This is a genomic window from Pararobbsia silviterrae, from assembly GCF_003628125.1.
In the GTDB taxonomy this organism is placed as follows: Bacteria; Pseudomonadota; Gammaproteobacteria; order Burkholderiales; family Burkholderiaceae; genus Pararobbsia; species Pararobbsia silviterrae.
In genome coordinates this window covers 831,135-1,202,958 of the sequence record NZ_RBZU01000001.1, presented here as the reverse complement: position 1 = coordinate 1,202,958, position 371,824 = coordinate 831,135, and the positions used below count along the sequence as shown (strand labels likewise).

The following is a 371,824-nucleotide window of genomic DNA, read 5'->3' as shown; positions in this document are numbered from 1 at the left end:
CGCCGAGCGCCGCGTCGCCGCGCGACAGGCCGCGGCCGCGGCCCACCGCGCGCCGTCCGCGGGCAGCGGCACGGACGACGCGTCCGCTTCGGCTGCCGGCCCGGCGCTCGCCTCACCTGCATCGCAGGGCCTGAGCCCAGCCACGGGATTAGCGCCCGGTTTCGACTCGAACCCGACCTCCGCTCGCTCGGACGCGACATCCGGAATCGAATCCAGTGCGGCAGCCGCGGCCGCATCCGACACGGGTGCGGGAGCGCCCGCCGCGGGAGCGCCCGGCGCACCCTCGCCCGAAGACCGCAAGCGCGCGATCATCGCCGCGGCGCTCGAACGCGCGCGGCAGAAGAAGGCCGATCTCGCCGCGCACGGCCTCGGCCCCAAGAACACGGAGCACGTCAGCGCGAGCGTCCAGGCGCAGATCGACGAGGCCGACGCGCGACGCAAACGTCTGGGCATCGATTCCGATCAAGATTGACCCGTCATGGCCGCGCTCGACGCGCGCGGCCGACTCCTCTCGACACGACCTCATGAACGCGACCAAACGCCGTGCGATCTTCGAAACGCTCCAGCGTCTCGATCCCGAACCGAAAAGCGAGCTCGACTACACGACGCCGTTCGAGCTGCTGATCGCGGTCATGCTGTCGGCCCAGGCGACCGACGTCTCGGTCAACAAGGCGACGCGCAAGCTCTATCCGGTCGCGAACACGCCCGAGGCGCTGTTCGCGCTCGGCGAGGCGCGCCTGAGCGAATACATCCGCACGATCGGGCTCTACCGGACCAAGGCCAAGAACGTCATCGCGACGTGCCGGCTGTTGCTCGATCGATTCGGCGGCGAGGTGCCGCAGGATCGCGAAGCGCTCGAATCGCTGCCCGGGGTCGGGCGCAAGACGGCCAATGTCGTGCTCAATATCGCGTTCGGCGAACCGACGATCGCCGTCGACACGCATATCTTCCGCGTCGCGAACCGTACGGGCCTCGCACCGGGCAAGGACGTGCGCGCCGTCGAAACCGCGCTCGAAAAGGTCACGCCGCCCGAGTTCCGGCTCCATGCGCATCACTGGCTGATCCTGCACGGGCGCTATGTGTGCAAGGCGCGCGCACCGTTATGCACGCAGTGCGCGATCGAGCCGGTTTGCGAGTTCAAGCAAAAAGCGAAGCAGCCGCGTCCGTGAGCGCGGTGCGCCCGGCGCCCCCTGGCCGTCGCGATCGCGCGCGCAGGCGTAAAATGCGACTCCCGACCGGCCGCATCGAACGGCCTTCTCCCCCGCAACACAGATCATGATGTTCAACCCGACCCGCGACGAAGTCCGCCAGTTCTTCACCGAAGCCTGGCGCAAGCAGCAAACCGGCCAGATCCTCACGCCGCTCGAAACGATGGCCGCGGACTGGGTCGCCGCGCATCCCGAGTATCACGACGTGCTCTCGGCCTCCGAATCGACCGTCAAGGACTACACGCCCGAGGGCGGCCAGACGAATCCGTTCCTGCACCTGTCGATGCACCTCGCGATCAGCGAGCAATTGTCGATCGACCAGCCGCCCGGCATCCGCGCCGCGCACGACCGGCTCGCCGCGAAGCTCGGTTCATCGCATGACGCCCAGCACGCGATCATGGAATGTCTGGGCGAAACGCTCTGGGAAGCGCAGCGCTCGGGCACGCCGCCCGACCACGAGGCCTATCTCGAACGGATCCGGCGCCGCGGCACGCAACAGTAAGCGCGAACCGTAAGCGCGTTCCGTCAGCGCGTTCGAACAGTCAACGCGTTCGGCGCCGCTGGCAGAGGAAAAACGGAAGGGGGAAGGCAAGACATGCGAGGCAACGAGCCCCGCATCGGGATGACGGATCGCATACGGGGCCGCGGACGGCCCCGTCATCGCAATCGTTACTTCTTCTGAACCAGATCGCCGGGCAGCGACTGGATATACGCGGCGATATCGCGCAAATCGCTTTCGGACAGACCCTGGACCTGGGCCGCCATGATCGCGTTGTTGCGGCCGAACAGCGGGTTGCCGCCGCCGACCTGATACGAACGCAGCGCGAAGAAAATGTAGTCGTTGAACTGGCCCGCGAGCTTCGGATACTCGGGCGAGACCGGGTTGTTCAGCGTCGCGCCGTGGCACGCCGAACAATTGTGCGTCGTGACGAGGTTCTTGCCGTTGTCGATGTCGGCCGCGTGCGCCCCTGCGCTGACGCCGGCCAGAATGAACGCGGCCGTCGCCGCGATCTTGCTGATACGCTGATTCATGCGTGCTCCTGTCCGTCTCGGACGAAACGTGCCCGGCCGGTCACTTGTAGGGATTATTCGGCGTTGCCGGCGTTTGCGCGGCATAGTACGCGGCGATGTCGGCGATGTCCTGATCGGACAGCGAGACCGCGTTCGCATGCATCGTCTGATACTTGCGGTCGCCCTTTTGGTATTCGTGCAACGCCGATTCGATGTAGCGGGCATTCTGGCCGCCGAGCTTCGGCACGCGATAGACCTCCGGGTAGGCCGTCCGGTAGTCCGGAATGCCATGACAGCCGATACAGGCCGCCACCTTGCCCTGCCCGGCCTTCGCGTTGCCGACGACATCGGCGGACGCGCCGGTCGAAGCGGCCGCAAGAGCAGCCAGCACGGCAATCGTCACTTGTCTTTTCATAGCTTTATCAACCTGAGCGTTCGGGGGACCCGGAGTCGGGGCGCCCGCAACGGGGCACCGGAGCGACGACCGGCGGCCGTGACTATTCGAATTTATCGGCACGCAGGCCAAAAAACCGGTGCATTGTAGCGTGCGCGCCGCCGGGTCGTCCACAGACTGCGGCCCAACGGCCTTGCAGCATGCCGGCGCCCCCCGCCTTCTGACCTATACTGGGCCCTTCGACGTCCAACCGGCCCTCCGTCATGCGCTTTGAAGGTTCCTCCCAATACGTCGCGACCGACGACCTGAGGCTCGCCGTCAACGCGGCCGTCACGCTCGAACGGCCCCTACTGATCAAGGGCGAGCCCGGCACCGGCAAAACCATGCTCGCCGAGGAAGTCGCCGCGGCGCTCGGCATGCCGCTGCTGCAATGGCATATCAAGTCGACGACCAAAGCCCAGCAGGGTCTCTACGAATATGACGCGGTCTCGCGGCTGCGCGACTCGCAGCTCGGCGACGAGCGCGTGCGCGACATCCGCAATTACATCGTCAAGGGCGTGCTCTGGCAGGCCTTCGAGGCGGAGCAGCAAAGCGTGCTGCTCATCGACGAGATCGACAAGGCCGATATCGAGTTCCCGAACGATCTGCTGCGCGAACTCGACCGCATGGAGTTCTACGTCTACGAGACGCACGAACTCGTGCGGGCGCGCCACCGTCCGCTCGTGATCATCACGTCGAACAACGAAAAGGAGCTCCCCGACGCGTTTCTGCGCCGCTGCTTCTTCCACTACATCAAGTTTCCCGACGCGGCGACGATGCAGCAGATCGTCGACGTGCACTATCCGGGCATCCGCAAGGCGCTCGTCAGCGCGGCGTTGACGAATTTCTTCGAATTGCGCAACGTGCCGGGCCTCAAGAAGAAGCCCTCGACGTCCGAACTGCTCGACTGGCTCAAATTGCTGCTGGCCGAGGACATCCCGCCCGAAGCCTTGCACAGCCAGGACCAGAAGCAGATCATGCCGCCGCTCGCGGGCGCGCTGCTCAAGAACGAGCAGGACATGCACCTGTTCGAGCGGCTCGTTTTCATGAACAGGAGCAACCGGTAGCGGCTGCGCAACCCGACGCCGTGCCGCGCAACGAGGCGTCGCGCGCGCGGACCCCGCCGAGCCGCTTCGCCGCGCCGCGCTCGCGTTAGGCGAGCGCCCCACGCGACGGGGCGCGAGGAGACATGCGATGCTCATCGACTTTTTCTTTTCCCTGCGTCAAGCGAAGCTGCCCGTCAGCGTCAAGGAATACCTGACGCTCGTCGGCGCGCTCGAACGCGAGGTCATCGCACCGTCGATCGACGAATTCTATTACCTCGCCCGGCTCACGCTGATCAAGGACGAGAAGCACTACGACAAGTTCGACCAGGCCTTCGGCGCGTATTTCCATGGCGCGACGTCGGTGCTCGACGCCGGCCTCGACGCGTCGCAGATCCCGCTCGACTGGCTCAAGAAGCGTCTCGAACGCGAGCTGTCACCCGAGGAAAAGGCCCAGATCGAAGCGATGGGCGGCCTCGACGCGCTGCTCGACCGGCTCAAGACGCTGCTCGACGAACAAAAGGAGCGTCACGAAGGCGGCAACAAGTGGATCGGCACGGGCGGCACCTCGCCGTTCGGCCATGGCGGCTACAACCCCGAAGGCATCCGGATCGGCGGCGACGCGGGCGGCAACCGGACCGCGGTCAAGGTCTGGAACGCACGCGCGTACAAGGACTACGACGACGACATCGAACTCGGCACGCGCAATATCAAGGTCGCGCTGCGGCGTTTGCGGCGCTTCGCGCGCGAAGGCGCGGCCGAGGAACTCGACCTCGACGGCACGATCCGAAGTACGGCCGCGAACGCGGGCTGGCTCGATCTGCGCATGGTCCCCGAGCGCCACAACACCGTCAAAGTGCTCATGCTGCTCGACGTCGGCGGCTCGATGGACGACCACATCAAGCGCACCGAAGAGCTGTTCTCGGCGGCCAAAACCGAGTTCAAGCATCTCGAGTTCTTCTATTTCCACAACTGCGTCTACGACTTTCTCTGGAAGCAGAACCGCCGCCGCCATGCCGAACGCTTCCCGACCTGGGAGGTGCTGCACAAGTATCCGTCCGAATACAAGCTCATCTTCGTCGGCGACGCGACAATGGGACCGTACGAAATCCTCCAGCCCGGCGGCTCCGTCGAATACAACAACCCCGAAGCCGGCGCGACGTGGCTCGCGCGCTTCACCGAGCGGTTTCCGCACTTCGTCTGGCTCAATCCCGAACCCGAACGCCTGTGGGAATACCGGCAATCGGTATCGCTGATTCGCCAGCTCATGTCGAACCGGATGTTTCCATTGACGCTCAACGGCCTCGAAGCCGCGATGCGCATGCTCAGTCAATGACCCGGATCGGCCTCGAACCCTGACACCGCACCTGCACACATGAACGCCGTCCCCCCTGTCGCGCCGCCCGGCGGCGCGCCGCTCCCTTTGCGCCCGCTGCGCGACAGCTCGCTGTCGGCGATCGTCGCGGGCTTCGTCGCGATGATGACCGGCTACACGAGCTCGCTGGCCCTGATGTTTCAGGCGGGCCGCAACGCGCATCTGAGCGATGCGCAGATTTCGTCGTGGATCTGGGCCCTCTCGATCGCGATGGCGCTGACGACGATCGCGCTGTCGTTGCGTTTTCGCGCGCCGATCGTCGTCGCGTGGTCGACGCCGGGCGCGGCGCTGCTGATCACGAGCCTCGGCAACGTCCCGTATGCCGATGCGATCGGCGCGTTCATCGTATGCGCCGTGCTGCTCGTGCTCGTCGGCGTGACCGGCGTGTTCGACACGATCATGAAGCGGCTGCCCGCCTCGCTCGCGGCCGCGCTGCTCGCGGGCATCCTGTTCCGCATCGGCATCGCGCTGTTCGGCGCGGCCGAACATGACACCGCGCTCGTGCTCGCGATGTTCGTCACGTATCTCGTCGTCAAGCGGTTCGCGGCGCGCTACGCGATCGTCACGACCTTGCTCGTGGGCATCGCGGCGGCCGCCGCGCTCGGCTTGCTCGACTTCAGTCATTTTCGCGTCGCGTTCGCGCGGCCGGTCTTCACGATGCCGGCGTTCTCGCTTTCGGCCACGATCAGCATCGGCATTCCGCTGTTTATCGTCGCGATGGCGTCGCAGAACGTGCCCGGTCTCGCCGTGCTGCGCGCCGACGGGTATCAGACCCCGTCGTCGCCGCTCATCACCTGGACGGGCATCGCCTCGCTCGTGTTCGCGCCGTTCGGCTCGCACGGCGTGAACCTCGCGGCGATCACGGCCGCGATCTGCACCGGTCCCGACGCGCATCCGGACCCGCGCCGCCGCTATACGGCGGCCGTCTGGAGCGGCGTGTTCTATTTGCTCGCGGGCACGCTCGGCGCGACGATCGCCGCCTTGTTCGCCGCGTTCCCGAAGACGCTCGTGATCTCGATCGCCGCGCTCGCGCTGTTCGGATCGATCATGAACGGACTCGCCAACGCGATGGCCGACGCGCGCCAGCGCGAGCCGGCCCTGATCACGTTCATGGTGACCGCCTCGGGCCTCACGCTGCTCTCGATCGGCTCCGCGTTCTGGGGGCTCGTCGCGGGCGTCGTCGCGTACGTCATTCTCGCGGCGCGCCGATGAAGCAGGCCGTGTCGCATCACCCGATTCATGCGCCTGCCCGTCGTCACCGACCTCGCGCGCGGCCGATCGCCGCGTTCGCGGCCGGCCTGATCGTCGCCGCGTGCGCGGGCCTCGTCGCCCTGCCCGCGTGCGCGAAAACGGCGCTCGCCCAGTACGGCGAACCGAAGTACTCGGCCGGCTTCACGCATTTCGACTATGCCGACCCCGATGCGCCGCGCAACGGCGCGCTCGCCTTCGCGAACTACGATCAGAACCAGAGCTACGATTCGCTGAATCCGTTTCTCGTGCGCGGCGCGCCGGCCCCCGATATCGCGAACCTCATGTTCGATACGCTGATGGTCCGCAGCTGGGACGAGCAGGCGTCCGAATACGCGTTGATCGCCGATGACGTCGAGGTCGCGGCCGACGGCGCATCGGCGACGTTCCATATCAATCCGAAGGCGCGCTTCAACAACGGCGACCCGATCACGGCCGCCGACGTGCGGTACTCGTTCGACACGCTGAGCAGCAAGGCCGCCTCGCCGCTCGTCAACGCGCAGTTCTCGGTCATCGCGCGCGCGGTCGTCGTCGATGCGTCGACCGTGCGCTTCGAATTCAAGCGTCCCGAGCGCGATGCGCCGCTGATCGCGGGCGACCTGCCCGTGTTCTCGCGCAAGTGGGGGCAACGCCCCGACGGATCGCATCTCGCCTTCGATGCGCTCGCGACCGAACCGCCGATTTCGAGCGGCGCCTACCTCATCGAGTCGCGCAAGAACGACCATACGATCACCTATCGCCGCAACCCGGACTATTGGGCCGCCGACCTGCCGACGCGCAAGGGCGCGTTCAACTACGCGCGCATCACGTTCAAGCTCTATCTCGATCAGTACACGATGCTCGAGTCGTTCAAGGCGGGCGACACCGACGTGCGCGTCGAATACAGCTCGACGCAATGGGCGCGCAAATACGTCGGCAAGAATTTTCGCAACGGCCTGCTGACGCAGGGCAGCTTCTCGAATCACAGCGCGCAGATGCAGGGCATGGTCTACAACATGCGCCGGCCGATGTTCGAGGACATCCGTGTGCGCAAGGCGCTCGTCTACGCGTTCGACTACGAGTGGATGAACCGCATGATGTTCTACGGCCAGTACCGGCGCATCCAGAGCTACTTCCAGGACGGGCCGTTCCAGGCGCTCGGCACGCCGAGCCCGCGCGAGCGCGCGCTGCTCGAACCGTTGCGCGACAGCGTGCCGCCCGAGGTGTTCGGCCCCGTGCTCACGCAGCCGACGACGACCCCGCCGAATTCGCTGCGCGAGAATCTGCGCAAGGCGCGCGATCTGCTCGCGCAAGCGGGCTGGACCTATCGCGACGGCGCGCTGCGCGACGCGAAGGGCACGCCGATGACGATCGAGATCCTCGACGACGAGCCCGGCATGGATCGCGTGATCATGCCGTACATCCGGAACCTGCAGACGCTCGGCATCCAGGCCTCGATGCGCGAGGTCGACAGCGCGCTCTTCCAGAAGCGGCTCGACCACTTCGAGTTCGACATGACGACGTTCATCTATCCGATCACGATGATTCCGGGCGTCGAGCTGACCCATCGCTTCACGAGCGCGTCGGCCGACCAGATCGGTTCGGAAAACTATGCGGGCCTCAAGTCGAAAGCCGTCGACGCACTCGTCAACGACGTGCTGTCCGCGAATACCGTCGACGACCTGACGACCGCGACACGCGCGCTCGACCGCGTGCTGATCGACAGCTATCTGCTCGTGCCCGAGTACTACCTGCCGAACTCGCGGATCGCGTACAAGAACACGATGGGCTTTCCGCGCACGACCCCGCTGACCTATCAGTACGAAGACTGGATCATCGGCTATTGGTATCGGAAGCCCGACTAGGAACCCCCATGTTTGCGTATATCTTGAGGCGCCTGCTCCTGATGATCCCGACGCTGATCGGGGTCGTGACGCTGACGTTCGTCGTCACGCAATTCGTGCCCGGCGGTCCCGTCGAGCAGATGATGACGCAGCTCCGGCACGGACAGTCGCGCGGCGGCGAAGGCGGCAGCGGCGGCGGAGTCGGGTATCACGCGAGCCAGGGGCTCGATCCGCAACAGGTCGAGGACATCAAGAAGCAGTTCGGCTTCGACAAGCCGCCGCTCACGCGTTACGTCCTCATGCTCGAAGACTACGCGACGTTCCGGCTCGGCGACTCGTACTACCAGCATGCGAGCGTCTGGTCGGTGATCGTGTCGAAGCTGCCGGTGTCGCTGACGCTCGGGCTCTGGACGCTCGTGCTGACCTATGCGGTCGCGATCCCGCTCGGCATCGCGAAGGCGGTCCGCGCGGGGTCGCGCTTCGATACGTTCACGAGCGTGGTCGTGCTCGTCGGGTATGCGATTCCGGGCTTCGTGCTCGGCGTGCTGCTGCTCATGCTGTTCGGCGGCGGCACGTTCTGGCAGGTGTTTCCGATGCGGGGCCTGACGTCGGACAATTTCGCCGACCTCTCGCTGGCCGGCAAGGTCCTCGACTATCTGTGGCATATCGTGCTGCCGGTGACCGCGTCGGTCGTCGGCAACTTCGCGATCGTGTCGATCCTCACGAAGAACACGTTCCTCGACGAGATCGGCCGTCAGTACGTGCTGACCGCGCGAGCCAAGGGCGCCCCCGAACGGCGCGTGCTCTGGCGGCATGTGTTCCGCAACGCGATGATCCCGCTGCTCACGGGCCTGCCGGCCGCCTTCGTCGGCGCCTTCCTCAACGGCAGCCTGCTGATCGAGACACTGTTCTCGCTCGACGGCATGGGCCTGCTCTCGTACGACGCGGTGATTCGCCGCGACTATCCGGTCGTGCTCGGCTCGCTCTATCTGTTCACCCTCATTGGTCTCGTGACCAAGCTCATTGCAGACGTCTGCTATGTCCTCGTCGACCCCCGCATCCAATTCCACAGCCTGGACCGCTGATCCGGCCGCCGGTGCGGCCGCCGTCCCGGTCTCGCCCGGGCGGCGGATCTGGCTGCGTTTCAAGCGGCAGCGTCTCGGCTACTGGAGTCTCGTGATCTTCGTCGCGATGTGCGTCGTGAGCCTGTTCGCGGAGGTGCTCGCGAACGATCGCCCGCTCGTCGTGCGCTACGACGGCCATTACTACTTTCCGATCGTTCGCAATTACTCGGAACTCACGTTCGGCGGCGACTTCCCCGCGATGACGAACTATCTCGATCCGTACATCCGCAAGCGGCTCCAGTCGGGCCGCAATTTCGCGATCTATGCGCCGAACCCCTACCGGTACGACACCGTCGATTACTTCGCGGCCAAACCGTGTCCGGCCGCGCCGAGCGCGCAGAACTGGCTCGGCACGGACCAGTTCGGCCGCGACGTGCTCGCGCGCGTGCTCTACGGTTTCCGGCTCTCGATGCTCATGGCGCTCGCGCTGACCGCGGTCGGCGTCGTCGCGGGCACGCTGATCGGCGCCGTGCAGGGGTTTTACGGCGGCCGCACCGATCTGATCGGCCAACGGCTCATCGAGATCTGGAGTTCGATGCCCGATCTCTATTTGCTGATCATCTTCGCGTCGATCTTCGAGCCGTCGCTCGTGCTGCTGTTCATCCTGCTGTCGATGTTCGGCTGGCTCGTCGTGTCGGACTATGTGCGCGCCGAGTTCCTGCGCAATCGCGCGCTCGACTACGTCAAGGCCGCACGCACGATGGGGCTGTCGAACGCGCAGATCATCTGGCGTCACATCCTGCCCAACAGCCTCACGCCCGTCATCACGCTGCTGCCGTTTCGGATGAGCGCGTCGATTCTGTCGCTGACGAGTCTCGACTTTCTCGGCCTCGGCGTGCCGCCCCCGACGCCGAGTCTCGGCGAACTGCTGCAGGAAGGAAAGAACAACCTCGATGCATGGTGGATCTCGGTCTCCGCGTTTTCGATTCTCGTCGTCACGATGCTGCTGCTGACGTTCATGGGCGACGCGCTGCGCAACGCGCTCGATATGCGTACGCACGGCTCGCAAACGGAGGCCGCGTAAGTCGATGAAGACGATCCCGCCTGCGCTCGCCACGCATCACACGAGCACCGCGCACGCGCATGGCGCGGCCGCGCGCCCGCTGCTTGAAATCGACGGCTTCTCGGCGCGTTTCGGCGAGACGGTCGCGGTACGCGATCTGAGTCTCTCGATCGCGCGCGGCGAGCGTGTCGCGCTCGTCGGCGAATCGGGCTCGGGCAAGAGCGTGACGGCGCTGTCGATCCTGCGGCTCGCGCAGGGCGCGACGCTGAGCGGCGCGATCCGTCTCGACGGCGAGAACCTGCTCGACAAAAGCGAACACGCGATGCGAGGGCTGCGCGGCAAGCATGTGTCGATGGTGTTCCAGGAGCCCATGACCGCGCTCAATCCGCTCTACACGATCGGGGCGCAGATTGGCGAAAGCCTGCTGCTGCACGAGGGTCTGCGGCCGAATGCCGCGCGCGCGCGGGGCATCGAGTTGTTGAGGCGCACGGGCATCGACGCCCCCGAACGACGCATCGACAGTTTTCCGCATCAGCTTTCGGGCGGACAACGTCAGCGCGCGATGATCGCGATGGCGCTCGCGTGTCGGCCCCGGCTGCTGCTCGCCGACGAGCCGACGACCGCGCTCGACGTCACCGTGCGTCAGCAGATCGTCGATCTGCTCATCGGCATTCAGGAGCAGGAGGCACACGACCATGGCATGGCGGTATTGCTGATCACGCACGATTTGAATCTCGTGCGCCGGTTCGCTCAGCGCGTCGCCGTCATGGAACAGGGCGTGCTCGTCGAAACGAACACGACCGAGGCGCTGTTCGGCGCACCCCGGCACCCGTACACGCAGCGCCTGCTCGACAGCGCGCCGAAGCGGCGCGTCGTGCCCGTCGATCCGCATGCGCCCCGCATCGTCGAGATCGATACGCTCTCGGTCGACTACCGCGTCCCGGCCAAGGGGCTGCGTTCGCTGTTCCGTCGCGATCGGTTCCGTGCCGTGCACGGCGTGAGCTTCACGTTGCGGCGCGGGGAAACGCTCGGCGTCGTCGGCGAGTCGGGCTCGGGCAAATCGACGCTCGCGTCGGTCGTGCTCGGTCTACAGCGCGCGGCCGCGGGCACCGTCCACATCGACGGCCAGCCGATGGACGGACCGCGTTCGGCAAGCGCGCGCAAGGCGCTGTATTCGAAGATGCAGGTCGTGTTCCAGGATCCGTTCGGCTCGTTGTCGCCGCGCATGACGATCGAGCAAATCGTCGGCGAGGGCCTCGTCGTCCACCAGCCCGGCATGACGTCCGCGCAGCGCCGTCAGCGAATCGCGGCGCTGCTCGACGAGGTCGGCTTGCCCGCCGAATCGATGCCGCGCTATCCGCACGAGTTTTCGGGCGGCCAACGTCAACGGATCGCGATCGCCCGCGCGCTCGCGGTCCAACCCGAATTCATCGTGCTCGACGAACCGACGAGTGCGCTCGACGTGTCGATTCAGCAGCAGGTGCTCGCGCTGTTGACCACGCTCCAGCAGAAATACACGCTCAGTTACCTGTTCATCACGCACGATCTCGCGGTCATGCGCGCGATGGCGCATCGGATCATCGTCATGAAATCGGGTCGCATCGTCGAAGCCGGCGATGCGCTCGACATCCTGACGCGGCCGGCCGATCCCTATACGCAGGCGCTGCTGAACGCATCGTTGATGCGTGGGGCCGACGCGACTCGGCCCTGAACGGACGGATCGTCGCGATCGATGAGCGCGCGGCGTCGGACACGCATCGATCCGGGCGCGGCCGCCGGAACGGCGGGCGAAGCATGCGAGCCCGACGGCACGCGACGCGATGCGGCAGCGCAATATCCGTGCGGTACCGGCCACCGGCCACCGGCCGCTGCGCGGAGGTCGGCGCACGCCGGCGCCGACGCGCAACGGCAAGCGCCCCAAACCCCGTCACCGCAAGGCGGGCGGCCCGCCGAGCGGCGCTCCACTGCACGATCGGTAAGAACGCGGCAAAATCATAGCGGCCACCGGTCACAAAAGGACTAGTCTTGCTTGTCCGGTGGAAGCACAATAGAAGACTCCTTCCGTTGAATCGCGACTGCCATGACCGCACTCGACCAGCTCAAGCAATACACGACCGTTGTCGCCGACACCGGCGACTTCCAGGCCATCGCTCAATACAAGCCGCGGGACGCGACAACCAATCCGTCGCTGATTCTCAAGGCTGTCCAGAAGCCCGAATATCGGCCGCTGCTCGAAAAAGTCGTCCGCGAGAGCAACGGCGATTCGCTCGAAGCGATCATCGACAAGCTGCTGATCACATTCGGCACCGAAATCCTCAAGATCATTCCGGGTCGCGTGTCGACCGAAGTGGATGCGCGTCTGTCGTTCAACGTGCAGGGCTCGATCGACAAGGGCCGCCACCTGATCTCGCTCTATGAGAAGGCGGGTGTGTCGCGCGAGCGGATCCTGATCAAGCTGGCCTCGACATGGGAAGGCATCCGCGCGGCGGAAGTGCTCCAGAAGGACGGCATCAACTGCAATATGACGCTGCTGTTCTCGCTCGCGCAGGCTGTCGCGTGCGCCGAGGCGAATGCGAAGCTGATCTCGCCGTTCGTCGGCCGGATCTACGACTGGTACAAGAAGGCGGCCGGTCCCGCATGGGACGAACAGAAGAACGGCGGCGCGAACGACCCCGGCGTGCACTCGGTCCGCACGATCTATGCGTACTACAAGAAGTTCGGGTATCCGACCGAGGTGATGGGCGCGAGCTTCCGCACGACGTCGCAGATCCTCGAACTCGCGGGCTGCGATTTGCTGACGATCAGCCCCGACCTGCTCCAGACGCTCTCGGAAGATGCGAATCCGGTCGAGCGCAAGCTCGTCCCGGAAGCCGCAAAGAATGATCCGATCGCGCGCATCGCGGTCGATGAAGCGTCGTTCCGCTTCCAGCTCAACGAAGACGCGATGGCCACCGAAAAGCTGTCCGAAGGTATCCGGACATTCGCGGCCGACGCGATCAAGCTCGAAAAGCTGATTCTCGAACTGCAGAAACAACCGGCCTGATACAACCGGCCTGACGCGCCTCGTGCGCGATCCTCGATCCTCAATCCGAAACGGGCGTGGATCGAACCCGAAGTGCCCGATTCGCCAAAGCGTCTCGGGCATTTTTATTGTCTGCCGCAGAGACCGACGCGGGATCGAACATGAGGTGCGGGCGGTTGGGCGGTTGGGCGGTTGGGCGGTTGGGCGGTTGGGCGGCACACCGTATCGCACCCTCGGACGTGCGCCACACTCACCCGCCGTAGCGGACAGCGCGGACCCGCTCGCGCCTTGCTCCGCCCTTGGCGCCACCGTTGCGCTCAGCAGCACTCAAACGACTCGGCCGCACGTCCCAAGTACCTGCACGCTCGTCGCATCCAATAAGCGAAATCCCACGGTCTTCGAAGCCTTTCGATCGAACGTCATCGTCACCTCGCAACCGTCGAGATGTCCCGTACGTTCGATCAGGTGGTCGGGAAAATCGATCGAGCCACACGCGAAGCATGCAAGCGCATCGGCGACGGCTTCGTGCGATTGAAAACGGACGTGATGCATCGCCATCAAACGATTTAAATTATCGAGCAGCGCGTGCTTGTTCATCCGTCGTCCATGCGTCAACGTCCACGCGACCTCCGCAAGGGCCACTAACGAGACATAGCCCGTTCGCTCGGCCGACAGTGTGCCCACGAGCGCCATGACGATCGGCGTCTGCAAAGGGTCGTCGCACATCAAATACCGAAGGAGGATGTTCGTATCCAATCCGATCACGACGGGCCTCTTGTGCGATCCGCCGCGCCCTCGACTTCTGCCTCGTCGTCGGACAGATCCACGTCATCCGGCCGATCGGCCTCCGCTCGAATCACACCGATGACGAGCTCCATCTCCGCATGGGTCAATTTCCGTCCGCGATGCCACTTAAGCAGCGCCTCCGTTTCTTCAAACGTGCAACCGGTGTCGATCGGCTCTCGACCTTCCAACGCTGTCGCCGCGTCAAGGTTGCACGCGATCATCACGTACCGCGCCTGATCTTCCGACCAGTAGAAAAGCACGCGATCGCCTTCACGCAGGTTCAGACGTTTGCGCATGTCTTTCGGGAGCTTGATCCTCCCTTTCTTTTCCATGAAGACTTCCGGCATTTCGACTCCCCAATAAGTACTCGTCAGGCGCACCAATATAGGCCGCTCGCGGGGTTCGCGAATGCGGTGCGCTCATTTGTCGCATGACGGCGCCACACCATGGAGCCATTGAACACGGTCTCGACTTCGATGGGGAGTCGGCCGATCGGCCAACGAACGCTCAACGCATGACCCGCGGCAACCACGAAACAGCCCCGAGGCGCGTACGCGTGACCTGGCCGGACGCACCGTTCGATCGCCGCGCACAAAACAAAACCCCGGCTTCCTCACGAAAACCGGGGTTTGTCTATCGATACGTATCGGTCTGACGCACAGATCGTCGCGCCCATCACGACGCGACACATCCGCACTCACTCGAATTCATCTCATACCGGATCGAGATAATCCTCGGGCAAGGTTTTGTCGACCGTCTTGTCGAAGCCCATCGCATTGAACCCATACGACAAGCCGATCGAGATCACGACGTTGACGATCAGCGACCAGACCGCCGCATAGCCCGGAATCGCATACCCGAACAAATGGATCGAATAGACCGACGACGTCAGATGTTGCGACGCGGCCATCCAGGTCCCCATCGCGATACCGACGAACCATCCGATCAACAGCGCGCGATGATCGAGCACGCGCGTATAGAGGCCGAGCACGATCGCGGGCAGCGTCTGAATGATCCAGATCCCGCCGAGCAACTGCAGTTGGATCGCATACGTGAGCGGCAGCAAGATGATGAACGCAAGCGCGCCAAGCTTCACGACGAGCGAGACCGTCTTCGCGATATTCGTTTCCTCGTGGAAATTCAGCTTGCTGTTGATGAACTCGCGGTGAATGTTGCGCGTATAGAGATTGGCCGCCGCGATCGACATGATCGCGGCCGGCACGAGCGCGCCGATGCCGATCGCCGCGAACGCGACGCCGACGAACCACGGCGGGAAGAAGTGCAGGAACAGCGCCGGCACCGCGAAGTTCGCGCCATACGCCTTGAAGTACGGCGCGTATTCAGGCATGTCCTTGACGCCCGATGCAAGCGCCATGAATCCAAGCAGGGCAAGCAGACCGAGCACGAGCGAATACGCGGGCAACAAGGCCATATTGCGGCGAATCGTATTGCCTGACGCCGAGCTGAGGATCGCCGTCACCGAGTGCGGATAGAGGAACAACGCGAGCGCCGAACCGATTGCGAGCGTCGTATACGCGCTATAGCCGTTCAGACTCGTCGCGTCGGGCGCCTTGAGCAGCATCTTCGCATGCGGGATCGTATCGAAGATGTGACCGAACCCGCCGAGCTTCGCGGGGATCACGATCATCGCCGCGCCGATCGTCAGATAGATCAGCACGTCCTTGACGACGGCGATCATCGCCGGCGCGCGCAGGCCCGAGGTGTACGTATACGCCGCGAGAATCGCGAACGCGATGATCAGCGGCAGATCGCCGACGAAGCCTTGCGTATCGATGCCCAGACCGCCGATGACGACCTCGATGCCGACGAGCTGCAACGCGATATACGGCATCGTCGCGATGATCCCCGTCACCGCGATCGCGAGCGCGAGCCAGCGGCTGTCATAGCGCGCATGAACGAAGTCCGCGGCGGTGATATGCCCGTGGCGTTTCGCGACGTTCCAGAGCTTCGGGAACACGATGAACGCGAACGGATAGATGAGGATCGTGTACGGCAGCGCGAAGAAACCCGTGGCGCCGGCGCCGAACACGAGCGCCGGCACGGCCACGAAGGTATACGCGGTATAGAGGTCGCCGCCGAGCAGGAACCAGGTGACGATCGTGCCGAAGCGGCGGCCCCCAAGACCCCATTCGTCGAGCAGCTTGAGATCGCCGCGGCGCCAGTTCGCGGCCACGAAGCCGAGCACGGTCACCGCAAGGAACAACAGGACGAACACGAACGTCGCGATCGGATTCGTCATGACCGACCCTCGCTACGACGACTCGCGGGTTTCGTCTTCAGATAGACGATCGCCGTCAGCGCGGCGCTGATCAGCACCCAAAGCAACTGATACCAGTAGAAGAACGGCAGTCCGAACGCGCGCGGACTGTCCATGTTGTAGACCGGGACGAGCAGCACGCCGATCCAGGGCAGGATCAGAAGCCAGAGCCAGCGTTTGCTCGTACCGGAAGCCGCATTGGGCTGGGCCATGCAGGGTCTCCCTATTGATTGAACGCGGGGCCCCGCACCGACGACACCCGCCAAACGACGCGAAAGTATTGGGCCCGCCTTATCGACGGTCAAGACGGAATGACCCGATCCAGGACAAATCCACGCATAAACAACAGCGAATCCGTCCGGCACGCGCGCACTGCGCGAAGCGCGCGCGACCTTGATCAGATCGTGAACGCGACGCCCGGGTGAACGGCCTTGAGACCCTCGACCCACGATGTCGCGGGCAGCTTGAAGGTCCGTTCGATCCAGCGTGCGCGACGCGCGAGCGCGGTCCAGTCGAACGACAGCGCGGGCCCCGAAAACGCGATGGCGATCCGGTTGCCGTCGTGAATCTCGGGCAATGCGACGACGCGGTTGTCGAACGCCTCCGCGAGATGCTTCATATTGCGGCGGAAGCTCGGGTGATCGCCGAACAGATTGACGGTCACGACGCCGAGCTCGGCGAGACTCGCACGGCACGCGCGATAGAACGCGGTCGAATCGAGCACGGGACCCCGCGCCGTCGCATCGTACAGATCGATCTGCAATGCCGAGACCGTACCGTGATGGGCGGCATCGTTGACGTATTCCCAAGCATCGGCCTCGACGACATGCAGACGCTTGTCGTCATATGGCAGACCGAACATCGAACGCGCCGCGACGACGACCGCGGGATTGAGCTCGACCGCGACCGTCTGTGTCTTCGGCAGATACCGATGGGAGAACTTCGTGAGCGCGCCCGTGCCGAGACCGAGCTGCGCGACGGTCTTGGGCGGATCAAGAAACAGCAGCCACGCCATCATTTGCTGCGCGTACTCGAGTTCGATCTTGTCGGGCTGACGCAGGCGCATCGCGCCCTGAACCCATTCCGTACCGAAGTGCAGATACCGAACGCCGCCCTCCTCCGAGAACGTGACTGGAGCGAACCGCGGTTTGCGTCCGCCTTCGTACGGCAAGGCTTCGGTCACGAAATCCGCGTTGTCGCGCGCGCGTGCCTTGCGGGGCGTGTCGGCCGTATCGAGCGAGGCGGCGCGGCGCGCGTCGCGATCGCGTTCACGCCGGCCGAAGGCGCGGGCTTCGGCCGATCCGCGTTTGATGAGGTGTGCCATGCGGGTCCAGGGAGGCGAGGAAATGACAGAGGGGCGAGAGCATAGCACTGTGGCGCGGCGCGTTCCGGGCGCGGCACGTCGATACGGCCGTACGGCATCCTGCACCCCGCTGTCACGATCGCACGGCCATCCTGCGTCGACCGGGAAAGCCGACCCGAACGTCCGGAGCGGAAGCTAGGCCTCGAACGGCGCGACGACGCGTCGCCACGTCACCAGCTTGTGTTCGAACGACAGCATCGCATACGCGGGGCTCGACGACGGCAGCACGAGCGTCTCGTAACCGGCCGCGCGGATCACTGCTTCGAAGCGGCCCGCCGTCTTGCCGTTGAAGCAGATCCGCCGCAGCGCGGGCGCATGCATCCGCAACGCGCCGAAATCGTTCGGCGACGCCTGACGGATCGCCGCATCGAGACTGCCCTTGCGCGCGCACGCGGCCAGCACGTCCCAGACGCCGATCCGATGCGCGCGCAGCCGTTCGAGACGCTCGGCATACGGCAGCGTCGGCAGCGGCTCGTCGAGCACGGCGCCGAGCAGACGCCAGAATTGATTCTGCGGATGCGCGTAGTACTGCGTCGCCGACAACGACGCGACACCCGGAAAGCTGCCGAAAATCATTGTCCGCGTGTCGGCGTCGGCGACCGGCGGAAAACCGGCCAGCAACGCCTCCGGGGCATGCGCATCGACAGGGGCATCCGAGCCGCCCCGCGTCGCGGCAACGTCGGCGGCGGGCCGCGCCGTCTGCGATGCGGCCCGGGCCTTCGTCATCCGCGCGCGCCGGCGAGCAGCAGCGCGTTCGTGCGGCGCACGTAGCTCGCCGGATCTTCAAGCACGCCGCCTTCGGCGAGCAGCGCCTGATCGAACAGCAGATGCGACCAGTCCTCGAGCGCCGGCGTATCGGCGCTCAGGCGCTTGACGAGCGGATGGTCGGGATTGATCTCGAGAATCGGCCGTGCTTCGGGCAAGGCCTGTCCGGCCGCCTTGAGCATGCGCTGCAGATACCCGCTCATATCGCCCTCGTCGGCCACGAGACACGACGGCGAATCGGTCAGGCGGAACGTCAGCCGGACTTCCTTCGCCTTGTCCTTGAGCGCGTCCTGGATCTTCTCGACGAGCGGCTTCAGATCGCCGCTGACCTTCTCCTGCGCCTGCTTCTCTTCATCGGACAACTCGCCGAGATCGAGATCGCCGCGCGCGACGCTCGCGAGCGGCTTGCCGTCGAATTCGGTCAGATACGACAACGCCCATTCGTCGACGCGATCCGTGAGCAACAGCACTTCGACGCCCTTCTTGCGGAACACTTCGAGGTGCGGACTGTTGCGCGCCGCGAGCCACGAGTCGGCCGTCACGTAGTAAATCTTCGTCTGGTTGTCCTTCATGCGGCTCACGTAGTCCGCGAACGACACGGTCTGCTCGGCCGTATCGCCGTGCGTCGACGCAAAACGCAGCAGCTTCGCGATCCGGTCCTTGTTGGCGAAATCCTCGCCGACGCCTTCCTTGAGGACCTGACCGAACGCGCCCCAGAACGTCGCGAACTTGTCCTTTTCGTTCTCGGCGAGCTCTTCGAGCATCGACAACGCGCGCTTGGTCACGCCGTCGCGAATCGTCTTGACGTCGCGGCTCTCCTGCAGGATTTCACGCGAGACGTTGAGCGGCAGATCGCTCGAATCGACGACGCCGCGAATGAAGCGCAGATATCCGGGCAGCAATTGCTCGGCGTCGTCCATGATGAACACGCGCCGCACATAGAGCTTGAGGCCGCCGTGCTTGTTGCGGTCGTAGAGATCGAACGGCGCGTGCGCGGGCAGATACAGCAGCTGAATGTATTCGCTGCGTCCCTCGACGCGGTTGTGCGTCCAGGCGAGCGGCGCGTCGTGATCGTGCGAGAGATGCTGATAGAACTGCGTGTACTGCGCGTCTTCGATCTCGCTCTTCGACCGCGCCCAGAGCGCGCTCGCCTGATTGATCGTCTCGTCCTCGTCGCGCACGACGGTCTCGCTCTTCTCCTGATCCCACTCTTCCTTGGGCATCTGGATCGGCAGCGCGATGTGATCCGAGTACTTCTGAATGGTCGACTTGATCTTCCAGCCGTTCAGCAGCTCGTCCTCGCCTTCGCGCAGATGCAGCGTGATCGACGTGCCGCGCTGCGCGCGGTCGATCGTTTCGATGCCGAACTCGCCGTCGCCCGCGCTGACCCAGCGCACACCCTCGCTCGGCGCGAGCCCCGCGCGGCGCGATTCGACCGTGATGCGGTCCGCGACGATAAAGCCCGAATAAAAGCCGACGCCGAACTGGCCGATCAGTTGCGCGTCCTTTTGCTGGTCGCCCGAGAGCTTCGAGAAGAAGTCGCGCGTGCCCGACTTCGCGATCGTGCCGAGATTCGCGATCGCCTCGTCGCGGCTCATGCCGATGCCGTTATCGTCGATCGTGATCGTGCGCGCGGCCTTGTCGTACGTCACCCGAATGCGCAAGCTCGCGTCGTTCTCGAACAGCGCCGGGTCGGCAATCGCTTCGAAGCGCAGCTTGTCGGCCGCGTCCGATGCGTTCGAAATCAATTCGCGCAGGAAAATTTCCTTGTTGCTGTACAGCGAATGGATCATCAACTGCAGCAACTGCTTCACTTCTGCCTGAAAACTCAGCGTCTCTTGCGCCATCTAACAACCTCTTTTTGAAATCAAGGGTGAACCAATTGAACGTCGCCGGCGTATATGGGGGCCGGTGAAGCCGTTTCAAGCCCTCGCTTACGGTCCGCCCCGCGAGCGCATGCACGGAGAAGGGCCACGTGAGCGTTCGGCCCCTCCCTCCACGGCCTCCTGCCTCCTCCGGCCCCCTCCTCCCACCTCCGGCATCCCGCTTCTGGACGGCCGTCGCCCGAAGACTTGAACGCGATCGGCCCGCTAGCCGCCCGCCGGCACCGGCGCGCGCCGTTCGACGCCCGAATCGAGCGCCCGCGCGAGGAAGTCCACCAGGCCCGGATCGCCGCAATTCGCGATATTGAACCGCATCCACGTCGAAGGCGACTGATTCGGCGAAAACAGCGCGCCCGGCGCGAGCAGATACCCGGCCTCATGTCCCGCGGCCGTCAGCACGGCCGTGTCGACACCCGTGTCGACCCAGTGAAACATGCCGTGCCCGGGCGTCGTGAACAGGCGGAATCCGAGCTTCTCGAGCGCGCGCGCCGTGCGGTCCCGTACCGCGTCGAGCCGCGCGCGCAGGCGCTCGGCATGCCGCCGGTAGTGCCCCTCGGTCAGGATCTTGAAGACGACGCGTTCGTTGATTTCGGGGCTTGTCATCCCGACGAGCATCTTCTGGTCCGTCAGCGCACGCGCGACGTCGGGCGAGCACGCGGCGAATCCGACGCGCAGATTCGCCGCGAGCGTCTTCGAAAAGCTGCCGAGATAGATCACGCGCTTAAGCTGATCGAGGCTCGCGAGACGCGTGACCGATGCCCCAGGCGCCGCAAGATCGCAGTAGATGTCGTCTTCGACCACGATCAGATCGTGTTCCTCGGCGATCTTGAGAATCCGGAAAGCCTGGGCCGCGCCGAGCGACGTGCCCGTCGGGTTGTGCAGCACCGTATTGAGCACGAGCATGCGCGGCTTGAACTCGACGACGAGCCGTTCGAGCGCGTCGAGATCGGGGCCGTCGGGCGTGTACGGAATGCCGACGAGGCGCGCGCCCTGAGACGCGAACCGGCCGAACATCTGGAACCATGCGGGATCGGCGACGAGCACGGTATCACCGGGCTGCACATAGATCCGCGCGATCAGATCGATCGCCTGCGTGATGCCCGACGTCATGACGATCTGCTCGGGCGACGCCGCGATCTCGAGTTCCGATAACCGGGTCTGCAATTGCTGACGCAGCGGATAAAACCCTTGCGGCGTGCCGAGCTGAAGCAGTTGAGGGCCGCCCTGGCGGCCGAGCGCCCGCAGCGAATTCGCAATGAGTTCGCCGTCGAGCCAGCGATTCGGCAGATAACCGAGCCCCGGGCCTTTCTCGGGGCTCGTCGTGCCGATCATATTGCGCAACAGCCAGACCACGTCGATCGCATGACCGACCGCGGCCGCCACGCGCGGCACCGGCGCCGTGTGGCCGGCCGGCTCGCGCACGTAGAAGCCCGAGCCGCGCCGCGAATCGAGATAGCCCTGCGCGACGAGCCGCTCATAGGCCTCGACGACGGTGAACCGCGACACACCCTTGTCGATCGCAAGCCGCCGGATCGACGGCATCCGCATGCCGGGCCGAAACACCCGTTCCTCGATGCGGCGCCGAGCCCAGACGACGAGCTGCTCGACGAGCGTGAGCTGCGCGGATTCAACGGGCGACGGAATCTGTTCGGTGCCGGGCGGCTCCGGCGAACGCGGTTCGGGCGGCATGGAAAGCGACATGGGCAGCTCCGGACTGTACAGAAAAGTATTTGCCGGATTGTACCGTTACTGGCCCGGTACGAACCGGTAAAGTGTGCGAACGATGCGAGGCGGCGAACCGTGATACCGCGACGCCTCCGATCATCGTCCGCCTTGATGAAATTCGATCGGGCGTCGCGCGCAAGCCACGCCGCGACCCGGTCTCCGCTGGAACCCCATGATGTCGCCGACGCCGTCCCGCACCCCCTACCATCCGACCCAAGGCCTGCTGCTGGGCTTGCTGGGTGTGACGATATTCAGCCTGTCGCTGCCGATGACGCACGTCGCGATCGCCGAACTCGATCCCGTGCTCGTCGGGCTCGGCCGCGCGCTCGTCGCCGCCATTCCGGCCGCCGCATTGCTGCTCTGGCGGCGCGAACGCCTGCCGAACCGAGCGCAGTGCATCAGACTCGCGATCACCGCGAGCGGGGTCATCGTCGGTTTTCCGGTCTTGTCGGCGCTCGCGCTGCGCACCGTCCCCGCCTCGCATGGCGCGGTCGTCAACGGGCTGCTTCCGCTCGCGACCGCGCTTTACGCGTCGTGGTTCGCACGTGAACGGCCCTCGCGCGCGTTCTGGGGCTGGGCCGTGCTCGGCAGCGCGATCGTGCTGGCCTACGCGATCCTCACCGGCCATGGCGCGCCGAGCGCGGGCGACCTCTGGATGCTCGCGGCCGTCGCCGTCTGCGGACTCGGCTATGCCGAAGGCGCGCGGCTCGCGAAAGAGCTCGGCGACTGGCAGGTCATTTGCTGGGCGCTCGTGCTCTCGGCCCCCGTGCTCGCGGCGCCCGTGGCCTGGCTCGCGCTGCATCAAAGCGCGCCGGCACACGGGCAGACATGGTTCGCCTTCGGCTATCTGGCGCTGTTTTCGCAGTTCCTCGGCTTCTTCGCGTGGTATGCGGGACTGGCGCGAGGCGGCATCGCGCGCGTAGGCCAAGTACAATTGCTCCAGATTTTCCTGACGCTCGGATTTTCGGCGCTCTGGTTCGGCGAATCCGTCGCGCCCGCCAGTTGGCTCTTCGCCGCCGGCGTGCTCGCGACGGTTGTAGCCGGCCGACGTGCCGGAGTCTCCGTGGCGCCAGTGTCTGCAAGGTCCGACACAACCGGGCCCGCTGTCCAACCCGGCACCTGAACGGGGTGAGACACCGGCGCGTCGATCCCGCGGCTCGAACGAGCGCGGCCGTCGACGCCGCCGACCCAGGTTACGGGCGCGCGCGACGCGCCGCCCGTTTTGTCCGACCCCGCGGCCGGCCGCGCAGCATGCAACGCATGCTGCCCGTCGTGCCGACGCTTATGAACAGAGACGCATTCGATGAACCCACGTGACCTGTCCTTGCCCGAATGGGCCCTTTCCGAGCGCGCACGCAAGCTGACGAGCTCGGCGATTCGTGAAATCCTCAAGATCACCGAACGGCCCGACGTGATTTCGTTCGCGGGCGGCCTGCCGTCGCCGGCGACGTTCCCGAACGAGCGGATCGCGCAGGCCGCGCAGCGCCTGTTGACCGCCGATCCGAACGGCGCGCTTCAATACAGCGCGACCGAGGGCTATATGCCGCTGCGCGAATGGGTCGCCGAGCGTTATTCGACGGGCGGCGTCGAGATCCGGCCGTCGCAGGTGCTGATCACGACGGGCTCCCAGCAGGCGCTCGATCTGCTCGGCAAGACGCTCATCGATGCGGGCAGCAAGGTCCTCGTCGAGACGCCGACCTATCTCGGCGCGCTGCAATCGTTTTCGCTCTATGCGCCGACCTACGTCCAGGTGCCCACCGACCACGCCGGCCTGATTCCGGAAGGCCTGACGCCCGAGCTCACGCGCGACGCGCGCTTGCTCTATGCGCAGCCGAATTTCCAGAATCCGACGGGACGCCGGCTGCCGCTCGAACGGCGCGAGCAACTCGCCGCGCTCGCGCGCGAGGGCGCGTTCCCCGTGATCGAAGACGATCCGTACGGCGCGCTCGACTATCGCGGCACGCCGTTGCCGACGCTGCTCTCGTTCGCACCCGAGCACATCGTCCATCTCGGCACGTTCTCGAAGGTGCTCGCGCCCGGCTTGCGGCTCGGCTATCTGATCGCGCCCGAGAACCTGCATTTCAAGCTCGTTCAGGCCAAGCAGGCGACCGACCTGCACACGCCGAGCTTCACGCAACGCATCGCGTACGACGTTATCAAGGACGGCTTCCTCGACGAACACATCCCGAGCATCCGCACGCTCTATCGCGAGCAGTGCGACGCGATGCACGATGCGCTCGCGAAGCACATGCCCGAGGGCGTCACGTGGAACCGCCCCGAGGGCGGGATGTTCCTCTGGGTCGACCTGCCCGAGCGCGTCGATTCGATGGAACTCCTGGAGGCCTCGATTGCCGAAGGCGTCGCGTTCGTGCCGGGCGCGCCGTTCTACGCGAACGAAGCGCGCATGAACACGCTGCGCCTGTCGTTCGTGACCGTCCCGCCCGCGAAGATCGACGAGGGCATCGCACGCCTCGCCGCATTGATTCGCGCGCGTATCTGATTCATTGATCGGAGACAGCATGTCGAACCACGACGTCTACGCCAAGCTCAAGTCGCTTGGCATCGAACTGCCCGCCGCGGGTGCGCCGGCGGCCGCCTATGTGATGAGTGCACAAACCGGTAACACGGTGTTCCTCTCGGGGCACATCGCGAAGCGCGACGGCAAGGTCTGGGCCGGCAAGCTCGGCGACGACCTCGATACCGCCGCGGGCCAGCAGGCCGCGCGCGCGGTCGCGATCGACCTTGTCGCGACCTTGCACGCGCATACGGGCGACCTGAACCGCGTCACGCGCATCGTCAAGGTCATGAGCCTCGTGAATTCGACGCAAACGTATACCGAGCAGCATCTCGTGACCAACGGTGCATCGGAATTTTTTGTCGACGTGTTCGGCGAAGCGGGAAAACATGCACGTTCGGCATTCGGCGTCGCACAGATCCCGCTGGGCGCCTGCGTCGAGATCGAGCTGATCGCCGAGGTCCGGTGACGTTCGCAGGCATGCGCTGACGTCCGTCGAGACATGCGCCCGGCGGCGCGACCGCATGACCCGCCGCGCCGACGACGCTCGGGCATGCGCATGTCGCGCCGAGCCCGCTTGGCATGGCAAGCGCGGTCCGCACGTTAAACGTCCTCAGAAAAACGGCCCCGGTTCGGGGCCGTTTCCTTTTGCTTTCCCATTCGCAACAGTTTTCGCTACTATTTCTAACGTTCACCGGGGCGTCGGCTGCGGTCGGCCGCGGCGGTGCCCTCTTCGTGCAGGACCCGTTCACGCGGCCCTCAGGGCCATTTCCACTCGGGGACATGCAGCTACCTTCGACCTCTCGGGCCACGCCGCATCGAACGCACGTCGATCCGCGCTTCGACTCGCGCATCAGCCCGTACACACGCCCGCGCTTCGCGCGCCGCGCACCGCGATGAAGCTCGCCGACCTCCGACGCACGATGACGCCGGCCGACCGCTCGGCGATCCGGCGCCGCTCGCTGCTCGCGATCCCCTTGCTCGGCTTCCTATTGCTCGGGCTGCTCTGGATCGTGATCCTCTCGCGCCTGCAGGTCGAAAAAGAGGCCGCCTATCGCGAATCGAGCGCGTCGGCCGCGATCCTCTCGGCCGCCCTCGAACAACACACGATCAAGGCGATCCATCAGGTCGATCAAATCACGCGTTTCATCAAGTACGAGTTCGAGAAATCGCCGGCCACCTTCAATCTGCGTACGACGGTCGACAAGGGCGTCGTGCAGAGCGACACGCTGGTCCAGATCTCGCTGATCGACAGCAACGGCAAACTGATCGCATCGACCGCCGATGCCGATTCGAAGCCGATCGACCTGTCCGATCGCGAGCACTTCGTGATCCACAAACGCGAGAACGACGATCGGCTCTATATCAGCACGCCGGTCCTCGGTCGCGTTTCGAAACACTGGACGTTACAGATCACGCGACGCCTCAACAATCCGAACGGCACGTTCGCGGGGGTCGTCGTCGTTTCGGAAGATCCGTCGTACTTCACGAACGACTTCTACAACAATGCCGCGATCGGCAAAGACGGCGTGATCTCGGTCGTCTCCGACAACGGCGTCGTGCTCGCGCGGCGCACGGGCAGCAGCAACCCGCAGACGCCCGGCAGCTTCTCGGCCGCGGGCAACTATCCGACGGGTCGCCACGTATCAGGCGTCTACGACGACCCGATCGACGGCGTGTCGCGCATCGTCTCGTATCGCCACATCGACGGCTATCCGCTCGGGGTGCTCGTCGGCTTGTCCGAAGCCGAGGAACTCGCCGACTTCGATCACACGCGCAACGTCTATCTGCTGATGGGCATTTTCATCACGCTCGCGATGATCGCGTTCTTCGGCGTATCGACGAGCCTGATCTCGAAGCTGCTCGGGCGCGAGCGCGAAATGATCGACCTCGTCGAATACGATGCGCTGACCGAACTGCCGAACCGGTATCACACGCTCAAGATGCTGCGCGAGGAAGTCGGTCAAGCCGCGAACGTCGGACGCCTCGCGCTGCTCTATATCGACCTCGACAACTTCAAGACCGTCAACGACACGCTCGGCCACAACGCGGGCGACGCGATCCTCCAACTGACCGCCGCGCGGCTCGAAGACGCGGTCGGCGGCGCGGGCATGCTCGCGCGGATCGGCGGCGACGAATTCGTCGTCGTCATGCGCGGCGACCATGTCGAGGAAGACGCCACGCGCATCGCCGAATCGATCGAACGCACGCTGCGTGAACCGTTCGACCTGCAGGGCTCGGCCTTCGTGCTGCAGGCGAGCATCGGCATCGCCTTGCATACGATCGCCGACGAAAGCGAGGTCGATCTGCTCAAGAAGGCCGATCTCGCGATGTACAGCGCCAAGGACGCCGGCAAAGGCTGCTACGCGTTCTACTCGCCCGCGCTCGCGCATCGCGTCGACCACTTGATGAAGTGGGAACAGCAACTGCGCGTCGCATTGAACGAAGGGCAGTTGTTCCTCGCATATCAGCCGAAGATCGATCTCGCGCATCGGTGCATCGCAGGGTTCGAGGCGCTCGTGCGATGGGATCATCCCGTGCAGGGACTCATCTCGGCCGGCGAGTTCATCCCGATCGCGGAGTCGACGGGCCTCATCGTGCCGATCGGCGATTTCGTGCTCGAATCCGCGTGCCGCCAGCTCGGTCTCTGGCAACGCCAGGGCTATTCGTCGCTGACGCTCGCGATCAATATCTCGTCGGTTCAGTTCTGGCGCGGCGACATCCTCGAGACGGTCGGCCGCTGTCTGCGCGAGTTCGGCATCGCCCCGTACCGGCTCGAACTCGAGATCACGGAAACCGCGATGATGGAGTACCCGGATCTCGTCTCGGAGAAGATCTTTGCGCTCAAGCGGCTCGGCGTGCGCATCGCGCTCGACGATTTCGGCACCGGCTATTCGTCACTCTCGTATCTGAACCGGTTCGCGGTCGACACGCTGAAGGTCGACAAGTCGTTCGTACAGGCCATTCCGCATGACCGCAGCGTCTGCGTCATGGTGTCCGCGATCATCGGGCTCGCGCGATCGCTGGGCCTGACCGTCGTGGTCGAGGGCACCGAAACCGAGGAGCAGATCGCGTGGCTCGAATCGGTCGGCCACGTCGAGGCGCAGGGCTTCCTGTTTTCGCGGCCCGTGCCGGCCTCCGAGATCGGCGCGATCATCGAAAAGTTCGGCGTCTGTTCAGCGGATGTGACCTGAATGCCGTCCGAGTGCGAACTCGACGCGTTCAGACGCGGCCCAGCACGCCGAACGCGATCGTCACGACGCCCAGCACGAGATTCACGACGACGATGCGCCGGATCGAGCCGATTGCGGCGGCGCCGTCGGGCCAGCGCTGCGCCTGGACCGCGCGCTGCACGCGCGGATACATCGCGAAACGCAGATGCCCGAACAGCAGCATCATGAGGACGCCCGTCCCGGCCATCGCGAGCACGGGCCACGGGGCGCGCATATCCCCGACCTTCGACAGCATGAAGCCGCCGGTCAGCAGAATCACCACGATCGAGACGCTGACCCATCCGAAGAACGTGCCGAGCGCCGACTCCATCAAAGGCAGCCGCGACTGCGGCGTCAGTTCCTGCGCGGCGGGCCGCAGGCAGAAATGGGCGAACACCATGCCGCCCACCCAGACGACGACGCCGAGGAGATGGAGGAACAGCGCGACGTCGAAAGCGTGAATCATGGATCGATCTCGGGAACGGTGAATCGCGAAGCCCCGATGGCTTCGCCGAAACGGAATCTGCGCACGCGGGACACCGTTTGCGCACAGTGCGCAGACTACCCGATCGCATGTCGTCGCGGCGAGCGAAATCGAGCCGGAGCGCGCGTTTGAACGGATTCGGCGCGACGCCCCGGGAAGACGGGCGGGTCCGCTGCGTTAACACGCGCGACGGGCGCGATTTCAATGTGATCGGCATGACCAAAGGCGCAATACGATTCAACCAGGAAAGCGAATTGAAATACTTCGCGCCGCCGACTCGGCGCGCCTTCACATCAATAAAATCCCGCCGATCCATGCGACTCCACATTTCAAAATCAAAATGACGCGCGATACGCTCATCGATTTTCGATAATACGTACATTACCAAGCCACGTTGACTCGAACACAACACACTGATTAATCAGGACATTCATTCCTATCGCGGTTGAATATCGATATTGCGCGCACACACCGCACAATATTCACCAACGCATTACCCCACCCAATAATCAAATCGCAAAATAACCGCCAACATCTAAATAATCATTCATTCTCAAGCCAGATAATCGAGCACCGTTAATGCATTTGTCGGTGACAGCTCGAATCCAGATCGAGACGCCATCGACTCTCATACGAGATCAGATTATTTAGGAATTGGAGCATTACCATGTCGTCCGTCATCAACACCAACATGCTGTCGCAGATCGCCCAGAACAATCTGTCGAACACGCAGGCCGACCTGTCGACGGCCGTGACGCGGCTGTCGTCGGGCAAGAAGATCAATAGCGCGGCGGACGATGCTGCAGGTCTCGCGATTTCCGATCGCATGAGTTCGACGATCAACGGTCTGACGTCGGCACAACAGAATGCGACGAGCGGCATTGCGCTCGCGCAGACGGCCGGTTCGGCACTGTCGCAAGTCACGGCCAATCTGCAACGGATCCGCCAGCTCGCGGTTCAGGCGTCGAACTCGACCTACTCGGCATCCGACCGGGAATCGATGAACCAGGAAGTCCAGCAACGGCTCTCGGAAATCGACCGTATCGCATCGCAGACCCAATACAACGGCCTGAGTCTGCTCAACGGCTCGTTCGGCGTCGGCAATTTCCAGGTGGGCGCGAACGCGGGCCAGACGATCAGCGTGGACCTGTCGAGCAGCATGAAGACCTCGCAGATCGGTCAAACCTCGCAAACGACGCTCCAGGTCGGTTCGGGCGCGAATCAAAACCTGTCGACCGGTTCGCTCGCGATCCAGATCGGCACGGGTCAAACCTACGCGATCGGTACCGCGGTCGCCGGCAGCCAGCAGGGCCAATCGGCCGACTCGGCCTTCGCCGCAGCCGCCGCGATCAACCAATCGGATATTCCCGGTCTGAGCGTCACGGCGACGAATTCGCAAAACGTCACGCTCGCGACGTCGATCGCGACCGCCACGACGCTCAACATCAACGGCACGGACGTCTACAGCGCTGGCGCGGGCAATCTGTCGATCGGTGATGTGATCAACGGCGTCAACGCGCAATCGTCGAAGACGGGTGTGACCGCCTCGCAAAACGCGGACGGCACGCTCTCGTTGTCGGCCGCCGACGGCCGCAACATCACGATTACCGATTCGGCCGCCGCGGGCGCGATGACGGCCACCTCGGGCGCGATCACCGCGACGCCGACCACGCTCTACGGCACCGTCACGATGGCGTCGAGCGACACGATCGGCCTGTCGGGTTCGGATGCGACGGTGCTCTCCGCGGGCACGAACCTGCAAGCCACGGGCAGTGCGGTCAACTCGGCGGCGTCGCTCTCGGGCACGACCGCCACGAGCTTCACGCTGAACGGCACGACCGTGACGACCGGCTCGACATGGAACGCGTCGGATCTCGCGAACTCGATCAACGCGGCGCACATCACCAACGTGGTCGCGTCGGCCGACTCGAGCGGCCACTTGCAGCTCGAGTCGTACGCGGGCGTCGGCATCACGCTGACTGGCACGGGCCCGGTCGCCACGGATACGGGACTGAAGACCGCCACGCCGACGACGATCTACACGGCGGCCAAGGGCGACAGCAGCCTCGCGAGCGCGGACGTGCTGACCGTCGCGGACGCGCAGCAGACGATTCTCGCGGTCGACTCGGCCCTGAATCAGGTCGACAGCCTTCAAGGTCAGCTCGGCGCGATGCAGAACCGCTTCACCTCGACGATCACGAACCTGCAGTCGGCGACGACCAATGCGGAAAACGCCCGGTCGGACATCGAGGACGCGGACTACGCGGCCGAAGCGTCGAACATGGCGCGCGCGCAAGTGCTGCAGCAAGCGGGCACGGCGATGGTTGCGCAAGCCAACCAGATCCCGCAGACCGTGCTGAAGCTCCTGCCGCAATAAACGACGTGCCGGACCGCTCCAACGGTCCGGCCACGTGATTCGGACATTGAAGCGATTCGGCCCGGATCGGCACCGCAAAGTGCCGATCCGGGCCGTTTTTTTATGCGCGCCGTGCGATCTGTCCGACGACGACGCGCACCGCGCGCCCGCGCTCAGACCGCCGGACGCAGGCCTTCGACCTTGACGCGCGCATCGGGCTTGCGGCCCTTGCGCGCACGCTTGCCGAGATGCGGTTCGAGCGCCGCGCGCGCGAGCACGACTTCCGTCGGCTTACCGCCGCGCCCCGCGCCGACGAGCACAACGCCGGCCGGCCCGATCGGCGCGGCCTGCACGAGCCGTTCGCTGCCTTCGAGCGCGATCAGCGTGACGCCGCGTCCCCCGCCCGAGAGCGTCTTCATCTCGTCGAGACCGAACACGAGCACGCGGCCGTCATCGGACAGACACGCGACGTGCGTCGCGCCGTCCCACATCGGCATCGGTACGAGCGGCAGCGCGCCGTCGTCGAGCGTCATGAACGACTTGCCGGCCTTGACGCGGCTCACCATGTCACCGACCTTCGCGACAAAACCGTAACCGGCCGACGACGACAGCAGCAGCGCCTGGTCGGCGCTCGCCGCGTAGTAGTGCATCAGATGCGTGCCGTTTTCGAGCTCGATGAGCGTCGTCACGGGCACGCCGTCGCCGCGTCCGCCCGGCAGCGCGGCGACGCTGATCGAATAGACGCGACCGTTGCTGCCCCACGCGATCAGGGTGTCGACCGTGCGCGCGGTGAACGCGCCGTACAACGCATCGCCGGCCTTGAACGTGAATTGCGCGGGGTCGAGCCCGTGCCCCTTCTGCGTCCGCACCCACCCCTTCTGCGAGACGACGACCGTCACCGGTTCGTCGACGACGCGCGCTTCGAGCACCGCGCGCTTCTCGGCCTGGATCAGCGTGCGGCGATCGTCGCCGTACTGCTTCGCGTCGGCTTCGATTTCCTTGATCATCAGACGCTTGAGCGCCGTGTCGCTCGCAAGCAGTTCCTCGAGCTTGGCCTTGTCGTCACGCAAGCCTTCGAGTTCCTTTTCGATCTTGATCGCCTCGAGACGCGCCAATTGACGCAAGCGGATCTCGAGAATGTCCTCGGCCTGACGCTCGCTGAGCTTGAAGCGCTCGATCAGCGCGGCCTTCGGCTCGTCGGCTTCGCGAATGATGCGGATGACCTCGTCGATATTCAGGAAGACGATCATGCGGCCTTCGAGAATATGGATCCGGTCGTTCACGCGTTCGAGCCGGAAGCGGCTGCGGCGCGTGACCGTCAGGGCGCGGAACTCGACCCACTCGCGCAGCACGTCGAGCACCGACTTCTGGCGCGGCCGGCCGTCGGTGCCGATCATCACGAGATTCAGCGCAACGCCCGACTCCATGCTCGTGTGCGCGAGCAGCGTGTTGATGAACTCGGTCTGATCGATGCGGCTCGACTTCGGCTCGAACACGAGGCGCACGGGCGCGTCCTTGCCCGACTCGTCGCGGACCGTGTCGAGCAGCGCGAGCATGCTCTGCTTGGTCTGCAATTGTTCGGGCGTCAGCGACTTCTTGCCGAGCTTGATCTTCGGATTCGTGAGTTCCTCGATCTCTTCGAGGACCTTCTGGCACGACGCGTTCGGCGGCAATTCGGTCACGACGAGCTGCCATTGGCCGCGCGCAAGCTCTTCGAGCTTCCAGCGCGCGCGGACCTTGAGACTGCCGCGCCCGCTTTCGTACGCGGCCGCGATCTCGGCCGGCGACGAAATGATCTGGCCGCCGCCCGGGAAATCGGGCCCCGGCAGGATCTCGGCGAGTTCGGCGTGCGTGAGCTTCGGGTTGCGGATCAGCGAGACCGCCGCATGCGCGACTTCACGCATATTGTGCGGCGGGATTTCGGTCGCCAGACCCACCGCGATCCCCGATGCGCCGTTGAGCAAAACAAAAGGTAACCGTGCCGGCAACAGTTTCGGTTCGTTGAACGAGCCGTCGTAGTTCGGCATGAAATCGACCGTGCCTTCGTCGATTTCGTCGAGCAGCAAACGCGCGACCGCGGCGAGGCGCGTTTCCGTATACCGCATCGCCGCCGCGCCGTCGCCGTCGCGCGAACCGAAGTTGCCCTGGCCGTCGATAAGCGGATAGCGCAGCGAGAAGTCCTGCGCGAGGCGCACGAGCGCGTCGTAGGCGGACTGGTCGCCGTGGGGATGGTACTTGCCGAGCACGTCGCCGACGACGCGCGCCGACTTGACGGGCTTCGAATCGGCGCGCAGGCCCATCTCGTTCATCGCGTACAGCAATCGGCGCTGCACGGGCTTTTGTCCGTCGCTGACGTCGGGCAGCGCGCGGCCCTTGACGACGCTGATCGCGTAGTCGAGATAGGCCTGTTCCGCGTACTTGCCGAGCGTCAGAAATTCGCCGTCCGCGGGCGGCGCGAAATCCATGTCCTGCTGTTCCATATCAGATATCCGCCTCTACCTCGTTGCCTCGTTCCTCGATCCAGCCGCGGCGCGCGGCCGCTTCGCCCTTGCCCATCAGCATGTTCATCGTGCCGACCGTCGACGGGTAGTCGAGCTCGCCGAGCGCGACCGGCATCAGGCGCCGCGTATCGGGATTCATCGTCGTGTCCCAGAGCTGCTCGGCGTTCATTTCGCCGAGCCCCTTGAAGCGGCTGATCGTCCACTGCGATTCGCGCACGCCGTCCTTGCGGAGCTTGTCGAGAATCGCCTCGAGTTCGCCGTCGTCGAGCGCATAGAGCTTTTGCGCGGGCTTCTTGCCGCGCGCGGGGGCATCGACGCGAAACAGCGGCGGCCGCGCGACGTGGACGTGACCGCGCGCGATCAGGTGCGGGAAGTGTTTGAAGAACAACGTGAGCAGCAGCACCTGGATATGCGAGCCGTCGACGTCCGCGTCGGAAAGGATGCAGATCTTGCCGTAGCGCAGGTTGCTCAGATCCGGCGTGTCGTCGGCGTGATGCGGATCGACGCCGATCGCGACCGCGATATCGTGGACTTCGTTGTTCGCGAACAGGCGATCGCGCTCGGTTTCCCACGTGTTGAGCACCTTGCCGCGCAGCGGCAGGATCGCCTGAAATTCCTTGTTGCGGCCCATCTTCGCCGAACCGCCGGCCGAATCGCCCTCGACGAGGAACAACTCGTTGCGGCCGAGTTCGGTCGACTCGCAATCGGTGAGTTTGCCGGGCAGCACCGCGACGCCCGAGCTCTTGCGCTTCTCGACCTTCTGGCCCGCGCGCGTGCGCGCTTGCGCCTGCTTGATGACGAGATCCGCGAGCTTGCGGCCTTGATCGACGTGCTGATTGAGCCAGAGTTCGAGCCCGGGCCGCGTGAACGAGCCGACGAGCCGGACCGCGTCGCGACTATTGAGTCGCTCCTTGATCTGGCCTTGGAATTGAGGGTCGAGCACCTTGGCCGATAGCACGAACGAGACGCGCGAGAACACGTCTTCGGGCAGCAGGCGCACGCCCTTGGGCAGCAGGCTGTGCAGTTCGATGAAGCTCTTGACGGCCTGGAACAGGCCTTCGCGCAGGCCCGCCTCGTGCGTGCCGCCCGCGGGCGTCGGAATCAGGTTCACGTACGACTCGCGCACGAGCGCGCCTTCCTCGGTCCACGCGACGACCCAGGCCGCGCCTTCGCCTTCGGCGAAGTTGTCGTCGCTGCCGCGCGCGCCGTCGGCGAAGCGTTCGCCTTCGAACAGCGGGATCAGCGGCTCCGCGTCGCCGAGACCTTCGAGCAGGTAACCGCGCAGGCCCGCGTCGTATTTCCAGCTGAAACGCTCGCCGCTTTTTTCGATCGAGAGGATCACTTCGACGCCGGGCAACAGCACCGCCTTCGAGCGCAACAGCCGCTGGAGTTCGGCGAGCGGCAGATTCGCCGAGTCGAAATATTTCGCATCGGGCCAGACGCTCACGCGCGTGCCCGATTTCTTGTCGCCCTTCGCGGCGGCATGCACCTCGAGCGCGCGCACGACATCGCCGTGCGCGAACCCGAGTTCGGCGACCTTGTTGTCGCGCCAGACCTTGACGTCGAGACGCGTCGACAAGGCGTTCGTGACCGACACGCCGACGCCGTGCAGGCCGCCCGAAAACGTATAGGCGCCGCCGGCGGCCTTGTCGAATTTCCCGCCCGCGTGCAGACGCGTGAAGACGATCTCGACAACCGGGACCTTCTCTTCGGGATGCATGCCGAACGGAATGCCGCGGCCGTCGTCCTCGACGCTGACCGATCCGTCGGCATGCAGCGTCACGAGAATCTGCTTGCCGTGGCCGCCGAGCGCTTCGTCGGACGCGTTATCGATGACTTCCTGAATGATGTGCAGCGGATTCTCGGTGCGCGTGTACATGCCCGGTCGCTGCTTGACCGGTTCGAGCCCTTTGAGCACCTTGATCGAGGCTTCGCTGTATGACGGTGTTGGCTTCTTTGTGGACATAGCCCGTTGCGCTGGAGACTGAGTTGCGTATCTGGCTGAACGGCCTGGCGAGGCCACGCGGTACGCATCAAGCGTGCCGACGCATGCGGATCGAATCCGCCGCGCGTCCGCGTCGTCCGGTTATCCCCACGGATTGTGGACAACTGCGTGGACAAGCCAGGGAGTTCTGCAAAAACCCGATAGGAAACAAGGGCCTCGACACCCGCGCCTCAAAAATGAGCGTCGCGCCGAGGCGCGGTGGCGAGGCGGCCCTGCCGATTCGGCGAGGCTATTGTAATGGCGACCGGCGAGCGGGATGTGACCGATGCGCGGCCCGGTGTTGCGCTCCGGTCTCGCGCGCCGTGCCGATCACGCCTTGCCGGTGGATTTCGCCTCGAGCGCTTCCCAGCGTTCGAGCGCTTCGAGCAGCGCGTCGTCGATCGCCGCCGTGCGCTCGACGAGCCGTTGCGCTTCCTTCGCGTCCTTACCGTAGATCGAGCCGTCGGCGAGCTTCGCGGCGATTTCGCTCTGCTCGGCTTCGAGCGCCGCGATCTGGTCGGGCAGCGCTTCGAGTTCGCGTTGTTCCTTGAACGAGAGCTTGACCGTGCGTTGCGCGTTGCGGCCCGCGGCGCTGTCCTTCGGCGCGGCCTTGGCCGCGGCCGCGGCATTCGCGTTGCCGGCCGCCTCAGCCGCGCGGACGATCTCGTCGGCACGCGCCTTCTGGACTTGCCAGTCGCTGAAACCGCCGACGTATTCGCGCCACTTGCCCTCGCCTTCGGCCGCGATGACCGACGTCACGACGTTGTCGAGGAACGCGCGATCGTGGCTCACGAGCAGCACGGTGCCGTCGTAGTCGGCCAGGAGTTCTTCGAGCAGTTCGAGCGTCGGAATATCGAGGTCGTTCGTCGGTTCGTCGAGCACGAGCACGTTCGCGGGCCGCGCGAACAATCGCGCGAGCAGCAGACGGTTACGCTCGCCGCCCGAGAGCGAACGCACGGGCGAACGCGCGCGCTCGGGCGAGAACAGGAAATCGCCGAGATAACTCATGACGTGCTTGCGCGTGCCGTTGATCTCGATCCATTCGCTGCCCGGGGAAATCGTATCGGCGAGGCTGCGCTCGGGGTCGAGCTGCGCGCGCATCTGATCGAAGTACGCGACTTCGAGATTCGTGCCCGTGCGGACTTTGCCGCTGTCGGGCGCGAGCACGCCGAGGATCAGCTTGAGCAGCGTGGTCTTGCCCGCGCCGTTGGGACCGACGAGACCGATCTTGTCGCCGCGCATGAGCGTCGCGCTGAACGCATCGACGATGCGCCGGTCGCCATACGATTTGGAGACGTCGACGAGTTCCGCGACGATCTTGCCCGACTTCTCGCCCTGGCTGACTTCGAGCCGGACATTGCCCTGCACGTTGCGCCGGTCGCTGCGCTCGGCGCGCATCTTCACGAGGCGTTCGATGCGGCTCACGCTGCGCGTGCGGCGTGCTTCGACGCCTTTGCGAATCCAGACCTCTTCCTGCGCGAGCAGCTTGTCGAACTTCGCCTGTTCGACCTGTTCGACTTCGAGCTGCTGGGCCTTGCGTTGTTGATAGGCCGTGAAATTGCCCGGGTACGACAGCAGCTTGCCGCGATCGAGATCGACGATGCGGGTCGCGACGCGGTCGAGGAACGAGCGGTCGTGCGTGATGAACAGCAGGCTGCCCGTGAAGGCGAGCATCAGTTCTTCGAGCCAGCGGATCGAGTCGAAGTCGAGGTGGTTCGTCGGCTCGTCGAGCAGCAGCGCATCGGGCTTCGAAACCAGCGCGCGCGCGAGCGCGAGACGCTTCTGGAGACCGCCCGACAATGCGCCGGCCTTGACCTCGCCGTCGAGATTGAGTTGCTGGAGCGTCGTCGAGACGCGGGTTTGCCAGTTCCACGCGTCGCGCGCGTCGAGGCGGGCCTGCAGCGCGTTCATGCGGGCGAGCAGCGCGTCGTGGTCATGATCGTGGGCGGGATCGGCGAGCTTGTGCGCGACGTCGTCGAATTCGGCGAGCGACGCGCGCGTGTCGCCGAGCCCCGACGCGACGATATCGAAGACCGTCGCCTCGGGATCGAAGACCGGCTCCTGGGGAACGTAGACCGTCGTCAGATGCTGCTGACGCGAGATCAAGCCGTCGTCGGGATTGGATTCGCCCGCGACGATCTTGAGCAATGACGACTTGCCGGCGCCGTTACGGCCGATCAGGCCGACGCGCTCGCCCGCTTCGAGAGAGAAGTCCGCGCCGTCGAGCAACGCCACGTGACCGAACGCGAGATGCGCGCCCGAGATAGAGAACAGCGACATGGCACAGGGAGTGGGTCGGAAAGGCCGCTATTGTACCGGGGTGCGTTTGCGCGGCCCGGGACTCCGCCGTTTCGATGCGGGGCGGTCCGCGTGCGGGCGCGGGGGTTCCAACGATAATGCGACGCGCCAAGCGGGTAGAATCGCGCCTTCGCATGCTTTTGCTGCACTGACACAAGCGAGTACTGACGTGACCGAAGTCGTGGAATTCAAGACCTGGATCTGCCTGATCTGCGGGTGGATCTATAACGAGCAGGACGGTCTGCCCGAAGAAGGCATCGCGGCCGGCACGCGATTCGAGGATATTCCCGCCGATTGGCGCTGCCCCGAATGCGATGTGGGCAAGGACGATTTCGTCGTCGCGGAGTTTTGATTCACGAGGACGGCAGCGCGCTCGAGAAAGTCCGTACTCGCTTGCGCGCGCCGCCTTGGCGCGCCGCCTTGAAATGCTTTTGATTGTGTGCGGAGCCGTCTCGCATGCCCGCCGCGACGGATTTTCGATTTTATCGATACCGCCCTGCGCGATTGCAAATATCCCCATTTGCCACTAGCATCATCGCGCACATCTCGATCTCGATTTAATTCAAATCCGATCACAAAACGAAAGATTTTCGAAAGCCGCGATATTGAATCGCGTTCGAATTCGCACATTAAAAATCGCTCATGAAAAAAACGAATAAAGGCGTGCTTTGGCTGGCGGCAATGGGGATGACGGCAATCGTGCATGCGGAGTCGGCACCCGCGCCCACGCTCGCCACGGGCGACACGTGGACCTACGTCGATACCGTGGAAACCGGCCCGAACGGATGGCGGCAAACGCATGACGAGATTGTCGTGACGCACATCACGTCCGACCGCATTTATTACGAAGCAAAACAAGCGGGCACCACGCAGGCATCGCGCGAAATGATTGCCGGCATTGACTGGAGCCGGTCGCGCAATGTGAACGGCACAGAAACGCTCGTCAATCAACCCTTGTCTTTTCCGCTGACGACCGGGAAATCGTGGAATGTGAAATATACGGAAGCGCATCCGAATCCCAAACACGATTCCGAATCGCTTGACGAACGTTTCAAGGTCGTCGGCATCGAAAACATCGAGGTCCCCGCCGGAAAATTCGACGCCATCAAGGTCGAAGCCGAAGGCGATTGGACCGCGCAGACGGCCCCTGTTCGCTCCGCGACCGGCGGTACCGTCGTCACGGAAACCGGTGCAGCCGCCGTCGCACAAACGCGCAAGGTCCCGTCCGTCACGACGACGGGCCGGCTTTACAAGGCATTCTGGTACGTTCCCGAGATCGGGCGATGGGTCAAATCCGTCGAGGAGTACTACAGCAGCAACGGCGTGCGAAACGAACGGGTGACGAGCGAACTCGAATCGTTCAAGCATGGGTCGTCGCAGTAAAAGCGGCGGGCACGCGACGCGCGCTTAAGCGGCCCGTAACCGGAACGTCGAAACCAGATCGCGCAGCGCGCCCGATTGCTGCGCCATCGACGCCGCGGCGGCCGTCGCCTGCTCGACGAGCGCTGCGTTCTGCTGCGTCGTCTCGTCCATCTGCATGACCGCGCCGCTGATCTGCTCGATGCCCGTGTGCTGATCCGACGATGCGGCCGACAGCTCGCCCATCAGATCGGCGACGCGTTTGACCGAATGCACGATGTCCCGCATCGTTTGCCCGGCCTCGTCGACCAGACGCGAGCCCGCATCGACCTTGTCCGCCGACTCGCCGATCAGATCCTTGATTTCCCGCGCCGCCGTCGCGCTGCGCTGCGCGAGCGTCCGCACTTCGCCGGCCACGACCGCGAAACCCCGGCCCTGCTCGCCGGCGCGCGCCGCTTCCACGGCCGCATTGAGCGCAAGGATGTTCGTCTGAAACGCGATGCCTTCGATCATGACGATGATGTCGGCGACCTTGGCCGAACTCGCGCTGATCTCCTTCATCGTATCGACGACGCTCGCGACCACGTCGCCGCCGCGCGACGCGAGCGCGGACGCCGCGACGGCGAGCGTATTGCCCTGCCGCGCATTCTCCATGTTCTGCCTGACGGCCGCCGTGAGCTGCTCCATGCTCGACGCGGTTTCCTCAAGCGACGCCGCCTGCTCCTCCGTGCGCTGGCTCAGATCGTGACTGCCCGCGCTCACCTGCGCGGACGCCGTGGCGATACTGTCGCTGCTCGTGCGCACCTGGCCGACGATGTCCGCGAGCCGCTCGTTCATGTCCCGGAGCGCCTGCAGCAGTTGCGCGGTCTCGTCCCTGCCCTCGTCGGTAATCACCGACGTCAAATCCCCTTCGGCCACCGTCTGCGCGACCTGCACCGAACGATGAATGGGCTGCACGATGGACCGCGTGATCCATATCGCAGCGAGGATATTCAACACGACGCCGCCCGCGATCAGCGCGGCACTCAGCGCGACAGTCTTGCGATAGTCGTTCTCGGCGCCCGCGGCCGCGGCGTCGGCCGCGTCGCGATTGAGTTCGACATCCCGCTCGATGATCTGCGACGCGACCGCGAACAAGTGAGACGACTGGCTAGACGCAAGATCGCGCGCTTCGTCGAAGTCCGCGCTCCCGCGGTCGGTCAGCGTGTTGATCTGCGTATCGGCCGTCATATATGCGGCCCATGCTGTTTCGAACTGCGTCAACAGCGCCGTTTCATCGGGCGAACGGATCAACGCCCGATAGCGTTCGAGCGCGGTGTCGAGCTGGGCGATCGCTTCGAGACGCTTGCGTTTCGGCAGCGCTTTCTGCTCCGCGTTCGTCGCGATGAGCGCACCCTGCGTGCCGCGTCGGATCGTGTTGATCGATGCCCGGATTTCATCGAGCGTCTGGACGGTCGGCAGCCGGTTGCGCGCGAGATCGTCGGACGCGCGATAGACGCGCGACACCTGCAGCATCGCGGACGCGCCGAGCAGACACAGCGACAGCAGCACGATGCCGAAACCGATGCCCAGCCTTGCCGCGATCGGGAGAGTTCTCAAAACCTTCATGATGGAATCGTCGGTTAAAGCGATGCCGCCGCGCCGCGCGCTTCGATTCAACGCGATTCGATTCGCGCGGCGGCCGGTATCGATGGCTCGTCGGCGGAGCGGCGACGCGCGTTCGAGCGTGTTCGAGCGCGCGCGTCCACGGCGTCGGGCTTCAGACGCGGCGACCGAAGTCGCCGCGTCCCGCACCGCCCCGTCGATGCGGGCGGCGGTCAGAAGCGGTGAATCACCCCGACGATCAGACCCACCTGGCTTTGCGACGACGACGGCGAAGACTGAAAGTAGTCGCCGATCGACGCCGTGGCCGAAATGACGTCGCCCGCGCCGTTCGTGCCGAGCGTCTGTCCGCTCGCACGCTGATACGCCTCGAATGCGTAGACGCTGGTCGCCTTGGACAGCGCATACGACTCCGTCAGGTTGAACTGATTGTATTGGGCCTCGTCGCTGATACCGTTCGCCTTCGTCGCGCGCGTGTACGCGTAACCGGCCTCGAGATCCCAGGCCACCGTCGGCTTGTAATGCACGAGGATGCCGCCCGTGTTGAACGTCGCGGTGTTGCGGTACGACGAATTGATCCCGGGGATGTATTGCACGTTCGAATACGAGACTTCGAGATCCAGCGCATCGCTGAACTTGTACCCGCTCGTGATGGCGAAACGCTGCTGCGCCTGCGCGGTCTGATAGCCGTTGGTCAGCGCCGAGAGCGACGCCTGCCCGGCCGAATACGCCGTCGAAGCCGTGCCGTAGACGCCGCCGCCCGGCGTCGAGTTGTTGACGCGGAAGAAGCCCACGCCGATGCCGAAGGGTCCGTTGTCGTACTGAAGCGCGGTGCTCCACGTCGAGCCCTGATTGAGGCTGCCCGCCACGCCGCCGAGTGCATACGACGCGCCGAAGGTGAAGCCCGCGATCTTCGGCGAGATGTACATCAACTGATTGTTGATATGGAACGTGAAGTCGAGTCCGTCGACGTCGCCCGGGTGCATGCTGAGCCACTTGCTCGGCCCATAGGGCGCGAGCAGCAGCAGATAAGGCGTGTAATTGCGGCCGGCCGTGACCGTCCCGTAGGTGTCGCTCGACAGGCCCACGATCGCGATCCGTCCGAACTCGAGCCCGCCTTGCGACGCCGCGCCGCTATCGATACTGAAGCCGTTTTCGAGCTGGAAGATCGTCTTCAATCCGCCGCCGAGGTCTTCGCTGCCCTTGAGACCCCATCGGCTCGGCGTCCACAATCCCGACGCGATCTGGAATTTGCTTTGTCCGCCGCTATTCGAGCCGAGCGTGCTCGCGCTGCTTTGGTACATGAAGCCATTGTCGGCAATACCGTACAGCGTGACGCTGTTTTGCGCGAACGCGGGCGCCGCGACGGCCGTGACAGCCAGGCCGGCCATCGTCGATAGCAATTTCGAAATCCTGCGTGACTTCAATTTAGTTCTCCTCTTGTAATCGTGCAAAAAAAGCCCAGGCGAAATCCATGCATTCGGATTTCGAATTCACCGCAAACAGACAAAACCCCGCACGCCCCACGCGGTTCAACCCGCGTCGGATTCAGATCGAGCAAACGGTATTCAGCTCAGACGCACATGGCGGCACGCCAGGCCGGCGTTCGATGGGCGGCCCCCCGGCCCATCGCAACGCATGACAACACGCGAAATCAGACCATCCGCAAGAAGCTCAGCACGATCGCGCCGACGAGCGGCCCCGCCGCCAGCGTTTCAAGCGCGAGATGGAACGAATGCGTGTGCGCGTAGATCAGGCCGACCACCATCGGCGCTGCCGCGCTGCCAAGCTGCCAGACGGCATTCGCGAGTCCGGCCGTCGCACCGGCGGCGTGCTTTCCCGCCGCGCTCGTGGCCAACACGGAGAGCAGCGGCGTGTAGCCGAACGCGGCCGCGCCGAGCACCGGTGCGAGCAGATAAAACGCGGCCGGTGTCGAACATTGGCCGAACACCACGAGCAGCACGGCGAAACATCCCATGCAGGCGATCGGCAGATACTTGCCCGCCTTGCCGCTGAGCCAGTCGCGCAGCAGGCCGAGTATCGGCTTCGACACGACCGCGCCGATGCCGAACGCCGCGAGGATCGAGCCGGTCTGCACGGGCGAGATGCCGAACTGTTTGGTCATCAGTGCATTGCCCCAGGCCGCGAAACCGACGGTGCCCCAGAAGCCGCCGAAACCCGCGATCGCCAGCAGAATCAGATTGCGATTGCGAAACAGCGCAAAGACATCCGAACGCGTGATCCGCGTGCGCGCCGCCGTATTCGGGCTCTCGCGCAGCGTGAAGTAGCTCACGACGCTCCACGCGAGCGTCAGCGCGCCGAGCAGCTTGAACGCCATCTGCCATCCATAAGCCTGTGAAATCGCGGGCACCGTCAGATTGCAGACGATGACCGCAAGCGAGGTGGCCGTCGCGTGGATGCCCATCGCGATACCGCGGTCTCGGTCGAACCACGATGAAATGATCTTCAAGCCCGATGCATAGTCGGCGCCGGCCGTGATCCCCATGATCGCTTGCGCCGCGATGCCGAACTCGAGCGACTGCGCATTCCCGAACGCAAACGTCGCGAATCCCAGCGCGATGAGCGCGAAGATCAGCATGCGCCGGCCGCCGATCACATCGGTCAGCACGCCGCCGGTGGCATTGGCGATCACGTACCCGACATAGAAGGCCGTGACGAAGGCGCCGAGCATGCCGACGGCCAGGCCCATCGTTTGTCCGACCGGCGCGGCGACGCTGCTCCATGCGACACGGTCGACATAGCTGAGCAGAAACGCCATCCACGTGACCATCAGGACGACCCAGCGATAGCGCGGTACGGCGCTCGCGAGCGCCGGTGTGCGCGCGTCCCGCTTTTCCGTGGAAAGGATGCCTGCCTGATCACCGCTGTTCATTTCATTTTCCTTGGCGCGCGAGGGCGAGCCTTTGTCAGTTGCCAGACCGCGTCCCGGAAGGACGCGGCGACGAGGTGTCGATGGTACGGCCCACTGACCGACTGGCTCGCCATGCGACCTGTGCCTGGTGTCGACCGAATTGCCGCTGCATCCGACGGCTCAAATCAAAAAGTGGATGCACAACGAGGCGAAGTACATACGTTCAAAAGCGCTGCGTCAAGCGTTTTTGAACAAAATATTACGTTTCGTTGACTCAGTAAAATCCCTGATATTCGCTCGACAAAAGCCTGATGAAACAGGGAAAAACGCCTGTTTGACGGGATATTCGATCCTCAATACAGATGTCGCACCAAATCGCCCGCTGGGAAAAAGTCGCTTGACGGCCCGCTTCCGAGTTTTATACTTGCACATCAATGTGTATCCACTTTTGAGTGGAATTCAATTTCAAAACATGTCGCGCATCTACGACAGCGCGCCAGGCGGGCGATGCGGCAGCGATGCGCGGGCAGGTTGAAACGGAGTGACGAGATGAACGAGTTTTCGGGGGCGTCGGTGGCGATCGCCGGCGCGAACGTCGGCGTGGGGCCGGCGGTGGTCAAGGCGTTTGCCGCGCAGGGCGCGCGCGTGGTGGCCGGGCGGCTGAACGTGGCCGGCGATCCGTCGCACGCGGAACTCGATGGCGCGACGCGAACCGTTGCCCTCGATCTGCTCGATCGCGTGTCCGTCGCGGCCTTTCTCGACGCATGCGCGCCGATACCGGGCGAGCCCGCGTCGAGCCTGTCCACGCTGATTCTCGTGCCCCCTCCCGTGACGACGCAGGCGGCGCTCGACATCGGCGCCGATGTCTACCGTCAGACGATCGACGCCGAGCTGATCGGTCCGATCCTTTGCATCCAGGAGGCCGCGCGCCGCATGCAGGCGGCACGTAAGGGCGGACGCATCGTGTCGTTCGTCTCGATGTCGGGCAAGACCGGCGTGCATCGCCGCGTCGCGCCCTACGCGGCCGCCAAAGGCGGCTTGATTGCCTTCTCGCGCGTGCTGGCCGCCGAACTCGCACCGACCAGCATCACGGTCAATGTGATCGCGACCGCGCTGTTCGACGTCCAGGTCGCCGCGATGCACGACCCCGCCGAAGCGATCAAGGGCATCCCGGTCGGACGTCCCGGGCGCGCCGAAGAAGCCGCCCGCGCGGCGCTCTACCTCGCGTCAGCCGATGCCGGATACGTGACCGGCGAGACGCTGAATCTGTCCGGCGGCCGTTTCATGGATTGAAGAACACACGAACGATCGGCACTGAAAAATAAGGAATGCGCATGTTCGAATCGAATGTAGGCAACGTCACCTGGATGCATCGTCCCGAGCCCGACTACAGCCGTCTGGTCTGGGAGGAAGCGAACCGTTTTCGCGTGCATACGAGCGCGTATACGGACCCGACCGTATTCGCGGCCGAGATGAAGCACATCTTCCAGAAAACCTGGGTCTATGTCGGGCACGAGAGCCAGATCCCCGAAAGCGGCAACTTCATCACGAGCTATATCGGCAACCAGCCGGTCATCGTGGTGCGCGACGAGGAGCGCCAGATCCATGTGCTCGTCAATCGCTGCGTGCACCGCGGGGCCGTCGTGTGCCGCGAAGGCGGCGGCCGCGCAAGCGAATTCAACTGTCCGTACCACGGCTGGGTCTATGGGCTCGACGGCAAGCTGCTTGCCGTATCCGAACGCAAGGATGCCGGCGGCTACGACGACGCTTTCGATGCACCCGAAGGGCTCTTCAAAGTGCCGCGCGTCGAACGGTATCGCGGCCTGATTTTCGCGAGCTTCAATCCCGCCGTGCAGCCGCTCGTTCCCTACCTCGGCCGCGCGAAGCAGTTCATTGACCGCAAGCTCAATTTCTCTCCGGAAGGCGAGATCGTGCTGAGCTCGAAGCCGTTCGTCGTGCGGTATCCGGGCAACTGGAAATTCCAGGCCGAGAACATCGTCGACGGCTACCACTTCATGCATACGCATAAGGGCTTCGTGCAGTTGCAGATGAAGTACGGCGATTCGACGGGCGACTTCGGCGTGCACAAAGGCGGCACGCCGAAAGCGATGCGCGCGCTGCGCTTTCGCGGCGCGGCATGGCGCTGCGAGAACGGACACGGTCTGATCGAGAAGCCGCTCGGCGAGGTCGACAGTCTGTTCGAAGGCGAATTCGGCGACTATCAGCGCGCCCTCCACGACACATACGGCGAAGAAGAATTCTCGTTCATGGCGGGAAAGCTGTCGGGCTCGATCTTTCCGAACCTGGGTTTGATTCATAACCAGATCCGGGTCTGGCGCCCGATCGCGCACAACATGACCGAAGTCGCCGTCTATCCGTACGAACTCAAGGGCGCGCCCGATGCCTTCAACGAAGGCATGCTGCGCAGCCAGGAGCGCTTCTACGGACCCGCCGGTCACGGCGCGGCCGACGACGTCGACATCTTCATCCGCAATCAGCAAGGCCTCGAAGCCAGCGCGGTGGACTGGCTGATCCTCGAACGCGGCCTGAGCACCGACGCTCCCGACGCCGGGAGCCGCGATTTGCGAGGCGGCTCCACGAGCGAGGCGCCGCAGCGCGCGATCTGGAGCGAATGGAAACGCCTCATGTCCGCGGGGGCCGACCAGAAACCCAGTTCATGCCCGTCGTCGACGGGCGCTCACGATGCCACGCAGGAAGGACACCACTGAACATGACGCGCACAGAAGCTGAAGATCTGCTGTTTCACGAAGCTCGTCTGCTCGACAACCGTCAACTCGACAGCTGGCTCGAGCTGTTCACGCAAGACGGTCTGTACTGGATCCCGATCGACGACGCCGCGCCCGTGCGCTCGCAGACATCGCTGGTCTACGACACGCCCGAGCGCCGCGTCGAACGCGTCGATCATCTGTTGAACAACTATTTCCCGTCGCAATCGCCGCGTTCGAGAACGGTGCACGTCGTATCGAACGTGATCTGCGAGCCCGTTTCAAAGATCGATGGCAAGACCGAGACCGATGCCGAGGCCGACGGCGAGCACGCGACCGTCTATTCAAGCCAGGTGATCTACGAGATGCGCACCGGCGACTACACGCAAAGCGGCATCGGCGAGCTGCAGACGATCGTCGCGCGCGTCGAGCATCAGCTACGGCGCGTCGACGGCGCACTCAAGATCGCGCGCAAGAAGATCCTGCTGATGAACCGGGATACCTGGCAAGGCAATCTGACCTTTCTCATGTAAGTCGCCGCACCGATTCGCGCGACGCGGCGGACCGCCTCGACGCCCGCCTTTCTTTAGAAACGGAGACACTCCATGTATGCAACGAAGCTGCGCGACAAGTGGCGCGAAGGTCATCCGGCCTTCGGCTTCTGGGCGGCGCTCTCGTCCCCCTTCGCCGCCGAGCTGATGTCCATCGCCGGGATCGACTACGTGTGTGTCGACCAGCAGCACGGACTCGCCGATCAACACGACGCGCTCGCGATGTTCACCGCCGTGCAGGCGCGCGGCGCGGTCCCGATCACGCGGGTGCCCGCGAATCAGCCGTGGATGATCGGTAAAGCGCTCGACGCGGGCGCGCAAGGCGTGGTGGTTCCGCTGATCAACACGCGCGAGGAAGCCGAGGCGGCCGTCGCGGCCTGCCGGTATCCGCCGCATGGCACGCGCTCGTTCGGCCCGGTGCGCGCCGCCGTCGTCGGCGGGATGAAGGACAACGTCAAGCTCGCCGAATCGGTGCTGTGCATCGTGATGGTCGAAACGCGCGAGGGCCTCGCGAATATCGATGCGATCGCGAGCACGCCGGGTCTCGACGGCATCTATGTCGGCCCCGCCGATCTCGCGCTCGGCCTCGGCCTCCCGCCCGATCTCGACAAGACCGAACCCGAACACGTAACGGCCGTGCAAAGCATCCTCGACGCGTGCAAGCGTCATGGCATCGTGGCCGGCATTCAGTGTCACTCGGGCAAGAGCGGACGCGCGTATGCCGCGCGCGGCTTCGGCTTCGTGACGATCGCCAAGGACACGGCGATGCTGCAGAAGGCCGCGCGCAACGAACTGCAACTGGCCACGGTCGGCGACGATGCGGCGCGCGACGAACACGTGGGGTACACGTGATGTCGGCGACCACCGAAAACGCCTCGCCCGACCGCCTGCTCGGCGCGCTGGCGACGTATGTCGTGCAGGCGCCCGGCACGCTCGACGCGGCCGCGAGCCGCGCCGCCCGATTGGCGATCGCGGATACCGTCGCGGTCGCGCTCGGCGCGTTGCCGCATCGTCCCGCGCAGCTCGCGCGACGCTACGCGCGACACTATGCCGTCCCGACCGGCGCGACCCTCTGGGGAACCGGGCAGCGCGTGCTGCCGGAGACCGCCGCGCTCGTCAACGGCGTCCCGTTGCGCGGCTTCGATTACAACGACATCTATGCCTCGGTCAGCGGCGGTCATCCGAGCGACATGATTCCCGGCCTGATCGCGCTCGCCGAATGGTTCGATCTTTCGGGGCGGCGCGTGCTCGACGCGCTCGCGGTCGGTTATGAAATCGCCGTCGATCTGTTCGACACGTTCGCGATCAAGCAGCACGGATGGGACTATCCGACGTTGACCGCGATCGCCGCCGCGTGCGCGGTCGCGCGTCTGCTGCGCCTCGACGAGGCCGAAACGCGCGCGTCGCTCGCGATTGCGCTGACATCGCACTTCGCGAGCGACGAGGCCGAATCGAACGAACTCAACACGCGCGGCGACCTCACGATGTGGAAGCGTTTCAACGGCAGCAACGCGACGCGCCAAGCGATCTTCGCCGCGCTGCTGGCGCGCGAGGGCGTCGAAGGCGTCGTGCGGCCGTTCGAGGGCCGATGCGGCCTGCTCGCCAAGGTGCCGACCGGCGACGCCGCGCTCGCGACGCTGTTCGAACGCCTGACGCCGGGACACGCGCTGCAGCGCGTGAGCGCCGTGTCGTTCAAGCGCTGGCCCGTCGGCTCGCGCGGGCAAAGCGCGATTCAAGCGGCATTGCAGGCGCGCGCGGCAATCGGCGATATCGCTCGCGTCGCGCAGGTCAGGATCTCGACGGACCGTTCCGTGTTCGAGCATCTGGTCACGAAACGCAGCGATCCGTGGCATCCCGATTCGCGCGAGACGGCCGACCATTCGCTGCCCTATATCGTGGCGACCGCGCTGCTCGACGGTTACGTCCACGTGTCGTCGTTCGACGTCGCGAAGGTCCGCGATCCCGAGCGTCAACGCTTTCTCAACGAGCGGCTTTCCGTCGAGGTGTCGGAGGCGTTGAGCGTCGGCGCGCAAGGCGGATTTCCGACGCGCGTCGAACTGTTCGACACGGACGGCCGCCGCTTCGTCGGCGAGGCGAAGGCGCCCCCAGGACATCCGTTGCAGCCGTTCAGCGATGCGGACATGGAAACCAAGTTCCTCGAAAACGTCGCGCCGCTGTTCGGCGGCGCGGCCGCACGCGAGATCTTCGACACGATCCGGTCCTTCGAGGACTTGACCCATGTGCGCGACCTGACGTCGCGACTCGTCGTCGCGGACACATCGAAGATCGATTCGGACGAGGCCACGATTGCATAGCCGCGCACAGGCCGGATCGCGGTGCAGATACAGGAGTCGGACAAGCGAATGAGCGGACATCATCACGTCGCGATCGTGGGCGCGGGACAAGCGGCCGCGCGCTGCGCGGCGTTTCTCAGGGACAGCGGATTCGAAGGCGCGATCACAGTGATCGGCGACGAACCGGAATTGCCGTACGAGCGGCCCGCGCTATCGAAGGACACGCTCACGGGCACGCCGGAGATCGGCAAGCTGCACGTCTTCGAACCCGCGTTCTATCGGAACCAGCGCATCGACGTTCTGACCGGCACGCACGTCGACAACCTCGACGCGCACGCCAAGACCGTCACGCTGCACGACGGTGGCCGGCTCACCTACGATCGTCTCGTCCTCGCGACCGGATCGCGTGCGCGCACGCTCTCGATACCGGGGCTCGGCGACACCCCCGTGCTGACGCTGCGCAGTTTCGCGGACGCGCTGCGGATTCGCGCGCTGTTGCAGCCGGGCATCCGGCTCGTCATTCTGGGCGGCGGCTTTATCGGACTCGAAGTCGCGGCCAGCGCCGCCTGCCTTGGCTGCGCCGTGACCGTCGTCGAAGCGGGCGCGCGCGTGATGGGGCGTGTCGTCAGCGATCTCACGGGCCGATGGGTCACCGACGTTCACCGCGCACGCGGCGTGGCCGTGAAAACAGGCTGCGCGGTGGTCGGCGCCAGCCCGTGCGCCGACGGCGCCGTGCGCGTCTTGCTCGATGACGGAACGCAGCTCGAAGCCGATGCGATCATCGTCGGCGTGGGCGGCGAAGCGAATATGGCGCTCGCGCAACATGCGGGACTCGCATGCGGTAACGGCATTCACGTCGATGAGCGATGCCGCACGAGCGCGCCCGACGTGTTCGCGATCGGCGACGTGGCGAGCCAGTTCAATCCGCTGTACGGGACGCGTTTGCGGCTCGAATCGTGGGACAACGCGGAACGGCAGGCCGAGATCGGCGCCGCCGCGCTGCTCGATACGTTGAATCATGCGCCGCGGCTGCGTGCGGACGCTCGGCTGCCCGACGGGTTCGCCACCGACGCGCGGACGATTCCGTGGTTCTGGACGGACCAGTACGACGTGAACGTGCAGATCGTCGGACGCACGGCGGCATCCGATCGCGTCATCGTGCGCGGCGATCGCGCGGACGGCGCATTCATCGTCTTCCACTTCATCGGCTCGCGGCTCGTCGGCGCGGAGCTCATCAATTCCGGCCGCGATCGACGCGCCGTCCGGGAGCTGGTCGCGCTGGGCCACGCCGATGAAGCCGCGCTCGGCGACGTGCAGATCCCCCTTAAAAATCTATCCGCCGCGTATCGCTCGTCCGCAACGAGCCGGTAGGCGCGCACTTCTGGAGCTTCACATGTCGTGGTGTCCCGTTGCACATATCGATTCAGTCATGGAAGGCGAAGCGACGTGCGTGGTCGCTGAAGGCGAGCCGCTCGCGCTCTACAGAATCGGCGAGGCGGTCTATGCCACGCACGATATCTGCACCCATGCGCACGCGCATCTGTCCGAGGGATTCGTGAATGGCGATTGCGTCGAATGTCCGCTGCACGAAGGGGTTTTTCACATTCCCACGGGACGTCCGATATCGGGTCCCGTCCGCGTGCCGTTGCGCGTCTATCCGGTCAAGGTGGAGGGCGATCAAGTGTTCGTCCAGTTGAGCGGCGAGGACGCAGAGCATGGATAAGCATGCGCCCGGTGTCGTTTTCCTCGATCGCGCGAGCGTCGACGCCGAGCTGCGTCCGCTGTCGTTCGCGCATCGCTGGGCGTCGTACAACAATACGCGCGTCGATCAGATCGTCGATCGCGCGCGCGAGGCGACCGTCGTCATCACGAACAAGGTGCCGTTGCGCGCCGCCACGCTCGCGGCGTTGCCCGCGTTGCGCATGATCGCCGTGGCCGCGACGGGCACCGACATCATCGATCGAGATGCGTGCGCGGCGCGCGGCATCGTGATCGCCAACGTACGCGACTACGCGACCGCGTCGGTACCCGAGCATACGTTCGCGCTGATCCTCGCGCTGCGCCGCCAACTGCTCGCGTATCACGCCGACGTACGCGGCGGAAAGTGGCAGAAGTCCGAGCGTTTCTGTCTGCTCGACCATCCGATTGCCGATCTCGCGGGCAGCCGGCTCGGCATCATCGGTTTGGGTTCGCTGGGTCGTGCCGTGGCCGCCTTGGGGCACGCGTTCGGCATGGACGTATGCGCGCTGCAGTCGCGGCACGCGGCGGCGGACGATGCGCCGGCCGAACCGGTGACGCGTCTGCCGCTGCGCGAGCTGCTCGCGACATCCGATGTCGTCTCGCTGCATATGCCGCTGACGGAACACACGCGTCATATGATCGGCCGCGACGAACTCGCGATCATGAAGCGCAGCGCGCTGCTGATCAACACCGCGCGAGGCGGCCTCGTCGATGAAGTCGCGTTGGCTGCCGCGCTCGAACGCGGGACGATCGCCGGGGCCGGCTTCGATGTGCTCGAAGTCGAGCCGCCGCCCGACGGTCATCCGTTGACGACCTCGACCTTGCCGAATCTTCTCGTGACGCCGCACACGGCGTGGGCGAGCCGGCAGGCGATGCAGCGGCTCGCGGACCAACTGATACTGAACATCGAACAGTTCATGTCCGCGCACGATCCCGCATCGCATTCGTCATCGAACGGCGTGTCGTTGTCTTCCTAGCGAGATCTCCGTCGGAGGAGACTCGAATTCAGCGCTATCGCGCATATCCAGACGTAGAAAGGAGCACGGATGAAACTTGTGCGATTCGGCCCCGTGGGCATGGAACGCCCCGGCATGATCGATGAGCAGGGTCGCTTGCGCGATCTGAGCGCGGTCGTCGGCGATATCGAAGGCCGCACGATCGGCCCGGAGGCACTCGATCGGCTGCGCGCGCTCGACGTGTCGGGCTTGCCCGTCATCGACGATGCGGTCCGCTTGGGCGTGCCTGTCGCGAACGTCGGCAAGATCGTCGCGATCGGGCTCAACTACACGGACCACGCGAAGGAAGCGGGTCGGCCGATTCCCGAAGAGCCCGTGGTGTTCATGAAGGCGACGACATCGCTTTGCGGGGCGTACGACGACACGATCAAGCCGCGGCAATCGATCAAACTCGATTGGGAAGTCGAGCTCGGCATCGTGATCGGCACGCTTGCGCGCAGTGTGAGTGAGTCGCAGGCGTTGTCGCACGTCGCCGGGTACTGTCTCGTCAACGACGTCTCCGAGCGTCACTTCCAGAACGAGCGAGGCGGCACGTGGGACAAGGGCAAGAGCTTCGATACGTTCTGCCCGGTCGGTCCGTGGCTCGTCACGCCGGATGAGATCGGCGACCCGCAGAATCTGGCGATGCGGCTCGACGTCAACGGCAAGCGCATGCAAACGGGATCGACGGCGAACATGATTTTCGCGTGTGCGACGTTGATTCGTTACGTCAGCGAAGTGATGACGCTGATGCCCGGCGACATCCTGATCACGGGTACGCCGCCGGGTGTGGGGCTGGGCATGAAGCCGCCGGTGTTTCTCCATGTCGGCGATGTCGTGACGCTGGGCATCGACGGGCTCGGGGAACAACGGCAAACGATCGTCGCGGATACGCGCGGCGCCTGACGAGCGCCTCGTCAGGCTCGGTCATATTAGTCAGGCTGCGGCCTTCCGGTAGCCGCCCGACGGCGGCCTCGGATCCATGCCGGCCATATCGGCCGCGGCGCCTGGCGAATTGGTCTGGAGCGCGAGCTTGAGCGCCTGACGGAGGGCGCGCGGCTCGTAGCTGGGATCGATGCTGCCGATCACGGCCAATGCGTTGCGTGCGAGCTGCCGGCTTGTCGCGTGAATCGCGCGCGGCACGCTTTTCTCTTCGAAGGCTTTGTAGACCTCGATGTGTTCGGCTTCCGAGTCGAGCCACGATTGCGGCGCCGAGCGCATATGGAGGCGTCTGACGCGCTCCGAACGCGAGCGGCAGTCGGCGATCGACGCTTGAATGATCGGACCGGCGTGTTTGACGAGCAAGTTGTGAAACTGGACGTGATAGCGCGCCCACTCTTCCGACGTGCCGGCACGGAGTGGCGAATGTGCGTTCATGGCGTCGAGGGTGGCCTTGAGTTCGGCGATTTCCTCGGCTGATGCGACGGGTATCGTCATCGCGACGCCGAGCGACTGCATCAGAATCCACGTGGCGTAGACGGAATCGACTTCATCGGAGGTCACGCTCGTGACGCGTGTCCGGTGCTTGAACTGCGCTTCGGCGAGCCCTTCGGCCTCGAGCATGCGCAGTGCCTCGCGCACGGGCGTGCGGCTCACGCCATACGAACGGGCGATATGCACCTGATTGAGGACATCGCCGGGCGCCAACGCGCCGCTCAGGATTTCCTGACGCAGCATTTCGTAGACGTTGTGTAGATCGCCGGTGATCGGTTTCATGTCGATACGCTTTCCAAGCTATTTGACGCGCGGTGCGCTCAGCGGGCCGATTTCGCGCGCTCGCGCCGTCGCGCTCTCGTTGACGCACGGATGTCGCACGATGTCGCGGCCGGGTAGACGGCCTGGGCTCGGCGGACAGAAGACATGGGGTCGAGCCGACGCTATCAGAGCGATCCCGCCCGTCTGCCGAGATGGGTACGCGACATCGCGTTTTTCTATTGAATTGGGCGTAGATCACGCCCCACATGCGGTGGATGAGAATAACACGGCGTGAGCGGCTACACAGCGGCACGGCGCGTCGCTTTCACGCGTGGTTCAAGCATACCGTTTGGCCGGTTTTTATTTTTTGCGCCATGTCATGTCGCCGTGTGTCGGGTTCGAGAAACGTCGGGGGCACGGCCGATCGTCGCGGGTCGGTCGCACGAGACACGCGGGTGATGGCGAAGCGTGTCATGGTGAGCGCGGAAGCGCGTGTGCGGGGCGTGCTCTGCCGCAAAACGTCCGAAATGTCTTTGCTATAGGGCCCCAATACGTTCACCGCAGCAGTCCACGCTACTTGATCTCTGACTGTGAAATGAAAGTACTGTCGAACCCTAGGATTGTTCTATTCAAACAGATCGGCATGCGTGCCAGCTCTGACAAAGATTACCTCTTCCTCTGTCACACGATAAATCAGTAAGAAATCACCACCAACATGGCAATCTCGGTGATTGATCCAAGGGCCTTGCAAGGGATGATCCAAATACTCAGCGGGAAGCGGTCCATTGTTCGCAATCAACAGCAACATGGTCTCTTTCAGACGCTGCAAGTTGAACTTGCCCGAATGTTCAAGTCGCTTCCAATCCTTCAGAAATTGCTTTGTGTAATCAAACTGACGGGGCGGGTTAGCCTTCTTTGTCAAGCTCATCAAACATTTCCTTGCTTGACCGACGGCGCGCGCGTCCGCTCATTTCGTCGGACTCGCGAAGTGCCTGTGAGGTAATCTCGTTGGGAATACGGACCTCAAAAGGCAAACCGCGAGTGACGACGACTTGGCGAAGGAAGAGACGCACCGCGTCCGACAGCGTCAAACCGTTTTCGGCCAGAACGCGAGTGGCATCTTCTTTGAGTTCAGGTTCGATGCGCGCACGCACATCAGTCGATTTAATCGGTAGGGTCAACATGGAGGGGCCTCACAGGTTCAGCATGCTTCTGCGACTCTGCCATCCTCGACCAAAACGTCTCCGGTGTAACACCGGACGTCGGGCAAGTCGCGCTTCCGCTAGTGTAGCTACGTTGTAGCAACACTGCAAACTGACTCCGAGCCATCGAGCATCGAGCATCGAGCATCGAGCATCGAGCATCGAGCATCGAAGATCCTATAGCGTCGGTAGTTCCTCCAGGAGCCGTCCAACGAGAGCCATTCGTGCGAAATTTCGGATTCAACGCCAGATTTTTCCGACGACACGATCTCGAACGGCCAATTGACGAGTTCAGAGCAACCGCAGTTCCAACGCCTCTGAGCAAATTCGCGTGATCTACGGCATACGATTGATCCACCCGGTTTTGACACTTTCCGGCCTACATGCGCGCCCGCGCAAAACGCACGATATCTTGCGTGGATAGCCTCGCCGCGATGGTCTTGCCAAGCGCGTCATCGAGCCGATTGAGCACGTAGTGTTCGTTGCTTTTCGGGGCAACGGGACGGCCGGAATTCGCGCGCGCTTCGCGATAGGCTGCGATCAGCACCTTGAGGGTAGTGGACGGCTCGCAAGCCACCCCCGAACCGTTGTCGATCTCGACTTCACGCTCGCGCGCCCACTGCTCTGCAGCGCCTTTTGTCCGGAACGTCTTTGCTATACTCTGCCCTCGCTTGCGGATCTGAGCGCGCCAGCGATTGCCGACCTGGAGGATGGATGCCATGTCGTGCGCTTCCGAAAACTGTAGCAGTGCCAGATCACTTGGAACGGCTACAGCGAGGTTTTGTAGCAAATCTGTAGCAGTGACGACCTGAAACACTGCTACACGATGCTACACAGCGCGTCATTTAGGAGGATGCGCCGAAACCCGGAAACGCTTGTGGGATAAGGCCGAAGCTTGATTTGTCGAGGCTTCGGTCTACGCTGTGACGAAGGGTCCTCTCCCCGTAGTTCAATGGATAGAACAAGTGCCTCCTAAGCGCTAGATACAGGTTCGATTCCTGTCGGGGGGACCACGAGAGCCGCGTCATAAAAAAGCCCGCTTCGCGCGGGCTTTCGTCTATTCAATATCCGGCATCTCGCGCCACGAGCACGCTTGGCAAACTCGTCAACCCCACCCTGCTTCACGTACCCGGATCCGCAAGCCCGACCAGGCTCCGCATACACAGACTCATCAAGCCCGCGCGACTCCGGACCTTGAGTTTGCGGAAAATCCCCGTGACGTAGAAATGCGTCGTCGACTTCGCAAGACCGAGTTGCTCCGCAATTTCCTTCTCACTCGCCTCGGTCAACAAAAGCTGCAGCACCCTACGCTCATAAGGCGCCAGCCCCTCGATCAACGCATTCGACACGACAAGCTCGCCCACCGTCAGCATCGGCGATCGAAGCCCGCTCACATCCCGCGCGACCCCGACACGCAATCGACGCGTCGCCATCCACCGCGCCGACCACGATAAATGGACATCGGTCCCATTCTTGTGCCCGTAACGATTCTGAAACCCGAATCTCGGACGCCCCGACAACACCGCCGCCGCCTCACGCTCCGTACGACCTCGATCCCCAGCAATCACCAAATCCATGATGCGCTGCTCGATCAATTCCGATTGACCGTACCCCAATATCTCGCTGCACGCCGTATTCGCAAATCGGATGACCCCCGATTCGTCGACGAGAAACACCATGTCCGGCAGCGTGTCGATAAATTCAAATGCGAAATCCTCGCCGCCGAATGCAAAGGCTTTACCGATGTTTTCGCTTTCTATTGGTTTCACGATCTCGACGCCCCAATCCACTGAAAACCCACTGCACGGCCCATGCCGATCGCCCCGATTCGAACGGCGCCTTGCACCGCCTTTCGCGCATGTGCCACACACCTCGCGCACGTTCGATTCGGCCGTCATTCCCGCCATCCGCGAAGGACGCGCTTATTCCAAAACAGCTTCGCCAAAGATTACCCGAAAAGTCGATCCGTGAACGGGGTCGAGCCCTTCCGACTCGTATCGGCTAGGCGCGGAATCGCGATCGAACCCGGACCATGACGCACTGAACGGATGACGTCCCGCACATCCACGAGATCGCGCATTGGGCATTCCGCCGGAAATCGCATGTGTTATCCCACCTGAAATTCCGCTTGAAATTCCAATCGATGTAGGTCCACACAAGAAAGAGAATGAAAGCGCGTGGAAAGATGCGTCAGGACCCTCGGACGCATCGATAGAAACGAACACCGGCCAGCCACTCGCCGGGCAGCGCGCCCGTACCCCCGAGTCCGTCCGCGAATACGGCATGTCAAACCAAGCGCCCCGCGGATGATGCATCGCAAGCCGCACGGCGTCGCAAACACGTGTATTCAACTGCGCGTATCCCGCATCGGCCGATTGCCGATCAGCAAAACGTCATGCAAAGACAACGCAAAACACCATACCGCCGTAGACCCTCAGGTCGACAACACCTCGCGCGGCGCATGATTACCCGTCTTGTTCGATTTGAACGCCTTGACCTCGCCCCGGCACAGATGCGTCGCATCGCGTCGGCACGTCGGCACGCCGTGCGTCGACGGCAACGCGACGAACGTAATAAACACCGACGCGCAAAGCGTCACGGCTGCGACGTGTTGCATGTCCCAGCGGGAAAGGCCCTTAATCATGGCGGAACCGAAAAGATCACCGATATATGTGCGTTTACGTCCGCGCGCGGCCAGACTTTAACTAAACAGCGCTTCGAACATGAACTTTTGATGGCGTCTCTCTTTTATCCCGATTCATCTGAGTAAAAACCCGCACCGCGCGATGTTGTCATCGTGAACGCAAGCGCCCATCCCTGGCGAACGCGCCCATGCCCTGCCGCCCGCGCGCCATCGCCATCGCCATCGACGGCGCCGCGCGGTGCCGAAACCGCATCCATGCGTCATGGGTGCTTCGACAGGTGCGATGCCGCCGCCCGCTTCCCCATCCACGAATGCGGAAATCGATCGAATCCAAAGACATCCGAATCAATCGTCGCGTCACCGCGTCTCCGACGTCGGTGGTACGGTCATCGCACGCCACAACGTGAGCTCGGCACCGACGCCCATCACGAACACGTCCGGCAACAGACCGCTCACACCTAAGCCGAAACCGAAATCGACGCGGATACAGATCCTTTCGCCATACCGACAATCCGACGTCGTCGGCGCGGCACGTAACGACATCCGACGTCGCCTCGCCGCGCGGCCTGTCACACGATGACGAAAGCGTTTGCGCGAGGCGATGCATGCGCGACACGCCGGAATCGTCGTTAAGAACTCCCTGAAAACGAGCCCGCGTGCGTGATGCATTCCACGCGCCGCGTCGGTCGAACAACCGTCCTCGCAACGCGATGTAAGGTACAAAGCGCAGCGCATGCGCTACCATTGCGACTGATCCGACTGTCCTGGCGCGCTTCAATGTCGACTGAAACCGAAAATACGCACCCGCAAAGCGACTTCCTCAATGCCATGCGCAAAGAGCGCAAGACCGTGCAGGTCTACCTCGTCAATGGCATTCGGCTGGTGGGACGCATCGAATCGTTCGACCAATTCGTCGTCATGCTGCAAACGCCGACCGGCGTGCAAGCCATCTACAAACGCGCGATCTCGACCGTGCAGATCGATACCGGTACACGGCCCGCGCCGCGTCCGCGCGATGAGTCGTCCTCGTCGAATCCCGTCGTATCGACGCGCAAACGTCGCCTGACGACGTCCCCGCACTCGGAATAACCCCCGCCCTATACGTGCGCCGCGCGCTTCACGCGCGCATCCGCACGGCACGCGAACCCGCGTGGTCATCGCCCGCGGCAGCGCCGCCTAAGGCGCAGCACGGCTTAAGGCGTTTGAGTCAGATGAATTTCCACGCGACGATTGCGCGCTCGGCCCGCGGCCGAGTTGTTGTCGTCGACCGGATCGGCATCGCCGCGCCCTTCAACGGTGATTCGCGATGCATCGATACCATGCGCGACGATGTACTCCGATACGCTGCGCGCTCGGTTCTTCGATAGCTCGACGTTGAAATCGGCATCGCCGCTGTTGTCCGAATACCCGATCAATTCGACCCGCACTTCGGGGTGACGGCTCAGCATCTGCGAGAGCACGTACAGCGACGGCTGCGTCCCGACCTTGATCGCGGAGCTGCCCTTGTCGAACGACGCGTCCGCGGGAAGATTGACCTTGAGCGACCCGTCGTCGAGCGTCGACGTCGTCAGCGCGGCCCCCGATGCGTCGCTCGCGAGATCGGCCTTGATCGTTTGCCATGGATCCTTGGGCGGTGTCGGGTTGACGACGGCCACAGGCTCCTTTTGCGCGCCGAAATACGAGCAGGCGCCCAACAGCGCGCTCGCCATCACCGCGACACCCATGCGCGAAAGCGTGTTCCCCAAGACCGTCCTCCCTGTTTTGCGCGAAATCGCGCAGTGCGGCGCACCGTCTGTCCCAATCGGAGCGCCGCCCCGAAAATTGCGGCTTATTTTGACACCGGGTCGCGAATAAGGAAACGTGCGACCGTTGCCAAGCTCCATGCGAGATCGCAAGCGATCGACTCGCCGGTCCCAAATTGCGCGCGCCTCTCATCTGTATAACGTCACTTCCCCGGACGCTCTTCAGGGTGACGCCGCTCTCATTTCGACAAAGAGGAAAAACATACGCACGGCACGTCGATGCCGACTGCGTTCTCCGGTCACAATTGCAGGCCGCGACGTCGATCAGGCACATCCCCGATGCGCACGACAGTCGGCATCCATCCATCGCCGACAGCTTTATCTGAAAACGGGCTCGCGCACGGGCACAGGATTTGCGGAAGCGCGATCGACCACGATATGCCGTCGAGGCTCGATGACCTACCGCCGCATGCTTTCACCGCGCTCCGAACGCCCGGACTCCGGCCAGCCTTCGATACGATCGATCGGCTTCGGCATCGAAATCGATGCCGGTGCGACGCCGCGACACGCGCGACGTCCCGCCATACTCGCACGGACGCACCGGCTGTTCGTCTATGCGTTCGCCGCGCTCTTCGCCGGCCTGCTTGGCGCGTGTGCGACCCGCCCGCCTGCAAGCGCATTCCATCGCGACGCCTCGTTCGCGATTTCGCAAGGCGAGCCCACGCACATCGGCGACGCGCTCGACGCGCGCGCCCTCTCACATCCGGGCCTGTCGGGTTTTCGTCTGCTGCGCTCGGGCTCGACCGCGCTCGAAGCGCGCCTGGCGCTCGCGAACGCCGCGCAGCGCACGCTCGACATGCAGTACTACATTGCCGACGAGGACGACACCGGAAAGCTCGTGCTCGAAGCGGCCTTACGCGCGGCCGATCGAGGCGTACGCGTGCGCATGCTCGTCGACGATCTGAATTTCAAGGATCTCGACAACGTCATGCTGACGCTCAATCACCACCCGCACATCGAAATCCGCGTCTTCAATCCGTTCGCGACGGCGGGAGAAGGCGTCTTCGCGAAGGTCGGCAACGCGATGACGCAGATGAATACGCTCACGCGCCGCATGCACAACAAAGCGCTCGTCGTCGACAACCGGATCGCGGTCGTCGGCGGCCGCAATATCGGCGACGAATACTTCGATGCGAGTCCCGACCGCGTGTTTCGCGACCTCGACGTGATCGTCGCGGGCCCGCTCGTCGCGAACGTCTCCGCGAGTTTCGACGAGTTCTGGAATAGCGACGAGGCCTATCCGCTTCGCGCGCTCAACACGACGCCGATCGACGAGGCCGACATCGCTCGCGTGCGCCAGGATCTCGGCGCGCATTGGCAACATGAGTTCGCGGATATCGGACAAAAGCCCCTCTATCAGTCCGCGCTCGCCGATCAGCTCGCGCGCGAAACGGTCGGCCTCGTCTGGGCGCGCGGCGAATTCCTCGCCGATCATCCGCGTAAGGTCGACGGCGACCCCGACTACGAAAGTCCGCCCGCCCATCGGCTCGGCGAACTCGTGCGCGCCGCGCAGCATTCGATCGATATCCTGTCGCCGTATTTCGTCCCGCACGATCGCGGTGTCGCGACGCTCAGCGCACTCAGCGAACACGGCGTGCAGGTCCGCGTCCTCACGAACTCGCTGGCCTCGACCGATGCGGTCGCGGTCCATGCGGGCTACAGCCCCTACCGTCTCCCGCTGCTGAGCGCCGGCGTCGAGCTCTTCGAATTCAAGCCCGTCGAGACGCCGGTGCACGTGGGCGGCCTCATGGGCTCGCGTTCGCGCGCGAGTCTGCACGCGAAGGCCTATGTGATCGACCGGCGCATCGCCGTGATCGGATCGATGAACCTCGATCGCCGCTCCGTCGGGCTCAATACGGAACTGACCGTCGTCATCCATTCCGCCGAAATCGCCGCGCAAGTCGAGGCGATGTTCGAGCACGCGATCGCGCCACAATCGAGCTATCAGGTCGAGCTTGCCTCGCAGGCCGAAAACGCGTTGATGAAATCGCTCGGCCACGCGCCGACCTCGCTGGTCTGGGTCACCGAAGACGACGGCATGCGCCGGACCTATGACTACGACCCCGACGCGGGTTTGTGGCGCAATGTCGAAACAGGGCTATTCTTCGTGCTGCCGGTCAAGAATCAGCTCTAAGCCGTGCACGCGCCGCGCGCGAGCACGCACCGACCCCGGCGCACCGCCGCGCGATCAGGCGATCGCTCCGCGCCAGACTGCCGCGTCCGATACCGTCCGACGCGGCGCCGGCCGGAACCGGCGCGACCCCGCGGTGCGCTTCCAAGCGATCTGTCCTTTTTGTGGAGTGCCAGCCCGATGTCTGAAGCCAACCGTTTCGAACGCGACACATTCGGTGAAATCGCCGTGCCGAACGCGCGTCTCTGGGGCGCGCAAACACAGCGCTCCCTGCAGAACTTCAAGATCTCGACCGAGAAGCAATCGCCCGAACTGATTCGCGCACTGGCCGTCATCAAGCGCGCCGCCGCCGAGGTCAATCGCACGCTCGGCGTACTCGCCTCGGACAAGGCTCAGGTGATCATCGATGCCGCGCAGGAAGTCATCGAAGGCAAGCATCCCGACGAGTTCCCGCTCGCGGTCTGGCAAACGGGCTCGGGCACGCAATCGAATATGAACCTCAACGAGGTCATCGCGAATCGCGCGAGCGAGTTGCTCGGCGGCGAACGCGGCGAAGCGCGTCTCGTGCACCCGAACGACGACGTCAATCGCGGCCAGTCGTCGAACGACGTGTTTCCGACCGCGATGCACGTCGCGAGCGCCGAAGGCATCGCAAAGCATCTGATCCCCGCGCTCAAGACGCTGCGCGACACGCTCGCCGCGAAATCGCGCGCCTTCGCCGACATCGTCAAGATCGGCCGCACGCACTTGCAGGACGCGACGCCGCTGACGCTGGGCCAGGAATTCTCGGGCTATGTCGCCCAGCTCGATCAAGGCATCCGGCACGCCGAAGCGGCCTTGCCGCACCTCTACGAACTCGCGCTCGGCGGCACGGCGGTCGGCACGGGGCTCAATGCACACCCGGAATTCGCGGCCAAGGTCGCGACCGAAATCGGCACGCTGACGCGCCTGCCGTTCGTCACGGCGCCGAACAAGTTCGAAGTGATGGCGGCGGCCGACGCGCTCGTCTTCGCGCACGGCGCGCTCAAGACGGTCGCAGCCAGCCTCATGAAGATCGCCAACGACGTGCGCTGGCTCGCGAGCGGTCCGCGCTGCGGGCTCGGCGAATTGTCGATCCCCGAGAACGAACCCGGCAGCTCGATCATGCCCGGCAAGGTCAACCCGACCCAGTCCGAGGCCGTCACGATGCTGTGCTGTCAGGTCTTCGGCAACGATGCGGCGGTCAACTTCGGCGGCGCGAGCGGCAATTTCGAGCTCAACGTTTTTCGCCCGATGATCGCCCACAACGTCCTGCAGTCGATCCGGCTGCTGACCGACGGCGCGCAGAGCTTCAACGATCATTGCGCGATCGGCATCGAGCCGAATCGCGCGCGCATCGATGCGTTGCTCAACGAGTCGCTGATGCTCGTGACCGCGCTCAACCCGCATATCGGCTATGACAAGGCCGCCAAGATCGCGAAGAAAGCGCACAAGGAAGGCACGACGCTCAAGGCCGCCGCGCTCGAACTCGGCTTCGTGACCGAAGCGCAGTTCGACGAATGGGTACGCCCCGAACAGATGGTCGGCAAGCGTGGCTGACGACCTAAGCTAGGAAATCGAGGCTAAGGAATCGATGGGACCGACGTCGCACCGGGCGGTCCCATCGCGAAGCGCGACGGTTGCCGACGCTCAGACCTTGCCCGACGCCACTTCGTCGGGCTTCATCTCGACGATCGCATCGAGCGCCGCGCGAACGTCGTGCGCGTAGCGCGCGAGACGCTTCTGCTCCTCGGTCACGGGTTCGAACGCGGGAACCGGCATCGGGCGACCATTGCTGTCGACCGCGACGAACACGACGAGGCAATCGGTCGTCATCTCGAGTTCGCCTTCCTTCGGATCGCCCGCATGGACCGATACGTGGATATGCATGCTCGTGCGGCCCGTCGCGACGATCTTCGCGCGAATCTCGACGAGATTGCCGACGTGGACCGGCCGGCGAAAACGGATATTGCCGACGCTGACCGTCACCGCATAGCGGCCCGACCACATCGCGGCGCAGGCGTACGCCGTCTCGTCGATCCACTTCATCAACGCGCCGCCGTGAACCTTGCCGCCGAAATTGACGGACGTCGGTTCGGCCAGAAAGCGAAACGTCGTCTCGGAACGATCGACGATCGTTTGGCGTAACGGCGCGCTCTTGCCGGCGCTCGACGAAGCGTCTTGTTGCTGCGCGTCTGCACGACTCATGCGGAAGCTCCAGTCTTGGTCTTGATGGGGAAAATTCGTTGTGATTCGTTGTGATTCGTTGTTATCCGGCGCTCGACGGCCGGCGCGATCAGCGCGTCACGGCGATGCCTTCATCGATGACGCCGTAAGCCTTGATGCTGCCCGTCGGCGCCGAAGCGCCGTCGGTGCCCGCTCCGCCCTGCGCGCACCCGCCGACGACGGCGGCGACGGCGACGAGCGCTGCGGCGGCCAGCACCGCGCGCGTCACACGGATCAATCTGAATTCCATGATGTTCGAACTCATACGACAAGGAAGGGCCATTCTAGCGCGCCGGTCCGGCCGGCGACGCGCTCGCGCGGCGGCGGGCCCTTTCGAACGGCGCGCGCCGTACCCGTCGCATCCGCCCGCATCCGCCCGCATCCGCCCATTTACGCCCGCGTCCTCCCGCTTCGTCCCGTTTATGCGGCGGTTTCGGCGCGAATGAAATGCTCGCGGTAGTACTTGAGTTCGTCGATCGATTCCTGAATATCGGCGAGCGCCGTGTGCGCGCCGCGCTTCGTGAAGCCCTTGAGCAAAGCCGGCTGCCAGCGGCGGCACAGCTCCTTGAGCGTGCTCACGTCGAGATTGCGATAGTGGAAAAAGCTCTCGAGGCCGGGCATATGACGCGCCATGAAGCGACGATCCTGGCAAATCGAATTGCCGCACATCGGCGACTTGTTCGGCGGCACATAGTCGCCGAGGAACGTTTTGAGGATCTCCACGGCCTGCGCCTCGTCGACCGTCGATGCCTTCACGCGGTCGATCAGACCCGAGCGCCCATGCGTATTCTTGTTCCAGTCGTCCATCGCGTCGAGCACGGCGTCGGACTGATGGATCGCGAGGACGGGCCCCTCGACCGCGACGGTCAATTGGGAATCGGTCACGACGACGGCGATTTCGATGACCCGGTCGTTGTCGGGATCGAGGCCGGTCATTTCCATATCGACCCAGATCAGGTTCAGCTCGTTACGCACGAGCGTGGGCGATCCACCTGCGGCGCTCGGGTCGGCGGCGATCGAATCGGTCGGGGGCGTGATGTCCATGGGCATGCTGAGGGGGCTGACGATGCGATTGAGAAAGACGCGCGTTCGGCGCCGCCAAGCGTTGCCGATGCGGCGCGCCGCAACAATTTATAATTGTCGCATAGCTCCCTCTTGCCCCTTTGATCGGAATACCGGGCCATGTTGACCTACCTCTTCGTGATCGCGCTGCTCGCGATGGTCGCGACCAAACTCTGGCTCGCGTCGCGCCAGATCCGTCACGTCGCCTCGCATCGCGCGGCCGTGCCCGAACGCTTCGCCCAGACGATCTCGCTCGAATCGCATCAGCGCGCGGCCGACTACACGATCGCGCGCACGCGGCTCACGATGGTCGAGATCGTCGTCGGCGCGGTCCTGCTCGTCGTGCTCACGCTGTTCGGCCTGCTTCAGTGGCTCAATATCGCGATCACATCATGGCTCGGACACGGGTTCGCCGCGCAGCTCGGACTCATCGCGGCCGTCGCGATCATCACGAGCCTCGTCGACCTGCCGTTCGACTACTACCGGCAATTCGTCGTCGAGACGCGCTTCGGCTTCAATCGCATGACGCCCAAGCTGTTCGCGCTCGACCTCGTGAAAACGGTCGCGCTCGGCGTCGCGCTCGGTCTGCCGCTCGTCGCGGCGGTGCTCTGGCTCATGGGCCGCGCGGGCGCGCTCTGGTGGCTCTGGGCGTGGGTGCTCTGGGTCGGGTTCAATTCGCTCGTGCTCGTGCTGTATCCGACCGTCATCGCGCCGTTGTTCAATAAGTTCGTGCCGCTCGACGACATGACGCTGCGCCGGCGCATCGAAGCGCTGATGGCGCGCTGCGGTTTCGCGGCGAAGGGCTTGTTCGTCATGGACGGCAGCCGCCGTTCGGCGCACGGCAACGCGTATTTCACGGGTTTCGGCGCGGCCAAGCGCATCGTGTTCTTCGATACGCTGCTCGCGCGCTTGAGCGGCGACGAGATCGAAGCCGTGCTCGCGCACGAGCTCGGCCACTTCAAGCGCAAGCACGTACTCAAGCGGCTCGTCGTCACGTTCCTGATCAGTCTCGCCTTGCTCGCGCTGCTCGGCTGGCTCGTCGAGCATGCCTGGTTCTATACGCAGCTCGGCGTGATGCCGTCGCTCGCGGGCGGCAACGACGCGCTCGCCTTGATCCTGTTCTTCCTCGTGCTGCCCGTGTTCGTGTTCTTCGTGAGTCCGCTCGGCAGCCTGACTTCACGCAAGCACGAGTTCGAAGCCGACGCGTTCGCCGCCGGGCAGACGCGCGCCGAGGACCTCGTCAGCGCACTCGTTAAGCTCTATCAGGACAACGCGTCGACGTTGACGCCGGATCCGCTCTACACGGCGTTCTACTACTCGCACCCACCGGCCTCGCAGCGCATCGACCGCCTGCTCGCGCACGCATGACGCGCCCCGGCAAGACATCGCGCGGTCCGGCGACGCGCGTCGAACACGGCCGCGTGATCGCCTCGCATGGCCGCCACTATCTCGTGACGCCCGACGACGGCGGCGCATCGATCCAATGTTTCCCGCGCGGCAAACGCAGCGAGATGGCCGTCGGCGATCGTGTCGCGTTCGAGCGGCAATCGGCGGATCAGGGCGTCATCGTCGACATCCTGCCGCGGCGCAACCTGCTGTTCCGCTCGGATCAGTTCAAGTCCAAGCTGTTCGCGTCGAATCTCGACCAGATGGTGATCATGCTCGCGACCGAGCCGTGGTTCAGCGAGGACCTGCTCGGCCGCTCGCTCGTCGCCGCGGAAGTCAGCGAAATCACACCGCTGATCGTGCTCAACAAGGCAGATCTGCCCGATGCGCTCGACACGGCGCGTGAACGGCTCGCGCCCTACGCGGCGCTCGGCTATGCGGTCGTCGAGGTATCGGTCAAGACGCGCCCCGACGAGGCGCGCGAAGCGATCGGTGCGCGGCTCGAACACAAGGCGAGCCTGCTGCTCGGACAATCGGGCATGGGCAAATCGACGCTCGTGAACTTGCTCGTACCGGGCGCGGAGGTCGCGACGCGCGAGATTTCGGCGGCCTTGAACAGCGGCCGTCATACGACGACGTTCACGCGGCTCTATGCGTTCGGCGACTCGGGCGCGCTGATCGACTCGCCGGGTTTTCAGGAGTTCGGCCTCCATCATCTGACCGAAGGCATGCTCGAACGCGCGTTTCCCGAATTTCGGCCGCGCCTCGGCCAGTGCCGCTTCTACAACTGCCACCACTTGCACGAACCCGGCTGCGCGGTGCTCGAGGCCGTCGAAAGCGGCGAGATCGCCGCATCGCGTCACGCCCTCTACGCCCAGCTCGTCCACGAGTCGAGTCAGATCGTCCGCTGATCAGACCCAGAGGGCGATCGTCAACATCAGCAAGAGCAGCATCCAGAGAATGACGGCGCGCCAGACGAGTCCGATCGCCGACTGCAGCGTGCGCGGCGTGCAGTCCTCGCCGACCGGCAGCAGACCCGCATCGCCCGAATCGAGCGCTTCGACGCTCGTCGCCTCCGCGAGCGGCCCGTTGAGACGCGCGCCGAGCGCACCGCTGCCCGCCGCCAACAACACGCCGTCGTTCGGATCGGGCCACTGGCGCGCGTAGTTGCGCCATGCATAGATCGCGTCCTCGAAATTACCGACGATCGCGAATCCCATCGCGGTCAGGCGCACGGGCACCCAATCGATGATGAAAAACGCCTGCCGCGCAAAATTCGAGAACGGGCCGCTACGGCCCGCTTCCGGATCGGCCCACGCGCGCGCGAGAAACTCCGCGACGCGATAGAGCACCGCGCCCGCGGGCCCGATCGGCACGAGAAACCAGAAGAACACGCCGAACACATGCCGATGCGACGCCACGACCGCATGAATCAGCGTATGCCGGACGATCTCGCTGACCGGCATATCGAGCGTTTCGAGGCCGGTCCATTCCTGCAGGATTTCACGCGCGCGCGGCACGTCGTCGTTATTCAGCGCGACGTGAATATCTGTGAAATAGTGGCTGAATTGCCGGAATCCCAGCGTGAAATAGACGACCGCGACATTCCAGATAAACGCGAGTGCGAAATTGATCCGATAAAGCACGAAATAAATCGCGCCCGTCGCCAGGGTCCACGGCAGCACGACGCCGAGCCACGCCAGAACACCATGTTTTGTCTTGCCTGCGTCCACGCCCTGCGCCGCGCTTTCGGCGTGCAGCCGCAGCAGACGGGCAATCGGGTTTTCCAGCGATACGGCGCGGAGTTGTTCGAGAACGAGCGCAAGCAATACGGAAAAGAAGGTCATGCGGCATGCCGTTTATGTCGTTGTGCGGGTAAACATAGCACAGCGTTCCAACGGGCCATCACGCGGAGAGAAAGCGATACAAATTGCGCAGCATGGTTGCCGTGGCGCCCCAGATGAAGTACACGCCGCCCGCTTCGTCATGCCTCGGATACGGCATCGAGAAAAAGCGCCGCTGACCCGATTCATAACGAAACTCGCGCGTCTCGTGATTCGCGGGGTTCATCAGAAAGGCGAGCGGCACCTCGAATATCTCGGCGACTTCCGAATCGTCGGCCGACACCGTGAACGGCGGATGCACGAGCGCGACGACCGGCGTGACGCGGTAGCCGGTCACGGTCACCATCTCGGGCAAGTGGCCGAGCACTTCGACATGCGACGCGTCGAGGCTGACCTCTTCGCGAGCCTCACGCAGCGCGGTCGCGACGACGTCCGCGTCGTCGGGTTCCGCGCGGCCGCCCGGAAAACTGATCTGTCCCGCATGGTCGGACAGATGCGCCGCGCGGCGCGTGAACAAGACCGTCAGCGCGTCGTGTCGTGCGACGATCGGCACGAGCACGGCCGCCGCGCGCGGCTCACCCGGCGGCGTCGGCTTGAAGGCCTCGGGCGGTTCCGGCGTCCAGGCGCGCGCATCGCGAAAGCGGCTGCGCAACGCCGCGGCGGTCAATCGATCGTCGGCGACGGGCGGCAGGCCCTGATCGACGGCGACAATCGGGAGCAATTCGGGGTCAAACAGCGGTCGAGCCATGCGGACGAGCGAACAAGGGCGGCAAAAATAAAAAAAGCACCCCGAAGGGTGCTTTCTTTCCGTCGGGATTACGCTTCCGCGCGATCCTTCGAGATGAGCTTTTCCTTGATCCGTGCCGACTTGCCCGAGCGATCGCGCAGGTAGTACAGCTTCGCACGGCGCACATCGCCACGACGCTTGACGACGATGCTCGCGAGCAACGGGGAATACGTCTGGAAGGTCCGTTCGACGCCTTCGCCCGACGAGATCTTGCGGACGATGAACGACGAGTTCAGGCCACGGTTACGCTTCGCGATGACCACGCCTTCGTAGGCCTGGACACGCTTGCGGTTACCTTCGACGACGTTCACGCTGACGATCACCGTATCGCCGGGGGCGAACTCGGGAATCACCTTGTCGCCGAGCGAACGGACGATTTCTTCCTGCTCAAGCTTTTCAATCAGATTCATCACTGACTCCTGGATCCATCATGCCGGCGTTGATGCCTTGTCGCGCCACAGGACGCGCGCTTGCTTCATTGGCCCCGGTAGAGGATGGGTTTGTTTCGGATACCGCATACGCGGTATCCCCTTGTTGCGCCTCGGCCTTCACGACTGTACCGAGACTCGCGAGCCATGCCTCATCGGCACGACTCAACGTCTTGTACCTGCGCGCCGCCTTGATCAGATCCGGGCGTTTCGCAAGCGTATTGGCGAGCGCCTGTTGGCGACGCCACTTTTCAATCTCTGCGTGATTGCCGCCGAGCAATACGTCCGGCACGCGCACGCCTTCATATTCTTCGGGCCGCGTGTAATGCGGATGATCGAGCAGCCCGTCGACGAAACTATCCTGCACCGCGGATTGCGCGTCGTTGAGCACGCCCGGCAGCAGCCGGATCACCGCGTCCATCAAGGCCATCGCCGGCAGTTCGCCACCCGACAGCACGAAATCCCCGAGGCTGACTTCCTCGTCGACGCACCGGTCGATCAAGCGCTGATCGATCGCCTCGTAACGACCGCAGAGCAACACGAGACCGGGTTGCGCCGCGAACCGCGCGACACGCCGATGCGTGAGCGGCGCGCCTTGCGGCGACATCAGCAGCACACGCGGACGCTCGACGCCCGCCGCCGCCTGCGCGGCCTTGGCCGCGTCGATCGCATCCTCGAGCGGTTTGGCCAGCATGACCATGCCGGGCCCGCCGCCATACGGCCGATCGTCGACCGTCCGGTAGTTGTTCGTCGTGAAATCGCGCGGATTCCACGTCCGCAACGCAAATCGCTGCTGCTTGACCGCGCGGCTCGTGATGCCGAAATCGGTCAATGCGCCGAACATCTCCGGAAAGAGCGTGACGACGTCGAACTGCATCGCGCTCCCCGCCTGTGGATCGTGATTAATAATCGAGACCCCAATCGACGACGACCTGCCGCGCGTCGAAATCCACGCTGCGCACATACGCGTCGACAAACGGAATCAGCCGTTCATCCGACGCGCGCGCGTCCTCGCTCGGTGCGACGCGCATGACCGAGTGCGCGCCGTTGTCGATCAGCCCCACGACCTGGCCGAGTCGATCGCCCTCGCCGTTGACGACGGCAAGACCGATCAGATCGACCCAGTAAAACTCGTCGCGATCGAGCTTCGCGAAGTCCGCCCGACGCACGTGCACGGCCGAGCCCTTCGCTGCGAGTGCCTGATCGCGATCGGCGAAGCCGTTGAGATGCGCGACGACGCTGCCGCTATGCGGCTTCGCCTGACTGACCGCATATCCGCGCAGCGCGCCTTGGGCACCCGCCGCCGACGCACCTGCGCCGCCGACGGGCTGGCCCGGCGCCGCGATACGCGGCGCGAGCCACCAACCGCGCGCACGCACCAGCGCGTCTCCACCCTGGCCTTCCTGCGCGTGAGGCTGAACCTTGACCCAGCCTTTGACACCATAGGCGTCGACGATCACACCGACTTCGATCAGATCGTCGGGCAATGCGGCCGCTTCGAGCGAGCCCGCATCGGCATCATCGACACCCGATTCCGCGCCTGGCGTCCGGTCCGGGACCTTACGCTTCGCGAAATTGCCGAACGTGGCCAAAAAAAGCCCCGCCTGAAACTTAGGCGGCAGCCGGTGCTGCAGCTTGCGATTGCTTGACCAGACGAGCGACCGTTTCCGACAGTTGCGCGCCCGTGCCCGTCCAGTACGTCAGACGGTCTTGAGCGATACGCAGGGCTTCGCCCTTTTGTGCGACCGGGTTGTAGAAGCCGAGCTTCTCGATGAAACGGCCGTCGCGGCGGTTGCGCGAGTCGGTCACAACGATGTTGTAGAACGGGCGCTTCTTCGCGCCGCCGCGTGCGAGACGGATGATGACCATACAGAATCCTTGGGAGATCAGAAGTGATCGAATACGGAAACCGCGAAGTATAACGTGAAAGACACGGCCGAACAAACACTTACCCGGTGCGCGCACAGATTTTTTGTGCAAATCCGGTGGGTTCGCGCGTCGAAATCGGACTTTTGCCCGCGTTCCGGGGCTGCCGCAGCGATGCGCATCGCGGATTCATCGCGCGTCGCGCGCGGGTGCAAGTAGAATGCGAGCCTTCGCGGCGCTCCGGTACGTCGGAGCGCGCCCGATTGCCGATTCGGCGGACTGCAGCCCGGGATTGCCCAGGATGGCTGCCTCCGATGGCGGCCCGGGATGGCTGCCTTGGATGGCCGTCCTGGGCGACGATCTTGGGCGGCGATCCCGGATGGCAGTCCGGACCGCCGTAGCGGACCACGGGCCGCAGGGGTTGCCTTGGAAAGCCGCCCCGGATTTCAGCCCCGGTTAGCGCCGCTGATCACCGCCGACCATGCCGCCCACTCTACCCGTCGTCACGCCGCCCATGTCCAGCCCAATCGAATCGCCGTTCAAAAACAAGACCTTGACCGCCGCCCTCGCGTTTCTGTTCGGCTGGCTCGGCGCGCACCGATTTTACTTGCGCGGCAAGGCCGATCCGTACGGATGGCTGCACATCGTCGGTTCGCTGCTCGGCGCCGCGGGCGCGTGGCTCATGGTGTCGACGCAGCAAAGTTCGATCGCGGGCTGGGTGCTCAGCGCGATCGGATGCGTATCGGTGCTCGCGGGCTTTCTCGCGGCCATCGTCTACGGCCTGCGCCCCGACGCACGGTGGGATGCTCAATTCAACGCGGGCTCGACACGCAAGAGCCAGTCAGGCTGGACCGTCGTCCTCATCGTGATCTTCGCGCTGTTCATCGGAGCCGGTTACTTGATGAGCGGCCTCGCCTACACGTTTCAGACCTACTTCGAACACACGGTCGGCAACGAATCGAATGGATGAGGCGGGCGCCGCGGCCGCGCCGTAGTTGTCGTTGTCGTTGTCGTTGTCGTTGTCGTTGTCGTTGTCGTTGTCGTTGTCGTTGTCGTCGTCGCGACGCACACACGGGTATCGGCTCAAAACAACGAAAGCTGCGCGTCGTCGGGCCGCTTCGCCTGAACCGACACCGGCTTCGTGACGACGGGCCGCTCGAACAGCGACATATCCATCGCGCCGCGCCGGTGTTCGTTGAGGCCGCATCGCTTGACGGCTTGCGTGAATCGCTGACGAATCAGCTCGGCCCACAAACCCGTGCCCTTCATGCGCGTCGCAAACGACGCGTCGTAGTTCTTGCCGCCGCGCATCTCCCGCACGCGTCCGAGCACGCGCTCGGCGCGATCGGGAAAATGCGCGGCGAGCCATTGTTCGAACAGCGGCGACACCTCCCACGGCAAGCGCAGCACGATGTAGCTCGCGGCGCTCGCGCCGGCGTCGCGGCATGCTTCGATCACGCGCTCCATATCGGGTTCGGTCACGAACGGAATGACGGGCGCGATCGAGACCGCGACGGATATGCCCGCGTCGGCCAACGCGCGTATCGTTTTGAGCCGGCGCGCGGGTGCGGCGGCGCGCGGTTCGAGCGTGCGGGCGATGACGGGATCGAGCGTCGTGATCGTGATCGCGGCCGAAAACAAATTACGCTCGGCCATCGGCGCGAGCAGATCGATATCACGTTCGATCAGCGATGACTTCGTGATCGAAGCAAACGGATGACCCGCTCGGCTCAGGACCTCGATGACCGCCCGCGTGATACGGCGCTCGCGCTCGATCGGCTGATAGGCGTCGGTCGAAACGCCGAGCGCGATCGGTTCGGGCGTATAGCCCGGTTTCGCGAGCTCGCGTTCGAGCAATTCGGCGGCGTTGACCTTCGCGTAAATCTGGCTCTCGAAGTCGAGTCCCGGCGACAGGCCGAGATAGCTGTGCGTCGGACGCGCGAAGCAGTAGATGCATCCGTGCTCGCAGCCGCGATACGGGTTCAGCGAGACGCCGAACGGGATATCGGGCGATTGGTTGCGCGTGAGGATGCTCTTGGCGCGTTCGTCGAACACATGGGTGCGAAGCGTCGGCGCATCCGTATCGTCTTCGTGGCTCCAGCCGTCGTCGAACGCCGCGCGCGAATCGACTTCATACCGGCCCTGGATATTCCCGACCGCGCCCCGGCCCTTGCGCGCGACGAGCGGGCGCTCGACGACGGGCGCTTCGCCCGGCAAGTCGGGATCATGGCGATCCACATCGGATCGCGCGGGGAGATCGGAGATCGGCTTCAGCGGAATCATCGGTGTCGGCGACGACGGCTCGAGCGCAGACGTGAAGCGCGCCGCGGGTCGCAAAAGACTGTATGGATATACAGCATACAACTCGTTGCGAAAAAGCCAGCCGAAACCCTTCGCGTGCCCTGCATGTCCGGTGCATGGTGAGCAGCCGGCTACTCCGGCACCGAGATTTCGAGCGTCTCCTTGATTTCTTCCATGACCACATAGCTCTTCGACTGCACGGCCCCCGGCAGTTGCAGCAGCATGTCGCCGAGCAGCTTCCGGTAGTCGCCCATCTCGCGGATCCGCGCCTTGATCAGATAGTCGAAATCGCCCGACACGAGATGGCATTCGAGCACTTCGGGAATCTTCGCGACTTCCCGCCGAAACATCTCGAACATGCTGCCGTTCTTGTGATCGAGCGTGATTTCGACGAACACGAGCAACGACGCGCCGAGCTCGGCGGGATTCACGCGCGCGTAGTAGCCCGTGATGACCCCGTCGCGTTCCATGCGCTTGACGCGTTCGATGCAGGGCGTCAGCGAAAGCCCGATCTGTTCGGCGAGCTCTTTCATCGGCATGCGCCCGTCGCGTTGAAGAAAACGCAGGATCTTGTGATCGATCTTGTCGAGCGTACGGACGGGTTGTCGGTGCGTTCTCATGATTTTTCACCAAATATCATTTTTGTACAGAAACCGTTACTAGTAGAAGCTCAATACCATAGCAGCATCTGCTGGCAATCCGTGCCCGCTCGCGAAGTCCCGGCGGTCGAACCCGCCTCGCGCCGCGAAGGCCGGTTCAACCACCCTGTATCGCCAGCCCTCCGATCGCCGGGCGATCGTTTTTTCTCTCTTTTGATCGAGTAGGCTGCGTGATGAAAATCCTGATCCTTGGCAGTGGTGTCGTCGGTACGACCAGCGCGTATTACCTCGCGCGCGCGGGCCATGACGTCACCGTGATCGATCGTCAGGCGGGTCCCGCGCTGGAAACGAGTTTTGCGAACGCTGGCCAGGTGTCGCCCGGCTATGCGGCGCCGTGGGCCGCGCCGGGCGTGCCGCTCAAGGCGATCAAGTGGATGTTCGAAAAACATGCGCCCCTCGCCGTGCGGCCCGACGGTTCGCGTTTTCAGCTTCAGTGGCTCTGGCAGATGCTCAGCAACTGCAGCACCGATCGCTATACGGTCAACAAGGCGAGGATGGTGCGTCTGGCTGAATATAGCCGCGATTGCCTCCAGGCGCTGCGCGCGGACACGGGCATCGAATACGAGGGCCGTCAGGGCGGCACGCTCCAGTTGTTCCGCAGCCAGGCGCAGCTCGACGGCGCCGCGAAAGACATCGCGGTGCTCGAAGACGCAGGCGTGCCGTACGAATTGTTGATGCCCGACGAACTCGCGCTCGCCGAACCGGCGCTCGCGAACGTCCGGCACAAGCTCACGGGCGGGCTGCGTCTGCCGAACGATGAAACAGGCGATTGTCAGTTGTTCACGCAACGCCTGGCCGCGATGGCCGAAGCCCTCGGCGTGACGTTCCGCTACGGCGTGTCGATCGATGCGCTCGAAGTCGCGGGCGGGCGTATCGCGGGCGTACGCTGCGCCGATCAGACGTTGCGCGCCGATTCGTACGTCGTCGCGCTCGGCGCGTTCTCGAAGCCGCTGCTCGACAACATCGTCAGGATTCCGGTCTATCCGCTCAAGGGCTATTCGATCACGGTGCCGATCGTCGATGCATCGCATGCGCCCGTCTCGACCGTGCTCGACGAAACCTACAAGATCGCCGTGACGCGCTTCGACGACCGGATCCGCGTCGGCGGTATGGCCGAAGTCGTCGGTTACAACCGCGAATTGAATCCGGCGCGCCGCGCGACGCTCGAGATGGTCGTCAACGATCTGTTTCCGGGCGCGGGCGACACGGCGTCGGCGACATTCTGGACGGGACTGCGTCCGATGACGCCCGATGGCACGCCGATCGTCGGCAAGACGAGCCTGCCGAACCTGTTCCTGAACACGGGCCACGGTACGCTCGGCTGGACGATGTCGTGCGGTTCGGGCCAGTTGCTCGCCGACCTGATGTCGGGCCGTCGTCCGGCGATCCAGTCGGATGATCTGTCGGTGGCGCGCTACCTCAAGGGCGGCGATCGCGCGTGGCGTCCGGCCTATGCAGGGGCGTGAGGAGACCTGAGTAAGCCTATCGACGGATCTATCGAGGAGCTATCTGAGGGACCCGACGGAGCGGACCTGACTGAGGTGATCCTGCCTCAAGGCGGCCAACTCAGAACGTCCGACTGAAGACACGCGAGGATACGTCGCGCGCGGGCCGATGCCCGGCGCGACATTCACGACATTCACGACATCGGCGACCGCAGCGCGGTCGCCGATGCATTGGGCCAACGGCGGACATCATCTCGACGTCGACCACCGTCGAGCCGATGTCCCGCTTCGATCAATACGCCTCGACGTCCTGCGCGAGCCACGCATCGCCGCCGACCGTCTCGACGATCGACGCCGCGATGCCCGGCGCTTGCGAAAGGATATGACTCGCGTAGAACGAAGCGGTCGCGATCTTCGTCGCATGAAAGACGGGATCCTCGGCGCGCTTCGCGTCGGCCGCGAGCATCGCGCGCGCCATGACCCAGCCGCCCAGCACGATACCCGACAGTTTCAGATACGGCACGCTGCCCGCAAAGACCGCATTCGGATCGGACTTCGCATGCGCGACGACAAAATCGACGACGTCCGCGAGCCCTTGACGTCCCGCGGCCAAATGCTTGCGCATCGTTTCGAATACGGGGCCCGCATCGGCCGCCTCCGCACGCGCAGCCAACGCGCGTTCGGTCTCCGCGACGGCCGCGAGGACGCCCTTCGCGATTGCGCCGCCATCGCGGACCGTCTTGCGGCCCACGAGGTCGTTCGCCTGAATCGCGGTCGTCCCTTCGTAGATTGTCAGAATCCGCGCATCGCGGTAGTACTGCGCGGCGCCCGTCTCTTCGATGAAGCCCATGCCGCCGTGGATCTGCACGCCGAGGCTCGCGACTTCGATCGACATCTCGGTGCTCCAGCCTTTATGGATCGGCACGAGGTACTCGTAAATCGCATTGTGTTGCGCGCGCTCGGCCGCATCCGCGCTCGCATGCGCGCGATCGGCATGCGAGGCCGCGACATAGGCAAGCGCGCGCGACGCCTCCGTATAGGCGCGCATCGTCGACAGCATGCGCTTGACATCCGGGTGGTGAATGATCGCGACGGCCTGCTTCGCCGAACCATCGACAGGACGGCTTTGCACGCGCTCCTTCGCGTACGCGACCGCATGCTGATACGCGCGGTCCGCGACGCCGATGCCCTGGACGCCGACCGCGAACCGCGCGGAGTTCATCATAATGAACATGTATTCGAGGCCGCGATTCTCCTCGCCGATCAGATAGCCCGTCGCACCGCCGTGGTCGCCGTACTGGAGCACCGCCGTCGGGCTCGCCTTGATCCCGAGCTTGTGTTCGATCGACACGCACTGCACGTCGTTGCGCGCGCCGAGCGATCCGTCCTCATGCACGAGGAACTTCGGCACGATGAACAACGAGATCCCCTTGACGCCCTCGGGCGCGCCCGGCGTTCTCGCGAGCACGAGATGCACGATGTTCTCGGCCATATCGTGTTCGCCGTACGTGATGAAGATCTTCGTGCCGAAGACCTTGTAGCTGCCGTCGCCCTGCGGCTCGGCGCGCGTACGAACCAGCGCGAGATCCGAACCGGCCTGCGGTTCGGTGAGGTTCATCGTGCCGGTCCATTCACCGGAGATCAGCCTTGGGACATACAACGCCTTTTGCGTGTCGCTGCCGGCCGTCATCAAGGCCTCGATCGCACCGTCGGTCAGCAACGGACACAGCGCGAACGACAGATTGGCCGCATTGAGCATTTCGATGCACGGTGTCGCCACGACCTTGGGCAAACCCTGCCCGCCGAGATCGACCGCGTGCGGCACACCTTGCCAGCCCCCTTCGACGAACTGCCGGAACGCCGCGGCGAAGCCCGGCGTCGTCGTCACGGCGCCATCGCGCCAACTGCTCGGCTCGCGATCGCCCGTCACGTTCAGCGGCGCGACGACTTCCTGATTGAATCGCGCGGATTCTTCGATCACGGCCTGGACGGTCTCGGGTTGCGCATCCTCGAAGCCCGGCAATGCGGCGATGTCTTCGAGTCCGGCCAGTTCGTTGAGCACGAACAGCATGTCCTTGATGGGGGCTTGATAACTCACTGCGTGTCTCCCTGAAAGATGCAGTTATGTGTTCCTGCGGCGCGTACATTTATGCGATGCAAATCACCCGCATCAATGCCTTACGCGCCTAACGAAGCCGTAAAAAGGCGTAGTAAGAAGCCGTAAAAAAGGGGTGCCTGGAGGCACCCCGTTATTTATGCGCTGCGTGCCGAGCGGACTTCGTTGAATCGTTCCGGCGGTTGCGCTTCGAATCACATCGTCGTTGCGGGCCAAAGCCGCCCGTGATCCGTCGCACGCGCCTGCCCTTCAGCGGGGCAGGCGCCATTAGCCCTGCAGAAGCCCTGCGAACGCGACGCTCAGCCGAGCGCCTTGACGAGTTCCGGCACGACCGTGAACAGATCGCCCACGAGACCGTAATCGGCGACGCTGAAAATCGGCGCCTCGGGATCCTTGTTGATCGCGACGATAACCTTCGAATCCTTCATCCCCGCCAAATGCTGGATCGCACCCGAGATCCCGACGGCGATATAGAGCTGCGGCGCGACGATCTTGCCCGTCTGACCGACCTGATAGTCGTTGGGCACATAGCCCGCATCCACGGCCGCGCGCGAGGCGCCGAGCGCCGCGCTGAGCTTGTCGGCGAGCGGCTCGAGCACCTTCGTGTAGTTCTCCCCGCTGCCCAGGCCACGGCCGCCCGACACGATGATCTGTGCCGACGTCAGTTCCGGACGGTCGAGCTTCGTGACCTCGCGGCTGATGAACTTCGAGATCCCGCTGTCGGCCGCTGCCTCGAGCTTTTCGATCGCCGCGCCGCCGCCCTCGGCCGCGACGGCGTCGAACGCCGTGCCGCGCACCGTGATGACCTTGATCGCATCGGCCGATTGCACCGTCGCGATCGCATTGCCCGCATAGATCGGCCGCTCGAACGTGTCGGCGCTCACGACGCCCGTGATGTCGCTGAATTGCGCGACATCGAGCTTGGCCGCGACGCGCGGCGCCACGTTCTTGCCCGACGCCGTCGCCGGCGCGAGGATGTGCGTGTAGTTCTTCGCGATCGTCAGCACGGTCGCTTCGACATTTTCGGCCAGGCCTTCAGCGAGCTGCGGCGCGTCGGCGAGCAGCACCTTCGCGACACCCGCGATCTTCGCGGCCGCGTCGGCCGCCGACTGCGCATTGTGGCCCGCCACGAGCACGTGGATATCGCCGCCGATCTTCTGGCCCGCGGCGACCGTGTTCAGCGTCGCGCTCTTGATCGACTGGTTGTCGTGTTCGGCAAGAATCAGAATCGTCATGTCGTTATCCCTTTACAGCACTTTGGCTTCAGTCTTGAGCTTCGTCACGAGCGTGGCCACGTCCGGCACCTTGACGCCCGCCGCGCGTTGCGCCGGCTCGGCAACCTTCAAGGTCTTCTGACGCGGCGCCGTGTCGACGCCGAGATCGGCCGGCTTGATCGTTTCAAGCGGCTTCTTCTTCGCCTTCATGATGTTGGGCAACGTCACGTAGCGCGGCTCGTTCAGACGCAGATCCGTCGTCACGACAGCCGGCAACGTCAGCGACAGCGTTTCAAGACCGCCATCGATTTCGCGCGTGACTTGCGCGCGGCCGTCGACGATCGCGACCTTCGAGGCGAACGTCGCCTGCGGCAGATTCGCGAGTGCGGCGAGCATCTGGCCCGTCTGATTCGCGTCGTCGTCGATAGCCTGCTTGCCGAGAATCACGAGCTGCGGCTGCTCCTTGTCGACGAGCGCCTTGAGCAGCTTCGCGACCGCGAGCGGCTGAACTTCGTCCGCCGTCTCGACGAGGATCGCGCGGTCCGCGCCGATCGCCAACGCCGTGCGCAGCGTTTCCTGACATTGCGTCACACCGACCGACACCACGATGACTTCGCTCGCGACGCCCGCTTCCTTCAGACGCACCGCTTCTTCCACGGCGATTTCGTCAAACGGGTTCATCGACATCTTCACATTGGCGATATCGACGCCCGAACCGTCCGACTTCACGCGGACTTTGACGTTGTAGTCGACCACGCGCTTGACTGGCACCAGTACTTTCATCCACATGCTCCAGAGTTACGAATACGTCAATCGCATCATTATAGCGACAGGGCCTCGCGAGACCGGCCATTGCACGTCATGTCCGAATCGGGCGGGTCTTTCCGGCGTGATCGCAAACCGAACGTCTCTTCGGTCGTGCGACGCTGCATCCCCGCGCAGCCACGACCGACGGCTGCATTCGACCCGGCCTGTCGGCACGCCACACACGTGGACGCCGCCAGTCGCGCCGCGCGGCCCGCGTCGCGATCGATGCGCAACGATATCGCGAACGGTCGTGCTATTTTAAGGGCGAGTGCGGCGTTTGGCTAGTCATCGAACTCGATAGAACGTTCTAACGCGAAAATTGGGCCGACACGCCGGAGATTGCCTCATCGACGCCGGTTTGATGCAGGCCCCGCTCACCCCGAGCCGGCCCGCGGCGTCATGCTTCGGTGAGCACCTTGATATGGGTCGCCACGCTGCGTCCGAGCGCCGACAGGTTGTAGCCGCCTTCGAGACAACTGACGATGCGCCCTTTCGCATACCGCTTCGCGATCGCGCAGATTTGCGTCGTGAGCCATTCGTAATCCGCTTCGACAAAGCCGAGGCCGCCGAGATCGTCCTCGCGATGCGCGTCGAAACCGGCCGATACGAAGATCATCTCGGGCTTGAAGGCCTCGAGCGCCGGAATCCACATCATGTCGACCGCCTCGCGCATCGTCGCGCCGTTCGTGCGCGCGGCGAGCGGAATATTGATCATATTGGGCGCGAGCGGCGTGTCGCCCGAATACGGATAGAACGGGTGCTGGAACAACCCGCACATGAGCACGCGACGATCGCCCGCGAATGCGGCTTCGGTGCCGTTACCGTGGTGGACGTCGAAATCGACGATCGCCACGCGCGACAAACCGCGCACATCGAGCGCGTGACGCGCGGCAATCGCGACGTTGTTGAACAGGCAGAATCCCATCGCGCGATCGGGCTCGGCATGATGGCCCGGCGGACGCACGCTGCAGAACGCGTTGTCGAAACGGCCGTCGATCACCGCGTCGGTGGCCGCGATCGCCGCGCCTGCCGCACGCATCGCCGCGCGCCAGCTATGCGCGTTCATTCGCGTGTCGGGATCGATTTCCGCATACCCGTCGTGCGGCGAGAGCGATCGGAGATGTTCGACGTAGTCGGGCCGGTGCACGCGCAGCAGCTCGGCCTCGTCGGCAAGCGGCGCGTCTTCGTGAATGAGCAGCGGATCGATGCGGCTCGCGATCAATTGGTCTTCGATCGCCTGCAGGCGTCGCGGGCATTCGGGATGCCATTCGCCCATCTCGTGCAGCGCGCAATCAGGATGGGAAAAGAGTGCGGTGGCCATGCTCGTTGTCGTGTGGGTCGAATCGCACGCCCTGCCCTGTGCGGGGTTCAATGCCGCTAAGTTACCACAGCGGCCTCGGTTATACTGCTTGCAAACCGCGCCCGACACGACCAATGATCGCCTCACGCTTGTCTCGTCCGTTCGTAGTCTCTCCCTTGTCCGCCTTGCTTTTCCGTCGCTTCGTGCCTGCGTGGCGCGGCTCCGCCGCGGCCGCCGCCATTGCGGCCGCCGTGTCGTTCTTGCCCGCCGGCGCGTACGCACAGGATCCGGCGCAGCAAACCTTTCCGGGTCAGTCCAGTACCGCGGGCCAGACGTTCGAAGAAGAGATCGTGCCGCAGCGTTATGCGAACAATCCCGATGTCGATGCGTTCATCAACGATATGGTCGCGCGTTACGACTTCGATGCCGACGCATTGCATCATCTGTTCGATCAGGTCAGCTATTCGGCGACGGCCGTCAAGCTCGTGACGCCCGCGCCGGCGCCCGGCGTCAAGAATTGGCAGGTCTATCGAAGCCGATTCATCGAGCCGATCCGGATCAACGCGGGCGTCAAGTTCTGGCGCGACAACCGCGATGCGCTCGATCGCGCGGCGGCTCAGTACGGCGTGCCGCCCGAAGTGATCGTCGGCATCATCGGCGTCGAGACGATCTACGGCAAATACATGGGCAATTTCCGGGTACTCGACGCGCTGACGACGCTCGCGTTCGACTATCCGCCCACACCGAATCAAGCCGAACGCGAGCAGACGTTCCGCCGCAACCTCGCCGATCTGCTGATTTGGACACGCGATTCAGGGCTCGATCCGACGACGGTTCAGGGCTCGTACGCAGGCGCCATCGGCATTCCGCAGTTCATGCCGAGCAGCATCGTCGAATACGCCGTGAGCTTCGACGGCAACAAGACGATCGATCTTCGCAACAATCCGGCCGACGCGATCGGCAGTGTCGCGAACTATCTGAACAAGAATGGCTGGCAATCGGGCCGGCCCGTGGTCTGGCATATCGCGGTCGACGCAGGCAGCATCGGCATCGCGCAAGCGGCTGCCGACGGGCAACCCGAACCGCACTGGACGCTCGATCAGTTGCTGACCGCGGGCATGCTCGTCAATCAGCCGGGCCTCGATCCGAACGCCGAACGCCCGACGCCCGTAACGGTCGTCGATCTGCCGTCTCCGGCCGCGCCGACGCAATACGTGCTGGGTCTAAAGAACTTCTACGTGATCACGCGCTATAACCGCAGCTTCTTTTATGCGGAGGCCGTCTACGAACTCGGCGAAGCGGTCAAGACCAAGATGGCTGCGCTCGATGCGGCAGACGCCGCGCGCGCGAACCGACCGATCACCGACGGCGCCAACGGCACGAACGGCACGAACGGCACGAACGGCAGCAACAGCGTGAACGGTGTGAACGGTGTGAACGGTGTGAACGGTGTGAACGGTGTGAACGGTGTGAACGGCAATTCGACGCCGGCCGTCGGCGGTCGTTCGAACTAAGACCACCGCGCGAATCGTCGCGGTTCACACGCGACGATTCGCGGAGACGGGTTGAACGACAGGTTTGCCGTTTGACTCACGCATCACACCGGGGGCATGCACGACGACGCGCCGAACGATGCGCCCCGCCGAACGCGCCGCGAAACGCCCCCTCCATCCGAACAATCGACCTCAGGCAGGAAATACGCCCGTCGACAGATAGCGATCACCGCGGTCGCAGACGATGAATACGATCGTCGCATTCTCGACTTGCCGCGCAATGCGCAGCGCGACCTCGCAAGCGCCGGCGGCTGAAATCCCGCAGAAAATCCCCTCGACAGCGGCAAGCCGGCGCGCCATGGCTTCCGCATCGGCCTGGCTCACGGACTCCTCGCGATCGACACGCGCACGATCGAAGATCTTCGGCAAATACGCTTCGGGCCACTTGCGAATGCCGGGAATACGCGAGCCTTCGGCAGGCTGAGCGCCGACGATCTGGATCGCCGAATTCTGTTCCTTCAGATACTGCGAGACGCCCATGATCGTGCCCGTCGTCCCCATTGCCGAGACGAAATGCGTGATCCGGCCTTCGGTGTCGCGCCAGATTTCGGGTCCCGTACCCTGATAGTGCGCAAGCGGATTGTCAGGATTCGCAAACTGATCGAGGATGACGCCTTTGCCGTCGCGTTCCATCTGGTCGGCGAGATCGCGCGCGTATTCCATCCCGCCCTGCAGCGGCGTCAGGATAATTTCGGCACCGTAGGCCGCCATGCTTTGACGCCGTTCGACCGACAGATCCTCGGGCATCAGCAACACCATCTTGTAGCCGCGGATCGCCGCCGCCATCGCGAGCGCGATGCCCGTATTGCCGCTCGTCGCTTCGATCAGCGTATCGCCGGGCTTGATCCGGCCGCGCGCCTCGGCTTGCTTGATCATCGACAACGCAGGACGGTCCTTGACCGAGCCCGCGGGATTGTTCCCCTCGAGCTTGCCGAGAATCACGTTGTTCCGCGCGCGGATCTCGTCGTCGGGCAAACGAACGAGTTGAACGAGCGGCGTGTTGCCAATGGTGTCTTCGATGGTCTTATAGGGCATGGCGACTAGGGATGCGCAACAGGGCGGATCGTGGGGAGCAATCGGATAAGCGCCCGATTGTAATCCACGACCCGATAGACACGCTGGCGACAGGGTCGCTGTCGATGCGATCGCGCTGTCGCACGGACTCGCATCATCGCGTGTGACGACGCGGTTACTTGCGTGGCGGCAGCACGGCCCGGCTCGTCGTTCTCGATGTCCCGGACCCTTGTGCCGCCCCTGGTGCCGCAGCATTGGCGCCCGCCACGCCGCGCGCGGCGGCCGGTGCCACGGCACCGCCGCCCCCACCGCTTGCGCTGCCGATCGTCAAACCGTTCTCACGTAGCTTCGCGACGGACTTTGAACCGAGCCCGCTGATCCGCGCAGCCAGGTCCTCGTCACTCTTGAAGGGACCGTTCGATTCGCGCTCCTTGACGATGGCGCGCGCCTTGGCGGCCCCGATGCCGCTGATGCTTTCGAGCGCCGCCTCATTGGACGTGTTGACGTCGATCGATGCATGCGCGAACGCAATGGCAAGCATCCCTGCGAGACCCGCGCTCGTACGTAGACAACGTGTGAATATGGACATGCTCGCTCCCTGGAAACCCGTCGCCGCGGTATGCGGCAACAGGATCCCAGTCTACGAAGCGAGCCGCTCCGCGAGCAGTCGGCCAGATGGCCAACAAGTGGCTAGGCCGCGAGCAAATGCAAATGCAAATGGATATGCGTGTGCGTGTGCGTGTGCGTGTGCGTGTGCGTGTGCGTGTGCGTGTGCGTGTGCGTGTGCTCAGCATCGCCCCAGTCGCGCACCTTCATCGAGCGCTTTGAATCCAGTCCTTCGACGCTCAGTGCGCCTGCTCGACAAGCCACTGCACATAGCGCTCGACGCCTTGCTGCACGGTCAGGAACGGCGTCGTATAACCGGCGGCGCGCAGGTGCGTCTGATCGGCCTCCGTGAAGCACTGATATTTGCCGCGCAATGCATCGGGAAACGGAATGTATTCGATCAGGCCTTGCGCGACGAGCGCATCGAGCGACAGCGGCGCTTCGCCTTTCAACCCGCGCAAGGTATTCACAACGGTCGACGCGACATCGTTGAACGGCTGCGCATGCCCCGTCCCGAGATTGAAGATGCCCGACAATTGCGGCCGTTCGAAGAAATGCAGATTGACGCGCACGACATCCTCGACCGACACGAAATCGCGCGTCTGCATCCCCCGCGCATAGCCGTTGTACTCACCGAACAGCTTGACCTTGCCCTCGGCGCGGAACTGATTGAAGTTGTGAAACGCCACCGACGCCATGCGTCCCTTATGCTGCTCGCGCGGGCCGTAGACATTGAAATAACGGAATCCGACGATCTGACTCTTCGCCGTCGGCAAACGGCGACGCACGATCTGATCGAAGAGAAACTTCGAGTATCCGTACACATTGAGCGGCCGCTCGGACGCGCGATCTTCGACGAACGTCTCGGACCCGCCGTAAATCGCGGCCGACGACGCGTAGAGAAACGGCACCTGCTGCGCGATGCACGCGTCGAGCAACGCGCTCGAATAGCGGAAGTTGTTGTCCATCATGTACCGGCCGTCGGTTTCCATCGTGTCCGAACAGGCGCCCTCGTGGAACACGCCTCGAACCTTGCCGAAATCACCGGATGCGAAACGCTCGACGAATTCCGTCTTGTCGAGGTAGTCCGTCAATTCGCAATCGACGAGGTTCCGGAACTTGTCCGCGCGTGTGAGGTTGTCGACCGCAATGATGTCGGTTTCACCGCGCTCGTTGAGGGCCTTGACGAGGTTGCTGCCGATCAGGCCGGCTGCACCGGTAACGATAAGAGTCATGGAAACGCCTTGCGAGGAAATGACGCGTAACCGGGCGCGGATCGCGTCCCGGTTACCGAACGGCTAGCACCGCTTATTGGAAGAGCTCATCGTATTCGACGGTCGCGGTACCGAGCTTCGCGACGACGACGCCGGCCGCGCGATTCGCGTAGGCCATGGCTTGCGTCAGCGGCAGCCCCGCGCCGAGCATCGCCGCGAGCGTCGCGATGACGGTGTCGCCGGCGCCCGAGACATCATACACTTCGCGTGCTTGCGTCGGCTCGTGGACCGCGCCCTGATCCGTGAACAGCGTCATGCCCTCCTCGGAACGCGTCAGCAGCAGGGCCGCGAAATCAAGCTCGGCGCGCAGCTTCGATACGCGCTGTTCGAGATCGGCTTCCGAATGCCAACGGCCGACGACCTCGCGCAATTCCGCGCGATTCGGCGTGATGACCGATGCGCCGCGATAGCGCGCCCAATCGTCGCCCTTCGGATCGACGAGCACGATGCGCTGCGCCGCGCGCGCCGACGCGATCATCCGTTCGACATGCGTGAGGCCGCCCTTCGCGTAGTCGGACAACAGCACGACGTCGTGAGTCGGCAGCAGCGCGTCGAAGCGCGCGAGCCCCGCGAGCAGTACTTCGTGCGTCGGCGTGTTCTCGAAGTCGATGCGGATCAGTTGCTGCTGACGCGAGACGATCCGCAGCTTGATCGTCGTCGCGAGTTCGGGATCGCGTTCGACATGCGCCGACACATTGCTGTGTTCGAGCAATTCGATCAGCTTGCGCGCGGGCTCGTCGTCGCCGATCACGCAGAGCAGGCTCGTCTGCACGCCGAGCGCCGCCGCGTTGCGCGCGACATTCGCGGCGCCGCCGAGCCGCTCCTCGGTCCGATTCACATGCACGACCGGCACCGGCGCTTCGGGCGAAATCCGGTTCACGTCGCCGAACCAGTAGCGGTCGAGCATGACGTCGCCGACCACGAGCACGCGCGACGTGCCGAGCTGTTCGCGCGGCACCGGCGGCAAAGGCGTCATGGATGTCATGGTGTTCGGTCCCGTCTCATCGTGCGCACCGCGCGCGGACTCAAGCGACGACATTCGCGGTTCCTTCCTGTTTCGAAAGCGCCGACTCCGAGCGGCCGATGCCGAAATATTCGATACCGTGTTCGGCCACGCTCGACGGGTCGTACAGATTACGTCCGTCGAAGATCACGGGCGTCTTCAGTTGCGCTTTGACATACGCGAAATCGGGACTCTTGAACGCCTTCCATTCGGTCACGATCACGAGCGCGTCCGCGCCCGCGAGCGCCTTGCGCGGCTCGTCGACATAGCTGATGCGCGCGAGCGCGTCGGGTTGATCCGCGAAGTCCAGCGCGAAGACACGACGCGCTTCGTCCATCGAGACAGGGTCGTGCGCGACGATCGACGCGCCGCGCGCAAGCAGCTCGGCGATGATCGGACGGCTCGGCGCCGCGCGCATGTCGTCGGTGTTCGGCTTGAACGCGAGACCCCAGACGGCGAAGCGTTTGCCGCCAAGATCGTCGCCGAGACGCTTGACGATCTTGCGAACCAGGATCTGCTTCTGGTTCTCGTTAACGGCCTCGACCGCTTCAAGGATATGCAAGCGCTGCGCGTTCTCGTCGGCCGTGCGGATCAGCGCCTGCACGTCCTTCGGAAAGCACGAGCCGCCGTAGCCGCAGCCCGAATACAAAAAGTCGTAGCCAATGCGCGGATCGGAACCGATCCCGCGACGCACGGCTTCGATATCGGCACCGACGCAATCGGCCAGATTCGCGAGCTCGTTCATGAACGAAATACGCGTCGCGAGCATCGCATTGGCCGCGTACTTCGTGAATTCCGCCGAGCGCACGTCCATGTAAAGCGTGCGTTCGTGGTTACGATTGAACGGCGCATAGAGACGTTTGACCAACTCGCGCGCCTTTTGGCCGAGCGCATCGTCATCGCAGCCGATCACGATACGGTCCGGTCGCATGAAGTCGTCGACCGCCGCGCCTTCCTTGAGAAACTCGGGGTTCGACACGACCGAAAACGACGCCGCGACGCCGCGCGACGCAAGCGCTTCGCGAATCGCGGCCTGCACGCGCGCGGCGGTCCCGACGGGCACCGTCGACTTGTCGACGACGACCTTGAAGCCCGTCATATGCGTGCCGATCGCGCGCGCCGCGGCGAGCACGTATTGAAGATCGGCCGAGCCGTCCTCGTCGGGCGGGGTGCCCACGGCGATGAATTGAATATCACCGTGCGCGACGCTCGCCGCGACATCGGTCGAAAACTGGATACGCCCCGCCGCGCGGTTGCGCGCGATCAATTCCTGAAGCCCGGGCTCGTGAATCGGCACGCCGCCCGCGTTCAGAATGTCGATCTTGCGCGGATCGACATCGAGACAGAACACGTCGTTACCGATTTCCGCGAGGCAGGCACCCGTGACGAGGCCCACGTAGCCGGTGCCGATAATGGTGATTTTCATGATGTTTGGACGACTCCTGTATCGGTACGGCGGCGCTCAGCCGCCGCTGGCCATCGGCTCTACACGGCGCGGCGCATAGGTTTCCCAACCGCTGCAGCCCGGACACTGCCAGTAGAACAAACGCGCCCGGAATCCGCAGCTTTGACAGGTATAGCGAGGCAGATTCTTGGTGCGCTGGCGAATCAGGTTGCGCATGAGTTCGAGTTCGCCGCGACGCGGTTCCTCGGCGGTCGCGACCTGCGCCTCGAGCAGTCGCGACATCCCCGCGAGATTCGGGGCCTTTTGCATCTGGGCGCGCACGAGGTCGTGCGCGGCGTCGGTCCCGACATGCTGCGCAATATAGGCGTAAGACTGATCGAGCAAATCGTTCGACGGATATTGGTCGAGATAGCTCATGAGCAGACGCGCGCCCTCTTCATCGCGACCGAGCGCCGTATACGCCTTCATCAGGCGCTCGACGACGAGCGGCAGATGCGCGGGCGATTGCGTCTCGACCTGGCGCCACGAGTCGATCGCGCGCGCCGGATCGCCGGCCGCCATCGCGACGTCGCCGGCCAGCATCGTCGCGCGGACGTTGGCCGGGTTCGATCCGCGCGCGAGCTGGATTTCCGCCGCGGACGCCGCGGCATCCTTGCGCTGCAGCGCTTCCTGCGCGCGTTCGCAGTGAAACTGCGCGATTTCCTTGCGGTACGACGTGCCGCTCGTGGTCTCGAGCTTCTCGGCCATCGCGATCGCTTGCGCCCAATCCTTTTCGATCTCGTAGATCGTGAGCAAGCAGCGCTGGGCCTCGGTTGCGTACGAGCCGCGCTCGAAGGCCTTGAAGGTATCCTCGGCGCGATCGAGCAGACCCGCCTTCAGGAAGTCCTGGCCAAGCTCGAACAACGCGTGCTCGCGCTCGACCTCGGGCAGATCGTTGCGGTTCAGCAGATTCTGATGCACGCGAATCGCGCGCTCGGTCTCGCCGCGACGCCGGAACAGGCTGCCGAGCGCGAAGTGCAACTCGGTCGTCTCGGGGTCGAGCTTGACGACTTCGATAAACGCGTCGATCGCCTGATCGGGCTGTTCGTTCAGCAGGAAATTGAGGCCGCGAAAGTACGAACGCGGCAGGCTCGCGCTTTCGGACAGCAGATGCTTGACGTCGAAACGCGCGGCCATCCAGCCGAGACCGAACACAACGGGGATCAGCAAGAGCCACCAGTAATCGAGATCCATGCAGTGTCGTCAGGCAAATAGAAAAAGTAAGGGAAACATCGGGGCGACGTGGCGTCGACGCAGCGCGTCACGCGCCGCGTCAGATGATCGGCGGCAACGGCGGCTCGTCGACAACCGGCGGCACCTCTTGCGCGCTCTTGAGCTGACGTTTGAGGCGCGCGATTTCGAGGCGCTGTCTGACGATCGCGGGTGCGGCCGCGAGCACGCCCGCGAACAACCCGACACCAAAAAAGACGAGGCCGATCAGGATCAGCGGCGCCGTCCACGTATAGCCCGGTATGAATTGAAGCGACGCGTCCTGGATGTTGCCCAGTGCGAGCACGAGCAACACGACGAACACGACCACGCGCAGCAACCAGACGATAAACCTCATGCGATTCGTTTCCGTTGTCGAGTGGTGAACGACGCGCAGCCCCAGCCGGATAGCGGGCCGCTGCGTCGGCTTGCGAATCGTGCGTATTGTAATGGATGCCGCCGCCGTCTCATTGAGGTCCGACGGTTCCGGCGCGGAAACAAAAAAAGCGCCCGGGGGCGCTTTTTCTTGGATACGGCAATCACTTCAACTGGCGATGGGGCATGCGCATCCGATGCGCGATCCGGCATGACGGCCGGATCCCTGCATCGGATTCAGAGCGTACTGCTCGCGCTGTCCTGCTTCAGCGGCTCTCCCGCACGACCGTCGACGCGTTCGCGCAACTCCTTGCCGGGCTTGAAATGCGGCACGTGCTTTTCGGGCACGAGCACCTTCTCGCCTGACTTCGGATTGCGGCCGACCCGCGACGGACGCCGGTTCAGTCCGAAACTGCCAAAGCCTCGAATTTCAATGCGGTGTCCTTTCGCGAGCGAGTCGGACATCGCATCGAGCATCTGTTTCACGGCGAAATCCACATCCTTCAACACCAATTGTGAAAATCGCGTGGCCAATTGCGCGACCAATTCGGATTTGGTCATACGCCGGCAGCCTTACTGGTTCTGGCCGTCCAGCTTAGCCTTGAGCAGCGCGCCGAGATTGGTCGTGCCGCTTGCCGCCGAGCTGTCGTTAGCCATCTTCGCCATTGCTTCGGACTGTTCAGCCTGATCCTTCGCCTTGATCGACAGGTTGATGCTGCGCGACTTGCGATCGATGTTGATCACCACGGCTTCGATCTGCTGACCTTCCTTGAGCACGTTGCGGGCGTCTTCCACGCGGTCATGCGTGATTTCCGAAGCGCGCAGGTAGCCTTCGATGTCGCCTTGCAGCGTCACGACAGCACCCTTCGCGTCGACGGTCTTCACGGTACCCGTGACGATCGAACCCTTGTCGTTCATGGCAACGTAGTTGCTGAACGGGTCGCCTTCCATTTGCTTGATGCCGAGCGAGATACGTTCCTTCTCGACGTCGATACCGAGCACCAGGGCTTCGACTTCGTCGCCCTTCTTGTACTTGCGAACCGCTTCTTCGCCGCTTTCGTTCCACGACAGGTCCGACAGGTGGACCAGGCCGTCGATGCCGCCAGGCAGGCCGATGAACACGCCGAAGTCGGTGATCGACTTGATCGCGCCCTTGAGCTTGTCGCCCTTCTTGTAGTTACGGCTGAAGTCGTCCCACGGATTCGGCTTGCATTGCTTCATGCCGAGGCTGATACGACGACGGTCTTCGTCGATCTCGAGCACCATGACTTCGACTTCGTCGCCGAGCTGAACGACCTTGCTCGGGGCGACGTTCTTGTTCGTCCAGTCCATTTCCGAGACGTGGACCAGGCCTTCGATACCCGACTCGACTTCGACGAATGCGCCGTAGTCGGTGATGTTCGTGACCTTGCCGAACAGGCGCGTGCCCGACGGGTAACGACGCGAGATGCCTTCCCACGGATCGTCGCCGAGTTGCTTGATACCGAGCGAGACGCGGTTCTTCTCTTGGTCGAACTTGAGGATCTTCGCGGTGACTTCTTGGCCAACCGAGAGGACTTCGCTCGGGTGACGCACGCGACGCCATGCGATGTCGGTGATGTGCAGCAGGCCGTCAATGCCGCCGAGGTCGACGAACGCGCCGTAGTCGGTGATGTTCTTGACGACGCCTTCGACGATCGCGCCTTCCTTGAGCGTCTCGAGCAGCTTCGCGCGCTCTTCGCCTTGCGTGGCTTCGATCACGGCACGGCGCGACAGCACGACGTTGTTGCGCTTGCGGTCGAGCTTGATCACGCGGAATTCGAGCGTCTTGCCTTCGTACGGCGTCGTGTCCTTGACCGGACGCGTGTCGACGAGCGAGCCCGGGAGGAACGCGCGGATGCCGTTGACCATGACGGTCAGGCCGCCCTTGACCTTGCCCGTGATCGTGCCGGTCACGAGTTCGTTGTTGTCGAGCGCCTTTTCGAGCGACAGCCACGAAGCGAGACGCTTCGCCTTGTCGCGCGACAGAATCGTGTCGCCGTAGCCGTTTTCGAGCGCGTCGATCGCGACCGAAACGAAGTCGCCCGCCTGAACTTCAACCTCACCCGCATCGTTGAAGAATTCTTCGATGGGAATATAGGCTTCGGACTTCAGACCCGCGTTGACGACCACGAAGTTGTGGTCGACACGCACGACTTCGGCGGAGATCACTTCGCCGGCGCGCATGTCTTGACGGGTCAGCGACTCTTCGAACAGAGCCGCAAAGGATTCGTTGCTGGAGGTTGAGGTTTGCAGGTCGGACATAAAAATAAAAAATCACATGTTCTCGTTCGCTGCGCGAAACGCGCCGGAATCAAACGGTCACATGCGGGGTTAGGGGTTGAAATACATCCCGCGGCATCGCTGCCCGGGACACGTCTTGCCACCACGACTACCACTGCTCAAAAACGATCGCCGCCGCACATCGGCGGCGCGCCGCTTTCTTCTACTGAGCTTCCTACTTGTTCTGCATTCTTTCGCGAAACCACCCGACCACCGTTTGAACGGTCTGATCGACGTCCAGATTGGAGGTATCGAGCGTCAGCGCATCGTCGGCCGGCTTGAGCGGCGCGGCAGCCCGCTGGCTGTCGCGATCGTCACGCGCGCGCAAATCACGGCTGAGATCGTCTAGCTTAGCAGAAAAACCTTTTTCTATCAATTGCTTATATCGACGGTCCGCGCGAGCCTCGACGCTCGCGGTCAAAAACACCTTGAGCGACGCGTCCGGGAAGATCACCGTGCCCATGTCGCGGCCGTCCGCGACGAGCCCCGGCGGCACGCGGAACGCCCGCTGGCGGGCGATCAGCGCTTGACGCAGCGCACCATGCACGGCGATCGCCGAGGCACGGTTGCCGACCGATTCGGCACGGATATCGAGCGACACGTCCTCGCCGTCGAGCCGCACACAGCCCTCGCGGAACACGATATGGATATCCTGGGCCAGTTCGACCAGCGTATCGACGTCGTTTTCGTCGATCCCGATCTTGAGGCTCGCGAGCGCCGTGAGCCGGTACAGCGCGCCGCTGTCGAGATAGTGGAAACCCAGCGCATCGGCGACCTGCTGCGCGACGGTGCCCTTGCCCGACGCCGTCGGGCCGTCGATCGTGATGACGGGGACTTTGAGATTCGCGCTCATCGGTGGGTCACGGCGCCGAACCGGTCGAAATAATCGGGGAACGTCTTCGCGACGCAACGCGGATCGTTGATCGTGACGGGCACACCGGCGAGACTCACGAGCGAAAAGCACATGGCCATCCGGTGATCGTCGTACGTATCGATCGCGGCGTTCGGCGTCAGCTGCGCGGGCGGCGTCACGACGAGATAATCGGGCCCCTCCTCGACCGTCGCGCCGACCTTGCGCAACTCGGTCGCCATCGCCGCGATCCGGTCCGTTTCCTTGACGCGCCAGCTCGCGATATTGCGCAGCGTGCTCGGACCGTCGGCGAACAGCGCCGCAACGGCGATCGTCATCGCGGCATCGGGAATCAGATTGAAATCCATGTCGATCGCCTTGAGGCGACCGTTTTCGTTCTCGACGCCGCGCACCTCGATCCATTCGTCGCCGACCGACACGTTCGCGCCCATCTGCGCGAGCGCGTCGGCGAAGCGGACATCGCCCTGGATACTCGTATGGCCGACGCCGTCGACGCGCAGCGGCCCGCCGCCGATCGCGCCCGCCGCGAGGAAATACGACGCCGACGACGCATCGCCTTCGACGGCGATACGACCCGGCGACCGATACCGCGCACCGGCCGGAATCGTGAAGCGCGCCCAGTCCTCGCGCTCGACGTTCACGCCGAAACGCGCCATGAGGCGCGTCGTGATCTCGATATACGGCTTTGAAATCAGTTCGCCCTGCACCTCGATGACGATCGGCGCCGCGTGGGCCACGAGCGGCAGCGTGAGCAGCAAGGCCGTCAAGAACTGGCTCGACACGTCGCCCCGCACGCGAATCGGCGCATGCGCGGCGACCTGCGCCGGACGGATCCGCAACGGCGGATAGCCGTCGTTCTGTTCATAGTCGATCGCCGCGCCGATCTGGCGCAGGCCGTCGACGAGGTCGCCGATCGGGCGCTCGTGCATGCGCGCGACGCCGTAGACGCGGTAGTCGCCGCCGCTCAACGCGAGCGCCGCCGTCAACGGACGCACCGCCGTGCCCGCATTGCCGAGAAACAGCTCGCCCTGCTTGACCGGGAACACGCCGCCGACGCCGCGGACCGTGCATCGATCGCCGTCGCGCTCGAGCCCGACCCCGAGATGCGCGAGCGCATCGAGCATGACCTTCGTGTCGTCCGATGCGAGCAGGTTATCGACGACGGTCTCGCCGTCCGCGAGCGCCGCGAGCAGCAACACACGGTTCGAAATGCTTTTCGAGCCCGGCAGGCGCACCGTGCCGGCTGCCCGAGAAAACGGCCCCAATACCAGTTTTTCCATCTTTGAATCCTTATATTCGCCCGCGTCGGGCGGGCGCTTGCCCGATCCCGCGCGGTCGCGTCAGCCACACGTCATTGAACGACGCGCGTCGCTGCGTGTCGACTCGGCCGATCAGCCAATGATCGGGCCAAGCCAATCCCCCTGCAGATGGACCTGTGCGCCGCCCCACAGCGAGCACCCGCCCATCGCCATCCTACTCGGGCGCCGAATCGTCCCGGCTCGCCGAACCCGTCGACGCATCGGTCGACGTATCGGACCCCGCGCCGCCCCGCATCCTTTCGCGCAGCGTCAAAATGGCCTGTACCGTCATCCCTGACGCGATGGCGGCCTCGCGTAGCGACTGCCGCGACGGCTCCTGCGCCGGCCGATCGCTCCACTGGGACCGCGCATCGCGTGCACGCGCAAACGTCGTCAGCAGCGTCTCGCCGTCGCCGCGCTCGATCGCGGCGCGCAGCCGCGCGAGCACCGCCGTATAGCCGTCGAGTTCGGCGAGCACGGCCTGCTTGTTGGCCACGAAAATATCGCGCCACATCTCGGGACTCGACGCCGCGATGCGCGTGAAATCGCGAAAACCGCCCGCGGCGAACGCGAACTTGAGATCCGCCTCGCCCGAATCGAGAATCTGATCGACGAGCGCGAACGACAGCAAGTGCGGCAAATGGCTGACCGATGCGAACACCGTGTCATGCTGATCGGGCGTCATCCGATGCGTGCGGGCGCCGGTCGCGCGCCACATCGCGTCGACGCGCGCGACATCCTCCGCGCGGTTCTCGGGCAGCGGACACAACACGACATTGCGCCCGTCGTAGAGCGAATCGATCGCCGCCTCGACACCACTGCGCTCGCGACCGGCGATCGGATGCGCGGGCACGAACTGGTCGATCCGCGAACCGAGCGACGCGCGCGCGGCCGCGATCACGTCGCGTTTGGTGCTGCCCGCATCCGTCACGATCGTCTGACGCTGCAGATGCGGCAGCATCACATCGAGCAGCGCGCCCGTCTGCGCGACGGGGACCGCGAGCAAAACGATATCGGCCCCGTCGAGCGCGTGCGCAAGCCCCGCGACATCGTCGAACGTGCACGCCGAACTCACCACGCCGAGTTCGACCGCGCGCTCGACCGATGCGCGCGAACGCCCGACGCCCACGATCTCGGCGCCCGCCGGCACGCATCCGGCGCGCCGCAACGCAAGCGCGAGCGAACCGCCGATCAGGCCGACGCCGCAGATGACGATCTTTCGAAACGCAAAGGGTCGATCGGACATGGTCTCGTCCCCGGGGCCCATCATGCGCGCCCGAGCACGCGGCGCAGCGCGGCGAGGAACGCGTCGTTCTCCTCGGGCAAACCGATCGTCACGCGCAGCCACTTCGGCAAGCCGTAGTTGCCGACCGGACGCACGATGATCCCTTCCTTGAGCAGGCCGAGGTTCACGCGCGCGCCCGCGCCGTCGTCGTCGCCGACGCGCACGAGCACGAAGTTGCCCGACGACGGCACATACTCGAGGCCGAGCGCGTCGAACGCCGCGGTCAGCTTCGCGTAGCCGGCCGCGTTGACCTCGGCGCTCTTCGCGAGGAAAGCCTGATCGCCGAGCGCGGCGACGGCCGCGGTCTGCGCGAGGCTGTTGACATTGAACGGCTGCCGCAGACGGTTCAGCAGGTCGGTCAGCTCGGGCTGTCCGATCGCGAACCCGACGCGCAGCCCCGCGAGCCCATAGGCCTTCGAGAACGTGCGCGAGACGAGCAGGTTCGGATAACGGCGCGTCCAGCCGATCGCGTCATAGCGCTGTTCGGCCGCGAGGTACTCCGTATAGGCCTCGTCGAGCACGACGACGACATGCTTGGGCACGCGCGCGATAAACGCTTCGATCTGGTCACCCGGAATAAACGTGCCGGTCGGATTGTTCGGATTCGCCACGAAGACGAGTCGCGTATCGGACTCGATCGCGGCAAGCATCGCGTCGAGATCGTGGCCGTAGGCGCGCGCGGGCACGACGATCGCGCGTGCGCCGACGCCTTGCGTCGCGAGCGCATACACCGCGAACGAATACTGCGCGAACACGATCGATTCCCCGCGCTCGACGAATGCGTGCGCCGCGAGTTCGAGGATGTCGTTGCTGCCGTTGCCGAGCGTGATCCAGTCGTCGCCGACGCCGTACCGCGCCGACAGCGCGGACTTGAGATCGAACCCGTTCGCGTCCGGATAGCGGCCGAGATCGGCGATCGCCTGCTGCATCGCGGCCTGCGCCGACGGCGGCATGCCGAGCGGATTTTCGTTCGACGCGAGTTTCACGATACGCGCTTCGTCGAGGCCGAATTCACGCGCGACCTCGGAGATCGGCTTGCCGGCGATATACGGCGCCAGGGCGCGGACATAGGACGGGCCGAAAGGCGTTGCGGACATGAAAGCTCCCTTCTTGTTTGACTGACGATGCCGGCCGTTGGCGAGCGACGCGCGGCCGGCGATTTCACACCCGATACTCAGTTCGAGCGCGGATAGGACCCGAGAATCTTGACGAACGCGGCGCTGTGATCGAGTTCGTCGAGCGCCGTCGCGACGTTTTCGTCCGCGCTGTGGCCGTCGATATCGACGTAGAACCAATACTCCCAGGCGCCGCGCCGCGCAGGCCGTGATTCGAAACGCGTCATCGAGACACCATGGCGCGCAAACGGTTCGAGCATCCGGAACACGGCGCCCGGCTCGTTCTTGACCGACAGAATCATCGACGTCTGATCGCGGCCGGTCGCCGCGGGCGACTCGCCGCCGACGACCACGAAGCGCGTCCGATTATGCGGATCGTCCTGGATCAGCGATGCGACAGGCTGCAAGCCGTAGTGCGCGGCTGCGCGATCGCCGGCGATCGCGGCCATCGTCGGATCGTCGGCCGCGAGGCGCGCAGCCTCGGCATTGCTCGACACCGCCTGGCGATTAAGCTGCGGCGCGTGCTTGGACAGCCATTCCTGGCACTGCGCGATCGCCTGCGCATGCGCGCAGACGCGCGTGACGCCGTCGAGTGTGCCCGTGCGCGTGAGCAGATTGTGATGAATCGGCACGGCGATCTCGCCGCTGATCGCGAGCGTCGTGTCGAGCATCAGGTCGAGCGTGCGCGAAACGGCGCCCTCGGTCGAATTCTCGACCGGTACGACGCCATAGTCGGCGCTGCCCGCTTCGACCGCGCGGAACACTTCGTCGATCGATGCGCACGGCAAGCCTTTGACCGATTGCCCGAAATACGTCTGCATCGCGAGTTCGCTATAAGTGCCCACCGGTCCGAGGAAAGCGATCGTGAGCTCGCGTTCGAGCGAGCGGCTCGCCGACATGATTTCACGCCAGATCGACTCGACGTGCTCGGGACGCAAGGGGCCCGCGGCGCCAAGCGCCTGGAGTCGCGCGATGACCTGCAGCTCGCGTTCGGGGCGAAACACGGGGGCCGCGAGATGCTTCTTGACCTCGCCGACTTCGAGTACGACGGCCGCGCGTTCGTTGAGCAAGGCGAGCAGCTTCGCGTCGAGCGCGTCGATCTGCTCGCGAAGCGGTTGCAGTTTGAGATTGAGTTCTTCGTCCATTGTCTTTATGCAAGCGGTACAGCGACGCGGTCGCGCGTCATGCGTGTCAAGGCATGCGATCCGTCGCCGCGCGTGGCAAGCCGAATCACCGCATGACGCGGCGCATATCGGCTGCCATCCGGTATTCCGTCGTCGCGCTCAGGCGCGCGTCCGTTCGAATTCCTTCATGTAATCGACGAGTGCCTGCACTGCGTCGATCTGCACCGCGTTGTAAATCGATGCACGCATACCGCCGACGGACTTGTGGCCCTTCAGCTGCAGGAGACGGCGCGCTTTGGCGCCGGCAAGAAATGCTTCGTTGAGCGTTTCATCCGCGAGAAAGAACGGCACGTTCATTCTCGAACGCGACGAACGCTCGACTTTGTTCACGTAAAAGTCGCTGCTGTCGATCGTCTCGTAGAGCAAATCGGCTTTGGCGATGTTCTTCTGCTCGATCGCCGCGAGACCGCCTTGCCGTTTGAGCCACTGAAACACGAGTCCCGCGATGTAGATCGCGTAGGTCGGCGGCGTATTGAACATCGAATCGTTCGCCGCGACCGTCTTCCATGTGAACGCGCTCGGGCAGATCGGCATCATTTGATCGAGCAGATCGTCGCGCGCGATCACGATCGTGACGCCGGCCATGCCGATATTCTTCTGCGCGCCGCCATAGACGACGCCGAAACGCGACACGTCGAGCGGGCGCGAGAGGATATGCGACGACGCGTCCGCGACGATCGGCAGTTCGCCGAGATCGGGAAACGCATTGAACTCGACGCCGTCGATCGTCTCGTTCGAGCACAGATGGAGGTAGGCCGCATCGCGTTCGACCTGCCAGGTGTCGAACGACGGGATCCGCGTATAACTGCCTTCGGTCGACGCCGCGATATGGACGTCGCCATACTTGCGCGCTTCGTTTTGCGACTTGTTCGACCACGATCCCGTGACGACGTAGTTGGCTTTCGAACGCTTGCCGAGCAGGTTCATCGGAATGATCGCGTTTTCGGCGATCCCGCCGCCCTGCAGAAACATGATCTTGTAGTTCGCCGGCACGCCGAGCAGTTCGCGCAGATCGGCAAGCGCGGTTTCGATGATCGAGGTGAATTCGCGGCCGCGATGGCTCATTTCCATCACGCTCATGCCGCTGCCGTGCCAATCGAGCATCTCGCTCGCTGCCTGCTCCAGTACTTCGACGGGCAGCGCCGCCGGGCCTGCCGAAAAATTAAACGCCCGCATTCGGATTCCGAGATCGAGAAACGACAAAGGCCGCTTGCGCGCTCGCGCAAACGGCCTTCATGACACGGACCCGAAGATCCGTGACGGATGAATGGCTCGCCAGGCTTACTTCTGTGCCGGCGCCGCCGCTGCGCCGGCCGCCGGCGCCTTCACGCTTGCCACTTCCTTGTCGGCCAGCGAACGCGTCGCGTTGACCGATTGCGGCATGTACTTGTCGAGCAGGCCGTTGACGACGTCGCGACCGACGAGGTCTTGCGCGTGCAGGAACTTCTGACCCGTCGAGCTCTTGTAGAACGCGGTCAGGTCCTTGATTTCCTGCGTCGAGTAGTAACGCGCATACGCTTGGTAAAGCGCATCGGTCTGGTCTGCCTTGAATTGCGGCGTCGCGAAGATCGAACCGGCGGAATCGACGAGCTTCGGAATCGAATTCTGTTGCAGTTGCGGCACGACGGCGCGCTTCTGGTCGACCGTCATCGATTGGTTCTCGACGAGCGCCTCTTGGAGGATCTCGGGGACCATTTCCTTCGCGCGCATTTGTGCGCTATTGGCCATCGCGGCTTCGAGCTTGTCGACTTCGATCGCGGCGAACAGATCCTTGATCGCGCCCTTCTTCGCGGCATCGATGTCGATACGGGCCGGCGCCTGAGGCGCTTGTTGCTGTGCCGGAGCCGGTGCAGGAGCGGCGGCCGGTGCGGCAGGCGCTTGGCCTTGCAGTGCTTGCGCGAACACGAGGGTCGGAACGAACAGCGCGATCGGCAACAGTTTGAAACGCTTTTGCATCATTGCTCCATGGATAGCTTGAAAAATTTTGCGGTCTTGCTTTGCTTTATTCAGTCGCTTCGTCGGCGCCGGCTTCCGGTTCGCTTTCAGCGTCCGTATCCGTATCCGCGTCGGTCTCGGCGATCTGCTGCAGGCCGGACAGACGGGTGCCCTCGTCGAGGCTGATGAGTGTAACACCTTGCGTCGCGCGGCCCATTTCACGGACCTCGGACACACGGGTTCGGATCAACACGCCCGATGTCGTGATCAGCATGATCTCGGCATCCGAGTCGACGAGCGTCGCGGCGACGACCTTGCCGTTACGCTCGCTCGTCTGGATCGCGATCATGCCCTTCGTACCCCGGCCGTGACGCGTGTATTCGGTGATCGGCGTGCGCTTGCCGAAGCCGTTCTCGGTCGCGGTGAGAACCGACTGGTCTTCATCGCCCGCGACAAGCATCGCGATGACCTGCTGACCGTCTTCGAGCTGCATGCCGCGCACGCCACGCGCTTCGCGGCCCATCGGCCGCACGTCGTTTTCGTCGAAACGCACGGCCTTGCCCGAATCGGAGAACAGCATGACGTCGTGCTGACCATCGGTAATCGCCGCGCCGATCAGGAAATCGCCCTCATCGAGATTGACCGCGATGATGCCCTTCTTGAGCGGACGCGAGAACGCTTCGAGCGGGGTCTTCTTGACCGTGCCGAGCGACGTCGCGAGGAACACGTACCGGTCCGCCGAGAACTCGCGCACCGGCAGCACGACGTTGATCTTCTCGCCTTCGGCGAGCGGGAACATGTTCACGATCGGCCGGCCGCGCGACGTACGCGAGCCTTGCGGCACTTCGTAGACCTTGACCCAATAGACACGGCCGCGGTTCGAGAAGCAGAGGATATGGTCGTGCGTGTTCGCGATGAACAGCGTCTCGATCCAGTCGTCTTCCTTCATCGCGATCGCTTGCTTGCCGCGTCCGCCGCGCTTCTGCGCGCGATACTCCGACAGCGGCTGCGATTTCACGTAACCCGCGTGCGACATCGTGACGACCATGTCGGTCGGCGCGATCAGATCCTCGGTATTGAGATCGATCGCGTTCGGCTCGATCAGCGAGCGGCGCGCATCGCCGAACTCCGTCTTGATGTGCTGGAGTTCGTCGCCGATGATCGTGCTGATCCGCTCGGGCTTCGCGAGGATATCGAGCAGATCCGCGATCTGCGCCATGACTTCGCGATATTCGCCGGTGATCTTGTCTTGCTCGAGACCCGTCAAGCGCTGCAGGCGCATCTGCAGAATTTCCTGCGCCTGCGTGTCGGAGAGCCGGTAAAGACCGTCCGACTGCATGCCGAACGACGGATTCAGCCCTTCGGGACGGAAGGCGGCCATGCCGCCCGCGCCGAGCATCTCGCCGCGCGAGAGCATCTCGCGCACGACCGACGAATCCCACGAACGCGCCATGAGCTCCTGCTTCGCGATCGGCGGCGTCGGCGCGGACTTGATGAGTTCGATGAACTCGTCGATGTTCGCAAGCGCGACGGCAAGCCCTTCGAGCACGTGTCCGCGCTCGCGCGCCTTGCGCAGCTCGAACACCGTACGCCGCGTGACGACCTCGCGGCGATGCGAGAGGAAGTTCTCGAGGATCTGCTTGAGGTTCAGCAGGCGCGGCTGGCCGTCGACGAGCGCGACCATGTTCATGCCGAACGTGTCCTGCAGCTGCGTATTCTTATAGAGGTTGTTGAGCACAACCTCGGGCACTTCGCCGCGCTTCAATTCGATGACGACGCGCATGCCCGATTTGTCGGACTCGTCGCGAAGATCCGAGATGCCCTCGATCTTCTTCTCGTTGACGAGTTCGGCGATGCGCTCGAGCAGCGTGCGCTTGTTCACCTGGAACGGCAGCTCGTCGACGATGATCGCCTCGCGCTGACCGCGGTCGATATCCTCGAAGTGCGTGCGCGCGCGCATGACGACGCGGCCGCGTCCCGTCCGGTATCCGTCGCGTACGCCCGAGATGCCGTAGATGATGCCGGCCGTCGGGAAATCCGGCGCCGGGATGATTTCGATGAGTTCGTCGATGCTCGCTTCGGGATTGCGCAGCAGATGCTGGCAGGCGTCGACGACTTCGCTGAGATTGTGCGGCGGGATGTTCGTCGCCATGCCGACCGCGATACCCGACGAACCATTGATCAGCAGATTCGGGATCCGGGCGGGCAAGACGAGCGGCTCTTGCTCGCTGCCGTCATAGTTCGGCCCGAAATCGACCGTTTCCTTGTCGATGTCGGCGAGCAGTTCATGCCCGATCTTCGCCATGCGGACTTCGGTGTAACGCATCGCGGCGGCATTGTCGCCGTCGATCGAACCGAAGTTGCCTTGCCCGTCGACGAGCATGTAGCGCAACGAAAACGGTTGCGCCATCCGAACGATCGTGTCGTAGATCGACGCGTCACCATGGGGGTGATACTTACCCATGACGTCACCGACGATACGCGCCGATTTCTTGTGAGCCCGGTTCCAGTCGTTGTTCTGCTCGTGCATCGCGTACATGACGCGCCGATGCACAGGTTTGAGGCCGTCGCGGACGTCCGGCAACGCACGCCCGACAATCACGCTCATCGCGTAGTCGAGGTACGACCGGCGCATTTCCTCCTCAAGGGAGATCGGCAAAGTCTCTTTCGCGAATTGATCCATTGTCCCTTTCTGTTCCAGAACGCTCTGGCGCGGGCAAGCCCGGACGCATAAGCAGAGGATTCTAACATGCGGCGCAGAGGCGCCGACGCGCCAGGAAAGGTCACGCTAAAAGAGGATGTTACGGCGCGTAAGTCGGCCATTTGGGGGCCTCATGAGCCCTCGGACATGCGGCGAGGCCCGGGCACGCCGAAATCGGCCCTGAAGGCCTCCGGCGCGCGTCGACCGCTCCGATCCGAGGTGCACGGTTTCGTCAGGACTGGAGTCGGGGCTGGGGTCAGGGCTGGGGTCAGGGCTGGAGTCACGGCTGGAGCAAGGGCTGGAAAACGGGAGCGCGTGCGCCGCGCGCCACGCGTCGGGCGTCGGGCATGCCGAATGGGGGGCGCTCTCGGCGATGCCGGGCGGTCATGCTTAGTAATTAGATACGCGTCGCGCGCCGACACGGTCGCCCGAGGCTCGTCCCGACGCCGCGGCGAGCCCGCCGGAACGGCGCCGGACGGGCGGATCGCGGCCCGCCCGCTCGATCTGCATTCACGCATCCGGCCGGTTCGCAACGCTGCGCCGGGATGCAATGTCACATTCATCCGTTTACAGTGAGCGTCATCGCGCGACCATGCGGGGCGCGAAAAGTTCGAGCGAAGAACGAAAGTCGTTGTCAACCGGCGGCCGACGGGTCGTGCAAACGGGCCACAGACGGCCGTTCGCAGGCTTGCGAGGGGTCGAACGCGCGCGTAGAGTGCAAAACGACGAAAAAGTTCTGCAAAAGTTCTGCAGGTTGCGCAAGATTCAAGGTAGGATGGCGACCGCGCAGATGTTGCTCGGTGGCTGTATGAGTTACTGGCTTATCGTCGCAAAGGACGTTTTCCGTGACTGCGGTTTGCATCATGGCAAAATGCCCCGCACAGACTGGTATTGGTCCGAGTGTAGTCGTCGCTTTTTTTGATAAACAGCGATGTTATACTCCGAGCAATGTCAGATTCGTCTTGGTCACCAAGCTCGCAGTAAACCTGCGGTAATCTCAATTTCGAGAGGAGAAATATGAAAAAACTTTCAAAGCTCGCGTTCATTGCAGCTACCGCAGTGATGGCTGCATCGGCAATGGCTCAATCGGTTCCGGCATCGCGTCAAGCCGTCAACGACAACTGGGTGAACGGCACGGGCGAATGGGTTTGGATGAACGGCACGAACGAACTGTGCTGGCGTGACGGCTTCTGGACCCCGGCAACGGCAAACGCAAAGTGCGACGGCGCACTCGTTGCCCAAGCACCGGCTCCGGCACCCGCACCGGCTCCGGCACCGGCTCCGGTCATCTCGAGCCAGAAGGTCACCTTCCAAGCTGACGCGCTGTTCGACTTCGACAAGGCTGTCCTGAAGCCCGAAGGCAAGGCGAAGCTGGATGATCTGGCATCGAAGATCGGCGACGTGAACCTCGAAGTGGTTGTCGCAACGGGCTACACCGACAAGATCGGTTCGGACAAGTACAACGACCGTCTGTCGCTGCGCCGCGCTCAAGCTGTGAAGGCCTACCTGGTCAGCAAGGGCATCGACGCGAACCGCATCTACACGGAAGGCAAGGGCAAGCGTAATCCGGTTGTGACGGACTGCAACCAGAAGAACCACAAGGCGCTCATCGCCTGCCTCGCACCGAACCGCCGCGTGGAAGTGGAAGTGGTCGGTACGTCGAAGTAAGCTTCGGCGACTCACAAAAAGCCCCGCTCTGCGGGGCTTTTTTTTGCCTTGCGCCTTCTCGCGCGCCTCGATCCCACCGTCTTTCAGTTTTATTTGATCGGCATATCAGATGCCTTTCAGTTGCTGCGAATTCAATCGAATTATATATAGATAATCTTAATGATTGAGTAAGCAACGATTCACGGATCGATTTTTCCGATGCGATTGCAACAGTATCGATTTGCCCCTCGATTTAATGATTCGTCATTAAATTGATTTGAATCGCCGGCGCCTAGCGCAGTCGACTTAAGCGAAACTTAAAATAGGGCGTCGCATCTATTCTTTTTATTTCTTGATGCGTGGCGCGCCGCAACGATGAATCGAACAAATCGCAGGATCTGTTGAACCGGCCCCCTCGAAACCGACGCATTCGGTCTTCCCAGGGTACCGCATGAGATCGTGAATTTTTTGTGACACACGACGCGTACGGCGGTCGCGCTCACGACGACGAAGGTGTGGTGGAGGCGGCGGGAATCGAACCCGCGTCCAGAAGTACTCTACGACCAGTTCTACATGCTTAGTTCAGTCATTTGATTTAACCGGACGGACGCGGACGAACACGCTGCCGGACGGCGATTCACTAAGTTTTCGTCCCACGCGTCGTGACGCCACGCAGGCTTATCTGACGTATATGACCTCGCGTGGTCTTGCGACCCTAGCCCGTCAGCGAGCTAGTACGAGGACGGCGGCCCTTAGGCTGCCAGTGCGAACGTATCGTCGTTTGCAGTTACGTTTTTCCCATTGATTAACGAGGTGACGGGTCCTCGGCATGCCCTGAGCCGCTTCGCTACCCCTGTCGAAACCAGGTCGCCCCCACGGTCGGGTACGCTCAACGATATGAGCGGTCTGGCAGTGTAGCGCAGATCGTCGCGCGGAAGAAAGCCCCACTGCACATCCATGCCGGGCCGGGGCGTTTCGGGGGCGTGTCGCGGACGCCTCTGGGGTGCGCCTGGGGTGCGCCTGGGGTGCGCGTCCGAGGGTGCCTTTGGGGTGCGTCTGAGCTACCTCCTGGATACATCGTGGATGCCTGGGATGCCCCACTGCGCGGACGCCGCCGATTCGCGAAAAACGTAAATCCATCAGGAACCGCTGCACTGGACAGCGCGAGGGCGCGTCCCTACGCTGTCGTACCCAAGACCAAGACCGCGCGTCGCTCGCCGTCGCGCATGACAGCCCCGGGCGCGGTCCATCGCCCCGCTCAATTCGACCGACACACGACGCCACCGAGACGCCCGAACCGATATGCGAAACCCCGACCCCGACTTCTGCCTGCCGACCGACCTCAACGACGCGGTGCTCGTCGGACGCGTCTGGCGCGGCACGCCCATCGACGGCCCCTCGATCGTGGCCGTGCGCGCGGGCCAGCTCTACGACATCACGTCGACCGTCCCCACCATGGCCGATCTGCTCGACCGCCCCGATGCGCTCGACATCGCGCGCCACGCCCCCGGCGATGCACTCGGTAGCGTGCGCGACCTGATCGAATCGCACCTGCGCGGCGGCGCCGATGCGCAGGTCGCCACACTGCTCGCCCCCTGCGACGTCCAAGCCATCAAGGCCTGCGGCGTCACGTTCGCCGTCAGCTTGCTCGAGCGCGTCATCGAGGAACAGGCCGGCGGCGATGCAAGCAAGGCGCGCGAAGTCCGTGACACGATCACGAAGCTCATCGGCAGCGATCTCTCGAAGATCCGCCCCGGCTCACCGGCAGCCGACGCGCTCAAGGCAGAACTCGAACGCCGGGGCGCATGGTCACAGTACATGGAAGTCGGCATCGGTCCCGATGCGGAGGTCTTTTCGAAATCTCAGCCGATGTCGTCGGTCGGTTTCTCAAGCGACGTCGGCCTCTATCCGACGTCGAAGTGGAACAATCCGGAGCCCGAGATCGTGCTCGCCGTCAATGGCCGCGGCCAGATCGTCGGCGCCACGCTCGGCAACGACGTCAATCTCCGCGATATCGAGGGACGCAGCGCGTTGCTGCTCGGCAAGGCAAAGGACAACAACGGCTCATGCTCGATCGGGCCGTTTATTCGCTTGTTCGACGCCCGCTTCACGCTCGATTCGATTCGATCGGCAAGCCTGTCGTTGCGTATCGAGGGTGAAGACGGATTCGAACTCGACGGCGTGAGCCATATGAGCGAGATCAGCCGCGATCCGGCCGATCTCGTCGCTCAGACATGCGGCGCGCATCACCAGTATCCCGACGGCTTCATGCTGTTCCTCGGCACGATGTTTTCGCCGATCAAGGACCGCGACACGCCGGGGGGCGGTTTCACCCATCACCTCGGCGATCGCGTGACAATCGCGACGCCCTCGCTCGGCGCGCTCGTCAACACCGTTCGACTGTCGACCGAGATCGCACCCTGGACCTTCGGCGTACGCGCGCTCTACGGCAATCTGGCGCGGCGTGGACTGCTCGACGGCGCGTTGAAACCCGCCTGAGGGATCGCCCCGTCAGCGCGTTGGACGGGTTGGACGGGTTGGACGGGTTGGACGGGTTGGACGGGTTGGACGGGTTGGACGCGTTGGACGGCTTCGGCAGCTTCGGCAGCTTCGGCAGGGGCAGCATGAACGATGGAACCGGCCGACGTGTCGGACCTAGCGTCGGACCGCCCGAGGCGACATGCCGGCAAGACCCGCGCTCATGCGCGGCGTGCGCCCCCGCCGGTCCACCGAGCCCTGGCGATCGATGGGCATTGAGCCCTTAGATCGAACCTCGCAAAACCTGCGCGAGCCGGTCCGGCGACTCGACGACGCAATCCGCGTCCCACGTCACGGGCGGCGAGTCCGTGCCGCAATATCCGTAGGCGGCGGCAATCGTCATCATGCCGGCCGCCTTCCCCGCGGTGATGTCCCGAAGGTCGTCGCCGACATAGACGATATGCCCCGGACTCACGCCGAGCTCGGACGCCGCATGCAGCAGCGGCGCCGGATGCGGCTTCGAATGCGGCGTCGTATCGCCCGACACGACGCAGCCCGCGACCTCGGCCAGTCCGAGCAAGGCGACCAGCGGTTCGGTCAGGCGCGCCACCTTGTTCGTCACGATGCCCCAACGCACGTTGCGCGCGTTCAATTCGTCGAGCATCGGGGCAATCCCCGGAAACAGTACCGTTTCCACGCACAGATCCGCTTCGTAATTCGCGAGGAACTCATCGCGCATCGACGGAAACTTCGGATCGCCAGGGCCGATGCCGAACGCCGCGCCGAGCAAGCCGCGCGCGCCCGCCGACGCGAGCGGACGCAATACGTCGAGCGGCAGCAGTTCGAGACCGCGCGCGTCGCGCATCTTGTTCGCGGCCGCGGCAAGGTCGGGCGCCGTATCGGCAAGCGTCCCGTCGAGATCGAACAATACGGCGCGCGCCGTCATCAGCGACGACGCAAGCAGGGGTTCCGGAAGCGGATACAACTCAGGCGTATCGGGATCTTGCATGATGGCCTCAAGCCTCGCGGCGACACGCGAGCATGTAGTTGATGCTCGTGTCGTCGGACAAGGCGAAATACTTGCCGATCGGGTGATACGTGATGCCCTTGAACTCCACGGCCTGCAAGCCGGCCAGGCGCACGAAACGTGCAAGCTCCGCCGGACGGATGAAACGCGCATAGTCGTGCGTGCCGCGCGGCAGCATCCGCGCAATGTACTCCGCGCCGACGACCGCAAGCAGATACGCCTTCGCATTGCGGTTCAACGTCGAGAAAAACACCCAGCCCCCGGGTTTGACGAGCGTCGCGCAGGCGGCCACGATCGCGGCGGGATCGGGCACGTGCTCGAGCATTTCCATGCACGTGACGACGTCGTAGCTACCCGGTTCGCGCGCGGCCAGCGCTTCGGCCGCAATCGCCTCGTAATCGACGGTGACGCCGCTTTCGAGGCTATGGAGATCGGCAACGCCCAATGCCTCGGTCGACAGATCGATGCCCTTGACGTGCGCGCCGCGCGCGGCCATCGACTCGCTGAGAATCCCGCCCCCGCATCCGATATCGAGCGCGCGCTTGCCCGAAACGGACGCGTGCGAATCGATCCAGCCCAGACGAAGCGGATTCAGTTCATGCAAGGGTTTGAATTCGGCGCCCGGGTCCCACCAGCGATGCGCGAGCTCGCTGAATTTCTGGAGTTCATGGGGGTCGGCGTTCGTCATGGCGTGCTTCGTGCGGGATACATGGGACACGTCAGTATATCGGCGCAACCGCTGCGCCGCAAAAAGCCGGCCGCGCGGGCCCGCCCCCGGCGCGCGCACGCGCTGATGCCGCGGAGCATGAATGCTAAGATCGACCGCGAATGTGACACGACGATGGGCCGTTTGACGACCCAATGCGGACGGACCGTGGACGACGTCTGCGAGACCCGCGGTCGACACGCGCGAGACCCGGACGTAAGCCGCCTTCCCCGCGCGTCGAGCGCAACAGGCGTCGATCGACCGAGCCGCCGCGGTTTGAACACGTCGGATATCACGTGCGATATGTCAGATATGGCAGACCTGTGCGTCGCGCAGTCGGATACAGATGGCGCTCACGCGCGGCACCCTCCAACCCCCTCGATCGAGACCCGACATGATCCTGTCGATTTTGGCCGTCGCCGTCGGCGGTGCGCTCGGCTCGCTCCTGCGCTGGCTCTTCGGACTGCGCTTCAATGGGCTCGTGCCCGACCTTCCGATGGGCACCTTGATCTCGAACTTGTCGGCAGGCTATGTCATCGGGCTCGCACTCGCCTTTTTCGCACGCTATCCGGACATCCCGATCGAGTGGCGCTTATTCGTCATCACGGGCATTCTCGGCGGCCTCTCGACGTTCTCGACCTTCTCGGCGGAGGTCACCGAGCATTTGCAGGCGGGCCGCGTCGGTTGGGCACTCGGCGAAATCGCGATCCACGTGATCGGGTCCGTCTCGATGACGGCGCTCGGCATCCTGACCGTCACCCTCGTCATCAAGCGGTAGTCGACGCCGACCGACGGTCGGATCGAGCTCGAGCACGATGACCGCCGGGGCTGCGACGCGCCCTGCGCGATGCGGTCACCGCACGCTCCGCAACCGCCGTGGGCGCTGTGATCTCCGTGCCACGTATCTGCGTGGTCCCGCGTGCTCTGAGCGGTCGCCAGAGCCTCCGTAGCCGGTCCTACGGTCCTAGACGTCCACGCCGTCGCACACCTCACGCATTGACCTGCGCGCCGAACCAGCGCTCGCAGAACAGCAGACACGCGGGTCCGTCGATCGTCGGACGACCACGTGCGGCGAGATACCCATCGGGGCGCCAGAGATAGAACACGGGCCGCGTCTGCCCATATCCGTCGCTCAGCGGCGGACCGCCGTGCTGGCCATTGCCGTTTCGACGCGACGCATCGGCGCCCCGCGCATCGGCCACGCGCCAGATGCGGATCGCGCCGCCCATGCGATCCGAAAAATGCCGGAACGATTCGAGAAACGGCTCGATCGCCTCCGCCTGCGTGCCGTTCGATCCGGGTTCGAGCAGCACGAACAGCGAGAAACTCCCCGGATCGTGAAGATCGAACAGCCGCGCATGGCTCGGCACCTTGCCAAGCGGTCCGTCGACGACCTCGACGAACGCATCGGGCGCACGATCGCCCGCCTGCGCGCCGCCATCGAGCAGCCGATCGAAGCACAGCGGCCCGCGACGGTAATGCACCGACAATTCGCTGATGCCGCGCCGCGCCGCATTGCGCACCGGGCCCAACGCCGTGAGCAGCGGCGCGATCCGGTCTCGCACCATCATGAGCCAGCCGTGATCGGCGAGTCCCATGCGCGTGACGAACGCGGTCTGCCGAAGGACGTCGCGTTCGATCGGGTGACGCTCGGCGTGATAGGTCTCGAGCAATCTGACGGGCGCGCCGCGCTGAACGAGCGCAAGCTTCCACGCGAGATTCATCGCCTCCTGGATGCCCGTGTTCATGCCCTGCGCGCCCGCGGGACTGTGGATATGCGCGGCGTCGCCCGCCAGCAGCACGCGTCCCTTGTGCAATGTCGTGACCATGCGCGAATGAATCCGGAAGCGCGACGCCCATCCGAGCGACGACAACGTGATCGCGCGCGCCATGCGCGCCGAGACGATCTTCTGACATTCGTCGAGCGTGGGAGGTGCCCCATCGTGCGCGACGTCCCGCACGAGCCCGGATGCGTCCGCCGCCTGCGAAGCGTCGGACGTTGACGCGCCGGCGACAGATGCGCGCGGGATGGGCTCCGGGATCGACGCGGGCGATGCCGGTGATACAGGCGGCGCAGGTGGCGCAGGTGGTGCAGATGGCGCGGACGAAGTAGACGAAGCGGGCGGCGGGGATGAGGCGGCCGACCGAGGCTGAGCGTGAGCCGCGTCGGCGGAATCGTCCGCGGGCACATGGGGCACGTGGGGCGCGCGAGCCCCCTGCGCCGCGCGGTCGTGCGACGCGCGCGTATCGCCGTTCACGCGGCGCGCGCCCGCGTCAGCGATCATCCGATACCGGCCGTTCCCGAGCGGAAAGATAGCCGTCAGTCCCTCGCCCGATAGAAAGATATGAAACTCGTCGTCGGGCAAATCCCATTCGACATGCAGATCGGCAAGCACAAACGCCTGCTCGATCGACTCGCCCTCGAACGGAATGCCCAGCAAATGCCGGACCGCGCTATGCGCGCCGTCGGCGCCGACGACCCATGCGGCATCGACCGATTCGACATAGCCGTCCGCGTGACACAGCGTCGCGATCGCGCGCTGCGAACTCTGCTCGATCGCGATGCACTCGGTCCCCCGCTCGATCGTCGCGCCGAGCGCGGCGACGGCGTCCGCCAGCACGCGCTCCGTCTCGGCCTGATCGACGAACAGCAGGAACGGATACCGGCTGTCCAACGGATCGAAATCGATCCGGATGATGCGGCGCGTCCCCGCGAAGATATTGCCCGCATGTCCGCGATGTCCGGCCGCAAGCAGCGCATCGACGACGCGATGCTGTTCGAGCAATTCGAGCGTACGCGCCTGCACGCCGATCGCGCGCGAACCCGACGCGGGCGCGAGCGCCCGATCGACGAGCCGAAACGGCACTTTCCAGCGCGCGAGACACAACGCGAGCGCAAGGCCCGTCGGCCCCGCGCCGACGATCAGCACGTCCGTGTGCGTGCGCCGCGCGCCGGCCGCGCGGCCGCGCCCCGTCGCGACAGAAGACTCACGGCTGGGTTCAGACATGGTCGACTCCGGAAATCCACGGCGAAATCAGTGTACCGCCGGAACGCGCGAAGCTGTGACCGGCCGGCCGCCGGCCGCGTCCCCCTGCGCACGCGTACGTATGCGCGCCAGCGCACCGGTCGCGCGTGTCCCGCATGGCACAATACGCACCTTCTCCACGCCGCCTCCGATGCAGAACCTGAAGTGAACGTGCTTCGCGAAGCCTACGCAGCCCATCAGCGCGGCCGTCTGGCCGAAGCCGAACGCGGCTATCTTGCGGCATTGCAGCAGTCGCCCGACGAGGTCGATGCCCTGCATCTGCTCGGCCTGCTGCGCCATCAGCAAGGCCGCCATACCGAAGCCGTCGACCTGCTCAAACGCGCGGTCGCGCTGCGTCCGCGCTTCGCGGGCGCGCATTTGAACCTCGGCAACGCGTGGAAGGCGCTCAAGCGATTCGACGAAGCGCAGGCCAGCTACCGCGCCGCGCTCGCGGCGCAGCCCGATATGGCGCACGCGCATTTCAACCTCGCGAACACGCTCGTGACGCTCGAACAGCACGAGGAAGCCATCGATCACTTCGAGCAGGCCGTCAGGCTTCAGCCGAATCACGCGGCGGCCTTCAACAATCTCGGCAACTCGCTCGCGGCCCTCAAACGTCACGAAGCCGCGGCCGGCGCGTTCTACAAAGCCATCCAGCTTCAACCCGGCTACGCGGGCGCGCACAACAATCTCGGTCTCGCGCTCAACGCGCTCGAACGCCACGACGAAGCGCTCGACCATTTCCGCGCGGCACTCGCGAGCGAACCGAATTTCACGCTCGCGCGCTTCAATCTGGGATCGACGCTCGACAAGCTCAACCGTGCCGCCGAGGCGATCGAACCGCTCGAACGCGTCGCACGCGACCAGCCCGCGTTCGCGCCCGGCCACTACGCGCTCGGCAACGCCTATGCGAACGCCGGACGGCTCGACGACGCGCGCGCGCGGCTCGAGGAAGCCGTCGCGCTCGATCCGAGCTTCGCGCTCGCGTGGCAGGATCTCGGCACGGTCGCCTACGATCTCGGCGATTACACGCACGCGGCCGACGCGCTCGAACATGCGACGCAATGGCGTCCGGATCTCGCGCTCGCGCAATACAACCTCGGCCTCGTCGCGTTGATGAACGGTGCATTCGAACGCGGCTTCGATGCATACGAATGGCGCTGGAACGTCTGGCCGCGCCCCGTCGTCGACGCGCCGGCCTGGCGCGGCGGCCCGCTGCCCGGTGACGCTGCGCGCCTGTTGATCCACGCCGAACAAGGCCTCGGGGATACGCTGCAGTTCGTCCGTTATGTCCCGCGCGTCGCGGCCTTGGGCGCGCGCGTCGTCCTGGAAGTTCAGCCTTCGCTGGTCCGGCTGCTCGGACCCAGCGCCGAAGCCTGGGGCATCGAACTCATCGCGCGCGGCGCAAAGCGCCCGCCCGTCGATGCCGAATGTCCGCTATTGAGCCTGCCGCTCGCGCTCCGCACGCGGCCCGACACGATTCCGCACAACGTCCCGTACCTGATGGCGCCGGGCCTCGCGCCCGCCTTCGACGATGCGGGACGACGCCGCGTCGGCCTCGTCTGGTCCGGCGCCGTGCGCGCGCGTCGCGAGACACGTGCGATACCGGTCGGCGCGCTTGCGCCGCTCCTTGCGATCGACGGCATCGAATGGGTCGTGCTGCAGCCCGATATCGGCGACGCGGATCGCGATGCGCTCGCGGCGTGGCCCTCGGTGCGCTTCGCGCCCACGCCGAGCGATTTCGCCGACACGGCCGACACGATCGCCGGACTTGATCTCGTGGTCACGATCGACACGTCGGTCGCGCATCTCGCGGGCGCCATGGGCAGGCCGGTCTGGATCATGCTGCCCAAGGGGCCCGATTGGCGCTGGGGCGCGTCGGCCGCCACGACGCCCTGGTATCCGAGCGCGCGCCTGTTCAGGCAGACGCGCGCGAGCGATTGGTCGGTCGTCGTCGCGCACGTCGCGGCCGCGCTATGCGCGGACCGCGCGAGCTGATCGGCGGAATCGCTAGGACTGCCCACGCGGTACGCGCGACACGCGACGCGAGCCGTCCCAACGAGACACACGAAACAAGACGCACGAAACGCGGCAAACGGCCCGGCGACGCCGCCGCCGAGCCCCGTACGATCGCGACGCGCCTCGATCCGTCTCCGTCAGGCCATCTTGTACTGCTCGCGCGATTCAGGCGTGCGGAACAGCACGAGCGTCGCGACCAGACCGCAGACGGCCGCGGCCGACATCCAAAGCCCCGGGGCGGCCTTGTTGCCCGTCACGTGAATGAGCCAGGTCGAAATCGCCGGCGTGAACCCACCGAACAGTGCCGTCGCGAGACTGTAGGCGAGCGAGAAACCCGCGGTACGGACCTCGGGCGGCATCACCTCGGTCAGCGCGACGACCATCGCGCCGTTATAGCTCGCATAAAGGAACGACAACCAGAGCTCGACGAGCAGCAGCCGCACGAACGACGGGTCGGCCGTCAGCCACTGCATGACCGGATAGCTCGTCAGGATCGTCAGGACCGTGAACGTCAGCAGCAAGGGACGGCGGCCGACGCGATCCGACAACGCGCCCATCACGGGCAGCCAGAACAGATTCGAAATCCCGATGCAGATCGTCACGACGAGCGTGTCGACGGCCGACATATTGAGCACGGCCTTGCCGAACGTCGGCGTGTATGCGGTGATCAGATAGAACGAAACGGTCGTCATGACGACCATCATCATGCCCGCGATCACGATGCCGCCGTTCGCGATCATCGACCGGAAAATCTCGCCGACGCCCGGCCGATGCTTGCGCGCGAGGAATTCCTCGGTCTCCTGCAGCGAGCGCCGGATCATGAACAGGAACGGCACGATCAGACAGCCGATGATGAACGGCACGCGCCAGCCCCAGGCATCCATCAGCGCATCGCCGAGCGCAAAGTGAAGCAGCACGCCGAGCAAGGCGGCGAACACGACGGCCACCTGCTGGCTGCCCGATTGCCACGAGCAATAGAAGCCCTTGTGCCCCTTGGTCGCCATCTCGCTCAGGTAGACCGACACCCCGCCGAGCTCGACACCGGCCGAGAACCCCTGGAGCAAGCGCCCGACAAGTACGAGCAGCGGCGCGACGAAACCGATCGTCTGATAGCCGGGCACGATCGCGACGAGCGTCGTGCCGATCGCCATCAGCACGAGCGTCAGGATCAGGCCCTTGCGCCGGCCGTGGTGGTCGATATACGCGCCGAGGATGATCGCGCCGAGCGGACGCATGAGGAACCCTGCACCGAACACCGAGAGCGACAGCATCAGCGAGGCGAACGGGTCATGGCTCGGGAAGTACGTGCGCGCGATATCGGACGCGTAGTACCCGTAGACCATGAAGTCATACATTTCGAGGAAGTTGCCGCTCGTCACGCGAAAGACGGTCCGGGCTTTCGATTCTTGCTTCGTGGGGGTATCCATGATCTCTCCTCCTGTCTCCGACCGCCCCGGCCGGGCCGCGTCGCCGCGCGCCCATGCAGGTCGGAACGTACAGCCGGCTCAGCAGGCCGGCGTTGTTGTGCCGATCGCGCGCGAGACGCGCGATCGGTCGACTGATGCCTAAAACCGCGTCTCGCGCGCGTGCCGCAGGAACGTATCGAGCAACGGCGTGCAGTCGAGCAGCTCGGGTCCGCCCGCGCTATGAAACTCGGGATGCCATTGCACGCCCGTGACGAACGGCGCCTTGCGATACCGGATCGACTCGACGATGCCGTCATCGGCCGACACGGCCTCGATCGACAGATCGCGGCCCAGCACCTTGACCGCCTGGTGATGGATCGAATTGACGAGCGCCTCGCTGCGCGTCGGGAACATCGACGCGAGCGTCGACCCCTGCGGGAACTGGATCGTATGCCGCAGGCGGTCGTACTGGTCGTTCACATGCGTCTGCGCGGTCGGCACGTCGGTCGCGATGTCCTGATAGAGGGTCCCGCCGAACGCGACGTTGATGAGCTGGCAGCCTCGGCAGATGCCGAGCACGGGCTTGCCCGCCTCGATGAATTCATGCAGCAGTTCGAGTTCGTACATGTCGCGCACGCGATCGCCCGGCCATTCGGGCCGCGTCGTCACGTCGGCGTAAGACTGCGGCGAGACGTCGGCGCCGCCCTGCAGCACGAGCCCGTCGAGCTGCTTCGCATAATCGCGCAGCCGGATATTGCTCGGATGGAGCATGCCCTGGTGTCCAACGGTCGGGATCATGAACACGATCACGTCGCGCGACATGACCCAGTGCGCGACCGACTCCTCGAGATATTGGAGCGTCTTGCCGCGCAGCCCCTTGGCGCCCGGCTCCGGATGAAAGATCCGCGCCGATACGCCGATGCGCAGCGTCCGTTGCGTGATGCGCTGGCCGGCCCGATCGAACAACGCGCGGGCGCGCGCCGCGAAGATCCGCCCGAACACCGACCACGCCGAATCGTGCGCTTTCAGATACGCGGGCGGCACGTTGGGCGTCGCGGCGCCGCGCAGCGCTTCGGGCGCGGGATCGGGTCCGGCGGAATCGGACGCGGCTTCGACGGTGGGATCCGGGGTCGCGCTCGGCGCGACGGTCGATGTCGTGGGCGCAACGCCGGCCTGGACAGCCGGGTCGGATGCGGGCGGGATGGGACGCGACGGGTCTTCACTCATCGTGGCTCAACGGGCGCAAGGCGCGTGGATGGCTGGGACGGCCCATTATCCGCCTCTACCCTGACCCCGGCAAACCCGCGATTTGCAACGGAACGTTAGCGTTGGCCCGACGGCGCGCGCGGCCGCGGCGCGCTTTTTGACGCGCTTTTTGACGCGCTTTTTGACGCGCATCGCGGCCGCGCAATGCGTCCTACAATGGCGGCTTTCTTCGCTGCGTCGCGCCCGCGCGGATCGCCGATCCGCGCGGGCGCCGACGCGTCCCTTGCCGTACGCCGAGGACCCCGCGCCACCATGAGCCGTCCCACATCGACCGTATCCGACGCTGCTTCGCTCCACGCCTCCGACATCCAGACGATCGGCTCGGGCCGGTCCGATACCTATCGCGTGACAAGCCTGCGCGCGCTCGCGCGCGATCTCGACGCGGGCCGCATCACGAGCCGCGCGTTGACGCAGGCGATGCTCGCGCGCATCGCCGACCCGAACGGCCAGGGCAAGCAGGTCTTCATTCACGTCGATGCGGCGCACGCGCTCGAGATGGCCGACGCGGCCGACGCCCTGCGCCGTGCGGGCACCGTGCTCTCGCCGCTGCACGGCGTGCCCGTGTCGATCAAGGATCTGTTCGACGTCAAGGGCGAGGTCACGCGCGCGGGCTCGGCGGTCCTGCGCGACGCCGCGCCCGCGCACGCGGATGCCGAAGCGGTCGCGCGTCTGCGCCGCGCGGGCGCCGTGCTGATCGGACGCACGAACATGAGCGAATTCGCGTTTTCGGGCGTCGGTCTCAACCCGCACTACGGACATCCGCTCGCGCCGTATCGACGCGCGGCGCAAACGGTGTCGGGCGGATCGTCCTCGGGCGCGGCCGCGTCCGTCGCGGACGGCATGGCCGCCGTCGCGCTCGGCACCGACACGGGGGGATCGATCCGGATTCCGGCGACGTTCTGCGAATTGACGGGCTTCAAGCCGACCGCGCGCCGCGTGCCGGCGACCGGCGCGTTTCCGCTGTCGACGACACTCGACTCGATCGGCCCGATCGGGCTCACCGTCGATTGCTGCGCGATCGTCGACCGGATTCTCGCGGGGCTGCCCGCGACGGCGCGCGACGAGCCCGCGGTCTTGGACGACGCGGGATCGCGCGCGCGCGCCTTCGGCGCAAAGCCGCTCGCGGGACGCCGCTTCGGCGTGCTGCGCAACTTCATGTTCAACGACGCCGACGACATCGTGCCGCGCGCATTCGAGCATGCGCTGCGCGCGCTCGAGGCCGCGGGCGCCGAACTCGTCGATTTCACGTTCGATGCGCTCGACCGCCTGCCCGAGATCAACCGCATCGGGATCCCGTCGATCGAATCGTATGCGCTCCACCGTCCGCTGCTCGAGCACGCGGCTCAGTACGACTCGCGCGTGCTCTTCCGGATCATGAAGGGCGAGACCGTGCGCGCGAGCGAGTACATCGACCTGCTCGGCGAGCGCCGCGCGATGATCGACGCGGCGGCGCGCGCGTTCGCGCCGTTCGACGCCGTCGTCTGCCCGACCGTGCCGATCGCGCCGCCGACCGTCGCCGATCTCGCCGACGACACGGCGTTCTTCCGGCTTAACCCGTTGATCCTGCGCAATCCGAGCGTCATCAACTTCATCGACGGCTGCGCGCTGTCGCTGCCGTGCCACCGCGCGGGCGACGCGCCGGTCGGCCTGATGCTCGCCGGCCTCGCCGAGCGCGACGCGGCGATCCTCGCGCTTGGACGGCGCGTCGAGGCCGCACTTGAGGGCGTGCGCGGAACGAACCCGCTACAATGAGCCGCCCGCCTCAAGACGGCCGCTATCCGACCGATAAGCGATTCATGATCGACCACATTCCAACCGTCCAATGATCCGTACCTTCGACGCCTCGTCGCGTCTGCTTGCTCGTGAACGCCGCCGCCTGCTCGCGCTCGCAATCGTCTGCATCGGCCTCGTCTGCGGGGCGCTCTATCTCCAGATTTTCCAGCGCGAAGACCCGTGCCCGCTCTGTATCCTGCAGCGCTACGGCTATCTGCTGATCGCGATCTTCGCGCTGATCGGTTCGACGTCGTCGAGCTGGCGCAGCATCGCGATCTCCGAGACGCTCGTGCTGCTCAGCGCGCTCGGCGGTCTCGCGACGGCCGCGCGCCACGTCTGGGTCCAGGCGCACCCGAGCTTCAGTTGCGGCTTCGACAAGCTCCAGCCGATCGTCGACGGTCTGCCGCCCGCGAAGTGGCTGCCGCAGGTGTTCCAGGTCGCGGGGCTCTGCGAGACGCCCTATCCGCCGCTGCTGGGCCTCACGTTGCCGCAGTGGTCGCTCGTCGGCTTCGTGCTCGTGACGGTGCTCGTCGCGCGCTCGATGTGGACGCGCAAGCGCGTGCTCGCCGCCGGCCGATAGCCGCACCCTTCCCGTTTTCCGAACGAGGCTCCCGCGACGCGACGGCGTCCGGGCGCCTCGTTCGCGTTTACACGGAGAAAAGCGCCGGGGAAATATCCAGGCAAGCCTCCATGGAGCCCCCTGCGGGAAACACCGAAACGCGCCCGAGGGGAAACACCGAGGGCAAACACCCAGGACGGCGCGCCGGCACGGCGCGTGCTTGCCTGACAAGGCCCGCGCGCCGGCGGCGGAACCGGATATAGGCGGCTCCGCATGGCGCGGATCAGACGCGCCAATACTTTCCGGCACGGCTCAGTGCTATGGTTCGCATCATGGATGGCGATCACGTGCGCATGAGCGCGGCGCGCGCCGGGTCCGCAACCTTTTCGAGCTGCTCGTCCAGCCGAGTCATCCTATGGATTCGCACACTCTCCGTTTCTATTATCGCGGCGAGGTCCGCGAGGTCGGCGGCGTCGCCGCCACGCGCACCGTTCTCCAGCATTTGCGCGAAGACCTGAACTGCACCGGCACCAAGGAAGGCTGCGCCGAAGGCGACTGCGGTGCATGCACGGTCGTCGTCGGCGAGCCCGACGGCGAAGGCGGCGTCTCGCTGCGCGCCGTCAATGCCTGCATCCAGTTTCTGCCGACCCTCGACGGACGCGCGCTCTACACGGTCGAGGACCTGCGCCGCGCCGACGGCACGCTGCATCCGGTACAGCAGGCGATGGTCGATTGCCACGGTTCGCAATGCGGTTTCTGCACGCCGGGCTTCGTCATGTCGATGTGGGCGCTTTACCAGAACGTCGACCCCGCCGCCGGCGCGCCGACGCGCGAGGACATCGACGAGGCCCTGTCCGGCAATCTGTGCCGCTGCACGGGCTACCGGCCGATCATCGACGCGACCCGGACCATGGTCGACTACCCGCCGGCCGGCGGCGACCGGATCGATCGCGACGCGCTCGCGCGCACGCTCGCGAGCCTTGACCGCACCGAGACGCTCGACTACCCGTATCTCGACGCGAACGGCAACGCGCACCGCTTCATCGCGCCGCGCACGCTCGCGGCATTCGCCGACTATCGCGCGGCCCTGCCCGAGGCGCGCGTGCTCGCGGGCAGCACCGATATCGGCCTCTGGGTCACGAAACAGTTTCGCGATCTCGGCGACATCCTCTATATCGGCAACGTTGCGGAACTCCGTGCGATCGACGTCGGCGCCGATACGCTGACGGTCGGGGCCGCGGCCAAGCTTCAGGACGCGTTCGGCGCGATCGCGGCCGACTACCCCGAGGTCACCGAACTCTGGAAGCGCTTCGCGTCGGTGCCGATCCGCAACGCGGGGACGCTCGGCGGCAATGTCGCGAACGGCTCGCCGATCGGCGACTCGATGCCCGCGCTGATCGCGCTCGGCGCACAGGTCGTGCTGCGCCATGGCGCACAGCAACGCACGCTGCCGCTCGATGCGTTTTATCTCGCCTACCAGAAGACCGCGCTGACGCCCGGCGAATTCGTCGAGGCGATCCGCGTACCGCGCCCGACGCACGACCTGCGTTTCCGCACGTACAAGCTGTCCAAGCGCTACGACTCGGATATCTCCGCGGTCTGCGGCGCGTTTGCGATCCGTCTGAAGGAGGGGTCGATCGCCGAGGCGCGCATCGCTTACGGCGGCGTGGCCGCGACACCCAAACGCGCGGCGTCCGTGGAAGCCGTCCTCACGGGCGCGCCCTGGACCGAAGCCACCGTACGCGCCGCGATGGACGCGCTGTCGGCCGACTATGCACCGCTCTCGGACATGCGCGCGTCGGACGCCTATCGCGCGAAGACCGCGCGAAACCTGTTGTATCGCTTCTGGCTCGAAACCCGCGACGCGGCGCCGCTCGACCTCGCCGAGGTCAATGTGTTCGCGGCGCCCGACGCCTGGGCGACGGCCTGAGCGAAGGAGGGATCATGAATACGCATCACGACGCGCCCGGCGCGGCGACCCTCGACCGCGCCCCCGCGCAGGCGGCCGATTCCGCGGCCGCCGCGCGCGGCCCCTCGATCGGCGTGCCGCGCGCGCATGAGTCGGCGACGCTGCACGTCTGCGGCGAAGCGACGTATACCGACGACATCGTCGAACTCCAGGGCACGCTGCATGCGGCGCTCGGGCTCTCGAAGCATGCGCACGCGCGGATCGTCTCGATCGATCTCGACCGCGTGCGGCGCGCGCCCGGCGTCGTCGCGGTATTCACGGCCGCCGACATCCCTGGCGTCAACGACTGCGGTCCCGTGCTCCACGACGATCCCGTGCTCGCCGAGGGCGAGGTCCTCTATCTGGGTCAGCCCGTGTTCATCGTCGTCGCGCGGACCCACGATCTGGCGCGTCGCGCCGCGCAGCTCGCGCGGCATGACGACGTCGTCCGGTACGAGCCGCTCGAAGCCGTGCTGACCGCGCGCGACGCGCACGCGCGCAAGCAGTACGTGGTCCCGCCGCTGCATCTCGTGCGCGGCGATCCCGACGCCAAGATGGCCGAGGCCCCGTATCGCGTGAGCGGCGAATTCGAAGTCGGCGGGCAGGAACAGTTCTACCTCGAAGGTCAGATCGCCTATGCGGTCCCGAAGGAAGGCGATTCGATGCACGTCTGGTGCTCGACGCAGCATCCGAGCGAGATGCAGCATGTCGTCGCGCATCTGCTCGATCTGCCGAGCCATGCGGTGCTCGTCGAATGCCGGCGCATGGGTGGCGGCTTCGGCGGCAAGGAGTCGCAGTCGGCGCTGTTCGCGGGCGCCGCCGCGCTCTGCGCGCGGCACCTGCGCCGTCCGGTCAAGCTGCGCGCCGACCGCGACGACGACTTCATGATCACGGGCAAGCGTCACGACGCGTGGTACCGGTACGAAGCCGGGTTCGACGCCGAGGGGCGGCTGCTCGGCGCCCGCGTCGAGATCGCGCTGCGCGCCGGGTTCTCGGCCGATCTGTCGGGCGCGGTCGCGACGCGCGCGCTCTGCCATTTCGACAACGCCTATTTCCTGCCCGACGTCGACATCTGGGCCCTTGCGTGCCGAACGAACACGCAATCGAACACGGCGTTCCGCGGCTTCGGCGGTCCGCAGGGCGCGCTCGTCATGGAAGTCCTGCTCGACGCGATCGCGCGCAAGCTCGGACGCGATCCGCTCGACGTGCGGCGCGCCAACTTCTACGGCACGCAGGAGCGCAATGTCACGCCCTACGGGCAGACCGTCACGGACAACGTCATCGGCCCGTTGACCGACGAACTCGTCGCGTCGAGCGACTACGCGACGCGCAAGGCCGCGATCGACGCGTTCAATCGATCGAGTCCCGTGCTCAAGCGCGGGATCGCGCTGACGCCGGTCAAGTTCGGCATTTCGTTCAACGTCCCACATCTGAATCAGGCCGGCGCGCTCGTCCACGTCTATCGTGACGGTTCCGCGCTCGTCAATCACGGCGGCACCGAGATGGGACAGGGCCTGAACACGAAAGTCGCGCAAGTCGTCGCGGCCGTGCTCGGACTCGACCTGAACCGCGTGCGTTCGACCGCGACCGACACGAGCAAGATCGCGAACACCTCGGCGACGGCGGCCTCCACCGGCAGCGACCTCAACGGCAAGGCCGCCGAGGCGGCCGCGCTGACGATCCGCATGCGCCTCGCCGAATTCGCCGCGAAGCAGTACGGCTGCGAGGCCGACGAGGTCGAATTCGACGGCGGCCGCGTATTCGCGAAGACGTTCGACGTCGCGTTCGCGACGCTCGTCGAGGCTGCGTATCTCGCGCGCGTACAGTTGTGGTCCGACGGCTTCTACGCGACGCCCAAGGTCCATTGGGACTCGAAGACGCTGACCGGCGCGCCGTTCTACTATTTCGCGTATGCGGCGGCCGTGTCCGAGGTCGTCATCGATACGCTGACGGGCGAATGGAAGCTGGTGCGCGCCGACGCGCTCTATGACGCGGGCCGCTCGATCAATCCCGCGATCGACATCGGCCAGGTCGAAGGCGCATTCATCCAGGGCATGGGCTGGCTCACGACCGAAGAACTCTGGTGGAACGCCCAGGGGCGGCTCATGACGCATGCGCCGTCGACCTACAAGATCCCGGCGATCAGCGATTGTCCCGCTGCGTTCCACGTGCGCTTGTTCGATAACCTGAACGCCGAGCCGAGCGTCTACCGGTCGAAGGCCGTCGGCGAACCGCCGCTGCTGCTGCCGTTTTCGGTGCTGCTCGCGATCCGCGACGCGATCGCCGCGACGTCGAGTGATCCGCGCTGCGTGCCGCCGCTGCGCGCGCCCGCGACGCCCGAGGCCATCCTCGATGCGATCGACGCGGTCGCGGCCGGCCGGCAAGCCGTCGAGGTCGCCGTGCATCCGCTCGCGGGCGCGCCGCTCATCGAGGGCGCGCTCACGTCGAGCATGGAAACGACGGGCCGCTGAGCGCGGCACGACACGATACGACACGCCTATGGACCGCTGGCTTCAGTCGCTGCAACAGACGCTCGTGCACGGCGACGCCGCCGTGCTCGTGACCGTCGCGCGCACCGAAGGATCGGCGCCGCGCGACGCGGGCACGAAGATGGTCGTGACGCGCGAGGCGATCTACGACACGATCGGCGGCGGCCATCTCGAGTTCAAGGCCATCGACATCGCGCGCCAGGTGCTTCGCGAAGGCGCGCACGGCCCGACCGACGTCAACCGGCGCCTCGAACGCATGTCGCTCGGCCCGAGCCTCGGGCAATGCTGCGGCGGCGTCGTGGTCCTGTCGTTCGAGCGGCTCACGATCGCGGACCTCGGCTGGGTCAAGACGCTCGCGCGGCGTCTGGCGGCGGGTCAAGCGACGGTGCGCAGCGTGCCGTTCGATTCGACGCTGCCCGTCATGCTCAGCGATCCCGAGCCCGGCTGCGACGTCGCCGATTGCCTGCTCTGGACCGGCGACGGCACGGGGCCCTTGCTGACCGAGACGATCGCGGCCCGGCGCTTTCATGTCGTGCTGTTCGGCGCCGGCCACGTCGGCGCGGCGCTCGTCGACGTGCTGCGCGCGTTGCCGTGCTCGATCCACTGGGTCGATGCGCGCGACGCGCAGTTTCCGAAACTCGACGCCGCGCAATGGCCGTCGCTGACGATCGATGCGAACGACACGCCCGAATACGCGGTCGATACCGCGCCGCCGGGCAGCTACTTTCTCGTGATGACGCACAGTCACGCGCTCGATCAAACGCTGTGTGAACGCATCCTGCGCCGCGCCGACTATGCGTATTTCGGTCTGATCGGTTCGCATACGAAGCGCAAGCAGTTCGAACACCGGCTCGCGGCGCGCGGGATCGATCCGCATCAGATCGCGCGGATGGTCTGCCCGATCGGCGTCGCGGGCATCGTCGACAAGGCGCCCGAAGTCATCGCGATCTCGGTCGCCGCGCAATTGCTTCAGGTTGTCGATATGCGCGTCGCGCATGCGAGACCGGTCACGGCATGAGGCGCGGAAATCGCACGCGTGCGCGGCGGACGAAACCGAAGCGCGGCGCCGCGCCGTGTCGCGATCGAATGCGGGCGGCGCAGGTAAACTAGGACCCATCGCGCGGCACGGCGGGCCCCGCCTGCCGGCCGCGCACCAAGAATCCGCAACGGGTGCGGGATACCCCCCACCCGTCATCGAAATCGAATCCACCACGAATCCGCATATGGAACAGGCTCTGCTCAACAAGATTCGCAACGCGCCGAAGGCGGAATTGCACATGCATATCGAAGGCTCGCTTGAACCCGAGCAAATCTTCGAACTCGCGGAACGCAACAAGATCCGCCTTGCCTATCCGACGGTCGAAGCGCTGCGCAAGGCTTATGCGTTCACGGATCTCCAGTCGTTCCTCGACATCTACTATGCCGGCGCGAGCGTGCTGCTCAAGGCCGACGACTTCTACGACATGACGCGCGCGTATCTCGATCGCGCGGCGGTCGATCACGTGATCCATACCGAGCTGTTTTTCGATCCGCAGACGCACACCGAACGCGGCGTGCCGATCGAAGCCGTCGTCGAGGGCATCGAGGCCGCGATGGCCGACGCCGAACGCCGGCACGGGCTCACGAGCAAACTGATCCTCTGTTTCCTGCGTCACCTGCCCGAACAGTCGGCGCTCGCGACCTACGACAGCGCCGAACGTCTGTTCGAGCGCTATGGCGATCGCCTGATCGGCATCGGCCTCGACTCGTCGGAACGCGATTTCCCGCCGTCGAACTTCGCGCGCGTGTTCGCGAAGGCGCGCGACCGCGGCCTGCGCCTCGTCGCGCATGCGGGCGAGGAAGGACCGCCCGCGTATATCCACGAGGCGCTCGATATCCTGCGCGTCGAACGGATCGACCACGGCGTGCGCAGCATCGAGGATGCGGCGCTCGTTCAACGTCTGGCCGACGAGCGCATCGCGTTGACCGTCTGCCCGCTCTCGAATCTCAAGCTCATGGTGTTCGACGATCTGCGCAAGCATTCGCTGAAGGTCCTGCTCGACGCGGGGGTCGCGGTCACGGTCAACTCGGACGACCCGGCGTATTTCGGCGGCTACGTCAACGACAACTTCGTCGCGATCGCCGAAGCGCTGGATCTCGGCGATCGCGATCTCTACACGATCGCGCGCAACAGTCTCGAAGCGTCGTTCGTCGAGCCCGCGCAGCGCACCGCGATGATCGGCAAGCTCGATGCGTATTGGCATGGCTGATCCGATCCTGAACCACGCGGCCCGCACGCCGGGCGATGCGCATGCCCCTTCGCGTGCCCCCTCACGCCGCGCCGCCTACCGCGCGCGCCTGCTGACGTTCCGCGTCGATCCCGCGCTCGACGAACACGCGGCCGTCTATCACGAGGACGGCCTGCTGATCGTCGGCGACGACGGCAAGGTCGTCGCGTTCGGCGACTATGCGTCGCTGCACGTGACGCTCGATGCGAACACGCCCGTGCATGCGATGCGCGACAAGCTCATCACGCCGGGCTTCATCGACACCCATCTGCACTTTCCGCAGACGGAGATGATCGCGTCGCCCGCGTCGGGCCTGCTGCCGTGGCTCGAAAATTGGACGTTCCCGGCCGAGCGCACGTTCGAGGACGCCGCGCACGCGGCCGATGTCGCGGCGTTCTTCATCGACGAGCTGCTCGCCTGCGGCACGACGACCGCGCTCGTCTATTGCAGCGTCCATCGGCAGTCGGCCGAAGCCCTGTTCGCCGAGGCGCACGCGCGCGATCTGCGCATGATTGCCGGCAAGGTGCTCATGGATCGCCACTGCCCCGAGTACCTGCGCGATACGGCGCAATCGGGCTACGACGACAGCCGCGCGCTGATCGAGCGCTGGCATGGCACGGGCCGTCAGCTCTACGCGCTCACGCCGCGCTTCGCGCCGACCTCGACCGAAGCGCAACTCGAAGCATGCCGCACGCTCGCGCGCGCGTATCCGGACATCTTCATTCAAAGCCACGTCGCCGAGAATCACGACGAGATCCGCTGGGTCGCCGAGCTGTTTCCCGAGCGCCGCAGCTATCTCGACGTCTACGACCACTACGAGTTGCTGCGTGCGCGCGCGGTCTACGGGCACTGCATCCATCTCGACGACGCGGACCGGATCCGGATGGCCGAGACGCAGGCGATCGCCGCGCATTGCCCGACCTCGAATCTGTTTCTCGGCAGCGGCCTCTTCGATTTCGACGCGGCCGCGCGCACCGGGATGCCCGTGACGCTCGCGACCGACGTCGGCGGCGGCACGTCGTTCTCGATGCTGCAGACGATGAACGAGGCGCACAAGGTCGCGCGCATGGGCGGCCATCATCTGAGCGCGCTGCGCATGTTCTATCTCGCGACGGCGGGCGCCGCGCGCGCACTCGATCTCGACGACCGGATCGGTACGCTCGCGGTCGGCACGGAAGCCGACTTCATCGTGCTCGATCCCGCGGCGACGCCGCTCATGGCGCGACGCACGGCCCGCGTCGAAAGCCTCGAGGAACTGCTGTTCGCATTCGCCTTGCTCGGCGACGATCGCGCGATTCTCGCGACCTACGCGAACGGCCGGCGCGTGCACGCGCGCGGCATGCGCCAGTCGGCGCTCGCGCACGCATGACCGACGGCGCGCTCAGTTCGAGCTGGGCGTGCCGCCGGACGGCTTTTGATTGAGTCGGATACGGCACACATTCGGATCGGAGCACGGCAACTCAATGCACGCATCCGCGTCGAGTCCGACCACACCCGCCTCGCTCAACGCCGCAACGAGTTGACGCCGGGTGGGAAATCGCTCGTACAACACCTCGAAATCGATGTCGGCCCCATAGGCCTCGACGCCCGTCAAATCGGCGAGATGGCCCAGAGGCCACGCATACGTCGAGCCGCGAACGATCGAATAAGGCACATAGAGCCCTTCGGACAGAAAATCGCTTTCATTCTGAACGTTCGAATAGGCGAAGTTGACGAGTCTCTCGAGAAAAAAGAATGCCTGGTCGCCAGTCGGAAACAACGGGAAAAAGCCCCGTGCGAGCCACGACGTCAGGCCCGCGTCCGAGGCGAGTATTTTGAGCAACGGGGCGCAAGAATAAATCCGCGCTACGATCGGACACGGTCGGCCGCGATCGAGCACGTAAGCGTCACGATCGTGCAGGGACAGTATCCAGTCGATCTGATGCGGATCGTCATAGAGCACGACGTGAACCGCATCGACACCGAGGGTCTCGCGCCTGCTGCTGAACATCGCATCGAGACACGCATCGATCAATTCCGAGCAGCCTCGGTCCGACGACAGAAACTCGAACACGGTATCCGTCGGCACCTGACGCATGACGATGTCGAACACGTATACCCCATAGATCGCATTCTCGCCTTCGACGCGCGACACCGTCGCATCGGGAACCAGGACACCGGCCTGTTTGAGCGCCCGCATCGAGCGCATCGGGCGCGGGGTATCGAGGAGCTCGAGGTAGCGCATCTGCTGCCCATCGGTCAGGCGTGCGACACCTGGCCGCCCGGCCGGGTTGCCGCACACGCGCGCGAGGGCGTCGCGCATCCCGAGACCGGTCACGCGCGTGAGCGCGCACAGCAGTCGTCCCGTCGAGGATTGTCGCGCGCGCTCACGCGCCATCAACGACGCGTAGTAGCATCGGGCCGCGGGAAAGGCCTCGATCAAACCATGCAGCGCACTGACGCTCATGGACCCGGGCTGCAGGCAGGTCCGCTCCATGACGAGCTGGCGCACGATGACACCAGGATCGTGAAGCCGCATGGGATGCTCGCCGCCCGCATGCGGCCGGACCGCCGCGAGGCGCGCCGATAGCCGCGCGCGCTTGGGACGCTCGACGGACGCGTCGGTCGGGTCGGTCTGCGCGGCTCGATCGACACGACACACGGACGCCGCGCTCGATGACGGCGATTTCGGACCCAGCGGAAGAACAGGCATCGCGGACACCGGCTGAGGATCGGACGACGCAGAGTATGTCCGCGTCGCGCGATGCGCTCTTGCATTTTTCTCGAGCGCGACGACGTGTTCACCGCACCCCTGCCGATCGAGGTCCAGGCAAGGCGAATCGTAAGCCGCTCGCCGCGCTTATCGATGCGCGACGGCGACCGTCCGATCGTGCTCGTCGAAAAAAGATCCTCCCAACGCGAGATGCAGATCGATCCGCGCGGCGAGCATCGCGACCCGCGCCTGGTCATGCGCGATCTGTGCATGCAGCATGTCGATCCGTTTGGCAAGCACATCGAACGCCTCCGCGCGTCCGACTTCGCGTTCGATTTCGCTGAGCGCCGTGGCACGTTCGAGCGATACCTGTCGTTTCGCGAGCGTATCCGCGCGCGCATTGAACTCGCGTTCCGCGCCGAGCGCCTGCTCGACCTCGCCCATCGCCCGCTCGATCGCACGCGCATATTGCGCGGCCGCTTCGCTTTGCTCGACCGTGGCGATCGCGGATTCGGTCTTGCGCCGCCCCGCGTCGAATAGCGGCCAAGTCACTTTCGCGCCGACCGGAAACACGAGACCGTCGAGCTGGTTTCGCAACGCGACCGAACGCGTATCGAGATAGCCCACGGACGTCGTCAGCGCGATATTCGGCAGCCGTGCCGCCTTCGCTTGCTCCGCATCGAAGAACGCCGCGACAAACGCATGGCGCGACGCGACGAGATCCGGGCGGCGTTCGAGCACATCGAGGGGCACACCCGCGGGCACGGCAGGCAATGCGGTGTCGCCGAACAACGCGGGCACGTCGTCGACTTCGATCTGCGCGGCCGGATATCGGCCCAGCAGCAATTCCAGCGACCGTTGCGCGGCTTCACGCCCCTGGCGCGCGTTGAGCCAGCGTTCATGCGCGGCCTGCACACTCGCGTCGGATTGCGTCAACTCGGCCTCGCTCGCCTTGCCGATCTCGACGCGCGTCTTGACGAGCGCGCGCTGACGCGCGGTATCGTCGTCGATCTGTTTGAGCAGGCCGACTTCGCGCGCCGCTTCGAGATTCATGAGCCAGGCCTTCGCGACGGCCGCGCCAAGCGATGCGCGCGCATAGACATAATCCGCTTCCGCGGAACGATAGCGCGCTTCGCTCGCGCCCACGCCCGCGCGCGCGACGCCCCAGAGGTCGACCTCCCACGACGCCGACGCGAACACCCCCGACAGGCTCAGCGCATCGTCCGAAATCAGCGAGTTCGACCACCGCCCGCCCGTTCCGACCGTCGGCCACAGCGCGGCGCCCGCGAGCACGCCCTGCAGACGCGCTTGCTCGACGCGCGTCGCGGCGACACGCATGTCGGGCGAATGCTCGAACGCTTCGTCGATGAGTCCGCGCAGTTCATCCTGGGTATCGAAGCCGATCCACTCGGACCGGAATGCCGCCCCGTCCGCGGCGGCCGCCCACGCATCGGGCAGCGGCGTCGACATTGCCGCGTCGTAGGCCGCGCGCGCATCGGGCGGCGTGAGATCCGCGCATGCGACGAGCAGCGCGATCGACGCAGCGAGCGTGGTCAGTCTGGCCCCATGCGCGATCCAAGCGCGGCTGCGACTCCGCGCGCCCGGGTTCGAAAATCGAGTCATCGAACAGTCCTCATTCGATCTTGAACACGAGATAGTTGATCTTGGTCTTCACGCGAATGATGACCTTGCGCAGCATGTGCAGCATCGTCATGTGATTCGTGTAGATCGCCGATTCGCCGCGCGCGCCCATCGGCAAGCCATCGGCCTCGTCGGCGTCGACTCGGATCTTGACGGCATAGCGCAACGGCGCATCGGGATGCGCGCCCTCGACCGCCGTGCTCGGCAGCATGCCCGACGCATTGAACTGCCCTTGCGCGGTCGACCAGACGATCGAATCCACGACGCCATGCACGATACGACCCGGCTTGGCCTTCAGCGCCAGTTCGACCTCGTTGCCCGGCTCGACCTTCGTGAGCTGGTTCTGGTCGTAGAACGCCACGACGTTTTGCGTGGTCTCGACAAAGCTCATGACGGGACGCAGCGGCAACGCCGCGGCAAAGGCGCCGGGACGCACCTGGAGATTCATCGCATAGCCGTCGGCCGGCGCGCGAATCACGGTCTGGTCGAGCTCCCATTGCGCGCTGGACACTTGCGCACGCGCCTGCGCGACGCTCGAATGGACGCCGCCGATCGTCGCATCGAGCGCGGACCGCGCGCGCGTCAGATTCGCCTGCGCCGCGCGGGATTGCGCATCGAGCTCGCCGATCTGCGCGGCGTAGTTCTCGACGTCATAGCGATTGCCCGCATCGCGCTCGGCGAGCGTCTTGGCCTCGCGCAGCCGCGTCGCGGCGAATACGCGTTGCGCATCGAGATTGTCGTATTGCGCGCGCGCCGCGTCGACGTCGGATCTCAGTTGAGCGACCTTCGACTCGACCTCGACGAGATGCGCCTGCGATTCCTTGAGCTTCTGCGCGTACGGCTCGGGATCGAGTCTGAGCAGCACCTCGCCGCGCCGGATCAGCGTATTCCCCTCGATCGGCACGTCGATCACGCGTCCCGTCACGCGCGGCACGATCTCGACGACGTACTGCGTCACGCGAACATCGTCGGACTGCGGCGAGGTGACGTTGATCGTGAACACGAGCGCGGCGAGGCCCGCGAGCCCCAAGGCGACCGTGCCGACCTGCGTCTGGATGTTCCAGGGCAGCCACTTGAACTTGAAGAAGATGAGCCAGACGATCAGCGCATAGCAGCACACAATGAGCTCGAACATCACGCCTCCCCGTCGTTGCGCAGATCGACCGATAGGGGCGCCTGCGCGGCATCGCGCGCGCGTTTGCGGAGCACGACGGGCAGCTCGATCGGCTTCATGTACGCCCAGAGCCAGGCGAGCGGCCAGAGCAAACCGCCGAACGCGAGCGACAGCAGGCACAAGACCTTGATCGCCTCGGCCTGCGGATGATGCCGTTTCTCGGCGACGACTTCGGGAAGGACGTGGATCTTCCAGAACAGATAGAGCGCGACGACCGGCATGACGGTCACCGCGACCCATGAGATCACGTTGGCGAGGCTGTCTTCAAACGCATGGGCGGGCGCCGCGTGGGCGACGAGCGGCGCGGCAAGCGCGCCCGCGCATGCCGCGCGCCGCAGCGCGCGGAAAATCGGGAGATCGGAATACATGAATACGTTGAGGACTGGAATCGTGTTCACCGGATTGGGCCATGACTGACATCTCAATCAAAGTGACGGTTCCAGAACCAAGACCATTCCGACAACCAATCGGAATGGTCCGACTCACGTATCCCGCGCGGGAGGGGAACTGCGCGGATTACTGGGCGGCGGGGGCGGCGGGGGCGGCGGGAGCCGGTGCCGCCGCGGGCGGCGCCGCGTTGACCGAGCGCTCATTACTCGGCAGCCCGGCCGTGCCGTTCGCGTCGACGGGCACGCGCACGCGCCGGACCGTGCCGTTCGCGAGCGGGAAGTCGGACAACGCGCCGCGCACGAGGAACGGCATCGCATGAAGCAGCGACGGGTCGTCGACCTGAGCGGTCGCCGTCACGCGATAGACCTCGTTGCCCGTCTGCCGATCGAGCATGCGCAGCGACAGGCGCTGCGTCGCGATCGAGTACGACGAATACGTCGGCGGCGGAGGCGGCGCCGCGACCCACCACGGCCCCCACGGGCGGTAATACGGCATGCCCCACGGGCCCCACGGATCATAGAAATTGGGTTGCTGGACCACGACCGTCCCGTCCTTGCTGTCGTAGTCGAGCGCGACGAGGAAGTTCGCGCTGGCAATCGGCGTGAGCTTGAAGCCGTAGACCGACAGTTCGTTGTCGACGAGCTGCTCGTAGGCTTGCTGCTCGAGGCTGTTCTGCTGCGCGGGGCTGCGTTCGAACGCATACGTGCGCTGCGCGTCGCTCGCCGTCCAGTTCTGAAACGCGGTGACCTGGGTCGTCACATAGTTCGCACATCCGCCCAACGCGAGCGCCGCGGCCGTGACGCCGAACAGTGCGACACGCCGTAACCCTTTCATTGCCATGATGATGTCCTTTAACGATGCGCCCGGATCATACGATGACCCTTCAAACGATTCAAAGGTTCACGGCAATCCGCAAGGTTCGTGTCAGCCCCCTTGCATGACCGCCGCTTACGCGAACGCTTGACGGCGCGCCCCTATTCCACCACAGGCCGCAAAAGCACGCGCGACGCGCGCGCGGCGGCGTCGATAACGTTTTTGTACAATGGGGCCCTCGTTTTCAGAGGTCTCGTCATGCTCGATATTTCCGCCGCATCCGTCGCCGTCCGCCGTCTCGATTACGCCCCGCCCGCCTTTCTGATCGACGAAGTCCAGCTCGAATTCGACCTCGCGCCCACGAAGACGACCGTCACGAACACGATGCGGATTCGCCGCGCGCCGGGTGCGGCGGGCGCCGCGGCCCGCGATCTCGTCCTGCACGGCGACGATCTCGACCTCGTCAGCATCGCAATCGACGGCCGCCCGTGGACCGCCTATACGGCGAACGACGACGGGCTCACGGTCTCGGCGCTGCCATCGGACGCCTTCACGCTCAAGCTCGTCAACACGAACCGGCCCGCGGCGAACACGAGCCTCTCGGGCCTCTATGTCTCGAACCGCAATTTCTTCACGCAGTGCGAAGCCGAGGGCTTTCGCCGGATCACGTACTTCCTCGATCGGCCCGACGTGATGACGACCTACACGGTCACGCTGCGCGCGGCGCGCGACGACTATCCGGTGCTGCTCGCGAACGGCAATCTCGTGGAGACCGGCGAGTTGCCCGACGGCCGACACTTCGCGAAGTGGCACGACCCGTTCGTCAAGCCGAGCTATCTGTTCGCGCTCGTCGCGGGCAAGCTCGCCGCGCGCGAGAAGCGCATCCGGATCCGCAGCGGCGAAGAGAAGCTGCTGCAGGTCTGGGTCGAGCCGCACGATCTGCCGAAGACCGAGTACGCGATGGATTCGCTCGTGCACTCGATCGAATGGGACGAGGAACGGTTCGGCCTGCCGCTCGACCTCGAACGCTTCATGATCGTCGCCGTCAGCGACTTCAACATGGGCGCGATGGAGAACAAGGGGCTCAACATCTTCAACACGAAGTACGTGCTCGCCGATGCGCAGACGGCGACCGACTTCGACTTCGCGGGCATCGAGGCCGTCGTCGGCCACGAATACTTCCATAACTGGACCGGCAACCGCGTGACCTGCCGCGACTGGTTCCAGTTGAGCCTCAAGGAAGGCCTCACCGTATTCCGCGACCAGGAATTCTCGGCCGACATGGCCGCCAAGGGCTTGAGCCCCGAAGCGGCCGCCGCGGCCCGCGCCGCGCGCCGCATCGACGACGTCCGCGGCCTGCGTCAGAACCAGTTCGCCGAAGACGCGGGGCCGATGGCGCACCCCGTGCGGCCCGACAGCTATGTCGAGATCAACAACTTCTACACGATGACCGTCTACGAGAAAGGCGCCGAAGTCGTGCGGATGTACCAGACCCTGTTCGGACGCGACGGCTTCCGCAAGGGCATGGATCTCTACTTCAAGCGCCATGACGGCCACGCGGTCACGTGCGACGACTTCCGCGCGGCGATGGCCGACGCGAACGGCCGCGATCTCGCGCAATTCGAGCGCTGGTACAGCCAGGCCGGCACGCCGCGCGTCGCGGTGACGACGCGCTACGACGCGGCCGCGCGCACCTACGACGTCACGCTCTCGCAAGGCTACGGTCCGTCGAGCGCCGCGGCCAAGGCGACGCAAACGGGGCCGTTGCTGATTCCGTTCGCGATCGGCCTGGTCGGCGCCGACGGCCGCGATCTGCCGCTCAAGCTCGAAGGCGGTACGCGCGCCGATGCGCCGACCACGCTCGTGCTCGAACTGACCGAGACCGAGCAGACGTTCCGTTTCGTCGACGTCGCCGAGGCGCCGCTGCCCTCCCTGTTGCGGGACTTTTCGGCGCCCGTCATCGTCCACTACGACTACACGGACGCGGAGCTCACGTTCCTGTTCGCGCACGACCGCGACGCGTTCAATCGCTGGGAAGCCGGCCAGCGGCTCGCGACGCGCGCGCTGCTCGGTCTGACGGCCGCCGCGAGCCGCGGCGAAGCGCTGACGATCGACCCGGCGATCGTCGCGGCATTCGGCCGCGTGCTGCGCGACGAGTCGCTCGCGCCCGCGTTCCGCGAGCTCGCGCTGACGCTGCCGTCCGAGCGCTATCTGTCCGAGCAGATCGACGATGCCGATCCGGCCGCCGTGCACGCGGCGCGTCAGTTCCTGCGCCGCGCGCTCGCCAATGGCCTGCGCGACGATCTGTTCGCGGCCTACGATCAGAACCGCGTCGAAGGCCCGTATGCGCCGAGCGCGATCGATTCGGGCCATCGCGGTCTCAAGAACGTCGCGCTGAACTATCTGGCCGACCTCGACGATCCGTCCGACACGGCCGCGCTCGCGCGTGCGCAGTACGACACCGCCGACAATATGACCGACCGCAGCGCGGCGCTCGCCGCCTTGCTGCAGATCGGCAAACCGCATGCGACCGCGGCGCTCGACGACTTCTACCGGCGCTTCGAGCATGACGCGCTCGCGCTCGACAAATGGTTCGCGATGCAGGCCGTGCGCCGCGGCGCCCCCGGCGAGCGCGTGCTCGACGATGTGCGCGCGCTGATGGCGCATCCGGCGTTCTCGCTCAAGAATCCGAATCGCGCGCGTTCGTTGATCTTCCAGTTCTGCATGGGCAACGCCGCGCAGTTCCACGCGGCGGACGGCTCGGGCTATGCGTTCTGGGCGGATCAGGTGCTCGCGCTCGACGCGATGAATCCGCAGGTCGCGTCGCGCCTGGCGCGCGCGCTCGAACGCTGGCGCAAGTTCACGCCCGGGCTGCGCGACGCGATGCGTGCGGCGCTCGAACGCGTCGCGGCGGGTGTGCAGTCGAAGGACGTGCGCGAAGTCGTCGAAAAAGCCCTGGCCTGATGCGCGTTCAATCGGCCGCGCCGAGCCGGCTCGCGCGGTCGAGCAGCAGTTCGCGTTCGCGCGCGTTGCGGGTCATCGCGGCGGCGCGCGCGAATTCGGCGCGCGCTTCGTCGACGCGGCCGAGCTTCGCGAGCAGATCGCCGCGCACGCTCGGCAACCACGGATAGCGCGCGAGCGACGAGTCGCCGTCCAGCGCATCGACGCACGCTAGCCCGGCCTCGGGCCCGAACGCCATGCCGACCGCGACCGCGCGATTCAATGCGACGACCGGCGATGGCGCGACCTCGACGAGCGCGTCGTAGAGCGCGACGATCAGCGGCCAGTCGGTTTCCTCGGGCGTGTTCGCGCGCGCATGGCATGCGGCGAGCCCGGCCTGCAACGCATACGGCCCCGCGACGCCGCCGAGCGCGAGCGCGCGGTCGAGCGCGTCGAGCCCGCGCCGGATCAGCGACCGGTCCCAGCGGCTACGATCCTGATCGAGCAGCAGCACCGGACGGCCGCGCGGATCGGTCCGGGCGCCGATCCGCGACGCCTGAATCTCCATGAGCGCGATCAGTCCGTGGACTTCAGGCTCATGCGGCATGAGCCCGGCGAGCACGCGGCCGAGCCGCAACGCCTCCTCGCAAAGCGCGGGACGCATCCAGTCGTCGCCCGCGGTCGCCGCATAGCCCTCGTTGAAGATCAGATAGATGACCTCGAGCACCGATACGAGACGCGTCGCGCGCGCGTCGGCACGCGGCAGCTCGAACGGCACGCGCGCCGCGGCCAGCGTGCGTTTCGCGCGGACGATCCGCTGCGCGATCGTCGCTTCCGTGCTCAGATAGGCGCGCGCGATCTCGCCGGTCGCGAGGCCGCCGAGCAGACGCAGCGTCAGCGCGACGCGCGCGTCGGTCGACAGGATCGGATGGCAGGCCGTGAAGATGAGTCGCAACAGATCGTCACCGATGTCGTCGGCGCGCGCCGCGTCGAGCGCGTCGGCGATATCGGGCACGACATGCGCATCGAGCGCGTCGAGATCCGCGCCGAGCGCATCGTGTTTGCGCCGATGCAGCGCGTCGAGCTTGATGCGGTCGAGCGCGCGCCGCTTCGCCGTCGTCATGAGCCAGGCGCCGGGGTTCTCGGGTACGCCTTCGCGCGGCCAGTGCTCGAGCGCCGCGATCAGCGCATCGTGCGCGATGTCCTCCGCGAGGCCGACGTCGCGCACGATGCGCGCCGCATGAGCGATGACCTTCGCGGCCTCGATGCGCCAGACGGCCTCGATCGCGCGATGCGTGCCCCGCTCGTCGCAAGACGGTCGGTTCATCGGCGTCGGGGCTCGAGGCTTACGGGGTTCGCGCGATTCACGAAAAGCCGCGACCGGACGTCTAGTCGCAGCACGGTCCGGTCTGCCGAACCTCGACCGTCCCCCACTCGACGGCCGGGCACTCGCGCGCGATCTGCAGCGCCTCTTCATGGGTATCGCAATCGAGCAGGAAGAAGCCGCCGATCATCTCCTTGGCCTCCGCGAACGGTCCGTCGACGAGTCGTGTCTCGCCCTCGCGCATCTGGACACGCACGGCATCTTTGTCGGACGTCAGCGAATGGCTGGCCTGGAGCACCCCGCGCGACTTGAGCGTGTCGGTAAATTGCAGCATGCGCGCGTAGGCCTCACGGCCGGCCTCGATCGGGCGCGTATCGCGATGGCCGGCCGGTTCGACAATGAGCAGCAGGTAGGACATGGTGTCTCCGTCGCAGTGTCGTCGGCGAATTCAACGCGATGACGCAGTGGGATCCGCGCTACAGCGGGGTCCGGCCTCGCCGAGCGGGCGTCGGCACCCTCGCCGTCGGGCCGACGCGTCATTGTCGGGCAGTCTAGCAAAGGTTCTTCCGCGCCGTGTCGAGATCGCGGAAACGTCCGTTCGATATCGGCACGATCGTTCGTCAGCGAATTCGTCCCGGACATGCGGAGACTGTCCGCGACGCGCCTGCCCGACATCGAACTGTTGTCATCGGCGCGTACAATCGGGGCAATTTCAGTCCCGGAGTTTTCAATGTCCCGCCGCACGACCCTCACGCAGTATCTGATCGAGCAACAACGCCAGCACGACAACATACCCGGCGACTTGCGCCTGTTGATCGAAGTCGTCGCGCGCGCCTGCAAGGCGATCGCGCATCACGTCAGCAAGGGCGCGCTCGGCGATGTACTCGGCGTCGCGGGCAGCGAAAACGTGCAGGGCGAAGTCCAGAAGAAGCTCGATATCCTGTCGAACGAAATCCTGCTCGAAGCCAACGAATGGGGCGGCAATCTTGCCGCGATGGCCTCCGAGGAACTCGAGAAAATCCACCCGATTCCGAATCGCTACCCGAAGGGCGAATACCTGCTGTTGTTCGATCCGCTCGACGGTTCGTCGAACATCGACGTCAACGTCTCGATCGGCACGATCTTTTCGGTGCTCCGCTGTCCTGACGATAACGAGCACCCGAGCGAAGCGTCGTTTCTGCAGGAAGGCTCGCGGCAGGTCGCCGCGGGCTATGCGGTCTACGGCCCGCAAACCGTGCTTGTGCTCACGACGGGCAACGGCGTGCAGTCGTTCACGCTCGATCGCGAACTCGGCTCGTGGGTCCTCACGACGCGCGATATGAAGATCCCCGCCGACACGCGCGAATACGCGATCAATGCGTCGAATGCGCGTCACTGGTATGCGCCCGTCACGCGCTATATCGACGAACTCGAGGCCGGCAAGGAAGGGCCGCGCGGTGTCGACTTCAATATGCGGTGGACCGCGTCGATGGTCGCCGACGTGAACCGGATCCTGATCCGCGGCGGCGTGTTCATGTATCCGGCCGACAAGCGCGAACCGTCGCGCCCGGGCCGCCTGCGCCTGATGTACGAAGCCAATCCGATGGCATTCCTCATCGAACAGGCCGGCGGCGCGGCGACCAACGGCACGTCGCGGATTCTCGATCTCAAACCGCAGCACCTGCACGAACGCGTCGCCGTGTTTCTCGGCTCGAAGAATGAAGTCGAACGCGTCACGCGCTATCACGCGGAAGGCGCCGCGGGCGACTGAGGCGACTGAGGCGACCGAGGCGCCCGGATGCGGCGGCCGCGATCAGTCCTCGATCGCCGCGTAAGCCAGCTCCTCGAACTCCGCCGACACCGGATAGTGCGACTCCGAGCGCCGCTGGATCATGAAGACGCCGATCATGTCCTCACGCGGATCGGCGATCCAGTTCGTCCCGAATGCGCCGCCCCAGCTATAGGCGCCCGTGCTCCGATAACCGAGCGGCAAGCGCCGGATGGGATCGTCGACGATCGACAGACCGAGACCGAAGGTCTGGCCGGCCCAGAAATCGAGCCCGAACGTCGGATTGCGCCGCTCGTCGGCGCTCAGCACGCCCGAGGTCATCAGATCGACCGACGCGTTCGAGAGCAGCCGAATGCCGTCCACGCGACCGCGCCCAAGCATGAGCCGCGCGAACTGCAGATAGTCGTCGGCCGTCGATACAAGCCCGCCGCCGCCGCCCTCGAAGCGCTCGGGATTCGCCCAGACGCTTTCGGTCGCCTTGTCGACCGGCAGCACATGGCCCGTCGACTCGTTGAACACATAGGCGCTCGTCATGCGCGCGGCCTGATCGGGCCGCAGCGCGAACCCCGTATCGCGCATGCCGAGCGGATCGAGGATCCGCGTGCGGAAGAACTCGCCGAGCGACATCCCGCTCAGACGCGCGATCAGGACACCGAGCAGATCGATCGAGACGCTGTAGAACCATCGCTCGCCGGGCTCGAACAGCAGCGGGATCGTCGCGAGCCGGCGCACGCACTCGTCGGCGCTCGCGCGCGTATTCAATCCGTTGAACGCCTGCGCGTAGAGCGCCGCGAGCGCGGGCGGCGCCGTGAAGTCATAGGCGAGCCCCGCGCGATGCGTGAGCAGATCGAACACGGTGATGGGCTTGCGCGCGGCAACCGTGTCGTCGAGCGGGCCGTCGGCCGCGCGCAGCACGCGCGGCGCCGCGAACTCGGGCAGCCACTTCTCGATCGGATCGCTGAACCGCAGCCGCCCTTCCTCGCGCAGCATCAGCGCGGCGACCGTCGTGATCGGCTTGGTCATCGATGCGATCCGGAACACCGAATCGCGCGCGATCGGCGTGCGCGCTTCGGCGTCGCGATAGCCTTGCGCATCGACATGGGCGAGCTCGCCGCGCCGATACAGCATCGTGACCATGCCCGCGACCCCCGTGCCGCCCTCGGCGACATTGACATGCCGCGCCATCGCTTCGCCGATGCGCGCGAGACGCGCCTCTGAAAAACCGCCTGCCGCCATCTGTGCCTCCTCGTGATTTCGGTATCGGTGCGCGCCGACGCGATGCGGAACCCGGCATCGAACCCGGCGCGTGCATGGATCATGGGCGGGCGGGCGCGCTGCGCGCCATCCGTGTCCACCCTGCCGCCGTCGCGGCTCCCGCAATAGTACCGGTCGCGGACACGGACCGCGCACCCTGTCTCGTCATCGTCCCGATAAGCCTCCCGGACCGACGCCGAGCGCGTCCGGCGTCACACGGCGCATCGATACGGTCGCTCCGTGGTGGCGTCGGATCCGCGCGCCTTCGAGCATGGGCCTCTTTGACGACCGAGGCCACACGATGCCCACGACTCCCTACACCCGTCTCCAGGCGCCAGGAACGTCCGGCGCCCCCGGCACCGCCGCGCGCTCGCGGTTCGCATGCCTCGACGGCGCACGCTCGGCGTTTTCGTCTGAAAAAGGCATGTCGCACGCGTGCGAGGCATTGAAAGCGCTCTATCTCGGTCCCGATGACGGCCCCTACCGGCAGCGCGATGCGAGCCAAAGACAAGACGATCTGGCGATCCTCGAGCAACTCAACGCCGATGCGAACCGCCAGGACCCGCCATGCCTCGTCGACTATATCGAAGGCGGCAACGGCGAGCATCGGATCATCAACGACCATCTGCGAGGTCTTCGCCGAAGCGACCACGCAGCGCGAATGGCGCGCGCGCTCTGCGATACCGTCTCGAAGCTCACGCCGTATCCCGGCATCGCGTATCGCGCGACGACCGCGCCGGCCGGCGTTTACGGACAGACGATCGTGCTCGGCGACGTCATTCACGATGGCGGCTTGATGTCCGCCTCGGCATTGCCCCAGCACGCGATCCACTGGATGGAAACGTGGACCGCGCAGTTCCGCGATCCGGCGTCCGAACACGTCCTGCTGATTTTCGACGAGACCGTTCCGAAGCACATGGCGGCGGGCGGCATGCTCGCGGACCACGTGCTGGTGACGCCGGATACGCCGCTCAAGGTCAAGGAGATCCATCGGATCGAAGGCGACGCGTCGCGCCAGCCGGTCGTGCTCGTGAGGCTCAAGAGCCCCGCTCATCCGTTTGAACACGATATGAAAAATTGCTTCACCGGCGATATCGACTTCCCCGCGCTCGAACGATCGTGGTCTCGGCGGTTCGCCTTCTGGCGGTAGACATCGCGTTTATCGGAAACGAGGCGCGCGCATGCGGGTGCGGGTGCGGGCCACGGGGCCACCGGGAGTGTTATGGTAGGGCCCCGTCGCCCGCGAACGCGTCGAAAGAAGCGGCGTCGGGTCGATCCGGTCCGTCGTCGATGCGATGGGCCGTCCCGTTCAGCAGGATTCGCATGACACGCATGGAAAGCAGCAAGACGGCGGGCGACACCGCCGCAGGCACGATCGCCCCGGCCAATGACGCAAGCGCGACCGAGACGCTGGCGAACGACCCCGTCTTCGAACAGGTCCGCGACGCGGTCGCCGAGATCGGACGCGCGCACGACAACGCGCGCCTCGACCGCATGCTCGAGGCGCTCGAACGTCCGATCGTGTTCGTCGATCTCGAAACAACGGGGGGCAGCGCGCTCACGGACCGCATCACGGAAATCGGCATCGTCGAGGTCAGCCGCTACGGCGTCGATACCTGGACGTCGCTCGTCGACCCCGAGCGCGACATTCCGCTGTTCGTTCAGGAACTCACGGGCATTTCGAACGAGATGGTGCGGGGCCAGCCCGTGTTCGCCGCGCTCGCGCCGGCGCTCGCCGCGCGCCTGCAAGGCCGGCTGTTCGTCGCGCACAACGCGCGCTTCGACTATGGATTTCTTCAGCAGTCGTTCGAACGCGCGGGTCTGATATTCGAGGCCGACATGCTGTGCACGGTCCAGCTCTCGCGCAAGCTATTCCCGGACGCGGGCAAGCACGGGCTCAGCGCGATCGTCGAGCGCTATGCGCTCGAGCCGCTCGGACGCCATCGCGCGCTCGCGGATGCCGATCTCGTCTGGCAGTTCTGGCAGATCATTCACGCGCATCATTCGACGCAGACGATAAGGCAGGCCGTCCAGTCGCTGACGCGTCGCCCCGGCGAGCCCGTCGCGACGCCCCGCCGGCCTCGCGCGAAGACCGGGAAAGCCGAGTAGACCGCGCAAGGCAACAGGCGCCGACATCGATCGACGCCATCCCAGCACGGACGCCCATCGCGCGACGGGCATCCGGACGGACGCTCACGCGTCCTCCCACCAGAAATCCGCGATCTCAGGCGATGAACTTGCCTTCCGACGCGACTTCCGACAAAGGCTTGCGCGGGCTCGGCGCTTCGCGCTGTTGCAGGCCCTCGGGCAGGATCGACTTGTCGCCCTGCTTGCCGATCGCGACGGCCGCCTCGACGGCATAGTTCTCGGGCAGACCGAGTTCGGCGCGGATCTTGTCCTTCAGGATCCCGACCATGCCGTGTGCCGGCCAGCCCGACAGCGATGCCTGCAGCGCGAGATAGCCCCACGCGGCGCCCGTGTCGAACGAATGCGTCGGCCAAGGCACTTCCTGCGTGCCGCCCGGCGGCAGCGAGGTCGTCTTCGAGATCACGATGACGATCGCCGACGCGTTCTTCGCCCACGATTGATTGAATTCGTTCAGGAAGCCCAGGAACTGCTCCCAATGCGGCGTATCGCGGCGCGCATAGACAAAGCGCCAGGGCTGCGCGTTGTACGACGAAGGCGCCCAGCGGGCCGCTTCGAGCAGGGATTTGAGGGTCGCTTCGGGAATCGGCTCGCCCGCATAGGCGCGCGGCGACCAGCGCTCGAGAAATTGCTGTTCGATCGGATGCTCGGCAATGCGCGGAGAAGTAGTCATTCGATATTCCGGTTCTGACGATTGAATTGGGAATGGTGCCGCGATGCGCTTCCGGCGTCGGCTCGACGCACGACGCGTCGCAACGGCAGGATCTTAAACGGTTGGCAAAAACTTGTCGCAGACCCGAAACGTCGCGCGGTCGCGGCTTCCGGCAGGTCGATCGCACGCAAACCCCGCCCTGCGTCAAAGCGACGCGCTCGCAGTCGGCCATCATGGTGATTCAAATACGTTACGTTTTTCTCTGGTACGCGGACCGCGCGCGCATGCATTCCTCGGCCGCCGCCGTGAAATCGGCCCTGGAACGGATCGTGCATGGTTAGCACCAACGGCCCGACTTGCCGGACTGCCGACACGAGGTCGAGCAGGGTCTCTTGGGAGATGATCATGACAATGCAAGCCCAACCCAATCAGGACGCTGAACAAAAGTTTCGCGACATGCTCGATAAATTGCTCGACTTCCCGCGCTGGACGTCGAAGCAGCAACTCGAACTCGAAATGGCGCGCGACGCGGCGAACACGATGTTGCACGTCGCCGAGTCGATGCGGCGCGGCACGCCCGATACGCTGGCGACATTGCGCATCCTGCGGCTCGCCAAGGCGGTCGACTATGTGCTGACCGCGCTCGCGGCCCAGCGCGACATTCGCCCTGCGACGCTGCGCGCGGTGTTCAGTCTCGCGGGACTGCCGGTCGATCCGGCATACGGTCATTGAATCACGCGCGTCGCGGTCCCGGTGCGGCCTCTCGGGACCGATGACGCGATGCGTCGGATCGCAGCCGACATCCTGCATGCGATGTGTTGTGACGATGCATACAGATTGCCGGCCGATCGCGTCGATCTCTCGCTCGCGCCCCGTCCCCGTCCATGTCGCTCCGCTGCTTTAAGCCCCTCTGAGCGCCTCTAAGCGCCTCTAAGCGCCTTCCATGCCCCTCGTGCTTCCGCCCTGCCCCTGTCATGCCGTTACGTACGACACGACATGTTCGCGTGACACGGAACACGAAACACGGCTCGACACCCTTCGGAACGAACGCGCACGAACCCGCGCGCCTCAACGGCGCGTATGCGTGGCCTCAAGATGGATTTCACCGGGCACGCCGGTCGGTGCGGCATGCAGGCGCATGCCGTCGGGCAGCATGGGGGTCGCGGGCGTCTGCGAGCTCATCATCTTCGCGAGCAAGGCCCAGAGCGCGGGATTCTGGACCGAGAAATGATAGGGGCGTCGCCGTCTGGCCATATGGATCGACAAGGTCTCGGCATTGCCGCGAATGCCGACCACGTCGCCGAGCCGGATATTCGTCGAACGTGCGGGCGACATGAAGACGAGCCGCTGATTCGTCAGAAACAACTCGCCGCCGCCGACCGGATGCGCGAGTTCCGAACTGCCGTCGCCCGAACGCACGCGAATCGGCGCGCGCGAACGCGCGCCGGGCTCGCTGCGTCGCGCACGTAGCCGCGCGACGCGCGCATTGATGACTTCATATTGCGTGCAATGCTCGAAGAGCAAGCTGAACTCGCCGTCGACGACGCGCAGATTCGCGGTCGGCGCAAGCGGAAACGCGCGCGTTCGATTGATTTCCTGAATGTAGTGGCAGGCCGCCGAGGTCTGCGCGAACGCACGCGTGCGTCGCCGAAGCTCGCGTTTGCTCGTTTCGCGGCGCTGCTCTCGAATCGAAAGCCACGCGAGCGTCACGAACGCGATGGCGACGATCGCAAGGAAGGTGGGCATTGGATTCTCCGACGGCCGTTGAGACGATCTCGGGGTAAGCGCATCGTATCGATTCACATTGCGTTTTTATGTTGCTCTCCGAACATTGCGCGGCGTTTGCAACGAAATCGTTACTGAAATCGCACGCGGCACGCGCGCCGGATGGCTCAAGACGGCAAAAAAGAAGTGTGCGGAAACCCGCATCGGTGTTTCTGTTTCGAAACACGCGCGCGCACCGTTGCGATGCACTGCGCAAACGCGCCGATGGAGCGGCCGCTACAATGGCGGTTTGCCTGTCCCTGCGCCCTGCCGCGAACCATGCACGCTCCTGACGGACTTCCCACGCCGCGCCGCTATTACGCGCTCCTTGCGCTCGCGCTCGGCACGATACTCGCGGTACTCGACGGCGCGATCGCGAACGTCGCGCTGCCCACGATCGCCCATGAACTCAAATCCGACCCCGCGACATCCGTCTGGGTCGTCAACGCCTATCAGATGGCGGTCATGGTGTCGCTATTGCCGCTTGCCTCGCTCGCCGAACGCATCGGATTCCGGCGCGTCTATCTCGGCGGCCTCTCGCTGTTCACGGTGGCGTCGCTGATGTGCGCGCTTTCGCCGACGATGACGATCCTCGCGATCGCGCGGGCCATCCAGGGCTTCGGCGCATCGGGGCTCATGAGCGTCAATATCGCGGTGATCCGGATGATCTTCCCGACGCGCCAGCTGGCGCGCGGCGTCTCGATCAATGCGAGCGTCGTCGCGATCTCGACCGCGATCGGTCCGACGCTCGCCTCGGGCATCCTGTCGATCGCGAGCTGGCACTGGCTGTTCGCGGTCAACGTGCCGCTCGGCATCGGCTCCGTGCTGCTCGGCTTGCGCACGATGCCCAACAACGAAGTCCACGATCGTCCCTATGACTATGCGAGCGCGATTCTCAACGCGCTGACGTTCGGGCTCGCGATTCTCGCGGTCGATGGCCTCGGGCATCCGGACGGACGCGCGTGGGTCATCGCCGAAGCGATCGGCGCGCTCGTGATCGGCGTGATCTTCGTGCGCCGGCAGCTTTCGCAGACCGCCCCGCTGCTGCCCGTCGATCTGCTCCGGATCCCGATGTTCGCGATGGCGATCGGCACATCGGTCTGCGCGTTCGTCGCGCAGATGCTCGCGTTCGTGTCGCTGCCGTTCTATCTGCAGGATGCGCTCGGCCGCTCGCAGGTCGAAACGGGCTTGCTGATGACGCCCTGGCCGCTGACGATCGTGTTCGTCGCGCCGATCTCGGGCATCTTGTCCGAGCGCGTTCCCGCGAGCGTGCTCGGCGGCGTCGGCCTGTTCTCGTTCGCCGCGGGCCTGTTCCTGCTCGCGGGACTGCCCGCGCATCCCGATGCGTTCGATATCGGCTGGCGCATGGCCGTCTGCGGCTTCGGATACGGTTTGTTCCAGACCCCGAATAACCGCGCGATCCTGTCCTCGGCGCCGCGTTCGCGCAGCGGCGGCGCAAGCGGCATGCTCGGCGCCGCGCGCCTGACGGGACAAACGCTCGGCGCGGCGCTCGTCGCGTTGATTTTCGGCGTCGTGCCCGCGCACGGCACGACGGTCACGTTGATCGTCGGCGCGGTCTTTTCTGCAACAGCCGCGGTCGTCAGTCTCAGCCGCCTCGCAAACCGCGCGGCGCCCGCGGCCTGAGTCATGCGGCCGTGCGCCCGGCCGCGCCGGGCGTACACGTGGGCGCCCACTGCGCGCACGGCCGAACACCGAAACCGGGTCAACGTTTCAAGACTTTATCGTTTTCGCCCGATCGCGGCCGACGTGCGCGCGTCGAGACCACGCGCGCGCGCATCCGGCATCGATTGGCACATCCCTTGCTCGCTCTCCCTGCGCAGCACGGTAAGACGAAATCCGCCGCATTGGCTAAAGTGAAACCATCGGCGTAACAAAGCTCCAGCGATTCAGCACGTGCAAGCGTGCGACATGCGATGCGAGGAAAACGGAGTCCGCGCGCCGTGCCGCAAGATCGGAAGTTCAAAGCAGGAACGCATCGCGTCCTGAGCTTTTCAATCCGGTAAGCGAGGCCATCATGAGTATTTTTGCGTATCGCCGTCATTTGCGGTTTCTCACGCATCATCAACGACGTGTCTGGTGGGATCAACGCAAACGCCTCACGCCACGCGTCAGAATCGGCGAGGCCTATGTGCCCCCGAGCGTGTCGAAAGTCTTTACTTACGTCAAAGTCGGCTGAGCCCGTGCGAGCGCATTGCCGAGTCGCCGTCGACCGCACGCGAGATCATGCGATGTCTGCGTCATGCCCGCGTGTGACGTCGGCATGACCGACTTCGAATCGACATGCCGCGCGTGGCGCCGTCCAATCGCGTCGCGCGCGGTAGCGATCGTATCGACGCCGCCCGGTCCGTTTTGTCGAACCTTCGAATGCACGCGCCGTCGCAGCACGCGCGCGGCACACGTTCGCGCGTGCGCGAATACGTAACTGTCACTGTTACGCATCATCAAACCATGGAAGTCCATTCGAACGCGATGCCATTCCGGCGTGCAAGGTGCGGCCGGCGCGCGGTCATGTGAGGCGCACGACCGCCGCGATATCGTCGGCGCGATCGTTGAAGCGACGGCACGAACTTGCCGCCTACGACTGCAATGCGACGCGCGAGGCGTCGCGCCGCGAAGGCGCCACATGTTGTGTCGCAAGCGGGGTTGACGACGGACCTTGCGCGACGTCGCCTTGTGACGCGTCGTCATCGATGCGCTGCTCATCCGCCGTTTGTGCCCACGACTCGATCGGGTAGCGCTCGTGCAGGTACAACGCGACCGCGACGAGCGCGACAAACAACAGCCATTGCCGTATCTGGACGTGTTTCCGTTTCATGACGATGTACCCCGTATGTGTCCCTGCGTGTGCGGGCGCGCACCCGGCCGCGCGACCGACGAACACCATGCAAACAGCATGCCGACGCAGCGCGCATGTCCGTGCTCGAGGCCGCGCGATGCCCTGCATCAAAGACCACTCGCATGTCCGATCGCCGATCCGTTCCCGCACCCATTCCCGCCCCCCATTCGCCGGCGATCCCGAGACGCGCACGCAGTCATATGCGCATGCGCGCATGACGTGGCTTGCGAGTGAAGTCGGCACTCACTGGGGAGGCCTCGACGTTGATGCGATTCGACGCCGGTCGCCGAGATCGCTTGCGGCGGCGCCGTCTCTCCAAGCGAATTGAAAGATCTCCAGCCCGCGTGTTGATCCGATCGGCCGCGCGCGGCGGCGTCATGACGGCGCCGTTCGACGACGCCTTATTACCAAGCCGCTGTCATTCGCGCACATATCGGCTTGCCTCGCGCGTCGGCCTCACGCCGCGCGGCAAGGCGCATACGCGCGGCACACCATGGGCCCGCGCGCTCGCCGACGACCGGCCTCTCCGACACGCGACGCGCGGCCGGGCACGGCCGATGCGCGGATACGGCAAGCCCCGTGATCCCGCGAGACGCACCGCACGGCGAGCATTGCCGTGTGAGCGATCGCTCACGCACCGCCCACGTCGCGCATCAATGGGTGCATCAATGGGTGCATCAATCCGCGCATCCGTCGGGTCGTGCCGCGCGGGGCTCGATCGGCCTCATGACGTCATGGGCCTTCAAGCACAAGGAGAACATCGATGACGAATACGGTATCCGTACTCAATGACCTGATCGAAACGTCGAAGGACGGTGAACAAGGCTTCCTCAAAGCGGCGCAAGACACGACCGATCCGGCGCTGAGAACCCTGTTCACGTCGCGCGCCAACGCGTGCGCGGACGCCGTCCGCGAGCTTCAGTCGCTCGTGATCCAGCTGGGCGGCAAACCCGAAGACAGAGGGTCCGTCAGCGGCGCATTGCATCGCGGTTGGGTCGACGTCAAGTCCGCGCTGTCGACGCGTGACAATCGCGCGATCCTCGCCGATTGCGAGCAGGGTGAAGACGCCGCGAAGAAGCGTTATCGCGCAGCGCTCGACAAGGACTTGCCGGTCGAGGTGCGAACGCTCGTCGAAGTGCAGTTTCAGGGTGTGCTGCAAAACCACGATCGGATCCGCGATCTGCGTGACCAGTATGCGGCGGTCCGTTGATGCGACGGACGTCGTCCGTCGTTCATCGCAGTTGTCGTGCGATCGATTCGATGTCGATATCGCTATCGATATCGTGAGGCGACGACCCTCGTGACGATCGCCGCGCGTCGTGTGCCGGCACGCCGTCGAACGCTCGCAAATCGGACGCCTGAAACAAGAAAAGCGGCGCATCAGCGCCGCTTTTCGTCTGCACGAGAGTACGGTGACCCGTACTGCCGCGATTAGTTGTTCGAGCGAACGGTCAGCTTGTTCGACACCGACGACACGCCTTCGACGCTTTGAGCGGCTTGCGTGGCGATATCGACTTGGCCTTGCTCCGGCACCGAACCCGTCAGCGTCACGACGCCGTCGACGGCCTTCGTGTAGATACGCGTCGGCTCGAGGCCCTTTGCGTGTGCCAGTGCCTTACGCACCTTCTTGACGAGCGCACGGTTCGCAGCCTTCGACGATGCGGCCGGAGCAGCAGCCGGAGCTGCAGCGTCGCTCGCTTGTGCGTACACGTTCAGCGCGAACACGACAGCAGCAACACCACCGATCGCCTTCAGGAAGTCCACAGATTTCATTCAATTTCTCCTTGTTTGCCATGAAAAAACCAGTGCCCGCACAACCTCACTGAGGCGGCCTACGCCGCCGCCCTAGCGAGGACGCGCCACACCGGTCAATTGCCGATCGAGAGTGTCGGCTCATCCTCGCCAGGCCGGTGCCTGACGTGAATGCGGTTGTCGATCTCGCGGACGCCGGCGCAGTGGTCCACGACATCTTCTATTACATGCTGCATGAAACGATGCGGCACAAACCCTTCCAACGTGACATTCGCACTCACTACCGCTATCCGCACATCCGAGATATCAAGCGACTCGGTGCGCATCAGGCGTTCTGTGACCTCCGCGAGAATATCGGCGTCGGTCCTGAATCTGTCGGGGGATAAATCGGCTGCGGAATCGGTGTGGTCGACGCGATCAACGGGCATGTCGTCATGCACATCCGTACCGGCCGCGGCGCGCACGGCATCGGGGGGCGTCGGCTCGACGAAAGCCTGGACCTGCTGGTCTTCTCCAACCCTCTGCTGCGCTCTGTGCTCGAGTGTCTCCTGCGACTTTATGTTTTTTGGGTCCTGCGTGTTGTCGAAGCTTACCGCATTCGCGTGCCCCGCCCCATCGTCAGGCGCGTGCGTCTCTCGAAAGCCAGGCTCATTTTGCCGCTCGAGATCGCCGCGGTTATGGTGCGGTCCCTCGCCGGGCGCCTCGCCATATCCACCGTCCTGATCGACTGTCACGCCGGGATTATAAGTTTTACGCTGACTCTGCGAAGCGGTCATTGCACACTCCTATCGTTTGCGTGGCCGCATAACAACGCTCACTGACCAGGCCCTTCACTATTGAGCATGCTTATCGAAAATCAATGCGGCATTCATTCCCTCGGGCTAAGGCTTCATATTGGCCAACGCCCTTGATTCATATGTATAACCGCTCATTTTCGGCGTTAAAAAACTTAAGCATGCACGCTTAATCAAGACGAAATTCGACCCCTATACATCGATCTGTCATCAAGCTAGGGAAATTACGGGGCCGGACTCCGACCGCGCCGCACGACGCCCCTTCGTCTCAAGAATAGTCCGATAAGGGCGCGCCCGACAAATGGGACGCGCCCGCGTACGCGCCGTCGTTACATTTGAAAGGATTCCGGTTCGGGACGGCGCGCGCGCCGGGCGGATCACGCGCCCGCCTTGTAAATTCTGCCCGGCACACGCCGTGCCTCGACCTTTTCGATTTCGCGCAATCCCGCTTGTGCACCGGTGTTGGCGCGCATTGGTACGGGGGTTGCTTTACTTGGAGTCCAAGACGTCATCTAGCCGGAGCGGACTCATGCATCCTACTGTCGAACTCAGAGCCAAACAAAGCTTGACGCTGACCCCGCGTCTTCAGCAATCCGTGCGTCTTTTACAGCTCTCGTCGATGGAATTCGCCCAGGAACTTCGTCAAGCGCTCGATACGAATCCGTTCCTCGAATTCGACGACGGCCAGAGCGCCGAGGAGACCGATACGCAGGACGAGGCCGGTCTCGATGCGGCCGCAGGCGAGGACCCCGCGACGAGCGCCGAATTCGGCGAGACCGCGAGCGCGCTTGCGAACGACGCGATCACGGACACCGCGAGCCATGACCTCGCGCCCGACGGTCAGGACGTGCCCGCCGAAGTCATCGCCGATGCGCTCGCCGATACCGATGAACGCGACGGCGCGGCCGCCGGCGATTTTCCGGCGGACCCCTATGCGCAGCGCTCGACGCGTCACGACGGCGAAGACAACGATCCGACCGAATGGATCCATGCCAAAGCGACGCTACGCGATCATCTCCACGAGGCGCTGCGCATGTGCGCGATGCCCGACCGCGACGCGATCGCCGCGCAGCTCATCATCGAAGCCCTCGATGACGACGGCTATCTGCGCCAGTCGCTCGACGAACTCGCGAAACTCGTGACGCTCGATCCGCCGATGACCGAAGACGATCTCCATGTCGCGCTGACGCTCGTGCAACGGCTCGATGCGCCGGGCCTCGCGGCGCGTTCGCTCTCCGAGTGCCTGTCGCTACAGTTGCAGGCGCTGCCGTCGGACACCGAAGGCCGCGATATCGCGCTGCAGATCGTCAATCATCATCTCGATCGCATGGCGCGCCGCGAACTCGCGGAACTGCAACGCCAACTCGGCTGCCCGGCCGATCAGATCCGGATCGCGTGCGCGCTGGTGCGCAAGCTCGACCCGCGTCCCGGCGACGCATTCGGACGCGATGAAAACAACTACATCGTGCCCGACGTGATCGTGCGTTCGATCAAGAACCGTTGGGTCGTGCAGATCAACCCGGCCGTGCAGCCGCGCACGCGCATCCATCGGATGTATGCGGAAATGTTCGCGCAGTGCGGCGCGACGAGCCGTTCGCCGCTCGCGCAGCAACTGCAGGAAGCGCGCTGGCTGATTCGCAACGCGCAGCAGCGCTTCACGACGATTCAGCGCGTCGCCGAATGCATCGTCGCGCATCAGAAAGCGTTCTTCGAATACGGTGAGATCGCACTCAAACCGATGGTGCTGCGCGATGTCGCCGAGGAACTCGGCCTGCACGAATCGACGGTCTCGCGCGCGACCGGCAACAAATATATGGCGACGCCGCGCGGCATCTTCGAGTTCAAGCACTTCTTCCCGCGCGAACTGAGCACCGAGAGCGGCGGCACGTGTTCGTCGGCCGCCGTGCGCGCGCTGCTCAAGGAAATGATCGACGCCGAAGACGTCGCGTCGCCGCTCTCCGACGTCACGCTGGCGAAGCTGCTCGCCGATCAGGGCGTCATCGTCGCGCGCCGGACCGTCGCGAAGTATCGCCGGCTCATGAAAGTGCCGCCCGCGGAAATGCGCCGTCAGTTGCAGGCGTCCTAGTCCGACGATCGCGCGTACGCGGCGGCGCGCGGTGCGGTCATGGCGGCCGCGCCGCATGCCAAACACGGTCGCACGACGCAAACCGGCGGAGCGACATCAAAACCACTCCGCGTTCTGTCATAGCGTCCGATACATATCCGGAGACGGTGTCTCGGGAACTTGTCTCCGCGCACGTTCTTTGGCGCTATACGCGGCGACTTCCGCGCCGAACAGAAAGACCGCCGACGAGTAGTAGAGCCACATGAGGATCACGGCGAGCGAGCCTGCCGCGCCGAACATGTTCGCCGTGCCCGCATGCGCGAGATAGACCGAGAACAGATTCTTCCCGGCGCCGAACAACAAGGCCGCGGCGACCGCGCCGAGCGTCGAGTCGCGCCACTCCATCACGGCGTCGGGCAGGAACTTGAGCAGCGCCGAAAACGCGCAGATCAGGACCGCGACACTCGTCAGATGCTGGGCGCCGTTCGCGAGCAGATACGAAACGCTCGACTGGCCCCAGACCCACCGGCCGAGCATATTGACGACCGTATCGAGCACCTGCAGGACGACGACGAGAAAGCCGACGCCGACGACCAGTCCGAACGAAATCAGCCGCAGCTTGACGAGCGAGATCAGGTTGTCGGTCGGCTTGCGATGCGCCTCCTCGATCGGCCAGATCAGATTCAACGCGGCATGCAGCGACGAGAACGTCGCCGATGCGCCGACGAGCACCGCCACCAGCGAGATCAATGTGGTGCCCGCCGCGAGATTCGCGTGCCGCGCGTTCGCGACCATGGCCTGGATCGTGCCTGCCGCGTCGTTGCCCACGACCCCGCGGATCTGATCGAACAGGCGGCCCTGGATCGCGTCGGCCCCATAGGCGAAGCTCGCGACCGCAATGACGATCACGAGCGTCGGAGACAATGAAAAAGCCGTATAAAACGCGATCGACGCGGCCGATGACGCGCCGCGATGACCGATCCACGACAGGACGGGTTCGACGACCCAGTCGGCCCATCGACGCAGCCGCGCCTTGTCCATGCGCACTCGCGATTTCAACGCCCTGCTCCTTCGGACCGCGCGGCCCGAGCTTCGACGCCGTCACCGCGCGGCGATGAACGCTCGGCGCGGCCTGCTAATGCCAGAGCTTGCCCATCGCGCGCGAGATCGCGGCAGGCCCGACGTAATCGCCATCGGGAAGTTGATCCAGTGTACTGACAATCTCGTGTTTCGCGCCGCGCGCTCGCGCACATTCGACGAGCGCGCGTTTGGACGCGGGATACGCGAGGCCGCCAAGCGCCTTCTGAACTTCGATCGGGTTCGGCAGACGCGTTCCTCGGCTTGCGCTCGAATGCGCCGGACGACTCGCCCGTTTGTCGCGATGATCTGACATGATCCCTCCTCGATATGCGCAACGCGCGTGCCCGACGGGCCGCGCCGCAAACCGCGCCGGCTCGGGCGCGGCCGCCATCTTAGCTGCAGTCTCGGCCGCCGTCTCGGTCGCGATTTGAGTCGCGATGTCAACGCAATATCGACGCGATATCAGTCGCAATCGGTCGGCGACGCGCCGATATCGTCGGTGTCGAAATCGTCGCTGGTGTCGACGGCGCGTTCGAGCGCGGCGCGATGTTCGCTGATTTGCGCGGCCATGCGCCGCGAATTGAACGGCGCGTGACCGAGCACCGGAAAAAGATGCGCCTGTTCGGCGCTCAGATGCCGGCGCACGAGGGGAATGAGCACGCGGAACAGCGCATCGAGGCGGACGGCGTCGCCGAGCAAGGCCTCGGAGCGCTCGATCAGCGCGTTCGCCATCTCGATCTCGAGCCGCGCGACTTCGAGCGCCGTGCGCGCATCCGCCGAATCGGCGACGGATTCGATCGTCGGCAGCACGATCTCGCTTTCGAGGATCGTGTGATAGGTGAGTTCGCGCCCGATGTCTTCCGCGGCCTCGACGCGCGCCTCATCGCACACGTCGAGCTGCTCGTAGCGTTCGAGCAAGCGATGGATCGTCCGATGCTCGGCCTCGAGCAACTCCAGAGCATCCCGTTTCGGATTCAGCGCGACTGCCATCCCCATGATGCGCCCCCATGCACGACTGATCGGCTATGCACCGGCTCATCGGATCCGGCGCGAATCTTCTTAGGAATATGCTAGGCGAAACTCGTTTCAATGGGTAGGGTTTGCGCAAAGACAATGCGGCCCGCGGGATCGGGCCGCATATTCACGTGCATCGATATCGCCATCGACGCGCCGCATCGAACTGAAACACCTTCGAATACGCATCCAAACCGCTCGATGCGCGCATCGATGCGTGCGTCGATGCGCATGCCGAGCGCGTTCGAAGAAAGCCTTCAAACAAACGAGCGATCGAAACGGGAACGATTGTGCGGGGTATACCCGGGCACGCCGTCGCGCATACCCGCGACGGCGTCGCGCCGCTGCGCCGCACCGTTGCGATGCGGCGGCCATCCGTCAAAGCAGAGAAGCGTGGAAATCAGGCGTCCTGTTCCGTGCCCAGTTCGCGCTGGTATTCAAGTCCGGCGGGCCGCGCACCACCCTGATTGTGATCGCCGTCGTGCGGGCGTTCCGACGCGTCTTGCGCGACGGAATCGGCCGGCGCGTCGTCGCACGCGGGATCGGCCGGTGTCGGGTTCGGGGTGGGGGTCGTGGACATCGCAGGTCTCCTGGGCGGACTCAGTGATTCGCGGCTTGGGCCGGATATTCAAGCATAGTCGCTTCGCGCCCGATTCACAGGTCAGTGCGCACAGCTCAGAACGCCTGCGGCGGGGCCTGGCCCGGCAACGGCGGCGGATCGCCGATCGGCGGCATGTCGGGCACGCGCGGCGGATCGCGCGTCGGATCGGGTGAGGGCGAATCGGGCGGCCATGCGGGAGACGGGTCGGGGGACGGCGGCGGCGTCGTGCCCGGCGTCGGCGGTTCAGGCCGATGCAGGTCGAGCGTACGGAAGGCGTTCATGTTGGCGTCCGGATCGTTGGCGATCCCCTGACGCCGCATACCGTGTGCCACGCCGGCGAAATCGCGGCCCTTTCGCGTCCATTCGCGGCCCTTCCGCATTCAGATCCCGGCCTTTTCCCTTCCCTAGCGCGGCCGTCTGGCACGCGACGCGCATCGCACGCCGCCGACCGCGACGCCGCTACGCGTCGATATCGGCCTTTTCATCATTGTCGGCGTCGCCGGCCGCGTCGCCCTTCGCGCTGTCACCGTACTCGACGAGTCGGTTGTACAGCGTCTTGAGGCTGATGCCGAGAATCTCGGCCGCGCGCGTCTTGACGCCGCCGCATTGCTCGAGCGTCGCGAGAATCAGCTGCTTGTCGGCCTCCGCGAGCGACGTGCCGAACGCGATCGTGACCGAGGTCCCCGTCGAGGGTTTCGCGAGCGAGATCTGCAGCGGCACGGCGGCCGTATTGCTCGCGTCGGCGCCCGCCATGATGTACGCACGCTGCACGTAATTCTTGAGCTCGCGCACGTTGCCAGGCCATGTGTACGTCGCGAGCGCGTCGCGCGTTTCGGCCGGGAACGTTTTGCTCGTGCCGTACCGCTGGTTCAGATCGTCGAGAAAGCCTTGCGCGAGCAGTTCGACATCCTTGCCGCGCTCGCGCAGCGGCGGCAGATGCAGCGGAAAGACGTTCAGACGGTGATAAAGGTCGAGACGCAGCTTGCCTTCGAGCACCGCCTCTTCAGGATCGCGATTCGTCGCCGCGATGAGCCGCACGTCGGTCTCGAGCTCCTTGGTCGTGCCCACGCGCATGAAAACACCCGTCTCGAGCACGCGCAGCAGCTTGACCTGAAGCTCGATCGGCATCTCCGTGATTTCGTCGAGGAACAACGTGCCGCCGTTCGCACGCTCGAAATAGCCCTTGTGTTGACGGTCGGCGCCCGTGAACGAGCCGCGCTCGTGACCGAACATTTCGGATTCGATGAGGTTCGGCGATATCGCACCGCAGTTGACCGCGACAAACGGATGTTTGCGGCGCAGGCTCAGTTCGTGGACGGTCTGCGCGGCCAATTCCTTGCCCGTGCCCGACTCGCCGACGAGCAGCACCGAGGCCGCGGTCGGCGCGACGCGTCCGATCTGGTCGTAGACGGACTGCATCGCGGGCGAATTCCCGAGCATGAGCCCGAAGCGTCCCATGCGGCGCAATTCGCCGCGCAGCGTGCCGATTTCCGCCTTGAGATCGCCCGACCGCGGAATGCGGTTGACGATCGATTTGACGCGCTGCAAGTTGATCGGCTTGACAAGATAGTCGGTCGCGCCGTTCTTGAGCGCGTTGACGGCGCTCTCGACCGTCGCATGCCCCGTGATCACGATGATCTCGACGCCGGTCGGATCGAGGTCCTCGAACAGATCGACGCCGCTGCCGTCGGGCAGCTTCAGGTCGGTGAACACGACGTCCGGGATCTGACGCACGATCTGAATACGCGCCTCGCGCAGATCGCCGGCGGTCACGCAAGTCAGCCCGTCGTCGCGAATCACCTCGGCGAGCGCCTGACGGGTCTCGAGATCGTCATCGACAATCAGAACATGTGGCATACGGAATGGACCGGTGAAGTTGAATGCGCCGCACGTCGCCGCGCGTCACCGCCGCGGCAACGGCGGACGGCATTCATGAAGCACAAAATACCTGACGCGAACGCCGTCCGGAAAGGTTTGCCGGACGGCGTTCGCATACGGTCTGCGCTCTCGATTATAGAGTTTGCGTCTACACCGCGCGACCGCCATGCGCGCGGCGCGCGTCGACGCGCGTCATGCAAGCCGCGTGTCGCCGGGCCTCAGCGCGACACGAGTACGCCAAGCAGCAGCCCGACGCCCACCCCGATCCCGATCGCCTGCCACGGGTTGTCGCGCACGTATTGCTCGGTATTGTCGGCGGCGACGCGATATTTGCCGCGCGCGACACCCGAGGCCTCCGCGAGCGCCTGTTTCGCCTGCTCGATGCGCGCACGCATGCGTTCGCGCAGCACATCGACCTGTTCACCCGACACACTCGCGGTGAGTCGCAACAACGCTTCGCTGTCTTCGATCAGCGTACGCAGGTCCTCGCGGATTTTCTGACGGCCCCATTGGAGCTGAAGCGATGAGTCGTTCATATCGTGCCTCCGGATGTGTCGTTGACGATGCCGCGCGGGTGTGCCGTGCGCAGGGTCGAGAATCGGTCAGGTGGAGAATCGGTCAGGTGATCAGATACGCAGCTTCCGTGCCATCGCGGATCGGGCAGGCGCCGTATCCGGCGCGTACCTCGCGCATCGGCCCCACGCACGCGCCTCATTCGCGCGAACAGCCGGGTGCGCGGGCCACGCGACGTGCGCAACGCGATCGGACGCTTGCGCCCGATCGCGCGTGCAAACACGTAAGTCTTACGGAATCCCATGTAACGGCTGCACGGCTTCGCCCGCTCAGGCGCGTCGCGATGGGCGCGCAATCGCAAGGCACAGGCGCCCCCGCCTGTTTTGGCGCGACGATTTCCGTTAGCATGGAGCTTTATTTTGAGACGCGGCCGTCGGCCTCCTTGACCGGATCTACATGGCATCCATTGAAAGCCCCGATACGCCGAGCGACAACGCCGAGCCGACCCCCGCGCCGCGCCGTCGCTCGAAACGTGCCGCCGTGGGCGCTGTTGCCGGACTCAAATCGTTCGGCTTGCTCTATGGCTCGTCGAATGCGATGGAAACGTTGTACGAGCAGATCCATCGTGTCGCCGAAACGGACGCGACGGCGCTGATCATCGGTGAATCCGGGACCGGCAAGGAACTCATCGCGCGCACGATTCACGACCACAGCGCGCGCAAGGACGGCCCGTTCATCGCGGTCAATTGCGGCGCCATTCCCGACAACCTCATCGAGGCCGAACTCTTCGGTCACGAACGCGGCAGCTTTACGGGCGCGGTGCAGAATCGCATCGGCTATTTCGAGCATGCGAACAACGGCACGCTGTTTCTCGATGAAATCACGGAGATGGCGGCCGTGCGTCAAGTCAAGTTGCTGCGCGCGCTCGAGACAGGCACGTTCTATCGTGTGGGCGGCACCGAGCAATTGACGTCGAACGTGCGCGTCATCGCCGCGACCAATCGCGACCCGGCGACTGCGGTCAAGGAAAACGGCCTGCGCGAAGATCTCATGTACCGGCTCGCGGTCTTCCCGCTGCGCGCGCCGCCGCTGCGCGAGCGCGACAACGATCGCGAATATCTGGCCCAACACTTCCTCGCCGAACTCAACGCGCAGGAAGGCACCGAGAAGACTTTTTCGAAGAAGGCGTTCGAAACGCTGCGCGCCTATGCATGGCCCGGCAACGTGCGCGAGCTCAAGAACGCCGTCTATCGCGCGTATATTCTCGCGGAGACGGTCGTCGATCTGCCGCATCCGCATCTGCAGATACGGCAGCGCAAGGCCGTCGCGCAAGGCGACGGGATGAGCGTATGGGTCGGCACGCCGCTCGCGGACGCGCAGAAGCAGATCATTCTCGGTACGCTCAAGCATTGCAACGGCGACAAGCGCAAGACCGCGAAAGCGCTCGGCGTGAGCCTCAAGACGCTCTACAACCGTCTCGGCGCCTACGAGAACGAAGGCACGACGCAAGCCGATGCCGAATCGGGCGACGAGCCGTCGGACGACGCAACGTAACGCGCCTCGACGTCAAAGCGTCACGCCGCCAATCTGTACGCGAGACGCGTACTTTTCCCCTAGCGGCCCGGCCGGTAAAAAAACGCGCCGCCCGGCACAACACTGCACGGCGCGGCGCGCAACTCGCACTACCAGATCACTCACAATCACCGCGCCTCCCGACCGGCTTCGCCGCTCCAACCGTCGACGCCGGCGAAACGCACTGTGCTTGCCTCCGTGATCCAGCAACGCACGTGCCGCGCACCGTACCCCATCAAGACAAAGGGCGCCGGTCAGATTGACCGGCGCCCTCGAAAATCAAGCCATTCGGCGGCATGCCATGCCGATGACGCGCCCGGATTCCGAATCGACAATGCCGTCCTTTCCGATTCGGGCCGCGTCACCCTCGATCAGACCGCAATATCCTCAAGACTAAACATTTCGGCCTGGTCGTTATACGAAAAGATTTCCGCATAACGGCCCCAGTTGATCACCGCATCGAGCGTTTGTTCCGCGGCCGAATCCGAGAGGAAATCCTCGAGTTCCTGTTCGAAGCGCACACGCGGCGCGCGATGTCCGGGCCGCTCGTTGAGCACGGTCCGGATGCGCGCCGCGAGCGGCACATACCGGACCACGTGTTCGGCGAACATGCGCTTACGCTCGTCGGTGCCGTAGTCGCTGAAGATCTTGCCGGCTTGCGTGAGCATGATGTCGCCCTCGCGCATATCGGCAAAGCCCAGGTGCTGCATCATTTCGGCCACCGGGAACAGCTCGTCGACTTCGAGATGCAGCGTGCGCGCGACCTCGGGCAAGTCGGCCTTGCCGTTGTACGGCGCCGCCGCGAGCGTCTCGATGAGACCGGCCATGAGGTTCGTCGACACGGGCGGCAGCCAGCTGCCGAGCGTGAGCTGTCCGGGCCGGGCCAGATCGGCGATCAAGCGCGTGGTCATCTTCGCGTAGATGTCGTCGACGAGCTGGCGGAACGCGGGATCGAGACGATTGCGCGGGTGCGCGAACGGCACCTTGATTTCGGCGATCACGCGACCCGGATTCGACGACAGCACCATGATCCGGTCGCACATGAACACCGCTTCCTCGATGTTGTGCGTGACGATGAGCACCGACTTGATCGGCAGCTTGCGTTCGTTCCAGAGATCGAGCAGGTCGGTGCGCAGCGTTTCGGCCGTCAGCACGTCGAGCGCCGAGAACGGCTCGTCCATGAGCAGCAAGGTCGGATCGACGACGAGCGCGCGCGCGAAGCCGACGCGCTGGCGCATGCCGCCCGAGAGTTCGCGCGGATACGCGTTCTCGAAGCCGTCGAGACCGATCAGGTCGATCGCCTTGAGCGCGCGTTCGCGACGCTCGCGCGGACCGACGCCGAGCGCTTCGAGTCCGGCTTCGACGTTCTGCAGCACGGTCAGCCACGGGAACAGCGCGAAGGTCTGGAACACCATCGCGACACCTTCGGCCGGGCCGGTCAGCGGCTTGCCGAGATAGTCGACTTCGCCGCCCGTCGGACGGATCAGGCCCGCGATGATACGCAGCAGCGTCGACTTGCCCGAGCCCGAACGGCCGAGCAGGCCGACGATCTCGCCGTCCTTGAGCGTGAGATTCGCGTCGTCGAGCACGAGCAGCTCGCCTTGCGGTTTCGCAAAGCCGCGCCGCACATGACTCACGCGAAGGATTTCGGCCGCCGCGGTGGCGTTGGCCGGCGCGGGCGCGTTGGCGGGCGCAGGGGTGATACTCGGATTGAGCATGGCGGAATCCCGATCAGTTCAGACGAAGCTTTTCTTCTGCGTACGCATAGAGCGGACGCCAGAGCACGCGGTTGAACAGCGTGACGAACAGCGACATCACCGCGATGCCGAGGATGATGCGCGGATAGTCGCCCGCGGTCGTCGTCTGCGCGATATAGGCGCCGAGACCGTGCGCGGTCACGTGCTGGTCGCCCCACGACACCGCCTCGGACACGATGCTCGCGTTCCACGCGCCGCCCGAGGCCGTGATGGCGCCGGTCACGAAATACGGGAAGATGCCGGGCAGCATCGCCTGACGCCACCACTGCCAACCGCGGATCCGGAAATTCGTCGCGGCTTCCTTGAAGTCGTTCGGATAGGCCGTGGCCCCCGCGACGACGTTGAAGAGGATGTACCACTGCGTGCCGAGCACGATCAGCGGCGAGAGCCAGATATCGGGGTTCAGATGGAACCGCACGATCACGATGACGAACACCGGGAACAGCAGATTCGCCGGAAACGCTGCGAGGAACTGCGCCAGGGGCTGAACCTTTTCGGCGAGCGCGGGGCGCAGGCCGATCAGCACGCCAAGCGGCACCCAGATCACGGAAGCGATCGCGATCAGCAGCAGCACGCGCAGCAACGTGATCAGACCGAGCACAAAGACTTCGCCGACGTCGTGCCAGCTCACGCCGGTCGAGACGAAATCGACGACGTGCCAGACGACGTAGACCGCGAGCGCGAGCAACAGCACGCCCCAGACGAGGTCCGCGACGCGCGTCGACGGACGCGGAATCGCGGGCACGATCGACGGGAAGCTCGGTGCGCGCACGCGGAACGGGATCCGCGCGAGCGTCGACAGCAGCCACGCGCCAGGCACGAGCAGTTGATGGATCAGGCGCGTGCGGCGGATCAGATCGAGCAGCCACGATCCGGGCGCCTCGCCCGAACTCGTCGTTTCCATGCGGAACTTGTCCGACCACGCGACGAGCGGACGGAACAGCAATTGGTCATAGGCGAGAATCACGACGGTCATCGCGACGATGACCCATCCGACGGCCGCCATATTCTTCTGATCGATCGCAGTCGCGAGATACGCGCCGATGCCCGGCAGCGTGATCGTCCGGTTGCCGACCGTGATGGCCTCCGACGCGACGACGAAGAACCAGCCGCCCGACATCGACATCATCATGTTCCAGATGAGGCCCGGGAGCGAGAACGGCACTTCGAGCTTCCAGAAACGCTGCCACGCGGTCAGATGAAAACCGCGCGAGACTTCATCGAGATCGCGCGGGATCGTGCGCAGCGACTGATAGAAGCTGAACGTCATGTTCCACGCCTGGCTCGTGAAGATCGCGAAGATCGCCGCGCACTCGGCGCCCGCGACGCGCGTCGGGAACAAGGCGATGAAGAACGTGACCGTGAACGAGATATAGCCGAGCACCGGCACCGACTGCAGGATGTCGAGAATCGGCACGAGCACCGTCGCCGCGCGCCGGCTCTTGGCCGCGAGCGTGCCGTAGATCAGCGTGAAGACGAGTGACGCCACCATCGCCGCAAGCATGCGTAACGTCGTGCGTAACGCGTATTCGGGCAAATTCGCGGGGTCCAGCGAGATGGTTTGCGTCTGCAGCATCGCGATCGGCGCCATCGTCTGGTGAAATCCGATCGCAGCCATCGCGATGATCGAAATGATCATCGGAAACGCGACGAAGTCCCAGCGATTGGGCAGCAGTCGCCAGGCGGACGCGTTTGCATTGGGAAGTTCGAAACCAAAGGCCATGGCCGCTCCTGTCGAGAGGCACGACACTACTACAACCCATGTGACAGTTACAACCTTTGCCACACCGGCGCGCCGCAATGCAACATTCGGCGCTCGCCCGCGCACGCAAGGCTTTCGCAAGCCGTCGCAAGGTAACTGGAGCGCGCCGTATCGACACCCTCGCCGACATCCGCATCTCGCGCCTCGGCGCCGCTCGCGCGCAACGCGTGAAAACCCGATATTTTCAAATACCGCGGCGCCGCGAATTAATCACTGCGATGGGATTAATCGGTATTCAACTCGAGGCGAATCGGCGATTTACGCCCATTACCGTTCGGCTCCGGAATTACGTCGCAACGCCTGTTGCAGAATATCTCCGAAAAAAAATAGATCCCGAACGAATGCACACATGCGCTTATATAAAGTATTCGGAGGCGGCGCCGTTATAGCCGATTATTGCTCTGCGCACGCTGCGCGCGCACCGGACCCATGCGGCATCTCGCCCGCCCTCGCCTGCCCCGTTTCGTCACGCTTCCGGCTCGCCCCGCCGTGAGGCGCAGCCTCGTGCGCCTTGCCGGCTTGCTCGCCGCGGGCGCGTTGATCGTATCGAGCTGGTGGGTCGCCGACGACCTCGCGAATCGGCTCGCCCGAAACGAACTCGGCGCGACGGCCGAGGCGCGCGTGCAGATCGCCTCGGCCGTCGCCGAGAGCGTCGCGCAGTCGCTCGACGGCGACCTCGCGTTGCTGCGCGGCATTCCGACAACCGTCGCCGCGACGCCGTTCATCCGCGACACGCTCGTACCCAATTCGGCGCTCTCGCTCGCGGCAATGCGCACCCTATCGGAGGATGCGCGCCGCGAGAGCCTCGAAAGCAATCCCCAGCTCGCGCCGCTCAATGCCTTCCTGCAACGCGTCAGCGATCTGGCCGATATCGACGCGGTCTGGGTCGTCACGCGCGACGGACTCTGCATCGCGGCGAGCAACGCGAAAACCGTCACGTCATTCGTCGGTGACGACGTCGCGGACCGCCCGTACATGGGCGCGATCGCGACGGGTACGACGACGATCGGTTTTGCGCGCGGACATACGACGGGCCGGCCCGGCATCTACGTCACCGCGCCGGTCATTTTGAACAACACCGTCATCGGCGCCATCGTCGGCAAGCTCAATACGAGCCGCGCGCGCCACTGGGTCGCGCAGCCCGGCGCCTTCATCGCCGACCAGAACGGCGTCATCGTGCTCGCGCAGGATCCGTCGCTCGAGCTCTACGCCTTGCCCGGCGCGTCCGTGCTGACCATGTCGCGCGAGATGCGCGCGATCACGTACGCCCAGCAGATCTTCCCGACACTGACCGTCAGTTCGGAGGGCGCGCGCGTGCATGCGCTCGCGCCCTGGCTGCCGGCCGAGATCGCCAACGAACTCGTGTCGATCGAAAACGGTCCGCCGTCGCTGCTCGAAGTCAGGAAGGCCGAGCACGCCGGCCTCTCGGCGGGTCTCATCGCGCCGCTCGACGTCTGGGACGACGCGCGCGCGACGTTCCGGCGCAATCGCTTCCTGATCTTCCTCGCGGTGCTCAGCGTGATGACCGTCGGCATCGTGCTCGCGCTCTCGTATTACCGCGAGCGGCACCTGCACCACAACACGCGGGACATGGCCGACCAACTCAAGCAAGCCAACGCGCGGCTCTCCGATGAAGCACGCTACGACTCGCTGACCGGCGCGCTCTCGCGTCGCTACTTCCTCGATTTGCTGTCGACGCAAATGCGCGCCTCGCAGCTTTCGCGCGCGCCGTTGACGGTCGCGATCGCCGATCTCGACCACTTCAAGCAGATCAACGACCGCTGCGGCCACGCGACGGGCGACCGCGCGCTCGAGTACTTCCTGTCCGTCTGCGAGCGCGTGCTGCGCGTCGGCGACTCGGTCGGCCGTCTGGGCGGCGAGGAGTTCGGCATCCTGATGCCCGGCGCGCCGCCCGGCCAAGCCGAGCGCGTGGCCGAGGCGATCCGGATCGAATTCCGGCGCGCGCGGCCCAAATCGATTCCCGACGACGTCGGTCTCAGCGTGAGCCTCGGCATCGCGACGGCGATCCGCAACGACACGCCCGAGCGCCTGCTCTCGCGCGCCGACCAGGCGCTCTATCTCGCCAAGGCCCGCGGCCGCAATCGATCGGTGGTATTCGATACGCAGACAGGCGCCGATTCGCGCGCGAACGCGGCCGAGAGCCGCGCGGCCGAAAACCGTCCGTCGGAGACCCGCATGTCGGATACCCGCACGTCCGAGAGCCACACGCCCGAGAGCCACACGCCCGAAACCCGCGCGACCGTCTGAGCGCCGGGGTCTTGCGCGCATCCGTGCCGGACCGGTTATCATCAGTCTTCACAACCGGCTATAGGAGGCGCGCATGAAGGGTAACCTCGTCATCGTCTGCCGCGATCAGGACGCTCACGACTTCGACGCGATCATGTCCGAGTACGGCGCGTTCCAGACTCGGCTTTCATCAACCGCCTGGTATCTCAAACTCGAGATCGCGCCGGAACTTGTGCAGGAAGAGATCGTTCAGCGACTCGGCAAGTATGCGACGCACTATATCTTCGAAGCCACGTCGGTCACGTTCAACACGGTCGATAGCGAAGCCGCGGCTTCGTTGAACGCCTTGTTCGAGGATTGATCGGCGCCGCGCGGCCCGACCCGCGCACGCGACACGTTCAGGCCGGACCTCGGCCCGCATGGAACGACCCCGCTTTCGAGCGGGTTTTTTTATGGCCGGCGCAAACGCGCACCCGTGCGCGCCCGCCTCGCGTTACTTCTTCTTGGGTCGAAACGCCGTGACCACGCGCGCGTCGGTCTCGATATACGGACCGCCGATGAGGTCGATGCAGTACGGAACGGCGGCGAAGATGCCCGGCACGATCGACGCGCCGTCGGCGTCGCGCAGCCCTTCGAGCGTCTCGCGAATCGACTTGGGCTGCCCCGGCAGATTGACGATCAACGCCGCATGGCCGTCGATCTCGCGAATCGCCGCGACTTGCCGCGAGAGGATCGCGGTCGGCACGAAACGCAGGCTGATCTGGCGCATCTGTTCGCCGAATCCCGGCATCTCCTTGGTCGCGACCGAGAGCGTCGCCTCGGGCGTCACGTCGCGCCGCGCGGGACCCGTGCCGCCCGTCGTGAGCACGAGGTCACAGCGCGCGACATCGACCAGCTCGACGAGCGTCGCGCGTATCGTCTCGCGTTCGTCGGGAATCAAGCGGGTCTCATGCGTCCACGGGCTCGTGAGCGCGGCGCCGAGCCATTCGACGAGGCCCGGAATGCCTTTGTCCTCATAGACGCCCGCACTCGCGCGATCGCTGATCGAGACGAGTCCGACGCGCAGCGCGCGCCGCGCAGGCGCGTCGGTCGGCTCCGCACGCGTCGCGCTCGATGCCGCCTCCGCGTCCGACGGCGGCTCAGTACTCGCCATCGTCGTCCTCGTGGTCCGTCGCAGAGACGTCGGACGCCTCCCCGGCTGACGCACCCGCTTCGTCCTGCGCGGCCTTGATCCAGTGGAACAGTTCGCGGAAATGCTTGGGCGGGCGTTGCTGCTGCTGATCGCGCCGCGCGCTGCGGATCAGGTTGCGTCCCGTCTGCACGTCGGCCGACGGATACTTCGCGACGAATTCGGTCAGCACCGCATCATCGGCAAGCAGGCGCTCGCGCCAGCGCTCGATCGCATGGAGCCGGACGGTCTCGGCCTTGCTGACGCCGTTGTAGGCGTCGAGCGCCGCGCGGATTTTCTGGACTTCCTCGTCGTGCAGCGACCGCATGACCTTGCCGACATACTGAAGCTGACGCCGCTTGCCTTCGTGATCCGTGATGCGCCGCGCCTCGCGCACGGCCTCGTCGAGGTTCTCGGGCAGCGGCATTTTCTTGTGCGCGTCCTTCGAGAGCGCGACGAGTTCCGCGCCGAGCACCTGCAATTCTTGCATCTCGCGCTTGAGCTGCGACTTGCTCGGGCGGCCGTCGTAGGGATCGTCCTCGTCGTCGCGCGGCGAACGGGAGGCGGGGAGGGTTCGGGGTCTTTGCGTCATGCCGCGTATTGTACGCCGCACGCGCGCCGCGACGGCTTCGGGACCTTTGCGCCAAGCCTTGCTATGATCGCGTGCATCAAGGAGAACCCATCGACCATGTCCGCGCCCCCGCGTTACTTCCCGCATACACAGGACCAGCTCAAAGAAATCGCCGCGGACATCCTGCGGCACGCCCAATCCCTCGGCGCGACCGACGCCGCGACCGAATTGTCCGAAGGCGACGGCCTCTCGGTCACCGTGCGCCGCGGCGAGGTCGAGACGATCGAGCACAACCGCGACAAGATGGTCGGCGTCACGGTGTTCATCGGACAGAAGCGCGGCAACGCGAGCACGTCGGATTTTTCGCCGGCCGCGCTGCGCGACACCGTCGCGGCCGCGTACAACATCGCGCGTTTCACGGCCGAAGACGATTGCGCGGGTCTCGCCGAGACCGAATTGCTTGAAACGCAGCCGCGCGACCTCGACCTGTTCCATCCGTGGCCGGTGTCGGCCGACGAGGCTGTCGAGATCGCACGGCGCGCGGAGCGCGCGGCGTTCGACACGTCGAGCACGATCAAGAACAGCGAAGGCGCGAGCGTCTCGGCCCAGCATTCGCAATTCGTGCTCGCGACCACGCGCGGTTTCTCCGCGGGCTATCCGTTCTCGCGTCATTTCGTCTCGTGCGCGCCGATCGCGGGCTCGGGCCGCAATATGCAACGCGACGATTGGTACACATCGCAGCGCAGCGCCGACACGCTCGCGAAACCCGAAGCCGTGGGCCGCTACGCGGCCGAACGCGCGCTCGCGCGACTGGGCGCGCGACGGCTCGACACGCGCAAGTGCCCCGTGCTGTTCGAGGCGCCGCTCGCGGCGGGGCTGCTCGGCGCGTTCGTGCAGGCCACGAGCGGCGGCGCGCTCTATCGGAAGACGAGCTTTCTCGTCGACAGCCTCGGCAAGCCCGTATTCGCACCGCACATCGACATCGTCGAAGATCCGCATGTCGCACGCGCGATGGGCAGCTCGCCGTTCGACGAGGAAGGCGTGCGCACGCACCGGCGCGACGTCGTCAACGCGGGCGTCGTGCAGGGGTATTTCCTCTCGACGTACTCGGCACGCAAGCTCGGCATGAAAACGACGGGCAACGCGGGCGGCTCGCACAATCTGGCGCTGCGCAGCCGGCTCACGCGCGACGACGACGATTTCGAAGCGATGCTGCGCAAGCTCGGCACGGGCCTGCTGCTGACCGAACTCATGGGCCAGGGCGTCAACTACGTGACGGGCGACTACTCGCGCGGCGCGGCGGGCTTCTGGGTCGAGAACGGCAAGATCCAGTATCCGGTCGAGGAAATCACGGTCGCGAGCACGCTGCAGGACATGTTCCGGCATATCGTCGCGATCGGCGCCGACACGATCGTGCGCGGCACGAAACAGACGGGCTCGGTACTCATCGAGCAGATGACGATCGCGGGTCAGTAAGCGGGTCGGTGCGGGTCGGCAAGCGGGTCAACAACGCCCGTCAATGTCGCCGGGCCGGCACGCCGTTCACGCACGGCGTGCGTAGCGGGCCCACGAATAGGGCCACGCATCGGGCGCCGTCGACGCCGGATATTCGCGTGAGACCTCACGCCAGACCGCGGGATCGGGCGCCGCGAACGTCGCGTCGCCTTCGACGTCGCGTTCGATTTCCGTGATCACGAGCGCGTCGGCGCGATCGATCCCTTCGCGATAGAGCTCCGCGCCGCCGATCAGATAAGCATCCGCGACGCCCTCGCGTTCGCATGCCGCCAGCGCCTCGGCGAGGCCGCCGACCGTCTCGCAGCCGTCGAAGCGGCGCGAGGGATCGCGCGTGACGACGAGATTGCGCCGTCCGGGCAACGCGCGGCCGATCGACTCATGCGTCTTGCGACCCATGATGACGGGCGCGCCCATCGTCGTGCGCTTGAAAAACTTGAGGTCTTCGGACAGATGCCAGGGCAACTGGTTGTCGCGGCCGATCACGCCGTTCCGGGCGCGCGCGACGATCAGGATCAGACGGGTCATGAAGCCGACACGATGCGTAAGTGAGCAGAGCCGGCATTCTACGCCGCGCCCGCGCGTCGTGATGCGATGCGCGGCCGAAGCCACCCTGCCGCTCCACCGCCATCACGGCGCCGAACACGCCGCTGCGGTGACCGCATCGCCGCGCCGCGAGACCGGTCAGATCGGCGCGCAGTCCGCGCGCCGGCGGTCGACGGGCGCCATCGGCGTGCGCTCGAGCATCGCATGACGCGACACCGCCGTGCCGCATGCGCCGATGCCGAGCATCGACCGGTCGCCGACGGCGAGATCGGCGCCATGCTCGCTCGACGCCGTGTCGGGCCACACGGGCCAGACCATCTCGCAGACGCGCGACATGACGCCGCTGAAGCCGCGCGCGGCATCGCCGTCCGCCGGGAGCGCGGGATGCGCGAATATCGTCACGCTCGCGACGCGCGCGTGCGGCGCGACGGCCGACGCACGGCGGCGGCGCGTGCGCGGCTCAGTCGGGCTCTTCGTCAAATGTCCGTTCATCGGTGTCCCTCAAGCCGTGCGAACCCATTAAACGATATAAGGTCACGCGCGAAATCCCAAGGTCCATCGCGGCCTCATTGAGTCGATGCCGGTGGCGCAGCAACGCTTGCTCGATCGCCTTGCGCTCGGCATCCTCACGCGCTTGCGCGAGCGTGATCGGAAGCTGGCTCGTGAAGTGGTCGAGCCCGAGATCCTCGGCCGACAGCAACCGTCCTTCGGCCATTACGATCGCGCGGCGCACGCGATTGATCATCTCGCGCACATTGCCCGGCCAGCCGTAGTTGTACATCGCCTCGATGGCCGAAGCCGTGAAGCCGCGAATCTTTCGTGCGCTATCGCTTCTGAATTTCTGAAGCACATGGTGCGCGAGAATCTCGATGTCCTTGCCGCGCGCGCGCAGCGGCGGTTCATCGACGCGCACGACGCAGAGCCGATGAAACAGGTCCGCGCGAAAACGTCCTTCGTGCATGGCGACATCGAGATCGACGTGCGTCGCCGAGATGATCCGCACGTCGACGGCGATCGAATCGCGGCCGCCGAGCCGTTCGATCTTGCCCTCCTGCAGAAAACGCAGCAGCGAGGCCTGGCTTTCGAGCGGCAAGTCGCCGATTTCGTCGAGAAACAGCGTGCCGCCACCCGCCGCCTCGACCCTGCCGATCTTGCGTTGATTCGCCCCCGTGAACGCGCCGCGCTCATAGCCGAACAGTTCGGACTGCAGCAGATGGTGCGGGATCGCGCCGCAATTGATCGCGACGAACGGAGCCTTCTTGCGTTCCGATCGCTCGTGAATCGCGAGCGCGGTCAGCTCCTTGCCCGTACCCGATTCTCCGGCGATAAAGACCGACGCGTCGGTATTGCCGAGCTTTCGGATCGTCCGGAACAGCTGCTGCATCGCGTCGCACGTGCCGACCATCTCGTCGTCGCTCGTCGCGGCGACACTTTGCGCGACATCGAAATCGCAGAGCGTGATCATGCCGAACGCGTGGCCGAGCACGAAATTGATCGCCTCGTTCGAACACGGCTGCTTCAGATAATCGAAGCAGTAGTTGCGGATCAGCCGGCGCAACCCGAGATCGTCGAGCTGGACGGACGGTGTCACCGCGACCCAACCGATATTCGTGCGACGCAGGCAGGCTTCGAGCGCGCCGAGGTCGCGATTCGAAAATCCGCCCGACAGATCGACAAGTCCGGCCGCCGCGTCGTCGCTGCGCATCAGACGCGAGGCGTCGGCGACCGAGCGCGCGAACTGCACGCGCCAGCCATGTTCGCCGAGATAGTCGGCAAGATCGTCGCGCGGCTGACGCGACAGATAGATCATGCTGCGTTCCGATTGCAGCGCCTCGCGCGTCTTCGCGGTGCCGCCCACGCTCGTGAGTTGCGCGCGGATGGACGGCGCGTCGCCGTCGTCGGCCGAGGTCGCGACCGAAGGCCGGTCGATCCGGCCGTCGAGCAGACCCGCGCTTGCGACCGGGTGCACCGTTGTCAGGTGAGTGGATTCACGCACAATAGCCTCTTCTCGTCGCAATCAAAACGTGTACGGGAACCGCAAACCGACAACGAAGTTGGGCGCATCGGGCGTGAGCCCGATACTGACCGAACCATTGATCGTCAAATGCTTGTTGATGACCTGGTTGAGCCCGAAGTTCATGGTCGATGCATTGGTCTGACTTCCCGCCACCTTTTCGTAACCCGACCCCGAATCGATCTTCGTTTCCGGCTCGACCGCCGTCGTGAACGACAGACTGGCCGAGGTCTTGTCGGACAACGCGATCGCCGCGCCCGCACCGACCTGGATGATGTCGCCGAGCTTGACCTTGGCGGGCTCGACCTGTCCCTGAACCGACGAGATGTCGGCAAACGAACGCGCAACGTTATAGGTATAGGACAGGCTGCCGAATAGCACCACCGGATCGTAGGTTTTGAGGACCGAGACGCCGGCGGTGAAATTCCAAATACCGGTACCCGTCGGCAATCGGGTCGGCGTGATGAGGTTGTTGTTGTCCGCGTCGGGACTCACGAGCTTGATGCCGAACGGCGAGGTCCCCGTGTCGCTCTTGACGCGCAGGCTCGCGACGATGTCGGGCCACGCGTTCGTCTCCTTGAAGACCTGGTAGTAGATGCCGAAATTCACGTCGCCGATATTGCTGCTGTTGACCGACGTATCGGTCAACGTCGACGACGCGCCGCCCGCGCCGCCGCTGATGAACGTGCTGCTGCGGTACATGTACGGCAGATCGAGATCGACGCTGATGCGGTCCGTGAGCCCGTAGCGCACGTCGACGTCGTATTGGTATTGCGACGCCTTGGTCTGGTCGAGATTGATATTGCCGAGGAAGATCGCGTCGAGGGCGAGAAAGCCCGTGAGCGAGAGTTCTCGACGGTCGTAATACGTGTACGACAGACCCTGGTCGATCGTGAGCTTGTGATCGAAGAGCGGCGCGTGTTCCTTCTGCACGACCGCCTCTTCGCTTTGCGTGCGTTCGGGCTCGGCCGCCTGGTTGTCGGTGCCGATCGTGGGCGTCGCCGAATTCGCGCCGGTGTCCGGCGATGCGTTCGGCGTGACGGCCACGCCGTTCGCCGTGCCCTGCGCCGCGCCGTTGACCGCGCCCGCGGCGCCCGCGGCCGCCGGGCCGCCCGAACCATAGGGCACGGACGGCCCGGCGTCGGCCTGCGCGACCTGCACGCCCATGCCGTCGGCGGGTGCGGCGCCGTCGACGTTCTGCACGCCGAACTGCGAAGCCGCGTAGCCCGGCTCGCCGCGCCCGCGCTGGGCCATTTCAAGCTCGACGATATGGTTTTCGAGCGACTTGATCTCCTTCTGCTGTTGTTCGACGACCCGCGACAACATGTCCAACCTCTGCTCTACCGTTTGCGACTCGAGCGACTGCGCGTAGGCGCCGCCGGACACCGCCATCAGAACCGCCGTTGCGCAGGGCACCATCGCATGCGGCGCGCACGACCCGTACAAGCTTCTGCTTTGCGTTTTCATTGTTGTCCCCCCGGTTGCAAGCGCGCCTGGTCTACAGCGCCCCCGCGAATGGACCGTTCGGTCCGTTTCAAAATCGCACTGCCGCATCGCGATGCCGCGCGATACGCAGTCCGGTGCTTCCTTGCTCGGCTCGCCTGACTTCTTGTGTTCGATGCGGGTCGCCGCGCCGACGGCGCGGGGCCCGTTATTTTTTGAGCGATGTCATATTGGCCAACGCCGCCTGCACACCCATGAGCCGCAATTGATTCGCGGTCAGCGCACTGGTCTGCAGATGAAGCTGGAGCTGATTCATCACGGCCTGGTTGTTACCCGCGATCTTCATGAGCTGCGCGATGTTTGCGCTCTGGGTCGCATTGGCCGTGACTTGCTGCGTCGCAACGCCCGCGGGCGTCGTGAGTTTGAGAACCGCACCCGTGCTGTTGAATGCGATGCTTGCCGCGAGCCCGTTCGCTCCGCTCGCGTTGGCCGAGGTCTGGCCGTTGAGGATCTGTGACGCCGCCGAGGTCGGCGAAAAGTCGATCGTCGCGGTATTGCTGCCGACGTTGTTATTGCCCGCGACCTGCGTGACCTGCGACACACCGTTGACCTGGACGTTCTCGCCGCCCGTTGTCGTGGCGCCGTTCGCGCCGTTGTTGAGCAGGCCGCTGACGTACGTATTGACGGCCTGATTCGTTTGGCTCACGAGCTCGTTGACGATCGCGGTCGCGCCGGTCTTCGCCGTGTACCCGGTCGCGGTCTTCGAGACGGCAAGTGTGCCTGTGGCGGAAACAGATTCGCCGTTCGGAAGCTGCCATTGCGACAGCAGATTCAATACAAAGCCGGAAATGGTCGACACACCGACCGCCTTCCCGGTCTGAGCCGCGAGCACCTCATCGCCGACGGGTTGCAGCATCGGCTCCGCAACGGACGCGGTGAAGGGACTCATCAATTCGGCGTTTGCGAAACCTGGCGCCATCACCCCAGCGGCAAGCGCCAGCACGAGCATTCTTCGCTTCATTATGTAATCAGAACAAGTCTGCCTTGATCAAACCGAAGTCGACAAAGGGAGTCGGGCTGGTGCCCGTCTCCAGAGCACGTTCGCGCAGCCTCAGCGCGAGCGACTCGTTGTTCTGCAGCAGCGGTGAATCCTCCCTGAAGGGTTTGCCGAGCACCGCGAAGACGAGTCCATTCCATGTCTTCACGAAGTCCGACTCGAGCACGATCCGGTTCCCGAGCGCCGGGTCGGCGATAAAAATCCGCTGGTCCTCTGCGTGCTTGACCAGGACGAAATGTTCATAGCCGTCGATATTCATGAGGACCATGACCGGTATCTGCAGCTTGTAGAGCGCGTCGACGTTCACGCGAAATCCGCGGCCGCGCAGGCCGATCGTCTCGACGAACTTCTTCATGTCGAGCATCGAGAAGCCGTTCTTCTCGACGACTTCGGGTGTCGAAAACACCATCATTCGCTTGATCAGTTCGGGCTCGGGGATCTTGATCCCGTAGCCGTAGTCGAGCAGCGTCGCGAGCGCGGCCGCGCCGCAGCTGTAGTCGAACTGCTGCGTGTGAATGTTCTGATAACGAATGTCGCGAATCGACTTGACGCTCTTGACGAGCGGCACGCCGGCGAACGGTGTCGTTTCAACAAGCGCAACCTGGGCGAAGCAGTGGCCTGCTACGCCCAGCAATGTCCCGGTAGTGACTGCGCGTATCCACCGACGCGGGATGGGTCCGGTCATTACGGTCTCCTGCCCTGCTGGCGGCGCCGTTTTCTTGGACGGCCTTGCACCAGTAAGAAACACGTCTATGTCCCCGCGCCGCATGCGCGGCGCGGGTCAGGTGCTGCGCTCGTTAGTGCGTCACGCTCGCCACGGCCAGACCGTTGTGCTGAAGGTTGCCGCCGCCGGTCGCGATGTTCACGCCGATATTGCCCGTGGCGCCGTTCAACGCGTTGTTGCCCAGCGTGGACGAACCGTTGAACGTACCCGTGACTTGCGCGTTCGCGTCCTGCGTGCTGTCGTCGGTCGCGACGATCGCACCGCCTTGCGAGTACTTGCCGCTCGGCGTCGACGAGACGAGTGCGAGGCTGTTGTTCTGAACGTTGCCGATACCCGACGACACGTTGACGCCGACATTACCCGTCGCGCCTTGCAGCGCCTTGTCGCCGACCGAAGCGACCAGGTTGTAGTTGTCGATCGTGCCCTTGCCTTCGGAGGTCTGCGACGAGAACACTTGCGCATTGCCGAACGTCTTGCCCGCGTCGATCGAGGCAAGCGACGCGTTGTTCGACTGTGCGTTGTCGATACCCGTCGTGATGTTCACGCCGACATTGCCGGTCGCGCCCGACAGTGCGCCATTGCCGATCGAAGCTTCGGCCGTGGCCGGCACCTGATTGTCGTAGTACTGCGTGACGGAACCCGTCGTCGTGACCGTGCCGTACTGATCGGACCAGTTGTTGTAGAAGCCCCAATTCGCCGACTCGCTCGTTTGGCTCTTCGTCTTTTCGCTGGCTTGGAGCGACGCGCTTTCCTTGTTGGTCTGCGATTCATACGTGCTGACCGCGCCGTACAGATAGCCGCTGCCGCTGCCCCACGCCTTGTTGCTCGTGCCGCTTTGCGTCGCGACCGAACCTTCGCCCCAGACGCTCACGCCGCCGATGATGCCGGCCGTGAGTTCACCCCAGCTGCCGTTCGGCCAGGAGTAGCCGCTGTTGGTCTGATAGCCCGCGGCGACGCCGCCCACGATGCCTGCCTGGGCCTGGGCCTGCGCCGCGTTGTACGTCGTGTTGAACGTGCCGCTGCTCGTCTTGTAGCCATAGCCGCCGTACGCATTGATCGACGCATAGTTCGATTGCGATTCGGACTGCGAAGCCTTGTACGAAGCGTTGATGCTCGACGACGAGCTCGACTTCGTGTTGAGCCACGAATTGCCCGTATCGGCGACGTTGTTCCAGGCGCTCGTTTCGTTGTACGTCGTCGTGATCGCGCCCTTCTGATAGTTCTGCGCCGTCGGCGACATCTTGACGTGGTTCAGATCCGCCGTCTGGGTGTTGTTGACGACCGCGCCCGCGCTGTCGTCGACCGACACGCAGCCATAGATGCCGAAAAAGCCCGTGACCCAGACCGACTGGGCGACCTCGGTCCCGTTGTACAAGTACGGGTCCGACCAGCCATTCGCTTGTGCTGCGCCGGCGATTGTCATCACGGCTGCTGCAATAAGAGTGCGCTTCATGGTTACGCTCCGATACGAGTGTGTGCGACTTCGTTAGAAAAAGGTGCCCGCCGGGGGACGGAGCACAAAACTATTTGCCGTGGCATTCCCGGCGCCGGCAGTCTGGTTGATCTGCACGACACCAGTCGCCCCCTTGAATGCGTCGCTGGCGATCGACGCATCGAGGGCATGGCCGGATCCCGAGTTGCCCCGGTTTCCACCATTCCTGGCAGTGGTAGCGGATAGCTCGCTATCCGCTACCACTTCCGCTCCAACAGGAAGGCCGCCAATCGACACAGCATTCCTTTGAAGATTGTTCGCACCCGCGGCCTGGTTCACTGCGACCACGCCGAGCGTGTTCGAAAACGCATTGCTGCCGATCGTCGCGCTCGCCGCGCCGATCTTCACGCGCGCCGTCTGCGCGGTTTGCTGCTGCCCTGTCACGACCGCGACGCCGTTGCCCGACAGCACGGCCGCCTGATTCGTCTGCACGTTGTCGACGCCGGCCGCGATGTTGATCGCGAGCGCCCCGACGACGTCGTGCGCGGCGCCCTCGCCGATCGTCGCGCTCACGTCCTGCATGAGCAGCGCCGCATTGCCGGGCATCACGAACATCCCCGAGCTCTGCGCGAACGCGGACGAACTGGCTGCCGCCGCAAGCACGAGCGACGACACGCAAAGCAGCCCGCGAAGCACGATCGAGTCGCGTGTCATTTGAGGCTCCCCATGCCGGAGATCACGGGCGCCAATGCACCGGTGATGGTTTGCGATACCGTTGCGCCGACGCCCGCCACTCCGCCGCCCTGGCCACCAATGCCGGCCGGCAAGCCGCCGCGCTGCTGCGCGCCGGATCCGATGCCGAGCGCCGCGGTCGCCGCGCCAAGCGCGCCGTCCACGCCATTGCTCTGCACGCCGCTCGAACCGCGCGCATTCCCGAGATCGATATCCGAAGCGAGGCCTTCCATCAGCGGGTCGACCGTCGATGACGGGAACGTCGTGACGCGTACCTTGACCGGATCGTCCTGGACCGGCACGGGCCGATACGCGATGCGCGGCGTCACGGAGCGTTCGATGATCAGGTCGCCGGGTTCGTCGGCGAAGGCCGAGATCACCGGTGCGGTCACCATCGCGCCGATCACGAGGGCGCCGACAACGCGCGGAGCGAGCGAGGCGTTCATCTCACTTCCTCGTGTAGTTGACGACGTTGCCGTTCTGCGCGGCACCCGCCGCGCCGATGGGCTGCGGCGTTTGGGTCGGCGGCGCGATCTCGTCCCAGAGCGTGACCGAGTTGTTGCGCATCGCGTCGGGCACCGCGGCAACCATCAGCATGCCGACGGCGCGGCCGTGCTGATTGCTGAGCACGCGGTCGTCGAGCGACGCTACGTCGTAACGTGTTACGGACGAACCGGTAACAAACACCTTTTTCCCGACCACCGAATCGGCAGCATTGACCGAATCGTCATGGGCGTTCGCGTTTTGCGATGCGTCGGCCGGCGGCGTCATCGTCTCGCTGGCGAGACGGTTCGCGTCGTCGGGCGCGGCCTGCGCGTCGGACTGCGTCGCGCCCGGGGCGGACACGACGGGAGCCGCGTCGGCGCTCGTTTGGACGGTATCCGCGCACGGCGCCGCGAGTTCGTCGGCCAAGGCCGCCGAGCCGCCGGCACACCAGCCCGCGCACACCAGCAAGGCGCCGAAAACCGCGTTGCGCAGCGTGCCGGGATATTTCTGGTCAGAAGATTGGGTACACATGGTGTCCTCCTCCACGGACCAGGATTTAGCGATAAGCGTGCCATTGCCCGCAGACCGTTATGCCGTGGGGAAGCGCGCAAAACCCGCGCAATCGGCCCGCGTGAAAACACTCAAAAATGTTTCAGTTGTGAAACGGTAAGAAAGCGCAAAGCGAGGCGCCATGCGGGTTGCGGGCCCGATTTTGTTTAAGACGTGCGATTGATTTATTCATACGAACGGATGCGACGCGCGATCGAAGCCGACTGCCGCGCGTATCGCGCTCACGCTTGGGGGGACCGATCGTCGGATGCGTACCGGTGTGCGTTACAAACTCGCGTTTGATACACGCGCCCTCATTCAAGTTCGGCCCGGCGATTGCCGATAAGCAGAGAATGAAAGCCGTGTGAAGAGGGTCAAAAAAATGCCGCTGGTGTGAACGATTAAAATCCCGCAAAATTGCGCGCCCGGCGATGTTTTGATTCCGGCAATCGCCCGCGCTGTACTATAGTAGGCACTTCCCTGCAGACAGGGATTTAAGCAACAGAAACGGAGTCCATCCGTTCAGCAGTCAAACATGCCATTCGGGGACCCGCAGTCGAAGCTTGTGAAGACGATCGAGATCGTCGGACGCAGACGTGGCGTCGCGCCTGTATGAAGCACTACACGCGTCTCGCCATGCGAGTAAGGGTCACGGCCGCACCGAACGACTGGATGATTTGACGACAGGGTCACGTTATGGATACCGGACAACGACGGCAGTTGGTGTACGTCTCCCGTCAGCCCAATGAACAACTGCACGATCTGCTGCGCGCGCGCGGCTGGGACATCAAGTTCGCGACGACCGCGCGCGAAGTCCAGCGCGCGATTCAGCAGGACGGCCCGACGGGCGGGCTGTTCGACGTCAGCAGCGGCTATGGCACCCATGAACTCGGCGCATTCGAGAGCTGCCTGACGCTGCCTAACGTCGGCTGGGTCGCGACGGCCGGCAGCGGCCAGCTCGCCGACCGGCTCGTGCGCCGCCTGATCCGCGACTACTGCTTCGACTATCTGACGGTCCCCTACTCGGGCGAGAAAATCGTCGACTCGATCGGCCATGCGTACGGCATGGTCGCGCTCGGCGAACAGGAGTTTTCGCTCGCCGGCGCCTCGCGCGACGAGGAAATGGTCGGCAGTTGCGATGCCATGCGTCAGCTCTTTCGAACCATTCGCAAAGTGGCGAATACCGACGCAAGCGTATTTATCGCGGGCGAGTCGGGAACCGGCAAGGAATTAACGGCGCGCGCGATTCACGAGCGTTCGGAACGCCGCAAAATGCCGTTCATTGCGATTAACTGCGGCGCGATTCCGCATCATTTATTGCAGTCGGAATTATTTGGCTATGAACGCGGCGCTTTTACGGGCGCCAATACGCGCAAGATCGGCCGCGTCGAGGCCGCGAACGGCGGCACGCTGTTTCTCGACGAAGTCGGCGACCTGCCGCTCGAAAGCCAGGCCTCGCTGCTGCGCTTTCTGCAGGAGCGCAAGATCGAGCGGCTCGGCGGCCAGGAATCGATTCCCGTCGACGTGCGCGTGATCGCCGCGACGCACGTCGATCTCGAACAAGCGATGCGCGAGAACCGCTTCCGCGTCGACCTGTTCCATCGGCTCTGCGTGCTGCGTGTCGATGAACCGCCGCTGCGGGCGCGCGGCAAGGATATCGAGCTGCTTGCGCATCACATGCTCGAACGCTTCCGGACCGACAACGCACGACGCCTGCGCGGCTTCTCCGCGCCCGCGATCGAGGCGATGTACAACTACGGGTGGCCGGGCAATGTGCGCGAGCTCATCAATCGCGTGCGTCGTGCGATCGTCATGGCCGAAGGCCGTCTGATCACGCCCGAGGATCTCGAACTCCAGAGCTTCGCGTCACAGCGCACGGTGACGCTCGCCGAAGCGCGCGAAGAGGCCGAGCGCCATGCGATCGAGGCCGCCTTGCTGCGTCATCGCCACCGCCTCAACGAGGCCGCGGTCGAACTCGGCATCTCGCGCGTGACGCTCTATCGGCTCATGGTCGCGCATGGCCTGCGCAGCCCGAGCGAAGATCGCCTGCCGATCGAACGCGTCGCGCAGGGTTGAGCTCGGCTTGACTCCGTGAAACCGAAGCGTACGCGCGACGGTTACACACGCGGATACCCGCGCAACGCTCAGACCGCGATCGGCGCCTTGATGGCCGGGTGGTATTGATAGTCGACGATCTCGAAGTCGTCGTAGCGGTAGTCGAAGATCGATTCGGGACGGCGCTTGAGCACGAGCTTCGGCAACGGATACGCATCGCGCGCGAGCAGCGTGTCGACCTGTTCGAGATGGTTCAGATAGATGTGGCAATCGCCGCCGGCCCAGACGAGTTCTCCGACGTCGAGATCGCATTGCTGCGCGAGCATATGCGTGAGGAACGCATAGCTCGCCCAATTGAACGGCGTGCCGAGAAACACGTCCTGACTGCGGCAGAACAGCAGGCAACTGAGCTTGCCTTCGTTGACGTAGAACTGCGCGAAGCAATGGCACGGCGTCAACGCCATGCGACCCGCGCGCGCATTGTCGACGGGCGACATCGATTCATCGGGAAACGCGGCGACGTTGAGCGCGGTCAGCAGCAGGCGGCGCGAATGCGGACGCGTGCGGAGTTGCCGAACGAGATCGCTGACCTGATCGACGGTCGTGCCGTCGGGCTTCGGCCAGAAGCGCCACTGATATCCGTAGACCGGGCCGAGATCGCCATTTTCGTCGGCCCATTCGTCCCAGATCGTGACGCCGTTCTCGTTGAGATAGCGGATATTCGTGTCGCCGTTCAGGAACCAGAGCAGCTCGTGAATGACGCTCTTGAGGTGGATCCGTTTCGTCGTCACGAGCGGGAATCCCTCGGACAGGTCGAAGCGAACCTGACGGCCGAAAACGCTGATCGTGCCCGTACCCGTGCGGTCTTCCTTTTTCGCGCCGTTCGCGAGGATGTCCTGGATCAGATCGTGATATTGCTTCATGGGCGGACGGCCGGCGTGGGCCTTGTCAGTGAGCGTTGGGCCGGGACCGCGCGAGACGCGCGGCGAGCCCCGACAAAGACGCCATTGTAGCAATCGCGAACGCAGACCGTCGTCGACCGTCTCGCCGTTCAGACCTTGACCGGAAACCGCATCGTGACGCGCAGGCCGCCTTCGGGCCGATTGTCGATCTCGCACTGCCCGCCCGCGTGCCGCGTGAGCCGATCGACGATCGCGAGACCGAGTCCGCTATGGCCGTTGCCGCCGCGCGCAGGATCGAGGCGCACGAACGGGCGCGTCGCCGCCGCGAGATTGGCCGGCGAAATGCCGTGGCCCGAATCGCAGACACGCAGATGCCAGGTGTCGCCGTCACGCCAGGTCGCGACCGAGATCGGCGCTTCGCCGTACGCATGCGCGTTTTCGAGCAAGTTCGTCAGGATCCGGTCGAGCGAGGCTTCGGGCAACACGAACGCTTCGCCGGCGGCGAGTTCGAGGCCGATCGCCGGTTCCGCCGGATACACCGCATGGAAGTTGCGCGCCGCGCGTTCGCACAGGCCGTCGACAGGCGTCGGCATCGAGGTGTCGAGCGTATCGTTGGCGAACATCAGGAACTGATCGACGATATGCGTGAGCGAATCGACGTCGCGCACGACGCCGTCGCGCGAACGCGCGTCGTCCATCATCTCGGCGCGCAGACGCAGGCGCGCGAGCGGCGTACGCAGATCGTGCGCGACGCCCGCGAGCATCACGTTGCGATCGCTCTGCGTCTGCGAGATATCGTTGACCATCTGATTGAAGCCGCGCGTGAGCTGCCGCAACTCGCGCGGCCCCGACTCGGCCACGGGCGCGACATGCTGACCGCGGCCGAATCGTCCGACCGCGCCCGCGAGCGTGCGCAGCGGCCGCTGCACCTGCCATGCCGCGAACATCGCCGACATCGCCGCGCCGACCGTGATGAAGATCAGCCAGAACAGCATCCGGTCGAACGTGCGCGGGCCGCGCAGCGGCTGCAGCGGCACGACGATCCATTGCTGATCGCCGGGCATCAGGACCCAGAGGCGCGGCGGATGTCCGTTTTCGTCGACGCGCAGCAGCGTGCCCTGGGGCATCGACTCGCGCAGATCGTCGATATAACGCGAGAGCGGCGAGCTTGTCGTGAAGGGGTCGGCGGGCGGCACCGAGGCCGCGCCCTGATCGACGAGGCGCACACGCGAGGGCAACGGCACGTTGGGCGAGCGCGCCTGATGCTGCTTGACGGCATCGACGAGGAAGGTCGTCTCCTCGACCGCATAGCGCGTCTGCATCTCAGAGCGCTCGAACCGCATCGCGGTGAACCACGCGAAATGCGAAAGCAACAGCACACCGACGGTGAAAACCGACAGGCGTCCGAACAGCGAATCAAAAGGTCGAAAATTCATCATGGGTACAACCGAACGCGCAGACTGCGGCACGTCTGCGCGCATCCGGCCGCGCGCTCGAAAAAGCGCGCTCAAGCCGGGTGTGCGAATGAAATTCAAGGCGTCGCCGCGGCCGCGTCGTGTTCACCGTCGGGCACAAACACATACCCGCGGCCGCGCACGGTCTGGATGAAACGCGGCGCGGACGGATCGCTCTCGAGAATGCGGCGCAGGCGCCAGACCTGCACATCGATCCCGCGGTCGGTACCGTCATACGCGGGACCATGCAGCAGTTCGAGCAGCCGTTCGCGCGTGAGCGTGCGCATCGGGTGATTCACGAAAATCTTGAGCAGCGCGAATTCGCTGCCCGACAGCGGCACGGCCGCGCCCGAATGCGTGAGCGTGCGCGCCTGGAAATCGAGCAGGAAACGTCCGAACGCATACGGTTCGCGCTGCTCGGGCGCCGCGCTCGGCACGGTCTTGCGCCGACGCAGCACGGCCTGCACGCGCGCGAGCAATTCGCGCGGATTGAAGGGCTTGCCGAGGTAGTCGTCCGCGCCGAGTTCGAGCCCGACGATACGATCGACGTCGTCGGCGCGCGCCGTCAACATGATCACGGGGATGTCGTCGCCCGTCGCACGCAACTGGCGCAGCGCGGTCAAGCCGTCGACGCCGGGCATCATGAGATCGAGCACGATCAGGTCGGGACGTTCGCGTTCGAGCCGCCGTTCGAGCGATGCGGCGTCATGCAACACCGACACCTCCATGCCCTGCCGCTGCAGATAGTCGCGCAGCAGGTCACGCAGTTCGGGGTCGTCGTCGATGATAAGGATTTGAGTAGCCATGGTGCGCAGTGTAAACGGTCGATGAACGGCGATTCCAGGGTCAGTCCCGGCCGGAATTACAACAGGTTACCCGATCGCGTAAAGGTAATTGCAAGTAACAAACAACGGCCTCAGCGTAATCGATGCATCCGATCGAATCGATACGCTTGAATCACGCAATGAAGCGTTTGATCGGAGAACGACAACATGTTCCGCAAGACCACCTTTACGGCCGCCATCGCAGGTATCGCCACGACACTCGCACTCACCGCGGGCGGTGTCGCATTCGCGCAGAGCGCAGCACCCGGCGCGCCCTCGGGCCCGCATGGCGGCGGCTGGCACCACCACCATGGGCATCGCCATCACGGCGGCCTCGAACACGAGCTGATGAAGGTTCAGCCGCAACTGAACCTGAACGCGCAACAACAGGCGCTCTGGCAAACGGCCGTCAACACGACGAAGGCCAATCGCGAGCAAGCGCGTGCGCTGCGCAAGAGCGACATGGCGCAGTTCCGCTCGCAACTGCAGGCGCCGATTCTCGACTTGAGCGCCCTCCATGCGGAGCGTCAACAACAGTTCCAGAAATTCCAGCAGCTCCACGAGCAAACGGAACAAGCCTGGCTCAACGTCTATAACGGACTCAACGATCAACAAAAGACGCTCGTGAGCGCGGTCATCAAGGCCGACCTCGCGGAGCTTCGTCTTCGCCATGGCGGACCCAAGCAGGACTGGCAACATCGCCAGCCGGCGTCGGGCGCGGCGGCACAGTAAGACGATGCACGGCGGGCGTCGCGACGCACACGCGCCGACGCCCTGAACATCTCGTGTCAAACCGATCGGCGCGTGCCGTCGCATGGCCATCGCGCACATGATGGGCGTGCGACGGCGTCATCACCGAATCGATTTACACGAGAGATCTACACGATATCGTTAGCGCACTCGCCGATTTTTCAGCGTGCGCGACACGCGATCATCGGGGGCCCGCGAGCGGTCCGCGATACGTACACCCGAGTGGGCCGCCCGGCCGATTCGGATCACCGCAAGCCTGCGCCAATCGTTTGCCAGCCACGCTCCGGCACGGCAGCGCAGCGCCCATGGCAAAGGGCCGCCACGCGTCCCTCGCCGCCCTTCCCACGTCTCCGCCGCGCGCCGCGTTCGGCCGGCGTCGATCCCGATGTTCCCGCCCTGACAAGCCCCGATTTGATCGTCCGGCGCTTCGGGTACAATCCCGCCTCAGTCGCATGGGGATTGGCGTTCAGCCCGTGCGTCCGCTGTGGATCGGTCAAAGCGCCGGCACCCGCATTTTGTCCGCCTACAATGCATTTCGGGCGAAGATCCTCAAACGGGCCCGTCCAGCTCTTTTAAACGGTCAGGGAAACTAATGAAAAAACTCGCTTTGTGCCTCTCGCTTGCACTGGTCGCCTTCGGCGCGCAAGCCAAGGATTACTCGACCCTGCGCTTCGGCGTCGATCCGAGTTATCCGCCCTTCGAATCGAAGGCACCTAACGGCGATATCGTCGGTTTCGACGTTGACCTCGGCAATGCCCTCTGCGCAAAGCTCAAAGCCAAATGCGTGTGGGTCGCGCAAGACTTCGACGGCCTGATCCCCGCGCTCAAGGCGCGCAAGTTCGACGGCATTATTTCGTCGCTGTCGATCACGGAAGCGCGCGAGAAGGAAATCGCGTTTTCGGCCAAATTGTTCGATGCGCCCGCGCGGATGATCGCGAAGACGGGTTCGAACCTCCAGCCGACGGCCGAATCGCTCAAGGGCAAGCGCGTCGGCGTCGAGCAGGGCACGACGCAGGAAGCCTATGCGAAAGCGCACTGGGCGCCGAGCGGCGTGACGGTCGTGCCGTATCAGGATCAACAGCAGGTCTATGCCGATCTGATCTCGGGCCGTCTCGACGCGACGCTGCAGGATGAAGTGCAGGCCGACATCGGTTTCCTGAAAACACCGCAAGGCAAGGGCTTCGCGTGGGCCGGCCCCGAAGTCAACGATCCGCAAACGATCGGCGCGGGCACGGGCATCGGTCTTCGCAAGGAAGACGCGGACCTCAAGGCCAAGCTCGACAAGGCCATCGCCGATATCCACGCGGACGGCACGTACGACAAGCTCCAGAAGAAGTACTTCGACTTCAACATTTATTCGAAGTAAGTCGCCGCGGCGAGGCGCCGCCGACATCGGCGACCTCGCGTGAGCCATCCGGCGGGCAGCGCGCGCTGCCCGCCTCTCCCCGATACAAGGTTTTCCATGCTGGCAGGCTATGGCCCGCTGATCCTCGAAGGCACCTGGCAAACGATCCAGCTTTCGCTGTTGTCGCTCGTCGTCGCGTTCGTGCTCGGCTTGCTCGGTGCAAGCGCCAAACTGTCGAAGCATCGCGTGCTCAAGGGCATCGCGACCGTCTATACGACGCTGATTCGCGGCGTGCCCGATCTCGTCCTCATGCTGCTGTTGTTCTTCAGCCTGCAGATCTGGCTCAATCAACTGACCGACCTGCTCAATCTCGACCAGATCGACATCAGCCCGTTCGTCGCGGGCGTGATCACGCTCGGCTTTATCTACGGCGCGTATTTCACCGAGACGTTCCGCGGCGCGTTCCTCTCCGTGCCGCGCGGCCAGTATGAGGCCGCCGCCGCATATGGCATGTCGGGCTGGCAGACGTTCGCGCGCATCCTGTTTCCGCAGATGATGCGCTTCGCCTTGCCGGGCATCGGCAATAACTGGCAAGTGCTCGTCAAGTCGACGGCGCTCGTGTCGATCATCGGGCTTGCTGACGTCGTCAAGGCGACGCAGGACGCGGGCAAGGCGACCTTCGATATGTTCTTCTTCGTGCTCGTGGCCGCCGCCATCTATCTCGCGATCACGACCGCGTCGAATCTCGTGCTGATCTGGCTCGAGCGTCGCTATTCGATCGGCGTGCGCAAGGCCCACATATGATCGCGCTCTTCCACGACTACTGGCGCGCCTATCTGTTCACGGACGGCGAACAGATCACGGGCGTCGCGATCACGCTGTGGCTGCTCGTCGTGTCGGTGGGCATCGGCTTCTGCCTGTCGGTGCAGCTCGCGGTCGCGCGCGTCTCGGACAATAAATGGGTCGCCGCGCCTGTCTGGCTCTACACGTATGTATTCCGCGGCACGCCGCTGTATATCCAGTTGCTGCTGTTCTACACGGGTATCTACTCGCTGCAGATCGTGCGCGATCACGCGCCGCTCGCCGCGTTCTTCCGCAGCGGCATGAACTGCACGCTGCTCGCATTCGCGCTCAATACGTGCGCGTACACGACCGAGATCTTCGCGGGCGCGATTCGCGCGACGCCCTATGGCGAGGTCGAAGCCGCGCGCGCCTACGGCATGTCGCGCTTCACGGCGCTGCGTCGGATCATCGTGCCGTCGGCGCTGCGCCGCGCGCTGCCGCTTTACAGCAACGAAGTGATCCTGATGCTGCACGCGACGACGCTCGCCTTCACGGCGACGGTGCCCGACATCCTCAAGATCGCGCGCGATGCGAACTCGGCGACGTATCTGTCGTTCCAGGCGTTCGGGATCGCGGCGCTGCTGTACCTCGGCATCTCGTTCGGTCTCGTCGCCCTGTTCCGGCGCGCGGAGCAGCGCTGGCTCGCCTATCTCGCGCCGCGGCGCCACTGATTCAACCGGTTCAGCATGCATATGGACAAACTGTTCGTCGACGACCTCCACAAACAATACGGCGATCATCAGGTGCTCAAGGGCGTGTCGCTGCGCGCGAAGGCCGGCGACGTGATCAGCATCATCGGCTCGTCGGGCTCGGGCAAAAGCACGTTCCTGCGTTGCATCAACTTCCTCGAACAGCCGAACGCGGGACGCATCTACGTGAACGGCGACGAGGTCAGGACCGTGACCGACCGCAGCGGCGCGCTCAAGGTCGCCGATCCGAAGCAATTGCAGAAGGTCCGCACGCGCCTGGCGATGGTGTTTCAGCACTTCAATCTGTGGGCGCATCTGACCGCGCTCGAAAACGTCATCGAAGCGCCGATGCACGTGCTGGGACTGTCGCGCGCCGAAGCCGAGGACCGCGCGCGAACCTATCTGAAGCGCGTGGGGCTCGCGCCGGCCGTCGAGAAGCAATATCCGTCGCATCTGTCGGGCGGTCAGCAACAGCGCGTCGCGATTGCGCGCGCGCTCGCGATGCATCCCGACGTCATGCTGTTCGACGAACCGACGTCGGCGCTCGACCCCGAACTCGTGACCGAGGTGCTCAGGGTCATGCAGTCGCTCGCCGAGGAAGGTCGCACGATGATCGTCGTGACGCACGAAATGGGGTTCGCGCGCAATGTGTCGAACCATGTGATGTTCCTGCATCAGGGCCGCGTCGAGGAAGAAGGCGCGCCCGGCGACGTGCTCGTGCAGCCGAAGAGCGAACGCCTGCAGCAATTCCTGTCGGGCAGCCTCAAGTAGCCGCCGCGACACGCGATAGCGCGGACGCGTCGGCTTCGCGCCGGCCGCGCCGCTCGCCCCCCTCGCTCACGCGACGCGTGCGCCGACCGATCGCGCAAAAACAAGCCTTTCTCGCACATGAATTCAGTTTCATGAATTCACCGGTCAATAGGGTATTACCCTATTCCGCCATTCAAATCCGCGTAAAAAAGACGTGCATTCAATCATTTGGATGAAACCCGACGCGTGGATCGTTCTCCGGACAGGCTTCGTAACATGGCATTTGCGCGACAAAGTCCCTCGGCCTCGCTCCGCTCATTTGATGTACATGCTTATCTTTTGTTACATTCATTCTCAGTAATCAAACAACGCTAATCCCCTATTTCGAATGTAGTTTTACTTCAAATCGCGGGATCGAGCGCAAACGTTTGAACGACTAAGACGCCGGTGACGTGACGATCTTGCCGCATGGAATATGCGGTATTTGGCCGCTTGATCGATGTCCCGGGTCTGACCAGATTCATGTCCGATTTTCTGATCGCCGTCGTTGCCGCTGGGGCGTCGACACGCGATCGCGTGCTGGGGAGCCGCGAAATCGGGCAGCAGGAATCCGACGCGCTGGGCGTCGGTGGAGGCGTTCGGTGTCGCTGGGGACACCGGACGTGTGGCGCAAAGCGCCAAGCCGCAGGCGGTCGACGCCGCGTGCGTGCATGACAGGGTACGGAGGAGTCAAAGATGAAAAAGGCAATGCTTGCAGCATCGCTGATGGCTGCGGGGGTCACCGCAGCCTATGCGCAAAGCAGCGTGACGCTCTATGGCCGCCTCGACGGCGGTCTCGAGTATGTCAACGGTCTCAAGGACGGTCACCGTTTCGAGGCCGAATCGGGCGACTGGGGCACGAGCCTCTGGGGCCTGAAGGGCACGGAAGATCTCGGCGGCGGCACGCAGGCGGTGTTCCGGCTCGAAGAAGGCTTCACGTTGCAGAACGGCACCGTAGGCGGCGGTTCGGGCCAGCTCTTCAATCGCTATGCGTTGGTCGGCTTGTCGAACAACGTATGGGGTACGTTTGAAATGGGCCGCTCGCTGTTCATCTCGAACGGCGTCTGGGACTTCGACCCGTTCGTGCAGGAAAACTGGTCGTCGGCTTCGCTCGTGCGCGGTCGTAACTGGCCGCAGGTCAGCAATTCGTTCAACTATCAGTCGCCGAAGTTCTACGGTTTCGACTTCGCCGGTCAGTACGCGCTCGGCAACAGCACGAACTTCAACGGCAATAGCAGCGCCGGTACGAGTTCGGCGATTTCGTCGACGGGCCGCGCCGACGGTGCGCAGATCACGTACACGGGTTCGTTCTTCGAAGTGCGCGGCATCTTCGACGAAATCCGCGACGGCAACGGCCAGTTCTCGAACCTGTTCGCGTACAGCCGCGAATACACGGCTGCGGTGAACCTCGTATTCGGTCCGGTCAAGATTCAAGGCGCGTATCAGCATTTGAACGCGAATGCCGTCACCGACAACGGTCCGACTTCGGGCGATCACGAATGGCTCGGTGTCACGTACCAGTTCACCCCGGCGTTCGCGCTGACGGGCGGCGGTTACCACATCAACGTGAACCGGGGCGGCGGCAATGCGACGCTCTACGAAGCGACGGGCACCTACAACCTGTCCAAGCGCACGTTCCTGTACGTGACCGGCGCGACGGTGCAGAACAGCTCGACGGCGAACTTCTCGCTGTTCGCGGAACCGCCTGACAACAGCGCCGCATTCAACACGACGTCGCAGACGGCGATCCAAAACAGCCAGAACCCGCTGCCTGGCCACAGCCAGACGGGCTTCTTCGCGGGGATCGACCACTCGTTCTAAGCGATGCGGACGCCTCACCTCGGGCGCGGGCGGACGACGCCCGCCTCGTGAATGCCGCGAAGGCGTCCCTCTCGAATCGACACGAACTGCGATGCGTCGCCCGTGCAAACGGGCGACGTTTTTTTTCGGCGCGCCGACGGTATTCATGCGCGACGGCCCGCGTACATGCATCGTGTCCGATGACCATGCGGCGCATGACGTCCACGCGCCGGCGTCGTGTCCGCGAGATCAGTCGGACGAGCCGCCCATCCACGTCCGCAGGGATGCCTCGGCGAACGAAGACCCGACATACGCCGCCGTGCCCAGCGCGACCCCGCCCGAAATCGAAATCGCAAGCTCGACGACCGAGCGCTCGACGACATCCACACGCTCCCAGCGACGCAGCAAGTGCGCGTCGCACACGCGGTGAAGCGCGTAATTGAACGCCGTCACCGTGACCGCATAAATCGCGATCAAACCGCCTGCGAGCGTCATGCCGACCTGCCCCGCCACCATGTCGAACGCAGGCGCGCGAGTCGTGCCCGTACGCGCGATGGCGCCGAGCATCGCAGATGCGCCGTACCCGATTGCCGCACTCAGCGCGCCACACGACACCGCGGTCGATCGCATGGCCCTCACGCATTCCAAAACGGGACTGTGCCGCGTTCGTTCGCTTCGGCGCGACGCGTCTGCGCGAAGCCGGCGATCCTTCCGCTCGGCGCGCGATCGGATCGGCTTTTCCGCGCCAGACGGCCATTCGTACTGAAGGACCGTCTGGCGCGCGACGATTTTCGATTGGGGCATGGCGTGTCTCCTGTCTCTTGATAGACGTGCTCCATCGTCGCCATCCGTCGCGACGGCGCCTATCAGGAAACCGACGCTGCACTGCGGCGCGGCCCGAAATGAAAACACCCTACGCAGCACATCGTGCGTAGGGTGTCAGGACGGGCTTCATGCCCGCCAAGTCGCGTCGGGATCCACGCGCGAGACGCCGATCGTTCACGATCCGCGTCGTTCGGCGCGCAAGCCTCGCGCTCGCCGCGTCACTCCCCCTTCTGTACGGCCGCGGCGCCGTGACTCAGCCACTCGAGCACGTCGAGCGTCGCACCCTTGCCTTCGATGCGCGCGCGCTTCGCGCTCTTCTGGACATCGACCTGCGGCGCCGCACGGCGAATCGCGACGCCGACGGCGAGCACATCGATGATGACCAGATGCAGAATCCGCGAAATCATCGACAACTGCGACTCGCGAATCTCGATGTGATCGGTTTCGAGCGCGACGGTCGCCTTCTTCGCGAGCGGCGTGTTGCTCGACGTGATCGCGATCACCTTTGCGCCGTTCTGCATGGCGATGTCGAGCACGCGTTGAAGCTCGGCCGCCTTGCCCGACTTCGAGACCGCGACGATCACATCGCCCGGACCGAGCAACGCGGCCGACGCGCCCTGCATGTAGAGGTCGCCGTACGCGATCGTCGGAATGCCGAAGCGGAAGAACTTGTAGTGCGCGTCCTGCGCGACGATGTTCGAATTGCCGAGGCCGTAGAACTCGATGCGCCGCGCGCTGCTCAGGATGTCGATCGCCTTCTCGACGTTCTCGAAGTTCAAATGCTCGCGCAACTGAAGGATCGACGACACCGTGTTGTCGAGCACCTTCGTACCGAAGTCCGTCGCCGTATCGCCGAGGTGAACCTGGCTATGGCTCATCGGGATCGTGCCCGTGAGCCCGGTCGCGAGCTTGAGCTTGAAATCGGACAGTCCCTGACAACCGAGCGTGCGGCAGAACCGGATCACGGTCGGCTGGCTGACCGCGGCCTTGCGCGCGATATCGACGATCGGGTCATTGATGACCGAGCGCGGATGATTGAGCGCGAGATCGGCCACGCGACGCTCGGCCGGCGTCAACGCATCGAGCATCTGGCGAATCCGCTCGAAGACGGCCGAACCGCCGCTGCCGCGATCGCTGAGCTGTTCGTGCAGGATCGCCGAGACGCCGAGAAACGCCGGGTATTCAGCCGTGATCACGTAGATCGGAATGTTCGCCAGATACTGCTCGAAGCGTCCGCGCGCCTCGAAGCGCTGGCGGAACGGCGACTTCTCGAAGAACTCGCCGAGACGCGGCACGACACCGCCGCCGATATAGATGCCGCCGAGCGCGCCCAGCGTGACCGCGAGGCTCCCCGCGAACGTGCCGAGAATGCCGCAGAAGACTTCAAGCGCCTCGACGGCGAGCGGCTCGTGTTCCTCGAGCGCGCGGCGCGTGACTTCGGCCGGATCGACATTCGACCCGACGCGCTTCTTCGCGCGCGCGGCAAGACCGCGATAGATGAGCTCGATGCCCGGTCCCGCGCACATGCGTTCGTACGACACGTGCGACCACTTTTTCTGCGCGTATTCGAGCAGGAACACTTCGCGTTCGTCGACGGGCGCGAACGTCGCGTGGCCGCCTTCGCTGCCGAGCGCGATCCAGCGGTCGTCGGCCGGGATCAGACCCGAGACGCCCAGACCCGTGCCTGCGCCGAGCAGGCCGATCACGCTGTTCTGCTTGGCCTTGCCGCCGCCGACCTGGACGCGCTGTTCGTCGGTCAAGCGCGGCAGCGCCATCGCGAGCGCCGTGAAATCGTTGACGACGAGCAGCGTGTCGAAACCGAGCGCGCGGCGCGTCGATTCGATCGAGAAGCTCCAGTGATGATTCGTCATCCGGATCTCGTCGCCGTCGACGGGATTCGCGATCGCGACCGCCGCGTGATTGACGTGGCCGACCTTCGTATCCTTGAGGTACTTGCGAATCGCATCCGCGACGCCCGGATACTCGGCGCACGGGTAGACGCGGATCTGTTCGATCTGATCCGGGCCGTATTCGAGCGCAAAGCGCGCGTTGGTTCCGCCGATGTCGGCAAGAAGCCGCGGGCCGTCCGCATGCGGGTTATCGCGCACCGCCGCGACGGTCTTATTCCGCTGACCAGTAGACATCGAGTGTGACTCCCTTATCATTCGCCAGCTTCGAGATGGCATTATCGAGTGAACTCGCGGCAGCCTTCTCGAGCACCTCGAGCTTGCTTTTGCCTGCGATCAACAGAAACAGACGATCGATCCGCTTGAGCGCGGACAACGACCAGCTCACGCGCGCATGCGGCGCGGCGCCCGGATGCACGAGCACGAAACGCGCATCGGTCGTGATGGCTTCATGCCATTCGGGCGCGTCGGCAAAGATCGACGCCGTATGACCGTCCTCGCCCATGCCGAGCACGGCAATATCGGGCAAGGCGGGCTGGCTCGACGCATTGAGCGCCGCGATCTGTTCGGCCGGGCCGCGCGTCACGTCGACAAGCGGCGTGAAGCTCGCCTGCGCCGCCGCGCCGCGCAGCAGGTTCTCGTGCGCGAAGCGCACGTTGCTGTCCTTGTGGTCGTCGGGAACCCAGCGGTCGTCGACGAGCGTCAGATCGATGCGCGACCAGTCGAACGGCTGGTCGGACAAGGTCTGCAAGAATCGCTTGGGACTGCTGCCGCCCGATACGGCAAAGGTCACGTGGCGGGACGCGGGCCCGGCCGCGAGATGCGCGCTGAGCGCGTCGCCGACGGCGCGCGACAATGCGGCCGCCTGGACGATCGGGTCGTCGAATGCGTGAAGCTCGATCACTTCTCCTCCGATCTGCTGTCTTTATTGGAATATGGAACCACGGCGCCTCGCGGCGGCGGCCCCCCTTTCACTTTCATCAAACGGATTGCCGTTGCCGGTCATGCGTCGCCGCGGCGTTCGGCACGCGGAAACGCACGACCCGACGGCTCCGACTAGTTCTCTTCTTCGAGCCAGCAGGTGCCGTGCTGCGCGAGCATCGCGCTCGCGGCGGCCGGACCCCACGTGCCCGCCGCATAGGGCTTGGGCCCCTTGAGCGGCGACGCGGCCCATTCATCGAGAATCGGCTCGACCCAGCGCCACGCGGCCTCTTGCTCGTCGCGCCGGACAAACAGCGCGAGACGGCCGTTGATCACGTCGAGCAACAGCCGCTGATACGCCTCCATCCGGTGTTCCTTGAAGAACTGGTCGAACGCGAGGTCGAGGTGGACCTGCGCAAGATTCCAGCCTTCGCCGGGCTGCTTCGCCTGGCAATAGAGACGGATCGATTCATTCGGCTGCAGCCGGATCACGAGCCGGTTCTGCCCGGCCGGCAAGCCGCCGAGCGCCGAGTGCGGCACCTGGCGGAAATTGACGACGATCTCGGCGACACGATCCGCGAGACGCTTGCCCGTGCGCAGGAAAAACGGCACGCCGGCCCAGCGCCAGTTTTCGATCTCGACCTTGAGCGCGACGAACGTTTCGGTCGTGCTGTCCTTCGGCACGCCGTGCTCCGACGCATAGCCGGGCACGGGATTGCCGCGAATGACGCCCGCATGATACTGGCCGCGCACGGCGACCTTGCTGATTTCACTGCGTTGCACGGGCTTGAGCGAGCGCAGCACGCGCAGCTTCTCGTCGCGCACGCTGTCGGATTCGATCGCGTGCGGCGGTTCCATCGCGACGATCGACAGCAGTTGCAGCAAGTGGTTCTGCACCATGTCGCGCAACGCGCCGGTCTGGTTGTAGAAGTCGCCGCGCGCTTCGACACCGAGTTCCTCGGCGATCGTGATCTGGATGCTCTCGACCCATTCGCGGCGCCAGAGCGGCTCGAACAGCACGTTGCCGAAACGCAGCGCGAGCAGGTTCTGCACCGACTCCTTGCCGAGATAGTGGTCGATCCGGTAGATCTGCTCCTCGGCGAAGATCTCGCCGACCGCATCGTTGATCGCATTCGACGATGCGAGGTCGTAACCGAGCGGCTTTTCAAGCACGATCCGCGCGCCGGCGTTGAGTCCGACGCTCGCGAGCGCGCGGCACGTCGGCACGAACAGCGACGGTCCCGTCGCGAGATAGAACACGCGCACCGCGGCCGGCAGTTCCTTGAGCATGTCGCGCAACAGCACGAAATCGTCACGCCGCGAGAGGTCGAGCGCCGCGTATTCGAAGCGGTTCAGAAAGGATTGCCAGACGGATTCGTCGAAGTCCGCCGCGGCGACATGCGCGCGCACATGCTGTTCGACCCATGCGAGATAACCCGCCCTGTCGTAGCTGTCGCGCGCAATGCCGACGATCTTGCCGGCGTCGGCCAGCATGCCGCCTTTGTGCGCCTCGAACAGCGCGGGCAGGATCTTGCGCATCGCAAGATCGCCGGTCCCGCCGAACAGGACAAACGTGAAGCCCGAATCGTTTTGCATGTGTCTCCGCTATGAGTTTGACTGCCATCGCCGTATCGGCATCCTGCAAGAACGACGCCGAGCCGCATGCGGGTAACACCTAGTCATCGCATCGTGCGCATCGCGCGTTGCAGCTCCCATGAGCCCACGCCGCTCGCGCCCATCGAATGCCGTGAAATTGATATATCAACTGACACAGTTCGATCCCGGAGACGGCATCGCGATTCGCGCGGTGCCCATCACCGCGCACTCGCGTGCGCCGCATCCGGCCTCGCATGCCGGCGTCCGCCGCGGTTCGCGCGCTCGATCTCCGATGCGCCTGCCGCGCCTTTCGCCGATCCCGTGTCACATCGCTGACACGACAGGCCGATACGAAAACAGGTACCGCATGACCGGACTTCGCGCGCACGCGGCCAACATCGAGCCGATGATGATGACCACAGTCGCCGCGCCCTCGTGATAGGGAGTTCCCCTAGCCCGAGGTAGTCCGACCGATAAAATTTTTGACACTGAATTGTAGTTTAACTACAATCGAATTCAAGGGGTATCCCACGTTTCGGAATGCGCTGACCACACGTCGTGACGCGACGTTGACCGCTCGACGGTCCGCGCGTCGAAAGCGCATTGCGCCAGGGGGTCCGAAAGGGGTTGAGCGGCGCGGCGCGCGCGGCTCTCCTGCGAAACATGCAGCGGTTGCGACCGTACTTTCGGGTCACCAGGCCCCCCTGACCGGACGAGCAGCATCCTCGAATTTCAACAAGAGGTCCGGTCAATATCAAAAGAGGAGACACGTCTTTGCTGCACGCCATGTTCATCTCTTGAGAGCCGCGGACGATCGTGCCGCCGCTCGACCGTCCCCGAAGTCGTCAAAACAATGCCCGAGAGGGTAAGTCAACCATTCGTTTTCATCTGGTGTCTGGAGGAGATAAGCAATGAAAGTCCGTGCGATCATCGGCGCGCTGTGCGCAGCCGGAATGGTTTATGGCACCGCGCAAGCTGCCGAGCAGGTCGAAGTGCTCCACTGGTGGACGTCGGGCGGCGAAGCCAAGGCCGTCGGCGTGCTCAAGGACGACCTCGACAAGCAGGGCTATCAATGGAAGGACTACGCTGTCGCCGGTGGCGGCGGTGCAGCCGCCATGACGGCGCTGAAGACGCAGGTTATCTCGGGCAACCCGCCGTCGGCCGCTCAGATCAAGGGTCCGCTGATCCAGGAATGGGCGCAACAAGACGTGCTCGTGCCGATCGACGCAGCTGCCACCGACTGGGACAAGAACCTGCCCCCCGCGATCGACAAGATCATCAAGTACCAAGGCAAGACCGTCGGCGCACCGTTCTCGGTTCACCGCGTGAACTGGCTCTGGATCAACAAGGCCGCACTCGACAAGGCCGGCGCGCAACCGCCGAAGACCTGGCCGGAATTCTTCGCGCTGGCTGACAAGTTCAAGGCTGCCGGCCTGATCCCGGTCGCCGCCGGCGGTCAACCGTGGCAAGACCTGACGCTCTGGGAAGACGTCGTGCTGTCGCAAGGCAACGACTTCTACAAGAAGGCGATCGTCGACCTCGATCAGAAGACCCTGACGTCGGAACAGATGGTTCAAGTGTTCGACACGGTCCGCAAGATCACGACGTACTTCGACAAGGGCCACGCCGGCCGTGACTGGAACCTCGCGACGTCGATGGTCATCCAGGGCAAGGCAGGCATGCAGTTCATGGGCGACTGGGCGAAGGGCGAGTTCGCGAACGCGAGCAAGGTGCCGGGCAAGGACTATGTCTGCTCGCCGGCTCCGGGTTCGGAAAAGGGCTACACGTTCAACGTCGACTCGTTCGTGTTCTTCAAGGAGAAGGGTCAGTCGGCAGCGACGCCGGGCCAGCTCGCGCTTGCGAAGACGATCATGACGCCGGACTTCCAGGAACAGTTCAGCCTGTACAAGGGCTCGATCCCGGTCCGCCTGGGCGTGAACATGGACAAGTTCGACGACTGCGCGAAGGCGTCGTACGCGGATGAGCAATCGGCGATCAAGGGCGGCGGTTACGTCCCGTCGCTGGCTCACGGCATGGCGCAAGGTGACGCCGTCGCAGGCGCGATCACCGACGTCGTGACGAAGTTCATGAACTCGGACGAAGATTCGAAGACGGCTGTCGCCGAACTCGCGAAGGCAGCAAAGACGAAGTAATGTCAAAACAGCCTGGCCTTCGGGTCGGGCTGTCGAATATCGGTTGCTGCGGTGCGGCGTGACTTTCGGCCGCGACCTCGCAAACTGGTTGTTTATGTGAGTCCTTATGCCGGCACGGGCTTTTGCGTCGTGCCGGCTCGTTTTTAGGAGCGTGTTGTGGCTGTCTCCTTGAGCCCTACTCAACGGCGTGCGTCGTCGCTGAGCGCGGTCGCCGACCGCTGGATTCCGAAGCTCGTGCTGTCGCCGAGCGTCGTGATCAGCCTCGTGTTTGTTTACGGTTTCATCCTGATTACCGGTTATCTGTCGCTGTCGACGTCGCGACTGATGCCCAACTACACGTTCGCCGGCCTCGACCGGTACGAGGAACTGTTCTCGAACGACGTGTTCTGGACCTCGGCCAAGAATCTGGCCTTGTTCGGCATTCCCTTCATCGTGCTCTGCACGGTGCTCGGCCTGTTCCTCGCGATCCTGCTCGATCAGAAGATCCGCACCGAAGGCGCGCTGCGCGCGGTCTTTCTCTATCCGATGGCGCTGTCGTTCATCGTGACGGGGACCGCCTGGCAGTGGATCCTGAACCCGAGCATGGGCCTCGAGAAGGTGTTCCACGACTGGGGCTGGGCGTCGTTCTCGTTCGACTGGCTCGGCGACCCCGACAAGTCGATCTATTGCGTGGTCATCGCGGCCGTGTGGCAATCGACGGGCTTCTGCATGTCGCTGTTCCTCGCGGGTCTGCGCGGCGTCGACGGCGAGATCTTCAAGGCGGCCCAGGTCGACGGCGCGACGCTGCCGCGCATCTACCGCCAGATCGTGATTCCGAGCATGCGTCCGGTGTTCTTCTCGGTGCTGCTGATTCTGTGCCACATCACGATCAAGACGTTCGACCTCGTGATCGCGCTCAACGCAGGCGGTCCGGGCACGTCGTCGTATCTGCCCGCGATCTTCATGTACACGTTCTCGTTCAACCGCGGCCAGCTGGGTCTGGGCGCCGCTTCTTCCGTCATGATGTTGCTGACCGTGATTGCCGTGCTCGTTCCGCTGATGTATCTCGAATCGAGGAGCACGCGCAATGCAGCCTAAATTCACGATCAATCGCGCGATGATCTATGCGGTGCTGATCCTGTTCGCGCTGTACTTCGTTTTCCCGATCTACGTGATGCTGTCGACGTCGTTCAAGGACCTCGACACGCTGCGCGCGACGAACCTGCTGACGCCGCCGTCGCATCCGACGTGGGCGCCGTGGATCCGCGCGTGGTCCGAAGCCTGCACGGGCGTGCGCTGCGAAGGGATGCAGCCGTTCTTCATGAACTCGGTCAAGATGGTGATCCCGGCCGTGCTGCTCTCGTCGATCATCGGCGCGTTCAACGGCTATGTGCTCACGCACTGGCGCTTCCGCGGCGCCGACGGCTTGTTCACGATGCTGCTCGTCGGCTGCTTCATTCCGTTTCAGGCGATCCTGCTGCCGATGGCGCGTCTTGAAGGGCTGTTCGGTCTGTCGAATTCGACGACCGGCCTCGTCGTCGTTCACGTGATCTACGGGATCGCGTTCACGACGATGTTCTTCCGGAACTTCTACGTGTCGGTTCCGGCCGAGCTCGTCAAGGCGGCGCGCATCGACGGCGCGGGCTTTTTCATGATCTTCAACAAGATCCTGCTGCCCGTGTCGCTGCCGATCTTCATGGTGTGCCTGATCTGGCAATTCACGCAGATCTGGAACGACTTCTTGTTCGGTATCGTGTTCTCGGGCGTCGATTCGATGCCGATCACGGTCGCGTTGAACAACCTCGTGAACACCTCGACGGGCGTCAAGGAATACAACGTCGACATGGCGGCCGCGATCATCGCCGCATTGCCGACGCTGCTCGTCTATGTCGTCGCGGGTCGTTTTTTCGTGCGCGGGCTCACGGCCGGCGCGGTCAAGGGTTGATGGAACGCGCGGCGCGCCGTGCCGGTGCGCCGCGCCCTCCCCTGCCAACTCACAGTATTGTTTGAAGAGGATTCAGTCGCATGGCCAGCCTATCCATTCGTGACGTCTACAAGACCTACCCGAACGGCGTCGAAGTTCTGAAGGGCGTCGATATCGATATCGAAGACGGGCAGTTCCTGATCCTTGTCGGCGGCTCCGGCTGCGGCAAGTCGACACTGCTCAACATGATCGCGGGTCTCGAGACCGTCACGCGCGGCGAAATCCGCATCGAGGACAAGGTCGTCAACGACCTGTCGCCGAAGGATCGCGACATCGCGATGGTGTTCCAGTCGTATGCGCTCTATCCGTCGATGACGGTCCGCGAAAACATCGCGTTCGGCCTCAACATCCGCAAGGTGCCGCAGAACGAGCAAAAGGAAATCATCGGCCGCGTGTCGGAGATGCTCCAGATGAGCCATCTGCTCGACCGCAAGCCGGGCCAACTGTCGGGCGGCCAGCGTCAGCGCGTCGCGATGGGCCGCGCGCTCGCGCGCGATCCGAAGATGTTCCTGTTCGACGAACCGCTGTCGAACCTCGACGCGAAGCTGCGTATCGAACTGCGTTCCGAAATCAAGCTGCTGCATCAACGCCTCGGCACGACGATCGTCTACGTGACGCACGATCAGATCGAAGCGATGACGCTCGGCGACCGGATCGCGGTCATGAAGGACGGCGTCGTTCAGCAATTCGGCGCACCGCAGGACATCTACAACAGCCCGTCGAATCTGTTCGTCGCGGGCTTTATCGGCGCGCCGTCGATGAACTTCGTCAAGGGCACGCTCGTCGAGGCGGGCTCGGGCGTCGGCCTCACGATCGACACGGGCGTGCAGAAGACGGTGCTGAATCTGCCGTTCAGCGCGAACGCCGTGCGTGCGTCGATCGGCAAGGACGTGATCCTCGGCCTGCGTCCGGAGCGCATCACCGACGACCGCAGCGCGCACAACGTCGCCGATGCGCAGCTCCAGAGCGTTCAGGTCAAGGTCGACGTGATCGAGCCGACGGGTCCGGATACGCTCGTGTTCTTCAAGCTCAACGGCGCCCGCGCGATCAGCCGCGTGCACCCGTCGTCGAATCCGCATGCGCACGAAACGCTTGCGCTGTTGTTCGACGTGTCGAAGGCCGTGCTGTTCGACCCGACGACCGAAGCACGTATCGCTTAAAGCATCATGCCCTCGGCGTGCCGGTTCGCCGGCCGCCGGTTGATCGGTTGTCGCTCAGGCCGCTGTCGCTTAGGCGGCTGTCGCTTAGGTGACTGTCGCTTAGTCGGCCGTCAATGGGTCGGATGCGGACGAGTCGGTACCGGCCGCCCCCGGTTGGGCAACCGTCGCGCCCCTCGCGGTTCCAGCAGTCCAGCAGTTCACGTCGTTCCCCTGACGTTCTCGTAGTTTCCCGACGTTCAACGCGTCGCCGCCCGGCGACGACCGGCGCGCCGCCGATGCCGCGCGGCGCCCACGCGCAAACGGATATCCGATGACTGGCGAGTTTCAACACCGCAATTTGCCGATGTTGCTGCTGCAGGCACGTGAGGCTGCGATGTCGGTGTTCCGGCCCATACTCAAGCGGTTTTCGCTGACGGAGCAGCAATGGCGCATCATTCGCGTGCTGCACGATCACCCGATCGGCGAGATGGAAGCCGGACAGATCGCAAAGGAATGCTGCATCCTGAGCCCGAGCCTCACAGGCGTGCTCGAACGCATGGAACGCGACGGGCTCGTCCAGCGCGTGCGCCCGGCCCAGGACCAGCGTAAGGTCGTCGTTTCCTTGAGCGCGAACAGCAAGGCGCTCGTCGCGCGGATCGGCCCCCTGATCGAAGAGCAGTACCGTCGCATCGAAGACAAGATCGGCATCCCGCGCCTCAACGAGCTCTGCGAGGTGCTCGACGATCTGAAGACGGGCATCGCATCCGTCGATCCCGTCGGCCACGGCGTCGTGCCCGAACGTGTCGCCCCGCCGGGCCTGTCGGCCGAGAACGATCCGCTGACCGACGACGATCCCGAAATCGAAACCTTCGCACACTGATCGCTCACGCGGGCCGCGCTTTCGAGTCGCCCTTTCGGGTCGCGTATTCCGATCGCAAATTCGGGTCTCACCTTCCCCATTCGGATCTTGCATGCGTGGCGCAGATTCGGGGCGCGCCCTCGGATCCCACGACGGATCCCACCTGTCGCCTCCACGATTCGCCCGCACGGCCCCACGGCGAACATCGTCCGCGCGATGCGTTCGACGCATCCGTTAACGCATCGCCGAGCAGTCGAATCGTTGTGCCGTCTGCGCGCGCCATTCGCGCGCGTTCTTCGGCGAATCGACGAGTACCGCCTCGATACCGAGACATCCGGCCTCGCGATACGCATCGAGCGAATTGATCCCGATCGCGATCGTATGCGCGGGACCGTTCGTATCGAGACAGGCCAGCGCCGCGCGCGTCCAGAGCTTCGCGCGCACGGGCGAGCGTCCTTCGCCGAGCGTGAACGTCTCGATCACCTGCATGTCGCGCTGCCATTCGAACGCGGTCCAGACGCCGTTATCAGGCGCATCGCAGCGCCCTGACAAGGCAACATCGAGCAAACGGCCGCGCGTCGCATCGCGCGACTCGAACATCCGCGCGAGCCGGTATCCGGCAAACGCCTTCTGGTATGACGCATCCGTCGAGTAAATCAGCACGCGCGACCACGCGCCGCGCGCGGTCAGCACATTCGCGACGGCGCGCGCCTGCGGTTCGGCCGGCAAGGCTTTCATATCGAGAATCACGGGCACATCGGCCGGAATCGCGGCGAGCGCCGCATCGAGCGTCGGAATCGGGGTGGGGTTCGCACGATACGGATAGACGACCTCGCCGTTCGGAAGACGCGTCGAGAAGTTCCAGCCGGCGTTGATCTGCGTGAGCTCCGCGGCCGTGCGCGATGAAACGGGCCCGCGTTCGGGCGTCAGCGCGCTGAGATCGTTCGGACGATAGAGCACGGGCACGCCGTCGGCGCTGATCTGAACCGTGAGCCAGATCCGGTCGGCGCCGTTGTGAAGCGCGCCGTCGATTGCGCGGAGCGTGTTCTCGGGATAATCCGCCGTGCCCGCGCGATGCGCGACGATCGCGGGCAAACGCGGCCCCGCCCTGTCCGCCTCCGCGACGCCACAGCCCGCCAGCGCACCCGTCATGACCATCACGCACAATCCCGCCGCCAATCGATGCATCGTGTTCTCCATATCGCGCCATATCACGCGACGGCCACCGGGCCGGCACAAAGGACCGTCAGTATCGTCGTTCGCAAAAGACGGGAGGTGGCAAAATCCGATGAAAATAGGCTCGGACAATGCTGACGCGCGGTAGTCCGCGAGAGGATCCGGCTCAGATCCGATCCGCACGATCGTAGCCGCGCCGTATGTCGCGCACGCGCCATGGCCATCCTCAGTGCCAAATGAAGCGCTCCGGTACAATCGCCGCTTGGCGGGCTTTTGCGCCCGTACCTGCCCACGTCCCTCTAGCCCATCTCCATGTCGCAAAACCAGAGCCTCTTCGAGCGCGCGCAGCGGACCATCCCCGGCGGCGTCAATTCCCCCGTGCGGGCTTTCCGTTCGGTCGGCGGCACGCCGCGCTTCATCGAACGCGCGCAAGGCCCCTACTTCTGGGACGCCGAAGGCAAGCGCTATGTCGACTACATCGGGTCGTGGGGACCGATGATCGTCGGCCATCTGCATCCCGAAGTCCTCGAAGCCGTCCAGCGCGCGCTGCACAGCGGTTTCAGCTTCGGCGCGCCGACTGAAGCCGAGATCGAAATCGCCGAGGAAATCTGCCGTCTCGTGCCGTCGATCGAGCAGGTTCGCCTCGTGTCGAGCGGCACCGAAGCCACGATGAGCGCCCTGCGCCTCGCGCGCGGCTTCACGGGCCGCAGCCGCATCGTCAAGTTCGAAGGCTGCTATCACGGGCATGCCGACAGCCTGCTCGTCAAGGCGGGTTCCGGCCTGCTCACGTTCGGCAACCCGACCTCCGCGGGCGTCTCGCCCGAAATCGCCGCGCAGACGACGGTGCTCGAATACAACAACGTCGAGCAACTGCGCGAATTCTTCGGCTCGCTGGGCAACGAGACGGCGGCGGTCATCGTCGAACCGGTCGCGGGCAATATGAACCTGATCCAGCCGACGCGCGCCTTCCTGACGGCGCTGCGCGAACTCTGCACGGCCCACGGCACCGTGCTGATCTTCGACGAAGTCATGTGCGGTTTTCGCGTCGCGCTCGGCGGCGCGCAAGCGCTGTTCGGCATCAAACCGGACCTGACGTGTCTGGGCAAGGTCATCGGCGGCGGCATGCCGATCGCGGCGTTCGGCGGAAGGCGCGACATCATGGCGATGCTCGCACCGCTCGGCGCGGTCTATCAGGCCGGCACGCTGTCGGGCAATCCCGTCGCGGTCGCGGCGGGTCTCGCGACGTTGCGGCTGATCGCGGAGCCGGGCTTCTTCGAAGACCTCGGCGCGCGGACCGCGCGGCTCGCGCGGGGTCTGTCGGACGCGGCGCGTGAAGCGGGGGTCGCGTTTTCGGCGGATTCGATCGGCGGCATGTTCGGCATCTATTTCGCGCCCGAGGTGCCGAAGCGTTTCGCCGACGTCACGCAATCGGATATCCCGCGTTTCAACACGTTCTTCCACGCGATGCTCGACGCAGGCATCTACTTCGCGCCGTCGGCCTACGAGGCCGGCTTCGTGTCGAGCGTGCATACCGATGCCGTGATCGACGAGACGATCGCGCATGCGAGCACGGTGTTCTCGACGCTGGCGGCCTGATGTTTTCGGACATCGATTTCGCGCATATGGAGCGGGCGCTCGCGCTCGCGACGCGGGGTCTCTATACGACGACGCCGAATCCGCGCGTGGGCTGCGTGCTCGTCAAGGACGGCATCGTGATCGGCGAAGGGTTCACGCAGCCGGCCGGCCAGGATCACGCCGAGATCCGCGCGCTCAAGGATGCGCGCGCGCGCGGCCACGATCCGCGCGGCGCGACGGCCTACGTGACGCTCGAACCGTGCAGCCATTTCGGCCGCACGCCGCCGTGCGCGAATGCGCTGATCGACGCGAAGATCGCGCGCGTGATCGCCGCGATGGAAGATCCGAATCCGCAGGTGTCGGGGCGCGGGCTCCAGATCCTGCGCGCGGCCGGCATCGATGTCCGGTGCGGGCTGCTCGAACGCGAATCGTATGAACTCAATATCGGCTTCGTATCGCGGATGACGCGCAAGCGGCCCTGGGTCCGCGTGAAGGTCGCCGCGAGTCTCGACGGCCATACGGCGCTGCCCGACGGCACGAGCCAATGGATCACGGGCGACGTCGCGCGTGACGACGGCCACGCATGGCGTGCGCGCGCGTGCGCGATTCTCACGGGGATCGGGACCGTGCTCGGTGACGATCCGCAGATGACCGTGCGCGCGATCGACACGCCGCGCCAGCCGCTGCGCGTGCTCGTCGACCGCAATCTCGAGGTGCCCGCCGCGGCGCGTCTGCTCGTCGGCGCGCCGCCGCTCGTCTATTGCGCGCGCGACGACGGCGACGCGGCCGCGCGCGCGCAGGCGTTGCGCGATCGCGGCATCGAGGTCGTCGCGTTGCCGAACGAAGCGGGCAAGGTCGATTTGCGCGCGATGCTGCTCGATCTCGGCGCGCGCGGCATCAACGAACTCCACGTCGAAGCGGGTCACAAGCTGCATGGTTCGATGCTTCGCGAGGGCTGTGTCGACGAACTGCTGCTCTACGTCGCGCCGAGCCTGCTCGGCGACGCGATGCCGATGTTCAATCTCGCGCCGCCGGCGACGCTCGATGCGCGCATGCAGCTGAGCTTTCATTCGGTCGATCGGCTCGGCGACGATTTGAGAATCCTCGCGCGCGTCGAGACGTCCGTACCGAAGCCGACTGCATAAGCACGCTAAGCACGCGGTGCGCGCCGCATCGTGCGCGCCGCCTATTCATCACGATCAGAGGGAATGGAGCCATGTTCACAGGTATTGTCGCGGCCGTCGGCCGTATCGAATCGGTCGAACCCGAGCGCGCGGGCGATCCGGATGCGGGCGTGCGCCTGACGATCGAAGCCGGCACGCTGGGGCTCGACGATGTGGCGACGGGCGACAGCATCTCGATCCAGGGCGCCTGCATGACGGCGGTCGAGATCGAGGGCAACCGGTTCACGGTTGATGTGTCGCGCGAGAGTCTTAATTGCACGGCGGGTCTCGATGTGCCGGGCGACGTGAATCTCGAGAAGGCCCTGCGCGCGAACGACCGGCTCGGCGGCCATCTGGTGTCGGGACATGTCGATGGACTCGGCGTCGTGACGCGGTTCGCGCCCGTCGGCGAGTCGCATGAACTGCGCGTGCTCGCGCCGCATTCGATCGGCCGGTATCTAGCGTTCAAGGGATCGGTGACGGTCAACGGCGTGAGCCTGACGGTCAACGCGGTCGACGATCGCGAAGCGGGCTGCGAATTCTCGATCAATCTGATCCCGCATACGATCGAAGTCACGACGCTCAAGCATCTGCGCGAAGGCAGCAAGGTCAATCTCGAGATCGATGTGATTGCGCGGTATGTGGAGCGGATGTTGAGCGCGGGTCAGACGGCAACAGCATTGAAGTGATCCACGTGCCGGCGAGTCGAGTGTATGGAATCGACTCGCCAAACTCGAATCGCGTCCGGCGCATTGCGGCGGCAAGCTGTCCTCCACGACGACGTTGCGAGCGCTTGCTGCCGCCTTCTAGCGGACATTCGTGTGTCCGATTCGTGGTCCGATCACAAACGCTCGCCTCCATCGCACCGCGCCCGACTCAATGCGACGAGACGTAGTCCGTATCGGCGAATGCCGCCGGTATCGCGAAGCTCTCGCGCATACGCCTGGCCTCAGCGGCGGGCGTCAAGCCAAACAGACGCCGGAATTCCCTGCTGAACTGCGACGGACTCGCGTAACCCACGGCATGTCCTGCCGCCTCCGCGGTCAGATCCTCGCGGACCATGAGCAAGCGAGCTTGATGAAGGCGCGTCGACTTCACGTATTGCATCGGCGATACATGCGTCATCGCCTTGAAATGGCTGTGGAAGCTCGGAATGCTCATGCCCGCTTCGTTCGCCAATTGCCCAACGTCGAGAGGTTGCGCATAGCGCGCATGAATCAGGCGGAGTGAGCGGCCTATCTGGCCAAACTGCCCGCGCATCGACAACGCCTCGCGCAACGAGCGGCCCTGCGCGCCGGTGAGCACCCGGAAATACAGCTCACGCAGCAGCCCGGCACCCAACACAGCCGCTTCGAGCGGCCGATGCATCGCCTCAAGGAAGCGCAGCACGGACGCTTGCATCGCATCGTCCATCGGCGTCGACATCATGCTCTGCGGTGCCGGCGCGTGCTCCGGCGCGCCCTCGCGGTCGATCCGCTCCGCGAGCTCGGCGGCCAATGCGAAATCGAGGTGCAGATACAGCGCGAGCAGGGGGTGCGCTTCGGTTGCGTCGGTCTCCATGCTGAACGGCACAGGCACCGACACGGCCAGGTAGTGACGCTCGTCGTACACGTAAAGCCGGTCGCCGAAATAGCCGCGCTTGCGACCCTGACAAACGATGACGATCCCGGGGTCGTAGAGCACGGGGGTGCGCGATAAGGCCCGGTTCGACCGCAAGATACGCACACCAGGCAGCGCCGTCAGGTTGTAACCCTCTTCGGGCGCCAACTCGCGCAGCAGGGCAACCATGCGTTTCTGGCTGCGAGACGATAAAACGGAATGCGGGGTCGAAGCGGAGATCGCGCTCATAGTTTTATGCAAGAAAATCAGCGGAATTCGGCTTAATTTTGCTCGTTTGTCAGCCTAACATGCAATCTCCAATCGACATTCGGGAGAAGCCGCCATGGCATCCAGCAAGACTCTGCTCATCACCGGCGTCAGCAGCGGCTTTGGCCGCGCGCTCGCACGCGAAGCGCTGGCGGTGGGTCATAAAGTTGTCGGCACGGTGAGACGTGCCGAGGCAAAGCGTGAGTTCGAGTCCCTATCCGCCGATGCCTGGGGACGCGTGCTCGACGTCACCGACTTCGACGCCATCGACGACGCCGTGGCCGACATCGAGGCCAGCGTCGGGCCGATCGATGTGCTGGTCAACAATGCCGGCTACGGCCACGAAGGCATCATGGAGGAATCGCCGCTCTCGGACATGCGTCAGCAGTTCGACGTGAATGTATTCGGCGCGGTCGCCATGATGAAGGCGGTGCTGCCGTTCATGCGCGCGCGCCGACGCGGCCACATTCTGAATATCACATCGATGGGCGGCTACATCACGATGCCGGGCATCGCTTACTACTGCGGGAGCAAGTTTGCGCTGGAAGGCATCTCCGAGGCGCTCGGCAAAGAGGTCAAGCCCTTCGGCATCGCCGTGACCGCGGTGGCGCCGGGCTCCTTTCGCACGGACTGGGCGGGTCGCTCGATGACGCGGACCCCGCGCTCGATCTCGGACTATGACGACCTGTTCAATCCGATCCGACAGGCACGCGAGGAAAAGAGCGGCAAGCAATTGGGCGATCCGAGGAAAGCGGCGCAAGCGATGTTGGCCGCCATTGCAGCGGATCGACCGCCCGCACATCTTTTGCTCGGGAGTGACGCGCTCGGGCTTGTGCGAGACAAGCTGTCGGCATTGAGCACGGAAATCAGCGCGTGGGAGGCAACCACCGTTTCGACGGACGGCTGATTCGCGTCATGGGGGGAATTTGTCGAGACGCCGAAATCAGCGCGTCGGGTGCGAACGAGGCGATTCTCACCGCATTTGGAAGTCCGTTGGCCATGCGAACCGGCGCGCTTCTCCCGACATACCGAACGACGGCTCAGGGTTTGAGAGAGGCGGTCGGGTGAGGTTGACCAAACGACGTACGATGTTGAAAGCACTCGATATCGGGCACCCGCTCTCTCCCTCTGCAAAGGGCGAAGTAATACGTCACTGTGCATGACGCAAATCGCCGTTGCGCATCGCGAGCGGTCGTCGGTACGGCAAGAGCCGAATGACGCCGACGGATCGCACTCGCCCGCTGTCGAAAACAGGACGTCAACATGCAACGTCCGCAGCTAGCCGAAGCCCGGCTCATTTGTCAGAAAGGTTAGATATCGAGCCGGCGAAGAATGAACCGAGACGGCGCCTCCCCATCAAGACGCGCGTACTGCTCGACATTCCGATCAAATTCCTCACCGTGTTTCTTCAAGTGTCGCCTGAATTTCTCAAGCGATTCGCCGATGCGTGCGTCATCGCTTGCCAGCTTGATCACGGCCGGGATATCGATGTTCTCGCCCAAAAAACCGAGATAGATATCAAACGCATCACGTTCCCGCTTTTGCTTTTGGCAACTATCCATCTTTGTCGCAAACATGCCGTCGAAAGTCACGAGATTGAAGGGAATACCATCAATCTCCTCGCGCGAAAAAAGCGCTCGCTTAAAGAGGACTTCCGAATTCGGAAGGACGATCGACATCATTTTCTTGGAAACTGCTTCAGCGTTTGTCAGCGGCACATCAAGATCAAGATGATCGACAAACATGCCCGCCTTGTCCTTGTCGGACTGCATCCTCGGATGCAGAAGGTCGATGTTGAAGACAAAGTCCTTGTCTCTGATCGTCTGAACCCTCATCAATTGAAACGGATGCTTGGCGGACGGGATAAAGCCGGAACCGAGCAAACGTTGAATGACGGTGTCGATCGAGTGACTGGCGTAGGCATCGTAAAAGAGCAGATCGACGTCGAGCGTCCCGGGATGCGTCAGCGACGTCGTGTTGCGCAGAGCAGGACACCATCCGCCGATCACCATGTATTGGAGATCCGGAATTGCCTGCAGCGCGATAGCGGTGTCCTTCAGGAGCGCCCGAGCACCGTCTTGTATGGAATTGAGCATGGACATGACTGCTGACAAGAAATTCACGCAACTGAAACGGACCGGCGCTGCACAGCGTGGTCGCGCCGCGTCTAACGCATGCGACCCTAACTCCCGAGCGGACTAACCGCGACATATCCGCCGGTCCCGTCGATGCCCGTCTGATTGCCGATATAGACGTTGCGCGCATAGAAGAACGGCATGCCAAAGTCCAGGCCGCTGATGGAGACGTAGGTGTTGACCGCAGCCACGTCGTCGATCGCGTAGTTGGCCGACGCGCCCTCCAATACCGAAGCCGCACTCGCGATCGAGATCGACCCGCTGTAGCGGTTCGCGCTCGCCCCACTCGTATCGGTGAACACGACCGGCTCAGTCGTCGTCGAACTCGGGCAGAAGAAATCCGTGAGCCCGCTGTCGGTACAGATCGACAAACCGAGCTGGGACTGCGTGAACGTATAAGCCGTCGAGCCCGTGTCGACAAACGAGTTCGCAATCGACGAACCGTTCATCGTCGCGGTGAAATCGCCATACGCGTCGGTCGGAATCGGACTCGCCGACTCGAGCGCGTTATTGCTCTGTGTTCCGATGCCCAAGATCAACGCCCCGGTCGCGCTCACCGCGCCGCTCCCGCTGATCGCCGGCAACTGGATGATCACGCCGTTGTTGTCCGTCGCCATGCCGTACACGACGTTGGCGATCTGCTTGGCCAGCGGCACGTTGATCGACGCGCACGCACTCGTCGTCGACGGGCATCGGTAGTAATACGCGTCCACGGGCGTCGACGCACTGACGCACGCAGTGCCGCAGTCGTATTGAATGCCGTTGACGCCGACGATGCCGTTGGCCCCCAGTGAAGACGCCGAATTATCGATGTTGCCGGCGCCCGCGCTGTCGCAGTCGGTCGGCACGGGCCCCTGCGTCGACGTGTCGTTGATGACCTGGATATTCTGACCCGCCGACGTGGTTTCCGAACCGAGCGTCACGCTTGCCTCGCGCACCGTGCCCCACGTGTAGCTGCTCGCGAAAACCTCGCATTCATCGATGCCGTTGCCGCTCGTCGTATCGACTTGCTGAGTCAGACTCGACAGCGTGTTGGTCAGCTTGCTCGCGAGAACGCGCAGACCGACCGAGCCCGTATCGACAAGCACATTGGGAATCGTGTCGCACAGCGTCGCATCGGTCGGCGAACAGACCTTGACCGTCACGAACCCGGTGTTCGGCAAATCCGGATTCGGACCGGCTGCGACCGTCAGCGTAACCACGTTGCTGCCCGAGGTCTGCAAGGCGAGCGAGGTCGTGCCCGAGGTCCCGCTCGACCCTGTCGTCGAATCGCTCGCGTTGCCGCCTGCGCCGCCGCCCCCGCCGCCGCATGCGGCAAGCACCGCCGCCAACGCACCCGCAAAGGCCCAGCCCTGGAATCGTTTGATCGTGTCAAGCACCCGCATCGGACACCCCGGAGACGGTTGTTCTCTTTATTGAATCGCGCTGACGTCGACGCCGCTCGGCACGAGATCGACGACATAGGCACGGCCGACGAAATGTCTCGGGTGTCCGCCGATCTGCACGACCACGCCGTCGAACGTCATCGATACGCCGCCGCGATGGCCCGTTGCCGCACGCAAGGCCGCGCTGTATTCGGAGAACACGTCGCTACCCATGAAGTTCTGTAGATCGGGCTGAAACGGCCCGGACCACCCGATACCGAAGACTTCACCGCTCGTCGTCAGGTACTCGCGCTCCGTCGTGCCGTTTGCGAGCGTTTCCTCTCGCACGGTGTAACGCGAAGACGTCGCCGCGGCGATCGAAACGCCGGCCATCGTCGATGCGGCTGCGGCCGGCAACGTCGGCGACCCGCCAAGCGCGGCATAGGCGTTGACGCTCAAGACGGTCGACACCATGACGGCCAGCGCCGAATAAGGTTTAAGCATGTTGGACTCGACAAAACGCACCTGCGGAGGCGCTGCTGAAGCGCGAAAACTTCACACGCGGAGACACGGGTCAGGCTGAAACGGATCGGACTGGCGCGCACAGTGTAGGGGCTCGCCGGGCGCAAATCAATTCGTGCGTCGATCCCAAGCGCCAAACGCGAATGCCTTGTCGGCATATCTAGCGAAACGTCTCGCTCAACATGTCGAGCCCGTCAGGCGAATGGCGGAACACCACGCTCACGGTCAAATCAGCGACCCGATGAACGACACGCCGACAACGCCCCTTCCAAAACGCTTTCGACAACGCCTACGCCATCGACAACTCCGCCGTCTGACCGATCAGCTCGACCAACACGTCGGCGATCAGTCGCACGCGAGGCGAGCGTTTGACGTCCGGATGCATGACGAGCCAGATCTGCCGAACGGCCGCGCCCGCATGGTCCGACAGCAAGCAAAGGGCCGGATCGTGCGCGGCCAGAAAACCGGGCAACGCGGCCACGCCGAGCCCCGCTCGCGCGGCATGGAGCAGTGCGGCGAGATCGTTGCTCCGGAACACGAAGCGGCGGTCTCCGGCGATCTGGTTGAGCCAACGCTGCTGAGGCACCTGCCCGAGACTCTCGTCATAGCCAAGGAAAGCCCATTCGGACTGCGGTCGATCCGCATATCCGGCCGCCGCGTAGAGGCCATACCCCATCTTCCCGATGCATCGCGCGACGAGACCCGGCGCGGTCGGCCTCGACAGGCGGATGGCAAGATCGGCTTCGCCGCGCGCCAGGTTCGCGTCGCGCGATTCCCCGACGACCTCCAGATCGACGTTCGCCCACCGAGCCCGCAGCGCCGCCATGCCGGGCACCAGAAGATGACTCGCGAGCACGGGCGGCGCGGAAAGGCGCACCGTCCCCTTGAGCGACGAGACGCCCACGGCGGCCCTCGCAAATGCCTGCGCCTCGTCATCGAGACGCGCCGCCTGTCTGGCCAACGCCTCGCCCTCGGCTGTCAGCGACCACCCTTTCGGCAAGCGGTCGAACAGCCTGACGTCGAGCGACTGCTCGAGCGCTTCGACCCGCCGGGCGACGGTCGAATGCTCGACGGACAAGCTGCGCGCCGCACCCGAGAGGCTGCCGATCCTCGCCAGCTCGAGGAAATAGCGGACGTCGTCCCATTGCAGACGCGGGCCCTCCGCTGGCACGCTTCCTGTGTTTTTTTGCACACGCATTGCCGATTTATCCGGAATTGTTCTGTGAATTCGCACACTTCAACATGAGCTTGCCAGAACACCCACCCGGAGAACAGCATGCATTCCAGAGCCATATCCGATCCGTCCGCACGCGCCGCGGCCCAGATCGCGATCGAGCAGTACGGCGGCGCTTCGCAACTCAAGGTGCGCGAAGTGACGCTCCCCGCTCCCGCCGCCGGCGAGGTTCGCATTCGCCACACGGCCATCGGCGTCAACTTCGTCGATGTCTATCACCGCACGGGGCACTATCCGCTCCCCGCGCTCCCGGCGGTCCCCGGCGTCGAAGCCGCCGGCATCGTCGACGCCGTGGGCCCCGGCGTCGATGCCTTGCAGCCGGGACAACGCGTGGTCTACGCAGGCCCGCCCGTGGGCAGCTATGCGAGCGCGCGCACGATGCCCGCCGACCGCGTGCTTGCGCTGCCCGACGACATCGACGACGCGGTCGCGGCCAGTCTCCTGCTGCGCGGCATGACGGCCCATATGCTGTGTTCGGCCGTCTACCCCGTCAAAGCCGGCGACACGGTGTTGATCCACGCGGCCGCCGGAGGACTGGGCCTCGTGATGCTGCAATGGGCGAAAGCGCTCGGCGCGCGCGTGATCGGCACAGTGGGATCGGCGGCGAAAGCCGAGCTCGCCGTCGCCCACGGACTCGACGAAGCGATCCTGTATCGCGAGCAGGATGTCGTCGCCACGGTCCGGACGTTGACCGACGGTCGCGGCGTCGACTACGCAGTCGACGGCATCGGCGGCCCGACCCTCCTCGCGACGCTCGATACCGTGCGTCCGTTCGGCATGATCGCGAGCGTCGGTCAGGTCAGCGGCGATCCGGGGCCGATCGACCTGTCTGTGCTCGGTCCGGGCCGTTCGGTGGCCCTGTCGCGGCCCAGCGTCTTTCGTTATGTATCGGATCCGGCACGCTATCGGGAAGCCGGCCTCGCGACGTTCGAACGCCTGCGAAGCGGCCTGAAAGCCCATATCGGCGCGGTGTTTCCGCTGGCCGAGGCCGCGCTCGCACACGCGCGTCTCGAAAGCGGCGACACCCACGGTTCGATCCTGCTGCGGCCTTGAACGGACTGCACAGAGCGGGCTGAACCGCCGTACCTTCAATCGAAAATCGGCAATGCGAGAAACGCCTTGATCGTGATCGCGTTCGCGATGTCGATAAAGAAGGCGGCCGCCAGCGGCACGACGAGAAACGCGATGTGAGACGGGCCGAAGCGCGCGGTCACGGCCTGCATGTTCGCGATCGCCGTCGGCGTCGCGCCGAGGCCGAATCCGCAATGCCCGGCCGTCAACACCAAGGCGTCGTAATTCCGGCCCATCACGCGGAACGTCACGAAGACCGCGTAGACGACCATGAGTACCGTCTGCGCGATCAGAATCGAAAACACGGGCAAGGCCAGCGCGGCCAGATCCCATAAGCGCAACGTCATGAGCGCGAGCGCCAGAAACAGCGCGAGCGTCACGTTGCCGATCAACGCGACCGCATGCCGCGTCACCGGACGGCCCAATGCCGCGAGCGCATTGGACAGCAACACCGCCACGAACAGCACGCAGACGAACGACGGCAACTCGAACACCGTCCCCGCGATCCAGTCGGCGATCACGTTGCCCACCGCAAGACTGATCGCGATGAGCGTCACCGTCTCGATCAGCGAGGCCGGCGTCGTCGGTTGCTCGACTTTGGGCTCCTCGAAAACGCGCGCGGTGACCTCGCGCGCCGGCGACTCGCCGCCGGCACGCGCATCGCCTTCGTGGGCGCCGCGCTCGGTATATCGGAGCAAACGACGCGCGACGGGGCCGCCCAGAATGCCGCCCATGACGAGCCCGAACGTCGCGCACGCGATCGTGGCCTCGATCGCCGATTGAAGACCGTGATGCTCGACGAACACACGGCCCCACGCCGCCCCCGTGCCGTGCCCGCCCGCCAGCGAGATCGAACCGGCGAGCAGGCCGAACAGCGGATCGATGCCGAACGCGAGCGCCATGCCGATGCCCAGGACGTTCTGCAAGATGACCAACACGATGACCACGGCCAGGAACCGGACGAGCACCGGACCGCCGGCCTTCAGATTCGCCAGATCCGCGTTCAGGCCGATCGTCGAAAAGAACGCAAGCATCAGCGGCGGTTGCAAGTCCGCGTTGAAGTGGACGTCGGTCGCCCCGAACGTATGCAGGCCGTACAGCGCGAGCGCCACGACGAGTCCGCCCGCGACGGGCTCCGGGATCGTCCATGTGCGCAGGATCGCGAACCGCGCGACCAACTGATTGCCGAGCAGAAGGACCAGCGATGCCGCGACCAGCGTCCCATATGCGCCAATGACCATATCGCCCCCGGACTCGAATGCGCGCCGCCTCGCCACGCGGGGCCGCACCGCGCATCGTCTGCCGGCGGCCCGAACGTGGATCTCAGGCGCACGGTACCCGAACGCGGATATTGTTGCTGGGCGAGGCGCGCTCAAACGCGCGCGGGGGCGCGGCAACGCGCATCAGTCCGGCCGATGATCCATGCGGATCGGTCGACGCGCCGAGCGCGAACGCGCGGCACGCCGCTCGATCCTCAGAGCTGCACCTGATGCACGGACTTCGCGCGATACATCTCGCGGTCCGCCGCGCGGTACATCGCATCGCGATCGGCGCACGCGTCGCCGAACGTCGCGAGACCGATGCTGCCGCTGACTTGCATGACACCGCCCTCGTAAAGCACGGGCTCTGCGCACGCCTCGTGCAGCGCATCGAGCAGCGCGCCGCCCGCGATGCGGTCGCGCGCGAGTTCCGGAAACAGAATGCCGAATTCGTCGCCGCCGAGACGCGACACCGTATCCCGTTCGCGAACGGCGTCGCGCAGACGCCGCGCGACGACGCGCAGCAGATGGTCGCCCGCGTGATGGCCGAGCGTGTCGTTGACGCGCTTGAAACCGTTGAGATCGACGACGGCCAGCGTGAACGTGCCGCCGTCGCGCCGGCACGCGTCGATGAGCCGCTCGCAGTCGTCGCGGAACAGCAAGCGGTTCGGTAGCTCGGTCAGCGCGTCGTAGTAGGCGAGCTGCTTGAGCGCCGCCTCGCTCGATTCGAGTTCGTGCGTGCGCAACGCGACCTTCGCTTCGAGTTCGGCCTTGTGTTCCTCGGCCGCGCGCCATTGATCGTGTTTCGCGCCGACCGCGAGTTCGAGCGCACGCTCGCGTTCGCGGCGCAGGATGTTGAAGCGCTCGGCCAGCGCCTGCGAAAACAGGATCGCTTCGAACGCCCCCGCGACGAGAAACGCATGCATCGTGAGCGGCGTCGCGCGCAGCGTGTTCTGTCCGATCAGAATCAGCATCGTCAACGCGACGATGACCGGGCCATAGCCGATCAAGTAGTACCAGGCGGGCCGGAAACCCATCGCGCTCCGATAGAGCGCGACGCCGATCACGATCGGAAACCAGACGCACGGCAGCGCCTGAATCACGAGGCCCGCGATCCCGTACGCGCCGTGCAACGCGAACAGCGACGACACCGCGTAGATCGCGGCGACCGTATGCAGCACGGGCCGATACCAGCGCGTCACGCGCGCATGGTCGAGCAGGTAGAGCGGAAACAACGCGCCGAAACAGCCGTAGAGACAGACAAGCGCCTGATTGCGCCCCACGACGCCGACGAACGACGCGGGCCACAAATACTGCGAACCGAGTCCGAGCAGATCCGCCGAGAAGACGGCGTAGCTCGACACGAGCAAGGCATAGAGCACGAAGATCGTCTGACGCAGCCGCGCGGCGAGCAGCAGGTTGTAGAGCGCGAGACCGCCCATCACGCCGAGGCAGACGCCGATCACGAGATAGTCGGCGAGCGCATGCCGTGCCCACGTGCTCAGCCGCCAGATCCGCATCGGCACGACAAGCGTGTTGTAGCCGCGCAGCCGCAGATAGACGGTCGTGTCTTGCGCGTCGCGCAGCGTGACCGGCACCAGGAACTGACGCCACGCGAGCGGCCGCGACGCGAACGGTTGCTCCTCGCCCGTGTGCACGATCCGCCACTGCGCGGCGTCGGCGCCCGGTGTGAAGATCTGGACATCGGCCATCGAGAACGGCGACAGATCGAGCCACCAGGTCTGCGTGGCGGGACCGGACTTCGCCTCATCCGGCTTCCCTGCATCCGGCTTCGCTTCGCCGGGCTTCAAGTCACCCGGCTTCGATTCACCAGGCTCGGATGCGTCACGCGTCACGTCGCCCGGTGTCGCGTTGCCCTGTACCGCGTCGCCGGCCGGCGCGCGCACATGGACGCGCAGCCAGACAGGGTGATCGATCAGGCCCAGGGCCGTACGGCCGCCGAGCGGTTCGAACGCCGTCGAGCGTCGCGCGTCGTCAAACGTCATCGAATCCGTCGAATCGATCAGGACGTCCGCGTGGTCGTTGAGCAGCGCGCCATCGACGGCGGCCATCGCGGACACGGAAGCGGACACCGATGACGCCGACGCCGATTCTGCCGCGTCCGCGTGACGCATCGACAGCGCGAAGCACACAAAAAGCGGCAATGCCCGCAACAGACGTCGCGTGGTGCCGCGCACATCGCCACGGAAGCCCCGAAGAATTGGCAGCATGGTCTAGCTCGATTGATGTGAGTCAGATGACGCGCACGAATAAAGACAAGCAAGCACACGTCAGCACGAACGCGCAAGCGTACGCGCGGACACGCGCGAGCACGCATCAGCGCGCGATCGTCGCATCGCGATCCGGCGTCCCGTCGACGCCGCCGCCCGCGGCCCCGCCGACAAGCGCGTCGTCGTTCGAGCGCCCCTCGGCGAAGGCGCGCTCGTGCGCGGCGAGCACGGTCATATGGTTGTAGAGATTCTCCATGCCCGAGTAGGTCCTCACGATCCGATCGCTCGACACGCCGAGCATGCAGTCTTCGACGACGCGATTGCCGATCCGGTAGGTCTGGTGATGCCGGCTGCCCGCGCCGTGAACCATGATCTGCCGGATCGGCAACCCGGCCTTGAGCGCCGCCTGGACGTAGTCGTTCTGCGAGCCGAAATCGACATCGGTGTCGGTTTCGTCGCTCGTGACGAACATCCGGAAACCCGCCATCGGCTTCACGCGCGGCAACTGGTCGATCGGATCCCAGACGTCGCGAAACGGCGTGCCCGTGAAATCGGTCGTACGCCCGGCTGCCCGCGCGCGAAACACGACCGACGTCACCCCCGACGACGACACCGCGCAGATGACGTCCCGCCGCTCCGCGATCAGCGCCGCGACCAAGCCGCCGCCGCCCGACTGGCCGACGAGACCGAATTCGCGAATGCGGTAGCGGGCCTTGATCGCGTCGAGCGCGGCGTTCATCACGAGCGTCTCGTAGTGCGTGCGCCGCCGCTTCTGATCGCCGCTGCTGCCGTCGACGCCGGGCCGCGCGAGCGTCAGATACGCGGTCCCGCTGCGCCGCTGCTCGAGTTCGGCCGCGTCGAGTTCGCGTTGCGGCGTCCACTTTTCGTAGTTAGGCGACGACTCGCCGCGCCCCACGAGCACGTCGCCTTCCATGAAGACGATCGCCCGGTCGACGCGGCCGCCCTTGAAATCGCTCGACGGGAAATACCGGATGCACTCGTGAAACGACGCGCCTTCGACCCAGACCGCGTTCGCGGTGTTCGCGCATTGTCCGGGCGTCGACGTCGCGCCCGCGACCGCCTCGCTTCCGGAAAAATGGTCGTGCAGTCCGTAGTTCTCGACCGTCGACGCACAACCCGCGCACAGCCATAAGGTCAATGCCGCCCATCCCCCGAGCATCGCCCGTGTGTTCACATGGATCTCCATCAAATCGTTGTTCGTGTGTGTTTATCGGAGAACGTGAACGGATATTGAATCGACAGATCGCCGAAGCCGATTGAAAGCGACTGAAAGCAATAAGCAGCGATAGCGACGATGCGATTGAGTCCCGAACCCTCCACGCGCATGGCATTTACGACCGATTATCGTGCAAATCAATCGGAATATATGACTTCATGCGCGCATGGATCCATCCGATTGTCACGACGACACAACGGCCGCGCGTCGATCCGATTAGGCGCTTATTAAATTCATCCGAACGGTTTTATTCCGTCGATATAATCCAGCGCGGTTCGGAATCATCGGAGCAATGATCCGAGCCCAAAAAATAAACGACCGACCAGAAGAACGACCACACAGATGACCATGCCGCCCCGGGGGATGTCCGCGCACGCCGATCGGATCCGCGCAGCCGGACTATCGACGCTGATCCGTGCATGCGCAGCGCTCGCGAAACAGTGCGCCGCGCGCGCGCGACCGACCGCTTTCGCATCCGTCTTCGCGCCCGTCGGCATCGTGCTGGCCGCGCTCTTCGCCTTGCCGGGTCTCGCGATCGCGGACGTCAGCGCCGCTCCGGCCATCTCGAGTATCAGTCCGACCGCGGGCCCGACCGCGGGTGGCACCTCGGTGACGATCACCGGCTCGAATTTCGGCGACGACAGCGTCGTGCAATTCGGAGGCACGTCGGCCGCCGCGACGACCGTCAACTCATCGGCGCAGATCACGGCGACGGCCCCGGCAGGCGCAGCCGGAACCGTCGATATCACCGTCACGTCGGGGGGCATCACAAGCGCGACAACCGCGGCCGATCAATACACGTATGTCGCGGCGCCTTCGGTGTCGTCGCTCCTCGAGACCAGCGGCCCGGCATCGGGCGGCACTCAGGTCATAATCTACGGCTCGAATTTCGTGAACGCGACCGCTGTCAACTTCGGCGCGACCGCGGCGCCGTCATTCATGGTCCTCTCGGGGACCTCGATGTCCGCGATGGCGCCTCCGGGCACCGGAACGGTCAATGTCACCGTCACGACGCCCGGCGGGACGAGCGCGGTCAACGGGCTCGACCAATACACCTATCTTTCGGCTCCGACCGTCGCGTCGATCAGCCCGAGTACGGGTTCGACGGCAGGCGGCACGTCGGTCACGATCACCGGCACGAATTTCACGGGCGCCACGGGCGTCAAGTTCGGCACGACCGCGGCGACCAATGTCTTCGTCAGCTCGCCGACCTCGATCACGGCAACATCGCCCGCGGGCACCGCGGGTGTGGCCGACGTCACCGTCACGACACCGGAAGGGACGAGCGCAACAGGCGCCAGCGACCAGTTCACTTACACGGCGGCCGGGATCGCGCCGGTCGCCGCGCCCGTCACAGTGACGGTCCCGTATGACGCCAGCGGCTATCTGATCACGCTGCCCGTGACGGGCGGCGCGGTCACGAGCATCACCGCCACCACGCCAATCGAAGGCGTCGCCGTGGCCCAGTCAACGGGAACCGTCACGACCGCGACCTACACACCGACCACGGGCTTCGCCGGATCCGATGCGTTTCAATACACCGTATCCAACACCTACGGCCAGTCAACCGCGACGGTCAGCATCACCGTCTCCGCGCCCACCTTGTCGCTGCCGAACCTGAACGCGATGACCGTCGGTACGCAGGTCAACCAGTCCCTTGCCGCGACCGGGGGCCACGCGCCTTACATCTATGGGATCACCGGCACACTGCCGACCGGCATCGCGTTCGATACGTCGACCGCCCTGCTCTCGGGCGTGCCGTCAGCCGTCACCCCCTATAACTTCACGATCACGGCGATCGACACCAGCACGGGCAACGGTCCGTTCACGGTCAGCCGGGTCTATCAAGGCACGGTCAGCGCGAGCGTCGCCGTACCGACCTCGCCGGCGGTCACCGCAACGACGCCGTCGAACACGCCCGTCACGATCGCCGCGACCGCGAATGCGACGGGCGCGCCGTTCACAGGCCTCGCGATCGTCACCGCGCCGAGTTCCGGCACGGCCGTCGTCAGCGGGACCTCGATCGTCTACACGCCGACCGCCACGACGGCCGGCAACGTGAGCTTCACCTATACGATCTCGAACAGCGGCGGGGCGTCCGCGCCGATCACGGCAACCGTGACGGTCGGCACCGTGCCGACCGCCGCGGCCGAACATACCGTCACGACGACGGCCGGCGAACCCGCGGTGATCGACCTCTCGAGCGGCGCGACCGGCGGGCCGTTCACGGGCGCCTCGGTCGTCTCGGTGTCGCCGTCGTCGGCCGGCACCGCGACGATCGTCAACGCGACGAGCAACGCGAACGTCCACCAGGCGACCACGCCCGCCGCGACCACGCTGCGCTTCGTGCCCGCCGCGACGTTCGCCGGCACCGCGACGATCACGTACACGCTGACGAACGACGTCGGGACGTCGCCGCCCGGCGTCGTGCTCATCGCGGTCGCGGCGCGGCCCGATCCGTCGACGAACGCCGACGTCGTCGGCCTCATCAATGCGCAGATCGACGCGGCGCGGCGTTTCGGCACCGCGCAGATCTCGAACTACAACGATCGGCTCGAACTGCTGCACGGCACGGGGCACGCACCGTCGCGCAACGGCATCTCGATCGACAACCCGCTCGCCCCGCCCGATCCGAGCGCGTCGTGCGATACCGCCGCCTCGCCGAGCGCGCGAGACGGATGCATCCGAGCCAACCGGGCGCTCGACGCACCGTCGGACACGAGCGCGCCGGACGCGCGATCCGCGACGTCCAAGCCCTCGCGCGCCTCGGGCGACGCGTTGCCGGATCTCGCGTTCTGGACCGCCGGCTCGGTCGATTTCGGGCTCAGCGACGCGGGCGGCCAACGCTCGGGCTTCCGCTTCACGACGCCGGGCGTGACGGCCGGCGTCGACTACCGGATCTCCGATCAGTTCTCGATCGGCGCAGGCTTCGGCTACGGCCACGATTCGACCGACATCGGCAGCGACGGCACGAAGAGCGCGGGCGACAGCTACAGCGTCGCGCTCTACGGCAGCTTCCGGCCCGAGCCGACGCTGTTCGTCGACGGCGTCGTCGGGTTCGGCTCGCTGAATTTCGACTCCGAACGCTGGGACACGGATGCGAACGCTTTCGCCGTCGGTTCGCGCAGCGGCCGCGAAACGTTCGCATCGCTGTCGGCCGGCTACGAGCAGCGCTCGGCGGCATGGCTCATTTCGCCGTACGGGCGCATCGCGTATTCGCAGGCGACGCTCGACGCCTTCACCGAAAGCGGCGCGGGCATCGATTCGCTGACCTATTTCGGCCAGACGGTCACGACGGTCTCGAGCGCGCTCGGCCTGCGCACCGAATACGCGCAAGCCACGCCATGGGGCCTGCTGCTGCCGTATGCGCGCATCGAATACCAGCACGACTTCGACGGCCAAAGCACGGCGGGGCTCGCCTACGCCGATCTGAGCGGCGCGGGTCCGGCCTACTTCGTGACGACGACGCCGTTGAGCCAGAACCGTATGCAGATCGGGCTCGGCACGAAGTACGCGATGCGTCTGATGACGTTCGCGCTCGATTACAGCGTGATGACCGGCAGCAACAGCTTCATGCAGAGCGTGCGGCTCTCGATGTCGGCGCCTTGGTAGGCGACGGGGACGCGACGGATCCGCGACGAATCGACCACGGGTAGGCGACGATGCGCCCGGCGCGGCCGCGCGATGGCGTAAAATACGCGCCTCGCCGCCCTCGCCGGCGCTTCTTCGAACCGATCATGACGACCATCGCCTCCACCCAGGACATCATCGCCGAGCTCAAGGCCGGCCGCATGGTCGTTCTCGTCGACGAGGAAGACCGTGAAAACGAGGGCGACCTCGTGGTTGCCGCCGAATTCATCACGCCCGAAGCGATCAATTTCATGGCCAAATACGGCCGCGGACTGATCTGCCTGACGCTCACGCAGGAACGCTGCCGTTTGCTGAACCTGCCGCTGATGACCTATCGGAACGGCACGCAATACGGCACGGCCTTCACGGTCAGCATCGAGGCCGCCGAAGGCGTCACGACGGGCATCTCGGCCGCCGACCGCGCGCGCACGATCCAGGCCGCCGTCGCGCCGAACGCGCGCGTCGACGATATCGTCCAGCCGGGTCACGTGTTCCCGATCATGGCGCAGCCGGGCGGCGTGCTCGTGCGCGCGGGCCATACCGAAGCGGGCTGCGACCTGACCGCGCTCGCGGGCCTCACGTCGGCCGCGGTCATCTGCGAAGTCATCAATGACGACGGCACGATGGCGCGCCTGCCCGACCTCACCAAATTCGCGGCCGAGCACGGTCTCAAGATCGGCACGATCGCCGACCTCATTCATTACCGCAGCCGGACCGAGTCGATCATCGAGCGCGTCGGCGAGCGCACGATGCAGACCGTCTACGGCCCGTTCCGCTCGATCATGTATCGCGACAAGCCGAGCGGCGCGGCGCATCTCGCGCTCGTCCGCGGCACGCCCGACCCCGCGCGCGACACCGCGGTGCGCGTGCATGAACCGCTCTCGCTGCTCGATCTGCTCGAGACCTCGTGCTCGACCCACTCATGGACGCTGCACGCGGCGCTGCGCGAAGTCGCCGAACGCGATGCGGGCGTCATCGTGCTGCTCAATTGCGCCGATTCGCAGGACCATCTGCTCGAAGTCTTCGAGGCGTTCGACTCGGAGGACAAGGCGCAAGTGCTCAAGCGCCGTCCGGTCGACTTCAAGACCTTCGGCATCGGCGCGCAGATCCTGCGCGACCTCGGCGTGGGCCGCATGCAGGTCCTGTCGAATCCGCGCAAGATCAGCAGCATGTCGGGCTACGGGCTCGAGATCACGGGCTTCGTGCCGATGCCCGGCGCGAAGGGCCCCGTGCCCGTCACGGCCGAACTGTATAGCGGTGCTTGACGGCCCCCCGGACCGTCGCGATCCCAATCGAACACGAACTCGAACACGAACTCCAACCCGGAACCTGAACATGGAAATCGGACAATACCAACCCAACCTCGACGGTGACGGCCTGCGGATCGGCATCGTTCAATCGCGCTTCAACGAGCCGGTCTGCAACGGCCTCGTCGATGCATGCGTCGAAGAACTCGAACGCCTCGGCGTCGTCGGCGAAGACGTGCTGCTCGTGACCGTGCCCGGCGCGCTCGAAATCCCGCTCGCGCTCCAGAAGCTCGCCGAAAGCGGTCAGTTCGACGCGCTGATCGCACTCGGCGCCGTGATCCGCGGCGAAACGTATCACTTCGAACTCGTCTCGAACGAGAGCGGCACGGGCATCTCGCGCGTCGCGCTCGATTTCAATCTGCCCGTCGCGAATGCCGTGCTGACGACCGAGAACGACGAGCAGGCGCTCGCGCGCATGGTCGAGAAAGGTCGCGACGCCGCACGCGTGGCGGTCGAAATGGCCAATCTGACCTCGGCGCTCGACCAGCTCGCGCAAGACGATTCGCAAGACGACGACGAAGGAGATGCTGAATGAAGAGCGCACGCCGCCGCGCCCGCGAATTTGCCACGCAGGGTCTGTATCAATGGCTGCTCGCGAGCGCGGGTCACACCGAAATCGAAGCGCAGCTGCGTGGAGCGGACGGCTTCGACAAGGCTGACAAGGCGTTGTTCGACACGCTCGTCAAGGGCGTGATCCGCGATTCCGAATCGCTGAGCACGAAGCTCCAGCCGCTGCTCGATCGTCCGATTCAGGAACTCTCGCCCGTCGAGCGCGCCGTGCTGCTGATCGGCGCGTTCGAACTCGTGAACCAGATCGACGTGCCGTATCGCGTCGTCATCAACGAAGCCGTCGAACTCACGAAGACGTTCGGCGGCTCCGACGGCTACAAGTACGTGAACGGCGTGCTCGACAAGCTCGCCGCCCAGGTCCGGCCCGACGAAGCCGCGCAGCAGCGCGCGAGGTCCTAGCCGCATGGTGTTGCCCAAGCTCGCGGCGCGCGTCGACGACATCGCGCCGTTCTACGTGATGGAGTGGATGAAGGAAGCGGCCGAGCTCGAACGCGCGGGCCGCGACATCATCCACATGTCGGTCGGGCAACCCGACTTCACCGCGCCTCCGGCGGTCGTCGAAGCCGCCGCCGCCGCGGTCCGCGCCGGACGCACGCAGTACACGGACGCACTGGGTCTCGCCGCCTTGCGCGAGGCCATCGCGCGCTTCTATCGCGACGCGCACGGCATCGATGTCGACGCATCGCGCATCATCGTGACGGCCGGCGCATCGGCCGCGCTGCTGCTGGCCTGCACGGCGCTCGTCGATCGCGACGACGAAGTGCTGATGCCCGATCCCTGTTATCCGTGCAACCGCCACTTCGTGTCGGCCGCCGACGGCAAGCCCGTCATGATTCCGAGCGGTCCGGCCGAACGCTTCCAGCTCACGGCCGCGCAGGTCGAACAGCATTGGAGTCCGCGCACGCGCGGCGTGCTGCTCGCGTCGCCGTCGAATCCGACGGGCACGTCGATCGAGCCCGATGAACTCCGGCGGCTCGTCGACGTCGTGCGCGCACGCGGCGGCTTCACGGTCGTCGACGAGATCTACCAGGGTCTGAGCTATGACGCGCATCCGGTCACGGCACTGACGCTCGGCGAAGACGTCGTGACGGTCAACAGCTTTTCGAAGTACTTCAACATGACGGGCTGGCGGCTCGGCTGGCTGGTCGTGCCACCGCAGTGGGTCGCGGTCTTCGAGAAGCTCGCGCAGAACCTGTTCATCTGCCCGTCGGCGGTCTCGCAGTACGCGGCGCTCGCGTGCTTCGAGCCGGCGACGCTCGAGATCTTCGAAGCGCGCCGCCGCGAATTCAAGCGACGCCGCGATTTCATCGTGCCCGCGCTGCGCACGCTCGGCTTCGGCGTGCCCGTCGTGCCCGACGGCGCGTTCTACGTCTACGCGGACTGCAACGATGTCCCGCACGCGGCGCGCGGCGACAGCGCGGCGCTCACGCGTGCGATCCTGCATGACGCGGGTGTCGCGCTCGTGCCCGGCCTCGACTTCGGCACGGCCGCGCCACGTCGCTATCTGCGGCTCTCGTATGCGACCGCGTACGAGAAGATCGAGCAGGCGGTCGATCGCATCGGCACGTTGTTCGGCGTGGGCGCGTGAAGTCACGTACGTGATGCGCGTGATATCGGCGCGATGCGATCGTCGAATGCATGCACGGTGGTTCATACATGCGCATGCATGAGCCACGGCAATGAGTCCGCACGGCACCCTTGACGAAGCCCTCTAATCGCACGACTCAAACAGCACGCAGGCGCCATCGAACATCGCGTGGGCCGAATCGGAACACGAAAAAAAAAAAGAGGATGCGTCGAAACGCATCCTCTTTTTGTATCTGACTTACGCCGTGCCCATTCGGCTCAGCGCATCGGCACCCGGATCCAGCGCTCAGCCCGCCTCGGCGAGATGGACCGCGGGCTTGACGCCCGCGTGCGGGGGCGTCTGTGCGTCGGCGTCGTCCTGCTGCACGTCGGCGTCGCTCGCCGCGCTCTTCGCGCCATGCGCCGCCGCGGGCGCGGCCACCTTCACGGGCGCGGCCTGCGCGGTCTGGACCGGCGCCTGCGGCGCATTGATCGGCACCGGACGTCCATGCGCGACATCGCGCAGGCGCAGACGCTCTGCGATGACCTTCGCGCCATAGCCGCCGTCATTGCTCGGCGTCGTCGAGCCGACATAGAGCCGCAAGCCCGTCGCGAGCGAACCGCCACGCGCGATGCAATCCTTGAGCACGAGCGCGCCGACCTTGATGTTCGCGAGCGGCTGAAGCGCCGCGGCCGGACCGCCGAAGTAATTGAACTTGTCCGAATGCACCTTCGACATGACCTGCATGAGGCCCTGCGCGCCGACGCCGCTTTCGGCATACGGATTGAACGCCGATTCGATCGCCATGACCGACAGCAGCAGCAAGGGATCGAGCCCGACTTCACGGCCCGTGTCGAACGCCGCGTCCACGAGATGCGACATCGGCGCCTCGGCGACGTGATAGCGGCGCGACAGATACGTCGCGACACGGTCCTGCTCGACGGGCGACATGATCACGCGATCGTCGCGCGCATCGGCGACGACGCGGTCGTCGGGAATCATGCTCGCGAACGGCTGGATCGACGGCATGCGGGCCGGCGCCGTCTCGAGCGACAGATCGTTCGCGACGAGCGCGGGCGCATCGCCCTGCGCGCTCGGATCGGTACCGACCGGCGGCTGCGCGTACGGAACCATCGGCAGGCTCGCCGCGCGCGCGCTGGCGCTCGGCACGAGCACCTGGATCGCTCCGCTCGACAACAGGCGGCCGACGGCGGGCCCCGTCTGCTCTGCGGCCGCGAGAAGCGGCATCAGACGGCTTGCCGCGGCCGTCCGCCATTGCGGTTGAATCCACAGCGCGATGGCGGCAACAAACGCCGTCACGCCGAGCGTACTGAAGAAATGTTGGCTGTACCTCGTGGTACGTCGCACCGCGACGCGCACGACCTGCGGAATTCGCGAATCGGCCAGCCAAGGTAATCGAGCATTCATGCTGCGAATCTCCCTCGTGCATGGTGAACCCTCGAAGCCGGAACGGCGCTTCTAAGGAGGACCAAGGTGCGCGCGCGGACCCGGGAGGAACGCACGCAACACCGGGAAGGCATCTTGCTGCCGCAGAGTCTGCGACCGGGTCCGCGAATTGCGGCATACGGTGCGGAACATCAGTACGTCAACACCACCGGCCGTGCGCGTGAGGAGCGCAAGGACGGCAAGCCATGAGTTTCAGGCCGGGCGGGGAGGCGGCCGACGCCGTAGCGTCCCGGACATTCGTCCGGTCTGGGAATCCATCGTCAAGAAAGCCCCGCGACTAGTGGGAGCGGATTCTAGCAGGGTTTTATGTCTCGTCAACGATAAAAAAACCCGTTTTGATAACAAAAAGGAATAAAGAACGGGGTCGGAAGACTTCACTACGACCCCACGCCCCGCGCAACGAGGTTTCCAAGTTAATGGGCACTTCGGAGTTAATTGTTACTATCGGTAAATCTGCGTGACCTTCCGCACGCAGCGCGAATTGATCCTACAAACGAATGCCATGTAACCGACATCGGGTTGCCATGTCGCTGAATTAGGCGTTCGTTTGGGTTGTTTTCCGCCGCGCGTGGCGCGCCGCTGCGGTCGCGTCCGCGGCGTTCATCGCGTTCACGGATGACGGCGTCCAGGCACAATGTCGCGCGAACGACGACAATGCTCGCCGCCCACTGCTCCTCTCTCATCGAATGAAATACAAAGATCTGCGCGATTTTGCGCGCCAGCTCGAAGCGCTCGGCGAACTTCGGCGCGTCACGGTCCCGGTCTCGCCCGTGCTCGAAATGACCGAACTTTGCGATCGCGTGCTGCGCGCGGGCGGTCCCGCGCTGCTGTTCGAGCAGCCGACGAACGCGACGATGCCCGTGCTCGGCAATCTGTTCGGCACGCCGCGCCGCGTCGCGCTCGGCATGGGCGTCGACGCGAAAGGTAACGACGGCGCGCTCACATCGCTGCGCGACATCGGCCGCTTGTTGTCCGCTCTTAAGGAACCCGAACCACCGAAGGGACTCAAGGACGCGGGCAAGCTGTTTTCGCTCGCCAAGGCCGTCTGGGACATGGCGCCGAAGACCGTTTCGTCGCCCGCGTGCCAGGAAATCGTGCTCGAGGGCAACGACGTCGATCTGCATCAGCTTCCGATACAGACATGCTGGCCCGGCGATGTCGCGCCGCTGATCACGTGGGGCCTCACGATCACGCGCGGCCCGCACAAACCGCGTCAGAACCTCGGCATCTACCGGCAGCAACTGATCGGTCGCAACAAGCTCATCATGCGCTGGCTCGCTCATCGCGGCGGAGCGCTCGATTTCCGCGAATTCGCGGCGCAAAACCCCGGCAAGCCCTATCCGGTCGCGGTCGCGCTGGGCGCCGACCCCGCGACGATTCTCGGCGCGGTGACGCCGGTCCCCGATACCTTGTCCGAATACCAGTTCGCGGGACTCCTGCGCGGCGGCAAGACCGAGCTCGCGAAGTGTCTGACACCCGGGCTCGAATCGCTGCGCGTGCCGGCCTCGGCCGAAATCGTGCTCGAAGGATTCATCTACCCGCAGACCGGCACGCCCGAACCGGCTCCGGCGGGCGCGCCGCCGCGTTCCGCAACGGGCGCGTCAGCGCTCTACGAACACGCGCTCGAAGGTCCGTACGGCGATCACACGGGCTACTACAACGAACAGGAGTGGTTCCCCGTCTTCACGGTCGAGCGCATCACGATGCGCCGCGACGCGATCTATCACTCGACCTACACGGGCAAGCCGCCCGACGAACCCGCCGTGCTCGGCGTTGCGCTCAACGAAGTGTTCGTTCCGCTGTTACAGAAGCAATTTCCCGAGATCACGGACTTCTATTTGCCGCCCGAAGGCTGCAGCTACCGGATGGCGATCGTGCAGATCCGCAAGAGCTATCCGGGTCACGCCAAGCGTGTGATGTTCGGCGTCTGGAGCTTCCTGCGGCAATTCATGTACACGAAGTTCATCGTCGTCGTCGACGAGGACGTCGACATTCGCGACTGGAAGGAAGTCATCTGGGCGATCACGACGCGCATCGATCCGAGCCGCGATACGCTGCTCGTCGACCGCACGCCGATCGACTATCTCGACTTCGCGTCGCCCGTCGCGGGACTCGGTTCGAAGATGGGACTCGACGCGACGAACAAGTGGCCCGGCGAAACGGACCGCGAATGGGGCCGCGCGATCGAAATGGATCCGTCGGTGAAAACGCGCGTCGACGGCTTGATGACGCAACTCGGTCTCTGACACGCGCACGCGAACCGCAGCGATATAGAAAGGCGGCCTATCGCCAGGCCGCCTGTTGAATGCCACCGGAATGCGGCCGGAATCTCGCCGGAATGTGGCCAGGAATGCGGCCAATTAATCAGCGGAATGATCGGCGGAACACACGCGCGATATCCGGCATTCATGCCGATGAATATCGCAGGGCATCGCGCGCCGAATTGAGATCTCACCTCCCACCCGCGCATCGCGCCCTGCTCATACTCGCGCCGACTCACATCGCCCTACTCGCACCATCGCGCGGCATTCACTAAACAATCGCGCGAACGACGGTCTCGATCACGCCGCGATCACGCATCAATACCGGTGATAGTAATGCGGATGTCCGTAATAGCCGCGGCCACCGTAGTACGCATGGCCGTAATACCGCGGACCATAGTAAACACCGGCGCCATATACGACAGGTGCGGGCGCATAAGCGACCGGCGGCGGGGGCGGCGCGTAGACCACCGGCGGCGCGGGCGCGTAGACGGGCGCGGGCGCGACATAAACCGGGGCCGGCGCAATCAACGGGATCCCGATACCGATCCCGACGGACACGTGTGCCTGAGCGGCGCTTGCGGCGCCCAATGCAACACCGGCAACGACAATCCAAGGAACGATCTTCTTCACGGTACTCTCCCGACGGATTCAGGTCCGAATGAACCTTTCATGGATTTCAATGTAGCGAAATCGGCCACCGCGTGCAGCGGCCATTTGTAGCAAATTGCAATTCCCATGTCTGTATCTGCCATTCGCACACGATCAGTCGCACTGAACGTGCCAGATTCACATTGCGGCATTTCGATCAAAATCAAGCACGGACACGCGCATGCGCGCTAGGAACGTGGCAAAATTTGCGAGACACGGTGCACGGTATTATTGAGCGCGGTAATTTTTATTTACAAAGCGCTGAATGTCGCAAAAAACGCTGTCAACCGAATCCGCTGCGCGTCGGCGCGCGCGATCCGGCGAATCGGCATCGGGGAATATCGCGCGCCGCCGTCATATGCATGTCGCACGATGCGCGGTCAATACGCGTGTCGCGCCGCGCGCGAGCCGTTGAATAGAAGAGCCGTACGCGTCGTACCAGACCAGACAGGGGCAGGATAACAACATGGAATTCAAGAGGCTTGACCGGGGTAGCGCGCTGCAGCCCTTGCTACCCGGCGAAGTGCTTCCGCAGACGAAGCTCGATTGGCCGATCTTCGACGCGGACGGCACGCTGATCGCGGAACGCGGCCAGATGCTGCCGAGCCGCGAAGACCGCGACTTTCTGTTTATCCATTTCGAGCCGCATCGGACCAAGACCGATTCCGACGCCGCCCTCGCCCTCGACGGTCCAGCCGGTACGACCGCGGCCACGGCCCCCGAAACGGAAAACGGCACGCCGGCCGACTTCTCGCTCCAGACCGGCCACGTCCTGCGCATCAAGACGCCCAAGGGCATCAAGGAAGCGCATGCGCTGAGCCGCGTGATCGGCCAGACATCGAACCAGACGACCTTCGTCTCGCCCCCGATCATCGACGGCAAGCCCCTGCGGCTGCTGGCCGGCGAAGAGATCCAGATCATGGCGTTCTCGGGCAAGAGCATTTTCGAGTTCCGCTGCACGGTCGAATCCGTCGCGATGACGCCGTTCGAATATCTGATCCTGTCCAAACCGTTCGACGTGCGCCGCGTGAAGCTCCGCCGCTCGGTCCGCGTATCGACGCGCATCGCATGCTGGCTTGCGGTCGGCGAACGCTTCCAGGGCGCCTACGACATGCTCGGCGCGATCCGCGACATCAGCGTGATGGGGGCGTCGCTGAGCGCGCGCGGACGCGTTGCCGAAGCCGGTGCGCGCCTGCATCTGCGCTTCTCGGTGCGCACGCAGGACTACGACATCGAGATCCGCACACCGGCGATCGTACGCAACGTGACCGTATCGGCCGACGATCCGTCGCTGTGCGTCTACGGCCTCGAATTCGAAGCGCTCGCGCCCGTCGAACACCTCGCGCTTCAGTGTTTCGTCAACGAACACTCGATCAACACCAGCTCGCGCTAAACACGCGCTCCCGGCAAGGCGGTCGCGCCGCGTCCCTGCGGACCCGACCGCCTCGCGACCCTATACAGGGCCCGATCCGAGCGTGAACGCCCCGCGCGCCGCCGATCTTCCGCTCTCCCGAACATTGAATTTCGAACGATCGATCCATAAAGATATTGGGATGCGATCGTTAAGATGTTCGACTTCCCGTCGTAAACAGAGACAAGCACCGGACTAAACAAAACCGGCATCCTCACCTGCGTCTCGCGACTCTTTCCTACAGCCATGTTGAAGAACATTACGATCCGCGCCCGGCTTGCACTCGCCATGGGTTTTCTCGGACTTCTGCTGATCGTCGGCGCCGCGCTCGGCGCGATCGGCATCTCGATGAGCAACGCGGATCAAAAGGAGCTCTACACGAATCAACTGAAGTCGGCGGTCGCGCTCGCGCGCGCGGACATCTTCTATGCGCGCGGACGTCTGACGCTCGACCGGATCGCAATCGACCTCGACCGGCCCGATGCGAAGGACCTCGTGCAACGCTCGCACGACATGTTCACGCAGTCGGACGCGGCATGGGACGAGTATCGCGCGCTGCCGTCAAGCGACGAGGAAGGCCGGCTCGCCGCCACGCTGACCGACAAACGCAAGGCGTTCGAGGCCGGCGTGCTCGCGAAGACGTTCGCTGCGATCCAAGCGCATGACGCGGCGACGCTCAACGAGAACATCGCGCGTCAGCTTTCGGGGCCGTTCAACGAGATCACCGACGGCAACACCGCGCTGCAGAAGATCCAAGAGACGCAGGCGAAGGCGCTCTACGAGAGCGCCCAGCAACGCTTCGGCATGATCATGACGATCACGGGCGTCGGCGTCGTGGTCGGTCTCGCGCTCGCGTTCTACGCCTGGTATGCGTTGCGCGCGGCGATTGCGCGTCCGCTCGACGAAGCCCTCACGCACTTCAACGCGATCGCAAGCGGCGACCTCACGCAGCACGTCGACGTCCGTTCGCACGACGAGATGGGGCAACTGCTCGACGGTCTCAAGACGATGCAGCAGAAGCTCGTCGGCACGATCGCGACGGTCCGCGACGGCGCGCAGTCGATTGCGACGGCGACCGCGCAGATTTCGGCCGGCAACACCGATCTCTCGCAACGCACCGAGGAACAGGCCGCATCGCTCGAGGAAACCGCATCGAGCATGGAGCAGTTGACGTCGACCGTGCGCCAGAACGCGGACAACGCGCGTCAGGCGACCGAGCTCGCGCGCTCGGCATCGAGCGTCGCGAACCAGGGCAGCCACGTCGTCTCGCAAGTCGTCGAGACGATGGACGGCATCAACGGCAGCTCGAAGCAGATCGCCGACATCATCGGCGTCATCGAAGGCATCGCGTTCCAGACGAACATCCTCGCGCTCAACGCGGCCGTCGAAGCGGCGCGCGCGGGCGAACAGGGCCGCGGCTTCGCGGTCGTCGCGGGCGAAGTCCGCACGCTCGCGCAGCGCAGCGCGTCGGCCGCGAAGGAAATCAAGGCGCTGATCAGCGAATCGGTCGATCGCGTCGGCAACGGCACCGAACTCGTCGGCCGCGCAGGCCGCACGATGACCGAAATCAACGACGCCGTACGCCGCGTGACGGACATCATGGCCGAAATCGCCGCGGCGTCCGAAGAACAAAGCGACGGCATCGAGCAGGTCAACAAGGCAGTCACGCAGATGGACGAAGTCACGCAGCAGAACGCGGCGCTCGTCGAGGAAGCGGCGGCCGCGGCGGTCTCGCTCGAGGAACAAGCCTCGCGCATGACGGACGCGATCAACGTGTTTCGCGTGAAGCGCTAACGCGGCATCCCTCGCTCAGCGCCACGCTGAGCATGCGGCGGACATGTGGCGGACATGCGGCGAATTCGAAGGGGTTCGCCGCACACGGATCAAACGCGCCGCGAACCGGCATGATCCGCTCACGGCAAAGCGCATCCGTCCCGCGCCCGCCCGGTTGTACCGTTGTACCGCCGCACGGCTCCACGGATTGCTCCGCTGCACGCGTGCATCGCGTCACACGCCGGACTGCTCCGCCGACGCCACCGACGACGATGCGGCTTTCGCCGTCGCCGTGCGCGCACGCGCATTCGATGGGAAGCAGCGATCGCGCAGACGCAGGAACGGAAATTCGATCGCTCGTGTCGTGACGTAGCCGATCGTCACGCCGATGCCGAATTGCGCGATCAACGCGGCGCCCCAGATCGCGACCGGCGCCACGCCGGCCCGCGTCAGATGATCGATGACCGACTGTCCCGGCGCGAGCGCGAGCGAGTGCCACAGATAGATCCCATACGAATAGACGCCGAGCCATGCGACGCCGCGATAGACACGGCTGCGCGCGATACGCGCGCTGTGCTCGCTGACGAGCACGATCAGCGCGCAAAAGCCGATCGCCTGGATCGTATATCCGATGCTTTCGTCCCAGACCGGCCGCCGGTGCGCGAACGCGATCCACGCGGCCGTCAGCGCAACGATCGCGGCAAGCGTCAGCGGGCGCGCCGCGAACGCCGCATACGTGCGCGGCTTGAGCCAATAAAGCGCCGCGAGAATCACGCCCGCGAGCAGACTGTCGATCCGGTATTGCGTATAGACCGCGGCCGCGTGCAACGCGCCTTGGTAGACGACGACGCAACGCACGGCGAGTACGACGGCGCAGACGGCGAGCAGCGCCTTGATCAGCGCCGACGACCCGATCCGGCATCGCGCGGCGAGCAGCAACAGCGGCGGCAACAGCAGATAGAAATGCTCCTCGATCGCGAGACTCCATGTCTGCGTGATCGACGTGCCCAGATAATTCTGCACGTGCAGCATGTTCTGCCAGAAGAACGTATCGGCCGGATGCCGTCCCGCGACGAGATGGAACAGCAACAGCGCGTAGTACGCGGGCCAGATCTTGAAGATCCGTCGCACGATGAAGCGGCCCGCGTCGATCGTGCCTTGCTGCGCGAGTTGCCTGAGCAGCAAGCCGCCGACAAGAAAGCCGCTCAGCGTGAAGAACAGATTGACGCCTTCAAGCCCGAGCGCGCGAAACGCCGTGTCGAACGCATCGAGCGCGGTCCACCCCGATGGCACGCTCACGAAGTGATCGAGCATGACGGCCAGGATCGCGATGCCGCGCACGAAGTCGAGTTCGATGCGGCGTCCCGGCATATTCGAATGCGTGAGACGCGCGGCCTCGGATTCGATCTGCGTGCGCACGGTCCCGTGCCCGCTGCGCGGCATCGCGTTCAATACGCGTTCGCGCCGATAAAGCCGCGCGCCAGCGTCATAAACACGATCTTCACGTCGAACCAGAACGTCCAGTTGACCATGTAGTACAGATCGCAGGCGACACGGTCGGCCATCTTCTCGACGCGATCGGTCTCGCCGCGAAAGCCGTTGACCTGCGCCCAGCCCGTGATGCCCGGCTTGATCCGGTAGCGGTACATGTAGTTCTGCACGAGGTTCTTGTATTGCTCGTCGTGCTCGACGGCATGCGGACGCGGCCCGACGACCGACATATCGCCCTTGAGCACGTTGAGGAACTGCGGCAGCTCGTCGATGCTCGTCTTGCGCAGGATCGCGCCGACACGCGTGATGCGCGCATCGCCCTTGGTCGCCTGGCGAATCGTGCCGGTCTCGGCCTGATGCACGCGCATCGAGCGGAATTTATAGATCCAGAATTCGTTGCCGTCGACGCCCTTGCGCCGCTGCTTGAACAGCACGGGCCCCGCGGACGACATCTTGACCGCGATCGCGACGACGACGAACACGGGCGCGAGCATCAGCAACACGACGGCCGCGAACATGCGGTCGAAGATGTCCTTCTGGATCAGGCTCATGCCCGAGCGCGGCGCGGCGACGAGATTGATCGACGGCAGGCCGAGCACGTCGACGGTGCCGAGGTTCGCGAGCGCGAGGTTGTCGAGGTCGGGCAGCAGCCGGATATTGACGAAGTCGTGCTTGAACTCGCCGATGTAGCGATCGCAGGGATGCGGCTCCGACGGACGCCCCGTGAGCCAAAGCTCGGTGATGCCCGATTGACGGATCAATTGCGTCAGCGCGTCCCAGCGATGCAGGACAGGCACGCCGACGCCTTGTGTATCGTCCGCGGTTGCAGATGACTCGTCGTAGATCGCGACCGGCAGATAGCCCGCATGCGGCGCGCCGGCCATACGTTGCACGAGCCGGACCGCATCGGGCGTCGCGCCGACGATCGCCACGCGCTTCTGGTTATAGCCCGCGCTGCGCAAGCGTCCGAGCACGGTCGCGATGATCTGGCGCGAGATCACGAACAGCGCGGCCGTGAACACGGTCCACCAGACGAGCCACGCATGCGGCACGTGCGAGACGCGATGGAGCATCGCGTAGGCGCTCACGCCGATCACCTGTGCGACGAGCCAGCCGCCGAGCGCGGGCACGCTGAGCGCGAACGCGCTCTTGCCCCGCCATGACTGATACACATTGAGCATCGGGAAGATCAGCGCGACGAGGGCTGCGTCGAGCGCGATCATCATGCCGCGCGCGTCGATCATACGAGGATCGATATCCGGCGCTAGCGTGTAGGCGATCAACGCGCCTACGACGACGATGACCAGATCAAGCAACTGGCGGACGGCGTCGAACATGACTCATTCTCCAGAAGGCCGGTTTCGATGACCGGGGACAGGCGAATGACAGCGCTCCGCGAACGAGGCGTGGTCCGGACGACATTGAGCTGAATACCCCGACCGTCGGCACAGACACTTTTACTGTCTTATGCGGCGAATCATAACGACGCGACCGGTGGACGAATTTGACGTGACTGAATAAGCAGAGATGTTGGCGGAATGGGCCGCGGACCCGATTCTTATTACTCCCGCACCGCATCATTTTTCAGCCAACTTGGCAAACTTACCGTCTCACGAACGTGTAACAAACTTCGCGCTGTTGGCGAATTACGACGATGTTTCGTGAATTACGTTTCGACATACTTTTTTCAGACGGATACCAAGCCGTTACGAGATGTGAAAGCCTTGTCAGACCGTGAGATTCAAGGGTTGCGGGGTGCGCGCATATTGCCGTTCGGGGCGATGGCGCGTCATTGCTACTGCGGCGGCCGGTATATTTTCCTTATTCCTCGCTGAATGCGGTTCGGAGCAGGAAAAAGCTTCTAATAGGGTCTCCTATAGAGACTCCTTTCCTTTCAGAACATCAATTTGGTATTTTCTTGGCAACGCCACCGAGCCGACATTTTGATGTGGTATTCCAGATCGGACATGCCCTCACTATCCGCCAAACTGCCGTTGAAATCCGTCAGTTGGCGTGCGGAGGCGAGGTGGCTGAGTATGATGCAGTGCAACTTACAACAAGAAACTCAACAACAATCCGGGGAACGTTTCGAAGGAAACGATATGCCGTTTGTTGCACACCTAGAACAGTCGGGAAGCTTCGTTCATCGCCTCTGCCGCGAGGTCGAGACGATGTCCGGCCACGGTATCGAGCCGTCGCCGCTCGCGGGTATCCCGGCCCGCAAGATCGGCATCGTGCTCTTCGAAGGCTTCTCGCTCTTGCGCGCAGGCGTGATCGCCGAGGTTTTCAACAGAGCGAACGCGATTGCCGCCCGCCGGCCCGCCGGCCACGCCGTCTACACGATCCGCATGCTCTCGTTCGCGGGCGGCAGCGTGCCGTGTTCGTCAGCAGTCCATATTTGGACCGAGCGTTTCGACGCGAGCCAGTATCAGAGCTTTGACGCGCTGTTCATCGGCGGCGGCAAAGGCGCGCAGCACGCGTCGCTCGACGAGCGTCTGCTGGGCCGCATGCGCTTCGGCTACTCCGACAGCATGTTGCGCACGACGTCGATCACGCGCGCATCGCTGCTCAACTCGGGGCTCACGACCGGCTTCGACGCGATGAGCGCGAACGGCCAGGGCGCGAGCCACGACGAGGACTGGTTCGCCTCGCTCGTCAACGCGCTGATGCTCGTCAAATGCGATCTCGGGCTCGACACCGCGCGCGAGATCGGCGAACAGATGATGCCGGGCGCGACGCCGCGTCTCGCACCGCTGCTCGCCGACGCGGGCGCGACCAGCGTGCGCGACAAGGTCCGCGCGTCGGCGCGCTGGCTCAAGGACAACTGCGAGCGGCCGATCTCGGTCGCCGACGCGGCGCAAGTCGCCGCGATGAGCGAGCGCAACTATCTGCGCCGCTTCAAGGATGAAATTGGCGTCACCCCTTCGGAGTACCTGTTGCGCGCGCGTCTCGATACGGTCTGCCGGCTGTTGATCGAGACCGATCTGCCCGTCGACAAGATCGCGCGCCGCAACGGCATGGCCAACGGCGATCGTCTCGCCAAGATCTTCCGCAAACGCATGCTCGTGTCACCGACCGAGTACCGAGTACAGAACCGCCGGGCGCAAGTCGCGTACTGAGCGGTCGCTTCTCTCGCACGAATATGAATCCCTGTGGCGTACGCCACGGGTGCCCCTCGTTTGGCTGCCGCAACGATGAAAACACTTCGAATCCTTACGCCCGCATCGTCGATCGTCCTGGCGCTGACACTCGCCGGGTGCGGCCTCGACCCGGGCACGCACTACGCGGGCTACGACCAGGACAAGTACGGCAAGACCGTCTCGGGCGTGCCGACCGCGAACGGCGCAGACAAGACCGTGGCGCCCGAGGACCGTCCGCCGCCGGGCGCCTTGACCGAGATCACGCCCGAGCTCGTCGACGCCGAGAAGCGCGCCGAGCCGACCACGATCTCGCACGACGTGCAAAGCCTCATCGAGCCGCCCAAGCCCTATCAGATCGGCGCCGGCGACGTGCTCAACATCATGGTCTGGGACCATCCCGAGCTCAATCTGCCGACCAACTCCGTGCAGACCGTCGGGATCGACTACACGGGCTCCGCCTCGGTGTCGTCGGGCTACACGGTCGATGCGAACGGCATGGTCCAGTTCGCCTATGCGGGCGCCATCCACGTCGGCGGCCTGACCGAAATGCAGGCACGCGACATTCTGACCGCGCGGCTCGCCGCCTACGTGCGCAACCCGCAGGTCACGCTGCGCGTGCAGTCGTATCGGAGCGCGCGCGTCTATATGGACGGCGAAGTCCGCACGCCGGGGCTGCAGATCTTCAACGACGTACCGATGACGCTCGTCGAGGCGATCAATCGCGCGGGCGGCTACACGCCGGTCGGCGATCGCGCGTCGATCGCCGTGGTCCGCGACGGCAAATCGACGATGGTCAATATTCCCGACCTCGTCGCGAAGGGCATCAATCCGTCGAGCGTCATGCTTCATAACGGCGACATGGTCCGCGTGTTCGCGCGCGAAGACAGCAAGGTCTTCGTGCTCGGCGAAGTCACGCGGCCGACGACGCTGTTCATTCGCAACGGCGAACTCACGCTCAACGAAGCGCTCGGCGATGCGGGCGGCGTGAACCAGGAAACCGGCGACGGCAAGCAGCTCTACGTCGTGCGCAACATCGCGAGCGGCACGCACCAGATCTTCCACCTCGACATCTCGAACCCGGCCGCCTATGCCATGGCGGAGAACTTCGAGCTCAAGGCGAAGGACGTGGTGTTCGTCGACACCGCCGCGGTCGTGCGCTGGGGCCGCGTGATCAACAACGTCGTGCCATCGGCCGAAGCGGCCTATTTCGCCAAGGCGGCCGCCAACTAACGCGCGCGTTCGCGCATTCGCCGCCCTTTTGTTCCCGCGCACGCCGGCGTGCGCGCGCGGAACTTCGCCACTTATCGAAGCAGGAGTCGTCACGTGGACCGATCGATCAACTTGCCCGCCCAGCCCTCCGCACCCGACGGCCGTCCCTTGCGATCCGTGCCGGCGGGCGCCGCCATGCCGATGGGACAGGTCATCGACGTACCCGGCAACGGGCACGTCGATGCCAGCGCCTTCGTCGACACGCTCTACGACGGCCGTTACCTGATCGCGACCATCACGGTCGTAGCCGTGCTCGCGGGCGTCGGCTACGCGATCTTCGCGCCGCCCGTCTATGAATCGAACATCCTGATCCAGGTCGAGGACAACTCGAACTCGGCGACCGATCTCGTGACGACCGTCTCGCAGATGTTCGATATCAAGACCGCCGCGTCCGACGAGATCGACGTGCTCAATTCGCGCCTCGTGCTCGGCACGGCCGTCGAACAGACGCGCATGTACATCCAGGCCGCGCCGAAGCGCTTCCCGATCGTCGGCACGTGGTGGGCGGGCCGGCACACGGGGCTCTATACGCCGGGCATCTTCGGCCACGGCGGCTATCTCTGGGGCCAGGAGACGATCGACGTGCCGCAATTCGACACGCCGAGCGATCTCTACGGCAAGCCCCTGCGGATCACCGCGCTCGGCGGCGGCCGCTATGCGCTCGACGCACCGAAATTCCACGTCCACGCGATCGGCCAGGTCGGCACGCAGCTCACGACGCAAAGCGACGTCGGTCCGCTGACGCTGACAGTCTCGCAACTCGACTCGGCGCCCGGCGGCCAGTTCGGTCTCAAGCGAAACTCGGTCGTCGCGACGACGAACGCGCTCCAGAAGGCGCTCAAGATCACGCAGTCGAACAAGGACTCCGACGTGATCGAAGCCAAGCTCCAGGGCAACGATGCGGCGCGCACGAGCGCCGTGCTCACGGCGGTCGGCGAGCAGTACATCCACCAGAACATCGCGCGCAAGTCGGCCGAGGCCGAGCGCTCGATCGCGTTCCTCAAGGCGCATCTGCCGGCCGTCAAGCAGAAGCTCGAACAGGCCGAAGCCGACTACAACGCGTTCCGCACGCGCAACGCGTCGCTCGATCTCAGCGAGGAAGGCTCGGCCGTGCTCCAGCAATCGGTCGATGCGCAGAACAAGCTCGCCGATCTCGAACAGCAGCGCGAGGAACTCAGCGCGCGGTTCACGGAACAGCATCCGGCCGTCAAGGCGATCATCGATCAGGAGACCGTGCTCCGCGAGCGGCTCGGCTCGATCGATTCGAAGACGCGCCAGTTGCCCGATCTCGAACAGACCGAACTGCGGCTGCAGCGCGAAGTGCAGGTCAACAGCGATCTCTATACGAGCCTGCTCAACAGCGAGCAGCAGCTCCAGCTCGCGAGCGCGGGCAAGGCCGGCAACGCGCGGCTCGTCGATACCGCGCAGGTCGCGGAATTGCCGGTCAAGCCGAACCGCAAGCTCGTCGTGATCCTCGCGGCGCTCGTCGGGATCTTCGGCGGCAGCCTCATCGCGTGGATCCGCAGCCAGATGCACAAGAGCATCGTGCATGCGCGCGAGATCGAGGACATGGGCCTGCCCGTCTACGCGATCGTGCCGTACAGCAAGCAGCAGCGCGCGAGCGACGCGCGGCGCTGGTCGTCCAAGCGCGCGCAGAACGTCCAGGTGCTCGCGCACGTGCGCAGCGACAGCCTGCCCGTCGAAAGCCTGCGCAACTTCCGCACCGCGCTCCAGTTCGTCATGCTCAACGCGCCGAACAATATCGTCGTCATGACCGGCGCGACGCCCGGCGTCGGCAAGACGTTCACGACCGCGAATCTCGCGACCGTGCTCGCCGCGTCGAACAAGCGCGTGCTCGTCGTCGACGCCGATATGCGCAAGGGCGATCTGAGCCGGCATTTCGGCTTGTCGCGCACGCCGGGCCTCGCCGATATGATCGGCAGCGAGATGCTCGCCGACGAAGTCGTGCGGCGCGATGTGCTGCCGCGCCTCGACGTGGTCACGTGCGGCGCGACGCCCGCGCAACCGTCCGAGCTGCTGTCGAGCGCGCGCTTCTCGCGCTTCCTCGAAGGCGCCGCCGAGCAATACGACGTCGTGCTCATCGATACGCCGCCCGTGCTCGCGGTCTCCGACGCGGCCGCGATCGGCCATCAGGCGGGCTCGCTGTTCCTCGTCACGCAGCAGGGCGAGACGACGTACGGCCAGATCAAAGAGACCGTCAAGCGGCTCAACCATGTCGGCGTGCCGGTCAACGGCGTCGTGCTCAACGGCGTGCGCGCGCGGCCGGGCGACAAGCTCTACGGCTATGGCCAGTACAGCTATGCCAGCCCGCATGCGCGCGCGAGGGCCTGACATGCTGCGCACGATTGCCGCGGCCGCCCTCACGCTCTATATGGGCGGCGCGTGCGCGCTGACGCTGCATGTGAGCGCCGCGATGACGGCCGCACCCGCCGACGCGGCTATCGCCGCGTCCGCCAATACGCCAGCAGCGTCCGGCGCGAGCGTGGCGGCCAACGCCCCCGTTCCGTCGCTGCATGGCGATCTCGGACTGCGCACGGCGTTGCGCGTGCTCGCGACGCCGCGCGCAAAGATCGCGGCGGCCGCCGGCGGTCAGGATCTCGACCGCATCGACATCGATCTCGGACCCGGCACCTATCGGATCGACGCGCCGCTGCACGTGGCGTTCGATCCGAGCTGGCGCGGCGTTCCCGTGACGATCTCGGGCGCGGGCGAACAGGCGACGCGGCTGTCGGGCGCGCTGCCGCTCACGCATGTCCACCCCGTCGACGCCGACGCCGCACAACGGCTGCCCGCGCAGGCGCGCGGCCATGTCATCGCCGCGAGCCTGCCCGAGAACGGCGTGACCGATCCCGGCACGTTCACGCGGCACGGCTTCGGCATCGCGCGCACCGTCGCGCCCGCGACGCTCTACTATCGCGACGAACCCGTGCCGATCGCGCACTGGCCCGACGCGGGCTACGCGACGATCGACACGCTGCCGGACGGCGAGAAAGGGCTGCGCTTCGTCGTGCGCGACGCGCCGTTCGATGCGCTCGCGAACGCGCTCAAGCGCACGCACGACTTGCACGCCTTCGGCTTCTGGGCGCGCGACTGGGCCGATACGACACTCGAAGTCGACGCGATCGATCCGGCCTCGAAAACGGTCACGCTCAAAGCGCCCGCACCGATGCTCGGCCTCAAGGCCGGCCAGCGCGTGGCGTTCGAAAACGCGCTCGAACTGCTCGACGCGCCCGGCGAGTGGTACGTCGACACGCAAGCGAAGACGCTCTATTTCTGGCCGCCCGCGCCGCTCAAGGACGGCGATGCGGAAGTCTCGGTCGCCGCGGGTCTGTTCGTGCTCGACAACGCGCCGAACGTCACGATCCGCAACCTCGCGATCGACGGCGTGCGCGGCAACGCGATCCAGATCAACGGCGCGTCGAACATCGTCGTCGACCACGCGAGCATCCGCAACGCGGGCGGGGTCGCGGTCTGGTCGACCGCGTCCGATGCGCATTTCCGCTTCATGCACGTCGCGAACACGGGCGAAGGCGGCTTCGTGCTCTTCGCGGGCAACCGCAAGGCGCTGACGCCCGGCAACGTCTCGGTCGAGGACAGCGAGATCCACGACTATGCGCTGCGCACACGCACCTACCGGCCCGCGATCGCGCTGTCGGGCGTCGGCGACCGCATCGAGCGCAACCATCTGTACGACGGTCCGCATGCGGCGATTATTTTCGCGGGCAACGACCACGTGATCGCGGGCAACGAGATCGACCACGTCGCGCGCGACGCCGACGATACGGGCGCGATCTACACGGGCCGCGACTGGACCTCGCGCGGCACCGTCATCGAGAACAACTTCATGCACGACATCGGCTCGGCCGCCCATCCGGTCGCGACGATGGGCATCTATCTCGACGATCAGGCGGGCGGCACGACGATACGCCGCAACGTGTTTTCGAAGGTCAATCAGGCCGTCTTCATCGGCGGCGGCCGCGACAACTTGATCGAAGACAACCTGTTCGTGAACTGCACGCCCGCGATCCATATCGATTCGCGCGGCCTCACGTGGCAGCGCGCGCTCGCGACGTCGCCGACGGGGCCGCTGCAGCAAGGACTCGCGCTCGTGAATTTCACGCAGCCGCCGTATTCGACGCACTACCCGTCGCTCGCGACCGTGCTGACCGACGCACCGGGCGCGCCCAAGGGCAACGTCGTCCGGCGCAACGCGGTCATCGGCGGCACGGACAGCGCGATCGACGCGAAGGCGCAAGCGTATGTCGAGATCGGGCCGACGTTCGGCCCCGACGCGATCCGATTCGCGAAGCCGATGACCGACGACGCGCGAAGCACGCTCGACGATCTGCGTCTCGCGCGCGGCGCGCCGGCATTGCAACAGGGCTTTGACGCATCGACGTTCGTCCGACCCGCGCCCTAGGCGCGCGCGGAGCAGGACGCACGTCGGTTTGCGGACACAGACACATCCAACCCTTCATACCGGGCTGACCCCCGTGCCCTGGGAGCGGGACCATGCGCTTCAGAAAAGACATCAATGCCCTGCGCGGCGTCGCGGTAACGCTCGTCGCTCTGTTTCACTTCCAGACCCCGCACTTCACCGGCGGCTTTGCGGGCGTCGACGTGTTCTTCGTGATCTCGGGCTATCTGATGACCGCGATCGTCGTCGGCAGGCTCGACGCGGGACGCTTCCGGCTGCGTGATTTTTATGCGGCGCGCTTCACGCGGATCGTGCCCGCGCTCGTCGCGCTCTGCGCGATGCTGCTCGTGTTCGGCTGGTTCTACCTCGATCCGCACGGTTACAAGCTGCTCGCCAAACATGCGGGCGCGTCGATCACGTTCATCTCGAACTTCGTCTACTGGCGCGAGAGCGGCTATTTCGACGCGTCGTCGCAAACGAAGTGGCTGCTGCATACGTGGTCGCTGTCGGTCGAATGGCAGTTCTATCTGATCTACCCGATCGTGCTGATGCTCGGCGCGCGCCTGTTCGGCGCGAAGCGCGCGGTCTATCACGGTGTGCTCGGCGCGATCGGCATCGCCTCGTTCGCGCTGATGCCGCTCGTCGTGCGTCAACATCCCGAAGCGAACTTCTTCCTGCTGCCCACGCGCGCCTGGGAAATGGTCGCCGGCGGCCTCGTCATGCTCAATGAAGACCGCTTCAAGCTCAACGCGCGCACGGCGACGCTGCTTCAGCTCGCGGGGCTCGCCGCGATTCTGTTCGCGGGCTGCGGCTTCAGCGAGAGCCTCGACTGGCCCGGCGTCTATTCGCTCGTGCCCGTACTCGGCGCCGCGCTACTGATCGCCGCCAACGCAAACGACAGTCTCTTCGCAACGAACGTGCCGCTCCAGGCGCTGGGCCGCTGGTCGTATTCGATCTACCTCTGGCACTGGCCGGTCGTCGTGCTCACGCACTACCTCGATCTCGGCACGCTCGCCGTGCCCCCGGCGCTCGTCATCGTCGGCGGACTCGCCGTATCGGTCGCGCTCGGCTGGCTCTCGTACGAACTCGTCGAACGCCGCGCCGCGGGCATCCGCGAGCGCTTCGGTCCGCGCGGGCTCGGCACGCTCGCCACCGCGCCCGTGCTCGTGATCGCGGCATGCGCCGCGATCGGCTTCGCGAACGGCGCGTCGGCGCGACTTCCGAATCAGGTCAAGGTCGTCTCGGCCGAGAGCGCCGATGTCGATCCGCGCCGCAACGAATGCCTGATCGACAGCGTCTACCGGCTCGACGATCCGAAGGCCCAGATCGGCTGCCGATACGGCGCGTCGCCCAAGCTCGGCGCGATCGTCTGGGGCGACAGCCACGGCAACGCGGTCATGCCGAGCGTCGCGGCGACGGCCGCGCAAAACAACCAGAGCGTGATGTTCTACGGCACGTCGGGTTGCCCGCCGTTCGAAGGCGCGAGCCGCTTCGGCAAACATACCGAGGAGCCGTGCCGGCGTTTCGCGAGCCGCGTCGCCGACGATCTGCGCCGCTATCCGAGCTCGGTGCCGCTGCTCGTCGTCGCGCGATTCTCGGCGTACGTCGACGGCAAGAACATCGACAACGATCCGACGATCCTGATCGGCTACAACGGCGCGCGGCCGTCGGGCGATCCGGCCGAGCGCCGCACGCTGTACGCGTCGTTTCTCACGCACGACCTCTGCGCGCTCGCGCAGACGCGCCCGACGTACGTGCTGCTGCCGATTCCCGAAATGGACCGCAACGTGCCCGACTACCTGTCGCGACTGCTGATCCTCGGCCGCCATCCCGACGACGTCTCGATCAGCGAAGCCGAATACACCCAACGCAACGCGACCGCGCACGCCGCGATCGAACAAGCCGCGCAGCAATGCGGCGTCAAGGTGCTCGATCCGACGCCGTATCTGTGCCGCGACGGCCGGTGCTACGGATCCGAATCGATGGTGCCGCTTTATATCGACGGCGACCACTTGAGCCGCCGCGGCAGCGATCGTCTCGCGCCGTTGTTCCGTGAAGTCTTCAACCAGGCCAGCTGATATGTCCACACTTCAAGCGCCGTCCGTCGCGCGCAACGCACGCTGGCTCGCGACCGCTCAGATCGCGAAGAGCGTCGTGCAGCTCGTCGGTCTGTCGATCCTCTCCCGGCTGTTGAGCCCGACCGACTTCGGCGTGATGGCGCTCGCGACGGTCGTCACGAATTTCGCGGGGCTGCTGCGCGACATGGGCACGGGCCCCGCGCTGATCCGCAGTCGCGACATGTCGACGACGCTCGCGAACTCCGTGTTCTGGGTCAACCTCAGCGCGGGCGCGGTCATCGCGCTCGCGATCGTCGCGTTCTCGGTGCCGATCGCGCATCTGTTCAATTCCGCCTCGCTCGTGCATGTGCTCTGGGGGCTCGCGCTGACGTTTCCGATCATGAGCTTCGGCGCCGCGCATCAGGCCCTGCTCGAACGCGCGTCGCAATTCCGCACCGTCGCGCGCGCGGACGTGCTCTCGTACACGAGCGGCATGTGCGCCGCGATCCTGTCCGCGCACGCGGGCCTCGGGCTCGCGAGCCTCGTGATCCAGGCGCTCGTGCATTCGAGCATGTCGTCGCTGCAGTTCTATCTCGCGTCGTCGTGGCGGCCGAGCTTCCACTGGCACGGCAAGGAAGTCCGCAGCATTCTCGGGTTCTCGTCGAACCTCACGCTGTCGAATCTCGTCATCTATCTGAACCGCAACGCCGATTCGATGATCGTCGGCAAGCTGCTCGGCGCGATCGCGCTCGGCCCCTATTCGCTCGCGTTCAAGATCATGCTCTACCCGCTCCAGAGCATCGCCTTCGTCGCGTCGAAGGCGCTCTATCCGGTGCTCAGCGCGAACCAGCACGATCCCGACAAGCAACGCACGACGTGGCTCCAGAGTGTGGCCTTCGTCGCGCTGATCACCGCACCGCTCATGGGCGGGCTCGTCGCGCTGCGCGAGCCGTTCATCGCGGTCGCGCTCGGCGCGAAATGGGCCGGCGTCGCGCCGCTGCTCGTGTGGCTCGCGCCCGTCGGCTTCGTGCAATCCGTCCTGAGCACCGCGCCCGCCGTCTTCATGGTCAAGGGCCGCACCGACTGGCTGCTCTGGCTCAACTTCTGCGTCGCGCTGCTGCATATCGCGTGCTGGCTCGCGGGCGCGCACTTCGGCCTGCAAGGCATCGCGGCCGGCTATCTCGTCGCGACGCTGATCAGCGCGCCGGTCCAGCTCGGCGTCACGTGCCGCCTGCTCGAGATGCGCTGGACCACGCTGCTGCGCGCGCTGCGCTGGCAAGTCGTGCTCGGCGTCGGCGTGTGCGGCGTCGCGATGCTCGCGACGCGCGTGCTCGGCCCGCTCGAATGGCCGGCGCTCGCGCGGCTGCTCGTCGCGGGCGCGTTCGGCCTCGCCTACGGCCTCTGGCATATCGGCCGCTTCAATCCCGAGCAGATGTTCGCGCTGCGGCGCGCGCTGCGCTTTGCGTGACCTTTGCGTGACTCACGAGGACATCATGACTTCCATCCGAGATTCGTTTGCATCGACCGCGCGCGCCGGTTCACGCGACGCGGCACAGCCCCTCGTCACGGCGATCGTGCCGACCTATCGGCGCGCATCGATGGTCCGCGTCGCGGTCGAGACCATCCTTGCGCAGGACTATGCGTCGATCGAAGTCATCGTCGTCGATGACAACGACGACCCCGCGCAACAGCAAGCCGTACGCGACGTGCTCGAAGACCTCGGCGATCGCGTGACCGTGATTCCGAACCATCGGACCAAGGGCGCCTGCGGCGCGCGCAATTCGGGCATCGAGCGCGCGCGCGGCGACTACATCGCGTTCCTCGACGACGACGATCTCTGGCTGCCCGGCAAGATCCGCGAACAGGTCGCGCTGCTCGAACGCACGTCGTTTGTCGCGGCGTTCTGCGGCTATATCGACGTCGACATGGCGTTCAATCACGCCCGGCGCTGCCACGCAAGCCGGCCCGTGCTCCAGCGCGCACACGCGCTCGCGGGCGAATGCCCGACATCGACGAGCCTCGTCATGCTGCGCAAGTCGGTGCTCGTCGACGCGGGCCTCTTCGACGAATCGCTGCCGAGCTTCCAGGACTTCGACATGTGGCTGCGCTGCCTCGCGAAAGGCGATTTCGGCTATATCGACGAATCGCTCGTGACGTTCGTCCAGCACGAGGGCGAGCGCACGAGCGTCAATCTCGATCGCCGGCTCGCGGGACTCGCGGCCATCGAAGCCAAATGGGGCCGCGAAATGAGCGCGCATACCGACTTCGCCGCGTTCAAGCGGCGCGTCGCCGTCGATGCGCTGATCGCCAACGGCCGCGCGCGCATGGGCACGCGCTACCTCGTGTCGATGCGTTTCTTCGCGCGCGCGGCGGTCATCGATCACTTCTCGAAGCGCGCGCTGTTCTGGCTCGCGATCGGCGGCCTCGGCGCACATGGGGGCCGCGCGCTCTATACGCGCCTGCTCGGCATGCGCCATATCGACACGGTATCGGTCGCCGCATGAATACCGTTCCGATGTCTCCCGCGCGCGCCACGCCGCATGCACGCCCCCGCGCCGCGGCGCGCCAGTTCTTCTTCGCGCCGATCGTGCTGCGGCGCTATAACGAGCGCACCGCGCAACGCTTCCAGGTCGGCGCGGCCTCGCATAAGGTCGCGGGCCTCGCCGCCGGACTGCGCAGCCATGCCGCCGCATCGATCGTCGTGAGTTCGCCGATCGTGACCGCGAGCACGGGCCCGAAGCGCTTCGGCGGATTCGTCTGCCGCGACGCGCGGCTCGCGTGCGCGTACCTGCCCGCGATCAGCGTGCGCGGTCTGAATCGCGTGTTCGCGGCCTGCGCGTATCTGCGCTTCGCGATCCGCCATATCCGGCCCGGCGACGGCGTCGTGCTCTACAACTACTTCCCCGAATACGTGCCGGTCGCCGCCTATCTGCGCTGGCGCCTCGGCCGCGACAAGGTCGTCATGGACCTCGAGGACGGCCCGCGCGCCGACGAGCGCACGCTGCGCGGCGTCGTGAACCGCTGGAGCCTGCGCGTGCTGTCGCGCGTCTGCAGTCCGCGCGCGATCGTCGTATCGCGCCAGCTTGCCGACGTCATGCAGATCGACGACGCGTGCGTCGTCAACGGCGTCTCGCCCGATGCCGTCACGCAGCGCGCGCGGTTCGGCGACCCCGTCACGTTTCTCTATGGCGGCTCGATCGAAACGGGCACGGGCCTCGATCTGTTCTGCGGCGCGCTGCGCGAACTCGCGCGCACGCGGCCCGATCTGGCCGGCAAGGTCCGCTTCGTCGTCACGGGCTTCGGCGGCGGCGCGTCGCTCGCCGCGCTCGCGGACGATCTCGCGCGCAGCGGCTTCGCGCTCGATCTGCGCCAGGACGTCGGCCCCGACGACTATCGGACGATCCTGTCCGAAGCCGACGTCGGCCTGTCGCTCAAGATGCCCGCGAGCGCGCTCAACGCGACGACGTTCCCATCGAAAGTCATCGAGCTCGCGAGTCTCGGGCTGCTCGTGCTGACCACCGATATCAGCGATATCTCGCTGCTCTTCGACGACACGTCGGCCGCGATCCTGCGCACGGCCGACGCCGCCGCGCTCGCCGCGCTGATCGCGCAAATCGCGGCGCGCCCCGAGCTTTACGCGCGCATCGCGCAAGCCGGACAGCGGCGCATCGTCGAGCGATGCAGCCGCCATGCGGTCGGCGCGCGCCTCGTCGCATTCCTCGGCGGCGCGCCCGACTCGTTTCCGTCTTCGTCCTCGTCCCCGTCCTCGCCCTGAAGGCCGCCTTATGAAGTCTTTGCTCGACACGTTCAGAAACCCGCTCGCGAATCTCGCGCTCGCGGTGCTGCCCGCGACGCGCGCCTTCGGCGTCAAGCGCGCGCTGCTCAACGCGCTCGGCTTCGAGATCGGCGCGGACTGCAAGATCACGGGCGGCGTGAAGTTCTATGGCCGCGGCCGCATCGCGATCGGCAACGACACGTGGATCGGTCTGGGCTGCGTGTTCATCGTCGCGCCCGACGCCGCCATCGTGATCGGCTCGCGCTGCGATATCGCACCGCGCGTGATCTTCCATACGGGTTCGCACCGGATCGGCGACGGCCGCCGGCGCGCCGGCGAAGGCTATTCGTCGCCGATCACGATCGCCGACGGAAGCTGGATCGGCACCGGCTCGGTCGTGCTCGGCGGCTCGCATGTCGGCAGCGCGTCGATCCTCGCGGCGGGCGCGACCCTGCTCGCGGGCGACTATCCGTCGGACACGCTGCTCGCGGGCGTGCCCGCGATCGCCAAGAGGACGCTCGGATGACGACCTACGCGCGCATCGTCTTCTGGGAACCGTGCGTCTCGCCGCACAAGTCCGCGTTCATCCGTGCGGTCGCCGACCGCCTCGGCCCCGCCGTCGACGTGCGCTGCGTCGCGCATGAAGGCGTGCCCGAAGCACGCCAGGCGCTCGGCTGGGGCGACGAATCGGGCCGTGCGCCGCCGACCGAAGTCGCGCCGTCGCATGAACGCATCGCGGCGATCGTCGACGAAGGCGGCACGCAGTGTCTGCATGTGTTCTCGGGCATCCGCTGGTTCAGCACGATCACGACCGCGCTCGATCTCGTGCGCGCGCAGGGCCGCGCGTTCGCGATCATGTCCGAGCCGCGCGACGACGCGGGGCTGCGCGGCGCGGTCCGCTATCTGCAGTCGTGGCTCACGGAATCGTGGCTGCGGCGACGCGTCGCGTTCGTGCTCGCGATCGGCCGCCATGGTCCGCCATGGTTTCAGTCGGTCGGCTATCGGCGCGAGCGCGTGTTCCCGTTCGCGTACTTCCTGCCGCCGCCCGCGCCGCAGACGGATCGTCGTGCATGGGCCGGTGCGCAGGCACGCGCGGACGGTGCGGCTAACGTAGATCGTGCCAATCGTGCCGATCCGCAGACCGCCGCGCGCGCCGACGCGAACGTCGCGCTGCATGTCGCCTATGTCGGCCGCCTGACCGAGACCAAAGGCGTGCGGCATCTCGTCGCCGCGATCCGCTCGCTGGGTCCGGGCACGCGGCTCACGATCATCGGTGACGGCGAGTTGCGCGAGGCGCTCGTCGCCGAGGCCGCCCGCACGGGAATCGACGCCACGTTCTGCGGTGTGCTGCCGATCGAGGACGTCCAGCGGCGCATGCCTGCGTTCGACGTGCTCGTGCTGCCGTCGACCACGAAAGACGACGGATGGGGCGCGGTCGTCAGCGAAGCGCTGATGGCCGGTACGGCTGTCGTCGCGTCGCGGCACGCCGGGGCGTCGATCCTGCTCGACCATCCGCGCAACGGCCGCGTCGTGCCGCCCGGCGACAGCGAGGCGATCGCGCATGCGATCCGCACGCTCGCGCGCAGCGGCGAACTCGGCACGCCCGCGCGACACGAGCGCGCGACCTGGGCGCATGACCGGCTGACCGCGCGCGCGGGTGCCGCGTATTTCGAACAGATTGTGCTGCACCGGTCCGGACGCGCCGCGCGTCCGAAGGAGTTCTATCTATGACACCCGACGATCTTCCGATCGACGAAGCTCTCGAATCGCCGCGCGCTTCGGCGCACCGCGCATCGCACGGACCGAAGGTTCCGCACGTGCCGCGCCCGCGCGACACGCTCGCCGAACGCGCATTGTTCGGCCCGTATTCGAGCGTCGAGACACCGCAAGCGTGCGGCCATGCGACGCCGCTGCCGCCCGTGGCGGCCGCATTCGCCGAGCGGCGCAGAGGTGTCCGCTCGACGACCGCCACGCGTGCCGCGACGGTGAGCGCGGCGGCATCCGCGGGCCCTGCGCCGGGCTTCCCGATGCCGGGCTCGATCGCGAATTCAAGCGCGAGCGCGAACTCAAACGATACGGGCCGCGCATCCGCGCGCGTCCTGCACGTGATCCCGTCGCTCGATCCGCGCATGGGCGGCGTGGTCGAAGCCGTCGTCCAACTCGTGCGTCATCTCGAACCGCTCGGATGCGCGAGCGAGGTCGTCACGCTCGACGCCGATGAAGGCCCGGTCCACGATCGCGTTCGCGCGAGCGTGCATCGTGTCGGCCCCGGGCGCGGCTTTTATGGGCTCAGCCCGCGGCTCGTCGGATGGATCCGCGCGAACCGCGCGCGTTTCGACGCGATCGTCGTGCACGGCATCTGGCAATTCCATAGCGTCGCAGCCTGGGCCGGCGTCATCGGCACGCGCACGCCGCTATTCGTGTTTCCGCACGGCATGCTCGATCCGTGGTTCGAACGCGCGTACCCGGCCAAGCATCTGAAAAAACGCCTCTACTGGGCGCTGCTCGAACGCCGCGTGTTCGATCGTGCGCATCGCGTGCTGTTCACATGCGAGGAAGAACGCGAACTCGCGCGGCATCCGTTTCTGAGTGCGCGTCACCGGCTCGCGGTCAACGGATTCGGCATCGACTCGGTGCCCGACGACATCGATGCCGATGCCGCGATCCAAGCGTTCCGGCGCACGTATCCCGCGCTCGACGGCACGCGCATCTGGCTGTTTTTGTCGCGCATCCATGAGAAGAAGGGTTGCGATCTGCTGATCGACGCGTTCGCCGACGTCGCGCCGCGCGATCCGTCGCTGCGTCTCGTGATCGCGGGACCCGGCGACGCGGCACTGATCGCGTCGCTCAAGCAACAGGCCCGGGCGCGCGGCGTCGCGGACCGGATCGTCTGGCCCGGCATGTTGAGCGGCGAACTCAAGTGGGGCGCGCTCGCGGCCGCCGAGGTCTTCGTGCTGCCTTCGCATCAGGAGAACTTCGGTATCGCGGTCGTCGAGGCGCTGGCCTCGCGCACGCCGGTGCTGATCACGAACCGCATCAATATCTGGCGCGAAATCGAGGCATCGGGTGGCGGCTGGATCTGCACGGACACACGCGAAAGCGTGCGCGATCTGCTCGCGCGCTGGGCCTTCGACACGACGCCGGACCAGCGCGAACTGATGCGCGAGGCCGCCTACGCTTCGTTCGAGACGCACTTCCGGATCGAAGCGGCTGCGCGCGCGCTGCTCGGTCATGTCCGCGCCGCTCAGCCGGACAAGCATGCATGGAGGACCGCGGCATGATCGCGCATCGGTTCAAGGGGTTATTCGGGCTACGCATCGCCGCATGCGCGGCGGCCGCCGCGACGCTCTACGTCGCCTGCGGATTCGGCGCGGCATCCGCGATCGCGCAAACCAGCGGGGCATCAGGCCAATCCGGTCTCTCGGCCAGCGGATCGTCGGGACTGCCGGGCTTGCACGTGGGCTCGGGTCTCGGCCTCAGCGGCGGTCCGATGGGCGCGCCGTCATCGCTTGGCGGCATCGGCAAATCCGGCGCGGGCGCTCAGTCGTCGTCGGGCGGCAAACCGCCGCCGACGAGCGGCCGGCCCAGCAGCGGCAACGACACCGCGCAAAGCATCGGCAGCCAGCTCAGCGCCGGGCCCTATGCGAATGCGCGGCCCGGCGGCTTGTACGGCACGAAGAGCAAGGACAAGAAGTCGGTCGCCGCCAAGGCCCAGCAGGCATCGGCCGTCGCGGCGGCAGGCCTCTCGCACGAATGGAACTACACGTATGGATCCGAAAGTCTCGGCACGAATGCGAGTTCGATCTACAAGTCGCCGTACAAGTCGACGACCGACGATTATCAATGGGGAAATACGACGCACTAGTCGAGCCGCGCCGCGCACGGCGTTCGGCTCGGCGTCATGGGTTTGCGTCGTCAATACACAAGGACGATGGCGTGATCGCGCGCGGACAGGCGGGGCATGCGCGCGCGATCGGCGTGCGTGGCGCGACGAGAAGCCGGCGCGCGATCGCGCGCCGATGCCGACATCACGTTCAGCGCACGCGGCTCACCGCGCGCCGCTTGACCGCGCGCGCCGGATTGCCCGCATAGACAAAGCCGCTGTCGAGCGAGCGCAGCACGGTGCTGCGCGCGCCGACGACGACGCCGTCGCCGATCGTGACGCCCGGCGCGACAAACACGTCCGATGCGACCCAGACCTCGGACCCGATGCGCACCGGCCGTCCGCGAATCATGAAGTCGACGGTTTCGTAATCGTGGTCTCCCGCGCATAGATACGACTTCTGCGAGACGACCGAATGCGCGCCGATCTCGATCTCGCCGAGCGAATAGAGCGTGACGTCGTCGCCGACCCACGCGTGCGCGCCGATCGAGACTTTCCACGGGTAGGTCACACGAACGGTCGGCCGAATGATCGCGCCCTCGCCGACCTTCGCGCCGAACAGCCGCAACAGCATGCGCCGCCACCCATAGGCGAGCTGCGGCGACGGCCTGAACAGCAGCGCCTGCACGACCCACCAGAGCTGCACATACCAGCCGGGGCGGCCGCGAAAACCCGCGGGCACGCGAAACGTCGACAGATCGAGATACGCGCCGGGCGCGTGCGGCGCCGTTTCGGCGGCCACGTCCGCGTCGTCGGCCCATCCGGCATCGACGACCTTCAACGGCTGTTCACGATGGACGCGGCTCATGACGGATACGCTCTCTTCAATGCTTCAATGCAGGACAAACACATCGCGGCGCCCGTCGAAAACCGGACGCCGCACTTCGGTGACCGACGCTCTCTCTCCGCGTGGCGCGCGACGTCAATGCGCGACGACGGACTCGGCTTCGAGGAAGTCCGCATAGGCCGACGCCAGCCCCTCATCGAGGCCGATACGCGGCTCCCAGCCGAGCGACGCGAGCTTCGCGCTGCTCATGAGCTTGCGCGGCGTGCCGTCCGGCTTCGACAGATCGTGTTCGATACGGCCCGTAAAGCCGACCGCGCGCGCGACCTTCTCGGCGATCTCGCGGATCGTGAAGTCTACCGACGACCCGACGTTGAGATGCGAGCACCGTTCGCTCGCGATCGAGAAGTAGACGTCGCGCGGCAGATTCATCGCGAGCACGCATGCGTTCGCGAGATCGTCGACATGCAGGAAATCGCGGCGCACCTGTCCCGTGCCCCAGAGCGTCGCGCTGTCGGCGCCGCTTTCCTTCGCCTCGTGGAAACGGCGGATCAACGCCGGAATCACATGGCTGTTGACCGGGTGATAGTTGTCGCCGGGCCCATAGAGGTTCGTCGGCATGAGGCTTCGATAATCGACGTCGTACTGGCGGTTGTACGACTCGCAAAGCTTGATGCCCGCGATCTTCGCAAGCGCATAGGGCTCGTTCGTCGGTTCGAGCTCGCCCGTGAGCAAGGCCTCCTCGACGATCGGCTGCGGCGCATGCTTCGGATAGATGCACGACGAGCCCAAGAACATCAGATGCTCGACGCCGCATTGACGCGCCTGATGAATCACGTTCGACTCGATCATCAGATTTTCATAGATGAACTGGGCCGGATACGTGTTGTTCGCATGAATGCCGCCGACGCGCGCCGCCGCCAGATAGACGTGATCGACGCGCTCGTTGCGAAAGAATTCACGCACCGCATCCTGGTCGGTCAGATCGAGCTCGGCCGATGTTCGCAGCACGAGATCGACCTCGCCGTCACGCTGAAGCCGGCGCACGATCGCGGAGCCGACCATGCCACGGTGTCCTGCGACAAATACGCGCTTCCTTGCGATCGTGACCATGGCTCACTCCTGGCGTTCGAAGACGGGGAAGCCGTGCTTGCGCACGAGCGAGTCCTTGCGCGCATCGGCGAGATCGCGCGTGATCATTTCGGCGACGAGCTGCTCGAACGTGACCTTCGGCACCCAGCCGAGCTTGGCCTTCGCCTTCGCGGGATTGCCGAGCAGCGTCTCGACCTCGGTCGGACGGTAATAGCGCGGATCGACCGCGACGATGACGTCGCCGATATTGACGCGCGGTTCGAGCCCGACGTCGGCGACGATGCCCACTTCATCGGCGCCCTGGCCTTCCCAGCGCAGCTCGATGCCGACGTGGCGCGCCGCGCGATCGACGAATTCGCGCACGCTGTGCTGCACGCCCGTCGCGATCACGAAGTCTTCAGGCGTGTCCTGCTGAAGCATCATCCATTGCATCTCGACGTAGTCCTTCGCGTGTCCCCAGTCGCGCAGCGAATCGAGGTTGCCGAGATACAGCGTGTTCTGCAGGCCCAGCGAGATGCGTGCGAGAGCGCGCGTGATCTTGCGCGTGACGAAGGTCTCCCCGCGCAGCGGCGATTCGTGATTGAACAGGATGCCGTTGCACGCGTACATGTCGTACGCCTCGCGATAATTGACCGTCATCCAGTACGCGTACATCTTCGCGACGGCGTACGGGCTGCGCGGATAAAACGGCGTGGTCTCCGATTGCGGAATTTCCTGCACCTTGCCGTAGAGCTCCGACGTGGACGCCTGGTAGAAGCGCGTCTTCTTCGCGAGGCCGAGCAGGCGAATCGCTTCGAGAATGCGCAGCGTACCGAGACCGTCGGCGTTGCCCGTGTATTCGGGCTCCTCGAACGACACGCCGACGTGACTCTGCGCGGCGAGGTTGTAGATTTCGTCCGGTTGAACGTTCTGAATGATCCGGATCAGGCTCGACGAATCGGTCATATCGCCGTGGTGCAGGAAAAAACGACGATGTTTCTCGTGCGGGTCCTGGTAAAGATGATCGATGCGGTCCGTGTTGAACAGCGACGTGCGACGCTTGATGCCGTGGACTTCGTAGCCCTTGTTCAGCAGGAATTCGGCCAAATAGGAGCCGTCCTGGCCCGTGATACCCGTGATCAGCGCGATCTTCGACATGGGGCGTTCTCTCGGTTGAAGGGTGAGGGAGGTGTGCCTGCAGTAAAGCGCGGGGTCGAAGGCGCACGCAAGCGCATGCAAAAAGATTGGCGCAGAACAACGTGGTTTTGGCGCGCCGAGGCGGGCCAGTCGTAACACGATGTGAGCGATGTGACAGATGGCGGACTGCGGCGATATCCTGGCGGACCCTTGCGGTGCAGCACGTGCAAGATAAAAGCACTCTGTATCGCATCACGACACATATCTCGCGCTCGAATCGATGCCGGTCTCCGATGACCGCATCCGATCAAAGCCGCGCGACATCCTGTGTCGTCACACCGCGAGGACTCATGAAGATTCTTGTGTACGGCATCAACTACGCGCCGGAACTGACAGGGATCGGCCGCTACACATCGGACATGGCCGCGTCGCTCGCGGCCGCGGGTCACGATGTGCGCGTCGTCACCGCCCCGCCCTACTATCCGGCCTGGCGTGTCGCGCCCGGCTTCTCGGCGCGCCGCTACGCGACCGAGCAATCGAACGGCGTCTCGATCTGGCGCGCGCCGCTCTGGGTGCCCGCGCAACCCAAGGGCGCACGGCGTCTGCTGCATCTCGCGAGCTTCGCGCTCTCGAGCCTGCCTGTCATGATCCGCCATCTCGCATGGCGGCCCCAGGCCGTGCTCAGTGTCGCGCCGAGCCTGCTCAACGCCCCCGTGGGCTGGCTCGTCGCGCGTTTGAGCGGCGCGCATGCGTGGCTGCACGTGCAGGACTACGAGGTCGATGCGGCGTTCTCGCTCGGCATGCTCAAGGGGTCCTGGAAAAAGCGGCTCGCGCTGTCGATCGAGCGCGCGTTGCTGCGGCGCTTCGATACGGTATCGACGATTTCGAGCAAGATGATCGAGCACGCGCTGAACAAGGGCGTGCCGCGGCAAAAGGTCGTCCACTTCGCGAACTGGGTCGATACGTCGTCGATTCACCCGCTCGCGCGCCGAAGCAATATGAAGGCCGAACTCGGCATTCCCGAACACGCGACCGTCGTGCTCTATTCGGGCAACATGGGCGCGAAGCAAGGTCTCGACGTGCTCGCGACGGCCGCCGTCGCGCTTCAGCATCGCGACGACATCGTCTTCGTGTTCTGCGGTGACGGGCCCGGCCGCGTCGGACTGCATGCCGCATGCGGCGCGATGCCGACATGCCGCTTCATCGCGCTGCAGCCCGTCGACAAGCTCAACGAATTGCTCAACCTGGCCGACATCCACGTGCTGCCGCAGCGCGCGGACGCCGCCGATCTCGTCATGCCGTCGAAGCTCACGGGCATGCTCGCGAGCGGGCGCGCCGTCATCGCGATGGCGCATCCGGGCACGGAACTCCACGCAACCGTCGCGCCGCGCGGCGTGGTCGTGCCGCCCGAGGCGCTCGGCCCGCTCGTCAAAGCCATCGAGTCGCTGGCCGACGACCCCACGCGTCGCACGCGGCTCGGCCGCGCGGGCCGTGAATTCGCGTTGGCCGCGCTCTCGCGCGACAGCGTGCTCGGCACGTTCGAGCACACGCTGCGCACACGCTGCAACGACGCGCCGCAGACGCATGAAATCGGTCTGCCGCAACGCGATCTGTAATGGCGTCGCATACGGATTGACGGACATGCGCGCATGCGTGTCCGCGCGGGCATCCGCCGAGCCGTGCTGCCTCGAATCGCACCGGCCGGCGGGTCTCGCATCTCCACGACTGTTTTGATCGAAATCACATAGAGGACACCATGAAGATCACCATTGTCGGCACCGGTTATGTCGGCCTCGTCACCGGCGCCTGCCTCGCCGAAATCGGCAACGATGTGCTCTGCCTCGATGTCGACCCGAAGAAGATCGAGGTCTTGAACAACGGCGGCATTCCGATTCATGAGCCGGGCCTCAAGGAGATCATCGACCGCAGCCGCGCCGCGGGCCGGCTGCAGTTCTCGACCGATGTCGAAGCCGGCGTCGCGCACGGTGACGTCCAGTTCATCGCGGTCGGCACGCCGCCGAGCGAGGACGGTTCGGCCGATCTCAACTACGTGCTCGCCGCCGCGCGCGAGATCGGCCGCCATATGAACGGCTTCAAGATCGTCGTCGACAAGTCGACGGTGCCGGTCGGCACCGCGCAGCGCGTGCACGAGACGATCCGTACCGAGCTTGCGCGGCGCGGCGCGGCGTATGGCTTCAGCGTCGTCTCGAATCCGGAATTTCTCAAGGAAGGCGCGGCCGTCGAAGACTTCATGCGCCCCGACCGCATCGTGATCGGCGTCGATGCCGACGAGACGGGCCACCGCGCGCGCGAGGCGATGAAGCGTCTGTATGCGCCGTTCAATCGCAATCACGATCGCACGCTCTACATGGACGTGCGCTCGGCCGAGTTCACGAAATACGCGGCCAACGCGATGCTCGCGACGCGCATCTCGTTCATGAACGAACTCGCGAATCTCGCCGACAGCGTCGGCGCCGATATCGAATCGGTGCGGCGCGGCATCGGGTCGGATCCGCGCATCGGCTATCACTTCCTCTATGCGGGCACGGGCTACGGCGGATCGTGCTTTCCGAAAGACGTCCGCGCGCTGATCCAGACGGGCGCCGAGAACGGTCATGCGTTGCGCATTCTCGATGCGGTCGAGGCGGTCAACGACGCCCAGAAACACGTGCTGATTCACAAGATCGTCGAGCGCTTCGGCGAGGATCTGAACGGACATACGTTCGCGGTCTGGGGGCTCGCCTTCAAGCCGAACACGGACGATATGCGTGAAGCGCCGAGCCGCACGCTGATTCGCGGCCTGCTCGAACGCGGTGCGCGCGTGAAGGCCTACGACCCCGTGTCGATGGACGCCGCGCGCGTCGCATTCGCCGCGGATCTCGACGCGTCGCCCGACGAACGCGCGCGGCTCACCTTCGTGCGCACCGAAGGCGAAGCCTTGCCGAATGCCGATGCGTTGCTGATCGTGACCGAGTGGAAGGCCTTCAAGAGCCCCGATTTCGCGGCGTTGCGCACGGCGCTCAAGACGCCGATCGTCTTCGACGGCCGCAATCTCTACGAGCCCGCGACGATGCTCGAACAGGGCTTCGAGTACTACGCGATCGGCCGCGCGTTGCCGCCCGAGGCCGCGCGCCGTCCGCACCTGCGCGTCGCGCAGGGTTGAACGATCCGGGGTTGAACGACCTCGGGTTGAGCTCTATTTATCGCTTCGGCGAATGAGGTGATCGAAATGAATATCCGGCATGCGGTTTTCGACGTCGGTACCGACGCAATCCACACGGACCTCCACGTGCATGCGGTCATTCCGGCCGGCGGATCGGGCACGCGCCTGTGGCCGCTTTCGCGCCAGGAATTTCCGAAGCAATTGATCGGCCTCGTCGGCGACGACTCGCTGCTCCAGCTCACGGCCAAGCGTCTCGACGGCCTCGCCACGCGCCATCCGCTCGCGTCGGCGAGCGTGGTCATCTGCGGCGAGGCGCATCGCTTCATGATCGCCGAGCAATTGCGCAAGGCCGGCGTGCGTGCGCGCATCGTGCTCGAACCCGATGCGCGCAATACCGCGCCCGCGCTCACGCTCGCGGCGCTCTCGCTGGCCGACGAACACGAAGACGCGATCATGGTCGTGATGCCCGCCGATCATGCGATCACCGATAACGCCGCGTTCCAGCAGAGCATTTCGACCGCGATCCGGTATGCGGCCGATCGCCGGATCGTCGCGCTCGGCATCGTGCCGACACGCGCCGAGACCGGGTATGGCTACATCAAGGTCGGCACGGAACTCGACGAACAAGGCGGCTATCGGCTCGACGGCTTTGTCGAGAAGCCCGCGCGCGAACTCGCGCAGCGCTATGTCGATTCGGGCCAGTACTGGTGGAACAGCGGCCTGTTCGTGCTGCGCGCATCGGTCTGGCTCGAAGCGATCGCGAAGTACGAACCCGCGATTCACGCGGCCTGCGTCGACGCATTCGAGGGCAAGACGGACGATGCCGACTTCCGGCGCGTCGATGCCCAACGGTTCGCCGCGTGCCCGTCGCAATCGATCGACTATGCGGTCATGGAGCGCGTCGTGCAGGCCGATTCGGGCTTCTCGACGGCGGTCGTGCCGTTGAGCGCCGGGTGGTCCGACGTCGGCTCGTGGGATGCGGTCTGGGACGTCATGCCGAAGGACGAAGGCGGCAACGTCGCGCACGGCCGCGTCATGCTCGAAGGCGCGCGCAACACCTACGCGCATTCGGAATCGCGGCTCGTCGCGTGCGTGGGCACCGAGGACCTCGTCGTCGTCGAGACGCCCGATGCGGTGCTCGTCGCGAACAAGTCCGCGGTCCAGGACGTCAAGGCCGTCGTCGCGCGGATCCGCAGCGAAGCCGGCACCGAAGCGACCTATCACCGCAAGGTCTATCGGCCGTGGGGCTATTACGACTCGATCGATGCCGACACGAATTTCCAGGTCAAGCGCATCGTCGTGAAGCCCGGCGGCGTGCTCTCGCTGCAAATGCATCACCATCGCGCCGAACACTGGATCGTCGTCAAGGGCACCGCGCGCGTGACGCGCGGCACCGAAAGCTTTCTGCTGTCCGAGAACCAGTCGACCTATATTCCGCTCGGCGAGATCCATCGGCTCGAAAATCCGGGCAAGACACCGCTTGCGATGATCGAAGTCCAATCGGGCTCGTATCTCGGCGAGGACGATATCGTCCGCTTCGAGGACACATATGGGCGCACGTGACATGGACAACAAACTTGCCGCGGATGATTTTCTGAGCGTCGTCGACCACACGCCGCTGATCGCGATCGATCTCATCGTCAGCGACGCGCAAGGGCGCTTTCTGCTCGGCCGGCGCGTGAACCGTCCCGCTCAAGGCGCGTGGTTCGTGCCCGGCGGGCGGATTCGCAAGGACGAAAGCCTCGACGACGCGTTCGCGCGGCTCGCGCGCGAAGAACTCGGCATCGCGACGCTCGGACGCGACGACGCGCACTTGCTCGGCGTCTATGAACACTTCTACGAAGACAACTTCCGCGGCGCGCCCGGCATTTCGACGCACTATGTCGTGCTCGGTTACCGGATGCGCGCGGCGTTGCATCTGCAACGGCTGCCGAACGAACAACATGCCGAGTATCGCTGGGCCAGCGCGCGCGAGATCGTCGCCGATCCGAGCGTGCATGCAAATAGCCGCGCGTATTTCGACGAGGCACGCGCCGACAGCCAGACGCAAGAACGCGTAGCGCGCATGGCGATCCGATCGGCCGCGTAAATCGCATACGCGCGGGCCGGCGGTAGGATCGGCGGCACGCAGTCGAATCAAAAGCGCCGAGTGAACAACACCCCAAAAGTCGGACATCGATCCGATCTTTTGGGGTGTTGCTTTATGACGAAGGACTACGTGACGACGTACTGCCTGACGAAGTACGACTGCCTGACGAAGCACGACGTCACGCAGTACGGCGCGATCGTCTCGCGCCTTGTTCTCTTGTGCTCGGGCTTTACGCGGACAGCGAAGGCGACCGCACGCGCGCGCCGTGGCGCATGACGCCCGCGAGCTGCTGACGCGCGAGATGCGCGGCCTTCGAGCCGCGGGCGATCTGCACCGCGAAGGTCAGCATGAACAGCTTGTCGAAGTCGAGCGAGGCGCCGTTCTGACACATGAGCAGCACCATGAACAACGCGCAGATCGGGCTGCCCGTCGCGAGCAACAACAGAAACAGCACGATGAAGCCCGGCCAGCCGTACGAGAAGATCAGATTCAGCGCGCCGTTGTGGAATGGCACGTCCTCGAACCGGACGATCAGATTGCGGTGCTCGAAGTAATCCTTCGCGATCGTCTGCGGGATGCCGAAGGGTTCATGCGCGAGCACGTAGCCGAGCAATTCGAACGGCTGCGTGACGCGCAGCCCCGTCGACACGTCCTGCCCCGACAGGATCTTTTCGATCCGTCCCGGTTCCGCCGCGAACAGCGGCAGCGCAAGCAGCGACAGCGCGAGGATCGCGACGGTGATCACGAACATCTTGTCGATGCGGCGATGGTGATACGCGGCGGCGATCGCGACGTTCGCGATCGCGCCATAAAAGGTCTGCGCGGCCGCGCAGATCGCGATGGCCACGACGCTCGCGACCATCCGGCGACGTCCTTCGAGCGTGTGCAGGCAGATGAAATTCAACAGCAGGCTCACGCCGCCGAGATACGACGGTTCGGAATAGAAGCCCGTCGGCCGGATGCTGAAGTCATAGCCGTGATCACGCGCCTGTTTGACCCAGGCATCGGCGAGCATGCCGTCATCCTGGTTCACGTAGAGTTTCTTCGGCATGTAGAGCGAAATGCCCTTGTGGCCGCCGATCGCCTGCGCGAAGGTGAGCAAGGCGAGCCCGAGCAGCATGATCAACGCCCAGTTGCCGTTGAAGCGCGTGACGTCGTGACGCGCCGAGCCGGCGATGAGCCAGAACAGCAGCATCAGATCGACGCCGAGCCGCAGTTCGCGCGGCAGCATCGGCGCATCGGGCAGAAAAACCGACGCCCAGAGCAGGCTGAGGCTCACCGCGATCACCGTGACGGCGGTCGGCAGGGCCTGAATCTTCAGGCGCGTGAAGTAGATGATCGCGATGCACAGCACGGCCTCGACCGAGACGAAATAGTTGAGGCCGAACTGGATCAACGGCAGCATCAGAATCGCGCCGTGAGCGAAGGGATTGGCTCGAAAGTCGTCGAGCGCGCGGCGCACGAGTGTCATACCGGAGTCCTCGTTGCGAAATGGCAAAGACAGGCTGCGCGAGACAGCCTGCCGCGTGAGCCGAGCATACCGCCAGGGAGATGCGGGTTGATATGCCTTCGCGCGGGCTGTCGGAATCCGATGCGATCTTGGCGGATCGATCCGCGCGAACCGAGTCCATTCGGCGGATTCTGGAAATCCGGATCCGCGTTATTCAGCGTTTTGAATTCAAACACGCGTTCTTATACTGTCGCGCGGGGTCTGTACCATCGCCCCGGCGTCCACGACGGTCCGCGAACGTCGCCGCGGGCCGATAGGCACGAACCTGACCGCATCCGCCAGAACCCACTGGGCTGAATTGACTGACCGTGATGGACCTTTCATGATCCTTACCGATCTATCCGCGTCGGACATCGAACTCGGAAAGCCGCTGCGTTATTCGGTCTTCGACCGCGACAGGACGTTGCTGCTGTCGCAGGGCAATATCGTCAGCGCCGCGCTTTACGACAAGCTCATGCGACTCGGCGTCTACAAGCTGAGCCTCGCATCGTCGGGCGACGACTCGTCGGGCCCGACGCCGAGCACCGCGCTCGTATCCGCGCCCGGCGACGCGCAGGACGTGGCCGACGGCACGGCGCCCGGTCAACGCGCGCATGCGGGCGCGAACGACACGGCACGTCGCGGACGCGACATTCGCTCGGCGACGACGCCCAAGGCCTTGTTCAGCCGCTGGCTCGATTTCATGCATATCACCGACGGCGCGAACGGCCCGAACGTCAGTTGCCGCTTGTCGCTGCTCGGCGTCATCGACGAGACCTGCCTGATGGTCACGAGCGCGACGCTCGAACACGACTGGATCGCGATGCAGCCCGGACGCGCGTTTCACGCGACGGTGTTCGACGGACGGCAGATCTATACGTTCGGAACATCGGTCGTGAGCCGCTTCAGCCAGCCGTTCCGCTATCTGCATCTGTCGTTTCCGACTGAGCTCTACGAGCGGCCGCCGCGCCGCACGCTCCGCGCGGCGGTGTCGCTCGAATCCGTGATCATGCATCCGGGCATGCATGCGCGCGAATCGACGACGGGCACGATCACGAATCTCAGCACGATGAGCGCGGGCATCCGTACGCCGAATCTGCGCATCGCGATCGGCACGCCCGTGACCGTCGCCTTCAATCTGCCGCGCCTCGACGCGGACGCCGTGCCCGTGCGCGTGGCCGCCGTCGTGCGCCGGCAAAGCGTCGATCCGCACACGGCGATCGCGACTTACGGGATCGAATTCGCCGACGTGCCCGCCGATCTACGCACGACGCTCGATGAATTCGTCGCGCAGTCGGCGAGCCGTGTTTAGCGGCACATGGCTAAACGCCACCTCATCCGATATGTGCGCTTCTGCCGCACATATCGATAGCCGGTCGCCCGCGTTCGCGCGCACCGCCCGGATCATGGATTGCGCGGACCCAGCATGGTCTCGGCGAGATGGATCCATGCGCGGGCCGCGCTCGACAGGTGCGCATTGCGCCGCCAGCACATCGCCATGTCCCAGACGAGATCGGGTTCGGCGAACGCGACGACATCGACCTGATCGCGATCGAGTTGCGCGCAGAAGAGGTCCGGCAAGACTGCCACGCCGACGCCGATCTCGACCATTCTCGCGAGCATGTTCCAGTCGGTACTCTGCCCCGATACACGCGGCGTGAACCCATGACGCGCGCAGGCGGCCGTGACGAGATCGTTGAGACTGAAGCCTTCGCCGTACATCACGAACGAAGCCTGCGAGAGTTCGGCGAACGAGACAGTCTCGCGGCCCTGCCAAGGTCCGCCCGCCGGCGTCACGAGCCGCAACGGCGAGCGCGCAAGCGGCACCGACGCGAGTTCGGCGCGATCGACGGGCATCATGAGTCCGGCGATCTCGAAGCGGTTTTCGCGCAGATCCTCGAGTCCGCGCAGGCTGCCGCGCTCGAACAGCTTGAGTCGGACGCCCGGATGCAGCCGGTGGAATTCGGCGAGCACGGGCGTCAGCAACATGCTGGCAAGCGGGGGCACGCTGATCGCGAGTTCGCCGCGCATGCCGCTGCTGGCTTCCGCGAGCTCCGCTTCGAGCCGCGCCTGGAGTTCGAGCATCTCGAGTCCGCGCTGATAGACGATGCGGCCCGTTTCGGTCGGCGCCACGGTGCGTCCGTCACGCACGAGCAAAGGCGTGCCGACCTCCTCTTCGATCTGGCGAACCATCTTGCTGATCGTCGGTTGCGTGACGAACAGCGCGTCGGCCGCGGCGGTGAAACCCTGGCGTCGGACGACCTCGACGAAATAGCGGAGCGCTCGAATATCCACGGCGATCGACAAAAAGATAGAGAAATGGAATGGCGCGGTAAAAAAATGTCATTGGGACGCGCGACGCCCGATTCTTAGAATCGGAGCCTTCATCCGACCGCATGGCCGTCCTCATCATGAACGCCCCCGCTACGACCGACGCGACTCAAGCGACTCAAGCGACCCGCGCGCCCCATGTCATGCGCCGGCCCGACCTGCCCGCCGATACGTCGGCGGCGCACGGCACGACGACGCGACATCTTAGCCGCTACGTCCGGATCGCGGCGGGCGTCGCCGCGCTCAGCGGCGTCTGGTGGATCGCGTCGTGGCTGGTCGCGCGATGTCATCTGCCGGTTTCGGCGGGCGTCGTCGGTTTGATTCTGCTGCTTGCCCTGCTGTTGACCGGTCGCGTGCCTGTCGACGGGATCGCGGCGGGCGCGCGATGGATGCTCGCGGAGTTGCTGCTGTTTTTCGTGCCGGCGGTCGTGTCGATCATCGAATACGGACATCTGCTCCGGCATGACGGGCTGCAACTGATGATCATCATCGTCGCGGGTACGGTCGCGGTGATGGTCGTGACCGGCCTCGTCGTCGAATCGGTCACGCGCATCGAGACACGCCGTCGCGCGCGCCGTTTCGCGGCCGCGCGAAGCCAGCGGATCGCGCGCATGACGCAGACCGCCACGTCGAAGGGGTGAGGCGATGACACTGACCACGGGACTCTTCGTGTTGACGATCGTGCTGTATGCGATCAATCGCCGCGTGCATGCGGCCTATCCGCGCCCTTACCTGTCGCCCGCGATTGCGACGCCCGCGGTTCTGATCGCCGTGCTGTTGCTCGCGCATATTCCGTATTCGACGTATCTGGCGGGCACGCGCGGCCTCGTCTGGATGATCGGTCCGGCGACCGTCGCCTTCGCGATTCCGATCTATGAGAACCGGCGTATCGTCGCGCGTCACTGGCGTGCGCTCGCGGGCGGCACGCTCGCCGGGTGCACGACGGCCATCGCGAGTTCGTTCGCGCTCTCGCGGCTCTTGCTGCAGAGTCCTGAAATCACGCACAGCATGCTCGCGCGCTCGATCTCGACGCCGTTCGCGCTCGCGGTGTCGCCGCATATCGGCGGCACGACCGACCTTGTCGCGATCTTCGTGATCGTGACGGGCATGGTCGGCATGATCGCGGGCGAATGCGTGCTCGCGTGGCTGCCGCTGCGCACGCGCGTTGCGCGCGGGGCCGTGTTCGGCGCGTCGTCGCATGCGTTCGGCACGGCGAAGGCGCGTCAGATCGGCGAGCGCGAAGGCGTCATCGCGAGCCTCGTCATGATGTTCTCGGGTGTGCTGATGGTGCTGATCGCGCCGCTGCTCGGCCGGCTGTTCGCATAGCGACGCGTCCAACTCGGCCGCAGCGCGGCACGCGGACGGCATCGATGCGTCTGCCTGCAGACGTCGGGCGCCGTCGCATAGACGGCCATGATCGTTTCTAGCTCGACCTCAGCGCGGTACGCGGACGGCGTCCATGTGTCTGCCTGAAGACGTCGGGCGCCGTCGCATAGACGGCCATGATCGTCTCTAGCTCGACCTCAGCGCGGTGCGCGGACGGCGTCCATGTGTCTGCCTGAAGACGTCGAGCGCCGTCGCATAGACGGCCATATAGTCGTTTGCGACGCGCTGAACCGTGAATTTGTCGAGGTTGCGGCGCGCGCGCGCGGCGTAGTCGGCGCGCAGCGCGGCATCGCCGAGCAGGCTGCCGATCGCGGCGGCGAGCGCGTCGGGCGCGCGCGCGGGCACGAGCCAGCCCGCCTCGCCGCGGTCGAGCATTTCGGGGTTGCCGTCGACGTCGGTCGCGACGATCGCGCAGCCCGCCTCACGCGCTTCGGAGAGCACGAGCCCGCCGGGTTCCTTGTGCGAGGCGAGCACGAAGACATCCGTTTCGGCAAGCCAGCGGACCGGATTCGTATCGAAGCCCGCGAAATGCGCCCAGCCTTCAAGACCGAGTTCGGCGGCGAGCGCTTCCATATCGGCGCGATCGGGGCCGTCGCCGACGAGATAGAGCGTCGCGTCGGGGTGCGTCGCGCGCAGCGAAGCGAACGCGCGCAGCAGATCCTGAATGCCCTTGCGCTCGTACATGCCGGCGACCGTCGTGATCGACGGGCGGCTTAAGCGCAGCGGGTCGGCGGTCGAGGCCTGCGCGCGGCGCGGTGTGCCGACGGTGCCGTTGAGGACCGTGCAGATGCGATCCGCGCGGATGCCGCGGCCGATCATCGCCTTTTCGACCGCCTGAGTAACCGCGACGACGCGGTCGCCGTAACGCATGAGACTCGCGCTTTTCTGAAATTCGTTATGGACCGTCGTGACGAGCGCATAGCGGCGGCGCCAGGTGCCGAAGCGCGCGATGATCGCGCCGGTCATCATGTGCGCGTGGACGACGTCGGGGTCGACGTCGCGCAGGAGTCGGTTGAAGCCCAGAACCATCGCGGGGGTCCGCCACGGATCGCGCGATTGTTCGAGGACGACGTGACGCACGCCGTGGGCGGCGAGCAGCGGTTCATATCTGCCGCCCGAGGTCGCAACGACGACGTCATGACCGGCATCCGCTTGCGAGCAGGCGAGGTCGACCATCATGTTGACGATCCCGTTGCCGATCAGCTGACAATGATTCGCGAGGTGGACGATTCTCATGAGGTCTCCATGCGGCGGCCGACATGCGGGATTGCACCCGACGCGAGCGGGAAGAGAGGGCCACGGTGCCGCAAGGGGCATGCTAGGCACTTGTGCGGGCGGGGACTGTGCGGTGTCGCGCTATGGCTGTCGGAACCGGGCTCGCCAAGCGATCTGATTCTCGGTAGAATCGCGGTCTTCGCGGGCGTCGTATAACGGCTATTACCCTAGCTTCCCAAGCTAGAGACGTGGGTTCGACTCCCATCGCCCGCTCCAAGTGAATCTCCACACCTGTTGCGCGACTTTGGGAAGTCCCCTAAGTTCTTGACGTTCAATGAATTTTTGAAGATTGGGCTTTGCCGATACTCAAAAAATTCGCCAGATTTCAGCCCCGATACGTACATTTTTCTGACCATCGATTTGATGCATTGGCGGCTTGTTCGCGTGCGTCTGTGGAGGTCCATTGGCGTCTACGGAGAAACGTTGAAGAGTCGGTAAATTGGGATGATGGGCGTCTTTTCGGTCCGCTACGCGCTTGCCGGGTCCACTGACGTCCATCAGCAATCCAGTGTTTTTAAGTCCATTTTCGCGTCGCGGTTCCGAGACCGCGGTAACGCGCGCCTGCCGGATCATTAGCCACGCCCCCATCTCGTCTAATTGGAGATTCGGTGTTGGAGATGACGTTACCGGATTGCGTGCACGGACCGCAATCGCAGTCGGTGCGTCTCCGTCCTAAAGGCAGCGTGTCGGCGAGCAGTCGCTTACTGGCCGAAGCTGTGTAGAAACGCCGGCTCGACCCGCGAGAATCGGAGCGAACGCGTTCGCCCGACGCGGAGATGGAACGACGAGGCTGATTTCGCCGAACCATTCGAAGCGTCGATACGTGGGATGACGCGCCGGCCAGCTTCATAGCTCGCATTGCCTTGGCGAATACCGGTATAGCCATGACGCGCCCGAGGTTGTACGCCAGCACATGCAAGTCCATTTCGGTGGCGGCGTGACCAAGCCCTCGCGACAGGAAGTGCACCGAACCCATCCAATGCTTTGAGCGTGCCGAACACGTGTTCGACCGTACGCCGTCGTATCGATTTGACGATCCAGCCGCTGCTGCATCTGCTCGAGCACTGCTTCGTGCTCCCGCCGACGGATATGTCGGCAATCGGACGGCATGCCTTGATCCTTGACCGAGCATTGCGGACGGGCGCTGCTCCAGTCAGTACCCAGGGTCATCGGGTTGCGGCGTTCGACAGTGCTGAATCGGTAAATCGTTCGTTGACCCGCTGGACACAGGTACTGGTCATCACTGGCGATATAAATGAAGTCGGCCCGGTCGAACCGCCCGTCAGCCTTTGCACTTGACGTCTGAGACTTGGGCACCATAACCTCAATCCCGGCGTCATCGCACGCCTTGATTTCCGGTGCACTAAAGTATCCCCGATCCGCCAGCGCCTTGAGGTTCGATATGCGCATGGCATCTCGTGCAGCTTTGGCCATCGGACTCAGTTATGCCCGCTCACTGCCGATGTTCGTGACTTCATGAGTCACGATGAGATAGTGTTTCGTGTCGACGACTACCGTTACGTTGTAGCCGACCATCCCGGTGCCTTTGGCCTGCGAGATCATCGAGCGGGAGTCGGGATCGGTCAGCGAGATCTGTTTCTCCGGTAGGTCATTCAGCAGTTCTGCTGCGCGATCCAAGTCACGCATCTGTTCTCGCAGCGTGTCGATCTTCTCCCGTAGCCGCTCTGTCTTCGCTTCTACCTCGACCGGTTGCGTGCGATCTGCCGTCTCCAAAGCATCCAGGTAGCGCTGGAAGGTAGCGCTGGATGCTTTGCTCGATCTGTTGCTGTCGCTTCTCGATCTTGTCGAGCGTGAAGTTATTGTCGCGGCTGTTGACCGCCTTGAACTTGCTGCTGTCGAAAATCTGGGCGACTCAGTGCCCGGACGAGCCGATTTGTGCACAGCCAGCGCTGCCGGCACGCCTCGCCTGCCGCGTCGATGTGCTATTTTGCTCCGAGGCAATGAGGGTGGGAACGGCAGATTCAAGGGGGATGCGGCAAGTCGCAGCTTTCGGAACGGTAGCTAGCTCGCATGGTGAGCTTGTGATCAGACAAAAATCAAATTGACCATGAGCACACAGGACACATTCGCCTTGTATGAAGACTTGCGTGCTCGCAAAGAGGAGCCGGCTTGGCGTCTTCTGGCGACACAGCAGTCGCCGGCGATCTGCACATGCCTACACGTGCTCTTCCTGTCCGAGCGTACCTTGCCGTCGTCGGCATTCCACGAGCGACTGCACCGGCAACTCGAAATCGTTCGGCGCGCCGGCGCCGACCTGCCCAAGCTGGCAGCCGACTACTCCAGCGACTGGATTGCGGAAGGTTGGTTGCGGCGGGATTTTCCTCATGGCGCGACTGAAGAGATGTTTGAGCTGACGGCGCCTGCCGTTGACGCCACCCGCTATCTCATGCGGCTAAGCCGCCCGCGTGCCACGGCCACCGAGAGCCGACTCGCCTCCGTCGTCCAACTGCTGCAGACGCTAGCTGAGGAGACGGATAACAACCCCGAGACCCGCCTAGCTGGCTTGCTGGCGGACCGCGATGCCTTGAACGCACAAATCCAGGCCGTGCGTTCTGGCAAAGTCACCCAGTTGCCACCCGAACGGGCAATTGAGCGCGCCCGTGAGGTACTGACGCAGTCGAACGAGCTGCTAGAGGACTTCGTCCGAGTGCAGGAGTCGCTCGCTGCCATTAACCTGCAGTTGCGGCGTGAGCTAGTGGAAAACGACGGCGCGCGGGCCGATACGCTCGAGCGCATTTTCGACGGCATCGATGTCATCAGGCAAACCGAGGCCGGCCGCGCGTTCGATGCCTTTTGGCGGATGTTGGTCGACCCGGTAGCGTCCACCAGGTTCGAGGCGGCGCTGACCCAGGTCATCACCCGCTCGTTCCTAGGCTCCATGGATGCTACTGAGCGTCGCTCGCTAACGAAGCTCAAGAGTCGGATGGTGGAGCGGGCGGCGGACGTGCACACGGTGCAGGCAACCTTCGCCTCAGGCTTGCAGTCGTTCGTCCGCAGCCGCGAATTCCGTGAGCAGCGCCGCCTGGTCGCTCTTCTCCGCTCCGCAACGATCGCAGCCATGGCCGCCGCAGAGGACATTCGGCCCACTCAGAAGGTCGATGCGTTCCTTTTCCGGACAAGCGCCGCCATACGGTCCGCGTCGCAGTGGGTGCTCCACGACCCGACTGAGCATGTCGTGGATGCCACGATGACCGAAATCGAGAGCAGCGACGCCCGCCTCGAGGACATCGAGGAGTTGGTGCAGCGTTCGGAAATCGACATGCGCTCCTTGAAACGCAATCTCGTTGCGGCGCTCGGTTTGGCCGATGGCCCCATTAGCATTGCCCATGTCCTCGAGCGCTTCCCTGCTGAGCAAGGCCTGGGTTCGGTCGTCGGCTACATACACTTGGCAACTCGCCATGCCGAACCCACGGAGAGACGCGAACGCGTTCGCTGGGAAGGCGGCGACGGCATTTGGCGAAGCGCAGATGCACCGCTTTTCTACTTCTATAAGGAATGCATCGATGAGCTTCGAGAGTGAACAGTCGGCAGCAGGTCGGCCACCATTTTTTCCTGGCTCATCCCGGAGCCCGGGATCGTCCGAAGAGATGCCTGCGAACCTGCCGTCGAATGTTGCCCACTGGCTGGATGCGGCAGACGCCGACGAGCCTGCGAAGGCCGCCGCCCCACCATCGACGCTCCTGTTCAACGGTGACACCGGCAATCTACGGCTGGACACGCGCCGGTGCCTGGTCAGTCTGCTGAACGGCCCCAGCATAGATGGTCGACGGCAAGCCGGATTGTGGTCCGTGCTGCTGCGAGACCGCGAGGTCATCCAAACCTACCTCCACAACATCTTCTTGGACCTAGTCGTCGACATCGCCCAGCAGGTCGCTTTTGTACGCCAGGTACCGGACGAGAGCGAGACGGACATCCCCATCTTGCTTCGCCGCCACCAACTGACGCTGGTTGAGTCGGCCCTAGTGCTGTTCCTACGCCAGCGCCTGACCGAGGCGGATTCAGCCAACGAACGCGCGGTGGTGTCCACCGAGGAGATGGTCGAGCACCTCTCGCTCTTCGACCAGGCTCGCAATACCGACCTCGCGCGCTTCGACCGCCAGTGCGATGGCGCCATCAAAAAGTGCAAGGCGCTCAACCTCATCCGCCCCATTCGCTCAAGCGCCACGCGTTTCGAGGTCTCACCGACGCTGAAGTTACTGTTCAATGCCGAGGACATCCAGGCCCTGACCGCCGCGTACGAGGCGCTCAAGAGCGCACCTGGTGGTACCAGTGGGCCGACCATGGACCAAGCCATCGCCAACGACATCGCCGAAGGCGAGCGTGAGGCCGGCGAAGACGACGAGGAGTGACCATGACGACAACTGTCCAAGCAACGCTGCTCCCTGGCACCGACCTGCCGCCTACGTCGCCAGACTCCCCGGAAGACGTGCGCCTAAAGCGGGAGCGTGAGGAACAGTTCCGGCTGGTTCGAATCCAGAGCTACAACTGGGGCACGTTCCACGGCCTGCTGAAGCTGGACGTCTCCGAGAAGGGGATGCTGTTCATCGGCCCGTCCGGCTCGGGCAAGTCGACCATCTTCGACTCACACGCAGCGCTGCTCACGCCTCCCCGCTGGGTGCACTTCAATGTCGCCGCGCGGGAAAGCGAATCGAAGCAAGACCGCTCTGACCTAACGTACCTGCGTGGTGTGTGGGGAGAGCAGACGGCCAACACTGGCGAGATAGCGCAGCAGCAGTTGCGTCCTGGCCCAACTTGGTCGGCAATTTCCGAGGTCTACCGCAACGGACTCGGCCAGGTCATCACGCTCGTCCACGTGTACTGGATCAAGGGGACGTCCAACCAGCGAAAGGACGTGCACAAGCGCTACGTGGTCGCAGAGCGTCTGCTCGACCTCACAGAGCTCTTGTTCTTTCCCGACTCTGGCTTTAACGCGCGGCGCTTCAAGTCCGACCTGCCCGATGTCTGGGACACGGATTCCTTCCCGGAGTATCAGGAGCGCATGCGCTCCCGTCTGGGCATCGAGACCGAGAACGCACTGAAGCTCCTGCATAAGACGCAGTCTGCAAAGAACCTCGGCAGCCTGACCGACTTCCTGCGAGACTTCATGCTGGATGAGCCCAAGACTCAGGACATGGCTGACCAGTTAGTCACCCAGTTCGAGCGCCTGGAAAATGCACACAACGAGGTGGTGTCAGCAGCGCGGCAAATCGCCACGCTGCTGCCAGCTCGTGAGTTCAATCTGGAACGGCAGAAAAAGCTCTCTGACAAAGGTCGCTTGGATGAGGCCCGCATGGGCATCGACCACGTCGCCAAGGAGATGCTCCAATCGCTGCGTGTTGAGCGCAGGGACACCCTCGAAGCCAAGCTGGCAGGCGAACAGGCTCAGGAGCTGGCACTCGAACAAGCGCTTGCGGCCGTCAGGACGACAGTCCAGGGGTTGAAGCAGAGGCGCGATGGCCTGGGTGGCCAGCAGTTAGCGGCCCTCGAGGCATCCAAGGTCAGTGCCGAACGTGACGAAGGCGAACGGAGCCAACGATACGACAAGGTCGCTGAGGCCTGCAAAGCGCTGGGCTTTACCGTCCCCGCCAAGGCAGAGGGATATGCCGAGCTGGTCACCCAAGGACGGCGAGAACTGCCCTCTGCTGCCTCTGGTGCGGACGACACCGCGCAGAAGCAAAATGCGCTTGCTGTGCAGAAGCATGAGCTTGACAAGGAGCGCTCGACTATCCTCAGCGAACTGGCCGTCCTCGCACGCATGCCCGGCTCGAAGATGGGCGCCGACCTCATCACCATGCGAAAGCTCATCACGGACGGCCTCGGCTACGACGAGGGGGCGCTGCCGTTCGCCGGCGAGCTCATCGAGGTCGAGCCTTCTGAGAAGGGTTGGACTGGCCCGGTCGAGCGAGTACTCAGGAATTTCTCTCGGACGATGCTTGTACCCGACGACTTGCATACCGCGGTTGCCAAGTTCATCAACAGCACGAACCTGCGAGGCCGCTTGGTCTATCTGCGGATGATGCGGCAGTCGCCAAGGACGCCTGCTCCCAAGCCGAACGGCGTCTATCGGAAGATCAAGGTCTCCGAAGGCCCGTTCCAGAACTGGGTTGAGACGGAGTTGCTCCAAAGCTATGACGCCGAATGTGTCGAGACCGAACGCGAGTTCGAAGATGTGGACTTCGGCATCACGCGCGCTGGGCTGCTCAAGACGGGTGGTCGCAGGCACGAGAAAGACGACCGCTCGGATATCAACAACACCCGCAACTGGGTGCTCGGCGGAGATACCCGTTCGAAGGCCTCGGGACTGCAAGACCGCGAACGCGAGCTGACCGACGCCATCGACGACGTTGAGGCTCAGCTCGAGCAGCTCCACAAGAAGGAGCTGGCGCGCCTAAAACGCGCGCTGCACTGGCAGACCTTGGTCAATTTCAGTTGGAATGAGATCGACCATCGTGGGGCGGCGCTTCTTGTGGCCCAGTTCGACACACAGATTCAAGAGCTGCGCTCGACGACGCCCGATCTGGACATCCTCGAGGCCAAGATTGTGATCGCGGCAGAGAGCGAGACAACGGCCGAGAAGAAGTACAAGGCCCAGTCGCAGGCGGCCATGGCCGTCCAAATCAAGTTGAACGAACTGCGACAGGAACTGGAGAGCATTTCCGAGCTAGCTCTTACGCCTCCCACCCCCTTGCAGCGCGAGACGTTTCTCCAGAAGCTCGATGGAGCCGGGCGCAAGCCGACCATCGAGTCGATGCCTGACGACGTCCGGTTCGTGGACCGCGAAATTGGCAAGGACATCGGCACCCTGGAGAGCGAGGCCGCCAAGCTGCTGACCCGCATTGAAGCCAAGTTCGCGGACTACGCACGCACTTGGGAAGCGGAATCGGAAGGTCTGGACCCGACGATGGCCAGCTACGACGAGTTTGACGCCAAGCTCACGCGACTTCAGGTCGACGACTTGCCGCGATTTGAGAAGAAGTTCAAGGACTTGCTCAATGAGCAGAGCAATCAGCACATCGCATTGCTTTCAGACCGGTTGGAGCAGGAGCGCCGGGACATTTCGGATCGGATGGACACTGTCAACGAGAGCCTCAGGCAGGCCGAGTACAACGAGGGCACGCACCTGGTCATCGAGGTCGAAGAGACCACGCCGCCCGAAGCGCAGGAGCTGAAGGCGGAGCTCCGTGCTGCCTTGAGTCACTCCTTGAGCATGGACGACAAGGTGGCCGAGACCCGCTTCCAGAGCATGAAGCGCCTGATCAAGCGACTGGCCAGCCAGGAGCCGCAGCATGTGAACTGGAAGAGGTTGGCGCTCGACGTGCGCCTCCATGTCGAGTTCGTAGCTCGAGAGCTCGATGATGAAGACCGCGAAGTACAAACTCACCGCAGCGGTGCAGGCAAATCAGGTGGCCAGCGGCAAAAACTGACCGCGACCTGCTTGGCCGCAGCACTGCGGTATCAGCTCGGCGGCCCAGGCCGGGTACTCCCCACCTTCAGCACCGTGTTTCTCGACGAGGCTTTCGACAAGGCAGATGCTGACTTCACTGACGCCGCGATGAAGATTTTCAAGTCGTTCGGCTTCCAGCTCATCGTCGCCACGCCCATCAAGTCGGTCATGACCATCGAGCCGTACGTGGGCGGTGCCGTCTACATCCACATCAAGGACCGCATGCATTCGCGTGCGCTCGTGCTGCCCTACGACGACGAGACGCAGAGGATCGACTACAGGCAGATTGACGGTTCGAGCGCCAACGATGAAAAATCCTGAGGACGTCGCCAAGTGGGTCAGGCAGCGTTACCAGCGCCAGCGCTGGGCCTGGCTTGACGGGGGCGGCGCCTGGCCGCTCCAGGTGAGTCTCGACCTTCCAACCCAGAAGGCTGCGCTCGTCGCCCCTGGCGCTGTTCGTACATGGTCGTCTTCCTGGGCAACCTGGCTCGCTGCCCGTCCTTCGGATGCGGTTCGACCGATGCCAGAACTTTTGACCGCCACGGTCGCCTGGCGCAACATGGGCGAGCAGACTCTGCCGAGCGCCTTGGTCTTCTCTTCTCCAGAATGTGTGGCCGACTACTGCGAAGACGGCAAGGTCTGGCGCCGCATCGTCTCCCGACGGGCTACGATGCTGGCCCGGTGGCCCACGCTGCATGCTTCAGGGTTTGGGCCCAACTACACGGCTTTGGGCGAATTCAAGGACGAGGACTTCGAACGACTACTTGCCGTGCTGGAGTGGCTGGTCGCTAACCCGAAGTCAGGCCTCTACTTGCGCCAACTGCCGGTCCCCAACATCGACACCAAGTGGATTGACCTCCAACGACGAGGTGTGGTCGCCGATCTGTTCAGCCGCATCGTCAAGCCGCAAGCCGCCCTCCAGGCTGTCCAGTCGTTCGTGGAGGGTGAAGGCGCAGAAATCGACGTCACCGGCCAGGCATGCTCCATTGAAAAGGAAGTTTCGAACTTCTACGACATCTGCGGGTTGCTACGTCCTCCCGTAAAGCTTCGCATCCTGATCTTGTGCCCAAAGTTGAGAACGCAAGTCGGGGGCCTGCGAGACATCGAGGCGACCATCGAGGACTGGGCACAATTGCAACTCAACCCGCGCCAGCTTTTGGTCGTCGAGAACAAGGACACGTGCCTGGCTATGCCAGACGTCGACGGAGTCGTCGCGGCCATCAAGCTTGGGAACGCCGTCGCATTGGTGACCAGAATCGCCTGGCTCGTGCGTGTGCCGGTACTGTATTGGGGCGACATCGACACCTACGGATATTCAATACTGGTTCAGGCTCGCAAGACGTTGCATGACGTGCGCTCTGTCCTCATGGACCGCAGCACCATCGAAACCCACCTTGACCGCCTCGTCGAAGAAAGACAGCAAACGAAGTCCATTGACCGGTCACTCCTGACTGCGGCCGAACTCGATGTCTACGATGCGCTTCTCGCGCACGACTGGGGTACATCAAGGCGCCTCGAGCAGGAACGCTTAGAGTGGCCGAGTGCGCTTCGCATTGTCTTGTCCGCTCTTCACCAACGCGAATCGGAAAATGCATGAACCGAACTTCTAAATCGGCATCGGTCCGTGAAGGTCACGTTCATGCGGTCGCGTGGAACCCTCTGCGGCAGGCGCAGGCAACCCCAATTCCTCGCAAAGCGAAGGGAGCCTCGCGTGCGTGCCAGCGTCTTTCAGTGCCGTGACGAGCGGCTCCAGCAAGCCGCGAAGTTGCGCATAGCCCACGGGTGACTCACCCCCGCAGCGCCATAGCGCGTAGCAGCGCGTCGATCTGTCCAAACGCGTCCTGCTGCCACTGATCGGGCGTGCGATCGCCCAGTGCCTGCGTGTCCTCAACGAAGCGTCTCACGCACGTGGGACCGTACCCATCGAAGGTGTCGAACTTGTCGGCAATGTGCCGAAAGCCGCGCTCGCCGCTGGCATGGCCCAGCAGTGGGCGACATTCCTGCGCCAGCGCCTCGATGCCGCCGGGAAAGTTCCGCACGCAATAGTAGATGTCGTAGGCGTCCTTCTGCTTGTAGCGGCCTGCCAGCGCATGGCCCTTCATTGCCAGTAGAGCGGGGATGGAGCACACCGCGATCTCTACGCGGTTCGTCCCTCCGTCCGGCATCGATCCGGCCACGGCCACCAATTGATAGAACCGCATTGCCAGATCGGCACCATCCGCCCGCTGCACGGCAAAGTCTCTAATCAGGGGAGGATTGTTTCTGATGATCTCTGCGTCACGCGGCATCAAGAAATCGACCACAACATCGATCGCTTCTCCGCCATCTCGCGCGGGAACCTGGCGAACCAGCTGGAAGCGCCGTAGCCCTTCACGCTGCGCGTATCCATGCCCCTGCAGCGCACCGACCAAGGTTGCGTACTCACCGTCGCCAAGCGCTTCCGCATCCAGCCCGACGTCCACGTCGAGTGTACCCACGTGGGGCATGTCCTCATTGGCCAGCAGCAGCCAGGGAACCGCGCCGCCGATGATGGCAAACTTTCCCTTGAAGCTACCCAGGATCTGACCGATCTCGATCAGCACGGCTTTCACAGCCGCGGTCGTACGGTCGTCGTATTCGGCGGCGGACTGCGGTTCCTGGGATGGCGTCATCTGGGCCATGAGAGCCTTTCCTGGCGTAAATGGCCGGCGGCCTCGGCACCGCGTTCGCCCGCAATGGAGAGGTCAAGATAAGTCTGAACCGGGCTGGTGCAGATCGCCCCCGGCGCGGGCTCGACTGTGTCGGCGAGCAATCCCAGGTCCTTCGGCACGGTGACGATCACATTCTCGCCTTTCAAGGCAGGCGTGAGCTTCAGCGCTGCCTGGAGCTTACGCAGACCGTCCTTGTCAGCAAAGAAGTAGTGCATGCCGGTGCGCCCATAGGGAGCAAGCCACTGTGCCGCCGAAAACGACGCAAAGGCTGCACGCCCGGGCGTGTCTTCAACGCGCAGAGCACTGCGGGCCGCATCTTCGAGCGCACTGCCGTGCAACGGCGTGTAGAAGCCCGATCGTTCGCCTACCGGCGCGGAATAGCTGTCCCGCCACGCGTCCAACAGTGCGTCAGGCTCAGAAAGGATAAGGCCATCGTCGGAGGCGCGAGCCCATTCCCGATCAATCAGGCCGGTGCGAACATTGCTGACGTGTCCGAGGCTGACCCCGGAGATTTCCGACAACTCGGTGACACGCCATGCACGGCCAGGGTCGCGCAGCATTGCGCGTAGCACCTGGGCAGATTTTGGCCTGAACAGCGACTTGAGTTCGCGTTGTTCGACCATAGGCTTATCCGTCACCATGCGCTCGATAAACACGCCACCGAATGCGATCCGGGCGTTTCCCTCCAGGTCGAGATAGCCGACGCCCTTCTCTTTGCACATCTGCCTCACAGCCGGCGAAATATAGGGCGCAATGAAGACGGGCGTGGTCCCGGGAGCCTGCTGTGCAGCATAGTTTCGCAGTTCCAACAGTGCGGATCGGGCAAACCGCGGTTGCCCGCTCGACTTGTATTCGCAGATAAGCAGGTGCCGTTTGCCGTCCACGACCAGCCGGGCAATCAAGTCTGGCTCCCAGTCACCGGACACGGCTTCAGCGTCGATGCCTTCGACATGAAGGATCGGGATATTCTCGAGCAACCTGCGGAGGGCCTCTGCGGCACGAGCTTCTGCCTCTTTCATCAAATATCATCCTTTCAGCACACGTTGAAAGTGCCATATTTTTTGAAAAAAAGACAGAATTTCATTCATATAATTGGTTTCAGCACATGCTGAAATAGGGCTCTATGCCGAAATAGCTTGGAAGATCGCAGCTCACCGCCATAGAAACGTTTTTATCCCACCGATGCGTCAGCGCCATTCCGTTGACCTGCACAACCAGTCCCCTGCCTGCAGCCTTCACCTCACCCTGCTTCAGCAGGTCCACGCGATCCGCCCAGTCCTGCATCATCACCCTTCTCTGGTCCACATACTGCGCATGGTTATATGTCGCACTGATCCGATTCGGATCCGTATGCGATAGCTGCGCGTCCGCCCACATCCGCGGCTAGCCGATCTCGTTCAATGCCGTCGACATCGTGGCCCGCAGTCCATGCCCGGTCAGCAACCCGTCGTATCCCATAAGGCTTCCTTCATCGCGACGCGAGACGCGCCGACTCCATCCGACAGGCGGAACGCACCGGATTCCGAAGATCGTATCGCGGCGTTCCAAGCTTGTGAGAGATCCACTTTAAAGCCCTCTGGAGAATTATTAATTCCCATAAATGCTCCAAATGGAACATTTATTGACATTGAGACTTTTATGCCTATAATCGTCCACATCGAACGCGTTAACACTCGTTATCGCTCTGCTGGGATCACTTATCGTGCAAACACCCACGCCTCTTCCTGTCGAGCGCGCGATCCACAAGCTCGGCGGCGACATTTCGCTGGCACGCCGACGCCGGCATATTTCACAAGCCTCCTTGGCCGAGCGTATGGGCGCGTCATTGTCGACGGTCCGTCGCATGGAACAGGGCGATCTGCGCGTGCCCATTCATTTCTACGCGCGCGCGCTCTACGTGTTCGGCGAAATCCAGGCGCTCGAACATCTGCTCGATACGGCGAACGACGAGATCGGCCTGACGCTGATGGACGAACGCGTGCCGAAACGCGTGCGCAGCAAGGCCGACGACACGTCGGGCGCGCTCTGATGTCCGCCGTCGCACCGATTCGCCGGCAAGTCCAGGTCTGCGCGGGCCGCGCAGACCTGCCCGTCGGCACGCTCGTCTATGTCCGCCAAGGCCGTCGCGAGCACTGCGCATTCGCCTATGACGAAGCCTGGCTCAACGCGCCGACCCGCTTCAGCGTATCGGCCGACCTGGCGCTCTCGCCCGGATACCAGGCCCACAAGGCGGCCTCGCCGCACGATTCGGTCTTTCACGGTGCGATCGCCGATACGGCGCCCGATGCCTGGGGACGGCGCGTCATTGCGCGCGATCATGCCAAACGCCGCCGGACCGAGCCCCAGTTGCCGGCCCTCACCGAACTCGACTACCTGCTTGCGGTCGACGACTTCAGCCGCGTGGGCGCGCTGCGCTTACGCGGGCCCGATGGCACATGGCACCGGACAACGTCGAAGGGACGCCGCGCGACGCCGCCCCTCATCGAACTTGAGCGCATCTTCGAAGCAAGCCGCGCGGTCGAACGCGGCCAGGAGACCGCCGAAGACCTGCGCTATCTCCAAGGCAAAGGCACTTCACTCGGCGGCATGCGACCCAAGTGCACACTCATCGATGCGAATGGCCGATTGGCCATCGGCAAGTTTCCCAGCGTTGCAGACACACGCAGCGTCACGCGCGGCGAAGTCCTTGCGTTGAGGGTGGCGGCGCAAGCCGGGATCGACACGGCTTGCGCGCGCATCGTCATGCTCGGCGACATCCCGGTGGCCGTCGTTCAGCGCTTCGATCGCGACGACGCCGATGGCCGTATCCCCTATCAGTCCGCCGCATCGCTGCTGCAAGCGTCACGCGAGCGCGAACACAGCTATACCGAGATCGCCGACGCGATTCGTTCTTATGGCCGTACGCCCAACGATGACCTTCGCCAGCTATGGCGACGGCTCGCGCTCAATCTGTTGATCACCAACGTCGACGATCACCTGCAAAATCACGGCTTTCTGCACACGGAACACGGCCTCTGGCGGCTCGCGCCCGCGTTCGATATCAATCCCTTCCCCGACAAGGAACGCGAATCGAAGACCTGGTTGTCCGAGCAGGACGGACCGATTACCGATGTGCAGATGCTGCTCGCGCGCGCGCCGTACTTTGCGCTCGACGCTCACCAGGCGCGCGTGACGCTGGCCCAGGTCCATACGGCCGTATCGGCATGGCGTACGACCGCGCTGAGCCCGGAGGTCGGCTTGCACGCCGCGGAACTCGACGACTTCGCACCGGCCTTCGAGCACGAGCAGATGGACGCCGTGTCCGCCTTGCTCCGCAACTGAATACGCCGAGGCCGCGGGCTCGATCGCGATCCGGTTCCGCCCCGCAAAGATCAGGACCTGGCCCAGCGCGTCGTCCGACACCCGCGCTTCGGTTTTGAAAATAGTTGTAGACGACCGGTCTAATTCAATTTACAGTGCAGCACATGAACTCATCGACCTCAACCGAAACCAGCGACGTCCGCGCAGGCATTCTCGCCAACGGCCAGCGCATCATGGCCGCAAAGGGCTTTTCCGCGGTGGGCATCAACGAGATTCTGACGGCCTCCGGCGTGCCCAAGGGGTCGTTCTATCACTACTTCGGTTCGAAGGATGCGTTCGGAGAAGCGCTGCTCGACAGTTACTTCGAGGACTACCTCGCCGAATTGGACGCCACGTTGCGCATACCGGGCCTGAACATGGCCCAACGCCTGATGCACTATTGGCAACACTGGCAGGACGCGCAATCGTTCCTCGACTGCCAGGGCAAATGCCTCGCGGTCAAGCTGGGCGCGGAAGTCGCCGACTTGTCGGAAGCCATGCGTCTCGCGCTCAAGCGCGGCACGGACGGCATTACCGACCGTCTCGCGCGCGCCATCGAGACCGGCGCGGCAGAAGGCTCGCTGACGGTCGACGGTCCGCCCGACGCCGTGGCCCAGAGCTTGTATCAACTGTGGTTGGGCGCAAGCGTCATGGTCAAGATCGTCCGCAACACCGCGCCTTTCGAGACGGCCCTCGCGACCACGCGCCAGATTCTGCATCTTTCCCGCTGACCGGACGGAAAGAAGCCCCCGCACTTTCTCGGAAGTGCTTTTTTGTCGCCGCTTTAAAGACGACCGGTCTAATAATTCGTTCGCACTTCAACCTGGAGAAGCAATATGAAAGTCCTGATGGTTCTGACCTCGCACGACCAACTTGGCACGACCGGCCGCAAGACCGGCTTCTGGCTCGAAGAGCTGGCTGCGCCGTATTACGCGTTCAAGGATGCCGGCGCCGAGATCGTGCTCGCATCGCCCAAGGGCGGCCAGCCGCCGCTCGACCCCAAGAGCAACGAACCGGCCTTCCAGACCGACACGACGCGCCGCTTCGAAGCCGACGCGCAAGCCACCGCGCAACTCGCTACGACCGTGCGGCTGGACAGCGTCGATCAGGCTGACTTCGACACCGTGTTCTATCCCGGCGGCCACGGCCCGCTGTGGGATCTGGCCGAAGACGCGCACTCGATCGCACTGATCGAGTCGTTCCTCGCGGCGCATAAGCCCGTCGCGCTCGTCTGCCACGCGCCGGGCGTGCTGCGTCACGTCAAGCAGCCGGACGGCCGCCCGCTTGTCGACGGCAAGCGCGTCACCGGCTTCACGAACACCGAGGAAGCGGCGGTCGGCCTCACCGACATCGTGCCGTTCCTCGTGGAAGACGAACTCAAGGCCAAGGGCGGCCTGTTCTCGCGCGGAGACGATTGGGGATCGTACGTGGTCAGCGACGGTCTGCTGACGACCGGCCAGAACCCCGCGTCGTCGCACGCGGCTGCGCTGCGGCTGCTCGCGCAAGTGAGCGCGAACGCGGCGTCTTAGACACGAGCGTCACGCACATCACGCGCAGTTCCGCAGCTCCACGATCGCGAAGCCGGCGCGTTCGATCTCCGCCTCGATCAGGGGCGGAGCCGACTCCGTGTGGCAAAACCGGCATTCGTCGGCGCGAAGGGTATCGGCAGGCACACCCTTCGCGTCGAGATACCGCCGCGCGTGTGCGAGGACGTTCGGCAATTGCTTGTCCGCGGGTTCATCGCGCACCAGCACATCGAAGTGCATCGCGCGTCCGTCCGGGCGCATAACGTGCGTATCAAATACGGCGATCTTCATTGCACAGTCCTTTGTTTCGGCAAGGCGCCGATGTGGGATGCACGATTCGGGATACCGGGCTCGGGGCTCGGAACTCGGAACTCGGAACTCGGAACTCGGAACTCGGAACTCGAGATTCAGGATGCGCACGTCGCCGAGACGCGCGCATTCGTTACATCAGGTCAGGTCAGGTCAGGTCAGGTCAGGTCAGCGCGATTTTCGGAAAATCGACCGGAATATCGAGCGCGACGTTGATGTAGTTCGTGAACAGATTCAGCGCGACGTGAGCCATGATCTCGACGATCTGCCCGTCGTCGAAACCGTGCTTGCGCAGGTTCGCCACGTCCGCATCGGTGATCTGCGCGCGCTGCTCGACGACCTTCAGCGCGAACATCAGGACCGCCGCTGTCGCCGGGTCGCGAGACCGGCCGCCCTGCGCGGCGGCCATCTCGGCCGGCGTCGCCCCGGCGCGCTGACCAAGCACGGTATGCGCCGCCAGGCAGTACTCGCACCGGTTGCGATTGGCGATCGCCACGGCGATCTGCTCGCCGAGCTTGCCATCGATAGAGCCCGAGCCCAGCGCGCCGAACGCGGCCCACATGCTCTGCAACGCCGCGGGCGAATTCGCGACAGCCTTGAACATATTCGGTACGCCGCCAAAGGCGTGTTCGATCTGGGCCAACGTCGTCTGGCTGGCTACGGGAAGGGCTCGGGAATCCAAATTGACGCGAGACATCGCAAACTCCTGTAAGGACGGGGCGGAAACAACCAGAGGTTGTTGAAGGTCAGTATGCAAGCCCTTCTCGTACGCTAGGATTCAATCCGTACACAAAACCTTCCCATTCGTACATGCCCGCCGCCCTTGCCGCCATCGATCGTCTTTCCGGCCTCCTCGAACGTTTCCGGGTTCAGGCGCAGTTGCATCACACGGGCGCGTTGTGCGGTCTCGCCCATTTCGATGCGGCCGACGGACACGGCTATCTGCACGTCCTGCGTCGCGGTCATCTCGAGGTCAGCCATCCGGGCGCGCGCGAGATGCCCGAACGCATGCATTTCGACGTGCCGACGTTGCTGCTGTATCCGCGCGCAATAACGCATCGTTTCCACAATCCGCCGCGCGACGGATCGGACTTCACGTGCGCGCGCCTGATCTTCGACGGCGGCGCGCAAAACCCGCTCTCGCGCGCGCTGCCCGCGCTGATCGCGCTGCCGCTGACACGCGTTCCGGGCCTGCATGCGGCGCTCGACCTGTTGTTCGCGGAAACCGATCGCGTGCGCTGCGGACAACGCTTGCTGGCCGATCGGCTGTTCGAGGTCGTGTTCCTGCAACTCCTGCGCTGGCTGCTCGATCATCCCGACGAAGCGGGCATCCGCGCGGGCCTGATCACCGGGCTGTCGGATCCGCGGCTCGCCCGTGCGCTCGTGGCGATGCACGACGACCCCGGCGCGCCGTGGACGCTCGAACGCATGGCCGAGCATGCCGCGATGTCGCGCACGGCATTCGCGAACGCCTTTCGGGACGCGGTCGGCCAACCGCCGGCCGACTACCTGAGCGACTGGCGCATCGCGCTGGCCCAGAACCGGTTACGCGGCGGGGAATCGGTCAAGATGCTGGCCCACGAGCTCGGCTTCGCGAACCCGTCGTCGCTCTCGCGCGCCTTCGCGGCGAAGGTCGGCCTGTCGCCGCGCGACTGGCTCGCGACGACAGCGGCGTCGCGCGCGGCACACGACGAAATCGCTTAGCACGGCGCAACCTCGCCAACATGCAATCGGTTCGCACACATCGTCGAATCCATGCCGTTCGATGCCGATCGATCACCCGGCACGCTCCGCACGACAGGCCGTGCCACGAGCGCCCGGTATAATTCGGGCCGTCCGACTCCGATCCGCTTCAGATGCATCCCGATACGCCGAATTCTCCCGACATCGCCAAACCCGACGCCGAGCCAGGCCGCATGCAGCCCGACGCCGAACACGCGCAAGAACACGAACATGCCCCGGCCGACACCGGCGCGTCCGACGCGCAAGGCGATGTCCCCGAACTGCATCGCCGCCGCATCCGGAGCTTCGTGACGCGCGCCGGCCGCGTCTCGACGGGACAACGCCGCGCACTCGACGAACTCGGGCCGCGCTTCGTGCTCCCCTTCGATACGCACGCACTCGACTGGGATGCCGTCTTCGGACGCCCGGCGCCGCGCATCCTCGAAATCGGCTTCGGCATGGGCGCGACGACGGCCGAAATCGCCGCGCATCGCGCAAACGACGATTTTCTCGGTCTCGAAGTCCACGAACCTGGCGTCGGTGCGCTGCTCAAGCTCATCGAAGAACAACAGCTCTCGAATATCCGGATCATTCAGCACGACGCGGTCGAAGTCATCGAGCACATGCTGCCCAAAGGCAGCCTCGACGGCGTCCACATCTATTTTCCGGACCCCTGGCACAAGGCGCGTCATCACAAACGCCGCCTGATCCAGCCGCCGTTCGTCGCGACGCTCGCATCGCGCATCAAATCGGGCGGCTATCTGCATCTCGCCACCGACTGGCAAAACTACGCCGAGCAAATGCTCGAGGTCCTCTCGGCCGATCCGACGCTCGCGAACACCGCGGCCGATTACGCGCCCCGCCCCGACTATCGGCCCGTGACGAAGTTCGAACGCCGCGGCCTGCGGCTCGGTCACGGCGTCTGGGATCTGCTGTTCAAGAAGATCTGACGCGCCGCGCGCGGTACCCAGCCCGCGCGCGCTCACCTCAGATGCGAGTTATGGCGTCATGTCGTCATCGCATCACGGCGTGCGTTGCACGATCTCGACTTTGATGCCGTCCTTGAGCACCGTGATCGCGCCCGGTTCGAACTGCGCGCCCGCAAACGTCAGTTGTTCGGGCTTGAACGTGTAGATCGGGTAGTGGTCGAGCAACTGCTGCGTCGCGGCCGTCAGCGCCGCGTCGATTTGCGGCTTGTACGCATCGGCCGACGGACCGAATTCGGTCCGCTCGACCGCGGGACGTTCGAGCTGGATCGACAGCGTCTGCGGGTCGTAGACGAGTTGCGTATTCAACGTCAGCGACCCATGGACGGGCGCATTCAGAAACGGACTCGTCAACGCGACATCGGCGCTGACCGCGACTCGGTTCGCTTCAGGCTCGAACGCGACGCCGGGATTCGTGAGCGCCAGATCGAAGACCTGCGCCATCGCGCGGTGATACGGGAACTTGCGCGCGATCGCGCCGAACACCTGATCGTGCGAGAACGTATAGTGATTCGGAATGAACGGAAACATCGGCGACGCGCGCACGACGCGCAATCCCACGCGCGGCATCGCCGCCGACGCGAGCAGACCCGCCAACGCCGCGAGTCCGATCACCGTCCGCCGACGGCGCACGCCATGTTCGGACGGGGAACCGTGCCGCGCTTCCGAACGTATGCCCTGCTTCATGCTTCGAGACGTCAAACTCAACTCCAGGTGTCAAGACTTCGATGGCGGATCGATGACGCGGCGCAACAGACGCCGTCCCGCTCGGATCGCGCCGCATCGCACGCGCCCCGCCGAACCCACGGGCTCGCACACCGCGTGCGCGCGTCGTCGAACGCGAGATTCCCGGCCGTTTGCCCGACCGCGGCCTGCCGATACGACCGGGGCGTCAAGCAATAGTTGCACCGGGTCGTCCGACCGACGTGGCACGATTTGCTACAATTGCGCCCGGTCTTCCCGCGATTCTCGATTCTCACTTCAGCCATCATCATGAACACCGAACAAGCGCGCTTCAACATGATCGAACAGCAAATCCGGCCTTGGGACGTGCTGGACCAGGATGTGCTGAACTTGTTGTCGATCGTCAAGCGCGAGAACTTCGTCCCCGCGGCGTACAAGACGCTCGCGTTCGCGGACCTCGAAATTCCGCTGCCGGCCGGCCAGAAGATGCTTCAGCCGCGCATCGAGGCACGTATTCTTCAGGAGCTGGCGGTCAAGAAGCACGAGACCGTCCTCGAAATCGGCGCGGGCTCGGGCTATATGGCCGCGCTGCTCGCCCACCGCGGCCGCCACGTGCAGACCGTCGACATTCAGCCCGAACTCGTCGCGCTCGCGCGTGAGAACCTCTCGAACAACGGCGTGACGAACGTCGACGTCGTCGAAGGCGACGGCGCGCGCGGCGGTTCCACCGGCGCGCCGTTCGACGTGATCGTCGTATCGGGCGGCCTGCCCGTGCTGCCGCAGGAACTGCTGACCCAGCTCAAGATCGGCGGCCGTCTCGCGGCGTTCGTCGGTGTGCTGCCGGTTCAGAAGGCGCAGATCGTCACGCGCGTCGGCGAGACCGAGTACCGCATCGACGATATTTTCGAAACGTATATCGACCCGCTGCTCAACGCGATCGAACCGCCGCACTTCAAGTTCTGACCATGCAACAGATTTCTCCGCAAGGCCTCGCCGAATGGCTGGCCGAACCCGCCGGCTCGGCTGCGCGCGGCACCCCGGTGCTCGTCGACGTCCGTGAACCCTGGGAGCTCGATCTCGCGAAGATCGCGGGCTCGGTCGCGATCCCGCTGCGCGAGATTCCCGCGCGCACCGGCGAACTCGACGAAGATGCGCCGATCGTCTGCATCTGCCATCACGGCGGCCGCAGCGCTCAAGCCGCGATGTTCCTCGAATCACGCGGCTTCAAGAACGTCTATAACCTCCAGACCGGCGTCGACGGCTGGGCGCGTCAGGTCGATCCCGCGATGAAGACGTACTGATCCCGAGATCGATCCCGACAGCAAAAAGGCGCTTCCGATGGAAGCGCCTTTTTTATGGGTCTGCCCGGACGTGATGGCCGATTTGCCGGGCTGTTGTATCGCCGTATCGCCGTATCGCCGAGTCACTGTGTCACCGAGTCGAAGGTACGCGTCGAACGCGCAGGGCGCGCGCGTGTCCCGTACGCGCCCCCACCGCACGCCGCTCGCGCTGACGTGTCAGCGCATCAGCGCGCCGCCTCCGCGCTCAAGCCGTTTCCTTAAGCACCTCGGCGACCGTGCCGAACAGGTGATCGATCTGCTGCTCATTGATGATGAGCGGCGGCGAAAACGCGAGGATGTCGCCCGTCACGCGCACGAGCACACCCCGCTCGAAGCATTTGACGAACACATCGAACCCTCGCGCACCCGGCTTGCCGTCGCGCGGCTTGAGCTCGATGCCGCCGACCAGGCCCAGATTGCGCACATCGATGACATGCGGCGCGTCGCGCAGCGCATGAATCGCTTTCTCGAAGTACGGCGCGGTCTTCGCGGCGCGTTCGAACAAGCCGTCCTTCTCATAGACGTCCATCGTCGCGACGGCCGCCGCGGCAGCGAGCGGATGACCCGAATACGTGTAGCCGTGGAAGAACTCGATGCCGGCCGGCGCGTTGTTGACGATCGTGTCGTGAATCGCGGTCTTCGCGGCGACGGCGCCCATCGGCACGGTCGCGTTGTTCGTCGCCTTCGCCATCGTCATGAGGTCCGGCGTGACGCCGAAGTACTGCGCCGCGAACGGCGCGCCCAGCCGTCCCCAGCCCGTGATGACCTCGTCGAAGATCAACAGGATGCCGTGCTTGTCGCAGATCTCGCGCAAGCGCTGCAAATAGCCTTGCGGCGGCACGAGCACGCCTGCGGAGCCCGCGAGCGGCTCGACGATGACAGCGGCGATCGTCGAGGCGTCATGCAAGGTCACGAGACGTTCGAGCTCGTCGGCGAGGTGCGCGCCCCATGCGGGCTGCCCCTTCGAAAACGCCTGCTCCTTGAGATTGAACGTCTGCGGCAGATGATCGACCGACGGCAGCAACTGCCCTGAATACGCTTTGCGATTCGGCGCGAGCCCGCCCACCGAAATGCCGCCGAATCCGACGCCGTGATACCCGCGCTCGCGCCCGATGAATCGCGTGCGTTGTCCTTCGCCGCGCGCGCGGTGATACGCAAGCGCGATCTTGAGCGCCGTATCGACGGCTTCCGATCCCGAGTTCGCGAAGAAGATCTTCTTGAGATCGCCCGGCGTATGCGCGGCGATCCGCGTCGCGGCTTCGAAGGCCTTCGGATGGCCCATCTGGAACGTCGGCGCGAACTCCATCTGTTCGACCTGCGTCTTGACCGCGTTGACGATCTCCTCGCGGCAATGGCCCGCGTTCACGCACCAGAGGCCCGCCGTGCCGTCGAGAATCTCGCGATCGTCGGCCGAGCGGTAGTACATGCCCTTCGCGGACACGAGCAGCCGCGGCGCTTCCTTGAATTGACGGTTGTTCGTGAACGGCATCCAGAAGGCCGACAAATCGACCGTGCTACCTGTTTCGCGCATGTTCATGGGGCGTCTCCCTTCGATGGTCCACAGAGTCTAGACATCTCCCACCGATACAGACAGCCGCATTGAGCGCCTTGCGCACAAAACTGTATTGGCAGCCGTTGCGCCACTGTGCTGAAAACGCCGCGTCTTTCACCCGCATCGGGCACGCACCAAGCACGCGCATCGGCCCAACGACGGGGACAAGGTCATCGCACCAGCGGCGTGCAGCGTCCGCACCAACTCCGGTTCGCCTTGTGCGCGCGCACCAATGCCGTGAGATCCATGCACGCGTCAAACCCGCGCCGAGATTGCCTTTGGTGCGAATGGCACGCCAATTGCATAGATGGCCCCGCACGACCTACGCATCGCGATCCACACGTCTGACCACACAGGCTACGCGCCACTTACCGGACAAGAAGGGACACACAATGAACAGACGCAATCTCCTGAAGCTCGGCTCGCTCGCCGGAGCGGCCGCACTCGCGGGCAAGAGCCCGCTGTCGCTCGCGGCCGACAGCGGCCCGATCAAGGTCGGTATCCTGCACTCGCTGTCGGGCACGATGGCGATCTCCGAGACCTCGCTCAAGGACACGGCCTTGATGACGATCGCCCAGATCAACGCGTCGGGCGGCGTGCTCGGACGTCAGATCGAACCGGTCGTCGTCGACCCCGCGTCGAACTGGCCGCTGTTCGCCGAGAAGGCTCGCCAACTGATCACGCAAGACAAGGTCGCGGTCGTCTTCGGCTGCTGGACGTCGGTGTCGCGCAAGTCGGTGCTGCCGGTCTTCGAGGAACTCAACGGCCTGCTCTTCTATCCGGTCCAATACGAAGGCGAAGAGATGTCGCGCAACGTGTTCTACACGGGCGCGGCGCCGAACCAGCAAGCGATCCCAGCGACCGAATATCTGATGAGCGCCGAAGGCGGCGGCGCGAAGCGCTTCTTCCTGCTCGGCACCGACTACGTCTATCCGCGTACGACGAACAAGATCCTGCGCGCGTTCCTGATCTCGAAGGGCGTCAAGGAAACCGACATCCAGGAGGTCTACACGCCGTTCGGCCATAGCGACTATCAGACCATCGTCGCGAACATCAAGACGTTCTCGCAAGGCGGCAAGACCTGCGTGATCTCGACCGTCAACGGCGACTCGAACGTGCCGTTCTACAAGGAACTCGGCAACGCGGGCCTCAAGGCGACCGACGTGCCCGTCGTCGCGTTCTCGGTCGGCGAGGAAGAACTCCGCGGCATCGACACGAAGCCGCTCGTGGGCAACCTCGCGGCATGGAACTACTTCATGTCGCTCAAGAACCCCGAGAACGCGAAGTTCAAGGCGCAGTTCGCCGAGTGGGTCAAGAAGAACAATCTGCCGGGCGGCGACAAGCGCGTGACGAACGACCCGATGGAAGCGACGTTCGTCGGCATGCATATGTGGAAGCAGGCCGTCGAGAAGGCGCAGAGCACCGACGTCGACAAGGTCCGCGTCGCGATGATCGGCCAGAAGTTCAATGCGCCGAGCGGCTTCGTGCTCGAAATGGACGGCAATCACCATCTGCACAAGCCGGTCATGATCGGCGAAGTGCGCGCGGACGGCCAGTTCAACGTCGTCTGGCGCACGAAGACGGCGGTCCGTGCACAACCGTGGAGCCAGTACATCCCGGGCGACGAAGGCAAGCCGGACACGGTGACGTCGGTCGATCCGGCGCCGGCCGTTCGCGCGCGCGTCGCGTAATCGCACGCGATCCGCGCGGATGTGAACTGACGCGCACGCCATGCGATCCGCCGCGTCGACGCGGACCGCATGCACGGCAAGTCGGCCCGCGGCGCGCCTCACGTGCAAGCTTGCGTGAGGCGCGATACGCGCCGCGGCCTTCGCACCTTTCCTGCCACCTCGAGCGCCGATACCATGCCTCGCCTTTCCCGATCCTGTCTGAATGGACTCTGCGCGCTGATGCTGCTGGCCGGCATCGCGTTCAGTCCGTTTGCGTCGGCGCTCAGCGCCGATGACGTCAAGCCGCTCGGCGGCGACGATTTCGATGCGAAATCGGCCGCCATCGACAAGCTGATCGCCAATCACGATGCACCGTCGCTGACGGTGCTCAAGGCCCTGTCCGAAGACAACGTCGCGGCGACCGATGCCGGCGACGTCGTGCTCATCGACGGCGATGCCTACAAGGACCCCGTCACGGGCCAACCCGTCAAGGCCGACAACGCGCAGCCGATCACGCTCAACAACCTGCTGCGCGCGCGCGTCGCCGGCGCGCTGTCCGCGCTCCAGCTGAGTTCGCCCGACATCGAAGCGCGCCGCGCGGCCATCAACGCGCTGCTCAAGGAACCCAACGAGTCGTTCAAATCGCTCGTCGACGCGGCGCGCGCGAAGGAAACGGACCCCACGCTCAAACATCGGCTCGACGTGCTCTGGGCGACCACCGCACTTCACGACGCCGACCCCGCGAAACGCCTCGAAGCCGTGCAGCTCGTCGCCGCGCGGCACGACCTCGAAATGAACGAGCTGCTGTTACCGATCGTCGCGAAGAAAGCGGACGGGACGTTCGCCGAGCCCGACGAAAACGTGCGCGCAGCCGCGCAAGCCGGCCTCGACGCGCTCGCCTCGATCCGCGTGCGCGGCCAGCTCGTGAGCACGATCTTCGCGGGCGTGAGCCTCGGCAGCGTGCTGCTGCTCGCGGCGCTCGGCCTTGCGATCACGTATGGCCTCATCGGCGTCATCAACATGGCGCACGGCGAGTTCCTCATGATCGGCGCTTACGCGACCTATGCGACGCAAACGGTCGTCGCGCGCTATGCGCCGTCGCTGATCGACTGGTATCCCGTGTTCGCCGTGCCGGCCGCGTTCATCGCAGCGGGGATCGTCGGCGTGGTCCTCGAACGGCTCGTGCTCCGGCACCTCTACGGCCGTCCGCTCGAAACGCTGCTGACGACGTTCGGCGTGAGTCTGATCCTGATCCAGGCGGTCCGCACGCTGTTCGGCGCGCAGAACGTGCAGGTGTCGAATCCGTCGTGGATGAGCGGCGGCGTGACCGTCATGCAGGACGTGATCCTGCCGTACAACCGGATCGCGATCCTCGTGTTCTCGATCGCGGTCATCGCGATCGCATGGGCGGTGCTCAACAAGACGCGCCTCGGCCTGTTCGTGCGCGCCGTCACGCAGAACCGGCGCATGGCCGCCTGCGTCGGCGTCAAGACCGCGCGCGTGGACAGCTATGCATTCGCGTTTGGTGCAGGCATCGCGGGCCTCGGCGGCTGCGCGCTCGCGCAGATCGGCAACGTCGGTCCCGATCTGGGACAGAACTACATCATCGACTCGTTCATGGCGGTCGTGCTCGGCGGCGTCGGTCAGATCGCGGGCACGGTCATCGGCGCGTTCGGACTCGGCGTCATCAGCAAGCTCATCGAGCCGTTCTGGGGCGCGGTGCTCGCGAAGATCGCCGTGCTCGTGCTCATCGTGCTGTTCATTCAAAAGCGGCCGCAGGGGATGTTCGCCCTGAAGGGCCGCAGCGCGGAGGTCTGAGATGACGACCGTTTCCCGAACCGCCGAGACGCCGCCGCCCCCGGGCGCCGATGCGAACCGGCACCCCGTCGTGCCCGCGAACGGCCTGATCCCCGGCGGCCCGTTCCGGCTTGCGCTGCCCGAACGCCAGCCGCTGCTCGGCAAGGCCGGCTGGAGCCTGCTGATCGCCATCGTGCTCGTCGTCGGCATCGGCGTGCCGTTGCTCTCGCTCGCCGTGCCCGAATCGAGTCCGCTGCATCTGTCGGCCTACTCGCTGACGCTGATCGGCAAGCTCATGTGCTATGCGATCGGCGCGATGGCGCTCGATCTCGTCTGGGGCTATTGCGGCATCCTGAGCCTCGGTCACAGCCTGTTCTTCGCGCTCGGCGGCTATGCGATGGGCATGTACCTCATGCGCGAGATCGGACGCGACGGCAAATACGGCAGCGACCTGCCCGACTTCATGGTGTTTCTCGACTGGCACAAGCTGCCCTGGTACTGGGAAGGCACCGAGCATTTCTGGTGGGCGCTCGCGCTCGTGATCCTCGTGCCCGCGGTCATCGCGTGGGTGTTCGGCTTCTTCGCGTTCCGTTCGCGCGTGAAAGGCGTCTACCTGTCGATCATCACGCAGGCCATGACGTTCGCCGCGATGCTGCTGTTCTTCCGCAACGAAACGGGCTTCGGCGGCAACAACGGCTTCACGGACTTCAAGCGCATCGTCGGCGCGCCGATCACGCATCCGGGCACGCGCACGACGCTGTTCCTGCTGACGTTCGCGGTGCTGGTCCTCACGTTCATCGCGGGCCGCGCGATCGTGACGTCGAAGCTCGGCCGCGTCGTGACCGCGATCCGCGACGGCGAGTCGCGCCTGATGTTCCTCGGCTACAGCCCGCTCGCGTACAAACTCGCGATCTGGACGTTCTCGGCCGTGCTCTGCGGCATCGCGGGCGCGCTCTACGTGCCGCAGGTCGGCATCATCAACCCGTCCGAAATGTCGCCGGGCAACTCGATCGAAATGGCGATCTGGGTCGCGGTCGGCGGACGCGGCACGCTGATCGGTCCGATCATCGGCGCGTTCGCGGTCAACGGCGCGAAAAGCTTCTTCACGGCGAACTTCCCCGAATACTGGCTGTTCTTCCTCGGCCTGATCTTCGTGCTCGTGCCGCTGCTGCTGCCGCGCGGCATCATGGGCATTCCCGCGTTGCTCGCGCGCAAGCGAGGTGAATCATGACCATCAAGCCACGCGACGACACCTTCGACGCGACACTCGACGAAGCCCTGTCGGGCAGCACCGCCGCGACGCTGACCGGCATGGGCCACGTCGTCGACCCCGCGAAGATCGACACCTCGCATGGTCCGATCCTCTATCTCGAGGACGTGACCGTGAGCTTCGACGGCTTTCGCGCGCTCAACAAACTGAGCCTGTCGATCGACACCGGCGAGTTGCGCTGCGTGATCGGCCCCAACGGCGCGGGCAAGACGACGATGATGGACGTGATCACGGGCAAGACGAAACTCGACACGGGGTCCGCGTTCCTCGGTCAATCGACGGATCTGACGCGCCTGAGCGAACCCGAGATCGCGATGAGCGGCGTGGGCCGCAAGTTCCAGAAGCCGACCGTCTTCGAGCAGCATCCGGTCTGGGAAAACCTCGAACTCGCGATGCGGCTTCCGCACGAAGACAGCCGCGGCTGGCTCGCGTCGCTGCGCGCGCGGCTCGGCCGCGATGCGCGCGAGCGTATCGAAAGCACGCTGACGCTGCTGCATCTCGAATCCGAAGCGTACCGGCTCGCGGGCGAGCTCTCGCATGGCCAGAAGCAGCGGCTCGAGATCGGCATGCTGCTCATGCAGCGGCCGCAACTGCTGCTGCTCGACGAGCCGGCCGCGGGCATGACCGACGACGAAACGATGCAGCTCGCGGAACTGCTCAATCGCCTGCGCGGGTCGTGCTCGATGATGGTCGTCGAACACGATATGGAGTTCGTCGCGGCGCTCGCCGGCGAAACCGGCCGCGTGACGGTCATGGCCGAAGGCAGCGTGCTCGCGGAGGGCACGCTCGACACGGTCAAGCGCAACGAGACGGTCATCGAGTCGTATCTCGGCCGATAGCCGATAACCGGGAGGTTGGGTCGCCGGGTCGTCTCATCGGGCAACCCGCGCGCCGCGCCGCGTCGATGCCGTCGCGACGCACGGCACGGCGGCCCACGCCCTCGGCGATCGACTCGCCAAGCACATCGGAAGGACAGCACCTCATGTTGAAGATCGATGCATTGAACCAGTACTACGGCGGCAGCCATATCCTGCGCAACGTGACGCTCAGCGCCCCCGACGGCAAGCTGACCGTGCTGCTCGGCCGCAACGGCGTCGGCAAGACGACCTTGCTGCGTTGCCTGATGGGCGTCGTGCCGTCGAAGACGGGCAGGATCACATGGCGCGACGCGGCGCTCGCGGGCCTGCCGCCGCATGCGCGCGTCGAAAAGGGCCTCGCCTACGTGCCGCAAGGCCGCGACATCTTTCCGCGGCTCACGGTCGAGGAGAACCTGATCGTCGGCGCGGCAAGCCTGCCCAAGCGCGTGAAGTCGGTTCCCGAGCGCATCTACGAGCTCTTTCCCGTGCTCAAGGACATGCGCGCGCGACGCGGCGGCGACCTGTCGGGCGGCCAGCAGCAACAGCTCGCGATCGGCCGCGCGCTCATGAGCGAACCGCAATTGCTGATCCTCGACGAACCGACCGAAGGCATTCAGCCGTCGATCATCCGCGACATCGGCCGGACCTTGCGCCGGCTCGTCGACGAAGACGGTCTCACGGTGCTGCTCGTCGAGCAGTACTACGACTTCGCGCGCGAGCTCGCCGATCAGTACTGGGTCATGAGCCGCGGCGAGATCGTCGCGGGCGGCGCGGGCAGCGAGATGGACAGCGCGGGCGTCCGCGAGATGATCGCGGTGTGACGTGCGCGCGTATCTGTATCTCGGTGCGTGACATATCGGCACATGCCCCGTCAGCACGTGCAGCGTCGAACCGCATGATGTCCATGCCGGCGATCTGACGCTTCCTGCATAATCCCGGCCAAGGCGCCGATGTCCGCGCGTTCGCGGCCTTCGGTCGCCTGCCCCTGCTTCCCCTGATTCCGATTTCCGTTCGATGAATGCGTTGATGGATTCCGCTGGCCCGTCTCACGCGCGCGATGTCGCGGCGCACGAAACCGCCGACACCCGCTGGCACGGCCGACTCGCGCTCGGGCTGACCCGTGCGGGCGCGCGCACGACGCTCTCGCATCGCCGGCACGAAGGTCCGCTGCGCGTTCAAAAGCCGCTGTATCCCGAGGGCGAGGCGATCTGCCATACGGTGATCGTGCATCCGCCCGGCGGCGTCGCGGGCGGCGATGCGCTCGCGATCGACATCGATGTCGGCGCGCATGCGCATGCGCTGTTCACGACGCCCGGCGCGACGAAGTGGTACAAGGCGAACCGGCGACGCGCGAGCCAGGCGATCTCGATCGCGCTCGGCGAAGGCGCGAAGCTCGACTGGCTGCCGCAAAACAACCTCATCTTCAACGAGGCCGACGTCGCGCTCGATTTCACGCTGACGCTCGCCGACGGCGCGACCGCGCTCGGCTGGGACGTCACGCAGCTCGGCCGGCAGGCATCGGGCGAGCGCTGGTCCGATGCGGCGCTGCGCGCCCAAAGTACGATCCGCACGATCAGCACGAACGGCGGCGCGCGGCCACGCACGCTCTGGTTCGAACGCGCCGTGCTCGATTCGTCGTCGCCGCTGCGCGACGCGGCTCAGGCGCTCGCGGGCTATCCGGCGTTCGGTACGTTGTGGGCCGTGAGCCCGGCGTGCACGGCCGAACTCGCCGAATCGCTCGCCGCGTCGCTGCCGTACTCGGACGCGATCAAGGCGGGCGCGACATGCCTGCCCGACGGCCTGATGCTCGTGCGCGTCGTCGCGCATTCGATGGAGACGCTGCAGGCGACGCTCGCCGAAACGTGGCTCAAGCTGCGCCCCATCGTGCACGGCGTGGCCGCGCAGCCGCTGAGGATCTGGACGACGTAATCCTCCAGCACGCTATGCATAACATCTGCACCTGAATAACTTCCTGCCCCATTCGGGTGATACGATCCCCGTTCCCTGACTCTTGCGTTGTGGTCCTCGACGATGAACCTGACGCCTCGCGAAAAAGACAAGCTGCTGATCTTCACGGCCGCCCTGCTGGCGGAGCGGCGTAAAGCCCGCGGCCTGAAGCTCAACCACCCCGAAGCCGTCGCCTTCATCAGCGCGGCGCTCATGGAGGCCGCGCGCGACGGGATGACCGTCGCCGCGGTCATGCACTACGGCACGACGCTGCTCACGCGCGACGACGTCATGGACGGCGTGCCCGAGATGATTCCCGACGTGCAGGTCGAGGCGACGTTCCCCGACGGCACGAAGCTCGTGACGGTCCATCACCCGATTCCCTGACGGAGCCCTCGATGATTCCCGGCGAACTGATCACCGACGACGGTGAACACGAACTCAACGCGGGCCGCGCCACGACGACCGTAACGGTCGCCAATACCGGCGATCGGCCCGTGCAGGTCGGCTCGCATTTCCACTTCTACGAAGTCAATGCGGCGCTCGATTTCGATCGCGAGCAGGCGCGCGGTTTCCGGCTCAATATCGCGTCGGGCACGGCGGTGCGTTTCGAACCCGGCCAGACGCGCACGGTCGAACTCGTCGCGCTCGCGGGCGACCGCGTCGTCTACGGTTTCAACGCCCGCATCATGGGCAAGCTCGACTAGGCGCGTCGCGCAGATGCGGCGGCGCGCGCCGTTCGGGCGGCGCCCGGCTTGCGCACGCGTGCGTGCGATCCTCCTCTAGGACATCCAGACCATGGCACTCAAGATCGGCCGCCGCGCCTACGCGGAAATGTTCGGACCGACGACCGGCGACCGCCTGCGGCTCGCCGACACCGACCTGTTGATCGAAATCGAACGCGATTACACGATCTACGGCGAGGAAGTGAAATTCGGCGGCGGCAAGGTCATCCGCGACGGCATGGGCCAGTCGCAGCGTACGGCGGGCGACGTCGTCGACACCGTCATCACGAACGCGGTCATCATCGATCACTGGGGCATCGTCAAGGCCGACATCGGCCTCAAGAACGGCCGCATCGCGGCGATCGGCAAGGCCGGCAACCCCGACATCCAGCCCGGCGTCACGATTCCGATCGGCGCGGCGACCGAAGTCATCGCGGGCGAAGGCAAGATCGTGACCGCGGGCGGCATCGATTCGCACATCCACTTCATCAGCCCGCAGCAGATCGACGAGGCGCTCGCCTCGGGCGTCACGACCATGCTCGGCGGCGGCACGGGTCCCGCGACGGGCACGAACGCGACGACGGTCACGCCGGGTCCGTGGCATCTCGAACGCATGCTTCAAGCGATCGACGGCTGGCCGATGAATATCGGGTTGCTCGGCAAGGGCAACGTGAGCCAGCCGCAGCCGCTCGTCGAACAGATCGCCGCGGGCGCGATCGGCCTCAAGCTCCATGAGGACTGGGGCACGACGCCGGCCGCGATCGACTGCTGCCTGTCGGTCGCCGACGACACCGACACGCAGGTCGCGATCCATACCGACACGCTCAACGAAGCGGGCTTCGTCGAAGCGACGATCGCCGCGTTCAAGGGCCGCACGATCCACACGTATCACACCGAAGGCGCGGGCGGCGGTCACGCGCCCGACATCATCAAGGTCGCGGGCGAATCCAACGTGCTGCCGTCGTCGACGAATCCGACGCGCCCCTATACGGTCAACACGCTCGACGAGCATCTCGACATGCTCATGGTCTGCCACCACCTCGACGCGTCGATCGCCGAAGACATCGCGTTCGCCGAGTCGCGGATCCGCCGCGAGACGATCGCCGCCGAAGACATCCTTCACGATCTCGGCGCGCTGTCGATGATCTCGTCGGATTCGCAGGCCATGGGCCGCGTCGGCGAGGTCGTCATGCGCACGTGGCAGACCGCGCACAAGATGAAGGTGCAGCGCGGCAGCCTCAAGGGCGATCCGTCGCGGCACGACAATGCGCGCGTCAAACGCTATATCGCGAAGTACACGATCAATCCGGCGATCACGCACGGCATCGCGCACGAAGTCGGCTCGATCGAGCCCGGCAAGTGGGCCGATCTCGTGTTCTGGGATCCCGCGTTCTTCGGCGTCAAGCCCGCGATGATCCTCAAGGGCGGCATGATCGCGGTCGCGCAGATGGGCGATCCGAACGCGTCGATTCCGACGCCGCAACCGGTCCATTACCGCGAGATGTTCGCGACGCGCGGCGGCGCGCTCGGCCGCACGTCGCTGACGTTCGTCTCGCAGATGGCGTTCGATGCGCGCGTCGCCGACCGCTATGGACTCGCCAAGCGCGTCGTCGCGGTCAAGAATTGCCGCAACGTGACGAAGTCGCAGATGATCCACAACGACTGGCAACCGAAGATCACCGTCGATCCCGAGACCTATCAGGTCGTCGCCGACGGCGAGCTGCTCACGTGCGAACCCGCACAGGCCTTGCCGCTCGCGCAGCGGTATTTCCTGTTTTAAGTCGCGCGGCGGAATCGGCGTCGTTGCCGGCGTCGTTGCCGGCGCCGATTCCAGAGCCGATTCCGCGGCGGTGCCGACGCCCGTATCCGCATCGGTCCCATGGCGGCTCCGGGACCCGCGCCAGGCTCCGCGCGCGGATGTGTCAGGCCCGGGCCGCGCGCCGCGCCGATCGCCCCGGGCGGCTTCGACGATTCATGAACGATCGCCGCAACAGGCGTACGATGCACGGACCTGCCGACCTCGCGCGCGCGTGACATCACGACGCGGCGCACTCCTTGATCCATGACGATGCGAACCCTGAACAAACTGATTCCGCCGGGCACGCGGATCGCCAAACCGCTGCTCGCGCGCGCCGAGACGCTGACGCTCGCGTTCGACGAGCGTCGCAAGAGCCGCCTTGCGACGACCCTCGACTCGGGCGAGGAGATCGGCGTGCTGCTGCCGCGCGGCACGATCCTCAACGATGGCGACGTGCTCGTCGCCGAGGACGGTTCGATGGTCCGCGTCGTCGCGGCCGCGCAACCCGTGCTGCGCATTACGTCGGGTAGCGCCCTGGCGCTCACGCGCGCCGCCTATCACCTCGGCAATCGCCATACGCCCGTCGAAATCGGCGACGCGTATCTGCAGATCGAAAGCGATCCCGTGCTCGCCGACATGCTCGGACGTCTGGGCGTGCGCGTCGAAGCGGCCAATGCGCCGTTCACGCCGGAATCGGGTGCGTACGGCGGCGGTCACAAGCATGGCCACGACGAAACGTTCGCCGAGGACTACGCGCTCGCGCAGCAGGTCTTCGAGGAACGGCATGGTCACGCGCATGACCATGATCATGCGCACGACCACGATCACGGTCATGCGCACGCGGGCCATCACACGCATGCGCATGGCGATGATCACCCCCATGCGCACACGCATGGCCACGGCCACACGCATGACCATGACCATGACCATGACCATGACCACAATCATCATGGCTCGCATGCGCATGACCACGAGCATTCGCATGCGCACGATCATGCGCACTCGCACGCGGACAAACACGCGCATTCGCACGCGCATGACCACGATCACCCGCATGACCCTGCAGACGATCATGCGCACGATCACGACCACGCTCACGGTCGTTCCCACAAACACACGCATCGCTGAATCATGAGCCTCGGCACGCACGAACTCGTCGGACTGCTGCATCTCGCGTCGCCCGCGTTGCCGATCGGCGCGTTCAGCTATTCGCAGGGCCTCGAAGCCGCCGTCGAGACCGGCATCGTGCACGACGGACCGAGCGCAGCCGAATGGATCGCGAGCGGTCTCGAGCATGTGCTCGCCTATGGCGAGCTCCCGTTTCTTGCCCATCAGTTCACGCGCTGGCAGTCGTTCGGCGAGGCCGACGTCGAAGCGCTGCGCGTGGCCGACACGCAGTTCCTCGCGAGCCGCGAATCGGCCGAACTGCGACAGGAAACGGAACAGATGGGCTGGTCGCTCGCGCAGCTCTGCACCTCGCTCGAATGGGGCGACGCCGCGCGCCGCGCGCTGCTCGCGACGATGCGGCCCGTCGCCCAGCCGACCGTCTTCGCGCTCGCGGCGCTCGCGCATCAGGCAACGCTCGACCATACATTGACCGCCTATGCGTTCGCCTGGGCCGAGAACCAGATCGCCGCGGCGCTCAAGGCCGTGCCGCTCGGGCAACTCGCGGGCCAGCGCGCGCTCGTCGCACAACGCGAGCCAATCGCGCGCGCGGTCGCGCATGCGCTGCGCGTACCCGACGACGGCCTCGTCACGTTCGCGCCGATGCTCGGCATCCTGTCGGCGCGGCACGAATCGCAATACTCACGCCTGTTCCGCTCATAGGGCGGCGGCCGCCGCGCCCCGCTCATCTATCCACACTGACTCAGACACCGCACGATCATGAACGCACCTTCCGCGGCCCGCACCAAGAAACTCCCGCCTCTGCGCGTCGGCATCGGCGGCCCCGTCGGCTCGGGCAAAACGACGCTCGTCGAAATGCTCTGCAAGACGATGCGCGATACGTACGACCTCGTCGTGATCACCAACGACATCTACACGAAAGAAGACCAGCGCCTGCTGACGGTCGCGGGCGCACTGCCGCCCGAACGCATCATGGGCGTCGAGACGGGCGGCTGTCCGCACACGGCGATCCGCGAGGACGCGTCGATCAATCTCGAAGCCGTCGACCGCATGCTCACGCGTTTCCCCGATGCCGACATCGTCTTTATCGAGTCGGGCGGCGACAACCTCGCGGCGACGTTCAGCCCCGAGCTTTCCGATCTGACGATCTACGTGATCGATGTCGCGGGCGGTGAAAAGATTCCGCGCAAGGGCGGTCCGGGCATCACGAAGTCGGATCTCTTGCTGATCAACAAGACCGACCTCGCGCCGCTCGTCGGCGCCTCGCTCGAGATCATGGCCGCCGACGCGAAGAAGATGCGCGGCGAACGGCCCTTCACGATGTCGAACCTCAAGTCGCTCGACGGCGTGCAGGACGTCGTCGCCTTCATCGAGAAAAAGGGCTTGCTGACCGCTTGAACGCGGCAGACGCCGAAAAAGAAAAGGCAGGCGCCGTCACCGACGGCCGCCTGCCGAAAAGACACAGCCACAACCACCCTCTACTCGTCACACGGCCGCGCGTCGATCGACGACGGCCCGCGCGGCGCGCACCGATCGCGATCCGCCGCGCGCGGATCACGGCCCACGCGCCGCCCTATCCCTTGAGTCCGGTCGCCGCGAGAAAGCCCTGCGTCACGCGACGCTGGAAAACCAGATACGCGAGCGCCACGGGAATCCCGCCGAGCAACGCGGCGGCCATATCCGACGCATACCGCACGCCGTACGCGTCCTGTACCTGCGTGAGCCCGACCGGCACCGTCATCATGTTCGGTGTCGTCACGATGATGAACGGCCACAGGAAGTTGTTCCATGCGCCGATGAAGACCACGATCGCGACCGCATATACGATGTTCTTCGACAGCGGCAGAAACACGCGAAACAGCACCGACCACTCGCTCGCGCCGTCAAGAATCGCGGCTTCCTTGAAGTCCTTCGGGATCTGGTCGAAGAACTGCTTGAACACGAAGATCGCGACCGGCGAAACGACCTGCGGCAACACGATGCCCGACAGCGTATTGGTCAGTCCGAAGCTGTGCATCTCGCGAAACAGCGGGATCAGCAGCGCTTCGAACGGAAACATGAAACCGACCATCGCGAGCCAGAACAGCGTCGTGCCGCCGGCGAAGCGCAATTGCGAAAACGCATAGGCCGCGGTCAGGCTGATCGCGATCGTGATCACGGTGACGGCGATCGCCGTGACGGCGCTGTTGATGAACCAGACGGGCAGATTGCCGACCGACAGCACATGCGCGAATGCGCCGAACACGAACGGATGCGGCAACCATTGCAGCGGCGTGATGACCGTCTGCTCCTCGGGCCGCAGCGCCGTGCTCGCGGCCCAGAGCAACGGCAATGCCCAGACGACGGCGAGCGCGAGCGTCGAGAGCGTGGCGAGCACCGCCGCGAACGTAACCTTGTTCTTCATGCCGACGCCCTCCGGATGCGCCACCACGTCAATGCGGCCTGCAACAGCGCGAGCATCAGCACGACGAGCAGGAACGCGCACGCGATCGCCGACGCATAGCCGGCGTTCTGGCTCGTGAAGCCCTGTTCGTACATGTACTGAAGCACGACGCGCGTGGTATTGAACGGACCGCCGCCGGTCAGGATGTACGGCTGCGAGAAGATCTTGACCGATGCGATCAGCTGCAGCATGAACACGAGGCTCGTCGTCGGCTTCAGTTGCGGCCACGTGATGTAGCGGAACTGTTCCCAGCGATTCGCGCCGTCGAGTCGGGCGGCTTCGTAGAGTTCGGCCGGAATATTGCCGAGCCCCGCGACGAACAGCAGCACGTTGAAGCCGACCGTCCACCAGATCGTCGCGAGCGCGACCGACGGCATCGCCCAGTCGACGTCGTTGAGCCAGGCGCGCGAGCCGCCGAGCACCGCATTCACGAGTCCGTAGACCGGGTGATAGAGCCAGCCGAAGATCAAGGTCATGACGGCGACAGGCAACACATACGGCAGAAAAAACACCGCCTGCACGAGTGCGCGCGCCCGCGTGAGGCGGTTCACGAGCATCGCCATCACGAGACCGAGCGCGGTCAGCGGCACGACCGTCAATACAGCGAAATACGCGGTCTGCACGAGCGCGGCCCAGAAGTCGTCGTCGCCGATCAACTGGACGTAGTTCGCGAGACCGACATAGCCCTTGGTGTCCGTGAGCCCGCTGTCCGTGAAGCTGAGCCGCACGGTCTGCAAGGCGGGCCACAGGAAAAACAACAGATAGGCGACGACGAACGGCGCGAGCATGAGCCACGCCATGCGCATCTGGCCGCGCGCATCGACGCCGCGCCGGCGCGCACCGCCCCGGCGTGGTCGGCGCGTGTGGGTCGCCGCCTGCGCCGGCACGGCGGCCGGCGGCGGATTCGAGATCGGGGAACGCGTCATGTCCTCACCTGCTTGAAGCGCCGGCCGATTCCGATGGCGGGCGCCGCGCGCACTGCACGCGCGGCGTCGAATGCACGCGATGGATGCGCGCGACGGATGCGATAGGGACGGCACACGTCACGCATCCGACCCGCACCCGAACTCGGAACCCTGCCGGTCACGACTCAAACCGAATGTCGAAAGACGCTCAGGGCGCCGCGCGCTTGAGCAGCTTGTTCGCGTCGGCGTCGAACATCTTGAGCGCCTTGTCGACCGGCAATTGTCCGTTCATCGCGGCCGGGAAGTACTTCGCCGCCGCGGCTTCGAGCGGACCCGCCGCGCCGCTCCACCAGCCGTCCGGATCGTACGTCACGTGCTCGGCGACCGCCTGCGCATAGTCCGAATTCGGCTTGAGTTGCTTGAACGCGTCCGAGAGCGTCACGGGCTTGTAGGCCGGAATGTGGCCGCCGCCGCCCCAGACGATCGCGTGTTGTTCGACATAGGCGACGAACTGCAGGACGGCCTTCACATGCTCGGGCGAGATCGGCTTGCCCTTGTTCTGCGGAATCGCGAACGCGTGCGAGTCGGCCCAGACGCTCGCATTGCCGTTATAGAGCGCCGGCATCGGAACCACCGCGTAGTCGAAGCCGAGCTTCTTCGCATTCGCCGCGTCGGTGAGCGTCGGGACTTCCCAGACGCCGTTGATCATGAAGCCTGCCTTGCCCGCGACGAACTCCGACGTCGACGCGCCGTAGTCGAGCCCCTTCGTGCCGAGGCCTTGCGCATACCAGTCGACCATCGTCTGCAGCGCCTGCTGTCCGGCCTTGCCGTAGACGAGCGTGTTGTTGTCGACGATCTTGCCGCCCTGCTCGGCGATCATCGTTTCCCACAGACGCCACGCACCGTTGTACGAGTCGGGCGAGTTTTCCATCGTGAAGCCCGCGGCGCCCGTCTTGTCCTTGACGGCCTTGAAGGCCGCACCGAGTTCGGCGACGTTCGCGATCGGCTTGAGATTGCCGTTCGCGTCCGCGAGGCCGGCCTTCTTGATGAGGTCCTTGTTGTAGTAGAGGACAAGCGCGTGCGTGTCGAGCGGCACGGCATAGAGCGCGTTCTGATAGTGCGCCTTCGTCCAGAGGCGATCGAAGAAGTCCCCGCCCTTGAGCGTCGAGGCGTCGAATTCGGCCTCGGAAATCGGACGCAACACGCCGGTCTGCGCGAGTCCGGACAAACGCGACAGATGGATCGTCACGACGTCGGGCCCTTCGCCGACCGCGGCGGCCGTCTTGACCTTCGTATAGAACGGCTCGCCCCACTTGAGCGTCGTGGTCGTGACCTTGACGTCCTTCTGGCTGTCGTTGAATCCGTCGACGAGCTGCTTCATGCGCGCGCCGTCGCCGCCCGAGAGCAGCGTCCACATCTGGATATCGGTCGTCGCATGCGCGGCGCCCGCGATCAATGCGCAAGCCGCGGACAACGCGGCGGCAGCCGCGCGAACGGTACGTGTTGCCTTCACCTTCATCATGTCTCCTTGGATCCCTGGCAGGGAACGACTGTCGTGTTGTGTTTTCAGGTGTTCAAGCGGACGGCTTCGCGAGCCACCGGTCGCTATAACCGAGCGAATTCGCGACAAAATCACGGCGCGCGGCGGCCGCTTCGCCGAGCGTCGCCCGCGCCAGTCCGACGAGGTCGGCCTTGGGTTCGCGGGTCTCGGTCAAAAGACCGTTTTTCTCGAGAAACGTGTCGGTCAGTTGCGTATAGCAAAAGCCCGACAACGCCGTGCACTGATGGATCGCGGCGAGCAGCGCCGCATAGCGCGCCAGCAGTTCGTCGCCGCTGCGTGCGATCGAGTAGCCCCAGCCCTCGCCTTCGGTGATGCACGCGATGCCGCCGAATTCGGTGAGCAGCACGGGCCGCCCGGCCGGATCGAAACCGTCGGTCAGCAAGCGGCGCCGCGAAGGACGGATCGACGCGAGCGTCGCGTCGATCGCGTCGCGCGTCACATAGCGCTCGGCGATCACGGCCGGATCGTGGTGGTAGTCGTGAATGTTCACGAGATCGCCGCACGGCATTTCCCAGCCGTCGTTGCCGACGACGGGACGCGATCCGTCGATCGCATGCGTGAGTTCATAGAGCGCCTTGACGAGCGCGACCTGACGCCGCGAATGCGGCAGATCGGGGACGCCCCACGACTCGTTGATCGGCACCCACGCGACGATGCACGGATGCGAGATATCGCGTTCGAGCTGCTGCTGCCACTCGTCGACGACCGTCGACACGGTCCGGTCGCCGAAGCCGTAGGCCGACGGCATCTCGCCCCAGACCGCGAGGCCGAGCACATCGCACCAGTAGAGCCAGCGCGGATCTTCGGCCTTCTGGTGCTTGCGCGCGCCATTGAAGCCGAGCTTCTTGATCATTTCGACATCGTGCCGCAGCCGCGCCGAGTCGGCCGTCATGAGGCCGTCGCGCCAGTAGCCCTGGTCGAGCACCATGCGCAGCGTATAAGGACGGTTGTTGAGCATGAAGCGCTCGCCGTCGGTCCAGACGCTGCGCAACGCCGTATAGCTTTCGACGCGATCGACGACGCGGCCGTCGGCGTCGCGGAGTTCGAGTTCGGCGTCGATGAGTTGCGGATGCTCGGGGCTCCACATCCAGTCGTCGCGTCCGTCGTCGATGCCGAAGTCGGACGCGATCGCGTAGACGCGGCTCAGCTCGTCGCCGTCGAGACGCGAGGTATCGTCGACGACCGTACGGCCGTCCTTCGACAACTTGACGCGTACGCTGCCGCCCTGCGGCGCGTCGACGAAGCGCAGGTCCGCGCGGATCTCCCAGCGCGCGACATCGGCCTGCCATTTGATCTTCTCGATACGGCTCGCCGACACGCGTTCGAGCCAGACCGTGCGCCAGATGCCGGTCGTGCGCGGATACCAGATCGAGTGCGGATCGCGCTTCCAGTCCTGCTTGCCGCGCGGCTTCTGCATATCGGCCGGATCGTCGTCGGCGCGCACGGCGAGTTCGAAGCGCGTGCCCTTGATCCACCGCGTGACGTCGATCGAGAACGGCACATGGCCGCCGCGATGCGTGCCGACTTCGGCGCCGTCGACATAGACGCGCGCCGCGTAATCGACCGCGCCGAAATGCACGATCACGCGTTCGCCGGCGCCGAGCGCGCCGCCGTCGAGATCGACCGCGCGCCGGTACCAGACGCGCCGATGGAAATCCGTGTCGCCGATGCCGGAGTTCGGCGCTTCAGGCGCGTACGGCACCTGGATCGTGCGATCGAAGCGGACCTGCGCGAGTTCGTCGATCGCGGCGTCGTTGTCGAATGCGAATTGCCAGGCGCCGTCGAGGTTCGTCCATGCGGCACGCCGCAACTGCGGACGCGGATAGTCCATCGCTGTGTCTCCGAGACATGTTGTTGTATGCGTCGGCCCATGCGGCCGATGTGTGGGCACGATACTAACAATAATACTTGCGACAAACCAAGATCTGCTTGATCGTTCCAGAAAGTGGGATTCGCGCGTGGCAAGCGACACCGGCGGACCGATGCCGTGCCGATCCGCCTATGCGCGGCTTCGCATCGAGCTCGCGCGACCTCGGTATAATGCCGAAAACCCGCGCGCGGCCCGCATCACGACGAAATCGATCGACCCGACGCACGGATCACTTCAAATAAAGTTGCGACAAAGTGAGGCGTCGATGCCGCACGTCGTCCGCACCCGCTCGGGGGCGCGCGACGCGCGGCGTCCGCCCGATTCGAGCGAGGGGAAACGCAATGGCGCCGGTTTCAGGTAGCCGGGTACTAGTCGTCGAAGGAGAAGCCGCGTTGCCGGTCGTCAAGGCTCTGGCGTCCGAAACACGCCAGACGATCCTGAGCCTGCTGACCCACAACGTGATGAACGTCTCCGAGCTTGCGGAGATCATGAATCAGCCGCACTCGACGATCGGCTTCAATCTGAACCAGCTGCAGGCCGCGGGGCTCGTGACGTTCGAATTCGAGCCCGGCACGCGCGGCTCGCAGAAGCTCTGCGCGAAGGCCTACGACGAAGTCCATATCCGGCTGCCGGGCGCGGCCGTCGCGAGCGAGGCGGACCAGGTCGTCGTGGTCACGATGCCGATCGGCAGCTATCGGTATCTCGAAGCGACGCCGACGTGCGGGCTCGCGTCCGAATCGAAGATCATCGGCATGCTCGACGACCCGCGCTCGTTCTTCGAACCCGAGCACGTCTATGCTCAGATGCTCTGGTTCCGCGAAGGCTATGTCGAGTACGCGTTTCCGAACAACCTGCCCTATGGCGCGCTCGCGCGCTCGCTCGAACTCTCGATGGAGATCTGTTCGGAAGCGCCGCAGTACGATCCGAACTGGCCGTCGGACATCACGCTCTGGATCAACGATCGCGAGATCGGCACGTGGACGTCGCCCGGCGATTTCGGCGGCACGCCGGGCCTGCTGACGCCCGCTTGGTGGCACACGGACCAGACGACCTCGGGCATGCTCAAGCGCTGGCGCGTGACGCCCGAGGGCGCGATGATCGACGGCGTCGAACTCTCGGCGACGACGATCGATGCGCTCGCGCTCGCGGACGCGAATCACGTGAAGGTCAAGCTCGGCATCAAGCCCGACGCGCGCCATCGCGGCGGGCTCAATCTGTTCGGCCGCAAATTCGGCAACTACCCGCAGGACATCGTCATGCGGATCCACTACGAATTCCCGCACGACGCGCCGAAGGTCACGATCCGTTAAGCGCCTGCCGCTACGTCGGCACCCTGAAGGATTGCTGAATGACGGCGGTTGAATGAAGGTCGCTGCAAGGCGGTCTCCGATACGAAAGAAGCCGCCGAGCGCCGCACGCCTATCGCAGATACGGATCGAGCACGGCCACGGTTCTTTGCGTCGCGCCGCGGTGACGCGCCGCGAACGCGCTCGCGGCGCCGCGCATCATGGCCTGGCGCGACGCGTCGGCGAACAAACGATCGAGCGCCTCGGCAAGACCCGCCGCATCGGCGACCTGGATCGCCGCGCCCGCGGCCAGCGCATCGGCGCTCGCCTGCGTGAAATTGAACATATGCGGCCCGAACAGCACCGGCGTGCCGACCGCGCACGCCTCGATAAGGTTCTGCCCGCCGAGCGGCAACAGGCTTCCGCCGATAAACGCCGCGTCGGCCGCCGCGTAGTACGCGGGCAACTCGCCCATCGAATCGCCGAGCAGCACCTGCACGCGCCGGCCGTCGGGCGATGCGGCGTCGAGCGGCTTCGAGGCGTCCCATTGCGAGCGCCGCACATAACGCCAGCCCTCGCGTTCAAGCAGATTCGCGACGTCGCCGAAGCGTTGCGGATGACGCGGCACGAGCACGAGCAGCCGGTCGTCGTTCGCCATGCGGCGCGCGGCGTCGAGCAACAGGGCTTCTTCGCCGTCGCGCGTGCTTGCGGCAACCCAGACATGCGCGCGATCGAATGCGGCGCGCCACGCCTGTCCGCGCGCGATCAGCGCGTCGGATGCCGTCATGTCGAACTTCAGATTGCCAAGCACGGCGACCTCGCGCGCGCCAAGCGCGCTCAATCGTTCGGCATCCGACGGACTCTGCGCGAGCACGCGCGTGAAACCGCCGAACACCTCGCGCGCCGCGCGGCCGAAGCGGTCGGCGCGCCGGAACGAACGCTGCGACATCCGCGCGTTCACGAGCACGAGCGGCACGCCGCCGCGCCGGCATTCGTCGATGAGCGTCGGCCAGACCTCGGTCTCCATGACGATGCCGAGCGTCGGCCGCCACGCGCGCAGGAAACGGCGCACGGCCCACGGAAAATCGTAGGGAAGATAGCCGCGCAGCACGCGGTCGCCGAACAACGATTCGCTCGCCGCGCGCCCGCCCGGCGTCATATGCGTGATGAGCAGACGCGCATCGGGATGCGCGGCGAGCAGCGCTTCGACGAGCGGCTGCGCCGCGCGCGTCTCGCCGACGGAGACGGCATGGAGCCAGATCAAGCGTGTCGGATCGTCGGCCGCGCGTCCCGCGACCGAACCGAATCGTTCGCCGATATGTTCGCGATAGCCGCGTTCCTTGCGCGAGCGCACGAACAGCCGTACGACCGCGATGGGCGCGATCAGAAGCCATAGTGCGCGATAGATGAATCTGAGCATCCGTGAAGCAGTCGTCGTGTTGGAGGGGAGCGGCCGCGCGCGCGGCGCCTAGGCGTCGCATCGCTAACGCATCGGCGGCACGGACAACGCGCACGAGGCACGCAACGCGCGGATCATCTCATGCCGCGCGCAGCGCGGGCACAACGCGTCTCAGACGAGCGCGTGACCCTTCACGCGTTCGAGCACGGCGAGCGGCGCGCAATCGGGTTCGACCATATCGCGCGCGGCGAGGAACAGCGTCTGCTCCATCATGAACTGGCCCGACATGACCGCATGCGAGGTCTGATCGGAGAAACAGACCCACGTGCTGCCCGCCGGAAACGGCATCGTCTGCTGGGCCGCGTCGCGCTGGTAGTCGAGATCGGCCTTCATCGCATCGTGCAGATGGAGCATCAGATGGTCGTACTCGGTACGCCGCGACTTCGTGATGCCCAGCGTTTCGAGCAGCCATGCCGAGCCCGGCAGCGCGGGCTTGATCGCGGGCACGAAGCGGCGCGCGACCGTCTCGAAGGGTTCGCCGACGCGCCACACGCGCGGCGCGCCCGTCGGGTTCACGTTGACGAACACGCGCAGGATGCGTTCGCCGCGATTGGGCCGCGACGGAAACGCATCGATATGAAGCCGGCTATCGTCCTTGCGCCACGAACTATGACGCGTTTCGACCTGATGGAGCCGCAGACTCGTCGGCGCGCTGCGCATCTTGCCCCGATACTCGGGCAGCAGGCGGTCGACGAGTTCGTGCGCCTGGCGCTGGAACCGCGCGACCATCGCGCGCACGGCCGTCTGCGTGGCTTCGTCGCCCACGACGCCGACGAGCGCGCCGCCGCGCGGTGCGAGACTGATGTTCTTGCGCTTCGGATCGGCGATCGACGGATCGAACAGACGCCGCTCGTCGGCGGACACCTCGAACGCGAGCGACGGAAAAAACAAGACCTTGCCGCGTTCGAGCCCGGCGCGCAGCGTCTCGCGCGGCACGTCGAGCGCTTCCGCGCGCCAGTCGCTGCCACGCACTTCAATGATCTGTGAATCGCTCATGGAATTCCGAACCAACGGGCGGCGCGAAGCGCGTCTTACAGCAGCCCGAACGATGCGAGCGTCTGCATGACTTGATCGAGCGTCGGCGACGCGCGACCGCCCAGATTGACGATCTGTGGCGACCAGTACCCGCCGGTGCGCCACGAGGTTTCGAAATTGTACAACTCGACGGTCGGCACCTTGAGCGCGGCCGCGATATGGATCACGCCCGTATCGACGCCGACGACGGCCGCCGCCCCCGCGAGCAGCCCCGTCACGGCCGGCAGCGAGAGCCGCGGCGGCACGAGCGCCGCCGCGCCGAACTCGCGCGCGATGCGCTCGCTCGTGGCGCGTTCGCCGTCGCTGCCCCATGGCAGCACGAGCGAGGCGCCGTGCCGCACGAGCGCCTGTCCGAGCCGAATCCAGTTCGCCTCGTCCCATTGCTTGTCGGCGCGCGAGGTCGCGTGCGCGAACACGACATAGGGCAACGGCAGATTGAGGTCGTAGGCCGCGAGCGCGGCGGCCGCGGCGCTCGGATCGAGGCCGAAATCGAGATCCGCCGACAGCGGCGCGGGCCGCGCGTACCCGAGCGCCTCCGCCGCGAGCTGGCGCGAGCGGTCGACGACGTGCGTGCGCGGCTCGATCGGCACACGTGTGTCGTAGAAGAAGCGCACGGGCCATTCGAAGCCCGCGCCGTCGGTCCGGTTCGCGAGTCCCGTCACGGGACCGCGCGCCCAGCTCGCGGTCCAGGCCGTCTTGATCAGGCCCTGGAAGTCGATGACCGTGTCGTAGCGCTCGGCGACGAGTTCGCGCCGGAAGCGCCGGATCTCGCGCCAGGTCTGCGCGCTGCCGAGGTGCTTGCGCCAGCGCCGCAGCGAGTACGGAATCGCGCGCCGCACGCCGCGCACGATCCGCACGAGATCGATGAAGCCGTCCTCGACGAGCCAGTCGATTTCCGCGTCGGGCGCATGCGCGAGGATGTCGGCGACGACGGGCGTCGTATGCACGACGTCGCCGAGCGACGACACCTTGACGATCAGGATCTTGCGCCCGCGGCCGTGCTCGGACATGGCGGACGTAGCAGACGTAGCGGACGGTTCAGACATAGGGCGGCGGGCGTCGGTGGATCCGTGCTGTGCGCACGCGCAAAAAAAATCGCGCCCGCGGCAAACGACCGCGGGCGCGTCAATCTAGCGAAACTCGGTCAGAACGGCAACTGGGCGTCGGCTTTCGCCGCGAGAAACACGCGCCGGAAGTCGTTCTGGATCCGGTCGAGCGCCGCATCGCTGTCGGCCTCGAAACGGAACACGACGACGGGCGTCGTGTTCGACGAGCGCGCGAGGCCGAAGCCGTCGGGGTACTCGACGCGCAGGCCGTCGATCGTCACGACGTCGTCGGCGCCCTCGAAGCGCGCGGTCTTCTGGAGTTCGCCGATCAGCGCGAAGTTCTCGCCCTCGGCGAGCTTGAGCTGGAGTTCGGGCGTCGACACCGAGTTCGGCAGATCGTTGAGCAGCTTGCTCGGGTCCGCCACGCGCGAGAGGATCTCAAGCAGCCGCGCGCCCGTGTACAGACCGTCGTCGAAGCCGTACCAGCGGTCCTTGAAGAACACGTGGCCGCTCATTTCGCCCGCGAGCGGCGCGCCGGTTTCGCGGAGCTTGGCCTTGACGAGCGAGTGTCCGGTCTTCCACATCAGCGGCTCGCCGCCCTTCGCGCGGACCCAGCGCGCGAGATTGCGCGTGCATTTGACGTCGTAGATGATCTGCGCGCCCGCATTGCGCGACAGCACCTCTTCGGCGAACAGCATGAGCTGGCGGTCCGGATAGATGATCTGTCCGTCCTTCGTCACGACGCCGAGGCGATCGCCGTCGCCGTCGAACGCAAAGCCGATCTCGGCGTCGGTCTCCCGGAGCGCGCGGATCACGTCCTGCAGATTCTCGGGATGCGCGGGGTCCGGATGGTGATTCGGGAAATGGCCGTCGATCTCGCAGAACAGCTCGACGATCTCGCAGCCGAGCGCGCGGAACAGCTTCGGCGCGAGTTCGCCCGCGACGCCGTTGCCGCAATCGACGACGATCTTGAGCGGCCGCGCGGGCTTGATGTCCGACACGATGCGTTCAAGGTAGGTGTCGGCGACGTCGTAGGTCTGATACGTGCCCGCGCCCGTCGCGAAGTCCTCGGCGACGATGCGCTTGTAGAGCGCCTGAATCTGCTCGCCGTAGATCGCCGCGCCGCGCAGCACCATCTTGAAACCGTTGTAGTCGGGCGGATTGTGGCTGCCCGTGATCACGATGCATGAATCGACGCGGCGGCCGCCGAGCCCGGCGAGCGGTACGCTTGCCGCGAAATAGCCGACCGGCGTCGGCACCATGCCGATATCGACGACATCGACGCCGCTCGCCTGCAGGCCTTCGGCCAGCGCCTTCGACAATTCGGGTCCCGAAAGACGCCCGTCGCGCGCGATCACGACCGCGTCGCCGCCCTGCGCGCGCACTTCGGTGCCGTATGCGCGGCCCAGCAGCCGCGCGACGTTCGCGTCGAGCGTCTTGCCGATCACGCCGCGGATGTCGTAAGCCTTGAAAATCGATTGAGAGATCATTGTCATGGAGTCTGAAAAGTACACAAGCGGACGGAGACAGAAGACAGGTCAACAGAGGAGGGGCACGCCGGTCGCCGCTTATAATCGCAGCTTTTGTGCCTGCTCGGGGACACCCGCCCCGCAAGCAGATCCGCCGATCTCGGGCAATCAAAGGTGCGGCTATTGTAATCCCTAAGGTGGTGCCAAAGATCAGCGAAGACGTCTCGCGCGCGATCGGCAACCTCGTCTGGCTCGGCTGCGAACGCGTGACGCAGATCGTGGTCGCGATCGTGATCAGCGGCGTGCTCGCGCGTCATATCGGACCCGATGTGTTCGGCAAATGGCAGTACGCGAATACGCTGCTGCTCGTGCTCGTGCCGATCACATGGGTGTGCGGCGCCGAGATTCTCGTGCCCACGATCGTGCACGAGCCGCCCGAGCGCCTCGGCACGATTCTCGGCAGCGCGTTCGCGCTGCGCTTCGGCATCTCGCTCGCCGCGATGCTCGTGACGTGGCTCGTGCTCGGCATCGGCGCGCACACGGGACAGATCGACGCCGTCGTGGCCGCGATGCTCGCGGGCCTCGCGATGACGATGCTCTTTCGCGAACCGTTCGGCGTGATCGGCACGTGGCTCCAGAGCCGCACGCACAGCAAGCCCGCGCTGATCGCGGCGATCGTCGCCGCGCTCGCGAAGATGGGACTCGTCGTGCTCTTCGTGCGGCTCGCGTTCGCGCCCGCGCATCTGGGCTGGCTCTGGGCGCTCGAGTCGGCCGCGATCGCCGCGGCGCTCGTGGCCTACTACGCGCGGCAGCATGGCGGCCGGCTCGGCTGGCATCTCGACACGCGCCTGTTCCGGCATTTCGTGTCGGCGGGTTCGGTGTTCTGGCTCGGGCTCATCTGCATGTATCTGTTCCTTAAACTCGACCGGCTCATGCTCGAGCGCGTCGTCAGTTATGCCGATCTCGGCCGCTATTCGGCGGCCCAGCAACTCAATGAAAACTGGATCACGCTCGCGTTGATGCTCGCGCAAACGCTCGGGCCCGCGTTCGTCTATCGCGTGCACGACACGGCGCGCCTGCTGCGCAATATGGTTCGCCTGCTCGCGATGACCGCGGCGCTCATGATCGTGGGCGCGCTCACGCTCGACGCGCTCGGCGGCCTCATCATCCGGACCGTGTTCGGCCCGGGATTCGACGGCGCGGCCGACATCTTCCGCTGGGCCGTCTGGCTGTCGCTGCCGGCCGGCGTCGAGGCCATCGCGAATCTCGTCGTGCTCAAATACCAGGCGCGCTACGTCCTGCTCACGAAGTGGCTCTGCGCGCTCGCGGCGGCCTTCGCCACGAACCTCGTCACGATTTCGCGCTTCGGCGGGCACGGCGCGCTCATGGGCCTCGCGGCCGGCTACGTCGTCGCGATCGCGGTCGATCTCTACTACATTCGCTTTCGCCTCGCACCGACATGAACGCCGCCATCGCCCCCACGCTCGACGATGTCGCCGTGCTGCTGCCCGCCTACAACTGCCAGGCGGATCTCGAACGCACGCTCGCGTCGTTCAAGGAGCCGGCGACGGTGCACGTGCTCGTCGTCGACGACGGCAGCACGCCGCCCGTCGTGGCGCCCGCGATGCCGGGCCTGCGCATCGATGTGCTGAGGCTAACGCCGAACGGCGGGATCGAACGCGCGTTGGCGGCAGGCGTCGAGGTTTTGGCGGCACGCGGCGTGCGCTATATCGCGCGCATCGATGCCGGCGATCTCGCGGTGCCGAACCGGCTCGTCATGCAACGCGACTGGCTCGACGCGCACCCGGACGTCGGCGCGCTCGGCATGCGCGCCGACGTCGTGACGCCCGACGGCACGTTCCTGTTCAAGCTCGACGTGCCGACCGATCCCGCGCGGATCCGGCGCGTGCGCTTTGCGCGTTCGTGCTTCGTGCATTCGTCGATGATGCTGCGCACGCAGGCCGTCGTCGACGCCGGCAACTATCGCGCGCGCTACCGCGCGGCCGAGGACCTCGACCTGTTCCTGCGCATCATGCGGACCGGCGCATGCGCGAACCTGCCGCAAACCGGCGTCTACTACGAGCTCAACCCCGGCGGCATCAGCGCGACGAAACGGCGCACGCAGATCCGTTCGACGCTCGCGCTCCAATGCCGCTATTTCAACCCCGCGAATCCGTACGACTGGATCGGACTCGCGAAAAACCTGCTGCACTTCGTCGTACCGCATACGTGGCTCGGTGCGCTCAAGCGCCGCGTGTTGCGCGGCGCGGCACGCGCCGAATGAGCATACCGATTGAGCACACCGATTGAGCATGCCGATCGAGTAAGCCCGTCGAGCCCGCCCATCGAGCGTCCAACGAACACTGAACACGCGCCGGCTGCGCACGCAATGAGATCCCTCGCATCATGAAGACCGAATCCCCGCTGCACGTCTGTCTGGTGTCGAACACGGCGTGGTCGATCTACAACTACCGTCACGGCACGCTCAACGCGCTGCGCGAACGCGGCATCATCGTGACCGTGATCGCGCCGAAGGACCGCACGTTCGCGCTGCTCGAACAGATCGGCGTGCGGTGCATCGATCTGCGCGTCGCGTCCAAGGGGACCAATCCGATCGAGGACCTCGCGCTGCTCGGCACGCTGCGGCGACACTACCGGACGCTGCGGCCCGATCTCGTGTTCCACTACACGATCAAGCCGAACATCTATGGATCGATTGCGGCGGCGCTCGCGCGCGTGAAGTCGATCGCGGTCACGACGGGACTCGGCTATGTGTTCATCCAGGACAGCACAGCCGCGCGCGTCGCGCGCGCGCTGTACCGTTTCGCGTTCCGGTTTCCGCGCGAGGTCTGGTTCCTGAATCGCGACGATCTCGACGCGTTTCGCGGCGAAGCGCTGCTCGCGCACCCCGATCGCGCGCGCCTGCTCAACGGCGAAGGGATCGATCTCGCGATGTATGCGCCCGACCCCACGGACACGGCCCGCGCATCGAAGCACACTGTCGACTTCATCCTGATCGGGCGTTTGCTCTGGGACAAGGGTGTCGGCGAGTACGTCGAGGCCGCGAAGACGCTGCGCGCACGCTATCCGCACGCGCGCTTCAAGCTGCTCGGCCCGGTCGGCGTGGCCAATCCGAGCGCGATCTCGCAGGCCGAGATCGATGCATGGGTCGGCGCGGGCCATGTCGAGTACCTCGGCGAAGCGCATGACGTGCGGCCGTATATCGCGCAGGCCGACTGCGTCGTGCTGCCGTCGTATCGCGAAGGCGTGCCGCGGACCTTGCTCGAAGCGTCGGCGATGGCCAAGCCGATCGTCGCGACCGATGTGCCCGGGTGCCGTGAAGTCGTCGACGACGGCGTGACGGGGCTGCTCTGCGAAGCGCGCGACGCGGGCGATCTGACCGCGAAGCTCGCCGCGATGATCGAGATGGATGCGCGCGCGCGCCGCTCGCTCGGCGAACGCGGACGCGCGAAGATGGAGGCGGAATTCGACGAGCGTCATGTCGTCGACCGGTATTTGAAGACCTTGAGCGCGCTGACAGGCCAGCGCGTCGACTCGCAGGGCGCGAACGGGAACAGCAACGGGAACAGCGAATGACACGCACGAACAAAACGATTCTGGTGACGGGCGGCGCGGGCTTCATCGGCTCGCATACGAGCGTCGAACTGCTCGGCGCGGGCTATGACGTCGTGATCGTCGACAACTTCGTGAACAGCAAGCCCGAAGCCGTGCGGCGCATCGAGCGGATCGCGGGACGCACGGTCGCGCTCCACGCGGTCGACGCATGCGATCCCGTCGCGATGGGCCGTGTGTTCGACGCGCATCCGATCGACGCGGCCATCCATTTCGCCGCGCTCAAGGCCGTCGGCGAATCCGTGCAGAAGCCGCTCGAGTATTACCGCAACAATCTCGACAGCCTGCTCGTCGTGCTCGACACGATGCGCGCGCGCGGCGCGCGGCACTTCGTGTTCAGTTCGTCGGCGACGGTCTACGGCAATCCGCACGCGGTGCCGATCGACGAGACGTTTCCGTTGTCGGCGACCAATCCCTACGGGCAGTCGAAACTCATCGCCGAACAGATCCTGCGCGATCTCGTGCGCGCCTCGCCCGATTGGCGCGTGGCGACGCTGCGGTACTTCAATCCGGTCGGCGCGCACGAGAGCGGTCTGATCGGTGAGGACCCGAACGGCATTCCGAACAACCTGATGCCCTACGTCGCGCAGGTCGCGGTCGGCAAGCTGCCCAAATTGCGCGTGTTCGGCGGCGACTACGACACGCCGGACGGCACGGGCGTGCGCGACTTCATCCACGTCGTCGATCTCGCGCGCGGCCATCTCGCGGCGCTCGACGCGCTGTTCGAGCAGGATCGCAGCGTGACGGTCAATCTCGGTACAGGCAACGGCTACAGCGTGCTCGACGCGATCCGCGCATTCGAGGCCGCGAGCGGACGGCCGATTCCTTACGAGATCGTCGATCGCCGGCCCGGCGATATCGCGTCGTGCTATGCGAATCCCGACGCGGCCGAGCGCGAACTCGGCTGGCGCGCCGCGTTCGGCCTCGAACGCATGTGCGTCGACCAGTGGCGGTGGCAGTCGACGAACCCCGACGGGTATCCGGCCGAGGCGTAAGCGGTCGGACGGCGGTTGGCGGTTGGCGGTTGGCGGTTGGCGGTTGGCGGTTGGCGGTTGGCGACGCGTACGGCGGCGCACCGCGCGCGTCCGTGCGATGGCGCACGCGCGGGCCGCTATAATCCGCCATCCCTCGCCAAAGCGCCGTCATGCTGAGCTTCGCCATCGCCTTTATCGCCTCGCTGCTCGTCACCCTGCTGATCGTGCACTACGACCACCTGCACGAACATCTGTCGTCGGATACCGATCTCGGCGGCGTGCAGAAATTTCACGCCAAGCCCGTGCCGCGCATCGGCGGCGTCGGCATTCTCTGCGGGCTGATCGTGTCGAGCGCCGAGCTCATGATCAGTTATCCGCACGTCTCGGCCGGCATCTTTCTCGTGACCTTGTGCGGCATGCCCGCGTTTCTGTCCGGCATGGCCGAGGACCTGACCAAGCGCGTGACGCCGCTCGCGCGGCTCGTCTGCACGATGGCCGCGGCGCTTGCGACTTACTGGGTCGTCGGCGCGGCGGTCACGCGCATCAGCGTGCCGTGGTTCGACGCGGCGCTCTCGATCCCCTTGATTTCGTGCGTGATCACGGTGTTCGCGGTCGCCGCGCTCGCGAACGCGGTCAACATCATCGACGGCTTCAACGGTCTCGCATCGATGGTCGCGATGATGATGTTCGCCTCGCTCGCGTACGTCGCGTTCCAGGTCAGCGATCCCGTCGTGCTGTCGGGCTCGCTGATCATGATGGGCGCGATCCTCGGCTTCTTCATCTGGAACTTCCCCGCGGGGCTGATCTTTCTCGGCGACGGCGGTGCGTATTTCGTCGGCTTCATGCTCGGCGAACTCGCGATCCTGCTCGTCATGCGCAACCCCGGCGTGTCCGCGTGGTACCCCGTGCTGCTGTTCATGTATCCGATCTTCGAGACCTGCTTCTCGATCTACCGGAAGAAGTTCATCCGCGGCATCTCGCCGGGCGTGCCCGACGGCGTGCATCTGCATATGCTCGTCTACAAGCGCCTCATGCGGTGGGCGGTCGGCTCGCACGCCGCGCGCGAAATCACGCGCCGCAACTCGCTGACCTCGCCGTATCTGTGGCTGCTCTGCATGGTCGCCGTCGTGCCCGCGACGCTGTTCTGGCGGCACACGCTGCATCTGTTCATCTTCGTCGTCGTGTTCATCGTCTCGTATGTCTGGCTCTATATGAGCATCGTGCGATTCAAGGTGCCGCGCTGGATGGTCATCCACAAGAGCCGGCGACGCTCGTAAGTCCGGGCGGTACGGCGCGCGCACGGCGGCGTCACGCCGCGCAACACGAATCTTTTTGACGCCTCTACGATCATCGCGTTGCCGGCGGCCGTCCGGCCCCTTTACCGGTGCGCGATGAAAATCCGACTGATCAATCCGAACACGACGGTCCGCATGACCGAGGTCATGGGGGCTTGCGCGCGCGCCGTCGCCGCGCCCGGCACGCAGATCGACGCGGTGAGCCCGCGCGACGGCCCGCCATCGATCGAGGGCTGGTACGACGAATCGCTCGCGCTGCCCGGATTGCTCGCCGAAATCGCGGCCGGCGAACGCGACGCGTGCGACGCCTATGTGATCGCATGCTTCGGCGACCCGGGCCTCTATGCGGCGCGCGAATGCGCACGCGGGCCCGTCATCGGCATCGCCGAGGCCGCGATGCATGCGGCAAGCGTCATCGCGCCGAGCTTCGCGGTCGTCACGACGCTCGCGCGCACGTGCGGCATGGCCTGGCATCTGGCCGAGCGATACGGCATGAAGCGCTTCTGCAAGAACGTGCGCGCGACCGATATCGCGGTGCTCGATCTCGACCAGCCCGGCTCGGACGCGCGGCGCCTGATCATCGACGAATGCCGCCGCGCGCTCGACGAAGACGGCGCCGAAGCGATCGTGCTCGGCTGCGCGGGCATGGTCGATCTGTGTCACGCGATTGAAGACGCGATCGGCGCACCCGTCGTCGAAGGCGTGACCGCGGCCGTCAAATGGGCCGAAGCGCTCGTTTCGCTGAAGTTGGCCACCGCCAAGCGCGGCGAGTACGCAGCCCCGCTGCGCAAGCCATACGACGGCGCGCTCGCGCCGTGGAGTCCGTCGGGCGGCGGCCGCTGAAGCGAAGCACGCCGCTTGCCCCGGATCCGGGTCTGTAACTCTCCCGATTGCGTTTGCCGATGCGCGCCGCCAGGTACGCGCATTGCTCCGCACAGCCCGTGAAATGCATGGCAATCCATGCACATCATGAATGCGCTGCGTAACGCGGCCGACGCTGGCATAGTCTGCCCCAGCGGTCCGAACGCATGGCGTCGCGAACGCATGCGCCCGACCGACGACATGCAGATCGCGTTCGTGTCGGGCGAACGCCCAACTCGGGTACATCGATGCAAAAGGCAACACGATCTTCGCGGGTCGCGGCCGTGCTGAGCGTGGCCGGCGCCGCGTTCTCTCCGCTTGCGCACGCCGATCTCGGCGTGACGTTCGCGGGCGGCGTCGCGAATCACCATACGACCACGCTCGACGCCGCCGTCGTCTGGGATCCAAATCTTCACTGGTGGCAGATGGGCGACTGGAGCTTTTCGCTGCTCGGCGAGTTCCATGCGGCCCAGATCCGCAACACCGAAGGCGTCGATCCCCGCACGGTCGCCGCCTTCGGCGTGACCCCCGTATTCCGGATCGGCAAGGACGGTGGCCCGATCCGTCCGTTCTTCGAAGCCGGCGTCGGCGTGCGGCTGCTGAGCGGCGTGCACTTGAACGAGGCCTACGACATCAGCACGGCGTTCCAGTTCGCCGACATGGTCGGCGTCGGCCTCAAGTTCGGCGGCAAGGGTCAATACGAACTCGGCTACCGGTTCGAGCACCTGTCGAACGCGAGCATCAAGCGCCCGAACCCCGGCATCAATTTCGAACAGCTCTACGTCGGCTACATGTTCTGACGTCTCAGACCGCGTGCGCGCGCAGGTCCTTGACGATCGCGCCGAGCACGTTGAGATCGAACGGCTTCGCGAGCACGTCGAACCGTTCGCTCGCGCGATCGAGTTCGTGCGCATATCCCGTCATCAGCACGATGCGCTGCAAGGGCATGTCGCGGCGGATATGTTCGGCGAAGTCGATGCCGTTCATGCTGCCCGGCATATGAATGTCCGACAGGATCAGATCGAACGAGGCGCCCGTATCGAGCAGCCGCAACGCGTCGTCCGCGTTCTTCGCGTGCGTGACGTCGCAGTCCATGAGATCGAGCACGGCCTCCATGCCCGCCGCGACCTCGAAGTTGTCCTCGAGGATCAGGATGCGCGGGTGGCTTTCCGTACCCGGCGCCTGAGCGACTTCGACGATGGGCTCCTCGACGGTCGGCACCGCGCCCGTCGAGCCCGGCAAATAAACGCGCACCGCCGTGCCGATCCCCTCGGAACTTTCAAGCCGGACCGTGCCGCCCGAGTGCCGGCAGAACGCGAGCACATGCGCGAGACCGAGTCCCGCGCCGGTCCCCGCGGGTTTCGTCGAGAACATCGGTTCGAGCGCGCGTTCGAGCACCTCGGGCGTCATGCCGCGGCCGTTGTCGGAGATCGACAGCACGACGTAGCGTCCCGGCGCGAGTTCGTGCTGGCCGTCGGGCAGACGGACATTGCGCGTCGCGATCCGCAACTGTCCGCGGCCCGACATCGCATCGCGCGCATTGACCGCGATATTGACGACGGCGAGTTCGAGCTCGTGCGCATCGACGAACACGGGCCACGTATCGTCGCGCACGTCGTAGATCACGCGCGTGCCGGGGCCGGCCGCGGTCTGGATCAGCGCATCCGTTTGCCGGAACCATTCGGGCAGCGCGATGTTCTCGCGATTCATCGGCTGCTTGCCCGCGATGCCGAGCAGGCGTCGCGTGATGGCCTGCCCCGCGCCGATCGCGCGCTCGATCGAATCGACTTCGAGATCGATGCCGAAGTAATGCTTCTTGCGCGCGACATCGAGATTCGACGACACGACCATCAGCATATTGTTGAAGTCGTGCGCGATCGTCGCCGCGAGGTTGCCGAAGCCTTCCATGCGGCGCTCTTGCGCGGTCAGGCGATCGGCCGTGACGCGTTGATCGTGACCGACACGCCAGCGCTCCCATGCGCCCGCGTCGTCGGCGATCCAGCGCAGCGCGTAGACGATGAGCACGAACGCGAGACCGCACGGCAGCAGCGTCGCGAGCGTGACGATCGCCATCGATCCGAGCCAGGCCCGCACGATCGAGCGCTCGTCGACGGCGGCCGCGACATAGAGCGGCGCGTCGTTGATGCGCCGGAACGCGACGACGCGATCGGGCTGGCCGTCGTGCGCGGCCGTGTGGATCATGCCCGAGAGCGTTTCCTCTCGCAGCGCCTGGGCGAACTCGGGGTCGAGCGGCTGCTGGGGCGCATCGAACGGGACCGGCGGATAGCGCGCGATCAGCGCGCCGTCGCGCCGGTAGAAGCTGAGGGACAACGCGCGATTCGCGCCGATGAGGTCGCGATAGTAGTCGACGAAATAACTGCGCTTGAGCGCGACCGTCACGACACCGCGAAAGGTCTGCTGCGCGTCGAGCCGCGCGATGGCCGCGACGAACACCTCGGAGCCGCTGACGACGCCGCGCAAAGGCAATGAAAAGTACTTCGACGGCCAGACCCCGCGCGCGCCGATAAAGTCCTCGCGCCCGCTGATATTGACCGGCGGCACCGGGTATTCACGGCTCGACGCGAGCAGCGAGCCCGAGCTGTCGAAGATCGACAGCGCCGAGATCTCCGGGTACCCCTCGGTCAAACGCGAAAGCCAGTTGTAGAGTTGCCGCTGATCGCGCGAGATATCGGCGGCCGTGCGCGCGCTGAGTCCGTCGATCACGCGCGACTGGAGTTCGGCGTCCATGTCGACGACCTTGATCGCGTGCTCCTGGGCGACGCGCGCGATCCGGTCGATGCTTTCGTTGGCCTGCACTTGCCGGCGATGCAGATCCACGCGGCCGTAGATCGCGAGATACGCGAGCGGGAGCACGACGATCAGCACGAGCACGACGCGCAACGCGCGTCGGATCTTCCCGACGTCCCGCGTCGGTGCGGCGTAGTCCGTCTCAAACGATCGATCGGTGCCGGTCATCGATGGGCGTACGTGCAGATGAGTGACCGGCGTACCGAGCCGGAGACGGGGCGACCTCGAGCAGGCCATGCAGACCGTCGAACGCATGGGGCAAAAGCATAAAACACACGCGCTGAATCCGCCAGTTTGCCTACGACGAAAGCCATCTGCGGCGAGCGGCGTCCAGCCGGATATGCCGGCTATGGACCTCACGTGCCATACGACGCGCAGGACCCGTGGGCCCTTGGCATACCGCGGGCGGGCGCAGTATGCCGTTGCGTTACGGCGCGCTACAGGGCGAACTTTACGGAGCGAATTCGAGCCGAAGCCCATGCCGGCGACAGGGCTTCGACAGGTATAAGCTAGCGGGAGCCCGCATGCCGCGAGGACCCAGATGGCCGAAGACCTGCAGCACGATTCCGTCGCGCCGGATGCCGGCGCATCGGGCACGCCTGTGCAACCGCGCATCCGCGCGATGCCCGCGCCGTTCGCGCCGCCGCCGCCGCGCATCTCGACCCCGGCGCATGCCGCGCCCGCGCCTCAACCGATCTGCGCGGACGTGCTGCTCGAGAAATACGCCAAAGGCGACGAGACCGATGTCGACGCGATCTACCGGCGCGTCGCGCGCGGCGTCGCGCAGGCCGAGCCCGAGCCGCTGCGTGCCGATGCGCAAGCAGCGTTCGTCGAGAATTTCGCGCGCGGCGCGCTCGGCGCGGGACGCATCATGAGCGCGGCGGGCGCCGATATCGCGGCGACGCTGATCAACTGTTTCGTCCAGCCCGTCGGCGATTCGATCCAGGGCGTCGACGAAGACGGTCTGCCCGGCATCTATGTCGCGCTGCTTCAGGCCGCCGAAACGATGCGCCGCGGCGGCGGCGTCGGGTACAACTTCTCCGCGATCCGGCCCAAGGGCGCGCGCGTGCATTCGACGGGATCCGCCGCGTCCGGGCCGTGCAGCTACATGGACGTCTTCGACGCATCGTGCCGCACGGTCGAAAGCGCGGGCGCGCGACGCGGCGCGCAGATGGGCATCCTCGATTGCGATCATCCGGACCTGCTCGAATTCATCACGGCCAAACACGCGCAGGGACGCTGGAACAACTTCAACGTCTCGGTCGCCGTCACCGATGCGTTCATGCAGGCCGTGGCCGACGACGCCGTCTGGGAACTCGCGCATCGCGCCGAACCGTCGCCCGCGCTCAAGGCGTCGAACGCCGTACGACAGCGCGCCGACGGCAAATGGGTCTATCAGGAAATCCGCGCGCGTGCGATCTGGGACGTCGTGATGCGCTCGACGTACGACGTCGCCGAACCCGGTGTCGTCTTCGTCTCGCGCATGAACGAGGACAACAACCTGCGCGCGATCGAGACGATCCGCGCGACGAATCCCTGCGGCGAGCAGCCGCTGCCCGCCTACGGCTGCTGCAATCTCGGCCCTTTGAATCTCACGCGCTTCGTCGTCGACCCGTTTGCGGCGCGCCATGGCGGCGTCGCGTCGTTCGATTGGGACGGCCTGATCTGGAGCACGCGCACGCAGGTCCGCTTTCTCGACGACGTGCTTGACGTGACGCTCTGGCCGCTGCGCGAACAGCATGCGGAAGCCCACGCGAAGCGCCGGATCGGCGTCGGCTTCACGGGGCTCGGCGATGCGCTCGTGATGCTCGGCCTGCGCTACGACAGCGCCGAGGGCCGCGACTACGCCGCGCGCATCGCGCAGACGCTGCGCGATGCGGCCTATGCGGCGTCGGTCGATCTCGCGCGCGAGCGCGGGCCGTTTCCGGCCTTCGACGCGCGCGACTATCTCGCGCCCGGCACGTTCGCATCGCGCCTGCCGCAGGCGCTGCAGGATGCGATCCGGCGCGACGGCATCCGCAACAGCCATCTGCTCTCGATCGCGCCCACGGGCACGGTGAGTCTCGCGTTCGCGGACAACGCCTCGAACGGCATCGAGCCCGCGTTCTCATGGACCTATCAGCGTACGCGCCGCCTGGCCGACGGATCGCATCAGACGACGACCGTCGAAGATCATGCGTATCGCCTCTATCGCGAACTCGGCGGCGACACGGCCGCGCTGCCTGGCTATTTCGTCAGCGCGCTCGACATGTCGGCCCAAGATCATCTCGAGATGATGGCGGCCGTGCAGCCGTTCATCGATACGTCGATCTCGAAGACCGTCAACGTGCCCGAGGACTATCCGTTCGAGGCCTTCGAGGATCTCTATGTCGAAGCCTGGCGCAGAGGTCTCAAGGGACTCGCGACCTACCGTCCGAACACGACGCTCGGCGCGGTCCTGTCGGTCGCGCCGCCGAGCACGCCGAGCGATGCGCCGAGCCCCGATCCCGATCTCTACCTCGATAGCGAGACCGATCCGCTGCGCATCGCGATCGATCACCGTCCGCGCGGCGAGCTGCCCGCGATCATCGAGAAGGTCGAGTACCTGACGGCCGCCGGCAAGAAGTCGCTCTATGTCGCGGTGTCGTTTCTCGAAGTCACGGGGCGGCTCGGCGGCGCCGACGTCACGATCGACCGGCCGATCGAGTTCTTCATGCCGGCGGGTCAGCGCGACGAATCGCAGCAATGGATCACGGCGACGATGCGCTCGCTGTCGCTCGCCGCGCGCGGCGGCTTCGTCGCGCGCAATCTGCAGGACCTGCGCAAGGTGTCGTGGGACCGCGGACAAGTGCGTCTGGGCGAGGTCAAGCGGCTCGACGGGCATCGCGTGCCGCGCTGGCACGACTCGGAAGTCGCCGCGCTCGCTTACGCGATCCAGCAGATTCTCTACCGCCGCGGCTTCCTCGACGCGGAGGGCGGCCAGGTCCCGTCGCGCGAACTCGCGCGGCTGCGCGCCGAACGCGCGCCCGAGGCACCGGGCCCGGGCGAAACGACGGCCGGCGCGGCGTCGCTCCCGCGCGGTATCGGCGCGGACGGACTCGCCGGACCTCCGGGCGGCGTCGCGGGTCCCGTGACCGGCAACGACGCCATGCCGGACACGCGCATCGCGAACGGCGCCCCGCATGCGCTGCTGCCGATGCACGGCAGCACGTGCGCGACGTGCGGCGCGAACGCCGTGATCCGCAAGGACGGATGCGACTTCTGCACCGCATGCGGCGAAGTCGGCGCCTGCGGCTGAACACACTCGCCGTCGAATCGACGCGTCGTGGCATGCGCGGGCTCGCCGTCGGTACGCTCGTTATGTGTAACACTCAGTTACACATGTAACGACTCGATTTTCTATTTGGAACGCATGTGATTCCACGCGATCCGTCGCGCTAAATACTTTTTTGAAAGCGACGTCATGTCGTACGACGAACGCCTTTGCCCGGCATGTCACGCTTAAATCTCGGCGAGACGCTGATTCATCTGTTAAATGAATCGGGAAAATAAAATGACAGATCGGGTCATTCTTCCATTCAACCCCATGGATAAAGGGTTTGAGATAGATCGGTTCAATCAATTCATCAGATGTTTGACAAATATGATCTGATAAGTCTGACTTAAGGAGTTTCCCGATCTTTTATTCCGCAGGGCTTGTCTAAAGAATCGCTTTTGATTAATGTCATTAACACGCGCCGCCCAGAGCGCGATCCCAGAAGCAGGCCATTACGTTTCGAAGTGTAAAGGGACCGTTACAAACGGGTGATTCACACGCACGTCATCAGAAACACGGCGTGACGCAATGACGAATCGGCGTTTGAAACGCGAGGCACAGGACGCCGTCACGGCGCAGCACGCGAACGGTGTTTTTTCCCCCGAACCGACCCGACTCGGGCGCCGCCGGCCTTGATGCGCCGCGACCGCGTCGTCGAAACGTCGACGAGACGAACCGCGCGCGGATCGAACGCGCGCATCGGGATAGGGATCGGGGCAACCATGGATCAGACCGACACGGCCCACGACACGGTACGCACCGTCGTCTGGCTGGCCGCCGACAAAGATGACGCCGCCTTCGCGGACCTCGCGCGCCTGGGCTGGACCGTCGTGCACGCGGGCACCACGGCGCAGGCTGAACGCGCCCTCGCCGATCGGACCGCGGACGTCGGGCTCGTCGATGTCGCGTACGACAGCAGCCCTCAGGAGCTTGCCGCGCTCGCGGCATTCGTCAAACGCGGCAACGCCATCTGGGTCGCGATGATCTCGCCCGGTCAGATCGACGACGAGGGCGTATGCCGGTTCATCCTCGATTACTGCTTCGACTTCGTCACGCGGCCGTGTCCGGTCGAACGCCTGGGCTTCGCGCTCGGCCATGCGCATGGCCTCGCGCGCCTCAAACGCGCCGCCGACGCGGCGCCGGCCGTCGCACGCGACGCCGTGCTCGGCCGGCACGCGATGATCGGTCAATGCGACGCGATGCAGCAACTCTATCGCCGCATCGATCGATGCGCGACGAACGACGCGTCGGTCTTCATTGCGGGCGAATCGGGCACGGGCAAGGAACTCACGGCGCGAGCCGTGCACGACCGCTCGGCGCGCGCGGGCGAACCGTTCGTCGCGATCAATTGCGCGGCCATTCCGCCGTCGCTGCTGCAAGCCGAACTGTTCGGCTATGAGAAAGGCGCATTCACGGGTGCACTGCAGCGCAAGATCGGCCGTATCGAGGCCGCGCATCGCGGGACCTTGTTTCTCGACGAGATCGGCGACATGCCGCATGAATGTCAGGCCGTGCTGCTCCGGTTTCTTCAGGAAGGCACGATCGAACGGCTCGGCGGCCGCGAGTCGGTCCGCGTCGACGTGCGCGTGATCTCGGCGACCCACGTCGATCTCGACGAAGCGATCGCTCAGGGACGCTTTCGGGCCGACCTCTATCACCGGTTCTGCGTGCTCAGGCTCGTCGAGCCGCCGCTGCGCGAGCGCGGCGGCGACATCAAGCTGCTCGCCGACCATGCGCTGCGCATGTATATGCAGGACGGACACCGGAAAATCCGCGGGTTCTCGGCCGATGCGACGATCGCAATGATGAACTACGCGTGGCCCGGCAACGTACGCGAGCTCATCAACCGTGTGCGGCGAGCGGTCGTCATGACCGAGGATCGCGTGCTGAGCGCCGTCGATCTCGGCCTCGACACGTCGTCGGCGGGCCCCGCCGAAACGCTCGCCGAGATCCGCAATCGCGCCGAACGCGAGGCCGTCGCGAGCGCGCTCAAGCGCAACGGCTACAACCTCAGCGAAGCCGCGAACGAACTCGGCGTATCGCGCGCGACGCTCTACCGGCTGATCGCGGCCACGGGTCTGCAAAGCGAGATCCCGCCGGGGATCGCCTCGCCTCGCGAAGCGTCGTCGGCAAAGGTCTGACGACGGCCGCGCGTCCGCGCGCGATAATCTCCGCTTGCGGCGCTGCGCCGCCGATTTCGAGGAGATCCCGCATGAACCCGAAACTCACGCGCCAGGCGCTCGTCGCCGCCGCGCTGGCCGGACTCGCCGCCGCCGGAACCGGCGTCGCGCATGCCGATGACAACGTGGCGTGCTTCGGCATCGCGAAGGCCGGCCAGAACGATTGCGCGAGCAAGACCGGCGTGCACGATTGCGCCGGACAGGCGAAGGTCGACCACGACAAGGGCGACTTCAAGAACGTGCCCAAGGGCACCTGCGAAAAGATGGGCGGCAAGGTCGAACACTGAGCGCCGCGCCTTCATGGCTGCCGCGTCGTGCTCATCGTCCTCATCGTCCTCAGCGAGCGCAATGAGCACAATGCGCGCAGCGAGCATGACGAGCGCATCAAACGCCTCGAACATGTCGAACGCATCGAACCCCACGGCTTCACACGCACGGCAAACGCGCGCCCGCGCGCCGTCGGGCGTCGGCATCGGGCTGCGGCATGCGCACTATCGCGACTTCCTCGCGCGCGTGCCCGCGATCGACTGGGTCGAAGTCCATAGCGAAAACTATTTCGGCGACGGCGGCTACGACCTGCACGTGCTCGCGACCGTGCGACGCGATCTGCCTGTGAGCCTGCACGGCGTCGGCCTCGGCCTCGGCTCGCCGACGCCGCTCGATCTCGAACACCTCGCCAAGCTCGCACGGCTCGCCGCGCGCATCGAACCCGCCGCCGTATCCGAACATCTGTGCTGGGGCGCGACGCCCGCGGGCCACCTGAACGACCTGCTGCCGATGCCGCTGACCCGCGATGCGCTCGATCGGCTGTGCGCGCGCATCGCACGTGTACAGGACGCATTGCGCCGACCGGTCCTTATCGAGAACGTCTCGACCTATCTACGCTTTCGCGACGATACGTTCGGCGAGACAGGCTTCCTCGCGGAACTCGCGCGGCGTACGGGGTGCGGCGTGCTGCTCGACGTCAACAACCTCTACGTGAACGCGTGCAATCACGGCGAGGATCCGATCGCCGCGATCGACGCGCTGCCGCCGGCATGCGTCGGCGAAATCCATCTCGCGGGCCATCGCGTGACCGAGGTCGCCGTCGTCGACGACCATGGCGCGCGCGTCGCGCCCGACGTCTGGCGGCTTTATGAACATGCCGTGCGCCGCTTCGGCGACGTCCCGGCGCTCATCGAATGGGACACCGACGTGCCCGCGCTCGACGTGCTGCTCGATGAAGCCGCGCTCGCACGCGAGACGCGCGATCGCGTGCTCGCGTCGATGCGCGACGCATCGATCGATAGGCATGAGGCACCCGATGTCCGCCCATGACGACACACGCGACGCGGCCGACGCGCATGACACGCGCGATGCGCTGACGGACCTGCAGATCCGGTTTGCCGACGCCATCCGCGACGCGACGCACACGCCCTTGCTCGCCGACGCGCTCGTCTGCGCCGATCAAACGGCTGCGGATCGTGCCGTGACCCATACCGCGCCCGATATCACGGCCCGTACCCAAGCCGACACCGAGGCCCGTATCGAGACCCGCGCCGAGGCCGATATCGATGCCAATATCGAGACACCGATCGGCGCCCCGCCTCAAAACCTCATCGAGGCCCGCCTGGCGCTCTATCGCGGCCACGTTCACGCGCATCGGCACGCCGCGCTGTCGAATGCGTATCCCGTGTTGCGGTCGCTCGTCGGCGCGCCCTACTTCGAGCGCCTTGCACGTGCCTATGGCGCGGCCCATCCGCCGGCGAGCGGCGACCTGCACGGATTCGGCCATGCGATGGCGGCCTTCGTACCGACGTATGAAACGGACCCGCGCTTCGCGTATTTCGGCGATATTGCGGCGCTCGAATGGGCCGTGCACGCCGCCTATTACGCCGCCGACGTGACACCGTTCAGCGTCGCCGACTGGGCCGCGGTCGAAGCGGACCTGCTCGACGCGCGCATCGCAATTCACCCCGCGTGCGCGGCGATCGCGTCGCCGTATGCAATCGCGCGCATCTGGACCGCGCATCAACCGGACGGCGTCTTTCCGGCGGTGATCGACACGCGCGCGTATGTGCTCGTCGTACGGCCCGCCTGGCAACCGACGGTGCTCGACCAGTCCGAGGCCGCGCACCGCGCGTGGACCGCGCTGGCGCGCGGCCAAACGCTGAACGCGGCGCTCGACGCAGCGTTCGAGGCCGATGCCACGTTCGATTTCCCGGCGCAATGGCGGATCTGGATCGAATCGGCCGCCGTCGTCGGCAGGGTTGGCGCCCCGTCCGACGCGTCCTGATGCATTCTGATGTGTCCGCCCGCGCCGCTCGGCACCGATCCGGCGCGACCGCGAGGCCCGCACGCCAGGCGCTCGCACGCGAAAACGTCATTTTGTTACCGTCTGCAATATGGACGTCATATTGAGTCATCACGCGCACGGGCAAAAGCATGCGATCATTTACCTGTTTAGTTTCCGTAAGAAACGGTAAAGCCTGCGGTAAAGCGATCGCGGAGAGTGAAGGTGAGTGCCCCCAAGACAGTGAATATCCATGAAACGGCCTTGGCCGCAACGGGCGTCGCGCGCCATATCCACCCGATCGCCCCGACCGCGTGGGCCGCGCCCGTGCTGTGGCTCACGGGCTTGTCGGGGGCCGGCAAATCGACGTTGGCCATCGGGGCGAGCCGGCTGCTCGAACGCCGCGGCTTCCGGACCATCGTCATCGACGGCGACGCGCTGCGCGCGGGCCTCAGCAAGGACCTCGGATTCTCGGCGGAAGACCGCGCCGAAAGCGTGCGGCGCGCGTCGGAGGTGGCGGCGCTCTGTTCGCGGGCCGGCATCACGACGTTCGTCGCGCTCGTGTCTCCGTTCGAAATCGATCGTGCGAACGCACGCGCGGCCGTCGGCGGGCTGTTCCACGAGGTGTACGTCGACACCGACTATGCGACCTGCCGCGCACGCGATCCGAAGGGTCTCTACAAGCTTGCGGAACAGGGCAAGATCCGCAACTTCACGGGGCTCGATTCCCCGTACGAAGCGCCCGCGCATCCCGATCTCGTCGTCAGCACGATGTCCGAAGACCCGGCCGCCTCGATTCTCAAGCTCGCGACCTACGCGATGCACGCAAGTCTGCACAGCCCCCTCGAGAGCCTGCCGGCCGCCAGCGCCTGAAGCGAGCGCCTGACGCCTTCGCCGCGCGCTAGCCGTTCGATGTCGATGTCGACGCGATCGACGTCAGCACGGGCGTCACGGCCGGCGCGTATTCGACGACCCACTTGCGCAGTTCGCGCCGCACCTCGTCATCGCCCGGGATCCGATGCTGCATGAGCCACGGCAGCAGCTCGTCGAGCAGATTGCCGGGCACCTCGCGCGCGCGCGCGATCCGCAGCTTCGCGTGATGCGTGGGCCGCGTCGTCTCCTCGTCCGCGAGCAGCTCCTCGTAGAGCTTCTCGCCCGGGCGCAGTCCCGAGTAGACGATCTTGATCTGGTCGTCGCGGAAACCGTATAGACGGATCAGGTCGCGCGCGAGATCGGCGATCCGCACGGGCTGGCCCATGTCGAGCAGAAAAATCTCGCCGCCCTCGCCCATGCTCGACGCCTGAAGCACGAGTTGCGCGGCCTCCGGGATCGTCATGAAGAAGCGCGTGATCTCCGGATGCGTGACCGTCACGGGCCCGCCCTTGGCGATCTGCTGCTGAAACTTCGGAATCACGCTGCCCGCGCTGCCGAGCACGTTGCCGAAGCGGACCGTTTCGAAATGCGTGGCGTCCGTCTGCTGCTGAAGCGACTGCAAGGCCATTTCGGCGAGACGTTTCGATGCGCCCATCACGTTCGTCGGGTTCACCGCCTTGTCGGTCGAGATCATGACGAAGCGATCGACGTGGTGCCGCATCGCCGCGCGCGCGACGCGATAGGTCCCGAGCACGTTGTTGCGGACCGCCTGCCACGTGTTGATCTCTTCCATCATCGGCACGTGCTTGTACGCGGCCGCGTGATAAACGATATGCGGCGCGTATTTCTGCATGACCTGGTCGAGCAGCAGCGAATCCTTGACGTCGCCGACGACCGGCACGACCGGAATCTGCGCGAAGCGCTCCTGCGTTTCCTCGATGAGCTTGTACATCGCGAATTCGGAGATCTCGTACGCGATGAGCTGAGCCGGATTGAAGCGCAGGATCTGGCGGCAAAGCTCGGAGCCGATCGAGCCGCCCGCGCCCGTTACCATGACCACGCGCCCCGTGAGCAGCGCCTCGACATGCGGCGTATCGATCGAGACCGCCTCGCGCCCGAGCAGATCCTCGAGGTCGATCTGACGCACGCGCGTGAGGAAGGGCAAGCCTTGCGTCATCGGCGTCAACGCGGGCAGCACCATCGCATTGACACCGGCGCGCACGCAGAGCGTCGCGACGCGGCGATGGACCTCGGCCGTCGCGTTCGGCATGGCGATAATCACGTTCTCGACGCGATGCAACTCGGCGAGCTGCGCGAGATCGCCGATCGCACCGAGCACCGTATACCCGTGAATCTCGCGCCCTTGCTTGGCCACGTCGTCGTCTAGCAGACCGACGAGACGCCATTCGGGCGAACGGCGCAACTCGCGCGCGAGGCTCGCGCCGTCCTCGCCCGCGCCGATCACGAGCACGGGCTTGCCCTGGCTCACGAGGCCGCCGTAGCGATAGAACTCCTTGGACGCGCGATAGAAACCGCGTGCGCCGCCCATCACGAGGAATAACAGAATCGGGCCGACCATCAGCACGCTGCGCGGAATCGGCGGCACGGGCTGGAGCATCGCCGCGACGACGGTCGTCAGCAGCGCGCCCGCGACGACGGCCTTCGCGATGCGCACAAGATCGGGGAGGCTCGCGAAAACCCACATGCCGCGATAGAGGCCGAACGCGCGAAACATGACCGCGTAGAGCGGCGTCACCCAGAGGATCGCGCGCACGCCGCCATGCGCGAACGGCCCCGGCGGCGGGCCGTTGAAACGGATCAGATAGGCCGCGATCCACGTGCAGACGACGGCCGAGACGTCGAATATGAACGCCGCGAGCGACAGCACGCGCGCGTTGAACACCATCTGTTTGAGCGTACGCATCGTCTGTCGGTCCTCAGTACGCGGGCGCGTGACGCCAGCGTCGATCGACGGTCCAACCGAGCGCCGCGAGCACGAGCAGCCAGCCCGCGAGCACCGCGAGCGGCCACAGGCCCGGCAGCGCGATCGACGCGCACGCGAGCGCAATGCCGCACGCCATGATCAGGTGCCACAGCAGCACGACGGGCGTGTGCGCGCCGGCCATGCCGATCATGCGCTGATAGTAGTGCTGGCGATGCGCCTCCCAGAAGCGTTCGCCGCGCAACAGCCGCTTGAGCAGCGTCACGGTCGCATCGAAGATGAACGGCGCGAAGACGAAGAGCGGAAACCAGAACGGCCAGACCTTCGTCTGCCAGCCCCAATATCCGAGGCCGCCCGCGAGAAAGCCGAGCGGGATAGAACCCGCATCGCCGAGAAAGACCTTCGCACCCGGGAAATTGAACACGAGGAAACCCGCCGCCGCGGCCGACACCGCGGCCGCCGCGAGGCACAGATCCGGATGCGACGCGCCGGCCATCCACGCATACCCGGCAAACCCGAGCACGGCCATGCCGCCCGCGAGACCGTTCGCGCCGTCCATGAAGTTATAGAGATTGCTGACCCAGACGAGCGCGACGACGATGGGCGCCGCGAGCCAAAGCGCGTCCACGGGCGGCCGCAGCGCGACGAGCGCGATCGCCGCGAAAAGATGCCCGGCGAATCGATAGCGGGCCGGCAATCCGCGCCGATCGTCGATCTGCGAGAGCAGGCCGAGAAACAGCGCGAGCACGGCGAGCGGCCACAGCGATCGCGACACGGCGAGGATCACCAGCGTGCCGACCGGCGTCACCGCCCAGCCGCCGACGCGCGGCGTCGGACGCGTATGCAGCGAACGCGCATTCGGAATGTCCATCGCGAGCTTCCATGCCGCGCCGGTGCCGAGCAACAGCGCGAGAACCAGCGCGCTGGCGACGAACGCGACGACGGCCGTCGCGAGCAAGGTGTTCGTAAAGCTCAAGGTCACGCAGCGGTCCGGCGGTCAATGGGGAAAGTCGGAACGATACCATGCGGCCGTACGGCTCAAGGCCGTCTGCACGGTCGCGGGCGGCGTCCATCCGAGCCGTTCGCGGAGCTTGCCGATATCGAGCCGCAGCGGATCGATCAAGCGCCGCACGGCCTCGCCGCGACCCGTGACGCGGCCGGCCAGACGCAGCATCGACGCCGGAATCGCGACGAGCCGCGCGCGCCGCCCGAGCGCCGCGGCCATCAGCTCGATGAGCTCGGCGACCGACACGTCGTGACCGTCGGACACATGGAAGATCTCGCCCGACGCAGCCGGGTGCTCGGCGCATGCGAGCATCGCCGACACGAGGTTTTCGACCGCGACGAGACTACGCGGCGCGCTCGCCGCGCCGAGCGGCAACGGCAGCCCGCGCGCGACCGCACGAAACAAGCTCAGGAAGTTCGCGCCGACGCCCGGTCCGTAGACGAGCGGCGGCCGGATCACGACGATCTCCATCCCCGTTTGCCGGCCGAGTTCGAACAGCGCGAGTTCGGCCTCGCGTTTCGAGATCCCGTACGGATCGTCGGGACGCGCGGGGTCCGACTCGCGCAACGCGCGTCCCGGATCGCTGTCCTCGCCGAGCGCCTTGATGCTGCTGACGTAGACGAAGCGGCGCACGCCCGCGCGCGCGGCGGCGCGCGCGACGCGCAGCGTCGCCTCGACGTTGACCGCGCGGAACGCGGCGAGCGGATCGCTCGCCGTGTCGCGCATGACATGCACGCGCGCCGCGAGATGGAACACGCAGTCGGGCGTGAAACCGGCCGGCCACGCGGCGTCGATCCGCGTGAAATCGTCGCCGGCTTCGAGGTCGTCGGGCGGCGCGGCCCGGCGTCCGTCATCGGCGACATCCGCGACATGCTCGGCGCTCACGGCACGCACGAGACGCACGACGCGCGCACCGCGCGCTTCGAGCGCGGGCACGAGTTCCGCGCCCACGAAACCCGTCGCGCCCGCGACGAGATAGGTCTTCATCGCCGAAGCTTCCGACGTTTCTTGATGGCTGTGTTGTCCGCCGTACATAGCTCGGAAAGCAAATCCTTTAGCCTGCTTGCAGGGGTGATCAATGCATCACGGAACCTGAACAAGGCGTTTGAGGGATGTCGTTTCGTCCGACGACGACGCCGGTATTTGTCGAATCGACACGAGGTCACAGTATGCATGCGATCGAAGCGTTAGCCGGTCAGACCACCCGGCTGGTGCCCGTGATTATCTGCGGCGGCGCGGGCACGCGGCTGTGGCCGGTCTCGCGCGAAGCCTTTCCGAAGCCGCTCATGCGCCTCGAAGACGGACAAAGCCTGCTGCAGAAGACCTTCCTGCGCGCGTGCCGTTTGCCGGGCGTCAGCGAGATCATGATCGTGACGAATCGCGAGACGTATTTTCTCGCAAAAGACGATTGCCGCGAGACCGGCGTCGACGACGTGACCGTGGGCTTCGTGCTCGAACCCGTCGCGCGCAATACCGCCCCCGCGATCGGCGCCGCCGCGCTGGCCGTGCGCGAACGCCACGGCGACGACGCGACGATGCTCGTGCTGCCCGCCGACCATCTGATCCACGATCTCGACGCGTTCGAAGCGGCCGTCGCGCGTGCGGCGCAGGCCGCGCAAGCAGGACGCATCGTGACGTTCGGCATCGCGCCGACGCGGCCCGAAACCGGTTACGGCTATATCGAAGTCGACGCGCCGATCGCGAGCGCCGCGATTCATGACGTCTCGCGCTTTGTCGAAAAGCCGTCCGCCGACATCGCCGAAATGTACGTGCACGGCCGCAAGCATCTCTGGAACGCGGGGATGTTCTGCTTCCGTCCGGACGTGATCCTCGACGCGCTCGATACGCATGCGAGCGCGGTCTCCGGTCCGATCGCGCAGGCCGTCGCGCGCGCCGCGCGCGCGCAATCCGACGACGGCTACTCGATCGAACTCGATCCGATGTCGTTCAAGCACGCCGAGAATGTGTCGATCGACTATGCGGTCATGGAACGCGCGTCGAACGTCGCCGTCGTGCCGTGCGACATCGGCTGGAGCGACATCGGCTCGTGGCAGGCCATCAGCGAATTGACCAAGCCCGATACGGCCGGCAATCGCGTGCAGGGCGCCGTGTCGCTGCACGACGTCGAGAACTGCTTTATCCGCGGCGAAACGCGCATGATCGGCGCGCTCGGCATTCATGACCTCATCATCGTCGACACGCCCGACGCGCTGCTCGTCGCGAGCCGCGACCGCGCCGAGGACGTCAAGCAGATCGTCGCGCGCCTGAAGACCGACGGTCACCAGTCGTGCAAGCTGCATCGGACCGTGCATCGCCCGTGGGGCACCTACACGGTGCTCGAGGAAGGCGAGCGCTTCAAGATGAAACGCATCGTCGTGAAGCCCGGCGCATCGCTGTCGCTGCAGATGCACCACCATCGAAGCGAACACTGGATCGTCGTCAGCGGGTGCGCCGAAGCGCAATGCGGCGATCGCGTGATCGCGCTGCAGCCCAACGAATCGACGTATATCCCGGCCGGCGACAAGCACCGGCTCACGAATCCCGGCGTGCTCGATCTCGTGCTCATCGAGGTCCAGTGCGGCGAATACCTCGGCGAAGACGACATCGTCCGTTTTCAGGACATGTACGGCCGCCTGCCCGAACTCGCGCCCGCGCCGCAACCCGCGACGCAGATCGCTTGAGTTCCCCACACCGACATTCGCGAGGCCCTATGGCGACGAAATGCTGCTTGATTACCGGCGTGACCGGCCAGGACGGTGCGTATCTTGCGCAACTGCTGCTCTCGAAGGGCTATCAGGTCTACGGCGCATTCCGGCGCACGAGCTCGGTCGACTTTTGGCGCGTCGAATCGCTCGGCATCGCGCAGCATCCGCTGTTTCATCTTGTCGAGCACGACCTGACCGATCTCGGCTCGTCGATCCGGCTGCTGCAGAAAACGCAGCCCGACGAGATCTACAATCTCGCCGCGCAAAGCTTCGTCGGCGTGTCGTTCGATCAGCCCGCGACGACGGCGCAGATCACGGGCCTCGGCGCGCTGAATCTGCTCGAAGCGATCCGGATCGTCAATCGCGACATCCGCTTCTATCAGGCCTCGACGTCCGAGATGTTCGGCAAGGTCCAGGCCGTGCCGCAGACCGAGACGACGAACTTCTATCCGCGCAGCCCGTACGGCGTCGCGAAGCTGTTCGCGCACTGGACGACGATCAACTATCGCGAGTCGTACGGCATCTTCGCGTCGAGCGGGATCCTGTTCAATCACGAGTCGCCGTTGCGCGGCCTTGAATTTGTGACAAGAAAGATTACAGATGCTGTCGCGCGCATCCACTCGGGCCGGCTCGATACGCTCGAACTCGGCAACCTCGACGCCTCGCGCGACTGGGGCTTCGCGCGCGAATACGTCGAAGGCATGTGGCGCATGCTGCAGGCCGACGAACCCGACACCTTCGTGCTCGCGACGAACCAGACGCGGACCGTGCGCGACTTCGTGACGCTCGCGTTCCGCGCGGTCGATGTCGACGTCGACTGGAAGGGTTCGGCCGAAAACGAAATCGGCGTCGACGCGCGTACGGGCCAGACCATCGTGCGCGTGAATCCGAAGTTCTATCGGCCCGCCGAAGTCGAGCTGCTGATCGGCGACTACGCGAAGGCCCAGCGCGTGCTCGGCTGGGAACCGAAGACCTCGCTCGACGAACTGTGCCGCATGATGGTCGAGGCCGACCTCAAGCGACACCGCGTCGACCGGCTCGTCGCGGTCTGACGCCATGAAGGTGCTGCTGACCGGCTCGCGCGGCTTCACGGGCCCGTATGTGCGCGCGATGCTCGAACACGCGGGACACACGGTCGTGGGCGGCGTCTTCGATCCGCTGCCCGATCAAGCGCTCGCCGACGACGAAGTGCTGCTCGACATCGTCGATCGCGATGCGTGCCGGCGCATCGTCGACGCGCTGCGGCCCGACGTCATCGTGCATCTCGCGGGCATCGCGTTCGCGGCCGAGCAGCGCGTCGATCCCTACTACCGCGTCAACGTCGCGGGCACCGAGCACCTGCTGCGCGCGTGCCTCGACGTCGGCCATCGTCCGCACAAGATCGTGCTCGTCAGCAGTTCGATGGTCTACGGCACACCCGCGCCGGACCGCATCGAACTCGACGAATCGGCGCCGCTCGCGCCCGCGAATCACTATGCGATCAGCAAGGTCGCGATGGAGATGATCGCGCGCACGTATTTCGATCGGCTGCCGATCCTCATCGCACGGCCGTTTAACTACATCGGGCGCGGCCAGGGCATCCAGTTCGTCACCGCGAAGATCGTCGATCACTTCGTGCGGCGCGCGCCGGTCATCGAACTCGGCAATATCGACGTCGCGCGCGACTTCTCGGACGTGCGCGATATCGCGCAGGCCTATGTGGGGCTCGTCGAAAGCGATGCCGCGGGCGAGGTCGTCAATCTCTGCTCGGGCCGTGCGTATCCGCTCCAATACGTGCTCGATACGTTGCGCGCGATCACGGGTCATGCGATCGAGGTCCGCGTCAATCCGGCGTTCGTCCGCGCGAACGATCCGAAGCTCGTGCGCGGATCGACCGAGCGGCTCGACCGGCTTATCGGCGCACGCACGCTCCATCACATCGACGCGACGCTCGAATGGATGGTCGAGGCCGAACCGCGTATCGCGCGCCTCGCGCCGTTGCCCGCGGTCGCCTAGGGCGCGCGCGTCATCCGGCGCGACGATTCAGATCCAGCGCCAGCCGAAGCGCGAAAAGAAACGAAACGCGGACGCGACGAACATCTTGATGTGCGCGCGTCCTTTTTTCGCGGCGCCCCCGCCCGAATGCACGATCTCGACGTCCGGCACGTACGCGATACGCGTGACCGTGCCGACGCGCAGACTCAGATCGTAGTCTTCGAAATAGAGGAAATAGCGCGGATCGAATCCGCCGACCTGCTTGAGCACGGCGGTACGGAACAGCATGAAACAGCCGCTGATGATCGGCGGTTCGAGCATATCGGAGGCATCGCCGAGCAATTCGCCGCGCGGTCCGATCCGGTCGCGCATCTCGTAGCGCGCGAGCCGCGCCGCGAACGGGGCGCGCAAACGGCGCGGCAGAAAGCCCCGGACGAACAGCGTGAGCACCGACGGCTCGCGTCGGCACAGATACTCGATCTGGCCGTGATCGCCGACGACGCGCGGCGCAATCAGGCCGATATCGGCATGCCGCTCGAAAAACGCGAACGCGCGCGTCAGCGTATCGGCGCCGAGTTCGACGTCGGGGTTCAGCACCAGATGAAACGCACCGTCCGCATAGGGCAACGCCAGATTGTGGCCGGCCCCGTAGCCGACGTTGCCGTGCCCGCGCAACACGACGAGATCGACCGATGCCGCGTGCGCGAGCGTGTCATAGAGATCGGGCGTCAGATCGTCGCCGTTATCGATCAGCACGACACGCAGTCCGCCTTGCGACACGCCCTGCCGCACACCCGCGGTCTCTCTCGCGCGCGCATACGCGCTCACGAGACTCCGGAACGTGCGTTCGAGCAGCGCGCGGTCCGGCCGATAGGTCACGACGCTGACGGTCAGGACGGGCGCGGGAGACGCGGAAGACGCGGGAGAAGGCGTCGCGGCGGAAGACATCATCGGCGGCTCGGAGGGAAAAGAACCGCATTATGCCGAATCTCGCCCCACCGTTTTAACAATCGGTCGATGTCGCCGCGCGCGGCAAACGCCGATACTGGCTTCGCGCCCGCGCCCGCAGCGCGCGACCGTCGCCTCAACCGTGCAAGCGCCCCCCGGTCGATGGGCCGAAGCTTCGGAGTCCGTGTCGTGCTCGACCCGAACACGCGGCGCGTAAAATCCAACCTTGGCACTCGACCCGTCGCCGCGTCCCGCAAAACCGACGCGGCGCGCCTTCGATGCGCCCTCGACCGATCCTTCATGCTCGCCTTTCTCAAACGCGCAAGCCAAACGGACATCCTGACGATCATCGCCCAGCGCGGCTGGCAGGCCGGCTCCGGGCTCGTGACCGTCATCCTCGTCGCGCACTTCCTGAGCCCCGTCCAGCAGGGCTGGTATTACAGCTTCCTGAGCCTCGCGGCGATCTATACGCTGTTCGACCTCGGCTTGTCGAGCGTGCTGATCCAACTGACCGCGCATCTCTTCGTGTCGACGCGCTGGCTCGACGACGGCGGCACGGCGGGCGACGCGAAAGACCGCTTCGATGCACTCGTGCGCATGTCGGCGCGCCTGTACGTCGCGCTGGCGGCCGCATTTTTCGCGCTGCTGTTGCCGTGCGGCATCGCGTTCTTTCACTGGCACGGCACGGCCGATACGCTGCCGATCGGAGACTGGCTGCCGGCCTGGATCCTGCTCGCGTTCGCGACGACCGCCGGCATTCCGATCGTGCCGTTTCTCGCGTTTATCGAGGGCAGCGGGCGCGTCAAGGAAGCGTATCGCGTGCGGCTCGCGCAGGGCGTCGCGGGCGCAATCTGCGCATGGCTCGCGATCGCACTCGGCAAGGGGCTTTGGGCACCCGCGCTGCCCGCGCTCACGGGCGCGCTCGTCGGCGGCGCGTGGCTGCTCGCGCGGCGGCCCGGCTTGCTGGCGAGCGCGCGCTCACGCACGCATCGCGCGACATTGAGCTGGCGCCGCGAAATCTGGCCGCTGCAGTGGCGAATCGGACTGAGCTGGCTCTCGGGCTATCTGCTCACGCAAATCTACACGCCGATTCTGTTTCATAGCCAGGGGGCGGTCGTCGCCGGGCAGATGGGGCTCTCGCTGACGATCGCGAACATGCTGGGCCTGCTCGCGCAATCGTGGATCGCGCGGCGCGTGCCCGCGATGGCGCAAGCCGCGAGCCGACGCGACTGGCGCCGGCTCGACACACTTTTCAGGCATGATTTCGGTTTTGCGACGCTCGCGTTCGCCGTCGGCGCGCTCGGGCTCACGGTCGCGCGGATCGCGCTCGACGCCACACCGTTCGGAGCACGCCTGTTGCCGCCGGCCCCCTTCGTCGGCTTGCTGCTCGTCGTCGGACTCGGAAACAGTGTCAATATGCTGTCCGCGCAACTCCGTTCGTTCCGGCGCGAGCCGTTGTTCTGGGTGGCGATCGCCGGTGCGTGTATGACCGTACCCCTGTCGATCTGGGCCGCGGACCGGTATTCGGCCGCCGGCGTCGTGCTTGCGATGCTGTGCGTCCAGGCGCTGTTTATCGTGCCGGTCTCGGCGATCGTCTGGCGTCGCTGCAATCTGTCATGGAGAACCCCATTCTGAATACCGATCGCCCTTTGCTGACCCTGTCGATTCCGACCTATCAGCGTTCCGGCTTCCTCGCCGCCACACTCGAGCAGCTGCGCGCCGAAATCCAGGCGCTCGACGCGCCCGAACGCCGCGCGCGCGTCGAAGTCGTCGTGTCGGACAACGCGAGCGCCGACGATACGCCACAGGTCGTGGCCGACGTCCAGGCGAAAGGCCTGCCGATCCGCTACATCCGCAATGCCGAGAACATCGGATCGGATTCGAATATCGCGCAGTGTTTCAACACGGCGCATGGCGACTACGTGCTGATCCTCGGCGACGACGATCTGTTCGTCGACGGCGGACTCCGCGCGCTGCTCGACGCGCTCGAACGCCGCGAATGGGGCGTGGTCTGCATGCGCCCCTACGGCTTCGAGAACGACTTTCGCAAGGAACACCCGGGTGGAACCGGGCGCGACGTCGAATTCGACGGCGCCGACGACTTCCTGCCCGCGATCGGGCCGCTGCTGACGCTGATTTCGTCGTGCGTGATCAACAAGCGCCTGGTCGGCGATGTCGACGCGATGGATTTCCGCGGCGGCAACCTCGTGCAGGTGCACCTCGTGCTGCGCGCAGCCATTGCCGCGCGCGCGAATCTGCTGATGGATCGCTATCTCGTCGCGTGCAAACGCAACAATTCGGGCGGCTACGATTTCTCGCAGGTGTTCGTCACGAACCTCGGCGGCATTCTCGACAGCTATACGGCCAACGGGCTCGGCGCGCATGCGATTCGCCGCTATGAGACGCGGCTGATGGTGGCCTACTATCCGTTTTATCTGTTCCGCCAGCGCCTCGCGCGCATCGGCGATGCGCGCGCGACGCGCGACCGGTTTGCGCGCCGTCTCGGCGATCGCTGGCTCTATCGGTTCTGGCTCGCGCCGATCCTCACGCTGCCCAGACCGCTCGCGCTGGTCTGGGGCGGCGTCGCGACGGCCGTGGGCCGCGCCGCGAGCGGCGACTTGCGCCGCGGCATCGCGTTCGCGTGGAATCGGATCAGATCGACTCGTTGAACTGCTCGATGATCATGTTCTGCTCGAACTCCTCGCGCGACAGGAACGGCGCGAGGTCTTCGAGCGGCGGCGAGATCATGCGTCCGTCCGGAAGCTGCTTCGACGCGAGCTTCGGCGCGAACGGCTGATGCTCGTCGATCATGACTTCGAGGACCGCGGGCCCGTCGATGTCCATCGTCTTGCGAATCGCATCGGCGATGCCGTCGTGCGTCGCGACGCGAATGAACGGCAGATCGAACGCGGCGCTGAGCTTGCCGAAATCGGGGAAGTTCACGCCGCTCTTCGGCCCCGCGCCGACCTCGACGCCCTTGAAGAAGTTGCGATGCGTCTGGAAGATCGATGAATAGCCGCTGTTGTTCAGGATGACGATCTTGATCGGCAAGCGATTGCCGGTGATCGTCTGCAGTTCCTGCAGATTCATCATGATGCTGCCGTCGCCCGCGAGGCAGACGATCGGCTGATCGCCCGAGCCCTTGCACGCGCCGATCGCGGCCGGCAGGTCGTAGCCCATCGACGCGCAGCCCGAATTCGTCCAAAGCCGCTGGCCTTCCTTGAGCTGCGCGGCCTGGAAGCTGATCACGCAAGCCGAACCGTTGCCTGTCACGATGATCTGGTCTTCGCCGAGTTCGGCGAAAAGTTGATCCATGAACACGTACGGATTGATCTGCGCGTTGTCGTGATACTCGGGCAGCACGACCGGGAAGCGACGCTGACGCTCCTGGCACCAGGCAAGCCATTCCTTTTGCTCCGCGTTCGGCCCCGCATAGGCGCGCGCATTGAGCGCGGGCAGCAGGTCGGCGAGATTCGCGAGCACGGGCATATCGGCCTTGACGGTCGGCTTGCGGAGCTCGATCGGGTCGATGTCGACCCAGATCTTGTAGGCTTCGCGCGCGAATGCCGCCCAGTTGTAGCTGACCTGACGAATATTGAGGCGGCTGCCGAGAATCAGCAGCAGATCGGCGTTCTGCACGACGAAATTGCCCGCGCGATCGCCGAGCGTGCCCGGACGGCCGACGAAGTGCGGATTCGTGTTCGGCACCGCATCATGCGCATTCCAGCCCGTGACGACCGGGATGCCGAGCTTCTCGACGAGCGCGACGAACGCCGCTTGCTGACCGCTCAGACGCACGCCGCCGCCCGCGAAGACCACGGGGCGCTTCGCGGTCGCGAGCTTCGCGAGGATCGCATCGCTCGTCGCATCGAGATCGATGTGCTTCCAGGGTTCGTCGAGCTCGGCGGGATCGAAGCCCTCGAGCGTCGCGGGATCGATCTGGGCGGCCTGCACATTGAGCGGAATATCGAGCCAGACCGGCCCCGGACGCCCGGCGGTCGCGAGATACAGCGCTTTTTCGAGGTGATAGCGGATCGACTCGGGATCCGTGACCATCTCGCAGTACTTCGTGACGGGCCGCACGAGCTGCTCGATATCGAGTTCCTGATCGCCGTATTGGCGCAGCGGCAGCCCCGTGCTGCGCACGGTCGTCTCGTACTTGACCTGGCCCGACAGCACGAGCATGCCGATCGAATCGACATAGGCGCCGTAGACGCCCGTGATCGCGTTCGTGCCGCCCGGGCCCGATGTCACGTTGACGACCGCGAGCCGGTTCGTCAGGCGGTAATACGCCTCGGCGCCCATCGCGCAAGCCTGCTCATGGTGATTGAACACGCATTCGAACTCGGGATGCGTGCCGAGCGAATGGTTCAGATGCATCGCGCCGCCGCCCGTCACCATGAACACATGGCGAATACCGTGAGCCGCGAGGGTTTGTGCAACGTAGTCCGAGAGCTTCATATCCTTATGTCCTTCGATTCCATCCGTTCGCGAGCGCCGTGCGCACAATCGCGTCGTCGAGCGAGACCGTTCTCGTGACGCCGAGATCGCGCTGGATCGCGCTGATATCCGGCACGTAACGCCCGGGGTTCCATCCCGTATCGGCGGCCCCGAGCACCTTGAATTCGCCTGTCCCGACGCGCTGCGCGACATGTTCGGCCAGTTCCGCCACCGAGACCGATTCCTCCGAACCGACGTTGTACACGCTGCCGGGTCGCCCTTCGAGCAACATGCGCCAGAGCCACGCCGCGAGATCGGACGTATAGAGATACGACCGGCACGGCAAACCGTTGCCGTTGACGACGACGGGCTTGCCGTCCATCGCGTCGCGCAAAAAATTGCCGGCCGCGAAGTGCGTGCCGAGCGGCAGGAAGGGGCCGAGCAGCGCGAAAATTCGCGCGGTCACGACGCTGACGCCGTTCTGCTTCGAGAAGATCGCGCAGAGCATTTCGGCCGCGCGCTTCGCCTCGGCATAGGTGTTACGCGCGTCGTTGCATTTCGGGCCGCCCGTATAGTCCTCGGAGACATGCGACATCTCCCACGGCTGTTGGCCGTAGACGGCGCCCGAACTCAGGAACAACATCGGCGCGCGATGATGATCGGCGAACTCGAGCGCGCGGTGCGTGCCGTTGACGATCGTGTCGTACATCAGGCGCGGATTGTGTTCATTGAGCGCGGCGCTCGCGTCGGTCGCCGCGTGGATCATGAAGTTATAGGCTTCATGCCCGAACGAGAACGTTTGCACGTCGCCCGTGACGAAATCGAAGCCTTCGTACGCCGCGAGTTCGGGCGCCTTCTTCGCGAAGGCCCCCGGATTGCGCGTCAGGATCGTGGCCTTTGCGTCGAGGCCGAAGCGGCGGTTCGCATGGCGCAGCGATTCGAGCAGCCAGCGTCCGATAAACCCCGTGCCGCCCGTGATGAACACGCGCGCACCTCGCAATGCCGACCAGGCCGAGCCCGTCGCATCGCAGATCGCGTCGAGGTCGGCTTCGATCGACCAGTCGTCTTGCGTGGCGACCGCGGTCGCATCTGTCTTGTTCATAACCCTCTGAGTGCTTCAGGCGGCGCTGCTTTGCGCGGCGCTGTCGATACCGAGTTGCGCGAAGATCGCCTCGTACGACGTGCGCAGCGCGGCGCGCGTCGCATCCGTGCGCGGGATCGAGATGAGCTCGAGCTCGCCGTCGCGCACCGGCACCACGACGCGATAGAACTCGCTATTGTGCTTCTTGTCGTTGTCGAACTTCTGGAGCACGGCCGCGAGATCGACGCGCGGCCACCGCACGCCGCTCTCGACGACGATGTCGGTCATCGCCTCGACATGGCGCGCGAGCGCATCGGCCTGCGCCGTGCCTGCCGGCGTCAGATGCGCGCCGCGTTTGGCGAAATCGATCGCGACAAGCATGCCGAGCCCGACCGCGACGCCATGCGAAACGCCGAACTGCGTCGCCGCTTCGAGCGCGTGCCCGAACGTATGGCCGTAGTTGAGGAGCAGACGCTCCTTGCGGTCGAATTCATCGATTTCGATGAACCATTTCTTCGTCGTCAACGACCGCGTGAGCAGGCGCTGCGCGATCTCGGGCGGCAAGGGCCACACGGGGCCGTCGGCGAGATAATCGGCAAACGACTGCGCGCCGCGCGCGTAGCAAATCTTGACGGCTTCGTTGAGCCCGCCGATGACTTGTTCGGCGTCGAGCGAGCGGATGAAGTCGATATCGATGACGACCTCGACCGGCGGATAGAAGTTGCCGACGAGGTTCTTGTACCCGAGCACGTTGATCGACGATTTTCCGCCGATGCACGAGTCGGCCATGCCGAGCAGCGTGGTCGGCATATACGTCCACTTGAGCCCGCGCATATAGACCGAAGCGGCGAACGTCGCGATGTCCTGCAGCACGCCGCCGCCGATCGAGACGATATGCGTCGAACGGTTCGCGCCGAGTTCGCGGAGCTTGAGGATCACATCGGGCATCGCCTCGAGCGACTTGCGCGTCTCGTTCGCCTCGATGAGCACGCGCTTGGCGGCCGATGCGGGCAATAGGTGCGCGAGGCGCTCGTCGACGAGATAGATCGCGTCGGCGTGCGCGGCGACGACGCCGGCGAGCAGGCCGCGGCCGACCCGCACCGCGTAACTGCCCGACGAGGAAACAATGTCAAAGGATTCTTGCACGGGAAAACCCCTTATCAGCCGAAACGAATTGACCCGTGATCCCCGTATTGGCGGGCGAACACAGATAGCCGACGAGATGGGTCACGTCGTCGAGCGCCGGCAACGTCCCGAGCGGCGTCATGCCTTCGAGTTTCGCGATCTGTTCGGGGCTCAGATTCGCGCGCGTCATCGGCGTATCGAGCGCGCCCGGCAGCACGGCATTGACGAGATAGCCCGACGCGCCGAGGTCGATCGCGAGCGACTGCACGAGCCCCTGCAGCGCCGCTTTCGTCACGCAGTACGAGAGCTTGTTCTGTCGCGCGATATTTTGCCAGATCGAGCTGATGATGCAGAGACGCCCGCCCGCGGCCACGAGATCACGCGCGAGCAGCGCCTGCAGGCTCGTCATGATGTACGTGACGTTCGCCGCGTACATCGCCTGATGCGCCTCGAGGTCGAACGTGTGGATACTGTCGGTGCAGTTCGCGCCCTGGGCCCAGACCGCGGCCGACACCGGCGCGCCGATCTCGGGCAGAGCGCCGGCACCGTCCCAGCTCACGCACCGAATATTCGGCGAAGCGGGGCCCTTGCCCGAGCGGCTGATGGCGACGACGTCGTCGCCGCGGGCGGCGAACCATTCGGCGATCGCGCCGCCGATGGCTCCCGATGCGCCGAACACGGCGACGCGTTGTGATGCTGTCATGGTCCGCTGCGGCTTATTGTGCGTTGAGCACCTTCCAGCGGCTTTCGAGCATGTCGATGCGCTTGTTGTCTTCGGCTTCGATCGTGCCGTAGTAGTCGCGCTTGTTGAGCAACCACAGCAATTCGAAGTGCACGGCTTCGAGCAGGCCCTTTTCGATCGTCGGCACCGTCGCGGCCTTCGCTTCGAAAATGATCTTGCGGGTTTCGAAGCGCGTCAGGTGAACGGCCGCGATACGCTTGAGCGCCGGGATCGCATCGATCGACACACCGCCGCCGACGACGAGTTCGAGGTTCTTGTCCTTGCAGACTTCCGCCGTCTTCAGGCAGTACTCGGTCACGGGATCCGTATTGATCGCGTCGCGCGACCAGCCATGCGAGCCCGCGAAATCGACGCGGCCGAACACGATGCCCGAGCACGCGTTCGGCGCGCGCGCGAGGTCGGCCATTTCGTTGAGCGACTTGAAGGTCTGCAGCGTCTCGAGGTTGAACAGGAACTCGGTGTCCTGTTGTTCTTCGGCCGTGTAGATCTTGTTCTTCGCTTCGATGAACTTCGACAGCGCGTACGGCGTTTCGACCATCGGCGCAATGATGTAGTCCACGCCGATCTGCTTGCTTTCGATGAGGTCGCGAATGGCTTCGCAACCGCCGATCTTCAGACCGAACTTGAGATCCGCGCGACGCACGAGTTCCACCAGACGCAGCAGTTCGTCGACACGCGTGCCTTCCGCTTCGAACTCGGCTTTGACAGCGACGCAGCCAAACTCCTGCTTGAGTCGCTTCAAAATATCCAGCATCTTGCGTTCACGAGCATTCATCGTAATTTTTCCCAAAAAAAGAAATTGCAATCCGAGCGATTCGACTCACTCGCGTCTCATCCCCGTCAGAAGCGCATTGCGCCTCCGGAAACAGACCGCACCACCCTTCACCGCTTGCCTGGCTGTCCAACTCGATCAGAAATTGACCCCGAGGAACGTCTCGATCTTGCTTGCGACAAAGTCGAGCTGCTTTTCGGTGAGCCCCGGATACACACCGATCCAGAACGTGTTGTTCATGACGATGTCGGTCTGGGTCAGCTCGCCGCTGATGCGGAAATTGCGGCCCTGCATATACGGCTGGCGCACGAGATTACCCGCGAAAAGCAGGCGCGTGCCGATCTTGCTTTGATCGAGATATTCGAGCAAATCGACGCGGCGTACATCGGCAGTCTCCCGGATCGTGATCGGGAAACCGAACCAAGACGGATCTGAATTCGGCGTCGCATGCGGCAGGATCAGGAATTCGGTGCAGCTTTGGAGACGTTCGGTCAGGTACGCGAAATTGCGGCGACGCGCCGCGACGAATTCGTCGATGCGTTCGAGCTGCGCGAGCCCGCACGCGGCCTGCATATCGCTGATCTTGAGGTTATAGCCGAGATGCGAATATGTGTACTTGTGATCGTAGCCGTGCGGCAGATTGCCGAGCTGCCAGTCGAAGCGCTTGCCGCACGTGTTGTCCTTGCCCGGCGCGCAATAGCAATCGCGGCCCCAGTCGCGGAACGACTCGGCGATCTGCTTGAGTTCGTAATTGTTCGTAAAGACCGCGCCGCCCTCGCCCATCGTGATGTGGTGCGCCGGGTAGAAGCTCAGCGTGCCGATATCGCCGAACGTGCCGACGAGCTGGCCGTTGTACGTGCCGCCGAGTGCATCGCAGCAATCTTCGATGAGCCAGAGCTTGTACTTCTTGCAGAGCGCGACGATCACCTCGAGGTTGTACGGATTGCCGAGCGTATGCGCGAGCATGATCGCCTTGGTCTTGCTCGAAATCGCGGCCTCGATCTTCGTCGCGTCAATGTTGTAGGTGCCGAGTTCAACGTCGACGAACACGGGCACCGCGCCGAACTGAAGGATCGGGTTCACGGTCGTCGGAAAACCCGCCGCCACGCCGATGACTTCGTCGCCCGGCTGGATTGCGCGATCGCCGAGCCTCGGCGAGGTCAGCGTCGAGAACGCGACGAGGTTCGCCGACGAGCCCGAATTAACGGTAATCAGATAATTGACGCCGATGAATCGCGCGAGCTTCTTTTCGAATTCGTCGTTGAAGCGGCCCGTCGTCAACCATCCGTCGAGCGAGGCTTCGACCATCAGCTTGAGTTCGGCCGCGCCGAGCACCTTGCCGGAAGGCGGCACGGCCGTCGCGCCCGGCATGAACGGTTGCGGCGCGAGCGCGATCGACGCGTACTCTTCGACGAGTGACGCGATCTGCTGACGCAGGGCTTGAGTCTTGGCGTTTTCCATAGTCGATCTCTGTTTCTTGTGTGCCGGATATGAAGCTTGGCGTGGCGCTCGCCGCGCGGCCTTCACGCCGCGACGATACAGGCCCCCGCCGTCGCTCGATTCCGGCTTCTAATGTGGGGTGGGCGTTGCGCTGAGGTCCTGATAGGCGCGGATCTGATCCAGCGTGACCGATCGGCAATTCTCGCCGGAAGCGCAACGGTGCGTCCAGTCGACGATCAGGCCGAGCGCGTCACGCAGACGCAACGCGGGCTGCCATTTGAGTTCCGCGCGGGCCTTCGAAATATCGAGCTTGAGGAACGTCGCCTCATGCGGGTGGTCCGCACCGTCGATCTGCCAGCGCGCATCGCCGCCCCACCGCTGCGACAACGCGTCGACGATCCATCGAACGGGTTGCGCGTCTTCGTCATAGGGTCCGAAATTCCATCCTTCCGCATACTTCGTACCGCGCTCGTGCAGCGCCTCGGCGAGCATCATGTACCCGCGCACCGGTTCGAGCACGTGTTGCCACGGACGCACCGAATTCGGATTGCGTATCAGCACCGGGCGCGACGCCGAAAACGCAGCGACGATGTCGGGAATCAAGCGATCGCTCGCCCAGTCGCCGCCGCCGATCACATTGCCGGCGCGCGCCGACGCGAGCGCGACGCCGTGCGTCGCATACGTCGCGGGTCCGAAAAACGATGCGCGGTACGCCGCCGTCACGAGTTCCGAACACCCTTTGCTGCTGCTATAGGGATCGTGGCCGCCCATGGCTTCGTTCTCGCGGTAGCCCCAATGCCATTCGCGGTTCTCGTAGCACTTGTCCGTCGTGACGTTCACGACGGCGCGCACGCCGGGCGTCTGGCGCACGGCCTCGAGCAGATGGACGGTCCCCATGACGTTCGTTGCATACGTCTCGACAGGATTCGTATAGCTGTAGCGCACAAGGGGTTGCGCGGCCATATGAAACACGATCTCGGGCCGCGCTTCGACCATCGCGTCGCGCAATGCATTCGCGTCGCGCACGTCGCCGATGATCGAACGCATGCCGTCTGCGACGCGCGCGAGCTCGAACAGACTCGGCTGTGTCGGCGGCGTCAACGCATAGCCCGTCACCTCGGCGCCGAGCGACTGGAGCCACAACGACATCCAACTGCCCTTGAAACCCGTGTGCCCCGTGAGGAAAACGCGCCTGCCCTGCCAGAACGAAGGCTTCATGCCCAAACCTTCCAGGGCGCCTTCTTCGCCGCCCACAGATCTTCGAGCTGATTCTTTTCGCGCAACGTATCCATCGGCTGCCAGAATCCCGAGTGCTGAAAGACCTGCAACTGATCCATGCGCGCGAGCTGCTCGAGCGGTTCACGCTCCCAGAGCGTCTCGTCGCCGTCGATCAGATCGACGACCTTCGGCGAGAGCACGAAGAATCCGCCGTTGATCCAACCTGCGCCGCCCGCGGGCTTTTCGACGAAGCTGCGCACCGCCGTGCCGTCGAGATCGAGCGCGCCGAAGCGCCCGGAAGGCTGCGTCGCGGTCATCGTCGCGAGCCGGCCATGCGTGTGATGAAATTCGATCGACTTCGTGATGTCGATATCGCCGACGCCGTCACCGTACGTGAGGCAGAACGGTTCGTCATCGAGATAAGGCGCGACACGCTTGAGACGTCCGCCAGTTTGTGTCGCGTCACCCGTATCGACGAGCGTCACGCGCCACGGTTCCGCGTTGCGCTGATGGACGTCCATCGTGTTGCGGCTCATATCGAACGTCACGTCGGACATGTGCAGGAAGTAATTCGCGAAATACTCCTTGATCACATAGCCCTTGTATCCGCAGCAAATCACGAAGTCGTTGACCCCATGGGCCGAATAGATCTTCATGATGTGCCAGAGGATCGGACGTCCGCCGATTTCGACCATGGGCTTCGGCTTGACGGCTGTCTCCTCGCTGATCCGCGTCCCCAATCCCCCAGCCAATATGACGGCCTTCATATCTCAGTGCATTCCTCGTGAGGCTTCGCTCTAGTTGCCGGACCAGGCGCCGCTTCTTGGTAAAAACATCGTGTGCCTCGATACGCGATCGAGCTCGATCCTTAGCGCCCACGCGAATAATTTGCATGCAAACGGCTTACGTTTCTTGGCTTGACGCTTCGTGCAAAGCGTTGCAAGAAGAGCGCATTCTAACTCAAGCGCTTTCGAGAAATCACGGCGTCATACGGATGCGGCATGCCGGGCGAACGCGCCAAATGAGGCTTTCGACGCACCGCAAAACCCTGGGTATTCAAGGCCGATGACAAGGCTGCATGCGGCATACGGGCGCACGCCGCATCGCGCGACGCGGCGTCGATCGACGCCGTTCGCATACAACGCGTTACATTTCCTTACCTCTTCACCGCGGGACTAGACGCGCGTCAACTCGTCGAATACCAGTTCAAGCGCATCGCGCCACGCGAGGCGAACGAGTCCGAAGCGGCGTTCGAATCGCGTATTGTCGAGCACCGAATAACGCGGCCGCCGCGCGGGCGTCGGATACGCATCCGTACCGACCGGCGCGACCTCGGCCGCCTTGATCTCGAATGCGCCGCTGCGCCGCGCAAGCGCGACGATCTCGCTCGCGAAGCCGTGCCATGTCGTCGCACCGGCGGCCGTCAGGTGAAATACGTCGGAGGCGAACGTACGCTGCGCGCGTTCATGCTGCGCATGCCGGATCGCATGCGCGGTGAGGTCGGCGATCATGCGTGCCGAAGTCGGCGTGCCGTGCTGATCGTTGACGACGCGCAAGAGGTCGCGTTCGCCCGCGAGCCGCAGCATCGTACGCAGGAAATTGCGGCCGCGCGGCGAATAGACCCATGAGGTCCGGAACACGAGCCAGTCCGCGCCCGATGCCGCCGTGGCCTGCTCGCCCTCGAGCTTGGTTCGGCCGTACGCATTGACGGGCGAAACGGGGTCCGTTTCGACGTAGGGGCGCGACCCGTTGCCGTCGAACACGTAGTCTGTCGAGTAGTGGACGAAGAGCGCGTCGTGCTGACGCGCGAGCCCCGCGAGCACGCCGACCGATTCCGCATTGACACGGTGCACAAGTTCGAATTCGCTTTCCGCCGCATCGACACCCGTATGTGCCGCCGCATTGACGATGACGTCGGGACGGATCGCGTCGACACGCGCCGCGAGCGTGCGAGGCTGCGCGAGATCGAGTTCATGCCGATCGAACGCGACGACCTCGCCCAACGGCGCGAGCGCGCGCCGCAGTTCCGAGCCGACCTGTCCGTGACGTCCGGTTACGAGGATCTTCATGCATAGACCTCGGCATGCGCGAAGGCCTGCCCGGCCGCATCCTTCGCCGCGACGATCGGTGCACTGTCGAGCGGCCACTCGATCGCGAGATCGGCATCGTTCCAGACGATGCTGCGCTCGAACTCGGGATACCAATAGTCGGTCGTCTTGTAGAGAAACTCCGCGCTATCGGACAACACGACGAACCCGTGCGCGAATCCGGGCGGCACCCAGAGCTGCTTGTGGTTGTCGGCGCTCAGATGCACGCCGACCCATTTGCCGAAGTCCGGCGAACTGCGTCGGATATCGACGGCCACATCGAAGACTTCTCCCGCGACGACGCGCACGAGCTTGCCCTGAGCATGCTCGATTTGATAGTGCAGGCCGCGCAGCACGCCCTTGGCCGAGCGTGAATGGTTATCCTGAACGAACGGCGTCGTAACGCCGGTCCGTTCGGCGAACGTGCGCGCGTTGAAGCTTTCGTAAAAGAACCCGCGCGCATCGCCGAACACCTTCGGTTCGATGAGCTTGACTTCGGGAAGCGCGGTATCGGTGACTTGGATGCTCATGCGTGATGATCGGCGATTAGCGATTGCAGGTAACGCCCATAGGCGTTCTTCGACAACGGAGCGGCGAGCGCGGCGAGTTCGTCGATCGTGATCCAGTGCTTGCGCAACGCGATTTCCTCGGGACACGCGACCATCAATCCCTGCCGTTTTTGCAGCGTCGCGATGAACGTCGAGGCTTCGATCAGCGAATCATGCGTGCCCGTATCGAGCCACGCGTAACCGCGTCCCATGATCTCGACATTGAGCTTGCCGGCTTCGAGATAGCGCATGTTGACGTCGGTGATCTCGAGTTCGCCGCGCGTCGAAGGCCGGATGCTCGCCGCAATGTCGCAGACGTCGTTGTCATAGAAGTACAGCCCCGTGACCGCATAGTTCGAGCGCGGTTTGGCCGGCTTTTCCTCGATCGACAGCGCACGATTCTGCGCATCGAATTCAACGACGCCGTAGCGCTCGGGATCATGCACGTGATACGCGAACACCGTCGCGCCGGACTCGATCGCATCCGCGCGTTCGAACTGACGCGGCAGATCGTGCCCGTAGAAGATGTTGTCGCCAAGCACGAGCGCGGCCGGGTCGCGCCCCACGAAATCGCGGCCGATCACGAAGGCCTGCGCGAGTCCGTCGGGAGACGGCTGCACCGCGTACTCGATATGCATGCCCCATCGCGCGCCGTCGCCGAGCAGCGCCGAGAAACGCGGCGTGTCCTCGGGCGTCGAGATCACGAGCACATCGCGTATCCCCGCGAGCATCAGCGTCGACAGCGGGTAATAGATCATGGGCTTGTCGTAGATCGGCAGCAGTTGCTTCGAGACGCCAAGCGTAATCGGATAGAGCCGCGTGCCGGAACCGCCCGCGAGAATAATGCCTTTGCGCGCCATAACCCCTCAGTTCGATGACGAGTACTGCGTTTGTACCCACTTGCGATAGTCGCCCGTTGCAACGTCGCGAACCCATTGCGGATGGTCGAGATACCACTGCACGGTCTTGCGCAAGCCCGTGGCAAACGTCTCCGCGGGGCGCCAGCCGAGTTCGCGCTCGATCTTGCGCGCATCGATCGCATAACGCCGATCGTGACCCGGACGATCGGTCACGAACGTGATCTGGTCGCGATACGAACCCGATGCTTTCGGTTTCATTTCGTCGAGCAGATCGCACAGCAAGTGCACGACGTCGAGATTGGCCATCTCGTTCCAGCCGCCGACGTTGTACGTCTCGCCCACGCGGCCGGCCGACAGGACCGTGCGGATCGCCGCGCAGTGATCGCTGACGTAGAGCCAGTCGCGCACGTTCTTGCCGTCGCCGTAGACGGGCAGCGATTTGCCGTCGATCGCGTTGAGAATCATCAGCGGGATCAGCTTTTCCGGGAAGTGATGCGGACCGTAGTTGTTCGAACAGTTCGTCGTCAGCACCGGCAGGCCGTACGTGTGATGGTAGGCGCGCACGAGATGATCGGAGCCCGCTTTCGAAGCCGAATACGGGCTGTTCGGCGCATAGGCGGTCGTTTCGGAAAACGGGGGATCGTCGGCGTTGAGCGAACCGAACACCTCGTCGGTCGACACATGCAGGAAACGGAACGCGAGCCGCGCGTCGGCATCGAGCGTGTTCCAGTACCCGCGTACGGCTTCGAGCAACGTGAACGTACCCACGACGTTGGTCTGCACAAATGCCGCGGGGCCGTGAATCGAACGATCGACGTGGCTTTCCGCCGCGAAATGCAGCACCGCGCGCGGCCGGTGCTCGGCGAGCACGCGCTCGATGGCCGGCGCATCGCCGATATCGGCGTGCACGAAGATATGCCGCGGATCGCCCGACAGGGACTTGAGTGTCGCGAGGTTGCCCGCATAGGTCAGCTTGTCGACGTTGACGATGCCTTCGTCATGTTGACGCAACCAGTCCAGCACGAAATTGGAGCCGATAAAGCCAGCCCCGCCCGTCACGAGAATCATAGGCTTCCTTGAAGTGGCCACGGACGACAGGCGTCCCGAAGGGAATCTATTATAGTGGCTGGCATCCGGGCGATCGCCGACTCCTAGCTGGAACGACGCATGCGCCGCGCCCCGTGCCCGAACCTTCTCGCACAACACTCATGCACGCCCAATCCTTCGTCCCCTACCCTGTCGCCATCGGCGATCTTCAGGGCTGCCACACGGCGTTCAAACGACTGCTGACGCGCATCGAGATGGACGCGACGACGCCGATCTGGCTCACGGGCGATCTCGTGAACCGCGGCCCCGCGTCGCTCGACACGCTGCGCGCGGTCATCGCGCTGGGCGATCGAGCGAAGGTCGTGCTCGGCAATCACGATCTGCATCTGCTCGCGATCGCCGCCGGCGCGCACACGCAGAAAAAGGGCGACACGCTCGACGACATCTTCAGCGCGCCCGATGTCGAAGCGTTGATCGATTGGCTGCGCCGCCAGCCGCTCGCCCACTTCGATCACGGCTTCCTGATGGTGCATGCGGGCGTGCTGCCGCAATGGAGCGTCGAGCAGACGCTCGCGCTCGCCGCCGAGGTCGAGCGCGAGCTGCGCGGCGACAACTGGAAGGCCTTCCTCAAGAATTTGTGGGGCAACGAGCCCGCCGCGTGGTCCGGCACGTTGAAGGGCGACGACCGCACGCGCGTGATCGTCAATGCGCTGACGCGGCTGCGGTTCTGCGATCCGAACGGCAAAATGGAATTCAAGGCCAACGGCGGAATCGACAGCGCCCCCCCCGGCTATCTGCCCTGGTTCGACGTGCCGGGCCGCAAGACCGCGGGTACGCCGATCGTCTTCGGGCACTGGGCGGCGCTCGGGCTGCATCTGCGCAGCGATATCTGCGCGCTCGACAGCGGATGCGTCTGGGGCAACAAGCTCAGCGCGCTGCGCCTCGTGCCCGATCCCGAGCATCGCACGCTGATTCAAGTCAAATGCGGGGAATCGTCGGGCGCTTAGACGGGGACTGAGTCAGGTCCTTAGACGCGTGCTCGGTCGGCCGCTTGTTGCCGCAGGCACGCCGAGTCGTGCTTCACACACACGGGCGCGGCTAAGCCGACGCGACTAAGCGGACACGACCGATGCGCTCGTTCGATCGATCTCCACGGGCATACTGCCGCGCCGCATCGCGTCGAGCGCGGCGCCGATCGTCGCCTCGGCCATTGCCGACAATTCGCGTCGCTGCGCGCCGGGTTCGATGCCCTCGCCGACATACAGATGCACTTCGAGCGGCGCGGCGTCGAGCATCGCGTTGAGCGTATCGAGCAGATTCATATCGTCGATATAGGCGGGCGCGCGCGTCGGATTGCCCGCGGCATCCTTGTAGACCATCGCGACGGGCTGCACGGGTGCGCCGGCCGATACCGCCGCCTGGAACAGATTCGAGTGAAACGGCAGCAACCCTTGCCCGTCGCTCGTCGTCCCCTCGGGAAACACGAACATATTCCGGCCGGCCGACAACTCGCTGGCGAGATGGTGCATGATGCGGCGCGCGTCGCCGCGCTTCTCGCGCTCGATGAACACCGTGCCGATCGTCTTCGCGAGCCATCCGATCACGGGCCATTTCGCGATCTCCGACTTCGCGACGAAGGGCGTCGGACGCCAGGCATTGACGACGTAGATATCGATCCACGAGACGTGGTTGCCGACGACGAGCGTGCCCGCGTCGATCGTATGCGCGTCGCCGTGCACGACGAGCTTCATGCCGCACAGGTGCAGCAGGTGCCGCGACCACGCGCGGATCAGGTCCTGCCGTTTGGCCGCGCTCGCGCGCTGAAAGACCGTCGCCGCAAGCAGCACGCCGCGTGCGATATGCAGAACAATGCGCGCTTTACGCAGGCTGTGACTCATACGATCGAAACACTATCGGGTAAAACGGTAGCGAGATCGGACAGGGATCGACGCGTACGGGCGGGCACGCTCCAACGCAGATCGATCCGCGGCGCCACGATCCGACACGTACGACCGTAGCGCCATCCGGCGGCACACTCACATGACGACGTCCGCGTCCCCGTCGACACGCGCCGATGCCACGGCACGCGGCTCGACGGGTCGCGCCAATGCGCGCGGGCTCGGACTCGGACTATAAGGCAGCGCATAGGCGGGCCGGCGCCCATCGGCCTGCGCCACGCGCCGATGCTCGGCCTGCACGCTCTTGCGCCCGGCGCGCGCGAGCGCGACCAGCGCCGGATGGCGTGCCCGCAGCGGGCGAGCCGCCCGCTTGGCCGCTTTCGAGGGCGCGGCCGGATTCTGGCCCGCCGCGATTTTCAATGCGTACCAAAGCCGTGCCGCTTCATTGCGGATCGTCGTCTTCATTTGGCCTCGTAGGCGATGTGGCCGGCCACGATCGTCGTCTTGACGCGCGCCGGCAGTTCATATCCCAGGAACGGGGTGTTGTGGCCCTGGCTCTTGAGCGCGCGGGGCTCGACCATCCACTCTACATCGGGGTCGACGATCGCAATGTCGGCGACCGCACCCGCGCGGATCGTCCCCGCGTCGAAACCCAAGACGCGCGCCGGCGCGAGCGTCGCCTTCGCGATCGCATTCGGCAGCGGCACATGCGCTTCGCGCGCCCATTTGACGACCAACGACAACAGCAGTTCGAGTCCCGTCGCGCCCGGCGACGCCTCGGCGAACGGCAGCAGCTTCTCGTCGTCGTCGACGGGCGTGTGGTCCGAGCAGACTGCGTCGATCGTCCCGTCGAGCAAGCCCGCGCGAATCGCATCGCGGTCGCGCTGCGTGCGCAGCGGCGGATCGAAACGCGTCTGCGAATCGAAGTAGCCGATGTCCATTTCGGTCAGATGCAGATGATTGATCGTGACGTCGCACGAGAGCTTGAGACCCTCCTTCTTCGCCTCGCGCACGCGCTCGATGCCCGCGGCCGACGACAGATGCGAGAGGTGCACGCGCGCGCCCGTTGCGCGCACGAGCTCGATGATCGTGTTCAGCGCGATCGTCTCGGCCATCGTCGGCACGCCGGGCAGCCCGAGACGCGAGGCGATCGCGCCGCTCGCCGCGACGCCGCCCGCCGACAGATACGCATCCTGCGGCCGGAGCCAGACGGTCAGGCCGTGCGTCGTCGCGTACTGCAAGGCGCGCAACAGCACCTGCGTATCGATGACGGGCACATCGGCTTGCGAGAAGCCGACGCAGCCGGCCTCCGTCAGCTCGACCATCTCCGTGATGACCTTGCCTTTGAGGCCGACCGTCAGTGCGCCGAGCGGATACACATGCGACTGGTTCAGATTGCGCGCGCGGAACTTGAGCATCTCGACGAGGCCCGGCTCGTCGAGCACGGGATCGGTATCGGGCGGGCATACGAGACTCGTCACGCCGCCCGCGAGCGCCGCGTGCATCTCCGATTCGAGCGTCGCCTTGTACTCGTAGCCCGGCTCGCGCAGTCGCGCGGACAGATCGACAAGACCCGGCACGACGAGCTTGCCCGTCGCATCGATCACGCGATTCGCCGTGAAATCCGCGGGTGCGGCGCCGACGGCGCAGACCTTGCCCGCGGCGACGAAGACATCGGTGACGTGCTCGGTGCCGGCGGCCGGATCGATCAGACGGCCGCCCTTGATATGAATCTTCATTGCGTGTTTTCTCTCGCGCCTCAGTCGTTGTTCGCCGCGACGATGCCCATCACGGCCATGCGCACGGCGATCCCGAAGGTCACCTGGTTCAGGATCACGGACTGCGGTCCGTCGGCGACCGCCGAATCGATCTCGACACCGCGATTCATCGGTCCCGGATGCATGACGATCGCATCGGGTTTCGCGAGCGCGAGGCGCTCGGGCGTCAGACCGTAGCTCTTGAAGTACTCCTGCGCGGACGGCAGCAGCGCGCCGCTCATCCGCTCGTTCTGCAGGCGCAGACACATGACGACGTCGACGCCCTTGAGGCCTTCCTCGATATTGTTGAACACGCGCACGCCCATTTGCTCGAGTCCGCCGGGCAACAGCGTCGCGGGACCGATCGCGCGGACCTCGGGCACGCCGAGCGTCGTCAGCGCGTGGATATCGGAGCGCGCGACGCGCGAGTGCAGGATGTCGCCGATGATCGCGACGGTCAGTTGCCGGAAGTCCTTCTTGTAGTGCCGGATCGTGTACATGTCGAGCAGGCCCTGCGTCGGGTGCGCATGGCGCCCGTCGCCCGCGTTGATCACGTGCACGTGCGGCGCGCAGTGCTGCGCGATCAGATACGGCGCGCCGCTCGACGCATGACGCACGACGAACATGTCCGCATGCATCGCCGACAAGTTGTTGATCGTGTCGAGCAGCGACTCGCCCTTGCTCGTCGACGAGGCGTTGATGTTCAGATTGATGACGTCGGCCGACAGGCGCTTCGCCGCGATCTCGAACGTCGTACGCGTGCGCGTCGAGTTTTCGAAGAACAGGTTGAAGACCGATTTGCCGCGCAGCAGCGGCACTTTCTTGACGTCGCGATCGGTCACGCTGACGAACTGATCGGCCGTATCGAGGATGTGCGTGACGATGTCGCGCGGCAGGCCTTCGATCGTCAGCAGATGCTTGAGTTCGCCGTTGCGCGTGAGCTGCGGGTTGTGTCGGAGAAAGCCCTGGCGCATCGGTTGCGCGGCGCCCGGCGCGGGCTGGGTTGCGGTGCTCATGACGATTCCTGCTCGTAAATGAAGGGGGTGCCGGCAAGGCGGCCCGTGTCGGGGGTACCGGCGAGGCGATCCGCCGCGCACGGCGTGCGGCGCGCACACGTGATCGCGTTCACCGCGATGCCGCTCGCCTGAGCGCGCACGATGCCATGCGCGGTATCGGGTTCGGGCCGGCGCGCACGTGCGCTCATGCGCGCGCGGCTTCGCTTCCGAACGTGAAGCGTCCGGAAGCGCCGGCCTCATCACGTTCAAGCACGAGCGTCGTGCCGGCCGGCACGGTGTCGACGACGGCGCCGGCGAATCGCGCCGCATAGGGCAATTCGCGCCCGCCGCGGTCGACGAGCACGGCGAGTTCGACGGCGGCCGGGCGGCCGAAGTCGTAGAGTTCGTTGATCGCCGCACGCACGGTGCGACCCGTATTGAGCACGTCGTCGACGAGCACGACGCGGCGGCCTTCGATCGCGAACGGCAGCGACGTCGCGCGTGCCTCGGCCTGCAAGCCGCGGCGCGAATAGTCGTCGCGATGCAGGGCGACGCTGATCGTGCCGTAGTCCTCGACGCCGAATTCGGCGGCAAGCCGCTCGGCGATCCATGCGCCGCCGGTATGAATGCCCGCGAGTACGGGACTGTCGGCGCGGGTCCAGTCAGGGTAGGCCGCGCGCAGTTGCTCGCGCAGCGCCGTGTAGAGCGCTTCGGCGTCGAACGGTGTCATGGCTGGTCGAAAAATTGTTGGAGGATGATGCGGGCCGCCTCGGCGTCGAGGTCGTGATCGCGCCCGAGCGCGTCGGCCGCGGCGGCCGACGAATAGCGTTCGTCGACCCATGTCACGGGCAACGAAAAGCGGCCGTTGAGCTGGTTGCCGAAACGCTTGCAGAGCTGGGTGCGTTCATGCGCGGCGCCGTCCGGATGGAGCGGCAAGCCGACGACGAGCGCCTGCGGCTTCCATTCGCCGATCAGCTTGCCGACGGCTTCGAAGCGATAGTCGCGATTGCGGTTCTCGATGATCGTGAGCGCGCGGGCCTGCTTGAGCAGCGTATTGCCCACCGCGACGCCGATGCGTTTCTCGCCGTAGTCGAAGGCGAGCAACGTGGCGGCATCGCTCACGTGCGCCCTCGGTTCGGGTAGACGGTCACGGCCGCGTCAGGCATGACCCGCTTCGCCGGACAGCATCGACGGGCTGATGCCGAGCAGTGACAGCGCGGCGGACAGGCGATCCTCGGCCGGCACGTCGAAGATGACCGACGGGTCGGCCGCGACGGACAGCCATCCGTTCTTGGCGAGTTCTTCCTCGAGCTGGCCCGCGCCCCAGCCTGCATGGCCGAGCGTCAACAGAAAACGGCTCGGTCCGGTTCCGCTCGCGACGGCCTCGAGCACGTCCTTCGACGTGGTCATCTCGAGTCCGCCGGGCACCGACATCGACGACGTATACGTCGTGCCTTCGATCGGTTCGTGCAGCACGAAGCCGCGCTCGGTCTGCACGGGGCCGCCGAAGTAAACGGGCAGGTGCAGCAGCGGCTCGATTTCAAGCTTGAGGTCGATGCGATTGAACAGCGATTGCAGGTCGATATCGGTCGGACGATTGATCACGAGACCCAGCGCGCCGCGCTCGCTGTGGTCGCAGAGATAGACGACCGTTCCTGAAAACGTCGGATCCACCATGTTCGGCATGGCGATCAGGAACTGGTTCGTGAGATTGATGCGCTCTGAGGTCTTGGACATAATCCAGATTTTAGCAAACAGACGACATGTCCGATTTCACCTGCGGGCTCGTTTGGTTCAGGCGCGATCTGCGCACCGCAGACCATGCTGCACTTTATCACGCGCTGAGCCGTTGCCAGCGCGTCGTGTGTACGTTCATCTTCGACACGGACATTCTCGATCCGCTGCCGCGAGACGACCGGCGCGTCCCGTTTATTCATGCCTGCGTCGTCGAACTGGATTCCGCATTGCGGGAATCCGGCGGCGGGCTGACCGTGCTCCGAGGCGATCCGGTCGCGCTGATTCCCGCGCTCGCCGCCGAGCTCGGCGCGCAGGCGGTGTTCACGAACCGGGATTACGAACCCGATGCGATCGCGCGCGATCACGACGTCGAGCGCGCGCTCGCAGCGCAGTCGATCGCCTTCCTGACGTTCAAGGATCAGGTCGTCTTCGAGAAGGACGAACTGCTCACGGGTCAGAATCGCCCGTACACGGTCTTCACGCCCTACAAACGCGCATGGCTCACCGCGCTGACGCACGAGACGCTCGCGCCCTATGCGGTCGACGCATACCGAGACGCGCTCGCGCCGCCGCCGACGCTCGGCGCGCGATGGTTCGACACGGCAGGTGTGCTCGGGCGGCCGGCGGCGCATCCCGACGACACGCAACGCAACGACCGTGCCGAAGGCTCATCTGCGAGTGTCCACGCCGCGTCCGACCGCCCGCGCGTTCCCGGCATCCCGTCGCTCGCCGAACTCGGTTTCCCCGATGCGCGGCCGCCGGACCTGCCCGCGGGCAGCTCGGGCGCAAGCGCGCTGCTTGAGGATTTTCGCGACCGCATGGCCGACTACGACCGTACGCGCGACTTTCCGGGGATCAAGGGTCCGAGTTATCTGTCGATCCACCTGCGCTTCGGCACCGTCTCGATCCGCGGACTCGCGCGCGAGGCGCACGATGCGCAACGTCTGGGCAGCGCGGGCGCCGCGACCTGGCTCTCGGAACTCATCTGGCGGGATTTTTTCTTTCAGATCCTCTGGCACTTTCCGCACGTCGGCGCGCGCGGCGCGCATCGCGCGTTCCGCCCCGTCTACGACGCGATCCAATGGGAAAGCGGCCCGGCCGCGGATGCGCATTTCGCCGCATGGTGCGAAGGCCGCACGGGCTATCCGCTCGTCGATGCCGCGATGCGTCAGATCAACGCGAGCGGCTATATGCATAACCGCTTGCGGATGGTCGTCGCGAGCTTTCTCGTCAAGGATCTCGGACTCGACTGGCGGCGCGGCGAAGCCTATTTCGAAGCGAAGCTCAACGACTTCGATCTCGCGGCGAACAACGGCGGCTGGCAGTGGGCCGCGTCGACCGGATGCGACGCGCAACCGTATTTCCGGATCTTCAATCCGATCACGCAATCGGAACGATTCGACCCGCGCGGCGCCTTCATCCGGCACTACATCCCGGAGATCGCGCGCCTGTCGGATCGAGACATCCACGCACCGTGGCGCGCGAAACCCGCCGCGCTAAGCGAAGCCGGCATCGCGCTCGGCCGCGACTATCCGATGCCGATCGTCGATCACGATCTCGCGCGACGCCGCACGCTCGAACGCTTCGACGTCGTCAAGCACACACGCCTGGATCCGGACTGAGCGTCAGGGGCGGCGATGCGTGCCGCTCGCATCGTAGTGCGCGCGCTTCGACTCGTACATCGCGAGATCGGCGCGCCGGATCGCATCCTCGAGCCGTTCCTTGCCGTCGCATGTCGCGCTGCCCATCGAGAAACTCAGGCGCGTGCCCGTATAGAACTGGTTGTTAAGTTCGATCAGTTGCTCGATCTGTTCGAGGATCTGCTCGCCCGTGCGCGCGTCGGCGCCCGGCAGCAGCAGGGCGAATTCGTCGCCGCCGATCCGCGCGGCGTGATACGGCTTGTCCGCCGCCTTCGTCAGCACCTCGCCCGCGCGGCGCAGCAGCTCGTCGCCCGCCGCGTGGCCCAGTTGATCGTTGACCGTCTTGAGGTCGTTGACGTCGATCATGATGACCGTGATCGGGAACGGCCCCTTGCGCTGGAGCCGGTTGAGTTCGTCGACATAGAACGAGCGGTTCTTGAGCTTGGTCAGCACGTCATGCTTGCCGAGGAACTCGAGATACGCTTCGGCCTTCTTGCGCGCGGTGATGTCGGTCAACGCGAGCAGCACGAGGTCCCAGTGCTTCTCGTGCCCAGGAAACACCGAGAATTGCAGGTGAATGTTGACGATCTCGCCGTCGAGCGCGTAATTGACGACCTCGCGCGTGTGAAACAGCCTGCCTTCCCAGAGATCGATCAGCTGCTCGCGGAAGTGATGGCGCATCTCGCCCCGGAACACGTCGGACAGGCGATTGAGCAGCACGGCCTTGCTGTCGGCCTTGAACATGTCGAGCGTGTGCTGATTGACGTCGACGACCTCGATCTCGGCCATGCACCGCTCGACGAACTCGGGGTGCACGTCGGTAAACGTACGCAGATCGGTGATGCCGCGCTCGCGCAGATCGTCGAGCAGATCCTTGACGGCCTCGAAGTCCTCGACCCAGAGCGAAACGGGCGCGTACTCGAAAATCCCGCGCGCATAGGCCTCGCTGAGCGACGTGCGGCGCCGCGCATCTTCGAGTTCGGTGATGTCGTCGACCGCGACGAGCACGCGGTCCCATCGCTGTTCGTGCCCCGGCAGGATCACGCCCTTGAGCAGGATGTCGAGACGGCGCCCGTCGAGCGCGTAGTTGACGCTCTTGCTCTCGAATGTGGTCCCGCCTTCCCACATCTGGACGAGTTCGTCGACATGCGCTTCGAGCATATCGTCGCGCAGCACGTGGTCGAGGCGCGAAACGAGCTCGTCGTACGATTTGGCCGAGTAGAGATCGAGCGTGTGTTGATTGACCTTGAGCACGCGGATGCACGCCGAGCATTCGGCGACGCGCCGCGTATCGTCCTCGAGGTAGCGCCGCAGATCGGAGACGCCTTGCGCGCGCCAGCGGTCGAACAGCGCCCGCAGCTCGCTGTAGTCTTCGAGCCATAACGACGTCGGAGTGACGTCGAAAAAGTCGATGAGCTTGACGCCCATCGAATCCATATTCGCTACGCTGCTGCTATCGCCTGACTGCATTGGGTCTCTCGTCTCATGCGGTGGTTCGGTACGACCGTGTGATGCTTGTCCTGTCGTCGCCCATGCAGCCCCCAGGTCGAATCGAACAGGCGTGTTACGGATGTCAATCGATCAGCTCGCCGAGCTTCGCGATGGCCTGATCGAGCGGCAGCGGCGGAATGCCGGCCGCAATCCGCAGCAATGCGCCGCGTAACGCGTCCGTACCCTGCGACAACGCGGCATCCCCGGCACGCGATGACACACCCGACACGCTCGACATCCGCGCGCCCGCGACGGCGCGTGCGCGCATGCGCCAAACGAGGGCCAGCGCGTCGGCCAGCAAGCCGACCTGACCCAGGCCCAGCGCGGCCGAGGCCGCCGCCATCCGGAACGCGGCCTCCGACGCGTGCGCGGCATCGGCGGAACTCGGCGACGACAAGCGCCCCGCGTCACTGAGCGACACCATCGATGCGTCCGCGGTCGCGAGGAAATCCTCGTAGGCCCCGGCAGCCACGACAAGTGGGCCAATATACCGCGTCCTGTCCACTTCGAGCGCGTCGCCCGTCAGTCCGCGCGCGATCCGCGAGCGGACTTCGTCGCGCGCCGCAGCCTCTTCCCAGAGCGTTTCAGGCGTATCGACGGGAGAGGCGGGCTGGCCGACGCACACGCCGTAGTCGCGCAGCAACGCGTCGTATTCGGCGCGCGTCGCCGCGTTGCCCGAAGGCGGCGACGAGGCGCGCCAGAGCAAGGCGACCGCGCTACGCACGAGCTCGCGCGGCGCCCGCGTCGCGCCTGCGGCTTGATCGGCGAGCAGCATATTGAAGCCTGCGAGCAGCCGGCGATCGTCGGACAACTGCATGCCGCGCTCGCGCAAGACGCGCAAGCACGCCCCCGCGAGACGCCACATGTCGAGCGGCTCGGGACCCGCCAGCGCCGACGCGCACCATTCGAGTTCGACGAGCGCGGACTCGCGCACGAGCGGCTCGACGCCGCCGCGCAACGCGCCGAGCAGCGCCGTCTCGTACCGTTCACGGACCGCGCCGAGGTCGCGCTCGGGAATGCGCGCGAGCGTCGCGTTCGGCACGATCCGCCCCGCCATCGCGAACGTTTCGTAGCCGACGTGAACGCCTTCGCCTTCCGCTGCGATACGCAACGCGCGATAGCATTCGAACAGACTCGGGGAACGCGTCAGCGCACGCAGGTTGCGCATCGAGACGGCATAGGACAGCGCATAGAGCGCGTTGTCGTAGACAGGGGTCTGGATATGCGCGATCGGCGTACACGCGTCGATCGCTTCGGTGAACAAGACGGCGGCCATCCAGCCGGCCGTTCGAAACGCTGCTGCGGCGCGGTGAACGCCGCTGAACGGGTCGGTGCCCGCGCGCACCGCGGCGCGTGCGTCCGCGAGCGCCTGCTCGGCATCCGGCAGCGCGCCGCCGTGCGGATTGAAGCCTATTTCGAGTCGAATCGAGGAAGCATCCATCCGCGTGGGCAGCCGTGCGCCGGTGAGTGCGATTCGGTCAGATCTGGACCATCTCGAAATCTTCCTTGCGGGCGCCGCACTCGGGACACGTCCAGTTGACCGGGACGTCTTCCCAGCGCGTGCCGGGCGCAATGCCCTCGTCCGGCAGGCCGGCTTCTTCGTCGTAGATCCAGCCGCAGATCAGGCACATCCAGCTTTTGTATTCCATTCCCGTCGTCGCGTCCTAAAGGCGCGCCGGGTCGGCCCGAGGCCGGTCCGACGCGTTCAAACCGGGCAGCGCGAGGCCGAGCCAGGCGTCGATCAGGTCTCCGCACACGCTCGAACAGGCCGCGCCGCCAGGCAATTATTGTGGGCTGTCGGCCTGAGCCGATCCGCTACAATGCGAAGGCTTGATGTTACCGTTTTGCCGGAGGGCTGCCTAGCGGCGCTTCCCGCGGAACCCTGGCCTTCCTTTGATTCGAAACGCACTCCACATGGCCAACGACTCCCCGCCGATCGTGCTTTGCTTCGGCGTGTCCGATCCGACATCCGCTTCCGGCATTCAGGCCGATCTGCTGACCCTTGCGAGCATGGGCTGTCACGGTGTGACTGTTCTGACGGGCTACGCCGTGCGCGATTCGGCCAGCGCCGATGAAATCACGGCGCTCGACCCGGACGCCGTCGCGAATCAGGCGCGCATGCTGCTCGAAGACATGCCGATCGCGGCATTCAAGGTCGGGGCGACGCTGCGCGCGGAGATCGCGAGCGCGATCGCCGAAGTCGTGGCCGACTACGACGACGTGCCGCTGATCCTGTCGCCCGATTTCACGATGGACGACGAGCATGTGCTGTCGGCCGACGAACTGCGCGAGTCGATCGCCGAATTGCTTGCGCCGCAGACGACCCTGCTTGTCGCCGATGCGTCGGCGCTCCTTCAGCTCGCGCAGCCCGACCCGGATGCCGAAGCGCCCTCGCAGGAAGACGCGATCAGCCATTTGCTGTCGCACGGGTGTGAATATGTGCTCGCGATCGACGGCACGACGCAACAGGCCATCAACACGCTGTACGGCGAAGACGGCCAGATTCGGCAGGACGCGTGGGAACGCAGTCCGAATCGGATGCTTGGCGTGAACGATACGTTGGCCGCGGCGATCACGGCGCTGCTCGCGAACGGGATCGAAGCCCCGGAAGCCGTTCGGGAAGCCCAGGAATACGTGTTCCAGGCGAGCCGCAGCGCGTTTCGCCCGGGCATGGGCGGCTACGTGCCGGACCGTTTCTTCTGGGCCAAGGGCGACGAGCTCAAGGGTGAAAACGAAGGTGAAGACGCGGAATCGTCCGATCCGGAATCCGACATCCCGGCGCGAAGCCGCGACATCGGCAGCGGCGACGCACTGCACTGAACGGCCGCGTGGCGCCCGCCCGATAGTCGACCCGGCGTTCGCACCGCTGCCGCGAACGCTTGTTCGGCTGCGAACACCCGCTCGACGGCCGACACCGACTCGGCTGCCAACGCCTGCCTCGTGGCCAACACCCGCCTCACTGGCAACGCCCGCTTGGGCACGAACGCCCGCCTAGCCCGCCGACGGCGCCGACGCTAGGCGGCCTTGGGTAACCACCCTGCGTCGGTATCTTCGAAGATCATCTTGTCGTCGTCGCGGCGGTCGAGATCGGCGATCCGTTCGATGAGCTCCTTGAGCTTCACATTGCCGTCGATCGTCTCGAGATAGATCGCGCGAAACATCCGGTCCGCGGTCTTGGGAATCTTGCCGCGCCGCTCCCACAACGCCACGGTCTGCTCGGTCGTACCGAGCAGGTCCGCGGCGCGATGCTGGGACAAGTCGAGTTCCTTGCGCAGAAAGCGGAATTCGCGCTCCGTGAGCCGGCTTTTGTGCGCGATCGCGCGGCCGATCGCGAGATGCAGTCCGTCGGCATCTTCGATCGAGACGGCCTTTCCGTACGCGGTGTCGATCTCGCGATACCCGTTGGCCAACCAGACGTTGTGCAGGCCGGTTTCCGTGTAGTGATACATGATGGGTTCCTCACCCTCAAAAGACCGTTACGACAATGACCCACTGTCCCGCGTCATCGCGGCGCTCGAGCACCGTCGCCACACGGATGTCGTCGCCCGCATGTCTACGCGCCAGCGTGCACTGCCAATGCCCGTGGATATTCACGCACGCGGGCTCGCAGATCGACCCTCGTCTCAGACAATCGAGCACCTGTGTCAGCGTGATCTGTCTTTCGCGCATGCGTCGTTTGGCATGGGCCACGACGAACACACGTCCCGAATCCCGCGCGGCCTCGCGCACTAAGCGCAGCATCGTCGCGTCGCAAAGCTTGAATGGGATGGGATCTGAGGACATACCCATAATTATTATGGGTTCCCATTAGGCAGCAACGCAAGAACCGATCATCCAACCGCCGCCCACAAACGAAAAAGGCCGAGCCCTGTTCGAAACAGGACTCGGCCTTCTCACATCGGTCGAATCGATAACCCCGATCGGGGCACGACCCATTCAAACCGACGGAGTCGCGACAATCGACGCCCGTCGCCGGGTGTCGATATACCGCGGAAATGCTGCACAGGTCGAGGCGGCTTGCACCGCCTCGGGACCGTGAATCGGCGCTAGGCCAATTACATGTCCATGCCCATGCCGCCCATGCCGCCCGGCATGCCGCCAGGAGCCGGTGCGTCTTCCTTCGGCAGTTCGGCGACAGCGCAGTCGGTCGTCAGCAGCAGACCGGCGACCGAAGCCGCGTTTTGCAGTGCCGTACGCGTCACCTTCGTCGGATCCACGACGCCGGCTTCCACGAGGTCGACGTACTCGCCCGTTGCCGCGTTGTAACCGAGGTTGCCCTTGCCTTCGAGGACCTTGGCCACCACGACGCTGGCTTCTTCGCCGCCGTTCGTGACGATCTGGCGCAGCGGTTCTTCCATAGCGCGCAGAACGATCTTGATGCCGGCGTCTTGATCAGCGTTCGCGCCCTTGACTGCCGACACGGCAGCGCGAGCACGGATCAGGGCGACACCGCCGCCAGGGACGATGCCTTCTTCGACGGCTGCGCGCGTGGCGTGCAGGGCGTCTTCGACGCGTGCCTTCTTTTCCTTCATTTCGACTTCGGTCGCAGCGCCGACCTTGATCACTGCCACGCCGCCGGCCAGCTTGGCCACGCGCTCTTGCAGCTTTTCACGGTCGTAATCCGACGTCGCTTCTTCGATTTGCGTGCGGATTTGCTTGACGCGCGCTTCGATGTTCTTCGCGTCGCCCTTGCCGTCGATGATCGTCGTGTTTTCCTTGCCCACTTCGATACGCACGGCTTGGCCCAGTTCGGCCAGCGTGGCCTTCTCGAGCGTCAGACCCGTTTCTTCGGCGATGACTTGACCGCCGGTCAGGATCGCGATGTCTTCGAGCATGGCCTTGCGACGATCGCCGAAGCCCGGAGCCTTGACGGCCGTCGTCTTCAGAATGCCGCGGATGTTGTTGACGACGAGCGTTGCGAGCGCTTCGCCTTCGACGTCTTCAGCGATGATCAGCAGCGGACGGCCTGCCTTCGCGACTTGTTCGAGCACCGGCAGCAGATCGCGGATGTTCGAAACCTTCTTGTCGTGCAGCAGCACGAACGGGTTTTCGAGGACGGCGACTTGCTTGTCCGGGTTGTTGATGAAGTACGGCGACAGGTAGCCGCGGTCGAATTGCATGCCTTCGACGACGTCGAGTTCGTCGGTCAGCGACTTGCCGTCTTCAACCGTGATCACGCCTTCCTTGCCGACCTTGTCCATCGCTTCGGCGATGCGGTCGCCGATCGACGAATCGCTGTTCGCCGAGATCGAGCCGACCTGTGCGATTTCCTTGTTCGTCGTACAGGGCTTGCTGATCTTGCGCAGTTCTTCGACGGCGGCAGCCACGGCCTTGTCGATACCGCGCTTGAGGTCCATCGGGTTCATGCCCGATGCGACGTACTTCATGCCTTCGCGGACGATCGACTGTGCGAGCACGGTCGCCGTCGTCGTGCCGTCGCCGGCGTTGTCGCTGGTCTTGGAAGCGACTTCCTTGACCATTTGCGCGCCCATGTTCTGGAGCTTGTCCTTGAGCTCGATTTCCTTCGCGACCGAGACACCGTCCTTGGTGACCGTCGGGCCGCCGAAGCTGCGTTCGAGCACAACGTTACGACCCTTCGGGCCCAGCGTAACCTTCACTGCGTTGGCGAGAATGTTCACGCCTTCGACCATCTTCGCGCGAGCGATGTCGCCGAACACGACGTCTTTAGCTGCCATTTGAGGCTCCTTCAAACTATTTGAATCGGGAATGAAGCGAGTGCCCGCTTACGTCGGACACCAGGCTTATTAACCTTCTACACCAGTAGCGGGGGACGCTTACTTGGTGACGACGGCCATGATGTCTTCTTCGCGCATCACGAGCAGTTCGTTGCCGTCGACCTTGACGGTCTGGCCGGCGTACTTGCCGAACAGGACCTTGTCGCCGACCTTGACGTCGAGCGCGATGGGAGCGCCCTTGTCATCGCGCTTGCCCGGGCCGATGGCCAGGACTTCGCCTTGATCCGGCTTTTCGGCTGCGGCTTCGGGAATAACGATGCCCGAGGCGGTCTTCGTTTCTTGGTCCAGGCGCTTGACGATGACGCGATCGTGCAACGGACGAAGGTTCATACACACTCCTCTTTGAGTTCGAAACAGAAACGCTTTGATTGGGCAGGTCGGCATGGCCGCCCCGCCGGAACCGGGTGTGTTAGCACTCGCGGCCAACGAGTGCTAAGTATAGGGACGGGGTCGGGGGTTTTCAAGGGGGAGGCGTGGATCGGGGCTCAAGAACCTTGCGCGCGGTACGGACGCGAACGCTGCACGCGGTATGCACATCACCGGCGGCCACGTCATTTCAGGGCGAACCCCGCATTCCAACCGCCGCCCAGCAAGCAAAAACGCCGCGCGAACCCTGAAGGTCCGGCGGCGTTTCGATACAGTACTTCCGAGAAAATCGTCTACGCGACATCTTCCTTCGCGTTCGCGAATGCCCATTTCGACGAGAGCACATAACTCGAACCCGACGCCACGATCGTGGCGCCCAGCGAGATCAATGCCTCCGACTGCATCTTGAGGACCTGCGTGCCGAGATGCACGAGCCCCATCGTCAGCATCACCGCAATCGCCTGCGCCAGCGCGTAACGCGGCAACGCGCGGCCATGGCCCGACGTGCTCCGGAACGTGAAACGCTTGTGCGTCAGATACGTGACCACGAAACTGATCACGTACGCCACCCCGCTCGCCACCGTTGCACTCATCCCGGCGGCACGCTGAAACGCGAACGTCAGGACGAAATAAAACACCGCGCTCGTCCCGCCGACCACGATAAACCGCGCCGAATCATGCTGAAGCAGACGATGCTGCAGGAACCAATTGATGTTCGACATCGCTCTCGGACCCGGATTTGATTTCAAGCACTTCGGACAGGAAACCCGTAAATGCGAGCTGAAGTCCGATCGATACGCACGTGCCGGACGTTACGAGCACTCTGACCAATTGACCGTAGGGAAGCGGACCCAATCCCACGCGCGCCCACGCCACCATACACGACGCCACGCCGAGCAAGCCCAACACGACCAGAATCCCCGCGACCAGCACGGCCCGCTCCAATGTGAACAGCGCGGAGACGTTCTGGAATGGATAGGCCGCCGGTAAAAAGCCTCGAAATGCCGCATATCGTCGCGCTATATGCGCGAATGAAATGCACTGTGCGCCGATCAAGGTACTCATGCAACCAAGCACGACGGTATGAACATCAAGTGCAATGCCCGGCGCAAGCTGGAACGGTCCCGGCAATGCGACAAACGTCAGCAGCAATCCACCGAAGAAAAACAGCAAGCCCGGATAGAAAAACAGCCACCGCGGGCTGAACATCAGCAGAAACCGCAAATGACGCCAACCGTCGCGCCAGGTCCGCAAATGCGGCGGACGCGAGCGCCCATCCTTGGCGAGCGTCGTCGGCACTTCGCAAATCTTGTAACCCGAGAGCGCCGAACGCACGACCATTTCACTCGCGAATTCCATTCCCGTCGTTTGCAGACCGAGTCGCACTAATTTATCGCGATTAAATCCGCGCAATCCGCAATGGAAATCGCCAATCGGAATCGAGAAAAACAACCGGCCGAGAAAACTCAATACCGGATTACCGAGATAACGATGCAGGAACGGCATCGCGCCATCCGCAATCCCTCCCTGGAATCGATTACCCATGACGAGATCGTAGCCTTCGCGCAGTTTCGCCACGAATAACTCGAGGCGCGAAAAATCGTAACTGTCGTCCGAGTCGCCCATGATCACGTAGCGACCCTGCGCGGCGAGCGTCCCATGCATCAGCGCGGCCCCGTATCCCCGCACCGGAACTCTGACCACGCGCGCGCCGCAGTCCAATGCCGTCTCGATCGAGCCGTCCTGACTGCCGTTATCGGCAATCAGGATCTCGCCCGAAATGCCCGTGCGTGCGAGGAACTGCTTCGCCTTGTTGATGCACGTCGCCAATGTTTCGATTTCATTTAAACACGGCATTAAAATCGTCAGTTCCATTTTCTAACCCCTCTATCACCCGGATCACGTAACGTTTTTTCTTGCACATTCATTGAGCAATCCGCTCCGATTCGATGAGCGGATCAATGGAATTCGCTTTCTGATCACGACAATCGGCAAGCCGCGACTATCCGTTGCCAAGACGCCGCCGCTTGGCAATTGGACGAACGCCCGCCTTCGCATACGCGAAACCACTCGCGACGACGTCGCAATGACGTACGCCGAAAGTTCAAAATCGAATAAACGGGATGTGATGGCCCGATCGCTTGAATCTGCGGGGCTCTGTAAACGACTTTACAGCGGGGGTAATCAACGGAATGTCCGCCACCGCACTTAAGCGCATCGATTTTGCGTCGCAGTGCAATTTCTTGGCGAAGTTGCCGTCGGCGATGGACATGGGCGCTGGGCGAGATCGGCGATAGTGCCGTGGTGCCGTGGTGCCGTGGTGCCGTGGTGCCGTGGTGCCGTGGTGCCGTGGTGCCGTGGTGCCGTGGTGCAACGCCATACCGCTCAGGAACACACACTTGAGCGGTCGGATTGCGGCGCGACCGTCACTCGGAACATGAACAAGCGATGCGTCACGACGCACCGTCGTGCGGGCGACGCAGCACGCCCCTCTCACTCACGGAACATCCGATCCGATCGAAAAGCGTATCGACGGCGCCCGCGCACCGAACTTACGAAAGACAGCGCTACGCCGGTTCGTCTCGCCGCGTCCCATCCGGGAGACGCACATCGGCGAGCGCACGCGCGTGGTCGCGAATATCGTCGGGCCAATCCACGATCAGCGCGTCCATGCGTGCACGGTCATCGGCATACAGCGCGCGGATTGCCTCTTCGAAACCGGGTAAATCGCCGGCGATCGCCGACATGAAATGATAGGCACGGTCCTTCGCGGCACGGCGCGCGTCGTCGGCTTCGCGCGCGCGCCGCGCTTCCTCGACGAGCTTGCGCAGCGCGACCGATGCGCCGCCCGGCTGCGCGGCGAGCCACGCCCAATGGCGTGGCAACAACGTGACCTCGCGCGCGACGACTCCCAGCTTCGGCCGACCGCGGCCGCGCGGCTCCGCGCCGGCTTCGGAGTTCGGTGGTGCGTTCGGTCCCGCGTTCAATTCTGCCTTCGGTCCCGTGCCGGCCTCGTCGCTCGATGGCGCACCCGGCTCCGCGCCACGATCGGATGCATCTCCCGCACTCGGCTCATCCTCGTCTTGCGACGCATAGCGCGCATGGATCTCAGCTTCCGTGCCGCTCAAATCGACATCGATCGCGCGACCCGTCGTGTCATCGAAGATCAACACCGTTGCATCGCCAAGCGCCTCGGCCGCCCGATGAATCTCCACGGCCACGCGCGCGAGCGGACCGGAGGCGAATCGTCGATGGTCTTTGAATACGGTGTACGGGGTCGGCGCGGCGCGGCTCATCGGATATAAATCAAGGCCAAAGACACCTCGATTTATATCCGGGTGTAAATGGAATGTCAACGTCGCGTCCGGCATCGCGCAGCGTTCATCTCATCGCGTGCTCAACCGGCACCACTGATATTCCATCGCTCCTTTGCCAATGCGCGCCGCATACGGCTGGCACGATCCGATGTCGAGATCGAACCCGTGGCGCGCGAATGCCGACGCAGCGCGGCGGGCGAGGTCGAGCCGCTCGACCTCCGGACCGCGCGCGTCATCGGGCATTAATCCGACACGGCATCGATCGACGCCATCGCTCACCGTCTCGAGCCGCGCATGCACAAGGAAGTGCGACAGTCCCCACGCAATCGCCCTGCATCCGAGCGCCGACCGGGTCAGGCCCACCGCGCGGACATTGGCGTCGATCTTCGCGATATTGGCCGCGCGCCATTGATTCGCTCCGTCGACGATCGCATAGACCTCCCCCCCGCGCGCCGCGGCCATCTCGTGCAAGCGCTGCGTGAATACCGGCGTCGCGAGGTACTGCCGGTTCTCGATCTGCGCGAACGACACCTGCTCGGGAAAGAACGGCACGAGCCAGGCCCACGCGCCGTTCGGCGTGTAGATGACCGCGGTCGAACGCTCCGGATGGGCGACCGCCGGAACGTCGGCGTGATACACCGGATCGGCCCATTCCTCGTGGCCCCAGGACTTCACGCCGCCGACCAGCGGCAAGAGCGCGGCGACGCCGAGCCACCATGCCGCGCGACGACGCGCAACCGCATACGTCGACAGGCGCGTGATCAGCACGAACGCGGCGAGCGGCGCGAGCACCTCGACCCCGACGATATACCGATAGATCCCGAATCCC

At 64.9% G+C, this 371,824-nt stretch carries 318 protein-coding genes, 2 tRNA genes, 1 other RNA gene and 6 pseudogenes (1 of these 327 running past the window's edge); 152 read left to right on the top strand and 175 right to left on the bottom strand.

Annotated elements, in window-relative coordinates; genetic code table 11:
- The 3 genes and pseudogenes from D7S86_RS30095 to D7S86_RS05425 form a co-directional block, all read left to right on the top strand.
- Positions 1 to 472: pseudogene (locus D7S86_RS30095) on the top strand (hypothetical protein); the annotation flags it as partial.
- 52 nt (positions 473 to 524) lie between these two features.
- Positions 525 to 1,169 (top strand): endonuclease III, encoded by a 645-nt coding sequence (nth, locus tag D7S86_RS05430; protein ID WP_121084099.1) that lies wholly within the window; start codon positions 525 to 527, stop codon positions 1,167 to 1,169.
- 109 nt (positions 1,170 to 1,278) lie between these two features.
- Positions 1,279 to 1,710, top strand: coding sequence for a DUF1841 family protein (locus D7S86_RS05425; protein ID WP_121084373.1), 432 nt, complete (start codon positions 1,279 to 1,281; stop codon positions 1,708 to 1,710).
- 167 nt (positions 1,711 to 1,877) lie between these two features.
- Here D7S86_RS05425 and D7S86_RS05420 read toward each other — a convergent pair whose 3' ends face one another.
- Positions 1,878 to 2,240, bottom strand: a complete 363-nt coding sequence (locus D7S86_RS05420; protein WP_121084097.1) for a c-type cytochrome — start codon at positions 2,238 to 2,240, stop codon at positions 1,878 to 1,880.
- 40 nt (positions 2,241 to 2,280) lie between these two features.
- Positions 2,281 to 2,634, bottom strand: coding sequence for a c-type cytochrome (locus D7S86_RS05415; RefSeq protein WP_121084095.1), 354 nt, complete (start codon positions 2,632 to 2,634; stop codon positions 2,281 to 2,283).
- Between the two features lie 242 nt (positions 2,635 to 2,876).
- On the opposite strand from D7S86_RS05415, the gene D7S86_RS05410 reads away from it, so the two are divergent.
- From D7S86_RS05410 to tal, 8 genes are all read left to right on the top strand, one after another.
- Positions 2,877 to 3,719 (top strand): AAA family ATPase, encoded by an 843-nt coding sequence (locus tag D7S86_RS05410; RefSeq protein ID WP_121084093.1) that lies wholly within the window; start codon positions 2,877 to 2,879, stop codon positions 3,717 to 3,719.
- A gap of 127 nt (positions 3,720 to 3,846) precedes the next feature.
- A complete protein-coding gene (locus D7S86_RS05405; protein ID WP_121084091.1) occupies positions 3,847 to 5,031 on the top strand; it encodes a vWA domain-containing protein in 1,185 nt (394 codons plus the stop codon).
- A gap of 39 nt (positions 5,032 to 5,070) precedes the next feature.
- On the top strand, positions 5,071 to 6,282 hold the full coding sequence (locus D7S86_RS05400; protein ID WP_121084089.1) for a benzoate/H(+) symporter BenE family transporter: 1,212 nt from the start codon (positions 5,071 to 5,073) through the stop codon (positions 6,280 to 6,282).
- Positions 6,279 to 8,162, top strand: coding sequence for an extracellular solute-binding protein (locus D7S86_RS05395; protein WP_121084087.1), 1,884 nt, complete (start codon positions 6,279 to 6,281; stop codon positions 8,160 to 8,162). Before D7S86_RS05400 ends, D7S86_RS05395 begins: the two co-directional genes overlap by 4 nt.
- 8 nt (positions 8,163 to 8,170) lie before the next feature.
- Positions 8,171 to 9,226, top strand: coding sequence for a microcin C ABC transporter permease YejB (locus tag D7S86_RS05390; RefSeq protein WP_121084085.1), 1,056 nt, complete (start codon positions 8,171 to 8,173; stop codon positions 9,224 to 9,226).
- Positions 9,180 to 10,289 (top strand): ABC transporter permease, encoded by a 1,110-nt coding sequence (locus D7S86_RS05385; RefSeq protein WP_121084083.1) that lies wholly within the window; start codon positions 9,180 to 9,182, stop codon positions 10,287 to 10,289. Before D7S86_RS05390 ends, D7S86_RS05385 begins: the two co-directional genes overlap by 47 nt.
- Before the next feature lie 4 nt (positions 10,290 to 10,293).
- Positions 10,294 to 11,979, top strand: a complete 1,686-nt coding sequence (locus tag D7S86_RS05380) for an ABC transporter ATP-binding protein (protein ID WP_121084081.1) — start codon at positions 10,294 to 10,296, stop codon at positions 11,977 to 11,979.
- A 369-nt stretch (positions 11,980 to 12,348) separates the two neighbouring features.
- Positions 12,349 to 13,311, top strand: a complete 963-nt coding sequence (tal, locus tag D7S86_RS05375; protein WP_121084079.1) for a transaldolase — start codon at positions 12,349 to 12,351, stop codon at positions 13,309 to 13,311.
- 306 nt (positions 13,312 to 13,617) lie between these two features.
- On the opposite strand, the gene D7S86_RS30605 is transcribed toward tal, so the two are convergent.
- The 8 genes from D7S86_RS30605 to D7S86_RS05335 all read right to left on the bottom strand — a co-directional run bounded on the left by D7S86_RS30605 (position 13,618) and on the right by D7S86_RS05335 (position 22,066).
- Complete coding sequence (locus tag D7S86_RS30605) at positions 13,618 to 14,055, bottom strand: PIN domain-containing protein (RefSeq protein ID WP_121084077.1); 438 nt, start codon at positions 14,053 to 14,055, stop codon at positions 13,618 to 13,620.
- On the bottom strand, positions 14,052 to 14,408 hold the full coding sequence (locus D7S86_RS05365) for an AbrB/MazE/SpoVT family DNA-binding domain-containing protein (protein ID WP_158601863.1): 357 nt from the start codon (positions 14,406 to 14,408) through the stop codon (positions 14,052 to 14,054). Before D7S86_RS05365 ends, D7S86_RS30605 begins: the two co-directional genes overlap by 4 nt.
- Positions 14,409 to 14,788: 380 nt before the next feature.
- On the bottom strand, positions 14,789 to 16,336 hold the full coding sequence (gene mctP, locus D7S86_RS05360) for a monocarboxylate uptake permease MctP (RefSeq protein ID WP_121084073.1): 1,548 nt from the start codon (positions 16,334 to 16,336) through the stop codon (positions 14,789 to 14,791).
- Positions 16,333 to 16,566: a DUF3311 domain-containing protein gene (locus tag D7S86_RS05355; protein WP_121084071.1), complete on the bottom strand. Its 234-nt coding sequence runs from the start codon at positions 16,564 to 16,566 to the stop codon at positions 16,333 to 16,335. Before D7S86_RS05355 ends, mctP begins: the two co-directional genes overlap by 4 nt.
- A 185-nt stretch (positions 16,567 to 16,751) precedes the next feature.
- Positions 16,752 to 17,678 (bottom strand): class I SAM-dependent methyltransferase, encoded by a 927-nt coding sequence (locus D7S86_RS05350; protein ID WP_121084069.1) that lies wholly within the window; start codon positions 17,676 to 17,678, stop codon positions 16,752 to 16,754.
- Positions 17,679 to 17,852: 174 nt separating this feature from the next.
- Complete coding sequence (locus tag D7S86_RS05345; protein WP_121084371.1) at positions 17,853 to 18,338, bottom strand: DNA-deoxyinosine glycosylase; 486 nt, start codon at positions 18,336 to 18,338, stop codon at positions 17,853 to 17,855.
- A gap of 101 nt (positions 18,339 to 18,439) precedes the next feature.
- Complete coding sequence (htpG, locus tag D7S86_RS05340) at positions 18,440 to 20,329, bottom strand: molecular chaperone HtpG (protein ID WP_121084067.1); 1,890 nt, start codon at positions 20,327 to 20,329, stop codon at positions 18,440 to 18,442.
- Between the two features lie 243 nt (positions 20,330 to 20,572).
- A complete protein-coding gene (locus tag D7S86_RS05335) occupies positions 20,573 to 22,066 on the bottom strand; it encodes an aminotransferase-like domain-containing protein (RefSeq protein ID WP_240647986.1) in 1,494 nt (497 codons plus the stop codon).
- Between the two features lie 199 nt (positions 22,067 to 22,265).
- On the opposite strand from D7S86_RS05335, the gene D7S86_RS05330 reads away from it, so the two are divergent.
- The 4 genes from D7S86_RS05330 to D7S86_RS05315 all read left to right on the top strand — a co-directional run bounded on the left by D7S86_RS05330 (position 22,266) and on the right by D7S86_RS05315 (position 27,799).
- Positions 22,266 to 23,213 (top strand): DMT family transporter, encoded by a 948-nt coding sequence (locus tag D7S86_RS05330; protein ID WP_121084369.1) that lies wholly within the window; start codon positions 22,266 to 22,268, stop codon positions 23,211 to 23,213.
- A gap of 180 nt (positions 23,214 to 23,393) precedes the next feature.
- The gene (locus D7S86_RS05325) at positions 23,394 to 24,590 is read left to right on the top strand and encodes an aminotransferase-like domain-containing protein (RefSeq protein WP_121084063.1); all 1,197 of its coding nucleotides are present in this window, start codon (positions 23,394 to 23,396) and stop codon (positions 24,588 to 24,590) included.
- A 19-nt stretch (positions 24,591 to 24,609) separates the two neighbouring features.
- On the top strand, positions 24,610 to 25,074 hold the full coding sequence (locus D7S86_RS05320; RefSeq protein ID WP_121084061.1) for a RidA family protein: 465 nt from the start codon (positions 24,610 to 24,612) through the stop codon (positions 25,072 to 25,074).
- A 427-nt stretch (positions 25,075 to 25,501) separates the two neighbouring features.
- On the top strand, positions 25,502 to 27,799 hold the full coding sequence (locus D7S86_RS05315) for a bifunctional diguanylate cyclase/phosphodiesterase (protein WP_121084059.1): 2,298 nt from the start codon (positions 25,502 to 25,504) through the stop codon (positions 27,797 to 27,799).
- Between the two features lie 28 nt (positions 27,800 to 27,827).
- Here the strand turns inward: D7S86_RS05315 and D7S86_RS05310 are convergent, their stop codons facing one another.
- Entirely contained in the window at positions 27,828 to 28,283 is a 456-nt protein-coding gene (locus tag D7S86_RS05310; protein ID WP_121084057.1) for a CopD family protein, read from the bottom strand.
- A gap of 685 nt (positions 28,284 to 28,968) precedes the next feature.
- Here D7S86_RS05310 and D7S86_RS05305 point away from each other — a divergent pair.
- Entirely contained in the window at positions 28,969 to 30,678 is a 1,710-nt protein-coding gene (locus tag D7S86_RS05305) for a flagellin N-terminal helical domain-containing protein (RefSeq protein WP_121084055.1), read from the top strand.
- 152 nt (positions 30,679 to 30,830) lie between these two features.
- On the opposite strand, the gene parC is transcribed toward D7S86_RS05305, so the two are convergent.
- From parC to D7S86_RS05290, 3 genes are all read right to left on the bottom strand, one after another.
- Complete coding sequence (gene parC, locus D7S86_RS05300) at positions 30,831 to 33,137, bottom strand: DNA topoisomerase IV subunit A (protein WP_121084053.1); 2,307 nt, start codon at positions 33,135 to 33,137, stop codon at positions 30,831 to 30,833.
- 1 nt (position 33,138) lies between these two features.
- Positions 33,139 to 35,124: a DNA topoisomerase IV subunit B gene (locus tag D7S86_RS05295; protein WP_121084051.1), complete on the bottom strand. Its 1,986-nt coding sequence runs from the start codon at positions 35,122 to 35,124 to the stop codon at positions 33,139 to 33,141.
- A 348-nt stretch (positions 35,125 to 35,472) separates the two neighbouring features.
- A complete protein-coding gene (locus tag D7S86_RS05290; protein ID WP_121084049.1) occupies positions 35,473 to 37,422 on the bottom strand; it encodes an ATP-binding cassette domain-containing protein in 1,950 nt (649 codons plus the stop codon).
- Between the two features lie 187 nt (positions 37,423 to 37,609).
- Here D7S86_RS05290 and D7S86_RS05285 point away from each other — a divergent pair, with 187 nt between their 5' ends.
- Positions 37,610 to 37,792 carry a rubredoxin gene (locus D7S86_RS05285; protein WP_121084047.1) on the top strand — a complete coding sequence of 61 codons (183 nt, stop codon included), beginning with the start codon at positions 37,610 to 37,612 and terminating at the stop codon, positions 37,790 to 37,792.
- Between the two features lie 290 nt (positions 37,793 to 38,082).
- Positions 38,083 to 38,823 (top strand): hypothetical protein, encoded by a 741-nt coding sequence (locus D7S86_RS05280; RefSeq protein ID WP_121084045.1) that lies wholly within the window; start codon positions 38,083 to 38,085, stop codon positions 38,821 to 38,823.
- A 24-nt stretch (positions 38,824 to 38,847) separates the two neighbouring features.
- Here the strand turns inward: D7S86_RS05280 and D7S86_RS30405 are convergent, their stop codons facing one another.
- The 3 genes from D7S86_RS30405 to D7S86_RS05265 all read right to left on the bottom strand — a co-directional run bounded on the left by D7S86_RS30405 (position 38,848) and on the right by D7S86_RS05265 (position 43,294).
- Positions 38,848 to 40,407 (bottom strand): methyl-accepting chemotaxis protein, encoded by a 1,560-nt coding sequence (locus D7S86_RS30405; RefSeq protein WP_121084367.1) that lies wholly within the window; start codon positions 40,405 to 40,407, stop codon positions 38,848 to 38,850.
- A gap of 209 nt (positions 40,408 to 40,616) precedes the next feature.
- Positions 40,617 to 41,792, bottom strand: coding sequence for a porin (locus D7S86_RS05270; RefSeq protein WP_121084042.1), 1,176 nt, complete (start codon positions 41,790 to 41,792; stop codon positions 40,617 to 40,619).
- A gap of 263 nt (positions 41,793 to 42,055) precedes the next feature.
- Positions 42,056 to 43,294: an MFS transporter gene (locus D7S86_RS05265; protein WP_121084041.1), complete on the bottom strand. Its 1,239-nt coding sequence runs from the start codon at positions 43,292 to 43,294 to the stop codon at positions 42,056 to 42,058.
- Positions 43,295 to 43,421: 127 nt separating this feature from the next.
- On the opposite strand from D7S86_RS05265, the gene D7S86_RS29005 reads away from it, so the two are divergent.
- From D7S86_RS29005 to D7S86_RS05220, 10 genes are all read left to right on the top strand, one after another.
- Positions 43,422 to 43,808, top strand: coding sequence for a hypothetical protein (locus D7S86_RS29005; protein WP_147432235.1), 387 nt, complete (start codon positions 43,422 to 43,424; stop codon positions 43,806 to 43,808).
- A 14-nt stretch (positions 43,809 to 43,822) separates the two neighbouring features.
- On the top strand, positions 43,823 to 44,566 hold the full coding sequence (locus D7S86_RS05260) for an SDR family NAD(P)-dependent oxidoreductase (RefSeq protein WP_121084039.1): 744 nt from the start codon (positions 43,823 to 43,825) through the stop codon (positions 44,564 to 44,566).
- 41 nt (positions 44,567 to 44,607) lie between these two features.
- Positions 44,608 to 46,002, top strand: coding sequence for an aromatic ring-hydroxylating oxygenase subunit alpha (locus tag D7S86_RS05255; RefSeq protein ID WP_158601862.1), 1,395 nt, complete (start codon positions 44,608 to 44,610; stop codon positions 46,000 to 46,002).
- Positions 46,003 to 46,004: 2 nt separating this feature from the next.
- Entirely contained in the window at positions 46,005 to 46,532 is a 528-nt protein-coding gene (locus D7S86_RS05250) for an aromatic-ring-hydroxylating dioxygenase subunit beta (RefSeq protein WP_158601861.1), read from the top strand.
- A gap of 72 nt (positions 46,533 to 46,604) precedes the next feature.
- Entirely contained in the window at positions 46,605 to 47,402 is a 798-nt protein-coding gene (locus D7S86_RS05245; protein ID WP_121084033.1) for an HpcH/HpaI aldolase family protein, read from the top strand.
- Positions 47,402 to 48,865 (top strand): MmgE/PrpD family protein, encoded by a 1,464-nt coding sequence (locus D7S86_RS05240; RefSeq protein ID WP_121084031.1) that lies wholly within the window; start codon positions 47,402 to 47,404, stop codon positions 48,863 to 48,865. Before D7S86_RS05245 ends, D7S86_RS05240 begins: the two co-directional genes overlap by 1 nt.
- Positions 48,866 to 48,913: 48 nt before the next feature.
- Positions 48,914 to 50,215 (top strand): NAD(P)/FAD-dependent oxidoreductase, encoded by a 1,302-nt coding sequence (locus D7S86_RS05235; RefSeq protein ID WP_121084029.1) that lies wholly within the window; start codon positions 48,914 to 48,916, stop codon positions 50,213 to 50,215.
- Positions 50,136 to 50,567 (top strand): non-heme iron oxygenase ferredoxin subunit, encoded by a 432-nt coding sequence (locus D7S86_RS05230; protein WP_121084027.1) that lies wholly within the window; start codon positions 50,136 to 50,138, stop codon positions 50,565 to 50,567. Before D7S86_RS05235 ends, D7S86_RS05230 begins: the two co-directional genes overlap by 80 nt.
- A complete protein-coding gene (locus D7S86_RS05225; protein WP_121084025.1) occupies positions 50,560 to 51,561 on the top strand; it encodes a D-2-hydroxyacid dehydrogenase in 1,002 nt (333 codons plus the stop codon). Before D7S86_RS05230 ends, D7S86_RS05225 begins: the two co-directional genes overlap by 8 nt.
- 69 nt (positions 51,562 to 51,630) lie before the next feature.
- Positions 51,631 to 52,485 (top strand): fumarylacetoacetate hydrolase family protein, encoded by an 855-nt coding sequence (locus D7S86_RS05220; RefSeq protein WP_121084023.1) that lies wholly within the window; start codon positions 51,631 to 51,633, stop codon positions 52,483 to 52,485.
- Positions 52,486 to 52,515: 30 nt separating this feature from the next.
- Here D7S86_RS05220 and D7S86_RS05215 read toward each other — a convergent pair whose 3' ends face one another.
- The 4 genes from D7S86_RS05215 to D7S86_RS05200 form a co-directional block, all read right to left on the bottom strand.
- Positions 52,516 to 53,295, bottom strand: coding sequence for a GntR family transcriptional regulator (locus D7S86_RS05215; RefSeq protein WP_121084021.1), 780 nt, complete (start codon positions 53,293 to 53,295; stop codon positions 52,516 to 52,518).
- Positions 53,296 to 53,899: 604 nt separating this feature from the next.
- The gene (locus D7S86_RS05210) at positions 53,900 to 54,202 is read right to left on the bottom strand and encodes a type II toxin-antitoxin system YafQ family toxin (RefSeq protein WP_121084019.1); all 303 of its coding nucleotides are present in this window, start codon (positions 54,200 to 54,202) and stop codon (positions 53,900 to 53,902) included.
- Positions 54,180 to 54,458, bottom strand: coding sequence for a type II toxin-antitoxin system RelB/DinJ family antitoxin (locus D7S86_RS05205; protein ID WP_121084017.1), 279 nt, complete (start codon positions 54,456 to 54,458; stop codon positions 54,180 to 54,182). Before D7S86_RS05205 ends, D7S86_RS05210 begins: the two co-directional genes overlap by 23 nt.
- Positions 54,459 to 54,855: 397 nt before the next feature.
- Positions 54,856 to 55,197, bottom strand: coding sequence for a hypothetical protein (locus tag D7S86_RS05200; RefSeq protein ID WP_147432234.1), 342 nt, complete (start codon positions 55,195 to 55,197; stop codon positions 54,856 to 54,858).
- Between the two features lie 217 nt (positions 55,198 to 55,414).
- On the opposite strand from D7S86_RS05200, the gene D7S86_RS05195 reads away from it, so the two are divergent.
- Positions 55,415 to 55,489 (top strand) — tRNA-Arg (locus D7S86_RS05195).
- A 108-nt stretch (positions 55,490 to 55,597) separates the two neighbouring features.
- Here the strand turns inward: D7S86_RS05195 and D7S86_RS05190 are convergent.
- On the bottom strand, positions 55,598 to 56,266 hold the full coding sequence (locus D7S86_RS05190; RefSeq protein ID WP_240647985.1) for a LuxR family transcriptional regulator: 669 nt from the start codon (positions 56,264 to 56,266) through the stop codon (positions 55,598 to 55,600).
- Between the two features lie 644 nt (positions 56,267 to 56,910).
- Positions 56,911 to 57,093 (bottom strand): hypothetical protein, encoded by a 183-nt coding sequence (locus D7S86_RS05185; RefSeq protein ID WP_121084013.1) that lies wholly within the window; start codon positions 57,091 to 57,093, stop codon positions 56,911 to 56,913.
- 804 nt (positions 57,094 to 57,897) lie between these two features.
- On the opposite strand from D7S86_RS05185, the gene hfq reads away from it, so the two are divergent.
- Entirely contained in the window at positions 57,898 to 58,209 is a 312-nt protein-coding gene (hfq, locus tag D7S86_RS05175; protein WP_121084009.1) for an RNA chaperone Hfq, read from the top strand.
- 104 nt (positions 58,210 to 58,313) lie between these two features.
- Here the strand turns inward: hfq and D7S86_RS05170 are convergent, their stop codons facing one another.
- The gene (locus tag D7S86_RS05170; protein ID WP_158601859.1) at positions 58,314 to 58,865 is read right to left on the bottom strand and encodes an OmpA family protein; all 552 of its coding nucleotides are present in this window, start codon (positions 58,863 to 58,865) and stop codon (positions 58,314 to 58,316) included.
- A gap of 451 nt (positions 58,866 to 59,316) precedes the next feature.
- On the opposite strand from D7S86_RS05170, the gene D7S86_RS05165 reads away from it, so the two are divergent.
- Positions 59,317 to 61,056, top strand: coding sequence for a phospholipase D-like domain-containing protein (locus D7S86_RS05165; protein ID WP_240647984.1), 1,740 nt, complete (start codon positions 59,317 to 59,319; stop codon positions 61,054 to 61,056).
- A gap of 177 nt (positions 61,057 to 61,233) precedes the next feature.
- A complete protein-coding gene (gene fumC / locus D7S86_RS05160; protein WP_121084005.1) occupies positions 61,234 to 62,631 on the top strand; it encodes a class II fumarate hydratase in 1,398 nt (465 codons plus the stop codon).
- 90 nt (positions 62,632 to 62,721) lie between these two features.
- Here the strand turns inward: fumC and D7S86_RS05155 are convergent, their stop codons facing one another.
- From D7S86_RS05155 to orn, 3 genes are all read right to left on the bottom strand, one after another.
- Entirely contained in the window at positions 62,722 to 63,279 is a 558-nt protein-coding gene (locus tag D7S86_RS05155; RefSeq protein WP_121084003.1) for an acyl-CoA thioesterase, read from the bottom strand.
- 88 nt (positions 63,280 to 63,367) lie between these two features.
- Positions 63,368 to 63,547, bottom strand: a complete 180-nt coding sequence (locus D7S86_RS05150; protein ID WP_121084001.1) for a hypothetical protein — start codon at positions 63,545 to 63,547, stop codon at positions 63,368 to 63,370.
- 170 nt (positions 63,548 to 63,717) lie between these two features.
- Entirely contained in the window at positions 63,718 to 64,341 is a 624-nt protein-coding gene (gene orn / locus D7S86_RS05145; protein ID WP_121083999.1) for an oligoribonuclease, read from the bottom strand.
- A gap of 138 nt (positions 64,342 to 64,479) precedes the next feature.
- Here orn and D7S86_RS05140 point away from each other — a divergent pair, with 138 nt between their 5' ends.
- Positions 64,480 to 65,727: a M48 family metallopeptidase gene (locus D7S86_RS05140; protein WP_121083996.1), complete on the top strand. Its 1,248-nt coding sequence runs from the start codon at positions 64,480 to 64,482 to the stop codon at positions 65,725 to 65,727.
- Entirely contained in the window at positions 65,724 to 66,656 is a 933-nt protein-coding gene (gene rsgA, locus D7S86_RS05135) for a ribosome small subunit-dependent GTPase A (protein ID WP_121083994.1), read from the top strand. Before D7S86_RS05140 ends, rsgA begins: the two co-directional genes overlap by 4 nt.
- Here rsgA and D7S86_RS05130 read toward each other — a convergent pair whose 3' ends face one another.
- From D7S86_RS05130 to rpsP, 6 genes and pseudogenes are all read right to left on the bottom strand, one after another.
- Complete coding sequence (locus tag D7S86_RS05130; RefSeq protein WP_121083992.1) at positions 66,657 to 67,592, bottom strand: CobD/CbiB family protein; 936 nt, start codon at positions 67,590 to 67,592, stop codon at positions 66,657 to 66,659.
- A 58-nt stretch (positions 67,593 to 67,650) separates the two neighbouring features.
- Positions 67,651 to 68,337 (bottom strand): CoA pyrophosphatase, encoded by a 687-nt coding sequence (locus D7S86_RS05125; RefSeq protein ID WP_121083990.1) that lies wholly within the window; start codon positions 68,335 to 68,337, stop codon positions 67,651 to 67,653.
- 68 nt (positions 68,338 to 68,405) lie between these two features.
- Positions 68,406 to 68,786, bottom strand: a complete 381-nt coding sequence (gene rplS / locus D7S86_RS05120; RefSeq protein ID WP_121083988.1) for a 50S ribosomal protein L19 — start codon at positions 68,784 to 68,786, stop codon at positions 68,406 to 68,408.
- Positions 68,787 to 68,922: 136 nt separating this feature from the next.
- Positions 68,923 to 69,681: pseudogene (gene trmD, locus D7S86_RS05115) on the bottom strand (tRNA (guanosine(37)-N1)-methyltransferase TrmD); the annotation flags it as partial.
- A gap of 25 nt (positions 69,682 to 69,706) precedes the next feature.
- Positions 69,707 to 70,396, bottom strand: coding sequence for a ribosome maturation factor RimM (gene rimM / locus D7S86_RS05110; protein ID WP_121083984.1), 690 nt, complete (start codon positions 70,394 to 70,396; stop codon positions 69,707 to 69,709).
- A gap of 19 nt (positions 70,397 to 70,415) precedes the next feature.
- Positions 70,416 to 70,673 (bottom strand): 30S ribosomal protein S16, encoded by a 258-nt coding sequence (rpsP, locus tag D7S86_RS05105; RefSeq protein ID WP_121083982.1) that lies wholly within the window; start codon positions 70,671 to 70,673, stop codon positions 70,416 to 70,418.
- Positions 70,674 to 71,184: 511 nt separating this feature from the next.
- On the opposite strand from rpsP, the gene D7S86_RS05100 reads away from it, so the two are divergent.
- Positions 71,185 to 71,640, top strand: a complete 456-nt coding sequence (locus tag D7S86_RS05100) for an NINE protein (protein ID WP_121083980.1) — start codon at positions 71,185 to 71,187, stop codon at positions 71,638 to 71,640.
- Between the two features lie 113 nt (positions 71,641 to 71,753).
- On the opposite strand, the gene D7S86_RS05095 is transcribed toward D7S86_RS05100, so the two are convergent.
- Both D7S86_RS05095 and D7S86_RS05090 read right to left on the bottom strand, forming a co-directional pair.
- Positions 71,754 to 72,953, bottom strand: coding sequence for a PA0069 family radical SAM protein (locus tag D7S86_RS05095; protein WP_121084361.1), 1,200 nt, complete (start codon positions 72,951 to 72,953; stop codon positions 71,754 to 71,756).
- Positions 72,954 to 73,102: 149 nt separating this feature from the next.
- The gene (locus D7S86_RS05090) at positions 73,103 to 73,591 is read right to left on the bottom strand and encodes an Lrp/AsnC ligand binding domain-containing protein (protein ID WP_121083978.1); all 489 of its coding nucleotides are present in this window, start codon (positions 73,589 to 73,591) and stop codon (positions 73,103 to 73,105) included.
- 212 nt (positions 73,592 to 73,803) lie between these two features.
- Here D7S86_RS05090 and D7S86_RS05085 point away from each other — a divergent pair, with 212 nt between their 5' ends.
- Positions 73,804 to 75,096 (top strand): D-amino acid dehydrogenase, encoded by a 1,293-nt coding sequence (locus tag D7S86_RS05085; RefSeq protein WP_121083976.1) that lies wholly within the window; start codon positions 73,804 to 73,806, stop codon positions 75,094 to 75,096.
- Positions 75,097 to 75,367: 271 nt separating this feature from the next.
- Here D7S86_RS05085 and D7S86_RS05080 read toward each other — a convergent pair whose 3' ends face one another.
- The 4 genes from D7S86_RS05080 to D7S86_RS05065 all read right to left on the bottom strand — a co-directional run bounded on the left by D7S86_RS05080 (position 75,368) and on the right by D7S86_RS05065 (position 80,533).
- Positions 75,368 to 77,173 (bottom strand): acyl-CoA dehydrogenase, encoded by a 1,806-nt coding sequence (locus D7S86_RS05080; RefSeq protein WP_121083973.1) that lies wholly within the window; start codon positions 77,171 to 77,173, stop codon positions 75,368 to 75,370.
- A gap of 317 nt (positions 77,174 to 77,490) precedes the next feature.
- On the bottom strand, positions 77,491 to 78,426 hold the full coding sequence (locus D7S86_RS05075; RefSeq protein WP_121083971.1) for an electron transfer flavoprotein subunit alpha/FixB family protein: 936 nt from the start codon (positions 78,424 to 78,426) through the stop codon (positions 77,491 to 77,493).
- Between the two features lie 12 nt (positions 78,427 to 78,438).
- Positions 78,439 to 79,188 carry an electron transfer flavoprotein subunit beta/FixA family protein gene (locus tag D7S86_RS05070; RefSeq protein WP_121084359.1) on the bottom strand — a complete coding sequence of 250 codons (750 nt, stop codon included), beginning with the start codon at positions 79,186 to 79,188 and terminating at the stop codon, positions 78,439 to 78,441.
- A 421-nt stretch (positions 79,189 to 79,609) separates the two neighbouring features.
- Positions 79,610 to 80,533 (bottom strand): histone deacetylase family protein, encoded by a 924-nt coding sequence (locus D7S86_RS05065; protein ID WP_121083969.1) that lies wholly within the window; start codon positions 80,531 to 80,533, stop codon positions 79,610 to 79,612.
- 50 nt (positions 80,534 to 80,583) lie between these two features.
- Here D7S86_RS05065 and mltB point away from each other — a divergent pair, with 50 nt between their 5' ends.
- Positions 80,584 to 82,026 (top strand): lytic murein transglycosylase B, encoded by a 1,443-nt coding sequence (gene mltB, locus D7S86_RS05060; protein ID WP_420813194.1) that lies wholly within the window; start codon positions 80,584 to 80,586, stop codon positions 82,024 to 82,026.
- 171 nt (positions 82,027 to 82,197) lie between these two features.
- Here mltB and cysM read toward each other — a convergent pair whose 3' ends face one another.
- From cysM to gyrA, 17 genes are all read right to left on the bottom strand, one after another.
- Entirely contained in the window at positions 82,198 to 83,100 is a 903-nt protein-coding gene (gene cysM, locus D7S86_RS05055) for a cysteine synthase CysM (protein ID WP_121083965.1), read from the bottom strand.
- A 154-nt stretch (positions 83,101 to 83,254) separates the two neighbouring features.
- On the bottom strand, positions 83,255 to 83,668 hold the full coding sequence (locus D7S86_RS05050) for a ComEA family DNA-binding protein (protein WP_121084357.1): 414 nt from the start codon (positions 83,666 to 83,668) through the stop codon (positions 83,255 to 83,257).
- 256 nt (positions 83,669 to 83,924) lie between these two features.
- The gene (rfaD, locus tag D7S86_RS05040) at positions 83,925 to 84,920 is read right to left on the bottom strand and encodes an ADP-glyceromanno-heptose 6-epimerase (protein WP_121083963.1); all 996 of its coding nucleotides are present in this window, start codon (positions 84,918 to 84,920) and stop codon (positions 83,925 to 83,927) included.
- A 73-nt stretch (positions 84,921 to 84,993) separates the two neighbouring features.
- Entirely contained in the window at positions 84,994 to 85,944 is a 951-nt protein-coding gene (gene rfaE1 / locus D7S86_RS05035; RefSeq protein WP_276313284.1) for a D-glycero-beta-D-manno-heptose-7-phosphate kinase, read from the bottom strand.
- A gap of 40 nt (positions 85,945 to 85,984) precedes the next feature.
- Entirely contained in the window at positions 85,985 to 87,388 is a 1,404-nt protein-coding gene (locus D7S86_RS05030) for a UDP-glucose dehydrogenase family protein (RefSeq protein WP_121083959.1), read from the bottom strand.
- A 36-nt stretch (positions 87,389 to 87,424) separates the two neighbouring features.
- Positions 87,425 to 88,600 (bottom strand): lipopolysaccharide assembly protein LapB, encoded by a 1,176-nt coding sequence (gene lapB / locus D7S86_RS05025; protein WP_121083957.1) that lies wholly within the window; start codon positions 88,598 to 88,600, stop codon positions 87,425 to 87,427.
- Between the two features lie 79 nt (positions 88,601 to 88,679).
- A complete protein-coding gene (locus D7S86_RS05020) occupies positions 88,680 to 88,973 on the bottom strand; it encodes a LapA family protein (protein WP_121083955.1) in 294 nt (97 codons plus the stop codon).
- A gap of 254 nt (positions 88,974 to 89,227) precedes the next feature.
- Entirely contained in the window at positions 89,228 to 89,551 is a 324-nt protein-coding gene (locus tag D7S86_RS05015; protein ID WP_121083953.1) for an integration host factor subunit beta, read from the bottom strand.
- 12 nt (positions 89,552 to 89,563) lie between these two features.
- Entirely contained in the window at positions 89,564 to 91,273 is a 1,710-nt protein-coding gene (gene rpsA / locus D7S86_RS05010; protein ID WP_121083951.1) for a 30S ribosomal protein S1, read from the bottom strand.
- A gap of 193 nt (positions 91,274 to 91,466) precedes the next feature.
- On the bottom strand, positions 91,467 to 92,144 hold the full coding sequence (cmk, locus tag D7S86_RS05005) for a (d)CMP kinase (protein WP_121083949.1): 678 nt from the start codon (positions 92,142 to 92,144) through the stop codon (positions 91,467 to 91,469).
- On the bottom strand, positions 92,141 to 93,442 hold the full coding sequence (gene aroA / locus D7S86_RS05000) for a 3-phosphoshikimate 1-carboxyvinyltransferase (protein WP_121083947.1): 1,302 nt from the start codon (positions 93,440 to 93,442) through the stop codon (positions 92,141 to 92,143). The genes cmk and aroA overlap by 4 nt, the downstream gene beginning before the upstream one ends.
- A 193-nt stretch (positions 93,443 to 93,635) precedes the next feature.
- Complete coding sequence (locus tag D7S86_RS04995) at positions 93,636 to 94,706, bottom strand: prephenate dehydrogenase (protein WP_121084355.1); 1,071 nt, start codon at positions 94,704 to 94,706, stop codon at positions 93,636 to 93,638.
- A 20-nt stretch (positions 94,707 to 94,726) separates the two neighbouring features.
- Positions 94,727 to 95,842 carry a histidinol-phosphate transaminase gene (gene hisC, locus D7S86_RS04990; protein ID WP_121083945.1) on the bottom strand — a complete coding sequence of 372 codons (1,116 nt, stop codon included), beginning with the start codon at positions 95,840 to 95,842 and terminating at the stop codon, positions 94,727 to 94,729.
- Between the two features lie 77 nt (positions 95,843 to 95,919).
- Entirely contained in the window at positions 95,920 to 97,005 is a 1,086-nt protein-coding gene (gene pheA / locus D7S86_RS04985; RefSeq protein ID WP_121083942.1) for a prephenate dehydratase, read from the bottom strand.
- Positions 97,006 to 97,143: 138 nt separating this feature from the next.
- Positions 97,144 to 98,220 carry a 3-phosphoserine/phosphohydroxythreonine transaminase gene (gene serC / locus D7S86_RS04980; protein WP_121083941.1) on the bottom strand — a complete coding sequence of 359 codons (1,077 nt, stop codon included), beginning with the start codon at positions 98,218 to 98,220 and terminating at the stop codon, positions 97,144 to 97,146.
- 105 nt (positions 98,221 to 98,325) lie between these two features.
- Positions 98,326 to 99,000 carry a DUF2059 domain-containing protein gene (locus D7S86_RS04975; protein ID WP_121084353.1) on the bottom strand — a complete coding sequence of 225 codons (675 nt, stop codon included), beginning with the start codon at positions 98,998 to 99,000 and terminating at the stop codon, positions 98,326 to 98,328.
- A gap of 46 nt (positions 99,001 to 99,046) precedes the next feature.
- Positions 99,047 to 101,662 (bottom strand): DNA gyrase subunit A, encoded by a 2,616-nt coding sequence (gene gyrA / locus D7S86_RS04970; protein WP_121083939.1) that lies wholly within the window; start codon positions 101,660 to 101,662, stop codon positions 99,047 to 99,049.
- A 1,035-nt stretch (positions 101,663 to 102,697) separates the two neighbouring features.
- Here gyrA and ompA point away from each other — a divergent pair.
- Entirely contained in the window at positions 102,698 to 103,348 is a 651-nt protein-coding gene (gene ompA, locus D7S86_RS04965) for an outer membrane protein OmpA (protein ID WP_121083937.1), read from the top strand.
- 495 nt (positions 103,349 to 103,843) lie between these two features.
- On the opposite strand, the gene ssrA is transcribed toward ompA, so the two are convergent.
- Positions 103,844 to 104,202, bottom strand: a transfer-messenger RNA (tmRNA) gene (gene ssrA, locus D7S86_RS04960).
- Between the two features lie 427 nt (positions 104,203 to 104,629).
- On the opposite strand from ssrA, the gene D7S86_RS04955 reads away from it, so the two are divergent.
- Complete coding sequence (locus D7S86_RS04955; RefSeq protein WP_121083935.1) at positions 104,630 to 105,826, top strand: fumarylacetoacetate hydrolase family protein; 1,197 nt, start codon at positions 104,630 to 104,632, stop codon at positions 105,824 to 105,826.
- 262 nt (positions 105,827 to 106,088) lie between these two features.
- Here the strand turns inward: D7S86_RS04955 and D7S86_RS04945 are convergent, their stop codons facing one another.
- Together D7S86_RS04945 and ubiG are read right to left on the bottom strand one after the other, a co-directional pair.
- On the bottom strand, positions 106,089 to 106,814 hold the full coding sequence (locus D7S86_RS04945) for an HAD family hydrolase (RefSeq protein WP_420813193.1): 726 nt from the start codon (positions 106,812 to 106,814) through the stop codon (positions 106,089 to 106,091).
- Between the two features lie 7 nt (positions 106,815 to 106,821).
- A complete protein-coding gene (gene ubiG / locus D7S86_RS04940; RefSeq protein WP_121083931.1) occupies positions 106,822 to 107,520 on the bottom strand; it encodes a bifunctional 2-polyprenyl-6-hydroxyphenol methylase/3-demethylubiquinol 3-O-methyltransferase UbiG in 699 nt (232 codons plus the stop codon).
- A 412-nt stretch (positions 107,521 to 107,932) separates the two neighbouring features.
- Here ubiG and crcB point away from each other — a divergent pair, with 412 nt between their 5' ends.
- Positions 107,933 to 108,316, top strand: coding sequence for a fluoride efflux transporter CrcB (gene crcB, locus D7S86_RS04935; protein ID WP_121083929.1), 384 nt, complete (start codon positions 107,933 to 107,935; stop codon positions 108,314 to 108,316).
- A 211-nt stretch (positions 108,317 to 108,527) separates the two neighbouring features.
- On the opposite strand, the gene D7S86_RS30080 is transcribed toward crcB, so the two are convergent.
- On the bottom strand, positions 108,528 to 110,546 hold the full coding sequence (locus tag D7S86_RS30080) for an FAD-dependent monooxygenase (protein ID WP_240647983.1): 2,019 nt from the start codon (positions 110,544 to 110,546) through the stop codon (positions 108,528 to 108,530).
- Positions 110,547 to 110,729: 183 nt separating this feature from the next.
- Between D7S86_RS30080 and D7S86_RS04920 the strand changes: the two genes are divergently transcribed.
- The gene (locus tag D7S86_RS04920) at positions 110,730 to 112,562 is read left to right on the top strand and encodes a tetratricopeptide repeat protein (RefSeq protein WP_121083927.1); all 1,833 of its coding nucleotides are present in this window, start codon (positions 110,730 to 110,732) and stop codon (positions 112,560 to 112,562) included.
- Positions 112,563 to 112,720: 158 nt separating this feature from the next.
- On the opposite strand, the gene tcuC is transcribed toward D7S86_RS04920, so the two are convergent.
- Positions 112,721 to 114,010 carry an MFS transporter gene (gene tcuC / locus D7S86_RS04915; RefSeq protein WP_121083925.1) on the bottom strand — a complete coding sequence of 430 codons (1,290 nt, stop codon included), beginning with the start codon at positions 114,008 to 114,010 and terminating at the stop codon, positions 112,721 to 112,723.
- Between the two features lie 138 nt (positions 114,011 to 114,148).
- A pseudogene (locus D7S86_RS04910) lies at positions 114,149 to 115,111 on the bottom strand (gamma-glutamyl-gamma-aminobutyrate hydrolase family protein); the annotation flags it as partial.
- A gap of 396 nt (positions 115,112 to 115,507) precedes the next feature.
- On the opposite strand from D7S86_RS04910, the gene D7S86_RS04905 reads away from it, so the two are divergent.
- From D7S86_RS04905 to guaD, 7 genes are all read left to right on the top strand, one after another.
- The gene (locus tag D7S86_RS04905; RefSeq protein ID WP_121084347.1) at positions 115,508 to 117,007 is read left to right on the top strand and encodes an amidase; all 1,500 of its coding nucleotides are present in this window, start codon (positions 115,508 to 115,510) and stop codon (positions 117,005 to 117,007) included.
- 70 nt (positions 117,008 to 117,077) lie between these two features.
- On the top strand, positions 117,078 to 117,608 hold the full coding sequence (locus D7S86_RS04900) for a disulfide bond formation protein B (protein ID WP_121083921.1): 531 nt from the start codon (positions 117,078 to 117,080) through the stop codon (positions 117,606 to 117,608).
- A gap of 394 nt (positions 117,609 to 118,002) precedes the next feature.
- A complete protein-coding gene (xdhA, locus tag D7S86_RS04895; protein WP_121083919.1) occupies positions 118,003 to 119,517 on the top strand; it encodes a xanthine dehydrogenase small subunit in 1,515 nt (504 codons plus the stop codon).
- 14 nt (positions 119,518 to 119,531) lie between these two features.
- Complete coding sequence (xdhB, locus tag D7S86_RS04890; RefSeq protein ID WP_121083917.1) at positions 119,532 to 122,006, top strand: xanthine dehydrogenase molybdopterin binding subunit; 2,475 nt, start codon at positions 119,532 to 119,534, stop codon at positions 122,004 to 122,006.
- Between the two features lie 28 nt (positions 122,007 to 122,034).
- On the top strand, positions 122,035 to 123,042 hold the full coding sequence (gene xdhC, locus D7S86_RS04885) for a xanthine dehydrogenase accessory protein XdhC (RefSeq protein WP_121083915.1): 1,008 nt from the start codon (positions 122,035 to 122,037) through the stop codon (positions 123,040 to 123,042).
- A 205-nt stretch (positions 123,043 to 123,247) separates the two neighbouring features.
- Positions 123,248 to 124,273 (top strand): adenosine deaminase, encoded by a 1,026-nt coding sequence (locus tag D7S86_RS04880; protein ID WP_121083913.1) that lies wholly within the window; start codon positions 123,248 to 123,250, stop codon positions 124,271 to 124,273.
- Positions 124,254 to 125,660 (top strand): guanine deaminase, encoded by a 1,407-nt coding sequence (gene guaD / locus D7S86_RS04875; protein ID WP_420813192.1) that lies wholly within the window; start codon positions 124,254 to 124,256, stop codon positions 125,658 to 125,660. Before D7S86_RS04880 ends, guaD begins: the two co-directional genes overlap by 20 nt.
- 12 nt (positions 125,661 to 125,672) lie before the next feature.
- On the opposite strand, the gene D7S86_RS29000 is transcribed toward guaD, so the two are convergent.
- The 5 genes from D7S86_RS29000 to D7S86_RS04850 form a co-directional block, all read right to left on the bottom strand.
- A complete protein-coding gene (locus D7S86_RS29000) occupies positions 125,673 to 126,983 on the bottom strand; it encodes a hypothetical protein (RefSeq protein ID WP_147432233.1) in 1,311 nt (436 codons plus the stop codon).
- A gap of 147 nt (positions 126,984 to 127,130) precedes the next feature.
- Complete coding sequence (locus tag D7S86_RS04865; protein ID WP_121083907.1) at positions 127,131 to 128,606, bottom strand: TolC family protein; 1,476 nt, start codon at positions 128,604 to 128,606, stop codon at positions 127,131 to 127,133.
- 10 nt (positions 128,607 to 128,616) lie between these two features.
- On the bottom strand, positions 128,617 to 129,759 hold the full coding sequence (locus D7S86_RS04860) for an HlyD family secretion protein (RefSeq protein WP_121083905.1): 1,143 nt from the start codon (positions 129,757 to 129,759) through the stop codon (positions 128,617 to 128,619).
- Entirely contained in the window at positions 129,759 to 130,196 is a 438-nt protein-coding gene (locus D7S86_RS04855) for a DUF3302 domain-containing protein (RefSeq protein ID WP_240647982.1), read from the bottom strand. The genes D7S86_RS04860 and D7S86_RS04855 overlap by 1 nt, the downstream gene beginning before the upstream one ends.
- Positions 130,197 to 130,314: 118 nt before the next feature.
- A complete protein-coding gene (locus D7S86_RS04850; RefSeq protein ID WP_121083903.1) occupies positions 130,315 to 131,028 on the bottom strand; it encodes a DUF4136 domain-containing protein in 714 nt (237 codons plus the stop codon).
- Positions 131,029 to 131,259: 231 nt separating this feature from the next.
- Here D7S86_RS04850 and pepN point away from each other — a divergent pair, with 231 nt between their 5' ends.
- Complete coding sequence (pepN, locus tag D7S86_RS04845; RefSeq protein WP_121083901.1) at positions 131,260 to 133,965, top strand: aminopeptidase N; 2,706 nt, start codon at positions 131,260 to 131,262, stop codon at positions 133,963 to 133,965.
- A 7-nt stretch (positions 133,966 to 133,972) separates the two neighbouring features.
- On the opposite strand, the gene D7S86_RS04840 is transcribed toward pepN, so the two are convergent.
- Together D7S86_RS04840 and D7S86_RS04835 are read right to left on the bottom strand one after the other, a co-directional pair.
- Positions 133,973 to 135,268, bottom strand: a complete 1,296-nt coding sequence (locus D7S86_RS04840) for an RNA polymerase sigma factor (RefSeq protein ID WP_121083899.1) — start codon at positions 135,266 to 135,268, stop codon at positions 133,973 to 133,975.
- 61 nt (positions 135,269 to 135,329) lie between these two features.
- On the bottom strand, positions 135,330 to 135,683 hold the full coding sequence (locus tag D7S86_RS04835) for a YciI family protein (protein WP_121083897.1): 354 nt from the start codon (positions 135,681 to 135,683) through the stop codon (positions 135,330 to 135,332).
- 312 nt (positions 135,684 to 135,995) lie between these two features.
- Here D7S86_RS04835 and D7S86_RS04830 point away from each other — a divergent pair, with 312 nt between their 5' ends.
- Positions 135,996 to 137,015, top strand: a complete 1,020-nt coding sequence (locus tag D7S86_RS04830; protein ID WP_121083895.1) for a class 1 fructose-bisphosphatase — start codon at positions 135,996 to 135,998, stop codon at positions 137,013 to 137,015.
- 42 nt (positions 137,016 to 137,057) lie between these two features.
- Here D7S86_RS04830 and D7S86_RS04825 read toward each other — a convergent pair whose 3' ends face one another.
- Positions 137,058 to 138,269, bottom strand: a complete 1,212-nt coding sequence (locus D7S86_RS04825) for a serine hydrolase domain-containing protein (RefSeq protein ID WP_121083893.1) — start codon at positions 138,267 to 138,269, stop codon at positions 137,058 to 137,060.
- 319 nt (positions 138,270 to 138,588) lie between these two features.
- Between D7S86_RS04825 and D7S86_RS04820 the strand changes: the two genes are divergently transcribed.
- Both D7S86_RS04820 and D7S86_RS04815 read left to right on the top strand, forming a co-directional pair.
- The gene (locus D7S86_RS04820) at positions 138,589 to 139,437 is read left to right on the top strand and encodes a hypothetical protein (protein WP_147432232.1); all 849 of its coding nucleotides are present in this window, start codon (positions 138,589 to 138,591) and stop codon (positions 139,435 to 139,437) included.
- Between the two features lie 173 nt (positions 139,438 to 139,610).
- The gene (locus tag D7S86_RS04815; RefSeq protein ID WP_338069155.1) at positions 139,611 to 140,396 is read left to right on the top strand and encodes a 3'-5' exonuclease; all 786 of its coding nucleotides are present in this window, start codon (positions 139,611 to 139,613) and stop codon (positions 140,394 to 140,396) included.
- A gap of 115 nt (positions 140,397 to 140,511) precedes the next feature.
- Here the strand turns inward: D7S86_RS04815 and D7S86_RS04810 are convergent, their stop codons facing one another.
- Both D7S86_RS04810 and D7S86_RS28995 read right to left on the bottom strand, forming a co-directional pair.
- The gene (locus D7S86_RS04810; RefSeq protein WP_121083889.1) at positions 140,512 to 141,105 is read right to left on the bottom strand and encodes a nitroreductase family protein; all 594 of its coding nucleotides are present in this window, start codon (positions 141,103 to 141,105) and stop codon (positions 140,512 to 140,514) included.
- Positions 141,102 to 141,491: a hypothetical protein gene (locus D7S86_RS28995; protein ID WP_147432231.1), complete on the bottom strand. Its 390-nt coding sequence runs from the start codon at positions 141,489 to 141,491 to the stop codon at positions 141,102 to 141,104. Before D7S86_RS28995 ends, D7S86_RS04810 begins: the two co-directional genes overlap by 4 nt.
- Positions 141,492 to 141,495: 4 nt before the next feature.
- Between D7S86_RS28995 and D7S86_RS04800 the strand changes: the two genes are divergently transcribed.
- The gene (locus D7S86_RS04800; protein WP_121084341.1) at positions 141,496 to 141,816 is read left to right on the top strand and encodes a DNA-binding protein; all 321 of its coding nucleotides are present in this window, start codon (positions 141,496 to 141,498) and stop codon (positions 141,814 to 141,816) included.
- A 336-nt stretch (positions 141,817 to 142,152) separates the two neighbouring features.
- On the opposite strand, the gene D7S86_RS04795 is transcribed toward D7S86_RS04800, so the two are convergent.
- Positions 142,153 to 142,830: a hypothetical protein gene (locus D7S86_RS04795; protein ID WP_121083885.1), complete on the bottom strand. Its 678-nt coding sequence runs from the start codon at positions 142,828 to 142,830 to the stop codon at positions 142,153 to 142,155.
- 297 nt (positions 142,831 to 143,127) lie between these two features.
- Between D7S86_RS04795 and D7S86_RS04790 the strand changes: the two genes are divergently transcribed.
- Complete coding sequence (locus D7S86_RS04790) at positions 143,128 to 144,492, top strand: MFS transporter (protein ID WP_121083883.1); 1,365 nt, start codon at positions 143,128 to 143,130, stop codon at positions 144,490 to 144,492.
- 952 nt (positions 144,493 to 145,444) lie between these two features.
- Here D7S86_RS04790 and D7S86_RS04780 read toward each other — a convergent pair.
- Positions 145,445 to 145,684 (bottom strand): hypothetical protein, encoded by a 240-nt coding sequence (locus D7S86_RS04780; RefSeq protein ID WP_121083879.1) that lies wholly within the window; start codon positions 145,682 to 145,684, stop codon positions 145,445 to 145,447.
- Positions 145,685 to 146,468: 784 nt separating this feature from the next.
- Here D7S86_RS04780 and D7S86_RS04775 point away from each other — a divergent pair.
- Positions 146,469 to 146,915: a PA2169 family four-helix-bundle protein gene (locus D7S86_RS04775; RefSeq protein ID WP_121083877.1), complete on the top strand. Its 447-nt coding sequence runs from the start codon at positions 146,469 to 146,471 to the stop codon at positions 146,913 to 146,915.
- 221 nt (positions 146,916 to 147,136) lie between these two features.
- On the opposite strand, the gene D7S86_RS04770 is transcribed toward D7S86_RS04775, so the two are convergent.
- Positions 147,137 to 147,478, bottom strand: a complete 342-nt coding sequence (locus D7S86_RS04770) for a BON domain-containing protein (RefSeq protein WP_121083875.1) — start codon at positions 147,476 to 147,478, stop codon at positions 147,137 to 147,139.
- A 95-nt stretch (positions 147,479 to 147,573) separates the two neighbouring features.
- The gene (locus D7S86_RS04765; RefSeq protein ID WP_121083873.1) at positions 147,574 to 148,233 is read right to left on the bottom strand and encodes a BON domain-containing protein; all 660 of its coding nucleotides are present in this window, start codon (positions 148,231 to 148,233) and stop codon (positions 147,574 to 147,576) included.
- 547 nt (positions 148,234 to 148,780) lie between these two features.
- Between D7S86_RS04765 and D7S86_RS04760 the strand changes: the two genes are divergently transcribed.
- Complete coding sequence (locus tag D7S86_RS04760) at positions 148,781 to 150,337, top strand: RNA polymerase factor sigma-54 (RefSeq protein ID WP_121083871.1); 1,557 nt, start codon at positions 148,781 to 148,783, stop codon at positions 150,335 to 150,337.
- Positions 150,338 to 150,454: 117 nt separating this feature from the next.
- On the opposite strand, the gene D7S86_RS04755 is transcribed toward D7S86_RS04760, so the two are convergent.
- The 7 genes from D7S86_RS04755 to D7S86_RS04725 form a co-directional block, all read right to left on the bottom strand.
- On the bottom strand, positions 150,455 to 151,375 hold the full coding sequence (locus tag D7S86_RS04755; protein ID WP_240647981.1) for a YihY/virulence factor BrkB family protein: 921 nt from the start codon (positions 151,373 to 151,375) through the stop codon (positions 150,455 to 150,457).
- A gap of 76 nt (positions 151,376 to 151,451) precedes the next feature.
- Complete coding sequence (locus D7S86_RS04750) at positions 151,452 to 151,709, bottom strand: DUF2795 domain-containing protein (RefSeq protein WP_121084339.1); 258 nt, start codon at positions 151,707 to 151,709, stop codon at positions 151,452 to 151,454.
- A gap of 149 nt (positions 151,710 to 151,858) precedes the next feature.
- Positions 151,859 to 152,392 carry a hemerythrin domain-containing protein gene (locus tag D7S86_RS04745; protein WP_121083867.1) on the bottom strand — a complete coding sequence of 178 codons (534 nt, stop codon included), beginning with the start codon at positions 152,390 to 152,392 and terminating at the stop codon, positions 151,859 to 151,861.
- Between the two features lie 418 nt (positions 152,393 to 152,810).
- Positions 152,811 to 152,990: a hypothetical protein gene (locus tag D7S86_RS04740; protein ID WP_121083865.1), complete on the bottom strand. Its 180-nt coding sequence runs from the start codon at positions 152,988 to 152,990 to the stop codon at positions 152,811 to 152,813.
- 95 nt (positions 152,991 to 153,085) lie between these two features.
- Positions 153,086 to 153,292: a hypothetical protein gene (locus D7S86_RS04735; protein WP_121084337.1), complete on the bottom strand. Its 207-nt coding sequence runs from the start codon at positions 153,290 to 153,292 to the stop codon at positions 153,086 to 153,088.
- 178 nt (positions 153,293 to 153,470) lie between these two features.
- Positions 153,471 to 154,868, bottom strand: coding sequence for a sigma-54-dependent transcriptional regulator (locus tag D7S86_RS04730; RefSeq protein WP_121083863.1), 1,398 nt, complete (start codon positions 154,866 to 154,868; stop codon positions 153,471 to 153,473).
- 239 nt (positions 154,869 to 155,107) lie between these two features.
- Complete coding sequence (locus D7S86_RS04725) at positions 155,108 to 155,425, bottom strand: ElaB/YgaM/YqjD family protein (protein ID WP_121083861.1); 318 nt, start codon at positions 155,423 to 155,425, stop codon at positions 155,108 to 155,110.
- A 433-nt stretch (positions 155,426 to 155,858) separates the two neighbouring features.
- Here D7S86_RS04725 and D7S86_RS04720 point away from each other — a divergent pair, with 433 nt between their 5' ends.
- Entirely contained in the window at positions 155,859 to 156,956 is a 1,098-nt protein-coding gene (locus D7S86_RS04720) for a sigma-54 interaction domain-containing protein (RefSeq protein WP_121083859.1), read from the top strand.
- 389 nt (positions 156,957 to 157,345) lie between these two features.
- Here the strand turns inward: D7S86_RS04720 and D7S86_RS04715 are convergent, their stop codons facing one another.
- Both D7S86_RS04715 and D7S86_RS04710 read right to left on the bottom strand, forming a co-directional pair.
- Complete coding sequence (locus D7S86_RS04715; RefSeq protein WP_121083857.1) at positions 157,346 to 158,692, bottom strand: ABC transporter ATP-binding protein; 1,347 nt, start codon at positions 158,690 to 158,692, stop codon at positions 157,346 to 157,348.
- A 13-nt stretch (positions 158,693 to 158,705) separates the two neighbouring features.
- Complete coding sequence (locus tag D7S86_RS04710) at positions 158,706 to 160,454, bottom strand: ABC transporter permease (protein WP_121083855.1); 1,749 nt, start codon at positions 160,452 to 160,454, stop codon at positions 158,706 to 158,708.
- A 528-nt stretch (positions 160,455 to 160,982) separates the two neighbouring features.
- Here D7S86_RS04710 and D7S86_RS04705 point away from each other — a divergent pair.
- Positions 160,983 to 162,761, top strand: coding sequence for a sensor domain-containing diguanylate cyclase (locus D7S86_RS04705; protein WP_158601858.1), 1,779 nt, complete (start codon positions 160,983 to 160,985; stop codon positions 162,759 to 162,761).
- Between the two features lie 73 nt (positions 162,762 to 162,834).
- Positions 162,835 to 163,101 (top strand): hypothetical protein, encoded by a 267-nt coding sequence (locus tag D7S86_RS04700; protein WP_121083851.1) that lies wholly within the window; start codon positions 162,835 to 162,837, stop codon positions 163,099 to 163,101.
- A gap of 132 nt (positions 163,102 to 163,233) precedes the next feature.
- Here D7S86_RS04700 and mog read toward each other — a convergent pair whose 3' ends face one another.
- The gene (gene mog, locus D7S86_RS04695; protein WP_121083849.1) at positions 163,234 to 163,893 is read right to left on the bottom strand and encodes a molybdopterin adenylyltransferase; all 660 of its coding nucleotides are present in this window, start codon (positions 163,891 to 163,893) and stop codon (positions 163,234 to 163,236) included.
- Positions 163,880 to 164,500, bottom strand: a complete 621-nt coding sequence (gene yjgA / locus D7S86_RS04690) for a ribosome biogenesis factor YjgA (protein WP_121083847.1) — start codon at positions 164,498 to 164,500, stop codon at positions 163,880 to 163,882. The genes mog and yjgA overlap by 14 nt, the downstream gene beginning before the upstream one ends.
- Before the next feature lie 96 nt (positions 164,501 to 164,596).
- Here yjgA and pmbA point away from each other — a divergent pair, with 96 nt between their 5' ends.
- Positions 164,597 to 165,955 (top strand): metalloprotease PmbA, encoded by a 1,359-nt coding sequence (pmbA, locus tag D7S86_RS04685; RefSeq protein ID WP_121083845.1) that lies wholly within the window; start codon positions 164,597 to 164,599, stop codon positions 165,953 to 165,955.
- A 66-nt stretch (positions 165,956 to 166,021) separates the two neighbouring features.
- Here the strand turns inward: pmbA and D7S86_RS04680 are convergent, their stop codons facing one another.
- The 8 genes from D7S86_RS04680 to D7S86_RS04645 all read right to left on the bottom strand — a co-directional run bounded on the left by D7S86_RS04680 (position 166,022) and on the right by D7S86_RS04645 (position 173,789).
- Positions 166,022 to 166,519, bottom strand: a complete 498-nt coding sequence (locus D7S86_RS04680) for a dihydrofolate reductase (RefSeq protein ID WP_121084335.1) — start codon at positions 166,517 to 166,519, stop codon at positions 166,022 to 166,024.
- A 156-nt stretch (positions 166,520 to 166,675) separates the two neighbouring features.
- Entirely contained in the window at positions 166,676 to 167,029 is a 354-nt protein-coding gene (locus D7S86_RS04675) for a hypothetical protein (RefSeq protein ID WP_121083843.1), read from the bottom strand.
- A complete protein-coding gene (locus D7S86_RS04670) occupies positions 166,998 to 168,395 on the bottom strand; it encodes a sigma-54 dependent transcriptional regulator (RefSeq protein WP_420813204.1) in 1,398 nt (465 codons plus the stop codon). The genes D7S86_RS04675 and D7S86_RS04670 overlap by 32 nt, the downstream gene beginning before the upstream one ends.
- Positions 168,396 to 168,554: 159 nt before the next feature.
- Positions 168,555 to 169,970 carry a hypothetical protein gene (locus D7S86_RS04665; protein ID WP_121084331.1) on the bottom strand — a complete coding sequence of 472 codons (1,416 nt, stop codon included), beginning with the start codon at positions 169,968 to 169,970 and terminating at the stop codon, positions 168,555 to 168,557.
- Between the two features lie 232 nt (positions 169,971 to 170,202).
- A complete protein-coding gene (locus D7S86_RS04660; RefSeq protein WP_147432229.1) occupies positions 170,203 to 170,943 on the bottom strand; it encodes a peptidase C39 in 741 nt (246 codons plus the stop codon).
- A 79-nt stretch (positions 170,944 to 171,022) separates the two neighbouring features.
- A complete protein-coding gene (locus tag D7S86_RS04655) occupies positions 171,023 to 171,736 on the bottom strand; it encodes a C39 family peptidase (RefSeq protein WP_121083839.1) in 714 nt (237 codons plus the stop codon).
- Between the two features lie 112 nt (positions 171,737 to 171,848).
- The gene (locus D7S86_RS04650) at positions 171,849 to 173,228 is read right to left on the bottom strand and encodes a cell wall anchor protein (protein WP_147432227.1); all 1,380 of its coding nucleotides are present in this window, start codon (positions 173,226 to 173,228) and stop codon (positions 171,849 to 171,851) included.
- Positions 173,229 to 173,261: 33 nt separating this feature from the next.
- A complete protein-coding gene (locus tag D7S86_RS04645; protein ID WP_240647979.1) occupies positions 173,262 to 173,789 on the bottom strand; it encodes a hypothetical protein in 528 nt (175 codons plus the stop codon).
- On the opposite strand from D7S86_RS04645, the gene D7S86_RS30075 reads away from it, so the two are divergent.
- Entirely contained in the window at positions 173,788 to 173,925 is a 138-nt protein-coding gene (locus tag D7S86_RS30075) for a hypothetical protein (RefSeq protein ID WP_240647978.1), read from the top strand. The two genes, D7S86_RS04645 and D7S86_RS30075, sit on opposite strands and share 2 nt — an antisense overlap.
- On the opposite strand, the gene D7S86_RS04640 is transcribed toward D7S86_RS30075, so the two are convergent.
- Both D7S86_RS04640 and D7S86_RS04635 read right to left on the bottom strand, forming a co-directional pair.
- A complete protein-coding gene (locus D7S86_RS04640) occupies positions 173,918 to 174,385 on the bottom strand; it encodes a hypothetical protein (protein WP_121083833.1) in 468 nt (155 codons plus the stop codon). The two genes, D7S86_RS30075 and D7S86_RS04640, sit on opposite strands and share 8 nt — an antisense overlap.
- Before the next feature lies 1 nt (position 174,386).
- Positions 174,387 to 174,956: a hypothetical protein gene (locus D7S86_RS04635; protein ID WP_121083831.1), complete on the bottom strand. Its 570-nt coding sequence runs from the start codon at positions 174,954 to 174,956 to the stop codon at positions 174,387 to 174,389.
- 714 nt (positions 174,957 to 175,670) lie between these two features.
- On the opposite strand from D7S86_RS04635, the gene D7S86_RS04630 reads away from it, so the two are divergent.
- Complete coding sequence (locus D7S86_RS04630) at positions 175,671 to 177,050, top strand: sigma-54 dependent transcriptional regulator (RefSeq protein ID WP_121083829.1); 1,380 nt, start codon at positions 175,671 to 175,673, stop codon at positions 177,048 to 177,050.
- A 68-nt stretch (positions 177,051 to 177,118) separates the two neighbouring features.
- Here D7S86_RS04630 and D7S86_RS04625 read toward each other — a convergent pair whose 3' ends face one another.
- The 3 genes from D7S86_RS04625 to D7S86_RS04615 all read right to left on the bottom strand — a co-directional run bounded on the left by D7S86_RS04625 (position 177,119) and on the right by D7S86_RS04615 (position 180,191).
- Complete coding sequence (locus D7S86_RS04625) at positions 177,119 to 177,952, bottom strand: thymidylate synthase (RefSeq protein WP_121083827.1); 834 nt, start codon at positions 177,950 to 177,952, stop codon at positions 177,119 to 177,121.
- 128 nt (positions 177,953 to 178,080) lie between these two features.
- Entirely contained in the window at positions 178,081 to 179,367 is a 1,287-nt protein-coding gene (locus tag D7S86_RS04620) for an ATP-binding protein (RefSeq protein ID WP_121084329.1), read from the bottom strand.
- 95 nt (positions 179,368 to 179,462) lie between these two features.
- Positions 179,463 to 180,191 carry a response regulator gene (locus D7S86_RS04615; RefSeq protein WP_121083825.1) on the bottom strand — a complete coding sequence of 243 codons (729 nt, stop codon included), beginning with the start codon at positions 180,189 to 180,191 and terminating at the stop codon, positions 179,463 to 179,465.
- Positions 180,192 to 180,377: 186 nt separating this feature from the next.
- On the opposite strand from D7S86_RS04615, the gene D7S86_RS04610 reads away from it, so the two are divergent.
- The 6 genes from D7S86_RS04610 to D7S86_RS04585 all read left to right on the top strand — a co-directional run bounded on the left by D7S86_RS04610 (position 180,378) and on the right by D7S86_RS04585 (position 186,446).
- Positions 180,378 to 180,941: a Spy/CpxP family protein refolding chaperone gene (locus D7S86_RS04610; RefSeq protein WP_121083823.1), complete on the top strand. Its 564-nt coding sequence runs from the start codon at positions 180,378 to 180,380 to the stop codon at positions 180,939 to 180,941.
- A 610-nt stretch (positions 180,942 to 181,551) separates the two neighbouring features.
- Positions 181,552 to 182,325, top strand: a complete 774-nt coding sequence (locus D7S86_RS04605) for an ABC transporter substrate-binding protein (RefSeq protein ID WP_121083821.1) — start codon at positions 181,552 to 181,554, stop codon at positions 182,323 to 182,325.
- A 96-nt stretch (positions 182,326 to 182,421) separates the two neighbouring features.
- Positions 182,422 to 183,108, top strand: a complete 687-nt coding sequence (locus D7S86_RS04600; protein WP_121083819.1) for an ABC transporter permease — start codon at positions 182,422 to 182,424, stop codon at positions 183,106 to 183,108.
- On the top strand, positions 183,105 to 183,818 hold the full coding sequence (locus D7S86_RS04595; RefSeq protein ID WP_121083817.1) for an ABC transporter permease: 714 nt from the start codon (positions 183,105 to 183,107) through the stop codon (positions 183,816 to 183,818). Before D7S86_RS04600 ends, D7S86_RS04595 begins: the two co-directional genes overlap by 4 nt.
- A 21-nt stretch (positions 183,819 to 183,839) precedes the next feature.
- Positions 183,840 to 184,607: an ABC transporter ATP-binding protein gene (locus D7S86_RS04590; protein ID WP_121083815.1), complete on the top strand. Its 768-nt coding sequence runs from the start codon at positions 183,840 to 183,842 to the stop codon at positions 184,605 to 184,607.
- 714 nt (positions 184,608 to 185,321) lie between these two features.
- Positions 185,322 to 186,446, top strand: a complete 1,125-nt coding sequence (locus D7S86_RS04585; RefSeq protein WP_121083814.1) for a porin — start codon at positions 185,322 to 185,324, stop codon at positions 186,444 to 186,446.
- A gap of 228 nt (positions 186,447 to 186,674) precedes the next feature.
- Here D7S86_RS04585 and D7S86_RS28990 read toward each other — a convergent pair whose 3' ends face one another.
- From D7S86_RS28990 to zwf, 4 genes are all read right to left on the bottom strand, one after another.
- Positions 186,675 to 186,992, bottom strand: a complete 318-nt coding sequence (locus D7S86_RS28990) for a hypothetical protein (RefSeq protein ID WP_147432225.1) — start codon at positions 186,990 to 186,992, stop codon at positions 186,675 to 186,677.
- Between the two features lie 476 nt (positions 186,993 to 187,468).
- The gene (locus tag D7S86_RS04575; RefSeq protein ID WP_121083810.1) at positions 187,469 to 189,394 is read right to left on the bottom strand and encodes a bifunctional transcriptional regulator/glucokinase; all 1,926 of its coding nucleotides are present in this window, start codon (positions 189,392 to 189,394) and stop codon (positions 187,469 to 187,471) included.
- Positions 189,372 to 190,061, bottom strand: coding sequence for a 6-phosphogluconolactonase (gene pgl / locus D7S86_RS04570; RefSeq protein WP_121083808.1), 690 nt, complete (start codon positions 190,059 to 190,061; stop codon positions 189,372 to 189,374). The genes D7S86_RS04575 and pgl overlap by 23 nt, the downstream gene beginning before the upstream one ends.
- Positions 190,062 to 190,213: 152 nt before the next feature.
- The gene (gene zwf, locus D7S86_RS04565) at positions 190,214 to 191,674 is read right to left on the bottom strand and encodes a glucose-6-phosphate dehydrogenase (protein ID WP_121083806.1); all 1,461 of its coding nucleotides are present in this window, start codon (positions 191,672 to 191,674) and stop codon (positions 190,214 to 190,216) included.
- A 911-nt stretch (positions 191,675 to 192,585) separates the two neighbouring features.
- On the opposite strand from zwf, the gene D7S86_RS04555 reads away from it, so the two are divergent.
- The 5 genes from D7S86_RS04555 (at position 192,586) to hpaR (ending at position 197,809) form a co-directional block, all read left to right on the top strand.
- A complete protein-coding gene (locus tag D7S86_RS04555; protein WP_121083802.1) occupies positions 192,586 to 193,827 on the top strand; it encodes an ABC transporter substrate-binding protein in 1,242 nt (413 codons plus the stop codon).
- Positions 193,828 to 194,025: 198 nt separating this feature from the next.
- Entirely contained in the window at positions 194,026 to 194,904 is an 879-nt protein-coding gene (locus tag D7S86_RS04550) for a carbohydrate ABC transporter permease (RefSeq protein ID WP_121084327.1), read from the top strand.
- Positions 194,894 to 195,751, top strand: a complete 858-nt coding sequence (locus D7S86_RS04545) for a carbohydrate ABC transporter permease (protein ID WP_121083800.1) — start codon at positions 194,894 to 194,896, stop codon at positions 195,749 to 195,751. The genes D7S86_RS04550 and D7S86_RS04545 overlap by 11 nt, the downstream gene beginning before the upstream one ends.
- 80 nt (positions 195,752 to 195,831) lie before the next feature.
- Positions 195,832 to 196,950 carry an ABC transporter ATP-binding protein gene (locus tag D7S86_RS04540; RefSeq protein WP_121083798.1) on the top strand — a complete coding sequence of 373 codons (1,119 nt, stop codon included), beginning with the start codon at positions 195,832 to 195,834 and terminating at the stop codon, positions 196,948 to 196,950.
- A 310-nt stretch (positions 196,951 to 197,260) separates the two neighbouring features.
- A complete protein-coding gene (hpaR, locus tag D7S86_RS04535) occupies positions 197,261 to 197,809 on the top strand; it encodes a homoprotocatechuate degradation operon regulator HpaR (RefSeq protein WP_121083796.1) in 549 nt (182 codons plus the stop codon).
- Positions 197,810 to 198,022: 213 nt separating this feature from the next.
- Here the strand turns inward: hpaR and D7S86_RS04530 are convergent, their stop codons facing one another.
- The gene (locus D7S86_RS04530) at positions 198,023 to 198,976 is read right to left on the bottom strand and encodes a glycerophosphodiester phosphodiesterase family protein (RefSeq protein WP_420813191.1); all 954 of its coding nucleotides are present in this window, start codon (positions 198,974 to 198,976) and stop codon (positions 198,023 to 198,025) included.
- Between the two features lie 300 nt (positions 198,977 to 199,276).
- On the opposite strand from D7S86_RS04530, the gene hemL reads away from it, so the two are divergent.
- From hemL to D7S86_RS04515, 3 genes are all read left to right on the top strand, one after another.
- Positions 199,277 to 200,560: a glutamate-1-semialdehyde 2,1-aminomutase gene (hemL, locus tag D7S86_RS04525; RefSeq protein WP_121083792.1), complete on the top strand. Its 1,284-nt coding sequence runs from the start codon at positions 199,277 to 199,279 to the stop codon at positions 200,558 to 200,560.
- A complete protein-coding gene (gene ribD, locus D7S86_RS04520; protein WP_121083790.1) occupies positions 200,560 to 201,684 on the top strand; it encodes a bifunctional diaminohydroxyphosphoribosylaminopyrimidine deaminase/5-amino-6-(5-phosphoribosylamino)uracil reductase RibD in 1,125 nt (374 codons plus the stop codon). Before hemL ends, ribD begins: the two co-directional genes overlap by 1 nt.
- Before the next feature lie 71 nt (positions 201,685 to 201,755).
- Complete coding sequence (locus tag D7S86_RS04515) at positions 201,756 to 202,391, top strand: riboflavin synthase (RefSeq protein ID WP_121083788.1); 636 nt, start codon at positions 201,756 to 201,758, stop codon at positions 202,389 to 202,391.
- A gap of 187 nt (positions 202,392 to 202,578) precedes the next feature.
- Here D7S86_RS04515 and D7S86_RS04510 read toward each other — a convergent pair whose 3' ends face one another.
- Positions 202,579 to 203,550: an AraC family transcriptional regulator gene (locus D7S86_RS04510; protein ID WP_121083786.1), complete on the bottom strand. Its 972-nt coding sequence runs from the start codon at positions 203,548 to 203,550 to the stop codon at positions 202,579 to 202,581.
- A 94-nt stretch (positions 203,551 to 203,644) separates the two neighbouring features.
- Between D7S86_RS04510 and D7S86_RS04505 the strand changes: the two genes are divergently transcribed.
- Entirely contained in the window at positions 203,645 to 204,475 is an 831-nt protein-coding gene (locus D7S86_RS04505) for an oxidoreductase (protein WP_121083784.1), read from the top strand.
- A gap of 403 nt (positions 204,476 to 204,878) precedes the next feature.
- Here the strand turns inward: D7S86_RS04505 and D7S86_RS04500 are convergent, their stop codons facing one another.
- The 4 genes from D7S86_RS04500 to D7S86_RS04485 all read right to left on the bottom strand — a co-directional run bounded on the left by D7S86_RS04500 (position 204,879) and on the right by D7S86_RS04485 (position 208,787).
- Entirely contained in the window at positions 204,879 to 205,664 is a 786-nt protein-coding gene (locus D7S86_RS04500) for a hypothetical protein (RefSeq protein ID WP_147432223.1), read from the bottom strand.
- 86 nt (positions 205,665 to 205,750) lie between these two features.
- A complete protein-coding gene (locus D7S86_RS04495) occupies positions 205,751 to 207,088 on the bottom strand; it encodes a DUF3443 family protein (protein WP_121083780.1) in 1,338 nt (445 codons plus the stop codon).
- A gap of 27 nt (positions 207,089 to 207,115) precedes the next feature.
- Positions 207,116 to 207,571 carry a DUF2844 domain-containing protein gene (locus D7S86_RS04490; protein ID WP_121084325.1) on the bottom strand — a complete coding sequence of 152 codons (456 nt, stop codon included), beginning with the start codon at positions 207,569 to 207,571 and terminating at the stop codon, positions 207,116 to 207,118.
- 307 nt (positions 207,572 to 207,878) lie between these two features.
- Positions 207,879 to 208,787, bottom strand: coding sequence for a LysR family transcriptional regulator (locus D7S86_RS04485; RefSeq protein ID WP_121083778.1), 909 nt, complete (start codon positions 208,785 to 208,787; stop codon positions 207,879 to 207,881).
- A 78-nt stretch (positions 208,788 to 208,865) separates the two neighbouring features.
- Between D7S86_RS04485 and D7S86_RS04480 the strand changes: the two genes are divergently transcribed.
- Positions 208,866 to 209,876 (top strand): quinone oxidoreductase family protein, encoded by a 1,011-nt coding sequence (locus D7S86_RS04480; RefSeq protein ID WP_121083776.1) that lies wholly within the window; start codon positions 208,866 to 208,868, stop codon positions 209,874 to 209,876.
- Positions 209,877 to 209,911: 35 nt separating this feature from the next.
- Here the strand turns inward: D7S86_RS04480 and gltS are convergent, their stop codons facing one another.
- From gltS to D7S86_RS04465, 3 genes are all read right to left on the bottom strand, one after another.
- Positions 209,912 to 211,135 (bottom strand): sodium/glutamate symporter, encoded by a 1,224-nt coding sequence (gene gltS, locus D7S86_RS04475; protein WP_121083774.1) that lies wholly within the window; start codon positions 211,133 to 211,135, stop codon positions 209,912 to 209,914.
- 233 nt (positions 211,136 to 211,368) lie between these two features.
- Positions 211,369 to 213,384 carry a diguanylate cyclase gene (locus D7S86_RS04470; RefSeq protein WP_121083772.1) on the bottom strand — a complete coding sequence of 672 codons (2,016 nt, stop codon included), beginning with the start codon at positions 213,382 to 213,384 and terminating at the stop codon, positions 211,369 to 211,371.
- Positions 213,385 to 213,490: 106 nt separating this feature from the next.
- Positions 213,491 to 214,579 (bottom strand): hypothetical protein, encoded by a 1,089-nt coding sequence (locus D7S86_RS04465; RefSeq protein WP_205962739.1) that lies wholly within the window; start codon positions 214,577 to 214,579, stop codon positions 213,491 to 213,493.
- Positions 214,580 to 214,963: 384 nt separating this feature from the next.
- Between D7S86_RS04465 and D7S86_RS04460 the strand changes: the two genes are divergently transcribed.
- From D7S86_RS04460 to D7S86_RS04440, 5 genes are all read left to right on the top strand, one after another.
- Positions 214,964 to 218,233 carry an autotransporter domain-containing protein gene (locus tag D7S86_RS04460; protein WP_121083770.1) on the top strand — a complete coding sequence of 1,090 codons (3,270 nt, stop codon included), beginning with the start codon at positions 214,964 to 214,966 and terminating at the stop codon, positions 218,231 to 218,233.
- Between the two features lie 125 nt (positions 218,234 to 218,358).
- Positions 218,359 to 219,516 carry a bifunctional 3,4-dihydroxy-2-butanone-4-phosphate synthase/GTP cyclohydrolase II gene (gene ribBA, locus D7S86_RS04455; protein ID WP_121083768.1) on the top strand — a complete coding sequence of 386 codons (1,158 nt, stop codon included), beginning with the start codon at positions 218,359 to 218,361 and terminating at the stop codon, positions 219,514 to 219,516.
- A 70-nt stretch (positions 219,517 to 219,586) separates the two neighbouring features.
- The gene (gene ribH, locus D7S86_RS04450) at positions 219,587 to 220,093 is read left to right on the top strand and encodes a 6,7-dimethyl-8-ribityllumazine synthase (RefSeq protein ID WP_121083766.1); all 507 of its coding nucleotides are present in this window, start codon (positions 219,587 to 219,589) and stop codon (positions 220,091 to 220,093) included.
- Positions 220,090 to 220,527 (top strand): transcription antitermination factor NusB, encoded by a 438-nt coding sequence (nusB, locus tag D7S86_RS04445; protein WP_121083764.1) that lies wholly within the window; start codon positions 220,090 to 220,092, stop codon positions 220,525 to 220,527. Before ribH ends, nusB begins: the two co-directional genes overlap by 4 nt.
- A gap of 4 nt (positions 220,528 to 220,531) precedes the next feature.
- Entirely contained in the window at positions 220,532 to 221,716 is a 1,185-nt protein-coding gene (locus tag D7S86_RS04440; RefSeq protein WP_121083762.1) for a pyridoxal phosphate-dependent aminotransferase, read from the top strand.
- Between the two features lie 285 nt (positions 221,717 to 222,001).
- Here the strand turns inward: D7S86_RS04440 and D7S86_RS04435 are convergent, their stop codons facing one another.
- Complete coding sequence (locus D7S86_RS04435; RefSeq protein ID WP_121083760.1) at positions 222,002 to 223,123, bottom strand: lytic transglycosylase domain-containing protein; 1,122 nt, start codon at positions 223,121 to 223,123, stop codon at positions 222,002 to 222,004.
- A gap of 725 nt (positions 223,124 to 223,848) precedes the next feature.
- Between D7S86_RS04435 and D7S86_RS04430 the strand changes: the two genes are divergently transcribed.
- Positions 223,849 to 225,408, top strand: a complete 1,560-nt coding sequence (locus D7S86_RS04430; protein ID WP_121083758.1) for a UbiD family decarboxylase — start codon at positions 223,849 to 223,851, stop codon at positions 225,406 to 225,408.
- 333 nt (positions 225,409 to 225,741) lie between these two features.
- Here D7S86_RS04430 and D7S86_RS04425 read toward each other — a convergent pair whose 3' ends face one another.
- The gene (locus D7S86_RS04425) at positions 225,742 to 226,056 is read right to left on the bottom strand and encodes a hypothetical protein (RefSeq protein ID WP_121083756.1); all 315 of its coding nucleotides are present in this window, start codon (positions 226,054 to 226,056) and stop codon (positions 225,742 to 225,744) included.
- Between the two features lie 484 nt (positions 226,057 to 226,540).
- On the opposite strand from D7S86_RS04425, the gene D7S86_RS04420 reads away from it, so the two are divergent.
- On the top strand, positions 226,541 to 227,467 hold the full coding sequence (locus D7S86_RS04420; RefSeq protein WP_121083754.1) for a flagellar brake protein: 927 nt from the start codon (positions 226,541 to 226,543) through the stop codon (positions 227,465 to 227,467).
- Between the two features lie 264 nt (positions 227,468 to 227,731).
- A complete protein-coding gene (locus tag D7S86_RS04415; protein ID WP_121083752.1) occupies positions 227,732 to 229,279 on the top strand; it encodes a methyl-accepting chemotaxis protein in 1,548 nt (515 codons plus the stop codon).
- Between the two features lie 213 nt (positions 229,280 to 229,492).
- On the opposite strand, the gene D7S86_RS04410 is transcribed toward D7S86_RS04415, so the two are convergent.
- Together D7S86_RS04410 and D7S86_RS04405 are read right to left on the bottom strand one after the other, a co-directional pair.
- The gene (locus D7S86_RS04410) at positions 229,493 to 230,629 is read right to left on the bottom strand and encodes an acyltransferase family protein (protein ID WP_205962751.1); all 1,137 of its coding nucleotides are present in this window, start codon (positions 230,627 to 230,629) and stop codon (positions 229,493 to 229,495) included.
- A 77-nt stretch (positions 230,630 to 230,706) separates the two neighbouring features.
- The gene (locus tag D7S86_RS04405; RefSeq protein WP_121083748.1) at positions 230,707 to 232,086 is read right to left on the bottom strand and encodes an undecaprenyl-phosphate glucose phosphotransferase; all 1,380 of its coding nucleotides are present in this window, start codon (positions 232,084 to 232,086) and stop codon (positions 230,707 to 230,709) included.
- 765 nt (positions 232,087 to 232,851) lie between these two features.
- Between D7S86_RS04405 and D7S86_RS04400 the strand changes: the two genes are divergently transcribed.
- From D7S86_RS04400 to D7S86_RS04345, 12 genes are all read left to right on the top strand, one after another.
- A complete protein-coding gene (locus D7S86_RS04400; protein ID WP_240647977.1) occupies positions 232,852 to 233,868 on the top strand; it encodes a helix-turn-helix domain-containing protein in 1,017 nt (338 codons plus the stop codon).
- A gap of 75 nt (positions 233,869 to 233,943) precedes the next feature.
- Positions 233,944 to 235,119 (top strand): polysaccharide biosynthesis/export family protein, encoded by a 1,176-nt coding sequence (locus tag D7S86_RS04395; RefSeq protein ID WP_121083746.1) that lies wholly within the window; start codon positions 233,944 to 233,946, stop codon positions 235,117 to 235,119.
- A gap of 93 nt (positions 235,120 to 235,212) precedes the next feature.
- Positions 235,213 to 237,510, top strand: a complete 2,298-nt coding sequence (locus tag D7S86_RS04390) for a polysaccharide biosynthesis tyrosine autokinase (protein WP_147432221.1) — start codon at positions 235,213 to 235,215, stop codon at positions 237,508 to 237,510.
- Position 237,511: 1 nt separating this feature from the next.
- Positions 237,512 to 239,599, top strand: coding sequence for a right-handed parallel beta-helix repeat-containing protein (locus tag D7S86_RS04385; RefSeq protein ID WP_158601857.1), 2,088 nt, complete (start codon positions 237,512 to 237,514; stop codon positions 239,597 to 239,599).
- Between the two features lie 92 nt (positions 239,600 to 239,691).
- Complete coding sequence (locus D7S86_RS04380) at positions 239,692 to 241,674, top strand: acyltransferase family protein (protein ID WP_121083740.1); 1,983 nt, start codon at positions 239,692 to 239,694, stop codon at positions 241,672 to 241,674.
- Position 241,675: 1 nt separating this feature from the next.
- A complete protein-coding gene (locus D7S86_RS04375; RefSeq protein WP_121083738.1) occupies positions 241,676 to 243,121 on the top strand; it encodes a lipopolysaccharide biosynthesis protein in 1,446 nt (481 codons plus the stop codon).
- A 25-nt stretch (positions 243,122 to 243,146) separates the two neighbouring features.
- A complete protein-coding gene (locus D7S86_RS04370) occupies positions 243,147 to 244,157 on the top strand; it encodes a glycosyltransferase family 2 protein (protein ID WP_121083736.1) in 1,011 nt (336 codons plus the stop codon).
- Positions 244,154 to 245,428, top strand: coding sequence for a glycosyltransferase family protein (locus D7S86_RS04365; protein WP_158601856.1), 1,275 nt, complete (start codon positions 244,154 to 244,156; stop codon positions 245,426 to 245,428). The genes D7S86_RS04370 and D7S86_RS04365 overlap by 4 nt, the downstream gene beginning before the upstream one ends.
- Before the next feature lie 10 nt (positions 245,429 to 245,438).
- Positions 245,439 to 245,954, top strand: a complete 516-nt coding sequence (locus tag D7S86_RS04360; protein WP_158601855.1) for an acyltransferase — start codon at positions 245,439 to 245,441, stop codon at positions 245,952 to 245,954.
- Complete coding sequence (locus tag D7S86_RS04355) at positions 245,951 to 247,159, top strand: glycosyltransferase (protein WP_121083730.1); 1,209 nt, start codon at positions 245,951 to 245,953, stop codon at positions 247,157 to 247,159. Before D7S86_RS04360 ends, D7S86_RS04355 begins: the two co-directional genes overlap by 4 nt.
- Entirely contained in the window at positions 247,156 to 248,709 is a 1,554-nt protein-coding gene (locus D7S86_RS04350; protein ID WP_121083728.1) for a glycosyltransferase, read from the top strand. The genes D7S86_RS04355 and D7S86_RS04350 overlap by 4 nt, the downstream gene beginning before the upstream one ends.
- The gene (locus D7S86_RS04345; RefSeq protein ID WP_147432219.1) at positions 248,706 to 249,293 is read left to right on the top strand and encodes a hypothetical protein; all 588 of its coding nucleotides are present in this window, start codon (positions 248,706 to 248,708) and stop codon (positions 249,291 to 249,293) included. The genes D7S86_RS04350 and D7S86_RS04345 overlap by 4 nt, the downstream gene beginning before the upstream one ends.
- A 169-nt stretch (positions 249,294 to 249,462) precedes the next feature.
- On the opposite strand, the gene D7S86_RS04340 is transcribed toward D7S86_RS04345, so the two are convergent.
- The 3 genes from D7S86_RS04340 to gmd (D7S86_RS04330) form a co-directional block, all read right to left on the bottom strand.
- Positions 249,463 to 250,119: a putative colanic acid biosynthesis acetyltransferase gene (locus tag D7S86_RS04340; RefSeq protein WP_121083724.1), complete on the bottom strand. Its 657-nt coding sequence runs from the start codon at positions 250,117 to 250,119 to the stop codon at positions 249,463 to 249,465.
- A 114-nt stretch (positions 250,120 to 250,233) separates the two neighbouring features.
- Complete coding sequence (gene fcl, locus D7S86_RS04335) at positions 250,234 to 251,208, bottom strand: GDP-L-fucose synthase (protein WP_121083722.1); 975 nt, start codon at positions 251,206 to 251,208, stop codon at positions 250,234 to 250,236.
- Between the two features lie 3 nt (positions 251,209 to 251,211).
- A complete protein-coding gene (gene gmd / locus D7S86_RS04330) occupies positions 251,212 to 252,324 on the bottom strand; it encodes a GDP-mannose 4,6-dehydratase (protein ID WP_121083720.1) in 1,113 nt (370 codons plus the stop codon).
- Between the two features lie 329 nt (positions 252,325 to 252,653).
- On the opposite strand from gmd (D7S86_RS04330), the gene D7S86_RS04325 reads away from it, so the two are divergent.
- The 4 genes from D7S86_RS04325 to D7S86_RS04310 all read left to right on the top strand — a co-directional run bounded on the left by D7S86_RS04325 (position 252,654) and on the right by D7S86_RS04310 (position 257,555).
- Positions 252,654 to 253,919 carry a glycosyltransferase WbuB gene (locus D7S86_RS04325; RefSeq protein ID WP_121084321.1) on the top strand — a complete coding sequence of 422 codons (1,266 nt, stop codon included), beginning with the start codon at positions 252,654 to 252,656 and terminating at the stop codon, positions 253,917 to 253,919.
- Positions 253,920 to 254,059: 140 nt separating this feature from the next.
- Positions 254,060 to 255,466: a UDP-glucose dehydrogenase family protein gene (locus D7S86_RS04320; RefSeq protein WP_121083718.1), complete on the top strand. Its 1,407-nt coding sequence runs from the start codon at positions 254,060 to 254,062 to the stop codon at positions 255,464 to 255,466.
- 66 nt (positions 255,467 to 255,532) lie between these two features.
- Entirely contained in the window at positions 255,533 to 257,029 is a 1,497-nt protein-coding gene (locus D7S86_RS04315; RefSeq protein ID WP_121083716.1) for a mannose-1-phosphate guanylyltransferase/mannose-6-phosphate isomerase, read from the top strand.
- Position 257,030: 1 nt separating this feature from the next.
- Positions 257,031 to 257,555: a GDP-mannose mannosyl hydrolase gene (locus D7S86_RS04310; RefSeq protein WP_121083714.1), complete on the top strand. Its 525-nt coding sequence runs from the start codon at positions 257,031 to 257,033 to the stop codon at positions 257,553 to 257,555.
- 229 nt (positions 257,556 to 257,784) lie between these two features.
- Here D7S86_RS04310 and D7S86_RS04305 read toward each other — a convergent pair whose 3' ends face one another.
- On the bottom strand, positions 257,785 to 259,026 hold the full coding sequence (locus D7S86_RS04305; RefSeq protein WP_121083712.1) for a hypothetical protein: 1,242 nt from the start codon (positions 259,024 to 259,026) through the stop codon (positions 257,785 to 257,787).
- A gap of 361 nt (positions 259,027 to 259,387) precedes the next feature.
- Between D7S86_RS04305 and D7S86_RS04300 the strand changes: the two genes are divergently transcribed.
- The gene (locus tag D7S86_RS04300) at positions 259,388 to 260,356 is read left to right on the top strand and encodes a flagellar brake domain-containing protein (protein ID WP_121083710.1); all 969 of its coding nucleotides are present in this window, start codon (positions 259,388 to 259,390) and stop codon (positions 260,354 to 260,356) included.
- 92 nt (positions 260,357 to 260,448) lie between these two features.
- On the opposite strand, the gene D7S86_RS04295 is transcribed toward D7S86_RS04300, so the two are convergent.
- Positions 260,449 to 261,339 (bottom strand): LysR family transcriptional regulator, encoded by an 891-nt coding sequence (locus D7S86_RS04295; RefSeq protein WP_121084319.1) that lies wholly within the window; start codon positions 261,337 to 261,339, stop codon positions 260,449 to 260,451.
- A 116-nt stretch (positions 261,340 to 261,455) separates the two neighbouring features.
- Here D7S86_RS04295 and D7S86_RS04290 point away from each other — a divergent pair, with 116 nt between their 5' ends.
- On the top strand, positions 261,456 to 262,016 hold the full coding sequence (locus D7S86_RS04290; RefSeq protein WP_158601854.1) for a CidA/LrgA family protein: 561 nt from the start codon (positions 261,456 to 261,458) through the stop codon (positions 262,014 to 262,016).
- 4 nt (positions 262,017 to 262,020) lie between these two features.
- Positions 262,021 to 262,701 carry an LrgB family protein gene (locus D7S86_RS04285; protein WP_121083706.1) on the top strand — a complete coding sequence of 227 codons (681 nt, stop codon included), beginning with the start codon at positions 262,021 to 262,023 and terminating at the stop codon, positions 262,699 to 262,701.
- A 186-nt stretch (positions 262,702 to 262,887) separates the two neighbouring features.
- On the opposite strand, the gene D7S86_RS04280 is transcribed toward D7S86_RS04285, so the two are convergent.
- On the bottom strand, positions 262,888 to 263,997 hold the full coding sequence (locus D7S86_RS04280; protein ID WP_121083704.1) for a glycosyltransferase: 1,110 nt from the start codon (positions 263,995 to 263,997) through the stop codon (positions 262,888 to 262,890).
- A 180-nt stretch (positions 263,998 to 264,177) separates the two neighbouring features.
- Here D7S86_RS04280 and D7S86_RS04275 point away from each other — a divergent pair.
- Positions 264,178 to 264,252, top strand: a tRNA-Gly gene (locus D7S86_RS04275).
- A gap of 616 nt (positions 264,253 to 264,868) precedes the next feature.
- Here D7S86_RS04275 and D7S86_RS04270 read toward each other — a convergent pair.
- Positions 264,869 to 265,894, bottom strand: a pseudogene (locus D7S86_RS04270) (transposase); the annotation flags it as partial.
- Positions 265,895 to 266,104: 210 nt separating this feature from the next.
- Here D7S86_RS04270 and D7S86_RS04265 point away from each other — a divergent pair.
- The 4 genes from D7S86_RS04265 (at position 266,105) to D7S86_RS04250 (ending at position 273,098) form a co-directional block, all read left to right on the top strand.
- Complete coding sequence (locus D7S86_RS04265; protein WP_121083702.1) at positions 266,105 to 267,577, top strand: DUF3375 domain-containing protein; 1,473 nt, start codon at positions 266,105 to 266,107, stop codon at positions 267,575 to 267,577.
- A 67-nt stretch (positions 267,578 to 267,644) separates the two neighbouring features.
- Entirely contained in the window at positions 267,645 to 268,406 is a 762-nt protein-coding gene (locus tag D7S86_RS04260; RefSeq protein ID WP_121083701.1) for a DUF4194 domain-containing protein, read from the top strand.
- A 2-nt stretch (positions 268,407 to 268,408) separates the two neighbouring features.
- On the top strand, positions 268,409 to 271,822 hold the full coding sequence (locus tag D7S86_RS04255) for an ATP-binding protein (protein WP_121083699.1): 3,414 nt from the start codon (positions 268,409 to 268,411) through the stop codon (positions 271,820 to 271,822).
- Positions 271,809 to 273,098 carry a Wadjet anti-phage system protein JetD domain-containing protein gene (locus D7S86_RS04250; protein WP_121083697.1) on the top strand — a complete coding sequence of 430 codons (1,290 nt, stop codon included), beginning with the start codon at positions 271,809 to 271,811 and terminating at the stop codon, positions 273,096 to 273,098. Before D7S86_RS04255 ends, D7S86_RS04250 begins: the two co-directional genes overlap by 14 nt.
- Positions 273,099 to 273,288: 190 nt before the next feature.
- Here the strand turns inward: D7S86_RS04250 and D7S86_RS04245 are convergent, their stop codons facing one another.
- The 3 genes and pseudogenes from D7S86_RS04245 to D7S86_RS04235 all read right to left on the bottom strand — a co-directional run.
- Positions 273,289 to 274,161 (bottom strand): hypothetical protein, encoded by an 873-nt coding sequence (locus D7S86_RS04245; protein ID WP_205962738.1) that lies wholly within the window; start codon positions 274,159 to 274,161, stop codon positions 273,289 to 273,291.
- On the bottom strand, positions 274,149 to 275,210 hold the full coding sequence (locus D7S86_RS04240; protein ID WP_121083695.1) for a hypothetical protein: 1,062 nt from the start codon (positions 275,208 to 275,210) through the stop codon (positions 274,149 to 274,151). Before D7S86_RS04240 ends, D7S86_RS04245 begins: the two co-directional genes overlap by 13 nt.
- Positions 275,211 to 275,385: 175 nt before the next feature.
- Positions 275,386 to 275,649: pseudogene (locus D7S86_RS04235) on the bottom strand (tyrosine-type recombinase/integrase); the annotation flags it as partial.
- Between the two features lie 244 nt (positions 275,650 to 275,893).
- On the opposite strand from D7S86_RS04235, the gene D7S86_RS04230 reads away from it, so the two are divergent.
- The 4 genes from D7S86_RS04230 (at position 275,894) to D7S86_RS04215 (ending at position 279,059) form a co-directional block, all read left to right on the top strand.
- Positions 275,894 to 276,220: a helix-turn-helix domain-containing protein gene (locus tag D7S86_RS04230; protein WP_420813190.1), complete on the top strand. Its 327-nt coding sequence runs from the start codon at positions 275,894 to 275,896 to the stop codon at positions 276,218 to 276,220.
- The gene (locus tag D7S86_RS04225; protein WP_166444092.1) at positions 276,220 to 277,512 is read left to right on the top strand and encodes a type II toxin-antitoxin system HipA family toxin; all 1,293 of its coding nucleotides are present in this window, start codon (positions 276,220 to 276,222) and stop codon (positions 277,510 to 277,512) included. Before D7S86_RS04230 ends, D7S86_RS04225 begins: the two co-directional genes overlap by 1 nt.
- 143 nt (positions 277,513 to 277,655) lie before the next feature.
- Positions 277,656 to 278,261: a TetR/AcrR family transcriptional regulator gene (locus D7S86_RS04220; protein WP_121083693.1), complete on the top strand. Its 606-nt coding sequence runs from the start codon at positions 277,656 to 277,658 to the stop codon at positions 278,259 to 278,261.
- Between the two features lie 105 nt (positions 278,262 to 278,366).
- Complete coding sequence (locus D7S86_RS04215; RefSeq protein ID WP_121083691.1) at positions 278,367 to 279,059, top strand: type 1 glutamine amidotransferase domain-containing protein; 693 nt, start codon at positions 278,367 to 278,369, stop codon at positions 279,057 to 279,059.
- An 18-nt stretch (positions 279,060 to 279,077) separates the two neighbouring features.
- Here D7S86_RS04215 and D7S86_RS04210 read toward each other — a convergent pair whose 3' ends face one another.
- Both D7S86_RS04210 and D7S86_RS04205 read right to left on the bottom strand, forming a co-directional pair.
- Entirely contained in the window at positions 279,078 to 279,347 is a 270-nt protein-coding gene (locus D7S86_RS04210; RefSeq protein WP_121083689.1) for a DUF2024 family protein, read from the bottom strand.
- A gap of 181 nt (positions 279,348 to 279,528) precedes the next feature.
- Positions 279,529 to 280,062, bottom strand: coding sequence for a carboxymuconolactone decarboxylase family protein (locus D7S86_RS04205; protein ID WP_121083687.1), 534 nt, complete (start codon positions 280,060 to 280,062; stop codon positions 279,529 to 279,531).
- A gap of 113 nt (positions 280,063 to 280,175) precedes the next feature.
- Between D7S86_RS04205 and D7S86_RS04200 the strand changes: the two genes are divergently transcribed.
- Positions 280,176 to 281,069 (top strand): AraC family transcriptional regulator, encoded by an 894-nt coding sequence (locus D7S86_RS04200; RefSeq protein WP_121083685.1) that lies wholly within the window; start codon positions 280,176 to 280,178, stop codon positions 281,067 to 281,069.
- A 212-nt stretch (positions 281,070 to 281,281) separates the two neighbouring features.
- On the top strand, positions 281,282 to 282,037 hold the full coding sequence (gene trmB, locus D7S86_RS04195; RefSeq protein ID WP_121084311.1) for a tRNA (guanosine(46)-N7)-methyltransferase TrmB: 756 nt from the start codon (positions 281,282 to 281,284) through the stop codon (positions 282,035 to 282,037).
- A 72-nt stretch (positions 282,038 to 282,109) separates the two neighbouring features.
- Here trmB and D7S86_RS04190 read toward each other — a convergent pair whose 3' ends face one another.
- On the bottom strand, positions 282,110 to 282,760 hold the full coding sequence (locus D7S86_RS04190) for a DUF1439 domain-containing protein (RefSeq protein ID WP_121083683.1): 651 nt from the start codon (positions 282,758 to 282,760) through the stop codon (positions 282,110 to 282,112).
- A 306-nt stretch (positions 282,761 to 283,066) separates the two neighbouring features.
- Between D7S86_RS04190 and D7S86_RS04185 the strand changes: the two genes are divergently transcribed.
- Both D7S86_RS04185 and D7S86_RS04180 read left to right on the top strand, forming a co-directional pair.
- The gene (locus D7S86_RS04185) at positions 283,067 to 283,720 is read left to right on the top strand and encodes a protein-L-isoaspartate O-methyltransferase family protein (protein ID WP_121083681.1); all 654 of its coding nucleotides are present in this window, start codon (positions 283,067 to 283,069) and stop codon (positions 283,718 to 283,720) included.
- A 2-nt stretch (positions 283,721 to 283,722) separates the two neighbouring features.
- Positions 283,723 to 284,058 (top strand): rhodanese-like domain-containing protein, encoded by a 336-nt coding sequence (locus D7S86_RS04180; protein WP_121083679.1) that lies wholly within the window; start codon positions 283,723 to 283,725, stop codon positions 284,056 to 284,058.
- A 244-nt stretch (positions 284,059 to 284,302) separates the two neighbouring features.
- On the opposite strand, the gene aptA is transcribed toward D7S86_RS04180, so the two are convergent.
- On the bottom strand, positions 284,303 to 285,634 hold the full coding sequence (gene aptA, locus D7S86_RS04175; RefSeq protein ID WP_420813189.1) for an omega-aminotransferase AptA: 1,332 nt from the start codon (positions 285,632 to 285,634) through the stop codon (positions 284,303 to 284,305).
- Between the two features lie 407 nt (positions 285,635 to 286,041).
- Between aptA and urtA the strand changes: the two genes are divergently transcribed.
- The 12 genes and pseudogenes from urtA to ureG all read left to right on the top strand — a co-directional run bounded on the left by urtA (position 286,042) and on the right by ureG (position 298,236).
- Positions 286,042 to 287,340, top strand: coding sequence for an urea ABC transporter substrate-binding protein (gene urtA / locus D7S86_RS04170; RefSeq protein ID WP_121083677.1), 1,299 nt, complete (start codon positions 286,042 to 286,044; stop codon positions 287,338 to 287,340).
- A gap of 174 nt (positions 287,341 to 287,514) precedes the next feature.
- Positions 287,515 to 289,137, top strand: a complete 1,623-nt coding sequence (gene urtB / locus D7S86_RS04165) for an urea ABC transporter permease subunit UrtB (RefSeq protein WP_166444091.1) — start codon at positions 287,515 to 287,517, stop codon at positions 289,135 to 289,137.
- Position 289,138: 1 nt separating this feature from the next.
- A complete protein-coding gene (gene urtC / locus D7S86_RS04160; RefSeq protein ID WP_121083674.1) occupies positions 289,139 to 290,347 on the top strand; it encodes an urea ABC transporter permease subunit UrtC in 1,209 nt (402 codons plus the stop codon).
- A gap of 80 nt (positions 290,348 to 290,427) precedes the next feature.
- Positions 290,428 to 291,225: an urea ABC transporter ATP-binding protein UrtD gene (gene urtD / locus D7S86_RS04155; RefSeq protein WP_166444098.1), complete on the top strand. Its 798-nt coding sequence runs from the start codon at positions 290,428 to 290,430 to the stop codon at positions 291,223 to 291,225.
- A 143-nt stretch (positions 291,226 to 291,368) separates the two neighbouring features.
- Positions 291,369 to 292,064 (top strand): urea ABC transporter ATP-binding subunit UrtE, encoded by a 696-nt coding sequence (urtE, locus tag D7S86_RS04150; RefSeq protein ID WP_121083669.1) that lies wholly within the window; start codon positions 291,369 to 291,371, stop codon positions 292,062 to 292,064.
- A gap of 205 nt (positions 292,065 to 292,269) precedes the next feature.
- Positions 292,270 to 293,172: an urease accessory protein UreD gene (locus tag D7S86_RS04145; protein WP_121083667.1), complete on the top strand. Its 903-nt coding sequence runs from the start codon at positions 292,270 to 292,272 to the stop codon at positions 293,170 to 293,172.
- 102 nt (positions 293,173 to 293,274) lie between these two features.
- Complete coding sequence (locus D7S86_RS04140; protein ID WP_121083665.1) at positions 293,275 to 293,577, top strand: urease subunit gamma; 303 nt, start codon at positions 293,275 to 293,277, stop codon at positions 293,575 to 293,577.
- Between the two features lie 11 nt (positions 293,578 to 293,588).
- On the top strand, positions 293,589 to 293,897 hold the full coding sequence (locus D7S86_RS04135) for an urease subunit beta (RefSeq protein ID WP_121083663.1): 309 nt from the start codon (positions 293,589 to 293,591) through the stop codon (positions 293,895 to 293,897).
- Between the two features lie 91 nt (positions 293,898 to 293,988).
- Entirely contained in the window at positions 293,989 to 295,695 is a 1,707-nt protein-coding gene (gene ureC, locus D7S86_RS04130; protein ID WP_121083661.1) for an urease subunit alpha, read from the top strand.
- A 288-nt stretch (positions 295,696 to 295,983) separates the two neighbouring features.
- Positions 295,984 to 296,700: pseudogene (ureE, locus tag D7S86_RS04125) on the top strand (urease accessory protein UreE); the annotation flags it as partial.
- Positions 296,701 to 296,844: 144 nt separating this feature from the next.
- The gene (locus D7S86_RS04120) at positions 296,845 to 297,540 is read left to right on the top strand and encodes an urease accessory protein UreF (RefSeq protein ID WP_121083659.1); all 696 of its coding nucleotides are present in this window, start codon (positions 296,845 to 296,847) and stop codon (positions 297,538 to 297,540) included.
- A gap of 57 nt (positions 297,541 to 297,597) precedes the next feature.
- The gene (gene ureG, locus D7S86_RS04115; RefSeq protein WP_121083657.1) at positions 297,598 to 298,236 is read left to right on the top strand and encodes an urease accessory protein UreG; all 639 of its coding nucleotides are present in this window, start codon (positions 297,598 to 297,600) and stop codon (positions 298,234 to 298,236) included.
- 175 nt (positions 298,237 to 298,411) lie between these two features.
- Here ureG and D7S86_RS04110 read toward each other — a convergent pair whose 3' ends face one another.
- The 4 genes from D7S86_RS04110 to D7S86_RS04095 form a co-directional block, all read right to left on the bottom strand.
- A complete protein-coding gene (locus D7S86_RS04110) occupies positions 298,412 to 299,242 on the bottom strand; it encodes a carbohydrate ABC transporter permease (protein ID WP_121084305.1) in 831 nt (276 codons plus the stop codon).
- Entirely contained in the window at positions 299,239 to 300,207 is a 969-nt protein-coding gene (locus D7S86_RS04105; RefSeq protein ID WP_205962737.1) for a carbohydrate ABC transporter permease, read from the bottom strand. Before D7S86_RS04105 ends, D7S86_RS04110 begins: the two co-directional genes overlap by 4 nt.
- A 187-nt stretch (positions 300,208 to 300,394) precedes the next feature.
- Positions 300,395 to 301,705 (bottom strand): extracellular solute-binding protein, encoded by a 1,311-nt coding sequence (locus D7S86_RS04100; protein ID WP_121084300.1) that lies wholly within the window; start codon positions 301,703 to 301,705, stop codon positions 300,395 to 300,397.
- Positions 301,706 to 301,760: 55 nt separating this feature from the next.
- Positions 301,761 to 303,578, bottom strand: coding sequence for a glycoside hydrolase family 2 protein (locus D7S86_RS04095; protein ID WP_121083655.1), 1,818 nt, complete (start codon positions 303,576 to 303,578; stop codon positions 301,761 to 301,763).
- Positions 303,579 to 303,958: 380 nt separating this feature from the next.
- On the opposite strand from D7S86_RS04095, the gene D7S86_RS04085 reads away from it, so the two are divergent.
- Positions 303,959 to 304,927 (top strand): ArsR/SmtB family transcription factor, encoded by a 969-nt coding sequence (locus D7S86_RS04085; protein WP_121083651.1) that lies wholly within the window; start codon positions 303,959 to 303,961, stop codon positions 304,925 to 304,927.
- A gap of 109 nt (positions 304,928 to 305,036) precedes the next feature.
- Here D7S86_RS04085 and waaA read toward each other — a convergent pair whose 3' ends face one another.
- From waaA to D7S86_RS04065, 4 genes are all read right to left on the bottom strand, one after another.
- Complete coding sequence (gene waaA, locus D7S86_RS04080) at positions 305,037 to 306,323, bottom strand: lipid IV(A) 3-deoxy-D-manno-octulosonic acid transferase (RefSeq protein ID WP_121083649.1); 1,287 nt, start codon at positions 306,321 to 306,323, stop codon at positions 305,037 to 305,039.
- 150 nt (positions 306,324 to 306,473) lie between these two features.
- Positions 306,474 to 307,358: a Kdo hydroxylase KdoO gene (locus D7S86_RS04075; RefSeq protein ID WP_121083647.1), complete on the bottom strand. Its 885-nt coding sequence runs from the start codon at positions 307,356 to 307,358 to the stop codon at positions 306,474 to 306,476.
- 35 nt (positions 307,359 to 307,393) lie between these two features.
- On the bottom strand, positions 307,394 to 308,407 hold the full coding sequence (waaC, locus tag D7S86_RS04070; protein WP_121083645.1) for a lipopolysaccharide heptosyltransferase I: 1,014 nt from the start codon (positions 308,405 to 308,407) through the stop codon (positions 307,394 to 307,396).
- Positions 308,408 to 308,541: 134 nt separating this feature from the next.
- The gene (locus D7S86_RS04065) at positions 308,542 to 309,933 is read right to left on the bottom strand and encodes a phosphomannomutase/phosphoglucomutase (protein WP_121083643.1); all 1,392 of its coding nucleotides are present in this window, start codon (positions 309,931 to 309,933) and stop codon (positions 308,542 to 308,544) included.
- A gap of 179 nt (positions 309,934 to 310,112) precedes the next feature.
- On the opposite strand from D7S86_RS04065, the gene D7S86_RS04060 reads away from it, so the two are divergent.
- From D7S86_RS04060 to D7S86_RS04025, 7 genes are all read left to right on the top strand, one after another.
- Entirely contained in the window at positions 310,113 to 311,375 is a 1,263-nt protein-coding gene (locus tag D7S86_RS04060) for a lipopolysaccharide biosynthesis protein (protein ID WP_240647976.1), read from the top strand.
- Positions 311,372 to 312,196, top strand: coding sequence for a glycosyltransferase (locus D7S86_RS04055; protein ID WP_121083641.1), 825 nt, complete (start codon positions 311,372 to 311,374; stop codon positions 312,194 to 312,196). The genes D7S86_RS04060 and D7S86_RS04055 overlap by 4 nt, the downstream gene beginning before the upstream one ends.
- A gap of 122 nt (positions 312,197 to 312,318) precedes the next feature.
- Positions 312,319 to 313,509: a glycosyltransferase family 4 protein gene (locus tag D7S86_RS04050; RefSeq protein WP_121083639.1), complete on the top strand. Its 1,191-nt coding sequence runs from the start codon at positions 312,319 to 312,321 to the stop codon at positions 313,507 to 313,509.
- Entirely contained in the window at positions 313,506 to 314,540 is a 1,035-nt protein-coding gene (galE, locus tag D7S86_RS04045) for a UDP-glucose 4-epimerase GalE (RefSeq protein ID WP_121083637.1), read from the top strand. The genes D7S86_RS04050 and galE overlap by 4 nt, the downstream gene beginning before the upstream one ends.
- A 149-nt stretch (positions 314,541 to 314,689) precedes the next feature.
- Positions 314,690 to 315,796 carry an MraY family glycosyltransferase gene (locus D7S86_RS04035; protein WP_121083635.1) on the top strand — a complete coding sequence of 369 codons (1,107 nt, stop codon included), beginning with the start codon at positions 314,690 to 314,692 and terminating at the stop codon, positions 315,794 to 315,796.
- Positions 315,797 to 315,910: 114 nt separating this feature from the next.
- Positions 315,911 to 316,657, top strand: coding sequence for an aspartate/glutamate racemase family protein (locus D7S86_RS04030; RefSeq protein ID WP_121083633.1), 747 nt, complete (start codon positions 315,911 to 315,913; stop codon positions 316,655 to 316,657).
- A 266-nt stretch (positions 316,658 to 316,923) separates the two neighbouring features.
- Positions 316,924 to 317,475 carry an acyloxyacyl hydrolase gene (locus D7S86_RS04025; protein ID WP_121083631.1) on the top strand — a complete coding sequence of 184 codons (552 nt, stop codon included), beginning with the start codon at positions 316,924 to 316,926 and terminating at the stop codon, positions 317,473 to 317,475.
- 4 nt (positions 317,476 to 317,479) lie between these two features.
- On the opposite strand, the gene D7S86_RS04020 is transcribed toward D7S86_RS04025, so the two are convergent.
- Positions 317,480 to 319,651 carry a hybrid sensor histidine kinase/response regulator gene (locus D7S86_RS04020; RefSeq protein ID WP_158601853.1) on the bottom strand — a complete coding sequence of 724 codons (2,172 nt, stop codon included), beginning with the start codon at positions 319,649 to 319,651 and terminating at the stop codon, positions 317,480 to 317,482.
- Between the two features lie 454 nt (positions 319,652 to 320,105).
- Here D7S86_RS04020 and D7S86_RS04015 point away from each other — a divergent pair, with 454 nt between their 5' ends.
- From D7S86_RS04015 to cysC, 6 genes are all read left to right on the top strand, one after another.
- Complete coding sequence (locus D7S86_RS04015) at positions 320,106 to 322,760, top strand: adenosylcobalamin-dependent ribonucleoside-diphosphate reductase (protein WP_121083626.1); 2,655 nt, start codon at positions 320,106 to 320,108, stop codon at positions 322,758 to 322,760.
- A gap of 740 nt (positions 322,761 to 323,500) precedes the next feature.
- Positions 323,501 to 324,919, top strand: coding sequence for a sigma-54-dependent transcriptional regulator (locus tag D7S86_RS04010; protein ID WP_121083624.1), 1,419 nt, complete (start codon positions 323,501 to 323,503; stop codon positions 324,917 to 324,919).
- A 71-nt stretch (positions 324,920 to 324,990) separates the two neighbouring features.
- Positions 324,991 to 325,245, top strand: a complete 255-nt coding sequence (locus tag D7S86_RS04005; protein WP_121083622.1) for a BufA1 family periplasmic bufferin-type metallophore — start codon at positions 324,991 to 324,993, stop codon at positions 325,243 to 325,245.
- A gap of 85 nt (positions 325,246 to 325,330) precedes the next feature.
- Positions 325,331 to 326,275, top strand: coding sequence for an MNIO family bufferin maturase (gene bufB / locus D7S86_RS04000; RefSeq protein WP_166444090.1), 945 nt, complete (start codon positions 325,331 to 325,333; stop codon positions 326,273 to 326,275).
- Positions 326,262 to 327,233 carry an HvfC/BufC family peptide modification chaperone gene (locus tag D7S86_RS03995; RefSeq protein WP_158601852.1) on the top strand — a complete coding sequence of 324 codons (972 nt, stop codon included), beginning with the start codon at positions 326,262 to 326,264 and terminating at the stop codon, positions 327,231 to 327,233. The genes bufB and D7S86_RS03995 overlap by 14 nt, the downstream gene beginning before the upstream one ends.
- A 222-nt stretch (positions 327,234 to 327,455) precedes the next feature.
- Positions 327,456 to 328,103: an adenylyl-sulfate kinase gene (gene cysC, locus D7S86_RS03990; protein ID WP_240647974.1), complete on the top strand. Its 648-nt coding sequence runs from the start codon at positions 327,456 to 327,458 to the stop codon at positions 328,101 to 328,103.
- Positions 328,104 to 328,131: 28 nt separating this feature from the next.
- Here the strand turns inward: cysC and D7S86_RS03985 are convergent, their stop codons facing one another.
- From D7S86_RS03985 to D7S86_RS03975, 3 genes are read right to left on the bottom strand one after another with little or no spacing between them, the layout of a single operon-like run.
- Positions 328,132 to 330,027, bottom strand: coding sequence for a polysaccharide biosynthesis protein (locus tag D7S86_RS03985; RefSeq protein WP_240647973.1), 1,896 nt, complete (start codon positions 330,025 to 330,027; stop codon positions 328,132 to 328,134).
- 13 nt (positions 330,028 to 330,040) lie between these two features.
- Entirely contained in the window at positions 330,041 to 331,021 is a 981-nt protein-coding gene (locus tag D7S86_RS03980) for an MraY family glycosyltransferase (protein WP_240648003.1), read from the bottom strand.
- Between the two features lie 21 nt (positions 331,022 to 331,042).
- Positions 331,043 to 332,038: an NAD-dependent epimerase/dehydratase family protein gene (locus D7S86_RS03975; protein ID WP_121084290.1), complete on the bottom strand. Its 996-nt coding sequence runs from the start codon at positions 332,036 to 332,038 to the stop codon at positions 331,043 to 331,045.
- Positions 332,039 to 332,220: 182 nt separating this feature from the next.
- On the opposite strand from D7S86_RS03975, the gene D7S86_RS03970 reads away from it, so the two are divergent.
- From D7S86_RS03970 to D7S86_RS03960, 3 genes are read left to right on the top strand one after another with little or no spacing between them, the layout of a single operon-like run.
- A complete protein-coding gene (locus tag D7S86_RS03970) occupies positions 332,221 to 333,732 on the top strand; it encodes a mannose-1-phosphate guanylyltransferase/mannose-6-phosphate isomerase (RefSeq protein WP_121084288.1) in 1,512 nt (503 codons plus the stop codon).
- A 29-nt stretch (positions 333,733 to 333,761) separates the two neighbouring features.
- Positions 333,762 to 334,808 carry a GDP-mannose 4,6-dehydratase gene (gmd, locus tag D7S86_RS03965; protein ID WP_121083616.1) on the top strand — a complete coding sequence of 349 codons (1,047 nt, stop codon included), beginning with the start codon at positions 333,762 to 333,764 and terminating at the stop codon, positions 334,806 to 334,808.
- 4 nt (positions 334,809 to 334,812) lie between these two features.
- The gene (locus D7S86_RS03960) at positions 334,813 to 335,751 is read left to right on the top strand and encodes an NAD-dependent epimerase/dehydratase family protein (RefSeq protein ID WP_121083614.1); all 939 of its coding nucleotides are present in this window, start codon (positions 334,813 to 334,815) and stop codon (positions 335,749 to 335,751) included.
- A 27-nt stretch (positions 335,752 to 335,778) separates the two neighbouring features.
- Here the strand turns inward: D7S86_RS03960 and D7S86_RS03955 are convergent, their stop codons facing one another.
- Positions 335,779 to 336,681 carry a glycosyltransferase gene (locus tag D7S86_RS03955; protein WP_338069149.1) on the bottom strand — a complete coding sequence of 301 codons (903 nt, stop codon included), beginning with the start codon at positions 336,679 to 336,681 and terminating at the stop codon, positions 335,779 to 335,781.
- Positions 336,682 to 336,978: 297 nt separating this feature from the next.
- On the opposite strand from D7S86_RS03955, the gene D7S86_RS03950 reads away from it, so the two are divergent.
- Both D7S86_RS03950 and D7S86_RS03945 read left to right on the top strand, forming a co-directional pair.
- Positions 336,979 to 338,313, top strand: a complete 1,335-nt coding sequence (locus D7S86_RS03950; RefSeq protein WP_121083612.1) for an MATE family efflux transporter — start codon at positions 336,979 to 336,981, stop codon at positions 338,311 to 338,313.
- On the top strand, positions 338,295 to 339,347 hold the full coding sequence (locus D7S86_RS03945; protein WP_121083610.1) for a glycosyltransferase family 2 protein: 1,053 nt from the start codon (positions 338,295 to 338,297) through the stop codon (positions 339,345 to 339,347). The genes D7S86_RS03950 and D7S86_RS03945 overlap by 19 nt, the downstream gene beginning before the upstream one ends.
- On the opposite strand, the gene D7S86_RS03940 is transcribed toward D7S86_RS03945, so the two are convergent.
- The 12 genes from D7S86_RS03940 to rfbB all read right to left on the bottom strand — a co-directional run bounded on the left by D7S86_RS03940 (position 339,331) and on the right by rfbB (position 352,059).
- Positions 339,331 to 341,139 carry a thiamine pyrophosphate-binding protein gene (locus tag D7S86_RS03940; RefSeq protein ID WP_121083608.1) on the bottom strand — a complete coding sequence of 603 codons (1,809 nt, stop codon included), beginning with the start codon at positions 341,137 to 341,139 and terminating at the stop codon, positions 339,331 to 339,333. The genes D7S86_RS03945 and D7S86_RS03940 overlap by 17 nt on opposite strands.
- A gap of 4 nt (positions 341,140 to 341,143) precedes the next feature.
- Complete coding sequence (locus D7S86_RS03935) at positions 341,144 to 342,220, bottom strand: NAD-dependent epimerase/dehydratase family protein (protein WP_121083606.1); 1,077 nt, start codon at positions 342,218 to 342,220, stop codon at positions 341,144 to 341,146.
- 15 nt (positions 342,221 to 342,235) lie between these two features.
- Positions 342,236 to 343,345, bottom strand: coding sequence for a 3-dehydroquinate synthase (locus tag D7S86_RS03930; protein ID WP_147432217.1), 1,110 nt, complete (start codon positions 343,343 to 343,345; stop codon positions 342,236 to 342,238).
- Positions 343,329 to 344,027, bottom strand: coding sequence for an SDR family NAD(P)-dependent oxidoreductase (locus tag D7S86_RS03925; protein WP_121083602.1), 699 nt, complete (start codon positions 344,025 to 344,027; stop codon positions 343,329 to 343,331). Before D7S86_RS03925 ends, D7S86_RS03930 begins: the two co-directional genes overlap by 17 nt.
- Positions 344,028 to 344,040: 13 nt before the next feature.
- The gene (locus D7S86_RS03920; RefSeq protein WP_121083600.1) at positions 344,041 to 344,841 is read right to left on the bottom strand and encodes an aldolase/citrate lyase family protein; all 801 of its coding nucleotides are present in this window, start codon (positions 344,839 to 344,841) and stop codon (positions 344,041 to 344,043) included.
- Between the two features lie 135 nt (positions 344,842 to 344,976).
- Positions 344,977 to 346,299, bottom strand: a complete 1,323-nt coding sequence (gene rfbH, locus D7S86_RS03915) for a lipopolysaccharide biosynthesis protein RfbH (protein WP_121083598.1) — start codon at positions 346,297 to 346,299, stop codon at positions 344,977 to 344,979.
- 108 nt (positions 346,300 to 346,407) lie between these two features.
- Complete coding sequence (gene rfbG, locus D7S86_RS03910; protein WP_121084284.1) at positions 346,408 to 347,496, bottom strand: CDP-glucose 4,6-dehydratase; 1,089 nt, start codon at positions 347,494 to 347,496, stop codon at positions 346,408 to 346,410.
- Positions 347,493 to 348,263 carry a glucose-1-phosphate cytidylyltransferase gene (rfbF, locus tag D7S86_RS03905; RefSeq protein WP_121083596.1) on the bottom strand — a complete coding sequence of 257 codons (771 nt, stop codon included), beginning with the start codon at positions 348,261 to 348,263 and terminating at the stop codon, positions 347,493 to 347,495. The genes rfbG and rfbF overlap by 4 nt, the downstream gene beginning before the upstream one ends.
- A 408-nt stretch (positions 348,264 to 348,671) precedes the next feature.
- The gene (gene rfbD / locus D7S86_RS03900; protein ID WP_121083594.1) at positions 348,672 to 349,565 is read right to left on the bottom strand and encodes a dTDP-4-dehydrorhamnose reductase; all 894 of its coding nucleotides are present in this window, start codon (positions 349,563 to 349,565) and stop codon (positions 348,672 to 348,674) included.
- Positions 349,562 to 350,113 carry a dTDP-4-dehydrorhamnose 3,5-epimerase gene (gene rfbC / locus D7S86_RS03895; protein ID WP_121083592.1) on the bottom strand — a complete coding sequence of 184 codons (552 nt, stop codon included), beginning with the start codon at positions 350,111 to 350,113 and terminating at the stop codon, positions 349,562 to 349,564. Before rfbC ends, rfbD begins: the two co-directional genes overlap by 4 nt.
- Positions 350,110 to 350,991 (bottom strand): glucose-1-phosphate thymidylyltransferase RfbA, encoded by an 882-nt coding sequence (rfbA, locus tag D7S86_RS03890; RefSeq protein WP_121083590.1) that lies wholly within the window; start codon positions 350,989 to 350,991, stop codon positions 350,110 to 350,112. The genes rfbC and rfbA overlap by 4 nt, the downstream gene beginning before the upstream one ends.
- Positions 350,992 to 350,997: 6 nt before the next feature.
- Complete coding sequence (rfbB, locus tag D7S86_RS03885) at positions 350,998 to 352,059, bottom strand: dTDP-glucose 4,6-dehydratase (protein ID WP_121083588.1); 1,062 nt, start codon at positions 352,057 to 352,059, stop codon at positions 350,998 to 351,000.
- Positions 352,060 to 352,199: 140 nt separating this feature from the next.
- On the opposite strand from rfbB, the gene D7S86_RS03880 reads away from it, so the two are divergent.
- The gene (locus D7S86_RS03880) at positions 352,200 to 353,045 is read left to right on the top strand and encodes a symmetrical bis(5'-nucleosyl)-tetraphosphatase (RefSeq protein ID WP_121083586.1); all 846 of its coding nucleotides are present in this window, start codon (positions 352,200 to 352,202) and stop codon (positions 353,043 to 353,045) included.
- Between the two features lie 105 nt (positions 353,046 to 353,150).
- Here D7S86_RS03880 and D7S86_RS03875 read toward each other — a convergent pair whose 3' ends face one another.
- From D7S86_RS03875 to D7S86_RS03840, 8 genes are all read right to left on the bottom strand, one after another.
- Positions 353,151 to 353,936 carry a lysophospholipid acyltransferase family protein gene (locus D7S86_RS03875; RefSeq protein ID WP_121083584.1) on the bottom strand — a complete coding sequence of 262 codons (786 nt, stop codon included), beginning with the start codon at positions 353,934 to 353,936 and terminating at the stop codon, positions 353,151 to 353,153.
- Positions 353,937 to 354,074: 138 nt separating this feature from the next.
- Positions 354,075 to 354,401 carry a hypothetical protein gene (locus tag D7S86_RS03870; RefSeq protein WP_121083582.1) on the bottom strand — a complete coding sequence of 109 codons (327 nt, stop codon included), beginning with the start codon at positions 354,399 to 354,401 and terminating at the stop codon, positions 354,075 to 354,077.
- Positions 354,398 to 355,675 carry a dihydroorotase gene (locus D7S86_RS03865; RefSeq protein WP_121083580.1) on the bottom strand — a complete coding sequence of 426 codons (1,278 nt, stop codon included), beginning with the start codon at positions 355,673 to 355,675 and terminating at the stop codon, positions 354,398 to 354,400. Before D7S86_RS03865 ends, D7S86_RS03870 begins: the two co-directional genes overlap by 4 nt.
- A 20-nt stretch (positions 355,676 to 355,695) precedes the next feature.
- Positions 355,696 to 356,709 carry an aspartate carbamoyltransferase catalytic subunit gene (locus tag D7S86_RS03860; protein WP_121083578.1) on the bottom strand — a complete coding sequence of 338 codons (1,014 nt, stop codon included), beginning with the start codon at positions 356,707 to 356,709 and terminating at the stop codon, positions 355,696 to 355,698.
- Positions 356,706 to 356,897 (bottom strand): hypothetical protein, encoded by a 192-nt coding sequence (locus tag D7S86_RS03855; RefSeq protein ID WP_121083576.1) that lies wholly within the window; start codon positions 356,895 to 356,897, stop codon positions 356,706 to 356,708. Before D7S86_RS03855 ends, D7S86_RS03860 begins: the two co-directional genes overlap by 4 nt.
- Complete coding sequence (gene pyrR, locus D7S86_RS03850; RefSeq protein ID WP_121083574.1) at positions 356,894 to 357,418, bottom strand: bifunctional pyr operon transcriptional regulator/uracil phosphoribosyltransferase PyrR; 525 nt, start codon at positions 357,416 to 357,418, stop codon at positions 356,894 to 356,896. Before pyrR ends, D7S86_RS03855 begins: the two co-directional genes overlap by 4 nt.
- Positions 357,415 to 357,810: a Holliday junction resolvase RuvX gene (gene ruvX / locus D7S86_RS03845; protein ID WP_121083572.1), complete on the bottom strand. Its 396-nt coding sequence runs from the start codon at positions 357,808 to 357,810 to the stop codon at positions 357,415 to 357,417. The genes pyrR and ruvX overlap by 4 nt, the downstream gene beginning before the upstream one ends.
- 36 nt (positions 357,811 to 357,846) lie before the next feature.
- Positions 357,847 to 358,425: a YqgE/AlgH family protein gene (locus D7S86_RS03840; RefSeq protein WP_121083570.1), complete on the bottom strand. Its 579-nt coding sequence runs from the start codon at positions 358,423 to 358,425 to the stop codon at positions 357,847 to 357,849.
- 26 nt (positions 358,426 to 358,451) lie between these two features.
- Between D7S86_RS03840 and D7S86_RS03835 the strand changes: the two genes are divergently transcribed.
- Positions 358,452 to 360,047, top strand: a complete 1,596-nt coding sequence (locus D7S86_RS03835) for a cryptochrome/photolyase family protein (protein WP_121083568.1) — start codon at positions 358,452 to 358,454, stop codon at positions 360,045 to 360,047.
- Positions 360,048 to 360,050: 3 nt separating this feature from the next.
- On the opposite strand, the gene D7S86_RS03830 is transcribed toward D7S86_RS03835, so the two are convergent.
- From D7S86_RS03830 to D7S86_RS03820, 3 genes are all read right to left on the bottom strand, one after another.
- The gene (locus D7S86_RS03830; protein WP_121083566.1) at positions 360,051 to 361,535 is read right to left on the bottom strand and encodes a sensor domain-containing diguanylate cyclase; all 1,485 of its coding nucleotides are present in this window, start codon (positions 361,533 to 361,535) and stop codon (positions 360,051 to 360,053) included.
- Positions 361,536 to 361,638: 103 nt separating this feature from the next.
- The gene (locus D7S86_RS03825) at positions 361,639 to 362,997 is read right to left on the bottom strand and encodes a FimL-related protein (RefSeq protein ID WP_121083563.1); all 1,359 of its coding nucleotides are present in this window, start codon (positions 362,995 to 362,997) and stop codon (positions 361,639 to 361,641) included.
- Positions 362,998 to 363,034: 37 nt separating this feature from the next.
- The gene (locus D7S86_RS03820; protein WP_121083561.1) at positions 363,035 to 363,205 is read right to left on the bottom strand and encodes a rubredoxin; all 171 of its coding nucleotides are present in this window, start codon (positions 363,203 to 363,205) and stop codon (positions 363,035 to 363,037) included.
- Positions 363,206 to 363,470: 265 nt separating this feature from the next.
- On the opposite strand from D7S86_RS03820, the gene thiD reads away from it, so the two are divergent.
- Positions 363,471 to 364,376, top strand: a complete 906-nt coding sequence (gene thiD, locus D7S86_RS03815; RefSeq protein ID WP_121083559.1) for a bifunctional hydroxymethylpyrimidine kinase/phosphomethylpyrimidine kinase — start codon at positions 363,471 to 363,473, stop codon at positions 364,374 to 364,376.
- Between the two features lie 194 nt (positions 364,377 to 364,570).
- Here thiD and D7S86_RS03810 read toward each other — a convergent pair whose 3' ends face one another.
- From D7S86_RS03810 to D7S86_RS03775, 8 genes are all read right to left on the bottom strand, one after another.
- A complete protein-coding gene (locus D7S86_RS03810; protein WP_121083557.1) occupies positions 364,571 to 365,005 on the bottom strand; it encodes a helix-turn-helix domain-containing protein in 435 nt (144 codons plus the stop codon).
- Between the two features lie 16 nt (positions 365,006 to 365,021).
- Positions 365,022 to 365,339, bottom strand: coding sequence for a DUF4258 domain-containing protein (locus D7S86_RS03805; RefSeq protein WP_240647972.1), 318 nt, complete (start codon positions 365,337 to 365,339; stop codon positions 365,022 to 365,024).
- Positions 365,340 to 365,611: 272 nt separating this feature from the next.
- Positions 365,612 to 367,252 (bottom strand): chaperonin GroEL, encoded by a 1,641-nt coding sequence (groL, locus tag D7S86_RS03800; protein ID WP_121083553.1) that lies wholly within the window; start codon positions 367,250 to 367,252, stop codon positions 365,612 to 365,614.
- Positions 367,253 to 367,351: 99 nt separating this feature from the next.
- Positions 367,352 to 367,642, bottom strand: a complete 291-nt coding sequence (locus D7S86_RS03795) for a co-chaperone GroES (RefSeq protein ID WP_121083551.1) — start codon at positions 367,640 to 367,642, stop codon at positions 367,352 to 367,354.
- 329 nt (positions 367,643 to 367,971) lie between these two features.
- Positions 367,972 to 368,400 (bottom strand): GtrA family protein, encoded by a 429-nt coding sequence (locus tag D7S86_RS03790; RefSeq protein ID WP_121083549.1) that lies wholly within the window; start codon positions 368,398 to 368,400, stop codon positions 367,972 to 367,974.
- A complete protein-coding gene (locus D7S86_RS03785; protein WP_121083547.1) occupies positions 368,354 to 369,553 on the bottom strand; it encodes a glycosyltransferase family 2 protein in 1,200 nt (399 codons plus the stop codon). The genes D7S86_RS03790 and D7S86_RS03785 overlap by 47 nt, the downstream gene beginning before the upstream one ends.
- 692 nt (positions 369,554 to 370,245) lie before the next feature.
- Positions 370,246 to 370,974: a DUF2239 family protein gene (locus D7S86_RS03780; protein ID WP_121083545.1), complete on the bottom strand. Its 729-nt coding sequence runs from the start codon at positions 370,972 to 370,974 to the stop codon at positions 370,246 to 370,248.
- A gap of 90 nt (positions 370,975 to 371,064) precedes the next feature.
- A protein-coding gene (locus D7S86_RS03775; RefSeq protein WP_121083543.1) for a hypothetical protein crosses the window boundary here: on the bottom strand, positions 371,065 to 371,824 show its 3' portion. 1,118 nt of this gene lie beyond the right edge of the window; 760 of the gene's 1,878 nt are visible here — the last part of the coding sequence; its start codon lies beyond the right edge, outside the window; it ends in the stop codon at positions 371,065 to 371,067.

Coding starts and splice junctions, on each gene's coding strand:
- xdhB (WP_121083917.1), top strand. CDS start 119,532: ATGAATACGCATCACGACGCGCCCGGCGCGGCGACCCTCGACCGCGCC.
- D7S86_RS04835 (WP_121083897.1), bottom strand. CDS start 135,683: ATGTCCTACCTGCTGCTCATTGTCGAACCGGCCGGCCATCGCGATACG.
- htpG (WP_121084067.1), bottom strand. CDS start 20,329: ATGGCGCAAGAGACGCTGAGTTTTCAGGCAGAAGTGAAGCAGTTGCTG.
- D7S86_RS30080 (WP_240647983.1), bottom strand. CDS start 110,546: ATGTCTGAACCCAGCCGTGAGTCTTCTGTCGCGACGGGGCGCGGCCGC.
- D7S86_RS05305 (WP_121084055.1), top strand. CDS start 28,969: ATGTCGTCCGTCATCAACACCAACATGCTGTCGCAGATCGCCCAGAAC.
- D7S86_RS05365 (WP_158601863.1), bottom strand. CDS start 14,408: ATGGAAAAGAAAGGGAGGATCAAGCTCCCGAAAGACATGCGCAAACGT.
- D7S86_RS04645 (WP_240647979.1), bottom strand. CDS start 173,789: ATGCAGGACGTGAGCGCGACGATCGGCGAGGGCGCCGCGCACGACGTC.
- gmd (WP_121083720.1), bottom strand. CDS start 252,324: ATGTCGAAGATCGCGCTGATCACGGGTATCACGGGCCAGGACGGCTCC.
- D7S86_RS05380 (WP_121084081.1), top strand. CDS start 10,294: ATGAAGACGATCCCGCCTGCGCTCGCCACGCATCACACGAGCACCGCG.
- D7S86_RS04010 (WP_121083624.1), top strand. CDS start 323,501: ATGGATCAGACCGACACGGCCCACGACACGGTACGCACCGTCGTCTGG.
- D7S86_RS04660 (WP_147432229.1), bottom strand. CDS start 170,943: ATGAGTCCCTTCACCGCGTCCGTTGCGGAGCCGATGCTGCAACCCGTC.
- D7S86_RS04710 (WP_121083855.1), bottom strand. CDS start 160,454: ATGGCCTTTGGTTTCGAACTTCCCAATGCAAACGCGTCCGCCTGGCGA.
- D7S86_RS05020 (WP_121083955.1), bottom strand. CDS start 88,973: ATGAGGTTTATCGTCTGGTTGCTGCGCGTGGTCGTGTTCGTCGTGTTG.
- urtC (WP_121083674.1), top strand. CDS start 289,139: ATGACGACCGTTTCCCGAACCGCCGAGACGCCGCCGCCCCCGGGCGCC.
- D7S86_RS04285 (WP_121083706.1), top strand. CDS start 262,021: ATGACACTGACCACGGGACTCTTCGTGTTGACGATCGTGCTGTATGCG.
- D7S86_RS04255 (WP_121083699.1), top strand. CDS start 268,409: ATGACGACAACTGTCCAAGCAACGCTGCTCCCTGGCACCGACCTGCCG.
- D7S86_RS04140 (WP_121083665.1), top strand. CDS start 293,275: ATGAACCTGACGCCTCGCGAAAAAGACAAGCTGCTGATCTTCACGGCC.
- hpaR (WP_121083796.1), top strand. CDS start 197,261: ATGACTGGCGAGTTTCAACACCGCAATTTGCCGATGTTGCTGCTGCAG.
- D7S86_RS05355 (WP_121084071.1), bottom strand. CDS start 16,566: ATGGCCCAGCCCAATGCGGCTTCCGGTACGAGCAAACGCTGGCTCTGG.
- hisC (WP_121083945.1), bottom strand. CDS start 95,842: ATGTCCGCAACGCCTTTCGGCCCGTCCTATGTCCGCGCCCTGGCGCCG.
- tal (WP_121084079.1), top strand. CDS start 12,349: ATGACCGCACTCGACCAGCTCAAGCAATACACGACCGTTGTCGCCGAC.
- D7S86_RS05235 (WP_121084029.1), top strand. CDS start 48,914: ATGAGCGGACATCATCACGTCGCGATCGTGGGCGCGGGACAAGCGGCC.
- fumC (WP_121084005.1), top strand. CDS start 61,234: ATGTCTGAAGCCAACCGTTTCGAACGCGACACATTCGGTGAAATCGCC.
- nth (WP_121084099.1), top strand. CDS start 525: ATGAACGCGACCAAACGCCGTGCGATCTTCGAAACGCTCCAGCGTCTC.
- D7S86_RS05225 (WP_121084025.1), top strand. CDS start 50,560: ATGGATAAGCATGCGCCCGGTGTCGTTTTCCTCGATCGCGCGAGCGTC.
- xdhC (WP_121083915.1), top strand. CDS start 122,035: ATGGACCGCTGGCTTCAGTCGCTGCAACAGACGCTCGTGCACGGCGAC.
- D7S86_RS04460 (WP_121083770.1), top strand. CDS start 214,964: ATGACCATGCCGCCCCGGGGGATGTCCGCGCACGCCGATCGGATCCGC.
- D7S86_RS04050 (WP_121083639.1), top strand. CDS start 312,319: ATGAAGACCGAATCCCCGCTGCACGTCTGTCTGGTGTCGAACACGGCG.
- D7S86_RS05335 (WP_240647986.1), bottom strand. CDS start 22,066: ATGTCGCTTTCCATGCCGCCCGAACCGCGTTCGCCGGAGCCGCCCGGC.
- mog (WP_121083849.1), bottom strand. CDS start 163,893: ATGGCGAGTACTGAGCCGCCGTCGGACGCGGAGGCGGCATCGAGCGCG.
- D7S86_RS04850 (WP_121083903.1), bottom strand. CDS start 131,028: ATGGCAATGAAAGGGTTACGGCGTGTCGCACTGTTCGGCGTCACGGCC.
- yjgA (WP_121083847.1), bottom strand. CDS start 164,500: ATGACGCAAAGACCCCGAACCCTCCCCGCCTCCCGTTCGCCGCGCGAC.
- ompA (WP_121083937.1), top strand. CDS start 102,698: ATGAAAAAACTTTCAAAGCTCGCGTTCATTGCAGCTACCGCAGTGATG.
- D7S86_RS04055 (WP_121083641.1), top strand. CDS start 311,372: ATGAACGCCGCCATCGCCCCCACGCTCGACGATGTCGCCGTGCTGCTG.
- rfbA (WP_121083590.1), bottom strand. CDS start 350,991: ATGGCGCGCAAAGGCATTATTCTCGCGGGCGGTTCCGGCACGCGGCTC.
- pheA (WP_121083942.1), bottom strand. CDS start 97,005: ATGGACGAAGAACTCAATCTCAAACTGCAACCGCTTCGCGAGCAGATC.
- D7S86_RS05280 (WP_121084045.1), top strand. CDS start 38,083: ATGAAAAAAACGAATAAAGGCGTGCTTTGGCTGGCGGCAATGGGGATG.
- D7S86_RS04610 (WP_121083823.1), top strand. CDS start 180,378: ATGTTCCGCAAGACCACCTTTACGGCCGCCATCGCAGGTATCGCCACG.
- orn (WP_121083999.1), bottom strand. CDS start 64,341: ATGGACATCACGCCCCCGACCGATTCGATCGCCGCCGACCCGAGCGCC.
- ribBA (WP_121083768.1), top strand. CDS start 218,359: ATGACGACCATCGCCTCCACCCAGGACATCATCGCCGAGCTCAAGGCC.
- D7S86_RS05400 (WP_121084089.1), top strand. CDS start 5,071: ATGAACGCCGTCCCCCCTGTCGCGCCGCCCGGCGGCGCGCCGCTCCCT.
- D7S86_RS03865 (WP_121083580.1), bottom strand. CDS start 355,675: ATGAAGATTCATATCAAGGGCGGCCGTCTGATCGATCCGGCCGCCGGC.
- D7S86_RS05260 (WP_121084039.1), top strand. CDS start 43,823: ATGAACGAGTTTTCGGGGGCGTCGGTGGCGATCGCCGGCGCGAACGTC.
- D7S86_RS04630 (WP_121083829.1), top strand. CDS start 175,671: ATGGATACCGGACAACGACGGCAGTTGGTGTACGTCTCCCGTCAGCCC.
- D7S86_RS04665 (WP_121084331.1), bottom strand. CDS start 169,970: ATGGTGCCCTGCGCAACGGCGGTTCTGATGGCGGTGTCCGGCGGCGCC.
- D7S86_RS04595 (WP_121083817.1), top strand. CDS start 183,105: ATGATCGCGCTCTTCCACGACTACTGGCGCGCCTATCTGTTCACGGAC.
- ureC (WP_121083661.1), top strand. CDS start 293,989: ATGGCACTCAAGATCGGCCGCCGCGCCTACGCGGAAATGTTCGGACCG.
- D7S86_RS05015 (WP_121083953.1), bottom strand. CDS start 89,551: ATGACCAAATCCGAATTGGTCGCGCAATTGGCCACGCGATTTTCACAA.
- D7S86_RS03785 (WP_121083547.1), bottom strand. CDS start 369,553: ATGGAACTGACGATTTTAATGCCGTGTTTAAATGAAATCGAAACATTG.
- D7S86_RS04190 (WP_121083683.1), bottom strand. CDS start 282,760: ATGAAGCAGGGCATACGTTCGGAAGCGCGGCACGGTTCCCCGTCCGAA.
- D7S86_RS05140 (WP_121083996.1), top strand. CDS start 64,480: ATGTTGACCTACCTCTTCGTGATCGCGCTGCTCGCGATGGTCGCGACC.
- D7S86_RS04240 (WP_121083695.1), bottom strand. CDS start 275,210: ATGAAAGAGGCAGAAGCTCGTGCCGCAGAGGCCCTCCGCAGGTTGCTC.
- D7S86_RS04840 (WP_121083899.1), bottom strand. CDS start 135,268: ATGAACCGACCGTCTTGCGACGAGCGGGGCACGCATCGCGCGATCGAG.
- D7S86_RS04740 (WP_121083865.1), bottom strand. CDS start 152,990: ATGTCCACGACCCCCACCCCGAACCCGACACCGGCCGATCCCGCGTGC.
- waaA (WP_121083649.1), bottom strand. CDS start 306,323: ATGCTCAGATTCATCTATCGCGCACTATGGCTTCTGATCGCGCCCATC.
- D7S86_RS04725 (WP_121083861.1), bottom strand. CDS start 155,425: ATGAACGACTCATCGCTTCAGCTCCAATGGGGCCGTCAGAAAATCCGC.
- D7S86_RS05070 (WP_121084359.1), bottom strand. CDS start 79,188: ATGAAAGTACTGGTGCCAGTCAAGCGCGTGGTCGACTACAACGTCAAA.
- D7S86_RS04015 (WP_121083626.1), top strand. CDS start 320,106: ATGCCCGCGCCGTTCGCGCCGCCGCCGCCGCGCATCTCGACCCCGGCG.
- D7S86_RS04200 (WP_121083685.1), top strand. CDS start 280,176: ATGCCCGCCGCCCTTGCCGCCATCGATCGTCTTTCCGGCCTCCTCGAA.
- D7S86_RS05240 (WP_121084031.1), top strand. CDS start 47,402: ATGTCGGCGACCACCGAAAACGCCTCGCCCGACCGCCTGCTCGGCGCG.
- D7S86_RS04830 (WP_121083895.1), top strand. CDS start 135,996: ATGTCCCGCCGCACGACCCTCACGCAGTATCTGATCGAGCAACAACGC.
- D7S86_RS04995 (WP_121084355.1), bottom strand. CDS start 94,706: ATGTCCGATCGACCCTTTGCGTTTCGAAAGATCGTCATCTGCGGCGTC.
- D7S86_RS04635 (WP_121083831.1), bottom strand. CDS start 174,956: ATGTGTACCCAATCTTCTGACCAGAAATATCCCGGCACGCTGCGCAAC.
- D7S86_RS04210 (WP_121083689.1), bottom strand. CDS start 279,347: ATGAAGATCGCCGTATTTGATACGCACGTTATGCGCCCGGACGGACGC.
- rsgA (WP_121083994.1), top strand. CDS start 65,724: ATGACGCGCCCCGGCAAGACATCGCGCGGTCCGGCGACGCGCGTCGAA.
- thiD (WP_121083559.1), top strand. CDS start 363,471: ATGGCCAACGACTCCCCGCCGATCGTGCTTTGCTTCGGCGTGTCCGAT.
- D7S86_RS03950 (WP_121083612.1), top strand. CDS start 336,979: ATGCTCGCCTTTCTCAAACGCGCAAGCCAAACGGACATCCTGACGATC.
- D7S86_RS04510 (WP_121083786.1), bottom strand. CDS start 203,550: ATGAGCGCGATCTCCGCTTCGACCCCGCATTCCGTTTTATCGTCTCGC.
- D7S86_RS05255 (WP_158601862.1), top strand. CDS start 44,608: ATGTTCGAATCGAATGTAGGCAACGTCACCTGGATGCATCGTCCCGAG.
- D7S86_RS05090 (WP_121083978.1), bottom strand. CDS start 73,591: ATGAGAACGCACCGACAACCCGTCCGTACGCTCGACAAGATCGATCAC.
- D7S86_RS05230 (WP_121084027.1), top strand. CDS start 50,136: ATGAAGCCGCGCTCGGCGACGTGCAGATCCCCCTTAAAAATCTATCCG.
- D7S86_RS03935 (WP_121083606.1), bottom strand. CDS start 342,220: ATGAACAAGACAGATGCGACCGCGGTCGCCACGCAAGACGACTGGTCG.
- D7S86_RS04355 (WP_121083730.1), top strand. CDS start 245,951: ATGACGACCTACGCGCGCATCGTCTTCTGGGAACCGTGCGTCTCGCCG.
- gmd (WP_121083616.1), top strand. CDS start 333,762: ATGGCGACGAAATGCTGCTTGATTACCGGCGTGACCGGCCAGGACGGT.
- D7S86_RS04005 (WP_121083622.1), top strand. CDS start 324,991: ATGAACCCGAAACTCACGCGCCAGGCGCTCGTCGCCGCCGCGCTGGCC.
- D7S86_RS03940 (WP_121083608.1), bottom strand. CDS start 341,139: ATGAAGCTCTCGGACTACGTTGCACAAACCCTCGCGGCTCACGGTATT.
- urtD (WP_166444098.1), top strand. CDS start 290,428: ATGGGCCACGTCGTCGACCCCGCGAAGATCGACACCTCGCATGGTCCG.
- groL (WP_121083553.1), bottom strand. CDS start 367,252: ATGGCAGCTAAAGACGTCGTGTTCGGCGACATCGCTCGCGCGAAGATG.
- D7S86_RS05095 (WP_121084361.1), bottom strand. CDS start 72,953: ATGATTCCGCTGAAGCCGATCTCCGATCTCCCCGCGCGATCCGATGTG.
- pmbA (WP_121083845.1), top strand. CDS start 164,597: ATGTCCGCGCCCCCGCGTTACTTCCCGCATACACAGGACCAGCTCAAA.
- D7S86_RS04420 (WP_121083754.1), top strand. CDS start 226,541: ATGGAATTCAAGAGGCTTGACCGGGGTAGCGCGCTGCAGCCCTTGCTA.
- D7S86_RS04790 (WP_121083883.1), top strand. CDS start 143,128: ATGCACGCTCCTGACGGACTTCCCACGCCGCGCCGCTATTACGCGCTC.
- D7S86_RS04075 (WP_121083647.1), bottom strand. CDS start 307,358: ATGAGCGATTCACAGATCATTGAAGTGCGTGGCAGCGACTGGCGCGCG.
- D7S86_RS05075 (WP_121083971.1), bottom strand. CDS start 78,426: ATGACGATTCTGATTCTTGCCGAACACGACAACCAGTCGATCAAGAGC.
- D7S86_RS04385 (WP_158601857.1), top strand. CDS start 237,512: ATGCTGCGCACGATTGCCGCGGCCGCCCTCACGCTCTATATGGGCGGC.
- gyrA (WP_121083939.1), bottom strand. CDS start 101,662: ATGGATCAATTCGCGAAAGAGACTTTGCCGATCTCCCTTGAGGAGGAA.
- cmk (WP_121083949.1), bottom strand. CDS start 92,144: ATGAGCGCGAATCTCAAAGTCCCCGTCATCACGATCGACGGCCCGACG.
- D7S86_RS05185 (WP_121084013.1), bottom strand. CDS start 57,093: ATGCAACACGTCGCAGCCGTGACGCTTTGCGCGTCGGTGTTTATTACG.
- rfbD (WP_121083594.1), bottom strand. CDS start 349,565: ATGAAGATCCTCGTAACCGGACGTCACGGACAGGTCGGCTCGGAACTG.
- D7S86_RS04820 (WP_147432232.1), top strand. CDS start 138,589: ATGCCCACGACTCCCTACACCCGTCTCCAGGCGCCAGGAACGTCCGGC.
- D7S86_RS03970 (WP_121084288.1), top strand. CDS start 332,221: ATGCATGCGATCGAAGCGTTAGCCGGTCAGACCACCCGGCTGGTGCCC.
- D7S86_RS04730 (WP_121083863.1), bottom strand. CDS start 154,868: ATGCCACATGTTCTGATTGTCGATGACGATCTCGAGACCCGTCAGGCG.
- rpsA (WP_121083951.1), bottom strand. CDS start 91,273: ATGTCCGACCTGCAAACCTCAACCTCCAGCAACGAATCCTTTGCGGCT.
- D7S86_RS04795 (WP_121083885.1), bottom strand. CDS start 142,830: ATGCCCACCTTCCTTGCGATCGTCGCCATCGCGTTCGTGACGCTCGCG.
- hfq (WP_121084009.1), top strand. CDS start 57,898: ATGTCGACTGAAACCGAAAATACGCACCCGCAAAGCGACTTCCTCAAT.
- rfbC (WP_121083592.1), bottom strand. CDS start 350,113: ATGAGCATCCAAGTCACCGATACCGCGCTTCCCGAAGTCAAGCTCATC.
- D7S86_RS04760 (WP_121083871.1), top strand. CDS start 148,781: ATGCATCCTACTGTCGAACTCAGAGCCAAACAAAGCTTGACGCTGACC.
- D7S86_RS04145 (WP_121083667.1), top strand. CDS start 292,270: ATGGATTCCGCTGGCCCGTCTCACGCGCGCGATGTCGCGGCGCACGAA.
- D7S86_RS04715 (WP_121083857.1), bottom strand. CDS start 158,692: ATGCTCAATCCGAGTATCACCCCTGCGCCCGCCAACGCGCCCGCGCCG.
- D7S86_RS04905 (WP_121084347.1), top strand. CDS start 115,508: ATGAGCCGTCCCACATCGACCGTATCCGACGCTGCTTCGCTCCACGCC.
- D7S86_RS04825 (WP_121083893.1), bottom strand. CDS start 138,269: ATGGCGGCAGGCGGTTTTTCAGAGGCGCGTCTCGCGCGCATCGGCGAA.
- D7S86_RS30075 (WP_240647978.1), top strand. CDS start 173,788: ATGAGCAGCGCCGCATTGCCGGGCATCACGAACATCCCCGAGCTCTGC.
- D7S86_RS04350 (WP_121083728.1), top strand. CDS start 247,156: ATGACACCCGACGATCTTCCGATCGACGAAGCTCTCGAATCGCCGCGC.
- D7S86_RS30405 (WP_121084367.1), bottom strand. CDS start 40,407: ATGAAGGTTTTGAGAACTCTCCCGATCGCGGCAAGGCTGGGCATCGGT.
- D7S86_RS04410 (WP_205962751.1), bottom strand. CDS start 230,629: ATGCCGGGACGCCGCATCGAACTCGACTTCGTGCGCGGCATCGCGATC.
- D7S86_RS04600 (WP_121083819.1), top strand. CDS start 182,422: ATGCTGGCAGGCTATGGCCCGCTGATCCTCGAAGGCACCTGGCAAACG.
- D7S86_RS04640 (WP_121083833.1), bottom strand. CDS start 174,385: ATGAACGCCTCGCTCGCTCCGCGCGTTGTCGGCGCCCTCGTGATCGGC.
- D7S86_RS05205 (WP_121084017.1), bottom strand. CDS start 54,458: ATGTTGACCCTACCGATTAAATCGACTGATGTGCGTGCGCGCATCGAA.
- D7S86_RS04225 (WP_166444092.1), top strand. CDS start 276,220: ATGTCCGCCGTCGCACCGATTCGCCGGCAAGTCCAGGTCTGCGCGGGC.
- D7S86_RS04265 (WP_121083702.1), top strand. CDS start 266,105: ATGAGCACACAGGACACATTCGCCTTGTATGAAGACTTGCGTGCTCGC.
- D7S86_RS03925 (WP_121083602.1), bottom strand. CDS start 344,027: ATGACAGCATCACAACGCGTCGCCGTGTTCGGCGCATCGGGAGCCATC.
- D7S86_RS05310 (WP_121084057.1), bottom strand. CDS start 28,283: ATGATTCACGCTTTCGACGTCGCGCTGTTCCTCCATCTCCTCGGCGTC.
- D7S86_RS04530 (WP_420813191.1), bottom strand. CDS start 198,976: ATGCATCGATTGGCGGCGGGATTGTGCGTGATGGTCATGACGGGTGCG.
- D7S86_RS03920 (WP_121083600.1), bottom strand. CDS start 344,841: ATGAATGCTCGTGAACGCAAGATGCTGGATATTTTGAAGCGACTCAAG.
- cysM (WP_121083965.1), bottom strand. CDS start 83,100: ATGCCCTATAAGACCATCGAAGACACCATTGGCAACACGCCGCTCGTT.
- D7S86_RS05290 (WP_121084049.1), bottom strand. CDS start 37,422: ATGTCGCTGTTCTCTATCTCGGGCGCGCATCTCGCGTTCGGTCACGTG.
- D7S86_RS04250 (WP_121083697.1), top strand. CDS start 271,809: ATGAAAAATCCTGAGGACGTCGCCAAGTGGGTCAGGCAGCGTTACCAG.
- D7S86_RS05155 (WP_121084003.1), bottom strand. CDS start 63,279: ATGAGTCGTGCAGACGCGCAGCAACAAGACGCTTCGTCGAGCGCCGGC.
- D7S86_RS03840 (WP_121083570.1), bottom strand. CDS start 358,425: ATGTCCAAGACCTCAGAGCGCATCAATCTCACGAACCAGTTCCTGATC.
- D7S86_RS04375 (WP_121083738.1), top strand. CDS start 241,676: ATGTCCACACTTCAAGCGCCGTCCGTCGCGCGCAACGCACGCTGGCTC.
- D7S86_RS05065 (WP_121083969.1), bottom strand. CDS start 80,533: ATGGCCACCGCACTCTTTTCCCATCCTGATTGCGCGCTGCACGAGATG.
- D7S86_RS04490 (WP_121084325.1), bottom strand. CDS start 207,571: ATGCTTAAACCTTATTCGGCGCTGGCCGTCATGGTGTCGACCGTCTTG.
- D7S86_RS04310 (WP_121083714.1), top strand. CDS start 257,031: ATGGACAACAAACTTGCCGCGGATGATTTTCTGAGCGTCGTCGACCAC.
- D7S86_RS03960 (WP_121083614.1), top strand. CDS start 334,813: ATGAAGGTGCTGCTGACCGGCTCGCGCGGCTTCACGGGCCCGTATGTG.
- D7S86_RS04290 (WP_158601854.1), top strand. CDS start 261,456: ATGAACGCCCCCGCTACGACCGACGCGACTCAAGCGACTCAAGCGACC.
- D7S86_RS05385 (WP_121084083.1), top strand. CDS start 9,180: ATGTCCTCGTCGACCCCCGCATCCAATTCCACAGCCTGGACCGCTGAT.
- D7S86_RS05245 (WP_121084033.1), top strand. CDS start 46,605: ATGTATGCAACGAAGCTGCGCGACAAGTGGCGCGAAGGTCATCCGGCC.
- tcuC (WP_121083925.1), bottom strand. CDS start 114,010: ATGGATACCCCCACGAAGCAAGAATCGAAAGCCCGGACCGTCTTTCGC.
- D7S86_RS04680 (WP_121084335.1), bottom strand. CDS start 166,519: ATGACCCGTCTGATCCTGATCGTCGCGCGCGCCCGGAACGGCGTGATC.
- D7S86_RS04365 (WP_158601856.1), top strand. CDS start 244,154: ATGAATACCGTTCCGATGTCTCCCGCGCGCGCCACGCCGCATGCACGC.
- zwf (WP_121083806.1), bottom strand. CDS start 191,674: ATGCAAAACGATTCGGGCTTCACGTTTGTCCTGTTCGGCGGGACCGGC.
- D7S86_RS04415 (WP_121083752.1), top strand. CDS start 227,732: ATGTTGAAGAACATTACGATCCGCGCCCGGCTTGCACTCGCCATGGGT.
- D7S86_RS04065 (WP_121083643.1), bottom strand. CDS start 309,933: ATGATCTCTCAATCGATTTTCAAGGCTTACGACATCCGCGGCGTGATC.
- D7S86_RS04325 (WP_121084321.1), top strand. CDS start 252,654: ATGAAGATTCTTGTGTACGGCATCAACTACGCGCCGGAACTGACAGGG.
- D7S86_RS04515 (WP_121083788.1), top strand. CDS start 201,756: ATGTTCACAGGTATTGTCGCGGCCGTCGGCCGTATCGAATCGGTCGAA.
- D7S86_RS05415 (WP_121084095.1), bottom strand. CDS start 2,634: ATGAAAAGACAAGTGACGATTGCCGTGCTGGCTGCTCTTGCGGCCGCT.
- D7S86_RS04495 (WP_121083780.1), bottom strand. CDS start 207,088: ATGCGGGTGCTTGACACGATCAAACGATTCCAGGGCTGGGCCTTTGCG.
- D7S86_RS04280 (WP_121083704.1), bottom strand. CDS start 263,997: ATGAGAATCGTCCACCTCGCGAATCATTGTCAGCTGATCGGCAACGGG.
- urtB (WP_166444091.1), top strand. CDS start 287,515: ATGCCTCGCCTTTCCCGATCCTGTCTGAATGGACTCTGCGCGCTGATG.
- D7S86_RS05295 (WP_121084051.1), bottom strand. CDS start 35,124: ATGTCCACAAAGAAGCCAACACCGTCATACAGCGAAGCCTCGATCAAG.
- serC (WP_121083941.1), bottom strand. CDS start 98,220: ATGCGGGCGTTTAATTTTTCGGCAGGCCCGGCGGCGCTGCCCGTCGAA.
- D7S86_RS03860 (WP_121083578.1), bottom strand. CDS start 356,709: ATGAGCACCGCAACCCAGCCCGCGCCGGGCGCCGCGCAACCGATGCGC.
- D7S86_RS04100 (WP_121084300.1), bottom strand. CDS start 301,705: ATGAAGGTGAAGGCAACACGTACCGTTCGCGCGGCTGCCGCCGCGTTG.
- D7S86_RS04220 (WP_121083693.1), top strand. CDS start 277,656: ATGAACTCATCGACCTCAACCGAAACCAGCGACGTCCGCGCAGGCATT.
- rpsP (WP_121083982.1), bottom strand. CDS start 70,673: ATGGTCATCATCCGTCTCGCACGCGGCGGCGCGAAGAAGCGCCCGTTC.
- D7S86_RS04440 (WP_121083762.1), top strand. CDS start 220,532: ATGGTGTTGCCCAAGCTCGCGGCGCGCGTCGACGACATCGCGCCGTTC.
- D7S86_RS04900 (WP_121083921.1), top strand. CDS start 117,078: ATGATCCGTACCTTCGACGCCTCGTCGCGTCTGCTTGCTCGTGAACGC.
- D7S86_RS04135 (WP_121083663.1), top strand. CDS start 293,589: ATGATTCCCGGCGAACTGATCACCGACGACGGTGAACACGAACTCAAC.
- D7S86_RS28995 (WP_147432231.1), bottom strand. CDS start 141,491: ATGATCATCTCCCAAGAGACCCTGCTCGACCTCGTGTCGGCAGTCCGG.
- urtA (WP_121083677.1), top strand. CDS start 286,042: ATGAACAGACGCAATCTCCTGAAGCTCGGCTCGCTCGCCGGAGCGGCC.
- D7S86_RS04745 (WP_121083867.1), bottom strand. CDS start 152,392: ATGGGGATGGCAGTCGCGCTGAATCCGAAACGGGATGCTCTGGAGTTG.
- D7S86_RS04860 (WP_121083905.1), bottom strand. CDS start 129,759: ATGTTCGAGCTCATTGTGTGCTGCTATGCGCTGATCGTCTGGCTCATC.
- D7S86_RS04770 (WP_121083875.1), bottom strand. CDS start 147,478: ATGAAATCTGTGGACTTCCTGAAGGCGATCGGTGGTGTTGCTGCTGTC.
- rfaE1 (WP_276313284.1), bottom strand. CDS start 85,944: ATGACATCCATGACGCCTTTGCCGCCGGTGCCGCGCGAACAGCTCGGC.
- D7S86_RS05150 (WP_121084001.1), bottom strand. CDS start 63,547: ATGGAATTCAGATTGATCCGTGTGACGCGCGCGGTGCTGGCCGCCGCA.
- D7S86_RS04815 (WP_338069155.1), top strand. CDS start 139,611: ATGACACGCATGGAAAGCAGCAAGACGGCGGGCGACACCGCCGCAGGC.
- D7S86_RS03875 (WP_121083584.1), bottom strand. CDS start 353,936: ATGAGTCACAGCCTGCGTAAAGCGCGCATTGTTCTGCATATCGCACGC.
- D7S86_RS04345 (WP_147432219.1), top strand. CDS start 248,706: ATGATCGCGCATCGGTTCAAGGGGTTATTCGGGCTACGCATCGCCGCA.
- D7S86_RS03975 (WP_121084290.1), bottom strand. CDS start 332,038: ATGAAGACCTATCTCGTCGCGGGCGCGACGGGTTTCGTGGGCGCGGAA.
- D7S86_RS04485 (WP_121083778.1), bottom strand. CDS start 208,787: ATGCGTGTGCAAAAAAACACAGGAAGCGTGCCAGCGGAGGGCCCGCGT.
- rfbH (WP_121083598.1), bottom strand. CDS start 346,299: ATGGAAAACGCCAAGACTCAAGCCCTGCGTCAGCAGATCGCGTCACTC.
- D7S86_RS05425 (WP_121084373.1), top strand. CDS start 1,279: ATGTTCAACCCGACCCGCGACGAAGTCCGCCAGTTCTTCACCGAAGCC.
- trmB (WP_121084311.1), top strand. CDS start 281,282: ATGCAGCCCGACGCCGAACACGCGCAAGAACACGAACATGCCCCGGCC.
- D7S86_RS05100 (WP_121083980.1), top strand. CDS start 71,185: ATGTCCAGCCCAATCGAATCGCCGTTCAAAAACAAGACCTTGACCGCC.
- D7S86_RS04800 (WP_121084341.1), top strand. CDS start 141,496: ATGCAAGCCCAACCCAATCAGGACGCTGAACAAAAGTTTCGCGACATG.
- D7S86_RS04025 (WP_121083631.1), top strand. CDS start 316,924: ATGCAAAAGGCAACACGATCTTCGCGGGTCGCGGCCGTGCTGAGCGTG.
- D7S86_RS04205 (WP_121083687.1), bottom strand. CDS start 280,062: ATGTCTCGCGTCAATTTGGATTCCCGAGCCCTTCCCGTAGCCAGCCAG.
- pepN (WP_121083901.1), top strand. CDS start 131,260: ATGCTCGATATTTCCGCCGCATCCGTCGCCGTCCGCCGTCTCGATTAC.
- ribH (WP_121083766.1), top strand. CDS start 219,587: ATGGAAATCGGACAATACCAACCCAACCTCGACGGTGACGGCCTGCGG.
- D7S86_RS04480 (WP_121083776.1), top strand. CDS start 208,866: ATGCATTCCAGAGCCATATCCGATCCGTCCGCACGCGCCGCGGCCCAG.
- D7S86_RS05320 (WP_121084061.1), top strand. CDS start 24,610: ATGTCGAACCACGACGTCTACGCCAAGCTCAAGTCGCTTGGCATCGAA.
- D7S86_RS04775 (WP_121083877.1), top strand. CDS start 146,469: ATGACGAATACGGTATCCGTACTCAATGACCTGATCGAAACGTCGAAG.
- D7S86_RS04245 (WP_205962738.1), bottom strand. CDS start 274,161: ATGGCCCAGATGACGCCATCCCAGGAACCGCAGTCCGCCGCCGAATAC.
- D7S86_RS05265 (WP_121084041.1), bottom strand. CDS start 43,294: ATGAACAGCGGTGATCAGGCAGGCATCCTTTCCACGGAAAAGCGGGAC.
- crcB (WP_121083929.1), top strand. CDS start 107,933: ATGATCCTGTCGATTTTGGCCGTCGCCGTCGGCGGTGCGCTCGGCTCG.
- D7S86_RS04370 (WP_121083736.1), top strand. CDS start 243,147: ATGACTTCCATCCGAGATTCGTTTGCATCGACCGCGCGCGCCGGTTCA.
- D7S86_RS04320 (WP_121083718.1), top strand. CDS start 254,060: ATGAAGATCACCATTGTCGGCACCGGTTATGTCGGCCTCGTCACCGGC.
- D7S86_RS04750 (WP_121084339.1), bottom strand. CDS start 151,709: ATGTCAGATCATCGCGACAAACGGGCGAGTCGTCCGGCGCATTCGAGC.
- D7S86_RS04020 (WP_158601853.1), bottom strand. CDS start 319,651: ATGACCGGCACCGATCGATCGTTTGAGACGGACTACGCCGCACCGACG.
- D7S86_RS04340 (WP_121083724.1), bottom strand. CDS start 250,119: ATGAGCCGCGTCCATCGTGAACAGCCGTTGAAGGTCGTCGATGCCGGA.
- D7S86_RS28990 (WP_147432225.1), bottom strand. CDS start 186,992: ATGCTCGGCGCCATCGCGCGTACGGGCACGACTCGCGCGCCTGCGTTC.
- D7S86_RS05220 (WP_121084023.1), top strand. CDS start 51,631: ATGAAACTTGTGCGATTCGGCCCCGTGGGCATGGAACGCCCCGGCATG.
- D7S86_RS04540 (WP_121083798.1), top strand. CDS start 195,832: ATGGCCAGCCTATCCATTCGTGACGTCTACAAGACCTACCCGAACGGC.
- D7S86_RS04675 (WP_121083843.1), bottom strand. CDS start 167,029: ATGAACGGACATTTGACGAAGAGCCCGACTGAGCCGCGCACGCGCCGC.
- D7S86_RS05085 (WP_121083976.1), top strand. CDS start 73,804: ATGAAAATCCTGATCCTTGGCAGTGGTGTCGTCGGTACGACCAGCGCG.
- D7S86_RS04615 (WP_121083825.1), bottom strand. CDS start 180,191: ATGGCTACTCAAATCCTTATCATCGACGACGACCCCGAACTGCGTGAC.
- D7S86_RS05130 (WP_121083992.1), bottom strand. CDS start 67,592: ATGACCTTCTTTTCCGTATTGCTTGCGCTCGTTCTCGAACAACTCCGC.
- D7S86_RS04085 (WP_121083651.1), top strand. CDS start 303,959: ATGGCGCCGGTTTCAGGTAGCCGGGTACTAGTCGTCGAAGGAGAAGCC.
- ubiG (WP_121083931.1), bottom strand. CDS start 107,520: ATGACGAACGCCGACCCCCATGAACTCCAGAAATTCAGCGAGCTCGCG.
- D7S86_RS04555 (WP_121083802.1), top strand. CDS start 192,586: ATGAAAGTCCGTGCGATCATCGGCGCGCTGTGCGCAGCCGGAATGGTT.
- hemL (WP_121083792.1), top strand. CDS start 199,277: ATGTCGCAAAACCAGAGCCTCTTCGAGCGCGCGCAGCGGACCATCCCC.
- ureG (WP_121083657.1), top strand. CDS start 297,598: ATGAACGCACCTTCCGCGGCCCGCACCAAGAAACTCCCGCCTCTGCGC.
- rfbF (WP_121083596.1), bottom strand. CDS start 348,263: ATGAAGGCCGTCATATTGGCTGGGGGATTGGGGACGCGGATCAGCGAG.
- lapB (WP_121083957.1), bottom strand. CDS start 88,600: ATGGATCTCGATTACTGGTGGCTCTTGCTGATCCCCGTTGTGTTCGGT.
- D7S86_RS04500 (WP_147432223.1), bottom strand. CDS start 205,664: ATGCTCAATTCCATACAAGACGGTGCTCGGGCGCTCCTGAAGGACACC.
- galE (WP_121083637.1), top strand. CDS start 313,506: ATGACACGCACGAACAAAACGATTCTGGTGACGGGCGGCGCGGGCTTC.
- D7S86_RS03820 (WP_121083561.1), bottom strand. CDS start 363,205: ATGGAATACAAAAGCTGGATGTGCCTGATCTGCGGCTGGATCTACGAC.
- D7S86_RS03780 (WP_121083545.1), bottom strand. CDS start 370,974: ATGAGCCGCGCCGCGCCGACCCCGTACACCGTATTCAAAGACCATCGA.
- D7S86_RS05315 (WP_121084059.1), top strand. CDS start 25,502: ATGAAGCTCGCCGACCTCCGACGCACGATGACGCCGGCCGACCGCTCG.
- D7S86_RS05050 (WP_121084357.1), bottom strand. CDS start 83,668: ATGTCCATATTCACACGTTGTCTACGTACGAGCGCGGGTCTCGCAGGG.
- D7S86_RS05200 (WP_147432234.1), bottom strand. CDS start 55,197: ATGGCATCCATCCTCCAGGTCGGCAATCGCTGGCGCGCTCAGATCCGC.
- gltS (WP_121083774.1), bottom strand. CDS start 211,135: ATGGTCATTGGCGCATATGGGACGCTGGTCGCGGCATCGCTGGTCCTT.
- D7S86_RS04315 (WP_121083716.1), top strand. CDS start 255,533: ATGAATATCCGGCATGCGGTTTTCGACGTCGGTACCGACGCAATCCAC.
- D7S86_RS05030 (WP_121083959.1), bottom strand. CDS start 87,388: ATGAAAATCACCATTATCGGCACCGGCTACGTGGGCCTCGTCACGGGT.
- D7S86_RS04585 (WP_121083814.1), top strand. CDS start 185,322: ATGAAAAAGGCAATGCTTGCAGCATCGCTGATGGCTGCGGGGGTCACC.
- rplS (WP_121083988.1), bottom strand. CDS start 68,786: ATGAATCTGATTGAAAAGCTTGAGCAGGAAGAAATCGTCCGTTCGCTC.
- ribD (WP_121083790.1), top strand. CDS start 200,560: ATGTTTTCGGACATCGATTTCGCGCATATGGAGCGGGCGCTCGCGCTC.
- D7S86_RS05215 (WP_121084021.1), bottom strand. CDS start 53,295: ATGAAACCGATCACCGGCGATCTACACAACGTCTACGAAATGCTGCGT.
- rfbG (WP_121084284.1), bottom strand. CDS start 347,496: ATGAAGCCTTCGTTCTGGCAGGGCAGGCGCGTTTTCCTCACGGGGCAC.
- D7S86_RS03855 (WP_121083576.1), bottom strand. CDS start 356,897: ATGAGCGCACGTGCGCGCCGGCCCGAACCCGATACCGCGCATGGCATC.
- D7S86_RS04505 (WP_121083784.1), top strand. CDS start 203,645: ATGGCATCCAGCAAGACTCTGCTCATCACCGGCGTCAGCAGCGGCTTT.
- D7S86_RS04865 (WP_121083907.1), bottom strand. CDS start 128,606: ATGACTCGATTTTCGAACCCGGGCGCGCGGAGTCGCAGCCGCGCTTGG.
- D7S86_RS04470 (WP_121083772.1), bottom strand. CDS start 213,384: ATGCTGCCAATTCTTCGGGGCTTCCGTGGCGATGTGCGCGGCACCACG.
- D7S86_RS04590 (WP_121083815.1), top strand. CDS start 183,840: ATGGACAAACTGTTCGTCGACGACCTCCACAAACAATACGGCGATCAT.
- D7S86_RS03880 (WP_121083586.1), top strand. CDS start 352,200: ATGCACGCCCAATCCTTCGTCCCCTACCCTGTCGCCATCGGCGATCTT.
- D7S86_RS05330 (WP_121084369.1), top strand. CDS start 22,266: ATGTCGCCGACGCCGTCCCGCACCCCCTACCATCCGACCCAAGGCCTG.
- D7S86_RS03870 (WP_121083582.1), bottom strand. CDS start 354,401: ATGAAGACGACGATCCGCAATGAAGCGGCACGGCTTTGGTACGCATTG.
- D7S86_RS03995 (WP_158601852.1), top strand. CDS start 326,262: ATGTCCGCCCATGACGACACACGCGACGCGGCCGACGCGCATGACACG.
- D7S86_RS04095 (WP_121083655.1), bottom strand. CDS start 303,578: ATGGACTATCCGCGTCCGCAGTTGCGGCGTGCCGCATGGACGAACCTC.
- D7S86_RS04110 (WP_121084305.1), bottom strand. CDS start 299,242: ATGAAGAACAAGGTTACGTTCGCGGCGGTGCTCGCCACGCTCTCGACG.
- aroA (WP_121083947.1), bottom strand. CDS start 93,442: ATGGAAAAACTGGTATTGGGGCCGTTTTCTCGGGCAGCCGGCACGGTG.
- D7S86_RS29000 (WP_147432233.1), bottom strand. CDS start 126,983: ATGCCTGTTCTTCCGCTGGGTCCGAAATCGCCGTCATCGAGCGCGGCG.
- D7S86_RS05395 (WP_121084087.1), top strand. CDS start 6,279: ATGAAGCAGGCCGTGTCGCATCACCCGATTCATGCGCCTGCCCGTCGT.
- waaC (WP_121083645.1), bottom strand. CDS start 308,407: ATGTCCGAGCACGGCCGCGGGCGCAAGATCCTGATCGTCAAGGTGTCG.
- D7S86_RS03835 (WP_121083568.1), top strand. CDS start 358,452: ATGTCCGATTTCACCTGCGGGCTCGTTTGGTTCAGGCGCGATCTGCGC.
- D7S86_RS04720 (WP_121083859.1), top strand. CDS start 155,859: ATGGCATCCATTGAAAGCCCCGATACGCCGAGCGACAACGCCGAGCCG.
- D7S86_RS03810 (WP_121083557.1), bottom strand. CDS start 365,005: ATGTATCACTACACGGAAACCGGCCTGCACAACGTCTGGTTGGCCAAC.
- mctP (WP_121084073.1), bottom strand. CDS start 16,336: ATGACGAATCCGATCGCGACGTTCGTGTTCGTCCTGTTGTTCCTTGCG.
- D7S86_RS04305 (WP_121083712.1), bottom strand. CDS start 259,026: ATGACACTCGTGCGCCGCGCGCTCGACGACTTTCGAGCCAATCCCTTC.
- D7S86_RS04765 (WP_121083873.1), bottom strand. CDS start 148,233: ATGACCGCTTCGCAGAGTCAGCGTAAAACTTATAATCCCGGCGTGACA.
- D7S86_RS05410 (WP_121084093.1), top strand. CDS start 2,877: ATGCGCTTTGAAGGTTCCTCCCAATACGTCGCGACCGACGACCTGAGG.
- D7S86_RS05350 (WP_121084069.1), bottom strand. CDS start 17,678: ATGGCACACCTCATCAAACGCGGATCGGCCGAAGCCCGCGCCTTCGGC.
- D7S86_RS04955 (WP_121083935.1), top strand. CDS start 104,630: ATGCGAAACCCCGACCCCGACTTCTGCCTGCCGACCGACCTCAACGAC.
- D7S86_RS03825 (WP_121083563.1), bottom strand. CDS start 362,997: ATGGATGCTTCCTCGATTCGACTCGAAATAGGCTTCAATCCGCACGGC.
- D7S86_RS04215 (WP_121083691.1), top strand. CDS start 278,367: ATGAAAGTCCTGATGGTTCTGACCTCGCACGACCAACTTGGCACGACC.
- D7S86_RS04260 (WP_121083701.1), top strand. CDS start 267,645: ATGCCTGCGAACCTGCCGTCGAATGTTGCCCACTGGCTGGATGCGGCA.
- D7S86_RS04030 (WP_121083633.1), top strand. CDS start 315,911: ATGAAAATCCGACTGATCAATCCGAACACGACGGTCCGCATGACCGAG.
- D7S86_RS05165 (WP_240647984.1), top strand. CDS start 59,317: ATGACCTACCGCCGCATGCTTTCACCGCGCTCCGAACGCCCGGACTCC.
- D7S86_RS03790 (WP_121083549.1), bottom strand. CDS start 368,400: ATGTCGAACATCAATTGGTTCCTGCAGCATCGTCTGCTTCAGCATGAT.
- D7S86_RS04575 (WP_121083810.1), bottom strand. CDS start 189,394: ATGTCTACTGGTCAGCGGAATAAGACCGTCGCGGCGGTGCGCGATAAC.
- urtE (WP_121083669.1), top strand. CDS start 291,369: ATGTTGAAGATCGATGCATTGAACCAGTACTACGGCGGCAGCCATATC.
- D7S86_RS04810 (WP_121083889.1), bottom strand. CDS start 141,105: ATGACTACTTCTCCGCGCATTGCCGAGCATCCGATCGAACAGCAATTT.
- D7S86_RS04605 (WP_121083821.1), top strand. CDS start 181,552: ATGAAAAAACTCGCTTTGTGCCTCTCGCTTGCACTGGTCGCCTTCGGC.
- D7S86_RS03830 (WP_121083566.1), bottom strand. CDS start 361,535: ATGCAGTCAGGCGATAGCAGCAGCGTAGCGAATATGGATTCGATGGGC.
- D7S86_RS04620 (WP_121084329.1), bottom strand. CDS start 179,367: ATGAATTTTCGACCTTTTGATTCGCTGTTCGGACGCCTGTCGGTTTTC.
- D7S86_RS03945 (WP_121083610.1), top strand. CDS start 338,295: ATGGAGAACCCCATTCTGAATACCGATCGCCCTTTGCTGACCCTGTCG.
- guaD (WP_420813192.1), top strand. CDS start 124,254: ATGCGTATTGGCATGGCTGATCCGATCCTGAACCACGCGGCCCGCACG.
- D7S86_RS04105 (WP_205962737.1), bottom strand. CDS start 300,207: ATGACGCGTTCCCCGATCTCGAATCCGCCGCCGGCCGCCGTGCCGGCG.
- D7S86_RS04545 (WP_121083800.1), top strand. CDS start 194,894: ATGCAGCCTAAATTCACGATCAATCGCGCGATGATCTATGCGGTGCTG.
- D7S86_RS05250 (WP_158601861.1), top strand. CDS start 46,005: ATGACGCGCACAGAAGCTGAAGATCTGCTGTTTCACGAAGCTCGTCTG.
- D7S86_RS05390 (WP_121084085.1), top strand. CDS start 8,171: ATGTTTGCGTATATCTTGAGGCGCCTGCTCCTGATGATCCCGACGCTG.
- D7S86_RS04180 (WP_121083679.1), top strand. CDS start 283,723: ATGCAACAGATTTCTCCGCAAGGCCTCGCCGAATGGCTGGCCGAACCC.
- D7S86_RS04395 (WP_121083746.1), top strand. CDS start 233,944: ATGAAAACACTTCGAATCCTTACGCCCGCATCGTCGATCGTCCTGGCG.
- xdhA (WP_121083919.1), top strand. CDS start 118,003: ATGGATTCGCACACTCTCCGTTTCTATTATCGCGGCGAGGTCCGCGAG.
- nusB (WP_121083764.1), top strand. CDS start 220,090: ATGAAGAGCGCACGCCGCCGCGCCCGCGAATTTGCCACGCAGGGTCTG.
- D7S86_RS05270 (WP_121084042.1), bottom strand. CDS start 41,792: ATGGCCGGCCTGGCTGTCACGGCCGTCGCGGCGCCCGCGTTCGCGCAA.
- fcl (WP_121083722.1), bottom strand. CDS start 251,208: ATGGTCACGATCGCAAGGAAGCGCGTATTTGTCGCAGGACACCGTGGC.
- D7S86_RS05210 (WP_121084019.1), bottom strand. CDS start 54,202: ATGAGCTTGACAAAGAAGGCTAACCCGCCCCGTCAGTTTGATTACACA.
- D7S86_RS04625 (WP_121083827.1), bottom strand. CDS start 177,952: ATGAAGCAATATCACGATCTGATCCAGGACATCCTCGCGAACGGCGCG.
- D7S86_RS05420 (WP_121084097.1), bottom strand. CDS start 2,240: ATGAATCAGCGTATCAGCAAGATCGCGGCGACGGCCGCGTTCATTCTG.
- D7S86_RS04700 (WP_121083851.1), top strand. CDS start 162,835: ATGAAGGGTAACCTCGTCATCGTCTGCCGCGATCAGGACGCTCACGAC.
- D7S86_RS04650 (WP_147432227.1), bottom strand. CDS start 173,228: ATGAAGCGCACTCTTATTGCAGCAGCCGTGATGACAATCGCCGGCGCA.
- D7S86_RS04880 (WP_121083913.1), top strand. CDS start 123,248: ATGGAACAGGCTCTGCTCAACAAGATTCGCAACGCGCCGAAGGCGGAA.
- bufB (WP_166444090.1), top strand. CDS start 325,331: ATGACGAGCGCATCAAACGCCTCGAACATGTCGAACGCATCGAACCCC.
- D7S86_RS04780 (WP_121083879.1), bottom strand. CDS start 145,684: ATGAAACGGAAACACGTCCAGATACGGCAATGGCTGTTGTTTGTCGCG.
- D7S86_RS04405 (WP_121083748.1), bottom strand. CDS start 232,086: ATGTTCGACGCCGTCCGCCAGTTGCTTGATCTGGTCATCGTCGTCGTA.
- aptA (WP_420813189.1), bottom strand. CDS start 285,634: ATGAACATGCGCGAAACAGGTAGCACGGTCGATTTGTCGGCCTTCTGG.
- D7S86_RS05125 (WP_121083990.1), bottom strand. CDS start 68,337: ATGGCTCGACCGCTGTTTGACCCCGAATTGCTCCCGATTGTCGCCGTC.
- D7S86_RS04400 (WP_240647977.1), top strand. CDS start 232,852: ATGCCGTTTGTTGCACACCTAGAACAGTCGGGAAGCTTCGTTCATCGC.
- rfaD (WP_121083963.1), bottom strand. CDS start 84,920: ATGACTCTTATCGTTACCGGTGCAGCCGGCCTGATCGGCAGCAACCTC.
- D7S86_RS04380 (WP_121083740.1), top strand. CDS start 239,692: ATGCGCTTCAGAAAAGACATCAATGCCCTGCGCGGCGTCGCGGTAACG.
- D7S86_RS03805 (WP_240647972.1), bottom strand. CDS start 365,339: ATGTCCTCAGATCCCATCCCATTCAAGCTTTGCGACGCGACGATGCTG.
- D7S86_RS03985 (WP_240647973.1), bottom strand. CDS start 330,027: ATGCGTACGCTCAAACAGATGGTGTTCAACGCGCGCGTGCTGTCGCTC.
- D7S86_RS04975 (WP_121084353.1), bottom strand. CDS start 99,000: ATGCAAAAGCGTTTCAAACTGTTGCCGATCGCGCTGTTCGTTCCGACC.
- D7S86_RS04300 (WP_121083710.1), top strand. CDS start 259,388: ATGATCCTTACCGATCTATCCGCGTCGGACATCGAACTCGGAAAGCCG.
- parC (WP_121084053.1), bottom strand. CDS start 33,137: ATGGAACAGCAGGACATGGATTTCGCGCCGCCCGCGGACGGCGAATTT.
- rfbB (WP_121083588.1), bottom strand. CDS start 352,059: ATGATTCTCGTGACGGGCGGGGCTGGCTTTATCGGCTCCAATTTCGTG.
- D7S86_RS04735 (WP_121084337.1), bottom strand. CDS start 153,292: ATGAACGCCTTCCGTACGCTCGACCTGCATCGGCCTGAACCGCCGACG.
- D7S86_RS04185 (WP_121083681.1), top strand. CDS start 283,067: ATGAACACCGAACAAGCGCGCTTCAACATGATCGAACAGCAAATCCGG.
- D7S86_RS04035 (WP_121083635.1), top strand. CDS start 314,690: ATGCTGAGCTTCGCCATCGCCTTTATCGCCTCGCTGCTCGTCACCCTG.
- mltB (WP_420813194.1), top strand. CDS start 80,584: ATGCCGCTAAGTTACCACAGCGGCCTCGGTTATACTGCTTGCAAACCG.
- D7S86_RS04360 (WP_158601855.1), top strand. CDS start 245,439: ATGAAGTCTTTGCTCGACACGTTCAGAAACCCGCTCGCGAATCTCGCG.
- D7S86_RS04655 (WP_121083839.1), bottom strand. CDS start 171,736: ATGACCGGACCCATCCCGCGTCGGTGGATACGCGCAGTCACTACCGGG.
- D7S86_RS04120 (WP_121083659.1), top strand. CDS start 296,845: ATGAGCCTCGGCACGCACGAACTCGTCGGACTGCTGCATCTCGCGTCG.
- D7S86_RS04435 (WP_121083760.1), bottom strand. CDS start 223,123: ATGAATGCTCGATTACCTTGGCTGGCCGATTCGCGAATTCCGCAGGTC.
- D7S86_RS04945 (WP_420813193.1), bottom strand. CDS start 106,814: ATGCAAGATCCCGATACGCCTGAGTTGTATCCGCTTCCGGAACCCCTG.
- D7S86_RS03955 (WP_338069149.1), bottom strand. CDS start 336,681: ATGATGTCTTCCGCCGCGACGCCTTCTCCCGCGTCTTCCGCGTCTCCC.
- D7S86_RS05325 (WP_121084063.1), top strand. CDS start 23,394: ATGAACCCACGTGACCTGTCCTTGCCCGAATGGGCCCTTTCCGAGCGC.
- D7S86_RS03795 (WP_121083551.1), bottom strand. CDS start 367,642: ATGAACCTTCGTCCGTTGCACGATCGCGTCATCGTCAAGCGCCTGGAC.
- pyrR (WP_121083574.1), bottom strand. CDS start 357,418: ATGACACCGTTCGACGCCGAAGCGCTCTACACGGCGCTGCGCGAGCAA.
- D7S86_RS05405 (WP_121084091.1), top strand. CDS start 3,847: ATGCTCATCGACTTTTTCTTTTCCCTGCGTCAAGCGAAGCTGCCCGTC.
- D7S86_RS04430 (WP_121083758.1), top strand. CDS start 223,849: ATGAAATACAAAGATCTGCGCGATTTTGCGCGCCAGCTCGAAGCGCTC.